The following is a 454,060-nucleotide window of genomic DNA, read 5'->3' on the forward strand; positions in this document are numbered from 1 at the left end:
CGGCCACCGGCACCTGGGGGCCGGGCAATGTGTTCACTGCGGAGCTGAGCGATGCCACAGGAAGTTTCGCCGCACCCGTGGCCATCGGGAGCATCGCTTCCACGACCCCGATGCCGATCACGGACACGATCCCGGTGGGCACGGCGGCGGGCACGGGCTACCGCATCCGGGTCACGGCCAGCACCCCGGCCACCATCGGGTCAGCGAACGCCCAGGACATCACGATCTCCATCGGCAACAACGCCGGAGCCGGAGGCAACATCTTCATCTGCAAGAACACGGGGCTTTACACCTTGCTGAACGAGCTCACGGGCCCCCCCGACAACTGCGGCACCTGGACGGGACCGAACGGCAACCCCTTCAGCGGCATCTTCAATTCGGCGAGCGACCCGGGCGGCTGCTACACCTACACGGTGGCCTGTAGCGTGGGCTGCCCGTCGGACGACACGGACCTCTGCATCACGCTCATCGACGGGGCGAACGCCGGCCAGGACGCCACGGCCGCAGTTTGCAATGCCGATGGGGCGCAGAGCCTGTTCCCCTTCGTGGTCGGTGGCGACCTCACAGGATTGTTCTTCGATGGGATGACACCTCTTGTGGAGACTCCGGTCGCGGCAGCGACCTACGACCTCACTTACGTGGTGTATGGCCAGGGGCCATGCCCCAACGACACGGCCGCCATGGTGCTTGTCGTGGCGGACAGTGCGTGGGCGGGGACGGGCGGAACGGCCACCTTGTGCGTGAACGACCCCGCCACCGCGCTCTTCGGCCTGCTGACGAACTCTCCGGATCCAGGGGGCAGTTGGACGGACCCGAACAACATGGTCACCAGCGGTGTCTTTGTACCCGGTGTGTCCCCGGTCGGGTTGTACACCTACACTGTGACCGCCATGGCACCTTGTCCGGCCGATGAGGCGGTGCTGGCCGTGGTGGTGGACCCATGCCTGAGCGTGGCCGACGGGGAAGGGGGCGGATCGGGCCTTCGGCTGCGTAAGGAAGGCGAGGTGCTCGTGCTATCGTGGTCGTCGCAATATGCCGACCCTGAGGTCCGGGTCGTGGACGCTTGCGGAAGGGCGGCAGCGGCGGAAGTTGTTGCGGTCCATCCGGGTGAGGCCCAACTGGGCGTGGCGTCATTGGCCATGGGCGCTTACACGGTGGTGTTGACCGACGGAACGGTGCGGAGGGCGATCCGATTCGTGCTCGCGCGATAAGTCGATCTGCGATCGTGGAGGGATCGTGGAAAACCCATGGCGATCCGCATTCTACGACCCTGGTACTTTGCCGCCGCCTTGGAGCCTTGCGCCGAGGTCGTGTTCGGGCCGCGGGCCGCAAGGCCGACCTGGTAAGAGGTGCGGACCGGACAGCATTAGCGGGCCAGCCACGCTTGTGCGGACCGAAGCAGTACCGGGGACATCGATCGCAAGAACGGTGGCGGTGGTGTGAAGCGCAGGTAAAAAGGGCGTGAACGGGGGATCAAGGTCCCTTCGACGCGTGAGCAGGGGTCGCCGAACGGGCGACCCCTGCTTCGTTCCTGCCCGCTGCGATCGGCGCGGGAACCAGGTGGACCGTGGATCATCCGACACGATCGATCGTGGATAAGTGCGCGCTCCCTGGGCCGGGAAAGGGCCTTGTGGGGCGGATACATTTGGTCAGCAACGTTCCTTGATCGGATGAAGAAGAAAGACCGGAAGATCTTCGTGCTGGACACCTCGGTGATCCTTTACGACCACTCGGCCATCGAATGCTTCCAGGAGCATGACGTCGCCGTCCCCATCCAAGTCCTTGAAGAACTTGACACCTTCAAAAAAGGCAACGACACCATCAACTACGAGGCGCGGGAGTTCATCCGGCACCTCGACGGCATCGCCCAGCGCGACCTGCTGACGGATTGGATACCGCTGAACGGCCCCAGCAAGGGCAAGCTCAAGGTGGTGGCCAAGCACGACCTCAACGGTGTGGACGCCACCAAGGTGTTCCAGGACGGCAAGAACGACCATCAGATCATCAATGCGGCGCTGACCCTTCAGCGTCAGCACAAGGACCGCAAGGTGGTGCTGGTGAGCAAGGACATCGCCCTTCGGCTGAAGGCCAAGAGCCTCAACATCGTGGCCGAGGACTACCTCACCGGCAAGGTGCAGGACATGCAGCGCAAGCTGTACACGGGTCGGACGGTGCTGGACGACTACAATGAGGGTCTGATCGATACGCTGTTTGAGCAGGGCAGCCTGCCGGTGGACGACCTGGGGATCAAGCGGCCCCGTGGCAACCAGTTCTTCATCCTCCGCCACAAGAAGAAGAGCATCCTGGCCAAGTTCGATCCACGCACGGGCCTGGTGGGCCGGGTGGAGAAACAGAACGTGTTCGGCATCGGCCCCAAGAACGCGGAGCAGGCGCTGGCCATGAGCGCACTGCTCGATCCGGAGATCAAGCTGGTGACCCTGCAGGGCGCCGCGGGAACGGGCAAGACCTTGTTGGCCCTGGCCTGCGCCCTGGAGCAGCGGCGGATGTACCGGCAGATCTACGTGACGCGCCCGGTGGTCCCGCTCAGCAACAAGGACATCGGCTATCTGCCAGGCGACATCCAGAGCAAGCTCGACCCGTACATGCAGCCCTTGTGGGACAACCTGAAGCTCATCAAGGGACAGTTCGAGAAGCACGACAGCACGCCGAAGCGCATCGATGAGATGCTGGAAAATGAGAAGATCGCGATCGCACCGCTGGCCTATATCCGCGGACGAAGCCTCAGCAACATCTTCTTCATCGTGGATGAAGCGCAGAACCTGACGCCCCTCGAGGTGAAGACCGTGATCAGCAGGGCGGGTGAGGGCACCAAGATCGTGTTCACCGGGGATGTTCACCAGATCGATTCGCCCTTCCTTGATGCTGAGAGCAACGGGTTGAGCTACCTGATCGACAAGGCGAAGGACGATCCCCTGTTCGCTCACATCACGCTGGAGAAAGGAGAACGTAGTCCACTGGCCAACCTGGCGAACGAATTGTTGTAGAGAGGGGGCGGTGCGGCCAGGCTCCGAAGTCCTGGCTCATACCGCTTCCTGGTATCCAAGCGCATGGCCGCAGCCGTTGGCGCAGTCCACGCGCGCCAGTGCTCGGGCACTGGATCACGCCAGTGCCCGCCCCCCCAAGATGTGAGCTCAGAAGAGCTCCTCTACTTCGATGAACTGGAAATCCAGTCCGAAGAACCGCTGATAGTCCTTGCCGGTCTCGGCCATCTCCTCATCGCCGGTCTCGAAGTGCCAGTTGACATGAACACGCTGACCGCGTTCGTTCACCGCATTGAGACGGTCAAAGATGTTGTACAGGTGTTTGCTGCTGCTGGTGTCCAGGTAGTCCAGCTTCATGTTCACCGTGGTCTCTTCGCGCGGGGCCCGCAGGTACTCGTCCAACCAGCGGTAGACCCTGCTGTAGAACTGCTCGGAGTTGGCAGGCAGAGAACGCCCTACGAACTCCAAGGTGCCCTGCTCCAGGTCCATGTCGATCTGGGGCGAGGTCTCGGTGCGGTCGATGTGCAGCAGTTTGGTGGCCATGATGTCCGCCACGAAACTACCCGGTCCAGGCCGGGGCCGGTCCAGCGGACCGGTTGCGATGCCAACAGGGCGGGGTGAACAACAGGGCCTTAACGGCCTCGGTACTCCGTCAGGATCTCCTGGTCGCTGGGAAGCACGATCTCGGTATCATTCACACGGCGGACCCAATACAGGTATTTCCCGGTGCCCTGGCAGGCGAAGGCCGTCATCGTTTCGTTGGCCGCCAGGGCTTTCACGGGGAATGTCCGCCAGGTACCGTTCTTCTCCTGCATGGCCACCTTCACATCCACGAGCTGTGGGCAGGTGTTCTGCAGCTCGATGATGTACGTTCCGCTGAAGTCGCGTTTGTACCCTTCCTTGTAGTACTCGCACTTGTCGCAGGGCTTCCCCCAAGCGGAGGACGACTTCACGATGCAGTCGTTGGCATCCATGTCCTGTGCCAGGGAGCCTGCTGCGAGGGCGATCGCGAATAGGGTCGATGCGAGGCGGTTCATTTGCAGCGGTTGTTGGTGAGGATGATGCGGGCCTCGGCGTTCCCCATGCGTTGGCTGGTGCGCCAATCCTTGCACGCCCCGGCGGGGTCGCCCGACCCCTTTCGGGTCCAGCCACGGTTGTTGTAGGCCTCCTCGTTCCGGGGGTCCAGATCGATCACATGGTCGAAGTCGCGCATCGCCTTCTCGTACTGCTGGAGCTTGTTGTAGGCACTTCCCCGGCTTGTATAGGCCCACAGGTGGTCCGGCTTTCGGGCGATCACCGCGCTGAAGTCGGCCACCGCGAGCTCGTAGCGCTTGGTGAGGGAGTGGCAGAAGCCGCGCTGGAGGTAGGCGTTTAGGTGCTCGGTGTCCTGGTCGAGCACCTTGGAGAAGAGGGCGATGGCCTCGTCGTATGCCCCCCGTTGATAGGCTCGTTCACCTTCCGAGAAAAGGGCACTGACGGTCGCATCATCGGACCTGCCCGCGAGGGCAAGGTCCTGCGCCTGCGCTCCCAAGGTCAAGGCGAACGCTGTGGATAGGGAGAGGGTGGATCGGTTCATGGTCGCGGTGGAACGGTCACCTTTTACGCTGAGGGCGGGCGTGGGTTTCGGCCGCCTTCTCAGCGATGGCCTGTTGCGCTTCGCTCACCAAGGCGCTGAGCAGTCCGATCGCCTGGGCGCCATCATGGTCACCAGCAGCCATGGGAAACACACTGCGACCAGTGTGGCGAACGACGTTCATCCGGAACACCTCCTTTTCGATGCAGTTCGCATGGTCGGACGCGCAGGTCATCACCACGGCCGCCTCCTCTGCGGAATACTTGAATCCGGCCGGGTCCAGGAACTCGATGTAGACCATGTCCTGACGGAAATGCCCGGTGTGGTCGAAGAGGTCGGCCACGAACCTGTTCTCCTGGTCGATCTTGAACCGGACCGATCCACCATAGAGCGCATTCAGCTCCTGCAGTATGGCGATCGGCGATCGGGCTTGGAGCAGGAAGGCGGTGCAGATCAGAAGCAAGCTGAACAGTGCGCGCATGGCCGGGAACTTGGATGGCCCCTCTTACGTACACGCGGCGACCGGGTTCCCTGTCCGGTCCATTTCCATGCACCGCGCACCGAAACTCCTCCTTCTTCTGTTCAGTGCTCTCCTGACGTCCTCGGCTTTCGCACAGCGGGCGTTCACCATCACCGGCCGCGTGAAGGTGGAAGGCGGCGGTCTGGAGAACACCAAGGTGATCGTGTACAAGAACGGCGAGAAGGACCGGGTGATCACCAGCGGGCTGGGCAAGTTCAACCTGGACCTGTCGCTCAACGCGAACTACGTCCTGAGCTTCGAGAAGGACGGCTTCGTCACCAAGAAGCTGGTGTTCGATACGAAGGTGCCGGCGGACGCCGCCGCGAACGGTTTTGCTCCCTTCGAGTTCGCGGTGTCGCTCTTCAAGCAATACGATGACATCAACATCGTGGTCTTCAACCAGCCCGTGGGCATGATCCGGTACGAAGCCTCGGTGGATGACTTCGACTATGACACGGACTACACGAAGAGCATCCAGTCCCAGCTACAGACGGTGATGGAGCAGGTGGAGGAGAAGCAGGCCGAGGAACAGCAAGCATTGAAGGAGCAGGAGAAGCAGGCCGCGGAGTCTGCGAAGGCCAAGGCCCAAGCCGATGCAGAGGCGAAGAAGGCCGCCGAGGCCGCGGCCAAGGAGGAGGCCAGGCGGAAGGCCACTGAGGAAGCGGAAACCGCCCGGCTCGCCGCTGCCGAGCGCAAGGCCGAGGCGGAGCGCAAAGCGGCCGAGGCCCGGAAGGTCGAGGAGGAGCGCAAGGCCGCAGCTTTGGTGGCCAAGGCCGAGCCACCGCCGAAACCAGCTCCCGTGGTGACGGCCAAGGAGGAGCCGCCTCCACCGCCGCCAGCTCCCCGAGTGACCCGCAATGTCCTTGCCGCCCGTGTGGTGGAAGGCGAGGACGGTCGACGGATGCAGGCCCCAATCGCAGGGGAGGAGGCATCACCCGTCCGACCCGCTCAAGCACAACAAGGTGCGGAGGATCGACCCGAGGAGCCCGCTCATGTGGCCGAGGTGGTCCGTGAGGAGCAATTGGTGGTGGAGCCCAACAAAGTGATGACCGTGATCCGCCTTGAGCGGGAGGGGGTGAGCACTGAGTTCAAGCGGATCGTGCACAAGTGGGGAGGCATCTACTACTTCAAGAACGGGGATAGCTGCAGCCGCGAAGTGTATGAGAGCGAAGCGCTCGCGACCGCGGAATGATCACCGGCGACAGGCCAGGGAGGCGGGTAACTTAGCGGGGTGTTCGCGTGGTTGAGCTTGTTGGCGGCCCTGGCCGTAGGATACGGGTCCTTGTGCATGGTGTACTACCTGGTCCAAGAGCGGCTCATCTTCGTACGGCATCCATTGTCGAAGCGGTATCGATACCGGTTCAGCCACGCGTTCGAGGAACGCTGGATCACCGGGGCGGATGGAGCTGAACTGCATGGGCTCTACTTTCCGGTGGAGAATGCCGCGGGTGTGGTGCTCTACTTCCACGGGAACACCGGCACGCTGAAGCGCTGGGGCAAGCGGGCACCTCGGTTCACCCGATCGCTGTATGCGGTATTGATGCCGGAACCCCGAGGATATGGGAAGAGCAAGGGGCGGTTAAGCGAAAAGGCGCTCATGGCTGATGCCCTTCTCTGGTACGATCAATTGCGTACCGCGTGGCCGGAAGATCGGATCGTGGTCTACGGACGGTCGCTCGGCAGCGGGTCGGCGGTGCCCGTGGCGGCACAACGCCGCCCCAGGTCACTCGTGCTCGAGTCTCCATTCGCCCGGTTGATCGACCCTGCGCGGAACTACTTCCGGTGGCTCCCCTACACACTGCTGTTGAACTACCGGTTCTACAACGACCTCGCTATCAGGCACGTGCGATGCCCGGTATGCATTTTTCACGGCGAGAGGGATGGGGTCGTGCCCATCGCCAGTGCACTGAGGTTGTACGCATCGATCCCGACCAGCGTGGAGCGACAGATGATCGTGTTCCCGACCGGGCATCATAACGATCTGGCGCGTTTCGCACGGTATCACCGGATCCTACGGAAGCTGCTCGACGACGAACGAAAAGGGAGGGACGACCTGGCCGGCCCAGGTGCAGTTCCAGAGCTCCGATGAGTGAGATGGGCGTTCCATGTGCTCGAACGCTGTTGCGAACGATCGATATATGCATGGCCATACATATGTTTCGGTGCGCTCTCTATCCGGATATTAAACTGAACATCAGTGAGTTGTTGAGGGAGCTTGACTCACGATGATGGTCTTGAGAGGTTAGACATTGAGGTTATGGATAGCTGTAACAGACTGATCTTCTGTTACATACACCGGATGATCCAAACGGCCGAAATATGTATGGCCATACATACATCCGGTCCCGGATCATCGGTAGCGGACCTCTCCGCCCGACCTATCTTCGCCGCCCATCCGAAACCACCCCATGATCATCCGCTCACTGTTGACCGCCGTCGTTGTCGTACTGCTTACGGCCTGTTCCAATGAGGTCACCGGCCAGAAGGGCCGCAACGCTCCGCTAAAGTCGAACATCGACTCGGTGAGTTACGGCATCGGCACCGACATCGGCCACAACATGAAACTGAGCGGGCTCGATTCGCTGAACGTCGATGCGATGGCCATGGGTATCCGCGATGGGCTCGACAGCGCGGAGCGGATCAACGCGGATAACGTGCGAGCGCTTGTGCAGGCGTACATGCTGGCGGCGCAGAAGAAGGTGATGGAACGTGAGCAGAAGGAGGGGGAGGAGAACTTGCGGAAGGGTGAGGCTTGGTTGGCGGAGAACGGCAAGAAGCCGGGCATCACCACCACGCCTTCCGGACTTCAGTATGAGGTCCTGCAGGCCGGCACGGGGCCCAAGCCGACCGCCGATGATGTGGTGAAGGTGAATTACCGCGGCACGCTGTTGGATGGCACCGAGTTCGACAGTTCATATAAGCATGGGCAACCGGCCATGTTCGGCGTGGGCAATGTGATCGCGGGCTGGGCGGAGGCCATTCAGCTCATGTCCGTCGGTTCCCGCTACAAGCTCTACATCCCAGCTGCTCTTGCGTACGGCAACAGCCGTGGTCCCGGAGGCGACCTTCCGCCGAACAGCGCGCTACTGTTCGAGGTGGAACTGCTGGAGATCGTGCCCCCGGCCCAGGGACGCTAAGCGCCAGGGCCTATGGGAAGTGGTCGCCAATGCGTGACCGCTTCGAAGAACTGGTTGCTTGATCCCTCACCCGCCCACAGGTGAGGGGATGTGGCCTTGCCGGTCTTGCTCGGATTCTGCGCGAAATGGTCCTTCAGGAATCGCAGGATGACAACCTCGCGCAGCTCCGTCGCGCCGGTCTTTCCGGGCAGATACACATGGTGCCCTGGCACCCAGCAGAGCACGCGGTCCCCGTTGCCGGGCAGGCGTTCCGTGATGCTGATCCACCCGTTGCTCACGGGGCCAAGTTAACCTGTGCTCCGGTGAGCTTAGGCCAGCACAGGCCGGTCGGGACCGAGGATCAGGCCGATGAGCTTCTCACCGGCCGTCCGCAGTGCGCCAAGTGCCGGGGTCTCCGGTCGTGCGGCCAGCTTTTCCACCTCCTTTTTCACCAGGAAGTTGATGAGGTCATCGTGGATGTCGAGCCCGGACGTGGTGACCCGGCCTTTGTCCGCTACCACCCAGTGCCAGAGCAGAGCGATGGCGAGGCGGACGCTGCTGCGGTCGTGCGTGCGACCGTCGAGCTCGATCCGCGACGCCCCGGTCTCCATGGCCGACAGGCCGAGCAGGCCGGTGCGCACGGCGCGTACCAGTCCGTCCACGGAGATGTCCCCCTCAGGTCGGCGTATCAGGTCGCTCACTGCGATGCTCTCTCGCCGTTGGACCGCGAACTGATGGCTGGCCCCCATGTGTTTGTTGAATTCGGTCATCGCCGCGTTCACCAGGCCCGGATGGGCCATCAGGGTCCCGTCCATGCCCAGGGCGGCCTCGTGCTCCTTGTCGTTGAGCATCTCCAGGAGGGCCGGCTTTGGACGTCCTTGCCCCGAGTGCGGGAGCCCATGTCCCGGTGTGCCTAAGGCGTGCGCGCCACGTCGATGGCAGGTGCCGATCACGGTGCGCGCCAGCGATTCCAGCAGGCCGAGATCCATGCCGAACCGTTCGCGGTCGGGGAACACGCCGCTTTCTCGGCTGGTGAACAGGGCGATGTGATCGGCCACGTATGCCGCATTGTCCAGTGCCAGGCCGCCGGCATGCGGGGCGAGTTCGAAGAGGATCTCCTCGGACTCGAGGGCTCCGATCACATTGTCCACGAACACCGTGGCCCTGATGCTGCCCCGATCGAGGCCGAGGCTCTCCTCCAGGGCGTCGAACACATCGTTCCATAGCCGAGCTTCCAAATGCCCCTGGACATCGCGCAGGTACACATGGATGCTTCGCTGGCGCTCCAGCAGTGATGCACCATGGTGATGAACGAGCATGACCAGGTCGAAGAGCCCGGCCACTGCCGGACGGCCCCCATGGCGGACCATGGACTCGGTGGCGCCCAGGGGACGAAGGGCCACGGCCAATCGAGTCGTGTTGGAAGCATGGGGACGGATACGGCCGCCTTCGGGAATGATGCGACTGAGCCGCCCCTTCGCTGCACGGCCGATGGCCCGATGGGCTCGCAGCAGGTTGGCCTTGTGTCCGGCAGCCAGGTCGAATAGATCCGCGATGTAGGTCTTCGCACCTGCGTTGAGGCCTTCGATGATGCTCTGTCGATCGGCCGGGCCGATCACCTCCACCCGGCGCTCCATCCAGTTCGTGGGCAGAGGTTCCACGGACCAGTCCGCCTGGCGGATGTGCTGCGTATCGGCCAGCCGTTCAACAGCGCCTCCGGCCAGGCGCTCCCGCCGCACAAGGCGCTCCTCCGCAAGGCGCTCGATGCGCGGCGCGAACCGTTCCTCAAGCCCCGTCAGCAGGTCCAAGAGCGAAGGGGTCAGGGCCGGGTCGGTGGTCACAACGCGCTGAGGAGGCATGGTCAGGATGACGGGACGGTACATGATATCGACGAAATGACGAAATCTGTCGACGAATCTACCGAATGGTCAGACCAACTGTCAAGCGGCACGATGGACGCTACGCGGTTGATGGGCGTCGAGCGCAACGGAGGATGGGGCTCCATCGACGGCCTGCGGTTGCAGATCGCGGACGTACTTTTGGCCGCCCTGCCCGGTGCCCACGGCACTGCAGCGGGCACCCAAGCCGACCGGCATGCGGAGAACAACCACCCTTCTTCTGGCCCCAATGCTCGCCATCCCGCTCACAGCGCAGAAAGGCGCCATCGCGTTCACGGAGTTCGACCTTGACAACGGCCTTCACGTCATCGTGCATGAGGACCACGGCACCCCGATCGTGGCGGTGAGCGTGATGTACCACGTGGGCAGCAAGGATGAGCGGGCTGACCGGCGCGGATTCGCCCACTTCTTCGAGCATCTGCTCTTCGAGGATCGGCGAACATCGGTCGCGGGGAATTCAGCAAGCACGTGGAGAAGGCCGGCGGTGTGCTGAACGCGAACACCAACGGCGATCGCACCTACTACTACGAGGTGCTGCCCAGCAATCAACTTGAGCTCGGGCTCTGGCTGGAGAGCGAACGCATGCTCCATGCCCGGGTGGATCAGAAGGGGATCGACACCCAGCGCGAGGTGGTGAAGGAGGAGCGCCGTCAGCGCTACGAGAACCAACCATATGGCAGCATCCTGATCGAGGTGCTGAAGCGGGCGTATACCGTCCACCCGTATCAGTGGCCCACGATCGGTTTCATGGAGGACCTGAACGCCGCCAGCGAGCAGGACTACGTTGATTTCTACAAGACCTACTACGTGCCCAACAATGCCGTCCTCGTGGTCGCCGGCGATGTGAAGGCTGCGGATACGCGCAAGCTGGTCGAGAAGTACTTCGCCGCCATTCCCCGTGGGAAGGACATCGTGCGTCCCACGGCCATGGAGCCTCCGCTCAAAGGTGAGGTCCGCGACGTGGTGCATGATCAGATCCAGCTTCCGGCGGTGGTACAGGCCTATAGGATCCCGGCGTACGGCACGGCCGATTTCTACGCGGTGGACATGCTGAACCGCCTGCTGAGCAACGGCAACAGCTCCCGCTTGAACGTGGAGCTCAAGGACCGCGCACAAAAGGCGCTCTATGTGGGCGCGTTCAGTTCCCCGTTCGAGCATCCCGGTCTGGCGATCGCGTTCGCCATCGCCAACATGGGGGTTCCCGCAGAGGAGCTGGAGAAGGCGATGGATGCCGAGTTCGCCAAGGTCCGGGAAGGGCTTGTGCCCCAGCTCGAGCTGGAGAAGCTCAAGGCGCAACTTGAAACGGAGTTCGTCCGGGACAACAGCCGAGTGGCCGGTGTGGCCTCGAACCTGGCCACGGCCCACACCTTCCTCGGTGGCGCGCAGATGGCCACCCGGGAACTGGAGCGTTACCTGTCCGTGACACCGGAGGACCTGCAACGGGTGGCCAAGGAGTACTTCTCGCCGGATGCGCGGGTGGTGCTGCATTACCTGCCCAAGAACCAGAAGCCGTGATCATGCGCCCCGCCTTGTCCCACCCCTACATGGCCGGCCTGCTTCTGGCCGCCTTCACCCCTTGCATTCCGATGAACGCCCAGGTCGACCGAAGCAAGCCGCCCCGACCGGCTCCGGCCCCCGCCGTGAACGTGGGGCAGCACACCACCTTCCTGCTCGAGAACAGCATGCGGGTGATCGTGGTGGAGGACCATCAGCAGCCGCTGGTGAGCGTGCAGGTGCGGTTCGACATCGAACCGGTGCTGCAGGGCGACAAGATGGGATACATCGACCTCATGGGCGAGGTCCTTGCCGCCGGCACATCGGCCATGGACAAGGAGACCCTCGACCGCACGGTGGACCAGCTCGGAGGGGACCTGAGCACGACCAGTGACGGGGTGTACGCCTCCTGCCTGAAGAAGAACTTCAGTGCGCTGTTCGATGTGGTGCATGCAGTGGTCACCACCCCCAGCTTTCCGGAGGCCGAGTTCGAGAAGGCGCGCAAGCGCATGCTGAGCGGACTGCAGAGCCGGAAGGATGACCCGGACGGCATCGCGGACGTCGTGGGGCGGGTGCTCACCTTCAGCAAAGGCTATCCCTATGGCGAGATCCCTACGGAAAAGAGCGTGGGGAAGGTGGAACGCAAGCACCTCGAAGCGTACTACAAGCGGTTCTTCCGGCCCGAGAAGGCGTATCTGGTGTTGGTGGGCGACCTGAGCGAACAAGAGGCCAGGCAGGCAGCGGAGAAACGGTTCGGTACGTGGCGTCCGGCACCGGCGGCCGTTTCCACGGATGCCAACGGTCAGGAGGTCGTCGACGGGCTTGGCGCCGTCGTGCGACCGACCAAGACGCCCAAGCCGTCGCGTGTCCGGCGTGTGGCCATCGTGGACCGTCCCGGTGCGCCCCAATCGGTGGTACGGGTGGTGTTCCCAGTGGACCTGAAACCGAACGACCCCATGGCGCTGGCCGGGCAGGTGTTGAACACCGTTCTTGGCGGAGGCGTGTTCAACGCCCGCCTGATGCAGAACCTGCGCGAGGACAAGGGGTACACCTACGGCGCGTACAGCAGCCTGGATGCCGACCGGTACTGCGGCCATTTCAGTGCCGGGGCCAGCGTGCGCACCGAGGTCACCGACAGTGCGGCGAATGAGATGGTCTTCGAACTGGAGCATATGCGGCTGAACGGGGTGAAGCCGGACGAACTGGCGCTCGCCAAGAGCTTCATGGCCGGCAGCTTCGCCCGATCCCTGGAGGACCCCCGGACCGTGGCCCGCTTCGCCCTCAACACCTACCTGTACGACCTGCCCAAGGACCACTACGCCAGCTACCTCCAGCAGCTCGATACCGTGAGCTCCGCCAGCGTGATGGCCGCCGCCGAACGCTTCCTGCACCCGGATCATGCCGCCATCCTGGTCGTGGGCGACATGGAACGGGTGGGCAACAAGCTGGTCCAGCTCAGCTTCGAACGGGGCTTGATGCAGCTCGACGAGAACGGAGACCCCTATCGGGAGGAACTCGGGCCGGTACCTCCCGGCGTCACCCCGCAGACCGTGCTGGAGGCGTACTTCAAGGCCATCGGCGGGCGCGAGGCCGTGGAAGGGGTCCGCAGCCTCAAGCGGAGCATGAGCACCACCATGATGGGCATGCCGGTCACCGTCACCGAGTGGAACGCCGAGCCCGACCGGTACGCGCTGGACATGCGCAGCGGGACCATGCTGCTGGAACAGGTGCGTTGCGATGGTACACGGGCCAAGCGCTACGGTCCCGAAGGCGCGGAGGAGATCATCGAGATGGAACTGGAGGAGATGGAGATGAACGCCCCTCCATTCCCGGAGCTCCACTACGCCAAGATGGGCCGCTTGGTCCTGCCCGGGACCGTGCAGGTCAACGGGGAGCCGGCGTACAAGCTGATGGTGATGACGGACATGGGTTCGACCTTTTCCGAGTTCTACAGCGTGGCCTCGGGCCTGAAACTGCGCCGGGAGGAGATGAAGGCCACCCCGGAGGGCACCATGAAGGTCTCCTCCGATCGGAAGGACTACCGGGCCGTGAAAGGAGTGCTGTTCCCGCACCTCATCGTGCAGAAAGGCCCGGTCGACATGTCCCTGTCGGTGACGGAGATCCTGGTGAACGGGGCTTCGGACGCCAAGCACTACACGGTGGAGTAGCTCATCTTCCGGAGGACCGTCCATCGCCCCCCGGACAGCGCGTCCGATGGACCGCGGTTGATTCCGGTTTGAGCCTTCCTGCGGATCGGGATCGCGAGCCCCCGGCTGATGGCAGCAGAGCCACCGGTCCGGAGTATATGGTCGAGAGGCTGTGGAGAAGTTCGCGCCGTGGGTCGTTCCGACCGCTCGTGTGCCGGGCATAACTTGATCGAAATTCCGGAACCCATGCGGTACACCAAAATGTTGACGGCCCTGCTCGCCCTGGGTATGGCCCCGCTCGTTCAGGCCCAGCCGGGCTGTAGCGAAGAGCTTACGCTCACCCTGCGCACGGACGTGGACGCCTCACAGACGTCCTGGGAGATCACCCTCGGGGGCACTTCGACGGTCCTGTGCTCGGGAGGTGGCTACACGCCGAACACGCTGTTGAACCTGACCTGCTGCGTGGATCCGGGGTGCTACTCCCTTCGGGTCTTCGACAGCTTCGGGGACGGAATGAACGCGAACGGCTATTACATCCTGTATGACGTGCACGGTGAGCGCATCATTGACAACCGGGATAACGGTGACTTCGGCTCCGTGAGCACGGTGGCCAATAACGCGCCGTTCTGCGTGCCCATCGGTCCCGACCGGTTGATCGAGGCGCTCTGCGACCGCGGCGACCTGATCTATGGCAACCTGTTGATCGCGCATCCCGAGCCTGCCGTGGTGTCCGCTTACCAACCCGGGGTGCAGCTCGCCCTTCAGAACGCCAACTATGGTTACCAGTTCTGGTTGTTCGACCCCAATGGCAGCTATTCCCGGCGGGTATACATCCACAACGGCACCTACAACGGTTGGGACTCGAACGACCCGGAGCGGGCCTCCTACCTGAATTATGCCTGGCTGCAGACCCTGCCGGTTCCGATGGACCAGTGGCTCAATGTGCGCATCCGCGCACGGATCGCCGGGACGTACCGTGAGTTCGGCCCCGCCTGTCGGATCCATCTCAACCCGGAGAAGCCACCCTGCAACACCACGCGCTTGGTGGACCGGCCGAACGACCCGAAGTTCTCCTGCGGGGTCACCCGGACCTTCGGTGGAAGCGACCGGCTGTACGCCTTCAAACGGACGAGCGCCGACCGGTATCAGTTCGAGTTCAGCAACACGGGTTCCGGGTACCTCAGGCGCATCTCCCTCCCCACGTCCGGCGTCATCCTCAACTGGCTGACGCAGCCTCTGGTGGCGGGCACCACCTACAATGTGCGCGTACGGATCAGCTACGATACCGGGCAGAGTTGGTGCAACTGGGGCCCGAGCTGTTGGATGGCCATCGGAACCACACCGGGTGACGGTGGTCTGGAGAAGGTCCTGACGCCCGAGGCTGCCTCGCTGTGGCCGAATCCGACGGACGGGTCGCCGGTGCAGGTCGCACTGGGTGACGGATGGGCGCAGGACATGCCGGTGGAGCTGCTGGTGATCGCGAACGATGGGCGGATCGTCCTCCGGCAACGCCTAGGCGCGGCGCTCGATGGTCCGTTCGCACAGCTGGGCGTGGCCGGGCTGGCACCGGGCACGTACATCGTGCGGTTGATCCAGGGTGAACGCCTCGCGCAGGAGCGGCTCGTGATCCGCTGAGCATCACAACGATCGAAGGCCTCCGGTGATCCGGGGGCCTTTGTCGTTCGTGGAATGGCCGGCGCCACAACGTTCGGTCCGAACGGCCGGGTGAGGCTCCACCTGATGCCTCATTACCCTGAGAGGGTGGCAGCGGCCGCGCTTTTCGCCACCTTCACCGGATCCATCCCGCTCCCATGCGCCACCTCTTCGCCCTTTCCATCCTGTGCACGGCCGCTCCTGCGCTGGCCCAACGCAGCTACACCTATCGCTCGGTGCCTGGGGACCTCACCGACACGCGCATCTACACCTTGGACAACGGCCTGGAGGTGTGGCTGAGCCGCAACCCGGATGCACCGCGTGTGCAGACGAACATCGCCGTGCGGGCCGGAAGCAAGAACGACCCGGCCGACGCCACCGGACTGGCCCATTACCTGGAGCACATGCTCTTCAAGGGCACCTCCCGGATCGGAACGTCCAACTGGCCCGAGGAGCAGCGGCTGCTGAAGGCGATCAGCGACCAATACGAACGGCGCCGCGACACCAGGGACGAGGCCGGGCGGGACGCCATTTATCGGACCATCGACAGCCTCAGCCAGCTGGCGGCGGCGCTTGCCGTGCCCAACGAGTACGACAAGATGGTGAAGAGCATCGGCGCGCGCGGGACCAACGCCTACACGAGCACCGAACGCACCGTCTACATCAACGATGTGCCCAGCGATGAACTGGAGAAGTGGATGATGATCGAGAGCGAGCGCATGCAGGAGTGCGTGCTCCGGCTGTTCCATACCGAACTCGAGACCGTCTATGAGGAGTTCAACCGCAACCAGGACAACGACGGCCGGCTCGCCTACCAGAAGAAGAACGAACTATTGTACCCGCATCACCCGTACGGGACACAAACGACCATCGGCAGGGGAGAGCACCTGAAGGACCCGAGCATGGAGAAGATCCACGCCTTCTTCAAGGCCTGGTACGTGCCCAACAATATGGCCGTGGTGCTTGCGGGCGACATCGACCACGACCGGACGATCGCGCTCGTGGACAAGCACTTCGGCAAATGGGTGGCACGGGAGGTGCCTCGCTTTGACCACGACCCGGAACGCCCGCTCAACGGCCCGGTGGTGGCCGAGGTCACAGGACCTGACCGGGAATGGGCCACCCTGGCCTGGCGTTTCAAGGGGACCGGCAGCGCCGATCCCCTGATGCTGGAGCTGGTGGCCGGCTTGCTGAGCAATGGACAGGCGGGCCTGTTCGACCTCAACCTGGTGCAGGCGCAGCGCGTGCTCGATGCTTCGGCCTTTGCCATGGAACAGGCCGACCACAGCGAGTTCAACATCCGGGTGGAGCCGCGCGAAGGACAGTCGCTGGAGCAGGCCCGCGATCTGGCCCTGGAGCAGCTTGGTCTTCTGGCGAGCGGCACCTTCGACGACTGGCTCATCGGCGCCGTGGTGAACGACCTGAAGCTCCAGCGCATCCGCCAGTGGAGCGACAATAACGGACGGCGTGCCGCGGCCATGACCGATGCCTTCATTCTGCGCAAGGACTGGAAGGAGGTGCTGGCCGAGCACGACCGCATGGCCGCGATCACCAAGGACCAGGTGATGGCCTTCGTGAAGGAGCGGCTCGGCGCCGACCACGTCTGCGTGCTGAAGCGCTCCGGCGAGCGGACCGGCGTGCACAAGGTGACCAAGCCGCGCATCACGCCCATCGACATCAAGCGCGAGGGAAAGAGCGAATGGCGGCGTGCATGGGAGCAGGTCCCGGGCGCTGAACTGACCCCGGAGTTCGTGGATTTCGCCACGGCCATCGAGCGCCTCGACCTGGGCAAGGGGATCGAGCTCGCCCGTGTCCACAACCCGTCCAACGAGCTGTTCAGCCTGCGCTACATCCTGGACCTGGGCACCGACCACGACAAAGCGATGGAGGTGGCCGTGAAGTTCCTGCCCTACCTCGGCACCACCCGGTATTCCGCACCCGAACTGCGGAAGGAGCTCTTCAAGCTGGGCCTTTCGCTGGATGTGTTCGTGGGCAACGACCGGTGCTACGTGACCCTCAGCGGCCTGGAGCGGAACCTGCGTCAGGGTGTGGTGATGCTCGAGCATGTGCTGGCCGAGTGTCGTCCGGATGCGGAAGCCCTCGCCGGGTTGATCGCGGACATCCGGAAGGAGCGCCAGGACCAGGCCCGGAACAAGGGGGTGCTGCTCTCCGCCGCGCTCTTCAGCCAGGCCCGGTATGGCGCCCGTTCCCCGTTCAACGATGTGCTCACCGACGCCGAACTGAACGCGTTGAAGGCGGAGGACCTGGTGGCCCGCCTCCATGGGCTCACCTCCTACAAACACCGTGTGTTCCACTACGGAAGACAGGGGATCGACCAGGTGGAGGCCCTTTTGCGCGAGCTGCACACCACCCCCGCGGAACTGCGGGCGCTGCCTCCGGAGCGCGCGTATCCTGAAGTGCCGACCACCCGCAACGAGGTGCTCTTCGCCGAGTACGACATGGTGCAGACCGAGATGCTGCTCGTGAGCAAAGCGGGCCTCTTCGACGTGGAGAAAATGCCCTACGCGGCGCTGTTCAATGAGTACTTCGGCAGCGGTCTTAGCAGCATCGTGTTCCAGGAGATCCGTGAGTCGAAGGCGCTCGCCTACGGGGCGAGCGCGAGCTACACCACCCCGGCCGAGAAGCAGGAAGCGCACTACGTGCGCGCCTTCATCGGCACCCAGGCGGACAAACTGCCCGATGCGGTGGACGCGATGCTGCGCCTGATGAACGACATGCCCATGGCCGAGGCCCAGTTCGAAGGGGCACGGACCGCCGCGCGCAAGGTGATCGCCAGCACGCGCATCACCCGGGAGAACATCTACTGGCAGTGGGACGCGACCCAGCGTCGGGGCCTCGAAACCGATGTCCGCAAGCTCGTCTATGACCGGATCCCGCAGATCACCCTGCAGGATATGAAGGTCTTCTTCGACCGGGAGATCAAAGGGCGGCCATACACGTACTGCGTCATCGGCAAGGAGAGCGCGATGGACATCGAAGCCCTGGAGCGCCTGGGCCCGGTGCGGAAGCTGGATCGGGCCGAGCTGTTCGGGTTCGAGGTGGCCCCCTGAGGCAGCACAAGGCCCGCTTCCATCGTCCTTGCCCTGAAGACCATCCCATGAAGCACATCCTCCTCGCAGCATTGTCCGTCGCGACCGTGGCCGTTCGCGCACAGACCTTCTTCTATGTCGATCAGATCTCGGTCGCCCCCGCCGCGCCCGCTCCACAGGACAACATCACCATCGCCCTTTCCGGGGGGCTGGCCAGCACGGGCGCCTACGTGGTCAGCGCTTCGGCCAACGTCACCGGCAACACCGTCACACTGAACGTGGTGGCCGCCGACCCAGGGGGCTTCACGGTGATCGTTCCGCACACCGAACAGATCCCTGTGGGCCCTTTGCCGACCGGCACCTACACCATCGTGATCAACGGCACCTTCGTCGGGGACTTCGCTCCGCAACCCGAGCACACCTTCGTCGTGTCCGGCGGAGGCCTTCTCCCCGCCTGCGACAGTCTGGACATCCTCTCCGTGCAATGGGCACCGTTCGATCCTGGTGCAGTGGAAGTGATGGTGAGCAATGGCAGCAGCGAGCTGTTCAGCTACCCGGCCTTCGTGTTGCTCGATGATCAAGGCGACACCCTGGCGGTGGAGCAACCGAACTTCTTCGGGATCGGTGGCGGTCCGCAGATCCACACGCTCGCCGTGCATCCCCTGGCGCAGATGCCCTCGACCCCCTTCACGGCCACCCTGCACCTGTGGACCTGGTTCTACGACAGCCTGGCCTGTGAGCTGCCGGTGAACGTGGACCTGTGCCCATCCGGCCCCTGCGCACCGGTGCAGGTGCATCTTGGCAACTTCGGAGGTGCCATCGTCACTGGCCTGTTCGATTGGAACCTGCTGGATGGCGGCGGGAACACCGTGTTCTCCGGCACTTTGGAACTGGGCGCGTTGGAGTTCGATACCGCCACGGTGTGCCTGCCGCCCGGGACCTATACGCTGACGATGGTACAGCCCCAACCCGTGGGCGGTCAGCTCTATTATGGGGTGAGCGCTGGTCCTCTGGGCTCGTCGACCGTGTCGGAGCCGTTCCTGTCCGGCGGCACGGTGAACGAGCTGCCGTTCACCCTCTACGAGGCGTGCATCAATGCGGGCCAGTCCGTGGGGTCACCATCCATGGGCGTTGACCTCATCGTTCAGCAGGAGGGCGGCTCGGTGGTCGTGATCGCACCGGAGCCGCTGGGTCTGGTGGAGTTGCTTGACATGCGTGGCCGCTCCTGCGCACAGGTCGCTGCGGCCGGTACCCGGTGTGTGCTGACGACCGATGGTGTCGCTGGTGGGGTGTTCCTGGTGCGGGTCGTGGGCGATGGCACGGTGAGGACCCTGCGCATTCTGGTCCCCTGACCCGCGCAATTGCGACCTTCGGCCCATGAGCGGGGAGGGGCACGAGATCACGGCCGGGATCATCAACATCGGCGACGAGCTGCTGATCGGCCAGACGCTGAACACCAACGCCTCGTGGCTGGGCGAACAGTTGTCCCTTCAGGGCATCAGGCCTGTGGAGGTGCGCACCATCGGCGATGACCGGGAGCAGATCCTGACGACGTTGAGCGGGGCCACCGCGGATGTGGTCCTGATCACCGGCGGCCTGGGACCCACCAAGGACGACATCACGAAACACACCTTATGCACCTTCTTCGGCACCCGGTTGACCCGGAGGCCGGAGGTGGAGGCACGGATCGAAACCCTGTTCGCCCGGATGGGCCGTCCACTGCTGGAGATGAACCGGACACAGGCCGACCTGCCTGAAGCCTGTGCGGTGATCCCCAATCTGAACGGTACGGCCAGTGGCATGTGGTTCGAGCGACCGCGCGAAGACCGCGATACCCCGCGCGTGTTCATCAGCCTGCCCGGCGTGCCATACGAGCTCAAGGGGATGATGGAGACCGAGGTACTGCCCCGACTGCGGACGACCTTCTCACCCCCGGTGATCGTGCACCGCACACTGCTCACCACGGGGGCCGGGGAGAGCCAGGTGGCCACGCGGATCGCGGCCTGGGAGGAAGGGCTCGATGGAACAGGGATCAAGCTGGCCTACCTCCCGAGCCCGGGTCTGGTGAAGCTGCGGCTGAGCGCCTATGCCAACCGCGATGCCCGGGTGGCCCGCGATCGGGTGGACCGCAAGGCGGAGGAACTGCGCGCCCTGATCCCCGACCTGGTGTTCGGCGAAGGGACGACCCGCCTCGAAGAGGTGGTCGGGGGGCTCCTTCGCGACGCTGGACAAACGTTAAGCCTTGCCGAGAGCTGCACCGGCGGCTATCTCAGCCACCTCATTACCAGCGTGCCGGGCAGCTCCGCTTACTACATCGGCGGCGTGGTGAGCTACGCGAACGCCGTGAAGATGGAGGAGCTGGGGATCCCGGCGGGGATGCTCGAACTGAACGGGGCGGTGAGCCGGCCGGTGGTGGAGCAGATGGCCTCCGGTGTCCGTCAGGGTCTTCGGACGGACTGGAGCATCGCGTTGAGCGGGATCGCCGGCCCGGATGGCGGCACGCCCGAAAAACCCGTGGGCACCGTATGGATCGCCGTGGCCGGCCCCGATGGCGTGCGTTCCACGATGGTCCTGTTCCCGGGCAGCCGCGATCTGGTGATCAAGCGCAGTGCGATCGCCGCCCTGAACATGCTGCGCAAACGATTACCGCGGTCCGAGCCGTGAGCCGGACCTACACCACCGGCTTCCTCACCACCATGCTGTAGCCCAGCGCGTACGGCCCCTTGGTGCGTTCGCGGTTCCGGCGCGGCCAGCCGGTGGCGATCACCATGCGCGCGAAGGCCCAGTACACCCGGTTCATGAAGCCTACGGGGAAGAACTTGTTCACGCAGTCCATCAGCACGTCGGCATGGCCTCCGTAGGCCATGATGTGACGCGTTTCCAGGCCTGCGTCCTTGGCCAGGTGCTTCAGGGAGAACTCCGAGAAGTGCATGTACTCATGCGGATACTCGCCCATCCAGTAGGCGAACGGCGCGGTGATCACCATGTGCCCGCCGGGCTTCAGGATGCGCCTCAGTTCGGCCAGGAAGACATGCGGCCGGGTGATGTGCACCAGCATGTCCGAGGCCAGGATCGAGTCGAAGTGATCGTCGGGGAAGGGCAGGCGCGGCTCGGCATTGAGGTCAATGAAGTGGTCGAGCACATCCTTGGCATGGGGGCTGCCCGCCCAGTCCACACAGACCACCTCGGTGGCTTTGGGCTTGTACAGCTCGTAATAAGGCACCGGGCCACAGCCCACGTCCAGCACACGACCGGCAATGTGCTGCTCGATCAGCGGCAGGTAGTGGGCGTGTTGAAGCTCCGCGATGTAGAGGGAGCCTCCGAAGATGCCACGTCGGTTCGTGACGAAGCGTCCCGACCGTTGATCGCGAACGATCCGGGAGGGACGCCATTTCTCAGGGTCGCGCATGCAAGTGCCACGGTCCGGAGCACCGGCGGGCGCTGCGAAGATATCCGGCCGGTCCATGCGCCCAAGCCCATCAGGCCCGACGGCTCACCAGCACGTATCCCAGGGAGTAGGTCTCCCGGGTACGCTCGCGGTCGCGCCTCAGCCAGCCGGAGAAGTCCAGGATGCGCACCAGGCCGGTGAACAGACGATGCCCGATCCCTGTCGGGAACATCTTGTTGAGCGTGTCCATCAACACATCAGCCTGCCCGCCATAGGACCGCAACACTTGCACCTGCTGGCCCCCGCGGGCACAGAGCTCCTCCAAGGCGAACCGGCTGGGGTGGAAAAAGTCGTTGGGGTACTCGCAGAGCCAGTAGATGAAGGGGGTGGTGAGCACCAGATGTCCGCCAGGCCTGAGCACGCGGCTGATCTCGCGCATGAGCGCCCAAGGGTCGCGCACGTGGGCGATGACGTCGGTGAGGAGGACGGCATCAAAGGAGGCATCCGGGAAGGGGAGGGGACGATCGATATCGGCCACCACGTCCACCACGGCCCGTACGCGCTCGTCGGCACTGCGGTCCAGGCAGGTGACCGAGGAGGCCTTGGGCCGATAGACCTCGTAGTAGGGGGCCGTGCCGCAGCCCAGGTCGAGGACATCCCCGGCGATGTAGGTCTGGATCATGGACACGTACTCCACGCACTGGAGGTCGGCGATGTAGTGGGAGCCCGCCCACACCCGGGTCCGGTCGGCCCGGAAGCGGCCTGTCCGCGGATCTTTGACGAGCCTCGAGGGGCTCCATTGGTCGGGGTGGCGCATCGCCAAGGCACTGGGAACGCGGCAGTTGAACGTTCGGACGGTCTGGGAGGTTCCGGGATCTTGAACGAGCCGGGAAGATCCCTATATTTGCGCCCCCGAATCCGCAACGCCATGTCCAAGGTCTGCCAGATCACCGGTAAGCATGTGATCACCGGTCACAAGGTGAGCCACTCCAACGTGAAGACGAAGCGCACCTTCGCCCCGAACCTTCAGGACAAGCGTTATTTCGTGCCCGAGGAGAACAAGTGGGTGACGATCCGCGTGAGCGCGGCCGGCATGCGCACCATCGACAAGCTGGGCATCACCGAGGCCCTGAAGCGCGCCCGCGCCAAGGGCTTCTACACCGCCTGATCGGTCCATAACCAACGAAGCATCCAGTCATGGCCAAGAAAGGGAACCGCGTACAGGTGATCATGGAGTGCACCGAGCACAAGACCTCGGGCCAGCCGGGCACGTCCCGCTACATCACCACGAAGAACAGGAAGAACACCACCGAGCGCATGGAGCTGAAGAAGTACAATCCCATCCTGCGCCGGATGACCGTTCATAAAGAGATCAAGTAACCAGCGCTGCGGCGCGTGAGACATGGCAAAGAAGGTCGTTGCTACCCTGAAGAAAGCGGACGCCAAGGTGTTCACCAAGGTCATCCGCATGGTGAAGAACGCCAAGTCCGGGGGCTACCAGTTCCAGGAATCGGTGATGCCCGCCGACGAGGCGGACAAGTTCCTCGCCCAGAAGAAGTGATCGTCCGCACCATCGGACGTGCAAAGGCCTGCGCCATCCGGCTCGGGCCTTTGTGCATACGGGCATGACCATGGCGTTCTTCGGACTCTTCGGCAAGGAAAAACCCCAGGCACCGGCCGAGCGAGCGGCCTTGAGCGCGGGTCTCGAGCGCTCGCGTGGCGGCCTGCTCGGGAAGCTCGGCCGCATGCTGGTGGGCCGCACCACCGTGGACGATGCCGTCCTCGACGACCTGGAGGAGGTGCTCGTGAGCAGCGATGTGGGGGTGGAGACCACCCTGACCATCATCCGCCGTGTGCAGGAGCGGGTGGCTCGCGACAAGTACATGGGCACCGACGAACTGGACCGGATCCTTCGGGAGGAGATCATCGACCTGATGAAGGACCCCCCGCCGGTGCGTTCGGATGCCAAGCCCTATGTGATCATGGTGGTGGGCGTGAACGGGGTGGGCAAGACCACCACGATCGGCAAGCTGGCCCAGCGGTTGAAGAAGAACGGGCTGAGCGTGATGCTGGGCGCTGCCGACACGTTCCGCGCGGCTGCGGTGGACCAGCTGCGCATCTGGAGCGAAAGGGTGGGCGTGCCCATGGTGTCCCAAGGCATGGGCGCCGATCCTGCGGCCGTGGCCTACGATGCAGTGGAGAGCGCCAAGGCCCGGGGCGCCGATGTGGTCATCATCGACACAGCCGGCCGCCTGCACAACAAGGTGAACCTGATGAACGAGCTCTCCAAGGTGCGCAACGTGATGCGCAAGGTGGTGCCCGAAGCGCCCCATGAGGTGTTGCTCGTGCTGGACGCGAGCACCGGGCAGAACGCCATCGAGCAGGCCCGGCAGTTCACCAAGGCCACGGATGTCACCGCACTGGCGCTCACCAAGATCGATGGTACGGCCAAAGGGGGGGTGGCCATCGGCATCAGTCACGAGTTCCAGGTGCCGATCCGCTATCTGGGGATCGGGGAAGGCATCGATGACCTTCAGGAATTCGACCGGCGGACCTTCGTTGAAGGTCTCTTCGCACGGGATTGAGGGGCGTGGATCACACCGCCCTGCGCTCGTCGGAGCTTTCGTCGCCCGACATCTCGATGTCCATTTTCACACCGAGCAGTTCGGCGAAGTAGCTGCTGGACTCCAGCATGAACTCGTCATCCTCCTCCACCACCCAGATGATGCGTACCGGGGTGCCCATGACCTGGGCCTTGCGCACGCGGCCAAGCAGGATGTAAAGGGCCTTCAGCGAGGAGGAGTTGAAGTAGGTGAGCGCGATGCGCAGGGTCACCGGACCCCGGTTCACCGACAGGAAGATGTCCAGCCACTGGAAGATGGGCTGATAGAACTCTTGGGCGTGCTCCGGGATCGACACACCGGTGATCACGCAGTGGCCGGCCGCAGGTTCGAAGTGTACCTCAGGCGTGGTGCGCGTCGCAGGGATGTGCAGCGTGTGCATGGTGCGGAGTTCAGGAGCGGAGGACGGTCGTGACCTGGCTGGTGCATCGATAGACACCATCGTGCTCGGGATGGACCTCGGCCGTGATGCGGTTGCCCACCTTGCGTGCGATCTGCAGCATGCCCAGGCCGGCGCCGCCCTTCTCGCCGAAGGCGGGGTCCTGCAGCTGCTGCTTGAAGGCCTCGGCGATCTGCTCGGAGGACATGCTCTGGATGGAGGCCACGATGGAGAGCAGGCGTTCGGCATCGGCCTTTTCCGCCAGGTTGCTGATCTCGATCACCAGCTCGGGTCCCTGGATGCGCCATTGGAAGGAGACGCTGCCGGCCGAGCAGTAGCGCTGCGCGTTGTCGAGCAGCTCCACGGCCACGCCGAAGAGCTTCTTGAGGTCGCCGCGGGAACCCAGGTTGGTGAGCGCGATGGCCATCAGCAGGTCGGTGAGCTGCACGCGCACCTCGCTGTTGAGCAGGCCTTCGTACCGGATGAGGTTGCTGTTGGGGGCGTTCATCGCAGCCGCTTGAACGCCTGCCGGCCCCGATGGGTTACGCGGCCGGCAGGGCCATCTCGACGGTGGTGCCACCCGGACCGCTGTGGATCAGGGCTTTGGCATGCAGCAGGCGCATGCACTCGGAGATGATCACATAGCCCAGACCGAGGGCCGTGCCACCGGCCCGCCCGTGCCCTTCGTCCGTACCCTCCAGCTCCTTGCGGATGCGGTCCAGTTGCTCCGGGCTCATCCCGATCCCGTTGTCGCTGACGCGCAGCACGATGCCCGACCCCTCGGCGAGGTCGATCGTGATCCGCTCGGCCCGGCCATGCACCACGGCGTTCATCAGCAGGTTGTTGAGCACGATGGCCAGCACGTCCGGGTCGGTGGTCACCTGGGTGCCTTCGGGCACCGCGTTCTGCAGGTCGATGGTACCGCTCAGCTCGGAGATGCGGTCGATCGCCGCGCCCACGAAGCTCTGGAGGTCCACCTTCACCCGGCGGTCGGGATCCTCCACGTGGCGCGAACGGACCCAGCCGAGCAGGTCGCTGGCATTGGTGAAGAGCTTGCGGGTGGCGCCCTCCAGGTCCTGCAGGGTCAGGCCCAGCTCCCCGGGGTCCTCGCGCCGCTCCTGCATCATGCGGGCATCACGGGCCACGCGTGATACGAACCGAAGCGGGTGCACCAGGTCGTGCGCGATGATGGCGATGAGCTTCTCCTGGTGGTGCAGGGCGGCCTTCAGGTCGTCGTTGGCTTCGGAAAGCGCCTGGGTCCTCGCCTTCACCAGGGTTCCCAGCCGTGCATTGGCCGCGCGCAGGCGGAGGAGGTTCCAGCGGTGCAGGGCCAGACCGACCAGGGCTCCCAGGCACACGAAGCCCAGCCCGGCCCACAAGGTGCGGTACCAGGGGAAGGGCACGGACAGGAGCACGGCGAAGGCCTCGGGCTCACCGCGCAGCGCGCCGCCCACCTTGCGCACCACCAACCGCGTTTCGCCGGGGGGCAGCAGGCCGAGGCGCACCTCATCGCGATCCGTGGAGAGCAGGGTCCACCCGTCCTGCAAGCCTTCCAACCGCAGCTCAAGCTGTACCTGGGAACCGTTCCCCCAATGGGCGATGGCGTACTGCAGCACGACTTCGCCATGGTCCGCGGGCAACCGTACACGGTCGCTCAGCGGCACGACCACACCATCCACCCGAAGAGCGGTGGCTTGCAATCGCGCCGCAGGCCAGGGGTCGGGCACGCCGGCCGGATCGAAGCGCACGAGACCGCGCATCGACGGAAAGGAGAGTTCGCCGGTCGAGATCGCGAGGTAGGAGGGCATGCAGCCCCCGTTCAGCTCCGAGCCCATCATCCCGTCCTCTTCGTCGAAGCGTCCCATGAAGGGGCGTTGCGTGCTGTCGGCCACCCAGGCCTCCAGGTCCCGCCAGGTGGTGCGCAGAAGACCGTTGTTCGTCGGGATCCAGAGCCCGCCACGCTGGTCGGGGGCGAAGGCGTGCGTGTGCAACAACGCACCGCGTTCATCCATGGGCAGGCGGCGCAGTGATCGCCCGTCATGCACGAAGGCCCCTTGGCCGTAGGTGCCGATGAGCATCCGGTCGCCCCAGCGATGCAGGGCCCGTACGCAGGACCCGGTGAGCCCCGCGACCGGCTCGGGTCGTTGCACGGCCTCGTTGCCCAGGATGAAGGCACCATCACAGGTCCCGAACCACCAACGTCCATCGGCCGCGCGGCAGAGCGTGATGGGATCGCCGATCGATGCGGCCCCCTCGAACACCACCGACCAGTGGATGCTGTCGTTCCGCACCAGGCCGAAGGCCGAACGGTTCACCGCCCAGAGCGTATCGTGGTCCAGGACCATGGTGGTGCGCGCGCCGGTGCTGTTGGCCACAAGGGATGACCGGCCGGTGGCGGGATCGTACCGCTCGATGCCACCCTGGCGTGTGAGGTACAGCGCCCCCGACCGGTCATGGGCCAGGGAGAAGGGGTCGAGGCGCTTCAGCGGCGCGTAGGCCGGCACGCACCCCGCGGAGTCGAGCAGCACACCCGCACCCTGGTGGTCCACCGTGAAGGTGTGCCCGCCCGGCAGCTCGGCCTGAACATAGAACGAGTTGCCGTCCACGAGCGTGGGGTCCGAGCAGGACCAGGTGCCGAACCACTGCCGGCGATGGAGGAAGAGGCCTTGGGTGACCGTGGAGGTGGCCAGCACGGCGGCCACCTCATCGAACAGCAGCTGGGTGATGTCCGCCCGCGGCGGCAGGGTCACGTCGATCGCGCTTCCCCGCAGCATGGGTGTTGTGCCCGATGGATCATCGCGGTAGATGCGCACATGGTCGTCGACGAGATGCAGCACGAAGGGTTTGCCCGGTTGCTCGAACCAACGCCCGCCCGGCGGCGGCACGGGATCTAGGGCTACGGGTCGCAGCGTACCGGAGGCGGGGTCGAACCGGGTGATCGGACCGTCCGGATGCACGACATGGCCACCGGAAGGCAGAGCGAACAAGGCGCTGGGCTGAACAGGAAGCTCGATGGCACCGGCCATCACGGTGTCCTTCCACCAGGTGAGCCGTCGGTCCTGGAGCATGAGCCACATGACACTATCCTGAGCGCAGGTCCTGACATCCGACCAGCCCTTCCGTGCGACGGTCCGCAGCAGGAAGAGCAGATGGCGTTCGGTCGGCATCGTGCCGGTGGGATGGTAAGGAGCCGAACCTGCGGTGCCTAGGGCCACTGGGCTTTCGTCCTCCAACCGGTGGATGGCACCGGTCGACCCGATCGTAAGCAAGCGGCCCGTGGAGGTCCGCAGCAGGTGCACCTGCTGGCGTGGCGCGGTGGCTCCGTTCAGGGGAACGGCGCGCACGAACCGGCCGTCGCAGCGCGCCAGGCCCCCTTGGGTGGTGAGCCACAGGAAGCCATGCTCGTCCCACGCCATGTCGCCCACGCTGCTTTGGGGCAGGCCGTTGCGGTTGGTGAAGTGGCGCCATTCTGCGTAGTGCTGGGCGCATGCGTTCTGCGCCGGCCCGAGGGTGAGCAGCAGGGGCAGGAGGCCGAACAGCCACCGCGCGGCCATCAGTGCACGGCCTTGCGGTGCAATTGCACCACCGTCTGCAGGTCCAGGATGTTGTTCACCCCGAGCTTCTCGTAGATCCGGATCTTGTAGGTGCCCACGGTGGAGACCCCCAGTCCGAGCTTATCGGCCACATCCTTCACCCCTGCTCCGGTGAGCAGGAGGTCGAGCACCATGAGCTCCCGGGCCGAGAGCCGTTCCAAGGGATTGGTGTCCACCTCCACGGTATTGCTCGCCCGCGCGGCGCGGAGGGCAAGGTCCGGATTCAAGTACGACCTTCCGGCCAGCACAGCGTTCACCGCGGTCACCACATCCTCCTCGGCGGCTTCTTTGCTCACGTAGCCCATCGCGCCCATCTTCATGGTCTTCGTACCGTGGATGCGCGCGGGGTTCATGGAGTACACCAGCACGGGAGGCTGCAGGGGATCACTGCACAGCTTGGGCAGGATGTCCATGCCATTGCCGTCCGGGAACTGAAGGTCCAACACCAGCAGGTCGGGCCGGGGTGTCCGCGCCAGCCGCTCCCGAAGGGCGGCCAGATCGGCCACCTCCTCCACCTTCACCTGGGGTATCCGGAGGGCCATGAGGTTCTTGAAACCGCGCCGCACGATCGTGTGATCGTCGGCGATGAGGATGAGGGGATGGGCTTTGGACATGGCTCGTGCAAGGTACGCGGCGCGGACACAGCCATCAATGCCGGCACACGCGGCGGGCTACCTTCGCGCCTTCCGCACGCCCCGACCCTGTCCGCATGAAGGCCCGCACCCGCAAGCCCACCAAGGTCAACGTCGTCACCCTGGGCTGCTCGAAGAACACCTTCGACAGCGAGGTGATGATGGCCCAGCTGCGCGCCAACGGCATCGCCGTGGAGCACGAGGCCCGGCCCGACGGGCACAACGTGGTGGTGATCAACACCTGCGGCTTCATCGAGAACGCCAAGCAGGAGAGCATCGACACCATCCTGGGCTGGGCGGCGGCCAAGGACCGCGGCGAGGTGGAGAAGGTGTACGTCACCGGATGCCTCAGCCAGCGCTACGCGCCGGAGCTGAAGGAGGGCATCCCGCAGGTGGACGCCTGGTTCGGCACGCGCGACCTGCCCCGCCTGCTGAAGACCCTGAAGGCCGACTACAAGCACGAGCTGGTGGGCGAGCGGCTGCTGACCACCCCCGCGCACTTCGCCTACTTCAAGATCAGCGAGGGCTGCGACCGCAAATGCTCGTTCTGCGCCATCCCCCTGATGCGCGGCAAGCACGTGAGCACCCCGATGGAGCAGCTCGTCGCCCAGGCGAAGGGGCTCGCGGCGCAGGGGGTGAAGGAGCTCATGCTCATCGCGCAGGATCTCACCTACTACGGGCTGGACCTGTACGGTAAGCGCAACCTGGCCGAACTGCTCGAACACCTGAGCGATGTGGAGGGCATCGACTGGATCCGCTTGCACTACGCCTTCCCCAGCGGCTTCCCCATGGAGGTGCTCGATGTGATGCGCGAACGGCCGACCATCTGCAATTACCTGGACATGCCGCTGCAGCACGGCAGCACACGCATGCTCACTCGCATGCGGCGCGGCATCACGCAGGAGAAGACCGAGGCGCTGGTGGACACCATCCGCGACACCGTGCCCGGCATCGCCATCCGCACCACTTTGATCGCGGGCTTCCCGGGAGAGACCGAGGACGACCACGCCGACAACCTGCGCTGGATCGAGCGGATGCGCTTCGACCGGCTGGGCTGCTTCACGTACAGCCACGAGGAGGACACCCACGCCCACACCATGGCCGACGATGTGCCGGCCGACGTGAAGGAGCAACGCGCCCAGGAGGTGATGGACCTGCAGGCCGGCATCAGCCTGGAGCTGAACCAGGCCAAGGTGGGCCGGACCTACCGCGTGCTGGTGGACAAGGCCGAAGGCGGCCACTACATCGCCCGCACCGAGTTCGACAGCCCCGAGGTGGACAACGAGGTGCTGATCCCCACCGCGTCCGGTCATCTGCGCATCGGCGACTTCGCCGAGGTGCGGATCACGGCGGCCCGGGAGCACCACCTGGAGGGGGTGCCGGCCTAGTCCTCGGGCTCCGATCCGCCACCGCCGGCCAGCCCACTGAAGTAGCCGGTGAGCGCCACGCGCTGGTCCATGGAAAGGCGCGCATCACCATGGGTCCACGTGTACTCGGTGAGCGGCATCTCTTCCTTCTTGATCATCTCGATGGCCTCGTCGGCCACGTGGGCGCGGTCATCGGCCGCATAGCTGCCCCAGCTGGAGGCATCGAAGTGTTCACGGCCTTCATCGATGTGGTGCTGCAGCCACCAGTTCACCGGCGTAAGGGCGGCGTACCACGGGTAGTGCGGTTGGCCGCTGTGGCAATCGTAGCACGCCGTGCGCAACAGCTGCTCCACCTCGGCAGAAGGCGAGGTCAGCGCGATCAGGTCGCGGGCAGGATCCACCGGTTCGGCGATACGTGTGGGCCGGATGAACTGGGCGCAACCGAAGAGGGCGGCCAGGACCAAGAGGGCACGCCTGAGGCGTTTCATCGCTTCTCGAGCTCAAGGACCACCGCTACGGCGTTGCGGTCCGCCGGTCCGGTGGCGCCGATGGTCTCCCCATCGGTGAAGCGGACGCCGGTGCTGAGCTCAGCGCCGAGCACATCCTGCAGCTTGGCCGCCAGGCCACGGGCCGCACTGGCCTTCAACTGCTCGTTGAGCTTGCGGTAGTCCACCGGCTGGTTATACACCACCACGGCCATCACGTCCACGGTGCCCACCGCATCAGCCTCCAGGCTGTGGTCGCTGGGGAAGAGGCGCGTGCCGGTGATGCCGCAGTAGGGCGAGTGCTTATCGGTGTATGGGAACAGGACGTAGCTGCTGCCATCGGTCTCCTCGCCGAAGAGGTAGGTGTAGCACTCGGTGTTGTTCGTCACCTCCACCTTGAAGCGGGTGCCCTTGGCGATGGGGCTCACCGTGCGGAAGACGTTGCCGCCGGTGCCGCGCAGCGCGATGTTGGACCCGGTGGCGTTGTCCACGAAGCCGAAGCGCAGGTCGAAGGAGGACGGCTTCACGTCCACGCCGTCGCCCTGTGGGTACACGGCATAAGCCTCCTTCCCGAAGTGGTATTCATGATCAAGAAGCCGCCGGATTCGCCGAACTTGTAGTCGTCGTAGCCCACCACACACATGGCGTGTCCGCCGAAGCCGGCCTGGGCGTAGTCGCGTTCGTTCGGCAGCCAGGCCTCCTGGCCCTCCATCTCCTGCATGAAGCTGCCGCCCACCATCATGCCGATCACGATGGGCGAACCCTGGGCCAGGTGCTGCTTCATAGCGAGCATGTCGGTGCGCTGCTCGTCGGCACCGAGGGTGAGGCGCTGGAAGCCCTTGATGCGGTACTGCCGCGCCTGCTGCCGCTCCTGGTCGCTGGGCTGCTTGCTGCAGCTCTGGTCGGTGTAGGCGAAGCGGCTGTAGGGAAGGACGCCGCCGTCGAGCATGTTCTCCATGGCGCGGTAGATGTAGCTGCCCTGGCAGTCGCTGTTATCGATCTTGATCTGGTTGTACAGGTAACTGGGGCTGAAGGCGTCCGCGGAGCCGGGCGTGGTGCCGGTGGCCCTGGCCTGTACGATGGTGCGCGCGGCGTAGGCACTGGCCCAGGCCACGCAGCTGCCCTGCTGGCCCTGGTTGAGGCGCGGCGGACAGAAGCGCTCCAGCGTCACCCGTTCGGGCAGCGGGTTCTTCACGTTGTCGGCCAGGGGTTCGTACACCTCGGCCTGGTCGTAGAGCTTGGGATCGAAGTTGGCGCCCGTGGCGAAGGAGGCGAGCTGGCCGATCATGTCGCCGCCGCCACCGCCCGCGCAGCCCTTCATGCCGCCCAGGAAGTAGAAGAGGCCGAAGCCCACCAGCACCACCAGCATCAGCTTGGGGTTCTTCATCAGCAGGCCGATCAGCAGGGGCAGCAGGGAGCCCATGCCGCCACCACCACCACCGCCGCGACGGGGTGGAGTGGGGGAGCTGCGCCGCGGCTGCGGGTCGTCGGGGGTCATCCGGATGGGCATGGCGAAAGGGGTTCGTTCGGTCGCGCAGCGCGCCTGTCCACGGTCATGGTGCCGGGCGCTGCACGTGCCGAAATTGGCGAAAAACCCAAGCCATGCTGCGCCTCGTACTTCTACCTCTTGTCGCCCTTTGGATGATGGCCACCCCGACACTGAAGGCCGCACCCGGTTCCGAAGGAGTCGATGTGCTGGCCGTGGTGAAGGTGGAGGGGCTGCAGGCCGATGCGGCGGCGCGCCTGGCCGCGCTGGTGGGGCGGGAGAAGGGCGTGGGCATCGAATACACCTGCTTGTGGGCGGGCGTGCTGGTGTTCCACCTGGAGGACGCGTCGCTGACGGAACGCGCCGACGTCATCACCTACCTGCGGCGGCTGTTGGGCCAGGCCGGCATCACCGGTGGCGAGTTCCTCGACGTGCACATGGCCCCGCGAGGCCCAGGCAAGTGCTGAGGCCCGGCCTCACTGCTTCACCACCCGCACCTGTGCCTGCCGGTCGGCACCGGTGATGCGCACCTCGTAGAGCCCGTCGGCGCTGCTGGCGTGTCGTTGAGGTGGTTCTTCCGCCGCTGAGCGTCGGGTTCATGGAACATTCTATGACGATGCGCAGTTTCATGCGTCCGAAAAGATCCCTTACGCCGGATCGTCAAGATCAGCCCGACATCCGATCTGCGGCTCATACGCGGGACTGTGTCTCGCCGTGCCGCATGTGTTGCGGTAACAGTGAGTCAACCAGGGGTGGAGGAACCGGTCCGAATGGCTTCTGCGGCCAATATTTGACTAGCTTCGGTTGAATAATCACCGCTTGGACATGGTACCTACCCGGATGCTGGTTGCGATCCAAGGCTTGCTATCAGCGGGCCTTTCGTATGCTCAGTTCATCCACAACCCCTACCAATCACACGTTGGAGCGCCGTTCGCGCTCACCACACACGTGCCCACAGGTTTCAACACCAGCTATGTAGGAGAGTACCAGATCCACGTCAAAGACTGGATCTGGAACGTGGCCCCATATTACGATGACCTATAAGATCGAAACGGTGTCGTTCCCCTTCACGCCAAGGGATCAGGAGCACACAGTTGGGGACCGCACGATGGTGATGCCGACGATCGAGAGCTTCCAGTTCGTCAATGGCGCTGATGCACGCTGCACCGGATATGCCTGGGAGGCCAACGTGCCATTGGCTCCGAACACCAAGGACCTGATGCGCAGCGTCACAGGTAACATCAATGCTAGTAACGCTGGACCGCAAAATATGATGTCTAGGCCTGCGTCATTGATCTCCGCGTTGTTCAAGGACTATTCGGTCGGCAATCTCTGCGGAAGTGATGCTTACCGCAATTGGCTGCCGCACACCGTTCTGAAGCATACGATCTACGTCACCAGCCCCGGATTTGGCGTCGCGGACTCGATCTCATGGGTTTACGACAACACCCGCGGGCGCATGCGGCACTATCCGTTCACCGCTTTTGGCACAGGCCAATCGCCGAACTGGGACGTGATCTTCCGACCCATTCTCCTGACCAATCCCAACGGCCATACCTACTTCGAGACGAACAACAGCAGCTGGTATCCGAACGGCACCGCCAACTACTTTCCTGCACCTGTTGTGCCAACCGGACTTGAGGATATCCTCTACCCATCCGACCCCGGCAATACGGTCTATCCGGACCCGAACTATCCGAACAGCCTCCATCCGCCTCCATTCTCATTGCTCGAAGCTCCGTTGCTCAATATCGATGGTGAAGCATACGCAGGATACACCAATGACCAGAATGATGATCAGCAGGAGTTGTTTCAAGGGTCACCAGCTTGGGACGTGGCGCATGAATACATCATCGATAAACCGATCGACCTGCGACTGATCAATGCTGCCGAGATGATCATCTACAATCCGAGCGAGGCCGCGATCGACATAGACCCGAGCTATCCAGGTCGAAAGCTCATTTTTCCATCTGGATACACGTTCAGCACGGTGCACGGGGTGCATCCTTCGCCAGCCTCCGTGCAGACCGCAGACCCGGATGGCCTCTATCCACATCCCTTGCTCGCACCCGTCGAAAGTACACTGCCTGACCTGCCGGGCTATGATCATCCTTCGATCTACTATGTACGGGATGGTAGCACTTTAGAGATCGAGCCATGTGTGACCATCATGGACGCGACCATTTATGTCGAGGACGGCGCGGCCGTGCGCTACTACCCCGGCGCGATCAATGGCAACTTCTCGTTCGAGTGGGAGAACGAGGCCATGAGCAAGGTGGAGCTCGCGGTCCCCGGCGATCTGAGGTTATGCCCGGGCGAGTGTTACATCGCCGACACGTATGAGGTGATGGACATGACCGTGACCAACGGAGGTCATTGGACCACCACCACCCTGCCCAACGACGCGAACAACGATGGTCATCTTTTGATCGGAGGTACGCTGCGGATCGCATCCGGCCAGACCGTCGACATTTCGCCCGGGGTTGTCCTGGAATTCGGCCCCAACGGCAAGGTGATCGTGGAACGCGGTGCCGTCTTGGATGCCACTGAGGCCACGTTCACCAATGCGTGCGAGCTGATGTGGCAGGGCATCGAAGTATGGGGCACCACGAACGCCTCTCAAGAGCCCACAGGAGGTAATCCGGACCAGGGCGAGTTCTACGCGTACGATTGCCTCTTCGAGAACGCCCGGACCGCCATCAAGGTCTACCGACCAGGTCATTTCGACCACAATGGGGGTCTGGTCCGTGTTCGCTACAGCACCTTCCGGAACAACCACATGGGCATCGAGATGTGGCCCACGCAGAACATGGTGGGCGGTATCGAGAAGGCCAATCGTTCGGCGATCTTCCTGAACGAATTCGAGACGACGGACTTCCTGTTGGACCCCACCTACGGCGATGGCATTCATCGACGCGCAGCCCTGGAGCATATCCGCCTATGGGGCATCAAGAACCCGTTCCTCAATGGCAACGACTTCACCACGGCCGTGCCGGGCCATACGTTCCCCCCGCACCTGCGCGGCACAGGCATCATGGCCTTCGATTCGGACGTCACAGTAGCGTCCTGTTCTTTCCATGGGCTCACCGAAGGAGTATGGGTGGCCAACTTCCCCTACTTCAAAGGGGTCCGTATCCGCAACAACACGTTCACCGATTGCGTGCATAGCGTCGTGCTTCAAGGCACCCTGTTGGCTGAGGTCACCCGCAACGAGATCCAGGTGCCCATCTCCGCCGCGTGGCCCTATGCCGATGACGATGTACGTCGGGGCTACAACAATCCGGTCGGCATCTACTTGATCGGCAGCACCAACTATCACGTGGAGGAGAACACGGTCACAGGCAGCGAGACCCAACAGCACCTGCTCCACAAGCAATACAGCTTCGGTATCGTGGCCAGTGAGAGCATGTTCACCTGGCAGGACACCCCGGACATGTTCACCGATGCCCTCTTCGAGCAGAGCAGCGCGAGTATTTTCTTGAACCGGGTGACCGGATGCACCTTCGGCATCCAAATGGAGGGCGACAACAAGGGCGCCTATGACCTGAACGACCCCACCACCCATGGCTACGGCCTGTTGGTGGAATGCAACGACATGCAGGACGGCGGCCAGAACTGGTGGTTCGATATGGCGGTGGTGGGGAACTGGACCCCGGGCATGACCTACTCAGGCGTCCTAAGGGACCAAGGCTATTGCGACGTCCTCAATCCCCAATATCAAGCTGGCAACAAATTTCCTAGCTGCGATCAAGAGCCGTTCCATTTGGTCTTCGACATTAACGCTGATGCAACTCTATTCAGGTACTCCGACATAGCGAGCAAGCTACCGGCCATGTTATGCCGCGAAGCTCAGGGAGCTTTGTTCATTGAGTGCGATGATCTCCTTGGCGCTAGGGAGTGTGAATCCACGATCGATTGTGATCCCCCCTGCGCAGATTTGGTACTGGGCAGCCTTCAATCGAAACTGCTCGTCCTTGAGGATCTCCTGAGCGAGGCCACGGACAGCTTGGGCCGGGACAGTCTCTTGCGCAAGCATGCGGCGTTGAAAGCGAAGCAGCAGCACTACCACAATGCCCAGCTGCGCTACTACTTGGAGGCCGAGAACATGGACAGCGTGCTGGCCCTGGTGCGGCGGAACGAGCAACAGACCGAACTGCACTGGAGCCTGTATTTCTACATGAGCAAGGCGATGTATGCCGAGGCCGATTCCATCATCGACCTGATGATCGCCCAAGGTGGCGGAACGCCCAGCGCACACACGGCTTTGGTTCAGCTGCAGCTGAGCTTGCTGAACGCCCAGATCGCACCGGAAAACATGACCCCGGCGCAACACGCGCTGCTGGAGGCCATGGTGGAAGAGAACCCCTACGGCAGCCCGAGCGCCCAGGCCCTGCTGTCCCTGGCCTACCGCACCCCGTACAAGCGGGTACCCTGGCTGATGAACGATACGCTGCCGGAGAAGATGGTGGAGCGACCGACCGCTACTGCATCATGTCAACTGCGCTGCTATCCGAACCCAGCCGACGATCGGGTCATCCTTGTGGGTTGCTGGGATGAAGGAACGACGGTAAGTATGCACCTATACGACGCGCACGGTAGCCGTTTGGCAGTGGCCTGGAGACAGCAGGGCCAGCGTTTGGAACTTGACCTGTCCCGGTTCCCTTCGGGTCTGTACATGGCTGTTGTACACACGGCACTAGGCACGGAACCAGTTCGATTCCTTGTACGATGAACGCGGCCCGACCACGGCTGCTGATCACGGCGCTTGTCGCAACTTGGTCCGGCGCGACGTCTGGCCAGGAGCGGTGGAACCGGACCTACGATGTAGGGGGTGTCGCGAACGCCGCAGGCTCAGTACTACAAGTGAGTGACAGCACGTTCCGAACAGTGGTCCGCTTCAATTTCTCCGCGCAAGGCAGCGGCCTGGCCTTGCACGAGATATCAACCACGGGTGAGCTCGTTTCGTTACACCAAGATAGTTTACCCCCCTTCAGCTATTCGATCGGCGCTTCGGGCTCTTTACTAGCTGTCCATGAGGTTGGTTTTCTACACGCCGGTTCGCGAAGCTCGGGTGGAGATGTGGATGGAATGGTCATGCGCTATGCTGAAAACGGGGATACGCTGTGGTCGCGTGGGTTCGGCGTGACTGGAGCGTTCGATAACGTGAACTGTCTGGCTATCCTACCTGACAGTGGATTTGCACTGTTCGGTACTGTCGACACGGATGTTGGTTATGACATGCGCCTGATCCGCACCGACGCGAACGGGGACAGCCTATGGACCCGAAGGTACGGTGGCCCGGAGGACCAGCAATGCCTGAGCGGTCAGCGCACTTTGGACGGGGGATACGTTCTCAGCGGCTTCAAGTACTTCAACAACGACCACGTGAACATGTACGTGGTCAAGACCGACAGCGCAGGCAACCAGCAATGGCACCAGTGGTACGGCAGTGCGTGGGTGGACAACCCCGGGTTCATCCTCCAATTGCCGGACAGCGGATATGTTCTGGTCGGGGCTCAGCGGTTGGCGGCGCAGGGTGCGCTCTATCCCGCTTTGTATCGCCTGGATAAGAACGGTGCGGTGCTTTGGTCGGAGGTGTACGAGCAGCTGGAGTGGGGGCCTTTCTTCACCATCCCTATCCACGTCCCGGGCGAGGGATATGCTATCGCGGGTACGGCGAAACCATTGGGGCTCTCGGTGGGAAGGCTCACAAAGGTCGATCTGAACGGCGAGCTTCTGTGGGATCGGGAGTACCGCACCAACAACCAAGTGGACCACTACTTCTACGATGTGAAGCGCACCTTGGACGGGGGCTACATCATGGCGGGCACGGCCTTCGATAGCCTGTTGGTGAGCCAGGACGCCTGGCTGGTGAAGGTGGACAGCTTCGGGTGCCTGGTGCCGGGCTGCCAGGTGTTCGATGGCCTGACGGAGCAGGTGACCGATTTGGGCGATGCCCTGGAGGTGTACCCGAATCCGGTCGTGGCGGGTGGCGCTGTGCAGGTGGAGATGCGCTTGCCGGTGGGCTTCGCCACGCGTGGGGCCTTGCGTCTGGCGTTAACGGATGCATCGGGGCGGCTGGTGCGGGAGGTACCCTTGCCGCAAGGTGTTTCACCGTTCACGGTTCAGCTTTCCGCCTTTTCCCCAGGCCTGTACCATGTGCATCTGCTCGATGGAGGGCGGTGGCTGAGCGGGACAAAGTTGGTCGTGCAGTAGGATCGATGCCGCTGGGCCGTGTGACCCCGGCCTCACTGCTTCACCACCCGGAGCTGCCCCTGCCGGTCGGCACCGGTGATGCGCACCTCGTAGAGCCCGTCGGCGGCACCGCCCAGGTCCAGGGTGAAGCGGTCGCCGCCGTGCAGTGCCCGCTGCTGGCGCTGCACGAGCGTCCCGCGCATGTCGAGCACCTCGATCAGCGCATCGCCCAGGATGCCCTGCACGGCCACGGTCACCTCGCCGTTCGTGGGGTTGGGCCAGGCCTCCAGCTCCGCGGCGGGCACCAGCTCGTCCACGCCCACGAGCGCGCCGCTGGTGAACGACCACTTGATGCTGCGGCCGAACTCGGGGTCGAAGCTCTTGAGGATGCTGCCCGTGGTGCGGCGCAGGCGGAAGTAGCCGTTGCCGGCGCCGGGATCGGCCCAGTAGCTAAGGCCGTCATTGCCGGTGTCCAGGAACTCCGCCGTGTAGCAGCCGGCGAAGAGCGTCAGCGTGTCGGAGTAGATGGTGTTGGCCGCGTGGTTGCTGCGCTCGAAGATGACGCTGCCGTACACGTCGCGAATGCTGAGGCTGTTCTCCCCGGGGAAGTTGTTGGTCTTGTAGTTCACCACGATGGTCTCCGGATACACGGCGGGCAGCTCGAAGGCGGTGCGGTAGCTGTCGTTCACGGGGTTGCCGTCGGCACCGCCGTTGGGCGCGCTCACGCTGACGGTGAACACGGACGGGGTGGCCCCCACCCAGAAGCCCGCGCCATCCACCGGCAGCACCACCTCGGTGCGCTCCATGTGCTTCAGCAGACCGTTCCACGTCCAGGTCATGGGCGTTCCGCCCTCCACGCCGTAGGTGAAGGTGACGCTGGTGAGGTCCTGGGCGCCGGCGTTGCGCAGTACCACCAGCGGGTCGTGGCACAGCGGGTTGTTGCGGCGGTGCACATCGGTGGTGCTGGGGCGCTGCACCTCCAGGATCTCCGCGTCGAGCGTGTGCGCGGGCGCGCCGAACTCCAGCAGGTCCATGTTGATCACGTAGTTGCCGCCGCCCATGCCCTGGTTGTTCGCGGGCACCGGGGTGATGCGGTAGTCCAGCGTGGCCGTGCCACCGGGGTTCAGGCCGGTGAGCCGCACCTCGTGGTCCTTCACCAGGTCGCCTGGGCACCAGCCTTCGCGGCTGCCCAGCCAGGTGCCGCCCTGCGGGTACACGGGGTTCAGCGCGCAGTCGTTCGTCTGCCAGATGTGCCAGGCGTCCTGCTCCGCGCCGTTGAGGTAGAGGTAGTGCGTGTTGTCCTTCCACTCGCAGCAGTGCGGATACTGGCCGTTGTTGCTGTTGTGGCCGTGGCCGGTGAGGCGCGTGCGCAGGCTCCATTGGCTGGCGGCGGGCGACAGCTGCACGGTCACTGGCGGCAGAGCCACGTCGTTGCTGAGGTCGGCGTAGCTGCGGCTGGTGAGGCCGCCCCAGGGGCGTTGATGCGCCACCACGGTGCGCGGCGGCGTGCCCTCGATCAGCTCGAACTCCAGGTCGATGAGCTCCTGCTGGTTCCCGGCGCTCAGCTCCACACTGTCGTGCAACAGCCACTGGTAGTCGGTGACGTCGAAGGTCCAGCGGAAGCCCTGGGGGCCCAGCGACAACCCGATGCCGTACGGCGTGATGTAGCGCCCGACCTCCCAGTCGTTCACCAGCTCGAAGGGTACGCCGTAGTAGTCCAGCGTGTCGTTGAGGTCCAGGGTGGACGGCACCAGGGCCGAGTCGAGCACCGAGCCATCGGGCGTATAGGTGTGCGTGTAGCCGCCCGCCCAGCTGAACACCGTGTCCACCGGCACCACCGTGTTGCCGCTCACCTGGAAGTACTCCTGGGTGAGCAGGTCGCGCGGCTCGGGGCGCTCCAGCAGCACCGTGTCGGTGACGGTGGTGTAGCTGCCCTGCACGAAGGTGAGGTCGGCGCGGGTGGCGATGGGCTGCGCAGTGTGGTGCAGCTCCGGCGCATCGCGGTAGGCCCGGCGCGGGGTGCCGAGCGGCCAGGCGTTGTGCGCCGGATCGGCGGCGTTCACCAGCATGTGGTCCCCGGGCAGCTCGTCGCAGTGGAAGCTGTAGAGCAGGTCGGCGGCATTGGGGTGCGTGGCGTCCACGGCCCGGTTCGCCCAGGCGCCGATGGTGGTGGCGTTCACCTCCGTGTTGAACACGTTGATCTCGTCCATGCGCCCGGGGTAGGGGAACTCGCCGTTGGCGCCACTGGCGAAGCGCAGGCGGCTGATGCCCGAGATGGGGCGCGTCTTGCCGGTGCCACTGTGCCACAGCACGCCGTTCAGGTAGATCTTCATGCTGCCGGTGGAGGCGTTCTTCACGAAGGCCCAATGGTTCCACTGGCCCTCGACGTTGGGCGTGGTGGCCGCCTTGTCGATGCGGTCGAAGCCGGTGCCGTCCTGCCCGGCGTCCCAGTACACGCGGCCATCGCTCCACGGGAGGTGCACGTTCAGCACGCGCCGCCCCTGGCCGTCCAACGCCTCGAAGGCCGTGGTGTTCACCGGGATGCTGGCGTCGCCCCACACCCGGAACATGATGGTGATGGCGGGGCCCGCGTTGGCGATGGGGGTGGGGTCCACGCCGATCAGGTCGTCCTTGAGCTCCAGGTAGCCGTCACGGCCCACGGCCTGCACGGCCATGTCCGGCAGGGCGGTGCCCACCACCTGCGGCGCGGCCAGACCCACGCTGCGCGCGGCGGCCATGTCCACCAGGATGTTCGACGTGCCGTCCCACGTGAAGGGCGGTTGCAGCACGAACACCTGCTCACCGGCGGCGGTGCCCAGGCTGGCCGGGGCCACCTCGTGCACCGTCGTCAGCGCCGCCTCGTCGAACGCGGAGCCCAGGGAGGCCGCCGGGCTGTGCTTCATGCGGATGGTGAAGCGGCCGAAGGCCCCATTGCCCTGTGCGTCCGTGGTGAAGCGCAACTGCTCGATGGGCCCGGGCTGCAGCCCGGCGGCGCTGAGCTCGGAGGCGAGGTAGAGGGCCTGCGTGCGGCTGGTGCCCTGTACGGCCTCCAGCAGCCCCGCGTCCCAAGCGCCACCGCTGCCCACCATGTGCGTGGACTCGGTGATCGTGGCCGCCACCGTGCGGCGGGGCGCCAGCAGCTGCCTGATGTCGTAGTTCGGCACGGAGGCCCGCTCCACGCTGTTGGGCGTGGCCGCGCCCACCTTGAACCACGGATGCTGCAGGGCGGAGCTGTCCAGCACGCCGGTGTGCTCGTGGATGAGGTTGTAAGTGAGGTAATCCCACTCGCCGCAGGCGTACTGGTCCTGGGTGGTCTGCGCATCGCACTTCAGGGTGTGGTGCATCAGCACCTTGCGGTAGGTGTGCGAGCCGTCGGGGAAGACCCACCAGCCGCGCCGCGTGGTGATGCTGTCATAGGTGAGGGCCTGCACGCGCACCGTGTCCTCCTGGGCGAAGGAAGGGGCGAGGGTGAGCGCCAGCAGAAGGGTGGTCAGGGCGCGAAGGGAGCGGGTCATCATGGCGGAAAAGTACCCCGTTCGGCCATGCGGCCGAGACCGGATGACCGCTCGCCGTGGGATCTTGTCCGGCACCCGGCACTGGCCCCGGCTACCTTTGCCGCCCATGCGGCGCCTCGCCCTGCCCTACGCGGCCACCGGCCAGTTCAGCCGGATGGTGCTCGACCTGCTCGAGGATGCGCCCGCGATCCAGCCCTTCCGTCAGCACGGCTTTCACACCGACGGGCTCCAGCGGTCCCTGGCGGAACGCCACTTCCCCGCCGCGCATCGGCTGGCGCTCTCCGAGACCTTGCGGCACCAGTATGGCGATCTGCCGCGGCACGAAGCCGTGCAGGCCAACCTGGACCGACTGACCCGTCACGGCACGGTCACCGTCACCACCGGCCACCAGCTCTCCCTGTTCGGAGGCCCGGCGTTCGTGCTGTTCAAGGTGTTGAACACCGTGCGGCTCGCACGCGACCTTTCCACCGAGGCTCGGCCAGTGGTACCCGTGTTCTGGATGGCCTCCGAGGACCACGACCTCGCCGAGGTGGACCATGTGGTGATGCGCGGCGAGACCGTGCGGTGGAACACGACGGCCGGCGGTCCGGTGGGGCGCATGACCCTGTCGGGCATCGGACCGGCGCTCCAGCGCGTGGAGACCCTGCTGGGGCCCGAGGCCGTGCACCTGCGCGACCTGCTTCGCGAGGCCTACGCCGAAGACCGCACCCTGGCCGAGGCCACCCGCCGGCTCATCAACGGCCTCTTCGGCCACCTCGGCGTGGTGGTGCTCGATGGTGACGACCCTGCATTGAAAGCGCTGTTCGCACCGGTGATGCGCGAGGAGCTGCTGAACGGCCTCATCGCGCGCACCGCGGCCTACGCCGAGCAGCAGTTCCCGGAGGGCTACAGCGCCCAGGCCCATGTTCGGCCCATCAACCTGTTCCACCTGGCACCGGGCTCCAGGGCGCGCATCGCACCGGACGGCGATGAACTGCACGTGGTGGAGGGCGGCCCGCGCTGGACGGTGGACGAAGCCCTGGCGGAACTGGAGCAGCGGCCGGAGGACTTCTCACCGAACGTGCTGATGCGTCCGCTCTATCAGGAGACGGTGCTGCCCAATGTGGCGTACGTGGGTGGTGGCGGCGAACTGGCGTACTGGATGCAGCTGCGGTGGGCCTTCCAGGCGGTGCAGCTGCCCATGCCGGTCACCGCGCTGCGCACCTCGGGGGTGTTCCTTGCAGAGGCCGATGCCGACCGACTGTCCGGACTTGGCCTTTCGATGGAGGACGTGTTCGCCGAACGCCACGCGGTGGAACGCCGGCTGGCCGAACGCGATGCACCCTTCGCCACGCGGCTCGATCGCGAACGGGAGGCCCTGCGCGCGCTCTTCAGCGGTGTGGCCGAACGTACCGCAGCGGCCGGACCCAGCTTCGTGCGGTCGGCGGCCAGCGCCGAGCAACGTGCCTTGCATGGGATCGGGCGGTTGGAGCAGCGGCTGCTGCGCACGGCCAAGCATCGCAACGAGGTGGTGCTCCGGCGCTACCACGCGGTGCGCGATGCGGTCTTTCCGAACGGAGTACTGCAGGAGAGACGAGAGGGTTTCCTCAGCCTGCTGGCGGATCATGGACCGCAGCTGATCGACGAATTGCTCAGCGGGTTGGACCCGCTGGAGAAGCGGTTCTCGGTGTTCGTCGTTCCGCCGCGCTCAGCGCAGGAAGCGTAGCACCTCCGCACCGCCCTCCATCCGCAGGAGGTAGGCCCCCGGGCGCAGGTCGTTCACGGGCAGACGCATCGCGGCCTCGTCACCGGTCCGGAAGCTGCGCAGCACGCGGCCGCTCGCGTCCAGGACCTCCACCAGGGAGCCGGCCGCAGCGCCGGAGCGAAGCCACAGCTCACCGTCGTTGCTGAAGACCACCGGTCGCGCGACCTGGTCCGCGAACTGCACGGCCACCGCTCCGCTCACGGTGGATGTGCCATCGTGGTCGGTCTGGCGCAGGCGGTAATAGCTGAGGCCGGGGAGGGGAGCGGGGTCGTACGCGGTGTAATCCAGCTGCTGCTGGCTGTCGCCGGCGCCGTCCACCTCCACCACCGCGCTGAAGGCCGTGTTGTCCGCGCTGCGCTCCACGGTGAAGAAGGCGTTGTTGCGTTCGGTGGCCGTGGCCCAGTCCAGACGCACGCGATCGCCATCGGGTCGGGCCGAGAAGGACAGGAGCTCCACCGGCAGGGGGTTCTGTGCGCTCACCGAGGCCAGGGTCCACGGGCTGAAGGCGGTCTGCTGCACGGCCGTGGCCACCGTGCCGGTGATCGTGTTCCCGGTGGTGGCGCCGTTGCCGCGGTCGAGCCAGATCGCGCCATCCCAGCGCGCCACCCGCAGGTCGGGCAGGGCGGTGACGCCGCAGCTCTCGGGCGTGTCCCAGCTCAGCACCACCGTCGCGTTCGGGGTGCCGGCGGAGCGGTCGATGGTCCAGTATTCACAGGAGCTGATGTGGTCCAGCGTCGGCTCCAGCGCACTGCCGAAGGTCCCCTGCGGGTCGGCGGCGAAGTACTCGATGGTGAAGGCATCGTTCGCCCCACCGGTGAGGCCCTCGAGGCGCGCGGGCCGGTGGCTGTTGCCCTTGCCCACCGGATAAGTGAGGTCGGTGAGGCCGATCTTCTGGAGCGGACCGTGCACGAAGCTGAGGTCGCTGGCGCTGGTGGCCGTGGCCGTGGGGCCGAGGGTGAGGCCGGGTGCGCTGAAGATGCGGCCCTGCACGAGGTCCAGGTTGGTGTTCACCCGCACGGGGTCGCCCAGGAGGATGTCGCCGCTCGGCTTGTTGATGCGCAGGGTGCTGAAGATCTCCGTGAAGCCGGCCGGCAGGATGCCCTGGTTGCCGTTCGCATTCATCACCACCGTGCTGCCGAACTCGTCGAAGTTGGTCTCGCCCGCGGTGTTGTTCCAGTCGCCCCCCACGTTCATCAGGCTGCCCACCACCCCGTTGCTGAGGTCGAGAAGGCCGCCGGGCATGATGTTCACATCGCTCAGCACGGTGACCGTGTTGGTGGTGGCGTGGCTCATGAAGCGCGCATCGGGTGTGGCGATGTTGACCCCGTTCACGCTCATTTCCGCGCACTGGAAGGTGCTGCCCCCCACGATGTCGATGCCCATCAACCCGGTGCCGGCAGTGCGTTGCACCACCACCGTGCCGCCGGCGTTCAAGATGCTGGCGCCGTTCACTTGCAGGAAGCGGCTCACCCCATCAGTACGCACGGTGAGGTCATCGCACACCGCTGTACCACCGCCGGTCACCACGCAGCTCTGCAAGCTGGTCTGGTCGATCAGCACATTGGTGGTGGCCACGGGCACGCGGGCATCGTCCCAGTTGCGGCAATCGAACCAGTCATTGGTCTTGGCCCCCGTCCAGACCCCCGGGAGAAAACCGCCCGGCGTGATGGGAAGCACCGGGGCCAACAGCCAGTTGGGCAGGCCGCTGTTGTAGTTGGCGCAGCTCGTGTAGGTCGACCAGTTCACCGGGTCGTCGATGCGGATCAGCCAGCCCCGCTGGGTGGCGATCGTCTGCGGGCCCGTGTACTTGCTCCAGTCGGTGCTGGCCGAAGGGCCCATGCTGTAGCAGGGCATGCTGGGTGGGAGGCCCGATTGCTGCGTACTGTTCTGGAAGCTCAGCCAGGCGCCGTTCGTGCTGTAGCCATAGAGCACCGTGCCGTTGTAGGTGGCGTTGGCAGCACCGGCAGGGTTGGTCCATGTCAGCGCTAACGAGAGCGTGCTCTGCATGAAGAAGACCTGGTCCCCGTTGACGTTCAGGTTCACGGCCGAGGTGAATCCGGCGAATGGCGTACACGACCAGAATGCGTCCGGGGCTGCCCCGGAGACGTTGCCGGCACCGAAGGTGTTGCTGAACCTCAGCGTGATGACAGTGCCTGCCGGGATGGTCGGGCCTGTTCGCGTAAGGCGTACCGCCCCCTCGTTCTCCCCCCATTGTCCGGCATTCGTGTACTCATAGCCGCAGTCGGTAAGGTCGATCGTGGTCGTGGGGGTGATGTCCAGGAAGGAGAAGAAGCTCACCTCGTCCTGACCGGTGATGCCGCTGCAGGCCCCATTGTTGGCGTTCACCCCCACGATCACCAGGTCGCCTTGGCCGAACACGGTGGTGGGGGCGTTGACGTCCACGATGGTGATGGTGGCCACCGCGTTCAGCCCGATGCTGAAGCCCGCCGGTACCGACAGGATGGTGAAGGTGATGATGTTGTTGCCATCGATGAGGCCGTCGAGGATCGGTTGCACCCGAAGGGCGGTCGCCGCGGAAGTGGTCGTTGACCCCGCAGCCGGCGTCAAGGTGATCGTGGCCCCTCCACCGGCCGGGCTGCTGGTCCAGTCATTCGGTGCGGTGCCGTAGGTCGTCCCCGGGTTCACAGCCACATCGAGCACGATCTGGCCGCCGGCCGGCCAACCGATGCCCCAGCTCAGGTTGAAGGTTTGGATCGGCGCGCTTTCCAGGCAGGTGATGGCGGTGGTGTTGAACTGCACCGCCTGGGCCATGACGCGCGGCGCCCACAGGCCCACAACGAGGCTCAGGACCCCGAGGGTCAGAAGGGCGGGACGGAGGCGTTCCATCGTGGCCGCAAAGATCGCCGCCCAGGAGCCTCCGATCGTTAGGCGATCGTGAAGTTTGGGCTGCGGTCGGTCCCGTGAAGGTAAGGTGTGTCCGCGTACGGTCCGCATCCACCGGGAAGACGAAGGGAAATCCCTGCGGGTCAACCCGTTGGGGCATCAGTTATCCACGATCCATCCACGATCGCGGGGTGGGGCGGAGGGATACCTTTGCCCCCTTGCCACGGCGCCCTCAGCGCGTGCCCCCTGCGTGCCCGACACCATCCTCATCCTCGACCACGGTAGCCAGTACACCCAGCTGATCGCCAGGCGCGTGCGCGAGCTCAATGTCTACTGCGAGATCCACCCCTTCACCAAGGCGGCCGCCTTCGCCGGGGATGCCTCCATCAAGGGCGTGATCCTCAGCGGCAGCCCCTTCAGCGTGCACGACGCCAACGCGCCCGACACGGACATCCGCGGCTTCCAGGGCCGGGTGCCCGTGCTGGCGGTATGCTACGGGGCCCAGCTGCTGGCCAAGCGGGAAGGGGCCCCCGTGGTGCGCAGCACGGTGCGGGAGTACGGCCGCGCCCACCTGGACAACATCCACATGCCCGCACCGCTCTTCGACGGCATCCATCCGGGCACCCAGGTGTGGATGAGCCACGGCGACAGCATCACCGGGGCCGCGGGCCGCATGCAGGTGATGGCCAGCACCCACGCCGTGCCTGTGGCCGCCTACCGGCTGAAGGACGAGCCCACCTTCGCGGTGCAGTTCCATCCGGAGGTGTACCACACCGCCGAGGGCTTGCAGCTGCTGCGCAACTTCGTGCACGGCGTGTGCGGATGTGCCGGCGACTGGACCCCGCACGCCTTCGTGTCCACCACGGTGGACCGCCTGCGCGCCCAGTTGGGACGGGACCAGGTGGTGATGGCCTTGAGCGGCGGGGTGGACAGCACGGTGGCGGCGGTGCTGCTGCAGCGCGCCATCGGCGACCGGCTGCACTGCATCTTCGTGGACAATGGGCTGCTGCGCAAGAACGAGTTCGCGCAGGTGCTGGAGGATTACCGCCACCTGGGCCTCAACATCACCGGGGTGGATGCGCGGGACCGGTTCTACGACGCCCTGCGGGGGCTGGAGGACCCGGAGGCGAAGCGCAAGGCCATCGGTCGCACCTTCATCGAGGTCTTCGACACCGAGGCGCACCGCATCCAGGACGTCAAGTGGCTGGGCCAGGGCACCATCTACCCCGATGTGATCGAGAGCGTGAGCGTCAACGGGCCGAGCGTGACCATCAAAAGCCACCACAACGTGGGCGGGTTGCCCGAGCGCATGAAGATGCAGGTGGTGGAACCGCTGCGGCTGACCTTCAAGGACGAGGTGCGCCGTGTGGGCCGCGAGCTGGGGCTCGATGCGCGCCTGCTGGGCCGCCATCCGTTCCCGGGCCCCGGCCTGGGCATCCGCATCCTGGGCGAGGTCACCGCCGAGAAGGTGGCGCTGCTCCAGGAGGTGGACGCCATCTGGGTGCAGGGCCTGCGCGACGAAGGCCTCTACGACCAGGTGTGGCAGGCCGGCGCCATCCTGTTGCCGGTGCGCAGCGTGGGCGTGATGGGCGACGAGCGCACCTACGAGAACGCCGTGGCCCTGCGCGCGGTGACCAGCACCGATGGGATGACCGCGGACTGGTGCGACCTTCCGCATGCCTTCCTGGCACGGATCTCGAACGCCATCATCAACCGGGTGAAGGGCGTGAACCGCGTGGTGTACGACATCAGCAGCAAGCCCCCCGCCACCATCGAATGGGAATGATGCGCCTGCTCCTGCCCCTGCTCCTGGTCCTCCTCCTGTCGCCTGCCGCGATGGGTCAGGAGGTGCGCGAAGTGGACGGCAAGCGTTATGTGGTGCACACCGTGGTGGCCGGGCAGACCCTTTACGGCATCAGCCGGCACTACGCGGTCCCGGTTCCGCGGCTCACCGAGGCCAATCCGGCGGCCGCCCAGGGCCTCAGCATCGGCCAGGTGTTGCTGATCCCGCAGGACGCGGTGGACCGCAAGGAGCTGCGGAGCGCGCCGAAGTTCCGCGCCACCGGCGAGCTGGTGCACACCGTGGCGAAGAAGGAGACCCTGTTCGGCATCGCACAACGCTATGGCGTGGAGCAGACGGCCCTGATCGAGCGGAACCCCGAGCTGGTGGGCGGGCTGAAGGCGGGCATGGAGCTGGTGATCCCGCCGGCGACGGCCAAGGAGGTGCCCACCACGGCGTCGGCCCCGGCGCGCGCCGACAACAGCCGGTCGCACCTGGTGCTGGCGGGCGAAACGCTGTTCGGCCTCGGCAAGCAATACGGCATCCCCGTGGAGGCACTGAAGGAGGCCAACGGCGGGCTGGCGGACGGCCTGAAGGTGGGCACCTACCTGCGCATTCCCGCGCCGCCCGCGCCCGAGCCGGCGGTGGACACGGTGCCCAGGTCCGCCCGCTACGACGTGGGGCTGCTGCTGCCGCTCTGCCTGGACCGCAACGACAGCGTGCACGCCGCCGACCCGGACCACAAGGGGCTGTACTCCGTCACCGACATCGCCGGTCAGTTCCTGGCCGGTGCGCGCATGGCCATCGATTCCATGGCCCGCATGGGGATGCGGATGGACGTGCACCTGTACGACGTGGGCGACGATGCCACCGTGTGGGGGCCGGTGCTGCGCAAGGGCGAGATGCGCAGCATGGACCTCTTCATCGGCCCTTTCCACCGGGGCGCGATCGACCAGCTGGCGGCGGTGGCACGCGATGCGCACATCGTGTGCCCCGTGCCCCAGAGCAACAAGGTGATCCTGGGCCATCCGCAGGTGAGCAAAGTGATCAGCGGCCGCCCGGACCTGGTACGGCACATGGGCCGGTACGCCGCCACGAAGCACGCGCGGGAGAACCTGATCCTGCTGCGGCCCGACCTGCCGGCGGAGAAGGAGCTCCAGGACCAGCTGCAGCGGGCCGTACAGGGCGCCCTGGCCGAACGCGCGGACCGGTTGCGGGACAGCGTGCTGGTGGCCCGGCCCGGCAAACGGGACCTCGGCGACCTGAGCGGCAAGCTCGATGCGGCCCGGCTCAACGTGCTGTTGGTCCCGAGCGAGGACGTGGAGTTCGTGAGCACGCTGGTGACCCGGTTGACGCCGCTGGTGGGCAAGTACCGCATCGTGGTGTTCGGCCTGCCGGCGTGGAGCACGATGGACGTGCTGGAGCCCGGTGACCTGAACAAGCTTGACCTGCATGTGGCCGCCGCCTCGCACATCGACCGGGAGGCCCCGGCGGTGCGGGACTTCGTGGAACGGTTCAGGGCCGTGAACAACACCGATGCGGGGCCTTACGCCTTCCTCGGGTTCGACGTCACGATGTACTACCTCACGGCCCTGCACGAAGAGGGGCCTGGCTTCGCCGACCGCCTCGACCGGGTGGTGACCACCCCGCTGCACATGGGCTTCCGCATGCGACGCATGGGCATCGAGAACGGCTTCGGCAACGAGAGCGCCGTGATGCTCGAGTACCGCGACATGGGCGTGCACTTGGCCCGCTAGGCAACGGGGCCGTTCAGCGCGGGCCGGGCTCGTCCTGGTCGTAGGCCGTTTCCTCGCCGAGCAGATAGCCGTAAGGCCGCAGCCCGGGCACCGAATCGCAGACGAGCTTGATCATACCGGCCAGGGGGATGGCGACCACCATGCCCACCACGCCCCACAACATGCCCGCGGCGATCAGGGCCAGCATGCTGGCGAGCGGATTGAGGCTCACGCTTCCCCCCACCACCTTGGGCGTGATGAAGTTGTTGTCCAGGAACTGGGTGATGAGGCAGACGGCGAGCGCGCCGATGGCGTAGCCGATGGAGTCCTTGGTGAGGAGCGCCACCAGGATGGGCAGCAGGCTGCCGAGCAGCACACCGATGTAGGGGATGAGGTTGAGCAGGGCGAGCAGGAAGCCCATGACCACGGCGTAGGGCAGGCCGAGCGCCAGGAAGCCGATGCTGTTGAGGGTGCCCAGGATGAGCATCACCAGCAGCACCCCGCGCAGGTAGCTGCGGCTCAGCGCGCTGATGCGGCGCACGATGGCCACCGCATCGGTCTCCCGGCCTTCGCTCCAGTGGACCAGGAACTCGCGGAACTTGTCCTTCATCATCAGCAGGAGGAAGACGAAGAAGGGGATGGGGACGATGACGCCGAGGGCGGCGCCGGCCCCGCTGAACACCTCCATCACCAGCTGCCCTCCCGTGTCGGCGAGCCCGGCCACCTGAGCATTGAACCACTGGATCTGGTCGCGCCGGTCGATGTGCACGGCGCCCTCCACCCAGCGCATGAGGGCCTGCACCTTGACGTGGAGCGTCTGCTGCAGGGCCGGCAGCTCGCCACCGAAGCGGGTGAACTGCCATCCCAGGAAGAAGAAGGCGCCCATCACCACGGCCACCAGGGCCAGCGTGGCCACCAGCGCGCCCACCCAGCGCGGGCGGCCGGCCTTCTCCATGCGCCGGGAGAGCGGGAGCAGCAGGAAGGTGAACAGGGCCGAGACGAAGAGGAGCAGGAACAGGTCACGCCCGTAGGCGAGCACCAGCACGGTGAGCACGACCGCCAGCAACGTGAGCACGTACCGCTGTAGGGCGTCGTTCGCAGGCATGCACAAAGAAAGGCAGCACGCCGGTCACTCGCCGCCCTGGCGCCGATCCCGGCGTTCACGCCAGCGTTCGCGCATCCGATCCCAGGTGCGGCGCAGCTCGACGACGACCTGCCCGGTGCGCTCCGGCGTGGCCAGCCGCTCGATGAGCACCGGCAGCACCAGCCCGGCCACCATGCCGGCGACGCGTCCCACCGGGGTCTTGCGTCTGGCGCCGAGGGCCATGCCGACCACCTGGCCCGCCGTGGCGCTGGACGGCGTGAGCAGGCCGCGCAGGGCCTTCAGCCAGGGAATGCCGCCGACGACCTGCCGCACGCCCGTGCCGACCAGATCGCGTCGGAAGCCGGGGTCCTGCAGCTTGGCCCATTCCTGGCGCAGGTCGGCCCGGCGGGCATCGCGCACCGCCGTGCGGCGCTGGAGCTCCGCCCGCACCGCGTCCATCCTGGTGAATCGTTCAGGTGCGGTCATGGGTGGCGTTCACCACGGAGAGGATGATGCGGTCGCGCAGCACGGTGCGCCACAATACATAGAAGATGAGCCCGAGCACCACGTACGTGGCCGCACTGAGGGCGAAGCCCAGGGCGGGATCGTTCAACCAACGTGCGAGCAGCAGGGCCCACGCCACGCTGAGCATGAGCACCATGCCGCTCACGGCAAGGAGCACCACCACCACGAGCAGCAGGCGGGCGAGCCCGTCGCCGGCACGCAGGGAGGCGCTCAAGGTCAGGCGCTCCCGTTCAGCGGTCGCATAGTCGCTCAACGCGTTCACCAGGCCATGCACGAAGGCGGCCGGATCGGGCGCCTTGGCCGCATCCTGCGCGTCCGGCTCAGTGGCCATGGCGGATGTGGTCGGCGGTCTGCTGGGCCTTGGAGGCGGCCTCCTCGGCGGTCGTGCTCACATCCTTGCGAAGGCGGTCGGCCAGGTCGCGGCCCTCCTCGAAGAGGAAGCGCAGGAAGTCCTCGACCTCCTCGCGCGTCATGGAGGCGGTGTCCTGGGCCTTGCCCTTCATCTCGCTCCAGGCCTGATGCGCCTCGTCCATCGTGTCACCGAAGCGGTCGCGGGCTTTTCGGCCCGCACCGGCGATGGCCTCGCGGGTCTCCTTGCCGCTGCGCGGCGCGAAGAGGACGCCCAAGGCGGCGCCGGCGGCCAGGCCGGCCATGAAGCCGAGGACCCCATGGGTTCGTTCGTCGCTCATCACCTTGCTTTTCCGAAAGGTACGGCCACCGCGGTGCCGGTGCAGTGATGGTGGTCACCCCGCGCTCAGCGGAGCCACTTGCGCTCCATCACGAAGGTGCCGAACGGCAGCACGCTGGCCAGTCCGAGGCCCACGATGCGTTCCACATCCCACTTCAGCTTGGTGAAGAGCGGCACGGCGGCCACCCAGTACCATACGAAGAGGACGCCATGCGCCCAGCCCACCACCTTCACGGCCCAGGGCCAGCCGATCATGTACTTGAGGGGCATGGCCACGAAGAGCAGCACGAGGAAGCTCCAGCCTTCGGCGATGGCGACGGTGCGGAAGCGGGCGAGAAGGGGATGCATGGGCGGCAAAGATGGCGGCCGGTGCACCCGGGTCCGTCACGGCCGGATCACTTCCGCTGCGTCACGGCGATGTATGCTGCGGCCACCAGCCGCTCCAGCACGGCCAGGTCCACATCGGCCAGCCGCTTCAGGTACAGGCAGCTCTTCGCAACGGTGTGCTTCCCGAGCCTGCCCAGCAGCGCCGTGTGCTGGTCGAAGCCCGCCATCAGGTAAAGGGTGAGGTTGGCTTTGCGCGGGCTGAAGCCCACGGCGGACCACTCGCCGCTGCGCCCGCTGTCGTAGGTATAGCTGTAGCGCCCGAAGCCTACCATCGCGGGGCCCCACATCACCGGGTCCTGTCCGGTGGCCTTGCGCATGAGCCGCAGCAGCGCTTCACAGTCGGCACGCAGGCCCACGTCGGCGATGGCGCCCACGAAGGCCTCGGCGCTGGCCGTGGTGGCCTGGGTCTTGTTGGTGGCGGTCTTCTTCGTCGGCGTTCTCTTCGGAGCGGCCACTTTCGTCGGGGCCTTGCGGGCTGCCGCTTTCTTGGTGGTCGTCTTGCGCTGTATGGTGGCCATGGGGGTATGGTCGGCCACCAATGTAGCTAGGTGCGCGAGGCGGCGAAGGCCGAACGGGCCAGTTCCATGGCCGCAGGCGGGGCCGGTATCACCACCTCATCCTCGAGATGGTCGCCGTTGCTGAACTGCACCGTGAGGCGCCCATCCACGATCTCGAGAGATCGCACCTTCGCGAAGGCGATGCGATAGGTGGGGGCGAGGTCGTGGCGGAAGCGCTGCAGCGTGAGCAGGATCCCCGCACCGGCCAAGCCAAGCCCGAGGACCACCTTGTTGGACGTGGTGGAGCCCAGGTGCATCAGCTCGAACAGGCCACGAATGCCGATGAGCACTGCGCCGAACAGGAGGTACGCTCCGCGTCCGGCCTTCCTGCGCAGGGTCCGCTCGGGAGCTGAATGGGCCTCCTGCCAGTTGCCGCTGCGGGTCAGGTACAGGCCGCGCTCGTCGATGTTCAAGTAGCCGCGCTCGAGCTCGAAGTGGCGGCGCTCCATCACTTCAGCCTATCGATGAGGCCTTGCACGTTGGCGCGCCACACCGGATACAGCTCCTCGTTCTCGCTCCACAGCTCCTTCAGCTCCGACGCACCGTTGAGCACGTGGTCCAGCCTGCGCAGCAGGACAGGGTGCAGCGCATCGAGGTCTTTGCCTACGAGCTGGTCGATCACCCGGCCATACGCATCGCCCAGGTCCTTGGAGTGGTCCGTGCCGTTGAGCACGGCATCGATGAAGGCCCCCGAGACCAGCATGCAATGGCAGCTCGCGTACTCGTAGTGCTCTTCCGGCTCCATCACCCGCATCCATTCTGCGATCTGCTCGTAGGCATTGCCCACCAGCAGGCTGTCGAACACGTCCCGTGCGGCGTCGTCGTCGAAGACCCCCACGTCCCAGGCACCCATGGCTCAGGCCTTCTGCGGCACCTTCACGGCCGCGAACATGCGCTGCTTCACGCTGTAGCTGTGACCCTTGCTGATGATGTGCACCTTCATGCCTTCGATGCTGAAAGGCTGTCCCTCCTCCACATCGGCGTAGTCGCTGTAGCTGATGTCGTGGCCGTCGAAGATCATCACCTGACCGCTGCCGATGGTCTCGAGCATGTCGGCGTCGGTGATCACCACGCCGGTGTCCTCGCCGAGGCCGATGCCGACCGCGCTGGGGTTGGCCGCGACGGCCTGGCTGAGGCGGCTGAAGCGGCCTCGTTCCACGAAATGGCTGTCCACGATCACGTCCTGGATGAGGGCCGCGCCGGTGGTCATCTTCACGCCGCCCTTGATGAGACCGCTGCTGCTGTGGCCCTGGTAGATCATGGTGCTGCTCATGCACATGGCCCCCGCACTGGTGCCGGCGATCACGAAGCCGACCTCCTCCTCATAGCGTCGTTTCATGAGCTGCAGGAAGGCCGTGCCGCCGAAGATGGTGGTGAGCCGCAGTTGGTTGCCGCCGCTCATCATCACGCCATCGGCCTTGGCCAGCCGCTTGATCATCTCGGGCCGCACCTGCGACCGTTCGCGGATGTCGAGCACATCGACGTCCGTGACGCCAAGTCTTCCGAAGGCTTCGATGTAGTTGGCGCCCACCTCGTCCGGGATGCTGCTCGCGCTGGTGATCACGGCGATGCGGGCGGAGGTGCCGCCCATTTCGTCCACCACGCGGCGGAGGATGCCTTCCTCGATGAAGTTGTGCGTGAAGACCTTGGTGTGGTGGCCGGCCTCCGGTTCCTTGCCCTTGTCCTCGTTGCCGCCGATGGCGATCAGCTTGCCTTTGGGTGTCATGCTCGTGGTTGGTCCCCCCGCCCCCCGGCCGATGCGCGGCACCGGTCCACCGCGAAAGTAGCCGACCGGCCGATCCCGGTCCACCAGGCTCCCGGATTTGATGAACAACCGGAGGCCGCCTATCTTCCCCGCGATCACACAATCAGCACCCATGCGCATTCTCCGCGTCGAGGCCATGCGAGGCCCCAACTACTGGTCGGTGAAACGCCATCACCTCATCGTGATGCGCCTCGACATCCAGGACCTCGAGGACAAGCCCACCGACAAGATCACGGGCTTCTACGAGCGCCTCACGTCGCTGCTGCCCTCCACCTTCAGCCATCGCTGCAGCGAGGAGCACGAGGGCGGCTTCTGGGAGCGCGTGAAGCGGGGCACCTGGATGGGGCACGTGATCGAGCACATCGCCCTGGAGATCCAGACCCTGGCCGGCATGGACACGGGCTTCGGCCGCACGCGCGGCACCGGCGAGCACGGGGTGTACAACGTGGTGTTCAGCTACGTGGAGGAGCCCGTGGGCCTGTTCGCCGCCCGCGCCGCCGTGCGCATCGCCGAGGCGCTGATCAGCGGTGAGCCGTACGACCTGGAGGCCGACATCCAGAAGATGCGCGAGCTGCGCGAGGTGAGCCGCATGGGCCCCAGCACCGCCAGCATCGTCCAGGAGGCGGTGAACCGCGGGATCCCCTACCTGCGGCTCAACGGCCAGAGCCTGGTGCAGTTGGGCCATGGCGTGCACCAGAAACGCATCCGCGCCACCATCACCAGCCGCACCAGCAACATCGGGGTGGAGATCGCCTGCGACAAAGAGGAGACCAAGCAGCTGCTGGAGAGCTACGAGATCCCCGTGCCCAAGGGCCGCGTGGTGCGCACCGAGGAAGGCCTGCTGGAGGCCCTGCCCGTGGTGGGCTTCCCCTGCGTCATCAAGCCCATCGGCGGCAACCACGGCCGGGGGGCCACCATCGGCATCAAGACCAAGGAGGAGGCCATCGCCGCGCTCGCCAAGGCCAAGGAGATCAGCCGCAGCGCCATCGTGGAGCGCTACATCACGGGCCTGGACCATCGGCTGCTCGTCATCGACCACCAGTTCGTGGCGGCGGCCAAGCGCACGCCCGCCTGCGTCATCGGCGACGGGCAGAGCACCATCCGCCAGCTGGTCGATGAGGTGAACAAGGACCCGCGCCGCGGCTACGGCCACGAAAAGGTGCTCACGCGCATCGACATCGACGACCACACCGAGAAGATGCTCGCCCGGCGTGGGATGACCGCGGACAGCGTGCCCCCGAAGGACGAGGTGGTGTACCTGAAGGCCACGGCCAACCTCAGCACGGGCGGCACAGCCACCGACGTCACCGAGGTGGTGCATCCCTACAACGTGTTCATGGCCGAGCGCATCAGCCGCATCATCGACCTGGACATCTGCGGCATCGACATCATGACGGACGACATCACGCAGCCGCTCACCGAGACCGGCGGCGCGGTGCTGGAGGTGAACGCGGCGCCCGGCTTCCGCATGCACCTGGAGCCCACCGAGGGCATCGGGCGCAACGTGGCCGAACCGGTGGTGGACATGCTGTTCCCGCCGGGCGCGCCCAGCCGCATCCCCATCATCAGCATCACGGGCACCAACGGCAAGACGACCACCACACGCCTCACCGCGCACCTCATGCGCAGCGTGGGCCACAAGGTGGGCATGACCTGCACGGACGGGGTGTACATCATGAACCGGTTGCTGATGACGGGCGACTGCACCGGTCCGGTGAGCGCACAGTTCGTGCTGAAGGACCCGCTGGTGGACATGGCGGTGCTGGAGACGGCGCGGGGGGGCATCCTGCGGGCGGGGCTCGGCTTCGAGCACTGCGACGTGGGCATCGTCACCAACGTGGCGGCGGACCACCTGGGCCTGAAGGACATCAACACCATCGACGACCTGGCCCAGGTGAAGAGCGTGGTGCCGCGCAGCGTACGCCGGGACGGCTACGCCATCCTGAACGCCGACGACGAGCGGGTGATGGCCATGCGCAAGGCCTGCGATTGCAAGATCGCCCTGTTCAGCCTGGACGAGAACAACCGCCTGATCCGGCAGCACTGCAAGCTGGGCGGGCTGGCGGCCATCTACGAGAACGGCTTCATCACCATCAGCAAGGGCGAGTGGAAGCTGCGCATCGAGAAGGCGGTGAACGTGCCGCTCACCTACGGCGGGCGCGCGGTCTTCAACATCCAGAACATCCTGCCGGCCGTGCTGGCCGCGTACGTGCGCGGGGTGAAGATCGAGGAGCTGCGCCAGGCCCTGGCCACCTTCGTGCCCAGCCCGGCGCAGACGCCAGGCCGCCTCAACCTGTTCCAGTTCAAGAACTTCCAGGTGGTGGTGGACTACGCGCACAACCCGCACGGCTTCGAGGCGCTGGGGCGCTTCCTCAGCAAGGTGTCCGACACGCCGAAGATCGGCGTCATCGCCGGGGTGGGCGACCGCCGCGACGAGGACACCGTGAACCTGGGCCGCCTCAGCGCGCGCATGTTCGACGAGATCATCATCCGGCAGGACCGCAACCTGCGGGGCAAGAGCGACGACGAGATCATCGCCCTGCTGGTGAAGGGCATCCACGAGGTGGACCCCGCCAAGAAGTTCACCATCCTGAAGAAGGAGGAGGAGGCCATCCGCCACGCCATCGGCACGGCGCCGAAGGGCGCCTTCGTGGTGCTGTGCAGCGACGTGGTCCCCGATGCCCTCCAGCTCGTGCTGAAGCTGAAGGAGCAGGACGATCAGGTGCCCTTCAGCAAGGAGGACATCCCCAACCGGAACAAGGAGCTGGTGGGGTGATCGATACAACTCGGGCCATTGTCGCGCTGGGTCGGCGTGGTCGCGTTCATTTTGAGCTTCATGGCATGGGTCACCTTGATGGTCGGGATGACCGAGCATCCGGATCACGCGGACAAAGACCGTCTCTGATGCGAGTGATCAGGCCTTGGCCGGTGTTCCACTGATCGCCGATCCGGTATCGCTTACTCGATCCGCTCACACAGCCCAGGCACTGCATGCCGGAACAAGCCACGCAAGCGCTCCAGCACCGCCGTTCCCCGCTCATTCCCCACACTGCGCCCATCGATCTCCGTGATCGGGGTCAACTCGCCCATCGTGCCCGTTCCGAACACCGCATCGGCGGTCATGAGCTCCATGGCGGACAGGTCACGTTCGCGACAGGGGATGCCGTGCTGCGCGCACAATTCGAGCACGAGGCCGCGCGTGATGCCGCCCAGGCAGCTGGTCGTGTACGGTGTCACGACCTCTCCGTGGATCACCGCGAACACGTTGATGTCATTCAGTTCCGCCACATGGCCGTTCTTGTCCAGCATCAGCGCGCCATCGACCCCGGCGGCATTGGCCTCCAGCTTCGCGAGGATGTTGTTGAGCAGGTTGTTGTGGTGGATCTTGGGGTCCAGGACCTCGGGGCCCAAACGCCGGATGCTGCTGGTGATCACCCGGATGCCCCTGGTGTTGTCGAAGACCACTGACTTCCATTCGGCGAGCACGATGAGCGTACAGCCCTTCTGGTTGAGGCGCGGGTCCATCCCGCTGGTGATCTTCTCGCCGCGTGTCAGCGTAAGCCGTACGTGCGCATCGTTCGTCATCCCGTTCGCCTTCAAGGTCTTGAACAGCGCGTTCCGGATGTGATCGGAAGTGGGCACGTTCGCAAAGGCCAGTGCATGGGCGGAGGCGTGCAGGCGATCGAGGTGGCGACCCAGCATCATCACGCCACCGTTGTAAACGCGCAGTCCTTCCCACACGGCATCCCCGCCCTGCACGCTGCTATCGAAGACGCTCACCTTGGCATCGGCGCGCTTGACGAGCTGCCCGTTCACATGCACGAGGATATCAGCGTTCCGTGGGTCGTACTTCTGGAGCATGTTCAGGCGGTGATGCGGAGTTGCTGGAGCCGGCGATAGTAGGGGAGCGCTTCTTCGCAGAGCGATCGAAGGTGGTCAGGAAGTGTCCGATCGCTGCTCGCCTGCTTCGCGAAGCCGGTGCTGCGGTGCACGTTGGCGTACCAGTGGCTGGCCCACACGCCGTCCTCGGGCCTCGGGCCGGCTTCCCAGCGCAACATCCGTTCATCGAAGCCGATGCCCAGTGCATCGCAGAGCGAAGCGAGCACACCCCTCGGATCGGCCAGCAGGTCATCGCTATCCAGCACCATGCACTTGCCACCCACGCGCTGCAAGCTCTCCAGCAATTCCACGGACATGCGCAAGCCGATGTCCCGCAAACCGGGGTTGGGGATCACTTCGGCGAAACTGGCGATGATCCGCTTGGGGTCGCGGATGTAGAAGACGCTGGTCATCCCTGCCAGCCGCGGCGCAGGTATGCCCTCGCAGTGGTGGGCCATGCCTTTCAGGAAGAGGTGCTGCCGATCATCGATGGCATCCAACCCATGCAGCACGCCCTCGACATCCTGCGGCTGGCTGGCCAGGACCTCTTCCCGGCCGGGATGGTCCACCCCGCTCCGTGCCAGGTAGTACGCGTAAAAGGGCTCGTCCACCACGCGCATGTCCGCCCGTTGCGCGAAGCTGTACATGAGCGCGGTGCTCAGGTTGCGTGGGCTGCTGATGAGGTGGATACGCATGGGCACAAAAGAACGAAGGCCCCGGGCGCAGTGCCTTCATGCGTGCGATCGTTCCGGGCCCCTACCTGACCGTCAAGACTCCGGATGCCGATCAACCCGTCCATTCGTGACCGTCGTGACCCAACGTGGCGAAGCGACGAACGCTAGCCTGGAAGCACCATTTGCTTATCCGGAAGAACGGGCACGGCAGACCGCCGGCCTACTTCCTCAGCGCCCGGGCGAGCACGATCAGCAGCACCGCGCCCACGGTGGCACAGATGATGCGTCCGATGAGGTTGGTGGCATCAAGGCCGAGGACACCGAACACCAGGTTGCCGACGAAGCCGCCGAGCAGGCCGAGGACGATGTTCACCAGCAGGCCATAGCCGCCGCCCTTCATCAGCTGGCCGGCGAGCCATCCGGCCACGGCGCCCACGATCAAGCTCCAAAGGAAGCCCATGCCGAAAGGTATGCCTAGCCACGAAAAAGGCCCCGTTGCCGGGGCCTCTCGGAGTTCACAGCGATGCGCCTCACTTGGCCGGTGCGGCCACGACCTGACGCTTCTCGGTGATGCGGGCGCTCTTGCCACGACGCTCGCGCAGGTAGAAGATACGGGCGCGCCGCACGTCGCCGCGCTTGTTCACGTCGATCTGGTCGATGAAGGGGGAGGCCACCGGGAAGATGCGCTCCACACCCACGTTGCCGCTCATCTTGCGCACGGTGAAGGTGGCGGTGCTGCCGGCGCCCTTGCGCTGGATGACCACGCCTTGGAACTGCTGGATGCGCTCCTTGTTGCCCTCCACGATCTTGTAATGCACGGTGATGGTGTCACCGGCCTTGAACTCGGGCATGGCCTTGAGGGGCGCCCATTCCTTTTCCAGTTGCTTCAGCTTATCCATGACGCTCAGGCACTTGTGCGGGTCCGACCCGCGTTCGGGGCCGCAATATTACGGAACTTTCGCGATGCCGGGGCGCTTCACCCTTCCCCGAAGGTGGCCGCAGCATCCGCACCGCCCTCCAGCAGCTCGGGACGCCGCTCCCGGGTGCGCTCCACGGCCTGTTGGTGGCGCCATTCCGCGATCCGGGCCTCGTGCCCGCTCAGCAGCACGTCGGGCACCTTCCAGCCGGCGAACTCCGCAGGCCGGGTGTAGACCGGCGGCGCCACCAGGCCGTCCTGGAAGCTGTCGCTCAGGGCCGAGGTCTCGTCGTTGAGCACCCCGGGCACCAGGCGGATCAGCGCATCGCTGAGCACGGCGGCCGCCAGCTCGCCACCGCTGAGCACGTAGTTGCCGATGCTCACCTCCAGATCCACCAGATGCTCGCGCACGCGTTCGTCCACGCCTTTGTAGTGGCCGCAGAGCAGGATGAGGTTGCGGTGCACGCTGAGGCGGTTGGCCAGCGGCTGGTCCAGCAGCTCCCCGTCGGGGCTCAGGTAGATCACCGCGTCGTAGGGGCGCTCGCTCTTCAGCTGGGTGATGGCCCGGTGGATGGGCTCCACCTGCAGCACCATGCCGGCACCTCCGCCGAACACATAGTCATCGATCCGGCGATGCTTGTCGGTGCTCCACTGGCGCAGGTCGTGCACCACCACCTCCACCAGGCCCTTCTGCTGGGCGCGTTGCAGGATGCTCTCGGCGAACCAGCTGTCCAGCAGGCGGGGTACGGCCGATAGGATGTCGATGCGGAGGCGGACCATGGGGCGAAGTTCCTCAGGGGATGAACACCAGGCCGACCTGGGCGGCGAGGCCGCGGGCGCGCGGGCCGGTGAGGCCGTACAGGTTGGGCAACAGCAGTTCGGCGCCGAGCCATCGGGTGATGCGGAAGCGCGCGTGCACACCGGCACGCAGGCCACCGAAGCCCCCGTACTGCGCGGAGAGGCCCACGGCCTGCGCACCGAACCGACGCCAGCCCGTGACCTGTGCGAAGGGGATGAACCCCGGCAGCGCGCGCTGGGCGATCCGCAGGTCCATCCGCCACCCCGTGGGCCACGCGACACTGTGCTCCGCCCACGCATGGAGCGGCAGCAGGCGCCACGCGGCCCCGACGGAGGGCCGCACCCCGAAGGTGTCCAGCAGCTGCTCCTCGCCGGTGATGGCCCCGGTGAGGTCGAAGACATCGTCCACGGTGATGCCGTCGTAGGTGAAGGCGGTGTCCGGGCTGGAGCACAGCGCGCGATCGTTCCAGCGCACGGCCCCGAGATCCTCGGCGCCGATGGTGATGCGGTGTGCGGCCGCGCCGTTCCGGGTGGGCAGGCTGAAGCGCTGGGCGAAGCTGATCGCCGCTCCAAGGCCGTTGAAGGCCCCAAGGTCGCTGCGCGCGGTGTCGCTGCTGTGGTAGCTGCCGTGCAGGCGCAGGTCGAGACGGGTGCCGTCCGCCGCCGTGAAGAGCGTGGCGTCCTCCAGATGCACGGCGGTCCAGGACTGGCCCTTCACCACATCGAGCCGCACCCAGCTGCCGGAGCGCGCATGGTACAGGCCGGCGCCCAGGGTCTGGTAGCGCTGCTGCTCGAAGGCCGAGCCGGACAGGTCGGCCCGTTCGCCGGCGAACCCGGCGTTGCCGAAGAAGGTGAGGGCGTACACGTCCGGGCGGAAGCGCAGGCCGGCGTGGTCCTTGTGCGTGGCCGAGATCATCACCTTCAGACCGGCCCGCCCCAGGATGCTGTCACCGAACACGGCGTGCACGCCGAGCTGCAGCACCTGTCCGAGCCGGTTGTTCGACCGCAGGGCGGCCTGGCTTCGTTCACGGACGTCGCGCTCCACGAATCCGCCCTGCGTCAGGTCCAGCACCAGTTCGTTCAGCAGGGTGTTCGCGTCGTAGTCGAAGGCACCACGCACCTCCACCCGGTCCTGTTGCGCCGTGGCGCCGGTGGGCAGCAGGTCCTGCGGGAAGGACAGCAGGGGCAGGGCCGTGGCGAGGGCCAGGGCGGTAAGCCGTTCACTCATCGCCGTTCACCACGTAGTTCGCGCCGGCCACCACCTGCAGGTCCAACCGGTAATGGGCCATCAACAGCAGGTGCTGCGCCTGATCGGCGGTGTTGAAGACGGCCCGGACCCGCAGGCGCGGCTGGGCGTAGAGCAGGTCGACCTGTTCGGGGATGAGGGAGGCGGTGCAGACCGAGCGCACCGGGTCGCGCACCAGGCCATCGGGATCCACCTCACCGCTGGCCACTTCGCCCACCACGGGAATGGAGCCCACCACATGATCGGCCGCATCGAGGATGTCCAGCAGAAGCCGCGCGCGGAAGGGGAACCCGTTGGTGGCGAAGAGGGAGAGCTCGCCGGCGGTGAGCCCGTGGGCCTCCTCGGAGCCGGGGAGGTCGGGCGTGGCGATGCTCTCCACGGTGAGGTCGGTGGCGATCAGGCGGAGCGGCATCTCCAGGTCGAGCTGAGCGCTGACGGCGCTCTCGTAATAGAGGAAGTCGTGGCCGTTGCTGATGTCGCCCAGCGGGTTCAATTCCAGGTCCACCGCATAGCGCAGGCGGTCGGGCAGGTTCTCCACGAACGGGGCGATGCTGCTGTTGCCGGTGTTGAGGGTGGTGGACCAGGCGGTGGACTGGAACGAGCCGCCAAGGTCGAGGGCGCGAGTGAGGTTGATGGGGGAGCCCACGATGGGATGCACGAGCGGCACCGAGATCCCCGTGCGCGTGTTCTCCGATACCAGTTCGTGGATGCGGATCCGCAGGTCGGCGCCCACGCCGTTGGTGATGCGGAGCCGGGCTTCCACGTGGTCGATGTCGAGCAGGCCATCGGTGATGCGGTCGAAGAGGTCCACGGCGGTGTTCTCCGGTCCCACCTGTTCGGTGCGGTTCCCGAAGTAGCCCTCGGCGAACTGCGGAACGATGTCCGTGTAGGTGGCCACGGCCTTCACACTGTCCATGTTGGTGACGTTGGCGCCGGTGCCGTTGGGATCCAGTTGGATGGTGATCTGCGAGCTGAGGGCGTTCACTTCATCCAGGTCGGGGCCGCGCAGGTCGAACCAGTGGCCGGCCAGGTCACGCGTGAGCCCGGTGAAGGAGGGGTTGAGCGGTGATCCGGCCTGGACCAAGCCCTGAACGGCGACGGGTTGACCGTTGAAGGTGGCCCCCGGCAGCGCGAAGGTGCCGGTGATGCCGCTGGCGATCATGTTGGTGAGACCCACCTGAAGCGTTCCGCTGCGGATGGCCAGGGACCGCAGCTGCACGTCCTCCAGATCGAGCGATGTGGCCTCCTCGTCGGTGGGCAGCAACGCACCGGCGGCGAAGAAGAGGGGGCCTGGTATGGGCAGCACATAGCTGTAGGTGATCCCCGTGTCGGGCACCTGCAGCAGGGTATCCAGCCGCACGCCGAAGAGCTCGGTGCGGTACAGCAGGGTCAATCCACCGTCGGCCCCGGTCACCAGGAGCGAGTCGGCGATCACATCGTTGAGCGTCAGCGACGTGTTCACCAAGGGGGCCAGCAGGTCCACGTCCCACTGCGGCGGTCCCGCGTCCTTGCGGCAACTTGAGGACCCGAGCAGCAAGGCGCCCCAAACGGCGATGGCCGAGGCAACCCTGGCCATGGCGGACTCGTTCCTCATACGGGGCGTAATTTAGCGACCGTGATGGTGCTGCGTTGACACCCCGCCACTGGTGCGCATGTTCGGCAAACGTGGATTCATCGTTCCCTGGATCGGCTCGTCCGTGGTGATGTACGGCCTGTCGTACCTGTGGCATGGGCTCGCGCTGAACGATCTGCAGGACTTGCGGATCCCGTTGCCGCTGTACATGGGTCTGAGCGGCCTGGTGTACCTCATCATCGGTTTTGTGATCACCCTGGCCGTGCATCAGGCCATCGCCCACGAGTGGGTGAGCCTCAAGCGGGCCTTCCCGCTGATGAGCGCCCTGTTGGGTGCGGCCATCGGCTTCGTGGTCTTCCTGTTGGTGTACATCCTGGGCATGAGCTTCGCGAAGGCCGGGGCCGTGCATGTGGTGATCGATGCGCTCTGGCAGATGCTGGAGCAGGGCATCGGAGGCCTCATCGTCAGCCTCGGTGTGATCTACGACATGCACCGCCGCTTCATGGAGAGCGAGCGGGCGCACTGATCAGCGGTAGCGGTCCTTCCAGATACGGCCGAGATGCTCGGCCCATTTCTGCTCCCGAGGATTGTCACCAGGCGTATAGAGGCTGGTGCCGCTGATGGCCTCCGGAAGGAACTCCTGATCGCTGGCGTGGCCCGGCTGGTCATGGCTGTACTGGTACTCCCGGCCGTACCCGAGATCCTTCATCAGCCGCGTGGGCGCATTGCGCAGGTGGAGCGGCACGGGCAGGTCGCCGGTGCGCTGCACGAGCTGCTGGGCGGCGACGATGGCCAGGTAGGAGGCGTTGCTCTTGGGCGCGCAGGCCAGGTACACGGCGCACTGGCTCAGGATGATCCGGCTCTCGGGCCAGCCCACCAATTGGGCGGCCTGCATGGCGGTGGTGGCCAGCAGCAGCGCATTGGGGTCAGCGTTGCCGATGTCCTCGCTGGCCAGGATCACCATGCGACGGGCGATGAACAACGGGTCCTCGCCACCCTCCACCATGCGGGCCAGCCAGTACACCGCCGCATGCGGGTCGCTGCCGCGCATGCTCTTGATGAAGGCGCTGACGATGTCGTAGTGCTGCTCCCCCTGCTTGTCGTACCGCGCGGCCTGGGTCTGGACCACCTCCTTCACCAGGGCGTCGGTGATCACCACCAGGCCTTCACCGGCGGCCTTCACGCACAGCTCGAAGGTGTTCAACAACCGTCGCGCATCGCCACTGCTGGCACGCATCAGGGCATCCACCTCCTGAAGGGTGATGGCCCGTGACCGCAGCTCTTCGTCCTGGTGCATCGCACGATCGAGCAGGGCCAGGAGCTGCTCGTGGGCGAGCGGCCGCAGCACGTACACCTGGCAGCGGCTGAGCAACGCGCCGATCACTTCGAAGCTGGGGTTCTCCGTGGTGGCGCCGATGAGAGTGATGGTGCCTTTCTCCACGGCACCGAGCAGGCTGTCCTGTTGGGCCTTGCTGAAGCGGTGGATCTCGTCGATGAAGAGGACCGCGCTGCGGGCGAAAAGGCCCTTGCCACCGGCCTGGTCGATCACCTCGCGCACGTCCTTCACGCCGCTGCTGATGGCGCTGAGCGTGAAGAAGGGCCGCTGCAGCCGTTCGGCGATCAGCCGGGCGAGGGTGGTCTTGCCCACCCCGGGCGGTCCCCAGAGGATCATGCTGGGCAGCATGCCGCCGCTGAGCGCCCTTCGCAGGATGCCCTCGGGCCCCACCAGGTGCTCCTGGCCGACGACCGCCTCCAGGTCGCGCGGACGCATCCGTTCGGCCAGGGGCGCGGCATCCATGCGGCGAAGGTAGGGCCGCCAACGAAGGACCCCCTCCGGTGTGGAGGGGGTCCTGTCGCAGTGGTCAGGGACGGGTCAACGCGTCAGCACCAGGCGACCGTGGACGCTGCGTCCATCGAGCATCAGGTGGTAGAGGTAGGTGGTGCCCGTGAGGCCATCGGCGGTGAGCTCCACCTGGTAGTCGGCGTTACGCTCCACGCGGCCGTCGAAGAGCCGGGCCACGGGGCGGCCCTGGAGATCGGTGAGGTCCAGCACGGCCTGCCCGTCGCGGTCGGCGGTGAAGCGCAGGGTGGTCATCACACGGAAGGGGTTCGGCGAAGCGGTGACCTCGAGGGATTTGCCGCCCTTGCCCTTCACCGTGATCACCTGCACGAGCTCGGAGGCATTTCCGCAATCGTCCACGGCGGTCCAGGTGCGCGTGATGGTGTAGCCCTTCTCGCAGTCCTTGCCGCTCATGTCCTCGGTGAACAGCACCTGCACGTCCTCATCGCAGTTGTCGCTCGCCTTGCAGGCTTCCGCATCGGGCACCTTGTCACAGGTGGTCTCCAGGTCGGCCACCGCGCAAAGGATGGTGGGCGGGGTGGTGTCCACCACCTCGATGGTCTGCGTGGCCGAGGCGGTGTTGCCACAGAGGTCGCTCACCGTCCAGGTGCGGATCACGGTGAACTCGTTCTTGCAATCGCCCTTGATGGTCTCCTCGGTCAGGATCACCTCCAGGTTGGCGCTGCACGCATCCTCCGCCGTCACCAAGGGGGCTTCGGGGAGCTTCTCGTCGCACTGCAGGGTGAGGTCGGCGGGCACGCCCAGCAGGACCGGCGCTTCATTGTCCACCACCGTCACGGTCTGCGTGGCGCTGCTGGTGTTGCCACAGTCGTCCGAAGCGGACCAGGTACGCACCAGCTGGAAGTTGCCCGGGCAGTTGCCCGGCACGAACACCTCGGTCATCATCACCTGCGACGCGTTCTTGCAGGCGTCCGCGGCATGCACTTCGGGGAGCTCGTCGCTCAGCTCGTCGCAGGCCACGGTGATGTCCGCCGGCACACCAAGGAGTTCGGGGCCCTGAGTGTCCACCACGGTGATGGTCTGCACGCAGGTCTCACTGTTGCCATTGGCATCGGTGGCCCACCAGGTGCGGGTGAGGACGTAGGGGCAGGAGCCGCTCCAGCTGTCCGTCCAACCCACGGTCACCTCAGGGCACTTGTCATCCTTCCGGAAGATCGGGTGGCCCACATCGTAGGGGTGCAGCGAGCTGCCGCACTCCAGCGTGACGTCCGGACCGCATTGCTCGATCAGCTTGCCACATTCATCCTTGTCGCAGTCGTCGATGACCAGGACCTCCATGCTGGCGGAGCATCCGTTCGCACCCGTCACGGTCACGGTGTAGCTGCCGGCTTCCACGGTGGTCGTGGTCGCCGACGTGCTGGTGAATCCGTTCGGACCGGTCCAGCTGAAGGTCAGGCCTGCCTGCGAGATCGCGGTCAGCGTCGCTTCACCCGTGATGCAATCGATCGTGGTGGCCTCGGCGCTCAGGTCCGGGGCGTTGTTCTCCAACAGCACCTCGGCCGTGGCCGTGCTGGTGCAGCCGTTGGCGCCCGTCACCACCAGGGTGTAGGTGCCCGCCATGCACACCGTCGGGTTCGGGTCGGCGCTGCTGTAGTTGCCCGGGCCGGTCCAGCTGAAGCTGCCGTTGCCCGTGCCCTGCAGCGTCACGCAGCTCGTGGTGCAGGTGATCGTGCCACCGGCGGCTTGGGCGCCCGGCACGTCCACATCCTCCAGCACGGTGGTGCTGGCGCTGTTGCTGCAGCCGTTGGCGGCGGTCACCGTCAGGGTGTACACACCCGCAGTGCTCACCACCGGGGCAGCGTCCGCGCTCACGAAGCCGTTGGGGCCCGTCCACTGGAAGCTCACGATGCCCGGGGCGAAGAACCCGTTCAGGGTCACCGTGGGGTTGCTGCAGGAGAGCACGCCGCTCAGGGCGTCCACCTCAGGCACATCGTTATCCAACAGCACCTCGGCCGTGGCCGTGCTGGTGCAGCCGTTGGCGCCCGTCACCACCAGGGTGTAGGTGCCCGCCATGCACACCGTCGGGTTCGGGTCGGCGCTGCTGTAGTTGCCCGGGCCGGTCCAGCTGAAGCTGCCGTTGCCCGTGCCCTGCAGCGTCACGCAGCTCGTGGTGCAGGTGATCGTGCCACCGGCGGCTTGCGCGCCAGGAGCAGCGTTGTCCAGGAGCACTTCGGCGCTGGCCGTGCTCGTGCAACCGTTGCTGCCCGTCACCGTCAGCACATACGTGCCAGCGACCGACACGGTCGGGTTCTGGTCGATGCTGGCGAAGTTGTTCGGGCCGGTCCAGCTGTAGCTGCCGTTGCCGCTGCCCATCAGCATCACGCTCGTGGTGGTGCAGGTCAGCGTTCCACCCGTGGCCTGTGCGCCAGGAGCAGCGTTGTCCAGGAGCACTTCGGCGCTGGCCGTGCTGGTGCACCCGTTGGCGCCCGTCACCACCAAGGTGTAGGTGCCGGCGGTGCACACCGTCGGGTCCTGGTCGGCGCTGCTGTAGTTGCCCGGGCCGGTCCAGCTGTAGCTGCCGTTGCCCGTGCCCTGCAGCGTCACGCAGCTCGTGGTGCAGGTGATCGTGCCACCGGCGGCTTGGGCGCCCGGCACGTCCACATCCTCCAGCACGGTGGTGCTGGCGCTGTTGCTGCAGCCGTTGGCGGCGGTCACCGTCAGGGTGTACACACCCGCAGTGCTCACCACCGGGGCAGCGTCCGCGCTCACGAAGCCGTTGGGGCCCGTCCACTGGAAGCTCACGATGCCCGGGGCGAAGAACCCGTTCAGGGTCACCGTGGGGTTGCTGCGGGAGGCACGCCGCTCAGGGCGTCCACCTCAGGCACATCGTTATCCAACAGCACCTCGGCCGTGGCCGTGCTGGTGCAGCCGTTGGCGCCCGTCACCACCAGGTGTAGGTGCCCGCCATGCACACCGTCGGGTTCGGGTCGGCGCTGCTGTGGTGCCCGGGCCGGTCCAGCTGAAGCTGCCGTTGCCCGTGCCCTGCAGCGTCACGCAGCTCGTGGTGCAGGTGATCGTGCCACCGGCGGCGGCGCGCCAGGGCAGCGTTGTCCAGGGGCACTTCGGCGCTGGCCGTGCTCGTGCAACCGTTGCTGCCCGTCACCGTCAGCACACATACGTGCCAGCGACCGACACGGTCGGGTTCTGGTCGATGCTGGCGAAGTTGTTCGGGCCGGTCCAGCTGTAGCTGCCGTTGCCGCTGCCCATCAGCATCACGCTCGTGGTGGTGCAGGTCAGCGTTCCACCGGCGGCTTGCGCGCCAGGCACGTCCACATCCTCCAGCACGGTGGTGCTGGCGCTGTTGCTGCAGCCGTTGGCGGCGGTCACCGTCAGGGTGTACACACCCGCAGTGCTCACCACCGGGGCAGCGTCCGCGCTCACGAAGCCGTTGGGGCCCGTCCACTGGAAGCTCACGATGCCCGGGGCGAAGAACCCGTTCAGGGTCACCGTGGGGTTGCTGCAGGAGAGCACGCCGCTCAGGGCGTCCACCTCAGGCACATCGTTATCCAACAGCACCTCGGCCGTGGCCGTGCTGGTGCAGCCGTTGGCGCCCGTCACCACCAGGGTGTAGGTGCCCGCCATGCACACCGTCGGGTTCGGGTCGGCGCTGCTGTAGTTGCCCGGGCCGGTCAGCTGAAGCTGCCGTTGCCCGTGCCCTGCAGCGTCACGCAGCTCGTGGTGCAGGTGATCGTGCCACCGGCGGCTTGCGCGCCAGGAGCAGCGTTGTCCAGGAGCACTTCGGCGCTGGCCGTGCTCGTGCAACCGTTGCTGCCCGTCACCGTCAGCACATACGTGCCAGCGACCGACACGGTCGGGTTCTGGTCGATGCTGGCGAAGTTGTTCGGGCCGGTCCAGCTGTAGCTGCCGTTGCCGCTGCCCATCAGCATCACGCTCGTGGTGGTGCAGGTCAGCGTTCCACCGGCGGCTTGCGCGCCCGGCACGTCCACATCCTCCAGCACGGTGGTGCTGGCGCTGTTGCTGCAGCCGTTGGCGGCGGTCACCGTCAGGGTGTACACACCCGCAGTGCTCACCACCGGGGCAGCGTCCGCGCTCACGAAGCCGTTGGGGCCCGTCCACTGGAAGCTCACGATGCCCGGGGCGAAGAACCCGTTCAGGGTCACCGTGGGGTTGCTGCAGGAGAGCACGCCGCTCAGGGCGTCCACCTCAGGCACATCGTTATCCAACAGCACCTCGGCCGTGGCCGTGCTGGTGCAGCCGTTGGCGCCCGTCACCCACCAGGTGTAGGTGCCCGCCATGCACACCGTCGGGTTCGGGTCGGCGCTGCTGTAGTTGCCCGGGCCGGTCCAGCTGTAGCTGCCGTTGCCCGTGCCCTGCAGCGTCACGCAGCTCGTGGTGCAGGTGATGGTACCACCGGCCGCTTGGGCGCCCGGCACGTCGGTATTCCCGATCACGATCGCCTCGGCGGTCCCAACGCAGGCCAACGGACCATTCTCCGTCTGGATGCTTGTTCCGGTGACCGTCAGCACATAGCTGCCCGGGGCGGAAACGACCGGATTCTGATCGCCGCTGGTGAACCCGTTCGGGCCGGTCCAGGTGAAGCTCACGTTCGGGGTGAGGCTGGCTCCCTGGAGCTGGACGGTCGGTTGCAGACAGCTGATCTCGCCTCCAACGGCACCGGCGCTGGCCGTGGTGCCATCGATGATCACATCGGCGTTCACGCTGGTCACGCAGCCATTGGCCCCGGTGACGGTCAACGTGTAGGTACCGGCCACGTCCACCACCGGAGCGGCATCCGCGCTGGTGAACCCACCAGGACCGCTCCACGACAGGGTTCCGGTGCCACTGCCTTGCAGCTGGGCGGAGAGGATGTTGCAGTTGATGGTACCGCCCTGAGCCGAAGCTTGGGGGGCGGCGTTGTCGGCGATCACCTCCACCGTGGCCGTGCTGGTGCACCCGTTGGCGCCCGTCACCACCAGGGTGTAGGTGCCCGCGGTGCATACCGTCGGATCCTGATCGGTGCTGCTGAAGTTGCCCGGGCCGGTCCAGCTGTAGCTGCCGTTACCGGTGCCCTGCAGGGTCACACATGGCGTGGTGCAGCTGATCGTGCCTCCGGCCGCTTGCGCGCCGGGTACAGTGGTGTTCACGGACACCTCGACCTGATCGGTGCCGGTGCAGCCCGTTTGCGGATCGGTCACCAGGAGGACATAGACGCCGGCCTGGTTGACGATCGGTGTGGCGGAAGCCGCGCCGGAAACGATGCCCGGGCCGGTCCATGAGAAGTTCAGCCCGCTCGGTACGCTGCCGCCGTTCAGTTGCACCGTGGGACCCGTGGTGCAGGTGATCTCGACATCACTTCCCGCAAGGGCTGTGGGAGGCATGGTGCCGGAGATGTTCACCGGAAGGGTGACGGAGCACTGGTTGAGGTCGGTGACGGTGACAGTGTAGGGACCAGCTGGCACGTTGGTGAGGTTCGGCCCCACGGCGCCGGTGCTCCACACATAGCCATAGCCCGGGGTTCCGCCGGTGCCGCTGGCCGACGCACCGCCCGTGCCCGTGTTGCAGGCATCCAGGGTGGTGTTGATGGTGGCGGAGAGCGGGCTGGGCTGACCCACTGAGAAGTTGGCGGTGGCGCTGCATCCGTTGGCATCGGTCACCGTCACACTGATCGGTCCGGCGCTCAGGCCCGTGGCGGTGGCCCCCGTCTGGCCATTGCTCCATGCGAACGTGAAGGGCGCCTGTCCGTCGGCGGTGGCCGTGACGCTGCCATCGCTGCCGCCGTGGCAGGACACATCGCCCACCGTGCCGCTCGCGGTCATGATGCGCACCTTCACCACCTGATCGGCCGCCCCGGCGAGGATGCAGGCATCGCCGCCGATGATGCGCCGGATGTAGGTGTCCGCGGTGACGGCACCGATCAGGGCACCCGGAAGGTCCTGCCCGGTGGCACCTGCGATGTCCGTCCACGTCAGGCTGTCGGCGCTGATCTGCCACTGATAGGTGGCGGCGCTGCCGAACGCAGGATAGGGAGAGGACACGTTGTTGCGCACGATGGTGGGCAGCACATAGCTCGGTTCGGAACCGGTGATGTCGCCGGGCGTGCTGCCCGGACAGATGGCCACGCCCTGGTAGGTGATGCTGTTGCCCAGCAGGTCGGGCGGGTTGGCCCACACCACGAGCCCCGGTTCATACCGTGACGTGGAGCTGACCTTGGTGGTGTTGAGCGCGCCCTGGGTGAGGGGGATGGTGTTGCTGCGCGCGGTGACGATGGTGTAGATGCGGCAGTTGCTGAACTTGATGCCGCGCTCGCCGACCGGGTCATAGTCATCGGCCGATCCGCCGTAGTAGGTGCTGAAGAGCAGGGCGCTCAGGTCATGCTCCAGCTTGCTGAAGGTCTTGTCGTTGCTTCCTTGGTTGGTGGTCTGCAGCGGCACGTTCGGGGACGAGCTGACCGGGAAGTTGGTGCTGTTCGAATAGCCGAACACGTAGACATCGTTGTTCTGGTCCACGTTCAGGCCCATCATGTTCACCTCGTTGCCGCTTCCGCCGAGGTAGGTGGCGCCCATGAAGGTCTGGTCGATGCCCATGCGGCACGCGTAGAAGTCGTTGCTGCCGTTGTGCGAGCTGTCGAACACACCCGAGCCGCTGATGTTGGCGCCGGCGAGCCCGGTGGTGACACCACCGAAATACAACTCGGTCCGCGCCGTGTTGAATTCCATGCACAGCACGGAAGCAGCAGCGCTGGAGGCGGAACTGAAGTAGCTGCTCCAGGTGACCCCGCCCGCCGAGGTCAGCCGTTGCAGAAAGCCGGCCGAGTTCCCACCGCGGGTGGACTGGCGGGGGCTGACGGTCGGGAAGTTGGTGCTTGCCGTGCTACCACCGACGAAGATGTCGCCTGTGGCATCATTGTGCAGCATGATGGTAGCGACATCACTACCGGTGCCGCCGCTGTTGCGCATCCAGACCAGCGTGGAGAGGTCGGCGTTCACCCGGAAGACCAAGGCATCATTGCTGCCCGCGTTGGTGTTGGTGGCACCGCTGCCGGGGTTCTGGGTGAGCAGGTTGGTGCTGGTGGTGGACCCGCATACGAGCACGTCACCGCTGGCGGTAGTGCGCAGGTCGTAGGACAGTTCTCCGCCGTTGCCACCGATCACACAGGCCTTGATGCCGGTGCCGGCGGGGTTGATCTTCAGCACGAAGATGTCGTCGCCCGATTGGGCCTGCTGATCAATGCTGCTGCCACTGAACCCGGTTCCGCCGAGCAGGGGGAAGTTGGTGCTGCCGGTCAGGCCGGTGATGTAAAGGTTCCCGTCCAGCCCCTGCTCGATCGCGTACGGGTTGTCGTCGTCAGCACCGCCGATGTAGGTCTGCCAGACCCGGGTGCCGGAACCACCCACGGTGGAGGGCTCGAGGTATTTACCGACGATGATCTCCAGGTTGCCGTTGGCCGTTTCGTCGAAGGCGCCCAAGGTGATGTTGTCGGTGGTGCCCACCACTCGGGCCAGCACGTAGATGGCCCCGTCGTTCGGGTCCACCCAGATGCCATGGCCATGGTTGTCGCCGGAACTGTTCGTGTTCACCCAGGTGGCCCAGCGCAGCGCGATGGGGTCGATCACCAACGGCCGGGTACGGTCGTAGGCCCCCAAGGTGAAGCGGACCACGTTGCCTTGCACGGCGTATGCGGCATCCACGCGCTGCTCGCCACGCTCGCCGCCTTGGTAGACGACCGGCGCGGGGAAGAGCATCTCACCCAGGCTTGTGGGCACCACCAGTTCACCCTTGTCGGTGACACGGAGGCGCTCGATGCCCTTCAGCTCGAGCTGGATGTCGGCGGGGTCGCTTCCGGGTTTGCAGATGATATCGTACTCCAGTGCACCGTCCTCGGCCGCGTAATAGCGGACATCGGTGCGGGGATAGACGTCCTTGTACCACACCTCCTCGAAGCTGCTGACGCCGGTGGCATGGCGGGCGGCATCGCCCACGAAGTAGTTGGCGGCGTCACCGTGGGGCTTCAGGCCCTCGATGCGCATGGTGGGCAGCGCCCCGCGGAAGTGGAGCATCCAGCCATGTCCGCGTTCGCGCCACAACAGCGGGCGGTTCGGCAGACCCAGGCGGGCCTCCTCCTCGATGCGATGCCCTTCGGCCTCGCGGGCGCTGACGGCCTCCGGGTCGTAGGCCTTCACCAGCATGCCTTCGGGCGTGGCCAGGGCCTGGCCCAGCGGGAAGTCGGCCCGGAACCGGACGTGGGGGTTGAACTGCCCGCGGTTCTCCGTGAAGTGGATGCGTTGCTCGTAGGCATGGAGCAGGGCGTCCAGGCCGTCCGCATGTCCGTCATGCGGTCGGTCGGGCGGCGTGTGCGCCACAGCGCCTGTGGTCGCGAACACCAAGGCCGTCAGTAGGGCCTTGGCGCGTCGCAGCGCGGTCTTGGGGGGTGAATGGTGCTGCATGGGTTCTTGGGTCGGTTGTCGGTTATTCGGATGCGGACGCCCCGGAGGAGGTCATCAGGGGACGAACAGCAGCAACAGGCCGACCAGCAGAAGGCACCAGAGCTCTCTGTCGGCCAACCAGGCCGGCAGGGCGATCCTTCGGTGCAACACGAGCGCGCTCACGCGCTCAAGGGTCTTCGCGGTCCTCATCGGTGATCCTGTTGGTGTCCAAGTAGCCCACAGGGTCGATCGAAGCCGGACGAACGGGCACAAAGCAACGGCGAACCGATGGCCGGTGTCAAGTTTCGTCGAAACGAATAGGCTATTCGTCGATGCATTAGGCGATTTCATGGGGCATTTTCTGCGAGCCGAACGGAGCGGCCGGAGGTCACCTGTTGAAAACTTTCTGCCGGTTTTTTTGGCGATCGACGTGGCGAGTTGCTTAATTGTCCGGCGTTCGTCTGACAGAAAAGACGTCAAGGCATCGGACGATCATCAACGCGACAACAAATCCCAAACACATGGCAGCGGTGGAGATCAACAAGGAGAAGCTGAAGGCCCTTCAGCTCACCATGGACAAGATGGAGAAGACCTTCGGCAAGGGGGCCATCATGAAGCTGGGGGATGATGCGGTGGAGCAGGTGGAGGTGATCCCGTCCGGGTCCCTGGGCCTTGACCTTGCGCTGGGCGTGGGCGGCTACCCGAAAGGCCGCATCGTGGAGATCTACGGTCCTGAAAGCTCAGGGAAGACGACCCTGGCCATCCACGCGATCGCGGAGGTGCAGAAGAAGGGGGGTATTGCGGCCTTCGTGGACGCCGAACACGCCTTCGATCGCTTCTACGCCGAAGCGCTGGGCGTCGACACGGAGAACCTGCTGATCAGCCAGCCGGATAACGGGGAACAGGCCTTGGAGATCGCCGACAACCTGATCCGCTCCGGCGCGATCGACCTGCTGGTGGTGGACAGTGTGGCGGCCCTGACCCCGCGCGCGGAGATCGAAGGGGAGATGGGGGATGCCTCACCGGGCATGCAGGCGCGCCTGATGAGCAAGGCCCTGCGCAAGCTCACCGGCACGATCAGCAAGACGGGCTGCTGCTGCATCTTCATCAACCAGCTGCGCGAGAAGATCGGGGTGATGTTCGGCAATCCGGAGACCACCACCGGTGGCAACGCGCTGAAGTTCTACGCCAGCATCCGCATCGACATCCGCCGCACCAACCAGATCAAGGACGGGGAGACCGCGGTGGGCAACCGTACCAAGGTGAAGATCGTGAAGAACAAGGTGGCGCCGCCCTTCCGCAAGACCGAGTTCGACATCCTCTTCGGCAAAGGCATCAGCAAGTCCGGCGAGATCATCGACATGGGGGTCGAGCAGGGCATCATCAAGAAGAGCGGAAGCTGGTTCGCGTACGAGGACAACAAACTGGGTCAAGGCCGGGACGCCGTGCGGCAGCTGCTGGAGGACAATCCGGAGCTGTGCGAGGAGCTGGAGAAAAAGATCAAGGACGGTCTAAGGGAAGCCGCTCCTCAAAACGCCTGAGGCGCCCTTCGGCCCGACCCTACCTTAGAGGCCCCTTCCCTTGGAAGGGGCTTCTTCGTTCCCATGACCCACGGCGCCCGCCCCATCGGATCGTTGATCCTCCTGCTCTTCCTGGCCTGCAGGCCTTCCGCGCCGACCAGCGACGGAGCGCCCCCCGCCACGTCCCCTGGCGGACTGGCCGAACAGCTGGCCGCGTTGGAACAGCGGATCGTGGCCGACCCCTCGAACGCCGCGCTCTATGCCGAGCGGGCCCGCCTGTACACCACTGTGGACAGCCTGCGGCAGGCGTTCAAGGACTGGGAACGCGCCATCGCCGCGGACAGCACGAACGCCGGATATCGCATCGAGCGTGGAGATCTGTACTACCGACAAACGATGGTCGACCGGGCGCGGGCCGAGTTCGAGCGGGCGATCGCGCTGGCCCCGGACCGTCCCGATCCGCGCCTCAAACTGGCCGAGATCGAGCTCGTGCTCCGCCACTACCGGGAGGCCATGGAACTGGTGAACGCCGCGCTCCGGATGGATCCCAACCTGGCGAAGGGCTACTACCTCAAGGGCTGGATCTACAAGGAGGTGGGCGACACGGCGCTGGCCGTCTCCAGCCTGCGCACCGCGGTGGAGCAGGACCCGGGCCACTACAGCGCCTTCATCCAGCTCGGGTTGTTGCATGCCGGCCTCCACGACGAGCTTGCGGTGGACTATTACCGGTCCGCCCTGGCCATCCGACCCAACAGCGTGGAGGCCCTGTACAACTTGGGCATGTACCTCCAAGAGCATGGCGAGGACAGCCTGGCGATGGTCACTTACGCCCGGATCACCGAGGTGGACAGCCTGAACGCCCTGGCGCCCTACAACACCGGCTTCATCCATCTGGAGCACCGGCAGGACCCCCGCACGGCGATCGGCTGGTTCACCAAGGCCACTGGCCTGAACACCAATTACTACCAGGCGTGGTACAACAGGGGTGTGGCCTACGAACGTCTGGAACGGCTGGACAGCGCAGCAGCCGATTACCAAGTGGCCCTATTGATCCGGCCGGACTATGATGCTGCGGCAGAAGCCCTTCAGCGGGTGTACGCGAACGGCGCCTACGTGAAGGCCTTTGACCGGGACCGCTGACCGGGCGCTCAGGGCACGAATTCGTAGCAACCCAGATCGGGCGGGAACCCACGCGGCTGACCATCCAGGTCCGTGAGCGCCTCGATCGTGCTGAACGTGCCCCGATCGATGCAGGGCGAGGCCGCGGTGAGGTGTTGATCGCCGCTGCCCACGAACGCCGGATTCAGATTGCGGATGATGGAGGTCTGGTCGGGGAAGTGGAACGCATCGTTCGTCGGCTGATCGGTGCGGAGCAGGAAGTTGGTGAAGGTGTACTGCGTGGTGGCCCCGGCTTCCAATTCGATCAGGAATTCGTTGCTGTTGGCCCCATGGATGATCCCGTTCTGGAACGTGCTGTTGGTGATGTCGCGCACCTGCACCGACCCGTCGATCCCCTGGTAGGTGTTCGTGAGCAGGAAGGCCGGATCGTTCCGCACGTCGTAGGACCAGAAGTTGGAGACGGTGGTGTGGTTGAAGAAGTACTCGCCCCCCCCGGTGAGGGCCATGCAGAACTGCCCGGCATCAGCCACCAGCAGGTTGTTGCTGGTGATGCGGTAGTTGCGGCTCAGGATGCCGGCGGCCGAACAGTTGCGGATGCTGACGTTGTTGAGCACGAGCTTGGCCGCGCTGGTCGGGGCCAGGGGATCCAGCGGGAAGGTCTCGCATTGGATGCCGATGAGGGCGTTCCGGACCTGCACATGCTCGAGCACATGGTCCTGATTGGCCTCACCCTCGTTGATCCAGATGCGGTCCCACTGCCCGGGCAGGTCCTGATAAGCGGGCTCCAGGCGGTCGCCTTGGAAGACGATGGGCTGATCGACGAGGCCCTGGGCGGTGATGCGGCCGTACTTGTACACCCACAGACCGCCCCCGCCGTGGACGTGGATCCGCGTTCCGGGTTGGATGACCAGGGCATTGCAGCTGTCCACCACCGCATAGCCGAGGATCAGGATCGGTTTTTCGGGGGTCCACACCACGGTCTCTCCGCAGATCTGGACCCCGTTCTGGTCGAAACCGCCTGCGATGTAGGAGAAGGGAGGGAAGCCCTGCACGAATTGATCCGGCCGGTACACCACCGCGTCCTGCCCCCAGACCTGCAACAGCACCGACCCCTCCACGCCGTTGGCGTTGAAGCGGATGAAGTCCTCCACCAGGAAGGGGGTGTTGACCCCTCCGGCAGCGGGCAGGACCTCCACGAACACGAAGATGCTGTCCTTGCCCAGGATCTCCACGTCCTCGAAGCTGTCGCCGCTGAGCCCGTCCACGTTGATCCGAAAGGGGGAGGGGGGCCCGCCGACCAGGACGATATCGACCTTCACGGCGTTGGCATCGGGGTTGCGCACCGTGAAGCGCTTGGTCACCGAGGTGGTGAGCGTGGTGAACACGGTGTCGAACAGGATCGTGTCGCGGCTGAAGTCGAGGGTGACCCCGTCCTCGGTGAACCGGAGGTCCTTGCGGCACCCCGCCAGGATGAACAGTCCGGCGAACAGGGCAAGGATCGGGCGGTGCGACATGGGGTGCAAAGATGGCTCGGCCTGCATTACGGAAAGGGGCCTGCGATCATTGCCCGGACGGCCATTTGGTCAACTGGTCGATCCGGCTTACTTTTGCGCCCCCGTCGCACGAAGTGGCGGGCCGAGAACCGCAGAACCATGAAGGACGGCATCCACCCCGAGAACTACCGCGTCGTGGTGTTCAAGGACATGTCCAACGATTACATGTTCCTGAGCCGCAGTTGCGCGGCCACCAAGGAGAGCATCAAGTGGGAGGACGGCAACGATTATCCCCTCGTGAAGCTGGACATCAGCCACACTTCCCATCCTTTCTACACCGGCAAGATGATGCTGATCGACACGGCCGGTCGTGTGGACAAGTTCAACAAGCGTTACGCGCGCCACAACAAGGACGCGAAGTAATCGGCGAGCACGTCTTCGGAAGCCCTCGGTCGCCGACCGGGGGCTTTCCTTTTCCGGGGTCGCCGATCAGCCTTTCACCTTGTAGCGCTCGTTCCGTGTCCGGCCTTCGCGGATCTCCTGGTAGGCCTCGGCCACCCGTCGTTTGCGGGTCTCGTCCTTCCGGGCATCCGTGATCCACTCCACGAACTCCCGCTGCTGCGCCGCCGTGAAGCCTTCCCACATGGCCCAGGCCTCCTCGTCCTTGCGCAGCACCACGTCCAGCTCCTCCGGAAGGATCACGGCCTTCCGGGCCGGCTTGGCATCCGGGAGTTTCGCTCCGCTGATGTTGACCTTCACGGCCTGCTTCACCAGGTCCACGAACGCCTTCTCATCGATGGCGCCACCCTCCTCGATGCGGTATTTGCGCATGCCTTTGGCCTCGTCCTTCTCCGGCTTGTCGAAGAGCTTGTGCGGGTCCTTGATCAGCGACCCTTTGTGGAACCACACGCAGACGGCGTGCTTGAGCGCGATGGTACCGAGCATGATGCCATCATGGTCGTAATGGGGCATGTTCCACCGCCAGGTCTCCTCGATGGTCTCGTCCACCGAGTGGATGAGCTGTCGCAGACGCACGAGGGTGCGGCGTGGCCATTCGGGCTGTTCAGCGATGTAGAGGTTGATCTGTTCCTGAGGGAGCATGGCAGTAGGTTCAGCGGTCGGTCGGGTCAACGTTTCATCTCCTGCTCGAACTGCACGGACAACGGGAAGGTCTTCTCGCCTTGAAGCTTGAAACCGGCCAGCATGACGGTCTCGTTCGGCGCCACCGTCCAGCGCCGTTCGGGCAGCACGGTGGCCACATCGGCCCCTCCGTTCACGACGGAGCGGGCTTTCGAGGTCCCGTCCGCCTTGAACTCGAGCAGCAGCGCCTCACCTCCACCGTCCAAGGGTGGCACGGGTTCGCCGGACCTGCGGATCTCCTCGTTGGCCATGTCATCGTTGAGGAGCACATGCAGCAGGTCGTTCTGGACAAAGGCCACGGGCGATCCCCGGCCCGGTTTCTCCAGGTTGATCTGCCGGTCCAGGACGCTGTACCACAGCTGTTCACCCGCAGCATCCACGCGCATCACGTGCAGGTCGCTCGTGACATAGCTCTGGCGGGTGACCGGCTGATTCGCGAAGTTCTTGCTCTGGATGGTTCGCAAAGCGCTTTCGTTCGCCAGTAGGACGGCTCCGCCATCGCTGAACACTTGTAGATCCTCCGCCACCACGTCCACCTGCAACTCCTTTTTTTCCTTCACCATGGCAGGCTGCAAGGTGTGAAGCTTGAAGGGTCCCCACGCGAGCGCTTTCCGGTCGAAGGTGGTGAAGAACAGGCCCTTCGACTGGTCGCGCCGCAGGGTGGGTTCGCCGTACGTGCCTGCCACCATCAGCGCGCCATCCTTGCGCAGGGCCATGCGCACGTCCTGGGCATAAGGTGCTCCCGGCAGATCGACGATCACCCTGCTGTTGCCCTGTGCTGTCCATCCGCACTACGGCCCACGAATAGCCCACCTGGTCCTTGACCTTCGGTGCGGGATCGGTCACCCACTTCACCAGCCGCCAGAGCACTCCGTCCCCGTCCAAGACGGACCCGGCCACCACGACGTCCTTCACCGCGGGGTCGATCTCCATGGCCCGGGCCCAATAGAGGCTCATGTCCTTGTGGAACACGGCGGCGAACCAGGGTGCTCCCGGGCGTTGGGTGCTGCGCGGGTCCACGTTGAGCACGAACCGGGTGGTGTCCACGCTGGGGAGGAAGGTCAGACCCACAGCGGAGCCTGGAGCGAACCACGACTGGTCCTTTCCAAAGCGGTCGAAGGTGAGGAGGGCATGTTCTTGGGTTCCCTTCACCCCTTGCAGGCTTCTGGGGTTCATTTCCTGGCGGAGCACTTGGATCCCCGAACGCTCAAGATCGATCTTGGAACCGAACAGCCAGAGCTTCCGTTGATGGCGGCCGATGGTCTCCACGGCCACTGGCGTCTCCCCGAACACCATCTTCGGAGCGGCGCTCTTGATGGGGGAGAGGGTGGCGCGGTCATAGGTCACCAGGTTCCAGGCCATGCCGGCCTGAGGGCGGCCTCCGATCACCGCTGCGTCGGCCGGGACCTGCATGGCGATCAAGGCGCCTTCATCCCCTTTCACCACGGTGTGCAGGGTGGTGCCGTCCTCCAGTCGGCGTCCGAGATCGGCCTTCACCTTCACGCGCACCTTCGGCGCCTGTTGGGCCATGGCCATCAGGTTGCCGCTCAAGGCGAGGAGGGCAAGTGTTCGTAGCATGGGTTCCGTGAATACTGATGTGAAGGTAGCTCAGTAGCGTTCGAGAATGACGGCATAACCCTGGCCGACACCGATGCACATGGTGCACAGGGCGTACCGCTTACCGGTGTCCTTCAACCCTATGGCAGCCGTCTGCAGTAGTCGGGCACCGCTCATTCCCAAGGGATGCCCCAGAGCGATGGCGCCGCCGTTTGGATTCAGGCGTGGGTCGTCATCCGCAAGGCCCAAGGCACGGGTGCAGCTCAGGGCTTGCGCAGCGAACGCTTCGTTGATCTCGATGAGGTCCATCTCCTCAAGCCGCAGTCCGGCGCGCTTCAAGGCCAGCCGGGTGGCGCTCACCGGTCCGATGCCCATGATCCGCGGCTCCACGCCGGTCACGGCGGCCGTCACGATCCGCGCCATCGGGGTCAATCCATGCCGTTCCAAGGCGGCATCCCCCGCTACGAGCACGGCGGCGGCACCGTCGTTCAGTCCACTGCTGTTCCCTGCCGTGACCGACCCGTTCCGCCGGAACGCGGGCTTCAGACCGGCCAACGCTTCGAGCGTGGTACCTGGCTTGATGAACTCGTCCTGCTCCACGAGAACGGGGTCGCCTTTCCGCTGCGGCACGGGCACGGGCACGATCTCACGGGCCAAGCGCCCCCTGCTCATCGCTGCCGCGGCTTTCCGTTGGCTCCAGAGCGCGAAGCGGTCCTGGTCCTCCCTGCTGATGGGCGATGCCTCGATGAGGTTCTCCGCGGTCTCACCCATCGCATCCACGCCATATTTCTCCTTCATGGCAGGGTTCACGAAGCGCCAGCCAAAGCTGGTGTCGTGGAGCTGGGCATCCCTTCCATACGGAGTGCTGGTCTTGCTCATCACCCAAGGACCGCGGGTCATGTGCTCCACACCGCCGGCAATGAGAAGATCACCTTGGCCGGCTTGGATCGCGCGACCGGCTTGGACAACGGCGCTCATACCACTGGCGCACAACCGGTTGACGGTTTCACCTGGCACACATACAGGGAGCCCGGCCAACAGGAGCGCCATGCGGGCCACGTTGCGGTTGTCCTCACCGGCCTGGTTGGCACAACCCAGAATGACGTCATCAATGGCTGCGGGATCAAGTCCGGGATGCCTCTTGACCAGCTCACGAAGGACGTGGGCAGCAAGATCGTCCGCACGGACCGAGGCGAGGGACCCTGCGAAAGCCCCGATGGGCGTTCGGACCGCATCAATGACGTACGCGTTGGAGGCCATGGAGGGTGAACAAGGGTGCGAAGATGCGACAGGGGTTGGGATGGGTGTCTGGCAGAAGGTGTCGCTCGGGTGGTACATCCCCGGACGTATGTATGGCCATACATATGTACGGACCGGTCGTGTTCAGTCCTATCCGGCCGCAACTCGCTGTCCCATAATGGTTTAAACAGGTTCTTGTCGTTCTCACTCCATGCGAAGCACGGATCGAAGAGAGTCGCTCTCCACGTCGGTGATGAACGGTAGAAGTCAGTCCTGCCGTGGGTTACCCGACACCTGGGACTTGCCGACCATAGCCAATGAACATATGTATGGCCATACATACATCCGACCCGGTCTGGCCCAGGCCGCTACATTGGACCCATGGACCCCCAGACCCTTGCCGAGCGCGTCGTTGCGAAGATGTACGACCATGACCCGTTCAGCCGCTGGCTGGGGGTCGAACGAATGGTCGTGGCACCGGGGCATTGCGTCCTTCGTATGACCGTTAGGCAGGAGATGCTGAACGGCTTCGCCATCGCTCATGGCGGCGTTGCATACAGCTTGGCGGACAGTGCTCTGGCGTTCGCTGCGAATTCGCACGGCGTTCAAGCCGTCAGCATCGAGACCAACATCACCCATACGCGACCGGTCCATACAGGCGACACCCTCACGGCAACTGCCACGGAGAGGAACCGGTCCGCACGCTTCGCCACATATGAGGTGTGCGTGACTGACCAGCGCGACCGCATCGTGGCCCTGTTCAAGGGGACGGTGTTCCGCACTGGAGACAACTGGACGGTCTGACGATCACCGTGTCCGCGATCCAATGGGGATGGACACGCCGGTCACGTCCAGCACACTGGTCGGTGTGCAGGCGAAGATGCGCTGTAGGGGTGTGGGCCTGACCCTGAAAAGACCTTGGCGGAGACCGAACGCAGGGAGCAACGTGCTCCTGGGTCCAACGACGAAACAGGGGAGCGTGATCCGTTGCTGACCGGTACCGGTCAACACCACCCCAGGATGCACATGTCCTCCGATACGATAGCCATCACCGGCGCTATTCGTTCCCACGGGATCGTGGCACAATGTGATCCCGTCCTCGACCACCTCCTCTTGTTCGACACGCAGCCCGGCATCCTGATACCGTCGCTCACTGAGCCGATCATGGTTTCCAGGCACCACATGCAGTTCCTCCGACCGCGACCGGCACCAGGCCACGAATCCATCCCAGCTGCGATTCAGATCGCTGTGGAACAGGTCGCCTAGGATGAGCAATCGGTCAGGACTGAAATGGTCCATCACCCGGGTCAACCGATCCAAGGTGGCTTGATCATCTCCTTCCGGGAGCGGGACCCCGGCCTTCCGGAAGTGCGCCGCCTTCCCAAGATGCAGGTCGGCCACCAGCAGCCATTTGCGTTCGTGCCAGTACAGCCCACCGAACGGGTGCATGGTGAACCGTCCCCCGGCGCTATGGAGCTGAACATCATAGGGCAGCATCAGGACCAAAGTACTTCACGCCACGAGCCGTTGATGCCTCACGGACTTACTTTCACCACAACCCGATGTTCATCACCTCCCTCGGATTCATCCTCTGCGCAGCCGCCATCTGGTTCAGCGGTGCCCACCTCGCACGCTTGGGCGACCGCCTCGCGGAGCTCACCGGCATGGGCCGCGCGTGGCTGGGTCTGGTGCTCATGGCCACCGTCACCTCCCTGCCCGAGCTCTTCGTGGGCATCGGCTCCGCGGGCATCCACGGCAACGCCGACCTCGCCGTGGGCGACGTGCTCGGCAGCTGCGTGTTCAACCTGCTCATCCTCTCGGTGCTCGATGCATTTCACCGCGGACCGGGGCTGCTTCATTCGGTCGAGCCTAAGCAGGTGTTGAGCGCAGCCTTGGGCATCGTGCTGCTGGCGCTCGTGGGCTTCGGCATCTTCCTGCCGGATCAGTACACCATCATGGGCTGGGTGGGTGCGCTCAGCATCATGTTCGTGGGGGTCTACCTCGTGGCCATGCGCATGGTGTATCATCATCTGGGCCATGATCCGATCGTGGCTGGCGCGGATGCGCCCGACCGCTCCGGCCTGAATCGCGTGGTGTTTTGGTATGCGGTGCACGCCACCGTGGTCATCACTGCTGCCCTCTTCCTGCCGGGCTTCGCCGAGACCATCACCGAGGAGACCGGTCTGAAGGCCTCCTTCGTCGGCACTCTGCTGCTGGCCACTTCCACCTCGCTCCCCGAGGTCGCCGTAAGCGTCTCGGCCCTGCGCATCGGGGCGATGGACATGGCCGTTTCGAACCTGCTTGGCAGCAACCTCTTCAACATCGTCATCCTCGCCATCGACGACCTGGTGTATCGCGGCGGCTTCCTGCTGAAGGACGCCTCCGAGGCACACCTGATCTCGGTGCTCAGCACCATCATCATGAGCGCCATCGTGATCGTGGGGCTCACCTTCCGCACCGCACCCAAGCGCTTCCTATTGGCGTGGGACACCTTCCTGATCATGGTGGTGTATGTCGTCAACCTCATCCTGCTTTATCGGCTCTCATGACCCATGAAATGGTACCTGCTGGAGATCGGTGAACTGCGTCAGGCACTGGGCGTCGATGAACAGGGATTGAGCGAGGCCCAAGCCGAGGAGCGCCGGATCGAGCATGGCCTGAATGAACTGGAGGGCAAGCGTAAGCGCACTGTCCTTGGCCTTTTCCTCGCCCAGTTCAAGGACCTGATGATCATCGTGCTGCTTGCGGCTGCGGTGGTGGCCGGCTCAGTGGGCGACATCACGGACACCATCATCATCCTGGCCATCGTGCTGGTGAACGCCGTGATCGGCGTGGTGCAGGAGTTCCGCGCGGAGAAAACCTTGGAGGCCCTGCAACGCATGGCGGCCCCGCAGGCCACCGTGCGACGCGGTGGCGTGATGCGCAATGTGCCCGCACACGAACTGGTGCCGGGTGACGTGGTGCTGCTCGAGGCCGGCATGGTGGTGCCCGCCGACCTGCGCTTTACCGCGTGCCATGGGCTGCGCATGCAGGAGGCCGCGCTCACCGGCGAATCGCTCGACACCGCCAAGCGGCCCGGCGAGCTTCACCTGGCCGACCTGTCCTTGGGCGATCGCAGCAACATGGGCTTCAAGGGCACCGTGGTGGCCAAGGGCCGCGGCGAGGGCATCGTGGTGGCCACCGGCATGCGTACCGAGATGGGCCGCATCGCCAAGCTGCTGGACCAAGGCACCGCGGCCACACCGTTGCAGAAGCGCATGGCGGCCTTCGGAAAAGTGGTGGCCGTGGCCGTGCTTGCCATCTGCGCGGTGCTCTTCACCGTGGGCTGGCTGCGCGGCGGCGATCCGATGACCTTGCTGCTTACCTCCATCTCTCTCGCCGTGGCCGCGATCCCGGAAGCCCTGCCCGCGCTGATGTCGGTCTCGCTCGCACTCTCTGCCGCACGCATGGTGAAGCAGCAGGCCCTCGTGCGCCGCCTGGCCGCCGTGGAAACGCTGGGCTCCGTCACCGTGATCTGCACCGACAAGACCGGCACGCTAACCCGCAACCGCATGCGTGTGGAGGAACTCGTGGTGCTTGATGAAGCGCAGCGCCAGCGACTGCTCCAGGCGATGGCTCTCAGTAACGACGTGCTCCACGGGCCCGAGGGGCCGGTGGGCGAGGGCACCGAGCTCGCGCTGTTCGAACATGCCGAGGCAGCTGGCGTGCGGAAGGCTGATGCCCAGAGTGAATTGCCCCGCGTGGCCGAAGTACCCTTCGATGCCGTGCGCAAGTGCATGAGCACCATCCATCGCATGCCCGATGGCCGCCACCTGCTCTTCATCAAGGGCGCATTGGAATCCCTGCGGGAGCACGTGCCTGCGCCTGATCCCCGCTGGAGATCAGAGGCCGATCGCCTCGCGGAAGAGGGCTTGCGCGTGATGGCGCTCGGCTACCGAGAATTGCCTGCGGGTGAGCTGCCGGATGATCTTCATGAGCTTGAGCGCCGCATCGTGCTCATCGGCCTGTCCGGCATCCAGGACCCGCCGCGCGACGAGGTGCCGCAAGCCATCGCCGATTGCCACGGCGCTGGCATCCGCACGGTGATGATCACCGGCGATCACCCGGTCACCGCGCGCACCGTCGCACGACGCATCGGCCTCTTGAGCCCTGCGGAAGCTGACGACCCACGCAGCGTGATCACCGGCGCCGAGCTCGCCAAGCTCGATGCGCGGGGGCTGCGCCAACGGGTGGATCACCTGCGCGTCATCGCCCGGGTATCACCCGAGCAGAAGCTCGACATCGTGGCGGCGCTACAGGAGCACGGGCACTTTGTGGCCATGACGGGTGATGGCGTGAACGATGCCCCCGCACTGAAGCGCGCCGACATTGGTGTGGCCATGGGCATCACCGGCACCGATGTGAGCCGCGAGGCCGCCGACATGGTGCTTCTGGACGACAACTTCGCGACGCTGGCCCACGCCGTACGCGAGGGGCGGCGGGTCTTCGACAACATCCGGAAGTTCATCAAGTACATCCTCACGGCCAATGCCGGCGAGATCTGGGCCATCGCGCTGGCCCCGCTCATTGGACTGCCGATCCCGTTGCTGCCCGTGCACATTCTCTGGATCAACCTGGTCACGGACGGACTGCCCGGGCTCTTCCTCTCCCTTGAGCCGGCCGAACGCGACCTCATGCAGCGGAAACCACGCCATCCCAAGGAGAGCCTCTTCGCGCATGGGCTCGGTGTCCATATCCTGTGGGTCGGCCTGCTCATGGGCGGGGTCACGTTGGCCGCCCAGGCCTGGGCCATCCGCACCGGTCACGCGCACTGGCAGACCATAGCTTTCAACGTGCTTTGCCTGAGCCAGATGGGCCATGTGTGGGCCATCCGCACCGAATGCTCGTTCTTCCGCACCCAATTCTTCTCGAACCCAGCGCTGCTAGGGGCCGTGGCGCTCACCTTCGGCCTTCAGGCGCTGGTCACCTTCGTCCCGGTGTTCCAGGGCATCTTCCACACGCAGGCGCTCACACTGGAGGAGCTCGTGGTGGTAACGGCGCTCTCGTCCGTGGTCTTCATCGGGGTGGAGGTGGAGAAGCTGATCTCCCCAAGGCTCGCTTAACGCATCACCACGTGTCGGCTGGTCACGGGGGCACCATCGCGCTCCACGCGCAGCACGTACGCGCCTGCGGGGTGGTCGAAGGCCAGATCAACGCGGCCGGATGAGGCGCGTACCGAGGCCACCACCCGGCCCAGGGCATCGAGCAGGGTCAGGTCCTCGCCACCTTGGAGGCCGGCGATCTGCAGCACGCCCGCATCCACGGGTACCGGCCACACGGTGACACCATCATGAGGCGCTTCCTGCACAGCCGTCGGGATGCCGAAGATGTCCTCGAAAGCCTGCGCATATTCATCGGCCGCGGCACAGCTGCCCACGGCGTCCCAGTTGATGCTCCAGGTCATCAGCCCGCGCAGGGTGGGGTATGTGGCCATCCGCTGATAGTTGCCGGGCTGCGGGCCCGTGCTGCGCAGGTAGTCCACGGCCTGCTCCAACACGGCGGGGGATACGTAGCCGCCTCCCGCCGCGAGCGGACAGGCGGGCAGGCCGATGGCCACCTTCTCCGGCGGCAGCGGGGCGAAGAAGCCGCCGTTGGTCTGGAAGCCCTGTAGCAGCGCCTCGGTCTGGCTCACGATGAAGTCGGTCGTGCCCTGGGTGTAGATTCCGCCGTCGATGCCGTACATGCTGCCGCTGTTGTACAGCTGCACCTGCAGAATGTCCAAGCGGTTCCGCAACGCATCGATGATAGGCAGGTAGGCGCCCCAGATGCCGCCGTACGCGCTCATGCCGCCCTGCACATAAGCCGTCTCCGGAGCCATGGTGAGCATCATGGGCACGCCGTGCGTGGCCTCGTACTGGTCGGCGATGCTGTTCACCGCGTCGATCAGGCGGATGACGCGGGCATCGGTGGGGTTGGCGATGGTGCCGCCGCTGATGGCCACCGATGCGCCTTCCAGGTCGATGTCGATGCCGTTGAAGCCGTAGGTGTCGAGGATGCCCAGCAAACTGCTCACGAACTGGTCGCGCTCGGGATCGCTGTCCAGGTGTACGGTGGCGTTGGCCCCGCCGATGCTGATCAGCACCTTCTTCCCTTGCGCCTGCAGCGCAGCCACATCGGCGATGAAGGTGGCGGGAGCGGTCTCGGCCGGAGAGAAGACCATGTCGTACGTGCTGCCCACTGCGGGCACGGCGAAGCTCACCTCGATCACGGTGTAGCGCGGATCCACCTGGCTCAGCTCCAGGTAGGGCGCGTTGGCATCGTTCCAGTTGTGCCAGTAGCCCACCAGGTCGGGACCTTGGGCGTGGAGGTTCACAAAGAGGCAGAAGGCGGACAGGAAGGTGAACGGACGCATGCACATGGTGATCGGGGCGGCTCGAAGATGAGGGATCATGGATGAACGGAGGGGTGGCTTCGCTGTTCTTTGGGCAGCTGATCGTCCTCCGATGCAGGATCACGCCTTCTCCAACCTCTCCGTCATCTTGCGGATCCGGTCCTCCAACTGCTCGCTGGTGAGCTTCTCTCGCAGCCGATCCACCAAAATGGGGAAGGCGAAGGGTGTGAAGCGGCCCGGGTCTTTCAGCACGATGCGTTGGCGACCGATGCGCTCCAGCGCTTCACGCATGCGCGGCAGTTCCATCTGCACATCGAAGGCCTCGTCGTAGGCCTGGCGCAGCAGCAGGTGCTCGGGCTCGTGCTCGCGGAACACATCGAAGAAGAGGCCGCTGTGGGCGCGCATGTGCCGCTCCTTCAGCTGGCGACCGGGCATGCCCTTGAACACCAGCCCGGCGATGCTGGCGATGTCGCGGAACTTGCGCTTGGCCATCTCGGTGGCGTTGAGGCTGCGCTGCAGGTCGCTCAGCAGGTCCTGCGGACTGAAGAGGTCGTTGTCCAGCGCCTCTTCGATGGGGATGGGCTGGTCGCTCAGCAGCTCGAAGCCGTAGTCGTTCATGGCGATGCTGAAGGTGATCGGCCTCAGCAGGCTCATGCGGAAGGCGAGGAGCGAGCCCATGGCCTCGTGCACCAGCCGCCCTTCGAAGGGGTAGATCACCGCATGGTGCCCCTCGCGGCTCTCGAAGCGCTCGATGAGCAGCTCGTCCCCGGTAGGCACGATGCTCGTTTCGCGCTGGCGCGCCAAGATGGGCTGCACGGCGGCCATCTCCGCGTTCCCTTCCCCCGCGGTGAGCTGGGTGCGCAGCACCTTGGCCATGTAGCTGCTCAAGGGCATGCGTCCGCCCTGCCAGCTGGGGATCTTGCCCTTCTTCTCGCGGCTCTTGCGCACCTGCGCCACCAGCCCGTGCACGCGCACGAACTCCAGGCTGCGCCCTGCGAACCAGAACACATCGCCCGGCTTCAGCTGGTTGATGAACCATTCCTCCACCGTGCCGATGCGCCCGCCGCCGATGAGCTTCACGGCATAGCTCTCGCTGCCCACGATGGTGCCGATGCTCAGCTTGTGCCGCAGCGCCACGCGCCGGTCGTGCACGCGGACCATGCCATCTTCATCCACCACGGCCTTGCGGAACTCATCGTAGGCCGTGAGGCTCTTGCCACCCGTGGTGATGAACGTGAGCAGCCGGTCCCACTCCTCAAGCGCGATATCCTGGAAGCACCAGGTGGAGCGCACCTCCTCGTACAGCGCGGCGGGGGAGAAGCCGTCGCTCACGGCCAGCGTCACCAGGTATTGCGCCAGCACGTCGAAGCAGCGGAAGAGCGGCTGCCGGGCCTCGATGCTGCCCTCGTCGGCGGCCTGGCGCAGCGCTGCGGCCTCGACCAGTTCCAGCGTGTGGGTGGGGAGGAACCAGATGCGGCTCACGGCATCGGGGCGGTGACCGCTGCGACCGGCGCGTTGCACGAAGCGCGCTACGCCCTTCGGCCCGCCCACCTGCACCACGGTCTCCACCGGACGGAAATCCACGCCCAGGTCGAGGCTGCTGGTGCACACCACAGCCTTCAATCGGCCTTCGTCCAGCGCTTTTTCGACCCATTCGCGCACATCGCGGTCGAGGCTGCCGTGGTGCAGGGCGATGGTGCCCGCCAGCTCCGGTGCGATGTCCAGCAGGTGGTGGTACCAGATCTCGCTTTGCGCGCGGGTGTTGGTGAAGATCAGTGTGCTGGTGCTCTGCTCAAGGATGGGCAGCAGCCGGTGCGCCAGCTTCAGGCCCAGATGCCCGGCCCAGGGGTACCGCTCCACCTCCTCGGGGATGATGCTGCGGACCTCGATGGGCTTCTTGATGGTCGATCGCACCAATACCGGCGTAGGTCGACCCGGCCCGCCTTCGCCACGGCTTCGGCGGGCGATGGGGTCGACACTACGGGTGCGATCCATGATGTCGGCGCCATGCAGGACCGTCATCGCCTCCTCGAGGTTCCCGATCGTCGCGCTGATGCCCCAGATGCCCAGCTGAGGGCGCAGGGCTTTCAATCTGCTCAGGGCCAGCTCCACTTGCACGCCGCGCTTGCTGCCCAGCAGCTCATGCCACTCGTCGGCGATGAACCAATCGAGGTGCTTGAAGAGGTCCGCGTAGCCCTTGGTGGCCAGCAGCACGTGCAGGCTTTCGGGCGTGGTGACGAGCAGCTGGGGCAGGGCCTTCTTCTGCGCCGCGCGTTCCTTGGTACTGGTGTCTCCGGTGCGCGCGCCCACCTTCCAATCCAGCTCCACACCATCGCACATCCGCTGGGCGCTCTCCGCGATCTCGCCGGCCAGGGCGCGCAGCGGGGTGATCCAAAGGGCGCGCAGGCCCCGGGCATTCGAACCGTTCAATAGCGCGTGGTTGGCCACACCACCCCACACGGCATAGGTCTTTCCGGTCCCGGTGGGCGCGTTCAGCAGGCCGCTGCGGCCCTCGGCCATGTGCGCCCACACTGCGCGCTGGAAGTGCTGTGCGGTCCACCCTTGGGTGCTGAACCACTCGGTAAGCCGCGTTGAAGGCGTGCTCATCGGATCATGCCCTTCAGATCTTCCAGGGTGTTCGCGTCCTGCGGCTTCTTGTCCTTCCGCCAGCGTGCGATGCGCGGGAACCTTACGGCCACGCCGCTCTTGTGGCGCGTACTAGGGCTGATGCCCTCGAAGGCGATCTCGAACACCAGTTCGGCCTTCACCTGCCGCACGGGACCGAAGCGCTCCAGCGTGTTCTTCTTCACGAAGGCGTCCACCTCCAGCATCTCGGCGTCGGTGAGGCCGCTGTACGCCTTGGCGAAGGTGACGAGTTGCCCACTGTGCCAAAGGCCGAAGGTGTGGTCGGTGTACAGGTCGGCACGGCGGCCGTGGCCCTGCATACTGAAGGTGAGCACGGCATCGATGCTCAGCGGGTCGACCTTCCACTTCCACCAGTCGCCACGACGACGGCCCACCTCGTAGCTGCTGCTGAGCCGCTTCAGCATCAATCCCTCGATGCTGGTCGCGCGGGCATGCTCGCGGTGCGCGACGATGTCCTCCCAGGAGGTGAAGGGGAGGGTGGGCGAGAGCGTGAGCATCGGGTGCTGTGCGGCGGCCACGATGCCGTCAAGCAGTTGGCGCCGTTCGCTCAAGGGCCGCTGACGGATATCGGCGCCGGCATGCTCCATCAGGTCGTAGGCCATGAAGATCACCGGTATATCGGCCAGCAGCTTCTTGCCCACGCTCTTCCGTCCGATGCGCTTCTGCAGCTCGGCGAAGGGCAGCGCCGTGCCATCCTTCCAGGCCAGCAGTTCGCCATCGAGCACGGTGCCATCGGGCAAGGCCTTCCGCAAGGCTTCCAGTTCCGGGTACTTGTCGGTAACGAGCTCCTCGCCCCGGCTCCACACGTAAAGCTGGCCGCCGCGCACGATCAGCTGCCCACGGATGCCGTCCCACTTGTGCTCGGCCTGCCAATTGCGCGGATCACCCAGCGGCAGCAGGTCCTGCAGCCCGGCACCGGCGGCCGTGCCTTCGGGTCCATCGATGCCGTAGGCGAGGTAGAAGGGGTAGGGGCGGCTGTGGTCGTCGCCATCGTTGGCCCCATGCACCAAGCCGTGGAAGGTGATGTGGTGCGGGCTCCAGTCGCCCATGAGCCGGTGCGCCAGGGTGTCCTCGTTCACGCCGGTGGCCTTGCTCAAGCCCTTCACCATCACCTTCTGGCTCACCCCGATCCGGAACCCGCCGGTGATGATCTTGTTGAACACGAAGAGCTCCATGCCTTCCAGTCCTGCCCATGCGGCCTTCACCCGCGCGGCCTTCTCCGCTTCCGGCAGGTCCTTCAGCTCTTCGACATAGCGTACCCAATCCGCCAGCGAACGCTCCACCCGTTGCTCCAGCTTCGCGATGTGCGTCACGGTCTCGGCGAAGTCGCCCACCACGTGGTAACTGGCCTCGAACAGCCAGTCGGGGATGCCGCTCACCTCCGCGGCCCACTGGCGCAGTTGCGTGCTCGTCACCGGCCGCTTGGGCCGCCGCCCGCTGAGCAGCGCGATCACCCACAGCTTGTCCACGTCCTCCGCCGCACGGAAATATGCGGCCAGCGCCTCCACCTTGGAGGTGGTGGACGTGGTCGCGTCCAACGCATCGAACAGCGCTGCCTCCCGGTTCATGGTGTGGTTGTTCCGGGTCGACCCGGCGGGTCGACGCTACGCGCGCCATCTGGGAGATCAGCACCCTGTTCTGAGCCGGCCTCACCTGCGAACTCCGTGGATTCTGCGGTCGCGTCCATTCCCACGCTGCAGAGGTATTGGCTGAACAGCTCCGTGTATCCGTGGGTCGCGATCACACGCTCGGCACCGCTCTCCTTCACCGCCAGCAGCAGCGCATCCCAGTCGGCGTGGTCGCTGAGCACGAAGCCCCGGTCGATGTTGCTGCGGCGCCGCCAGCCGCGCAACTGCATCCATCCACTGGCCATGGCGGTGCTGTAGGGCTTCATCCGGTTCGTCCAGGGCGTGTCGAGGGCTGAACCGGGCGTGATGACCAGTGCGTTGCGGAAGCGCTCCTTCGGCGTGTCCTTGGTGATGTGCTCCCAGGCGGGCAGCTCTAAGCCGCATTGCTGCAAGACGATGTTCATGTTGGCCACCGCGCCATGCACCAGGATGGGACCGATGCTCCGGTCCACGCTCGTCATCACGCGCTGGGCCTTGCCCAGGCTGTAGGCGCTGATCACGGAGCACACGCCGTTGGCCGCATTGACACGCCACCAGGCGTTGATCTCGGCGAACACGTCCACCGGCTCCTTCCATCGATAGATCGGCAGTCCGAAGGTGCATTCTGTGATGAAGGTGTGGCAGCGCACGGGGTCGAAGGCATCGCTGATGCCGTCCGGATGGCGCTTGTGGTCGCCAGTGGTCACCCACACCTCGCCCTTATACTCCACCCGCACCTGCATGCTGCCGGGGATGTGGCCGGCCGGGTGCAGGGAGAACTTCACTCCATTGATGGTACCCGTCTGGCCGGGTCGCAGCGTGTCGATGCGCAGGTCATCGCCAAGGCGGGCGTGCATCAGGGCCTTGGTGATGGGAGAGGCGAGGTAGTGCCGGCTGCCCCGCCGGGCATGGTCGCTGTGGGCGTGGGTGATGATGGCCCGGTCCACCGGCCGCCACGGGTCGATGAACACATCGGCCTGCTCACACCGGATCCCGGAAGGTGAGAAGGACAACAACGGCGTCGAAGCCATGGTCACAAGGTATCGGGCTGAACTGCGGGTTCAGCGACCTGAACGCCGACGATCACGTACTTTTCGGATCATGCCCGCCGCGAACGAACGTGTTTGCTTGGAATGTGGGGAGCGCATCGTTGGGCGCTTGGACAAGCGCTTTTGCTCTGATGCCTGCCGGAATCAGTATCACTACCAAGCCAACAACGCCCCCATCAATTATGTGCGCAACGTGGTGAATGCCTTGAAGCGGAACAGGAGGGTATTGAGCGAACTGAACACGGGACCCGAAGGAAAGACGCGCGTTCACCGCGACAAGCTCATCGAGCGCGGCTTCAACTTCATGTACCACACCAACGTGCATCGCACGAAGGCAGGCAACACCTACGTGTTCTGCTTCGAGCAGGGCTACCTCGACCTTGGGGAGAACTGGTTCATGCTCGTCCGTCGGGACGAGTACCTGGCGCGCTCGGGCGATCTGGGCTCCTAGCTCGCCGCCCAGATCATCAGCACGATGCTGACCAGGATCATCAAGGCCAGTACGACAGGCCCGCCGATCTCGTTCTGCTCCGCCTCTTCAGGGAAATGCCCTTCGTGATGATGGTCGCTCATGGTGTGGCTGATGCGGCAAATATAGGATCGGCTGGATGTCGTGCGATGATACCAGGTGCGCGGACCGATCCCGCATCGACCGGGCACTCTGCTGACCACCCCGATATGCGCGGTCAGCGTTCTGCGGTTCCTCGACCGGGTGGGTCGACCAACCAGCACACACGGTCAAGGGCAGAGCACAATACCTCGAACGCACGGCACCGTGCAACGGTCATGTCCGGGACATGCTACAACGAACGCCCGGCTACGCCGCACCTACGGCCACTCGCAGCGCCCTAGGCCCTTGACCTCAGTTGAGGCTGAACGTAGGCTGGCGCAGGACCATCCGGGCGATGACGGCGCTTTCGTTGCGGCGCATGCGGGAGACCAACGCCAGGACCTGTTCATCCAGCTCACGGTCGGTGAGCTTGGTGAGGTCCTTATAGACCGGCAGGCTGCTGCGGCTCTTGAGGATCAACGCTATTTTGTAAGCGCGCGACATGGTTCCTCTCGCTAGACGCAGGCCTGGTCACAAGGGATGCCTCTCGGAAGCCGGAAAATCGCGTTGTTCGACGAACGGTGGCGGACACCCAGCCACCGGCACGGTTAGAACCCGCTGCGCGCGAGGAGGTTGTCCGTGTAGTGGAGCTGGCATGGAAGCCCCGGCCACCGCCCGACCTCGTCCGTATGGGGTCCGCTTTCCACCACCCGGACCGCTCAGGAACGATCGACACCGGCTGGGGTCGATCACCCGTTCCGGGCGGGCCAGGAGAACAGCAAGCCTGCGCTCGATACCGCTTCGCGAGGTCAGCCCCCCAGCCGGACCTGGTCCTGCGTAGTGTGGCGCGGCCGGGAACGAAAAAGCCCCGGTGACTTCGTCACCAGGGCTTGGTCTGGTCGGGGTGAGTGGATTCGAACCACCGGCCTCTACGTCCCGAACGTAGCGCTCTAACCGGGCTGAGCTACACCCCGTAGCTCCATGTTCCGGGAGGGGTCCCGGTCGATGAGGGCGGCAAATATAGGTGGTGGCCGATCAGGCGTCGAACTTGTATCCGATGCCTTTGATCGTGCGGATGCGATCCTCGCCGATCTTCTCACGCAGCTTGCGGATGTGCACATCGATCGTGCGGTCCCCGACGAACAGCTCCGTACCCCAGATGTGCGCGTAGATCTCCTCCCGCTTGAACACCTTGCCGGGCTTGCTCATCAGCAGCACCAGCAGCTCGAACTCCTTCTTGGGCAGCTGCAGCTCTTCGGAGCCTTTGAACACGAGCACCTTTTCCAGATCGACCCGGATGCCGTTGGCTTCGAGCATCTGCCCCTCGTTGCGGTCGCCCGGGCTGCGCTTCAGCAGCGCCTTCACCTTGCTGACGAACACCTTCGGTCGCACCGGCTTGGTGATGTAGTCGTCCGCCCCGGCCTCGAACCCTGCGATCTGGCTGTAGTCCTCGCCGCGGGCGGTGAGGAACGTGATCAGCGCGTGCTTCATGTCCGGCATCTGGCGCAATTGATTGCACACCTCGACGCCGTCCATACCGGGCATCATGATGTCCAGCACCACCAGGTCCGGCCGCTCGGCCTTGGCGATCCGCAGCGCGTCCTTGCCGTTCTGAGCGGTGGCCACCCGATAGCCTTCGCGTTCCAGATTGTACCGGAGCAGCTCCAGGATGTCCGGTTCATCGTCCACCAGTAGCACCTTGGGTGCAAGGGTTCCCGCCATGTTCACGTTCGTCGGCTGCAAAGCAAGGAGGGCTATAGGGGTGTGACGTTAAGGGCCTGTCAAAATTAGGTTAAGGTCCACCAGACGGCAGGAGGTCACCATGGACATGGTCGATCTATCTTCGCCGCCCAAGCGCGTTGCCGTCGGCAGGAGCGCATGGCAAGAGCGCGGGAGTAGCTCAGTTGGTAGAGCATCAGCTTCCCAAGCTGAGGGTCGCGGGTTCGAATCCCGTTTCCCGCTCGAGAAGAGGTCCGGCCCAGCGCCGGACCTTTTCGTTGCGGCCAACGCGCCGCGGCCGATATTTGGCGCCCCATGACCCGCGGCCGTCCACGCTCGAACCCCACCCTGCGTGTGGCCGAGCTCTTCGCAGGGGTGGGCGGGTTCCGACTGGGACTGGAGCGGGCCGGTGGCTACCAGATCGTGTACAGCAACCAATGGGAGCCCGGACGCAGGAAGCAGCACGCTTCGTCCGTTTATGTGGAGCGGTTCGGCGCGGACCATCACGACAATCGGGACATCGCGTCGGTGCCGGTGGAGGACGTCCCCGACCATGACGTGCTCGTGGGCGGCTTCCCCTGCCAGGACTACTCGGTGGCCAGCACCCTTCGCAACGCCCGCGGCCTGGTGGGACGCAAAGGGGTCCTGTGGTGGCAGATCCACCGCCTGCTGCGCGATCATCGGCATCCGCCGGCCCATCTCGTCCTGGAGAACGTGGACCGGCTGCTGAGCTCACCGGCCGGACAACGCGGACGTGACCTGGCCGTGATGCTGAGCTCCCTCTGGGGGCTGGGATATGCGGTGGAGTGGCGGGTGATCAACGCGGCGGACTATGGCATGCCCCAGCGACGGAGGCGGATGTTCCTGGTGGGTCATCGCATCGAGCGGATGAGCGGAATGACAGCCGAGTTGCTGCAGGACCATGGGGTACTGGCCGGTGCGTTCCCGTTCGCGCTGAAGCGTCAAGGCACGGCCATCCGGTTGGAGGCCGATCTCCGGAAGCTGTCCGACCGGTTCAACCGTGACGGGCGCAGATCGCCTTTCGGAAATGCCGGTGTGATGGTGAACGGCCTGGTGCTGACCCGGGATGTAAGCCCTGTGCACACTGGGCCGGCCACTACGTTGGGGGACATCCTTCAACCGGAAAAGGACGTGCCGGCCGCCTTTCGGACCCCACGCGGTGAACTGAAACGCTGGCGATACCTCAAAGGGGCCAAACGCGAGGCCCGGAAAGTGTCGCGCAACGGGTTCGCCTATCACTATAGCGAAGGCGCCATGGCGTTCCCCGACCCCTTGGACAAGCCCGGCCGCACCGTGGTCACCGGCGAAGGCGGCAAAGCGCCCTCGAGGTTCAAGCACGTCGTGTCCGTGGACGGCAGACGCTTCCGCCGATTGACCCCGATCGAGCTGGAGCGGTTGAACATGTTCCCGGACGACCATACGGCCGGGACACCGGACACCTGGCGGGCCTTCTTCATGGGCAACGCCCTGGTGGTGGGCATCGTCGAACGCATCGGCCGGGCCTTAACGGTATTTCACATCAGCGGCGAACGATGAGCCACCGGACCACGTTGTTCAGGGCGATGCGAGCCCCGATCACCTTGGCATTCACCCTGGTCTGCATCTGTGCCTGCCAGGGAGGATCACGATCCACTGACCAACACACCATGACGACCGACCTGGATCCCTCATCGAACGCCACGAACACGGATACCGCCGTCCTCGGCGCCGGCTGTTTCTGGTGCGTGGAAGCCGTATTCACCGAGCTGGATGGCGTGCTCGAAGTGACCAGTGGCTACACCGGAGGGCACGTGAAGAACCCGGGCTACAAGGAAGTTTGCGCCGGCACCACTGGCCACGCCGAAGTCGCCCGGATCGTGTTCGACCCAGGGCGGATCACGTTCGACGAACTGCTGGAGGTGTTCTGGCAGACGCACGATCCGACGACCCTGAATCGACAGGGCGCCGACATCGGCGCTCAGTACCGGTCCGCTGTGTTCGCCACCTCCGTCGCACAGCGAGAGCTGGCTGAGGCCTACAAGGCCAAGCTGAACGCCAGTGGTGCGTTCCCAGCCCCCATCGTCACGGAGATCACGGAGCTCACGACCTTTTACCCGGCCGAGGACCACCATCAGAATTACTACGCCCAGAACGGCGAGCAGGGTTATTGCCAGCTGGTGATCCGACCCAAGCTGGAGAAGTTCCGCAAGGTGTTCGCCGAGAAGCTCAAACCCTGAGGGGCTACCTTGCGGCCATGCGCCGTTCGTTCCCTCTGGCCCTTCTGAGTTGGATCTTGCTTTCCGGGGTGGCCCAGGCCCAGAACCTGGTCCCGAACGGTGGTTTTGAGTCCGTGAAAGGCAAGGTGTCGGCCGTGGACCAGATCGGCCGGGCGGTGGGTTGGGGCGCGGTCACCCTGGGTTTCGCGGACCTCTTCACCCGCGACGCGGGCCATCCGGACGTGGCGGTGCCAGGGAACCTGTACGGCAGCATCGAGCCGGTGGAGGGGGACCGCTACGCTGGCCTTTTCGCCTGGAAGGACGACGGTCGGTTCAACGCGTATGACGAAGGGCGGCAGGACCCCTTCGCACCCGGGTGGAACGTGTATGCCGAGTACATCCAGATCGAGCTGACGCGCCCTTTGACCGCAGGGGAACAGGTGCGCGTGCGGTTCATGGCGGCACTGGCCCCCATGAGCGACCGTGCGGTGAGCGGACTTGGGGCATACTGCTCACCAGTGGCGCTGCATGGTGACCATCGCCGCTTCCTGCAGGAGAAAGCCCAAGTGGCCTCCACCGCGGTCCTGGACCAGCGTGGCTCATGGGTGGAGGTGAGCGGTACGTTCGAGGCGGACGGTGGTGAGCGCCATCTGGTGATCGGCACTTTCCCTTATGTGGGCTTCGAGGCGGTCCGTCAGGTGGAAGGGCCGGACAACAAGTACGCCTACTACTTCATCGACGCCGTCAGCGTGGAACCGGTCATCAACTGACCATTGTTGGTCCCCATTTGAACCGTCCGGTTACATTTGCGGCGCTGGAATGCCTCACTAGGGGCTTTGCCAAGCGCACCAATCCGAACACCATGAAGTTGCACTACTCCATGTTCCTGGCCCCGGCCCTGCTGTCGTTGCAGGCGGTGGCCCAGACCGGCCCGAACCTGGTGAAGAACCCGGGCTTCGAAGAAACGACCGGGACGGTGAAGACCTGGGACCAGCTCCATCTGGCCGCTGGTTGGACGAACGCCAACGCCGGTTCCGCCGACCTCTTCAACAAGGACGCCTGCTATGTGGGCGTTCCCGACAACGACCTGGGAAGCACCGGGGCGTTCGAGGGCGAACGCTATGCCGGATTCGTGGCCTACAAGGATGACCAGCGCCGCAATTGGAAGCGTGTGATGGACCACAATGAAGGTCCCTTCCGCCCGGCCTTTCAGAGCTATAGCGAATACCTGCAGCAGGAACTGACCAGCCCGCTGACGGCCGGCCAGGAGTACGACGTGGTGCTGCGCGTGAAACTGGCGAGCAACAGCGACCGGGCGGTGAGCCATGTCGGTGCTTACTTCTCACCGGTGCAGCTGGCCTACAACCACCGGCACTTCATCACCGAGAAGGCGCAGGTGTCCAGCGCCGACATGGTGTCGGACAAGCAGAACTGGACGGAAGTGAAGGGCAGCTTCGTGGCCGATGGCACCGAGAAGTTCATCGTCATCGGTGCGTTCCCCGCCGCGGGCATGGACAAGACCAAGGCCGTTGAGGGCGGTGACAGCCAGCGCGCCTATTACTACATCGATGGCGTGAGCCTGACGGTTCATCCTGAGCCGGACACCGATGGCGACGGCGTGATCGACAAGGAGGACAAGTGTCCGCAGGAGCCAGGCCTGCCCACCCTGGGTGGTTGCCCGGACCGCGATGGGGACGGGATCACCGACAAACTGGATGCCTGCCCGGACGCTGCCGGACCCGCCGACAAGCAGGGTTGCCCGGACCGCGATGGTGATGGCATCACGGACAACGTCGACCGTTGCCCCGATGTGGCCGGTGTGGCCAGCATGAAGGGCTGCCCTGAACTGAAGGAGGAGACCAAGAAGCTCTTCGAGAAAGCCCTGACCGGCGTGAAGTTCGAGAGCGGCAAGAGCGTGATCAAGAAGGAAAGCTTCGCCATCCTTGACCAAGTGGTGAAGGTCATGTCCGAGAACCCCAGCTACAACCTGGAGATCCACGGGCACACCGATGACCAGGGCGACGACGCCAAGAACATGAAGCTGAGCGACGACCGGGCCGCCGCCGTGAAGAAGTACCTCACGGACAAAGGTGTCTCTGGTGAGCGCACCCGCAGCTTCGGCCACGGTGAGACCCAGCCCATCGAGGACAACAAGACCGCCGCCGGCCGTGCCAAGAACCGCCGGGTGGAATTCAAGGTGGTGTTCTGGGAGTGATCCTTGGAGCGACGATCGTGAAGAAGGGAGAGGCGACGCCTCTCCCTTCTTCGTTCGTAGTGATCGGTGTCACCGAAGGGCGGGTCTGGCGGTCCCATCTTTGTCCCGCATGAAAAAGGGTCAGAAGCTCTACAGCATCCTCCGGTCCAAGTGCCCGCATTGCCACGAAGGCGCCTTCTTCGAGAACGACAACCCGTTCGCGTTCAGCAAGCTGGGGGAAGTGCGGAAGAGCTGTCCGGCCTGCGGCCGCAGCTACCACCGGGAGGTGGGGTTCTACTACGGGGCCATGTACGTGAGCTACGCTCTGGCAGTGGCCACATTCGTTACCGTCTATGTGGCCGTCATCGTGCTGTTCCCATCGGCGAGCGCCGGCGTGCTCGTGGCCGCCGTGCTGGGCTCCCTCGTGGTGTTGGGGCCCGTGCTCTACGCGTTGAGCAAGATCATCTGGGCCAACCTGTTCTACAGCTACCAGGGGCCGGCCGCAGCTTCGCCCGGGGCCAAGGCAAGTGACCGCTGATCACGGAAGCGGCTCCGCCTCGTTCGGGTCGGCCACGAAATCCATGGCGATCACGACCCACTGGTATGGCAGTTTCTTACCATAGGCACCGATGTCGGTGCAGCCCAACAGCTCCATCTCGTCCATCACCGCCTGGTCCGGGATCCGGTCCTGGATCGGCGGTCCCACCGGGGTCTCGGCGGGCACGAAGTCCACAAGGATCAGCGGTGCCGGGGTCTTCAGCGCCGACCGTACCTGCCGGAGGTAATTGATCCGATCCGGGATGGTCACGTAGGACTTGGCACAGAAGGCCATGTCCGCCTCACCGGGTGTCAATCCGGTCCCTTGCTGCACCAAACGCACTTCCAGCACATCAGGGCTTATCCCTTGGGCCTTGGCGCGTTGCTTGATCTGCTCCACCAGACCGGCATCCTGCTCCATGGCGATCACCCGGGCCCCCGCCTTCACCAGCTCGAACGCGTAGTAGCCATCGCCTGCGAACAGGTTGGCCACCCTGGTGCCCGCCACGTTCGGGATCAGGGTCCAAAGGACCTCGGGCTGCCGCCACGCCGCTTCCTGGGCCCACTGCCCGTTGTCGGCGGTCGATGTGGACGACCGGGAGGCGCTGACGTTCGTGCTTGTGTCAGTCGGCCGGGCGGTCGGTTCGCAGGCGGCCAGAACGAGGAGCAGAGCGGCGGATCCGGCCGCGGTGAGGTGGTTCATGAGCGGTGAGAAGACGCGCAAAAGTAGGGGCAGGCACCGGGCCGGGATCATTTTCCATGGAACGGATGCCCCCGGTTACTTTTGCGGCATGCCTGCGCTGGAGGAGGAGTTGAAGAGCCGGTTCGAGAGTGAGCAGCACAAGGCCCTGCTCAATGTCCTGTTCACGGCGAACTGGTTCAAGGGTGGCCATGCTCCGATCCTTGCCGCGCATGACCTGAGCCTGCAGCAGTACAACATCCTGCGCATCCTGCGCGGGGCGAAGGGCCGGATGAACATGCATCAGGTGAAGTGCAGGATGCTGGACCGGGCGCCGAACGCCACCCGGCTCACGGACAAGCTGATCACCAAGGGTCTGGTGGAGCGGGTCCGATGCGAGGAGGACCGTCGCGTGGTGTACGTGAGCATCACCACCAAGGGCCTGGACTTACTGGAGGAGGTGGACCTTGCCTTGCGTCCCGCGCTGGCCGAGAAGCACGCCCGGCTGTCCAAGGAGGACGCCCACACCCTGAACCGGATCCTCGACGACCTGCGCGGATGAACCCTTCGCGCACCAGCGCGTTCCTTGGTGCCTGAGCCCGTTCCCCATGGACCAGCCCCGTTCCTCCCTTGGCGTGCTTCCGGCCATCAGTGCGCGCTACAGTCCGCGCGCCTTCCTGGATCGACCGGTGACCGGTGACGAGCTCAGCCTGGTGCTGGAGGCCGCGCGATGGGCGCCCAGCAGCATGAACGAGCAACCGTGGCGCTTCCTGGTGACCCGCCGGGGCGAGGAAGGGCACGACCTTCTACTGGACGGCCTGAACCCGAGCAACCGGCTCTGGGCGGACAAGGCGCCGGTGCTGATGCTGGCCATGGCGCACCGCATCCTTCACCGCATCAGTGCCGAGAACCATCACGCGCGGCACGATCTGGGCGTGGCCGTGGGACAGCTGGGCGTGCAGGCGACCTCCATGGGGCTGGGCATGCACCAGCTTGGTGGATTCGACCCGGCAAAGACCCGGCAGGCCTTCGCGATCCCCGATGAACTGGACCTCGTGACCGTGATCGTGCTGGGCTGGCCGGGCCATCCGGACGACCTGCCCGAGCACCTCCAGCAGCGCGAGCGGGCACGCTCGCCACGACGAGATCTCACTGAGCTCGTGCACTACGGCCGGTTCGTTCGCTGAGCTACTTCCTGGCGGGTGGCTGCGGGATGGACCGCGACCACTTCTCCGCACCCTGGGTGTCGAAGGCCTGGATGGTGAGGATGCGCTGTCCCTTCGGGCCGGACACGTTCAGCGTGCAGAAGCCCCGTTCCTGCAACAGGGTGCCTTCCACCTGCAGGGCATTGGACGACGTGGGACCGTAGGTGCCTGACGTGAGCGGAGAGGCGGTCAGGTCCAGGATCCATCGTCCGTCGGGCAGGTCCATCCGGCTCAGTTCAGTGAAATGGCGATCACCGGTGAGGAACACCACGCCCGTGATCCCCTCGCGGTCAATGCGGTCCAGCAGCTCCCGCCGCTCCCGGGGGAAGGTGGCGTAGTTCTCGAAGTCGGGGGCGGTGCTCAGCACCTGCCCGCCCACGGCCACGAACTTGAAGGTGGCATCGCTGTATTTCAGCGCCCGGACCAGCCAGTCCAGCTGCCCGCGACCGAGCAGGGTGGCGCTGTCCGTGCGCAGGTCGGGCGGCACCCGGTAGGTGCGGTCGTCCATCAGGAAGAAGTCGGCGTCGGCATGGCTGAAGGCGGTGGTGATGCCATCCGGAGCGCCGGGCACGCCGCTTCCCGGATTCGGCCAGAACAGGTCGAAGGCCGAGCGCGCCATGCCCGCGTTCACGAAGCTGCCGTCCGCATCGTTCGGACCGAAGTCGTGGTCGTCCCAAGTGGCATAATGATGCGTGGCGCGCAGGAGCCGCTGCAGGGCCGGTTCGCTGCGGCTGTGCGTGTAGCGATGCAGAAAGCCGGACCACGTGCCCCAGTCCGGCTCACGCAGGTATATGTTGTCGCCGAGCCAGAGCATGAGGTCGGGGCGCTGTGCGGCGATGGCATTGAACACCGGATAGCCATCCCCGTATGGCTTGCCCGGCCGATCGTACGCTGGTTCGTTGATGTAGGCGCAGCTGCCCACGGCCAGGGTGAACGGCGGCGGATCGGTGCGCCATTTCCACAGCGGCTGCGTGCGGAACCGGAGGTCGGCGCCTTCATCCACCACGCGCCCGGCCACCAGCACCCGATAGCCATAGGTGGTGCCCGGCGTCACCTGGTCCATGCGGAACTCCAACGCATGGGCCCGATCGGGGTCACTGACCAGCTCGCGCGAGAGCAGTACGCTGTCCGGCCGGTCGATCGGCCAGTAGGCCAGTTGGGCGCGGCAGGCCTGCCGACATTGCAACCAGATGGTGGCTTCCAGATGATCGCTGTGGCCGGGCATGGGCCCGTTGATCAGCGGCTGGGCCGCCGAGGTGAGGGCTAGTACGGGAAGGGCGCAGCAGGGAAGGAGGCGCATGGGGCAAAGATGGGAACGGACCCTGCTCAAGGCTGACCGAAGTCGGTACGCCGGAGGTGATGAGCGTTTAGCTTTGACCGGAACCACAACCGCAACGGATGGACTTCAACCTGATCGAGGCGTGGCTTGACCTGAAGCGCCAGCTCCCCGAACTGCCCATCGAGGGCGTGGGGGCCAAATACATCTATCCCCTGTTCATCCTGCTGATGATCGGCGAGTACGTGCAGGCCCGGCACCTCTTCGACCTCAAGGAGAGCTGGGCAGGGGTGGTGATGGGCCTGGTGGCGACGCTGATCAAGGTGATCGCCAACGTGTTCGAGATCAGCATCATGCTCTTCCTGTTCTACTGGGCCGAGCCCTTCCGCGAGCAGTACCTGGGGTACGGCACGTTGGGTACGGCGTGGTACGTGTGGATCATCTGCCTGCTCTTCGACGACCACAACTTCTACTGGCACCACCGGATCGCGCACAACGTGCGCTTCCTCTGGGCCGCCCACCTGCCGCACCACTCGGGCAAGATGTTCAACCTGACGGTGAGCATCCGGAACGGCTGGTTCATCGAGTTCTTCAAGCCCATATACTGGATGTGGATGCCCTTGGTGGGCTTCGAGCCGATCATGATCGCCACCTGCCTCATCATCAATTCCTTCTACCAGTTCTTCCTGCACACCCAGCTGGTGCCCTCGCTCGGCTGGTACGAGAAGATCTTCAACACCCCCTGGATCCACGTGGTGCACCACAGCAGCAACACCGAGTACCTGGACCGCAACCATGGCGGCATCCTCGTGATCTGGGACAAGCTCTATGGAACCTGGCAGGAGCCCATCAAAGGAGTGGTCCCCAAGTACGGCATCAGCCACAACCCGGACTCCTACAGCCCGATCACCCACAACCTGTTCGAGTTCCAGGAGATCTGGAAGGACGTGAAACGGGCGCCGACGCTGAAGGCCAAGCTCATGTACATCTTCGGTCCGCCGGGATGGAGCCACGATGGCAGCAGCAAGACCAGCCGCCAATTGCAGGCTGAGCTCAAGGCGCAAGCCTCCCGACCGGCAGCCGCCTGACCGCGCACCTGCGAACGAAAAAGCCGGGCCTGTGCCCGGCTTTTCCATGTCCATGCGGTCCGCTCAGCGCTTGAACCAGCGCAGGATGCCGCCTTTTTCTCCTCCTGCTGGGGCCGGGAGCCGTTCTCGCGGCGCTCCTCCTCGGCGAAGAGCTCGCGGGTGAGCTTGTCGTAGTCGGGCTTCATGGGCTGCTCGCGGCGTTCACCAGGGCGCTGGTCGCGTTGGCGGGGCTGCTGCGGGCGGTCGCTGCGTTGGCCCTGCTGCTGGGGCCGGGGACCGCGCTGGCCCTGCTGCTGCGGACGTCCCTCGTTGCGGCGCTGGCCTTCCTGGCGCGGACGGTCGTCGCGACGCGGCTGGCGGTCGTTGCGTTGCTGCTGGGGCTTGCGGTCGCCCTGCTGCGGACGACCCTCACGGCGTTGCTGGCCCTGCGGACGGTCGCTGCGCTGGCCCTCGCGGGGCTGACGCTGGCCACGACCGGGACCGCGCGGTTGGCGCGGCTCGCGCACCTCGGGTTCGGCCTTCTTCGGTCCACCCACCATCAGGTAGGGGTGCTCGGCGACGACCGGGATGTCCCGCCGGATCAGCCGGATGATGTCGCGCAGGAAGGCCTTCTCCTCGTGGTCGCAGAAGCTGAGCGCCTTGCCCGAAGCCCCGGCCCGGCCAGTGCGACCGATGCGGTGCACGTAGGTCTCAGGAATGTTCGGGATGTCGAAGTTGATGACGTGCGTGAGCCCGTCGATGTCGATGCCGCGTGCAGCGATGTCGGTGGCCACAAGTGCGCGGAGCTTGCCTTCCTTGAAGTTCTTCAGCGCGTTCTGGCGGGCGGTCTGGCTCTTGTTCCCGTGGATGGCTTCCGCGGCGAAACCGGCCTGGGTGAGCACCTTGGCCACCTTGTTGGCCCCGTGCTTGGTGCGCGTGAAGATCAGCGCCTCGCGGATGGCCGGACCTTCCAGCAGGTGCAGGAGCAGCTTGTTCTTGTCCGTGCGGTCCACGAAGTACATGCTCTGGTCGATGGTATCCGCCGTGCTGCTCACCGGGGCCACCTCCACCTTCACCGGCTCGGTGAGGATGCTGTGGGCCAGCTTGGCGATCTCGGGCGGCATGGTGGCGCTGAAGAAGAGGGTCTGGCGCTTCTGCGGCAGCTTGGCGATCACCTTCTTCACGTCGTGGATGAAGCCCATGTCCAGCATGCGGTCGGCCTCGTCCAGGACGAAGATGTCGAGGTCGTTGAGGTGCACGTAGCCCTGCCCCATGAGGTCGAGCAGGCGGCCGGGGGTGGCGATCACGGTGTCAACCCCGCGTTGCAGCGCGTCGGTCTGGGGTTTCTGGCCCACACCGCCGAAGATCACCGTGTGGCGTTGCTTCAGGTGGCGGCCGTAGGCGGCGAAGCTCTCGCCGATCTGGATGGCCAGTTCACGCGTGGGGGTGAGGATGAGCACCTTGATGGGACGCTTGCCGCTCTGCGTACCGATGCCGCGCTCGTGAAGTTCCTGCAGGATGGGGATGGCGAAGGCGGCCGTCTTGCCGGTGCCGGTCTGCGCGCAGCCCAGCAGGTCGCGTCCCTTCACCAGGTGAGGGATGGCCTGCGCCTGGATGGGGGTGGGGTGGGTGTAGCCTTCCTCCTGAAGGGACTTGAGGATGGGCTCGATGAGCCCGAGGTCGTTGAACGTGGTCCGTTCCATGATGTGGGTCGCCTGGTCCCGGGCGATGCGGGTGTAGGTTCGGCATGCACAGGCCATTGTCCCTGTGCACACCTTGTTCAGGTGTTGTGATCGCCCCTTCGATCCGGTCCGGCGTGCAATGATCCGCTGGGAGATGGCGCCTGGACAATTCGGACGTCGGACGGGGCCGACACGGAGAGCTGGGCGCTCGGGGCATGTTCACCTTGCGGTGAACGCGGCCAAAGATACGCGAAAAGGCCAGGCATGGTTCGCGGCGTGACGGCAATGCGCCTGAACGCCCGACCACCGCATGGATGATCGGGCGTTCGCCAGGAGGTCCGGATCAGCCCTTCAGCGCCTTGTTGGCGTCGAGCATGTCCTTGATGCCGCCCACGCTGCTGAGCACGCCAGTGGCCTCGTAGGGCATGTAGATCACCTTGTTGTTCTGGCCGCTGGTCATCTCCTTCAGCGTTTCCAGGTACTTCATGGCGATGAGGTAGTTGGTGGGGTCGGCATTGCTGCCTTTAATGGACTCCGTCACCAGGCGGATGGCCTCCGCTTCACCCTGCGCACGACGGATGCGCGCCTGGGCATCACCTTCGGCCTCCAGGATCTGGCTCTGTTTCTGGCCTTCGGCCGTGGTGATCTGGCTCTGCTGGATGCCCTCGGCCTGCAGCACGGCGGCGCGCTTGCTGCCTTCCGCATCGATGATCTGGGCACGGCGGTCGCGCTCGGCACGCATCTGCTTCTCCATGGCCTCGCGGATGTCGCGCGGCGGGTTGATGTCCTGCAGTTCCACACGGTTCACCTTCACGCCCCACTTGTTGCTGGCCTCATCGAGGATGGTGCGCAACTTCATGTTGATGGTGTCGCGGCTGGTGAGGCACTCGTCCAGGTCGAGCTCACCGATCACGTTACGCAGCGTGGTCTGCGTGAGCTTCTCGATGGCCAGCGGCAGGTTCTCGATCTCGTACATGGCCTTCACGGGGTCCATCACCTGAAAGTAGAGCAGCGCGTTGATCTCGGTCATCACGTTGTCCTTGGTGATCACGTTCTGCCGCGGGAAGTCGTACACGGTCTCGCGCAGGTCGATGCGTTCCTTCTTGACGAACTGGACGAACTTGTTGCCATCGGGCAGGTCGCGGGTGAACCGGAACACGATCTCGCGCGGCTTGTCGACGATGGGGATGATGACGTTGATGCCGGCCGTGAGCGTCTTGTGGTACTTGCCGAGGCGCTCCACGACCATGGACTCGCTCTGCTGCACGATGCGCAGGCCCTTGGCCACGATGAACACCACGAAGAGGGCGAGCAGGATGAGGATGATGGTTCCGGCTGACATGATGAGGAGGTTGGTGATTGGAGGGGATCGGAAGCCGTCGGCGGCTCAGGGTTCGGCGGGGTTGACCACGAGGGTGTTGCTCTCCACGCGTACGATGTCGACGAGGTCACCGACATGCAGCGCGCGGTCGCTGGTGCACTCCGCCCGCCAGTCGTCGCCGTCGATGGCCACACGGCCCAGCCGGAGCGCCGGTTCGAAATCCTGTGTGACACGGGCACGCCGTCCGATGAGGGCGTCCACGTTGGTCCGCACGGTCTCGCCGGTCCACAGTTTCTTCATCAGCAGGGGGCGGATGGTGAAGAAGGCGATGAGGGCCACGGCGGAGAAGGTGACCAGCTGCAGCGAGGGCCCGGCACCGAGCGCGGCGGCCATGCTGCCACCGGCACAGCCGATCCCGAGGCAGAGCAGGAAGAACCCGGGTACGAAGATCTCTGCGATCAACAGGACGAGCCCGAGACCCGCCCACCAATGCCATTGAAAGAAGATGTCCATGGTCGTCGCGGTGTTGCGGTCCGAAGATAGGCGGGTGCGAAAAGTGCGCGAGCCCCTTGTCGGATGAGCGGGTGAAGAGGAGGAGGAACGGCGGGGCGGCCGTTCCACGCCCCCTATCTTGGCCGGCCATGCTCCACCGGCTGCTGGCCTCGCTGCGCACACGACAGGGGCGCGACCACGTGCTGACCTATCTGGGCGAGGGTCTGGTGTTGCTCGGCACCTTGGTGGTGTACCGGCTGGCCGCCGATGCTGGTCGCGAGGAGCTCGACCTCTACGTGGTGGTGAGGCGCACGGTGTCCTTCGCCTTCCCCTTCGTGCTGCTGGGTTCGGCCGTGGGCATCACGCGCTTCGTGGCCATGCGGGGCGATGAGGAGGAGCAGCGGCGTTACCTCACCGCCTCCCTCGGCTGGGTGATCCCGTTGGCGCTGCTGACCCTCCTGGCCGGGCTGATCTGGCGGGCCCCCTTGTCGTGGATCGTGTTCGGCTCGGGCGCGCAGGCGCATCTGGTGCCCCCTCTCGCGCTGATGGTATCGAGCGTGAGCGTCTACGGTCTGGGCTATTCGTACCTGCGGGGCCGGGGGCGACTGTTCGCGGCGAACATGGCCCAGGTGCTCGCACTGGCGGGCTCCCCGTGGATCGCGTTCCTGCTGTTCGATGACCTGGAGGCGGTCTGCTGGGCCACAGGCGTGGGTTGGGCCCTGATCGCCCTGGCCTGTATCGCGCCGCAGTTCCGGGCCGGGCTGCCGCGAGGGCTCGGCCGCGAGCGCGGCGACCTGCTCCGTTACGGCATGCCCCGGGTTCCGGGCGACATGGCCTTCGGCGCCCTGCTCACCGTGCCCGTCTACGCCGTGGCACGCACCCACGGGCTGGCCGCCAGCGGGGAGGTCGGCTTCGGGGCCACCCTGCTCAACATCACCGCCGCCCTCTTCGCCCCGATGTCCCTGGTGCTGCTGCCCGCCTCCGCCTCTCAGCTGGCCGCGGGCGACCATGCCGGCCTCAGCCGGCGGATCGGCCGCCTGTCGCGCCTCACGCTGCTGGCTTCGGTGGCCATGATGGTCGCCTTCGAAGTGGCCGCCGGCCCCATCCTGGAACTGTACCTCGGCCCCACGGCCCGGCATTATGTGGATATGAGCCGTATCGCCTTCCTCGGGGCCCTGCCGTTCGGCGTGTTCATCGGACTTCGCAGCCTGCTCGACGCGTACTACCACACCCCGCGCAACGGGATCAACCTCACCACGGCTTTTCTGCTGCTGGTGCTGGGCAGCGTGTTCCACTTCGTGGTGCCCACTCCCGCAAGCTTGATGGCGTGGATGATGGCGGGAGCGCTGGGTTACCTCGGGTGGGCCACCTGGCGTGACGTGGCCCATGTGCGTGCCGAACTGGACCGGCATGCGGCCACCACGGACAACACGCTGCGTGTGCTGGTGGTGCGCGGAGCGTCCAGCGGTCGCCATGGGCTGGAGGGCGCCGGCATCCATGTGCAGGAGCACACCGTGAAGGGCCGGTCATGGTCGCTGCGGCTCCGCGACCGTTGGCGGCTGAAACGCGAGCTCCGCGCCTTCAGGCCCGATGTCGTCCTGGTGCCTGACGCCGACGGACCCGGGCTCTTCACCGTGCTGAGCAGCGCGGTGCCCGTGGTGCTCACCTTCGGTTCCGCCCCCGAGAACGGGCTCGACCACCTGACCCAACAGGCCGCGGCCTTCTTCGGCGCGGGCATCGTGTGCACGGACGAAGCGGCCCGGGAACGCCTGTGGTGGCGCAGGGAGGAGGCGCAGGTGCTGGCGGGCGATGGGAGTCAGCGTGCTCGGTACCTGCTCACCGTGCTGCGCGGTGCGACCATCACCGGCCCGACGGGTTGAGGCGGTCCATCGGGCCCGATCCGCATCTTTGGGCCCGAACCGCGCACAGCATGCTCAAAGGCAAGACCGTCGCCGTCGTCGTTCCCTGCTACAACGAAGAGAGCCAGATCGGCTTTGTCGTCGACACGATGCCCGACTTCGTGGACCGCATCGTGGTGGTGAACGACTGCAGCCCGGACCGCACGGCCGAAGTGGTGAAGGAACTCATCGCCCGCGACCGTGCGAAAGGCGAGGGGAAGCGCATCCCGCCCTACAAGGTGGAGCGCACCCGCTGGAACGAGGCCGAGCTGGTGCTGCAGGAGGAGAGCGAGCGCGAGATGGCGCACTACGTGCCCAGCGAGGTGGTGAACGACCACCCGGAGACGGACCGCATCATCCTGATCAACAACCTGAAGAACGGCGGGGTGGGGGCCGGCATCGCCCGCGGCTATAAATGGTGCCAGGACCACGCCATCGCCTGCACGGCCGTGATGGCCGGTGACGGTCAGATGGACCCCCACGAGCTGGAGAGCATCTGCCTGCCGGTGATCGACGAAGGCATCGACTACGTGAAGGGCAACCGGCTGATCCACCGCAGCGCCTGGCTGGTGATCCCCCGCGTTCGCTTCTTCGGCAACAGTATCCTCAGCATCCTCACCAAGCTGGCCAGCGGCTACTGGCGCGTGAGCGACACGCAGACCGGCTACACGGCCATCGGACTGCGCGCCATGCAGGCCATCAAGCTGCACAGGATCTACCGCAGCTACGGCATGCCCAACGACATGCTGGTGAAGCTCAACATCGCCCAGTGCACCCTGCGCGAAGTGGAGATCAAGCCGGTGTACCGCGTGGGCGAGCAGAGCAAGATGAAGGTGATGAAGGTGATCCCCCGGGTGAGCCGCCTGCTGATCAAGAGCTTCTTCATCCGCCTGTGGCGCAAGTACCTGTTCAAGGACTTCCACCCGCTCTTCGTCTTCTACAACTACGCCTTCGCGGCGGGGCTGGTGGCGCTGCCCTACCTGTGGAAGATCGGCAAGGCCTTCATCACGGGTGCCACGGTGAACACCGAGCCCCTGATCGCCTTCCTGTTCCTGGCCACGAGCAGCTTCCAGGCGCTGATCTTCGCCATGTGGATGGACATGCAGGACAACGAACGCCTGTACCGCTAGGCCCTGAGGCCGCAGGTATCTTTGCGGCCCATGTGCGGCATCTTCGGGATCATCGCCGGGCCTGAGGCGGGGTTGGACCGCGCGTTCACCGAAGGGGTGATGCGCGAGCTGTTCGTGCTGAGCGAGTCGCGGGGGAAGGAGAGCAGCGGCATCGCCGTGCGCGACGCGGTCGGGCGCACCATCCATGTGACCAAGGACGATGTGCCCGCCACCGACCTCATCCGTTCGGCGGCCTACCGCAGCTTCCTGGAGCAGGCCCTGGCCCCGTCGTTCACCAACGGTCAACAGGAGCTGGCGTTGATCGCCCACAGCCGCCTGGTGACCAACGGCAGCCAGGAGCACAACTTCAACAACCAGCCCGTCATCAAGGACGGCATCGTCATGATCCACAACGGGATCGTGACCAACGTGGATGCCCTGTGGACGAAGTACGCCGGCAGGATCGAACGCGCGTACCAGGTGGACACCGAGGTGCTCGCCGCGCTCTTCCGCATGTTCCTCAAAGAAGGGAAGGGTCCCATGGAGGCCGTGCGCGCCGTGTTCGCCGAGATGGAGGGTGCGGCCAGCGTGGCCATCCTGTTCGAGGATGCAGCACAGGTACTGCTGGCCTCCAACACCGGTTCATTCTATACCCTCACCGACCCCAAGGGAAGCCTGGTCTTCGCCTCGGAGGCCTACATCCTGCGCACCTTCCGCGACGGGGAGTCCATGAAGGCCCGGTACGACGGGCTCGAGGCCACCTGGCTGGCCCCCTTCACCGGCAAGCTCATCGACCTGGGCAGCTTCACCATCACCGACTTCGGGCTGAAGGAGAACACGTCGGGGCCTGTCCTCAACAATTCGGAGCCCTACCGTATCAACGACCATTCGCAGGGCGGCTCGGCCTCGGCCCCGGCGATCGCCACCAGTGACGAGGGCCGGTTGCGCAGGCTGATCGAGTTCCCCGAGGAGGTGATGCGCACTATCCGGCGCTGCAGCAAGTGCCTGCTGCCCGACACCTTCCCCTACATCAGCTACGATGCGAAAGGGGTGTGCAACTACTGCCACAGCTACAATCCGAAGGGCCTGAAGGTGGACAAGCGCCCGCAGTTCGAGGAGGTGCTGAGGAAGTACCGCCGCACGGACGGCAAGCAGGACTGCATCGTGGCCTTCAGCGGCGGGCGAGACAGCAGCTACGGCCTGCACCTGCTGGTGAAGGAGCTCGGCATGACCCCGCTCACCTTCACCTACGACTGGGGGCTGGTGACCGACCTGGCGCGGCGCAACATCGCCCGCATGACCGGCAAGCTCGGGGTGGAGAACATCCTGGTGAGCGCGGACATCCGGATGAAGCGCCGCAACGTGCGGTTGAACATGGAGGCCTGGCTGAGGCAGCCGCGCCTGGGCATGATCCCGCTGTTCATGGCCGGTGACAAGCACTTCTTCGTGCACGTGAACAACATCCGGCGGCAGACGGGCATCCACTGCGACATCTGGATGGAGAACAAGTTGGAGAACACCGACTTCAAGGCGGGCTTCGCAGGCATCCGTCCCAACTTCGACAAGGAGCGGATCGACAAGCAGACCACGCTGGCCAAGCTGCAGATGCCGCTCTACTACATGCGGAACTTCGTGGCCAACCCCGGCTACCTCAACGCCAGCCTGCCGGATACCTACAGCGCGTTCAAGGCCTACTATACCGAACCGCGCGAGGTGTACCTGCTGCTCTTCGACTTCATCCCGTGGAACGAGGAAACGCTGGACCGCACGCTGAAGGACGAGTACGACTGGGAGATCTCGCCCGACACCACCAGCACCTGGCGGATCGGTGACGGCACGGCGGCCTTCTACAACTACGTGTACGGCCTGGTGGCGGGCTTCACCGAGTTCGACACCTTCCGCAGCAACCAGATCCGCGAAGGCATGATCACGCGGGAGGAGGGCCTGGCCCATGTGCTTCGCGAGAACCGCCCGCGCTTCGAGAGCATGCAGTGGTACTTCGAGACCATCGGCGTGGACATGGAGCGGGCGCTGAAGGCCATCAACGCCATCCCGCGCCTGTACCGCAAGCCCGTGGTGGCATGATGGAGGCCCTGGAGCTCGCGCTGCTCGTGCTCGTCACCAACCTCGCGAGCGGGGGCGCCGTGGCCGCCTTCCTCCTGGGCCGCAACGAACGACTGCTTTTCCCCGAGTGGCCCTTGGTGCTGGTCGGGCTCGGGCTGGGGCCCTTCCTCACCACACTGGTGCTCTACTACACGCTGGCGCTGTGGAACGGTGTCCCGGTGCTCGTTGCCTGGCTGATGCCCCTGCTCTTCTTCGCGCTGGTGGCCTGGATGGCCGGGGCGGGGAGGGGACGCCTCCTCACCCTCCTCGCCAACATCCCTGCGAGCCTGAAGGACCGGTCCCTCTGGCCTTTCCTGGCGGGCACGCTGTTCCTGCAGCTGGTCACCGTGGTGATCCTGTGGAACAAGCCCCTGGTGGACCACGATGTGCTGGAATACGGCGTGCAGGGGCGGATCTTCCTGCGCGATCGCGCGATCACCTACCAGCGCTTCCGGTTCGACGCGGTCAGCGGCTTCCACTATGTGGGTCTGCACGGCTTCTCCTTCCCGCTGCTCTTCACCTGGGAGGGGCTCTGGGGCGCGCTCCTCGGGGTCCGCAGCGATGCGTGGGTGCGAAGCATCACCATGTGGTACGCCTGGCTGTTGATCGCGTTCTGTTGGTCGTTGCTTCGCCGCATCGACCGCTGGGCCGCCGTGTTCGGAGGCATCGCGCTCACCGCGCCCATCGGCTTCCTCTTCCTCATGGCCATCTACCACTTGGACAGCCTGCGCATCATGCTCTTCACCTGCGCGATGGCCGCCTTCGTGGCCGTGCTGCGAGCGCCCTCGAAGGAGCGTGTGCTGCTGTTCGGCGCCTTGGCCGGGGCGCAGGCCTTCGTGCATTCGGTGGGCGCCATCCTCGCCGGGGTGCTGGTGGCCGTGCTGCTGTTCGCGCTGCCGATCCGGTGGGACAAGCGCGTCGGCTGGCTGGCGCAGGGCCTGGGCATGATGCTGCTTTTCGGGGCCGTCCACTACCTGGTCGACATCGTGTCGGGCACCGGGTGGATCTTCCAGGACATCATCTGGTACTAGCGATGAAGCAGCGCCACATCGACCTCCTGGCCTGGGTCCTGCTCGCAGCCTTCGTGGCCTTCAGCGTGGTGTACCACCGCGTGCTGATGCCCGTGAGCCCTCTCGACATGGACCCCGAGGAGTTCGACCGTGGCATCGGAAGCCCCCTTCTGCTCGGGTTGAACGGCCATCTCGGTGTCTTCCTCAACTTGCGTTACATGGGGCCGGCCGTGACGCTCGCCTTACCCGCTTGTGTCGTCGCCCTATGGCGATGGAGACGCCTGGAACGCTGGCAGCTCGGGTCGCTCGCCTTCGTGCTCCTTGCCGTCTCGGTGATCGGTGCGTTCGGCGGCTTCAACTACCGCTACGCCTTCAGCCTGCAGCCCGTGCTCACCGTGGCCGTTGTGGGCATCGCCTGGGCCGTGCTGTCACCCGGTGCCCGCAGGCCCTTCCTCGCGGGCTTGACCGTGGCCACCGTGCTCAACACCGCCCTTGCCCTGGAGCATCGGCAGCGGGTGCATGACGCCACGCCGGGCCACACTTCGCCGGATACCATGGAAGGCAGCCTGGAAGAGCGCCTCGACACCGGTCCCCGGGACCTGGAGGCCTGGCTGCTCGCCCAAGGGGTGCGGCCCACGGATACGGTGCTGGTGAACAACCTGCCTATCTGGTACTACGTCACCGCCCGCCCGGGCATCTACTACTGGTGCGGCAGCGACCAGCTCCTCCAGGCCCATGGCAAGCCCTTCCTGTTCCGCGACCGAAGTGATGCGCAGGTCTTCCACTACCTCTTGGACAGCCTTCACTGCCGCTATGTGTTCAGCACAGAGGAGTACGACCGATTCGCACCGCGTTACCGGGCGTTCCTGGAAGCGTGGTCGGACCGGGTGGTGGATGAGCGTGGGCACGTGCTCCATCGCCTGAGGGATACCTTGCGCCGCTGACCATGCGGCCTGTGCGGGGCAAGTTCTCCACCGACCTGATCTGGAACGCCGGCGCCTTCGGGCTCAGCGCGCTCATCGGCGTGCTGCTCAATGTGCTGATCCTGCGCACCCACGGTGCTTCCGCACTGGGCATCTACAACCAGGCCTACGCCCTGTACATCCTGCTGAGCCAGCTCGCCGTGGGCGGCGTGCACCTCGCCGTGCAGGCCTTCGTACCGCGCGACCTCCTGGCTGAACGCCGTCCGGACGTGCAGCTCACCGTGGCGCTCGCCCTGAGCACCGTGACGGCGGTGGCGGTGATGGCGCTTGCGTGGCTCATGCGCGATCTGCCCGGGCGCTGGTCGGACAGCAACGGGGTGGGGGATGCCTTTCCGCTGGTGATCCCGGGCCTGCTCTTCTTCTCCTGGAACAAGGTGCTCCTGAGCTACCACAACGGCGCCCGGCGCATGCGGTTGTTCGCCGTGTTCCAGCTGCTGCGCTTCGTGCTGATGCTGGTGGCCCTGGCTGTGCTCGTGGCCATGAAGCGTCCCGCGCACGAACTGGCCGCGCTGCTCACCCTGGCGGAGGCCGGACTGCTGATGGTGCTGCTTCCTGCAACGCTTCCGCACTGGCGCCCACAGCGCGTGACCGGGGCCCGGCAAGTGGCGCGCGAGCAGTTCCGCTTCGGCAACCGGGCGCTGGCCGGCAACTTCCTGCTGGACGTCAACACGCGGGTGGATGTGTTCCTGCTCGGCTTCTTCCTGGACGACCGTGCGGTGGGCCTGTACAGCATGGGCGCCACCGTGGCCGAAGGCGTGATGTACCTGCCCGTGCTCTTCCGCAACAACATCAACCCGGTGATCACGCGCGCCTGGCACCAGGGCGGTGCGGTGCTCCTGGGGAAGGTGGTGCGCCGCAACCGCCGCAGCTTCTTCAGGCTGCTGGCACCCCTCATCGCGCTCACCATCCCTTTGTTCCCGGCCGGCATGTGGGTGCTGGGCATGCGCGAGGAACCGCGCACCGTGTGGGCCGTGTACGCCATTCTGGTGGCCGGCGTGGCCTTGACGGCAGGCCATCAGCCCTTTCTCATGCTCTTCAGCCAGGTGGGGCGGCCCGGCACCCAGACGTTCTTCATCGCCGGCATCTTCGCGGCCAACGTGGTGCTGAACCTCGCGTTGATCCCGGTGATAGGGCTGTTGGGCTCGGCCCTGGCCACCGCACTGAGCAACGGCGCGCTGGTGTTGCTGCTGAACCACCTGGCCCGGACCCGGCTGCAGCTCCGCCCATGAACCTGCCGCCACTGCCGCCGGTACCGCGCGTCAGCGTGGTGATCCCCTGCCTGAACGAAGCGGGCCACATCGGTCGCTGCCTCGATTCCCTGGAGCGCGCGGACCGAACGGGCATGGCCTTGAGCGTGCTGGTGTGCGATGGCGGTAGCGCCGATGGCACCCGGAAGGAGATCGCCGGGCACGCCATGCGCTCCGCGGTGGTGCATCTGGTGGAGAACCCGGACCGCACCACCCCGCACGCGATGAACCGCGGCCTGTCCGCCAGACCCTTCGACGTGGCCATCCTTCTGGGCGCGCACGCCACGGTGGAACCGGACTGGCTGCAGCGCAACCTGGCCACGCTGCGCAGCGATCCGGGTGCGGGCTGCGCGGGGGGCATCATCACGAACACGTACACCGACGCCACTTCGCGCGCCATCGGAGCCGCCATGGGCCATCCGTTCGGCGTGGGCAACGCCCACTTCCGCACCGGCACCAAGGCGGGCCCGGTGGACACCGTGGCCTTCGGGGCCTACCGGCGCGAGGTCTTCGAGCAGGTCGGCACCTTCCACGAAGCGCTGGTGCGCAACCAGGACGACGAGTTCAACCACCGTGTCACCCAGGCCGGCTTCCGCATCCTGCTCGACCCCGCCATCCGCTCACATTACGCGGTACGCGCCTCCTTCGGCAAGCTCTACCGGCAATACCACCAGTATGGCTACTGGAAGGTCTTCGTGAACCGCCTGCACAGCACGGTGACCACCGGAAGGCAGTTGGTCCCTGCCGCATGGGTGGCCGGTCTGGTGCTCGGACCCGCGCTTGGCCTGGTGTGGACATGGGCGGCCTGGGCCACGATCGCCGGCGTGCTGTGCTACCTCGCCGCCGCGGCATGGAGCGCCTGGCGTGCCGCGGAGCGCGTGGTGGATGTGCCGCGCGTCCTGTACGCCTTCGCGATCCTTCACCTCGCCTATGGCCTGGGCTATTGGAAGGGCATCGTGCACTTCGTGCTGCTGGGACGCCGGCCCGGCCAACGCGCCGGACGGCTCACGCGGTAGACCGATCACCTTTGCGCGATGCGGACCATCACCGGCCATGGCGACCCTGCGGTACAGCATGCGTTCGCGCTGCTGCTGCTGCTGCTGCCGCTGGCTCCTTCGTTGGTGCCGCTGGCCGTGGTGCTGCTCGCCGTGGCGGTGATCCGCCTGCGGTGGAGATCTCCCTACGCTCCCTGGCGCCTGGAGCGGGGTGACGGTTCGCTGCCGCTGATGGCCACCTACTACATGCTGCACGTTATCGGCATGGCCTGGACCACCAACATGGCGTTCGGGGCATTCGACCTGGAGGTGAAGGCCGCCTTCCTGCTCTTCCCCGTGCTGGCCGTGGTCGTGCCCACGCGTTCGGCGGTGGACGCCCGTCCGCTGCTGACGGTCTTCGTGCTCGCGAACGCCGTGGCGGCCTTGCTGTGCCTGCTCCTCGCAGGCTGGGCCATCGCGGCCGAGCGCCTGCACCCGCAGGCCGGGGCCTCGGCGGTGGGCCTGGGCCACCTCTTCGAATCACGGTTCGCGCACTTCCTGCACCCGAGCTACATGGCGCTCTATTCGGTGTTCGCCCTGGCCACTTGGATGTTCACTGGCGCTGGGAGGCAGGCCGGCCGCTGGGGGCATGTCGTGGTGGTGCTGCCACTGACCGCGGCGGTGGTGCTCAGCAACTCGAAGATGGGCTGGATCACGCTGGTGGTGGTGCTCCTGCACGGCGCCTGGCACTTCCGTCGCGACCGGACGATGCGACGTGCGCTGGTGGGCGGGATGCTGGCCGGGGCCCTGGGCTTCGCCGCCCTGTTCGCCACGGCCCGTCCTGTCCGCCTGAAGGTGCTGCAGGCCTTCGAAGCCACCCAGGGCTTCGACCCCGCATCGGACCGCAGTTCGGACCTGCGCCGCATGACCTGGTCGGTGGGCCTGGACCTGCTGCGCGCGCATCCCATGACCGGTGTGGGAACGGGGGACATCAAGGACGAACTGCATGCCGAGAGCGCCCGCCGGGGATACGTGCATGTGGTCGACAAGCGGCTCAACGCCCATTCGCAGTTCGTGCAGAGCGGCATCGCATTGGGCTGGCCGGGGCTTGGGTCATGTGCCGCGATGCTGCTGGTGCCCCTGCTGGCGGCCGTCCGCGGACGTCGGCCGGTGGCGGCGGCCTTCGTTTACCTTGTGCTGCTGAACGCGACCGTCGAAAGCCTGCTGGAAGTGCAGGCCGGCGTGGTGTTCCTGGCCGCCTTCGCCTTCCTCTTCCACCTCACGCATGCCCCCGATCCCGTTCAGTCCGCCGCGCATCGATGACCGCACCGTGACCGCCGTGGAGGAGGCCCTCCGCAGCGGATGGATCACGACCGGCCCGCGCACCAAGGAGTTCGAGCGCAGGCTGGCCGTGTACTGCGGCGTGGAGCGCGTCATCGCGCTCAATAGCTGGACCAACGCGTGCGAACTGGTGCTGCGGTGGTACGGCATCGGCCCGGGGGACGAGGTGATCGTGCCCGCCTACACCTACTGCGCCACGGCCAACATCGTGATGCACGTGGGGGCCAAGCCGGTGCTGGTGGATGTGCTGGACGACTTCACGATCGATCCCGACGCCGTGCGCCGGGCCCTGACGCCACGCACCAAGTGCATCATCCCGGTGGACATCGGCGGCCTTCCCGCCCGCGTGCCGGAGCTGATGCGCCTGGCCGAGGAGTGCTCCCCCCTGTTCACCCCGGCGGTGAATCTGCGCGTGGCGGGCTCCAACCCGCAGATGCGCCTCGGTCGTGTGCTGGTGCTCGCCGATGCCGCGCACTCGTTCGGGGCCCGCATCGATGGCCGACCGGTCGGCGCCCAGGCCGACATCACCGGCTTCAGCTTCCATGCGGTGAAGAACCTCAGCACGGCCGAGGGCGGGGCGCTCGCGTTCAACCTGCCCGCGCCCTTCGACGCCATGGAGCTGTACCGCCACTTCAACACCATGAGCCTCCACGGCCAGAGCAAGGACGCACTGGCCAAGACACAGCCCGGCGCGTGGCGCTACGACGTGGCCTTCCCCGGCTGGAAGTGCAACATGACCGACCTGCAGGCGGCGATCGGGCTCGTGGAGCTGGAGCGGTACGACGGCGACACGCAGCCCCGCCGCGCGGCCATCTGCGACCGCTACGACAGCGCCTTCGCCGAGGATGACCGATTCATCACGCCGACGTTCCGGGACGAACGGCGGACCAGCAGCCACCACCTGTACATGCTCCGTGTGCGCCGGGCCACGGAGGCACAGCGCGATGCCATCATCACGGCCATCGCCCGGCGCGATGTGAGCGTGAACGTCCACTTCATCCCGCTTCCCTTGCTCAGCCTCTACAAGGGCCTGGGCTACCGGATGAGCGACCACCCGCGCAGCTTCGAGCTCTACAGCCGGGAGATCAGCCTGCCCGTCTACTACGACCTCACCGACGGCCAGGTGGACACCGTGGTAGCCGCAGTGAAGGACGCGGTGGCGGAAGTGCTCGGTTGATCCATGGCACTCAAGCGCACTTTTGATATCCTCTTCGCGAGCACGGCGTTGGTGCTCCTGCTGCCCCTGCTGGTGCTCTTCGCCCTGGCGGTGACCATCACCTCACCGGGCGGGGCCTTCTTCCGGCAGGTGCGCGTGGGGCGCCATGGCAGGCCGTTCCGCCTGTTGAAGTTCCGCAGCATGCGACCGGGCAGCGAGGCCCTGGGCCAGCTCACCATCGGCGGGCGCGACCCGCGGATCACCGGGGTGGGGCGGTTCCTGCGGAGCACGAAGCTGGATGAACTGCCCCAGCTCTGGAATGTGCTGAAAGGCGACATGAGCGTGGTGGGGCCGCGACCGGAAGTGCCGCGCTATGTGGCGTTGTACACGGCCGAGCAGCAGGTGGTCCTCAGCGTCCGACCCGGCATCACCGGCATGGCCAGCCTGGACTACGTGGATGAGAACGAACTGCTGGCGCGGTCCACCGATCCGGAACGGACCTACGTGGAAGAGGTGATGCCGGTGAAGCTCGCCATGGACCTGCGGTACGTGCGCGAACGGTCCTTCGCACTGGACCTTCGGATCATCGCCGCCACCCTGCGGTTGATCTTCAGGGATCGAGCCGCCTAGGCTCATCCGGCATCGGGCCGAGCAGGCGCCGCAGTCGGTCGAGCTCCTCCGCGCGCTCCGCATCCCCCTGCTTCACGTAGCTGTGGTGCAGGTTGTTCAGTTGACGCCGAACGATGTCCCGGTTGGTGCAGGGCTGATAGAAGCCTTCCTGCGGAGCGATCTGCAGCTTCATCAGGAACTCGTCGATCTCGTTGCGCCCCAGGATGTCGCCCTGGCTGAACGGGTTCACATAGAAGAGGATGTTCTGTTGAAGGCCGCTGCCACCGCCCACACTGTCCTCCTCCAGGTAGGCCAGCACGAAATGATTCGGCAGGTTCACCCCGCGCAGCGGCAGGTCCAGGTCCTCGGCCACCACCTGATAGATGATCGACAGGGAGAGGGGGGTTGCCCTTGCGGCTGTCGAGCACATCGTTGAGGTAGCTGTTCTGTGGAGCGTGGTAGTTGCGCTTGTTGCCCTTGAACCCGTGCACCTGGAAGAAGATGTGGTTGAACACGCGCACCTTCTCGAAGGCGGTGAGGTGGTCGTTCAGCTCCAGCCAGATGTCCTGACGGATGGCGGCCAGCCGGGCCTTGATGCGCTGCTCGTCCAGGTCGGCGTAGCGGTAGCGGCACACGATGAGGGCACCTTCGAGCAGGTCCTCGCAGCCGCGATCGCACCAGTCCTTCAACCGCGCCTCCACATGGTCCAGATGCAGGGTATGCAGCAGGTCCTCCACGCGCGTGCGGAACAGATCGCCCTGGTCGTCGATCTCCCAGGCCCGCTCCAGCACGGGCCGCACACGATCGCCCAGCGACACGATGCGCGACCTGACCTGTGCGTAGATGTCCTCGTCGGGATCGTCGATCAAGGTGATCAACGCCTGGATCTCGTTCTCGCTCATGCCCCCGATGGCCCTTGCCCGGCCTCGACGAAAGTACCCGGGGCCTTCAGGGGGCGCTGTGCCGGGCCGGCGTACTTTCAACCACTACGCTGTTGATCGCTCCAGCACTTCGCCCACCATGGCGCGCACGGCGGCGTGGTGGTCGCGGCTGAACTCGCGGCGGAAGCGATTGGCCACCACGGTGCACACCGTGCAGGTGCGGTGCCCGAGCAGGGCGCCCAGGCCGTAGAGCGCACTGGTCTCCATCTCGTAGTTGGCGATGCGAAGGCCTTGATGGCGGAAGGCGGTGAAGCGCTCGTTGAGCTGCTCCACCGCGGTGCCCAGCCGGACCTGCCGCCCTTGCGGACCGTAGAAGCCGCCCGCCGTGGCGGTGATGCCCGCGTGATTGCCTTCGGCCATCAGGCGCACCAGCCCGGCATCGCCAGTGGCCAGGTAGGGGCGGGGCAGGGTGGGGGGCCAGGGCACATGGGACAGGAAGGCGTTGAGGAGGCCTTCCTCCTCGGCTTCGTGCTCATGGGCATAGTAATGCAGCACGTTGTCGAGCCCGAGGCCGTGCGTGCTCACGATGCGTGCGTCGACGGGGATGTCGGGCTGCAACGATCCGCACGTGCCGAGCCGCACGATGCGCAGGCTGCGGTGCGTCGCGAGCGGAGTGCGCCGCTCCAGGTCCACGTTCACCAGGGCGTCCAGCTCGTTGAGCACGATGTCGATGTTGTCCGTGCCGATGCCGGTGGCCAGCGCGGTGATGCGCGTGCCATGGTAGACGCCCGTGTGGGAGACGAACTCACGGTTCTGGGCACGGTGCTCGATGCGCTCGAACAGGGCGCTGATGGTGGCGATGCGCCCGGGATCACCGGCCACGAGCACAAGGTCGCCCACATGCTCGGGACGAAGGCCAAGGTGGTACACCGAACCATCGGGACCGAGCACCAGCTCGCTGTCAGCCAGCGGATGCCCCGGAGGGATGAGGCGGGAGGCGCGCATGGGCGGGGATCAGTTGCCGAACACGCGCTTGAGCAGCTCGGTGGTGCGCGCCAGCGGGTTCTCACGGATCTTCCGCTCCTCGTCGGCCAGCAGGGTGAACAGCCCGCCGATGGCCTTGGTGGTGACGTAGGCGTTCAGGTCGGGGTCCACGGCCTTGCCGCCGGTGAATATCGCTGCACCGTTATAGGCGTTGGCCAGCGGGGTCCAGTAGTTCGTGAGCGCCACCTGGGCGGTGGCCTTCTCCACGATGGGACGGAAGCGGCCCGTGAGCGCCTCGGTGGTGCGCTGCCGCAGCAGGGTGGTCGCGGCGTCCGCACCGCCTTTGAGGATCGCGAAACCGTCCTCCACGCTCAGGCCCGTGATGGCGTCCACGAACACCGGAACGGCCTCCTTCACGGCGGTCTCGGCGGCTTTGTTCATGGTGCGCTCGAAGTCCTCCACCGGCTTGGTCATGCCCAGGCCGAGCAGGGTGGTGCGCACCTTCTCGGCCTCGGCGGGGAAGGGAATGCGGATGCGCGGCTCGTTCCAAAAACCACCGTCGGCGCCGGCGAGGTCCACGCTGCGCTGGCTGCCGACCTCAAGCGCCTGCTTCAGCCCCCGCACCACCTCCTCATTGCTGAGGCCCGTGCCGCTTCCCCCGCCGCCGAGGATCTGGCCCGCCGTGCCCAGGATGCCCTGAAGGTCCTGCGCACGGTTCGTCATCGGCGTGGCAAGAAGGGCCATGAAGCCCAGAGCATGCAGGTAAGTTCTCATGGTCGTGCGTCCTGGTCCAGGACGATGCGGATGCGTTCGGGGATGGGGATCGTGGTGTGGGTGAGGTAGTTGAAGCACACCATCACACTGCTGCCCTCGGCACACAAGGTCCGTGCCGTGCCTTCCAGCACATGCACAGCGTAGGCCAGCTCGAAACTCATGTTGCCCACCCGGGTGCACCAGCAATCCACCTCCACCTGGTCGCGCAGCTGCACGGGCCGCCGGTAGTCCACCTCATTGCGGCCCAGGATGAGGCCTTCCGTGGTCCAGTCGTGCTCCGGGCCGAAGAGCGGGGCCAGGTAGCTCATGCGCGCCAGCTCGAAGTAGTTGAGGTAGGTCGCGTTGTGCACATGCCTGGCCATGTCCACGTCGGCGAACCGCACCTGCACGGGGGTGGTGACCACACGAACGGCCATGATCAGGACATGGGGTTCAGGATCACCGAGAACACCACGATGCTGTTGGGGTCGCGGTCGTAGTAGAGCTTGTCCAGCGCATCCAGGACGTTCTTGGCCCTGAAATAGGAGGTCTGGAGCTGGTTCTCCCCGCGCATCGTCCACTGGATGGTGTAGGAGCTTTCGCGCTCCTTGTAGATGCGGACATAGTCCAGCATGGTCCGCAGGGCATCGAGGCGGTCGCTGCCATCGGTGCTGTGGAAGAGGAAGCTCTGGTTGTGGCGCGGATTGATGGTGATGAGGTAGAGCTTGGTGCGCCCTCCGGGCGCGGGCTCGAAGTTGAAGACCAGCCCATCAGGCCCCACGCCGATGTGTTCGGCGATCTCCTTCTGCACCTTGGCGATGTCCAGGTTCTTGTCGCGGGTCATGGTCGGGACTGGGATGAGGGCCTCAAAGGTACCCCGCCTACTGTGGCCGCGCCTCATCGAGCGCCTCGAAGACCGAGTTGCGGCTCAGGTACTCGGGGACGAGCGCCTTCATCCGTGCCACGAGCTCCTCCGGGGCGACGGTGCGCGCCGCTGCGGCGATCGACCGGATCCCGTCCAAGGTCCCGGGCGGTGGAGCGCCGTGATCGCGGCCGATGAGGATGCGCGGGTGGTGCGTGGGCTGTGTGTCCTCCTTCGCCGCCAGTAGCTCCTCGTACAGCTTCTCGCCCGGGCGCAGGCCGGTGTGCACGATGGCGATATCGCGTCCGGGCTCCTTGCCGCTCAGGCGGATCATGCGCTCCGCCAGGTCCTGGATGCGCACGGGCGCCCCCATGTCGAAGACGTACACCTCGCCGCCCTGCCCCATGGTTCCGGCCTCCAGCACCAGACGGCAGGCCTCGGGGATCGTCATGAAGTAGCGCGTCACCTCCGGATGCGTCACCGTCACCGGTCCCCCGGCGGCGATCTGGCGGCGGAACAGCGGGATCACCGAACCGCTCGAGCCGAGCACATTGCCGAAGCGCGTGGTGATGAACCGCGTGGCTGTGACCTGGGCATGCAGCGCGCGGAGGTAGAGCTCGGCCACCCGCTTGGTGGCGCCCATCACGCTGGTGGGGTTCACGGCCTTGTCCGTGCTCACCAGCACCAGGTCGCGCACCCCGTGCCGCACGCAGGCATCGGCCACGTTCAGCGTTCCGCCCACGTTGGTGCGCACCGCTTCGGCCGGCTGCAGCTCCATGAGCGGAACGTGCTTGTAGGCCGCCGCATGGAAGACCACCGCCGGCCGGTGATGCGCGATCAGCCTGTCCATGGCCTCGCGTTCGCGCACATCGCCCACCACGGCGGAGATCTCCACCTCCGGTGCGGAGCGTTCGAGCTCCACGGACAGGTCGTGCAGGGAGCTCTCGGCCTGGTCCAGCAGCACGAGGCGCTGCACCCCGAGGGTCGCGAGCTGTCGGCACAATTCGCTGCCGATGCTGCCTGCGGCCCCGGTGACCAGGACGCGCTCGCCCGCGAAGCGGGAACGCACCACGGAGTCATCCAGCCGGATGATGGGGCGGCCGAGCAGGTCCTCGATGTGCACCTCGCGGATCTGGCCCGCGCTGAGCTGCCCATTGATCCAGGCGTTCACCGGGGGAATGCTGCGCACCTGCACCCGGGCGGCCATGCAGGCGTCCACCACCTTGCGACGATGCTCCGGATCGGGGTTCATGATGGCGATGATCACCTGCTGCACCTCGCCGTCGGCCAGCAGGGTGGGCAGCCGGTCCGTATGCCACACCTCCACACCCTCCAGCCGTCGCCCGGCCTTGCGCGGGTCGTCGTCCACGAAGGCGGTCACCGCATAGCGCACCGATCCTTCACGCTCCAGGGTGCGCTTGGTGATCAGGCCCGCCTCGCCCGCCCCGTGGATCACCACGTTCACCCGCTCCTTACCGCTGCCGCGCGCCTTCAGGTAGAGCAGCTTCACCGCGATGCGGGAGGCGATCATGGCGATCAGGGTGCCCATCGTCTCGATGATGAGCACCGAGAAGGGGAGGAGGTAGCGGCCGTCCACCACCGCTTCGCGGACCAGGTTGAGCACGGCCAGCACCAGCGAGCCGGCCACGACGGTGAAGAAGATGCGGCGTGCGTCCTCGGTGCCCGTGTGGCGCACCATGCCGCGCTGGATGCCGGCCAGCAGGAACGAGCCCAGCCGCACGGCCACGTAGATCGGCATCACCGGTCCCAGCAGCTGCCATTCCAGGGTGGGCACCCGGAAGTTGAAGCGCAACTGGTAGGCGGCCACCAGGGCCGTGAGGCAGAGGCCGAGGTCCAACAGGAGGACCGCCCAGCGGGGAAAGGCCTTCGCGCGTTCCATGCGGCGTGCCGGGCCAAGGTACGGGACGACCGAGCGTCGCGGCCGTGGGTTTTCTTTGCGGTCTCCGATGCCCCGCATCCTGTTCATCGGCGCGCACCGCCGCGACCGCTCCCCGAGCCAGCGCTACCGGTTCGACCAGTTCATCCCGTACTGGGAGAAGCACGGCTTCACCGTGCACTACGCGTCCTTGATCGACGAGGCGGACGACGCGGTCTTCTACACGCCCGGCAACCTGGCGGCGAAGGCGCGCATCTTCCTGAAGAGCTACCGCCTGCGCCAACAGCATGTGGCCATGGCGCCGCGGTTCGACCTGGTCCTCATCCAGCGCGAGGCCTTCATGACCGGCAGCACGCGGTTCGAAAGGGCCCTGGCCCGCAGCGGCCCCCCGGTGATCTATGACTTCGACGACGCCATCTGGCACATGGACGTCAGTGACGGCAACAGGCGGCTCCGCTGGTTGAAGGATCCCGGCAAAACGGCCACGTTGATCCAGCATGCCCACCACGTGATCGCGGGCAACGCCTACCTGGCCGACTACGCCCGGCAGCACAACCCGCAAGTGGAGGTGATCCCCACGGTGATCGACACGGAACGCTATCGGCCACGGGTCCACGGGCCCTCGACGGGACCCGTCGTGATCGGCTGGACCGGCAGCCGGACCAGCATGGCCCACCTGCGTAAGGTGACGCCCATGCTGGAGGAGCTTGGGCGGCGATGGGGCGACCGCATCCGCCTGCGGGTGGTGAGCGACCGACCCTTCACCGTGCCGGACCTGCACGTGGAGAACGTGCCCTGGCGCAGCAGCAGCGAACCGGAGGACCTGGCGCCGATGGACATCGGCATCATGCCGTTGCGCGACGACCCCTGGAGCCGGGGCAAGTGCGGGCTCAAGGGCCTTCAGTACATGGCCATGGGCATTCCCCCGGTGATGTCGCCCGTGGGCGTCAACACCGGCATCGTGCGCGACGGGGAGAACGGCTTCCTGGCCGCCGACCAGGGGGAATGGCTGGAGAAGCTGGGCCTGCTGATCCAGGATCCCGACCTTCGTGCCCGGCTGGGCCGCGCCGCGCGCCGTACCGTGGAGGAAGGCTTCTCCACCGTGGCCTGGCGCGACCACTACATCGACCTGTTCAACCACCTCATCCGAACCCATGGAGACCCACACCGAACTGAAGACCACCGCGCTGCGGCACGTGCATGAGGCCCTCGGCGCCAAGATGGTGCCCTTCGCCGGCTTCCTGATGCCCGTGCAGTACAGCGGTGTCACGGACGAGCACCTCGCCGTGCGCAACGGAGTGGGCCTGTTCGACGTGAGCCACATGGGCGAGTTCCTCGTCCGCGGTCCTGGCGCGCTCGACCTCATCCAGCGCGTCACCAGCAACGACGCCTCCAAGCTCACCGCGGGCAAGGTGCAGTACAGCTGCCTGCCCAACGACACCGGTGGCATCGTGGACGACCTGCTGGTGTATCGCATGCAGCATGCGGACGACCACCACTATGTGCTGGTGGTGAACGCCGGGAACATCGCCAAGGACTGGAACTGGATCAACGCGCACAACACGTTCGACGCGAAGCTGGAGGACATCAGCGACCACATGGGCCTGCTGGCCGTGCAGGGCCCCAAGGCCACCGCCACCCTGCAGGGCCTCTTCAGCGTGGACCTGTCGGCCATGGCCTACTACACCGCGCAGTACGCGGAGATGAAGGGCGTGGGCCTGGTGCTCATCAGCGCCACGGGCTACACCGGCGCCGGCGGCTTCGAGGTGTACGCGCCCAACCCGCTGGTGGAGAAGGCCTGGAACGCCATCATGGCGGCGGGCGCGGAGCACGGGATCAAGCCCTGCGGCCTGGCCGCGCGTGACACGCTCCGTTTGGAGATGGGCTTCTGCCTCTACGGGAACGACATCGACGACACGACTTCGCCAATTGAAGCCGGACTGGGATGGATCACTAAATTCACGAAGGACTTCACCAATTCTGCGGCCTTGAAAGCGCAGAAGGACAACGGTACCGCGCGCCGTCTGGTGGGCTTCGAGCTCATCGACCGGGGCGTTCCGCGCCACGGACACACGGTGGTGGACGCCACGGGCGCCGTCATCGGCACGGTGACCAGCGGCACGCACAGCCCCTCGCTGCAGAAGCCCATCGGCCTGGCGTACGTGCCCACAGCCTTGGCGGCACCGGGGTCCGAGCTGTTCATCGACGTGCGCGGCAAGGCGCTCCGCGCCCGGGTGGTGGCGCTGCCCTTCTACAAGGCCCCGGCATGAGCACACGCGTCATCAACCCCGATTACCGCTACCAGGTGGAGGTCTGCTTCCTGCCCGACCAATATCCGCTGTACGCACAGGACATGGACATCGTGGTGGTGATCGATGTGCTGCGTGCCACCAGCGCCATGGTCACGGCGTTCGAGCACGGGGTGGAGCGCATCATCCCGGTGAGCACGGTGGAGGAGGCCCGGCAATACCTGGGGCGCGAGGGCCACATCGTGGCGGCCGAGCGCAACGGCGAGGTGGTGGAGGGCTTCCAGTACGGCAACTCGCCGCTGGCCTTCCGGGGGCCCGAGGTGGCCGGCAAGACGCTCGTGATGACCACCACCAACGGCACGCGCACCATCGAGCTGGCCCAAAGCGCCAAGCGCATGGTGATCGGCGCCTTTCTGAACCTCACCGCGCTCAGCGACTGGCTGGTGAAGCAGGATGGCAACGTGCTGCTGCTGTGCGCCGGCTGGAAAGGCAAGTTCAACCTGGAGGACAGCACCTTCGCCGGCGCCGTGATGGACCGGCTGCTGGAGAGCGGCAAGTTCGGCCTGGAGGAGGACAGCAGCATCGCCGCCCAGTACCTGTTCCACGCGGCGCGGGAGAACTTCATGAGCATCCTGAAGGCCGCGCCCCGCCGCCGCCGGATCGAGCAGTTGCAGATGCTGCCCGACGTGAAGTTCTGCCTCACCGCCGACACCAGCACGGTGATCCCCATGCTGCAGGACGGCGTGCTGGTGCCCATGAAGTACGAACCCGTGGCCTGATGCGCAGCGGACGCTCCGCCTTTCCCCTCGTGCTGATGGCGGTGCTGCTCGCCTGGCCCGTGCTGCTCGCCGAGGAGGCCGGTAGCTGGGGCTTCTACGGCCACAAGCGGATCAACCGGATGGCCTGCTTCACCTTGCCGCCGGCCATGTTCCCCTTCTTCAAGCGCCACATCGACTTCATCAGCGACCACGCGGTGGACCCCGACCGGCGCCGCTATGCCGACCCCGAGGAGGCTCCGCGGCACTACATCGACATCGACCACTACGCCCACGGAGGCCAGGACCCCTTCGCGGTGATGCCCGAGCGCTGGAACGACGCGGTGGCCAAGTTCACCGAGGATACGCTGAAGGCGTACGGCATCGTGCCATGGCACGTCAACGTGATGTATGGCCGTCTGGTGAGCGCCTTCCAGCGCGGTGACGTGGATCGCATCCTGCGCTACGCCGCCGACCTGGGCCATTACGTCGGCGACGCGCATGTGCCCCTGCACACCACCGAGAACTACAACGGCCAGCTCACCGGCCAGCACGGCATCCATGCCTTCTGGGAGAGCCGCATCCCCGAGCTGAGCGCCGAAGGCTACGACCACCTGGTGGGCCGTGCGCGCTACCTGGACTCACCCCTGGGCCGCGCCTGGGACGCTGTGCGCGACAGCCATGCCGCCGTGGACAGCGTGCTGGCCATCGAACGCAGCGTGGACGAGGCCTGGTCGGACGACCGGCAGTACGTGATGGAGGAGCGCGGTCGCACGGGCATGCGCACGTACAGCCGGGATTACACGGCCGCCTACGAAGCTGCCATGGACGGCATGGTGGAACGGCGGATGAACGCCAGCATCATCGTGCTCGGAAGCTTCTGGTATTCCGCGTGGGTGGACGCCGGCCAGCCCGACCTGGACCGCCTGGAGCAGAAGGAGGTCAGCGACAGCCTCAAGCGCGTGATCGCGGCCGAGGAGGAGCAGTTCCGCATCGCCCGGCAGGCCTTCGGCCGGGACCATCCGGAGTAGGCCGCTCAGTAACGGGGCGCCTGGAAGAGCGCCGACACCCGTTCGTCGTTCAGCGACACCAGGGTGAACACGCCGAGCAGCAGCCCCAGGGGGATGTTCAACAGGTCGACGGCCGCCACCACCATGCAGGCGGTGCGGTTGGTGCGCCTGGCCAGCCAGCTCCCGCACAGCAGGTTCAGGATGCCCACGATCTCCACCAGCGCGAAGAGCACCCAGCCCAGGGCAGTAAGGAAGGTGCCGACCCAGGCGGGGATGTCGCTGTTGGCCTGCTCGGCCAGCCAGTCGCTGCCCATGAAGGTGCCGATGAACACGAGCGCCAGCAGGGCCAGTCCGGAGAAGCACACGATGGCACCGTAGGCATAGTGCAGGGCGGAAAGCGTACGGAGCCGAACACTGGGGTCCATGAACATGGTGGTTTGTGGATGTGAAGATGCTCGTCAGGAGCGCGCCTGAACCTGCTCTTCGGATGAACGGAAGGCGGCCCGCATGAGCGGAAGCGCGGCAGGACGGATCAGCGCACGACGACGAAGCGTTCCGTCGCCATCAAGCGACCATCCACGACCAACGAAACGGTGTGGGCACCGGCCGCGCCGGCGTGGTGGTAGTGTACATCCGTGCGTCCTGGGGACAGGCGCAGGGGCACCCGTCCGATCGCCCGGCCGTCCGCCGCGCGGATCAGCAGGTAGGCCTCCGTCCGTGTGGAAAGGCTTGTCGGTGCGTGCACCGTGAACAGGGCCTCCTGCGAGAAGGGGTCCGGGACAGGCGGGCTCAACCAGGCCCATGCCGCCTGGGCTGCCGGTTCCGGAACCCCGATGCCCCAGCAGGAGATCCCGTAGGGCAGGTCGTCCACGGGCTGTGAAGGCGTGTCCGCATCGTTGCCCTTCACCTGTTCACGCGTGAACGGGCTCATGACCCCGTTGCTGTCGACCACGGCCACACTGATGGCGTAGGCCAGCCCCCCGGTGAGACCGGGGACCAGGTAGCTGGTGTCGGCCGTTCGGTACACCGCGTCGAAATCGGGGCCGGTGTTGGTTCGTCGCACGCCGATGCGGTAGGCCATGTGGCCCGGTGCGGGCGTGAAGCTCACGCGCAGTCCGGCGGGCTCGTCGTGCACCACGAACTCCGGCTCCGCCGGACCGAGCGCCATCAGGGCCGCGGCCATGCCGTTGATCAGCGTGTTGCGTTGCAGGTAGTTGAAGTCCACGAAGAAGCTGTCCACCTGCAGGTCGCCATCAGTGTCCACGCCGAGCACATCATCGCTTGTGTGTTGATGGTCGGTGTACCATGCGCTGTCCACCTCGGCGCTGCCGTGTTCGTTGGCGCTGGTGAAGCGGACGTTGCGGAAGCCCTGCGCACGGAACGGGATGTGATCGCCTCCGCGGCCGTCACGGTCCTCGCGGTCCATCACCTCCACGGCCATGGGCACGGCCATCTGGTCCTGCAGCTTCTCCTCGTACATCAGGCGCACCGTGCGGGCGAAGGTGCGGTGCGGGGTGGCGATGCTGCCGGCTGCGAAGAGGCGCACGCGCAGGCTGTCCACCGAGCCGGGCGACGCACACGACGGGGCGCTGGACGTCTGCCCGCACAGCACCCCGCCCACGATGTCGTTGTTCAGTACCGCCTTGATGGCGATGCCTTCCTGCGCGCACCATTGCGCCATGGCCTCGGCGCCCACCAGGCCCTGTTCCTCGCCGGTGGTGAGCATGAACACGAGGGTGTGCCGGAAGCTGTAGCGGCTCATCACGCGCGCCAGTTCCAGCACCAGTGCCGATCCGCTGCCGTTGTCCTCCATGCCGGGCGCGGGGCGGTCCACGTCACAATCGCCCGCGCAGCGGCTGTCCAGGTGGGCCTCGATCAACACCAGTTGATGGTCGGTGGTGTCGCTGCCGGGCAGCACGGCGAGCACGTTGCGCCAACCGAAGGCATCACCGCACGACCCGTTGGGCCAGTCGAACTGTAGATAGGCAGGCAGCAGGCGGCCTTCGCTCGCCTGCCCGGAGCGGGCGAAGTGCGCAAAGGCCCAGCGGCGCGCGGCACCGATGCCCTGCGTATCGCTCACCGTATCGCTGTACGAGTGGCGGGTGTGGAAGCCTTCCAAGGCCTCCAGCGAGGCGCGCAACGAGTCGGCCTCGAGGGCATGCCGCATCTCGCACAGCATGGTGCCGTGCTCCGTGATGGGGGAGGAGGCCGCGTAGAGCGCGGGATCGTACTGACCGCGCAGCACCTGCTCCACTTCGGCATCGGTCACCACGATGGTGGTCACCGGTTGCGCCGTGGCGGGCAGTGCGGCAAGCAGGAGCAGGGTGGGCAGGGTACGCACGGGCGGGATGTGCCGAAAAGGTACATCCCGCCCGTCGATACGTGCGGATCAGCGCCCGCGCGAACGGCTGCCACCACCGCCTGAGGGCGCGCGGCCACCGCCACTGCCGCCACCACCCGAACGCGAGGGGGCTGGAGCGGACGGCCGTGCCGATCCACCGGGGCGCGCCGGGCTGTAGTTCCGTTGCGGTGCGCTGGGTCGGGTCGTGGGGGCCGTACGCTGCGGTGGCGCCACGTCCCGCCGCGGGATCGAGGGTTGCGTGCGGTACTGCTGATAGGTGCGATCCCGCTCCACCGCACGCTGTCGGTCCTGCTGGATCCGGTACGGGTCCTGGGCATCGGGCCGTGCCTGGGGCCTCACCTCGGGTGCGGGTCGGGTGCCCGGGGCCGGCTGCGGGGCCGGGCGGGCCTCCGGCTGCGTCACGGCGGGACGCGTGCGGTCCGTATCGCCAGTGGACGGCGCCGGCCGCGCGGCGGGCACCTTCTCCCACGCTTGCCCGGTGTAGCGCTCGGCCGTGCCATTGGTGCGTCGGTACACGTTGCCGGCCGCATCGGTGAAGTGGTCCGCGGCGGGTTGCTTGCTCAGGTTCTGCGCCGGGGTCGCACGGGTCACCTGGCTCGCCGTCACGCCTGGCCGTTGGCGCGAAGCGTACAGGCTGTTCGCCGGTGCGGCGGTGCCGGGCGTGCTGCGGGAGGCGCTCAGCGTGCCGCGATGACCATAGTAGCTGTTCACGGTGCCGTGGCAGCAGGGCGGCACATACTGGCAGGGGCCCCACCAGCCCCATCCACCGTAGCCCCAGCCCCCCCAGCCCCAGCCGCCCCAGCCCCAGTTCCAGCCGCCCCAGCCCCAACCCCAACCGGGGCCGTACCAGTTGTAGCCCCAGCCACCGCCGAAGCCCCAACCGCCCCAAGGGTCGTAGAACATGCCGAAGCCCCAGGTGAAGGGACGCGGTCGCCAGAACCGCGGCCACGGGTCATAGTAGAACCCGGTGCCGTACACCACCACGCCGCCCTGCACGTAAGCCCCCATGTAACCCGGCGTGTAGCCCATGTACACCCAGTCCGACGTGTGGTCGTAGATGTACACGTAGCGCAGGTTGTAGGCCTCGCTGCTGGGCGGGATGTCGTTCACCGCGGCGGGTACTTCGGTGCTCACCAACCATGGGCCGTCGGGCGAACCGCTCTCGAACCAGATGCCATTGTCGCACGCATGATAGCGGCCGTTGATGCGCAGCACGCTGGTGCTGGCGTTGCGGGCGAGCTCAACGGAAGTGCCCGGCACCAGCTCGAACTCCGGTGCTCCTGCGTAGGTCACCGTGAGGCTCGCGTTGCGGCGGTCCACTTTGGCGGTCTGCGGGATGCGGGCGTCGCGCACGGCTTCGCGGGCCGCGGGCGTACCAGCGATGTGAGTCAGCACCGCGTCCTTCTTGCTGCCTTCGGGGATGGCCTGGAAATCGCGTGGCAGGTCGGCCGAGGGCACGAAGGTCCAGGTCCCGCTGCGTAGGTCGCTCGTGCGATACCAGCGGCCGCTCAGCAGCGCATAGTGCTGCTGCGTGGCGATCTCCAGGAACAGGTTGCGATCGGTGTTCATCACGGCCAGCAGTCCGGTGTTCTCCACCGGTTCGTACTGCGGCGGGCCATCGAGGTCCAGCAGTTCGGCCGGGGTGGTACGCATCACGATCACCGGCACCTGGCCTTCCGCCCCGGCGGTGGAGGTGAGGGCCGCGCTGTCGCCCGCCTTCGCCGCCAGTTCGCGCAGCACCTGGGGCACATCGCGCTGCACGCTCCAGGGGCCTTCCAACGCGGTGCTCCGGTACCAGAGGCCCGAACCGTACAGGTAGTGCTGTCCGTTATGGCGCAGCACCAGGAAGGGGGTGTTGGACACGCGCTCCACCCGCGCCGCCTTGGCCGAGCGGTACACCGGATCCTCCGTATCGGGCACGTCGTCCAGCGGCTCATAGCGCGGCGCACCGTCGATGAAGAGCAGGGCGCTCGGCGACTCGGTGTAGATGATCTCCGGAGCGTCGTTGTTCAGTCCATCCTCGCGGGAGCGTTCATCTTCCAGCGCGGACACCAGCAGGTCCATGCTCAGCTGAGGCGTACGTTCGGGGATCTCGGCGCTCAACGTGGTGCGCAGGCGCAACAGTTCGCCCTCGTCGGTGATGCCCGGAAAGCGCGCGTCGGTGACGCTGAAGGCCACCAGGCGACCCATCCGGTTGCCACGGTCCATCTCCAGCATACCATCGCCCCACACCGCGCCGAACACGGCCGCTTTGTCCGCGGGACGCTTCACGGCCACGGCCATGCGCGCGGCGAAATGGTTTCCGGAAAGACGCTCGGGCTGGGGTGCGAACACCTGGTACTCGGTGCCTTCCGCAGTGAAGCGGAGCGGCCATTCATCCTGCGCGATCAGCGGGGCGGCGGCCACTAGGCCGACGATCCCCAGGGAGCGGAACATGTTCATCGCTGCTGGACCATTGGACGGGTCCCGCCAAGGAATGTCAAATACCCTGCCGGAACCGTACGGCGTGTCATGGGAATGAAAAACCCCGCGTCCCATGCGGGACGCGGGGCTCGTTCATGATCGGAGGTCGTCAGTCGTTCTTGTCGTCGTCGCCGAAGTTCAGACCAACGGTCAACCCGTAGGTGAGGTAGCGCGAGCCGATGTCCTTCACCCGGATGTTGTCGCTGAACACGCGGCTCAATCCGAAGCTCACGCTGGGCTCCAGCGTGAACAGGCCCATGTCGAAGCCCAGGCCGGCATCCACGTTGAAGGAGCCGTTGTTGAAGTCGCCCTTGTTCCAACCGATGTGGTCGTCGCGATCGTCCACGCTCAGCAGCACATCGTATGTGGGGCCGGCGAAGAAGCGCAGGTCGAACTGGTAGCTATCGACGATGCGGTAGCCGCCGAGCAGCTTCAGGCGCAGGTTGGTGCGGATGATGTCGCCTTCGGCCAACACCGAGTCGTTGAGCGTGGTCTTTACCGCCGTCACGTTGCGACCGAAGAACACACCCGGTTGGAAGTAGGCGCGGTTGCCGATGCGGAGGTCGGTGCCCACCTGCCAGCCCACCGTGCCACGGAACTCCACGTTGGGGTCGTCGTCGGTGAGGTGCTGATAGGTGAGGCCCAACTGCGGGTTCACTTGGAACTGGGCGGAGGCCGCACCGGCCAGGGGCACAAGAGCGGCGATGAGCAGGAGCTTTTTCATGGCGTTGGCTGTTGCCGAACCCACATTTTCAAGCCGCGTGCCAAAGCAAGCTCAGCCTTGGCTGTCAGCAGGTTCCACGGCGATAGCCACCTCGTTGCGGCGGCCAAGCAGCTGCCACGGCGGGTTGTAGCCCATCACCACGGGGCGCCCGACCGCACGCCACGGCGAACCCGTCAACGCACGCTGCAGGCGCTCCACCTCGCGAGCGATCCGAAGGTCGGTGGCCCGTCCGCCGAAGCGCACGCAGGCCATGCGCGCGGACGGACGCTCCAGCACCAGCACCGTGGGATCATCGGGCACCGGCAGGTCATGGTCCGTGCGGCCACCGGGCATGCCGAAGAACACCGTGTAGCCCCGGTCATCCTGCTCCAGCGTCACCGGGGCCGTCATGGCGATGCGTTCCTCATGGTCGTTGCCACCGAAGATATAGCGGGCCAGGCGGCGGAAACCCATCGGAGCGGCCTCGGCGTAGCGAGCGTTGTGCGTGTGATGACCCACGGCCCAATGCGGTGGATACGCGCGCACCTCAAGGTCCCTCAAGCGCTCCACCACGCGATACGGGACCTGCTCCACGCGCCGCACGGCCCAAAGGCTCATCAGCTGCGCCACCAGGAAGAGCACGATCGTCGCGGCCGTGATGAACAGCGTCCACTTCATGGCAGGGGAACACCACAACGGTGCGCAACGTTCGCCCGGCCGAACTTCGCGGCATGGCCAGGGCGGAGGAACGGACCGTGGTGGTGATCGGCGGCGGCGCGGCCGGCCACATGGCTGCCATCGCCGCGGCCGCGCACGGCGCTCCGGTCCTGCTTCTGGAAGGCAGCGACAAGCTGCTGGCCAAGGTGCGCATCAGCGGAGGCGGTCGCTGCAACGTGACGCACGCCTGCGTGGAACCGGCTCGGCTGGCGCGGCATTACCCGCGCGGCGGGTCCTTCCTGCGCAAGGTCTTCGGCGTGTTCGGCCAGCCGCACACGGTGGCCTGGTTCGCCGCTCATGGCGTGCGGCTGCATACCGAGGCCGACGGGCGGATGTTCCCCGCCACCAATGATTCGCGCACGGTGATCGACGCGCTCACGCACGCGACGCAGCGCGCCGGTGTCGTCACCCGCCTGCAGCACCCTGTGCGCGGTCTGGACCCGGTGGAAGGCGGTTGGCGGCTCACCGGGACCTTCGGCAGCATGGACGCGGCCGCCGTGGTGGTGGCCACTGGTGGAGGCCCCAAGCTGGAGGGCTTTCACTGGTTGCAGCGCCTGGGGCATCGCGTGGTCCCACCCGTGCCGTCGCTGTTCACCTTCAACATCCCCGACGCGGGCCTGCGTGGCTTGATGGGCGTGGCCGCCGATCCGGTGCGGGTGCGCCTCGCCGGAATGGGCTTGGAGGCCGTCGGGCCCGTGCTCATCACCCACTGGGGCCTCAGCGGTCCGGCGGTGCTGCGCCTCAGCGCCTTCGGGGCACGGGCGCTCCACGAGCGGGGCTACCGGTACACGGTGCTGGTGGACTGGACCGGTGGAGCGGGGGAGGCCGCCGTGGTGCAGGCGCTGGAACGGGCCATCGCCGACCACCCGCGCAAACGCGTGACCAACACCCCGCTCTTCGGCCTGGCCGCGCGCCTGTGGACCCACCTCACCCAGGTCGCTGAGCTCCCGGAGGACAAGCCCTGGGACGAGCTGGGCCGCCGCGGGCGCGACAAGCTCGTGGCCGTGCTCACCAACCACACCTTCCACGCACAGGGGAAGACCACCTTCAAGGAGGAGTTCGTCACCGCCGGCGGCATCGACCTGGCGGAGGTGGACCCACGCACCATGGAAAGCCGCGTGGCGCCAGGGCTCCACTTCGCCGGCGAGGTGCTCGACATCGACGGCATCACCGGCGGGTTCAACTTCCAAGCCGCGTGGAGCACCGGCCACGTCGCGGGCCTCCATGCCGCCCAGCGCGCCCGCTGAACCGTTCCATCCTGCGACACGTTCTCCCCATGATGAGCATCCGTCCGTCCGACGTCCTCCTGTGCACCTTCCTCTTGGTCCTCGCCGCACCGGGGACCGGCCAGTCCACCTACCGCATGGACGCCGCGCAATTGCTGCAGCAGGGCGACATCGAGCTGCGGCTGGGCAACAGCGAGCGGGCGCTACAGCATTACACCAATGCCATCCAGACCGACCCGGGTTACGGCGATGCGTACATGAAGCGGGCGAGCCTGTACCAGCGGCTGGGCATGTACACCGGGGCCCTGCAGGACATGGACAGGGCGCTGGAGCTGAACCCGTACTCGGAGCACATCCTGGACCGGCGGGCGCGGCTGAAGGTGCTGATGACGGACTACAAGGGAGCGGAGGAGGACCGTGACCGGGCGGTGTCCTTGGCGCCGTACGACTCCCTGATGATGGAGCACCGGGCCGATGAACAGCTACTGATGCAGGAACCGCACAGGGCCATCCGCAGCCTGTCCGTGATGCTGGGCCGCACCCCGAACGACCCCTGGCTGCACCTGAAGAAGGCCCTGGCCCACCTGCAGGCCGAACAGCCGGTGGAAGCGCTGGATGAAGCGGCCGTGGCCCTCACGCTGGACAGCACGCTGGCCATCGCGCACGACCTGCGGGGGCTGGCCTATGAACGGCTTGGTCGTCCAGAGGAAGCGTTCATCGCCTTCGACCGCGCCGTGGGCCTGGACCCGGGCTTCGCCATGGCGTGGTTCAACCGCGGCCGTGCCCATCGCGCCGCCGGCCGCGCCGCTGCAGCCGAAGCCGACCTGGACACGGCGCTGGCGCTGGTCACCGACCTGCCCCAACTCTGGTTCGAGCGGGCCCTCGCCCGCAAGGAACTGGGCGACATGGAAGGCGCCTTGCAGGACCAGAGCCGCGTGATCGGTCTGTCCCCTGGCACCATGGAAGCCCTGTTCAACCGCAGCTTCGCCCGCAAGCAGCTCGGCGACCACGTCGGCGCCCTGTACGATGCCGAGCAGGCCATCGCCCTGCGGCCGGAAGACGCCGACGCGTGGGACCTCAAGGGCAGCATCCACTTGTTGCTGGGGGAGCACAACGAGGCCATCGCCCACTACGATCGCGCCATCCAACTGGACCCGAACGCCGCGCAGCCGCACTACAACAAAGGCATCGCCCTGGTGATGGCCTACCAGATCTACGAGGGCTGTCGGGAGCTGCAGCGCAGCCAGGAGCTCGGCGCGGCGAAGGCGACCGAGGCCATCCGCTATTTCTGTGCGTTCTGATCGTCCTCGTATCTTGAGCGCCCCACCCAGAAACGATGCGCACCTTGATCATCCTTACGGGCCTGGCCCTGCCCGCTATGCTGATGGCCCAGACCGAATGCGGCAACGGGCGCTACTCCGACCCGACGCTGTTCGACAGCCTGACCGTGACATTAGCCGTGCCGTTCGGCTCCAACACGGGCGTGAACGGTAGCCCGCAGACGCTCTACATGGATGTGTACGAACCGTCGGGCGACACGCTTTCCGAGCGGCCCGTGGTGCTGGTGGCCTTCGGCGGCAGCTTCGTGGCCGGCTCCCGCGCCGATGTGGCGGACATCTGCGAGGCCTTCGCGCATCGCGGCTATGTGGCCGTGGCGCCGGACTACCGCGTCGGTTTCTTCTGGCCCAACGCCACCACCACCCAGCAGGCGGTGATGCGTGGCGCCCATGACATGCGGGCCTGCGTACGTTTCCTGCGCAAGACGGTGGCCCAGGACGGCAACCCCTACGGCATCGACGTGGACCGCATCATCGTGGGCGGCGTCTCCGCAGGGGCCATCGCCGCCATTCACGCCACCTACCTGGACCAACCGAACGAGCTTCCTGCCGTGCTGGTGCCGGATTCCGCCGCGCTCGGGGGCATGGAGGGCAGCTCCGGCACGCCGAACTATTCCAGTGATGTGCGGGCCTGCTTCAGCTACAGCGGCGCCATCGGCGACACCAGCTGGATCGTGGCCGGAGACCAGCCCCTGGTGAGCGTCCACGAGGCGGGCGACCAGATCGTACCCTGCTACACGCAACAGGTCAGTGTATTCGGCATCCCCACCGGCCTCATCGCCAGCGGCAGCGCACACATCCACCAGCACGCGGAGGCCATCGGGCTCGAACATTGTTTCCTGCTGTATCCGGGGAATGGCCATGTGGGTTACTTCAACACCGACCCCCAGGGCTCCGAGGACATCGTGGTGGACTTCCTGGCGAACGTGGTGTGCGGCCAACCGGCGGGCTGCGGGCTGCTGGCCGTGGACGTTCCTGAGTCCCCGGCGAATGGTCCGCTCCCCGTGTTCCCGAACCCCAGCACCGGGCGCTTCACCGTCACCCTCGCCCAGACCACCATCCTGGACCTCTTTGATGCCACGGGCCGCCTGGTCTTCAGCACCACCGAACCCGCTGGCGACCGGGTGCTGGACCTGGCTCTTCAGCCGGGTACTTATCTGCTGCGCGACCGTCAGCAGCCGGGCAGCGTCACCCGTTTGGTGGTGCAGGACCGCTGAGGCAAGTCGGAAGCCGCCTGCGAGAAGGAACAAGGATCAAGTAGGAAGAAGGACGAGCAAGGAAGCCGATAACAGGAAGCAAGTAGCGGGCAGCTTGAGGCTTGTGGCACGAGGCTGGTGGCTGGAGGCTGGAGGCTGGAGGCTTGAAGCTGGCAGCTTGGGGCTTGTGGCTTGTGGCTTGTGGCTTGTGGCTTTCGGGTTTTCCCGGTCTGTTCACTTCGCCGCGCTCGCTCCATCCACCACCGCGGCCCGGCTGGTCCATCCATGGGCTTCGAGCAGGGCCTCCGGTTCGGTGATGCCATAGCAACGCTCGGCCAGGGCTCGTCCCGCCGCGTCGTAGCGCGACCACACGCCGTGCTTGCGACCATCCACGTAGTTGCCGCTGCTCTCGAGGCGCCCGTTGGGGTGATGGAAGGCGAAGGCGCCGTGCGCCACCTGTAGGTCGGCATCGCGGTAAGTGCCGGTCATGCGCAGGCTGCCGGTGGGGCCGGTGATGCGCACGGCATACCCGTCGTCCGCCGGGCTCACCACCCGCAGGTGATCGCCGGTGGGCGAGGGGCGCAGGTCGGCGTCGACGCGCTCGTAGCGCACCAGATCCATGGTAAGAACGGCGGCGCCACTGGCTTGCATGCGGCTCAACTGCTCACGGTCGGCGGGCACGGTGCTCAGCTGGGCGTGGGCGAAGGAGGAGAGCAGGAAGGCGAGGGGGAGGATCGTGCGGTTCATGGGGGTCGGTGTTGATGGGGCAAAACTGGCCCGCCCGTCCAGCGTGCGCATCCGGCCCCGAGCAGGTGGCGGCACCGATCGAGCAGGTGGCGGAAGCGCACACTGCTCCGAACGGATGTGTACGCGCGGTTCAGCCATCACAGCCCCTATCTTGTCCCCATGCTCGACCAACTTCTTTCCACCCTGCAGGGCCAGGTGGCCCCGCAGCTCGTGCAACAGCTCGGCCTCAACGAAGGCCAGGCCAAGGGTTCCATCGCCGCGGCCGGGGACAGCGTCAAGCAGGTGCTTGGGGGTGGCGACGGTTTTGGGCTGGACGACGTGCTGAACCTCTTCAGCAGCGCCCAGAATACCGCAGGCGCCGACGGCATCCTGGACAACATCGGCAAGACGTTCAACCAGAAGCTCACCGGTGAGGTCGGCCTTAACGGCCAGCAGGCCGGCGGGGTCATGTCCTTGGTGCTGCCGATGTTGACGCAGTTGCTGAGCGACAAGGTGGGCGGCAACGCCGGCAACCTACAGGGGCTGCTGGGCGACCTGGGCAAGGGCGGTGGCTTGGCCGACATGGCCAAGGGGCTGCTGGGCGGCCTGTTGAAGTAAAGGCTGCGGCTGCCCCGTTACTTTCGTCGCCATGCGAACGACCGAAGAGTTCACTCAGGCGGTGCAAGCGGGCTACGCCGTGCAGGGAGGTTCCATCGTGCTGGGCGCGCCGTTGTACCAGGGCACCTGCACAGCGGCCGCTCCCGTGCGTGTGCCCCTGCGCACCATGAACCGCCATGGGCTGATCGCCGGCGCCACCGGCACGGGCAAGACCAAGAGCCTGCAGACGCTGGCCGAGCAGCTCAGCCTGCATGGGGTGCCCAGCCTGTTGATGGACATCAAGGGCGACCTGAGCGGCATCGCCGCGCCGGGCACGGCCAACGACAAGATCCACGCGCGCCACCAGCAGCTCGGGTTCCCTTACGAGCCCGCGACCCTGCCGGTGGAGCTGCTGAGCCTCAGTGGCGAGAAGGGCGCCCGGTTACGTGCCACCATCAGTGAGTTCGGTCCGGTGCTGCTGGGCCGCATCCTGGAGCTGAACGACACCCAGCAGAGCGTGCTGGCCCTGGTGTTCAAGTACTGCGACGACAACGGGCTGCCGCTGCTCGACCTGAAGGACCTGCGTCGCGTGCTGCAGTTCACCACCCAGGAAGGCAAGGCCGAGGTGCAAAAGCAGTACGGCGCGGTGAGCCCCGCTACGGTGAACACCATCCTGCGCAAGCTGATCGAGGTGGAGCAACAGGGCGCGGACCGCTTCTTCGGCGAGCGCAGCTTCGATGTCAACGACCTGCTGGCGCAGCGGAACGGCAAGGGCGTGGTGCACATCGTGCGCCTCACCGACATCCAGGACAAGCCGCGCCTCTTCAGCACCTTCATGCTGTGCCTGCTGGCCGAGATCCACGCGACCTTCCCCGAGGTGGGCGATGGGGAGAAGCCCCGGCTCTGCCTGTTCATCGACGAAGCCCACCTGATCTTCAACACGGCCACCAAGCCCCTGCTGGAGCAGATCGAGACCATCATCAAGCTGATCCGGAGCAAGGGGGTGGGGGTGTACTTCTGCACGCAGGACCCAACGGACGTGCCCGAGGCGGTGCTGGGGCAGCTGGGCCTGAAGGTGCAGCACGCGCTGCGGGCCTTCACCGCCAAGGACCGCACGGCCATCCGGCGCACGGCGGAGAACTACCCCCTCACCGACTTCTACGACACGGAGACCCTGCTGACCACGCTGGGCATCGGCGAGGCACTGGTGACGGCGCTGAGCGAGAAGGGCACACCGACCCCGTTGGCCCACACGCTGATGCGAGCGCCATCGACCCGCATGGACGTCCTGAGCCCGCTGGAGCTGGACGGCCTCGTGGCCCGCAGTGCGCTGGCGGCCAAGTACAACGAGGTGATCGACCGCGACAGCGCCTTCGAACTGCTGGAGAAGCGCCTGAACGGGGAGGAGGGCGAGGCGAAGCCCGAGCGGGCCGAGAAGCGGTCGAACACCACCGAGCCCAAGCCGGCCAAGCCCGAGCGGTCGCTGGTGGACGACCTGAGCCGCAATACCATGGTGCGGCAGGTGGGCAACACGCTGGTGCGCGAGCTCACCCGTGGGCTCCTGGGCGTGCTGGGCGTGCGCCCCCGCCGCCGCTGACCCCCGCAAAACGAAAGGCCACCGCCGAAGCAGTGGCCCTTCCCGCACGGGTGAGGGGGATCAGCTCCGGCGGTTCATGAAGATGGACACGTAATAGAGCAGTGTGGCCAGCGAGCCGATGGCGGCCACCACATAGGTGCGGGCGGCCCACTTCAGGGCGTCGGCGCTCATGGCGTACTCACCCGCGGTGACGATGCCGTTGCGCTTGATCCAGGCCAGGGCCCGGTTGCTGGCGTCGTACTCCACCGGCAGGGTGATGAAGGCGAACAGCGTGGTCATGGCGAACAGGATGATGCCGAAGAGCAGCAGCTGTGGGAAGCTGTTGATCAGCAGGATGCCGCCGAGGAGGACCCACTGCATGAAGCTGCTGGTCACCTGTACCACGGGCACCAGCTTGCTGCGCATGGTGAGCCAGCGATAGGCGGTGGCGTGTTGCACGGCATGGCCGCACTCGTGGGCGGCCACGGCGGCAGCGGCGGCGTTGCGGGCATGGTACACGGCCTCGCTCAGGTTCACCGTGCGGTTGGCGGGGTTGTAGTGGTCGGTGAGCTGGCCGGGCACGCTCACCACCTTCACATTGCCGATGCCGTGGTCGTGCAGCATCCGCTGCGCGATCTCCGCCCCGCTCATGCCGTTGGCCAGCGGGGTGGCGCTGTACTTCTGGAATCGGCTCTTCAGCTGGTGGCTCACCAGCAGGCTCACGAGCATCACCACGATGCCGATGATATAGGCTCCCATCATGGGTCGTTCAGGGTTTGGGGGGCTCTCCGCAATTCAGGGTCCGTTCGGTGAACACGGCCTGCGGCGGGTCGGTTCGGCAGGTGCTTCGGCAAAGATGGCAGGTCACTCGCCCTCCGCTTCGGCCGCTTTGATCTGCTGGTCCAGGATCTCGTCCATCACCTTCAGCTCCTGCTCGCTCACCTTGGCGTTGGTGCGGGCCTGCTTCTTCATGAAGCGGAACATGGCCGCCTTGCGGATCTCGTAGGCCACGTACACCGTGTAGGCCTGGGTCTCGGGGTTGTGGTAGGTCTCCTCGCCGATCTTGCGCAGGTCGGCCAGTTCGGTGCTCATCACCTCGCGCACCAGCGTTTGGAACTTATCGGCCACATCGGCGGCACCGGCGTTCTCCGTCTGGCCCAGGTACTGGTCCGTCACCGCCCGGATGTTGGTGCCCACCTGGGCGGCCAGCTGGTTCTTGGCCTCCAGGTCGGCCTTGCTGCGCGCGATGTTCTGCTTGGCGCTGACGCCCTGGCCCGTGCCGCGGAAGAAGCGGTTGTTGCTTTCATAGGCACTGCCACTGAAGGGTTGCTTCACCTGGGTGCCCGCAGGCGACCCGCTCTTGCTGCAGGCGGTGAAGAGGACGAGGGCGGCGAGCGTCAGCAACGGGAGGCGGAGCGTGTGGAGCATGGGATGGGGATGTGGCCCCCACAAAGAAAAGAGCGTGCCAACGGTCCGACACACGTCGGTCCCCATTCGCGGGCAAGCCGCATCTTTGGATACATAAACCCATCCGGCCATGCGCGCCCTGAAGACCATCCTCATCATCCTGCTGGCCCTGGCGGGCCTGTTCATCATCCTGGGCCTCATGGGCCCGAAGACCTTCCGCGTGGAGCGGAGCGCCGTGATCCATGCCCCGACCGAGGTGGTGTTCAACCGCGTGGGCAAGCTGGCCGAGATGAAGACCTGGGGACCCTGGCAGGAGATGGACAAGGACCAGGTGCAGAGCATTGAAGGCACCGATGGCACCGTGGGCGCCGTGTGGAAATGGGAAGGCGACACGGTGGGCAAGGGCATGCAGGAGATCGTGGCCATCGAGGCCAACAAGAGCGTGCGCACCAAGCTCACCTTCCTGGAGCCGATGGAGGCCGTGAACGAGGGCACTTACGACCTGGAGGCGATGGGCGACAGCACCCGCATCACCTGGGGCCTGCAGGGCGAGAACGGCTTCGTGGGCCGCGTGATGGGCGTGTTCATGGACATGGACAAGATGATCGGGCCCGACTTCGAAAAGGGCCTGAGCAACCTGAAGGGCCTGGCAGAGACGGACGCGAAGGCCATCGCCGAACAGAAGGCCCGGATGGTGGACGGCTTCGAGGTGAACGTGGCGGAGCGGCCGACCATGTGGTACCTCGGCGAACGCAAACGCGTGAAGTGGAGCAACATGGAGGCGTTCTTCAGCAGCACCTTCGGCAAGGCCATGGGGCTGATGCAGGCGGCGGGTGTGGAGCCGGCCGGCGCGCCGAGCGGGCTGTTCTACGAGTGGAACGAGGCCAAGCAGGAGGCGGACATGCTGGCGGGGATCCCCGTATCCTCTAGCACCAAGGACAAGCTGAAGGGCATGACCCTGGTGGAGGTGCCGGCCGGCAAGGCCTACACCATCGACCACTACGGGCCCTACGCCAACACGGAGAAGGCCCACATGGCCATCGACAAGAAGATCAAGGCCGATGGCGCCACCATGGGCGATGTGGTCCTGGAGGAGTACATCACCGACCCGGGCACGGAACCCGACACGGCCAAATGGCTCACCCGTGTGGTGTATACGATCAAGTAGGCCGGCCACACGGTCTGCACAAGCCCCGGGGCCCGGCTCCGGGGCTTGTTCGTTCCAGGCTGTTCGGAACTCGGGCGCATACGGCCGTGTCCGACCACGGCTACGGACGACCTTGGCGGTGTGCATCTCGATATCCGGCCGTACCGCTTGCGCTTCAAGCGCCCGTTCGGCACAGCGCACGGCCTCCGCGACGGCACCGATAGCGTGCTGATCCGGGTTCGGGATGGCGGTCTGTGCGGATACGGGGAGGCCACCACGCCGCCCTACGTCAACGAGGACCAAGCCGGCATCGTAGCATTGTATCGATCAGTTGATCCAGAGGAAGTTGACACAACCGACCTCAAGTCACTTTCAAGGTCCCTGGACCAGCTGGTGAATGGCCGTGAATCGCCAGCCGCACGTGCCGGATTACATATGGCCTTCATGGATCTGATCCTGAGACGAAAAGACGCGCATGCCTCAACATGGAGTTTGATCCTGCATCCAACCCCGGGCCTGCCCATATTCACATTGGGCATCAGCGCATTGAACGAACTTGACAGGAAGTTGAAGGAAGCCAATCAAGCGCCGGTTCTGAAGATCAAACTGAACGGAAGTCCGGAGGACCTGGACGTGCTGCACGCGGTCGCCAGCCGAAGCGCACGGTCGTTGTTGCTGGATGCCAACCAAGGGTTGACCACCATGGAGCAGGCTATGGCGGTGATCGAGGCGGCCGGAGGTGTGGCTCGGGTGTTCGGACTGGAACAGCCGTTCCACAAGGACGATCTGGACACGCATGCGGCCCTCAGCCGCCGGACGACCGTGCCCGTGATCGCCGACGAATCCGTGCAAGGCCCAGAGGATCTGGCAGAGCGCGGCTGGGCGTTCACTGGCGTGAATGTGAAGCTGATGAAGTGCGGCGGCCTGGACCGGGCGCTCGACATGATCACCTGGGCAAGGGCTCACGGCAAAGGTGTGATGCTGGGCAGCATGAGCGAGAGCAGCCTGGGCTGCGCGGCCATGGCGGCGCTCGGGGGACTGGCGGACCTGTGCGACCTGGATGGGCCGTGGTTGATCGCCAACGATCCGTTCCGCGGCTTCACCTTGGTGGATGGGAGCTACCGGAGCCTGGGGCGAACTGGCTTCGGGGTTGAACCGATCGATGGTCTGTTCGGCGGCCCATTTGGCACATAATTTATATTATGTTAAGTTATAGTTTCTTAAGGGTCAAGCACATAGCCCTACTGGACCGATCCCATCCACACCCGACCGCCTGGACTACCTTCGCCGGCCATGTGGCGAACCCCGCTGCGCACCATTACCCGCCAGCTCACACGCCTCCCCGTTCGGGGTCGCCATCGCTTGGCCGATCTGGTCGGTGAATGGACGAACACCGGCGAGCCGATCGAGATCGTCCGCAACGGCGTGCGGCTGTCGCTGGACCTCGGCATCCGCCAGCACCGCATGATGTTCTTCGGCCTGTACGAGGTCAACATCATGAACTTCCTCTCCCGCACCCTGCGTCCGGGCATGGTGGTGTTCGATCCCGGGGCCAACATGGGCTACTTCGCGGCGCACTGCCTGGGCCTGGTGGGCCCCCAGGGCCATGTCCACTCCTTCGAGCCGTCGCGCACGGCGAACACCCGCATTCGGGAGCTGAACGACCTCGGCACCTTCCGCACCTGGTCGCTTTGGGACCTGGCGCTCACCGACCACACCGGCACGCACACGTTCTATGACACTCCGCGGGTGATGGTGCGGGGCTTCGCCTGCCTGGAAGGCACGTTCGACCCGAAGGACAAGATCCCCTATCCGGTGCATGTGACCACGGTGGACGCTTTCTGCGCCGAGCAGGGCATCGACCAAATCGACTTTCTGAAGCTGGACATCGAGGGCTCGGAACTGCCGGCGTTGCGCGGTTGCCAGCACATGCTGGCCGAAGGGCGCGTTGCCCGGATCATGGTGGAGACCACCCTGCTGGACCGCTCGCAGGCAGAGGTGCAGGCCATGGACGACCTGCTGCGCGGGGCGGGATTCCGATCCTACAGGGCGCTCACCGACGGACGCACCGTGCCGGTGGACGTGATGGCGCACCGGGAACTGCGGGAGGACATCCTCTGGCTGCGCGAAGGCTGACCCCCCGAAGCGCAGAGAGCCCCGGCCATGACCGGAGCTCTCACCCTTAACGCGCCAACGGCCTTATTGTCCGAGCTTCGCCTTCATGGCGGCATACTTGGCCTGGTCGTCGGTCTTGGCATACAGCTTCATCAGCTGTTGGATCGTTTGCACGTCGTCCGGACGGAGTTCGTGCGCCTTTTCGAAGTACGGCACAGCCTTCACGAAGACCGCGTCGCAGGCGGTCTTGGCCTTCTCGTAGGCGGTGTTGTCCTTGATGCCGTTGGCCTTGCTGTAGCAGGTGGCCGCGCGGTTGTTGTACAGCACGCCGATGTTGAAGTAGGCGTCGAAGAACTTGGGGTCCCGCTCCAGGCTCTTCTTGTAGTTCTCCTCGGCCATGTCGGTCCACTTGGCCACATCGGCCTCGGCCGGCGCTGGTCCCTCCTTCGGGTTGGCCTTGGCGTCGTAGAGGCTGCCGAGGATGCTGTACAGCACGGCGTTCTCCGGATCGGCAGCGATGGCCTCGACCACGCTCTTCTCCGCCTCCTCGGTGCGACCGGACTCCAGCTGGTAGCTCATCTCGTCCAGGATGAGGTCCTTGTTGCCCGCATGCTTGGTGCGGCCCTCGCGCACGGTGGCGATGGCCCCCTCCACATCACCGGCCTTCTTCTGCAGGTTGGCCTTGTAGCGGTAGATCTCCGGCTTGTCGTAGCCCAGGCTCAGGCATTCGCCGTAGCGCTGGATGGCCATGGCCGCGTCGCCCTTCGTCTCGTAGGCCAGCGCACTGTTGAAGATGGCGTTGGTGTCCACCGCACCGAAGGCCTTGGCGATGCGCTCGCTGTTGCCGTAGAGGGCGATGGCCTTGTCGTACTCCTTGGCGCTGAAGGCATCGTTGCCCTTGTTGAGCGAGGCCGCCTGCAGGGCGAGCAGGTTCTGCTGGATCTCGTTCTTGTAGCTCCCCTTGGTGTCCAGCTCCTGGGCCTTGATGTAGCTGTCGATGGCCCGCTGCATGGCGTCGGGGAACTGGGCTTTCAGCGTTTCGTCCTGTCCCAGGGCCATCAGCCGGTAGATGTCGCCCCGGTAACGCCAGGTCTTGTCCTTGCCCATGGTGGCCTCGTTGGTGATGGCGGGCTCGATGAACTCGGCCGCCTTCGCCAGGTCGCCGTCCTGGAGGTAGTTGTAGGCGTTCACCACGTTGCTGTTCTGGGCGTGGAGGCCCAGGGTGCCGGCGGCGAACAGGAGGATGAGGGTGCGCTTCATGAGAGGGCTGTCGTGTCTTCGGTTCAAACTTCGGGGGCCGGGGTATCAACTTCGGTGCCATTCGCGGCGCCTTCCTCGCCTTCACCAGGTTGCTCTTCGTCCTCGTGCAGGTCGCTGTCCACCTTGGCCACGGCGGCGATGCGGTCGTTGGAGCGCAGCTCGATCAGGCGCACGCCCTGGGTGGCCCGGCCCAGCTCGCGGAGCTCGTTCACCCGCGTGCGGATGGTGATGCCGCTGCGGTTGATGATCATCAGGTGATCCTCCTCGGTCACATCCTTGATGGCCACCACCTTTCCGGTCTTCTCGGTCACCTGCAGGGTCTTCACCCCCTTGCCGCCGCGGTTGGTCATGCGGTACTCGTACTCCCCGTCCTTGTCCTTGAGCGGGGTGCGTTTGCCGTAACCGTTCTCGCTCACCACAAGCACTTGGCGCGTGCCGGTCTCGGCCTTGTCGATGGTGATCATGCCCACCACCTCGTCGCCATCCTCCAACAGCATGCCCCGCACCCCGCTGGCTCCGCGGCCCATGGGGCGCACGCGGTTCTCCTCGAAGTGGTTGGCCTTGCCCTCGCGGCTGGCCATGATGATGTGGCAGTTGCCGTTGGTGAGGCGCGCCTCCAGCAGCTCGTCGCCCTCGCGGATGCCCACGGCGATGATGCCATTGGCGCGCGGACGGCTGTAGGCCTCCAGGGTGGTCTTTTTGATGATGCCGTTCTTGGTGCACAGCACCACGAAGTGGTTGTTCAGGTAGTCCTCGCTCTTGAGGTCCTTGACGTTGATGTAGGCCAGCACCTTGTCGTCCGCCTCGATCTGGATGAGGTTCTGGATCGCGCGGCCCTTGCTCTGCCGAGTGCCTTCGGGGATGTCGAACACGCGCATCCAGTAGCACCGGCCCTTCTGGGTGAAGATGAGCAGGTAGTTGTGGTTGGTGGCCACGAAGAGGTGCTCCAGGAAGTCCTCCTCACGCGTGGTGCTTCCGCGGCTGCCCACCCCGCCCCGGGTCTGGGTGCGGAACTCGGCCAGCGGTGTGCGCTTGATATAGCCCAGGTGGCTGATGGTGACCACCACGGCGTCGTCGGCGATGAGGTCCTCCATGTTGAGGTCCGCCCCGCTGGCCACGATCTCCGTGCGGCGCTTGTCGCCGTACTTCTCCCTCACCTCGCGCAGCTCGTCCTTGATGATGCCCATCCGCATGCCCTCATCGGCCAGCACGGCCTTCAGGTGGGCGATGAGGGTCATGAGCTCAGCGTGCTCCTCGCGGATCTTGTCGCGCTCCAGGCCGGTGAGGCGCTGCAGGCGCATATCGAGGATGGCGCGGGCCTGGATCTCGGAGAGGCCGAACTCCTTCATGAGTCCGTCGCGGGCTTCGTCAGGGGTCTGGCTGGCCCGGATCAGGGCGATCACGGCGTCCAGGCGGTCCAGCGCGATGAGGAGCCCCTCCAGGATGTGGGCACGCTCCTCGGCCTTGCGCAGGTCGTACTTCGTGCGCCGCACCACCACGTCGTGGCGGTGGTCCACGAAGCGGGCGATCATGTCCTTGAGGTTCAGGAGCATGGGCCGCCCGCCCACCAGCGCGATGTTGTTCACGCTGAAGCTGCTCTGCAGCGCGCTGTACTTGTAGAGCTGGTTGAGCACCACGGTGCCCATGGCCTCACGCTTCACCTCGTAGGCCAGGCGGATGCCGGTGCGGTCGCTGTAGTCGTTGACGTCGCTGAGGCCCTCGATCTTCTTGTCGTTCACCAGGTCGGCCACGCCCTTGTATAGCTGCACGGCCTTGTTGGTCTGGTAGGGGATCTCGGTGCAGATGATGGTCTCCCGCCCGGTGCGCTGGTCCTCCTCGATGTGGCACTTGCCGCGCAGCACGATGCGGCCGCGGCCGGTGGTGTATGCCTCCCGGATGCCGTCAGTGCCGTAGATCACCCCGCCCGTGGGGAAATCCGGGCCCTTGATGTACTGCATCAGGCCGTCGATGTCGATGTCGCGGTCGTCGATGTAGGCGATCGTGGCGTCGCACACCTCGGTGAGGTTGTGGGGCGGCATGTTGGTGGCCATGCCCACAGCGATGCCGGCGGCACCGTTGACGAGCAGCTGGGGGATCCGGGTCGGCATCACGCTCGGCTCCTCCAACGTGTCGTCGAAGTTGGGCCGCATGTCCACGGTCTCCTTGTCCAGGTCGGCCAGCACCTCCTCGGCGATCCTCTTCAGGCGAGCCTCGGTGTAGCGCATGGCCGCCGGGCTGTCCCCGTCGATGCTGCCGAAGTTGCCCTGGCCGTCGACCAGCGGGTAGCGCAGGCTCCAGTCCTGCGCCATGCGCACCATGGCGTCGTACACGCTACCGTCGCCATGGGGGTGGTACTTCCCGAGCACCTCACCGACGATACGGGCGCTCTTTTTGTAGGGGCGATTGCTCAGCACCCCGAGCTCCTGCATGCCGAACAGCACACGGCGGTGCACGGGTTTGAGGCCATCGCGTACATCAGGCAGGGCGCGGCTCACGATCACCGACATCGAGTAGTCGATGTAGGCCGTGCGCATCTCGTTCTCGATGTTGATCGGGACGATCTTCTCTCCGTCGGTCATGGGCTGTCAATTCGTCATTGGCACGGTCCGTGATGAAAGGGGTGCCGAAAAGGGAGCCCGAAAGTACTTCGTTGGAGGGTTCGGGGCCCCCGTATTTTTCCACAGACCGCACAGTTCCTTGTGGATAAAAGCACGATGGCCGGACCGGGGGGCACAAAGCCCGTTGGATAGCTTGCCCCCGGTGCCCATCACCGTACCTTCATCCCACGGACGCACCACCGCCGAACCACCGCATGGACGCCAAATTCTCACCCCGGGTCCGGGACGTCATCACCTTCAGTCGTGAGGAAGCCCTCCGGCTCGGGCACAATTACATCGGCATCGAGCACATCCTGCTCGGCCTCATCCGCGAGGGCGAGGGCAATGCTGTGAAGATCCTCCACCACCTGGACGTGGACCTGGAGGAGCTGCGCCGCTCGGTGGAGGGCAGCATGGAGCCCGCCAGCGCGATGCGCCCGCCGGACAAGGACAAGATCACGCTGATCAAGCAGGCCGAGAAGATGCTGAAGATCACCTTTCTGGAGGCCAAGCTGTTCAAGAGCCCGCACATCGACACTGAGCACCTGCTGCTCAGCATCCTGAAGGACGAGGACAACCTGGCCACCCGCACCCTGCACAAGTTCAACGTGGACTACGAGAGCGTGAAGAACGAAGTGGACGCCATCCTGGCCGGCGGCGGCCCTTCCCCGGCCTCCGGCTCATCCAAAGGGCCCAAGGCCCAGGGCCCGCAGAGCGCTGACGATGATGACGAGGAGAGCGGCAGCGGCTATTCCGGTGGTCAGCGCAAACCCGCCGACAGCAAGAGCAAAACGCCGGTGCTGGACAACTTCGGCCGCGACCTCACCAAGCTGGCCGAGGACGGCAAGCTGGACCCCATCGTGGGCCGTGAGAAGGAGATCGAGCGCGTGAGCCAGGTGCTGAGCCGGCGCAAGAAGAACAACCCCGTGCTGATCGGCGAGCCCGGCGTGGGCAAGAGCGCCATCGCCGAGGGCCTCGCCCTGCGCATCATCCAGCGCAAGGTGAGCCGCGTGCTCTTTGGCAAGCGCATCGTGGCGCTGGACATCGCCAGCCTTGTGGCCGGCACCAAGTACCGCGGCCAATTCGAGGAGCGCATGAAGGCCGTGATGAACGAGCTGGAGAACAGCCCGGACGTCATCCTTTTCATCGACGAGATCCACACCATCGTGGGCGCCGGCGGCGCCAGCGGCAGCCTCGACGCCAGCAACATGTTCAAGCCCGCCCTGGCGCGCGGTGAGATCCAGTGCATCGGCGCCACCACGCTGGACGAATACAGGCAGTACATCGAGAAGGACGGAGCCCTCGAGCGCCGTTTCCAGAAAGTGCTGGTGGAGCCCACGACCGTGGATGAGACCATCCAGATCCTCAACAACATCAAGGAGAAGTACGAGGACCACCACAACGTGAACTACACGCCCGAGGCGATCGAGGCCTGCGTGAAGCTCACCAACCGGTACATCACCGACCGTCACCTGCCGGACAAGGCCATCGACGCGCTGGACGAGGCGGGCAGTCGCGTGCACATCAGCAACATCGTGGTGCCCAAGAACATCCTGGAAGTGGAGGGCAAGATCGAGGAGGTGAAGGAGGAGAAGAACAAGGTGGTGCGCAGCCAGCGCTACGAGGAGGCCGCCAAGTTGCGCGACCGCGAGCGGCAGCTGCAGGAGGAGCTGGAGCGCGCCAAGAAGCAGTGGGAGGAGGAGAGCCGCACCCACCGCACCACCGTGAACGAGGAGAACGTGGCCGAGGTGGTGGCCATGATGAGCGGCATCCCTGTGACGCGTATCGCCGAGAAGGAGAGCGGCAAGCTGCGGCGGATGAAGGAGGAGATGATGGGCAAGGTGATCGGCCAGGACGAGGCGGTGGGCAAGGTGGTGAAGGCCATCCAGCGCAATCGCGCCGGCCTGAAGGACCCCAACCGCCCCATCGGTTCGTTCATCTTCCTGGGCCCCACCGGCGTGGGCAAGACCCAGCTGGCCAAGGAACTGGCGCGGTACCTGTTCGACACCGAAGATGCGCTGGTGCGCGTCGACATGAGCGAGTACATGGAGAAGTTCTCCGTGAGCCGCCTGATCGGAGCACCTCCGGGCTACGTGGGCTACGAGGAGGGCGGACAGCTCACTGAGAAAGTGCGCCGTCGGCCTTACGCCATCATCCTGCTCGACGAGATCGAGAAGGCCCACCCCGATGTGTTCAACCTGCTGCTGCAAGCGCTCGATGACGGCAAGATGACCGATAGCCTCGGCCGTCACATCGATTTCAAGAACACGATCATCATCATGACGTCGAACATCGGAGCGCGCGACCTGGCCGACTACGGCAAGGGCGTGGGCTTCGGCACCACCGCGCGCAGCGAGGCCCAGGAGGAGACCAATCGCGGCATCATCGAGAAGGCGCTCAAGAAGGCCTTCGCCCCGGAGTTCCTCAACCGCATCGACGACATCATCATGTTCAACTCGCTCAAGCGGGAGGACATCCACAAGATCATCGACATCGAGCTGGGGCACCTCTACAAGCGCATCAGCGAGCTGGGCTACGAGCTGAAGCTCACCGATGAGGCCAAGGACTTCCTGGTGGAAAAGGGCTACGACGAGAAGTTCGGCGCACGCCCATTGAAGCGGGCCATCCAGAAATTCATCGAGGACCCGATGGCCGAGGAGATCATCAACCAGGCCATCGAGGAGGGCGACAAGATCGTCGTGGGCCTCAACAAGGAGAAGTCCGACGTGGCCATCAAGGTCACCAAGGGCAAGAAGAAAGTGGGCAAAGGGGAAGGCAGCAGCGACACCAAGGACCTGCCCCCGCCCCGGGCGAATAAGGGTTTTCTCCCATCATGCAGACCGGCCCGCCCCAAGCGGGCCGGTCCGCTTCGGCCCCTACCACTCGCCTCGGTCGGCGCTCTTGCGGAAGCGGGTGCTGAAGCCCAGGCCCACCGTGAGGAAGCCATAGGGCGGCCCTTCGGCCTGCACCGTGCGGCCCGGGAAGCTCTCCAGCCCGAACTTGTCCGGGCTCAGCGTCTGCTCGTCCTGCTCGTAGCCCACCTGCACGCCGAAGGCCAGGTTGTCCGTGGCATGCAGGTAGAAGGTGAACTGGCCGCCCCAGTGCAAACCCGAGGCCTTCACGGTGCGCCGCTCCCCCACCCCGCTGCTGGTGTAGTGGTAGTCGGACAGGCCAGCCTTGGCGGCGAACTCCACGAAGGTGCGGCCGCCGGTGTACTTCTCCCATTGCAGCTTGCCGAACCAGGTGGCACGGACGATCTCGCCGCTGATGCTCTGCGGGGCGAAGGAGCGCTCCTCCAGCCCGAACCAGGTGGCCCGGCCGCCCACGCCCACGCACAGCCCCTTCCAGAACGGATATTGGGCACAGAGGTCGAAACCGCCCACGCTCTCGGTGAGGTCGTTGAACAAGGGCAGGCCCACCGGGACCGGCAACACCAGCGTGCCCTTCAGAGTGAACGACGGCTCGGGCAGGGGTTGGCGCTTTTGCGCGGCGGCGTTCAGCGCGCCTGCGGCAGCGGCGACCAGCAAGAGCGTATGCACCCGGCGTGTCATCCCTGGGCGAGCCGGAAGCGGCGGATGGTTCGTTGGGTATCCGAGGCCATCTGCAGATGGTAGACCCCGTCGGCACGGGCATCCAGCGGTAGCTCCACGGCGTGGTCGCCCGCTTGCAAGGGCTGGTCGGGCCAGCGGTGCAGCTCGTGGTGCGACTGGTCGAGCAGGGCCCACGACATCGACCGGGCCTGGGGCATGCGCACCTGCACCAGCAGGCGGGCCGGGTGATAGGCCACCTGCAGCCCGATGAGCTCGGCATGGCCCGCCACGGGAAGGTCATGCCGCACCACCCGGTCGCGGAAGCGCCGCAAGAGCACCAGCAACAGGAGGATGCTCAGGGTGATGGTGAGGGCGATGCGCAGGTTCTCCATGGCACGGAACGGTCACAGCACGATGAGACCAGGGATGACCGAGGCGCGGTCGTAGCGCTCCACCACTTCGTTCGCGCTCATCATCACCTCGGTGACGGTGAGGCTGAGGTACTTGCCCCCGGTGGAGTACTTGCGCAGAAGCTCCGCCTCGGGCGGGAACAGGGCGGTGACAGCGGCCAAGCGGTCGGCGTCGGGCTCGAAGATGAACTTGTACATGTACACCGAGGGCCACTCGTGCACTTGGTCCAGCCGTTGCCGGAGCCGCTCCTTCACTTCTTCGCTCAGCATGCGCGTACCTTGCAAAGGTAGCCCCGGCCCGGCGATCGAACCGATCGGCACGTGACGTGTACAGGGCTGCGGAACCCATGCGTGCCCTTCCTCTCCTCGTGCTGCTCACCCTGGCCGGTCGGGCCATCGGCCAGGCCGCGCCGGCGCTGCCGGCCCCGGCCAACAACCTGCAGGGACCGTGGAACGAGCGCGACCTCTTGCGCAACAGCAACGCGTGGAACAACGCGGTGAACGAGCGGCCCGCCGATGCTTCGGCGCGCTACCAGTGGTACCAGAACGAACGGCAGGCCGCGCTGGTGAGGGGCAACGGACGGATCACCGCCACCGACGACGCCCGGCTGGAAGAGGCCGCCGACGAGTTGGAGCGCCTCGCACCGGCCAGTGTCGATGCCCATCTCGCCGCCTATTACCAGCACTTCCCGGAGGCCTCGGCCTTCGCCTCGCTGGACGCTGCGCTCGCGCTGGACCGCGCTGCCCCCGACCTGGTGGTGCCCCGGATGACACGGGCCCTACATCAAGGCGATGCCGCAGCCCTGCGGACAGCGGCCGTGGAGCTGCGCGACCGAGGGCTGGTGGCTACGGGCCTGGTGCTGATGGCCGAGGACCTCTTGGCCTCCGTGGACCGCGGCGGCGTACTGCTGCTGGGCGGTGAACTCGACGCCTACCCCGTGATCGCGGCGCAGCAGCACGACGGTCGACGCACGGACGTGCTGGTGGTGGACGCCCGCCTGCTGGCCGTTGCCGACTACCGGGCCCGCGTGTGGCGCGAGGCCGGTGCCACGGGCACAGCACCGGGCACCGTGCAAGCCGTGGTGAACGCCCTTCCGCAGGCCACCGCCCGCCCGGTGCATCTGGCCCTGAGCCTGCCGGCCGAACTGCTGTCCCCCTGGCACGACCGGTCGGCGCTCACCGGCCTCACCCTGCGCGCCGGCGGCAGCGGCGAACCCATCGCCGAGCTGGCCGCCCGGTGGCAACGCATGCACCGCACCGCCGAGGCCGGACCGCTGTCGTGGAACTACCTCGTGGCCGGCAGCGTCCTGCTGCGCCATTACCGCGCCGTGAACGACGAGGCGGGCATGGCCCGCACCGAGCAGGAGCTGCACCGCCTGGCGGAGCGCATCGGGGCCACGAACGAACTCTACCGGCTGGGCGTGCTGCCGCATTGACCATGGGCTCCCTCTTCGGCACCGATCGGCGGAGCGCCAGCGACGAGCGCCTCATGGAGCTCGTGGTGCGCGGCGATGAGCGCGCTTTCGCCGAGCTGTACGACCGCTACCACGGCCGCGTGCTGAACTACTTCCACCGCATGCTGTGGAGCGACCGCGAACGGGCGCAGGACATGCTGCAGGACCTGTTCGCCAAGCTGGCACAGCGGCCGGACCAGTACGACCCGGGCCGGCCGTTCCGCACCTGGTTGTTCAGCGTGGCCAACAACATGTGCAAGAACGAGTACCGCCGCGAGGAGGTGCGCCGCGCGGCGGTGCCCGAGCTGCGGCACAACGGCCGCGCAGTGCAGGAGCCGCACGCCGGCGAGGCCGTGGACCGGGCCCACTTCCGGCGGCGGCTGAACGAGGAGCTCGACCGGTTGGACCCCGACCAGAAGGCCACCTTCGTGATGCGGTACGAGGAGGACCTGGCCATCAAGGAGATCGCGCTGGCTTTCGGCATCTCCGAAGGCACCGTGAAGAGCCGCCTGTTCTACACCCTGAAGAAACTGGCCGACCGCCTCAAGGAGTTCGGCCCGATGCCCCTTCCCCACCATGGACGCGCGTGAGCGATACGACCCCGAGGACCTGGAGGCGCTGTTGAGCGAACGCGCCTTCGACGAGCTGCTGGCCGAGGAGCGGGCCTTCGTGCTGCGGCATGTGGCCGACCGCGCCGAGTACGAAACGCTGCGCGCCACCCTGGCCCAGGTGCGGGCGGAAGGGCGCCCCGGCCCGCCTGTTGCCGCCGATCCGGAGGTGCGAGACCGGGTGCTGGCGGCCTTCCGCGACGCCCGCCGTCCCGCCTGGCGGATCTGGCTCAACAGCGTGGGCACCTGGCTGGCGCCCCCCAGCCCCGCGCAGTACTGGCGTCCGGTGCTGGCCTTCGGCACCCTGGCGCTGCTGATCGCCGTGGGCGTGGCCCTGTGGATGCCGCCGCCGGGGCTGGAACAGGAAGGTCTCGCCGAGTTGAAGCCGGTGGCCCTCCCCACCAAGCCGGAACAGCCCGCGCGCTCCGAGCAGCCCGCCGTGGAGCCCCTGGAGGAACAGAAGACCACCACTACAGGCGTGATGACCGTTGAGCCGACACTGACCGACCACAGTGGTGCGGGCCTCACCAGCGAAGCGTTGGCAGAGGTGCCGACGACCGCGGAGGATGCTGTGACCGGGGTGGCGAACGCCGACTTGGAGTCCCCCGCGGAGGACCTGGCCTTCTCCCGGCAGGCCGCCACCGCTCCGGCCACCACGGCTACGCTGGGTGATGTGAAGCAGGAAATGGACCAAGAGCCCGGCTATTCGCGCGAGGTCACCGCCGCGGAGGTCGCATCGAAGGCCAAGGCTCGTCGCAAAGCCTCGGAGCCCGGCGGTGAAGCCTCTGCTTCCCTGGGCGGGACGAACGCCGACCTGCGGAGCCTGATGCGCGCCGCGTGGTGAGGGCTATTCGATCGTGAAGCGCTGGGTGAGGTCGAGATCGCGCGCCTTCACGCTCAGGACCATGTCCCCCTTCGGGAAGAGGCCCTTGTCCAGCACGCGGACGAGCTCATTGCGCAGGGCGCGGCCCTCTTCGCGGTAGAGCAGCAGGCCGTTGGCGTCGGCGATCTGCAGCACCACGCGTCCGATGCGGCGTTCGGCCGCCAGATGGAGGCGGATAAGGCCGGAAGCGCGGCTGCATTCCACACGTGCCGAGCCGGTGTGCTCGCCACCGCCCGCGCGGGCGCTGAGGCCGGAACCCAACAGCAGCAAGGCCAGAAGAAGGGTGCGCATGCGGCAAAAGTAGGCGCCGCTCCGGCCGGATCCAAATCCCCGAACTCAGGGCTCCCAGCGCCGCACGTAGCCCGACTCGAGCAGGCGATGGCCGGACGCGTCGCTTACCGCGTAGGTGAAGCCGTTGTAGATGCTGAAGGCCCCGAAGGCGCCATCCGCGCGCAGGGCGAGGAAGCCCACCTGATGGCCGTCGATGTTGCCCGAGCGGCGCACGATGCGGTCCACGGCCTGGCGGCAGGCCTCGGTGGGGTCCATCCCCTGGCGCATGAGCTCCACCACGGTGTGGCTGCCGGCGACCCGGATGACAAGCTCGCCCGTGCCGGTGGCGCAGGCGGCACCCACCTCACCATCCACGAAGAGGCCGGCACCGATGATGGGGCTGTCGCCCACCCGGCCGTGGATCTTGTAGGCCATGCCGCTGGTGGTGCAGCTGCCGGCCAGGCGTCCCTGCACATCCACGGCGAGCTGACCGATGGTGTCGTGGTTCTCGATGTTCGCCACGGGCTTGTACTCGCTCTTCACCGCCCACTCCTTCCACTCGGCCTGCACCCCGGGCAGGGTGATGCGGCGATCGGTGAAGCCGTTCTCACGGGCCCAGCGTTCGGCGCCTTCGCCCACCAGCATCACATGCGGGGTGCGTTCCATGACGGCCCTTGCGATGCGCACGGGGTTGGCGAAGTGCTCCACGAAGGCGACGCTGCCGGCCCGGCCGTCGTGGTCCTGCACACAGGCATCGAGGGTCACATGGCCGTCGCGGTCGGGCCGCCCGCCCTGGCCCACACTGCGGTTGGTGAGGTCGTTCTCCACCACGGCCACGCCTTCCACCACGGCGTCGAGCACCGAGCCGCCCGCGCCCAACACCTGCCAGGCCTTGCTGTTGGCGTCGAGGCCATGGTCCCAGGTGCTGATGACGACCGGCGAGCCGGGGGCCGGAGGCGTTGAACGGGCTGCGGCCGGGCGGGCCCAAGGCACCGCCGCAGCCACTGCGGCCGTGGAGGTGATCCGCAGGAAGCGGCGGCGGTCGTTGTCCATCGGTGACAAAGAAAAGAGAAAGGCCCTGCCGAAGCAGGGCCTTTCCCCAAGAAGGTCGTAGGCTTAGTGGGCCACCACGATGCGCTCGCTGAAACGCTTGCCATCGAGTTCCACCGTCACGGTGTAGGCACCGTTGTTCAGGTCGCTCGCGTCGAACTGGTAGATGCGACGGTTCACTTCGGCCAGGCGGTCGCTGTTCACCAGCTTGCCAGCGAGGTCGGTGATCGTCACAAGAGCGGTAGTTTCGACGATATCGAGCGCACGGTGCGACTCAGCCGCAGTGCGAAGAATCATGTGAAGTCAATCCGAGCGTTCCATAGGTTCCCATGGAACCAAACTCCGGTACCCGCGCAGGCCCCAGGAACGGTTGCTGGCGACCACACGTTCCCACCACACGTCCAAGTACTGAGCGTGGTTCCACCCAAGGAAACGTAAACATTAACGATTACTCGTCCAGCTGGCGCAGTGTAGTTAAGGGTACCATTTGCCGCAAGATTGAGCGTTACTGTTGTCGCCTTCGAAGCACAGCTGGTAGCATGAAGGACCTGGACGGAATATGAACAGGTGGTTGCGTTCGTCAAGGACAAGGCACTCTGACCACTGACTGCCAGAGACAGCAATGTGGTACTTAGGAAAACAGCGATGAACTTCATGGTTTGGTGGTTTGGATAATCAAATGTACGCTGCCAACGAACAGCGTCCAAGAACTCACTGATGGTCGAGCTATGGCACTTGCCCTCGGATGACCGTCCGGAATAGCAAGATTAAATGAATTGCGCAGGTCCTCAGCACCCAGAGGAAGCACCACCTCCTTGACAACGCCAGCAGGTAGTCAAATGCACCCTTCAAGTGGCTTCAGCGCGCTGACGGTCATCTTCCAATGGGCTGAGCGCCCTACTTAGGAATGCCCCAGGCTTGTGAGGTGGTGGAATACGGGGTCGCCTAATAAAAACTCTGTTAAGTTTGGAGCGCACAAACAGCATGACCATGAAGCACCTGTACACCATCATCAACAACCTCCCGAAGCTGGCCATCGCCGCCCTGCTTGCCGCTCCCACGATGAGCAACGCCCAGTGCCTCACCTGGGTGAACCCGACCGACTCCAGCGGATGGAGCGACTTCGTATCCACCTTCCAAGGTGCGCCTTGCGCCACCAGCGGCGTGTGTCCTGTGAACGAGATCACGGCATTCCAGGTGTGGGCTGACGAAGCCTATGCGATGACGAACGTTCAGGCTGGGGGTTCATACACCTTCAGCGCATGCAACGGAGTGGGCGGCAGCGCCTGGCCGCTTTCCTTCACGATCATCAACCCCTCCGGAACGCCTGACGCGTTCGGTCTGGACGCTGGTTCATCCTGCGCCTTGACCTGGACCGCGACCGAGACGGGCACTTACCTGATCGTCGTATCCGAACAAGGTGCTTGCGGTACGTCCTCGAACCAGGCCACGGACAACGGGTTCCCCTCGATCACCTGCACCGCCAGCGCGGCCACGGATTGCGCCACCATCGGCATCGACGAGATCGCCGCGCAGGGACCTGTCCTGATCAGCCCGAACCCGACCACGGGTCTGTTCACCGTTACGGTGAGCGCTGAAGCGCGTCGCATCGAGGTCCTCGACCTGAACGGCCGTCTACTACAGGGTGTGACGACCACCCGCACCCTCGGTGGAACCTACCACATGGACCTCTCCGGTCTGGCCGCTGGCACCTACATGGTGCGCACCGACCTGGGTACCACGGTGAACACGCAGCGCATCACGCTGGTGGACTAATCCTGCTCGTTCTCGCGAAGGCCCGCTGTGCGTTGCACAGCGGGCCTTCTGCATTACCAGCCCTACCTTTCCCGCCACCCTTCCCCCATGCGCTCCCCGACCCGCCCCATGGTGGTGCTCACCACCCTGTTCTTCATGTGGGGCTTCATGACGGTGATGAACGACGTGCTGGTGCCGCACCTCAAGGCGGTGTTCACGCTCAGCTACGCGCAGAGCCTGCTGGTGCAGTTCAGCTTCTTCGGCGCTTACTTCCTGGGCTCCCTGGGCTACTACGCGGTGTCACGCAGCAGCGGCGACCCCATCGCGCGGCTGGGCTACAAACGTGCCGTGGTGGCCGGACTGGTGGTGAGCGCGGCCGGCAGCTTGCTGTTCGTGCCGGCCACCTACCTGCATCTGTACGGGATGTATCTGCTGGCCCTGTTCGTGCTGGGCCTGGGCTTCACCCTGCTGCAGATCGCGGCCAACCCCTTCGTGGCCATCATCGGCCCGCCGGAAGGGGCCAGCAGCCGGCTGAACCTGGCGCAGGCCTTCAACTCGCTCGGCACCACCCTGGCCCCGCTGATCGGCGGTGCGCTCATCTTCGACCTCTTCCGGGGCGACGCGGCGGTGCGCTGGCCCTACGCTGCGTTCGCCGGGTTGCTGCTGCTGCAGGCGCTGTGGGTGGCCCTCACCCCCCTGCCCGAGCCGCCCTCGGACGGCGGCTCAGGAACGGCCGCGACGGCCTGGCGACACCGGCCGCTGCGCTGGGGCATGCTGGCCATCTTCTGCTACGTGGGGGCCGAGGTGGCTGTCGGCAGCCTGATCATCAACCTGCTGAAATCGGACAGCGTGCTGGGCCTCACCGAGGCCGATGGCAAGAACTACCTGGGCCTGTACTGGGGCGGCGCCATGGTGGGCCGCTTCCTCGGGGCGGTGGCCCTGCAGGACCGGATGAGCGTGCGGCGACGTCAACTGCTGCTGCCCGCGCTGGCGGTGCTGCTCTTCGGGCTGCTGTGGGGCATCAACCGGCTCTCCGGCGCGCTGGCGCTGGACCACCTGTGGCCGATGCTGGTGCTGATCCTGGCCAACATGGTCGTGTTCATGCTGGCGGGGCGGCGGCCGGGCCAGGTGCTGGGCTTCTTCGCTGCGGCGGCCGCAGCGCTCTGCCTGGCCGTGATGGCCACCGGAGGGGCGTGGACTTTGTGGGCCGTGGTGGCCATCGGGTTGTTCAACTCCATCCAATGGAGCAACATCTTCACCCTCGCGATCGACGGACTGGGCCCGGCCACCGGCCAGGGCAGCAGCCTGCTGGTGATGATGATCGTCGGCGGTGCCCTCGTGCCGCCCCTCCAGGGGCTGATGATCGACCTGTTCCAGGGCGGGGATGACGCGGACGTCGGCTTCCACCTCAGCTTCGTGCTGCCTGCGCTGTGCTACGGCTTCCTCATCTGGTACGGCTTCCGGGGATCGCAGCGGGCATGATCGCGGGCATCGACATCGGCGGAACGAGCAGCAAGCTGGGCCTGGTGGACGGCGACCGCATCGTGGCGCGCACGCGCATCCCCACACTGGGCCACGCGGACCCGCACACCTTCGCTGATGCGCTGGCCGTGGCGGTGCGCACCCTGGCCGGAGAGGTCGCGCTCACCGGCGTGGGCATCGGCGCCCCCAACGGCAACCAGCACAGCGGCACCATCGTGCAGGCCCCCAACCTGCCGTGGCGGGAGGATGTGCCCCTGGCGGCGATGCTGCGCGAACGGCTGGGCGTGCCCTGCACCCTGGGCAACGACGCCAACGCGGCGGCACTGGGCGAATGGCGCTATGGGGCCGGGCGCGGCATCGACGACCTGCTGGTGGTGACCCTCGGCACCGGCCTGGGCAGCGGGCTCATCGTGGACGGTCGGCTGCTGCTGGGCCCCTTCGGCAATGCCGGCGAGCTGGGCCACACGATCGTGGTCATCGACGGCCGCGCATGCAGCTGTGGCCGAAAGGGCTGCCTGGAGGCCTACGTGAGCATCCGCGGCATCCGCGAGACCTTCCGCGAGCTCGGCGGCGACGCGAAGGTGCTCGGGACCGAAGGCGTGCTGCCTATCGCCGAGGCCGCGCGCGCCGGGCTGTCCGAGGCGCTGCAGACCTTCCGCAGCACCGCGCGCTGGCTGTCGGTGGGCCTCAGCAACGCGGTGGCCATCACCACCCCGCGGCGAATCGTGCTCTTCGGAGGCATCGCCCGCAACGGCGACCTTCTTCTCGGCCCGCTGCGCGAACGGTTCGCGCACGACCTGCTCTCCATTTACCACGGCCAGGTGGACCTGGTGCTCAGCGAACTGCCCGAGGATGATGCGGGGATCCTGGGGGCAGCGGCGTTGGGAGAGCTCCGGACCACCTCACGCAGAGGGGCAGAGGGCGCGGAGGACGACCGCCAGTAGCGAAGGGCTCAAGAAAGGCCATGGAGATCAACGCGATCACCGAGATCATCATCAACGAAGCCATCCGGCTGCATCGGGAGATCGGGCCTGGGTTGTTGGGATCCGTCTATGAAGCGGTTCTGTCCAAGAGGTTGCGGGATCGAGGACTGAAGGTGGAATGCCAGGTGCCGACCAGCGTGGTGATCGACGGAGAACACTTCGACATCGGTTTCAGGATGGACATGCTCGTACAGGACCAGGTGATCGTGGAGCTCAAGTCCGTACAGGAGGTGCCTGCGGTCGACTACAAGCGGGTCCAGACCTACCTGCGTCTGAAAGACCTTCGCATCGCACTGCTCATCAACTTCGGGAAGGAAACGCTTGTGGAAGGACTGTCGCGCATTGCGAACAAGTTCAACGAAGACTGACAACATGAGGTCACGTCAACCGTACCGATCGCAGGTAGCCATGCTGCCCTCTGCGCCCTCTGCCCCTCTGCGTGAGACGGGACGGATCTGCGCATCCCTCCTCATGCTCACCCTCCCCCTGCTCTCCTCCGCCCAGCTCAACCCGGCGCGCGACCTGGTGAACCCCTTCGTGGGCACCGGGGGCCACGGGCACACCTTCCCCGGCGCCTGCGTGCCGCACGGCCTGGTGCAGCTCAGCCCGGACACGCGGCCCGATGGCATCAACGACTGGGACGGCTGCGGAGGCTACCACCACAGCGACAGCCTCATCTACGGATTCAGCCACACGCACCTCAGTGGCACGGGCGTGGCCGACCTGTGCGATGTGCTCATCATGCCGATGAGCGGCCGTTGGTCCGTGGACCCTAAGGAATACCGGTCTTTGTTCAGCCATGCGAACGAGGCGGCCCATGCGGGCTATTACCGCGTGCACCTCGACGACGAGGGCGTGGACGCTGAGCTGACGGCCAGCGCTCGGGTGGGGGTGCATCGGTATGCCTTCCCGAAAGGAGAGGACGCCTTCATCGTCCTCGATCTTGAGCATCGCGACAAGCTGCTCGGCAGCCAGATCCGGATGGACGGACAGGACGTGGTGGGGGAACGCCGAAGTTCGTCCTGGGCGCGCGATCAGCGGCTCTATTTCTGCGTGCGCGTCGGAAGCCCCGACGGGCCGGTCGACCTGACCTTGGACCAGCTTCAGGACAGCACCAAGGCCGTGCTTCGGATCCCCGGTGAGCACAAAGGTCCGCTCATCGTCAAGGTCGGCATCTCTTCTGTGAGCATCGAAGGCGCGCGAAAGAACCTCGAGGCCGAGGTGCCGCACTGGGACTTCGACCGGGTGCGGGCGGAGGCCGAGGCCGCCTGGAACGCCGAGCTCAACAAGGTGCAGGTGAAGGGCGGCACGCCGGAACAGCAGCGCATCTTCCACACGGCCATGTACCACAGCCTCATCGCCCCCTGCGTGTTCAACGACGTGGACGGGCAATACCGCGGCATGGACGGCGCGGTGCACCAGGCGGACCACGACGTGTACACCATCTTCAGCCTGTGGGACACCTTTCGCGCGACGCACCCGCTGTTCACGCTGCTGGAACCGGACCGGGTGAACGACTACATCCGCACCTTCCTGCTGCACTACCAGCAGGGCGGCCGCCTGCCGGTGTGGGAGCTGTGGGGCAACGAAACGGACTGCATGATCGGGTACCACAGCGCCAGTGTGATCGCCGACGCGCACAGTAAGGGCATCCGGGACTACGACGCCCGCCTGGCCCTGGAAGCGCTGGTGGCCGGGGCCATGCGCGACGAGCCGGGGCTCAACGCCTACCGCACGCGCGGCTTCATCAGCAGCGAGGACCAGGCGGAGAGCGTGAGCCGCACGCTGGAGTACGCGTACGATGACTGGTGCATCGCCCAGCTCGCGGAGGCCTTGGGCGCGGACAGCTTGGCCGCGGTGTTCACCGAGCGCTCCTATGCCTGGCAGAACCTGCTGGACCCGGACACGCGCTTCTTCCGTGCCCGGCGCAACGGCGGCCTGATCGAGCCCTTCGACCCGTACGAGGTGAACTACCACTTCACCGAGGCGAACGCGTGGCAGTACGGGCTCTTCGTGCCGCACCATCTCGACGACCTGTTGCGCGACGCGGGAGGAAGCAGCGCCCTGCGCTCGCGGCTCGATGAGCTGTTCGATGCCGATGTCCGCACCAGCGGGCGCGAGCAGGCGGACATCACGGGCCTCATCGGGCAGTACGCCCACGGCAACGAACCCAGCCACCACATGGCCTACCTCTACGCCCGCACGGACGCCCCGGCCTGGATGGACGGGCTGGTGGACCGGATCCGCACGGAGTTCTACCGCGACGCCCCGGACGGGCTGATCGGCAACGAGGACTGCGGCCAGATGAGCAGCTGGTACGTGCTGAGCGCCCTGGGCCTCTACCCCATCTGCCCGGGCTCGCCGCAGTACACCCTGGGCGTCCCCCTCTTCGACGAGGCCACCATCCGGCTCACCAATGGGCGCAGCCTGCGCATCACCGGCGAGCGCACGCCTGCCGACGCACGCTACGTGGAGGAGATCTCATGGAACGGACACGAGCCGGAGGTCTTCCGCCAGCTGAGCCACGACCGCCTGATGGACGGGGGGACGCTGGCCTTCCGGCTGGGCCCACGTCCGGGCGGGTCCCCCTCCTTCCCCGATCCGGGAGAGCCGGAGCTATCCCCCGAACGGCCGCTGCCCGCGCCGTGGGTGAACGCACCGTCCCGCACCTTCACCGACACGCTGGCCGTTCGCTTCGTACGCCCCATCCCCTATGGCCAGGTGCAGTACCGGGTGAAGGAGGGCGGTGTGAAGCAGTGGCGCGCGGCGCCGGAGGCCCTCACCCTGCGGCAGTCCGGCACCGTGCAGGCGCGCCTGGCGCTGGGCGATCGCACGGGACCGGTGGTGGAGGCCCGGTTCGAGCGGCTGGAGGTGCGCCACACCGTGAGCCTGCAGAGCACCTGCTCCAACCAATACGCGGCCGGAGGCGACCAGGCCTTGGTGGACGGTCTGCGCGGCGGGGTGGAGTTCCGGTCCGGCGAATGGCAGGGCTTCCAGGGCCAGGACGTGCTGGCCACCATCGACCTGGGGGGCGAGCGCCGCCTGGATGCGGTGAGCGTGGGCATGCTGCAGGACCAGCGCTCGTGGATCTGGTACCCCGAATATGTGGATGTCGCCTGGAGCATCAACGGCCGGCAGTGGAGCAGCACGGTGTTGACGCACACGGTGGCCCGCGACGCGGATGGCGCGCAGCGCATGGAGCTCCGCACCGGTGCCATCGGCAAGCGTGCGCGCTACGTGAAGGTGATGGCGAAGAACGCGGGCCCTTGTCCGGACTGGCATCCCAGCAAGGGCGGTTCGAGCTGGGTCTTCCTGGACGAGGTCGGCATCGAGGCGGGGCCAGCACGCTGAGGTCACCGCACGGAACGAGGAAGCCCGGCTTGCGGCCGGGCTTCCGAAAGGAGCGTGATCGATCAGCGCGCCACCTGCACGGCCTTCGTGCGCACGAACTCGTCCGCGTGTACTTGCAGCAGGTAGTTGCCGTTCTGCAGACCGGAGAGGTCGACCAGCACCGAGCGGTCGTTCACCGCGCGCACCGGCAGGTCCAGCACCTGGCGGCCGGTGAGGTCGAACAGCCGCACCACGGCGTTGGTCAACTGGTCGAGGCCGAGCTGGATGGTCACCGCACCCGTGGTGGGGTTCGGGTAGAGCACGAAACCGGTCGCATTCGTCTCATCAATGCCCACCAGGCCACAACCCACATCCCACACCAAGGGCGTCGTGGCCTGCCCATCGTCGCAGGACCCCGTGTTGTTGGACTGCACCCGCAGCGTGAGCAGGTTGTCCGGGTTCTGGGAGCTGATGGAGAGGCCCGAGAGGTTCCCACCCAGGTTGCCGTTGAAGAGCACGCCGGAGAGGTCGTAGGCCCCGTTGTAGATCACCACCTTGTCGTCCACCAGCAACTGGCCCTGCAGGAAGGTCATCGTGATCGGCAGGTTGGGGTCACTGGACTGATAGACGAACCAGGCGTCATCGCTGTTCTCGTAACAGTACGAGGTGTTCACGTTGAGGCAGGCCGGGATCACACAGCTGTCCTCGTAGGCCACCACGGGACCACTGAAGATGCGGCACAGGCTGTTGTCGCCGTTGAAGACCGACAGGTTGACGATCGTGTCCATGCCGATGGGGCCGAAGTTCTGGAGGCCGGTGCCGATGCCGAAGAGCGTGTCACCCGGAAGCACGAGGTCCACGGTGGCGGCATCGCCCGTGGAGGTGATGTTCACTTCGATGCTGTACTCGCGGTGGATACAATCGGGCACCACGGTGAAGGTCGCGGCGGGCACGTCGCAGTCCAGGCAGCCCACGGTCCAGTTCCACTCCCAGGCGGGGTTGGTGGAGCACTGCACGGAACCGTCGGAGGTGATGGTCATGAAGATGTTGGGGCCCGTGGACACGATCGGGGGCAGCGTGCTCAGGTCGAAGGTGGGACCGTTGTGCTGCCAGAGGATCGGGCTTCCGTTGTTCGGTCCGTCGTAAATGGTGAGCACATCATAGAAAGAGGACTCGATGGTGCCGGTGGAGAACAGGAGCGCCAGCGGATCGTTGGTGGAACTCTGGTACCACCACGTTTTGGTGTCGTTGGCCACGTAGCAGTAACTGTCGTTGTACTCGACTCCGCCACAGTTGAGAATGACCGGACAGTTCCCGGTGCTCTGCACGTTGAAGTAGCTCACGCTGCAGGCCGCCTCGAACTCATGGCCCACCACGATGTCCACCACGGCGCCGACCGTGAAGGGCCCGAGGGTGATGACACCGACGCCCTGCCCTGGGATCTGCGCCTGGGGCGTGCCGTTGATGCTGTGGTCGATGTTGACGAAAGAGCCGTCACCTGTGCTGGCCACGTTCACATCGATCGTGAAGCTGTTGGTGTTGCAATCGTCCAGCACGCTGTAGCTGGCCACCACCGGGGTGCAGTTCAGGAAGAGCTGCACGGTGGTGACCACACAGTTGCTCTGCAGATTGCAGAGGTCGTCCAAGTTCCAGTGGGGATAGAGGTCGCCGCCGGTCACGGCCGTGACGGTCACCGGGCTGTAGCCTTGACCAATGACGTTTCCGCCGGGGAAGTCCTCACGGACGGTGATGTAGCCTCCGGAGCTGAGGGTGAACTGGTAGGTCGCACCCGCGATGATGCCGGTGATCAGGGAGTACTCGGACTCGTAGCTGCACGTGCTGATGGTGGTCAGCGCGCCGAAGGGGTCGGGCGTGGCCTGGCCGAATTGGTTCGCGTTCTGACAGTTCCCCTGGGCGAAGGCCGAAGCTGCGGGCGTCAGGGCGAAGGAAAGGGCAAGAACCTGGGTGAAGGGTCGAAATGCGCTCATGCGATGGGTCGTGTTGACCGGTTGGATGGTTGCCGAAGGTAGGCGTTGTCCATTGGACCGGCCAACCGCGAGGCAGGACGTTCGCACAGGGTCTGTTGAAAACCTGTATCTGCGGCTAGGGTGGCCAGACCTCCCATGTGGGCGGCGCCCCTCCCCCCACCTCGATCCAGCGGTCCGCACCGGGCAACAGGTAGAAGTCGTTGTCGCTCAAGGTGGCCCCGGGTGCGCGCAGATGCACGTTCGGGACGGGGACGTCGGTGCTCAAGCGATAGCGGCCAGCCCGGGTCAGGTCCGGCGTAAGAGCGATGCGCGAGCGCTGCCAGTCCATCATCCCCCATGGCGCCATCGTCAACGTCCGGTCGGCCAGCAGGTCGCCCCGATGGTCCAACACGCGCACATGGACCAGCGTCCGCTCCGAGGGTGACCCGGACGATACGTCGGTCACCGGTATCCGGACCAGCTCATTCAAGCCAGTGGCCGGAGAGAACCATAGGCTGTCGTATCGCAAACAGCGTCCATCGGTAGTGAACACCTGTGTGATGGCCAGCAACAGGTCAGGATCGGCCTCCTCATTCCACATGGTGGCCACCACGGTCCCCTCCGCATGCCGGAGATCGAGCACGAGCGGGCGGTAACTGCGGGCCACCTCGTACATGGCGGCCTTCCAGGTGCCGGTGTGGTCCACGGTGCTCCAACTGGGCCCGGCCCACACGTCGTTGAGCTGCCAGAACAGGGTGCCCATACAATGCGGCTGCGCAGTGAGGTGCGCCCAGATGGCCTGTCGGTAGGCTTCGGCCTGGGCCAGCTGGCTGAAGCGGGTCAGCTCGCCGAGCGTTCGCGGCCGCAGGCCGAACTCGCGTTCGATGGCCTCCAGGATCGGCCGGTCGGTCTTGTAGCTCCGCTGTCGGGCGCCCAACACCGGATCGCCGAGGTGCAGATGCTCCGGATCGAGCTGGGTGGCGAGCGTGACACTGTCGGGGTAGCTCTGGAAGCCGTACTCGCTCACGAAGCGGCCCACGTTGCGGCCGAAGGAGGCGAAGCTGCTGTCCCCGTGCCACACGCCCCAATAGTGCAGGTCGCCGTTCCGCAGCCCTTCGGCGTTGCCCCAGTTGCTCAGCGGCGAGGTGGGCGTGTATGGGACGCCATGGAGGTACTGGACCAGGTCTTTCGCCCCTCGAAGCTCTACACCATCGAACAGGGTCCTCATGCCGGCCCGTGCGCGGATGGAGTCCTCACCATGGATGCGGTAGCGGTCCTGCCAGCCCCAGTTGTTCCAGGCCACCTCCAGTTCGTTGTTGCCGCACCACAGCGCCAGCCCCGGCCACCGGCCCAAGCGCTCGGCCTGTTCGGCGACCTCGGCGCGCACGTTGTCCAGGAAGTCGCCTTCGGCCGGCGGGATGTTCGCGAACATCAGGTCCTGCCACACCAGGATGCCGGCCGTGTCACAGGCCGCGTAGAACGCGTCCGGGGGGTAGACCCCCCCCGCCCACACGCGCACCATGTTCATGCCCGCCCGCTGCATGTCGCGCACCCGGGCCACCCACAGGCTGTCCGCGCCGGGGAACATGGACGGCGGCACCAGGTTGCAGCCTTTGACGAAGAGCGGGCGTCCGTTGCGCAGGAAGCGGAACGCCCGCCCGGCGCTGTCCGGCCGTTGGTCCAGGGACACTTGCGGCGTTGACCGCGGGACCGGTGCACCGGGCAGCTCCAAGGCCACCTCCTGCCAGATGCCGAGGGTGACGAGGCGCGGGACGAAGTCCCATCCGAACTGGTAGGCGGCCTTGCGGACGTAGGGGCTCGTCCCGCTCGGGTCGCTGTCGTGCGGGAGTTGGATGCCGTAAGCGGCGCGAAGCTGTGCTCCTTCACGCACCGGACTTCGGAGCACCACACGGAGGTCGTTCGGGCCTGCGCGCAGGATCCCGTGCACCGGCCACCGCCAGGTCCGGAACATGTTGTCGGCACCGCCGATGCGCACGCCATTGAGCCGGACATCGGCGAACGTATCGAGGCCTTTGAAGACCAGGAGCGCGTCGGGGTGGGAGGCCCACGCAGTGTCCACGTCGAACTGCACGGCGTACTCCCAATCCCGGATCTCGACCCAGCGCACGCTGTCGCTGTTCGTATTGCGGAGCGGATCGGGAATGCGGCCTTCGCGGAGGAGGTCCTCTTGAACGGTCCCCGGCACACGCGCGGGCCACCACCGCTCGGTGCCCAGCTCGCGGAACCGCCAGCCTTCAGGCAGCGGCTTCCGGGCAGGCTGGGCCAAGGCCGTCAAGGCCCAGAGGCCGGCGACAGGAAGGAAGGCGCGCCTCATCGCAGGCGGGCTTTCGTCAGCGCGTTGAGCACCCCCTCGATCTTGGCCTCGTCGGGAACGCTCTCGAAGCTGAGCCCGCGATGGGCGGAGCTCATGCTCACCTCATGGGGTTCGGGCGGCAGCTTCCGCTGGGCGGCGAAGTGCACCTCGGTGACCCCGGTGCGCTCCACCAGCTCCACCACGTTCTGCGGGGTGATGCCACCGGCGGCGGCCACGCGCAATCGGCCCTGTGCACCCTCCACCATGGCCTTGATGGTGAGGGCGCCGTCGATCGCCAGGGTGCGGCCACCACTGGTGAGCACGCGCTGCACCCCTTCGGACAGGCAGGTGGTGAAGGCCGCGCCGGGATCGGGGCTGCGGTCGATGGCCCGATGGAAGGTGATCTCCGCCTCCGGAGCGGCCATGCGCACGGCCCGGATGAAGGGGATGTCCGGTCCGCCCGCCTCGTCGAGCGCACCGATCACCAGGCCCGGTGTGCTCATGCCGATGAGCAGGGCATCGCGCAGCATGGCCTGGCGTTCGTTCATGGTGTAGGAGAACCCACCGGGCGTGGCGCGGATGAGCACCCGCATCGGGATCCGAGCTCCTCCTTCACGGCGTTCACCAGGCCGTAGCTCGGGGTCACCCCGCCGCAATCCGGCCAGGTGCACAATTCCACGCTGTCCACCCCGGCGCGCGCGGCGGCTTGGGCCTCGGCGAGGCTGGACACACAGACCTCCACGAGGACCTTCACGGGCCAAACGTAGCACGCACCGATCGCAACCGACATCCCCGCCCTGGCGTACAAGGGCCGATGCGTACCGCGCTGGTCGTTCTTCTGCTGCTCATCGGGTCCTGGTCCCCGGTGTCCGCCTCCCGCCTGGAGCACGGTCGCACCGAACGCGTGACCGGCATGGCCGGGGCCCGCGATCGGGCCCGTGTGCTGCTGGAACTCGCGCGCACGCTGGATGCGGACCGTCCGGTGGAAGCCTTGGCGCAACGCCGCACCGCACTGCATTTCGCCGAACAATCCAAGGACCTGGAGCTCATGCACCGGGTGCTGGTGGAGCTGCGTCGGAACGAATTGGATGCCGGAGGCCTGGATGGTGTCCTGAAGGCTTCGCTGAGGGCGCTGGAAGTGTCCCAACAATTGGAACGCCCGGCCGTGGTGGCCACCGACCTGGCCTGGTTGAGCCGCACGTACGCCGAGCTCGGTCAGCCGGTCCGGGCGATGGAGGAAAGCCAACGGGCCCTGTTGGTGGTGCGAAGCCTGGGCGACAGCCTGCGGTTGGCCATGGCCCATCTGGACGTCATGGAGCGCATGATCGCGGCCGGTCGCTTCCGCGAGGCGCAAGAGCAGGGTCACCTGGCCGATGCCGTCTTCGCGCACAAGGTGGACGTGGAAGGACAGGCCCGTCGTTGGGTCCTGAGCGCCACCGCCCTGCTCGATCAGGGGAAAGCGGCGGACGCGCTACCATGCCTGGGCAAGGCCGCCACCCTGCTGGGCAGGTCCGCATCGCCTGCGTTGTGGACCGCTTTGCGGAAGGAACAGGCCAGGGCCGCCCTCGGGATGGGGGACATGCGCGATGCGGACCGCCACCTTGACTCCTTGGAGGTGCTGCTCACCCGCACCGGCGACCGGTCCGAACGATTGCACTACCTCGACCTCCGGCAGCAGCTAGCGCGCGCGCTGGGCGCGGAGCGCGAGGCCCTCACCTACCTCGACCTTCAGATGAAGCTGAAGGACTCGCTGCTGAACGCGCAGATGGCACGTCAGCTGGCGGGCCTTCAGGCGCTCTACCAGGTCTCCAGCAAGGACCGCGACAACGCGATGCTGCGTGAACGGAGCGCGATGAACGAAGCGATCGCCGGGTCGGCGCAACGGCGCAACCGGCTGCTGCTGATCCTGCTGGGCGTGGTCTCGGCCATGGTGGTTCTGTTCGGCACCACCCTGTTCCATGTGCGCCGTGTGATCGGTCGCGTGCGCCACAAGAACCGGTTGATCCGTGAACAGGGCGAGCAGCTGCAGACCCAGAACCTGGAGCTGCAGCGGCAGAATGCCCGTCTGGCGCGATCGCTGATGGCCGAGAACGAGAAGGACCTGATGCTGCGCGAGATCCACCACCGCGTGAAGAACGACCTGCAGGTGGTGAGCACGCTGGTCCGCCTGCGCGCCCTGCACGAACCATCCAGCGGCTCGCGCGAGGCGTTGGAGGACCTTGAGCGTCGGGTGCAGGCCATGGCCTTGGTGCATGACCGGCTCTACCGCTCGACCGACCTGCGCCACATCGGCCTGGGGATCACCTCCAGGAGCTGGCGTCCGGCGTGGTGCGCAGCTTCGCCGCCGAGCCGCGCGTGGCGGCCACGGTCTCCTGCACCATGGCCGAGGTGCCCACCACGATGCTGATCCCCCTGGGGTTGCTGGTGAACGAGCTCGTGATGAACTCCCTGAAGCACGGATTTCCCGAGGGTCGACATGGTTCGATCCGGATCCAACTGGACCAGTGGAACGTCAGCGGTCTTCGGCTCCGGTACGAGGACGATGGTGTGGGTCTGGCCACGTCCAATGGGCTGTCGGCCGGTAGTTTCGGCCACGACCTGATCCACGCGCTGAGCGAGCAGCTGGAAGGGGAATTGCGTATGAGCACAGGCGAAGGCCACCGCGTGGAGCTCTTGGCCACCCTGGGCGAGGCGCCGCTGCGCGCGGTCGGCTGAAGGGCTCGGCGCACCGGACCTATCTTCGCGCCGCTTCGCGCACCGACCGACCGGTGCACAGGCCTATCACCTGAAAATGGGGTTCGATGAACTGGGGCTCAACCCCGACCTGCTCGAGGGCATCTCCGCCATGGGCATCCGTACGCCCACGCCCATCCAGCAGCAGGCCATCCCGGCCGCGCTCGATGGCCGTGACCTGATCGCCTGCGCACAGACCGGCACCGGCAAGACCGCGGCCTTCCTGCTGCCCATCATGGACGTCGTACACCGCTACCGGCCGAAGGAGGAGGGCAGCATCCGGGCCCTGGTGGTGGTGCCCACGCGCGAGCTCGCCCTACAGATCGACCAGCAGTTGCAGGCCATCGCGTACTTCACGCCCATCACGTCGATCCCTGTGTACGGTGGCAGCGATGCCGCCTCGTTCGACCAGCAGAAGGCCGCCCTGACGGGAGGCACCGAGGTGATCATCGCCACCCCCGGCAAGCTATTGAGCCACCTCAACCTGGGCTATGTGCCGGTGAAGGGACTGGAGTTCCTGGTGCTCGACGAGGCCGATCGGATGATGGACATGGGCTTCATCGACGACATCATGCGGATCATCAGCTTTCTGCCGGAGGACCGGCAGACGCTGCTGTTCAGCGCCACGATGCCGCCTGCGATCCGGGAGCTCACCAAGCGCATCCTGAAGGACCCCGTGGAGATCACCATCGCGCTGAGCAAGCCGGCCGAGGGGGTGGACCAGCAGGCGTTCGTGGTGCACGAGATGCAGAAGGCGCCCGTGCTGGAGCACCTGCTTCGCACCACCGAGGCCAGCTGCATCGTGCTGTTCGCAGGCCGCAAGAGCGAGGTGCGCAACCTGGCCCGCCACCTCAAGCGCAAGGGTTTCGATGCGGAAGCGATGCACAGCGACCTGGAGCAGAGCGAGCGTGAAGAAGTGCTGCTACGCTTCCGGAACCGTCGGCTGCGGATCCTGGTGGCCACCAACGTGGTGAGCCGCGGGATCGACATCGACGACATCGACATGGTGATCAACTACGACGTGCCGCAGGACCCCGAGGACTACGTGCACCGCGTAGGTCGAACGGCACGTGCGGCCCGCAAGGGACAGGCCGTCACCTTCATCAACGACAAGGAGATGCGCGAGTTCGGCCGCATCGAGAAGCTGATCGGCTATGCCGTGCGCAAGGTGCCCCTGCCCGCGGAGTTCGGCCCCGGACCGGAGTACCGGCCCGATGCGCCCAAGCGCCGGGATGGTGGAGGTGGCCGGAGCGGCCCGCGCAGCGGCGCCGCAGGCCGCAGCGGTGGTGGCCGGAGCAGCGGTGGTCGCGGTCGGCGCTAGATCAGCGCGCCTTGAACATGCCGGCGTTGGCGGCCAGCACCTGCGTGGCGTCGAAGGCCTTCGCCTTGTCCCCCACCCGCTCGATGCGGATGCTCTCGATCCGGTCGCCCTGGGCGATGGCGTTCACCACCTCCTGACCGGCGGTGACGTAGCCGAACACGGCGTGCCGCCCGTCCAGCCAGGGGGTCTCCTTGTGGGTGATGAAGAACTGGCTTCCGTTGGTGGCCGGGCCCGCGTTGGCCATGCTGAGGGTGCCCGCACGGTCGTGCTTCAGCCCCGGGTTGATCTCGTCCTGGAACGCATAGCCCGGCCCGCCGGAACCGGTACCCGTGGGATCGCCGCCCTGGATCATGAAGTCGGCGATGACGCGGTGGAACGTGAGCCCATCGTAGTACGGCTGGCCCTGCCCGCGTGCGGAGTTCTTCACAGAGCCTTCCGCCAGGCCGACGAAGTTGGCCACCGTCACCGGGGCCTTCTCGTGCTCCAGCCGGATGGTGATGGCGCCCTTGTTGGTGGTGATCTTGGCGAAGACGCCCTCGGTGGGGTTCGTGCTCATGGGTGCTTGTTCGGTGGTGGTGAGTGGGTCGGTCGCAGGCGCGGAGGCCTCGCCAGCGCCCTGGCCGGAAGGCGCACAGGAGGCCAGCAGCAGGGACCAGAGGGCGGAGAGGGGTATCGCGGATCGCATGGTCGGGTCGAAGTGGGCGCGAAAATACGCGGCGGCTCACTCCATGAGACGTTCCTCGATGGCATCCAGCTTCTCCACGGAGAACGCGCCTTCGGTGCGATGCACCACCCGGCCCTCGCGGTCCAGCACGAAGAAGTACGGGATGTCCTTGCTGTGCAGGCCGAGCGCCTGCTCGAAGGGCTCGATCTCGCCTTGGTAGAAGAGCACATGGTCGGCCACCTCCGGATCGGCGCTCTTGCGGAAGCGCTTCATGCTGGGCTCGTAGGCCGCCTTGTTGCCCCCGATGAACATGGGGATGAACCACACGTCCGCTTCGTACGTCCCGGCGAAGAGCCCGTGCTTGGCCACCAGCCTTAGGAAGGCCGGTTCAGCCCACTCCTCCAGCATCGGCGAGGCCTTCTGGCTGTAGGCCAGCCCGACCACCGTGAAGCCTTTGGCCGCCGGGTCGGGCAGCTGCACACGACCCCCATCGGCCTTCTCCCCTTCCAATGGCGGAAAGGTGGCGGTCTGGGCGAGCGAGGTGGTGGCGACGAAGGCGGAGAGCAGGGCGGGAAGGATGAGGGGATATCGCATGGTCCGGTCGCGTTGCATGAATGGTGCCATCAGTGGACGCCCTGCTCCGGGTTGCGGCCGCGCACCGGGCGGAAATGGGCCTTCATGGCCTCCACATCCACGTCCACATCGCCGGTGGGCCAGAAGGGCGGAGAGAACGAGACGCACTTACGTTCGTAGTCCATGGCCGCCAGGATGATCGGCACTTTGGCTTTGACGGCGATGTGATAGAAGCCCGTCCTCCAGGTGTCCACGCGCTTGCGGGTCCCTTCCGGGGTGATCGCGATCTTGAAGCCGGGCACGGTGCGGAAGAGGTCGGCCACTTGGTCCACGAGCTGGTTCTTCTGGCTACGGTCCACCGGATAGCCGCCCAACCAGCGGAACACGGCACCGAACGGCGGGCGGAACAGTTCGCGCTTGGCGAGGTAGCGCACATCGCCCATGCGCGCGATGCTCCGGGTGAAGAGCCCGATGAGGAAGTCCCAGTTGCTCGTATGCGGCGCCACCACCACGATGTAGCGGTCGAGGTCCTTGGGGCGGTGGTCCTCGACCGTCCAGCCCATCAGGCGGAACATCAACAGGGAGAACAGCCTGAACATGGGCTCATGTCCGTTGCAGCAGCCAGGCCACCGCCGCATCCTCCGAGGTATGCACGCTGTGGGGAACGGATGATGGATGTAGTGGTAGTACATGCGCGCCACCTTTTCGTTGAGGGTGGTGGTGGCCTCGGTGGCCTCGGCCACGGTGCGGTCCGCCACCTGTGGTGTGGTATCGATGGTGGTCACCTCCAGCTCGAAGTCCACCTCGGCGGCCAGCACGACCAGCACCCGGAGCGGCGCCCTTGCGCAGAGTCGGCGGCGGGCCTCGACCACCTCCTGCACCCCGGCGGCATCGGTGAGCAGGTCGGGTTTGAAGCGGATCTCGAGGATGCCGTCCGGTCGTACGCTCAGCACGGCCAGCCGCAGGTCGATCGCTTCTACGGGCTTCATGGCGCGGGCAAGGTATCAAAGGCGGGGATCGCAGGAACCCGACCGCCCCGCATGCCGTATGAGCGCCCCATGGAGCAGATGGGATTCGCCGTGGTGGATGTGGAGACGACCTTGGGCGATCCATTGCGGGGCCGGATCATGGAACTGGCCCTGGTGCTTCCCGACGCCGACGGACACGTGGCCTGGAGCGCCCTGGTGGACCCGGGGGTGCCGGTGCCGGCGTTCGCCCGGATGTTGACGGGCATCGCACCGGACGACCTGCGCCATGCGCCGCGCTTCCATCGGATCGTCCCGCGGTTGCTGCTGCTCACGGACACCCGGGTGATCGTGGCGCACAACGCCCGGTACGACATGGCGGCCCTGGCGGCGGAGTGCGGTCGGGCGGGCGTGTCGTTCGACCGATCGACCCTGTGCACCGAACGGCTCAGCCGCCAACTGGTGCCGCAGCTCAGCCATCACAACCTGGGCAGCCTGTGCCGCCACTTCGGGATCCCCTTCACGGGCCGTCATCGCGCGTTGAACGACGCACGCGCCACCACGGCGCTGTTGGCCCGTTTCATCGATGGGTTCGGCGTGGAACGGGTGGCGCGGGCCATCCATCATCCGGCCCGGGAGGCGCGCGCCTGACCGGTCACGGGAGCACGGACGCGGCGTACAACGCCCACAGCACCAGAGATAGCGCTGCGCCAGCGGCCGCCAGGCGGATGGTGGTCCGGGCATGCCGCTCACCCTTCGGTCCGAAGCGATGCGGCAGGGCGACGGCGCGCGCTCTTGCGCGGAGGGCCAGCACCAGCGCGCACGCGGCCATCAGCAGGGCGGGCACCACCAGTTGCGCCAGCAAGGACAGCGGCAGGCTCAGCACGGCGAGCACCCGGGCGGTGCGTGACCAGGGCAGGGGTTCCAGTTCGCTCATGCGGCCGCGCGGTCAAGCAGGGACTGATGGATGCGAAGCACCTGGGGGATGACGAGCTGATGGTCGTCGTTGTGGATCACGTGCTGCGCCGCGATGCGCATGTCCTCCTCGGCATCCTGCGCCGCCATGCGGGCACGCACAGCCACCTCACCCACCCCATCGCGCTGCATGGTGCGCTGCAGCCGAAGGTCCTCGGGCGCGGTCACCAGCACCAGGCCGTCCAGCGCACGGGCACCACCGCTGCCCACCAGGATGGCGGATTCCATCAGCACATAGGAGGCGTCCTGCGCGTCGGCCCACTGCGCGAACGCGGCCCGGACCGCAGGATGAACAATGCCGTTCAACCGGGCGCGCGCCGCGGGATCGGAGAAGACCCTCCGCGCCAGTGCTTCGCGGTCCAGGATGCCCCCCGGGTAGGCCTCAGCGCCGAACGCTTCTGTCACTGCCTGACGCACGAGGGGATCGTCCGCCAGAAGGCGCTTCCCTGCGGCGTCCGCCTCGAAGACCGGCACACCGAGCACGCCGAAGACACGGCACACCGTGGACTTGCCACTGCCGATGCCACCGGTGATGCCGATCCTCAACATGCGTTCAGACGATCATTCGATCATCTCCACATTCCCGCATTCCCACATTCCGACATGTGCTCATGTGACCATTTGCCCATGTGCCCGTGTGCTCGCGTGACCACGTTCCTGATGCGCGATCAGCGCGTGCACTTGTCGATCAGCTGGCCTTCACGGCCTCTTCGTTCAGCTGCTGGGAGCTGTCCATCGCCAGCGCGCTCTTCTCGAAGCGGATCTTCACGTTGGTGTCCACCTCCACCAGCACGGTCTTCTCGCTCACCTCCACCACTTTGCCATGCACCCCGCCGATGGTGACCACCTTCATGCCCTTCTGGATCGACTCGCGGAACTTGCGGGCATCCTTGGCCTTCTTCTGCTGCGGGCGGATCATGAAGAAGTAGAAGACGACCATGAGCAGGCCCATCATGATCCAGAAGCTGTACGGGCTTTGCTGGCCGGCGGCCTGCAGGGGGAAGGAGAGCGGGAACATCATGCGTGTGATCGGGTTCAGGGGTTGGAGAGCGGAGTGAGCACTTCGCCCTTGATGGTGAGGATGGTGGTGGGTGGTCGTGTGTTGGCCACCACGGATACGGTCTTCTCCTGAGCGCCTTCGCGTCCTTCGCTATCGAAGGAGACCGTGATGGCACCGGTGCCGCCCGGGGCGATGGGCTGTCGGGGCCAGTCCTTCCCCACCGTGCAGCCGCAGCTGCCGCGCACATCGGCGATCACCAGGTCGCCTTCGCCCGTATTGCGGAACCGGAAGCTGCGTTCCACGACCGAACCCTGGGAGATGCGGCCCATGTGGATGACGGTGCTGTCGAAGGACATCACCGGCCGTTCACCGGCCGCGTCGGCGTAGCCCGAGGCCCGGCCGTCGAGGGCCGTGGGGTCCACCTCGCCCGGAGGGCGCTCGCTGTGGTCGGTGATGCGGCATGCGCCCAGGAGCATGGTGAACACCGCCGCGGACAGGACCAGGCGCGCCGGGTGCCTGCAGGCGCGAAGGGATACGGTCCGGTGACGGTGGTCGATCATGGTCCTGCTCAGCTCTCCAGCAGTCCTCGGCCCACCTTACGGATGCCGCCCTGTTCCTTGAGCTCGAGGAACAGCTTGTCGAGGATGCCGTTGATGAAGTTCTTGCTCTTGGGCGTGCTGTACGCCTTGGCCACCTCGATGTACTCGTTGAGCGTCACCTTCACCGGGATGTCCTCGAAAGTGCGCGCTTCGGTGAGGGCCATGCGCATGAGGATCATGTCGCTCAGGGCGATCCGATCGGCCTCCCAATTGGCGGCCTTCTCGGCGATCAGCCGCCCGTGCTCATCCCCTTGCTCGATGCTTGTGCGGAACAGGGTGCTCACGAAGTGCTGCTCGGCGGCGGGGGCGGCCAACACGTCGACCACCGAGGCGTCGAAGGCGGCCGGTGCACGAAGACCCTCCAGGACGCGCTTCACCAGCGCGCAGGCCAGGTCCAGGTCCTCCAGCCAATAGATGCTACGGGCCTCGAAATGCTCGTGCAGGTCCTCGAAGTTGGCCACGTTCTCGACGAACAGGTGGAGCAGATACTGCTGCTCGGCGCGCAGGTCGTCCGCCGGGGTGGACAGGAACGCCTTGAACCGCTCGTCCTGGTCCATCACCTTCAGGATGCGCTGGAACAGGTCGCCCTGGCCCATCCAGCCCACCTTGCGCTTGTTGGCCTCGGCCTCCAGGACAGGCGATCCCGTGATGGCGTTCAGCAGGGCCCCGTCCACGAAGCGGCGGTTGGGGTTGAGGTCCTCGGCGGTCGGCAGGTGCTTGAGCCGTCTGTCCTCGATCCGCAGTTCCGCGGCCCGGCGCAGCTCCCCGAAGGTGAGCAGCAGGGTGACGAACAGATCGAAGGTGCGTTCGATGCTCAGGAACAGCTCCTTCTCGATGCGGGCCGCGCTCGACGAGTCGCTTTGCCAGTACGCATAGAGCGACTGGTAGACCTTGATGCGCAGGTAGCGCCGGTTGAGCATGTGGTCCTGGGGGCTGTTTTCGGACGGGCGAACGATCAGGAACGCAGGCCGGCCTGGCGGATGCTGTGGACGCGCTGCTCGGCGGCCTGGTTGGCGGCGAGGTAGGTGGGGATGCCCTCGTCGGCGCTGCGCTTGAAGATGGCCAGGGCCGTGTTGTAGATGCCTTCGGTCTGCATCAGGGCGGCCTTGCGGTCGTAACCCTTGCGCTCCCAGGCGCAGTTGATGATGCCACCGGCGTTGATCAGGAAGTCCGGTGCGTACAGGATGCCGCGCCTCATCACCTCCGGACCGTGCACGCCCTCGTTGGCGAGCTGGTTGTTGGCGGCCCCGGCAATGACGCTGCACTTCAGCCTGGGCAGGGTGTCGTCGTTCACCGTGGCACCCAGGGCACAGGGCGAGTAGATGTCCATGTCCAGGTCGTAGATGTCCGCGGGCTTCACCAGGGTGATGGCCGGCAGTTCGGCCTTGATGGCCGCCAGCTTCTCGTCGTGGATGTCGGTGAGGAACACCTGGGCCCCGGCCTTCGCCAGGTGGGCCGCGAGGTGGCGGCCCACGTTGCCCGCACCCTGGATGCCCACCTTGCGGCCGCTGAGGTTCTCGCTGCCGTAGGCGGTCTTGGCGGCGGCCTTCATGCCGCAGAACACCCCGTAGGCGGTCACCGGACTGGGGTCGCCGCTGCCGCCGATCTCCTCGGGCAGGCCGGCCACGTGCGGGGTCTCCTTGCGGATGTTCACCATCTCGGCGGTGCTCATGCCCACGTCCTCGGCGGTGATGTAGCGGCCGTTGAGGCTGTGCACGAAGCGGCCGAAGCGGCGGAACATGGCCTCGGTCTTGTCCTTGCGGGCATCGCCGATGATGACGGCCTTGCCGCCGCCCAGGTCGAGCCCGGCCAGGGCGCTTTTGTACGTCATGCCCCGGCTGAGGCGCAGCACATCGCTGATCGCTTCGGCCTCGCTGGTGTAGGGCCACATGCGCGTGCCGCCCAGCGCGGGCCCCAGGGTGGTGTCGTGGATGGCGATGATGGCCCGCAGTCCGGTGGGGCGATCGAAGCAGAAGAGCACTTCCTCGTGATCGTGCTGCTCCATGCGGCCGATGATGGCGGCGGCCTCGGTGGCCTTGGCGGTGGTGGTGGCCATGGATGTGCGTGCTGGCGGGTGAGGGACCACCGGTGGCTTGCGGGGCGGCTACCTTTGGCGGGCCGGTCCTCCGGGGCGGCGCAAAACTAGCACGTTCGCCGGTCCCCGATGCGCCCGCTCCTCGCGCTGAACCCGTACTTCCGCCGCTACCGCGGCCGTTTGCTGCTCGGCTTCCTCTTCATCGTGCTCAGCAACCTCTTCGCGGTATACAGTCCGCAGGTGGTGCGGGAAGCAGTGGACCTCATCGCCGCAGGCATCGAGCAGGCCGAGCGCCCCGCGCCCGATCGCGTCCTGGCGGTGCCCGCCACGCTGCAGCTGTGGGTGGGCTGGACCGGCGTCGACCTGCAAGGCCTGCTGGACGACCTGGCCGACCGCGACGCCATCGCCGCCACGGTCACCCGATGTGCCCTCCTCCTGGCCGCGCTCTACCTGGTGTTCGCCCTGCTCAAAGGCCTCTTCATGTTCTTCATGCGGCAGACCATCATCGTGATGAGCCGCCTGATCGAGTACGACATGAAGAACGTGATCTTCGACCACTACCAGTCGTTGGACCGGGCGTTCTACAAGCGCAACAGCACGGGCGACCTCATGAACCGCATCAGCGAGGACGTGGGCAAGGTGCGCATGTACCTCGGCCCGGCGGTGATGTACACGGTGAACCTGGTGGTGCTCTTCGTGCTGTGCATCGGCTTCATGCTCTCGGTGAACCCCACGATGACGCTATGGACCCTGCTGCCCCTTCCGCTGATGAGCCTGGTGATCTACCGGGTGAGCGACCTCATCAACCGCCGGAGCCTCGATGTGCAACGGCAGCAGAGCGTGCTGAGCACCCTGGCGCAGGAGTCCTTCAGCGGCATCCGTGTGCTGAAGGCGTACGCCCGGGAAGGCCATGCGGCGGACCGGTTCAGGGCGAGCAGCGCGTGCTACCGCACCCTGAGCCTGGCCCAGGCACGGGTGGACGCCCTCTTCATGCCGGCCATCGGCCTGCTCATCGGCATCAGTTCGATCCTCACGGTCTTCATCGGCGGGCGCATGCTCATTGCCGGCGACCCCACGGTGACCGTGGGGCACATCGCGGAGTTCATCATCTATGTGAACATGCTCACCTGGCCCTTCGCCTCGGTGGGTTGGGTGGTGTCCCTCGTGCAGCAGGCCTCGGCCAGCATGGAACGGATCAACGAATTCCTGGACGAGCGCCCCGCCGTGCGGCCGGGCCATCGAGTGACTACCGCGCTGAAGGGCGAACTGCGGTTCGACCGCGTGAGCTTCACCTACCCCGACACGGGCATCGAGGCGTTGCGCGAGGTGAGCTTCCATGTGCCCGCCGGAGGCACGCTGGCCATCGTGGGCCACACCGGATCGGGCAAGAGCACCGTGGCCGACCTGCTGGTGCGCCACTACGACCCCACGGCCGGCACCGTGCTCATCGACGGCATCCCGCTGCAGGAGTACGACCTGGCCGCTCTGCGCCGCCACATCTGGCATGTGCCCCAGGACGTCTTCCTGTTCAGCGAACGCATCGCGGACAACATCGCCTTCGGGACCGATAGCGCGGAAGAGGCCCTGATCACCACGGCGGCGCAACAGGCGCAGGTGCACGACAACATCACGGGGTTCCCCAAAGGCTACGACACGATGCTGGGCGAACGCGGCGTCACCCTCAGCGGCGGCCAGAAGCAGCGCGTGAGCATCGCCAGGGCGTTGGCCACCCGCCCGCGCATCCTGATCCTCGACGACCCATTGAGCGCGGTGGACACCGCCACGGAGGCGGCCTTCCTGCGCGACCTGCGGGCACAGCGCGACATCGGGCGCACCACGGTGCTGATCAGCCACCGCATCAGCGCCGTGCAGGACGCGGACCACATCCTGGTGCTCGACCACGGCCGCGTGATCGAGGAGGGCGACCATGCGGGCCTGCTCGCCAAGGGTGGCACCTACGCGCGCCTGCACCAGGAGCAGCTCCTGGAGGAGGCCCGGGAGGCCTGAGCCCCCCTTGCCCGGTCCGGACGTCCTTCTATCTTTGGTAGACCGAAACCGGACCCAGTGATGGCGGACGAGCGTGAGGATGTGTATTCCAAGGCCGTAAGGGCCGGTAAGCGCACGTATTTCTTCGATGTGAAGAGCACCCGCGGGCGCGACCTCTTCCTCACCATCACCGAGAGCAAGAAGCACAGCAACCCGGACGGCACGGCCAGCTACGAGAAGCACAAGATCTTCCTCTACAAGGAGGACTTCGACAAGTTCCTGGACGGCCTGCACGACGCCTTCGACGAGATCGATCGGCTGCGGGCCACGGGTCAGTACCAGGCCGAACAGCCACCGCGCGATCCGGATGCACCGCCTCCCGCAACAGGTGGCGGCGATCGGTACACCGACGTGGACTTCGACGACCTGGAACGGAAGGACGGCTGAACGGCCTGCGGCACCGCGCCGACAGCGGGTTGTTCAAAAATCGCCTTGTTATCAACAGCGACGGGGAGCCTCCCCTGCCCTTCTTTGCGCCGTCCATAACCGTTGACCCAACGCTTTCCCGAAGGGCCTTGAGCGGAGCGGACCGACACCAATGTCCAAGATCATCGCCATCGTGAACCAGAAAGGCGGCGTGGGCAAGACCACCACCGCCATCAACCTGGCCGCCTGCTTCGGGGTGCTGGAGCGCCGCACCCTGCTGGTGGACGCCGACCCGCAGGCCAATGCCACCAGCGGCGTGGGCTTCGACCCGCGCAACGTGAAGGCCAGCATCTACGAGTGCATCATCAACGGCACCCCGGCCAGCGAAGTGGTGCTGGGCACGGACAACCCCAACCTCGACCTGCTGCCCGGCCACATCGACCTGGTGGGCGCCGAGATCGAGATGATCGACATGAGCGAGCGCGAGCGCCAGATGAAGAAGGTGCTCGAGCCCTTGCGCGACCTGTACGACCTGATCATCATTGACTGTAGCCCCAGCCTGGGCCTGGTGACGGTGAACGCGCTGACGGCGGCCGACAGCGTGATCGTACCGGTGCAGTGCGAGTACTTCGCCCTGGAAGGCCTCGGCAAGCTGCTCAACACGATCAAGATCGTGCAGCAGCGCCTGAACCCCGAACTGGTGATCGAGGGCATGCTGCTGACCATGTACGACAGCCGCCTGCGCCTGGCCAACCAGGTGGTGGAGGAAGTGAAGACCCACTTCCAGCAGCTGGTGTTCGACACGGTGGTGCACCGCAATGTGGCGCTGGGCGAGGCCCCCAGCCATGGGCAGACCATCATCATGCACGACGCCAGCAGCAAGGGGGCGGTGAACTACCTGAACCTGGCACGCGAGATCCTGCAGAAGAACGACATGACACGCATCCCGGGCTCGGAGCGCGTGATCGCCATCCCCGAGGAGCAATGACCAAGAAACGCGGCCTGGGGCGCGGCCTGAGCGCCCTTCTGGAGGACAGCGGCGCGGACCTCACCGAACGTCCCGCGGGCGGCGACATCGGGGTGGCGGCCGGCGCGCCGGTGCGCAGCACGGGCCATGTGGCCACCCTGCCGGTGGCGCAGATCGAGCCCAACCCCTTCCAGCCCCGCACGCACTTCAGCCCCGAGGCGCTCACGGAGCTCAGCCTCAGCATCCGCCAGCTGGGCGTCATCCAGCCGGTGACGGTGCGCAAGGTGGGCTACGACAAGTACCAGCTCATCAGCGGCGAACGCCGCTTCCGCGCCAGCCAGGCCGCGGGCCTCACCGAGATCCCCGCCTACATCCGCATCGCCAACGACGAGGCCATGCTGGAGATGGCGCTGGTGGAGAACATCCAGCGCGAGGACCTGGACGCCATCGAGGTGGCCATCAGCTTCGAGCGGCTCATCGACGAGGTGAAGCTCACCCAGGAGCAGCTCAGCGAGAAGGTGGGCAAGGACCGCACGACGGTGACGAACTACCTGCGCCTGCTGAAGCTGCCGCCCGAGGTGCAGCTGGGCATCCGCCAGCGGCAGATCGGCATGGGCCACGCCCGCGCCCTACTGGCCGTGAGCGACCCCGCCCAGCAGGTGGACCTGTACCGCCGTATCGTGGAGAGCCAGTTGAGCGTGCGCGAGGTGGAGGACCTGGCCCGCACGGCCAAACGAGGCCCGGTGCCCACCGGCGCCTCGAAGCTGAGCGGCGCCCTGCACAAGCAGACCGCCAAGCAGCTGAGCCAGCGCTTCGGCACCAAGGTTGCCGTGAAGCAGAACGCCCAGGGCAAGGGCCGCATCGAGATCGTCTTCCGCAACGGCGACGAACTGGCGGCCCTGCTGGCCAAGCTGGGCAGTTGAGCCCCGCCATGCGCCGCTGCGTCCTGCTGCTCCTCCTGCTCCCCCTCGCCGCGGCGCTGCACGCCCAACGCGACCCCGCAGCGGCCGACAGCGTGCCCCCCTGGCGCCTGCGCCACAAGCCCGGCCGCGCCGCCCTCTACAGCGCCGTACTGCCCGGGGCCGGCCAGGTGTACAACCGCAAGTATTGGAAGCTGCCCATCGTGGCCGCCGGCCTTGGCGTCTCCGCCTACTTCATCGCCAACAACACCCGCGAGTACAACCGCTACAAGGACGCCTACATCGCGCTGGTGGACAACGACCCCGCCACGGTGGACGAGTTCAATGGCGAGTTCTCCGCAGCGGCAGTGCGCGACGTGGCCGACACCTACCGCCGGTGGATGGACCTGAGCTACGTGGGCCTCACCCTGGTGTACGTGCTCAACATCGTGGACGCCACGGTGGACGCGCACTTCGTGCGGTTCGACGTGGGCGACGACCTGAGCCTGCAGCTGCGCCCGGGCCTGGACCTCGCCGCACAGCGGGCCGTGGGGCTGACGCTGAGCGTGGGGTGGTGAGCACTTTTCAGTGTGAACCGATCACGAGGGGACAGCGGGCCAACACCATCCCTCGCTCATCCACGCAGGCCAGGTCGTAGAGGCCGGGCGGCAGTGCGACCAGCTCCAAGTGGGGCATGCCGCTGCGGCCCCAGGCCACCACACGGCCCAGGGCATCGGTGAGCCGCAGGCGGCTGCCGGCGTGCAGGCCGGCGTAAGCGATCTGCACACGGTCCGTGGCCGGGTTGGGCCAGGCGGTCATGAACGATCCCGTGGAACCCTCCTCGCTCAGGCCGGTCTCCTGCGCATACTTCAGCACGAGGATCTCGTCAGCGACGGTGGTATCGCGCATGTGGCCATGGACCAGGATATCACCGGCAGCGTCAAGGATCACATCATGAGCGCCACTGTTGCCCACGTTCGGGGTGGTGTACAGGTCCGACCAGAGCGGCTGGCCCGATGGGTCCAACCGTTGGGTGAAGATCGCTGAACGGCCACCCTGCAAGGGATCGGCGCGGGTCCCCACCAGCACACACGAGCCGCCGGCTTGGGCCGCGATCCCACTGCCGAGAACGTCCAGCGGTCCGTCGTCCACCACATGGGACCAAAGAAGCGTTCCGCTGGCGGAGATGCCGAACGCACCCAGGTCCTTCGACCCATCCGCTGCGGTACCGGTCCCGATGCAGAACACCGTTCCATCGGAAGCGATGGAAAGATCCCTGGGACTGTCGGCATCACCGATGCTGAGCTGTTGGTTCCAGAGTTGGTTGCCAAGTGTATCGTAACAATGCACCACGAGATCAGTACCTCCTCCCCCCGGCACAGGACGCATGCCAAGCAGGACCATTCGATCATTCCCTGAGCGTTCGAGGACCAGTCCATGCGCCGATTCCGACGGATAACTGCGCACCTCCCATCGTGGTGTACCGTCCAGATCCAGTGACTGAAGGAGCATGCTTCCAACCAGGGTATCCACACTCAGCCCGGAGAAATACGGTCTGCCGACCACATCCACCGCTGCACCTGCCAGGAATTCATTGTATGGCGGCAGGCCGCTTTCGTACCGGTGCTCCCACAGGAGAACACCTGTATCGGTCAAGCCACGCGTGATCAGGTCGCGCCCAGTAGTGTCCGTGTAGTTCGTTGTCGCTACATAGACTTGACCTGCTCCTTCCCGGATGTACATGGGCATGTCCTGGGCACCCGTGTGCACGATCTCCGTGGTCCAAAGGATCAGTCCCGAAGGAGCGTATTTGCGCACGCGGATCGTCCCCGGTCCGAATGCACAGGCCAGTATATGATCATCGGCGTCTAATACCATATCAGCATGCCCGATCGGCATGTGATCATGGAGTGTATCCGACCACAGTACCTGTCCGAACACATCTACTGAGCCGGTGGTGAAGATCCGGTTTCATGCGGCATATCGAACATCGGGGTGACCGAAGTAGCTTTTGATGTGCTTGGGCTTCTTGGACACGCTTCGGTAATGGGCCAAGATGTTCTCAACGAGTTGCTCCTCGGTGCGCGGCGGCGGAGCGCTGGTCACGTTCTTCTTCAGGTCGGCATTGGCCACCTCCACGGGGTTGAGTTCGGGTGAGTAGCCCGGCATGAAGAACAGTTCGATGCGCTCCTTGTGCTTTTCCAGCCATGGGCGCAGGACTTTGGCATGATGCACCGGCAGGTTGTCCAGGATGAGGAACACCTTGCGCTTTGCCCCTTTGATCAAACGTGCGAGGAAATCCTGGAAGATCTCCGCATCAAGGGCGCCCTTGAAGACCATCCACCGCATCTGGCCGCGATTGGTGATGGTGGAGATGATCGAACGGCCGAAGCGCTTGTTCAGCACACGCACCACCGGCGTCTTGCCACGCTTGGCGAAGCTCCGTCCACGCACATCATCATTGCGCAGGCCGGTCTCATCCCCCCAATGGATGTCCGCGCCCTCCAATTCGGCCCTGCGCTCGATCGCCGGATAGACCTCTTCACGCCACTTGCGCACCAGTTTGGGTCGCTGTTCTGCTGCGCGGCGCATCGGCTTCTGTGCGCTGAAGCCCCAACGGCTCAAGTAGTCGGTCATCGTGCGTTCGGGCAGCACTACGCCGAAGCGTTCTTTGATCAACAGCGCGATGGCCTTGCGTGACCACAGCGCATAGGGCAACTTCAATTGATCGGGCATCTTGTCAGCGATCAGCCGAAGTGTCTGCTTCTGCTGCTCTTGCGTCAGGATCATGCCGCTGCCTTGCGGCCGCCCGCTGCGGCATACCTCAACGGCTCTCCATCCCCGCGCTGATAGCGTTGCCAAGCATCATTGGCCGCCGTCAGCCCAAGGCTGCACAGCGCGGAAGACTCTTTCAGCCCGCAACCTTGCAAGCGGCAGCGCACCGCCTGCCGCAATCGTTCGTTCAGCGCCTCATCGCTGAGGCTTCGCGCATCTGTTCGCTTCATGTCAAGCTCGATCCACAGATCGTGCCGATCGACCGCTTCTTTGTCACCGTCTCAGTAATTTGGTGATCAGCGCGCTCCACTCCTCCGGAAAAGCGACCGGGATAAGGACATCCAAGATCACCGTAGCACCCTGATCATCACACTGGAGCGAGGCCGCCCGTGACCCGCTGAACGGAGCAACCGCGGAATCGTAGACCCATAACGGCTCGACCACTTGTGCATGCGATCGGTCAGGCGCGACCCACCCGATCGAGCTGATCAGGAGGATCAGCTTCTTCATGCCAGCCAAGTTGCTGCCTTAACGGATGGGGATCACGTTCATTGCCATTGTGAAAGTACCAACCTCCATTCAGCTCCCGACCTTCGCCCCATGAACATCGCACTCTACGGCACGGGGCGCATGGGCCGCGCCATCGAGGAGGCCGCGCTGCGCCGCGGGCACCGGATCGCGTTGAAGGTGGGCTCGGCCAACGCGGGCGCGCCGCCCACCGGCTGCGACGTGGCCATCGAGTTCAGCCGGCCGGCCCACGCGGTGGACAACATCCGCCTGTGCGTGCAGGCCGGAGTGCCGGTGGTGGTGGGCACCACGGGCTGGTACGACCACCTTCCCGAGGTGCGCGAGCTGGTGGCCGCCGGCGATGGGGCCGTGCTGTGGGCGAGCAACTTCAGCATCGGCGTCAACCTGTTCTTCCGCGTGAACCGGCTGCTGGCCGCGTTGATGGATGGGCGGAGCGACTACCGCGTCCGGCTCGACGAGGTGCACCACGTGCACAAGCTCGACGCCCCCAGCGGCACGGCCCTCACCCTGGCCCGCGACATCGACCTGCACCACGCCGGATACACGGGCTGGTCCCACGCCCCAGCTCCTGCCCCTGCCTCGTCTGCCGAAGCCTTTGGCGAAGGCATGGCCCCTGCCTCGTCTGCCGAAGCCTTTGGCGAAGGCATGGCCCCTGCCCCGGTCCCCATCCACAGCGAACGCACCGGCGAGGTGCCCGGCAAGCACAGCGTGCAGTGGTCCAGCGCGGACGACCGCATCGTCATCACGCACGAAGCCTTCGGGCGTAGCGGCTTCGCCACGGGCGCGGTGCATGCGGCCGAATGGCTGGCGGACCCGGTGCAGCGGCGGCGCGGCCTCTTCACCATGGACGATGTGCTGGGCCGGCCCTGAGCGTCCGCCCGTCCCCTTCCTCCCCCCGCTCATCCACCCGTGCATGGCCGCAGGCCGTTCGTTGTGCACCTTCGCAGCCTGATGATCCCTTACCTCGTCCTCTTCGCCTACTTCGCCGTCCTCTTCGGCTGCCTGTGGAAGTACTTCCAAAAGGCCGGCCGCAAGGCCTGGGAAGGCTTGGTCCCCGGCTACAACATCCTCATCTGGCTGAAGCTGAGCGGCAAGCCGTGGTGGTGGATCTTCCTCTTCCTGGTACCGGGCGTGAACCTGCTGATGTTCATGATCCTGAACGTGAACCTGAGCATCACCCTGGGCGAGCGCGGCTTCAAGGACCACGTGGTGATGACCCTGCTGCCCTGGGTGAAGATCCCGCAGCTGGCCTTCTCGCCGAAGCACGCCTACGTGGGCCCGATCCCGGTGGCGCAGCGCAAGCGCGGGCTGCTGGGCCAGTGGGGCGATGCTATCCTGTTCGCGGTGATCGTGGCCACGGTGTTCCGCACCTTCACCTTCGAGGCCTTCACCATCCCCACGCCCAGCATGGAGAAGAGCCTGCTGGTGGGCGACTACCTGTTCGTGAGCAAGCTGAGCTACGGGCCGCGCATGCCGATGACCCCGCTCACCTTCCCCTTCACGCACCACACCATGCCGCTTTCGGCCAGCACGCCCAGCTTCGTCACCTGGTTCAGCCAGCCCTACCGGCGGCTACCCGGCTTCGGCAAGCCCGAGCGGGGGGATGCGGTGGTGTTCAACTTCCCGGAGGGCGACACGGTGGTGGCGAACTTCCAGAACCAGAGCTACTACCAGCTGGTGCGCGACCACGGCCGCGAGAAGATCCACGACCCCGGGTACCGCATGCTGAACATGGTGGACGGCCAGGTGCGGCAGATGCCCACGGGCGGCATCCTGGTGCGGCCGCTGGACAAGAAGGAGAACTACATCAAGCGCTGCGTGGCCGTGGCGGGCGACACCGTGGCGGTGCGCGGCGGCCTGGTCCACATCAACGGCGTGAAGCAGCACGTGCCGGAGATGGCGCAGTACGCCTACGAGTTCGTACTGAAGGACCGCTTCAACGAGCGGATGCTGAAGGAGCAGTACGACATCAGCCCGGACGACCTGTCGCCCGGCGAGAACGGCGGGGTGAGCATCCCGCTCACCGAAGCCAACGCGGCAAAGCTGGGCGGCTTCAGCAACGTGGCCAGCATGACCCGGCAGGACCACCCGAAGGGCTACAGCTCGCCCTACCACAAGCTGCCCTACTTCCCCAACCATCCCGCCTTCGACTGGACGGAGGACAACTTCGGACCGCTGTGGATCCCGAAGGCCGGTGCCACCGTGGCCCTCAGCCTGGCGAACCTGCCGCTGTACGAGCGCGCGATCCGGGTTTACGAGCACAACGACCTGCGCATCGAGGGCGACCGCATCCTGATCAACGGCGCACCGGCCACCAGCTACACCTTCAAGCAGGACTACTACTGGCTGATGGGCGACAACCGCCATCGGTCGCAGGACGCGCGCTTCTGGGGCTTCGTGCCGCACGACCACGTGGTGGGCAAGGCGGTGCTGGTGTGGTTCACCAAGGACCCGTACACGGGCATCCGGTGGAAGCGCCTCTTCACCGTGGTGCGCAACGGCCTGAAGTGATCGGCGATCGATCGCCGAGCTTTGGGCGATGCGCAGGGTGTGGCAACGGTGGCTGGACCTGGGCCCGTGGACCCGGGCCTTCGTGCAGGCCTTGCTGCTGCTGGCCCTGGTGCACGCCCTCGTGCTGCGTTGGGTGATCGTGCAGAGCACGAGCATGTTCGCCACGCTGCTGCCGGGCGATGTGCTGGCCGTGCAGCGCTGGCCCGTGTGGACGGGCGTGGACCGCGGGGATGTGCTGGTGTTCCGCGACCCCACGCAGGACGACCGGCCTGTGCGGAAGCGGCAACTGCTGGTGAAGCGCGTGGTGGGCCTTCCCGGCGACACGGTGGAACTGCGTGCCGGCCTGGTGCTGGTGAACGGCCGACCGTTGCCGCCCTGGCCCGGGGAGACGCGTCGTTACCTCGTGCGCGTGGACCCGGGCACCTCGCTGGACAGCATCGCCGCGGCCATCGGCCTGCCCCGCGCCTTCATCGGCGGCGGCGAACGACACCTGGAACTCCCCCTCAACCCGACTTTGGCGGCCCGCTTGGAACGGGTGCACGGCGTACGCGACACCGGCCCGATGGGCCTGAGCCAACGACCGGCGCGCCACCTCTTTCCGTTCAGCCCCTTCCACCCGTGGAGCAGTGATGCCTACGGGCCGTTGCGCGTGCCGGCGGCCGGCGACAGTGTGCCCTTGGAGCCCGCGCAGCTGCCGCTCTACGATCGCATCCTCACCCGGCATGAGGGGCATGTGCTGGAGGTGGGCCGCGACGGCCTGCTGATGGACGGGGCCCCTTCGAAGACGGCGGTGATCGCCCGCGACCACTACTTCGTGCTGGGCGACAGCCGGCACAACAGCGCCGACTCGCGCCATTGGGGCTTTGTTCCTGCGGATCACCTCGTGGGCCGCACGGAGCGGGTGCTGCTGTCGTGGGACGCTGAGCGCCGGCAGTGGCGCGGGGACCGGTGGTGGCGGAGCCTGGGCCGGTAGGGCCGCGCCTGCCGAGCGAGGTACCTTCGCGCCATGCGTTCCCTCGCCTTCCTGCTGTTGGTGATGGTGGGCTGCACCGGCCCCGACGACCTGTGCATACGCCACTACGAGCCCTTCCCCGACCTGATCGGTGGCCGGGCACGCACCGACGCCAACGCCGCGCTGCTCGACGCCATGGCGCGCTACAACGCCGGCGACCACGGAGCTGCCATCCCCGTGCTGGAGGCCGAGCTGCGGAACACGCCCAACGAGGAGCAGATCCGCATGCTGTTGGCCAGTGCGCTCCTGGGCGCGGATCGGCCCTACGACGCAGAGCTCCAGCTCGACTTCATCGAGACCTCGGCGCGCAACGACTACGATGAGGCGGCGGCGTGGTACACGGTGCTGTGCTGGCTGTGCAGCGGTCAGCACGACCGCGCGCTGGAAGGCGCACGCGCCATCGCGGCGCGGCCGCGACACACCTACAAGCGGCAGGCGGACGCGCTGGTGAAGGACCTGATGCGATGACGCTGGACGAGGTGCATGAGCGCCTGGCCACGGCCCTTCGGGGGCCGCTGCCGGGGCACGCCGCCTTTCTGTCGCGGAGCGGCTACTCCCGCGCGGACCTGGACAGCGCTCAACGCGCGGACACCGCACCCCGGGAGAGCGCCGTGCTGGCCTTGCTCTATCCTGCCATGGGCGAGCCTCACCTGCTGCTCATGCGCCGGCCCGAGTATGCCGGGGTGCACAGCGGGCAGGTGAGCTTTCCGGGTGGCCGGCGTGAGCCGCGGGATACCGACCTCCAGGCCACCGCGCTGCGGGAGTTCCACGAGGAGATCGGGGCCACGCCCAAGGACCTGCGCGTGTTGGGGGCCTTGTCGCAGGTGTACATCCCGCCCAGCCGATCGCTGGTGACACCCTTCGTGGGCCTTGCATGGGAGCTGGGCCCCACCCGCCCCGACCCGCGGGAGGTGCAGGCCCTGCTGGAGGTGCCGCTGGCCGAGCTGCTGCGGCCCGATGTCATCCGGCAGCGCCGGCAGCACATCCAGGTGCTGGGCCGCGAGGCGGAGATCCCCTACTTCGACCTGGGCGGCCAGGTGGTGTGGGGGGCCACGGCCATGATGCTGGCCGAACTACGCGAGCTGCTCCACGGCTGAGGTCACGCCGAGCTCCTGCAGGAATCGCTCGTTGGGGCGGCTCCCGTCCTTGTCCGCGCTGTGCTCGGGCTTGATGCGGCGTACGAAGTACATGTCGATGGCGCCCTTGTTCTTGGCCTCGATCTGCCCGCGGTGCACGCACTCGAAGCGGTCCTTGATCAGCGCGTACGTGGAGCCGCTGACGTTGACCTCGCCGGGCTCGCCGCTGCTCTCCATGCGGCTGGCGGTGTTCACCGTGTCGCCCCAGATGTCGTAGGCGAACTTGCGCTTGCCCACCACACCGGCCACGACCGGGCCGGTGTGCACCCCGAGCCGCAGGATCCAGGGCACCTTGCCTTTCGCCTCGCGCTGACGGCGCCACTCGTTCATCAGGTCGCGGACCTCCAGGGCGGCCAGCACGCACTTCACCGCGTGGTGCGGATCGGCCACGGGCACGCCGGAGGCGCACATGTAGCTGTCGCCGATGGTCTTGATCTTCTCGATGCCGTAGCGGCCCACGATCTCGTCGAAGTGGATGAAGCACTCGTCCAGTTCGGTGACGAGCTCCTCCGGGCTCATCTTCTCGGCGGCCTTGGTGAAGCCCTTCATGTCGGTGAAGAGCACGGTGACGGCGTCGTGGCGGCGGGCCGTGGCCTTGCCCTTGTCCTTGAGCTCCTCGCTGATCTCCTTGGGCAGGATGTTGAGCAGGAGGTCCTCGATGCGGCCCTTCTGGTGCTCGATCTCGCGGCTCTGGGCACGCACCTCCTCGGTGCGTTCCTCCACGCGGCGCTCCAGGATCTGGTTGCGCAGACGCAGCTGGCGTTCGCGCACCTTCACCCAGCTGAAGAGCACCAGGGCGATGAAGGCGGTGAGCGCGGTGTAGAACCACCAGGAGCGGTACCACGGGGGCAGCACGGTGAAGCTGAGGCTGGCGGGAGCGCTCCAGAGGCCCGCCCGGTTGATGCTCTTCACCCGGAAGGTGTAGGTGCCGGGGGGCAGGGCCGGGAAGAAGGCCTCGGTGCCGGCGGTCAACGGCTGCCAGTCGCGATCCAGCCCTTCCAGGAGGGTGCTGTAGCGCACGGCACCGGGATCGCTGAGGCTCACGGTGCCATACTGAATGCGGATGGACCGCTCGCTGTGGCCGAGGCTGAGGTCCTGCTCCAAGGGGCGGTCCTCCAGGTTCACGCTCAGCCCGCGCAGGGCCACGATGGGCGGGGTCGGTGCACCATCGCCCTGGTCGGGCACCACCCTGGTGGCGCCGCGGGCCGTGCCGAACCACAGGTCACCGTCGCGGGTGAGGCAGACCGCACCGGGTTTGGCCTCCACACCGATGAAGCCGGAGCGCTCCGTGTAGGAGAGGAAGCCCTCCTGATCCGGGCGCCAGCTGTTGAGCCCGCCCACCGTTCCGATCCACAGGTGGCCCTTGGCATCGCGGAGCAGCGAGCGCACCGTATTGTCCAACAGACCATCCGCCTGGGTCCACGTCCGTTCTTCGCGACCGTCGGTGAGCACCACCAGGCCCTGGCTTCGGGTGCCCACCCAGACGCGCCCCTGGCCATCCTGCACGAAGGTGGTCGGTGAGAAGGTCCTGCCCGGATCGATGCGCTGCGCACGTCCGTTGTCGATGCGGGTGATGCCCTTGTCCTTGCTGCCCACCCAGATGGTGCCGCGGTCGTCGCGGTGGAGCGCGGTGACGGGGGTGGTGGGCACGCCGTCCTCCTCGGTGTACACCATGGGCGGGGCCCCGGTGGCATAGCGGCGCAGACCGGTGATGGTGCCGACGTACAGCTCGCCCGGCTGCCCCACGGCCAGCGCCGTCACCTTGCCGCGCGGGATCAGCACGTCGAGGTCGGGGTGCGGCACCGGCTGGAAGGCCACGGGGTCAAGCTCCACCAGCCCATTGGTCTCCGAGCCGACCCACACGTTGCCACTGGCATCCTCGGCCAGCGCCCGCACGCGGGAGGTGCGCACGGTCTGCAGGTTCTTGATCATGCCCGTGCCCTGCACGCGCGGGTCCAGGATGCTCACGCCACCGTCCGTGCCGAACCAGATGCGGCCGCTGCGGTCCTCCAGCACGGCCCATACCTGCTGGTCCAGCAGCCCGTCCTGCTCCAGCAGGTTCAGGAAGCGCTCGCCCTTGAAGATGTTGAGGCCGTAGTCGTTGGTGGCGAGCAGCATGTTGCCTTCCCGGTCGCGGGCAATGCGGCGGATCAGCAGGCTTTCGAGGCCGTTGCCCGGATGGTAGTGGCGGCGCACGCCGTTGAGGCCGATCACGGCAGCACCACCACCCCAGGTGCCCACCCACACCTGACCGCTCGCGTCCTCTCCGAAGCACATCACGAAGTCGCTGGGCAGGCCGTTCGCCGTGCTGTAGTTCACCACCTGGCCGGTGCGCGGATCGAGGACGAAAGCGCCGCTGCTCTGGGTGCCGAGCCAGCGACGGCCGTCGGAATCCTCGTACAGCGCGCTGACGCCGAGCACGTCCTCCAACCCGTTCCATTCCAGGGAGGCGAAGCGCTTGGCCGCAGGGTCCCACCGCTTCAGCGTCCCGCCGTCCTCCAGGAAGGCGAGGGTGCCGTCGCGGAAGTGCACCGCATCCACCACGTGCTCGAGCAAGCCCTGGTCGCTGCCGAAGCGGTCCACCGTGGGCACGCCCTCCTCGCTGATGGCGCTGATGCGCAGGGCGCCCTGGCCCATGGTGGTGACCCACACGGCACCGTCGCCGTCCTGCACCAGGGCGGTAACGTCGGACGTAAGGGCCTCGCCGGACAGGACCAGCGTGGCGAAGCTGCGGCCGGAACGCACCGTGAGGCCGCCACCGGTGTGGCCCGCCCAGAAGCGGCCGCTGCGGTCGATCAGCAGGCAGCGCGCACCCTTGGGGGCCGGGCCATCCTCCGTGCCGTAGGCCCGGATGCCCACGCGGTCGCGGCCGTCGAAGCTCACCAGCCCGTCCTCGGTGCCCAGCCACACCAGGCCCGTGCTGTCCTGCACCACGCTGTACACGTTGCTGGAGGGCAGCCCGTTCTGCACATCCAGGCGCTCGAAATAGAAGCGCTGCGCCGCCAGGGGCGCAGTGAGCACGAGCGGAAGAACGATCAGGATGCGGCGCATCGGCTATCGGGTGAGGTCGTAGAAACTGGCCTCCGAGCCGGCGGCATCGCTCACCACCAGGGTGTTGGTCACCGACTCGCTGTAGTTCTGGATGAGGTTCTTCAGCGGCCCGTAGTTGTAGAAGGTGTAGATGTCGTCCTTCTTGGCGTCCACGGGGATCCAGTAGCTCTTGCCGCCCACGGTGCGGCCGTGCCCGGCGTACCACACCAGCACGGTGTTCACCTTGTTGCTGCGCACCAGGTCGCGCAGTTCGGTGCTGAAGAAGCGCTCGAGCTGCTGCTTGGAGAGGTTCTTCTTGGTGATGGTCCTCTGCACGTTGTACTTGGCGAAGGCCTTCTGCATCTTGGCCGCATCGCCGCCCTGGCCTTGCAGCGCGGGGAAGCTGCGGTACTCGCTGTTCTCGATGTACACCACCCAGGTGGTGCCGGAGGACACCGCAGTGCCCCCTGCGGGCTTGTCGGCCGGGCGCTCGACGGGCTTGTCCGCAGGTCGGTCGGCCACCACGGCGGGCTCCACGGGGCGCGGGGCGGGAGCCGCCTTGCGCTGGATCTGCACCACCACATCGCTGGCGTTGCCGAAGCGGTCCTCGGCCCGCACGGTGAACCGGTCCTTGCCGGCGATCACCAGCTTGATGCTGAACTCCGTGCGGTTGGTGTCGGGCACGTAGCTGGCCACGATGCCATCCACCGTCACGCTGCGGATGATGCTCGCATCGCTGGCCACGCCCTCGATGAAGAGGTCCTCGCGGTCGGCCGCCACCGTGATGATGCGATCGGCCCCGAGGTCCGGAGAGGTCACCGCCAACTCCGGCGCCACATCTTCGGTGCGTTCCACCTTCAGGGTCACCGTGGCGATATTGCCGTACACGTCCTCGGCCTCCACGGTGAGCCGCTCGTCGGCGGGGCCCAACGGGATGCTGGTGAAGAACTCCGGATCCTTTTCATCCCGGGCGAAGTCGGCCTCGGTGCCGTTCACGCGGATGGCCTTCAGCAGGTTGCGGTCGCGCACGTGGCCGGTCACCTTCACCTGCCGGAGGGCATTGCTCACCTGCACCACCTCGCCGGTGCGGCTGGGCTCCACGAGGGTGATCACCGGCGGGTCCTCCTCGCGGTTCAACTCGAAGAGCGCATCGGCCACGCGCTTGCGACGCTCCTGGATGTCCGCTGCTGTGACCCCCTCCGCGTTGATGCCCTCGGGCAGGGCCTTGGCGGCCAGGTCCAGGTCGCGTTGCGCGCCCTCGAGGTCCACGTTGGCCTCCTTGCACTCGGCGCGCAGCAGCAGGGCGTTCACGTCCTTGGGCTGCTCCTGCAGCACGCGGTTCAGGTCGTTCACGGCGTTCTGCTGCTGGCCATAGCCGTTGTAGTAGCGGGCGCGCTGGCGGTACACCTCGGCGTCCGTGCGGCCGTTGGCGATCACCTTGCTGATGTCGTCGATGGCCTTGGCGTACTCCTTCTGCAGGGCGAAGGCCTTGCTGCGGGTGAAGAGGGCCGCGGTGCTACGCGGGTTCAGCTCCAGGGCGGTGGTGGTGCGCTCCACGGCCTTGTCCAGGGTGCGCAGCTGCATGGTGGGACCGGTGTACTGCTCGTACAACTTCAGCTGCACCTCGGCCAGCGCCACGTAGGCGTCCTCGTACAGGTAGTTCCACTCGATCACGCGCTCCAGATCGGTCTCCGCGGTGCGGTAGTCGCGCTGGGCCATGCGCACCAGGCCGTGCAGGTAGTAGGTGTCGGTGGTGCCCTTCTGCGCCAGGGCGGCATCGCTGGCCGCAGCGGCGCCGTCCAGGTCGTTCAGCGCCAGGGACACGCGCACCTTGGTCTGCAGGGCCTCCATGCTCTTGGGGTCGGTCGCCAGCGCCTTGTTGCACAGGTCCAGGGCTTCCTGCGGGCGACCGAGGTCGAGGTAGGCGCGGGCGGCCCGGGCGGCATGGCCGGCATCGCCGGGCTCCAGTTCGTGCACTTTGCGCAGGTCTGCGGCGGCGTCGGTGGTGCGGTCCAACAGGGTGTACACCTCGGCGCGGGCCTGGTAGGCCCTCACCATGCCGGGCTCCACCTGGATGGCCAGGCCGTATTTCTCCACCGCTTCGCTGAGCTGCTGGGCCTGGCGCAGGGCTTCGGCCTCCTTGAAGAAGGCCTTGCCGCTTTGGGCCTGGGCGGTGACGAACAGGCCCAGGGCCAGCAGCAGGAACAGGGAGGAACGCGTGCTTCCGAGCATGGCCGCCGAAGTTAGGCCCGACCCGGCATGCCGCGCCACCCTCCGGTCAGATGCGGAAGCGCAGGATGCCCATGGCCAGGGACACCGTGGGCGTGTCCTGGCTGAAGAAGGACAGCACGTCGCGGCTGGCGAAGCCCCCCTCCCACTGGCCGGACGGCAGGCGGAAGAGCAGGCCCATCGGCAGGCGGGTATCGTAGTTGCCGCCGGTGACCACCCCGGCCTGCAGGGTGAGGAACTTCACCGGGCTGTACTCACCGCCCAGGCTGAACTGGGGTTTGGCGAGGTTGCCGGGCACATCGTTCAGCGGCAGCACCACATCGAGGCCCACCTCGGCCTTGTCCGGCACCACATAGCTGGCGCCCATCCGCAGCATGCTCGGCGTGGCCACGCGCTTTTCGGCCAGGCCCTCCCAGTTGAGGATGCCGAGCTCGGAGGTGATCACCTCGGCCTGGTCGAAGAAGTTGTAGCTGGTGAAGCCCGGGCTGTCCAGCGTGTAAAGCGTGTCGTCCTTGGCGCTGTAGGCGTTGCCGTCCCACGTCATGGAGCCCAACCCTGTGGCGGCCACCCCCACCTTCAGGCGGTCCTTGTACACCGCACTGAGGCCCACATCGCCACTGAAGCCGCGGCCTACGCTGCGCAGGCCGCTGCCGCCCACGGTGCTGGGGTTGCTGCTGGCCGCCGTGCCGTAGTCCACGTCGAACACCGGGCTCAGGGCGCTGAAGGCCTGCCAGCGGCCGTCCTTCTCGCCGATGTCGATGTGCGCGAAGCCCTGCAGGTAGCGGAAGCCGATGCCGCCGTGCCACTCCACCGTGCCGGTGGTGAACAGGCGGCGCCCCCACGAGAACGCGTACTCGCGCGTCCAGCTCAGGGTCATGCGGGTGTCGTCCATCAGCTGGCTGATGCGCCGGCCCTCGCCGGGCTCCACGAAGCCGCGGCGCACCAGGGCCAGGGTGTCGGCGCCGAGATCCGGTCGGTTGGCGATCACCGTGCCGTCGGCCAGCTCCAGGTGCGTGAAGTAGGGCGCGCGCCGGCCCAGGAAGAGCAGGTCGCTGGTGGTGCCGTTGTAGTAGCTGTCCCACTGGAACCGGTCGCCGATGCTGATGGCGAAGCCGCCGGCGTCGTCGTTCAGGAAGCTGAAGCCGAGCAGCCGCACGTCCGCGTTGAGCGCGAGGTCGGCCTCGCCGAAGTTGTCCGCGGCCGCGGCCTGCTCGTTGCCCGTGAAGGTGCGGTCGAAGTCGCGCAGCATGTCGCGGCGCAGCACCTTGCGCGACACGCCGGTGGTGTGGATGGAGTACGCGCCCTCCAGCAGCCCGAACACGAAGCGCGGGTCCTCGTACTTCAGGTCCCAGCCCAGGTTGGCCGGGTTGATGCCGATGCTTTGGTAGTCGGAGGCCAGCGTGGTGGCGATGCCGGCGCCGGTGACGGTGAAGGACGGCCCTTCGGTCTGGGCCGAAGCGGCCAGGGCCAGCGGCAGGCCGGCCCACGCGGGAAGGAGGCGAACGGGGAAGCGCATGGGGTTGAAGGGATGGGACCCGCGCAGCGCACGCGCGCTACGCGCCGGTGAACTTGGCCATCACCTCGGGGGTGACGCCGGTGGTGCTGAACCCGCCGTCGTGGTAGAGGTTCTGCATGGTGACGTAGCGGGTGAGGTCGCTGAACAGGGCCAGGCAGAAGCGGGCGCAGTCCTCGGCGGGGGCGTTGCCCAGCGGGCTCATGGCCTGGGCGAAGCCGAAGAAGCCGTCGAAGCCCTTGATGCCGCTGCCGGCGGTGGTCATGGTGGGGCTCTGGCTCACGGTGTTCACGCGGATGCGTTTCTCGCGGCCCAGCCGGTAGCCCCAGCTGCGGGTGATGCTCTCCAGCAACGCCTTGGCGTCGGCCATGTCGCCGTAGTCGGGGAACACGCGCTGGGCGGCGATGTAGGTGAGGGCCACCACGCTGCCGCCGTGGGCGAGGGCGCCGGCCTTCTCGGCGGCCTGCAGCATGCGGTGCAGGCTCATGGCGCTCACGTCCAGTGTCTGCTTGTACCAGTCGTAGTTGAGGTCGTTGTAGGGCCGCGCCTTGCGCACGTTGGGGCTCATGCCGATGCTGTGGAGCACGAAGTCGGCCGGTCCGCCCAGCTGCTGGGTGCTCTCGGTGAAGAGCTTCTCCAGGTCGGCGTCGTTGGTGGCGTCGGCGGGGATCACCGGGGCGCCGGTGGCGTCGGCCAGCTTCTTGATCTCGCCCATGCGCATGGCCACCGGCGCGTTGGTCAGCACGAAGCGCGCGCCTTCGGCGTGGGCCAGCTCGGCCACCTTCCACGCGATGCTCTGGTCGTTGAGGGCACCGGTGATGATGCCGCGCTTGCCGTTCAGGAGTCCGTTGGCCATGGATGCAGGTTGAGGGGCGAAAATAGCCGTTCGGGCGGGACCGGCCGGGCGGGGGTGATGCCGGTGTCTCGCGCGCTTTCTCACGGAGCCCCCCCTACCACCTCCCCCCTTTCTGCGCCATGCTGGTCCGGACCGGTATATGCGGGCCGGAACTTGGGTGGGAACATCGGTCGCCCGAAGGACCAGGGCCCCTATCGTTGTACCTTCAACCGTCCTTCAGTACATCCGATCACCTCAACCCAATGGCCATGGAACGGACACTACCGCTGAAAGCCGCTCTGGTGGCGGCTTTCCTTACCCCCCCCCCTGTAGTTGACCGGATCTTCGTGCATGGTCTGCACGCACAGGACCTTGATCCCTTATGGATGATGGGCGGACAGGTGGTCGACTTCCGCACGGTGACCCAGAATGGTCCGGTGCTCCGGAACCTCCCGCAATGCGATGACCCGCTCATCGATGATCAGTACGAATACCAGGGCCAGGTGGCTCAGTTCTCCCAGAACGTGCAGGTGGACGAGGCCGGAGACGTGCTGTTCTTCGCCGTGGATGGGCGCATTTATGATCGCAAGGGTCGGCTTCTGGCGGATGAGGCCGATGCGGACTGCCAGGTGTGTCTGGAGAAGGGCTCGAGCGAGATCCTGTTCTTCCCTGTGCCTGGGAGCTGCCTTCGGTTCTACGTGGTCACCACCCGCCAGTTCAACCAGAACCAGGAGATGTTCATCGACTTCGGGGTGTTGGATCTGACCCTCCCATCCGATCTGGTGTACTACACGACGAACAACATCAGCGTCATGGGCCGCTTCATGGGTCCCAGCGATAACGCGTATCTCGATGACTTTGACTTTTCCACTCCGACTGTAGGAACGACGGTGGACGGTCTGCTCAACACGATTGGCACACCCCAGTTGTTCTACATGCATCGGATAGAACTACCGCTCGACGATGAGAATTACTCCGACGCGATCCACATGGATGTGGTGCGCTTGCAGAACAGCGACCTTCAGGTGATGGTCATCAACTCGGAGGACCACCTGACCAAACTTCTGTGGACCCCGACCGGTCCTCGATACCTTGGCACCGAGGATGTGATCGCGGCCGGCCTGCTCGACAGGACCCGATCGGCCAAGGGCGAGCTGGAGGTGCAGCAGGACGGCAGCGAACTGGTCGTGGCGTACAGCCATGCCCTGCGGTTCGTGGACCCTATGCCTGATGTGAACATCGTCGGTGTAGGGGTTTGGCGATTCGACCTCAGCGGATTGCAGAACACTCCGCCCACCCTGCCCCAGGTGGCGGACCCCACGTGGCCCAGACTGTACCAGATCGATAACTATACGGTGGACTATACACCAGCGCCCACCGACCCTTACGGCACACCGATCGACATACCGCGCTGCAGTGGCCTCGAATTCTCCCCCAATGGTCGATACATCTATTTCCAGAAATCCTCGACCAGCAACACATCCCCATCCCATTTGGGCTACATCGACCTGGACGCGGGGATCGGATCCGCGGTACAGTGGCTGATCCTCAACGGGCAACCAGGCAGCCTGCCCACGGTTGACGGTGAGATCGAACTCAATATCGCCCCGGATGGCAACGGGTGGGCGGTCTATGCGGTGCTGGCCGACGGTCTTGGCGGTTACCGCCTCGCCTGCCTGAGGGACCCCGACCAGCCCAACGCAGCGAACTGGGATGACCCCGTGATCGCGATCGCGCAGCCCGCCACCCGGCCCTTTCTGGACGGGGTTGAATACCGACTATTGAACAGCAGGGTACGCGGCGACAGGCATCTCGATGAGTTGCGGAGCCCAGGCTGCTGCGCACAATTGCTCGTTGCCAAGGACGACTCGCGCACGATCCAAGCAGGTGCGTCGAACTGGTCACCGGGTAGCAATCCGTTCTGCGATACCTACGCGCCCATCCTCTTCAACCAGGAACTCCGGCTGGCCCCCGGCGCCCACATCACGGCCCAGGACCTCACCTTCGCCTTCAGCGCCGACGCCGCCCTGGTGATCGAACCCGGCGCCAGCCTCACCTGCACCAACTGCACCTTCACCAGCGCGTGCCCCGGGGAGCAGTGGAAGGGCATCGAGGTGCACGGCACCATCACCCAGCACCAGTACGGGGGTTCGCACCCCACCTTCCAGGGCGAACTGGTGCTGCACGGCTGCCAGGTGTACCACGCCCAGGACGGCATCCTCACCGCCGAGCGCATCGGCGGCGGCATCAACGGCTTCCGCAGCGGCGGGGTGGTGGTGTGCGCCAACACCAGCTTCCGCAACTGCCGCACGGCGTTGCGCTACCTGCCCTACCAGGGCACGCAGCCCGGCACCGGCCTGGCCGTGCGCAACCGCGGCCGCTTCACCGGCTGCTCCTTCAGCATCGATGCCAACTACCCCGTGGCCCTCGACTTCCGCCACCACGCCAGCCTGTGGCAGGTGGACGGGCTGCTCTTCAGCGGCTGCACCTTCACCAATGCGCGCAGCACCGAGACCAACAGCCACGAACGCGGCTACGGCATCTACAGCCTCGATGCCCACTACGAGGTGCGCGAGAAATGCAACGTGCTGGTGCAGGCTGGCCAGGAATGCCCCGCCGGCAGCTACAGCCCCAGCACCTTCGCCGGCCTCGACCACGGCATCCACGCCCTCACCAGCCTCACCAGCCGTGCCTTCGTGGTGGACCGCGCCGCCTTCACCGCCAACGTGTGCGGGGTGTACGCCAGCGGGGTGGTGGGCTACCGCGTGACACGCAGCGACTTCGAGCTGGGCAACAGCGTGGTGACGGACCTGACGAACTTCCCCGCTGAATTCTACTGGTTCGATTACCACCGCGGCATATTTTCTACAGAGAGCTACGGCATGACCGTCGAGGACAACACCGTGACTCAGGCGGGCCCCTACGTACAGACCGAAGGGATCGTGATCGGCTATACCCGCGACCACAACGACAAGGTGCGGCGCAACACCGCCAGCGGCCTGGAGGTGGGCTTCATCGGAGAGGGCCTCTGTGCGGATGCCGCCAACTACCTCACCAACACCATCGGGCTGCAATACCTGTGCAACACCAACGATGGCAATGCCTTCAACTTCTGGGACAGGCAGGTGACCAGTGATCTATTCCACAGCCAAGAACACACCATGCGCACGAACCAGGGTGAAATGGACGCACCGGCGGCTAACGTCTTCGATCAGACCTGCACCGATCCAGAAGGCGACTACAAACGCACGAGTCCGAACGGGGTGCTTCGGTACATCCACGGGACCAACGCCCAGGCCGAACCACTCTGCTACACGACCGACCCCGCCTCACCCGTCGCCCTGCAGCAGGCCACCACCGAGCCTGCCGTGCCCTGCCCAGCACGCAATTACCGCCCGCGGGGCGTGCGCTCGCTCACCGAGGCCGAGGAGGCCAAGACCGCCCTGCTTACCGAACTCATCGCCTACGGCAACACGCGGTATCTCTATGACCAGCTCCTCGACGGCGGCAGCACGGATGATGTGGTGGACGAGATCATGGCCACCTGGCCGTCCGACGCGTGGGAGCTGCGCGATTACCTGCTGGCCAAAAGCCCTTTCCTGAGCGTGACGGCCCTGCAGGAGATGGTCCTGCGGAATGTGATGCCCGCAGCCATGGTGGCCGAAGTGCTCATTGCCAACCCGGAGGCTACGCACCAGAGCGGGTTCATCGAATGGATGCAGGTGGAGAGCGGCTACCCTCTGCCTGAATTCCTTCTGGCCAGTGTGGTGGCGAGCTGGGACGAGACCACCTACCGGTATAGCCTGGAAAGCCAGATGGGCGTTCATCATGCCGCGCTCACCGGACACGCGCATGTCCTGCTGGACCACTGGCGCAACGACACGCTCTACGAGCATGTGGACAGCCTGCGCTGGACCTGGCAACAGGTGCGCACCCCGGCAGCGCGCTATGCCGAGGCCTTGACCTACATCCAAGAGGGGAACACGACCGCTGCGGAGGATGCAGTGGAGGAACTGACGGATGGGCACGTGCAGCACGAGGCGGCCCTGGCGGAGCGCCAGCGCATGCTGGACCTCATCACCTTTTGCGCCGGGGTGTTCGGTGACGACCGCAGCATGGCCCAGCTGACCACCACCGAACAGGACCAGCTGGAGGCCCTTGTCGATGGGGCCTACGACCGACCGGCCACCTGGGCGCAGAACCTGCTCTGCTTCGGCTACGACCGCTGCCGATCGCCATTGACCGGGGGCGATGGGACCCGCACACCCAGTTTCTTAGGCCAACACGTCGCCGATAAAACCGTGCCACCACATCTTTCGGTCACCCCAAATCCGGCCAGCGCGTGGGTGGCTTTCACTGTGCGCTTGAACAAACCGCCGGCCAACGCGCAATTGTTGGTGCGTGACGTGATGGGGCGCCTAGTATGGCAAAGCCAAGTCGGGGCATCGGAGCAACAAGTACTGTGGGACTGCCGCAACGTGGAAGCTGGCAGTTATGCCATAGAGTTGTTGAACGGTGGGGCCTTGGTGGCCACCGCTAAACTCATCGCACAGCGATGAACCGCGTCGTTCTCGTGTGGGCCGCGCTTTGCGCGGCCCACACGAGCGATGCCCAAGCGCCCTTTGCCTTGGATACATCGTTCCGCTCTACGATCGTCAAGAAGAATGTGAACTCCATCCTGGTCATGGAGGATGGCAAAGTCATTGTCTCCGGTAAGATCTACTTCCCTGGCGATCCACCGTGGGACGAAAAAGCAGGTGCTCGTCTGTATCCGGATGGGTCACGCGACATGAGCTTCAATACGTACGCACAAATGGGCGGAAAACTCACCCGGTGGAGTGATAGGATCTACGTTCAGAACGGGAATGGCGTTCGGCGTTTGTGGTTGGATGGGGTCCGGGACACTACGTTCATAACGATCAGCCAAGGACCCTATTTCAACCTTGGTCAAGGTGGCGACTACTACGTGTACCCGGATGGTCGTGTGCTCATGTCCGGCCTCCATGGCTTGGAGGATACCATCCGTGGCTACACCGGCCTGCACAGCCTCATCTGGTTCAGCAACACCGGCTACCTCGACACCACGCAGCACCACCGTAAGTGCAACAACGCCATCTACACCCTGGCCGTGGAGCCCGGTGGCCAGCTGCTTGTAAGCGGCATCTACAGCACCTACGAGGGCCAACCAGCGCCCTGCATCCTGCGCCTGCACCCCGATGGCGAGCGCGATACCACGTTCAATGTGCCTTTCGTGTGGGGCATGGCCACAGCGATCACACCGCTACCCGGGGGACGTATGCTGGCCTCGGGATATTTTCTTCCGAATGTGGGGAACGACACCTTGCAGTTCGTCAGGCTTCTACCGGATGGTTCACTCGACTCGACCTTCAACAATGTCCTCAATGCACCAAGGGATCTCTTTGGTGCATACGGCGGTCTTTGGCACACAGTATTGCCCGATGATCGTCTGGTTCTGCACGGTAATTTCTCGTCTGTTGACGGGGAGCCGCGAAGTGGAATTGCTCTGCTCGATAGCAATGGACACCTGTCCAACGACGCCTTCACCGGAGATGGCTGCGGGATATACGACGACGGTTTCTATCCTCTCCACGCTACCGCTGGAATGGTCCCCGACCAAAATGGCAACTGGTACATCTACGGCGCCTACATCGGCTGCGACGACGGCACCACCAACGACCCGCAGCAGCGCTTCGTGAGCCGCTTGTACGGGCTGGATGTGGGGGTGTGGGAGCGCGAGGAGCCGTTGCAGGTGGAGCTGTTCCCCAACCCGGCCCACACGAGCACCACGGTGCGGTGGGCCCGGCCGGGCAGCTACCAGCTGCGCCTGCTCGATGTCACCGGCCGCGAGGTTTACCGCTCCGCCCACCAAGGCACCGAGGCCGTCCTGGACCTCGCCGGCCTGCCCGCCGGACCATACGTGATCCAGATCACCGATCAAACCCACCGCCGATGGAGCCGTACGCTGATCGTGGAGCCGTAAGTGGCACCTTGAACATGACCGGTCACCCACTGGGCCGCTGACCGGTTGAAGGCCCCCCTCACCTCCCCTTCAGCAGCTCCCTGGCGTTCTCCAGGGCGGCCTTGGTGGTCTTGCGGCCACTGAGCATGCGGGCCAGCACCTCCACACGTTCGTCGGCGAGCACCGGGCGGATGTGGGTGGTGACGGTCTCGGCCTCGTGGTCCTTGTGCACCAGCAGGTGCACGTCGGCCTTGCTGGCGATCTGCGGCAGGTGGGTGATGGCGATCACCTGGCGGCGGCGGGCCATGGCGGCCATGAGTTCACCGACGCGGTCGGCCACTTCGCCGCTCACGCCGGTGTCGATCTCGTCGAAGACCAGGCAGCCCAGGCCGAGCCCTTCGGCGCTGCGCTCCAAGAGGGCGAGCATCACGCGGCCCAGTTCACCGCCGCTGGCCACCTTCTCCAAGGGCTCGGGCGCGCGGTCCTTGTTGGCGCTGAAGCGGGCGTGCACCGCGTCCATGCCGTCGGGGCCGGGTTCCGTGGGGTGGTGCTCGAAGGCGAAGCGGGCGTGGGGCATGCCCAGCTTCTTCAGGGCGGCCACCACCTCCACGGCCAGCTGGGGCATGGCCTCGCGGCGGGCGGCGCTGAGGCGTTGGGCGGTCTCGTGCACGTGCTGGCGCATGCCCGCCGCCTGGTGTTCCAGGGCGCCGATGCGCTCCCCGAGGGTGCCGATGCGGCCATGGCGTGCGCGCAGGTCCTCGCGCAGGGCGATCAATTCGGCGCTGCCCTTCACGCGGTGCTTCACCTGCAGCCGCAGCAGCAGGTCCAGCCGTTCGCGCAGGCGGGCGGCGTGGGCGGGGTCCAGGCGCACGGTGGTGGCCAGCCGATCCGCATCGCCGGCGATGTCGCCCAGTTCGATGGCCGCAGCGTGCATGCGGTCCGCCAGGGCGGCCAGCCCCGCATCGTGCCGGGCGGCTTTGGCCAGGTGCTGGCGCAGAGCGGACAGGCCGGGCACCACGCCCCCCTCGCCGGTGAGCGCCTGCTCGGTGCGCTGCAGGGCGGTGAGCAGCTCGCCGGCATGCTCGGCACGGTCCAGTTCGGCCTCCAGGGCCTCCTGTTCGCCGTCGGTCAGCTGCGCCTGGTCCAGTTCGTCCAGCTGGAAGGCCAGGTAGTCCAGTTCGGTGCGGGCGCGTTCCTCCTCGGCGCGGGCGCGGGCCAGCTCCTCCTCCACGGCGCGCCAGGCGCGGTGATCGGCGCGGTAGGCGGTGACGGCCTTCGCATGCCCTGCGACCTGATCCACCAGGCCGAGCTGGAAGCGCGGATCGTTGAGCAGCAGCGTGTGGTGCTGGCTGTGCACGTGGATGAGGCGTTCGCCCAGGTCGCGCAGCTGCTCCAGCCGCACGGGCGTGTCGTTCACGAAGGCCCGGCTGCGACCGCCCGGTTCCAGCTGACGGCGGATGATCAGCGGGTGTTCCACGGGTACGCCGGCCTGCAGGCACCAACCGTTGATCCACGGCGCGGCACCGTCCAGCTCCAGTTCGATCACGCAGCGGTGGCGGGGATCACGCGCCAGGCCGGCATCCGCCCGTTCGCCCATGGCCAGTCCCAGCGCACCGATCAGGATGCTCTTGCCACTGCCCGTCTCCCCGGTGATGATGGTGAGGCCAGGCGCCAGCTCCAGTTCCAGCTGGTCGATCAGCAGGTAGTTGGTGATGCGGAGCCGGTGCAGCATGTCGAGGAGGTCGTCGATCCCTTGTCGGCCAAGATAGTCCCGCGCACCGGTCGGCCCGTGGGCCCCTGTTCACGACCTGTCCCGCCCCGCGGGATGCTCACATGAGCACATGAGCCCCCTCCCTAACTCCCCTTCATCATGTTCTGGTACCGGCTGATGTTGCCGGGGTCCACGATCTGCAGCGTGGTGAAGAGCTTGGTCTTCTCCTGGGCGGGCACGGGCTTGAACAGTTCCACCAGCTCGTTGCCCTTGGCGTTGAAGAACACCTGCAGGTTGTAGCTGGCGGGCTTGGCCTGGTGCACGGTGCGCAGGCTCTCGATGGAGGAGGCCACGGCCTTGCGCGCGGCATCCATCTCGGTGCTCATGCGGTCGAAGCCCTCGCGGTGGTAATCGTAGAGGCATTGGCGGAAGGGCCGGAACACGGCCTGCTGCTGGTTGTCCAGGAGCCAATAGCGGTTCTTGGTGCCCTCGAAGGCCTTCCAGCCCGGCTCCGAAACGTTCTGCGCGTTGTTCACGACCACCTGTGCCACGTTGTAATACTCGCTGCCGCCCATCGGACTGAAGGTGTCCGCGTCCACCCCCAGGATGAAGTAGGCATAGAAGCCCATGATGCTCGCCAGGTTGTTGGTGAAGCGGTCGGGGCTGAAGTCGATCTGGGTGTTCTCCAGGAAGTTGAAGGCCACGTCGTTGTCCAGCAGGTCGATCACCGGGCTGTTGTAGTCGGTGCCGTACACGGGCCGGGCGTAGATGATCTGCAGCGTGCCCTTGAACCGGTCCAGGCCCTCCTGCTCGTTGATGGTGAGGAGCATGTTGACCTCGATGCGCTCCTGCTGGGTGAAGTTGCGGTTGGTCCAGCGCCGCGTGTTCATCAGTTCGCGGATGGCGGTCTCCATGCTCTGCCAGATGCGCTTGGGCGTGCTCTGGATCTGGGGCGCGATGACGCTCACCGAGCAGTTGAACTCCTGCGCGGGGGAGGTCAGGGGCAGAAGCAGAAGCAGGAGCAGGACCAGGGGCAGGGCTAGGGGCAGGGCTAGGGGCAGGCGGCTGGCGGCCGGCGGTCGGAAGCCAGCGGCGGGTTTCGGGATGGCGGAAGGAACAAGGACCACGATCGAAGAGCCGAAGAAGCGCCGGGCGACGCGGAGCAGAAGGGGTGCGATCGTTCGCATGATCAGAGGAGGGCTTCAAGGCGGTCCAACAGGGCCCGGGCCACGTCGGACTTGCTCATCAACGGCAGGGGCTGTGGATCGGTATCCGGGGCGATGAAGGTAACGCGGTTGGTGGGGTGGCCGAAGCCGGCGCCGGCATCCTCCAGGGTGTTCATCACCACCAGGTCGAGGCCTTTGCGCTGCAGTTTGCCCCGGGCGTGTGCGACGCCGTCGTTGGTCTCCAGGGCGAAGCCCACGATGAGCTGGCCGGGCCGGCGGTGGGCCCCGATCCACGCCAGGATATCCTCGGTGGGTTCCAGGGCCAGCGTGTCCAGCGGCTCGCCCTTCTTCACCTTGCGGGTGGCGGGGGCGGCCGGCCGGAAGTCGGCCACGGCGGCGCTCATCACCACCACATCGGCCTGTGGGGCGATGGCCTTGCAGGCCTCGGCCATCTCGGCGGCGGTGCCCACGTCGGTGCGGACGATGCCGGCCGCGGCGGCGGTGAGCTGCACCGGACCGGTCACCAACTGCACGCGGGCGCCACGGCGGGCGGCCTCCTCGGCGATGGCGAAGCCCATGCGGCCGCTGCTCCGGTTGCCGATGTAGCGCACGGGATCGATGGGCTCCTGGGTGGGCCCGGCGGTGACGAGCACGGTGCGTCCGGCCCAGGGCGAAGCACCGATCAAGGCCTCCTGTAGGGCGTGGACAAGCTCGTCCGGCTCGGTCATCCGCCCCTCGCCCACCAGCCCGCTGGCCAGTTCACCATGTGACGGCCCGATGGCGCGCACGCCGCGTTCCTTCAGCAGGGTCAGGTTGTGGCCCGTGGCGGGGTCGCGCCACATCTCCAGGTCCATGGCGGGCGCCACGAACACCGGGCAGGTGGCGCTGAGGAAGCAGGCCAGCAGCAGGTTGTCGCACTGCCCGTGGGCCATCTTGGCCAGGGTGTTGGCGCTGGCGGGGGCCACCAGCAGGGCGTCGGCCCAGCGGGCCAGGTGCACGTGATCGTTCCAGCGACCGCTGCCGTCGCGCACGAACAGGTCGGTGAGCACCGGGCGGCCGCTGAGGGTGCTGAGCGTGAGCGGGGTCACGAAGTCGTGCGCCGCGGGGGTCATCACCACCTGCACCTCGGCACCGGCCTTCACCAGGGCGCGGACGAGGAGGGCGGACTTGTAGGCGGCGATGCCACCGGTGACGCCCAGCAGGATGCGGCGAGGCAGCGCGGCGGACATGGGGGCCAGCGGGGCCGGACGGCTTAGGCGTTGGCGGAAGCCGGCGCCACCTCGCCCTGCTCGGGATGGCGGAAGTGGAGGCGGCCTTCGACCAGTTCCTGCACGGCGATGGCCGAGGGCTTCGGCATCTTCTCGTAGTGCTTGCTCACCTCGATCTGCTCGCGGTTCTCATACACCTCCTCGAGGTTCTCCCCGTTGCTGGCGAACTCCTCCAGCTTGGCGCCCAATTCCTCCTTGATGCCGACGGCCACCTGATTGGCACGCTTGCCGAGGATCACCACGGTCTGGTACACGTTGCCGATCTCCTGGTCGAGCTGGTCCACGTCGCGGGTGACGGTGGTCTTGGCGGCGTTCTGGTGCTTGGGGGTCATGGGGTCGGTGCGGATTGCGGGGATGCGTTCAGCTTCGTCCGGCAGGCGTCGGCCATCCGTTTCACGTCGGGGGTGCGCTCGGCCTCCGGAAAAGCGTCCGCGAAGGTATCACAACTCTTGATCGCCGCGCGCAAACGCTCCTCCCGCTTGCTTTCGATGCTGTTGTCGGCCAGCAGCACCGCGCTTTCGGCGGCCAGATACATGGCCTCCTCCCTGAAACGGCTGTTCGGCCAGGTGCGCAGGAACTGTTCGGCGGCCACCCCGGCGGCCTGGTAGTTGCGCAGCTTGTGGTACTGCTTCAACCCCTCGAAGTCCTTGACCTCGAGCTTGTCCCTCAGCACGTCGATCAGGGTGTTGCAACTGTCCTTCAGGGCCGAGGTCGGATAGCGGATCAGGAAGAGCTGCAACGCATCGATCGCCGAGCGGGTATCGGACTGGTCCAGCTCGTAGCTGGGCGAGTTCTTGTAGTGGCAAAAGGCCGTCAGGAAGGCGCACTCCTCCGCATACTGGCTGGTGGGGAACGTGCGGGTGAAGTTGCCCAGGTAGTAGCCGGACATGGTGTAGTCCTTCAACCCGAAGTAGCTCTTGGCGTGCAGGTAATTGACCCGCTCGCTCATGGACGAGCCCCGGGTGAGCGACACCAGTTCCTCCAGCAGCGGCAGCGCCTTCTCGAACTGGCCCTTGTCGTGGAACTCCTGCGCGGTGCGCAGCTTCAGGTCCAGGTCGGTGCTCTTGAGGGCGCGGTTGAACTTGCCGCAACCCGCCAGGAGCGCCACAGCGACCGCGAAGGCGGCGATCAGTGACGCGATGGAGGACCGGGCGTGGGACAAACCGAGCGGAAAAGGCGGCAAAGATAGTCGGTGACGGTCGGGCGGCCCGGGAGCACTTCCGCCCAGGCCCGCCGGGTCATTCCCGGCCATGCAGGGGCAGTGATACTTTTGCCGCTCGCAAGCCGCCCCACCCATGAACGACATCTTCGATAAGATCCGCAAGGACCTCGGACCCATCGGTCGCCACGCCAAGGACAGCCACGGCTACTTCAGTTTCCCGAAGCTGGAGGGCGAGCTGGGGGCGCACATGACCTTCCGCGGCAAGCCCGTGCTGGTGTGGAGCCTGAACAACTACCTGGGCCTGGCCAACCACCCGGAGGTCCGCCATGTGGACGCCGAAGCGGCGGCGCAATGGGGCATGGCCTACCCGATGGGCGCCCGTATGATGAGCGGCCAGACCAAGTACCATGAGCAGCTGGAGGATGAGCTGAGCGACTTCATGGGCAAGGAGGACACCTTCCTGCTCAACTACGGATACCAGGGCTGCATGAGCGCCATCGAGGCGCTGCTGAGCCGCCATGATGTGCTGGTGTACGACAGCGAATGCCACGCCTGCATGATCGACGGCGCGCGCCTGCACATGGGCAAGCGCTTCGTGTACCAGCACAACGACATGGCCAGCTTGGACAACATGCTGGAGAAGGCGGCCAAGGTGACCAAGGAGACCGGCGGCGGCATCCTGGTGATGACCGAGGGCGTGTTCGGCATGGCCGGCGACCAGGGCAAGCTGAAGGAGATCGTGGAGCGCAAGGCGAAGTACAACTTCCGCCTCTTCGTGGACGATGCCCATGGCTTCGGCATGATGGGCCGCGATGGCCGCGGCACGGCCGATGCCCAGGGCGTGCAGGAGGGCGTGGACATCTACTTCGGCACCTTCGCCAAGGCCATGGCCACCATCGGCGCCTTCGTGAGCGGGCCCGAGGACGTGATCATGTACCTGCGCTACAACATGCGCAGCCAGACCTTCGCCAAGAGCCTGCCCATGCCGATCGTGATCGGAGCGCTGAAGCGCCTGGAGATGATCCGCACACGGCCGGAGTTCAGCGAGAAGCTCTGGACCATCACCAGGGCGCTCCAGAGCGGCCTGCGCGAGGCCGGGCTCGATATCGGTGTCACCAACAGCTGCGTCACCCCGGTGCTGATGAAAGGCAGCATCCCCGAGGCCACCAACGTGGTGCTCGACCTGCGTGAGAACCACGGCATCTTCTGCAGCATCGTGGTGTATCCCGTGGTGCCGAAGGACGTGATCCTGCTGCGCCTGATCCCGACGGCCGTGCACAGCATGCAGGACGTGGAGCGCACCATCGCCAGTTTCCGGGAGGTGAAGAAGAAGCTGGAATTGGGCGCGTACCGCGGCGAGAAGGTGGCCGACATGAAGGTCTGAGGGCATGACCGATCGGCCCGAGGAACGGCGTGGCACCTGCGCCAACTGCGGACACCAGGCGACCGACGCGTTCTGTTCCTCCTGCGGGCAGCGCACGGGAGCGCGAAGGATCGACGGGCACTACCTGGTGCACGAGCTTCAGCACGGGGTGCTCCATGTCGACCGGGGCATCCTGTACACCCTGCGCGAGCTGTTCACCCGGCCCGGGCACAGCATCCGGGAGTTCCTGGACGGGAAGCGGGTCCGCCACTTCAAGCCGCTGGCCTTCGTGGTCATCACCGCCGGGGTGTACAGCTTCCTCTCCACGCTCATCACCCCGAACCTCCTGGCCGACCTTCCCGGCGGGGACCGGATGCCGCCGCAGGCGCTGGCGCTGTTGGACTGGTTCAATGCGCACTACGCGCTGCTGGAACTGACCACCCTGCCGTTGATCGCGGGCGCCTCGTGGTTCTTCTTCCGCAAGGCCGGCCGCACCTACCCCGAGCACCTGGTGATCAACTGCTTCCTCGCCGGGCAGCGGTACGTGGTGAGCCTGATCCAATTCCCCGTGATCGCCGTCCTCGGCGTGAAAGGCGCGCTGCTCATGGCGCCGTTCATCATGCTGGCCTACGCCGGGCTGTACGTCTGGGGCACCATGCAGCTCTTCCAGGGCAAGGCCGGGCGCTTCATCCTGCTGCGTGCGGTCCTGGCCGCGGGCGTCGGCTACCTGCTGGTGGTGGTGGTGGGCATGGCCATCGCCGTCCTGTGGGTGACCCGCGCGGGTGGGGGCATGCCCTGAGCGGGCTACCTTGGACACATGGAACGGACCAACGGCGCCTTGTGGACCTGGCCCGTGCAGGCCGTGGCGCTGCTGCTGCTGCTGGTGTGGGGCGCGCCGGTGTTCATCCCCCTCCTCTATGCCCTTCTGCTGGCCCTGGTGCTGCACCCCATGGTGGCCGGCCTGGAACGGCGCCGCTGGCCGCGGAGCCTGGCCATCGGCACCTCCCTGCTGCTGGTGCTCGTGCTGGTGGGCGCGCTGCTGGGGCTGCTCGCCTGGCAGGTGGGGTTGTTCCTCGACCGGCTTCCGGCCTCGGAAGGCAGCCTTTGGGAGCGGATGGACCACTGGGTGCACGACCTGATGGAACGGCATCGCGAAGCCTGGTGGTACTCCCTGACCACCGCGCTGCCAGGGCGGGTCCCTGCCGTGCTCGGCAGCCTCCTCAACGGGCTGTTCGGCATGGCGTTCAACGCCTTCATCATCCCGGTGTACACGGCCCTGCTGCTCTACAACCGCCGCCATTTCGTGGCCACGCTGGCCGACACCGTGCCCACCGACCTGGCACCGCGCATCCCGTCCATCCTGGCCAAGGCCGTCACCACCTACGCCCGCTTCATCAGCGGTATGGTGCGGGTGTACCTCATCGTCGGCGCGCTCAACAGCCTCGGCTTCCTGCTGCTCGGGGTGCCCTACGCCATCCTCTTCGGCCTGCTCACGGCCATCATGACCATGATCCCTTACGTCGGCATCCTGTTCAGTTCGCTGCTCCCCATCGCGCTGGCCTACACCTCCAGCGGATCGCTGTGGATGCCGGTGGGCGTGATCGCCGTGCTCGGCATGGTGCAGTACCTGGAGGCCAACCTCATCTTCCCCAAGGTGGTGGGCGAACGCCTGGGCCTGAGCACCCTGGCCAGCCTGGTGGTCATCTTCGCCGGAGGCGCGCTCTGGGGCGTGGCCGGCATGATCCTGCTGCTGCCCTTGGTGTCGCTCGGCGTGCTGGTGGCCGAGGATGTGCCCGCTTTGCTTCCGCTGAAGCGCTGGTTCGGCGGCACCGGTGCCTGACCCGTGGGGCGCTACGGCCCGCTACTGGAACTTGATGCGATCGATGCTGAACCGCCCGCTGCCGGTGAAGAGCAGCGCGGTGAAGGACAGCAGGTAGAAGAGCGCGAGCTCGCGCTCCTTCAACGGCTCGCCCGCATCGATCATGAACACCACCACCCCCATGGCGATCAGCAGGGGGATGAGGGCCGCACGCGTCCACAGGCCCAGCACCACGAGGGCCGAGCATAGCACCTCGGCGAAGATGATCAGCACCAGCGAGATCACCGAGCCGATGCCGAAGGGGTCCGCGAAGCTGTCCATGCGCTCGCTGAAGTGCATCAGCTCGGGCCACCCGTGCAGCCAGAACATGCCGCCGCCAGCGGTCACGCGGAGCAGCAGCACGCCGAAGTCCTCACCCAGGGGTTCACTGTTCAGCAGCATGGCGTTGAATGTGGTGCGAACTTATCCGGGGCCCGGGCAGGGGGATCGGACGTGGGCCGGTATCTATCCACCACCGGACGTGAACGGCCTGAACCCCGGGCCCGCGGATCCCGTTCAAGGGGGCCATGCGTTGCACCCTGCTTACCATCTCCTTCGCGGTCCCCATGGCCCTCGCCGCCCAAGATGCTGCCGACCCCTTCGTGGACGGGCTCGCCGCCTTACGGCACCAGGAGCACCGCGCCGCCGTGGACATCTTCACCGGGGTGATCGCCCAACGCCCGGAGCATGCCCGCGCGTGGTACTACCGCGGCCTGAGCCGCGAGGCCTTGGGCGACCGCACCGGAGCCCTGCACGACCTGGACCGCGCGCTGATGCTCGAGCCGGGCGACCTGAACATCCGGTTGCGACGTGCTGAGGCCTATGTGAAGGCCGAACGCTTCGAGGAGGCCGAAGGCGACCTGCGCGCGATCCGGGAGGCCGCACCGGAGCATGCCATCGGCCTTCATGCGAGGTACACGTGGGGGCAGGTGCTGGTGGCCCGTGGCGACCGCGAGGGGGCCCTGGCCCAATATGACGAGCTTGTCCGCCTGGCGCCCACCGACGCCAAGGCCTGGTGCAACAGAGGGCTGGTGCGCAACACTCTGGGCGAGCACGATGCGGCCGTGGCCGACCTGGCCCATGCCCTCTCCCTCGACCCCACGCTGGTGAAGGCCTTCGGAGGCCGGGCGCAGGCGCTGATCGCCCTGGGGCGCACCGAGGAAGCCTGCGCGGACATCATCAAGGCGCGTGAACTGGGCGACGCCTCGCTGGACGAGATGCTCATCATCCATTGCCTCTGAGCGCATCGTCAGCGCGTCCGGACCGTTATCTTCGCGCCCCTTTCGCGACCACCGCTCGTAGGGTGGCCGAAGCGCTGCCATGAGCATCAACGTCACCCTTCCGGACGGTTCGGTCCGGAGCTACGACCACGGCGTGAGCGCCATGGACGTGGCGAAGAGCATCAGTGAAGGACTGGCCCGCAACGTGCTGGCCGCCAAAGTGAACGGCGAGGTGCGCGATGCCCTGCGCCCGCTGCCCGGCGACTGCACCCTGCATCTGCTCACTTGGAACGACGCGGAGGGCAAGGCCACGATGTGGCACAGCAGCGCGCACCTGATGGCCGAGGCCATCGAGGCGCTTTACCCGGGCACCAAGTTCGGCATCGGGCCGCCCATCGAGCACGGCTTCTACTACGACATCGACCTCGGTGAGCGCGTCATCGGCGAAGGCGACTTCGCGGCCATCGAGGCCAAGATGAAGGAGCTGGCGGCCAAGAAGAGCGTGTACCAGCGCAAGGAGGTGGGCAAGGCCGACGCCATCGCCTACTTCCGGGAGAAGGGTGATGAGTATAAGCTGGAGCTGCTGGAGGGCCTGAACGATGGCGAGATCACCTTCTACACGCAGGGTGGTTTCACCGACCTGTGCCGCGGCCCGCACATCCCGGACACCTCCTTCATCAAGGCCGCCAAGGTGACGAGCGTGGCCGGTGCCTACTGGCGCGGCGACGAAAAGCGCAAGCAGCTCACGCGGGTGTATGCCATCACCTTCCCCAAGCAGAAGGAGCTCGATGAGCACCTGGCCCTGCTGGAAGAAGCCAAGAAGCGCGACCACCGCAAGCTGGGCAAGGAACTGGATCTGTTCACCTTCAGTGAGAAGGTGGGCCCCGGGCTGCCCTTGTGGCTGCCCAAGGGTGCGGCCCTGCGCGAGCGGCTGGTGAACTTCATGAAAGCCGCCCAGGAGAAGAGCGGCTACGAGCAGGTGGCCACCCCGCACATCGCCCACAAGGACCTGTACGTCACCAGCGGGCACTACGAGAAGTACGGCAAGGACAGCTTCAAGCCGATCCAGACCCCGCACGAGGGCGAGGAGTTCTTCCTGAAGCCGATGAACTGCCCGCACCACTGCGAGATCTACAAGAGCCGTCCGCGCAGTTACAAGGACCTGCCGATCCGCTACGCCGAGTTCGGCACGGTGTACCGCTACGAGCAGAGCGGCGAGCTGCATGGCCTCACGCGGGTGCGCGGCTTCACCCAGGACGACGCCCACCTTTTCTGCCGGCCGGACCAGGTGAAGGAGGAGTTCATGAAGGTCATCGACCTGGTGCTTTCGGTGTTCAAGGCCCTGGACCTCACCAGCTACGAGGCGCAGATCAGCCTGCGCGACAGGGAGGACCGCAGCAAGTACATCGGTTCGGACGAGAACTGGACGAAGGCCGAGCAGGCCATCATCGACGCGGCGGCCGAGAAGGGATTGAAGACCGTAGTGGAGTACGGCGAGGCCGCCTTCTACGGCCCCAAGCTGGACTTCATGGTGAAGGACGCCCTGGGCCGCAAGTGGCAGCTAGGCACCATCCAGGTGGACTACAACCTGCCGGAACGCTTCGAGCTGGAGTACGTGGGCGCCGACAACCAGCGGCACCGGCCGGTGATGATCCACCGGGCACCCTTCGGCAGCCTGGAGCGCTTCGTGGCGGTGGTGATCGAGCACACCGCCGGGCGCTTCCCGCTGTGGCTCACCCCCGAGCAGGCCATCGTGCTGCCCATCAGCGACAAGTACCTCGACCTGGCGCGGCAAGTCGCTGGGGATCTGAAAGATTCCGATATTCGCGCCGCCGTTGACGAGCGTAGCGAGAAGATCGGCCGCAAGATCCGCGATGCGGAGCTGGCCAAACTGCCGTTCATGCTCATCCTCGGTGAAAAGGAAGCCGCCGAAGGCACCGTATCCGTAAGGGAACAAGGCCGGGGCGACCTGGGCGCCATGGGCGTCCGGTCCTTCGCCGACCTGGTGAACGAACGGGTGCGGGAGCAGCTCGGCGGCTTGTGAACGCAACAGGAACCAACACCCCCTTCGTGGCAGGACCACCCTTCAATCGTCCCAGCGGACCGCGCCCTCCGGGTGGCGGGCCTCGTCGTCCCTTCCGTGGCCGCGTGGTCAAGGAGGATCCCCACCGCATCAACTCCCGCATCTACGGTGTGAGCGAGGTGCGCGTGGTGGGCGAGAACGTGGAACAGGGCGTATACCCGTTCAGCGTGGCGCTCAAGATGGCGGAGGACATGGGTTTGGACCTCGTGGAGATCAGCGCAGCGGCGGTTCCGCCCGTGTGCCGGATCACCGACTACAAGAAGTTCCTGTACGACCTCAAGAAGAAGCAGAAGGAGATCAAGGCCAAACAGGCCACGGTCGAAATGAAGGAGATCCGCTTCGGGCCCAACACCGACGAGCACGATCTCAACTTCAAGACCAACCACGCCCGCAAGTTCCTGCTGGAAGGCCACAAGGTGAAGGCCTTCGTGTTCTTCCGAGGCCGCACCATCGTGTTCAAGGAGCGGGGCGAGATCCTACTGCTGAAGTTCGCCCAGGTACTGGAGGACGTGGGCCTGGTGGAGAGCATGCCCAAGCTGGAGGGCAAGCGCATGATCATGTTCCTGATCCCGAAGAAGAAGAAATAAGGCGAGGTCGACATCGCCATCATTCACCCATCCAACCACACCCGATCACCCGACCGTCGATCATCAACGCAGAGAGGCCATGCCCAAGATGAAGACCAAGTCCGGCGCCAAGAAGCGGTTCAAGCTCACCGGCACCGGCAAGGTGAAACGCAAGCACGCGTTCCACAACCACATCCTTACGAAGAAGCACAAGAAACGCAAGCGCAACCTCGCCAAGATGGCCCTGGTGCACAAGCGTGACGAGAAGAACATCCTCGAACTGCTCAAGTAAGGGACCCTCCCGCACCGGGTCGAACAGGTAGCGTTAACCAGGACGTGGAGCCCCCAAGCGTACGCCGACAGCGCGTTCCGCCCACGCCCGAAAACCCAAGGCAACATGCCCCGCAGTAAGAACAAGGTCGCCAGCCGCGCCAAGCGCAAGAAGATCCTCAAGCTGGCCAAAGGCAGCTTCGGCCGCCGCAAGAACGTCTATACCGTCGCCAAGAACAGCGTGGAGAAGGGCCTCACCCACGCCTACTCCGGCCGACGCATCAAGAAGCGCGACTTCCGCGCCCTCTGGATCCAACGCATCAACGCGGCGTGCCGCCTCAACGGCACCAGCTACAGTGTCTTCATGGCCGGTCTGAAGAAGGCCAACATCGACCTGGACCGCAAGGCCCTGGCCGAGATCGCCTACAGCGACGCCGACGCCTTCAAGGCCATCGTGCAGAAGGTGAAGTGATCCGACGGCCGCCCACAAAGGGCACCGCAGGCAAGGGGGACCTCGGTCCCCCTTCGTCGTTGGGGGGTGGCTTGCAGGTCCGGCGGAAGCGTGTAGCTTTTCGCCAGCAACACTCCACCATGCGCATCCACCCACACCTCCTGATCCTCGCTGGCGCCCTGCTGCTCACCGCGTGCCGCCGCGAACCAGGCACCACCCCTGACGACCTGCAGCAAGACCTCGTTCTTGTCGAACGCGCGCAGCCGCTGCCTGTTCCGCAAGGCCCCCCGCTCGACCAGGAGGCCTTGGACCGGGCCGTCATCGGCATCCTGGAAGCGCGCAACGACTTCCGGTGGGACATGGTGGACCTGCACACGTTGTGGAGCGCCACTCAGTACAACGACCACAGCGTGAGCATCGGCTACCAGCCGGCGAACGCCACAGGCGTGGATGAGCAGCTCCACCGCATCGACATCGGCTCGGCCGAATGGCGCGCCGTGCACGATGCCTTGCTGGAACGGATCCTGGGCCTGTTGAACGAAGGCCGCCGCGACCCGCTCGACCTGCGCGACATCCTGGTGGAGGATGATCCCGTGCTTCCCATCCTCACCCTGCGGCTCACCGACGCCCGCGTGCTGACCATGCTGGCCAACCTGCGCAACGTGCGCTATGTGGAGCCGTTGGACTACTGGCCTGCGGTGGCCGACCGGAGCACCAGCGGCTGCAGCCCCAGCACCGCCGCGCTCAATGCCGCCGACGTCAGCACCATCAGCCCCAACGCTCGGTTGCCGTGGAACTTCAACAACCACGGCATCCCCACCGCGTGGAACGCCGCACAGGGCCTGGGCATCACTGTGGGTGTGATCGACGCCGGTCTCAGCTCGGCACAGGGATACGTCGGCGCCGCCTTCAACGATGGCGAGAGCAACGTGGGCCGCACGTTCACCGCATCGGCCACCCTGGGCACCACGGCCTACACCAGCTGCTCCCACGGCACGGCCATGGCCGGGCAGGCGGTGGGCCCGCGCAACAGCGGCGGAGCGACCACCGGCGTGGCCTACAAGAGCAACCTGCGCTTCGTGCGCGCCAGTGAGGACGTGGTGCTGGACAAGAGCAGCGAGCGCACGGCGGTGAAGAACGCCCTGCTGGCCCTGGGCGCCGACCCGGCCGTACGGGTGATCAGCATGAGCATCGGCACGCCGTTCAGCTACAGCGTGCTGAGCGATGGGGTCAACTATGCGCACGGCCAGGGCAAGCTCGTGTTCGCCGCAGGCGGCACGAGTTTCAGCTGGACCAGCTGGTGGGGCGTGATCTACCCGGCGGCCTACAGCAACTGCGTGGCGGTGACCGGGGTGAAGGAGAACGGAAGCAAATGCGGCAGCTGCCACGACGGATCGCAGATCGACCTCACCATCTGCATGGAGCGCAGCAGCAACAGCAGCCGCAACTCGCTCTCGCTGGCGCCCAACGGCGCCACCCCCACCTACATCGGTGGCAGCAGCAGCGCCGCGGCCACGGCCGCCGGCATCGCGGCGTTGGTGTGGAGCGCCAGGCCCACGGCCACGCGCGACCAGGTGCTCACCTGCCTGAAGAGCACGGCCCAGTTCGCCACCGGGCCCAGCAGCAGCAAGGGCTATGGCAACATCAACGCCGCTGCCGCAGTGAACTGCGCGCTGGCGCTCTGAGGAGCACGAGGCGCAACGGCCCCGCCCCGGACCGGGAGGCGGGGCCGTTGCGTATCCTTGCCGGCCCACGCCCCATGCGCAACGCCCTCATCCGGCTCCACATCCACGCCAAGGGGCTTCTGCTGCTCCTGCGGCCGCACGTGTGGTTGGGCTGGTCCACGCATCCCTTCCGGTTCGCGGCCAATACCCTGGCGCTCTCGGCCTGGATCGCTCGACAGCGCAAGGCCCCCGACGTGCTCAATGACTTCCACACCTTCAAGCGGGTGCATGCGAAGCGGGAACAGCTCCACGAGCATGTCATCCGGCGGTCCGGGCTGCAGGACGGGGCCATCGACTACCTGGAGTTCGGCGTGTTCGACGGGCGTTCGTTCCTCTGGTGGCTCGGCCAAGCCCGGCATGCCGACAGCCGCTTCCACGGCTTCGACACCTTCGAGGGCCTGCCCGAGCAGTGGGGTGCGTTCGCCAAGGGCGACATGGCCGCCGGCGTGCCCCAGCTCGTCGACCCGCGGGGGCGTTTCCACAAGGGCCTTTTTCAGGACACCCTGCTGCCCTTCCTGCGCACGGCCCCGTTCACCGAAGGCCGCCGCAAGGTCATCCACCTGGATGCCGACCTCTACTCCTCCACCCTCTTCGTGCTCACCGCGCTGGGTCCGCATCTGCGCGCCGGCGACGTGCTGCTGTTCGATGAGTTCAACGTGCCGAACCACGAGTTCGCCGCGCTGCAGGCGTTCCAGGCCTCGTGGTACGTCCGCACGGAATTGCTGGGCGCGGTGAACAACTACTATCAGGTGGCCCTGCTCGTGGTGTGAACGGCGGCCGCTATCTTCGACCGACAAGCATCCACCATGGAATTCATCGACATGGACCGGCTGCGGGCCCGCACCGACGAGATCCGCACCGCGTTCCGCTCGCAACGTCCCTACCACTGGACCATGTTCGAGGGCTTCTTCAAGCCCGACAAGGCCGAGGAGGTGTACAACAGCTACCCTGCCATCGGCGAGGGCACCTGGGACGGCACCACGTACATCGACCAGAAGAACAAGTTCAGCAAGACGGTGTTCGAGCCGGGCAGTGTGATGGACCGGGCCTTCAAGGAGCTCAACAGCCCGGAACTGCTGGCCTGGTTGGAGGAGATCAGTGGCATTGAAGGGCTGGAAGGCGACGACAAGCTCTTCGGAGGCGGTCTGCACCAGAGCATCACCGGCGCCTTCCTCAACGTGCATGTGGACTACAACTTCCATCCGGACACCAAGCACCACCGGCGGCTGAACGTGCTGGTGTACATGAACAAGGACTGGAAGGACGAGTACGAGGGGCATCTGGAACTGTGGGACCTCACCGGCAGCGACAAGCGGTTGCTTGGCAAGGTGGCGCCGCTGTTCAACCGGTGCGCCATGTTCGAGACCAACGAGATCAGCTTCCACGGGCATCCCCGTCCACTGCGGACCCCGCCCGGCGTGAACCGCAAAAGCCTCGCCACCTACTATTACACGGCCACCCGGCCCGAAGGTGAGATCGCCGAAGAGCACAACACGGTGTATGTGAACACCGAAGGCGTGGGCGGGCAGGTGAAGCGCTTCAGCAGTGGGATCAAAGCCTTCCTGGAACGGATCAACAAGGCGTGAGGCTGCCCGGACCGCCTTTGTCAACACCGTCCTTACGCGCATGAGCCTCAAGCTGAAGGCCGACTACTGGCTTCGTTCCGCCCTGAACGTGCGCCAGGAGCGGCGCTGCCCCTGTTGCGGTGGCACCGACCTGCGGGTGGTGGACCACAAGTACATCGTCACCTGGCTGCTGGAGTGCCGGCAATGCCACCTGCGGCACCGCCACCCCAAGGACGATCCGGCCTGGCTGGAGCGCTTCTACCAGAAGGAGTACACGGTGGACACCCACATGATCACCAAGCTGCCCGATGCGGCGGCCATGGAAAAGCTGAAGGCGGAAGGCTTCCCGGAGCTGCGCGACATCTCCCCGTACATCAAGGCGCTTCGCCCGCAGGCCGGGCGCGTGCTGGACTACGGCTGTAGCTGGGGCTATCACGTGTTCAAGATGCACCGGGCCGGGCTGGATGCCGAGGGCTTCGAACTGAGCCGGCCACGTGCCGCCTTCGGGCAGCGTACCCTGGGCGTTACCATCCACAGCGACCCCGCCGCGGTGCAGGGCCGCTACGACGTCATCAGCAGTTCGCATGTGATCGAGCACCTGGCCTCTATCCCCGACCTGGTGACCTTCAGCCGGGCGCACCTTGTGCCGGGGGGGCTGTTCATGGCCTTCTGCCCCAACGGCAGCGACGCCTACCGACGCCGTGAGCCGGGCCTGTTCCACGTCAACTGGGGATCGCTGCACCCCAACTACCTCGACATCCCTTTTGCGCGCCACCTGTTCCGCGAGGTGCCCCACCTGATCCTCACCGGCGACTGGACCTACGATACGGCGGAACTGGCGGCGTGGGACCAACGCTCACAACGCGTCGGGGGCCGCGAGGACGGCAAGGAGCTGCTGATCATCGCGGTGTTGTGAAACGGGACGCGCACGCCCCCTGCATCCTTCGGGAAGCGTTCACCGCACCTCCGCCCCCGGCCCGATCGCGTCCTTCGGCTGCACGAACACCAGCTTGCCGGCGGCGTCCTCGGCCATCAGCACCATGCCCTGGCTCTCCACCCCGCGCATCTTGCGCGGCTCCAGGTTGGCCACCAGCACCACCTGCTGACCGGGCAGCTGCTCCGGCGCATAGTGCATGGCGATGCCACTGACCACGGTGCGCGGCTGCGCCTCCCCGATGTCGATGGCCAGCTTCAGCAGCTTGTCGGCCTTCGGCACGCGCTCCGCCGCCACGATGGTGCCCACGCGCAGGTCGAGCTTGGCGAAGTCGTCGAAGGTGATGTTCGGCTTCGCATCTGCAACAGGCGTCCCGCCTGTTGCAGATGCTTTCACAACAGGAGGGACGCCTGTTGCACGCTCAGTTGCGTGGAGCCGCTCGATCTCCGGCTGGATCTCCGTGTCGGTGATCGGCTTGAAGAGGTGCTCCGGCTTGCCCAGCTCCTGGCCGGCACCGATCAGGTCACTGCGGAAGGCCTCGCTCCACGGCAGCGCAGCGATGCCGAGCATGCGGCGCAGCTTCGCGGCGGTGTGCGGCAGGAAGGGCTCCAGCACGATGCTGAGCACCGCGGCCACGTTGAGGCTGTTGGCCAGGATGGTGCGCGTGCGCTCCGGATCGGTCCTCTCCAGCTTCCACGGCTCGTTGTCGCTGAGGTACTTGTTGCCCGCGCGGGCCACGTTCATGGCGCTGCCCAGCGCATCGCGCAGGCGGAAGTGGTCGATGTGCTTCGCCACCTCCTCTGCACTGCCGTGCACCGCGCTCCAGAGCGCCACATCCATGTCGAGCTTCTCCCCGGCCGCGGGCGCCTGGCCGTCGTAGTACTTGTGGCACAGTACGAACACGCGCTGCACGAAGTTGCCGATGATGGCCACGAGCTCGTTGTTGTTCTTGTCCTGGAAATCCTTCCACGTGAACTCGCTGTCCTTCTGTTCGGGGATGATGGTGGCCAGGCAATAGCGCAGCTCGTCCTGCCGTCCCGGCCAGCGCTCCAGGTACTCGTGCAGCCACACCGCCCAGTTTCGGCTGGTGCTGATCTTCCTTCCCTCGAGGTTGAGGAACTCATTGGCCGGCACGTTCTGCGGAAGCACATAGCCGCCGTGGAGCTTCAGCAGGATCGGGAAGATGATGGCGTGGAAGACGATGTTGTCCTTGCCGATGAAGTGGATGAGGCGGGTATCGTCCGCTTTCCACCACTTCTCCCAATCGATATTGTGTTCCCTGGCCCAGCGCTTGGTGGCGCTGATGTAGCCGATGGGCGCGTCGAGCCACACGTAGAGCACCTTGCCTTCGGCGCCGGGCAGCGGCACGGGCACGCCCCAGTCCAGGTCGCGCGTCATGGCGCGGGGACGCAGGCCATCCTTCAGCCAACTGTTGCACTGGCCCAGCACGCTGGCCTTCCACTCCCTGGGGTCGTGGTGGGGCGAGCCATCCAGCACGCCCGTGTTGATCCAAGTGTCGACCCATTGCTGGGCCTCGTCCATCTTCAGGTACCAGTGCTGCGTGGGCTTCAGCACGGGCTTGGCGCCGCTGAGGGTGCTGCGCGGGTCGATCAGGTCCCTGGGGCTGAGCGCGCTGCCGCACTTCTCGCACTGGTCGCCGTAGGCATCGGGGTTTCCGCAGGTGGGGCACGTGCCCATGATGTAGCGGTCGGCCAGGAACTGCTTCGCCTCCTCGTCAAAGTACTGCTGCTCCTCCTGCACACTGAAGGCGCCATTCTCCAGCAGCTTCAGGAAGAAACCCTGCGAGGTCTCGCGGTGCAGCTCGCTGCTGGTGCGGTCGTAGATGTCGAAGTGGATGCCGAAGTCCTGGAAGGCCTGGCCCATCAGCGCGTGGTAGGTGTCCACGATGGCGCGCGGCGTGGTGCCCTCCTTCATCGCACGGATGGTGATGGCCGCGCCGTGCTCGTCGCTGCCGCAGATGAAGAGCACTTCCTTGCCGCGCTGGCGCAGGCTGCGTACGAAGATGTCGGCGGGCAGGTAGGCCCCGGCGATGTGGCCGATGTGCAGCGGCCCGTTGGCGTAGGGCAGGGCGGCGGTGATGGTGTGGCGTTGGATCTCCTTCACGGTCCAGGACTTGGCCCGCGAAGGTACCGAAGGGCGGCGGGAGGGACAGGGAACGCACAAGGCCCGAGCTTGCTCCTATCTTCGACACAGAAGCGCGACCATGGCCCAGCCTCCGACCCATGTGCAGAGGTGCGTATATCCAGCCCGCAGCGGGGGGATATGCGAAACAGGTTCGTATATCCACAGTTATCGGTTATTCAATACAACAATGAACGATAGATGAAGTTTGAACTCAAACGCTTGCAAAGAGGGTCATCGGAACAAGAGATAATCGATGAAATTATTCGCGTATCGGGACTGATACAGGACCCTTACATTACAGGGAAGAAGTTTGATGAGTTCTCGAAAATTTCAGCAAGCCACTTAAAAAAACGATTCGGTGGGTGGGAAGCTGTCTTAACCAAATGTGGTTTAGGCCATAGATATTCAGGCAAGACTGTATCTGATAAGATGACAAGGCAGATTGCCAAAAATCTTTCAAATGAAGAACTGATTCAAGAGTTGCGAAGAGTAGCAGAAGTATTGGAGAAGAGTGAGTTATCCCAAACTGATTTTAATAGTAACTCAGCTTTCAGTTCTTCGGCCATTACCAGACGATTTGGTAGTTGGTCTCTTGGACTTGCCGCCGCTGGATTGAATACAGTGAAGATGGCGAAGAGATACTCGGAAATAGAGTATTATGAGAACTTATTAGAAGTGTGGACTCATTATGGCAGACAACCGAAATATGATGAAATGGATTCCCCGCCTTCTCGAATCTCATCTGGAGCATACGAGCGGAAATGGGGTAAATGGTCGAATGCACTCTTATCATTCATCGCTTATGCAAATGGTGATGTGGTCATAAGTGAGGAGCCGATTGAGCCAAAAATAATAATACGAGATATCAGTGTTAATAAGAAAAAGGATACAAGGGGTATTAGCTTGGGTATGCGGTATGCTGTTCTATCTAGAGATCGGTTTAGATGTATAAAGTGCGGTTTGAGCCCAGCAACGAGTTTGGATTGCAAGCTGCATGTGGATCATATTACTCCTTTCTCGAAAGAAGGTAAAACTACAATTGAAAACTTGCAAACGACTTGCGAGTCTTGCAATTTAGGTAAAGGGAATAGGTATAACGAGTAACTGAACAAACGATAACAGCACCTAAACGCCAGCAGGCACTCAGCGCTCCGATCGAATGGGAATCGTTAAACTTGAAGGTCGCTGTATCGAAGGCAGGTCCCGGATAACCTGCCGGCGTTTAGCTGCGGCCCGTTAGCTGCCCGACCCATCCACGCACGCCCGTGATCCTTGGGCACCTGCGCGTTCCTGCTGACCTTCGCGCCATGCCCCTGCTCCTCCCGCCGGCCCTGCGCCCCGGCGACACCATCGCCATCGTGCCCACGGCCCGCGCCATCACGGTAGAAGAGCTGCGCGATGGCATCGCGCTGGCCGAAAGCTGGGGTCTGAAGGTGAAGCTGGGCGCGGGCATCGGCCGCAAGCACTTCCAGCAGGCGGGCACCGCCGAGGAACGCGCCGCTGACCTGCAGGCCGCGCTCGATGACCCAACAGTCCGCGCCATCTGGTGCGCCCGCGGCGGCTACGGCACCGTACATCTGCTCGACCACCTGGACCTTTCCAAGCTCCGCCGCGACCCCAAGTGGATCGTGGGCTTCAGCGACATCACCGTGCTGCACAACGCCCTGCACAACATCGGCATCGCCAGCCTCCACGCGCAGATGCCCTTCCACATCGGGGCGAAGACGGAGGCCACGCGGGATACGCTGCGGGCCGCGCTGTTCGGGGAGGAGTGGCGAGTAACGAGCAGCGAGTGGCGAGTAACGAGTAGCGAGTGGCGAGTAGGCTCGACAACACTCGCTACTCGCCACTCGCCACTCGCCACTCCACGAATTGGACAATGTGAAGGGGTATTGATCGGCGGCAACCTCTCCATGCTCTACGCCCTGCGCGGCACGCCCTACGACATCGACCCGCGCGGCAAGATCCTGTTCATGGAGGACCTCGACGAGCTGCTCTACCACGTGGACCGCATGGTGCAGAACCTGCGGCTGGCGGGCTGGTTCAAGGAACTGGCCGGGCTCATCGTGGGTGGCATGAGCGACATGCGCGACAAGAACCCGGAGGACCCGTTCGGCAAGACCGCCGAGCGGATCATCGCCGATGCGCTGGGGGATGCGGACTTCCCCGTTTGCTACGGCTTCCCTGCCGGCCACATCGATGACAACCGGGCGCTAGTACTGAGCGCTACGGTGAAGCTCAGCGTTACTGCAGACGGTGCGTCGATCTCTTACGTCGACCGAGGAACCGCTTGATCAGGATCGGGCCGCCCACAAACAAGTAGGTCGACCCGGTGGGTCGACGCTACATGTTCGGGTCCACGATGTGGGAGCGTTGCCCACTAATTCCGCTCGAACTTGTTGAAGCCCGGCGGGATCTCGAACAGACCGGGCTTCTGCACGCCCTTGGTCACCTTGGTCACCTCCAGGCGGCTCACCTCCGCGCCGTCCATCTTGTTCTCCACGGCCATCATGGGGAAGAGCCCTTTGTTGCCCGGCACGTCCAGGAAGAAGAGCGCCGACTCCTCCTTGCGGTTCAGGGTCTCCAACATCGATACGAAGAAGTTGAACTCGTCGGCGGCCACCCAGTAGGTGATCACCCGGTCCTCCTTGGGGCCTTTCACCACCCACTTCTCGCACTTGTAGCCGGCCAGGTCCTTCAGCTCACCGGACTTCTCCACGCTGGTCTCCACATCCTTGGGCAACCGCATGTTCGGCACGTCCATGTACAGTTTGCGGTCCAGGCTGAGGGCCACCACGGTCTTATCGCGGTTGTCCACCAGCATGATGCCCTGCACCTCACCGCGGGCGTTGATCTCCTCGATGCGGACGTGATCGCCCTTGACGAAGTACTTGTAGGAGGTGACCACGGGTCCTGTGGTCTTGGTGAACTCGACCACCCCTTCAAAGGCCTGGGCCGCAGCGAAGAGCGGAGCGGCGGCCAGGGCCATGAGGGCAAGGGGACGTACGTAGGTTTTCATGGGGATCGGTTGTCCAAGTGAGGCTCCAAGTGGAGCGAAGATCTCCGAATTTCAACCCCTTCAACGAGCGGGGTCGGGGTAGGTTACGCACAGCGGACGGTTACTGATGGCGATGCATCTGCGCACCGGGGCCGAGGGGGAGCAAGCCGCGTGCCATTGGCTTGAGCAGCGGGGCTATCGCATCGAGGCGCGCAACTGGAGGCATGGCCGGCTAGAGGTCGACATCGTAGCACGCCACGGCCGGACCCTGGTGATCGTGGAGGTGAAGACACGCCGCAGCGACCGGTACGACGGACCGGCCGATGCGGTAGGGCCGGCGAAGCAACGCAACCTGTACCGTGCGGCGGAAGCCTATCTTGACGCCCTCGGCGAGGACATCGCGGTGCGCTTCGACATCATCACGGTGTGGATGGATGGCGCCGCCCCCCGCATCGAACACCTGGAGGACGCCTTCTACCCCACCCCCGATGAAGAGACCGACGAAGGGCCCGCGCCGTGGCCGACCCGATGATGCGCGCCCCGGGCGCCGCGACGATCGCAGCGACAAGGGGTCCGGACCGCGCCGAAGCGCCCGTTCCGACGAGCGCCCCCCCCGCAGCGGCACAGGGCGTGGCGCCTCCGCGGACCGCCGGGGTGGAAGCGATCGCCCCCGCGGGGATCGTGAGGACCGGGAACAGCGGCCGGGGCGCAGGGACGAACGCTCAGCAGGCCCCCGGCGGGGCCCGGTTTCCGACCGTGGAGGGCGTGACCAACGCACGGAACGACCCACCAGAGGGACTTCCCGACCGCGCTCCGGGGGCGATCGGCCCGCTTGGCGCGAGGACGACCGGGGTCCGCGGCGCAGCGACGACGGTGAACGGCCGCAGGGCGACCGTTCGGATCGCCGTTCCCCGCGCTCCGGCGGTCCACGTCCGCAACGCACCTCGGGTGCAGGCCGCAGCTATCGGGGCGGCGAAGGCCGAGGTGAACGACCTGGCCGCTATGACCGTGAGGACCGCACATCACGCCCGTCACGGGAGGCAGCGCCGCGCAGCGATCGGGACCGCGACGACCGCCGTTCCGCGCCGCGTGGGGAAAGGTCCCCCGCCAGTCGTGGCCGGGGTCGGGGCTGGAGCGACCGCCCGGTGGACCGCCGTCCGCCGGTGAGCCGTGTATCCGCGAACGACCCTGAAGCCCGCAAGCCGTTCCGCAAGGGCGAACGCAGCAACCGCTTCGCCCTGCCCAACCCGGCCAACGAGGGTCTGGTGCGGCTGAACCGCTACCTGGCGCAGGCCGGGGTCGGCAGCCGCCGCGAAGCGGATGATCTCATCGCCTCCGGCGCCGTCACCGTGAACGGGAAGGTGGTGACCGAGCTGGGCACCAAGGTGCGCCCCGAGGACAAGGTTCACTTCGGGGGGCAGCGGCTCAGCATGGAGCAGAAGCGCTACGTGCTGCTGAACAAGCCGAAGGACTTCATCACCACCACGGACGACCCGCAGGAACGGCGCACGGTGATGAACCTGGTGGCCTCGGCCTGTTCCGAGCGCCTGTACCCTGTGGGACGGCTGGACCGCAACACCACGGGGGTGCTGCTGCTCACCAACGACGGCGACCTGGCCAAGCGGTTGACGCACCCCAGCCACGGGGCGGAGAAGATCTATCACGCCACCCTGGACAAGGCGATGACCAAGGCGGACCTGGAGCAGCTAGTGAAGGGCGTGCATCTGGACGATGGTCCGGCGCACGCTGTGGAGGCCAGTTTCGTGGAGGACAGCGGCAAGCGCGAGGTCGGCCTCAAGCTGCACATGGGCCGCAACCGGGTGGTGCGCCGCATGTTCGAGGCGCTCGGCTACGAGGTGGTGAAGCTGGACCGCGTGATGTTCGCCGGCCTCACCAAGAAGGAACTGTCCCGAGGACACTGGCGCCACCTTTCCGAAAAGGAGGTGACCCTGCTGGCCCGCCAGCACGCCACGGTGAAGCCACGCCCCGGCGGGCAGGGGCCGCGCGCGCCACGGACCACGAGCGCTCCGCGCCCCCGACGTCCCCGGAAGGTGTGAACCTGGCCTACGGCATCAGCCGCCAGACCCTTCGCCCGCGCGGCGAACGCACTTCGAGCAACAGCGGTCCACCGCCGGGAAGGGGCAGGTGCACTTCGCTCGTGGACCATGCCTGGTCGACCACCGTCCGACCTGCCGCATCCAGCAGCCGCACCTGCGACACCTCGGCTCCCGATCGCTTCAAATGAAGCGATTCAATCCTTTGAATTACAGTAACATAAAACTCATCAAGCTCAGGCTCAATAGACGCGACAGGCCCCCACAGGCTGGAGACCCAGGCCGGGTTGTCGATGAACGGGTTGCGGTTGCCCTGTAGGGCGTAGATCGCATTGTTCCGGTCCACCTCCTTGGTGCTCACGGGATCGGCGGAATGCCAGGCGAGCAGCAGGCTTTCGGACCACGAGCTGAGGTCGCCGCCCTGGATCATCGGTGAGCTCCATCCGCCCACTTGGCCCACATAGCGCGTCATCATGTAGAAGTACATGCGGGCCACATCGCCCTTGAAGGCATCGATGGGCTCGCAGACCGTGCCGCTGTAGCCCGGCCAGTTGCTCTCGCCCACCCGGGTGCCGTTCTGGCCCGTCCAATCGGTCGCGCCCACTTCCCCGTACGGCAGGTTGCCCCGTTGCTGGTTCACCCAGCCGTCCGTGGGCATGATGTGGTGAAGGTCGGTGTCCATGGGCGCGCTGCCGCCGAACCAGCTCTGCGGCATGGTGTGCTCGCGGTTGTAGCAATCACCCTCGCTGTTGTACGTGCCGCACTGGTCGGTGCCGAAGGTGTACAGATAGGGCGGAGTGCCGCCCGGGACATCGCTGTAGATGTCCCACACGAAGCCGTCCGGGCGGTCGTCCGTGGTCTCGAACGCGCTCCAGAGGTCGGCGTTGGACAGCACGGTGTGCCCATCGATGATGCCGGCCAGGGCGCTGCGGAGCGCGGGTCCTGAAAGGCCCTGGGCGGGGTCGTAGTAGCCGGGAGGAGGCTGGGCGATGGCGAGGGCGCAGGGCCCCACCAGGGTAAGAAGGGCGGCGGCGCGGCTCATGCGGCAAAGGTACCGGTGCGGTGATCGAAAGATCTCCGAAATTCGCGCCCCCCGGGGCTGTAGCTCAGCTGGCCAGAGCGCGTCGTTCGCAATGACGAGGTCGAGGGTTCGACTCCCTTCAGCTCCACCGGTGAACAGGCCCGCCTCCGCGCGGGCCTGTTCCGTTGCAGCTCACAACGAAAGCAGGAAGGCGACCGTGTCCACGCCATCGGCGTAGTCGGCGGGGCCGGGCCGCTGCGCCGCTCCGAAGGGCACGGCGTCGTGACCCACGACACACTGCACCTGATCGGCCAGCTCGGCCAGTCGGGTTCGCAACACGTGCCGGTCCGTGTACCGTTCCAGGTGCAGCACCGCCACCGGGCTGGCCAATGCGGTGGTCTCGCGAAGCAGCAGGAAGCCGTTCTCCAGGAAGGGCTCCCGGTCCAGCAGCCACAGGGCCCGGTGGTAGTCCAGGTTGTTGGCGTACTTGGCGTGGTGGGCGATGTCCTTCCAGCGGAAAAAGGCCTGAAAGATCCGGTCCGTCACGAAGTCGACCGGCACGAAGACCTTGCTGACGTTGCGGCAGCCCAGGCCGAAGTAGCGGAACACGTCCTCACCCAGCGCATCGAGCTCCGCCTCGCTCTCGGTACCATCGAGCACCGCGACGCTCACCCGTCCCTTGCGCACGATGCGCGGCAGGTGGCCGAAGTAGTGGTGGAAGTAGCGGGCGGTGTTGGTGCTGCCGGTGGCGACCACCGCGTCCACCGGTCCGAGGCGCTCCTCCGCGAAGGTCACCGAGGCGGCGAGTTCCGGGCACAGGGTGATCAGCGCGTCGGTGGTGGCGCGGGTGAGCCCGGCGTCCTGGCCGCTCACCTTCACCCGGGCGCGGTGGCCGGCGAGGGTGACGCATAGCAGGTCGTGCAGGCCCACGAAGGGCACGTTGCCCGCCAGGATCAGGCCCACGGTGCGCGGAGCCCGGGCCTGCACCAGCGCCGGATAACCGGCCAGCCAGCGGTCCAGCCCGGACCGGTCGAGCAGGTGGGCGATGCCCCCGGCGGCGTACCGCACCTCCTCCGGCGTGAACCAGCCGTTCTGGTGATGGGCATGTGCAAAAGCGGACCGCAGGACCTCGAGCTCGGCCTCGTTCAAGCCACAGGCGTGGCCCGGCCACGGGGCGTCCTCGCCGAGCAACGCGAAGATGCGGCCCAGTTGGGCCCATGCGGCCACCGTCCGTTCCAAGGCCGCCCTGCGCCCTTGCTCCTCTCCTGCTTCCGCCCTGTGCACCGGCTATATTTGCGCCCCCAAAAGTAGCCCACCGCCATGGCCATCATGATCACCGACGAATGCATCAACTGTGGTGCATGCGAACCGGAGTGCCCCAACAACGCCATCTACGAGGGCGGGGCCGAGTGGCGGCTGAGCGACGGCACCAGCCTGCACGGCGCACAGACGACGCCCATGGGCAACAGCTACGATGCAGATTCGGCCAACACGCCCAAGGCCATGGACGTGTATTACATCGTCACCGACAAGTGCACCGAGTGCCAGGGGTTCCACGATGAGCCCCAGTGTGCCGCCGTGTGTCCAGTGGATTGCTGCGTGGACGACCCCGACCACCGGGAGAGCAAGGAGCAGCTGCTGGCCAAGAAGGCCTTCCTGCACCTGTGAGCCACGTACGCCGGTGCCCCCGCCGGCCGTTCTGCGGAAGATGAGGACGTCGCTTCGGACCCTGCTCGGCGCCTTGGGCGCGGCGATCGCCTGTTCCACGGTGGGCCAGGACGGGTTGGGGCACGACGGCTGGCCCGGCGATCTCACGGCCGAACTGAGGGCCTTGGCCGATGCCCGGACGGCGACCGCCCAGGACAGCATCAGCGAGCGGGTGAAGGCCGCATTGCGTCCGGTCCTGGACGCACCGGACGCGTTCGACCGCACCTTCGCCGGCATCCCCATCACCACGGTCGACGCGGCCGACGGGCGGTTCAGGCTCTTCACCTGGAACCTGGCCCGCCCGGACGGGACCCATCGCTACGAGGGTCTGCTGCTGGTGAACGACGGCCGGCGCCGGGCCCTGTACGAACTGCGCGACATGACCGAGCGCATCCCCGCACCGGAGTCCACCGAGCTGGGGCCGGAGAACTGGTACGGGGCGTTGTACTACGACGTGGTGCCGGTGAAGCAGGGCGGCCGCACCTGGTACACCCTGCTGGGCTGGAAGGGCCACAGCCGGGTGGAGACCCGGAAAGTGATCGAGGTGCTGAGCTTCCGCGGAGGCAAGCCCCGCTTCGGGGCCCCGCTGTTCGCCGGGGATGAACTCCCTGGCAAGGGCGACCGGCGGATCAAGCCACAGCGGCGCGTGTTCGGGTACGCGGCCCAGGCCACTATGAGCCTGAAGCGCGACCCGCGGGCCGAGCGCATCGTGTTCGACCACCTGAGCCCCATGCGGCCCGACCTGGCGAACGACCCCGCCTTCCGGGGTCCCGACCTGAGCTACGACGCCTACCTGTGGGATAAGGGGCTGTGGCGGTTCGAGCGCGATGTGGACGCGCGCGACCTGGACATGGCGCGGCCGTGGAACGCGCCGCCCAAGGAAGGCCGCTCGAAGTTCTGAGCACCGCCGGGCCGCGCGGCTACCTTTGCCGCCGATCCAACGACCGATCCCATGCTGACCGCCACATCCAAGAAGGTCCACAACTACAGTGCGGGCCCCTGCATCCTGCCGCAGGAGGTCTTTGAACAGGCGGCCCAGGCCGTGCTCGACTTCGAGGGTAGCGGCCTCAGCATCCTGGAGATCAGCCACCGAAGCAAGCCGTTCGAGGCCGTGATGGCCAAGGCCCAGGCCCTGGTGAAGGAGCTCCTCGGCGCACCGGACCACTACCAGGTGGTGTTCCTGGGCGGGGGTGCCAGCCTCGGCTTCCACATGGTGCCGCTGAACTACCTGAAGGCAGGCGGCAAGGCAGCCTACGTGAACACCGGCGAGTGGGCCACGCGCGCCATCAAGGAGAGCAAGCTCATCGGCGACACCGTGGTGGTGGCCAGCAGCGAGGACCGGAACTTCAACTACATCCCCAAGGGCTTCGAGATCCCATCGGACGCCGAATACTTCCACTTCACCAGCAACAACACCATCTTCGGCACGCAGTTCAAGCAGTTCCCGAAGAGCCCGGTGCCGGTGGTGTGCGACATGAGCAGCGACATCTTCAGCCGACCGGTGAAGGTGTCCGACTTCGCGCTGATCTACGGCGGTGCCCAGAAGAACATGGGGCCTGCCGGTGCCACGGTGTACCTGTTCGACCCCGAACGCTTGGGGCACACGGGCCGCAAGCTGAGCCCCATGCTCGATCTGAAGAACCACGGCGCGAAGGAGAGCATGTACAACACCCCGCCGGTGTATGCCGTGTACGTGAGCATGCTCACCATGGAGTGGATGAAGAAGGTGGGCGGGGTGGCCGGGATCGAGAGGCGCAACAACGCCAAGGCCGGCCTGCTGTACGGGGCCATCGACCGCCTGGCCCCGGTGTTCAAGGGCACCACGGCCGTGGAGGACCGCAGCGTGATGAACGCCACCTTCGTGCTGGGCGACCCGTCGCTGGAGCCGGCGTTCGACGCCCTGTGGAAGGAAGCGGGGATCAGTGGTCTGCGCGGGCATCGCAGCGTAGGCGGCTACCGCGCCAGCATGTACAATGCGCTCCCCATCGAGAGCGTGCAGGTGCTGGTGGACGTGATGGACCATTTCGCGAAGAAGAACGGATAAGGACCATGCGCATCCACGCCAACGACGGCATTGACACCGCCGCCAAGGATCGCCTTCAAGAAGAAGGCTTCACCGTCACCACCGACCACGTCCCGCAGGACCGTCTGCAGGCCTACCTCAACGCGGAGAAGGTGGACGTGCTGCTGGTGCGTAGCGCCACCAAGGTGAGGCAGGACCTCATCGACGCCTGTCCGAGGCTGAAGCTCATCGGGCGTGGCGGCGTGGGGCTGGACAACATCGACGTCGCCCACGCCAAGGCCAAGGGCATCCCGGTGATCAACACCCCGGCCTCCTCGTCCATCTCGGTGGCCGAGCTGGTGATGGCGCACCTCTTCGGGCTGATGCGCAACCTGCATGAGGGCAACCGGCGCATGCCGGTGGACGGCCGCACCCGGTTCAAGGAACTGAAGAAGGCCTGTGAGAAGGGCAACGAAGTGCGAGGCCGCACCCTGGGCATCATCGGCTTCGGCCGCATCGGGCAATGGACGGCCCGTTACGCCCTGGGCTGCGGCATGCGGGTGATCTACGTGGACAACCGCACCACCGTGGAGGCCATCGAGATGGAGATCGGCGGGCTGCCGGTGCGCGTACCGGTGAAGATGGTGACGATGGACGAGCTGCTCGCCCAGGCCGATGCCATCAGCCTGCACGTGCCGGCGCAGAAGGACGGACAGCCCGTGCTGGGCGAGGCCGAGCTGGCTCGCGTGAAACCGGGCGTGGTGATCGTGAACACCGCCCGCGGCGGCAGCGTGGACGAGGATGCCCTGCTGGCCGCCTTGCGTGACGGCCGCGTGCGATCCGCTGCGCTGGACGTGTTCACCAACGAACCCGAGCCGCGCGAGGACCTGCTCCACGAGCCGCGCCTGAGCCTGAGCCCGCATATCGGCGCCGCCACGGCCGAGGCTCAGGGCCGTGTGGGCGCCGAGCTGGCCGAGCTGATCCTGCACTGGCGCGACAGCGTGCAGGTCGCCTGAGGCCATGCTGCACCTGCGTCCGTTCAGGGCCTGGCGGCCCATCCCCGAAAAGGCGCACCGCCTGGGCAGCCGCAGCTACGTGGCGTACACCCCCGAGCAGCTTGCGGCCAAGCTGGACGGGAACCCGTACACCTTCCTGCACGTCATCCATCCCGACCAGGGCCGCGATGCGCACCTGTCCCGCGCGGAGCGTCACCGCCGGGTGCAGCTCAAGTTCAAGGCCTTCTGCGACCTGGGCTACCTGTGCCGCGACGCCGAGCCGTGCCTCTACGTGTATGAGCAGACCAACCGGGGCGTGGCCTCCCTGGGGATCATCGCCGGGGTGAGCGTGGCCGACTACCGGCAGGGCTTGATCAAGGTGCACGAACAGACCCTCACCGCCCGCGAAGCGCTCTTCACCGACTACCTCGACGCCACCGGCATCAACGCCGAGCCGGTGCTGCTGGCCGCACCGGACGATGGCGGCCTGGAGTACCTGCTGACGCCCATCACCCGCACGGCGCCGGACAGCGACTTCGTGACAGGCGATGGCGTGCGCCACCGCACCTGGGCCGTGGCCGACCCCACCTGGCGCCACGCCGTGCAGGAGCTCTTTGCCACGCTTCCGGCCCTCTATATCGCCGACGGTCACCACCGGTTGGCCAGCAGCGCGCGGCTGGCCGAGGGCAGCGGCGCCACCGATGTGGACCCGAAGGCCTGGTGCCTGGCCTACGTGCTCCCGCACACGCACCTGCACCTGTTCAACTTCGACCGGGCGGTGACCACGCTGAACGGGTTGAGCCCCGAGGCCTTCCTGGAGGCGTTACAGCACGTGGGTCGCGTGGAGCCCGTGGACAGCCCCGGCACCGTGCACGGCGTGGTGTGCGTGCGCACCCGGCTGGGCTGGCATGCACTGCACCTGCCGGCACCGCCGCCAGGGGCTCCGTCGGCCGACCAGCTGGACCCGGCCCGGTTGAGCGAACTGGTGCTGGGTCCCATTCTTGGCATTCACGACCTGCGCACTGACCCGCACATCCACTTCGTGCCCGGCACCCATGGCATCGACGAACTGGAGCAGCTGGTGGACAGCGGCACCATGGAGGCTGCCTTCCACCTTCAACCCGTGAGCTTCGAGGAATTGAAGTCCGTGGCCGACAGCGGAGGCACCATGCCGCCCAAGAGCACGTACATCGAGCCCAAGCTGCGCAGCGGCCTCACCGTGTACTCGCTGGAGGACGTCTGACCTCTGCCCATGGCCTCCACCCTCGCCGAGCGCTATCAAGCCGTGAAGGCCGGGCTGCGTCCGGGTGTTACGCTCGTGGCAGTGAGCAAGACCCGCACGGTGGACGAGATCCGTGCGTTGTACGAGCTGGGCCAACGCGATTTCGGGGAGAACTACCCGCAGGAGCTGCGCGAGAAAGCACCCCAGCTGCCGGACGACATCCGCTGGCACTTCATCGGCCACCTGCAGCGCAGCAACGTGAAACACGTGGTGCCGGTGGTGCACCTGATCCACGGGGTGGACGGCCTGAGGCTGGCCGAGGAGATCGACAAACGCGCCGCCGCCGCGGGCCGTCCGGTGGACATCCTGCTGCAGGTACACATCGCCCGGGAGGAGACGAAGCACGGGCTTGCGGCGGAAGAACTGTGGGATGCGGTGCGGAGCTGGCCGTGGAGCGCGTGGCCGCACCTGCGCCTGCGCGGGCTGATGGGCATGGCCAGCAATACGGACGACCGCGACCAGGTGCGGCGCGAGTTCGAGGGCCTGAAGCAGCTCTTCGACACCGTGGCTGCCGCGAACACGCGTCCGCCGGGCCCCTTCGACACGCTGAGCATGGGCATGAGCGGCGATGCCGACCTGGCCCAGGCGGCGGGCAGCACCCTGGTGCGCATCGGCACGGCCCTCTTCGGCCCGCGATAGGTTCTTCACAGGCAGGCAACCCCCGGTGGGGATCCCGTCTAATCCATGTAACTTGGTGCACCCTATCCGTCCGGCATGACACGGAACCCTACCCTGCTCGTCCTTTTTGTTGCCGTGTCCCTCCATGCCAGCGCACAACGCAGCGTGGAGGTGGGCGTATCGCAGGGCGTTACCCACTATTTCGGCGACCTGGGCAACGAGGAGGGCGCGGTGCAATGGGGCAGCACGCGTCCGGGCATGGCCATCACCGTCCGCGACTTCCTGAACAACAAGAAGCGCTACGTCACCCGGGCCATCACCACGGAGGCCCGCTTCAGTTGGAACCGCGTGGGCTACAACGAGGCCGATCCCGTGGGCGGCATGAGCGGCATCGACCTGCGCAACTACCGTCGCGGGCTCAACTTCCGCACGGACCTCTACGGCCTCAGCACCCACCTGGTGCTGAACGCCTACCGCGAGCCGTACAAGCCGCTCTTCAAGCAGCGCTTCTTCGCCTTCTTCTACCTCGGAGTGGGCGTGTACTACGGCCGTCCGAAGGCGGACCTGTTCAACGGCGCCCAGGATATGGCCAACCGGTATCACTTCTGGGAGGACGGCACCATCCGCAACGCCCCGCGCGACACGCCCGAGGACCAGGCGCAGATCATCCAGCAGGATGGCACGTACGAGACCGACCTGTACAGCTGGGTGACCGAGGGCAGCAGCGCGGCCGGCGAGGGCACCACGTTGGAGCGCACGAGCCCTTGGCACATCGGCGTGCCCATGGGCATGGGCATGCGCTACATGATCACCCGCAAGATCTCCCTGGGCCTGGAGTTCTCCTACATCAGCTTCTTTACCGACAAACTGGATGATGTGAGCGACCGCTATGCCACCTGGAACGAGATCGACCAGACCTATCCGGGTGACGCCTCCAAGCAGGAGCTGGCGCGCTACATCAGCGACCCAACGGGCTGGGGCACGATCGGCACCATCGACCCCAAGACCAGCCCGCGCGGCAATCCCCAGCTGCCGGACGGCATCAGCTACTTCAGCCTGGAGGTGAGCTACAAGTTCAAGCGCAAGCCGGGCCGCCGCAGTTTCGTGAGCCTCTGAACCACCTGACCGTACGGACGTGGAGCCCCCGGTGCCGGGGGCTGCGCCGTTCAGGGCCGCACCTGCCGCAGGTCATTTGGGCGCACGCCCCGCGATGCCGACCTTCGCAGCGCTCCGGCGGACCGCACCAGCGGCCGGCCGGGACCGATGGTCAAGCTTGGACCGATCACCGACCCCACGTACACGGCTCCGGCGTCCTGGAACGCCTTGGACCGTTTCTTCCTGCGCTACATCCGGGATGAACGGGACCTCCCCTTCATTCACCTCTCGCTGCGGATCACCTTCTCGCTGATCCCGCTGGGCATCTTGCTCTACCTGCCCTTCGTCACCGGCTGGTGGTGGGTGCTTGCGGCGGTGGCCTACCAGTACGTCAACAACGTCACCTACAAGGGCCCCTTCGGGCTGATGCTGCACTGTACGAGCCACCGCCCGCTCTTCAAGAAGGAATACGAGTTCCTGAACCACTACATCCCCTGGGTGCTGGCGCCCTTCTTCGGCCACTCGCCGGAGACCTACTTCGCGCACCATGTGGGCATGCACCACGCGGAGAACAACCTGGAGGACGACGACAGCACTACGATGCCGTACCGGCGCGACTCGGTGCGCGGGTTCGCCCACTACTTCGGGCGCTTCCTCTTCGCGGGCATCTACCACCTGGCGGCTTACTTCTTCATGAAGAAGCGCAAGCGACTGATGTACCGCGCGGTCCGGGGCGAGCTGCTCTTCATCGCCTTCTGCACGGCCCTCTGCTTCATCAATTGGCCCGCCACCGTGGTGGTGTTCATCATCCCCTTCGTGCTGTTCCGCATGGTGGCCATGATGGGCAACTGGGCACAGCATGCCTTCCTGTGTGCGGAGGACCCGGCCAACAGCTACTGGAACAGCATCACCTGCATCAACACGAAGTACAACCACAAGTGCTGGAACGACGGCTACCACATCAGCCACCACATCAAGCCCAGCATGCATTGGACGGAGCACCCCACGTACTTCCAGAAGACGCTGGCGCAGTACGCCGAGCGGGACGCGATCGTGTTCGACGGCATCCACTTCCTGCATGTGTTCTTCTGGCTGATGGCCAAGCGCTACGACCTGCTGGCGAAGCACTATGTGGACCTGAACGGCCGGTACCGCAGCGATGCGGAGGTGGCCGAGATGCTGCGGAGCCGCACCCGGCCCATCCCCTTCGCGAGCCAGCTGGCCGCCGCCTAGCGCCATGGCGAAGCCTGCGATGGAGCCGGTGTTCGCCGCGCTGCTGAGCGCCGACGACGCCAAGGTGCTCGGTGCCTTGGTGGCCGTGGAGGCCCGCGGCGATGCACGCGCCATCCGCCCCCTGCTGCATGCGCTCGCCGGTGCACGGGACCAGGGCGTCCGCCAGCGCATCACCAACCTGTTGAACCAGGTGAAGGTGCCCGACGCGGCGCGCGAGCTGATCGCGGCCCTTGACGAGCCCTCTTTGGCCGGGGTGCGCACGGCCGTGCTGTCGGCCCTGTGGAACGCCGGGCTCGATGTACGCGACCATCTGGAGGTGCTTGTGGGCGTGGCGATCGGCGGCACGGCCGAGGAGTGCTTCGAGTGCCTCACCGTGGTGGAGAACCAGGAGCTGTGGCCCGAGCGCGCGGCGCGCACCTCCTCCACGCGCCTGCGCAACGCCGCCGCGGCCGAGCCCGACCCCTACAAGGCCACCCTGCTGAACGACCTGCGCGCCGTGCTGGACGAGCGCCTGGGGCGCGATGACGCCTGAGCGGCTCTTCCTCTCGCCGCCGGCCGCCAGCCACCGGCCGCCCACCTTCGCCCCCTCAGCGTCCTCTGCGCCTCTGCGTGAAGGGCATTCCACTCCCGCCGCAGGCCACCTGCTTCTCGCCACCAGCCACCGGCCGCCCACCTTCGGCCCCTCAGCGTCCTCTGCGCCTCTGCGTGAAGGGCATTTCTCTCCCGCCGCAGGCCACCTGCTTCCCGCCGCCAGCCACCGGCCGCATCGCCCCTGGTCCTGATCCCGCCCTTGCGCCTGCACCTGCCCCTGCACCTGCTCCCGCTCCTACCGCTCTCCTGCCCGCCACTTGCTCCCTGACGCCCGCCACCTGCTCGGCCGGGCTCACGCTCCCCCCTGTGCTGGGCCTTGCTTTGGGTCACCAACGAACCCCGCCCCCCCGCCATGAACCGCACCGCCACCCTCCGCAGCCTCCTGGTCCTCGTGAGCTTCCTCACCCTGGCCCAGGGCACCTTCGCCGCCGCCCCCCGCAAGGCCGCCAAGGGCAAGCCGGTGCGCACCGAGCGCCGCATGGTGGCCCCCTTCGTGGACCCCACGATGGACCTGGCCGCCTGGACCGAGCAGCAGCGCGCCGCCCAAGCCGCTGAGCGCGTCGCCCGTTGAGCCGGCCTCCAGCTTTCCGCTTCCCGCCACCAGCCACCAGCCGCCAGCCGCCCACCCTCGCCCCCTCAGCGTCCTCTGCGCCTCTGCGTGAAGGGCACTCTCCCGCCACCAGCCACCAGCCGCCAGCCGCCCGCCTGCCCCCCCCAGCGTCCTCTGCGCCTCTGCGTGAAGGGCATTCCACTCCCGCCATCGGGCGCTCGCCTCCGGCCGCTAGCCTCAGGCCACCGGCCGCATCGCCCCTGGTCCTGCTCCTGCTCTTGCCCCTGGGTTCCTTCTTCATTCCTCTTCCTTGATCCTTGATCTTTCCTCTTTCCCGCCGCGCGCCCTCTTGCACGTCTCCCCTCCGCTGCCCACCTTTCGGATCCACACCGACCCACCCATGCGCACCCTTTCCCTCGCCCTTCCCCTGCTGGTGACCACCCTGACCTACGGCCAGCGCTACATCGCCCAGGTGAAACCCGCCGGCCAGGAGCTTTGGGGCTACCTGAGCAGCACCGGCGAGTTGGTGGTGCCGCCCACCTACAAGGGCTGCTTCCGCTTCACCGAGAGCGGGTATGCGGCGGTGCAGGACCCCGCCACCAAGAACGGCGCCTTCATCAACACCAAGGGCGAACGACTGGCCACCGAGGTGCCGGCCTTTCAGCTCGTCAGCAGCTTCGGCGGCGGCGACGTGCAGGGCTTCAGCTGCGGGCTGGCCCCGGTGAAGGTGGGCGAGCTGTGGGGCTTCATGAACACGCAGGGCAAGCTGGCGGTGCAGCCCGTGTACGACAAGGTGGACGCCTTCGAGAGCTGCCTCAGCACGGTGATGAAGGGCAAGAAGCTCTTCATCCTGACGGCCGAGGGCAAGGAGACCCCGGTGGCGGACGCCGGCATCCTGGACGTGAAGAGCTTCACGGACGGGCTGGCGCCCTTCAAGACGAAGGAGAAGCTGCACGGCTTCATGAACGGTGAGCAGCAGGTGGTGATCCCGGCGGTGTACCTGTCGGTGGGCTACTTCAGCGGCGGCCTGGCCTGGGCCAAGGACAAGAGCGAGAAGGTCGGCTACATCGACAAGCAGGGGAAGTGGGTGATCGAGCCCAGGTTCGATGCGGCCAAGGAGATGGACCCCACCAGCGGTCTGGCGCGGGTGAAGAGCGGCGAAGCCTGGTACTACGTGGACCGCACGGGCAAGGAGGTGCGCCCCGGCGGCGGCGCCACCGGCCTGGGCGACTTCAGCGAGGGGCTGGCCGAGGCCAAGCAGGGCGAGCTCACCGGCTTCCTGGGCCCCGACGGCAACTGGGCCATCCAGCCCAAGTTCCAAGGCGCCCGCGCCTTCAAGAACGGCTTCGCCGCTGCCAGGCAGGGCGAGCACTGGGGCTACATCGATCCCAAAGGCAACTGGGTGATCGAACCCCAATACGACACCGTGAAGGACATGGAGAAGGTGCCGTGAGGGTGGAGCGCAGCCCTCAATCAGCGGAGGACCTTGGCCATTCGCTGTCCGAGTCCATCACTGCGTAGGATGTACAGGCCTTTCGCAGTATGGGTGAAATCAATAATGACGCTCAGCTGATCTGTGCCGACAGCATGGCGCATCACACATCGACCCGTTGCATCATGCACGGTCAACGTGCGGCATGCTTCGCCCCAGCCACTAACACTGAAGATACCATCCGAATGATCCTGCACCCGTAGAGATGCAAAGAAGGCCGGAGTGTCTTGCTCGTGTACGCCCAACGGCGTGCTACATGTATCCGCGAACGCCCCGCCGATCCATTTAGCCACCCCGTTCACCGGTATCCCATCTACGATGTTTCCCGGGGCCACAGCCACATAGAGCGTGTCCTGAAGGAATGCCAGGCTTGTCGCGGTCGCGCTCAATGGGAAGCTTGTGCCCAGGCCACACCACTGGGCCCCATTCCAGATGGCGATGCGTTCGGCGGGTACTTCACCGGCACAACCAATGCCACCTGCTACGAACAACTTGTCCTCATGCACCACCATATCATATACCGGTGCGCTGAACGAGTAACCACAATAGACGTCCTGCAAATGGCCACCTACCGCATGCCATTGATCGCCATCCCACCGCATGATACCATGTCCGGCATTGCCATCCGACAAGCGCACCGATCCGGCCGCGTACAACTCCCCGTTGTATACTGCCAAGGCCTTTAGCCCGGAAAACCCACCAAGAACGCCAGGGCCTAAGCCTATCCACTCCGTACCGGTATACCTCATGATCGCCCTCGTTCCGTCGCTCAGGTTGAGCGTTCCACAAGCTACTGGTTCGTTATCAAATAAAATGATATCCATTATCTGCGTGTTCGAGTTGAGCCCCGGAACTACGCTTAACTCGACCCATTGACCTTCAGATCGCTTTGCTACGCCATTGCAGGTGTGCGCGTCTACCTCATCAAACGCACCAACAGCGTACAGTTCGTTCCCAATTACCTTCAGCTTGTTGATCGTTCCATTCGAAAACGAGCCATACGGTGACCACTGACCATTAGCATAACAAGCAGCACGCTGAACCGCCACACCATCAACACTCGTGAACACACCACCTACAATAAGCGTATCCCTCCAGAGTACTGCAGTCTTTACCACCTGGTCGAAGATACCCAACGTATCCCATTGCCCCGCGGAGTACCGCAACAGTGTCGGTTGTCCTAACGCGAGTTGGAGATAGCCGCACACGTACAGTGAACCTGTGCCTGTATCCACAGGAAGGCTGAAGATCCAGTTCGTAGGCACCTGCAGTTGCGGCATGCCTGCGTCCACCCAGTTGTTCTGCGCCTGCAACACCCCAGGGCATGCGATGGCGATCGCACCTATCCAGGTCTGCATGATCTTCAATGCTTAGCGCAACACGATTCGCGCCAAACGCGACGATGCCCCTTCAGTTCGGAGCAAATAAATGCCAGGTGACAAGTGCGCCAGGTTCAGGGTCGCAGAGCGCTGATGAGCACTGATCGCCATCCGGTGAACGATCTTTCCGGACGGGTCGAACACGGTCAAAGACCGGCTCGAGGGGTCCCAGCCCAACACCGTGAAGCGCCTGTGATCGGTTTCGAGGACCATCAGCTGATCGCTCGTCTCGAACGAGCCATGGTCCGCAACCCCGGTGAAAAGGTCGGTGCAGAGGGCCACGAGGAACCCATCCCTTGTGCTGGGATAAAAATAGAGGTCATCGAACCAGGCCGGTGCGCCAGGGTTGTACAGCGGAAAAAATGAGAACTGATCCGTGTGTTTGGAGGTGTGCCCTCCTGCGTAGATGAGGGCGTTCCGCCAGGTGAGGGTGCAAATGTTCTCGCCAAAGATACCCGATCCACCTCCCAAATAGCTCGAATGGACCAGCACATGAGACGGGGTGAAGACCATCAGCATAGCATCTAGCCCCTCTTGCACGGGACCCTGATAGTCAGAGACCAGTGCATCCTGAAAATAGACCCCGTTGAGCTCGGCTAGTGGAAGGGTCGCGTCTTCGGTGTAACCTGCCACATAGATGTTGCCGAAGGCATCGGTGGTGACACATTCCAGCACATTCTCACCGGTGCCGCTGATGTACGTGCCCCAGACAAGTTGTCGGCTACTAACAGCAAAGCGGAGGATGAATCCGGCCTGACCGGAATTGCTAGGGTCGTACCAACCTGATCCAGGTGCGATCGGCATGTCTGTGCTCGTAGTGCCGCCCACCAGCAGGATATCACCGTTGGGAGCGATGGTCAGGCTGTTCGTGCCCGGCAGATCCTCACCTCCGCCACCGAAGGGTGTGGCCCATGTGCACACCGCGTTCTGGTTGAAGGCCAGGAGGAACGCATCCGTTCCACCGGCATTCGTGCTCTGGTCGTATGCAAAGGCGCCCCCGTCCACGGTGGTGACTTCGCCTTCCGACCAACCGGCTACCACGAATCCGGTCCCACTGGCACGCACATCCGTGGCGGCATCGTCCTCGTCGCTGCCATACGGCGTACACCAAAGCAGCTCGTCATCGCTCCCGAATAAGGCGATGAACCCATCCCTAGTGCCACCGGTATAGCTCCAACTTGTGGCACCGCTCATGGGCTGGATGGGCAAACCGGTTCCGTCGGTCTCACCCACGATCAGTAACCGATCCAGTCCGTCGAGCGCGATGCCGTAGGCTGCTTCCCTTCCGTCACCGAAGTAGGTAGACCAGAGGCAATTGCCGGAACCATCGAACTTACCGACAATGGCCTTGCGTTGCCCCCCCGAAGCGAGCTGATCATTGTACGCCCCGCTCTGGGGCCAGTTGAACAGGCTATTGTCTACCGAATAGCCCGTCACATAGACTTCCTGCGCGCTTTCCGCAACCACGCCCCAGCCCACGGTATGGTCCCCGGCCCCGCCCCAGTAGACTGTCCATAGTAGTTCGTGGTCCGGGCTGAACTTGGTGAGAAAGACCGCCTCCCCGGAGGAAACTAGCTGGATCCCGACGGTCTGGGGAAACGTGACGAATGCACTAAGCGAGTAGCCCACCACGTAGTAGTTACCATCGCTATCAGTGGTGCTGGCATAGATCCGCTCGCCATCGTCCCCGCCGAAATAGGTGCCCCAGCACAGGGCATCCGGAGCGTTAACGTCTACCATAGGCTCAGGTCCGATCTGTAGCAGTACAGGCAGGTGCGGGTCGTAGTTATCGAACTGAAAAGACACCGTGCCCTGGCCTCCGCTGGTCTGGTACTCCGCATTCCAGTTTAGTGGAACTACGCCCCCCAAGGAGTCCACCTGGTAGGCTTGGGCTTGGCGGAATTCCAGCCACCGACCGTTGCGATACAGCCGTAGGGTGCCATTCACGTCTACGTTCAGACTATCCTGACCTTGGAAACCGAGAACTAGATTTCCTGGAATGAAGCCGGGTTGGCAAATAAAGGTCATCCGTGCGCCCGAACTACCACTGTAGAATTTCAGGTCGATATCTTCGAAAATGTCTTTGTACAGCAAGATGTCATATCCATGTACTTCGATTAGCCCGTTGGGAGCTGTGTGATCAAGAAAGAAGTTCTTGTGATGTGCTTTAAGGTCATAGCTTTGAGGCATACGGAACCTTGCTCCTTTACCAGAAGCGAACATATGGATGTTGTAAAGGTATCCAGGGTTCCAGATATATCATCGACCATTGCCATAGAAAATGCGACACGCGAACTATCCAATAGCCAAGAGCGTGGTTGCGCGCCTTCGGAGTAAAACTTCACGCGACTGATCGGTCCGCCGTTTGGATCTGTGACCTGCCCTTTATTTTCCCAATAACCTATGGACGGTTTCGGCTCCTCATAGTAAAGATCAGGTAGGTGCTGTGCGATCAGTGAAATTCCACCTAGCAAATGGAGGAGGACGACGATGCGTTTCATGGGTCTAGTCAGATTCCTTAACTGAACCACCTCTTGAAATCCAAGGTGAAGCTAGATCTCCTACAACGAAAATACAAAGGATGCCGCACAAGGGTACCCTTACCTATCGCCCTACCCCAGGTATTCCTCCACTGCCCGCTGCACCCGGGCATTGATGTCCTCCGTGGGTGCGGGCCGGAAGGCCTGGCCGGTGATGCGCTCGTAGAGCTCCACGTAGCGGTCGGTGACGCTGTGCACGAAGGCATCGTCCATGGTGGGCACCTGCTGGCCTTCCTTGCCCATGAAGCCGCCGGCGATGAGCCATTCGCGCACGAACTCCTTGCTGAGCTGCTTCTGGCGTTCGCCGAGGGCCTGCCGCTCGGCATAGCCGTCGGCGTAGAAGTAGCGGCTGCTGTCGGGCGTGTGCACCTCGTCGATGAGCAGGATGCGGCCATCGGGCGTGCGGCCGAACTCGTACTTGGTGTCCACCAGCAGCAGGCCGCGTTCGGCGGCGATGCGGCCGCCCTCGGCGAAGAGCGCCAGGGCGTATCGCTGCATGCTGTCCCACTCCTGCGGCGTGCACAGGCCGCGGGCCAGGATCTCGTCCGTCGTGATGTCCTCGTCGTGCCCCACGTCGGCCTTGGTGCTGGGCGTGATGATCGGTGCGGGGAAGCGGTCGTTCTCCCGCAGGCCTTCGGGCAGGGCGGCCCCGCAGAGCATGCGCGCGCCGCTCTGGTAGGTGCGCCAGGCGTGGCCGGCGAGGTAACCGCGCACCACCATCTCCACCTTCACGGTGGTGCAGGCGGTGCCGATGACGACATTGGGATCGGGTGAGGCCTGGGCCCAGTTGGGCGCCACGGAACGTGTGGCCTCCAGCATGTGCCAGCTGAGCTGGCTGAGCACCTGGCCCTTGTGCGGGATGCCGCGGGGCAGCACCACGTCGAAGGCGCTGATGCGGTCGCTGGCCACCAGCAGGACGCGACCGTCGGCGAGGGTGTACACGTCGCGCACCTTGCCGCGGTACACCTGGGTGATGAGCGGGTGGCGGAGCTCGGAACGCATCAGGGTCCCGGCGAGGACGGTGTTCATGGCGTGCGAGCGGATTGGTCGCGCTGCTCCTGATCCTTGAAGGCGACGAGCACCTTGGTGACGAGCTCGTGGCGGATGACATCCTTCTCATCGAGCTCGATGATGGCGATGCCTTCCACGCTGCGCAACATGCCGATGCCCTTGTCCAGGCCGCTGGGGCTGTGCTTGGGCAGGTCCACCTGGGTGAGGTCGCCGGTGATGACGAACTTGGCGTTGCGGCCCATGCGAGTGAGGAACATCTTGAGCTGGGGCAGGGTGGCGTTCTGGGCCTCGTCGAGGATCACGAAGGCGTGGTCGAGGGTGCGGCCGCGCATGAAGGCCAGGGGGGCGATCTGGATGACGCCGGTCTCCAGATGCTCGGCCAGGCGGCCGGCGGGGATCATGTCCTTGAGCGCATCGTAGAGCGGCTGCAGGTAGGGATCGAGCTTCTCGCGCAGGTCGCCGGGCAGGAAGCCGAGGTTCTCCCCCGCCTCCACGGCGGGCCGGGTGAGGATGATGCGGCGCACCTGCTTCTCCTTGAGGGCGCGCACGGCCAGGGCCACGGCGGTGTACGTCTTGCCGGTGCCGGCGGGCCCCACGGCGAACACCATGTCGTGGGTGCGCACGGCCTCCACCAGCCGCTGCTGGTTGCGGGTGCGGGCCTTGACGCGGAGACCGGCGTTGCCGTGCACCAGCACATCGGCGTCCTCCGCGCTGGGTTCGGTGTCCGGGGCGCCGCCCATGATGTCGTCGAGCACCTTGCGCGGCAGTTCGTTGTAGCGGCCCACATGCTCCACGAGCTGATCGAAGCGCTCGGCGAAGACGCTGATGTCCTCGTCGTTGCCGATCACCTTCAAGGTGTCGCCACGCGCTACGAGGTTGAGCTTCGGGAAGAAGCCGCGGATGATGCGCAGATGCTGGTCGTTGGCGCCGAAGACCGCGATCGGGTCCACCGCCGTCACTTGAATGGAAAGCTCGCCCACGTGCGGTGCTTGGAGGGTGCGGAGCAGGGGATCCGCGCGCCCTTACATTTGACCGGCCGAAGGTAGCCGATCACGAACGACCGGCGACGCACGCGGCCCCGCACGATGGCGATCATCACCCTCACCACGGACATGGGCGTGAAGGACCACTACGTGGCCGTGGTGAAGGGCAGCATCCTGGGTCAGGCACCCGGCGCGGTCATCGTGGACATCAGTCACCAGATCACGCCGTTCGACAACGCGCAGGCGGCCTTCGTGCTCCGCAACGCATACCCCGCCTTCCCGGCGGGCACGGTACACCTGATCGGCATCGACCCCGAGGCCGGTCCGCAGACGCCCCACGTGGTGGCGGCGCACGACGGGCACTGGTTCGTAGGGGCGGACAACGGCATCTTCAGCCTGTTGTTCGATGGCCGTCCGCAGGAGGTACACACCTTGCGGATGGTGACGGACGCAGCGGACGCCACCTTCCCGCTGCGGGGCGTGCTGGCGCGGGCGGCGTGCCACCTGGCACTGGGCGGGACCATCGACGCCATCGCTGACCCGCGCGCCGGGGTGCGACAGCAGCTCGGCTTCGTTCCGGCCTTGGACCAGGAGAGCATCCGCGGCGTGGTGATCCATGTGGACGCTTACGGGAACGTGGTCACCAACATCCACCACGACCACTTCGCGGCGATGGTGCAGGACCGGCCCTTCCGCATCACCTTCGGTCGTTCGCAGTACGACATCACGGCGCTGCACCGCACTTACGGCGAAGTGCCGCAGGGCGAGCGGGTAGCCTTCTTCGGGGCCAGCGGGTTGCTGGAGATCGCGGTGAACAAAGGCGTGGAGGGCGGCGGCGGCGGCGCAGCGCGGCTGTTCGGGCTGCACGTGCAGGACCCGGTGCGTGTGGAGCTGAAGGACGTGGTGCGGCAACTGGCGGCCTCATGATCGTGCGGTTGGTGCGCATGAGCTTCCGCCCTGGGGAGGCCGAGGGATTCCTGGAACTGTTCGAAGGCTGGCGGCATCGCATCATCACCATGCCGGGCTGTCTGCACCTGGAGCTGCTGCGCGACGCCGACGATCCCCGCATCTTCTTCACCTACAGCCTGTGGCGGTCCGCCGAAGACCTGGAACACTATCGCCGCTCCCCCGTTTTCGCCGAGGTGTGGCCGGTGGTGAAGGCCCTGTTCGACGCCCCCGCGCAGGCCTGGAGCTGCGCCCGCCTGCATCACATGGACGCCAAGCCCGAGCCTGCATGAACCGCATCATCGCCCTATCCCTCCTCTTCATCCCCATCATCGCTTCCGCCCAGAGCGACGCGCTGCTGCGTTCGGCTGAGACCGCCTACGCAAGCGGCGAGCTGGACAGTGCGCTGGCGCGGGTGGAACGGGCGATCGCGGCGGACCGGACCTCGGCGCGGGCCTACAAACTGCGCGGCGACATCCGCCAGCGGCTGAAGCAACTGGAGCTGGCGCTGATCGATTACAAGGAGAGCGAGACCCTGGACCCCAACAACGCCCGGCTTTTCGTAAGCCGGTCGGCCGCGCGCATCACCGAGGGCAACATCAAGGGGGCGCTGCGCGACCTGGACCACGCCATCGAGCTGGATCCGGCCGATGCCGATGCGTGGTACAACCGGGCCTGCGCCCACTACCTGGTGCAGGACAACGCCCAGGCGTTGAAGGACACCGAGAAGGCGCTGAAGCTGCGCGACGACCATGCTGAGGCGCTGTTCCTGGGCGGCGTGGTGAAGGGCGAGCTGTTCAAGGAGGACGCGGGTCTGGACGACATCCGGCGGGCGCTGGCGCTGAAGCCGGAGATCCCCGGCGGGCGGATGAGCGCGGCCATCCTGCTGTACGAGATGGAGCGCTTCGAAGAGGCCATCGCGGGCTTCACGGAAGTGCTGGCGAAGGACACCGCCTCGGCCGACCTGCGCGACGCGCACTACTACCGGGGCGACAGCCACTACAACCTGAAGCGCAAGGAGGAGGCCTGCCGCGACTGGCGGGCCAGCGCCAAGCTCGGCGACAAGGACGCGGTGTTCATCGTGAAGAACTACTGCGACACGGACCAGGAGAAGATCCCCAAGAAGCCGCAGCGCAAGCGCCGCAAGACGGTGGTCTCCTTCTGATCCGCCGTTCCCCCGGTGGTGTGCGCCGGGTCCAGGTGCCACGGCCCGATGGGCGGCGCGCCCACGCTATCTTCGGCCGCCTTTTCCAGCGGACAGCTACAGCATGCGGGCGTTGATCATCAAGGAGGTGCGGGGCTTCGCGGGCTCGCTCATCGGCCACATCACCGTGGTGGTCTTCCTGTTGATCACCGGGCTCTTCCTGTGGGTGTTCCCGGACAACCTGCTGGACCTGGGCTACGCGGACATGGCGCCTTTGTTCCAGCTGGCGCCGTGGGTCTTCCTCTTCCTGGTGCCGGCGGTGACGATGCGCAGCTTCAGCGAGGAACGCCGCACGGGCACCATCGAGCTGTTGCTGACCAAGCCCCTGAGCGAGGGCGCCATCGTCGCGGCCAAGTACATCGCCGCGGTGGTGCTGGTGATGGCGGCGCTGCTACCCACGCTGGTGTACGTGTGGAGCGTGATGGAGCTGGCGGTGCCGGCGGGCAACATCGACCGGGGGGGCACCTGGGGCTCGTACCTGGGGCTGCTGATGCTGGGCGGCTGTTTCGCCGCGGTGGGCGTGTTCGCCTCGGCGCTCACCGACAGCCAGATCGTGGCCTTCCTGATCACGGTCTTCCTGTGCTTCTGCCTGTTCATGGGCTTCGACCTGGTGGCCAGCTTCGACGCCTTCGGCGCGTTGGAGGGCCCCATCAAGGCGATGGGCATCCAGGAGCACTACCGCAGCATCAGCCGCGGGGTGGTGGACCTGCGCGACGTGCTCTACTTCGGTGGGGTGGCCGCCATCTTCCTGCTGGCCACGCGCACGGTGCTCCAAAGCCGCAGTTGGTGACATGGCACGCCCCGGCCGCTCCCCCCGCCTGCGCGACCTCACCGAACTGGTGGCCGGCGTGGGCATCGTGCTGCTGCTGCTCTTCATCGTCGGCTTCGTGCGGCTGCGGGCCGACCTCACGAGTGAGGAGCGCTACACTCTGAAGGACACCACCCGCGAACTGATCGCCGGGCTGGACGACCGGGTGTACGTGAAGGTGTATCTGGCGGGCGATCTGCCGGCCGATCTGCGGCGGCTGAGCGAGGCCACCCGCGAACTGCTCGACGAGATGCGCGTGCACGGTCCGGACAAGCTGGACCATAGCTTCATCGACCCCAGCGCCGACCCGGACGCGAAGGTGCGGCAGGAGGTGTACGCCACGCTGGAGAAACAGGGCCTGCAGTACAGCAGCATCCGCATCCGGGAGAAGGACGGCCACAGCGAGAAGATCGTGTTCCCCGGCGCCCTGGTGACCTACAAAGGCCGCACCGTGGCCGTGCAGCTGCTGAAGACCCAGCTGCGCACCCCCGACGCCGACATGGTGAACCGGTCGATCAACAACCTGGAGTTCGAGCTGGGCAGCGCCATCCGTCAGCTCACGCGCAAGGAACGTCCGCGCATCGCCTTCCTGGAGGGCCACGGCGAACTGGAGCCCATCCAGGTGCGCGATGTGGCCACGCTGCTGGGCGAGCACTACGACGTGAGCCGGCTGCGGATCGACGGGCAGCTGGGCAGCCTCAGCGATCGCCTGGAGGGCGCGCGCTACCGCACCAACCGCTGGGACCTGCTCATCGTGGCCAAGCCCGACAGCGCGTTCCCCGAGAAGGACCTGTACATCCTGGACCAGTACGTGATGAACGGCGGCAAGGTGCTGTGGCTGCTGGACGCGATGAACGCCAACCTCGATAGCCTCCGCAGCAATCAGTACAGCATGGCCACGGCCATGGAGCTGGGCGTGGACCAGCTGCTGTTCGCCTATGGGGTGCGCATCAACAACGACCTGCTGCTGGACCGGAGCTGCGCACCGATCGAGATCTTCACCACGCCCTACGGCAACCAGCGGAAGCTGGAGCGCTTCCCGTGGTACTTCGAGCCGGTGCTGATCCCACAGGAAGGCCACCCCATCGTGAACAACATCGACCCGGTGCACACGCGCTTCGTGAGCAGCATGGACACCATCGGCACGGACAGCATCCGCAAGACCATCCTGCTGACGACGAGCCCTTACAACCGGGTGCTCCGCAACCCGGTGCGTGTGGCGCTGAACATCGTGGAGCTGCAGCTGGGGCTGGACAAGAAGGGCACGCCGGCGCCGGTGGCGGTGCTGCTCGAAGGCCCGTTCACCTCGGCCTTCGCCGGCCGGCTCACCGAGCGTTTTCTGACAGAGGGCGACCCGCAGTACCGGGCGAAGGGGAGGCCCACGAGCCAGCTGGTGATCAGCGACGGCGACGTCATCGAGAACCGGGTGGACCCGGCCAAGGGCATGTACTACATGCTGGGCTACGACCGCTACGCCAACGCCAAGATCTATGGCAACCGCGAGCTGCTGGTGAACGCGGTGAACTACCTGCTGGATGACCAGAGCCTGATCAGCCTGCGGTCGCGCGCGATCACCCTGCGTCAGCTGGACCCGGTGCGCAGCGTGGGCGAGCGTACGTTCTGGCAGGTGGTGAACCTGGTGGTGCCCAGCCTGGTGGTGATCCTCGCGGGGCTGTTGTTCCACCTGCTGCGCAAACGGCGCTACACCAAACCCGCATGAAACGAACCCTTGTCATCGTCCTGATCGCGCTGATGCTGGGTTCGGTGGCCTGGTGGCTTGCTATGCGCGACAATGGCACCACGCTCAGCGGCCCCCTCACCGACTTCGCCGTGGCCGACACCGCCGCGGTGGACCGGATCTTCATCAGCGAGCCCGACGGCCGCACAGTGGACCTGCGGCGCCGCGCCGGGGGCGGCTGGACGGTGAACGGGCGGCTGGAGGCCAACCCGATCCAGGTGAACCTGTTGCTGAAGACCTTCTTGCGGGTGGAGGTGCGGGCCCCAGTGCCCAAGAGCGCCGAGGCCAACGTGGTGCGGGTGATGGCGGGCACGGCCAAGCGCGTGGAGATCTACACCGGCGACGACCGTCCCGATCGCATCTGGTTCGTGGGGCACTCCACCAAGGACCACTTTGGCACCTACATGCTTCTGGAGAAGCCCGGCACCGGCCGTTCCGCGGTCCCCTTCGTCATGGGCATGAGCGGCTTCACCGGCTACCTGACGCCGCGCTTCCATGTGGACCTGGACGTCTGGCGCAGCAGCATCCTCCTCCAGGAGCGCGACCTGGCGGCGCTGCGCGAGGTGCGGGTGGAGTTCCCCGCCACGCCGGGCGCAGGCTTCCTGGTGGCCCTGGACGAGCGCGGCACCCCCACCCTGCTCGACGAGGCCGGCGCGGTGCTGCCGATGGACACCGCGGCGGTGCGCGACATGCTGCTGCCCCTGGGTGGACTGAACTTCGAGTACGTGGAACGACAGCTGACCTCGGCGGAGCGTGACTCGGTGATGCGCAGCACGCCCCTCCACCGCCTTACGCTGGTGCGGCGGAACGGCGATGAACGCACGATCCCGTTCTGGGCGAAGGGGGCCTACGTGGGGCAACGCGACGCCATGGGCAACCTGCTGAAGGAGAACGATGTGGACCGGGTTTACGCCACGGTGGACGACACGGTGCTCGTGGCGGTGCAGCGTCTGGGTGCCGACAGGCTCCTGGTTCCGCGGGAGGCCTTGTTCCGGCAGGCGCCGTGATGTGGAAAAACCCCCGTCAGTGTTGATAAAACGGGGGGTCCGGGGGAGGGTACCCGGCTATCTTTGCGCACCACCGGCGCCCCTTGCGTCGATGCCATCCCGATCAACATGTCCGAAGACACTGCGACCGTGGAGACCACGGCCAAAGCGCAACCCACATCCCGTTCCGGAATGAAGTTCATCGTCTCCAGCAACGCCCTGCTCAAGCAGCTCCAAATGCTGCAAGGGGTCCTGGCCAGCAGCAACACCCTGCCCATCCTCGACAACTTCTTGTTCGAGGTGGATGGCAAGCAGCTCACCCTGACGGCCTCCGACCTGGAGACCACCATGACGGCCACCATGGCGGTGGAAGCCAAGGACAAGGGCAGCGTGGCGATCCCCGCCCGACTGCTGCTGGACACGCTGAAGGCCTTCCCCGAGCAGCCGCTCACCTTCAGCATCGATGGCAAGCACCATGGGGTGGAGATCAGCAGCGACCAGGGCAAGTACAAGATGACCGGTTACAGCGGCGCGGAGTTCCCCAAGAGCCCCACCCTGGAGGACCCCTCGAGGTTCCAGCTGCCAGCCGGAACCCTGGCCATGGCCATCAACAAGACGCTCTTCGCCACGGGGAACGACGACCTGCGCCCGGTGATGAGCGGCATCTTCTTCGAGCTGGCCGAAGAGGCGGTGCGGTTCGTGGCCACCGACGCGCACAAGCTGGTGCGGTACATGCGAACGGACGTTCGGGCGGACAAGCCGGCCAGCTTCATCGTGCCCAAGAAACCGCTGAACCTGCTGAAGAACGTGCTGGCGGCCACCAACGCGGAAGTGGCGGTGAGCTACAATGAGAACAACGCTTCGTTCACCTTCGACAACCTGGTGCTGGTGTGCCGCCTGATCGACGGCAAGTACCCGAACTACGAGGCGGTGATCCCCAAAAAGAACCCGAACAAGCTCACGATCGATCGCGCGTCGTTCCTGAGCTCGATCCGTCGGGTGAGCATCTTCAGCAACAAGACCACGCACCAGGTGCGCCTGAGCATCGCCGGCAGCCAGCTCGCGGTGAGCGCCGAGGACCTGGACTTCGCCAACGAGGCCAACGAGAAGCTCACCTGCAGCTACGAGGGCGAGGACATGACGATCGGCTTCAACAGCCGCTTCCTCATGGACATGCTGAACAACCTCACCAGCGAGCATGTGGTGCTGGAGATGAGCGCGCCCAACCGGGCGGGCATCATTCTGCCGAGCGAGCCGGGCGAAGTGGGCGAGGATGTCCTGATGCTGGTGATGCCGGTGATGCTGAACAGCTGATCGCATGCGGACCTTGGTTTCGCTGGCCGTGGCCCTGACGCTGATGGCCGGTACCTGCAACGAGGGCAAGGACGGTGGCGGAACTCCGGGCAACGCCCTGGCCAAGCTCGTCGGCTCCAAGTGGATGCTTCAAACCCTGAACGGCACGCCCATCGACCAGAGCCTCGGTGAGCGCGCGCCCTACCTGCAGATGGCCGAGGGCGACCAGGTATCCGGCAAGGGTGGCTGCAATCAGCTCTTCGGTTCGTTCACCGTGCAGGGATCATCGCTGAAGTTCGGCGAACTTGGCGCCACCAAGATGTATTGCCAGGACACCATGGAGCTGGAGGGCAAATTCACCAGCGCGCTGCGTGCCACCGACGGCTACAGCCTGGACGGCGATGTGCTGCGCCTGATGCAGGGCGATCGCGAGCTGGCCGTCCTGCGCGCTCAGTAGGGGCCCTCGACCGGCCAGGTGCTGTCGGTCCTTCGGTCGTCCAGTTCGGTGCGCCGGCCCAGTTCGCGTTTCCACCGCAGTTCCTCGTCATCCACCTCGTCGCCGGGGTCGGCCTCGTACACGATGCGGATGCGCGGCCCTGCCGGGGCAGCATCGTGCCCGGCGGCGGCATCCCCATCCTCATGATCATCGAGCGCCTCCGACGTGCGGTCGGGCAGGAAGGCCGGGGGCACCTTCCGGTACACGATGGCCATGGCCAGCCCGGCCAACCCGCCCCAGAGGTGGCTTTCCCAGCTCATGCGCGGTGCGATGGGGAAGACGCCCCAGATGAGCCCGCCGTACAGGAACACCACCAGCATGGCGATGGCCATGAGGGCCCGCTGGCGGCGCAGCACGCCGCTGGCAAAGAGGAAGGCCGCGAGGCCGTACACCACGCCGCTGGCCCCGATATGCCGGTCCGCCCGAGCACTGATCCACACCCACAGGCCGGTAAGCAGCCAGATGCCCAGGGTGACGCGACCGGCGGCACGTGGATAGAAGTAGACCAGGCACCAGCCCAACACGAAGAGCGGCACCGAGTTGTTGAAGAGATGCTACAGGTCGCCGTGGATGAAGGGCGCGAGCAGGATGCCCGGGAGACCCTCCGCATGGCGGGGCAACAGTCCGTAACGGGCCAGGTCCAGGTCGTAGGCCCCCGCGACCAGATGCACCATCCACAGCAGGAGCACGGCCAGGGCGGGCAGGATGGCGGCCGTAAGGATGCGGCGGCGCTGTGGATCGGCGGCGTTGTGGTCCGGTGCTTGCATGGGGCGAAGGTCGCCGCCGGGCAACGAACCGGCCGGACCCCTTACTTTGAAGCCGCATGAGCAAGATCCGTGACAAGGTTCGCACACCTGCCATCCTGGCTGTTGCGCTGCTGCCCCTACTCGCCGCCTTCACCACCGGACCGCGCGCGGCGCAGAAGGGCTTGAAGCCCCCGAGCGAGCTGGCGCTGTTGATGCGCGAGATGACGGCCTTCACCGACAGCACGCGGCATCGGCTGGAGCGCGGGGACGATCTGCTCCCCTACCCGACCGGCTTCTCGGCCTTGCACACGGCCACGCCCACGGACGGCAAACTGGACATCGACCGGGCCGCCTTCGATGCGTTCGCGGACCACTACCTCGCCCAGGTGAAGTCGCTGTACAATGCGCCGGCGGGAGACCGGATGAGCACCTTCAATGCCACCGTGCAGGCCTGCGCCAACTGCCACACGGTGGCCTGCCCCGGGCCGCTGGTGCGGATCAAGAAGCTCTACGTTCCGCTGGCCCCGGACCTGTCCAAGTGAACCTTCGGGTGGCACGGACGTCCAAGACACATGCGCCACGCGATCCTCTCCGCCACCCTCGCCGGGCTCGCCACCGGGTCGCTCACCGGTCAGTCCCTCTACTTCCCGCCCATCGGTCAATCTGCGTGGGACACCCTGGATCCATCAAGTCTGGGCTGGTGCCCGGACCGCGTCGACAGTTTGATCGACTTCGTGGGTGCGCGGAACACGAAGGCCTTCCTGATCCTGAAGGACGGGAAGATCGTCATTGAGCACTACTACGGCACGTTCACGCAGGACAGCCTGTGGTACTGGGCCAGTGCGGGGAAGACGCTCACCGCCATGCTCACCGGCATCGCACAGGAGGAAGGGCTGCTGGACATCGACCTGCCGAGCAGCACCTACCTGGGGACCGGGTGGACGAGCTGCGCCCCACAGCAGGAGGCGCAGATCACCGTTCGGGACCAGCTGACGATGACCACCGGTCTGGATGATGGTGTGCCTGATGATGACTGCACCGACCCGGCCTGCCTGCAGTACCTGGCCGACGCCGGCACCCGCTGGGCCTACCACAACGCACCGTATACCCTGCTGGACGATGTGATCGCCAACGCAGCGGGCACCACCTTCAGCTCCTATTTCAACACGCGGATCCGCAACAAGGTCGGGATGGACGGGTTCTGGTTCCCGGGCGGGTCGCCGTACAACAACGTGTACTTCAGCAAGGCCCGGAGCATGGCGAGGTACGGCCTGCTGGCGTTGAACCGCGGGATCTGGTCCACCGATACGGTGTTGCACGAGACGGCCTACTTCACGGCGATGACCACGCCCTCGCAGGGGCTGAACGAGAGCTACGGCTACCTCTGGTGGCTGAACGGTCAGCCCACCTACATGCTCCCCGGTCTGCAGTTCGCATTCCCGGGGCCGGCCATGCCTGACGCGCCGGTTGACATGGTCTGCGGACTTGGCAAGAACGACCAGCTGCTGAACGTGGTACCGAGCCGCAACATGGTGGTGGTGCGCATGGGCAACGAAGCGTATGGCGCCCTCTCGGTGGCCACCATCTTCAACAACGAGATCTGGCAGCTGATCGAGCAACTGCCGTGCGCCACCCCGGTGGATACGCGTGAGCCGGACGACGGATGGGGGCTTCACCCCAATCCGGCCACGGACATGGTGCGGGTGATGCTGCCCCCCGGAGCGGTGAGGACGGACGTTGAGCTGCGCGATGACCTGGGACGCATGGTCCCTGTGCGTTGGACGGGGGAAGGACTCGACCTCTCCGGTCTGGCCGCCGGCGTGTACGCGGTGCGGATCCGTGGCGAAGGCCCGATGGTGCGCCGCCTCATCAAGCACTAGCGCAGCGCCCCCACCTGAACGAGTTTGCCTCCCGGGGTGCGGTGCCCACCGGGAAGAAAGGCCCCGATGCGGACGCGGTTGGTGTGCAGGAACTGCGTGATGTCGAACCAGGGGCGGTCGCCGATCGCACGCAGCACCAGTTCGGCCGTGGCTTCGGCGTCGTTGCCGGCGCGGTGGTGCCGCAGGGGGATCCCATGGTGGGCGCACATGGCCGATAGCCCGTAGGAACGATGGCCCGGCCAGACCTTGCGGGCCATACTGACACTGCAGAAGTACTCGAACGGCGTGAAAGCGATGTCCGCTGCGCACAAGGTGCTGCGCAGCACGTTCATGTCGAACGCCGCATTGTGGGCCACCACCATGCGGTCGCGCAGGAGCTCGGCCACCTCGGGCCAGATGGCGGTCCAGGTGGGCGCATCGGCGACATGCTCGGGGCGGATGCCGTGCACGGCGATGTGGTGCGGGCTGAAGTAGGGCCACTGGGGCGGCTTGATGAGCCAGTTGCGCACCTCCCGCACCACGCCATCCCGCACCACGGCGATGCCCAGTTCACAGGGGCTGTCGGGCTGTGTGGTGGCGGTCTCGAAGTCGAGAGCGAGGAAGTCCATGGTGGTCCCGAAAGGTAGCGCACGCAGGCTTTCGCTGCATGGGCCACGGAGTTGATCACCGCGGGTCAGCATATGGAAATTCGCCACGCTATGGCGAATTTCCCACCACTTCATGGCGCATATCCGGCCACAACACGTTAGCTTGGCACCATGGAAACGCCCAGGAACCTGAGGCATGCCGTGGACATCGCGCTGAAGGACACCCCTGTGGTGCTGCTCCACGGTGCACGGCAGACCGGCAAGACCACCCTGGTGAAGACCATGGCCCGGGAGCGGGGCGCACGGTACGTCACACTGGACGACCACCCCACCCTGGAAGCGGCACTGGCCGATCCGCCCGCCTTCATCCAGGGGCTGGGCAGGCTGGCGGTGATCGACGAGGTGCAGAACGCGCCGAACATCTTCCGGGCCATCAAAGCCTCGGTGGACCGTGACCGGAAGCCGGGGCGATTCCTGCTCACCGGAAGCGCCAACGTGCTGGTGCTGCCAAGGCTGGGCGACTCACTGGCCGGGCGGATGGAGATCATCCCCCTCTTCCCCTTTGCACAGGACGAGTTGCAGGGCCGGAAGAGCGGCTTCATCGACAAGGTGTTCGGCGCACGGCCCAAGCTGCCCGACCCCACCGCGTTGGAGCGAAAGCAGATCGCGTCGCGGGTGATCGCAGGCGGTTATCCGGAGGTGATGACGCGCAAGGACCCGGCCCGGCGCGATGCCTGGTACGGCGCGTACATCACCAGCATCCTGCAACGGGACGTGAGGGACATCAGCAACATCACGGGGCTCACCGACCTGCCCAGGCTGCTGCAGGCCCTGGCCGTGCGGAGCAGCGGCCTGTTGAACATGGCCGATCTCTCACGGACGCTGGACATCCCGCACAGCACCATGCGGCGGTACATGGCCCTGCTGGAGGCCACCTTCCTGAGCACGCCCGTGGAAGCCTGGCACGCGCACCGGGGCAAGCGGCTGGTGAAGGCCCCCAAGCTGCACCTGGCCGACAGCGGCTTCGCCGCCCACTTGGCGGGCATCGACAGACCGGCCGACATCCTGAACAGCCCGGCCTTCGGTCCGCTGCTGGAGACCTTCGTGCTGAACGAGCTGCGGAAGCTCAACGGCTGGAGCAAGGTACGGGTGAAGGCCTACCACTTCCGGACCGAGGCGGGGCGTGAGGTGGACATCGTGCTGGAGGACAACAAGGGCCGCATCGTGGGCATCGAGGTGAAGGCCGCCATGGCCGTGGGCAGCAACGATGTGGCCGGTCTGAAGCACCTGCGGGAAGTGGCCGGGGACAAGTGGCTACGGGGGCTGCTGCTGCACCCCGGGCTGGGCATCACGCCCTTTGCGAAGGACATCCACGCGGTGCCGTTGAGCGCCCTGTGGGAATGGTAGCTGGCTGGAAATCCGCCACGTCGTGGCGGATTTCCAGCCAGCTGGGCCTGTTCACAACTTCACGACCTCCGCATCCGCCAGCGCCTGGTAGAGCTTTCTGGCCGTGGCCTCGCTGATGTTCACGAGGGGCAGGCGCACGGTGTCGCCGCAGATCCCGAGGACCTTCAACGCGTGCTTGATGCCGCCGGGGTTGCCCTCGGCGAAGAGCAGATCGATGACCTCGATGAGGCGCAGGTGCTCGCGACGGGCGGTCTCCAGATCGCCCTTCAGCGCCGCCTCCACCAGGGTGCTGAACTCCTTTGGCAGGGCGTTGCCCACCACGCTGATCACACCCGCGCCGCCCAGCGCGATGATGGGCAGGGTGAGCGCATCATCACCACTGATGAGCATGAAGTCCTTCGGCTTGTGCTTCAGGATGCGGCCCATCTGGTCCAGGTTGGCGCTGGCCTCTTTGATGGCGATGATGTTCTTGAAGTCCTTTGCCAGCCGCAGCGTGGTCTCGGCGGTCATGTTGCTGCCGGTGCGGCCGGGCACGTTGTAGAGGATGATGGGCCGCAGGGCCACCTGGGCGATGGCCTTGTAGTGCTGGTAAATGCCTTCCTGCGTGGGCTTGTTGTAGTAGGGGCTCACGCTCAGGATGGCATCGACGCCGTCCATGTCGAACGCTTCCAGCGCCTCGATGACCTCGGCCGTGTTGTTGCCGCCGACACCGAGCACCACCGGCACGCGGTTGCGCACGAAGCCGATGGTCTGCGCCAGCAGTTCCTTCTTCTCGGCCTTGGTGAGGGTGACGCTCTCTCCGGTGGTGCCCATGCTCACCACATAGTCCACGCCACCGGTGATCTGGTGCTCGATGAGCCGTTCCAGGCCGGCGTAATCAATGTTGCCCTTGGGCAGGAACGGGGTCACAAGGGCCACCCCGAGGCCACGGAATCGGTCGTCCATGCATGTGCGGCGCCGCCGCTAGTTGAGGGAGGGTTGATGGGAGCGGTTGATCATCAGCAGATAGCGGTCCACCTGCGCGATGAACTGCGGCAGGCTGTTGGCGCCGGCCATGTCGATCATCATGTCGAGGAAGTGGCGGTTGGCCTCGCCATAACGGCCCACCTTGAAGCGGGCGCGGCTCTTGGCCACGATGTACTGCAGGGGCAGGATGTCCTCGAGGGTGAGGTCGATGAGGACCTCGAACTCCTCGGTGATGAAGTTGTTCACCGTGTTGCCGGACGGGATGCGGTACCAGTTGAGCTCCTTCTGGCAGAAGGCGTCGAAGTGGAGTTTGGGGGCCATGTAGTACGGCAGGTCCTTGCCATCCACGAAGCCCAGCGCGCTGATGCGATGGATGCCGAGCTCCTCCTTGATCTTCTTGACGTAGTTGCGCACCTGCTGGTGGGTCTGCTCGTCGCGGGCGTGGTAGACGATGCCCACCTTGGCGGCATCGGCCAGGTTGCGGGCCACGGGCCGGCGCTCCTGAGCGGTCCCCTGGATGAGCCGGCGCCTGCCGAGCCATTCCTTGATGCGGTCGAACAGCTTCATTCCCCGATCATGCGGATGAACTCCTCCTCGTCGATCACCGGCACACCCAGTTCATCGGCCTTGGCGCGTTTGGCAGGCCCCATGTCGGCACCGGCGACCACAAAGGTCGTCTTCTTGCTGATGGAACCGCTCACCTTTCCACCGTGGCGCTCGATGGCCTCCTTGATGCCGTCGCGACTGAAGGAACGGAAGACACCGGACACCACGATGCTCTTGCCGGCCAGCTTGCCGCCGACCGGGCCGGCCGTGGCGGCGCTCTTGAATTGAAGTCCGGCCTGGCGCAGCCGTTCGATCACGGCGCGGTTGCCCTCGGCGGCGAAGAAGTCCACGATGCTCTCGGCGATCACCTCCCCCACCTCATCGATGGCCGTGAGCTCCTCCTTGGTCATGCCCATCAGGCGGTCGATGTCACCCACCGCGCGCGCGATCTTCTTGGCCACCGTCTCGCCCACGTGGCGGATGCCGAGCGCGTACAACACCTGCTCGAAGGGCACCGCCTTGCTGGCCGCCACACCGTCCACCACCTGGCGGGCGCTCTTCTCGCCCCAGCCTTTGCCCAGAGCGAGCACCTGCTCCATGGTGAGGTCGTAGAGGTCGGCCACGTTGCGGATGAGCCCCGCACGGAACAGCTCCTCCACGGTCTCGCCGCCCAGGCCGTCGATGTCCATGGCCTTGCGCGCCACGAAGTGCTCGATGCGGCGGGTGATCTGCGGCGGGCACTGGTGCTCATTGGGGCAGTAGTGCTGCGCCTCGCCTTCCAGGCGGACCAACGGCGTACCGCACTCCGGGCAGTTGTGCGGGAAGGTGACGCGCTCCGCATGCGGAGGGCGATGCTCCTTCTCCACGCCGACCACCTGGGGGATGATCTCGCCGGCCTTCTCCACCCGCACCTGATCGCCCAGGTGCAGGTCGAGGCGTTCGAGCTGGTCGGCGTTGAAGAGGGAGGCTCGCTTCACGGTGGTGCCGGCGAGCAGGACGGGCTCCAGTTCGGCCACCGGGGTCACCGCGCCGGTGCGGCCCACCTGGAAGCTGACGTCGTTGAGGCGGGTGCCGGCCTGTTCCGCCTGGAACTTGTAGGCGATGGCCCATCGGGGGCTCTTCGCCGTCAGGCCCAGTTCCTCCTGCACATCGAGGTCGTCCACCTTCACCACGATGCCATCGATGATGAACTCGATGCCATGCCGCGCGCCGTCCCAGTGATCGATGAAGGCCATGATGCCGTCCACATCGTCCGCCTGGCCGATGAAGCGGCGTTCGGGGCTCGGGGTCTTGAATCCCCATTCGCGGGCCTTCACCATGTTATCGAAGTGGCTGCGCGTCGGAAGTTCCGGGCCTTGCAGGGTGTAGATGAAGTTGTCCAGTCCACGTTCGGCGACCAGCTTGGGGTCCTGGTTCTTCAGCGTGCCCGCGGCGGTGTTCCGGGGGTTGGCGTACAGCTCCTCGCCGGCCCGTTCGCGTTCGGCGTTCAGCCGGGCGAAGCGGTCCTTGGTGAAGATGATCTCCCCGCGGGCCTCGAACTCCGCCGGCCATTCGTTGCCCTGGAGTTTCAGCGGGATGGCGCGCACGGTCCGGATGTTGGCCGTGATCTCCTCCCCCTTCTCGCCATCGCCGCGTGTGACCCCGCGGACCAGTTCACCATTCCGGTACGTCAGGCTGATGGCCACCCCGTCGTACTTCAGTTCCATGGTGTAGCGGGTGCGGCCCACGCTCTTCTCCACCCGGGCCACGAACTCAGCGACCTCCTCCCGGCTGTACGAGTTGCTGAGCGACAGCATGGGGAAGCGGTGCGCCACCACGGGGAAGTTCTTCGTGATATCGCCACCGACCCGTTGGGTGGGGCTGTTGGGATCGGACAGCTCGGGGTGGGAGGCCTCCAACCGTTCCAGCTCCTTGAGCAACCGGTCGAACTCCTGATCGCTGATGGTGGGCGCGGCCAGCACGTAGTAGCGGTGGTTGTGGCGCTCCAGCTCTTCGCGAAGCTCCTTGATGCGCTGGATGTCCCCGGTGTGGTGCATACGATGGTCGGTGCGCTAACGTACGGCACGCACGAAACGCGGGGCACCGCTGAGGTCGTGAAGGAGGGTGGCTTCCTGGTAGCCCATGGTGCGCAGCACCGCGGGCACATCGCCGATGGTGCGATGGTGACCCTCGAACCAGAGCGTGCCGCCGTGGACAAGGGCTTCCATGGCCCGCTGCCCGATGGCCTTGTGGAACCGGATGGGATCCTCGTCATCCACGAAGAGCGCAAGCGCCGGTTCGTGGTCGCGCACATGCGGATCGAGCGAAGGGGCCTCGATGCGCGGGATGTAGGGCGGATTGCTCACCACCAGGTCGGTGCCAGCGGGCAGCATGCAGCGATCGTCCAGCACATCGGTCCGCCCCCAGCGCACCTGGAGCCCATTGAGGATCGCATTGCGCCGGGCCACCTCCAAGGCGGCATCGCTCACGTCAAGGCCATGCACCTCGGCCAGGGGGAAGTGCCGTTTGAGCGCCAGCGCGATGCATCCACTACCAGTGCCCACATCCACGATGCGCGCAGGCGCTTGTCCGGAGCGCTTGATGAGGTCGACGAGCTCCTCCGTCTCCGGCCTCGGGATGAGCACGGCCGGCCCGACCTCGATCGTCAGCCCATGGAAGGAAGTGGAGCCCAGGATGTACTGGAGCGGTTCACCGGACCGCAGGCGCTTCAACGGCAGGTAGACCCGGAGCAGCTCGCTCTCGCTGAGCGTGGCATCGCGCTCCGCGATCAACCGTGTCCTGTCCCACGCCAGAAGGTGGTGGAACACGGCCTCGGCGATCGCGCGCACCTCCCCCGGCGAAAGGCGCCCGCCCAGGTCGCGCTGGTAGAGGTCCAGAACGGCCCCGACCGTGTTCGTGGACAGGCGCATAGTGCAAAGATCGCCCGCTCCGGTCGCATCTTCGTGCGCCGAAGGCGACCATGGACGGTGGACGCCGAGGCTCATGCGGGCAGATGCACGACGACCCCTTCATGGAGCGATGCCTGCAGCTGGCGCGCCTTGGCGCTGCTTCCGCGACACCCAACCCCATGGTGGGTGCCGTGCTGGCACGTCACGGGACCATCATCGCCGAAGGTTGGCACCATGCGGCGGGGCGGCCGCACGCCGAGGTGGAATGCCTGACCGCCTTCGGTGACGGCCCAGTACCAACGGACGCGGTCCTGTACGTGAACCTGGAGCCGTGTGCGCACCTAGGACGCACTCCGCCCTGTGCCGACCTGTTGATCGCCCGTGGAGTGCGCCACGTGGTCGTCGCTCATCCGGACCCCTTCCCACAGGTCGCCGGTCGCGGGATCGCGCGGCTCCGCGCGGCCGGCGTGCGTGTGGACGTGGGCGTCCGCGAAGCCGAAGCGCGCTGGATGAACCGTCGTTTCCTCACCAGCGTGGAGCTGGGCCGCCCGTACATCGTGCTCAAGTGGGCGCGGACATCGGACGGCTTCCTGGACCGGCATCCGCGCGCAGGCCGCGGCGTCCATCGGATCAGTTCGGCCGCCTCCGAGGTGCTCGTGCATCGGTGGAGGAGCGAGGAGCAAGCCATCCTGGTGGGCGGCCGCACCGTGGAGAACGACGACCCCGCCTTGACGGTGCGTCACGTGGAAGGCCGCCAGCCGCTGCGCGTGGTGCTCGATCGCTCGGACCGCACCCCCGCCGCCTCGAAGGTGTACGACGGGTCGGTGCCGACCCTGTTGTTCACGGCACGTCCGCGGAGCGATGTGCACATCGAGCAGGTCATCACGCCCCTTGACGCCGATCCGTTGAACACCCTCCTTGCCGAACTCCACCGCAGGAACATCCGCTCCGTGCTGGTGGAAGGCGGGGCGACGCTCCTGGGGCACTTCCTGTGGCGGGGCCTGTGGGACGAGGCGCGCGTGATCACCGGTGCAGTGGCGTTCGGCGCCGGCACTGCGGCGCCCGACCTGCCCAAGGCTCCTGCGCGGTCCATCAGGGTCGGGACCGACCGGATCGACCTGGTGGTGCACGGACACAACCCCGAGGACGCATGGTGCTGGTGACCCTGGCCGCGGTCTTCGTGGCCCTGCTGTTCCTCATCTTCAAGTCGTTCGAGCAACGGCGGGTCGCATTGCTGCCCGCGATCGTGATCAACTACTTCGTCGCGCTGCTGTGCGGGCTGGCGATCTCCAGGCCGTGGGCAGCGGGCGACCTGGGCCCCTTGTGGACACCGTCGATGATCATGAGCGTGCTGTTCATCACGGTGTTCTACCTGACCGGGTCCTCCGCGCAGCGCGCGGGCATCGCCGCGACCACCGTGGCCAGCAAGATGAGCCTCGTGCTCACGGTGGCCTTCAGCGTGGTGGCCTTTGATGAGGAACAGCACCTGCTGGGCTGGATCGGCATCGCCCTGGCCATCGTAGGCGTGGTGCTCAGTTCCTGGAGCAACGATGGCAGGGGGATGCACCGCGCATCGGTGCTGCCCGTGCTGTTGTTCGTGGGCAATGCGGCCATCGATATCGGACTGGCATGGACGCAACGGATGCGCACCACGCCGCTCACCGAGGCCGTGCTGCCCACGCTGGTGTTCGGGATGGCCGGTGTGCTCGGCCTGATCGGCGTGTTCGCGCGCGCCGAGCAGAGGGCTTTTCAGGAACCACGCACCTGGGTCGGAGGGCTGCTGCTCGGCACCGTCAACTATGGCAGCCTTTACTTCGTGGTGAAGGCGCTTGCCAAGAGCGGATGGCCCAGCAGCAGCGTGTTCCCACTGATGAACATCGGCGTGATCGTGTTCGGCACCCTGGGCAGCATGATGTTGTTCCGAGAGCGGCCCGGCCCGCTCCAACTGGCTGGCATGGCCACGGCGATGCTCGCAATGGTCCTGATCCTCGTCGCATGAGATCCGAGCGGTATCGCACACTGGCCGGTGCGGGTGAGGCGACCTATCGCGAAAAAGCCAGTCGCTTCATGGCCTATGCCTTCCCCATCGCCGACGAGGAGGCATTCCAAAGCGAGGCCGCACGGCTGGCCCGGCGTCACCACGATGCGCGTCACCACTGCTACGCGTGGGTGCTCGGTGTGGACGGTGCGCGCAAGCGGGCGAACGATGCCGGCGAACCTCAGGGCACCGCAGGACGGCCGATCCTGCGGCGGATCGAAGCGGCGGAACTGACCTACACGGCCGTGGTGGTGGTGCGCTACTTCGGTGGAACGCTCCTGGGCAAGGGCGGGCTTGTACGCGCTTACGGAGAGGCGGCACAACTGGCCCTTCAGGCGGCGCCGGGGATGGAGCGTACGGTGAGGGCACCACTGACGATCACCTGCGACCATGCCCTGGCGGGCCCGTTGCGCGCGGCCGTGCTGGACGCGGAAGGCGAAGTGGTGCGCGCCACGTACGAGGATCGCTGCCGCCTGGACGTGCTGCTGCGTCCATCGCTCATTCCGGCGTTCCGCGAACTATGGAGGGTGCGCGGAGCGCGGTTCCTGGATCAGACGGACGCGAAGTGAGGGGCGAGCGCCGCAAGGAGGTCCTCCGGTGCGCGACGGGGACGGCCGGTGAGCTTGTCGACGAACACGAGCGTGGTGGAGGCCTCGGTGAGGAGCTCCCCGCGTTCATCGCGCACCTCGTAGTCGAAGTTGATCCGTGCGGCGGGCCGTTCGCGGATGCGCGTGACCACCGTGAGCAGGTCGTCGTAGTGTGCCGGTGCATGGTAGCGCACATGCAGGTCGCGGACCGGCAGCAGCACTCCTTCATCCTCGATGCGGCGATATGGGAAGCCCAGGCTGCGCAGGGCTTCCACGCGGCCGACCTCCAGGTACTCGGCATAGTCCCCGTAGTACAGATAGCCCATTCGGTCCCGTTTCGCCGTACCGGACGCGCAATTGGCAGCGGTGCTCGAACATGCGGTCAAGGTAGGGTGCTTGCAACGGGCCGTCCGGCCCCCGTACCTTTCGGGTGATGCGCACGACGATGGCAAGGCCGGACGACACCTTTCCGTGCAGCGGTACGCCGGGGCCCATCACCAAGGGGCGACAGGTGTTCGGGCCGCGGCGACCGCGCATGTTCCGCTCCTCTCGCTCAGGCCGCGCCGGACAAGGGGAGCACGTGGCCGAAAGGCACCCCGGAAGTGAGGCGATTATTTTCCTTTCCGTCAAGCACGCTTCACCTTTTTTTTTCACTCGTTTCGGTCCATATTTGTCGCCCGCTTCGCTGGAACCCTTCAGCATCAACGGTTGCAGCGGATCGGCGCATCGGACCATACGCATCCTCAACCCTGACGACCGCCCATGAAGAAAGACCACGAGAGGATCTGGGAGAGGTGCCTGGAGGTGATCAAGGACAACGTGAGCCCGCAGAGCTTCAAGACCTGGTTCGAACCGATCCGGGCGCTGAAGCTGCAGGACCACGTCCTCACGATCCAAGTGCCCTCGCAGTTCTTCTACGAATGGCTGGAGGAGCACTACATCGGGCTGCTGAAGAAGATCATCCGCAAGGAGCTGGGCGCCGAAGGGCGGCTGGAGTACTCCATCATCATGGAGAACAGCTTCCCGAGCGCGAACCCTTACACGGTGAGGGTCCCCACGAGCAATGCGCGTGAGGTGAAGAACCCCGCCGTCAGCCTTCCGATCGATGTGGCGAACAGCCCCATCAAGAACCCGTTCATCATCCCCGGCCTGAAGAAGATCAAGGTCGAGAGCCACTTGAACCCCAACTACTCCTTCGAGAACTTCATCGAGGGGGACTGCAACCGATTGGCACGCAGTGCAGGATACGCCGTGGCCCAGAAGCCCGGCGGCACGGCCTTCAATCCGTTGCTCGTCTACGGCGGGGTGGGCCTCGGCAAGACGCACCTGGCCCACGCCATCGGTATCGAGATCAAGCGGCACCATCCTGACAAGACCATCCTGTACGTGCCTGCCGAGAAGTTCACGCAGCAGTTCATCGAGGCCGTCAAGAACAACACGGTGAACGACTTCAGCCAGTTCTATCAGATGATGGACGTGCTGATCATCGACGACGTGCAGTTCCTGGCGGGCAAGGAGAAGACGCAGGACGTGTTCTTCCACATCTTCAACCATCTGCACCAATCCGGCAAGCAGTTGGTGATCACCAGCGACAAGGCACCGGTGGAGATGCAGGGCATGGAGCAGCGGCTGCTGTCCCGCTTCAAATGGGGCCTCAGCGCCGATCTGCAGACGCCGGGCCTCGAGACGCGCATCGCCATCCTGCAGAAGAAGATGTACGCCGAAGGCCTCGATCTGCCCAAGGAGGTGGTCGAATACCTGGCGTACAGCATCACCACCAACATCCGCGAACTGGAAGGGGCCATGATCAGCCTCATCGCCCAGAGCTCGCTGAACAAGAAGGCGGTGACGCTTGACCTGGCCAAGCAGATGATCGACAAGTTCGTGAAGAACACGGCCCGTGAGGTGTCGATCGACTACATCCAGAAAGTGGTGTGCGACTACTTCGACCTGCCGATCGAGCTGCTCAAGAGCAAGACGCGGAAACGCGAGGTGGTGCAGGCACGCCAGATCGCGATGTACTTCGCCAAGAAGATGACCAAGAGTTCGCTGGCCAGCATCGGGGCCCACTGCGGAGGCAAAGACCACGCGACGGTCCTGCATGCCTGCCGCACGGTGAACAACCTGCAGGAGACCGACAAGCAGTTCCGCAGCTACCTGGAGGACCTGGAGAAGAAGTTGAGCATCCACTGAGGACCGTTGATACCAAGAAAGCCCCTGCCCCGGCGGGGGCTTTTTCTTGGCCCACCTTCGTGCCGCGTGGCCCATCCGGTCACTTCACCAGCCACCATGAGGATACTCACCGTCTGTCTCGGCAACATATGCCGAAGCCCCATGGCCGAAGGGGTGCTGCGTCACCGCGCGGCGGCCACCGGGCTCCACGTCGCCACCGACTCGGCCGGCACCAGCCACTTCCACACGGGTGAAGCACCCGACCGGCGCGCCCAGACCGCGATGCGGAGACAGGGCATCGACATCAGCGACCTACGCGCCAGACAGGTCGTCGCGCAGGACTTCGAGCGGTTCGACCTGCTGTTGGCCATGGATGCCAGCAACCTGCGCGATCTGCATGCGCTTGCTCCGTCGGAGGTGTTGCGCGGCAAGGCGTCGTTGATCATGGACCTCGCGCCCGGCCACGCCCTTCGTGAAGTGCCCGATCCCTACTACGGTGGAGATGAAGGCTTCGACGAGGTGTACCACATGCTTGATGAAGCGGTCACCGGACTGATCGCCCGCATCCGCCATGGGCGCTGAAGCCATCCTGCACCTGATCCCGGTGTGGCTGGGCGAGGCCGGAGGTCCGGAGCAACTGGCCCCGATGAGCCTCGACACGGTGGCACGGGTGCGCCTGTTCTTCGTAGAGCACGAACGCAGCGCCCGCCGCGCATTGCGTCGCATGGACCCTGTGTTCGCATTGGGCCAGGTGACCATGCATGTGCTGGACAAGGACACCGATGAGGCCACCGTGCGTCGTTATGCGGAACTGGTTCACCAAGCCGGAGAGGCCACCTTGCTCAGCGAATCCGGCATGCCGTGCGTGGCCGACCCGGGCGCCCGGCTCGTGGCATGGGCCCACCGGATGAACATCGAGGTGCGCCCACATCCGGGGCCCTCCTCCCTCCTGCTCGCCCTTGCCGGCTCCGGCTTGGACGGCCAGCATTTCACGTTCCACGGATACCTGCCCCGCGAAGCCGAGGAGCGGAGGCGGGCACTGCGCACCATCGCACAGGATGCGCAACGCACGGGACGGACGCAGCTCTTCATCGAGACGCCGTACCGCAACGACGCGCTGCTGGCCGACCTGCTGCGCACCGTGGATGGGGCCCTCCGGCTCTGCATCGCGGCCGAACTGATGCAGCCCACGGGGTTCATCCGCACACGCACGGTGAGCGAGTGGCGATCGGACGCACCGGTCCTGAAGGACAGGCGGACGGTCTTCGTACTGGGCCGCTGATCAAGGCATCATGCAGGGCAGAGCTTCGCCGCTGCCGGGCACATGCCGACGCCCCGGCTTTCGCCGCCCCTTGCAGAACGGACCGCGTTGAATGGTGATCCGCACGCGCAGATAGACGTCCACGGCATCCACGTCGGGTCTGAACAGGAAGGGCAGCACATGATCCGAGCCGACCACGATATCGCTGAAGCGCAGCATGAGACCCACCGAGGGCCGGCGCCAGCCATACTCATGGAACACGACCGGAACGGCGGCCTCGAACCAACGGGACTCATACCGCGGGGTCAGCGCCAGGGTGTTGGGGCGACGCAGGCGGTCACCGCTCCTCGCGCTCAGCTGCTGCACCCAGGCGACACCGACGTAGGTGCGGTCCGCCAGGCGCTGATCGTACAGGAGCGCGGCGGCCGTGGGGTTGCCGATCCGGAATCGTCCGTTGGAGGTGTGATCGCCCGCAGCGGCGAACAGGCTGTCCACGCCTTCGGGTCCCACGACCTGGACGTTCCCGTGGTCGGGGAAGCTGAGCGAGCCGGACCCCACCGAACCGGCGATCGCGTTGTTGAAGCGCATGCCACCGAGGTCGACGATCGATGCCGAGATCCGGTATCGATATGGGATCGCCATGCATCCGTTGGAAGCGCGATGCGGAAGATATCCGTCCGCCTCCTCCATGGTGCGTTCATAGCTGATGCCAAGGTCAGCCCCCCAACCGGAGCCGGCCACACCTGAGGGCATGGCCACCCCATAGGAGCCGCTCACCTCGTGCACCTCCGCACGCATGCTGTCCACTACGGTGTAGTCGAGCACATCGAGGCGGAACGCCGCACCCGCATGCGGCACCTGCCACCTCACCGAAGCTCCGGCCCTCCAGATGTCGAAGCCCGAGGCACGGATGATGTGCGCGTAGTTGAGCGACAGCTCGGACCATGCCGCAGCGATGGCCCGGACATGCTCGTCGCGATAGCGCTGGCCATGCTGAGGCCGATGATCGAACCCATGGACGATGAAGCGGCCCAGATGAGGGCTCACACCGGTGATGCTCGTCACGCTGCGCGTGCGCAGCGCGATACCGAAGCCGTGACGTCCTGAAGCAAGGCTGAAGGCCGGGCCCGGCAGGGCCGCCACCACGGCGCCTTGTTTGCTGTCGCCGCGCAGCGACTCCCGCAGGATGATCTCCGTTGGAGCTTGTCCACGCACACCATTGCGCACTTCGCGAAGCAGGCTGTGGTCGTCCCCGTTCAGCGCCACCAGGTCGTTCCAGGCGAAGAGGTCCGCGCCGACGAGGCGGATGGACGCGTAGGGCCATTGCCCGGCGCTTCGAGTGGGATCGAGCGCGAGGGCATCGGGGCCCGACCAGTTGCCGTGCACGAGGCCGAACTGTTCCTGGGCCCGTCCCGAGATGGTGACGAACACCAAAAGACCTGTGATGGCGCGGAGCGATCGGTGCATGGAACAAAAGGACCACCCGAACGAAGTCGGGACCAGCGGGGTCGAGCGGATGGCGGCGTTCGTTGAGCCGCCGGCCTTCATACGGGGACGGAGGGGTCAGGTTCCCGGATCGGCAACGCGTTCGACCGCCACCAGATGAACGCTGTAGAGCACGGGCTCATGGGGCCGCACCACCTGTGGCACGCCCTTCCCTCCGAAGGCCATGCCGGAGGGAAGCAGGAATCGACCGTGCTGCCCGGGCCGGAGCAGGCTCACGGCCACTTCGATGCCGGGAAGCACCTGATCCGGATCGCCGAACCGGAACCTGAACGGCTGTCCGTGGCGCTCGCTCTCATCGAACGGCTCACCTCCGTCAAGCCGTGAGCCGACATAGCTGATGGACACAAGGTCTCCGGCACGGACCCGTGTGGAGTCCCCATGAACAGGTCCAAGGATGTAGTGCAGATCGCTCGTCCCCCAACGCGTCCACACCTCCGGTGATGCGGAGAGGAACGCGCTCAGTTCGCGACGCTCGGCGCCTTCGGGGTCCAGGGCACGCCTGGCCTCGGCCCGTGACCGCTGCTGCGCGGGCGTCAGGGCCTCCATCAACGCCAGTTCGACCTGCACCATGAGCGTATCCGGCGGTTCGATGCGTCCGTCGGGCGAGAGCACCTTCCAAGGGAGGCCATCGGCTTGAACGATGATGCTGGCGCTGTCACCGGCATGGATGCGGTCGAACGCCGGTGCCCAGGCTCCGATGCGCAGATCGCGCACCGCATACCAACGGTCGGTGCTGAACAAGGACCCGGCCGCGCCCCCCACGGATGACGCACGAAGGCGCAGCAGCACTGAGTCATCCGCCGCCAGGGCCGTATCGGCGCCACCAAGGCCGAGCAGGCGGAAATGCACGCCCGGAGACACCTCCTTGAAGCCCGGGTAGGCCCCGCGTTCGCAAGCCACCAACATCCCGGACAACGCCACGATGTAGAGCACGCTCCTCATCGCCCGCGGGGTTCGGTGAGCGAGACCAGTCCGATGTGATAGACGATGGAGCTCCGCGGGGGCACCTTGTCCATGTCGCCGATCAGCCCGTGAGCCCGATAGCTGGGGATGAGGATCACGGCACTATCGCCCGGTGACAGGTGCTGAACGGCCTCGTGCAGTCCGCTCTCCACGTGGTCCAGCTCCACCTGAAAGGACTCCGGATGACCCGGCTCGGAGGCGCTGCAGAGCGTGCCGTTGAGGAGCTCCATGCGGTAGTTCATCGCCACCCATTGCCCCGGCCGGGCCGTGTCGCCGGGTTGGTCGCGCAGCAGCACATGGTGCACCCCGGTGCCGGAGACGTGGGTGCGCAGACCGCGGCGGGCGGCGTAATTGGACAGGTCCCTGGCCTCGATCCGGTTGGCCTCTTGGTTCTGCTCCACGAACGCGGGTGTGCGCGGCGAAGGGGATGTCCCTGTTCGCGCTGGAGGAGCGTCGCCCCCCGCACAGGCGGTGAACAGCAACAGGCAGGCCGGGAGCAGCCGGTTCATGCCGGATGGGCCTGGATGTGGGCGGGCAGAAGGTCCATGAAGCGCTGAACACAGGCATCGATGGGGCCCTCGCAGTGACCGCCGGCCGCGTTCACATGACCGCCACCGTTGAAATTGTCGGCCAGCAGCCGGTCCACAGGAAGGGTGCCCTTGGAGCGCAGGCTGATCTTGATGCGGTCCGGACGCTCGAGGAAGAAGGCCGAGAGCCGGATGCCGCGCATGCTGAGCCCGAGGTTGACGAAGCCCTCCGTATCGCCCGGGCGGAAACCGAACCGCTTGAGGTCCTCGGCCCGGAGAACGAGCACCACGCAACCCAGGTCCTGCAGCACGGTCATGCGTTCGGCGAGCATGAAGCCCATCAACCGCATGCGTTCTTCGGTGTGGTCGTCCATCACGGCGCCGTGTATGCGGTCGGGCACGGCTCCCCGCTCCATCAGCAGGGCTGCCACACGCAACGTATGCGGGGTGGTGCTCGAGAATCGGAACGCGCCGCTGTCGGTCATGATGCCGGTGTACAGGCAGGTGGCCGCCTCGGCTCCGATGAGGTGCGCCTGGTCCAAGGCGTCCACAATGTCCACCACCATCTGGCTGGTGGCGCAGGAGGCCGTATCGCTGAACGCCGCCACCGCGTCGATCTCCGGACGCTGATGGTGGTCGATCAGCACCCGCTGCCGTGCCGTGCGCACGGCCTCCTCCAGCGCGCCTACGCGGTCGGGCCGGTTGAAGTCGAGGCAGAACACGACGTCGGCCTCGGCGATGGCGGCACGGCATAGGTCAGCGGCGGCGTCCGAAGCGATGCACCCATCCGCGCCGGGCATCCAGCGGAGGAAAGGCGGCGGCGCATTGGGCAGCACCACCTGGGCGGAGTGGCCCATGGCCCGCAGAATGTGGGCCAGGCCGAGGGACGAGCCCATGGCATCGCCGTCGGGATTGTAGTGGGTGACGATGGCACAGCGGCGGGGTCCGCCGAGCAAAGCCTGAAGCCGAAGCAGCTCCGGATGTTCGCGGTGCACGAAGGGCATGGGCCAAAGGTAGGCCCGGCCTAGCGGCTCAGAAACCCAGGTTGGGCGTGGGCATGTGTTCGATGAGGATGCCCACGCAGCCGATGTCGAGACCTTTGGCGCGCCCCTTCTGCTCAGCGGCACCGGGGGCCATCACCTCGACCACAAGCCGCTTGGTGGTGGCCGCGGAGAACTCCACTTCCTGGGCCAGCTCATGATCGGTGTTATCCCACAGCACCTTGCGCTCATCCTCGAACACGGTCTTGCGCACCATGCGCTTCACGTCCTTGAACTGGCCGGTGGGCTGCCCGTTGCCATCGCGCAGCTCCTCCTTCTCCACCACCTCCACGTCCTGTTCGCGCGGCACGCGCACCTTCTCGACCAGGCGCGCCACCACATGGTCGCCGATGATCTTCTCATCGTAACAGAACGAGATCCGATAGTCCTGACCGCCGTAGACGATGATATTGAGCTCGGTAGGACGTCCCACCTGGACGCTTGCGCTCTTGCTCTGGCCGTTCAGCGAGAACCGGACATCGGTGGAGCGCTCGCAGTTGAACTTGTGATAGTCGCCGCAGTTGTACTGGGCGTTCACGATGGTCGCGGCCATCAGGGCCGAGGCCGTCAGAAGGTTCTTCAAGGGCGGCATGACCATCAGGCGTTGGGTTGTGCAGGGACCTGTCCTTCGGGGCTGACGAGCTCGGCGCGGAGCGCTTCCACGGCGGCCTGCAGTTCACCATAGCGCTCGGCGGAGAGCTGCACGTTGAGGTCGTCGCCCAGCACCATGCGGCCGGAACTGGACTTGCCGGCATGGGTGGTGCGTTGCACCTGCATCCGGTCATAGATATCACGCAGAGCGATCATCCGTTCCCGGATGGGCGCCACATGGGGGTCGGCGCTGTAGGCGTCCATCATCTCAATGAGGTGCTCCAGGCTGAACTTCTGTTCACCGACGCGCTTCACGAGAGGATCGGCCGGGTCAAAGGACTCCACCTGCTTCATGACCAGATGCAGGCTCTCCACCCATCCGCCGGCAAGGACCAGGGCGAGGGTGGGCCCCATCTCCTCCTCCTGCAGTTTCTCGTAAGCCTTGTAATAGGCTTCGTTGCTGATGATCTCCAGGCTGTCGCCCTTGCTGAGGTTCCGTTCCAGGCGCACGAAGTCCGCCTCGCTGAAGGCTGCGCTGAGGCCGAGCTGCTCGCCCAGCTTCTTCACAGTGAGGTAGTAGCGCACCACCTCGACGTTCAGGTCGAAATAGCTCGCATAGATCAGGTCGGTGCAGTACACACCGAAGTTGAACGCCCGGCCACCGAGCGTCGCATAACGGTCCGCGCTGGTGGTGGGGTTCATCATGCGCTTCTGCCCCTCACCGGCCATCTGCCTCACGATGGCGAACAGCTCGTTTGGGGTGGGCATCTGGTAGAGCGACGCAGGAGCGGGCGCCGTGGCGGAGCTGTCGCCGATGATGAGCTTGTCTGAAGCGGGCGGCCGCTCTTCACCGGACCCACCGCAAGCGCACAGCGCCGCGACGAGCAGGGAAACGGGGATGGTTCGTGGGGACATGGATCGAGGAGATGAGGCGCCGGCAGGGCCCGGAGCGACGGCCGTGATACGTCGCACGAAGGAAGGATGTTCCCGATGGCGCGGGGTTGGGACGGACCGCCTATTTTTGCGCCGCTTTTTCAACAACACCCCACATGGCAGGCAACCGCACGTTCACGATGATCAAGCCAGAGGCCGTTGCGGCCGGGCATACTGGCAAGATCATCGACATGATCATCTCCAACGGCTTCCGCATCGTTGCGCTGAAGTACACGCGCCTTTCCGCCGCCGAGGCGGGCACCTTCTACGAGGTGCACAAGGAGCGACCGTTCTACGGCGAACTGGTGGACTACATGGCCAGCGGCCCCATCATGGCGGCGATCCTGGAGAAGGACAACGCGGTGGAGGCCTACCGCAAGCTCATCGGTGCCACGGACCCGGCGCAGGCCGAAGAGGGCACCATCCGCAAGCGGTTCGCCGAGAGCAAGGCGAAGAACGCGGTGCACGGCAGCGACAGCGACGCGAACGCGCTGATCGAAGGGCACTACTTCTTCAGCAGCCGCGAGCAGTACTGAGCACCGCTCAGCCGATGGTGACCGAGCGGACCACCACGCGTCCGCTGCGTTCATTGAGCAGTTCGGCGAGCCGGTCCTTCATGTAGCCCAGCTCCTGGCGGAGAGGGGCGTTGTCCACGCGCACATGCAGGTGGCCGCGACGCAGGGTCACCGCCGTGGTGTGCCGGGCAATGGGCCCGCCGGCGACCTCGTCCCACCAGCTGGCGATGTCGAGCTCATCGAGCTTCTCACGAAGGCCGTAGGCATTGATCATGTCTCCGAGGGCGTCACCGAGCTTCCGCTCGTTCGACGGCCTCCATCCGGATGGTCTGCGCATGGTCGAGGTGGAAGAACCGCACGTCGTGCGGGAGGCCGTCGAGTGCCTGGTGCAGGCGCCCGGCATCGGTGTCGGTGATGAGGACCTGCCCGAAGCGCCCACCGCCAAGCAGGCGCAGCAGATGGCGCATGCGCTGGGGGTCGATCTTGTCGAAGATGTCGTCCAGCATAAGCACCGGTTTGCGGCCCGTGCGCGCGGTGGTGAGGTCGAACTGGGCCAGCTTCAGGGCGATCAGAAAGGTCTTCTGCTGGCCTTGGGAGCCGAAACGTTTCAGCGGCTGACCATCAAGGAGGAAGTGCAGATCGTCCTTGTGCACGCCGGTGGTGGTGTACTGCGCGCTGCGGTCGCGGTCCCAATGGGTGCGCAGCAGCGCATCCATGGGCTCGTCGTCCAAGGGCGATCGGTATTCGAGCCCGACGGTCTCCGGCCCCGAGCTGATGCCCTGGTAATGCTCCAACGCCAGCGGGGCGAGCTCGGCCAGGAAGGCGCGGCGACCTCGATGCACGGTGCCCGCATGCACGGACAACTGCTCGTCCCAGGGTTCCAAGGTGGCGGGCGAGCCCCCCCCCTGCTCGGCGAAGCGCTTCAGCAGCACGTTGCGGTGCTTGAGGGCGCGGTTGTACCGCATCAGGGCGTCGAGGTAGGCGCGATCGAACTGGGCGATGAGCCCGTCCACGAAGCGGCGGCGCACCTCGCTGCCCTCGAGGATGAGCTGGCCGTCGTAGGGGGTGATCATCACCGCCGGCCACCGCCCGATGTGGTCGCTGAGCCGCTCGTACTCCTTGCGGTCGCGCTTGAACACCTTCTTGTGCTCCCGGCGCACGCTGCAGGCCAGCTCCACGTCGCCATCGGGTTCGTCAAGTACGCCCTTCAGCAGGAACTGCTCCTCGCCATGGCGCACGGCGTGCACGTCGGTGGCGTCGAAATAGCTCTTGCACAGGGCCAGGTAGTGCACCGCATCGAGCAGGTTGGTCTTTCCCGTGCCGTTGGGACCCACGAAGCAGTTGATCTCCGGGCCGAGCTGCAGCTCCGCCTCGGCGTGGTTGCGGAACTGGAAGACGGCCAACCGTCGGAAACGGACCTTCATGAAGAGGCCCAAAGGTAGCTCCGGGCCGGCTGGACGGCACCGGCCGGGGTGTGATGCCCCACTTCCGTCGGGAACCTTATCTTCGCGCCGCTTTTGTCCGACCCATCAGGTCCACCAAGACCACGAAACCGGAGCAGGAACAGGCCGACATCGACCTGGGCCAGGCTTACTCCCGTGCGGAGCTTTTCCTGGAGAAGAACAAGCAGGCCGTCACCTACGGGGTGTTGGGGCTGCTGGTGGTGGTGGGCGGCCTGCTCGGCTATCGGAAGCTTTATGCCGAGCCGCGTGCCAAGGAAGCCAACGACCTGATCTGGAAGGCGCAGTACTACTTCGAGATCGATTCGCTGGACAAGGCCATCAACGGCGACGGCAACTACTTCGGGTTCCAGTACATCGCCGATGAGTATGGCAACACGCCGGCCGGCGACCTGGCCCGGTTCTACCTGGGCACCTGCTACCTGCAGAAGGGTGAGTACGAGACCGCCGTGTCCTACTACGAAGATGCCGATGTGGAGGATGTGGTGCTGAAGGCGATGGCCGCGGGCGGCATCGGCGATGCCTACGTGGAGCTGGGCCGGGAACAGGATGCGATGAAGCAGTTCGAGAAGGCCGCGTCCATCACCACGAACGACTTCACCACGCCGATGTACCTGATGAAGGCCGGTATCCTGTACCAACAGGCCGGTGACTGGAAGAAGGCCGCCAAGGCCTTCCGCCGGGTGGCGAACGACTTCCCCGCCAATCCGGACGCGAACACGGCCAAGAAGTACGCGGCCCGCGCCGAGGCCATGGCCGGCTGAGCATGGCCACCGCGCAGCATCACTTGAGCACCTACGACCCTGCCGGCGTCCCCACGGGCGCCGGTCGTCGTTTCGTGCTGGTGGTGAGCGAGTGGAACCGGGAGATCACCGAGGCCCTGCGGCAGGGTGCACGGCAGACCCTGCTCGTCCATGGAACCGATCCCGCGGAGGTGATCGAGCACTGGGTGCCCGGCAGCTACGAGCTAGCGCTGGCCTCGCAGCTGGCGATCGAGGCGCATACCCCCGATGCGGTGATCGCCATCGGCAGCATCGTGCGCGGCGAGACCCCGCATTTCGAGTATGTGTGCCAGGCCACCGCGCAGGGCATCATGGACGTGAACCTGCGCACCGGTGTGCCGGTGATCTTCTGCGTGCTGACGGACGACGACCTGCAGCAGGCACGCGACCGCAGCGGCGGTCGCCACGGCAACAAGGGCGTGGACGGAGCGGTGGCCGCCTTGAAGATGGCGGCACTTCGAAGCTCTCTTCAGGTCGGTTGATCCGCCATATGCCGGTCTACCGGACCACCAGGGGGCGCATCGCCCGTCCGGACGTGCCTGTCAGCACCACCGCGTAACGACCGACAGCCACCCCGGAAAGGTCGAGGCGCTCGGCGCGACCGTCAGTGAGGGTGCGGCGTTCGTCACGGATGCTGCGTCCGGATGGATCGACCACCTGCAACCGCATCTCCCCGGACCACGCGCCAGAAGGCTGCAACCAGACCTCGTCCTGGGTCGGATTGGGGAACACGGTGAAGGTCCACGATGCGTGTTCATCGACCCCGGCGAAGAGCTGGGCGGAGAGGTTGATGTTGTCGATGTACAGGTTGTTGCCCCAGTGGCCGCGGTCCTGGAAGGCCACGATCAGCTCGGGCTGTCCGTCGTACGCCGCGAGGCTGATGCTGTCCCTGCGCCATTGTGTGGCGCTGGGCACGAAGGGATCCTGCAGGGAGGGCGCCGTGGCCAGAGCATCCCCGCCTTCCAGGTACAGCAGGTCCCAGGTGAGGCCGCAATCGGTGCTGGCGAGCACACCGAGGGTGTCGCTGTACTGACCGCCGTACCGCGAATAGGCCACATCGAAGGCCACGTAGGTCCCCTGCGCCCCGGTGAGGTCGAGCTTGCCGGTCCACACCTCCTCGCTTGCGCCGCCCAGGTCCACGTCGTAGTTGTTGAACCACATGCTCCGGGCGCTGCCGCCGAAACCGCCGGCCTGGTCGGTGATGGCCCAGGCGGAGGTGGTCCCGGCCTCGGAACGGAAGGTCCAGTCCGGACGGAAGGCCCCGGATTCGAAGCCTTCGACGACCGGGGCGGTGGTGCCGCCGACACTGCCCACCACGGCCGTGCGGGTCCGGGTATCGCTCACGCCGTTCTCGGTCACGGTGAGGGTGACGTCGTAGGTCCCGGGCGCGGCGTACACGACCACGGGGTACTTGTCCGTGCTGGTGGCGGGGATGGCGCCTGGGAAGCTCCAGGCGTACGTGGCGCCCGGACCGGCCACGCTGTGGTCCACGAAGGGCACGCTGTCACCCGGGCAATAGAAGGTGCCGAAGGCGGCGGCGAAGTCGGCGATCAGAGCACTGGGCTCGAAGAGCGGGCGCTCCCACACGGCCAGGTTCCAGGTGGCCAGGCGCACCACGCCGCCCTTGTAGAAGGGCACGATGCGCAGGGGTTCGGTGCTTACCGGTAGCCCGTCGCCCCACGGGGCCCAATCGGGCATGGCGGTGTTGCGGTAGTACACGCTGCCGTTCAGCAGGGCCAGGTACACACCGCCATCGGTACCGAACTGTGCGGCCATGCCCCAGATGCGGCGGCCGTCCAGCGTGGACGTGGTGAGGTTCGTCCAGGTGGCACCACCGTCGGTGCTGCGGTACACCTTGTTGCCGTTGGACCCGTTGGTGTAGCCGATCCACAGCGTTTGGGCGTCTTCGCCGCTGAGCGTGAAGTAGAGCTCGCGTTGGTTCTGGGGCAGGGTGAGCTGGGCCCAGGAGGCCCCGCCATCGGCGCTTCGCCAAAGACGACTGGTGTTGCCGAGTTCCTGGTGGACGACGAAGACCTGCGGGTCGGCATAGCCCTGCTCGATCCAGAGCACCTGGTTGCCGGTGCTGGGACCGAACGCATGCACTTCCGCCCAGCTGCCGCCCGCGTTGTCACTCCGGTAGAGCTTGTTCTCGCGGCCCATCCAGGCCACATTGAAGTAGCGGTGGTCGAAGAGGATGCGGGAGCTGTTGTTGACGAAGTAGCTCTCGTTGGGCCACAAGGACACCCCGAAGGACTGGGGCGTGCCTGTGAGCGCGGTGGGCAGCACCCGTCCGCCGATGTCGCTGTGGTACACCTTGCGCTCGTTGCTGTAGTTGGCGTAGCCCGTGGCCGACTCGGCCCCGCCGATCGCCAGGAACTCCCCGTCGGGATAGCCTTCGTAGTGGCCCATGTTGCCGTTGTGGTAGCGGCCGCCCACGAGCACATCGTCGTTCCAGCCCTGATCGAAGCCCCAGAGGTTCCCGGCACGGATGCCGCGGCATCGGCTCTGGTGGGTCTCCATCAGGTCCGTGCTGTGGTGGATGCCACCATCGTTGCTCAGCCAGACCTCCTCGCTCGCCGGACCGGTGCGGTAGATGCGGATCTCCTGCATGTCCACATGCACGTCGGGCACATAGCCCACATAGCCCGCCTTGGCGAAGTAGGTGGCGCCACCGTCATCGCTCTGCCAGAGGCTCAGCCCGCCGATCAGCACCCGGTCCGCGTCCAGATGGCTGGCCACCAGCGTGGTGTTGTAGTGGATCTGGGTGTAGTCACCGTCGTCGCCCACGAAGTTCATCAGGTTCGGATGCTGCGCGGTGTAGGGCGCGCCCACCAGCCCGTGCGGATGGGTCCACGACGTGCCGCCGTCATCGCTGCGCCACAGGCCCACGAACCCGTTGGTGACGATGGATGCGCCCGGCTCCTGGTAGCCCACGAGCAGCGCGTAGATGCGCTGGGGATCGTCCTCGGACACGGTGAGCTTACCCCCCTCGATGGCATAGAGCCCCTCCTCCCCCGGCGGCGGGGTGAACCAGCCCTGGTCGTACAGGGTCCAGGTGGCTCCGTGATCGGTGCTGCGGTGGAAGCGCACGAGGTTGAGGGCCGGCTCGAAATGCAGGGTGTACCAGGTGGACGGGTCGAACGGCTTGTGCAGGATGGTCATGCACTCGTTCGGCAGCACTTCGTTCCAGGTGTCGCCGCCGTCGGTGCTGTGATAGAGGCCCAGGTTGCAGGCGGCGAGCACGGTCTGCGGGTCGCTCGGGTCGAAGGCGATCTCCCAGGCACTGATGTTCAGGGCGGTGAAGGCGGGCTGGCCGATCACGGCCCAGGTGCCGCCGCCGTCCACGCTGCGCCACAGCTCATCCGCCGCGCTCATCAGCACGAGGTCCGGGTCGGTGGGATGGATGCGCACGGCGCTCACCGCACCCACGAGCAGGTCGGGGCTCACATGGGTCCAGGTCTGACCCTGGTCCACGGTCTTGTACAGGCCGCCGGATTCGGTGCCGCAGAACAGGATGTCCGGATCGGAGAGGCTGCGATCGTGGCAGTACACGTTGGCCTGCTCGCTGAGCGGCACCAGGCTGCCATCGGCCTTGTAGTGCACCTCCGGGCCCACGAAGGACCATCCGGCGCCTTTGGCACCACCGCGCTCGGCCTGGATCCGTGCAGTGCGCTCGGCGCGTTCAACGGGTGACACATGCTCCACCCTTCCATCGGCGGCCAACTGCGCTTGTCCGGCGCTCACCCAACGTTTGAAGTACTGGGTGTGCACCGTCTTCTCGAAGGGATGCACGGCGTACCAGTCCTCATAGGCGGCCACCACGGCACGCATGTCAGCGCCAGGAGCGTACATCAGGCGGGCCCAAGCCGGCAGGTCCGGGTCATGGGTGCGCAGGGGTTTCAGATGACTTTGAGCGGCCAGCGGGCCGGTCAGCAGGGCGAAAACCAGCGGCAGGCCGCTGCGGAGGAAGGAGCGCATGGCCGAAGGTCGGTGCAGCGCACGATCCCGACAAGGGATCAGCAGGCCTTCAGCGTGTTCAGCAGCAGGCTGGTGATGGTCATGGGGCCCACTCCACCGGGCACCGGGGCGATCCACGAGCAGCGCGGCGCCACCGCTTCGAAGTCCACATCACCCACAAGGCGGAAGCCGTTCTTCCGGGTGGCGTCGGGGATGCGGTGGATGCCGACGTCCACCACGATGGCGCCCTCCTTCACCATGTCCGCCGTGACGAACTCGGGCTTGCCGATGGCGACGATGAGGATGTCGGCCTGACGGGTGATGGAGGCAAGGTCCTTGGTGCGGCTGTGGGCCAGGGTGACGGTGCAGTTGCCCGGATAAGCGTTGCGGCTCATGAGGATGCTCATGGGTGTGCCCACGATGTGGCTGCGGCCGATGACCACGCAATGGCGTCCTGCCGTCTCGATGTGGTAGTGGCGCAGGAGTTCCACGATCCCGCTCGGGGTGGCCGGCAGGAAGCCCGGCTGGCTCAGCACCATGCGGCCGAGGTTCTCCGGGTGGAAGCCGTCGACATCCTTGTCCGGGTCGATGGCCAGGGTCACCTTATCCGCGTCGATGTGGGCGGGAAGGGGCAGCTGCACGATGAAGCCATCGAGCTCCTTGTCTTTGTTGAGCTGCTTCACACGGTGGAGCAGGTCCTCCTCGGTGATGATCTCGGGCAGCGCGATGAGCGTGCTGCGGAATCCCACCTCCTCGCAGGCCTTCACCTTGCTCTCCACATAGGTGCGGCTGGCGCCATCCTGGCCCACCAGCACGGCGGCCAAGTGGGGTGGTCGACCTCGCCCCGCCTTGACGGCCGCGGCTTCTTCAGCGATGCGAGCGCGCAGGGCCTCGCTGCACCTGCGGCCGTCGAGCAACTGATAGGCCACCACCTCCGACATGCCACAAGGGTACGAGATCCGGGCTGTTCGCCGGAACGCGCGGGCCGGTCGGGGTGGCGCTATCGAAGCAGGCGCAGCGGCCGGGTCGGACCGTCACCGGCCTGGTGCACCCGCAGCACATAGGCCCCGGGGGCCAGGGCGGTGGCATCGAAGCGCCATCGGTCCGCACCGTTCGGCGTCGCCGGCAACCGCAGCACGCGGCCGCTGCCGTCCACCAGGTCCAGCGCCAGCACGGGCGCGCTGCCCGGAGGCAGCATCAGGTCCACCGGGCCGTCCGTCGGGTTCGGCACCAGCACGATATCCTGCTGACCGCGCAGGTCCACGGGCACCACCGCGCTCAGCGTGCTGCTGCCGTCCAGATCGGTCTGCCGCAGGCGGTAGTACAGCTGGGTCGGTGGCGCCGGGGAGTCGAGGGCCTCGTAGCTGAGCGTGGTCTGCGCGTCGCCCGCCCCGGCCACCTGGGCCACAGCGGTCCAGTCCTCCGATTCGGTGCTGCGTTCCACCGTGAAGCCGGCGTTGTTCTGTTCCGAAGCGGTGGCCCAGGTCAGGCGCACGCTCGCGGGGCCGGCGGGATCCGCGGTGAAGTGCACCAGCTCCACGGGCAGCGGGGTGCTGGAGAGGTTGGTGGTGCCCAGGGTGAACCGCCTGCCGTTCTGCAGGGCGCTCACGTTGCTGAACCGGTAGATACCGCCCCCCACGCTCGATGCACCGGTGATGGGGGTCTCGTCATTGAAGAGCCCGTCGCCGTCGGTATCGACGAGCAGCACCAGGTCGGCCGCGGTCACCGTGCCGAGCGCGCTGAGGTCGAAGCTCATGTCCACGCTGCCTACGTTCACCGCGCTGCCACTGGCGTCCACTTCGCTCACGCGCCACACGCGCTGCCAGCGGCCTTGCACACCCGTGGGCAGGTCGCCCACACCCCAGGTGCCGAGGGCACCGCCATCATGGCCCCACAGCATGAACTCGTTGTCCTGAAGTCCTGAATGGGCCGCCTTGTCGATGAGCACGATGCCACTGCCGCGTGCGGCCGTGTGCAGATCACCGCTGTTGGTGCGGCCGATGCCGGCCACATCATGGTCAAAGTTGCCGGCACCCGGGTTGTCCTGTGTGTAGAGGTCGCCCGTGCCTAGCGTGAGCCCATACTTGGCGGCCAGGTAGTTGGCCACCACGAGCCGTTGGGTGGCGTTCAGCGCGGTGTTGAAGACGATCACCTCGGCGATGTCGCCGTTCCATCCTTCGCTACCGGCCTGCATGCCCACGCACATGTCGGTCCATGAACGCAGGGTCCCGTCGGTGGCCACCGAGCCGGCCGCGTTGTTGTTGATGTACTGCTGGATCAGGCTGGCGCCGTAGTTGTTGTTGATGATGTAGAAGGTCCCGGCCGAGGTGTTCGTGGTCTGGGAGATCTCCAACAGGGTGCCGTCGGAACGGATACCACGCCCCCAAGGCCGGGTGTTGGAGGAACTCACCCACATGCCCAGGTTCTTCAACGCGGCAGAGCCTGCGAGCGCGTTGCCGGTCGCTGCGCCTTGCAGCAGGCCGGGATTGGGGGAAGGCAACGAGGTGAACCGGGTCACCACCCAGGCGGAGGCCTGGTTGCCAGCGGAGAGGCCGGTGGAGACGAGCCGATCGTTGTTGGCGGCGGTGTAGCGCACCACCGGAAGCCCGTTCAGGACAGCGGTGGCCAGGTTGGGCCGATTGGCCAGAACGGTCTCACCCGCATGCCGGCCATTGCCCGAACGGTCGTTCCACTGCCTGACGTTGTCCCCGTTGCTGGCGAGGGTGGTCCCGGCGTTGTTGTACACGCCGCGGTCGGCGCTCAACCAGAGCGGATTGGTGGCGCTTCCGCCCACGCCGCCCGGGCCGGTCTGGGCAGCGAGCAACGGCGCGGCGAGGAGAAGCGGCAGGGTCAGGGCGCGCATGGAAGGATGCGTTGGAACGATGGTGGGGTATGGTCAGCGCAGCAGGCGCAGCTGTCGGGTCGGTCCGTCACCGGCCTGGTGCACCCGCAGCACATAGGCCCCGGGGGCCAGTGCGGTGGCATCGAAGCGCCATCGGTCCGCACCGTTCGGCGTCACCGGCAACCGCAGCACGCGGCCGCTGCCGTCCACCAGGTCCAGCGCCAGCACGGGCGCGCTGCCCGGAGGCAGCATCAGGTCCACCGGACCGTCCGTCGGGTTCGGCACCAGCACGATATCCTGCTGACCGCGCAGGTCCACGGGCACCACCGCGCTCAGCGTGCTGCTGCCGTCCAGATCGGTCTGCCGCAGGCGGTAGTACAGCTGGGTCGGTGGCGCCGGGGAGTCGAGGGCCTCGTAGCTGAGCGTGGTCTGCGCATCGCCCGCTCCGGCCACCTGGGCCACCGCGGTCCAGTCCTCCGATTCGGTGCTGCGTTCCACCGTGAAGCCGGCGTTGTTCTGTTCCGAAGCGGTGGCCCAGGTCAGGCGCACGCTCGCTGGACCGGCGGGATCCGCGGTGAAGTGCACCAGTTCCACTGGCAAAGGCGTGTTGATGATGTTGGTGGTGCCCAGGGTGAACCGACGGTTGTTCTGCAGGGCGCTCACCCCGGCGAAGCGGTACATCCCGCCCCCATCACTGATGGCACCATTGATGGGTGTTTCATCGGCGAACAACCCATCGTTGTCGGTGTCCACCAGCAGCCTCAGGTGCGAAGCGGTCACGGCCCCCAGGCCGGTCAGGTCGAAGCTCAGGTCCACATCGCCCACGTTCACACCGCTGCCACTGGCGTCCACCTCGCTCACGCGCCAGACGCGCTGCCAACGGCCTTGCACACCCGTGGGCAGGTCGCCCACCCCCCAAGTGCCCAAAGCGCCGCCGTCGTGCCCCCACAGCAGGAACTCGTTATCCTGAAGGCCGCTGTGCGCTGCTTTGCTCATCAGCACCACGCCACTGCCCCGGCCCGCCGTGTGGAGGTCCGTGCTGTTGGTGCGACCGATCCCGGCGACGTCGTGGTCGTAGTTGCCCGCCCCGGCATCGTCCTCGTTGTAGATGTCGCCGGTGGTCAGGGTGCGAGCGTACTTGGCCGCCAGGTAGTTGTTCACGATCAACCGCTGGGTGGCGTTCAACCGGGCGTTGAAGGCGATCACTTCGGCGATGTCGCCGTTCACCTCCCGGCCGGTGGTGCTGCGCTCGCTGCCGATGAAGAGCGGGTGGTTGTTCGTTTGCGGGGTCTTGCTCTCGTTGTCCGTGATGATGCTGCCGGCGTTCTTGTACACATCCCGTCCGACGGAGGTGTTGTAGCTGTACTCGAACACATCGAAGCTGGTGGTGGTCACCTGCCCTCCGGCCGAGCTGGGGAAGGTGCGCGTGGCGTCGGTGTAGTAGGTCGGGGTGTGGATGTTGCCGTTCACGTAGCTCAGCATCTCATAGTTCTCCTGGGAGTCGTTCCCCTTCACCATCCAGGCGTTGTAGTCCTTCAGCAGATCGGCGGTCACCACGATGAAGAAGTGCCACGCCGTGAGGTCGATGCTGCTGTGGTCGCTCACCCACAGCTGGTCATCGCTGCCGTCGAAGTCCAGGGAGGGGTAGCCGTTCACCGAACCGGTGACGTAGGTGGGCGTGGCGGTGGGAATGGTGCCGGGCAGAACGGCGTGGTTGGTGTTGCCGCTCTGGTCGTTCCACTGGCTCACCGCGCCGCTGCTGTGGGTGACGCCGGCATCGGCCCGCAGCCACAGCACGTTGTTGGCGCTGGAACCCACCCCGCCGGGGCCGGTCTGCGCGCCCACGGAAAGAGTGACGAGGAGAAGGGGAATGCTGAGCACACGCATGGCGGGTCGTTGGCGCGCTTCGTACGTTCGTTCGACACACGGGGTTACCGCATGGACGAACGCTCTGGGCACCTCGACGAGCGCTCAACACCGCTACCAATGCAACACCTGCACGCCCGTCACCCTTGTGAACGAGGGGATCCGACCAGGTCCGGAACACGGACGTCCAACGCCTTTGGGCCAGCGGGCGACCCTCCCGTTCAGGCCGGTCGGACCGCTTGCACCGGAGAACGGGTGATGTGGGCCAGATGATGGGCGCAGTGCCAGGCATAGAGCTCCAGTGCCTCCGCCAGGCTGATCTCGCGCTGCTGCTCGGGATGGATGAAGCTCCGGTCCCACTCCGCATCGAACATGGCCCGCATCACCACGGCCCAACGGGCATGTGAACCGCGGATGATGGCCAGCGAGGGCTCAAGGGGCATGGTGCGGGCATCCTCCTGTTCGGCCCAGAGCGCCTCGAGGTACGGCTTGATGGTCGGGCGTTCCTCGGTCAAGGCCAGCTTGAACCGGTGCAGGCTCTGGCCGTGGCTGTCGGCGATGTGGTGCACGAGCTGGCGGACGGTCCATCCGCCAGGACGGTAGGGCGTGTCCAGGTCCGCATCGGACCGGCCATCCAGCGCGGCCTCCAGGTCAGCCGGGAACCGCTCGATGCGGGCGATCAGTTCTTTTCGGCGTTCTGACGTGGAGGCCTTGGTGCCGCGTACGGACCGACCGATGGGGTACTTGAGCGGTTCGAGCGGATCGGTGGGACCTGACATGGGGCAAAGGTGCGCTACTTCCGCACCACCACATGCTTCAGCAGGAAGTCCTCCGGGGACAGGACCTCGATCCCGGCAAAGGCCCAGTCCCGGCGGTCGTTGGTCACGATGCACGAGCATCCGGCATCCAGGGCCGAGAAGTACTGGAAGCCATCCTCGATATCCGTGATGCGTGCATCAGCTAAGGCGCGCTCCACAGACGTGGGTCCCATGGTGGTGACCTCCAGTTTATCCGCCAGCAGCGCGATCTTCTTCCGCGCCAGCTTCTTCCCATTCTTCTTCTCGGCGAAGTAGGCCCCGATGGCCAGGCATAGCGGCGATGTGTACACGGCGAAGCGCCTGTCGTCGGCCAGGCTCAGCACGCGGGCACAGGCGCCGAAGCGCGGGTACTCGTTGCAGAGCACGGTGACGAGCACGTTGGCGTCGAGGAAGATGCGCTTGGGGGGCATCGCTCAAGGAAAAATGCGGCGCACACGGAGGCACGGAGACACGGAGCGCGCTCCTCTCCTTGGGAGAGGGGTTGGGGCGAGGGCGCATTCCCTCCGTGTCTCCGTGCCTCCGTATGAGACCAACACCATGCTCAGCGTGACCGGCGACGGCTCGCCAGGTAATCCTTCTTCACATCCCTATCCGCCGCGTTCTTGCGCACGTAGGTCGCTTCGCCCTCGGCCACCTGGCTCACCCAATCGCTTACGGGTAGTTCATCCAGGCTGCGGTAGCGCTTGTCGGTCACCTTGCTCAGCATGAACTCGATGAGCCGCGAGAGGCTGATGTTGTTCGCCTCGGCGAAGGCCTTGGCCCGATCGGCCACGCCCGCATCGAAGCTGAGGGTGAGTTTGGTGTCCATGACCATGCTGTTTACACGGCAAACATAGCACATTTGTACGTACAAACAAGGGTGCCGTTCAACCGCGCATCCTCTTCGGATCCTGCCGAGCATCGAAGATGTCCGTGATCCGGATCCACTCCCCATCGATCCGGTAGATGATCTTGAAGTTGCCGACCACAAGCCTGCGGTACTCGAACCGCATCCCTTCCATCAACGGCTCGATCTGCCCGGCACGCGGGTACTTGATCAAGCGCTCTGCTTCCTTGAAGATCTTCGACACAAGCTCCTCGCGTTTCTGCAAGCTCATGCCTTCGCAGGTCACATCCAGCGACTCTTCCAGGTTCTGGATGGCCTCGATCGCGTAGTCCAGCTTCACGCCCGCTTGCGGATGTGGGCTTTCACGCGAGCGACAGCCTGCTCATGCGTGAGCGTGCGACCGGCCGCGATGTCCTCCTCGCCACGAAGTGTGCGCTCGGTCATCAATGCGCGCAAGCTGTCCTTCTTGGTGGACTTTTCCATCAATCTGCTCACCAGTTGCAGCAGGCTCTCGTCCCCTTCCTTCTGGATCAGTTCGATCAAGCGGCTCTTCAATTGCACGGCGGTCATGGGCGGGCTGTTGTGAAGCAAAGCTACAGTGGAGAGCGGCCTACCTTCTCATCCAAGATCCGCGATCATCGCCTATCATCGTCTTGTCCCCCATCATCCGTGATCTTCCGCGTCTCCTCGAAGGGCGATCAGCTTGTTCACTTCCTCACATCGGTTCAGTTATCATTCTCATTCCCAACGCGGCAGCCCAGGCATGACTAGGCTGTGATCGTTCTCCTGCGGAGATGGATCAAGCCTCCATAGGCGCACTACAAACGCTCGCAGATAACCTGCGCCACCAACGCATTCGTAACCCAGGACCTTGGCTCTGCCTGGACGGTCGATCTCCAACCAACAGGCACCCCCATCCTTGCAATCCCCGCATCCGATCGATTCATTGGGATCTCCAAGATCCATCGTATCCAATTCTGCTAAAAGCGCGCTCATGATCTGAGGCTCGATTCGCGCCCATATGGTCTGCTGGGGCTTTTCTGCGTTCTCCAAGGGCCCAGCCTTTCGCACACCCACAATTCCCCATTCGTGCAGGGTGAATTCATGCCAACAGTATCCGGAACATTCGCCGAACGAACTACCGAACACGATCCCGATAGGCGCAGGTATGGGCATGGTATCACGAATCGACCAAGCGGGCCCAACTCCGCCCTCGATCCGTTTATCCAGCGGGTCAGCTTGTTCCTGTGAGCACGCGGCCAAGCACACCACAATTGCTCCGACCATGAACCGCGCTGCGCTCATTGTCTGATCTTCTGATTCCCTACCTCCTCATCCCCTGCATTTGCTGCATCTGCTGCATCATCGCCTTCATCTTCGTCTTGTCGCCCATCATCTTCATCATCTTCCGCATGTCCTCGAACTGCTTCATCAGCTTGTTCACCTCCTCGATGCCACGACCGCTGCCCTTGGCCAAGCGCGCGCGACGACTGCCGTTGATCACCGACGGGTTCTTGCGCTCCTCCGGCGTCATGCTCTTGATGATCGCCTCGATGCCTTTGAAGGCATCGTCAGGAATGTCGACGTTCTTCAGCGCCTTGCCCACGCCGGGGATCATGCCCATGAGGTCCTTCATGTTCCCCATCTTCTTGATCTGCCCGATCTGCTCCAGGAAGTCGTCGAAGCCGAACTGATCCTTCGCGATCTTCTTGCTGAGCTCGCGGGCCTGCTTCTCGTCGAATTGCTCCTGCGCCTTCTCCACCAGCGAGACCACGTCGCCCATGCCCAGGATGCGGCCGGCCATGCGGTCGGGGTGGAACTCGTCCAGCGCCTCCATCTTCTCGCCGGTGCCGATGAACTTGATCGGCTTGTCGACCACGCTGCGGATGCTGAGGGCCGCACCGCCGCGGGCATCGCCATCGAGCTTGGTGAGCACCACACCGTCGATGTTGAGGCGGTCGTTGAAGGCCTTCGCGGTGTTCACGGCGTCCTGGCCGGTCATCGCGTCCACCACGAACAGCGTCTCCTGCGGCTGGATGGCCTTCTTCACCCGGGTGATCTCGTCCATCATGGCCTCGTCCACCGCCAGCCGACCGGCGGTGTCCACGATCACGGCGGTGAAGCCGTGCTGCTTGGCGTAGGCGATGGCGTTCTGCGCGATGGCCACCGGGTCGTTGTTGGCCCGTTCGCTGTACACGGCGATGTCGAGCTGCTTGCCCAGGGTCTCCAGCTGGTCGATGGCCGCAGGGCGGTACACGTCGCAGGCCACCAACAGCGGGCGCTTGCCCTTCTTGCGGATGTGGTTGGCCAGCTTGCCGCTGAAGGTGGTCTTGCCGGAGCCTTGCAGGCCGCTCATGAGCACCACCGTGGGGTTGCCGCCCATGTTCATGCCGGCGCTCTGCCCGCCCATCAGCTCGGCCAGCTCGTCGTGCGTGATCTTGGTGAGCAACTGGCCGGGACTCACCGCGGTAAGCACGTTCTGGCCCAATGCCTTGGCCTTCACGCGGTCGGTGAAGTCCTTGGCGGTCTTGTAGTTCACGTCGGCGTCGAGCAGCGCCCGGCGGATCTCCTTCACGGTCTCCGCCACGTTGATCTCGCTGATCTGGCCCTGGCCCTTAAGGACCTTGAACGCTCTTTCGAGCTTGTCACTGAGGTTCTCGAACATCCCGCTTTCGCTTGAGGGGCACGAAGTTAGGCAGGCGCGGGGGTTGGGCGACCCTGGGTGGATGAGCAGGAACCGGGCTGGAATGGCTCATCGTAGAGCAAGCGCGTTCGATCGGCGGGGAAGAGCGGGGTGGTACACGATGAAGCGCACTTCCTTTATGGCCATGATCCGTCCCGCCTCATGCCTGTTGGTCAGCGGGGTGTGCACCGCGGCCATCCCCCAGGTCACTCCTCCGCACGCCCTTATCTCCGGCCTCGACAGCGCCCTCTTCGCCGCCTTCAACGCCCACGATGCCGCCTCGCTGGGCACTTGGTTCACATCCGACCTGGAGTTCTACCACGACAAGACCGGCCTGGCAGGCTACGACAGCACCATGGCGGGCTTCGTGCGCCTGTTCACCCAGCCCGCCACCGCCGACATGCGCCGCGAGCTCGTGCCAGGCACCCTGGACGTATACCCGCTCGGCGACTTCGGCCTGCTGGAGATCTGCCAACACCGCTTCTGCCACACGGAGAACGGCAAGGAGGAGTGCGGGACCTTCAAGAACATCATGATCTGGCGTCAGGAAGGCACAAGCTACAAGGTGAGCCGCGTGATCAGCTACGATCACTGACGGGGAAGCAGCGATCGACCGGTGTTACCTTTCTTCACAACGAACGACTGTTATGCAGATCCACCGTCATGAGCCCGCTCCACTCCCTCACCCTGGTCGCGGTCACCCTTCTCCGGTCCTTGGCCGCGCCTGAGCCTCCGCGCCCGGCACCTGTCATCCAGACCGGGACCTATGGTGTGTGCGGTTGCACCGATGGCACGTCCGGACCTTCAAGCATCACCCTGACGATCGATCAGGATGGCCACTTCCACTTCGTCGACCGATCCGACCCAGCGCTTCCGGTGGACCAGCGTGGTCAATGGCGGCAGGATGGTCGTAAGCTCGTGCTGATCGCTGACGACGCTGAACGAAGGTCATGGACCCTGGACAGGGAGCATCCCTGCCTGCGTACCCGGAACGGACTGCGATCCACGCGGCTTTGCGCCCTAGGCTCCTGTCGCTGAACGTGTCGGGCAGACCGACGATCGGCCCGGTCGAACCCGTTGTGCAGGATCGCCGTTCACGAACGGTCACTGGCGCGACCTCGGGGCCCATCTGATGAACCTCATCCTCGGTCGCCTCCACCTGTCTCAGAAGTTCTGCAGGCCCCACACGTTCATCCCGTGCACCAACGTGGCCGGTAGCAGGCTCTTCGTGCGGTGCGTGATGTAGCCCCACATGAGCCCCAGGGGAATGATGCGCACCGCCCCCATCAGGGCTTCGTACAGGTCGCCGCCCTTCGCGTACCAGTTGGGCGAATGGAGGAAGGCCCAGACCAGTGTAGCGAAGAGCCAAGCCAGGGGCGGGTTCCGTAAATAGGCACCGACGCGTGTCTGCAGCGCCATGCGCACGAATTCCTCGGAAAGGCCGGCGGTGATGAATCCAGTGACCAGGGCACCGAGCACGCCTTCGGAGGCCAGCAGCGTGCCCACCGTGAAGTCGTCCGGATCGGCCAGATAAGCCGCCCCTGCGGTGATCAGCAGCACCGGGAGGAACACCCAGCACATCGAGTTGAACCGCAGCCCCAGCTCCCTGGGCTTGTACTTCCACAGCAGCAGCACCAGCGGCAGGGCGATCGGAAAGATGATGGCCATGGCAGGGAGGGAGGCGATCTTCCATGCCACCGGAAGCTTGTTGATGGGGAACAACACGAAGAGCACCACGGCCAGCACCAATGCAAGCAGTTCGATGCCGACCACGAACGCCGCCTCACGCCCGGGTCTGCGCACGGGAAACTCCATGACCGTGGGGAACCAGCCGGCGAAGAGGTCCACCACGAACACACAGGCGAGCATGGCACCCAAATAGACCATGGCCTTGGGCACTTCATTGTGACGCACTGCGAGGTGCAGCACACCTGCCACGCACAAGAGGATGGCAAGTGCCGTCCAAGGATGCCTGCGTACGGCACTCCACTGCATTCGGAAAATGGAGGTCGCGATCGTCATGTTCGAAAGATGGCCCGGAGCGACGGTATTTGAAAGGGTTCAGGGAGCAGCCCAGAACCGCGCGGTATCGTTGGTGCGGTGGGTGATGACCGTATGGCCCTGCTCCACGGTCCGGGTGAGCACATCGGGCTTCTGCGTGTGGTGGTGCAAGGGCAAGAGCTCCACGTAGGCCACCCGCTTGCCCGCGCCGCGCGTCTCGGTGTCGTAACAGCTGTGTGCGGGGCACTCGAACCGGTACAGGTTCTTGGCCATGTAGCTGTGCAGGTAGTCCTCGCGGACGGTGCTCTGGCGGTGGTTCCAATTGGCATCGGGGTTCAGGATCAGGGGGCGCCCATCGATCAGCCGTTCGCGCACCTCCCACGGACCCAGCATCACGCCGTGCTCATCCATCACGTACGCATCGTGGGTGGGGTCGAGCCACACCCACTTCCGCAGGTCGTTGCTCCACACCATGTTGATCACGTGGCATTCGGTGTCGGTGCTGTCGTGGGGCAGGCAGGTGAGGAAGCGCGACTTGAAGCCGAGCGCCAGGTAGCACTCGTTGAGCACGGTGGACAGCCCGCGGCAGTTGAGCCCGCGGTGATCGCGCTTGCACTCGGCCACCATGCTCAGCGCGTTCTTCACCACGGGATTTTCGTGCTGGCCGTCGTGCGGCACCAGGTCGTGAAGCCAGTGCATCACCTCCAGCATGCGCGACAGCTCGTTGCCCTGCCCGGCGATGCTGTCGAGCTTGAACGCTTCGCGCAGGGCCATCAGCTCCGGGGCGTCCATAGGCTGGAACGTGAACGCAGGCGTGGTGCGCGTGTCGGCGGGATCGAACCGCGCCGCCTTCCTCAGGATCTCGAGGTAGCTGGGGCTGTACTGCACGCGGGTCCACGCCCTCTGCCTGCCCACCTGGATGATGAAGTCCTGGGCTTTGGCGCTATCGACGACCAGGGTGATGCTGTCGCGGTCGGTGCGGAAGGTGATGCGCGCACCATGCTGCTCCGTGTAGTACGGATCGGGCTTCGCGTCGGGCATGATGGTCCAGAAGCCCTTGTGCTCCACCCCGTTCTCGATCACATCCACGGTCATGCTGTCCGCCTTGATCACGGGCAGCCCCTTGGGCTGGGCGAAGCCGGCAAGCGCGGTGGTGAAGGCGAAGGACAGGATCGCTGCGCGGGAGGTCGGGTGAAGGCTCATGCGGTAAAGATGCCCAACTCCGCGATCCGTGGCGCTGAGGGTTGGCAGCCGGTTACCTTCGGCCATGGCCAAGTTCCTTCCGGCGCTGGATGAACGGCTCACCACCTTCATCCAACAGCAGCGCATCTTCTTCACCGGTACCGCGCCGGGCAACGGACGGATGAACGTTTCGCCCAAGGGCCTCGACACCTTCCGCATCCTCTCCCCCACCCGCGTGGGATACCTGGACCTTACCGGCAGCGGCAACGAAACGGCCGCGCACCTGCTCGAGAACGGGCGCATCACCTTCCTGTTCTGCGCGTTCGACGGACCACCCATGATCGTGCGCCTTTACGGCGTGGGGCGTTCCGTGCAGCCGCAACATGAGGAATGGCACGCGCTCCGACCCTCCTTCGGTCCTGAACTGCATGGCGAGCGCCAGCTGATCATCACGGAGCTCGAAAGCGTGCAGACCTCGTGCGGGTTCGGCATTCCGCGCTACGGCTTCCAAGAGGACCGGTCGCAGCTCACGGACTGGGCGGCGCACAAGGGACCGGAAGGCCTGGCCGCATACCGGCGCGAGAAGAACAGCACGAGCATCGATGGTGCGCCGACGGGTTGGGGCGGGTAGGCGGGCCACGGCGATCCGCTGACGATGGACCATGGCTCCGTTCCTCAAGCACCGGCTGTTCCACCGCTTCATCGCGAGCTCGATGAGCGTTTCCGTGTTCTGCCTCTCCGTCCGGTCCGCGGGCCAGGTGAAGCTGGACACCCTGACCTGGACGGACACCCTGCGGCATCGACAGGTGCCGGTGGCGATCTACCGGAATGACCTGCCCACGGAGGGTACGCCGGTGATCCTCTTCAGCCACGGCTACAACGAGAACCGCCCCGGTGCCTACCTGCACTACAGCCATCTGGCCGAAGCGCTCGCCAGTGCCGGTTGGTCCGTGGTGAGCGTGCAACACGAACTGCCCACCGATGAGCCGCTGCCCTTGGCAGGATCGGCCCAGGTGGTGCGCCGCCCGAGCTGGGAGCGCGGAGTGATCAACCTGCTCTTCGTATCGGACCGTTTGCGCGTGGAACGTCCCATGCTCGACCTCACCCGGGTGACCGTGATGGGCCACAGCCAAGGCGGCGACATCAGCATGCTCTTCGCGCACCTCCATCCCGATCGGATGGAACGGGTGATCTCGCTCGACAACCGTCGCATGCCGCTGCCTCGCACCCGCATGCTTCGGGTGGGCACCATCCGCAGCAGCGATGGATCTGCCGATGAGGGTGTACTGCCCACTCCGGAGGAAGCCGAGGACCTCCACATACGCGTGATCTCATCCAGCATCCCCCACAACAACATGGGCGAAGAAGGGACACCCGAACAACGCAGGGAGCTCGTGGAGCTCGTGTGGAGGCTGATCGAGAACAAGCCATGACCGCAAGGCCGGTCATGGGGTTCGGTGCGACCGTCGGTCAGTTCTTCACGAACCTCCACGTCCGTTCCGCTCCATCCATCCATGTCCGGAGCAGATAGAGACCTGGGCTCAGGGCACCTAGATCGAGACCCTCCGACCACATCGGTGTGGAGTCCAGCCACACACACCGACCGGCGGCGTCCATGACCTCCGCTGGTGCGGAGCTGGTCGGCCGGGGCATGATGCGCAATCGGTCCCCGACCGGTACCGGGAACACCTGATACCCGGGACCGGGCGCGTGGGCCGAGGCATCCGTCGGCAGCACGCAGAGCGTGTCCGAGTAGACCGGAACGCCGCACTCATGGCAGAATACCCAATAGCATCCCGGAGCGGCATCCGGCAGGGTCGTCTGTCCGAAATACTGGTTCAACGGGCCACCGGACGAGTACCACGACAGGTTCAGGCAACCCGTGTCCAAGACCAGATCGTTGCCGACTTGCGTGATCACGGGCGGAACGGTGGGCAGGGTGACCAGGTTGAAGGTATCCGTGCGCATCAGGCATCCGTTCGGGTCATTGTAGCCCGCCCAGAAAGGCATTGGAAAGAAGTTGGTGCTGAGGTGGTCGTAGTAGTAGGTCAGGGGATGCCCCATGATCATGCCGCCACCGATGTACCATTGGGCGTTCACAGGGGGGACGAGCTCCAAATGAACGAGCTGGTTGCAGTACACGGTATCGTTCGTATTGGCGATGAGCGCTGAAGGTGGCCGCACCCCGGCCTCGATCCACGCACAATTGGTCCAGGCCAGCCCATTGCTGTCCACGGCCGTGAGCCGGATGGCGAAGCTTGAATCCGCCACCATGCTCAACGTGGAGGTGGTCGCACCGGTCGACCACAAGTGGCTCGTGAGCAGCGGATCGCCGACGAGGTCGAGCACCGCGCCGTAGCAGACCGCAGGTGCCCCGGTATGAATGTCCGGGAAGAACCCTTCGAAGCCCGACAGGACCGGGTACCAGGGCGTTGGTGGCACACGCGGTCCGAGTTCGATCCGCAGCGTGTCCGCTCCTCCGGGTCCGCTGGCCAGCAGGGTCACCACGTGCAGACCCGCCGTGTCGAAGTCTACGACGAGCTCGGCGCCCACGATGTACCAACCCGCGCCGTCCACGTCCCATTGCAGCACATCGGCCCCGACGGATGTGCTGGTGAAGGTGACCCGGCCGGTGCATTCGGAGCTGTCGATCGCGCAGCTCGCCACCGGGGCGGCACCGGACGGACCGGCACCGCACCCATAGCCCTCCAGGAGCGCCGCCCGCACCGCGATAAGCACATCCCGCATGCGGTCCACCTGCCCCTGGGAGAACGAGAGCGGACAGGTGGTGTAGTCCATATAGTTGGGCAGCTCGGGCACGTCCCCGGTGAACGGGCTCAGTCCGGTGGTGTCCTGCGTCTCCGTGGTGCATCCGGGATCCCCGCAGCTGAACCAGTTGCTCCAGTCCGGCGGTGTGTCGCAGATGCGGTCACCGTTCAGTTGGCAGTTCAGGTTCAAGCACAGGCCTTGGAACGTATGGAAGAGCCCGAGATAGTGCCCCAGCTCATGCACCAGCAGCGCGTTGTTCAGCAGGTGCCGCGCTTCCATCACGATGCCATCGACCGCGGTGCCCATGTCCGAGGGGAAGCTGGAATAGCCGTCGATACCGGGGTCCGTCACACTGTCCACGAGCCACAGGTTCAAGTAGCGCAAGGGGTCCCATCGCACCGTGGCTTTCACATCCAGCTGATCGAAGCTGGAATGCACGGTGCGTGGGCTCTCCTGGCGGGTGATGCCGGTCGTTGGAAGGCCGAAGGGATCCACCGTCGCCAGGCAGAGCTGGATGTCGCTCACGTGACCCGTGGCATCGTCGTACGGCGTCGCGTTCTGCAGCCGGGCGTTCGCCTGCTCCAGTGCGAGCTGGACCACGCTGTCCGCCACGTTCTCCGGCCCGTTCCGGTGGATCACGTGAACGACCACCGGTAGCGTGAGCAGGTCGTTGCGGTCCCTGCCGGGAGCCCGATCGATCAAGCGACGGTAGAGGGCGTCCTCGGCGGCCTGGCGCTCGGGCGTCAGGGCGTGCTCACGCAGTACATCGGCGCCGCAGAATGGCACCTGGGCCCGCACGGTCGGACACATCAGCGCGATGGTGATCAACAAGAGGGATCGCGGCCGCATGGTCAGGGGATCTGTCCCAAGGACGTTGCCGACCGGACCAGCGGTGCCCGGGACGGTGGTCCTGGGACGAACCGCGAGGAGGTCGATCCCGCTATCGCACCCGGCCGCCCGCGAGCTTCCTCGACACCAACGGCGGTCGCTTGTCCCGCAGGAACACCCACGTCGTCGGCGTGCTGTCCGCGGCGGAGAAGCGATACCCGTCGCCGTCATAGGCCTTGATCCGTTCGGCGTCCAGGATCCGGTGCTGCAGGATATACCGCGCCAAGGCGCCGCGTTGGAACTTCACGTACACCTGCAGGGACTTGTACCCGCCCGGTGCCTTGTCCTTGAACTCGGGGGTGATCACCCGCGCCCCGAGCGTGCGGAGCCGGGCGGCCCTGCTGTATTCAGCGGAGGCCAGGTTCACCATCGTGGTCGACCCGGACCGCTTCAGGTCGGCCTTGAGCGTATCCGCGATGCGGTCGCCCCAGTAGGCATACAGGTCCTTGGCCTTGCCCATGCCGAACGGCGTGCCCATCATCAGGCGGTAGTCCTGCATGAGGTCCAACGGCCGCAGCACCCCATAGAGGCCGCTGAGGATGCGCAGGTGATGCTGGGCGAAGTCGAGGTCCGCGGAAGCGAGCGTACGTGCATCAAGGCCGCGATACACCTCGCCGTTGAAGGTGAACACGGCCGGCCGCGCGTTCGAGGACGTGAAGGGTGTGGACCATCGCTCGTACCGCTGGCGGTTCAGTTCACCGAGCGCCGGGCTCAGGTCCATGAGGTCGGCGAGCTTCTTCGCGCTGAACGTGCGCAACTTGTTCACCAGGGGCACGGCGTGCTCCAGCAGGGCGGGTTGGCTGGCACCTTTGGCGACAGGTGTCTCCTTGGCGAGGTCCTTGGCGGGCGAAAGCAGCACGAGCATGCCGACCAAAGTAAGGCCCACAGCGGTGGTCGGCGAGGCCTTCGGCACCGTCAACAGGCCGGTTCGGCAGGCCGGTGTAACCTTTCGGCCGATGCGACGACTATCTGTTCGGAACACCCCGGTGCCATGAGCGACACGAAGCAGACCGCCTTCATGCAGGCCTACAAGGACTGCCACGGTCCCTTCCTGCGCTACTGCTCGGCCATCGCCTATGGCCGGATGGATGTGCAGGACCTGGTGCAGGACGTGTTGCTGTCCGCCTATCAGCAGTTCGACCGGATCGAACGGAAGGACCAGCTGCTGCACTACCTGGTGCGTGCGGCGCGTAACCGGGCGGCAAGCGCCTGGCGGCTCGGGCGACGTTCCGCGGACCTGTGCGAACGGCAGACCGCACGCTTGCAGGAACGGGGCGCCACGCCCGAGCAGCTGCTCGACGTGCAACTGCTGTACAAGGCCCTGGACCGCCTGCCCGAGCAACAGCGCGAGGCCTTGGTCCTGTTCGAGGTCTCCGGCCTGAGCATGGCGGAGATCGCGGTGATCCAGAACTGCGCCGAGGGCGCAGTGAAGACGCGGGTGAGCCGGGCCCGGGCCGCGCTGCGCGGTCGGTTGGAAGGACGTTCGAAACTGCCCGTGGCCGCCACCCTTCACCTGTTCATCCTTCTGCTGCCATGAACGCCCACACCGACGACGGCATCGACCTGCGCCCGCTGCGCGAGCTGCCCGAGGAGATGAGCCTCGACCAGGTGGAGCGCTTCATCATCGCCCTGCCCCCCATCCCACCGCCCGGCTCCTGGTCCGGTGGTTCATTCTTCAACCTCAACTCCATCCTCATGAGCACTGCTGGCCTCCTCCTCATCGGACTGAGCATCCACCTGTTCACCAGCGGCAGCACGGCCTCCATTACGCCATCGGCTTCCGCGGAGCTCGCGGCACCGGCCACGGTGTTCGAGGCCCCCGCGACCGTACTGCCGCCGCAGGCCAAGCCCCAGCAACAGCCCAGCCCGGCCCCGACCACGGCCGCACCGCCTGCTTCGCCTACGGCAGCGGCCACATCGGCCCCTGCCCCTGCCTCGCCTGCCGCAGCCTCCGGCGAAGGCATGGCTCCTGCCTCGCCTGCCGCAGCCTCCGGCGAAGGCATGGCTCCTGCCCTTGCCCCTGCTCCCCTGGACCCGGTGGTCGTGGTGGCCGAACCCTCCAAAGAGGGGGATGGCCGCCGCTACGACCTGAGCGGGTTCACCGCGGTGCAGGTCCGCGGCAGCATGGATGTCGTGGTGGAGCGAGGACCCTTCGAAGTGATGGCCGATGGCGAGGAGGACACCCTGGACCGCATCGAGGTATCCATGGAAGGATCGGTACTGCGGATCGCCAACAGCCACACACCCACCAAGAACCGCAACTGCAATTCGCCAGGTGCGCATATACGGGTGCGGATGCCAGAGGTGTCGGCCCTGGAGGTGTACGGTTCGGGAGGGATCACCGCCGAAGCGATGACCGCCAACGGACCCCTGCGCTTGCTGCTTCTGGGTTCCGGCAGCCTGGTGATGGGCTCGGCCCTGGCGGTCGCTTCGCTGACGGTGGACCTGGCCGGCTCGGGCGATGTGCTGTGCGGGAAGATGGACGTGGGCGGAACCACCGAGGTGAAGCTGAGCGGCAGCGGCGATGTGGTGCTGGAAGGTCGGACGACGAAGCTCTCGATCGACCTGGCCGGTTCCGGCGACGTGGACGCCTCCGGCCTCGAGAGCTCTGGCACCACCGCCACGCTCGTGGGTTCGGGCGACATCATGCTGGGCCGCACCGGCCCCTTGGAGCAGCGGATCACCGGCTCCGGAAGGATCGAAGTGCACGGGAGCCTTGGCGGCCATGCGCCACAAGGGGAAGGTTCACGGTCCTACTAGACCGCTGGCCACGCGTCCACCGCCGGGCTCCCCACTTCGCCGTCCGTCCGCGCAGCACCTTCTGCGTCCCCATTCGCGCACGCCCAGCCCGTACTACACCCGGCCGCTCGCCATGGAGACGCGATCGGAACGGGCTCAGTCCACTACATCATAAGCCACCGTTTCGGTGTGCAGGCGGATGTACGTGAACGGCCCATCATCCAGCACGAACAACGCTTCACTATCGGCCGGGAAACCAAGGCCACCCGCCTCGAACCGCCCGCTGACCGGCGTGCTGAACCTCCGCCGCTCCGAGCGTCCATCCGGGCCCAGGTAGTAGCGGTCGTCGCTGATGAAGTCCACCAACCGGTCCTGGTCATCGAACAGCAAGGTGGCCGAGATGCGGATGCCGTGGTGTGCGACCGTGGCGGTCGCACTTCGGTCGTCCACAGGATGCCAGGTAATGGTGGGATCGGCCAGGCGGGCGGGGGCGAACAGGCACAGTTCGTTGAACCACGTGACCAGCTCGGCGGTGTCCATCTCCGGCCCGTCGGCCTCGATCACCGGCAGCAGGCCGACCACCTTGATGCGCATGATGGCGTGCCCATCGCGAAGGCGGTGAAACCCTTTGGTGGGCAACGCCTTCATCGTGGCGTTCATCCAGAAGAGCCGGGCCGGCGGTTCGAACGTATTGAACTGATCCGAACGGAAGGGCATCCACGGCCCGTCCTTGCTGCGGATGTCGCCGGTGAACTCCATGTACAGGCTGCGCGGCACCGGGCGGCCGACATGTCCGCCCTTCCTGAGGAACCGTTGGACCGGCGCGGGCAGCGGTGCAAGGTCCTCCTCCTGCAGGATGGGAGCGGGCGTCACCATGGCCGCCTGGAGCACCTCGTGCGCCTCCTGATGATACTCCTGCCGGAAACGATGGACCACCGCGCCCAGCGCGATGACCACAAGCAGGAGCACATTGGCGACCGTGCCGAAGCGCGCATCCTTCCAGTGGAGCACGATGAGCACCTGCGAGAGCAGCACGCCGGCCAGCGCGGGGATCCACCACCGATCACTTCGCCCCAGAATGGTCCATGTCGCGATCAGGAAAAGCACCGCGGCGAGCGCCCAGAGCAACCCGGCCGGCCGCCCGATGGGTTGTCGAAGGGCTCGGACCTCGGCCCAACCAAAAGCCTTCACGAGCCCCAGCAGGTGGATGAGGCCGTGGACCCACAGCAGCGAAAGGAGAAGGATGCGCAGCATGAAGCGAAAACTACATGGCGGAGCCGATCTGATCCCTGCCCGGCATCAGGGTGGTTCGTCGATGGAAAACCGCGACCGGTCGAATCGATGTATCCATGCACACAGGTCCCCGTAGGACCGGATGAGCAGAAGAGCGGCCACGATGGAAGCAGATCGACGCGGGAACATGCGGGTTCTGAAGGCACGGGCCGCTCTGGTGGCGTCCCTGGTGACCGCGTCCACGCCTGCGCTCGCCACGCACATCAGCGGCGGCGAGATCTTCTACGAGTGCCTCGGCAACAACCAGTACGAGGTGACCCTGATCATCTATCGGGATTGCTTCGGGGTACAGCTCAACAACGACGTCGACCTCGAATTCGACAGCCCCTGCGGCGACTTCACTCTGACGTTACAGACCCCGAACCCCGTTGAGCTGTCCCAGCTCTGCGACCTCGAGCTGCCGAACAGCACCTGCAACGGCGGCACGCTGCCGGGCATCGAGCAGTACACCTACACCACGGTGGTGACGCTGCCGCCATGCGACCACTGGACGATGAGCTGGATCGGCCGCAACCGCAATGCGGCGGTGGCCAACCTCGTGGACCCCGACGATGAGGCGATGTACATCGCCACCACCTTGGACAACACGGTGGACGCCTGCGACAACAGTCCGGTGCTCACCAACATCGCCAGCCCGTATGTCTGCCTCAACTACCCGGTGACCTACAGCTACGGCGGTTACGATCCGGACGGAGACTCGCTCAGCTACGCGCTCGTGGATGCGTTGGACGAGTTCGGCCAGCCCATCGCCTACATCGCCCCGTACACCGGGAACCAGCCCATCAGCGGGCTCACGATCGACCCGGTGACGGGCCTGTTGAGCTTCACGCCGATGCTCGCCGGCAATTGGGTGGTGGTGGTGGAGGTGAGCGAATGGGACTCCTTGGGCAACCTCATCGGCACGGTGATGCGCGACATGCAGTTCATCGCCTACCCCTGCATGAACGTTCCGCCGGACCCGGCCACTGGCAGCATCGGCGGATTCACCGGCACCGCCGTGCAAACGGGTCCGAACAGTGTGGAGGTGTGCGAATCCGGGTCGTTCTGCATGACGTTCGCCATCACCGACATCAACGCCGCGAACGTGCTGGAGGCCACCACCAACCTGCAGCAGAACCTGCCGGGGGCCACCTTCACCTACACGGGCACGAACCCCATCACCTGCACGGTGTGCTGGAACGGACAGCCCGGCACGTCCGGCTTCTTCCCCTTCATCGTGCAGGTGAACGATGGCGCTTGTCCGATCCCGGCCGTGCAGACCTATGTGTATGCGATCACGGTGCTTCCTGGTATGGCCATCACGGTGGACGCTGTGGACGAGAGCTGTGCGGGTGCGCAGGACGGACAGGTGGCCGTGAGCATCACGGCCGGTACAGGCCCCTTCCAATATATCTGGGCCAGCCTGCCCGACACCACGCCGACGATCCAGGTGGGCGCTGGTACCTACGCGGTCACGGTCACTGACGCCAACGGATGCGTCTCGCAACCGTCAACGGCCGTCGTGAACGCCCAAGCGCAGCCGAACCAGGCCAACGCGGGGCCCGACCTGCTGGGCTGCCTTGACGAACTGCCCATCACCCTGACCGGCACGGTGACCAACGCCACCGGCGGCATCTGGAGCGGAGGTCAGGGCGCTTTCGGCGGAACGGGCCTGAACGTGACCTACCAGCCCACTGCGGCGGAACTGAGCGCGGGCGGTGTGGACCTGCTGCTCACCACCACGGGCAATCCATTGTGCGCGGCCGACGTGGACACGGTGCATGTGGTGCTGAGCGACGACCTGCTCAATGCCGGAGCATCGGGCACGGACGCCTTGTGCCACGCGACCGCCACGGGATCGGCATCCTTCCAGCCGGTGTTGCCCGGGATGAGCTTCGTGTGGAACGCGCCCGGCGCACCCACCACGCCGCAGGCCAGCGGCCTCCCCGCCGGCACCTATGCCATCACCGTGACGGACGCAGCGGGCTGCGACACCACGCTGAGCGTCACCATCGGCCAGCCGGCCGCCCTGGCCTTGGGCGCCTTGAGCGTGGTGGATGAACCGTGCGCCGGGCAGGGTGGCGGAAGCATCAGCGCCACCGTGAACGGAGGTACGGCGCCATACACCTATGCCTGGAGCCAGGGCGCCACCACCCCGACGGTGAACGTGGGCGCCGGCACCTACACCGTGATGATCACCGATGCCAACGGCTGCGCGCCGGTGAGCGGCACGGCCACGGTGAACGCCACCACCCAACCCAACCTCGCCGATGCAGGTCCCGATGTGGTGGGCTGCCTGAACGAACTGCCGGTGACCCTGACCGGCACGGTGACGAACGCCACGGGCGGCACGTGGAGCGGCGGCACGGGCACCTGGCTGGGCAACGGCCTGACGGCCACCTACATGCCCAGCGCGGCCGAGGTGCAGCAGGGAGGCACGGCGCTCTTCCTCACCACCACCGGTAACCCCGGTTGTCCGAGCGATGTGGACACGGCGGTGGTGATCATCAGCAAGAGCTTCCTCAACGCAGGCATCAACGGCACGCCCACCAGCTGCCACGATGGCGCCAACGGCACCGCCCTCTTCACGCCGAACGACACGAGCTTCAATTACCTCTGGAACGACCCCGCGGCGCAGGCCACCAACCCGGCAACGGGTCTTTCCGCCGGTCCGTACGTCGTGGTGGTGACGGATGCACTGGGCTGCGACACGACGATGAGCATCACCATCGCTGAACCGGCCCCGCTTCAGGCCTCCCTGACCCAGAGCGGCGATCCGCTGTGCGCGGGCGGTGCGAACGGATGGGCCACGGTGAGCGCCTCGGGCGGCACGCCGGGTTACACCTACCAGTGGGACGCGGCGTCCGGGAACCAGGTGGGCCCCACGGCCAGCGGTCTCGGAGCAGGCACGTTCGGGGTCACCGCCACCGATGCCAACGGCTGCACCGTGCAGTTGAGCGCACAGTTGAGCGCACCGCCACCGATCCAATTGAGCGCCCAAGCGCCGGACACGGTGTGCGTCAACGTTCCAGTGCCGCTCACCGCTCAGACCCTCGGTGGAACGGGCAATCTGCTCGTCAGCTGGAGCGGCATCGGCACGGGCACCCAGCTCACGCATGCCTTCAGCAACTCTCAGAACGTGGTGGTGACGGTGGTGGACGCCAATGGGTGCAGCGGTCCGACCGTGACGCTGTCCGTGACGGTGCTTGACCTGAGCGACGCGCAGTTGGTCACCACCGGTCCCGGCACAGTGTGCCCGGGCGACACGGTGCAGGTGACGGCACAGGTGATGGGGTATCCGTCCTCGGTGCAGCTGTTCTGGCCGCAGCTGGGCGTGTCGGGTCCCGGTCCGCACACGGTGGTGGTGAACGCCGACATGGTGCTCACGACCACGGCCATGGACCAGTGCGGAAACACGCTGCAGGCGGTGCTGCCGATCCAGGTGGACGAGCCACCGGTGTTCACCCTCCCGCCGGTGTTCGCCGAGGGGTGCGCTCCGCTCACGGTGCAGTTCCCCGACACGCTGGTGAGCGGCAACCTCACCTACCTATGGACCTTCGGGGACGGCACCTCGTCGGCCGCTCCCGCTCCGGTGCACACGTTCCAGGCGGGCTCCTTCGCGGTGAGCCTGACCGTGACCACGGCACTGGGGTGCAGCAGCACGGCGCCGGCCCCAGGCCTGGTGATCGCGCATGCACCGCCCACGGCCGCCTTCACTGCGAGCACCACGAGCACCGACATCGACAACGCGCTGATCCACTTCACCGACGGGAGCACGGGTGCGATCAACAGCTACGCCTGGGACTTTGACGACGGCGTCACGAGCGACCAGCAGGACGTGTCGCACCAATTCCTGGACGTGGGGCTGTTCACCGTGGCATTGGTGGTGATGGACGTGCAGGGCTGCAGCGATACGGCCTGGGTGACGGTGGAGGTGACACCGGACCATGACGTGGTGATCCCCACGGGCTTCACCCCGAACCCCGGTGGCGGCAGTGGCGGCGGCTACGACCCGAACGACCTCAGCAACGACGTGTTCTACCCCTTCGCCCGTTTCGTGGAGGACTTCCGCATGCGGATCTACAACCGCTGGGGTGAACTGATCTTCGAAAGCCTCGACATCCAGCGCGGCTGGGACGGATACTACCGCGGCCAGCTAAGCCCGCAGGATGTGTACGTGTACCAGGTATGGCTGCGCTTCGTGGACGGCAAGGAGCGTCAGCTCGTGGGCGACATCACCCTGTTCCGATAACCGAAGCGCATGAAGCGAAGCCTACCCCTTCTTCTCGCGCTCGCACCGACCGCTTTGCTGGCGCAGGACCCGCAGCTGTCCCAGTTCTTCGCGGCGCCCATGTACCTGAACCCGGCGTTGACGGGCAACACGTACCAGGACCGCATCGCCATGAACTACCGCAACCAGTGGCCCAGTGCGGTGGTGAACGCCTTCCAGACCTATGCGGCCAGCTACGAGCACCGGTCGCAGAAGCTCAACAGCGGCTTCGGGGTGATGGCCATGCGGGATGTGGCCGGTGCGAACGGACTGGCGTTCACGCAGGTGGCCGCGGCCTACAGCTATGAGGCGCGCATCGACCGCAAGAGCGCGTTCCGCGGAGGGGTGCGGGCCGCCTGGACCAACCGTAGCTACGACCCCAACAGCTTCCTCTTCGCCGACCAGGTGATCCGCGACAACGCGGCCACCAGCATCGAGAACGGCTTCGTGCAGCAGGTGAGCTACATGGACCTGAGCGCCGGTGGCCTCTATTACAACGAGCGCTTCTGGGCGGGCTTCAGCGTGAACCACCTGAACCGTCCGCAGCAGTCGCTCTTCCTCAACGGCGACGCACGGCTGCCGATGCGCACGAGCGTGCACACGGGCTACCGGTTCCCGCTGGACGGCCAGCGGATGGCCCACAGCAACACGGTGGGCACCTTCGCCACGCACTACAAGGCCCAGGGCAAGTGGGACCAGTTCGACGTGGGCTTCTACGTGGACCACGACAAGCTGCTGGCGGGCCTCTGGTACCGGGGCATCCCCGGACTGCAGGCCTATGCACCCGGCTATCCCAACAGCGATGCCGTGGTGCTGATGGCCGGCTACGAGACCCCGTTGCAACTTCGCATCGTGTACAGCTACGACATCACCATCAGCTGGCTCGATCTGTCCAGCGGCGGCGCCCACGAGGTGAGCCTCACGTACGAGTGGCCGCGCAAGGCCAAGGCCCGCAAGCACAAGATCGTGCCCTGCCCGAAGTTCTGAGCATCACTACAGCCGTGCGGCCAGGGTCACATAGAAGGCCCGGCCCATGCCCGGCAGCAGCCCTGGGCCGGGATACCCGCCTGCGCGCCGGGTGGCGTAGTCGACATCCATGAGGTTGTTGACCCCTGCTGATAGGGTGATCTGCGCCGTGGTCGTCCAGGAGGCGCTCGCGTCCATCACCATGTACCCGGGGATCCGACCGGCCGTGGCCGCCGCATTGGGCGCGTCGGTATTGGTGGCGTTGGTGTACACGGCATCCACCACACTGGCCTTGGTCGCGAGGGAGAACGCGCGGTGGCGGAAGGTGAGCCCCGGCCTCAGGATGTGGCGAGGTGCGTATTCGACCTGGTTGCCGCGCACATCGAGCGCCGCATCCGTATCCATGGCCGGGTCATCCCAGCGCACGTAGCGCGCGTCCACATAGCCGTAGGCCAGCGCCAATGCGAGGCTCGTGCGGGCCGGATGGTCGCCACCGTTGAACAGGCCCACCAGATCCACCTCGGCATAGGCCTCCACGCCCTGGCTGCGCGATGCGCCCAGGTTGGTGCGCACGTTCACGCCATCGCGCACCACCGTGCCCACCCGGTCGTTGATGTGCAATAGGAACGCGCCGACGTCGAAGCTGACCACTTCACGGATGGTGCCCCGGAAGCCCAGGTCCGCGTTGATCCCGCGCGTGTCCTTCAGGTCGGGATCGATGACGTCCGTGGTGGCCGCAGGCGTCAGGTCGCCGTAGAGCACCGGACGATAGCCCTGGCTGAAGTTGGCGTAGGCCTGAGTGGTAATGGAGGTACGCACCTGCATCCCCAAACCGAGCAGCAGCACCTGCCGCGACCGTTCGCCGCTGTCCACCGCGCCCGTGGCGCTGATGCGCCCGTCGACGCGGGATGTGATGTGCTCCACCCGCACACCCGGCACAACGGCCACGCGTTCGGACAAGGGCAGCAGCGCTTCGGCGTGGGCGGCCGCATTGCCGGTGGCGAGGGTGAGCGCGCGGCCGAAATCGCCGGACACGGTGAGGTCGGCATCCGTTCCGGTCGTGCCTGTTCCCACCTGGCGCCGCTGGTTCTCCGCGCTGTGGAGGCGCAGCCCGGCTGACAACTGGGCTTGGTGCCGCAGGAACGTGAATCCCCGTCGCAACCGGACCTCGAGGCCGGCGTTGGCGTACCGGTCGCGGTCCACCTGTCTGGAGGCGTAGGTCCCGGTCGCACGGTCCACGGTGTCGGGGCTATTGATGCCGCGCGTGAAGCCCACGCTGTTGCGCTCGGCCAGGATCCCGAAGAGCTTCACCTCCATCACCGTGCGCGCATCCGGCCTCCATTCCGCGGTGAGCGCCGCCACGTTCCACGGCAACAGCAGCCAGTTGCGCGCACGGTCGGACCACCGTGGATCGGTGCGCAGCTGTGCATCGGTGATGCCGCCGGGTTGCTGTTGCGCCACATCGGCGCGGGTGTACGCGAGCCCGATCCGCAGGCGTGGCGAAACCGCGAAGCGCACCGAGGTGTGGGCCGTGGTGGTGCGGTAACGGCTGTGGGCACGCCAGCCTTCGGCTTGGCGATGGTGCAGAAAGGTGTAGTGCTGCCAGCGGCCCTGCGTGCCACCGAGGGCGGCATAGGTGTCCGTGAGCCCATAGGAGCCCAGGGTCTGGCGCAGCTCTCCAGCAAGGGGACGGTCCGGCGCACCATGCTTGAGGACGAAGTTGACCAGACCGCCGAACTGAGGGCCGAACGCGAGCGAGGCTGCGCCGCGCACCACCTCGATCCGCTCCACCGCCTCCATCGGGGGCGTGTAGTAGGCCTCGGGATACCCGAAGGCGTCCGCGCTGATGTCATGCCCGTCCTGCCGCATGTTGAACTCCCAGCTGCGGTTGGGGCTGAGGCCGCGCGCTGCGATGCCGAGCTGAACGCCGCTGCCGTCGTTCTCCCACACCGTGATGCCCGGCACTTTGGCAAAGACCTGCCGGCCATGGTTCAACGCCAGGTCGGCATCGAGCGCTCCCGGTGTGATCACCTCGGTGCGTTTGCCGGCGAGGATGAGCGTGCCCATGGTATCGGCGGACGGTCGGATCCCCGTGCGGTGCAGGCTCAGCACATCGAGCGGGCGGAGCGTCAGGGTGCGCACGGTGTCAGGCCGCTGGGCATGCACACCAAGAGAGACCAGGACCGCGACCAACGACCCGCACCGGGCGTATGACAGGACTTCTTCGAACATGGCCGCAAAGCAGCCCCTCCCCGTGGCACGTCACAATACCACGATCGAGGTAGACGGTGGTCGCGACCGTGCACGGGCCGACAGGTCCGCGCTCCGGACCACTTCCGCTCCGGCACTTCGATGCCCAGGCTGCATCCGCCTTCGCCTGGCACGCACTACGCCGCGCTTCGGCGGACCATGCATCACTACATCCGTTCCGGCACCTCGATGCCCAGGCACCACATCGCTTTCCTGGTGGCGGTGGCCACGGCGGCGCTCAGGGCCAGGCGGAACGCGCGCTTGGTCGCCTCCTCCTCCTTCATCACCGGCACGCTCTGGTAGAAGGCATTGTAGGCCTTCACCAGTTCGTAGGTGTGGTTGGCCAGGGCGGAGGGGTCCAGCTTGGTGGCCGCCTCCTCCAGCACGGCAGGCAGGTGGTGCAGCAGCTTGATGACGGTGCGTTCCTCGGGGAGGAGTGCCGATGTGGTCATCCCGCTGTGGCGGAAAGGTCGTGCTCATGTGCCCATGAGCCCATGCCTTCCGCCTTCCGCAGCAGGCTCTTGATCCGCGCGTAGGTGTACTGGATGAAGGGTCCGGTGTGGCCCTGCAGGTCGATGCTGGCCGCGGGATCGAAGAGCATGCGCTTCCTCGGGTCCACCTTCAGCAGGAAGTACTTGAGCGCGGCCAGGCCGATCATCTCGTACAGGGCCGCCTTGTCCGCTTCGGTGAAGTCGTCCAGCTTGCTGAGCTCCTCGCCCATGCGGCGCGCCTCGGTCACCACTTCGTCGATGAGGTCATCGGCGTCCACCACGGTGCCCTCGCGGCTCTTCATCTTGCCGCTGGGCAGGTCCACCATGCCGTAGCTGAGGTGGAAGAGCTCATCGGCCCACGCGAAACCGAGCTTCTTCAGGATGATGAACAGGACCTTGAAGTGGTAGTCCTGCTCATTGCCCACGGTGTAAATGAGCTTGCTGAGACCGGGGTATTCCTCGAAGCGCTTGATGGCGGTACCGATGTCCTGCGTCATGTACACGCTGGTGCCATCGCGGCGCAGCAGCACCTTCTCATCGAGGCCCTCGGGGGTGTTGTCCACCCACACGGCGCCGTCCTTCTCGTAGAACACGCCCTTCTTCAGCCCTTCGAGCACATCGGCCTTGCCCAGCACATAGGTCTCGCTCTCGAAGTAGTTGCGGTCGAAGCTGACGCCGGCCCGGGCATAGGTGGCGTTGAAGCCTTCGTACACCCAGCTGTTCATCCGCTCCCAGAGCGCGCGCACATCCGGGTCGTTGGCCTCCCACTTGCGCAACATCTCCTGCGCTTCGAGCAGGATGGGTGCGCTCTTCTCCGCTTCCTCCTTCGTCGTTCCGTTCGCCACCAAGACCTCGATCTCCGCCTTGTAGGCCTTGTCGAACTCCACGTAGTACTTGCCCACCAGCTTGTCGCCCTTCAGGCCGCTGTCCTGCGGGGTCTCACCCCGGCCGAACTTGTGCCAGGCCAGCATGCTCTTGCAGATGTGGATGCCGCGGTCGTTGATCACCTGCACCTTCACCACCTCGTTGCCGGCGGCTTCCAGGATGCGGCTCACGCTCCAGCCCAGGAAGATGTTGCGCAGGTGCCCCAGGTGCAGGGGCTTGTTGGTGTTGGGGCTCGCGTACTCCACCATCACCTTCCTGCCGTTGGCAGGGAGCGCAAGGATGTCCCGCTTCCCGGCGTCGCGCACGAAACCCTGCCAATAGCCGTCGGAGACCACCAGGTTGAGGAAGCCTTTGATGACGTTGAAGCGGACCACGACGGGTTCCTCGCGGAGCAGGGAACCGCCTAGCTCGTTGGCCAGGGGCTCCGGGCCCATTCCGGTGAGCTTGGTGAACGGGAAGACGTTGATGGTGACATCGCCGTCGAACTCGGGCCGGGTGGCCTGGAAGCCGATCTGGTGGAGGGCGACCTCTTTGTCGTACAGCTGCTTGAACGCGCGCACCACGGCCGGTCCGAGCCGCGCCAGCAGGGGGTCCTTCATCATGGTCGCAAAGGAAGGAAGATCCCGGCCAGGGACGGGTATCCCGCTCAATCCACCTTGCGCAGGGGCGCCTCGTCCGTCGGACGCAGCCGATGTCCGCGCAGCACGTCCACTTCCTCCAATGCACGGTCGAGCTCCGCGCGGAGGCGCGAGCGTTCCTCGGCCGAGCGGCGCCACAGCACCACGGCCCCCAGCAGCGACAACAGCATGGCGCCAAGCAGGGTGAGCAGGCCGGTGCGCCAACGCACCAGACCGATGGCGGCGGCCTGGGCCTGATCGCGCTCGGCCTTGAGCTCTCCGGCCCGTTCGTTGGCCCGCGCCAATTCATGCGCCGCCGTGGAGCGGGCGATGCGGTCCGGGGCCTCGCTTTTGAAGAGCGAGTCGTTGAGCTCCACCAGCTCCATGGCCTTCTTGAGGGCCTCGTCGTACTGGCGCTGCTCCCGGTGGAAGGTCACCCAGGTGTGGAGCAGCCGTGGCCGCTCGCGAGCTGCGCCCAACCGGGCCACGCGAGCATCGGCCGAGGCGAGGAAGGCGCGGGCCTTGTCGAAGTGCCCCACATGCAGGTGCGCCCTGGCCAGATCGCCCTCCACCCACAGCCGTTCCACCTCGGTGCCCTTGCGGGCGATGTAGTGATGCGCCTTGTGCAGGAACGGGATCGCACTGCTCCATCGCTTGGAGGTCATGTGATAGGCGGCGAGCATGTTCTGTGCGAAGGCCGCGCCCGAGCTGTCGCCCGTGGCCTCGTACAACCGGATGGCCTCGCTGATGTGCAGGATGGCCTCACCCCGCTTCTCTAGGATATTGCTGGCATTGGCCATGTCGCTCAGCCCGCGGGTGATGGCGGCGGTGTCACCGCTGACGCGCATGTGCTCCAGGGCGATGCGGGCGTGCTCGTAGCCGCGCTCATCCTGGCCGCTGCCAAAGAGCGCCACGGAGATCCAGCCATGGTCGTCGCCGATGGTACGGTGGTTGCCCATGCGCTCGGCCACGCTCAACGCCTCCACGGAGCGCTCGAGCAGGTCGGCATGCTGGCCGCGCATATAGTGCACGTACCGGATGTTGTTCAGCACGTCGTGGAGCAGTTCATCGTCCTGCGCCTTGCGCGCAGCGGGGAGGGCCCGCAGGGCGAGCTGCATGGCGCGTTCGGGGTCGGCCTCCAGCAACGCATATGCACTATCCGCCAGCGCACGCGGGGTGGGTGTTTGCGCGCTGACCATCGTGCTGCCGAACAGAATGACGGGCAGGGCCCGCACGGCAATGGATCGAGGCATGGAGGATCGGGGAAGGGTGCGCATGACCGCCAAGGTCGCGAATGGAGTGATGGGCCGGGAGCGCCCCGGGCCTGCGGTATGAACCATGGATCGTGGATCAGCGGCGCTCCAGAAAGTTCTCTGCGAGCATGCAGCGCACGCTGCCCCCGCCCACGGCCTCGATGGTCGGCAAAGCCACGGGCACCAACTGGCCGTGCGCCTCCAACAGGCGGCGCTTCACCGGATCCAGGGCGCCGAAGGCTGTCGTGGACAGCAGGATGGCCGGCCCCTGCCGTGAACGCAGTTGCAACAGGTTGCCCACGAAGTGGTGCATCTGCTGCAGGGTGATCGGCACCGGCACTTTGCCCGCGCGCTCCAGTTCCGCCTGCACATCCTCGCGGTCCACCGGATAGGGCATCGCGTCGAGACAGACCACCGCGAAGCCTTCGCCGATGCTCATCACCACGTTGGTGTGGTAGACCGGCTGTCCTGTGAGGGTGCCGTCCATGGTGGCCAGAAAGGGCACCTGGTGACCGTCCATCACGCCGCACCATACGTTGAGGCCGCGCTCGCTGGTGCGCGGGGAGAGCGCGGCGTAAGCCACGTTGCGAACACGGTCGAGAACGAGGCTTCCTGTGCCTTCCAGGAAACGGTCCGCCTGCTCCAAGGCACTGAGGTCGACCAACCGCTTCACGAGGAACCCCTCGCGCTCCAAGGTCTCGTCCAAGGAACGATCGCGCTCTCGGCGACGGCTCGGCGTGCACATGGGGTACAGCACCACGGTCCCGTCCGCGTGGGTGCTGAACCAGTTGTTGGGGAACAAGGCATTGGGCGCCATGGGGTCCACGGGGTCGAGCACCGTGGTGCCGATGCCGCAGCGGTCCAGCGCGTCCAGCAGCCCATCGAACTCCTCCTCGGTCAGCCGCCGGATGTCAGGGTCGTTGACCAGCTTCTGGAAAGCGTTGCTCACCGCCGTCTCCGGGTCGGGGCCGAAGCCGCTGGGGCGGACGAGGATGACGGCGGAGGCAGCTTGAGGGATCATGTGGCTCGGTGGTCAAATGTCCATCCCACTATGCGGGACAGGTCGTGCTCATGTGCTCATGTGAACATTTGACCATGGGCACATCCCACGGGGGTAGGACGGTCAAAGCCAAAGGCGCTCTGCCACATTCCCACATCGGATCATTCGCACATTCGCATCCATCCCGCGCAGCACTACCGCCCGCGAAGGATGGGGAACAGGGGCTCTAGGATGCTGAGCGTGGCCTCGGCCATGGCGTTGCCGGTATCGAGGGCCGGGTTGATCTCCACCACGTCCAGCGTGGCCGTCTTGGGATCGGCGCAAAGACCGCTCAGGAGAGCGCTGGCCTCATCAAGCATCAGTCCGCCGGGCACGGGAGTGCCGGTGCCCACGCTGATGGAGGGGTCGAGGCTGTCCACATCAAAACTGACATGGATGCGCTCGCAGGCGGTAAGGTGGGCCAGGGTCTCATGCACGATGGCTGAAGAGCCTTTGCTACGCAGGTCGTCCACAGTGATCACCTTGATGCGGTGCTCGGCGATGATGGACTGCTCTTCAGGCTCGTAGTCGCGCAAGGCGATGAAGACCAGGTCGCTTGGGGCCAGCTTGGGGCCGTTGACGCCGATCTTCCGAAGGCGGTCCCACACGTCCATGGTGAAGACCCGGGGACGGTTGCGGCCCTTCTTCTCCAGGTGCATCAGCAGGGCCAGGGGCATGCCATGCACGTTGCCGCTCGGCGTGGTCCAGGGGCTGTGCAGGTCCGCATGGGCGTCGATCCACACCACCCCGAGGCGCTCGTTGGGGAAGGCCATTTTGGTTCCGCTCACCGAGCCGATGGCGATCGAATGATCACCTCCGACGACAATGGGAAAGGTGTTGTTCCTCAGGTACCTGTACACCTCGTAGGCCAGGTCGCTCTCGAAGCGGATCAGGCCGTCGATGTGGTGGGCGTTCGGGGAATTGTCGTCCTCGTAGAGCACGTCGTTCTCGTCGCGCAGGATGCTCTCCTCGGCGTGGCCGAAGAGCTCACTGCCCAGCTTCCAGGCGGCTACGCGCAGGGCGGCCATGCCCATGCTGGCGCCGCGCTTGCCCGCGCCGATCTCCGAGGCCGCCTCGATCAATCGCAGTTCCATGGTGAAGGGGGACGGGGCCAAAGGTAGGGCGGGTCGTTCCAGGGGGTGGGCAACCTTGGCCGGGCGGTCGCCGTACGAAGGCCACCTGTCATTGCTTCAGTGCGACCCATGGACCTGTTTGGACGACCGTATTCCGTGATGCTGCTAGCCGTTGCCCTTCTGGGCAACGGCTGCAGCCGGAACCTGCTCGAGGAGCGCGTGGCCGAGGGGGTCATCGAGTATGCCCTGACCTTTCCGGACTACGACCCCAACGGCCTGATGGCCGGCATGTTGCCGGAGAAGACGACGGTGACCTTCACCCAGGACAAGCAACTGGCCGAGCTGAGCGCCGGCATGGGCGTGTTCCGCACGGCGATCGTGACCGACAACAGCCAGAAGCGGATGGACTACCATCTGAGCCTGCTGAGCAAGAAGCTGGTGAGCCGCCTTCAGCCGCGCGACATGCTCACCTTCAACAAGGAGAAGCCCGCCCTCACCATCCTCTACACCAACGAGGTGGACACCATCGCCGGATATCCGTGCAAGAAGGCGGTGGCCGTGTTCGGGGGCATCGACAAGCCCGAGATCGAGCTGTACTACACGGACCGCATCCGCATCGACGACCCCAACTGGTACGGCCCGTTCCAGGAAGTGCCCGGCGTGCTGCTGCGGTACGAGATGGTGCAGTATGGCATGCGCATGCGCCTGGACGCCGTGGCCGTGACCCCCGGCAAGGTGGACGCCGCGCGCTTCGCCCAGAAGGACGGCTACCAGGAGGTGCCGCCGGCCGTGCTGGACCACGAACTGCAGGAGGTGCTGGGCACCTTCAGCCTCTGAGGCCCAGCGGCTTCAGGTTTTCCTTCGGAACTGTTGATAATAGCCGGGCGCCACGGCCCGTTGCTGGGAACACCCCCCGGTACTTTTGAACGTCCCGCGCGCCAGCCTGCGCGGGCGCCATGCCTGTGGCCAACGAACGCAAGAACAGGGTGAAGTCCACCGACGACGACACGCCGGAGGAGACCCCGAAACGTGCCGCCAAACGCAACAAGCCGCGCGACGCCGGCACGGGATGGTGGTCGCGCACCAAGGCCTTTGCGACCGACCGTCGCACGCACAAAGTCCTCGGCCTCTTCCTGGTGCTGCTGAGCGGCTACCTGGTGGTGGCCTTCGTGAGCTACCTGTTCACCTGGCGCGCGGACCAGGACCTCACCAACCGGTCGTGGGGCGCGCTGCTGAGCCGCGAGGTGGAGGCGGACAACTGGCTGGGCAAGCTGGGCGCGCTGGTGAGCCATCAGTTCATCCGCAGCTGGTTCGGCGTGGCGGCCTTCGCCTTCGTGCTGTGGAGCTTCCTGGGCGGTATCCGCATCCTTGTGGGCAACTGGCTGCTGCCCTTCCGCCGCACCCTCACCTGGAGCCTGGTGACCCTGCTGTGGCTGCCGGCCGCCATGGCCTTCGTGTTCCGCAGCGGCGAACTGGCCTTCCTGGGCGGCGCGTTGGGCTACACCGTGAACGGCCACCTCACCGGCCTCCTGGGCAACTTCGGCGCGGCAGCGCTGCTGCTGTTCAGCCTGGGGGCCGTGCTCACCGCGCTCTTCGACCCTAACTTCACCTGGCTCGTCAGCTTGCTGCAGCGCCGCCCCCCCGAGCCGGAGGCCGCTCCCACCATGGAGGAACCCGCCGTGGTCAAGGCCAACCGCGTGCGCATGGAGGACGCGGTGGAAGCACCAGCACCGGTGGAAGCACCCGGCGAGGAGTCCGTGGTCATGGAGGATGTCCTGCCCGAAGAAGAGGCCGTGGAGGTGGACGAGCCGACCCCGGAGCTCGAGGTGGAGGGTCCGGTCGCAATGGAAATGGAGGTGGAGGGCCTGGTGCCCGAGATCGCGCCGGCGCTGGACCTTGTGCCGGTCGCCGTGGAGGAGACGCCCGTGGACCCCATTCTGCCCGCCGTGCCCATCGCGGTGGACGGCATGAGCGTGGTGGCCGCGGCCGAGGAGAAGGTGCTCACCGAGGACCAGATCGAGGCCAAACTGCAGGAGTTCGGCGAGTACGATCCCACCCTGGACCTGAGCAGCTATGAGCTGCCACCGCTGGACCTGCTGGTGGACCACGGCACCGGGGAGGTGACGGTGACCAAGGAGGAGCTGGAGGCCAACAAGGACCGCATCGTGGAGACCCTCGGTCACTACAACATCGGCATCGACAAGATCAAGGCGACGATCGGCCCCACGGTGACGCTGTACGAGATCATCCCGCAGGCCGGGGTGCGCATCAGCAAGATCAAGAACCTGGAGGACGACATCGCGCTGAGCCTGGCGGCGCTGGGCATCCGCATCATCGCGCCGATCCCGGGCAAAGGCACCATCGGCATCGAGGTGCCCAACAGCAGGCCGCAGGTGGTGGGCATGCGCGCGGTGGTGGCCAGCGAGAAGTTCCAGAACACCAGCATGGACCTGCCGATCGTGCTGGGCAAGACCATCAGCAACGAGACCTTCGTGACGGACCTGAGCAAGATGCCGCACCTGCTGATGGCCGGTGCCACGGGCCAGGGCAAGTCGGTGGGCCTCAACGCCATCCTCGTCAGCCTGCTCTACAAGAAGCACCCCAGCCAGATCAAGTTCGTGCTGGTGGACCCGAAGAAGGTGGAGCTCACGCTCTTCAACAAGATCGAGCGCCACTTCCTGGCCAAGCTGCCGGGCGAGGGCGAGGCCATCATCACCGACACCAAGAAGGTGGTGGCCACGCTGAACAGCCTGTGCATCGAGATGGACGAGCGCTACGAACTGCTCAAGGATGCGCAGGTCCGCAACATCAAGGAGTACAACAGCAAGTTCATCCAGCGCCGGCTGAACCCGGAGAACGGACACCGCTACCTCCCCTACATCGTGCTGGTGGTGGACGAGTTCGCCGACCTGATCATGACGGCGGGTCGCGAAGTGGAAACGCCCATCGCCCGCCTGGCCCAGCTGGCGCGCGCCATCGGCATCCACCTGATCATCGCCACGCAGCGTCCCAGCGTCAACATCATCACCGGCACCATCAAGGCCAACTTCCCGGCGCGCATCGCCTTCCGCGTGACCAGCAAGGTGGACAGCCGCACGATCCTGGACAGCGGCGGCGCCGAGCAGCTCATCGGCCGCGGCGACATGCTGCTGAGCACAGGCAACGACCTCATCCGCATCCAGTGCGCCTTCGTGGATACGCCGGAGGTGGACAAGATCTGCGACTTCATCGGCGCGCAGCGCGGTTATCCCGACGCGCTCATCCTGCCCGAGGTGCCCACCGAGGACGGTGGCGAGCTCGATGTGGACGACGGCGAGCGCGACAGCATGTTCGAGGACGCGGCGCGCCTGGTGGTGCAGACGCAGCAGGGCAGCACGAGCCTCATCCAGCGCAAGCTGAAGCTGGGCTACAACCGCGCGGGCCGCATCGTGGACCAGCTGGAGGCCGCCGGTGTGCTGGGGCCCTTCGAGGGCAGCAAGGCCCGCCGTGTGATGATCCCCAACGAGGCCGCACTGGCCGCGCACCTCAACACGGGTGTGGCTGCGGGGCCGGGGGTGGGGGGATTCTGAAGAACGGGCCGCAGAGGCGCCAAGGCGCAGTGAATGCCTGATCACCGGGGTTCATTTGCGGCGGTCGGTGTGATGCTGGCACCCAAACAGGCTCCCCTACCCCACCAACCGCCACACCAACCCCACCAGCACCACGCCCATGATCACCGAGTAGATGGTCTTGTTATGGCGCGCGAGCCACTCGGGCAGGTAGATGTCGAAGTTGGCGCGTTGGGAATCGGAGTAGCGGCGGGCCACCACGGTGAGCGGGCAGCTCATGCGGAACACGACCAGCGTGGCGATCTCGAGCCCGACGAGGCCCAGCCCCCACCAGAACCAACGGTTGATGCGGTCGGCGATGACGGCGTAGAGCAGGTAGTGAATGACCGCGCTGAGCACCACCCAGATCAGGGTGTGCAGGACCTTGATGGCCACGAGGGCGCTGCGTGCGACCATGCCCGAAGGTGGAGCGATCCGGGGACCGCCCGGCTGATCGGGATCATCCGGAACGCCAACGGCCCCCACGCTTGAGGGCCGCTGACGGGTGGTGGCGGTCGGCTCAGAACACCACGGCCTTGCTGCGGCGGGCGGGCGTCATGCGGCGGGTGTGCTCCACGGCCACGCAGCCCCCTTCGGCATCGAAGGCCAGCCGCCCCACGGGCCCGGCGTAGGCCAGGCCGCCCATGCGCTTCTCGAGCTCGAGCACCACGCCCATGCGCAGCTGGCGCGGTCCCTTGCCGTCGTGGCTGCGCTCCGCATGGTGGGTGTCCACCACCACCTCCTTGCTGAGGTGGCCGGGATGCTCGAAACGCACCAGCACCTCGGTGTCCGCTGGCAGCAGCACATCGAAGCGGCCGGTGCGCGACACGGTGGCGGTGTGCACCGAACCGCCCACCTGCACCTCCACGGTGGCCTGGTCGAAACTGAGCGCCTCCACGTGCAGCCAACCGATGAGCTCGACCGTGGTGGACGCGAGCGGCGCCGGCGGCGGATCGGCCTGTGCGGCGGTGAAGGGGATGAAACTTGCGGCGAGCGCAGGCAGGAGGTGGTTGAGGCGGTGCATGGGTGCGGGTGTTGAGGGGCGATACGGGCGGCCCGCCGCGCGGTGACGTTGCTTCGACCAACGGCGGCCGGCAATCGACGGGGAGGACGAACGCCCGTGCGGAGCATGTGTGACCCACACCCTGCGGAACGCCGGCATGAACGCGCGAACGGCGCCTTGAAGGCGCCGTTCACAAGCGAAGGATGGACCCGGTCACTGCCCGGAGGCCTTCTTCAGGCCGTCCTCGATCATGCCGAAGAACTGGTCCATCTTGGGCAGGATGACGATGCGGATGCGGCGGTTGCGCGAGCGGCCGTCCGGCGTATCGTTGCCCACCAGCGGCAGGTACTCGCTGCGGCCGGCGGCCGTGATGCGCGCGGGATCCACTTTGTAGTCGTTCTGCAGCACGCGTGTGATGGTGACGGCGCGCGAGACGCTGAGGTCCCAGTTGTCCTTGAAGCACTCGCGGCCGATGGGCACGTTGTCCGTGTGGCCCTCCACCAGCACCTCCTGGTCGGGCTTGCCGTTGAGCACCGTGGCCACCTTGCCGAGCACCTCGCGGGCGCGGGCGGACAGCTCCGTGCTGCCGGTGCGGAACATCATTTTGTCGCTGAGCTCGATGAAGACGACGCTCTTCTCCACGTTGACCACCACGTCGGTGTCATTGAGGTTGCCCAGGGAGCTCTTGAGGCTGACGACGAGCGCCAGGGTGACGCTGTCCTTCTTGGTGAGGGCGTCCTGCAGGGTGCGGATGCGCAGGTCCTGTTCGCGGATCTGCTCGAGCGACTTCTCCAGGTTGGCGGCCTCCTTCTGGCTCAGCGTGGCCATCTGCCCCACGTTGTTCAACAGGGCCGCGTTGGTGTTGTTCAGCTGGGCCACCTGGTCCTTCAGGTGGTCGTTCTTGTTCTGCAGCTCCGCCACCCGCGCCTCCATCACGGCGTTCTCGCTGCGGCACCCATCAAGGCCCCGGTTGCATTCATCCAGCTTGTTCTTGAGGGTCTCGTTGGAGAGGGTGAGGGCGGTGTACTTCTTTTCGGACACGCAGCTGGTGGAACCCAGCAGGAGCGCGCCCAGTGCGGCGATGAAGAGAGGTGCTCGCGTCATGGTGAAGGGATGGATGGGCCAAAGCTAGCGGGCCGTGGATGAAGGATCCGTGAAAAGGCCTCTCCCCTTCCACAGCCCCTTGTTCACGGTCGGGCGCCCGGGCGTCCGCACGGGAGAGCGGCGATGCCCTTCTTTGCGGCCATGGCCCTGAGCCGATTCTGGACGTGGATGCTGCTGCTGAGCATCGCTTACATCATGGTGATGCTCTTCAGCGGCCGGCAATACGGGCTGGGCGCCTTGGTGAACGGCCGGCAGGGCGAGCCGATGCTGGTGAACGAACTGGACACCACCGCGCTGGTCGGCACGCCGCTGCTGGCGGAGCTTCGATCAGCAGGCACCTCCGGGGTTCAGCGCAGCGACACGCTGTACACGCTGAACGGCGCCGGCGTGGTGAAGGTGAGCGTGGGCACGGTGCCTGCGGACGGCCTCTTCCCCACCTGCCGCAACACGCTCACCGACCTATGGCTGCCGCTGATCGGCTACCTCACCTTCTTCTGCGGCCTGCTTAACCTGCTGGTGGACGCACGCGCGATGGAGAAGGTGGCGCGGGTGCTGTCCCCGGTGTTCCATCGCATCTTCCCCGACCTGCGGAAGGACCATCCGGCCTACGGGTTCATGACGTTGAACTTCGCCGCCAACTTCCTGGGGCTGGACAGCGCGGCCACGCCGTTCGGCCTGAAGGCCATGGAGAGCATGCAGGCGGACAACCCGGACAAGGACCAGGCGACCAACGGGCAGATCATGTTCCTGTGCCTGCACGCCGCAGGCCTCACGCTGCTGCCCACGAGCATCATCGGTTACCGGGCGGCCATGGGCGCGGCGAACCCGGCGGACATCATGATCCCGTTGATCATCACCTCGTTCGTGGGGACGCTGTCGGCCCTGTTCCTGGTGGCGTTCAAGCAGCGCATCAACCTGTTCAACGGGCCGGTGATGGCCTTCGTGCTGGGGATCAGCGTGCTCATCGGGGTCCTGATGGCCTACATCACCGGCCTGACGGGCGTGCACAAGTTCCACTTCACGGACAACCTCAGCAACGGCATGCTGCTGGCCATCATCGGCCTCATCGTAGGCTTCGCCCTGCTCAAGGAGAAGGTGTTCACCGGGAAGGGCACGAACATGTTCGACTCGTTCGTGCATGGGGCCAAGGACGGCTTCACCACCGGTCTGCGGGTGCTGCCGTACATGATCGCCATGCTGGCGGCGCTGAGCATCTTCCGCAACAGCGGGCTGATGGGCATCGTGATGGACGGTCTGTCGGCCGTGATGGCCGCCGTGGGCGTGGACAAGGCGGTGATCGACGCCGTGCCGGTGGCCCTGATGCGGCCCTTCAGCGCGGGCGGATCGCGCGGCTTCCTGCTGGACGCCATGAAGACCTACGGGCCGGACAGCCTCACCGGGCAGCTCGTGTGCCTGTTCCAAGGTGCCGCCGAGACCACCTTCTACGTGGTGGCCCTGTACTTCGGAAGCGTGGGCGTGAAGGACAGCCGCTACACGCTGTGGGTGATGCTGCTGGCCGACCTGGTGTGCGTGGTGACGGCGGTGTTCGTGTGCCGGATCTACTTCGGGTGAGCGGACGTGGCGGTGAAGCGCTTTCTTTGCGCCCCTTCACACACCCATGGCCAAGCCTTACGCAGAGGACAAGATCGAGCGTCGTCGTTCCAAGATCCACGGCAACGGCGTGTTCGCCATCGCCCCCATCCGCAAGGGTGAGCTGATCGTGCAGTACAAGGGCAAGATGGTGACGCATGCCGAGGCCGACCGGCAGCACGGCGGCGATGTCACGAGCGGCCACACCTTCCTGTTCACGCTGAACGAGAAGTACATCCTGGACGCGAACGTGCGCGGCAACATCGCGCGTTGGCTGAACCATAGCTGTGCGCCCAACTGCGAGGCGCTGGTGCATGAGGACGAAGGCGGCGACCCGAAGAAGGACAAGGTGATCATCGAGGCACGGCGGGCGATCAAGCCCGGCGAGGAGCTCACCTACGATTATGGCATCGTGCTGGACGAGCGCCACACCAACGCCATGAAGCGCATCTGGGCCTGCCGCTGCGGATCGCCCAAATGCACGGGCACCATGCTGAAGCCGAAGCGCTGACCGCGCCGGACCGGTCGTGGCACGACCCTTGCCAAGGGGGCGGCGTAGCTTTGCACGCCATGAACGCACTTCTCTCCCTTCTCACCGTCGGCCTGCTGGCCGCCCCGTTGGCCCACGCCCAGGACGACCCCCGAAGCAAGGCGGTGATGGACCGCCTGGTGGCCAAGAACAAGAGCTACACCAGCTTCGAGGCCGACTTCAGCAGCCGCCTGGTGAACAAGGCCGGCAAGCTGGACGTGAAACAGGAGGGTACCGTGAAGGTGAAGGGGAAGAAGTTCCACCTGGTGCTGGACAAGAACACGGTGATCAGCGACGGTGCCACCCTGTGGACGTACAACAAGGAGGCGAACGAGGTGTCGCTGAACGCCGCGGCGGAGATGGACCAGGAGCTCGACCCCAGCAAGCTGTTCACGATGTACGAGACGGGCTTCAAGAGCCAGTTCGTGAGCGAGGCCCCGGACGCGGCAGGCGTGGTGGTGCAGACGTTGAAGCTCTTCCCCTCCGACCCGACGAAACGGCCGTACCACACCGTGGTGCTGGTGGTGGACAAGGCGAAGGTGGAGCCCCGCAGCGTGCAGGTGCTGTACAAGGACGGCAACGAGGTCACCTACACGTTGAAGCGCTTCGTGCCGAACGTGGACCTGGCCGACGGGCTCTTCGTGTTCGACAAGGCGAAGCACCCCGGCGTGGAGGTGAACGACCTGCGCTGACGCTTCAGGCACCGCGGCAGAGACCGGCCTTCGGTCCGGATCGGACGCAGAGCTCGCCCCCGCGAACACCGGCCCGGCCGTTCGCCAAGCGCACGATCCGTCCGGAGCCACCGCGATGCACGCCGGAACGCGCACCTTTGCGGGATGGAGGAAGGCAGGCATCTGGCCATCGGCGCCCGGCTCGACGGGGCGCCCTACACCACCCGGTTGACGATGCGGGGGCATGCGCTTGTGGCCGACGAACCCGTGGAGGACGGCGGGCGCGACGAAGGCCCCCGCCCGCATGAGCTGCTATGCGCATCGCTCGCGAGCTGCACCCTGATCACCGTGCGGATGTACGCGGACCGCAAGGGATGGCCCCTGCAAAGCCTGAGCGTGGAGGTGCGCATGGACCGCACATCGGCGAACGGTGCCGTGGCCACGCGGCTGGACATGGCCGTGCGGCTGGATGGCGAGCTGGATGCCGACCAACGGGCCCGGTTGATGCAGATCGCCGCGCGCTGCCCGGTGCACCGCACCCTGCTCAACCCCATCCACATCAGCATCCGGGAAGGCGCATGAGCGACAAGGAGCACACTTACACCAACGGCGAGGTCACCATCGTGTGGAAACCCGCGCTATGCACCCATTCGCGGCGGTGCTGGACCGGCCTGCCCGACGTCTTCAAGCCCGGCGAACGCCCCTGGATCCGTCCAGGGGGCGCGGACACCGCCCGGATCGTGGCGCAGGTGCGGAACTGCCCCAGCGGAGCATTGACCCTGCGGGAGCCCACGACGGAAGTCGCCCCGGACGAGCCTTCGATCCGCATCGAGCTGAGCCCGGACGGGCCTCTGCTGGTGCAGGGGCCAGTGACCGTGACGCTGCCGGACGGACGCACCGAGCACCGCACAGGGCGCTGCGCCCTGTGCCGTTGCGGCCACTCCACCAACAAACCGTGGTGCGACGGCTCGCACCGCACACACGGCTTCCGGAGCTGAGCGCATGGAGGTCCGCCACTATCTGGAACGGCTCGGTTCTCGCGGGATCGATCGCCCCGACCTCGACAGCCTGAAGCGCCTTCATCGGGCCCATCTGCTGGCGGTGCCCTTCGAGAACCTGCACATCCGCGCTCGTATCCCGATCGAGCTGGACGTGGAGCGCCTGTTCGACAAGGTGGTGCGCCAACGGCGGGGCGGGTTCTGCTACGAGCTGAACGGGTTGTTCGCGGAGCTCTTGGAGCGGCTGGGCTACCGCCTGGCTCGGGTGCAGGGGCAGGTGTACGAGCAACGCCGCCAGCGCTATGGGGCGCCCTTCGACCACATGGCCTTGCTGGTGGAGGTGGGCGATGAGCGGTACCTGGTGGACGTGGGCTTCGGCGACCTCTTCATGGACCCTCTGCCGCTGCGGGTGGACGAACCCGTGCAGGATGGCGGGCGCACCTACCGGTTCAGCCACGACGGGTCCGGGCAGCTGGTGCTCAAGCGCGCGAACGGCCGCGGCGATGTGCCGGTGTACCGCTTCAGCACGGACGACCACCCCTTCGCGGACTTCGCGCCGATGTGCCGCCACCACCAGACCTCGCCGCACAGCCACTTCACCCAGCGCACGGTGGTGAGCCTGGCCCTGCCCGATGGTCGGGTGACCCTCACGGAACGACGCACCATCCTCACCCGCAACGGGGTGCGCGAGGAAAGGAGCCACGACGAGGTCGGCTTCCGCGAGGCGCTTTGGGCCCACTTCGGCATGACCCCGCCGGAGGCCTTCCATTGAGCGGGCCGGGGACGGCTACTTTTGCCCGCCTCATCCCCGACCATGGAGATCATCCAGGAGTTCTGGTATTTCATCACGCACCTCAACGAGACGCTTCCGGTCTTCATCAACGACCACGGCGCCTGGATCTACGCGCTGCTGTTCGCCATCATCTTCGTGGAGACCGGTCTGGTGGTGATGCCCTTCCTGCCGGGCGATTCGCTCCTCTTCGTGGCGGGGACCCTGGCCGCTGGCGGCATGCTGGACCTGGGGCTGCTGCTGGCGCTGCTCTTTGTGGCGGCGGTGCTGGGCGACAACATCAACTACGCGGTGGGCCGATGGTTCGGCGAGCATGTGGTGGGCTGGAAGCTCTTCGGCCGGGCGCTGGTGCGGCGCAAGGACCTCGACAAGACCCACGCCTACTTCGAGAAGTACGGGGTGAAGACGATCATCATCGCGCGCTTCGTGCCGATCGTGCGCACGATCACCCCATTCGTGGCCGGTGTGGGCGCAATGGACTACCGCCGCAAGTTCCTGCCCTACGATGTGCTCGGTGGGGTCCTGTGGATCGGGCTGCTGACCTTGATGGGCTACCTGTTCGGCAACCTGCCCTTCGTGCAGAAGCATTACGAGACCGTGATCCTGGCCATCATCGGCCTCAGCGTGCTGCCCATGGTGGTGGAATTGATCCGGCAGCGGCTCAATAAGCCGGCGGCCTGAGCGTTGAGGAACCCGTGGCACGCTATGGGTTGATCGGCCGGTCCCTCGGTCATTCGCGGTCTCCGGAACTCTTCGCCGACCTGTTCGCGCGTGAAGGGGTGTCCGGTGCGCGCTATGAACTCTTCGAACTGGAAGCGGTGGACCGACTTCCGGCGCTCATCGGGGCTCACCCCGACCTGCGCGGGCTGAACGTCACCATCCCCTACAAGCAGGCGGTGATCCCGTTCCTTCACGCCCTGAGCACCGAGGCGGCCGCCGTCGGCGCCGTCAACAGCATCCGCATCGCGGGCGACCGGTGGACCGGTCACAACACGGACATCGAAGGGTTCCGCGCGCTGCTCACACCTCACCTGCGGACCTTGACGGAACAATCCGGTCAGATGCGCCCACGCGCGCTGGTGCTCGGCAGCGGCGGCAGCAGCCGGGCCGTGGCGTACGTGCTGCGCGAACACGGACTGCGCTTCCGCGTGGTGAGCCGCAGCCGCGATCGAGGCGACCTCACCTGGGATCAAGTGGACCGGACAGTGATCGGGGTGTGCCGACTGATCATCAACACCACCCCGCTGGGCATGTGGCCGACCGTGGAAGAGGAACCGCCCCTGCCCTACGCGTCGCTCACCGAACGGCATCACCTCATCGACCTGGTGTACAATCCGGAAGAGACCGTGTTCATGCGGAGAGGACGCGAAGCCGGCGCGGTGGTGGAGAACGGGCGGGTGATGTTGGAAAGGCAGGCGAAGGCGGCGTGGCGGTTCTGGGGGGAGGGTTGAGCACCTCCAACGTATGTATGGCCATACATATGTTTGAAAATACTGGTCTATAAGTCGCTCACTTTCAGCGGACTGCTGAACCAGTACATCGCCCTGGCTAGCCAATTGATTGGTTACATGGCTGATATTCATGAGATTGAACATATGTATGGCCATGCATACGTCATACCCCCTGAAGCCGCCTCCCCTGACAGCCATCATCCCACCCCGTACTCCCATCCCAACTTTCGCCCCGATGTTCTCCAAGGCCTGTGAATACGGCATCCGCGCGGCAGTGTGCATCGCAGGATGTGGCCAGCAGGGCCTACACCTGAGCCTGAAGGCCATTGCCGAGCGGACCGACAGCCCGGAAGCCTTCACGGCAAAGGTCCTTCAGATACTCGTGCATGCCGGGCTGGTCTGGTCGGTCAAGGGTCCTGGTGGAGGATTCAGCATTCCTGGATCCGAAGCACGGCGCATCCGACTGAGCCAGATCGTGGCCTGCATTGACGGCGATGCCATCTACCGGGGTTGCGCCCTGGGCCTGGCACAATGCAACGCACGTGAACCGGGCCCATTGCACGAGAGCTTTCTCCAGGTGCGTGAGGATCAAAGGCACATGCTGGAGACCACCACCCTGCACGACCTGGTGAGCGGCCTCCGCGAGGGACGGACCGTGCTCAAGCGCTGACGCGCGAACGGGTCGACGCGTTCTGCTCGACAAGCAGCTGCCGGATCAGCGGGATCACCACCAGGGCCAGCCCAACGGCGACCACAGCGCCGGACGCGACGGACACGACAAGGACCGGCATCACCGGGCGCATGACCTCAGCGTGTTCCGACAGGCCAAGGCCCACAGCACGCCAGCCCTTCAGCACGCCGGCCAGGATAAGCGCCGACCACATGATGTGGAGCGCTACTCCCGCGATCCGAAGCCCCGCGCGCGGCCATCGGCCCACATGCGCAGCGTCGAAGCCCGACCAATGAGCGATGCAGGCCAGCAGGATGAACGTGTTGATCCCGATGGTGGCGCCCATGGCGTGCGCGACGGTGACGTGGGTCCCGTGGGTGAACCGGTTGAGCGCGGGCACCGACATCAACAACGCGAGCAATAGGTTCAGCAGCACCCAGTGTTCCGCCCAGCGCAAGCAGCGTTGCCCGAAGCCCTCCTTGGGTGTCGTGCTGGGCTTCGTGCGCATCCCGCGCAGGATGTCGAACATGATGAGCCACTCGGCCATGCTGATGGCATAGGCCGCATGCCGAAGCCACCCTGCCGTGGGTGCGTTGTACAGATGATGCCCCCAGTTGAACATCAGGTTGGCGAGGCCGAGGAACCAGAACGTGTGCGCCTTGCCGCTGCGCGCCAGGGTCTCGTTGCCCGATACGCGAACGGCCAGGTACAGCGATGCACCGTAGATGAGCTGGTTCCACGCCCCCACCATGCTGCCGTTGCTCTTCCACTGCACGGTGAGGTCGCGCAGATAGCTGGAACGGATGGCGGGCAGCAGCCAGAGGTTCTGTTCCACGAACGTGAACAGGAAGAAGATCAGGCCGGTGGTCCACATCCACAGGTACATGGGTGCGCCTCGACCGCGGCCGCGGAGCGCACGGGCGTGGTCGATCAGCAGCAGCACCCACGCCAGACCGATCGGCAGGGCGAGCCAGGGTGGGAACTCCCAGTACTCACGTCCGCCGAACTTCCCGACCAGGTAGGAGATCAGTGCGATGGCCAACGAACCGGCCCACAGGAACAGGAACCCGTTAAGAAGCCGTCGATGCGGCTCCACCCCGACCGCGTCGGTGCGTGAGGCGAGCATCACGGCCACGGCCCCCGTCAGGATCCAGAAGAGCGCAGTGGTGGTGTGCAGCGGTCGCAGCCGGGTGAAGTCGAGCCACGGCGACGCCACCGGAAGCATGAATGCGATGCCAGCGAGGACGCCGAGCAGCAGCGCGGCCAGAAGCAGCGCGAGGGCCAGGACGGCGAGCGTGCGGACCGGTCCGATCATGGCCCGGTGGGTATGATGTAGGTGCCGGACCAATGGACGTGCTCCGGGGGAACACGGGAGCTGCCGTGCCGGTCCACCCAGGCCAGGAATGCGATCAAGGCGTCGATGTCGGTGTCATCCAGTGGATGAGCGGGCATGCGGCCCGTGCCGTAGCGGATGAAGGCGCGCAACCGATCGGGGTCGCGGTCCTGGGCCACGTTCGTGAGGTCGGGCCCCATGTATCCGCCCAGGCCGAACAACTGATGGCAGGCCTGGCAGTTGTGCACCTGCCAGAGCGAGCGGCCCCGCATCGCCGCGTCATCGGGAGCGCTGCTGCGCCCATCGAACAGTCCGGCGTAGATGGCCACCGTGTTCGCCACGAACGCGAGCACCAGCAGCGCGAGCGTGCCGGAACGCCACTTCAGAACGGAGCCATCGGCCGTCTCCTTCATTCCACTGCGAAGACACAACGACCCTCACCCTGAGCGAATGATGCGCGTCATGATATTCGGACTTGTTTATCCCTTATTTCGGCCCCCACTGAACTCCCGCCCATGTTGCGTCCGTCGATCCTGTTGCCCACCTGTGTGCTCTCGATCGTCTCCGTGGCTCAGGTCATGAACCCCATGGCCGTTCCACCGGCCTTGGACCTGGACACCTTCGATCTGGATGTGGACGAGCACGTGGTGAACTTCTACCCTGGGGTGAATACGAACACCTATGGGGCGAGCGCGCCCTACCTGGGCCCGACGTTGATCCTTCACCGAGGAGATACGGCACGTGTCCGCGTACACAACCACCTCGGCCAGGTGACCAGCATGCACTGGCATGGCATGCGCGTCCCGGGATGGGCCGATGGTGGCCCGCCACGTGAGGTGCTGCCGGGGGAGACTTGGTTCGTGGAGTTCCCGGTCAACAATCCGGCCGCCACCTTCTGGTACCACCCGCATCCGGACGGGCTCACCGCCGAGCAGGCCAACTTCGGTGTGGCCGGGGCCATCGTGGTGCGCGACAGCGTTGAAGCAGCGCTCGACCTGCCCCGCAGCTACGGTGTGGACGACCTGCCCGTGGTGATCCAGGACAGGCGGTTCGCCCCCAACGGCAACTTCGTGTTCGCCGCCTACGGCGATTCCGTGCTGGTGAACGGCACCTCGCACGCGTATGTGGAGTGTCCGGCGCAGGTGGTGCGGCTGCGTCTGCTCAATGGCAGCAACGCGCGTGTCTACCAGCTGGGTTTTGAGGACGGCCGCACCTTCCACGTGATCGCAGGCGATGGCGGCTTGCTGGCCGCGCCCGTGCCCACCGATCGGCTGCCCCTCAGCAACGGCGAACGTGCCGAAGTGCTGGTGGACCTCACGGGCATGGCGGGCGACAGCCTCCTGCTCATGAGCTTCGGCAGTGAGCTGCCCCTGACCGTCCCCGGGTCCGACCATCCGCTGTGGGAAAGCAGCGCCCTCAACGGCATCGACTTCGCGGTCCTGCGCATCCGCGTAACGGCACCGACGGCGGACCCCGTGACGGTCATTCCCGCATCCTTGGTGACCGTGACGCCTCCGGATGAGGCCGACGCGGTGCGGACCCGGACGAAGATCCTGGCCGGCATGGGCATGGTGGGCATGGGTATGTTCACCATCAACGGGCTCATGTTCGATCCGGCCGTGGTGAACGACACGATGCTCCTCGGTACCGCCGAGGTGTGGGAGATCGAGAACATCAGCAACATGGCACATCCCATGCACCTGCACGGCGGGTCCTTCTACGTCCTGGACCGTGACGGGGCACCGCCCCACCCGTGGGAATCGGGGCCGAAGGACGTGGTGCTGGTGGACGCCGGCGCCAGCGCGCGCATCATCATGCGGTTCGACGACCTGAGCGACGGTTGGCCGTTCATGTACCACTGCCACAACCTGATGCACGAGGACAACATGATGATGCTGCAGTACATCGTGGTGGATCCGAACACGGGTTCGGTGCCCGTGCGGCCGGAAGCTGCTTCGATCCACCCGGTACCATCCGACGGCCGCTTCACCTACAGGTGCCCCTTCCCACCCGAGGAACTCCGCATCACTGATACCATTGGTCGAGAGGTCCATCGGCAGGGCTCGCTTCCCCAACGCGGTGAGCTGACGCCCCCCCTGTCACCTGGCACATACATCGCCACGTTCAGCACCGGCGCTCGCCGGGCAATCGCTCATCTCGTCATCCAATGAACAGCTCTATGAGCACCATGCCCCTCCAGGAGCGCACCGTCGGCTCCATCGTGGCCGATGACTACCGCACCGCCGCCGTCTTCAACGCCCACGGGATCGACTTCTGCTGCAAGGGCGGACGCTCCATCGTAGAGGTCTGCCGCACCAAGGGCCTCGACCCTGACGCCTTGGAGCGCGAGATCCGCCAGGCCACGGAGCGCGAAAGCGGCGCGAGCGACGATGTTCAGCACTGGCCCTTGGCACGCCTCATCGAGCATATCGAACGCGTTCATCATCGCTTCGTGGAAAGCCGAAGCACCATCCTGCTGCAGTTCCTGGACAAGCTCTGCAGGGTGCACGGCGAGCGCCACCCCGAGCTGTTCGCCATCCGCGACGAATTCCAGGGATGCGCGCACGCCATGGCCGCCCACATGAAGAAGGAGGAACTGGTGCTCTTCCCCTTCATCAACCAACTGGAGCAAGCCCGGCAACACGGCATGCCGGCCCCCGCCCCGCATTTCGGCACGGTGGACAACCCCATCGCCATGATGGAGCACGAGCACGATGCCGAAGGTGAGCGCTTCCGCCGCATCGCCGAGCTGAGCGATGGCTACAGTAACCCGCCCGACGGCTGCACCACCTACGGCACCACGTACGCCATGCTGCGCGAGTTCGAGGAGGACCTGCACCGCCACATCCACCTGGAGAACAACATCCTCTTCCCGCGGGCCAAGGCCTTGGAACGGGAGTTGCGCTCCGAAAAGGTATGAAGGGTGCACCTTCCGGCCCGTTCCGCGAAGCAGCGTTGGCCGGTCGAGAGGAGATCTCCACAAAGCACCGCCACCTGATCGCACCTTCCCGCTTCCTGGTCCTTTGGCTGATGGCCCTGTTGGGCTGGTGCTGTTCCGCTGGTCCTGGGACGGCATCGGAGGACAACGCCCATGGCCACCCGATCATCGATCATCGTTGGCCGGTGAATGCGGAGACGCAGGCTGGTATCCGGCGGATGCAGGCCGTGATCGCCGCCTATCCGGCCAACGGCCTCACCGGCGCCGAGCTGAAGGACACCCTGGGGGCCCAGCTCGATGGGATCTTCACCAACTGCACGATGGAGGGCGAGGCGCATGTGGCCTTGCATGACCATTTGGTGCCGCTGATGAGCCTGATGAGCGACCTGCCGGACGATCCCAGCGCTGAACAGGTCGAGGCGATCGGGGCACACCTCCGCACGTTCGACGAGGAGTTCAGGTGATCCCCCTGTGACCGACCGGACCGTTCGTTCAAGCCTCCATGGTCTCGTGATCCGGGCAGTCGGTGCGCAGGTCGGCCACGGCCAGATCCTGCCGGAGCAAGGTGCAGTGATGGCTCAGGTGCCGGTCGCCACGATAATGCGCGCAGGTCCAGCACATGCGCTGCACCTGCACATCCCCGCTGTCCAGCAGCGACCGGAGCAGCCGCATCAGGGCCAGCAACAAGGCCTCCCGTTCGTGCAAGGGTAAGGTAGTGAGCGCCCCGGTGAAGGGCCCACTTGTGGGGAGCCACCTCTTGCCGGCCGGAGTTAGTCGAAGCGCATGGCTGCGCCCGTCGCGCTTGTCCGGTTTCCTGATCAACAGACCGCGGTCCACCAGGAGCGCCGCGCTATCACTCACCGTGGGGCGCGTCACCTGCAGCTCTTCGGAGAGACGCGCAACGCCCACGGCTTCATCGCTGTGCTCGGCCACGAAACCCAGGATGCGGATCTGCAACGGGCTGAGCCTGGCGCCCGTGGCCTGTTGCCAACGCAGGGCGCGAGCCACCTCCCCGATGCGTTCAAGCAACCGGGCAAGGTGCTCGTCCAGCCCCCCAGTGGCGCCGTCCTTCAGAGCCATGGCCGTAAGGTATCGGATCGATGGGACCCGGCACGAGCGGCCGGGTCCCACGAGCCTCCACCAGATCCTCTCAGCCCTTCACATCGGCCATGCTCGCACCGTGATTGATGTGCAGCACATCGCTTCCGATGACCAGCGCGGGAACGCTCTTTACGCCTGCGGCCTCAGCCTCGGCGATACGACCGCGATCCTGGCCAAGGTGGACGTGCTCCACTTCGAACCGGTTGCGGTCCACCAGTTCGGTGATCCGATCCTCCGCGTTGATGCAAACCGGGCATCCGGCGTGGTAGAAGACTGCCTTTTTCATGGTGTAGGGGTTTGTTGTTGATGTGAGCGGGCGGGATGTCCTTCCCGGGGCAAATATAATTAGGTTTCCTTACTTTTATGGGCCCGCCATGTTCTATCCTTCGATCAGGGTTCCGGTTCCTTGGCGAACTGGCCGGCGCGTGTCCGGGTGCGACAACCCCATGGTCACCCTCCTTGCCAGTCGATCAGCTGGAAAGCCCTGCCATGAGGCTCATGGTCGAACATCAGCCGAGGAGCCCGGATCGCCGTCCCGCTGGACCCGGGCCAAGCCGGAGGCACGATCCGGGGTTGACGGACCGGTCAGTTGTTCAGCGCACCCTGTTCGATCCAGGCGCGGATGGTCTCGATCTCCTCAGCGCTCAGGAATGTGCCATCGGGCGGCATGCCCAGACCATAGACCTCGGTGAACGAGATCTTGTTCCATAGCACACTGGCCTCCGGATCCCCGGGCACCACACGCACGGCGGGTGCATGGTTCGTGCTCGTTACGCCCACCAGACTGGCATGGGCCTCGGTCGTTGAAAGGTCCAGCCCGGCCATGGGCGGATGACAGGTCCAGCAGTGCGCATTGAAGATCGGCTGCACCTCGGAGGAGAAGTACACCGTATCCACCGGTTCACCGGGATCGACCGGTTCCGGAACGTACAGCGGACCTTGATCCTTTCTGCACGCCGCGCCGAACAGGACGAGCAACAGGACCACGGTCAACCTAGCGCTCCGATCGGGCATGGCGTTGTTTGGGTTTGACGAACAGCACGCGGGAGATATTGAAGCCCAGATGCATGTACCCTTCGTCATAGCGTGACGATGCAGTTGCGTACGACCGTTGATCGATGATCTCCTGTCCGGTGCACAGGATCACCTGGAACACATGTCCCTGAGTGGCCAACTCGTAAGCAAGGGCCCAGGGAACCAACTCCTGTCCGGGCGGTCGACCATATGCGGACGGGGCCACCTCAAAGAGCACCGATCCCTTCGGGGTGAGCTTCGCACGAACGGCGATGGGGATCACGACCTGCTGGTTCGGATGCCCGACCGGGACCAGATTCCGATGAATGAAGACCGTTGCGACCTGGGCCGACAACCGGGATGTGAATTTCCTGGCGACGATGGCCTGCGCCGTGTAGCTCAACCTATGCTCATAGCGCTGCACATAGGGGGTGGTGCCATCCGCGAGGAAATAGCGGTCTCCGGTGGTGGGGAGTTCGTCGTCCATCCAGGCCGCGTTCGCCAATAGGGTGAGCGACAACGGCATCTCGTTCCCCACGGTCTGACGCAGCACGCGCACCTTGGCCCCCAGGTCCCAGACCTTCCCGTTCTTCGAACGCCCCACCTCCAGGTGCGCGATCTTGATCGGTGCATACTGAAAGGCGAACCGGATGTTCGCTGGAAGATCCAGGCCGAGGAACTGCTTCCATGCCGAACCGTCGGGACCGAACGCACCGAACCGATGCTGGATCATGAACCCGAACGATCTTTTCCGGGGGATCACCTCCACGCTGGAGGAATTCACCACCTGCGTTCCTGCGAACGTGCCGGTGACGAACTCCCTGTTGGAGCCGTCCTGCGCGCGGAGCGTGGCGCAGAGGCATGCACCACCGGACAGGAGAAGGAGTGTGTGGTACTGCATGGTCACGGATGGTCGAGTGTCCGGATATAGTGAGCCAGAGCCCAGCGTTCCTCACGGCTCAGTACATGTTCATACGAGGCCATCTCACCCCGTCCCTTGGTGATCTTCCAATAGAGCGCCCCATTGGTCTGGGCCTGGACCCGATCGGATCCAAGGTCCGCCGGAACGGCCTGAAGTGCGACCGCATTGGGACCATCCCCTCGTCCCTCCATGCCATGGCAGGTCCAGCAGAGGGATCCGAAGACCTTTCCGCCCAGAAGAACGGCCTTGGGGTTCGTGGCCATGGGGTCCGCAAGCCGATCGGCTTCCGGTGGTGCGGTCCAAGGCTCCCCTTGCTGAGGGAGCGACGCGGTACAGTACAGGAGGATCAGCGCGATCGTGCGGGTCATTGGTGGTCGTTTGGTCCGATCCCATCCTGTTCGAGCCAGGCGAGAGCTTCACGGATGCGTTCATCACCGGGATCGATATCGCTGGCGGCACCGAGCTGTCGATAAGCCTCCACACGCTGACCAACGCGGACATAGGCCGAGGCCAGCGCGACCCGGGCCCGATTGTCATTGGGCCGCAGTTCCACCAACCTGGTGAGATGGCCGATGGCGGCCGCGTTGTCACCGATGGAGAGTCGGAGTGCCGCCAGATTGTTGCGGAGCATTTCCTCGGGACCACCAAGGCTCAGGGCGGTCTCGAAATGCCCGATGGCCTCCGTGGTGCTCCCCATCCGATGGGCCAGCTCACCGGAGGCCACCAGCAGCGACACGTCGCCGGGCGCTCGATGCAGACCCTCCCGAACGGCCTTCGAGGCGCCGGAGAGGTCACCCTTCGCCTTACAGGCCTCGGCCAGAGACAAGGCCGACCGGATAAGCAACGCACGGCTGTTCGTGCCGGACCGATCGTCACCAAGCAACAGGTTCTGCTGCCAGAGCTCCATCGCCTCATCCGCCGCCCCCATGCCGTTCAGCAATTCCCCGAGCCTGTATCGCGCCTCCACATGGCCGGGATCATCCGTGATGATCCCCCGCAGGTCCGCGATGGCCTGATGATCCTGATGCTGCATCACCCGCAGCGAAGCGAGCGACAACCGATGATCGATCGGGGCGATGAGCCCAAGGTCAAGGGCGCGTTCGAAATGCGCGATCGCCGATGCCAGTCGATCAGGACGGGCGTCCATGGCGAGTGTGCGCATGATGCGTCCGCCCATCCATCCGTGGTACTGAACCCAGCCGGTATGGGCCAAGAGCGCGATCAGTGCGATCGCTGCACCCACCACGATCCGACCGGCCGGCCGGATCCTTCCGTCCAATTTCAGCACATGACCTTGGAGCGTGTACACATCGCGACCCAGCGTGCGGACAAGCGCCAGAAGGATAAAAGCGGTGCATCCCGCCAGGGCCACGGCCAATAGGAAGGGGATCAGGTCGTACGCACCCCGCCAGACGACGAAGGCCGGCAGGAAGACCGCAACAAGAAGGATGTCCTCGCCAATGCTGTTTCGAAACCGTCCTGTGGAAGTGCCCAAAAAGTTGCCCTTACGGAACAGCGGAGGTGTACGGAATCCGAACTGCACGGCATTCTCGGGACAAGCGGCCACACAGTCAAGGTCCTTGAGGCATCGCGGATCGGTGACCATGCCGTGCAGTGCGAGCTCCCGGTGAACAAGGATGTCCGATGAGCACGCTTTGGTGCACAGTCCACATTGGGAACAGTCCTTGGCGAGAACGATCCTACCGGGTGCGACCTGATCGGCCAAGCCGAACAGGGCACCGTACGGGCAGGCGTGATAGCAGAAACCGCGGCTACCGAGCAGGTAGACCATGAGGAAGCCACAAACGAAGAACGTGAGGATGGCGACACCCGGGGGCGGCAGATTGCGCCAAAGATCATCCGTGGTGAAGGAGGACCAACGCGAACCCGAAGCCTCCACGACATGCAGACCTTCACCCTCCAGACCTTGCCAGACCTGCAGGACCTGCGGCCAGATGAACAGGTAGAACATGGCGGCGACGGGCACCCAGACCAACGTGCGTGACCGCAGTGGGCGCGGTTCGATGCCCACCTTCGCCAGCAACCATCTGGACGCATCCTGAAGGGCCAGGATGTGGCAACCCCACGAACAGAAGAAACGGCCAAAGAGCGCCGTGGCGAGCATGACAAGGGCCATGAGGATGAATCCGGCCGTGACGATCCCCTGATGCACCGTGTAGAGCACCTCGTTGAACTCGAGCGGGGCCAGCGTTCTGCCCTTGAGCTTCCAGTGGACGAAATGCAGGATGAAAAGCACATGCACTCCGATCAGGCTGGCAGCCCGCCATGAAGTGTATCTCCCTGCCCGCCCCCCCCGCTCCGGCATGTTGCTGAGGATCAGTTCAGAACAATGCGCTGTCGGAAGTACCGCCCCTCGACCCGAAGCCCGAGGGTGTACATACCGACCGGCTGTGCGCCCAGGTCCCACGTCCGTAGCATCTGACCTGCAGCCGCCTCAATACGCTCGGCCATCACCACACGGCCCAATGGATCGATCAGCTCAAGATCGAGCATGGCGGATGCCAGCAGGTGAACGGAGATGGTCACCGGCCCCCGAGCGGGGTTCGGATAAACCTGGAATCCGCGCAGCGAAAGCGCTTCGTTGACCCCTGTGCATGTCTGCACCTCCACGGTGACCAACGCAGGAGCACTGCGACACACTCCACCCCCATGCTCAACCTCCCAATCGAAAAAGTAAGGATAGACACCCGAGCCTGCACTGGAACCCGTGATCGATGCCACCTGGCCGATGAGGTAGGGATAGGAGGCTCCCGCCGTGTTCCGCCAGAGGTCGGTGGTGCCGCTCACAACCAATGAGTAGTTGTTGCCGGCCGGCACTTCGAAGTCGAGGTCGATCCTGGACACACCCGCTGGGACGAAGGCCGACCGGGTGGCCTGAAGCACCCCGATGTTGTCGACCAGTTCCACCGTCCGTGTTCCGGCGGATGCGGCGTACACTTTGACCGACCGCAGCACGAATGTGGCCATTGCGTTGAACCTCAAAGCGGAGCCACCGGCATGGAAGGAACCCGCACCGGTATCATCCGGTTTACCTCCGGTGATGATCGCCCCGGAGTAGACGGTGGCCGAAGTGACCGAATAGTCCGTGGTGGTATAGAGCACCGGGGTGGTGAAGGTGTTGCCCGTACCCACCAGGTTATTGCCACTGTCGTACCACTCCAGCGCGTCGCCGGTGGCGGACAGTTCCACGCTTTCCCCTTCACAGATGAGGGCACCGGCGACGATCGGGGGGACGGGTTCGGGCAGAGCCACCACCGAGAACGGCGCCGAGGTCGCCGAGCCGCAGTGACCATTCACCGTCACGGTGTACGTCCCTGGTCCAGCGATGATGCTGCTGGTGGTCGCACCTGTGGACCACTGATACGATGTCCCGGCATTGGCATGCAGGACAACGCTTCCGCCCTGGCAGACGAATGCCTGTTCTTCACAGGTGATCCTGGCAAATGGCGCGGTCGCCGGCTGCTGGCTCAGCGAATAAGGCACGGCTGTCCAGTTGTTCGTCTCATCGGCCTCGTTCACCACGTTCAGGGGGTCGGCTTCGAGCACGATCCAATAGTCCCCGTTGCAGGTGCCGGTCGGGATGTCGATCCACATGCCGTCGAGATACTCGCTGTACACGTCCGTGTAACCCGAGGAGATCCCCTGCCGGACCATGCTGCACCCGTAGGGCCCACCCAGGCCGAGGTTGGGGAAATCGGGCCCGTACAAGGTGGTCCCTGCATTGTACACCCTGTTATCGTCCTTGCAATGATGTTGGGCAGCACTGGCATTGCAGCTATGGTAGTCCATCAGACAGAACCCGAGCTTGTAGCCTTCGGCCACGATCGGCCACTGCCGCGGATCGCTGACCCCGCTTTCCTGCACGCGCAGGCTGAAGATACCCCACTGATCATAGTGAGTATGACCATGGGTGGGATGATAGGTCATCCCTTGGGGCATCACCCGCTCCACCGATGTCATGACGGAGCCGTTCTTGTGGAAAAGCCGTTGCGTGGTGAGTTGCTTGGCCGTCCCTCCATTCGGGCAGGCGAACTGCTGCGAAGCGCTCGGATCGTACACGGTGAACGTGTCAACGCCGCAAACGAACCGGCGATAGCCGTTCATGTCAACACCGCGGACCTCGAGAGGACCGTACCCGATGTTGGGCGTTGAGCTCGTGATGTTGATCCGACCCGGTTGCTCATTGGGACCGTTGAGGTAGTTCAGGGCCGCATACCACGATGTGGTCATATCCGGAAGCAGATCGCAGTTCGAACCCTGCCCAGGTGGGCATTGGCACGAGGTGGCGTTCGTGGTGGTGCACTGTGACCAAAGCGATGTGTTCGTGCCGAGGATCAAGCTGAACAAGATGGCGGAGAGTTGTCGCATGGTGTCCGTATGGTGCGTGAAAGTTTCTCGATCATGGACGAGCTTTCTATGATTCTCATCATGTTTCACCGAACGTCCATATCCACCGCAGAGTACCCTCATCCCTTCGTTCGGGACTTCAGGAGGCCGATCATTATTCTCCATGTAAAACTTAACATGCGTTCGGTCATCTTCCTGGGTGATCACATCGGCGCGTCAGTGGACCGGGCCCTGCGGAACGGATCAAGGCCTGAAGGCTCGATAACTTGCACCCTGATGAAGCCCACTGACCGAAGGACCACCACACTGGACCAACTGATCGAGCAATACTGCACCGTGGAATGGAAGCAGTTGATGCGCGACCGCAACGTCCCCCATTTCTTCCGCAAGGGGCAGCATGTGTTCGAACAAGGCCAAGTGGCGGAGCATATCTACATGGTCGACCGGGGTGGCGTGAAGGTCACCGCCACCTACAAGAAGGAACGCGAACAAATCGTCAGGATCGCTGGGCCGGGTGAAGTGGTCGGACACAGGGCCTTGGGCAGCCACCTGGTCTATACCGCCCGGGGGACCGCCTTGATGGATACCAGGCTGAACAGCATACCGATCAGCCTCTTCAGCAGTGTGCTGAGAGCCAACAACCTGTTCTGCTACCAGTTCCTCCTGTTCTTCGCCGAGGAGATGCAGCGGCTCGACCGGCGCCAGCGTGACATGATGACGATGGATGTGACCCAGCGCGTGGCCAAGGTGCTCAAGATGGACATGGACAGCTTCGGATTCGACAGCAAGGACAGCAATAAGCTGGCGTTCACCCTGTCGCGGCAGGACATCGCCAACGCCGCCGGCACCACGTATGAGAGCGTGATCCGCACGCTCGCCGCCCTGCAGCGCCGCCGTATCATAGGTTTGGAAGGGAAGGAGATCCGCATCCTCAACAAAGCCACGCTCCTCAAGGTGCTCGTGCAATGACGCTGTTCCCTATGAGATACGCGGGAAGATCGCGGACCAAGGTGTCGCTCCGTTGATGCGCACCCGCTTGCTTCGGCTGGCGTGTCCGCTGAGCAGTTCCACTTGCCTCCTGGGCACGCCGAAGGCCTCGGCGAGGAAGGCGATCAGCGCCTCGTTCGCCTTACCGTCCACGGGCAGCGTGGCGAGACGGATCTTGAGCGCATCGCCGTGCGTACCGGCCACCTCGGTACGTGTCGCGCCGGGCTGCTCGTGCGGCATCATGATCAACGCCTTTCCTTCGGTCCTCAGCCAGGTACCCATCGATGTGGGCAGATCGTTCACCCCCCTATCGCCACCATCGTTCGGTTGCCGGTGTGCCAGGCTGGATCGCTCAATCGGTCCAGGGTGTCCATGCCGCCGCGGCTGCGCTTCTTGTGCAGCACGCTGTCCACGATGAGCGGACGGATGTCGGCGCCAGCGCGGTGGGCGGTGAGCAGGTCGGTCTCGCCGCCGGAGAACAGGCAGTTCTTCAGCTTGCCATCGGCGGTGAGACGCAGGCGGTTGCAGGTGTCGCAGAAGGGATTGCTCACCGTGGCGATGATGCCGAAGCTGCCCTTCGCGCCCTTGATGCGGTACAGGCGCGCGGTGTCGTGGGCTGCGCCGGGCAGGCTCTCCACGGCGTCGGCACCGAAGCGGTCATGCACGCGGCCAAGGATCTCAGCGAGCGGCACAGCGAGACGAATATCCCAGCGATTGCCATCGAAGGGCATGAACTCGATGAAGCGCACGTGCATGCCCTCCGTGGCGCTCCACTGCACGAAGTCGGCGATCTCGTCGTCGTTGGTACCGCGCAGGAGCACCACGTTCACTTTCAGGTCGAAGCCTTCGCGGTGCAGCAGCGCGATGTTGTCCCGCACGCGATGGAAATGGTCGCGGCGGGTGATGGCGGCCACGCGATCGGTCCGCAGGCTGTCGAGGCTCACGTTCACCTTGCGCAGTGCGGCGGCGCGGAAGGTGGGCAGGAAGCGGTCCACGAGGATGCCGTTGGTGGTGATGGCGAGTTCCACCGGGAGCTGCGCCAGTCCGAGGATGATCTCATCGGCGTCGCGGCGGATCAGTGGTTCGCCACCGGTGAGGCGGATCTTGCGTACGCCCAGGTCCGTGAATTCGCGCGCGATCCCCAGCAGTTCCTCCTGTCGCATGAAGTGGGCACGGGGCCGCAGCGGGATGCCCTCCTCGGGCATGCAGTAGGTGCAGCGCATGTTGCAGCGCTCGGTGAGGGAGATGCGCAGGTAATCGTGCCTTCGCCCAAAGGTGTCGGTGAGCGGTGCGAAAGGGCCTTGCATGGCGACGTTGGTCAGGCGTTGATGCGGTCGAGCTCCTCGCGCTCCAGGAGCTTGTGGGCCAAGGGGAAGAGGATGCTGTCCTCGCGGTGGATATGCAGGCGCAGGGCTTCGGTGAGCTCCCGCGCGGCATCGAAGGCAGCGTCGTAGGTGAATACGGCCGAGCGCTGATCGGGCAGGCGCGCGGCGAGGCCCAGCAGGTTGAACGCGAGCGCGCCGAGCTGGATGAACTTCACATGGTCGTCCTCCATGAGGTCCACGGCGGTGGTGGGTTCAGGTCCGGTGCTGCGTTCGCCGCTCTGGACGAGGCGCTGGTGCAGCAGGGGGAAGAGCTGGCGCTCCTCGCGGCGGTTGTGGTCCAGCACCTTGTCGTCGAAGTAGGTGAAGAACTCGCGGAAATCGTTGTTGATGCTCTCGTCCAGCCGGTAGCGGGCATCCTTGAAACGCGCCATGGCCTGCTCGAATCGGTCGATCATCTCCTCGGCCTTGCGATGCTCGGTCATGTACCGCTGGATCAGTGGGTGCAGCTCATCGTAGGCCACCGCGTCGATCACCGTGCCGCCGTACGCGTCGGGCGGGTCCATGGGCGAGTGCTCCGATGCGTTGAGTTCCTTCTCCACCTCGCGCTGCAGGGGGTCGGCATGCTTGAGCTTCTTGAGGTCCAGCTCGCTGGCGCTCTTGCCGTCGATGCGCTTGCCGGTGGCGGGGTCGATGATCTTCATGTCGTTATGTTCGTGCGGTCATTACGCTGGGTCAAAGAAAAGCCCTGGCCGGGCGATCGAGGCGCAAGATGCGGGGGAGGCGGGGGATGGAACATGATGGAGGTCATCGGGGGAGGGCAGGCCGTAGCGGCGACGCCCGCATCGGCCGTGGAGGTTGAGGGGCATGAAGATCGTTACCCGAAGCCGCCGTACCGGCGATGCATGCGTAGCCCGAGGTGGTTCAGGGTATGCGCGGATCATCACGCCGTAGGTTCGCGCCGCTGGATCCGCGACCATGAAGAAAGATGAAGCCCTTCAATTGAAGATCACCCTGAAGTGGTCGAAGCCTCCGATCTGGCGGCGCATCGTCGTGCCCGTCGGCATCGACTTCATGCAGCTGCACCTGGCGATCCAATCGGCCATGGGCTGGGAGAACGCGCACCTGTACGAGTTCAAGGCCGAGGGCTACCGCATCGGCCAGGTGGACGAGGACTTCGCGGACTTCGGCTTCGGCGATGACAAGGTGCTGGAGGCTGCGGAGGTCCCGGTGGGCAAGGTGCTCACCGCACCGAAGGACCGGTGCGTGTACGAATACGACTTTGGCGATGGCTGGCTGCACAATGTGTTGCTGGAGAAGGGGCTTCCTGCCGGCACTGCACCAGGCTGCACGGCGGGCGCCTTGGCCTGTCCGCCCGAGGACTGCGGCGGCATGGCCGGTTACGCGATGATGCTGCAAGCGCTCTCCGACCCGAAGCACCCGGAGCACGACCACTATCGCGCATGGGCTGGCCGCTTTGATGCCACGCGCTTCGAGCTCGCAGCGGCCGATCAGCGTGTGAAGACCCTCTTCAGTCCCGCGCGCAAGAAGCCTCGGTGATCGCGAAGGCCCCTTGGCCACCGGCGATGTCCGCAGCTCATCCCGCACACGCGCAGGACCAGCCGATCGTCACCGCTCAGAACTTCAGCCCCGTGAATCGGTTCTTCATGTTCGGCCGGTACAGGATCGCGAGGTAGGCCCAATTCTGCACGGAGGCGGGTGCCGCCACACCTTGCAGCCTCTCCATGGTCTCAGTGGGCAGCATGTGCGAATAGCCGAATTGCAGCGACACCACCTCGTTGAGCAGATGGCCCACGGTGAAGTCCAGCTCGGTGCCCAGGCGGCGGTCCATCTTCTCGCCGTTGCGCAGCACCTCGGCTGCGGCCTGGAAATCGTGCACGTTGAGGGAGATGAAGGTGCGCTTGCCGGGATCGTAGCGCAGGCGCAGGTGCGCATCCATCAGGCCCACGCTGCTGCCCCAGCGGCCACCCACGTAGAAGTAGTCCATGTAGCCGTTCCACGCGTGGTTGGTGCCATAGAAGGGGTTGTAGGAACGGTTCACGTTGTCGGTGGCGTTCTGCGCGGTGCCCGAGAGCAGTTCGGCGCCCAGGGTGAAGCGCAGGGCCGAACCGCGGGCGGAATCCAACGGCAACGCATAGCTCGCCGAGGCGCCGGCATCGTAGGCCTCCAGGTCGCGGTTGGTGCGGTCCTTGCCCGCCTGGGCATAGAAGAAGCCGCCCACGGTGAAGCGCCCACGCTCATAGCGCAGGGTGGGCAGGCCGAAGGTCTGGCTGTGTCGTGTGATGTAGCTTACCACGGCTCCTGTGCTGTCAATGGTCTGCTGCTCCAAGCCGTTGTTCCAGAGCATGGCACTGATGGTGAAACCGCCCCAGCGCTGCTCGGCGCGCAGGAATTGCGCGTCCTTGTACTGGTTCTGAACAGCGTAGGCTTGCTGTGCCAGGCTCTCAGCGCCCACGTTGTAGCCACCGCCCACATGCACCTTGGTGGCGCCTTTCTCGTAACGAAGCAGCGCGAAGTCGTGCGCGCGCGCCTGCAGTGCCCAGTCCAGGTTGCCGAGGAAGCGCGCCTCATCGTAGGTGAGCTCCTGCCGCCCGAGTTTCAGGTTCCAGTGGGCGTTGAACAGGATCTCCGCCCAGGCCTCGTGCACGGAAAGGAACGCGTCGGTGGCCTTCGTCTGCTCGGTGTTGCCCCAGGTGCGCACGTCCTGCACGCTCACGTGCAAGCGCACCTTCTCGTGGGTGTAGAGCGCATGGATGCGCGCGCGGTGGCCGATGAAGACGGCGGGGCTCTGCGTGGTATCGATCAGTTTGCCGTATCCATTGCGGAAGTCACTGCGCTGCAGGATCTGCCCGCCCACAGTGAACTGGCCGAAGAGCGGAGCGGCCGATGCAAGCAGCAGGACCGCGAGGAGCAGTGCGATCGGAAGGCGTGCGGTACAGGTTCTCATGTGGGTATGTTGTTCAGGATTCCTCTTGGTAGGCGCGGTCGATGGCGTGCAGCGCGCGCATCATCACGGGCAGGCCCATGGTAGGCAGCAGCAACAGGGCCACCTGCTCCATGGCAGCGCGCTCCACGCCTGCCTCGCGCGCCTTGCGGATGTGCGCGACGAAGGCCGTGCCCTTGCTGGCGCCACCGGAGATGGCCAGTTTCACCAGAGCGCGCTCGCGGTCAGTGAGCGGCCCTTCGGCATGCACCGCATCGCCAAGTGCCTCGTAGCGCTCGGCCACCTTCGGGAAGCGCTGGCGGAATGCTTGATAGCCCGCAGGGGGTATGGTCTTGCTGCTCATGTTCGGTGATGGAGTTCAGGGGTTGGGATCGCTCTGCTGCTCAGATTCCTTCGGACGCTTCCGGTGTCTCCTCCACTCACGCCATTCTTCATTCTGACCGATCTCATCTTTCCTACCGTTCTCACCACTCCGGCCATTCTCATCAACTGGGCCTGATACAGCCCTTGCGGTGGTAGAAATTCCAGTTCACCCACGTGGCGATCAGCAGGAAGGCGAGCAGGCCCCAGAAGAAGCCGTTGGCATTGCCGCTGGCGCCGATCACCGCGCCGATGATCACCGAGAAGATGAAGGGACCGTAGGCGGCCACGGCGGCGGTCCAGCCGATGACGCCAGCGGCCTGCCGCGGGTTGTGGGCGAAGATGATCGGGTACTGCCGGAAGGTGGCCGCGTTGCCGATGCCAGCGAAGAAGAACATGCCGAGCATCACGCCCACGAACATGGGGAACTGGTCGAGCGAAGTGGGGGCCAGCAGGCCGAGGAAGAGCATCAGCAGGCTTCCAGCCACCAGCCCGATGCCCGTGATGGTGGTGAGCACGCCGCCACCGGTGCGATCGGCCACGAAGCCGAAGAGCACGCGGCTGGCCGAGCCGATCAAGGGGCCATAGAAAGCGTACTTCAGCGGATCGGGCGCGCCAGGGAAGTTGCCGTAGAGCGCCTTCATCATCATGGGGAAGGCGGCCGAGAGACCGGCGAAAGTGCCGAAGGTCATCACGTAGGTGATGGTGCAGTACCAGGTGTGCTTCTCCTTGAAGATGTCCAGCTGCTCGCGGAAGCTGGCTTTGATGGGCACGCTGCGCAGCCCCCACCAGCACACCACGGTCATGATCAGCAGCAACGGCACGTACCAGAAGGCGGCGCTCTGCAGGAAGATCTCCTTGCCATCGGGCGCGGCGGGCGAGCGGAAGATCTGCGGCGCGCCGTAGATGGCCACGCCGAGCATGGCGGGGGTCATGAACTGCGCGAGGCTCACGCCGAAATTGCCGATGCCCGCCTGGATGCCCAAGGCCGATCCTTTCAGGCGCTTCGGGAAGAACAGGTTGGTGCTGGGCATGTAGCTGCTGAAATCGCCGCCGCCGAAGCCTGCCGTGAGCGCCAGCACCATGAAGACCCAATAAGGCGTTGTGGGATCCATGACGGCCAGGCCGATGCCGATGCAGGGCAGCAGCTTGATGAAGGTGGAGACGACGATGGTGTGGCGCGTTCCGTAAATAGGGATCAGGAAGGTATGCACGATGCGCAAGGTTCCGCCCGCCAGCCCAGGCATGGCCGCCAGCCAGAAGAGCTGGTTGGTGGTGAAGGTGAAGCCGATGCCCGGCAACTTGGTCACGATGGCGCTCATCATGAACCAGGTGGCGAAGGAGAGGATCAGCGCGATGGTGGTGATCGTGAGTGTGCGCCACGCCACGCGGCTTCCGCCCTGCGTCCATTGCGCGCTGTCTTCAGGATCCCAGGTCTTCAGCCAGGTTGACATGTGGGGAGGTGGTTTGGTGGGTGTGAACGATGCGTGCGATCAGTGATGGAAGCCCAGGTCCTTGCGCGGCTCCTTCAGCATGCCCAGGCAGAAGAGGAAGCTCACGAAGGCGCCCGTGGCCACGATGTAAAAGAAGGTCTTGGCGTCAACCAAGGAGTAGACCACCAGGTAGATCACGGCCCCCACGTTGCCATAAGCGCCTGCCATGCCCGCGATCTGGCCCGTCATGTGCGGGTTGATGTTCGGGATGATGGCGAAGGTGGCCCCTTCAGCGCCCTGCACGAAGAAAGAGCAAAGAACGGTGATGCCCACCGACACCCACAACCACCAGATGCCGCTGTACATGGGCACCAATTGCTGCTCACCGTCCACCACCTCGCCGTAGGCGCCGATCTGCGCCATGCCCAGGAAGCCCAGGCCGATGCCCAACATGTACACCATCATGGTGAGCTTGCGGCTGGGCATCAGGTCGGAGATCAGACCGCCCAACGGACGGGCGATCAGATTCACGAAGGCGAAGGACCCCGCCACCAGCCCTGCCAATTGCGGGGTCATGATCAACTCCCCGGCATCGTTCGCCAGGCCCGCGAACACCGTTTGGAAGAACATCGGCAGCATGGACACCACCGCCAGCTCCGCACCAAAGTTGGCGAAGTAGGTGCTGTTCAACGCCGCCACGCTGCTCCACGGGTAACGCCCGTTGGCGGGCACCCCGGCACGCAAATAGGGCAGGTTCACCTGCAGCACCTTGACCACATGAATCACCATCACAACGGCCAGCGCGCCCCAGATCCCCCACAGCACCTGCTCGCTGAAGAGCACGCCCTTCACGCCATCGTCATCGGTGAACACCACGGTCTGCAGCTTCCATGCGAGCACGCCGATCGCCACCACCAAGGGTATGGACCAGCGGATGTACTGGACAAGGTCGGTGTAGGAACTCACCTTCATGGGCTCGGTCTTCTTGGCCATCTTCACCGTGGCACCGTCCGGGTTGTCCTTCACAATGAACCAATAGACGAAGCCGTACGCGCCACAGAAGAGCCCGCTGATGGCCAGCGACCAGCGCCAGCTCTTCTCCAGGTCCATGCCCATCCACTCATTGAACATGGTGATGGCGAAGAAGGCCAGTGTGCCTGCGGCCGCCGCCGATCCGAAGTTGCTCCAGCCAGCATAGAAGCCTTCCGCACGGCCCACCATCTTCGGCGGGAACCAGTTGGCCACCAGCTTGATGCCGATGACGAAGCCGGCGCCGATGGAGCCCAGTACCAGACGCGCGATGAGCAGTTGGACGAAGCTGTTGCCGAAGGCGAAGGCCAGGGCAGGGATCATCATCACCACCATCAGCCCGCTGAACACGCGCCGCGGGCCTTAGCGGTCGATCATGGCCCCGATCGCGATGCGCGCGGGAATGGTGAGCGCCACATTGCAGATGGCCAGCACCTTGACGTGCTCCTTGGTCAGCCAATCCACCGTCTCCAGCATGGTGGTGGCCAGCGGTGGCATGTTGAACCACACGAAGAAGGTGAGGAAGAAGGCGATCCACGTGTAGTGCAGCACCCTGATCCGTTCCTTGCTGAAGTCGAGCAGCTCCGGCTTTCCCATCGGCAGGTGCAATGGCGTTAGCGCCAACGCGGGTGCAATGATCCGCGCCGCAATGTTCCCGGTCCATGATCTCTGACAGGAGGGGATGTGATATGCATCATGCGATCGCCCTATTGCTGCTCATGTCCGCTGTGAAGCACACGTTTGCCATCGCAACCACACCCCATGGAACCGCTCGCTGCGCGCCCTCGAGCATGGATCGTGTCATCCTCACAGGCGCGGCAAGACAGCGATCACCCGTTCGCGGCAAGGCCCAAAGCGGCACAGCATCCTCGGGCCCCATGCGAACACCCGTGTCCATGTGTCCATCAATGCCGCTCGAAGCGGTCCTTCAGTTCCGGGGCGTGGGCCCGTTGCATGCGGTTCACCACCTGGTTCATCCACCACAGGCTCACGACGGAGATCAGCAGCATGAGCATCCACGAGCTGGTCCAAAGGCCGGTGCTGTCCAGCAGGTAACCGAAGAGGATCGGGCAGAAGAAACCGCCCAGCCCGCCGATCACGCCCACCATGCCGCCCACCACGCCCACCTCGTTCGGGAAGTACTCGGGTATGTGCTTGTAGACCGCCGCCTTGCCGATGCCCCAGACACAGCCGATGAGGATCACCAGCACGGTGAAGACCCAGATGTTCGCTTGGAAGTAGATGCGCGTGACACCCTTGGCCAGCAATTGCCGCTTCGCGACAGCTTCACCCTGCTCCACCACCGGCTGCTGCCAACCGTCCTTGGTGGGCATGATCAACTGCCGCGCGTCGGCCAGGTCGAAATCATAGTCGCGTCCTACCAATGGATAGTCGCGACCATTGACGCGCACCAGGCTCTCGCTCACGCGCTCCACCACGCCATCCTGGGTCGCCATCACGCCACGGCCCGGCGAGATCACCTCCATCTTCGGCACCACGAGCAGGAGGCTGATCACCAACGAAGACCCCAGCACCCAGTACATCACGCGCCGTGCGCCCCAACGGTCGCTCATCCACCCGCCCAGTGCGCGGATCGCGCCCGAGGGAAAGCTGAAGAACGCGGTGAGCAGACCGGCCAGCACGAGTGAGGCACCATACACGTTCACATAATAGGGCACCAGCCATTGCGCGAAGGCCACGAAGCAGCCGAACACCAGAAAGTAGTAGAGCCCAAAGCGCCAAACGCGCACGCTGCCCAGCGGCTTCAGGAGCGACCGCATGGTGCGCGGCTCGGTGGTGGGCAGCCGGTTGACGGTGAACAGGGCGAAGACCACCGCCATGGCGGTGAGCACAGCGGCATATAGACGCGGCAACTGGCGCCAGCCCTCCAGGTCGGCACCATCCTGCGTGAAGTGGATCAGCAGCGTAGGCGCGAACAGGGTGGTGAGCGCCGCACCCGCATTGCCCGCCCCGAAGATGCCCAGCGCAAGGCCTTGCTGCCGCTTGGGGTACCACACCGACGTATTGGCGATGCCGACTGCGAAGCCCGCGCCCGCCAGGCCGAAGCCGAAGCTCATCACGACGAACCCCACGAACGAATCCATGAAAGAGAGCAGGAACATCGGCAGCGCCGCCGCTAGGAGCAGCAGCGTGAACACCCACTTGCCCCCATATCGGTCCGTGAGGATCCCCATGGGCAGGCGGAAGACCGACCCTGTGAGCACCGGGATCCCCAACAACCAGCCCACCTGCACCGTGCTCCAGTCGAACACCCCGTGGTCCACGAGATAGGTGACCAGCACTCCGTTGATCATCCACGCCGCGAAACACAGCACGAATGCCAGTGTGTTGAGGAGCAACATGCGGTGAGACCTGCCGGTCGCGCGCTCTTCCATGCTTCCGTTCGCTCAAGTCGATAGCTGGACCTTCGCGGTCAGACCATCGTGCGAATGAACGCGCATCGCTCCTGATGGATCATGACACACGTCATGGACTTCATGGAGGCGAACACCGGTCAAGGGCAAGATCACGCTGCTTCCTCCGCCAATGATCCAGCATGCCCACCAAGTCCTTCAGCAGCGCGGAAAGGTGACGCGCATCAGTCGAGCGCTCAGCCACGCATCGCACCTTGCACACCGCATCCACCCTGCGTATCCCATGGCCACGATGACCTCACCCTCCAGCACCCTCACCCGCGAACAGGTCGCCGCCAGCGAGCTCTTCACCGCCACGCTCGCCTTCTGGTTCAATGGGGACAAGCACCTGCGGCCGCCCTTCCCGCCCGAGTGGCACAACACCTTGCATGAGCGCACGCTCGATCGCTTCCATGCCTGGCTCACGGCCTTGAAGGACGATGCGCGCCACGCCGTGAACGACACCATCGTGAGCGAGAAGCTCGAGGAACTGCTCTTCCAAGCGGCCAGCGAAATGGCCACCACCGAGGAGGAGCGCCTCACCATCCTCTACCCCTTCCTGCCCCGGCCCGGCGATCCCATCGTGAAGGACGGCGGGCCCGACGCGCAGCCGGACAGCATCGTGGTATCGCGCATGCTGCAGCGCGAGGACAAGGACGCCTTCCTGCAGGTGACCGCCCGTCGGAGCGCTACTGGAGAGGAGTGGAGCACGCGCTTCGAGTTGCCGTAGCGCCGTTACCCGGGAAGGCAGCGCACCTTGTCCGGGATGATCAAGCCGGCGATCGCTCGCTCCGCCGCGCGCGCATCACCATGATCACGGCCATGGCAGCGAACATCAGCACGATCGCGAAGCCGTTCGCCACCCCGAAGAGGCGGCGCAGGTCCAGGCGCTCCATCCAGGCGAAGAGGATGCGCGCCAGGAGGGTGAGTTGAAAGAGCGCCCAGAACAACCACAGCAGCTGATGGTAGGGCCGGTGCGGGCTGCGCAGCACCGAGGGCAGGATGATCGGCGCGTGCGCCCAGATCATGGAGAATGCGAAGCCCAGGAAGAAGGTGTGCAGGTAGAGGTCGTAGAACAACAGGTGCGCTTCGCCCAGCAGCAGCAGCCCCCCGTGCAGCAGCAACCAGCCATAGCTCACCAGCAGGCCCGCCGCCACGTAGCGGTGGAAGCCCGCCTTCCGCACGCCCACGCGTGCCATGTCGTAGCGCATCAGCCACAGCGCCGTGGCCACGGTGGCCACGCCGAGCACCTTCGGTCCCGCGCCGTGGAAGGGCAGCAGCACGCCGGCAAGGAAGGCCGCGAGCACCACCCATAACACGAGCTTCGCCCAGCGCGGCACAGGTAGATAGCGCGTCAGTTCCAGCCGTTCGCCCACGATGGTGAGCAGGATGAAGGCGATCCACCACGGCGTGGCGGCCGGCACCAGCGCGCCGTGCCACAACACCGCGTTGCCCAGCAGCCCGCATAGCGCACCGGCCACGAAGAGGTACCAATGCGACTCGCGGTGGTGGCGCATCTGCCCGGCATACGCCCCGGTCAGGCCCAGGTTGGCCACCATCATGGCGATCAGCGCCGGGCGCAACTGGCCGGCCAGTGACAGCAGGGTACCCATGGCCGAAAGCAGCGGGAACAGTCGCCACCACCGAGAGGGCAGCACCACAGTGCGCTCCAAGATGATGAGCGTGCCCAGGAAGCCACCCGTCATCAGCAGCCCGTGGTGCGCTGCCGGCGTGGTCAAAGGCAGGCCCCAGCCCAGGCGCACCATGCCGCCGAACACGCCCGCCAGCATGGCCAGGCCCACCAGCGGGAGCGGCAGGATGCGCAGGTTCATGCTGAAAAGGAACGCGGAGCGATCAGGGTTGTTCACCTCCACCAGCCACCAGGCGATCATTGCGGTAGGTGAGCGTGCGTTGCCTCGTGTTGCCCGGGCCGTACTCGATGTAGTCGCCGTTGAGACGGTCGGCTGCGTACTGGGCCAAGGTGAGCGTGTCACCATTCACCTCGAAGGTGACCCATGGACCCACGCGCTTCCCATGCTCGAAACGGCCTTCCATCTGCTTGCGGCCGTTCTCGTGGTACCAGGTCCACAAGCCGTGGTTCAGGTTGTCCACCTGGCCGCCGGCGCGCTTCAGCTGGCCGTTGGCGTAATGCTCCTGCACCGGATCGCGCGAGAGGAAATGCCACGCCGCCCAGATCATGATCAGGATGCCCACGATGATCTTGTGCCGGCTGTCGTAACTGAACATCGCTCTTGCTTCAATCGTGGCGCGCGCCGCCCATGATGTTGAAGGCGTGCAGCAGGGAAGGGAACACGGCATCCATGGATTCCACGGCACCGCGCGTGCTGCCTGGCAACGCCAGCACCAAGGTACGGCCCACCACACCGGCCACGCCACGCGAGAGCATGGAGTATGGTGTGCGCTGCTGCCCGTGCGCGCGGATGGCCTCGGCCACACCGGGGATCTCTCGGTCCAGCAGCGGCCCCAGCGCCTCGGGCGTCACATCGCGCACCGAGAGGCCCGTGCCGCCGGTGTACACCAGCAGGTCCATTTTCGCTTCGACCGCACGGTGCAGCTCGGCCTGTATGCGGTCCACTTCATCGGGGATCACCAACGGCTCGCCCACCGCCACACCGACCTCCTGCAACCGCGCGGCGATGGCGCGGCCCGCCTTGTCCTCCTTCTGTCCCGCAGCGATGGTATCCGAGCACACCACCACGGTGGCGCGCAGTTCCTTGCGGAAGCGGTCCTTGAAGGAGCTCTTGCCGCCCTTCTTCTCCAGCAGCTTGATCCCCAGGATCTCGATGCCCTTGTCGATGGGCTTGAGCATGTCATAGATGGTGAGCGCCACTACTGAAGCGCCATGCATGGCCTCCACCTCCACACCGGTACGGTAGATCGCGCGCACGTGCATCTCGATCACGATGTCGAGGCCCTCGGTGCGGTAGGCCACGCGCGCCTCCTCGATGGGGATCGGGTGGCAGTCGGGCAGCAGGTCGGGCGTGCGCTTCACGCCAAGCAGGCCTGCGGCGCGCGCCATCTCGAACACATTGCCCTTGGGCACGGTGCCCGCCAGCACGGCATCCATGGTGGTCTGCGCGCTCACCCGCACGATGGCTTGCGCCGTGGCCTCGCGCAGGGTGGTGGGTTTGTGGGTGATGTCGATCATGACTTGTCGCTCCGGGCCTGACCCGGAGTCGCGAAGATCATTTGTTGGATTTCCATGAATGCCCCTCATCATCGAAGATCTCCTTTCCGAACACGGGCAGATGCGCCTTGATCTCCTCCACCACGTGGCGGCAAGCATCGAACGCGGCCTGACGGTGCGGCGCGCTCACGAAGACGAACAGGCAGATCCGTCCGGCCTCCACGCGGCCCAGGCTGTGATGCACGTGCATGCAGGTGAGGCCCCAGCGCGCGAAGGCCTCCTCACGGATGCGGTGCATCGCGGCATCTGCCATGGGCACGTAAGCGCTGTACTCGATGGCGGCCACGCGTCGGCCATCCAGTTCGTCGGCGCGCACCTGGCCCAGGAAGATGTCGTGCGCGCCGATGCCGGTCTTCACCTGATGGTGCGCGATGGAGGTGGCGATGCGTTCGGGCGTGATGGGCCCTTGCAAGAAGATGCTCTTCACCTTGGGCTGCTCAGCGGTGGTGCTCATGCGGGATCGGATCGTTGCGTGGAGATGATGGGCTCGTGTTCGAGCAGTGGCCAGGCCCGCACGCCGCCGATCAGCGAGCGCACCGTGGCGAAGCCCTGGCGTTGCAGCCATTGCGCGGCCATGCGGCTGCGCACGCCGGAGGCGCAGGTAACCAAGGTGGGGAGCGCGGGATCGAGCTCCTGCGCGCGATGCTCCAGTTGGTCCAGCGGAATGCGGTGCCCTTCCAGTGCGGCGATGCGCGGGGTCTCGTCCGGTTGCCGCACATCCAGCAACTGCCAGCGCTCACCGCTTGCGAGCCGCTGCTGCATTTCCTGCGGCTCCATGCCGAGGCCATCGTTTGCGCAAGCAGCGGCGTGCGTGATCTCCGCATCGATGTCGCGCAGCAATGCCTTGGCCTCCTGCTGTGCATCGCGGCGAAGAACCATCCTTCGATGCTGCTGCGCGAGCAGGTCCACCAGCAGGATGCCATCGTGTACCAGCCCGCCGGTGCCCAGCAGCAGCTTCAGCACCTCGGTGGCTTGCAGGGCGCCCACCACACCGGGCAGCACGCCCAGCACACCGGCATCGGCGCAATCGGGCACTTGGCCAGGTCCGGGTTCCTGTGGGAAGGCACAGCGGTAGGTGGGCCCGCCCGCGTGGTTGAACACGGCCACCTGCCCGGCGAAGCGGTGCAAGCTGCCATGCACGAAGGGCTTGTTCAGTTGCACGCAGGCATCGTTGATCAGGTAACGCGTGAAGAGGTCGTCGGTGCAGTCAACCACCACGTCATGGCGCGCGATCAAGGCGCGGGCATTGCGCGGACGCAGGTGTTCGGCCACTGCCTCTATCGCGCATTCGTACCCCGATCCGCGCAGGCGATGGGCGGCGGCGGCGGACTTGCCCTTGCCTACGTCGGTCGTGCTGTACAGCAGTTGACGGTGCAGGTTGGTCATGTCGACCACATCGCCATCAACGATGCACAGGTGGCCCACACCGGCCGCCGCCAGATAATGCAGCACTGGACAGCCCAAGCCGCCCGCACCCACCACCAGCACGCGCGCTGCCGCGAGTCGGGCCTGCCCTTCGGCACCCACGTGGGGCAGAACGATCTGGCGTGCGTAGCGGTCCATGCGCGATGCGGTTCATCCGCCGGCGAAGGGCGGTAACAAGGCCACCTCGGCACCGGGCGCGATGGGCGTGCTATCGTCGGCAAGTTGCTGGTCCACCGCGAATCGGAAGCTGAGTCCCTGCAGCGAAGGATGGCGCCGCAACAATTCGGCGCGCAGCGCGGTCACGGTCGCGGGCACGGCGTCCAGCGCTTCCTGCGCCGTGCCTGTGCGTTCCGCAAGCATCCCGAAGTACAGTATCCGTGTCATTGGTGAAATGTAGTGCCGACCCATTGGTTCGAATTCGGATGTTCTTGGGCTGGCCGACCATCCGATCAGGTGAGGAACAGTTTACCGCCGGCCACCATGAGCACGGCCGCGAGCAAGTAGGAAAGGGGGCGGTCAGCTGCGCGGAAGCTGCCGTACCAGGCCCCTGCGAGCCCACCCACGACCGCCAATGCCACCAGAGGCCACATGCCAGCGGTGATGGCCTGGCCCGAAAGCAGGCTGCCGGTGATGCCCGCCAAAGAGTTCGCCCAAATGAAGAGCGCCGACACGGCCGCCGTGCCGCGCAGGTCGCTCCAGCCCATGAGCAGGATGAGCGGGCTGAGCAGGATGCCTCCGCCAATGCCAATCATGCCTGAGAAGAAACCGATACCGCCGCCGGCGGACAAGGCGGCCCACAGCGGAACATCGCGATGCGGCTCGCCTTTTTCCTTGGGCCATTGCACGATGCGCCACACGGCCACCAACAGCAGTACGGCGAGCACGCGGCGGTAGATCGTCTCATCCACCGCGATGAGCCCGCCGAGCAATGCGGCAGGCACCGATGCGACGGCGAAAGGGAGGAAGAGCTTCCAACTGAAGTGCCCCCCGCGCCGGTACTGCACGAAGGCGATGCCCGCCACGAAGAGGTTCAGCAGCAGCGCGGTGGTCTTCATCTCCGCCGGTGCCACGCTGAACAGGGCCATCAAGGCCAGATACCCGCTGGCCCCGCCATGGCCCACGGATGCATAGAAGAAGGCCACCACCGGCACCAGGGCCAGGAACAGCGGGTCAATGGAGGACAGTAGGCCCATGGCTCAAAGATCGATCTCATGCAGCAGGCCATCCACGTACGCCTTGCAGCGCTCGTCCAAGTCGCGAAAGCCCTGCACGGCGCGGCGGCCTTGGGCCGTGAGCGACGTGCCGCCACCTCCGCGCCCGCCCGTGCTGCGCTCCACCAAAGGGCGCGGCGCCAACGCGTTCATGGCCTCCACCATCTCCCAGGCTTTCTTGTAACTGATGCGAAGCTGACGTGCCGCCTCACTGATGCTGCCCGTCTCTCCGATGCGCTCCAGCAGTTCAACGCGCCCGCTTCCGAGGTAGGACCGCCCTTTCCGGGTGATCCAGATGCGGCTGCGCACCTCCACTTGCTTGTGGATCGACATGGCGTTATGACATCAGGGGTACAACGCTGCAATTGTACAGCGGTTGGATCTGGCCATCCCTGATGACCATCATCCTCCCATTAGCCGGGTATCGAGGATCGCCCAGCGCGTGCCCGGGGCCCGTCAACGGCAGCGCACCCCACGCCTGCCGGTCCTTCCAGCGCGCTCGGTGGACCAGCAGGGCCTTGAGCGGCGCACCAAGGAAGTGGAATGCAACGTGACGATGCGCGGATCTGCACAGCGAGCAGGCGCTTGGCCCGGCGCCCTCAACGAAGCGGTCGATCCGTATGCACGGGCTCCAGCCCGCGGCGATCGCGGCGTTCCGATGCACTTGAGCCGGCATGCCGCACTAGATGATGCAAGTCATATTTCAACTCGGCGGCAGCCCGGAACATTGCAACGCACGAAGCCGAGTATCGGCGGGGCGGCAACTTAGAACGAACCACGCGAACAAGCCATGCGATCCTTCACACATCTCCTGCGAACGGCCATCGTCCTGATGGTCTTCGCGGCCTTGCAGGTCAATGCCCAGGATGGCGAGACCCTCTTCAAGCAGAACTGCTCGGCCTGCCATAAGCTAGGCAAGCGGTTGGTGGGGCCGGACCTCACCGGCGTCACCGAGAAGCGCAGCAAGGAGTGGCTGCACGAGTTCATCAAGAGCTCGCAGACCATGATCAAGCGCGGCGACCCGGATGCCGTGGCGGTCTTCAAGGAGAACAATGAGCTGATCATGACCGACATCGCATTGGCCGCGGGGGATATCGACCTGATCCTGGAATACATCGCCACCCAAGGCAAGCCGGTCGCCGTAGCCGATTCCGGCGCTGCCGTTCCGGCCGAAGCGGATGCACCCATCGTGTACACCGATGCCGACCGCTTGGGCGGGCGTGACCTCTTCAGCGGCCGAACGGCCTTCAGCGCAGGGGGCGCGGCCTGCATCAGCTGCCACAACGTGACGCACACCTCGCTCATGGTCGGCGGCGCTCTTGCCAAGGACCTTACTGGTGCTTTCGGCCGCATGGGCCACGCGGGCGTAGCGGGCATCCTCAACGCACCGCCCTTCCCGGCCATGGCCAGCACTTATGGCAACGCGCCCCTCACCGAGGCGGAGATCCATCAACTGGCGGCCTTCATGGAGCAGGCCCATCTGGAAAGCGGTAAGGCACCGGTGCAGTTGGCGGCGTTGCCGTACGCCGTGTTCGGCGGGGGCGGCCTGCTGGTGATCCTGGCCTTGATCGGCCTGCATTGGCGCAACCGCCTCAAAGGCTCAGTGAAGCAAGACATCCTGGACAGGCAAATCCGGTCCATCTGACAACCCATCCATTAACGACACGCTCATGAGCTGGATCGAGGACATCATTTCGCCGAAGACGCGGCAGTGGGAGGAGTTCTACCGCAACCGCTGGCAATACGATAAAGTGGTGCGCAGCACCCACGGCGTGAACTGCACCGGTGGCTGCTCTTGGAACATCCATGTGAAGGATGGCATCGTAGTGTGGGAAATGCAGGCCTTGGACTACCCGCTGCTGGAAGAGGGCCTGCCGCCCTACGAGCCCCGCGGCTGCCAGCGAGGCATCAGCTACAGCTGGTACCTCTACAGCCCCATCCGCGTGAAGTACCCGCTGATGCGCGGCGCCCTGCTCGACCTGTTCAAGGCCGAGAAGGAGAAGACCAAGGGCGACCCGGTGCAGGCCTGGGCCAACCTGCAGAACGACCCCGAGAAACGCAAGCGCTACCAGCGCGCGCGGGGCAAGGGCGGTTTCCGCCGCGTGCATTGGGACGAGGTGCTCGAGCTGATCGCCTCGGCCAACATCCACACCATCAAGAAGTACGGGCCAGACCGCATCATCGGCTTCTCGCCGATCCCGGCCATGAGCATGCTGAGCTATGCCGCTGGCGCCCGCTACCTGCAATTGATGGGCGGCGTGAACCTGAGCTTCTACGATTGGTACTGCGACCTGCCCTGCGCCTACCCCGAGATCTGGGGCGAGCAGACCGACGTGTGCGAGAGCGCCGATTGGTACAACTCGAAGTTCTGCGTGAGCATGGGCGCCAATCTGGGCATGACCCGCACGCCGGACATCCACTTCTTCAGCGAGTCTCGCCACAACGGCACCAAGACCGTGGTGATGTCGCCCGACTTCAGCATGGTGGCCAAGCACGCCGACCAGTGGATCCCCTGCCACGCCGGCAGCGACGGCGCCTTCTGGATGGCCGTCACCCATGTGATCCTCAAGGAATGGCACGTGGACAAGCGCACGCCCTATTTCCACGAGTACGTGAAGCGCTACACCGACAGCACCCTGCTGGTGGAGCTCGAGCAGACTGGCAAGGGCTTCAAGCCCGGCCGCATGCTGCGCGCCGATCAGCTCGCCAAGTACAAGGGCATCGCCAACGGCGATTGGAAGTTCCTCTGCGCCGACGAGGCCACCGGTGAACTGAAGAGCCCCAAGGGCACCATGGGCTACCGCTGGGACAAGAAGCAGGGCAACTGGAACCTCAAGTACGAGGACGGTGAGGACAACACCACCTACGATCCCGCGCTCTCCTTCCTGACGAAGCATGATGAAGTGCTGCAGGTGGAGTTCACCGAGTTCGGACTCGATAAGAAGGCCATGCGCGGGGTGCCCGTGCGCTATGTGGGCACCCACGACGGCCGCCGCGTGCCGGTGGTGACCATTTACGACCTGATCATGGGACAGTACGGCGTGGGCCGCGGCCTGCCCGGCGAGTACCCCGCCAGCTACGACGACAAGCAGCAGGCCTACACCCCAGCCTGGCAGGAGATCTTCACCGGCGTTGGGCGCAAGACGGTGATCAAGTTCGCCCGCGAATGGGCCGGCACCGCCGAGGCCACCGATGGCAAGTGCATGGTGATCGTGGGCGCCGCCATCAACCACTGGTTCCACGGCAACCTCATGTACCGCGCCAGCATCATGGCGCAGATGCTCACCGGCTGCAACGGCAAGAACGGCGGCGGCATGAACCACTACGTGGGCCAGGAGAAGCTGGCACCGGTGGATAGCTGGGGCACCATCATGGCCGCCAAGGACTGGCAGGCCGCCAACCGCCTGCAGCAGGCACCCATCTGGCACTACATCAACAGCGACCAATGGCGCTACGACAACAACCAAGCGGACTACAACAGCCTGCCCGATGATTGCGACCCCAGGGCCCGCAGGCACACCGCCGATTGGGTGGTGATGAGCGTTCGCAACGGCTGGATGCCCTTCTACCCGCAGTTCAACAAGAGCAATCTGGACATCGTGAAGGAGGCCCGCGCAGCCGGTGCTTCCAGCGAGGACGAGGTGAAGAGCTACGTGGTGGAGCAGCTCAAGAGCAAGCAGCTCCTGCACAGCGTGGTTGACCCCGACGATCCGGTGAACTTCCCGCGCAACTGGTTCATCTGGCGCGGCAATGCCCTGATGAGCTCCGCCAAGGGCCACGAGTACATGCTCAACCACTACTTGGGCACCCACCACAATGACATCGCCGACGAGGTGGCCGGCCCCATGGTGGAGGACATCGTGTACCGCGAGAGCGCGCCCTCGGGCAAGATGGACCTGGTGGTGGACATCAACTTCCGCATGGACACCTCGGCGCTCTACTCCGACATCGTGCTGCCAACAGCATCGTGGTACGAGAAGGCCGACCTGAACAGCACCGACCTGCACAGCTTCATCCACCCGCTGAGCGAGGCCGTGGCGCCCGTATGGGAGGCCAAGACCGACTGGCAGATCTTCCAGGCCATCGCCAAGAAGGTGAGCGCGCTGGCCAAGCACTACCTGCCCACCCCGGTGACCGATCTGGTGAACGTGCCTCTGCAGCACGATAGTGCTGATGAAGTGACGCAGCCCACCATGAAGGACTGGGCCAAGGGCGAGTGCGAGCCCATACCCGGCAAGACCATGCACAAGATGGTGCTGGTGGAGCGCGACTACACCAAGGTGTACGACAAGTACGTGAGCCTGGGCGAGCGGCTGTTGACCAGCACCCTCGGAGCCCACGGCAACAGCTTCATGGCCGACGACGTGTACAAGGAGATGCTGGAGGACAAGCGCCACCTCTACAAGTACAATGGCAAGCACCTGCCCAGCGTGCGCGAGGACGTGGAGGCCTGCAACGCAGTGCTCAGCCTGAGCACACTCACCAACGGCAAGCTGAACCTGCGCGCCTACAAGAACATGGAGGTGAAGAGCGGCTTGGCACTGGCCGACCTGGGCGAGGGCAGCGCCGACGTGCGCATCGACTACAAGGATCTGCAGGCGCAGCCCCGCCGCTACAACACGTCGCCCTTGTGGAGCGGCTTGATGAACAACGGCCGCGCCTACTGCGCCTACACCTACAATGTGGACAAACTGATCCCCTGGCGCACCCTCACCGGCCGCCAGCACTTCTACCTGGACCACGACGGCTACATCATGTTCGGCGAGCACCTGCCCACCTACAAGCCTTCTCCAACGCCACAGGTGTACGGAGACCTGCGCAAGACGGTGAACGATGGAAAGGCCAAGATGCTGAACGTGCTGACCCCCCACGGGAAGTGGCACATTCACAGCACGTATGGAGACACCCTGCGCATGCTCACCCTCTCGCGCGGCATGGAGCCCTGCTGGATCAGTGAGGAGGACGCCAAGGCCATCGGGATCAAGGACAACGACTGGGTGGAGGTGTACAACGACCACGGCGTGTACTGCACCCGTGCGTGCGTCAGCGCGCGCATACCCCGTGGTGTGTGCATCGTGTACCACAGCCCGGAGCGCACCTACACCGTGCCCAAATCGCAGATCCGCGGCGGGCGCCGTGCCGGGGGCCACAACAGCTTCACCCGCGTGCATCTCAAACCCAATCTGTTGGTGGGCGGCTACGGACAGTTCAGCTACCACTTCAACTACTGGGGCCCCGTGGGCGTGAACCGCGACACCCATGTCCTGGTGCGCAAAATGGACAAGGTCGAATTCTGATAACCCGCAAACACTACGACGATGAACGTCAGATCACAGGTATCCATGGTGTTCCACCTCGATAAGTGCATCGGGTGCCACACCTGTTCCGTCGCCTGCAAGAACATCTGGACCGACCGCAGAGGCGCAGAATACATGTGGTGGAACAACGTGGAGACCAAACCCGGCACGGGTTATCCCACCAAATGGGAGAACCAGGACATTTATCAAGGCGGCTGGGTGAAGGATGGCAACAGCGTTTCGCTGCGTGGCGCCGGCAAGCTCAAGGGCCTCAAGAACATCTTCCACAACCCGGCCATGCCGGTGCTGGAGGACTACTACGAGCCTTGGACCTACAAGTACAGCGACCTCTTCACCGCGCCCGAAGGCGACGACCAGCCCACCGCGCGCGCCGTTTCGCTGGTGACCGGTGAGCCCATGGACGTGCAGGCCGGCCCGAACTGGGACGATGACATGGGCGGATCGCCCGACTACGCCCGGCAGGACGTGAACTTCAAGGACCTGAGCCCCGCCGAGCAGGAGAGCCTGTTCCAGTTGGAGCGCATGACCTTCCACTACCTGCCGCGCATCTGCAACCACTGCCTCAACCCGGCCTGCGTGGGCAGCTGCCCTTCGGGCGCCCTTTACAAGCGCGGCGAGGACGGCGTGGTGCTGATCAACCAGGAGCGTTGCCGCGCCTGGCGCATGTGCGTGACCGCCTGCCCCTACAAGAAGAGCTACTACAACTGGAACACCGGCAAGAGCGAGAAGTGCATCCTGTGCTATCCCCGCCTGGAAAGCGGACAGGCGCCTGCCTGCATGCACAGCTGCGTGGGCCGCATCCGCTACCTCGGCGTGATGCTCTACGATGCCGACCGCATTCACGAGGTCGCCAGCGCCGACGAGAAGAACCTGTTGGACCTGCAACTGGGCATGTACCTGGACCCCTTCGATGAGAACGTGATGGCCGCCGCGCGCGCCAACGGCGTGGCCGAGAGCACCCTCCGCGCCGCGCAGCTCAGCCCGGTGTACAAGTTCGTGAAGGAGTGGGGCATCGCGCTGCCGCTGCACCCGGAGTTCCGCACCATCCCTAACCTGTTCTACGTGCCGCCCATGCTGCCCGCCATGGCCAGCGTGGACGCCGACGGCGTGTACGACAGCACCACCAAGAGCCTCTGGGGCGGTGTGGAGACCGCACGTCTTCCGATGAAATACCTCGCCAGCCTCTTCACCGCAGGCGATGAGGAGAAAGTGCGCAACGTGCTGCGCAAGCTGCTCGCCGTGAAGATCCACCGCCGCGATGCCACCGTGGGCGACCTGCCCAAGGAGGAAGTGGAAGAAGCGCTGAGCAACGGCCGCACGAGCGGCTCAGAGGCCGATGCCATCTTCCGCCTCACCAGCCTGGCCACCTTCAACGAGCGCTTCGTGATCCCGCCCGCGCACCGCGAGGAGAGCATCGAGATGATGGAGGCCACCGCCGATGCCAAGGGCGAGACCGGCTTCGGCTTCAAAATGCGCCCGGCACGCGGCATCTGAGCCATGGACGACCTGGCCAAATACAAGCTCTTCGCCCCGCTGGTGGCCTACCCCGGTGCGGACCTGCACAAGGCCGTGGACGCCTGTTGCGTCATGCTGCGCCATTATTGCCCGGCAGCTGAGAACACCTTGGAGCCTTTCGCCCAATGGGTGGCAGCCACACCGCTGCACGACCAAGAGGAGGTGTACACCCGCACCTTTCACATACAGGCCATCTGCTACTTGGACCTTGGCTTCGTGATCTTCGGCGAAGACTATAAGCGCGGCGAGTTCCTGGTGAACATGAAGCGCGAGCAGGCGCAGGCCGGCAACGAATGCGGCGACGAACTGCCCGACAACCTGGTGAACGTGCTGAACCTGCTGCCCCTGCTGAAGGACCGGCAGCTGGTGAACGACCTATGCGGCCGTGTGATGATCCCCGCCCTGCGCAAGATGCTCGTGGAGTTCGAGAGCTCGCGCATGGCGCTGCGCGAGCGAATGCTGGAGCGCAAGCACAACGCCATCATCCTGCAGGGACGGCCTGACCAGAACGTGTACGCCAACGTGCTGCAGGCCCTGCTGCAGCTCTTGCTCGTCGAATTCGAGGAGAAGACGGTGCAGGGACCCTCCATGTCCCAGGCCTTCCTCTCCGGCGCCGCCTCCTGCGGCACCTGCGCCACCCATACACAACCCCAGCAAAAATCCGCCTGAGCCATGCTTTTGCTTCAAATGGACCCTTCAAAGGACCTCGTGACCTTGGTCGTGCTCTTCCTCGTGGCCCTCTTCCTGATCTTCGGGCTGCCCATCATCCTGCGCGCGAGGCGCATGGCCGCTGAACTGGGACCCATGGTGGGCGAACAGCCCACCAACTATCCGCAAGTCTTCTTCATCATGCTCGGCGTGGCCATCGCCGTCACCTACGGCCTGAAGACGGGCTGGGAAGGGAACATTCCCGTGCTCAACACGTTCAGCTTCCTGGTCCTGCCCTACCTGGCACTGATCATCTTCCTCATCGGCTCCATTTACCGCTACACCAACCGAGGCTTCCAGGTGTCGTCGCTCTCCAGCAATTTCCTGGAGCGCAAGAAGCTCTTCTGGGGCAGCCAGCCCTTCCACTACGGCTTGCTCTTCCTCTTCTTCGGGCACCTCATCGCCTTCCTTTTCCCGGCTTCGGTGATCGCCTGGAACGGATCACCAGTACGGCTCATGATCCTGGAGATGTCCGCTTTCGCCTTCGGGCTGTCCGCCCTGCTGGGCCTGGTGCTGCTAATGCGTCGCCGCTTCAGCAGCCGCCGCGTGCTGATGGTGACCAATAAGATGGACATGCTGGTGTACGTCGTGCTGGTGACGCAGATCATCACCGGTCTGGCCGTGGCCTACTTCGACCGCTGGGGCTCCTCTTGGTTCGCTTCCGCCCTCACGCCGTACCTACGCTCGCTCTTCGCCCTTAATCCCGACATCGCGGCGGTGAGCGCCATGCCTTGGACCGTGAAGATCCACATCTTCTCGGCCTATTTCATCATCGCCATCATCCCCTTCACGCGCTTCATGCACTTCCTGGTGGCACCCATCGACTACATCTGGCGCGGCTACCAGCTGGTGATCTGGAACTGGAACCGACGCCACATCCGCAACGCGCAGGCCTGGCACATGGGCCACCGCGCGCGCAACCACTGAGCACCGCGCCGCCGGATCAGCGGCCAGCCCGTCAGAGGCCGCCTTCGTGTGCGAAGGCGGCCTCTGGCTTCCTCCGCACCTGCGCGGCTTCGCCCCCGGCATGCGACGCACATCGCCGAAATGGAGCACTGGATAAGGGACCTTTGCAGCGACGACAACACGGCCATCGCATGAACACCACCACGAGCTACTTCATGTCCCGCCATGTGGCCGATACCGACATGGCCGCTCTGAAGGATCGCATCACCGGCGCGCTGGCCAAGGAGGGCTTCGGCGTGCTCACCGAGATCGACGTCCGGGCCACCATGAAGAAGAAGCTGGAAAAGGACGTGGAACCTCACCTGATCCTGGGCGCCTGCAACCCACATTTCGCCTTTGAGGTGCTCGGCATCGATCCGCATATCAGCACCATGCTGCCCTGCAACGTCACGCTGCGCCAGTTGCCCGATGGGAGCCACGAGGTGGCCGCGATCGACCCCGTAGCCGCCATGGGCGCGATGGGCAACCCCGCTATCGCACAGGTGGCCGCACGCGTGCGCGAGGCCCTGCAGCGCGTGATCGACAGCATGTGATGGTCTGAAGTGCCTGGCGAGGATCATGGAAGAGCCGATATCGAACCGCATGCGTGAAGCGATCCTCCAGCGGCTCCATGAGCGGCCTCGGTGTTTTCCGCTCCGCGCTCCTCTCGACCCCTCAGCGCAAGCTGTCCTTACCCCCCCCTGCCATATCACGCCAACCGAGATCGCCACAAGCACATGAGCACGCACAGCTACAACGTTTCCGTGACTTGGGAACAGGGACGCCAAGGCCGCCTCACCTCGCCGGAGATCCCCGGCTCGCTCGAAGTGGTCACCCCGCCGCAATTCCCTGGTGGCGTGCCGGAGAAATGATCGCCTGAGCACCTCTATACCGCCTCCGCCGTCTCCTGCTTCATGACCACCTTCCTGGCCATCGCCGAGTACTCCAAGTTCAACTTCTTGGGATTGCGCGCTGATGCGGAAGGCATCCTGGACAAGGAGGAGGGCAAGTTCCGTATGACCGCCATCGTGCTCAAGCCCGTGCCGCGCATTGGCGATGAACAGGAACGCGAGAAGGGCCTGCGGATCCTGGAGAAAGCCAAAGCCGCCTGCTTGATCTCGAATTCCACGCACACCAGCGTGACCATGGAGCCCGTCGTACAGGTCGTGGGGGAACAGGGAGGGAGGATGTGAGGCTGGACCTCGATGCAGGTCGCGAGGCCAGCACGGCATCGGAGCGATTCCGCAATCCGATCACCGTGCGCGCAGGAGGGCGCCGATCGGTGCGCGCGGCGCGGTGCACGGGCATGCGGAGGATGCTGGCAACGAACCGCTGCCTCCGGCATGCGGGACTTCTAGAGCGGCTCGAAATGCGCCGTGAAATGCCGGAGGAACTTCGGTTCCTTGATGATGCGATAGCCGCGAACCTTTTCCCGCGTGCGCATGATCTCCTCGAAGGTCTCGGCCACGTACTCCATGTGGCTTTGGGTGTATACGCGGCGCGGGATGGCGAGGCGCACGAGCTCCATGGGTGAGGGTTTCAGCGAGCCATCGGGCAGGTAGGTGCCGAACATGACGGAGCCGATCTCCACGCTGCGGATGCCGCCCAGCTTGTACAGCTCGCACACGAGGGCCTGGCCGGGGTACTGCGGCGGCGGGATGTGCGGATAGAGGGCCTTGGCATCGATGTACACCGCGTGGCCGCCGATGGGGCGCATGAGAGGTACGCCCAGCGCATGCAGCTTCTCGCCCACGAATGTGGTGCTGCGAATGCGGTAGTCGAGGTAGTGTGGATCGAACACTTCTTCAAGACCGGTGGCGATGGCCTCCATGTCGCGGCCGCTGAGCCCGCCGTAGGTGGTGAAGCCCTCGGTGATGATCAGCAGGTTGGTGCAGGCCTCCGCCAGCGCGCCGTCGCGCAGGGCGAGGAAGCCGCCCATGTTCACCAGTGCGTCCTTCTTCGCGCTCATCACCGCGCCATCGGCCAGGGAGAACATGCGCTGCGCGATGTGGTGGTAGGCGAGGCCTTCCATGCCTTCCTCGCGATGCTTCACGAACCAGCTGTTCTCGGCGATCCGGCAGCAGTCGAGCAGGAAGAGCGCGCCGTGCTTGCGACAGGCCGCTGCGACCTCCACCGCATTGCGCATGCTCACCGGCTGGCCGCCCCCACTGTTGTTCGTCACGGTGAGGATCACCGCGCCGATGTGGTCCTTGTGCTGATCCAACAACGCTTCCAGCGCGGCCACGTCCATGTTGCCCTTGAAGGGATGTTCCCGCGCGGGGTCCCTGCCCTCGGCGATGGGGATGTCTATCGCGGTGGCACCGGTGAACTCGATGTTGGCGCGCGTGGTATCGAAGTGCGTGTTGCTGATGAAGACCTTGCCCGGCCCGCCGAGGTGGCCATAGATGATGCGCTCCGCGGCGCGGCCCTGGTGCGTGGGCAGCACGTGGTCCATGCCGGTGAGTTCCTGCACGGCCTGCTGCATGCGCTCCCACGAGCGGGAGCCCGCGTACGCCTCGTCGCCCTCCATCACGCCGGCCCATTGGTGCGCGCTCATGGCGCTGGTGCCGCTGTCGGTCATCAGGTCGATGATCACGTCGCGCGAGCGCAGCAGGAAGGGGTTGTAGTGCGCTGCCCTCAGCTGCTCCACGCGCTCCGCTTCCGTACTGATGCCGATGGGCTCGACGCTCTTGATGCGGAAGGGCTCGATGATGGTGCGGTGTTTCATGCGGGCAACGGCTCGAACCGCGCTTGGAAGAAGCGCAAGTACTTCGGCTCGTAGGTCATCTTCAAGCCGGTGATGTTGCTGCGGCGTTCGTACACGCGTTGCACGCTTTCGGCCACAACGTCCATATGGGCCTGGGTGTACACGCGGCGGGGGATGGTGAGCCGCACCAGTTCCAGTTCGGGGTAGCAGTGATCGCCGGTGGTCTTGTCGCGGCCAGCGCTGACGATGCCGCGCTCCATGGCGCGCACACCGCTGTCGACATAAAGCTCGGCGGCGAGGGCCTGCGCAGGGAAGGCGGTCTGCGGTAAGTGTGGCAGGAAGGCCTTCGCATCGAGGAAGATGCCATGCGTGCCTACGGGCCGTACAATGGGGATGCCCATGTCGATGAGCTTCTGTCCGAGGTAGAACACCTGTCCCACCCGCGCACGGATGTGGTCGTCCTGCACGCTCTCTTCGATGCCGATGGCCATGGCCTCCATGTCGCGACCGGCAAGGCCACCATAGGTGTGCAGGCCCTCATAGATCACCACCAGGTTGCGCGCCTCCTCGAACACGTCCCACTCGTTCGTGGCCATGAAGCCGCCGATGTTCACCAGCGCGTCCTTCTTCGCGCTCATGGTGGCGCCGTCGGTGAGCGAGCAGATCTCCAGCACGAGCTCCGCCACGCTGCGGCCGCCCTGCCCCTCCTCCAGCTGCTGGATCATGTAGGCGTTCTCGGCCACGCGCGTCATGTCGTGGATGATGCGGATGCCGTGCCTGCTCGTCAGTTCGCGCAGTGCCTTCAAGTTGGCGAGCGAGATGGGCTGCCCGCCGGCCATGTTCACCGTGGTGGCGATGGAGACATAGGGGATCTTTGTCGCGCCGTGTTCGTCGATGACGCGCTGCAGCTTGGCGAGGTCCACGTTGCCCTTGAAGGGGAAGTCGCTCTTCGGGTCGTGGGCCTCGTCCACGATGATGTCCACGAAGCTGCCGCCCGCCAGTTCCTGGTGGAGCTTGGTGGTGGTGAAGTACATGTTGCCGGGCACGATGTCGCCGGGCTTGATGAGGATCTGTGAGAGGATGTTCTCCGCACCGCGCCCCTGGTGGGTGGGGATGAGGTACTTGTAGCCGTAGTACTTGCGCACGGACTCCTCCAGGTGGTAGTAGTTGCGGCTGCCGGCGTACGCTTCATCACCCAGCATGAGCCCGGCCCACTGGCGGTCGCTCATGGCGCTTGTGCCGCTGTCCGTGAGCAGGTCGATGTAGACCAGCTCGGAGGGTAGCAGGAAGGTGTTATGACCCGCTTCTTCGATCGCCTTCACGCGCTGTTCACGCGTGGTCATGAAAAGCGGTTCGACCATCTTGATCTTGAAGGGCTCCGCCCAGGATGTCTTGCGCATCGTGTATCGTTCGTGTTCGGTCATTCTCACACCACAGGTCGGGCCTCGGGAAGGAGCAGCGTTCGTAACTCCTCGGCCTGATGCTCCAACGCGGTCCTGAACCGTTCGGCATCCGCTGCCGCGTCAGCGAAGGCGGTCTGCACCAGACCGCCATAGTGCCGGATGCCTTCCAGCAGGTTGTCCCGGAAGGTGCTGAGGCGGCGGCGCTGCTTCGCGTTCATCTCGTTGGCGCAGCGTTCCAGCTCACGCTTGTAGTGGTCCACGTACAAGCCCAGTTCCTTGATGAACATGTGGGGGCGCTCCACACCGGCCAGCAGGTCGGTGCGCCCGTAGATGTGGTCGACCATGGTGCGCAAGGACACCACCTTGCTGAAGTACGCCGTGTTGGGCCCCGGGCAGATGGCCACGGCCTCCAGCTTGTGGGCCGGGGAAAGTCCGGCCTTCAACAGCGCACCGGCGCCCAGGCCTTCGCACAGGCAATCCCTGTCGGTGACGGCCGCCTCTTCGCGGGCCAGCGCGATGGGATCGGTGATGGTGGCGCGCAGTTGCTGCAGCTTGAGGTGCTGGTACTGGCGCGAGGCCGTGCAGATCGGTCGCTCGGTGAACTCGGTGTTGCTGCTGAGGAAATCCTTGTAGCAAGGCCCACCCGGTCTCCCTTTGGCAAGACGGGACTTCCGCTGCTGCTCGGAGCTGCTCGGTCGGAAGTTGTGGAAAGGCACGCCCAGCGGCGAAGCGTTGCTGAGGAAGAAGTCCTCGGGACGCGCGTGGGTGAGCTGCTGCAGGGTGGCATCGTCCACGTTGGTGACCTCGGGGACCAGCAGGAAGGGACTGCCCCACCCGGTGCCGTCCACCCCGTAGTGCTCGAGAAGGAAGCGGTCCTCCGCGGCGGTGCCGATGCCACCTTGGGCGGTGACGCGTTGCGGAGGCTGTTCACGGAACCCCTGCTTTCCCAGACCTGCCAGCATCTCGTTGCAGGTGGTGAACAGTTCCTGGGCCAGTGCACTGCGGTGATCGGCGAAGTCCTGCAGGATCGGTCCCATCAACAAGCCATCCGTCGCAAAGGCATGCCCGCCGCAGTTGAGGCCCGATTCGATCCGGAACTCGGATACCCACACGCCTTTCTTTGCGAGCAGCCTCCCCTGCACCTGGGCTGAGCGCAGGTCGCTCACCTTGAGGATGACCTGCTTGCGCAACCGGCCTTCCGCATCGGGCAGGAAGTCGGCGAACTGCGCGACGTAGTTGTACAACCTGGGGTTGTAACCCGCGCTGAGCACGATCCCGGAGCGGAGCGTGCTGTTGGCGAAACCGCGGAAGGCGGCCATGGCATCGCAGAACTCGTCGGGCAGGGGCAGTCCATCCGGCCCGTAATTCGTGGGATCGATCTTGGCCATGATGTTCACATCGATCGCACCCGGCGTGATGCGTGCGCGCAACGCCTCCTCCGCGGCTTCTCGTTCAGCCCCGGGCGCCATGGCCATCACCTCACGGTAGCGCTCCTGCACGGGGGAACCCGGCGGCAGCAACTCGAAAAACAAGGCGCTCTCCGATCCGGATGCAAGTGGCGTGCGCCGCACACGCTCCGTGTTCCGGTCCACCAGCCGCTGCAACAGGTCGAGGTAAGCGGTGATCCGGCGCGCGCGATGGTCTTGCGAGGGCTTTTTGATCTCTTCGAACGGCTCGCCGCTCAGCCGACAATGATGCTCACGCATGCGCTCCACCAGTTCGTCCTCGATGATGGAAACGACCGACGAGATGCCGAGATGCGCCACCTTCAGCGGCGTATCGATCGTATAGCCCAACCCCATTACCGGGATGTGGAATGAATGCGGGCTGCAGGATGGTTGTGACACAAGGGCGAAGGTCCGGCCGAGTTCCACTGCGAAGACTGACGAGCATCATGCGCGGTCATTGGACGCTGGACTCACTTTGGCTCCATGAAGGAGCGCTTGATCTCCGGTAATGCGCTGATCGCTACGGTGCTCTTGTTCGGCTGTGGAGACGGGAAGGTGCTGGAGCATCAGCATGATGGAACGGCGCATGACAGCTCGACCGCTGCGGTCGACAGCCTGCGCTGGCAGGCCAACCCCGAGACCACGGAGGGCATCCGCAGCATGCAGGCACTGGTGGAAGGACTGTCCAGGAACGGGTTGAGCGGGATACAGTTGCGCGATTCCCTCGACGCCCGCCTGGCCATGATCTTCGAGCGTTGCACGATGGATGGTGAGGCCCATGAGGCATTGCATGCCTACCTGCTGCCGCTGATGGGCATGATCAAGCGACTGCCCGATACGCCGAGCGAGGCGCATGTGGACAGTTTGCGGACGCACCTGCACCACTACGGGGAGGTGTTCTACTGAACGGCGATCCGCATGACGCGGAGGACCGTTCGCAGCGTTGTTCCGGTCGATCGCCCCTCGATCGGTCCAAGCCTGATGCCTGTCATGCGATAGCCGCGGTGCCACCGGGCAATTTCGGCGAGCGTGCAATGAACCCTCGGCGTTGATCGACCAACGCCGGTCGGCAGTTCTCCGCTCGCCTCGCGATGACCGACCGTCCGGTGCTCCGCTGGCTGATGCAGCCGCGCAATTGGTGGATCCCCCTGCTGGCGATCTTCCTCGTGAGCGCCGCCGGGGTCACTTGGATCGCCCGTCAGGCTTACACGGATGCGCCTCCTATCGCGGACATGATCGGGCCCGACGGTAGTGTGGTCGTCACGGGTGAACGTATCCGCGATGGCCAGGAGGTCTTCCTGAAGTATGCGCTCATGGAGTACGGCAGCATGTTCGGCGACGGCGCGGGCCGAGGGCCGGACTTCACTGCCGAGGCGCTGCACCTTACCGCAGGCTTCATGCGCGAGCACTATGCGGCCGTTCGTGAAGCCGCGCAGCACGTACCGCCGGACGAATTCGAGCAGCAGGCGATCGCCGAACGCGTGAAGCGCGAACTGAAGGCTTCGGCCTACGATGCGGAGCGAGGCGTTCTTCCACTGAACGCCGCGCAGGTGAACGCCATGGAACAGCTACGCATGCACACGCTCGCGCGCTTCACCACCGATGCGAGGACAGGTTCCTTCCCGCCGCCGGGCTTCATTTCCGATCCCACCGAACTGCGCGCCCTGAGCGACTTCTTCTTCTGGGGCGGCTGGGTGTGCGCCGCCCAACGCCCCGGCGAGACCTTCAGCTATACCCACAACTGGCCGTACGACACCGAAGCGGGCAACATCCCCACCGGGCCCGTGATGTGGTGGAGCGTGATCGGCGTGCTCGGCTTCATCCTCGGCCTCGGCACCGTGCTGTATGTCTACGGGCAGTTCGACAGCCTGTCCGAGGAACAGCTTGCCGCCGGTTCGGGTGAGCAGATGAGCGTTTCGTTCGTCAACGCGTTCCAGCCGGGTCCGCTGCAACGCGCCACCTTCAAGTTCTTCTTCGCTGCGGCGCTCGTCTTCGTGGTGCAGGTGCTCAGCGGCGCCATCACCATCACCGCTTTCACCGACTACCTGCGCGTCGCCGGGATCGACGTCTCCGGTCTGCTGCCACTGGTGGTCTCGCGCAGCTGGCACCTTTCGCTGGCGCTGTTCTGGATCAGCGCGTGCTGGATCGGCGTCTCCATCTTCCTCATCCCCATGATCGCCGGCCGCGAGATACCGCGACTGGTCCGCCTTACCAACGTGCTGTTCTGGATGGTCATCGTGCTGGTGGCCGGCACCCTGGTAGGCACCTACGCCGGCCCGATGGGGCTCTTCGGCAGCAACTGGTCGTTGCTGGGCCACCAGGGCTGGGAATTCGTGGAGTTCGGGCGCCTGTTCCAAGGGCTGCTGCTCGTGGTCCTCGTCACCTGGGCGGTGATCCTCTACCTCGGCTGCAAACCCGCCTTCCGGAAGGGCAAACCGTGGGCGCTGCCCAACTGGCTCGTGTACTCCACGGTGTGCATCAGCCTGCTGTTGCTGTCGGGCTTCGTGGCCACGCCGCGCACCAACTTCGTCATTGCCGACCTGTGGCGCTGGGCGGTGATCCACATGTGGGTGGAGGCCTTTTTCGAGGTGTTCACCACCATCGTGGTCGGCTACCTCATGGTGCGCATGGGGCTGGTGGGGGAGGCCTCGGTGGTGCGCGTGGTCTACCTCGCCACGCTGCTCTTCCTCGGCTCCGGTCTGCTGGGCATCTCGCACAACTTCTACTGGAACGCGAAGCCCGTGGGCACCATGGCGCTGGGCAGCGTGTTCTCCACCCTGCAGGTGGTGCCGCTCATCCTGCTCACGCTCGAGGCATGGCGCTTCAACCGCATGCGGCGGCTGAAGGCGGAAGGCCACGGCGCCGTCTGGGCCTTCGGTCAGTCGGAGGTCTTTCTCTTCCTCGTGGCGGTGAACTTCTGGAACTTCCTCGGCGCGGGCGTCTTCGGCCTCATCATCAACCTGCCCATCGTGAACTATTTCGAGCACGGCACCTACCTCACGGTGAACCACGGCCATGCCGCGCTGTTCGGGGTCTACGGCAACCTTTCCTTGGCGGGCCTGTTGTTCTGCTGCAAGCTGTTGGTGGAGCCGGAGGCGTGGGACGGTCGTCCGGTACGCCGGGCATTCCGATCGCTGAACGCGGGGCTGATGCTCATGGTGCTGCTCGACCTGCTGCCCGCAGGCCTTGTCCAACTGAACGCCGTGCTCGATCGGGGCCTGTGGTTCGCCCGGTCCGAGGAGTTCATCGCAGGACCCGTGTTCGAGGGCTTGACCTGGCTGCGAGGGATCGGTGCCGTGCTCTTCATCATCGGAGGCGTGTTTCCCATTGCCTGGATGGTGCTCCGCTTCGCGATGAGGGTGAAGCCGGCAACGACCGGACCGCTCCCACGGCGGTCGCCCCGGTCCCCGGCCGCCCACCTTAGTTGACCGATGCCCCGGGGAGATGCACCATCGGCCGGTCATCGGGCTCCGATTCCTCCACATAGTGGCTGCCCACGCTGACCGGCTCGTCCAGGGCCGCACCGATCATCGCGCGTGCGACCTCAAGGAGGTCGCGAAGGTCAAGGAGCTCCGGGGACCAGCGCCGACGGATCCAGATGGGCCGGACCTGTCGGTCGATGCAGTTGATCACGCGGAGGGCGCTCTCCAGCCCTTGGCGGCTCCGAACAATGCCCACATGCATGCTCATCGCATGGGTGAGGGCCGCCATCGCCCGCCCGACGATCTCCACGGGCCGCTTCACGAGCCGGTCTCTGGCGACGGTGCATGACGAGGACGGAGCATGCTCCACGGGCGTCGCCCATGTGGCCTCCGCCGCGCGCTCCGGAATGACCAAGGCCTCCAACAACGAGTTCGAAGCGAGGCGATCCGCTCCGTGCAGGCCGCTGCAGGCGCATTCGCCCAAGGCATACAGACCATGGATGGAGGTCCTTCCGCGACTGTCGGTCCGGAGACCGCCACAGAGATAGTGGGCTGCCGGCATCACCGGCAACAGGTCGCGACCGGGCAGCAGACCCGCGTCACGGCAATCCGCGGCGATGCCCGGGAACTCACTGGAGAACCGTTCGACCCCAATGGGGCTGACGTCCAGATGGACGTATCGTGCACCGGTGTGCATCATCTCCCGGTGGATCGCGCGTGCCACGACATTCCGAGGGGCCAGATCGCCCATGGGATGGATGCCGGCCATCAGTGGGCGGCCGTCGACGGTCAACAGGCGTGCGCCTGCGCCACGGACCGCTTCACTGATCAGGCTGACCGTGCCCCGTTCGCCGGTGAACAGGGCCGTGGGGTGGAACTGGACGAAGGCCATGTCACGCGTCAGGGCTCCGGCCCGGATCCCCATGGCGACGCCATCGCCCGTGGCCCCGGGCGGATTCGTGGTGTGCTCGAACGATCGCCCCGCACCGCCGGTGGCCAGGACCACCGCATGGGCGAAATGCTCAATGACATCACCGGTACGGAGGTCCACGGTGCGGACGCCGATGCAGCGACGGTGCGCGCCATCACCCTCCGTAAGCAGGTCGAGCACACGTTGATCCATCACCAGTTCGATCACTGGCGTATCACGGACGCGTTGCTGCAGGACGCGAACGATCTCCTCACCCGTGCGGTCTCGATGGTGCACGACGCGCGCAGCGCTATGACCACCCTCACGCGCCAGTTGGAGCGCTCCTCCGCGATCCTTGTCGAAGTGGGCACCAAGCCCGATCAACCCGCGGATCATGGTGGGACCCTGCTTCACCACGAGCCGCACCACATCGGCATCGTTGCGGCCTTCGCCCACGGTGAGCGTGTCGCGCACATGGTCCTCGAACGAATCCTCGGCACGCATCACCGCCGCGACGCCACCCTGGGCATGGAAGGAACTGCTCACCTGCACGGCCGCCTTGGACAGGATCCGGATCCGCACCTCTCGCCGCCTGGCCTTGTCCGCCATCTGCGTGGCATAGGTCATTCCGGCGATACCGCCACCCACCACGATCACGTCGAGCGTCGAGCTCATCCCAGTTCAAGCATTCGGCGAAGCGCGCGATGGGCCCGCCGACGGACCTCCTCATCGAGCACGATCGCCGGTTCCTCGTACAGCAAGGCATCACGTACCTTCTCCAACGTGTTCATCTTCATGTAAGGGCACTCACTGCAGGCGCATTCGTTGTCGGCGAAGGCGGGGGCGGGGATCAGTGTCTTGCCCGGCACCTCGGCCCTCATGTTGTACAGGATGCCGGCTTCGGTCGCCACGATGAACTCCGTGCCCGGATCGCGCTTCACGAATCCGAGCAGGGAACTGGTGCTGCCCACATGGTCGGCCTCCAGAAGGATGTGCGCCGGACATTCGGGATGGGCGATCAGCTTGGCGCGGGGATGCTTGCCCATCAGCAACTTCAGCTTGTCGATGCTGATGTTGACATGCACCTCGCAACTGCCGTCCCACAGGCGCATCTCCCTGCCGGTGATGCGCTGCACGTAGGCTCCCAGATGCTGGTCCGGTGCGAAGATGATCGGCTGGTCGGTCGGAATGCTGTTCACCACGCGCACCGCGTTGCTGCTGGTACAGATGATGTCGCTCATCGCCTTCACCTCCGCGCTGCAATTGATGTAGCTCACCACCACATGGTCGGGATGCGCATCGATGAAGTCCCGGAACTTCCCGGCCGGTGCGGAATCGGCCAGGGAGCAGCCCGCCGCCCGGTCGGGCAGCAACACCTTCCGCCCGGGGTTGAGGATCTTGGCCGTCTCGGCCATGAAGTGTACTCCACAGAACAGGATCACCGGTGCGTCGGTCCGTTCCGCAGCCTGTGCGAGCGCAAGACTGTCACCGACATGATCCGCCAGCGCTTGTATGTCGCCGGTCTGATAATAGTGCGCGAGGATCACGGCACGTTTCGCACGCTTCAACTCCAGGATCTCCGCCGCCAGCGGATGGAACGCTCCTTCGCGACCACTGGCGTTCGGGCCCACGGGCCGGGCCATGGTGTCCACGCTGTCCATTAACGGACAAACTTGTCCCTATCCCTGGGTCCGGAACATGACGATCGACAGCCGAACTCCACCCCTATCCGCACTTGCTCTGCCCGCAGCTCTTGCACTTCAAGCAGCCCTCCTCGTAATAGAGGCCGTCCGCATCGCCGCATTCGGGGCACTTGCGGCCCGAGGCCTTGGTGCCGTCCGGGATGTAACGGGTTAGCGCGCGCACCACGCCGTTCTTCCACGTGTTCAAGGTGGCGTCGTACAGGTTCAGGTTCGTCACCACATCCACCACGTTCGGCAAGGGCATGCCTTGGCGCAGCATCCCACTGATCAGGATGGCGTAGTTCCAGAACTCGGGGTTGAAGGTGCGGCTGAGTCCCTGTACCGTCACGCGGTAGTCGTCCGCGTCGGCATACTCCAGGTCGTAGATGTTCTTGCCGCGCTTGGCGTCCTTGCGTTTCACCACCCAGCCCTTGCTCACCCACTTGGGCAGTTCGAAGCCGCCGTTGGCCTTGCCGGTGAAGATCTCGTAGGGCTTGCCGTCCAACAGGCCCACCACGGCCAGCCAGGGTTCCGTCTCGTTGTTGAACCGGAGGACATCGGCCTCCAATCGTTCGGGGCGGGTGGTATGGTGGGGCTGGTCGACCCCATGGGTCGGTGCTGCTTCGCCTTTGTCCGCAGCCACCAGCACGCCGCTCCGACTGCCATCCCGGTACACCGTGATGCCTTTCAGGCCGTGGTGCCAGGCTTCCAGGTAGATGCCCCCCACCTCCTCCACGGTCGCAGTGCTTGGCAGGTTGATGGTGCTGCTGATGCTGTGTGTGGTGTACTTCTGGACCACGGCCTGCATGCGGATGCGCTTGTGCCGGTCGATGTCGTTGGCGGTGGCGCCATGGTACGGGCTTCCGTCGGGGTCGCTCCTGCCGGTCACCTTCATCCAGTCCAGCACGCGCGGGTGATGCACCGTGAACTCCTCCCACTGGTCGCCCAGGTCGTCGGTGAAGGTGACGGTGGCGTGGGGGTCGCCGGGCACCACCTTGCGTCGGCGCGTGTAGCCGAGCATGTACACCGGCTCGATGCCGCTGCTGGTGCGCGTGAGCAGGCTGAGCGTGCCGGTGGGTGCCACGGTGCTGAGACTGATGTTGCGGCGGCCGTGGCGCATCATGCGGTCGTGCACCTCGGGCAGCTCCTTTTCCAGCATGGCGGTGAACTCGCTCGTGCGCTCCACGGCGGGCGCGAAGCCCTCGAAGGCCCCGCGCTCGATGGCCATGTCGATGCTGCTGTCGAACTCCGCGCGGCACTTGGTGCGGAGGATATCCTCGGCGGCCTCGATGGCGGCCTCGCTGTCGTACTTCAGGTTGAGCGCGGCGAGGGCATCGGCCAGTCCGGTGAAGCCCAGGCCGGTGCGGCGGCCCTTCTTCCCGGTGTCGCGCAGCAGCTCCCAGGTCTCGCGCTCTGTGCGCTTCAGCTCGTCGGGTTCGGGGTCGGCGTCGACCTTGGCCAGGATGCGGTCCACGGCCTCGAGCTCGAGGTCCACCAGGTCGTCCATCAGGCGCTGGGCCTCGTAGGTCACCGACGCGAAGCGCTCGTGGTCGAACCAGGCGCGATGGGTGAAGGGTTCGTTGACGAAGCCGTACAGGTTGATGGCGATGAGCCGGCAGCTGTCCCCGCCCTGCATGGCGATCTCGCTGCACGGGTTGGTGCTCTCGTTGCGGAAGCCGGGGTACACGCTGCTCGTGCTGTACAGGTGCTGGCGGTCCCAGAAGATCACGCCCGGCTCGGCGGTGGCGTGCGCGCAGGTGATGAGCGTGTTCCACAGTTCGCGGGCCTTCACCACCTTGGTCACCACGGGCTTCTTCGCGTCGATGGGCCAGCGCAGGGTGAAATCGGCATCGGCCTCCACGGCCTGGAGGAACTCGTCGCTGACACGCACGCTCACGTTGGCGCCTGTGACCTTGGTGAGGTCCTGCTTGATGGTGATGAAGCGCTCGATGTCCGGATGTGCGATGTCCATGGTGAGCATCAGGGCGCCCCGCCTCCCCTTCTGGGCCACTTCGCGCGTCGTGTTGCTGAAGCGTTCCATGAAACTGACGGCGCCGGTGCTGGTGCGTGCGGCGTTGCTTACGGGCGCTCCGGAGGGGCGCAGGGTGCTGAGGTCGAAGCCCACACCACAGCGACGTTTGAAGAGCTGGGCCAGCTGCTGGTCGTTGTGGAAGATGCCACCATAGCTGTCCGGCGGCGAGGGGATCACCACGCAGTTGCTCAGCGAGGCCAGGCGGTAGGGATCGCCTAGTGAGGCCATCACGCTGCCCTGCGGTACCACGTCGCGGAAGCCGTCGAAGAGGGAGAAGATGCGTTGTTCGTCCAGGCGTTCGCGCGCCTGTCCGTAGGTGGAGAGCGACGCACGCTTCTCCGCTGGCACAGGCGCATACCGCGACTCGATCCGCGCGAACTCACGGGCCATGCGCCGATGCATGTCGGCCGGCGAGGCCTCCACCAGGTTGCCGGCCGCATCGCGGAGGGCATACTTGTTCACCCAGGTGGTGGCCGCCAGCTCATCACCTTGGAAGGCCGCGCGGGCGTTCGCCAGGGCCTCCTCGGGGGTGACAGGGGATGATGGAACGGCGACGGGCACGGTGCGGGATGCGCGGAGGGCGAGGGTATCGTTCATGGCATGTGATGAGGGCGCCAAAACTGCCGGGCCCGGCCGCCCGTCCAACTGATGCCCATCAGGACGGAGGGATCGATCATCAACACGGTTGTGAACGATCCAAGATACGACCTCCACACGCCGCATGGAACGGCATGAGCGCCCTTGCGGGGCGCCCATGCCGACTTTCACCAACACCCCTGTGGTGGGTGATGCGGATGCTCGTTCAACCCGGCAGCAGCACCTTGTCGATCACGTGGATGATGCCGTTGCTGGTGGGCACACTGGCCACCACGGTGGCATCGTTGATCATGAGCTTGCCGTCCTTGCGGGAGATCGTGGCGTTCTTGAGGTTCACCATGTTCAACACCTTGCCGTCGGTGAGCTGTTCGGGCTTGAGGACGCCCACCCACACATGGTACTCCAGGATGTTCTGCAGGTCAGCCTTCTTCTCGGGCTTCAGCAGGCCCTCGACGGTCCCTGCGGGCAGCGCGGCGAACGCATCGTTCACCGGCGCGAACACGGTGAACGGTCCGGCGTTGCTCAATACGTCCACGTATTCGGCCGCCTTCACCGCGGCCACCAGGGTCGTATGGTCCTTGGAGCCGACGGCCACGGCCACGATGTTCTTCTGCGATTGTTCATCCACCACGGTGGACTGACCACCAGCCGGAGGTGCGGTCGCATCAGCGGGCGGCGCTGCACCGGGATCGGGTGCGCCGCAAGCGGCCAGCAGCACGGTGGTGACGAGCGCCAGCGCGTTCTTGGAGGGGATGGGGAGGCTCATGGTCGGTGTTTAGTGTCGGACAAACTTGCTCTGTAATTCACGGACATCAACTGACCCTTGTCCGGTCGGAAGGATGATCCTTGTCAGGGTGCGGTCAGCAGCGTCTCCGCGCGGCCCAGGGTCGCCCCGGAGATGAGCAGGGCGATGGCCATCGCGGTGACGAGGCCCACATGCCAGGCGAGCTGGGGCCGCCGTTCGGGAGTGAGCCGGGGCAGGATGCGCAAGCGGGCGTGGGCGCCTGTGATCGCCGTGCCGACCAGGAGCAGCAGCTTGAGCGCCACGATGCGTTGCACGGGATCGCCGAACGCGAACCGGAAGGACGCCCGGGACCAAGCGATGCGCCAACCAGAGCCCCGTGAGGAGCTGAACGACAAGGGCCGGAATGCCAATTCGTTCGTAGGGTCGTTCGAACCGGAGCAGCACCTCGGGATCCGGCTCGCGCATGGCCCGCGGCTGCGCGGTCGTCAGTAACACGAGATGACCGCCCACCCGGACCGATGCGCCCAGGAGGTGGAGGACCAGCACACTGAAGGTGATCATCGTCAAAGATCCTTGCGCCGGAAGACACGGAAGGCCGCCAGCGTTGGCCATGCGATCCAGGCAAGCATGAGCGCGAGCGCCACGGCGATCCCGGGACCGGAACCCAGCATCTGCTGGTATACCGCACCGCTATAGCCCATCATGGCGGCCAGGTCCACCCGGATCATGATGGCGATGCGGGCGAGGTCGATCGGGTTGAGGGCCGCAATGGGCAGCACCAGTGGTTCGATCGGTCGGTCGCTGAAGGCGAAGAGCAAGGCCATCAGCAGGGCATCATACACGAGGACGAACCCGGCCCAGGTGATCAGGGCGACACCCACCCCCCGGGCCTTGTCGCGGTGCACCAAGGCGATCAGCGTACCCAGGGCCGTGTGCACCCAGGCGAGCAGCACCACGGCGACCAGCAGCACCATGGACGTGGTTCCCGGTGCGTGGACGGTGAGCGGAAGACCGAGGCCGAAGAGCAGGGCCACCAGGAGCGCCAGTGCCATGGCCGCCATGCGCCCACCGAGGATGGCCCGGCGCCCGATGGGCTGTACGGCGAGCAGTTGCGTGAACTCGTGCGTGTCGTAGGTGTAGACCACTGTAAGGATGAGCGAGACCAGCGGCACCAGCGCCAGCATCACCTGCACGAGGCTGAGGAGCGCCTTCACCGGGTCGGCCTCCACGAGGAAGAGGCCTTCGGCCACCGCGAGCACCAGTGCGGTGAATGCGACGACGGAACGGTTCCGCGCCAGGTCCACCAGGGTGTAGTAGAGCACCTTGCCCATGATCACACGGGATCGGCCAACAGCTTGGGCAGGGCCAGCGCCAGCCGGTCGGCCCCTGTGCGCTGCAGCACGTCGTTCAACGGAAGCAGGAATCGCAGGGTGCCCTCCTGCAGGTAGGCGATGCGATCGGCCAGAGCCTCCACCTCTTCCATGAGGTGCGAGGTGATGAGGACCGTGCCGCCGTCCGAGCGCAGCGCCGCCGCGTGGTCCAGCACGGTGCGTGCGCTCACCGGATCGAGCCCGGCGGTGGGCTCGTCCATCACCAGGATGCGCGGCCGCGATCGGAAGGCCAGCACGGCGCTCACCTTCTGCATGGTGCCGCCGGAAAGAGCACCCAGGCGCTTGTTCAGCTGGGGAGCGAGGCCCAGCTCCTCCACCAGCCCGTCATCCGCGGATGCCGGGGTGAGTCCGCGCACATCGCGCATCATGTCGAGCAGCTGGCCGATGGTGAGCGATGGCGGGAACTGCGAGATCTGAGGCATGTAGCCGATGGATCGCCGATAACCGGGGTCCGGTCCGATGACCTGACCCTCCACCCGGATGCTCCCGGTGGTGGGACGCACCAGACCGAGCAGGCATTTGATGAGCGTGGTCTTGCCCGAACCGTTGGGGCCGATGACCATCACCACCTCGCCCTGGCGGAACGTGGCGTCCACATCCCGCAGTGCCCATAGCGACCGGTAGCGCTTGCCCACGCCGCTGAAGATGATGCTATCCATGGGGCGGGCGCATCAGGGGCCGGTCATCCTTCAGGTCCGCGGGGGAGAGCGTCGGCAGCACGCGCTCGGCGCGGTCCAGCAGCACCACGAACAGGCTGCGCGAGAACACGATCGCGTACGGCACCCGCTCCACCAGCAGGGCGAAGAAACCGACCGGGCGATGGGGCACATCGCCATGTCCGTCGCGATCCAGGTCATAGCCGATGTGCCGGTCCCAGTAGTTGGCTTCGAGGATGTTCAGTTTCAGGTCGCCGTTGGTGCTCACATCGAACGTGTTGCCCTGGAAGCTGTTGCCGGAGAAGGTGCAGGCCGTGGCGTTGGCGAACAGCCGAAGCGCCCATCCGTTGGTGCGGAAGGTGTTGCCCTCCGCCTTGATGCGGTTGCACCCGTCCACCATCAGGCCCGTGGTGTTGTCCGTGAACGTATTGTCCGTGATCTCGCCGTCGTTGATCTCCTTCAACAGGAGCCCGTAGGCGCTACCTCCCCGGTTGTGCAGGAAGCGGTTCCTGCGCATGCCGATGTGGTGGCTGAACATCACCGCCACGCCCGCGCCGTTGTCCACGAACACGTTCCGCTCGTAGCTGTCACGATGGCTGAACATGAAGTGCAGCCCGTACCGCACGTTGCCATGCGTGAGATTGTCCTCGATGCGCGAATCGGTGACGAACTCGAAGTAGATGCCGTCGCGGTGGTCGCGCACGATGTTCCGGCGGATGATGGCCTCGGTGCATTTCCATAGATGGATGCCATTGCCCATCTGGTCATCACGCTTGGCATGGCCCTCGATCGTGTTGCCTTCGACCACGGCGCCTCGGACGGCGCTGAGGTAGATGGCGAAGAAGCAGCCGATGAGCCGGTTGGCGCGGATCACCGGCCTTGCGCCGCCGTTCACCTTGATGCCGGCATTGTCGTTCAAGTTGCTGATGCGTGTGCCCCGGATGATGAACCCCTGGACCGTGACATCGGGCGCGGTGATCATCAGGACCTCCCCCACCTCCCCGCCGTCGATCTCCGCTCCGGGCAACCCGAACAGACGGACCGACCGGTCGATGACGACCGGTCCTTCCCGCACCGTACCGTCCACCACGATGGTGTCCCCGTCCGCGGCGCGGGCGATGACGGCGGCCAGGCTGCCGTTCGCGGCACGGAACAGGTGTACACGCGCCGAGGCCGACCACGTCAGCATCGCAAAGAGCGGAAAAAGGACAGTGCGCGGGATCATGGGCCTCATTCGGCCAGGCGATGGCGGGCGGTGGACCAATCCCAAGGCTCGCCGCCGGAGGATGCGATGGCCGAATCACGTTCGGCCGCCGAGGCGAAGGCGGCCACGTCGCCGCGCATGGGGCTGCGATAGGCCTCGCCGTGCGCATAGTGGGCCGCAGTGGCCTCGATCAACCGGCCCGGGCGCACGAAATCGCTCACATACCAGGCCCGTACCTGTTCTTCGACGATCGCGCCTGCGGCCACATGCGGCACCATGCACTCCGGTCCGTCGAAGCTATACTGGCGCCCGCCCTTGGTGATCAACGCGGCCGCGAAGCGCGCGTCCACCACGTTCATGCGGCAGTGGGCGCACTCCACCCGCCCCAGATCGATCGTGGGGCTCTCCGGAGCGCAGGCGGCAAGAAGGAGCAGAGCGAGTGACGCCGCCGTTCGCATGGGTTCAAAAGCTGCGGGCCGCGCGATGGGCCCGCCGCCACTCCACGGCAAAGATGATCGCGGCCAAGGCGCTGCTCATGAACAGCACCCATCCGCCGATGTCGGGCGTGCTCCAGGCATCGAAGTTGAGCAGTTGCTTGTGGCCGATGAGCGGGGGCTGGTAGGCCATGCCCTCCACCTTGATCGCCGCGCGGGGATCCAGGTCATGGGCGTACTTGTACCCCCATGCATACATGTCCCATACCGCCCAGATGATGAAGGAGGCGATGGCGAAGAGCCAGCTGAGCAGCACCCCGCGGCGGCCCGCCACCGCGGTGACCAGCCCCCAGGCGATCAGGAGGTAGAAGGCGTAGCGCATGATGCCGAACTCGGGGAACATCTCGTTCTTGATATGCGCCATGCCGATGTAGTGGTTCAGCCCGTTGATCTTGTCGATGTCGCCGGCGAACCGGTCATGGTAGATCTGCAGGAACAGGCCTTCAGGGTACTGGGGCGCCATCAGGTCGATGCGCCAGATGGGCATCACCAAGTTGAGGCCGAGGGCGAGGGCGGCCAGGGCCAGCAGCACGCGGGACAGGGGATGCAAGCGCATGGGTCGGGGCGGTAATGACGGCGCCACCCTCCCGGAGGCCGCGTTGATCGGCGGTGGAAGGGTGGCGCTCGTCATCGTGTTCCGTATCAGACCCCGGCGTCCACCGAGATCGTCTCGCCCTTCAAGGGCACAGTGCTGTTGGCCGGCGACACGCGCACGTAGCCCTGCATCTCCTGGTGGAGCGCCGAGCAGAAGTCCGTGCAGTACATCGGCCACACGCCCACGCGCGTTGGCACCCACTTGAGCGTCTGGGTCTCTCCGGGCATGATGAGCAGCTCGGCGTTGGCGGCGCCCTTGACGGCGAAGCCGTGCGGCACGTCCCAGTCCTGCTCCAGGTTCGTGACGTGGAAATAGACCACGTCACCGAGCCTCACGCCTTCAATGTTGTCCGGCGCGAAGTGCGAACGGATGCTGGTCATCCACACGTGGACCTCGTTGCCTTTGCGCTCGACGCGGGTCTCCTTCTCACCCTTGGCCACGTAAGGATGCTTGTTGTCCTCGATCCTGAAGAACTTCACCTCGCGCGGCTTCACCAGATCAGCGGGACAGGCCTGAGCGTAGTGCGGCTCACCCGTGGTGGGGAAGTCGAGCAGCAGCTCCATCTTGTCGCCCTCGATGCTGTAGAGCTGGGCGCTCTGCGTAAGCTCGGGGCCCGTGGGCAGGTACCGGTCCTTGGTGATCTTGTTGTAGGCGATCACGTACTTGCCCCAGGGCTTGGCGCTGTTGCCTCCGGGCACACAAAGGTGACCGATGCTGTAGTAGGTGGGCACGCGGTCCACCACCTCGAGCTTCTCCACGTTCCACTTCACGATCTCGCTGCTGACGAAGAAGCTGGTGTAGGCATTGCCGTTGGCATCGAACTCGGTGTGCAGGGGCCCGAGGCCGGGCTTCTTCACCTCCCCGTGCAGCACGCTCTCGTACTTCAGCACCGGAATGCCGGCGAAGTCGCCTTCCACATCGTTCTTGGCGATGGCCTCCTGGATCTTCTTGAAGGAGAAGACCGGGATGAGGGCGGCCAGCTTGCCGCTGCCGACGATGTACTCGCCCGACGGGTTCACGTCGCAGCCGTGCGGGCTCTTGGGGCAGGGCATGAAGTACACCAGACCGGGATGCTCCTTGGGATCGAGCTGCAGCACATCCTCATACACGGTGCTCTCGGTGCTGTGGGTGTGGTCGTTCCACCAGTTGCTGTGGTGCTTGCCGGGCGCGCGCTTGCCCTTGCCGTCCCGGGCCAGTTGCTCGGCCATCTTCCAGTTCACGGCCATGATGAAGTCCTTGTCGCGCTGGCTGGCGTTCACCTCCAGCAGGCTGTACGCTTGTTCGGTGTTGTAGCAGCTGAAGAAGAACCAGCCGTCGCTGGCGCCTTTTCCGGTGCGGGCCAGATCGAAGTTGACACCGGGGGTGAGGATCTGGAAGGCGATGCTCATCCGCCCCACGCTGTCCGGCTTGATGAAGGACACCGTGCCCTTGAAGTTCTCCTTGTACGAGCTGATGGGCACGTCGCGCTGGGCATCGTCGCCCATGGGCACGCTGAAGCGTGTACCGGCGATCACGTACTCGGTGTTCGGCGTGCTGAACGGCGAACTGTGGTTGCCGGCGCTGTTGGGGATCTCGATGATGCTGTGCGTACGGAAAGTACCCAGGTCGATGAGGGCGATGCGCGGGGTGTTGTTGCCATTGATGAAGCACCAGCGCCCGTCCGGAACGGCACCCGTCTGGCTCAGTTCGGGGTGGTGGCTGTCGTCCCAGGGGATGAAGCCGGCGCTGGTCGTCAGCATGCCCTTGGTCTCCTCACTGTAGCCATACCCCGTCTCCGGGTCCTGGCTGAACACGGGGACCTCGCGGAGCAAGCGTCCGCTCGGCAGCCCATAGATGGCCAACTGGCCGCTGAATCCGCCACTGACGAAGTTGTAGAACTCATCGTGGGTGCCGGGCTTCACATACACCTTGGAGGCCGCATCACCGGTGACGACCGTCTGCGTGGTGGTGGGTCGGCAGCCGGGCAGGGAATTGACCAGGACAAAGGCGAGCCCGGCGAGGGTCATCGTTCCTGTGGTGAACAACAAGGGGCGTTTCATGGGAACTGGTTGTGGTGGGTGGTCGATCAAAGGGTGCGCATGAACTCGAGGATCTGTCGGGCCTCTTCCATGCTCAGGTTCTGGTTGGGCATGCGCACCAGGCACTGTTCCAGTTGCCTCAGTGCTTCAGGGTCCTCGGCCAGCATGGCATCGGTGTTCACGATCATGTTCATGATCCACTCGGGCTTGCGCCGGGTGGCGATGCCCTTCCAGCCAGGCCCCACCACGCGGTTCTCGCCCATGCTGTGGCAGGCCTGGCATTTGACATCGTAGGTCGTCTTGCCTTTTTCCGCCATGCCGTTGTCGATGTCGCCCAAGGTGATGTCCGCTGCGGTCAAGAGCTTTGCCTTCCCCGAACTGCTAGCGGCCTCCGAGGACGAGGTCTCCTTCTCCAAGGTGGGTGCACCAGGAGGACCCGAACTGGCGGCATCGCCACCTCCGCAGGCGGCCATCATGCAAATCGCCACCATCGCGGCGGCGAAAGAGGTCAGAGGATTGTTCATGGGTTCATCCGTTGTTTCGTGGCGGCAAAGCTCGCATTCACCGCGACGCCGCCAAAGCTCATCGGACAATATTGTCCACTACATGACGATGGTCAACGGAATGGCTGATCTTCGCCGCTCCTTTCGCCGCACCCCTCATGGATAGCGTATATCGCTGGTATCGCATCGCCCTGGCCGACCTGCTCGTCGCGGCGTTGATCGGCTGTGTGCTCCGGGCCATCTATCTCGTGGAGATCCCCTTCGTGCGGTTCAAGCCGCTGCTGCATGCCCACTCGCACGTGGCGCTGCTGGGCTGGGTCTTCCTGGGCCTCATGGTCTTCCTGTTGGACGATGCACCCGAAGCACGGACATGGCGGAGACGGCGCGTGCTCCTGTGGTCCGCGCAGGCCGCGGTGGTCGGCATGCTTTTCAGCTTCCCCGTCCAGGGCTATGGCCCGGTCTCGATCACGGCCTCGGCGCTGCACATGCTCACGAGCTACCTCCTGGTCCGCGAGGCCTGGAACGCCACGCGCAACTGGTCCGCTCAAGGAAGCCGCATGCTGGCACGCCTGGCGCTGGGCGGCTTCGTGCTGTCCACCCTCGGGGTCTGGGCCATCGGCCCCTTGCTCGCGGCCAGGCTGTTCGGCACCGAGGTCTATTACTGGAGCATCCAGTTCTTCCTGCACTTCCAGTTCAACGGCTGGGCGTGGTTCGCCGCGCTGGCGCTGTGGTCGCGCTGGGCCGAGCAGCAGGGATCGCCCACCCCGCTCGACCCGTTCACCGTGCGCCTATGGGTGGTGTCCACCGTGCTGAGCTTCGCGCTCGCCATCGCCTGGAGCGAGCGGCACTGGAGCATCATCGGCGTCAACTCGGTGGCCGTGCTGCTGCAATTGTGGGCCGGATGGCGCACGGGCCATGCCGTCCGTCGCTCCCAGGCCCTCCTGATGGACCGGGCCCCGCTGTGGGCGTGGCGCTGCGTCACCTATGCGCTGATCGTGATGGGCATCAAGGTGGTGATGCAGGCCGCTGTGGCCTTCCCACCGGTGGCCATCATGGCCTTCACCATCCGCAACTACGTCATCGGCTTCATCCACCTCAACATGCTCGGGGCCATCACCCTGATGCTCTTCGCCATGGCGCTGTTGCGCGGCTGGTTCACGTCCACGGCCCTGCCGGTGCGGATCGGGCTCTCGGTGTTCACCTCAGGCCTCCTGCTCACCGAGGCCCTGCTCTTTCTGCAGGGCACCCTGTTCTGGGCGGGGCTCGGTATGCTGCCGGGATACCATGCGACGCTGCTGGGCTTCAGCCTGCTGTTGCCTGCCGGTATCGCGGTGCTGTGGGTGCACTGCAGCGTGCGCACACGGGTCTGACCGCGCACCGGCCTACTTTTGCCGGCCTTCGCGCCATGGCCCACGCCCATCCCTACACCGTGGACCCAGCCCGCCTGGACGGTGTGGTGGAAGAGCCCTTGTTCGCGGCGGTGGCCGCGGAGGCCGCGGCGCAGGGCATCCCGGCCTTCGCCATCGGGGGCTACGTGCGCGACCGGCTCATCGGCCGGCCCTGCAAGGACATCGACTTCGTGGTGGAGGGTGACGGCATCGCGTTCGCGGAGGCCGTGGCGCGACGCACCGGGGCCGGCGAGGTGCACGTGTTCCGCAACTTCGGCACGGCCATGTTCATGCAGGGCGACCTCCAGGTGGAGTTCGTCGGCGCCCGGCGCGAGAGCTACAGCCGCAACAGCCGCAAGCCCGACGTGGAACCGGGCACCATCAAGGACGACCAGGAGCGGCGCGACTTCACCATCAATGCCCTGGCGATCTCCTTGAACGCCGGCAGCCTGGGTGCGCTCGTGGACCCCTTCGGCGGACTGCTGCACCTGGACCAGGGGCTGATCCGCACCCCGCTGGACCCTGACATCACCTTCAGCGACGACCCCCTGCGCATGCTCCGGGCGGTGCGCTTCGCCAACCAGCTCGGCTTCGTCATCGACCCGGACACCTTCGCGGCCATCGGGCGCAACGCCCAGCGGCTGGAGATCATCAGCGCGGAGCGCATCCACACCGAGCTCAACAAGATCCTCGGCTGCCGCAGGCCCAGCGTCGGCTTCAACCTGATGCGCGACAGCGGGCTGCTCCAGCAGTTCTTCCCGGAGTTCGTGGCCCTGAGCGGCGCCGAGGAGAAGTACGGCATCGGGCACAAGGACAATTTCCACCACACCCTGCAGGTGCTGGACAACGTGTGCGCCGAGAGCGATGACCTGTGGCTGCGCTGGGGCGCGGTGATGCACGACATCGCCAAACCCCTCACCAAGCGCTTCGTGCCCGGCCAGGGCTGGACCTTCCACGGCCACGAGGACAAGGGTGCGCGCATGGTGCCACGCATCTTCCGCCGCCTGAAGCTGCCGCTGGACGACAAGATGAAGCTCGTGCAGAAGCTCGTCGCCCTGCACCTGCGCCCGATCGCCCTCACCAAGGAGGAGGTGACCGACAGTGCCGTGCGCCGTCTGCTGTTCGACTCCGGCGACGACATCGACGCGTTGATGATCCTGTGCCGTGCCGACATCACCAGCAAGAACGAGCGCAAGAAGGAACGCTACCTGCGCAACTACGCGCTCCTGATGGCCAAGCTGGCCGCTGTGGAGGAGAAGGACCGCGTGCGCAACTTCCAACCGCCGGTCACCGGCGAGGACATCATGCAGGCGTTCGGCATCCCGCCGTGCAAGCTGATCGGCGACATCAAGACGGTGATCAAGGACGCGATCCTCGATGGGGTGATCGCCAACGACCGGGGCCAGGCCTGGCAGCTGATGTTGGCCGAAGGTCGTCGCCTCGGGCTCAGCCCGACCCCTTCCGCGACGCCTGGGACCTAGGGCAGCTGTTCCGTCCGCACCGCCGTGGGCACCGCACCGCCGATGGAGATCAGCAGGCGGTCGCGGTCGTTGCCGGAGCCGGCATATCGCACCCGTCCGTCCAAGGTGGCGTCCTCCGGCCAATAACCGGTGACGGTCGCGGTGGGCACCACCCCACCGACGCGCAGCAGCATCGCGTCGCGGTCGTTCTGTGCGCCGGCATAGCGGAGCTCCGCATCCCGGAGGGCATTGCCGCTCCACAGCAGGGCCCGCCCATCGCGCAGGCGCCGGGCGTCCGTGCCGAACGTGGACAGCGCCGGGTCGGACAGGTCCACGGCCACGGGCTCGCGGGTGAGGGCGATGCCCGAGGCTGTGCACGCGCCCAGGTGGTTGCGGTGGCGGACCGCGATCCGGTAACTGCCCGGCGCGGTGGCGAACTCCGGCGTCCCGCCATCCGGCGCCACGATGTCGCCATCCCGCTGCACCAGGCAGTTGGCCGTGGCCAGCACGGTGCTGCCCGTCGCTGCATCCCGCAGCTCCATGAAGACCCAGTCCACTGCGGCGTCCGGTCCGGTGGTGGTCAACAACGCCGGGTCGAGGGCCTGCCCTGCCCCGGCCCCCACATGCACGAAGCCTGCGGCCGAGTTCGGTTCCACCGCTGGGATCAGGCCCTGCGCCCGGAGCGCATCCTCCATCAGGTCGGTCACCTCATCGTAAGGCCCGTCGAGCAACGCGCGCAGCTGGGCCCGCACCAGGATAGGCGGGCAGTCGCTGAACACGCTCTGCGCCGTGATGCGCGGTGAAGCCACCAGTGAGTCCGCGAAGGCATCCCCCGCCGTGAGGTCGTCCCTCAGGTAGCGCTTGAGCCAGAGGAGCGCCAGGTCCTGGGCGGCGTCCTGCTGCTGCGCGCGTGTGAGGCTGCCCGGCCCGCCGCAGGTGGTCTCGCCGAAGCTGCAGTTGAAGTTGCTGTTGGCGAAGTAGCAGTGGCCGCCGCCGGTGATGCTCACGTAGGCCTTGCAGGCCGAGGCACTGGAGGTGTACATCGGCAGCTGGTTGGACGCGGGCGGCGTCACGCAGTCCTCGCTGCCGGCGAAGACCAGGGTGGGCACGGTGAGGTTGGCCGCCGCGGCGATGGCGGACGGGTTGGTCTCCGCCGGGGCGAAGTTGACCACGGTGGTCACCAGCGGCGACCCGGCCGCGCCCAGGAAGGAGGCGCCGCCGCCCATGCTGTGCCCCAGCAGCGCCGAAGTGGGGAACACCCGGCCGAAGAAGGCAGAGCCTGCATCGGCGTCGAGCTGCTGCATCGCCCCGATGACGAAGGCCAGGTCGAGCCCGAAGTTGCCATGGCCGGGCAGAAAGCCGCCCTCGGTGGTGGGCAGCACGAGGATGAAGCCTTCGGGGACGAACGCATCGCGGTAGTTGGCATAGGCACCCACGGTCATCACGAAACCGTGACCGAAGGCGAGGACCGGGAAGCGGCCAGCGGCCACAGGGGTGTTGGCCCCCGCCGTGCTGGCCGGATAGAACACCTCACAGGGGATCTGCCGCCCGCCTCGCGTGGGGTCGGTGAACGTGAGGTTGCGGGAGCCGATGGCGAAGGGCTGGGCGGCCAGAAGCGACGGCACCGTCAACGCGAGCGCGAGAAAAGGACGAAGCATCTGGACCAAGTGTGGAGTACGATGGGGACCCACGTTGGAACACCTCGGGCCGGCGGACGGTTCGCGCAATGCGGTAGCTTCGTCCCTTCATTCCCGCGCCATGCGCATCTACCGTTTCCGCGTGCTGCTCGACGATGCCAGCGAGGCCTTTCGCGACATCGAGATCGGCAGCGAGCAGGACTTTCGGAAGCTCCACGAGGCCATCAAGCAGGCCTTCGGCTTCACCGGAAGCGAGATGGCCTGTTTCTACGTGAGCGACGAGGAGTGGAACAAGGGAGCCGAGATCCCGCTGGCCGACCTGGGCTTCGGCGAAGAGGGAACACCCCCCCCGGCCCTGATGGACCAGGTGTACATCAGCGACCACATCCGCAGCACCCGCCAGCGCTTCCTCTACGTCTATGACTTCCTGCACATGTGGGTCTTCATGGTGGAGCTGATCGGCGCCCACACCCCGGAGAAGGAGGTGCAGTACCCCCGCATGGTGTTGAGCTTCGGCACGCCACCCGCGGAGAACAGCCGCATGGACGCGGCGCTGCTGCCCCCCGAGGAGGACGACAGCTACACGGAGGACACCGCCGAGGTGTACGACCCGGACGAGGACATGGGCTACGAGGACGATGACGACCTGGGCCCGGGGGGCGAGGACGATGGGCTGAGCGGGCATGAGCCGCTGCCCGACGAATACCACTGATGGTCCGCGGAACGCTCGTCGTGGTGGGTGGTCCCACGGCCTCGGGCAAGACGGCGTTGGCCGCTGCGCTTGCCGCACGCCAGGGCACCGAGGTGATCAGCGCGGACGCCCGGCAGTTCTACGGGGCGATGCGGATCGGAACGGCCCGGCCCACCGAGGAGGAGCTCCTCGGCGTGCGGCATCACTTCCTGGGGCACCTGGACCTGGAGGAGACCTGGAGCGCTGGCCGCTTCGCCCGTGCCGCGGAGCCCGTGCTGCAACGCCTGCTGACCGAACAGGGCCTCGCGGTCCTTGTGGGCGGCAGCGGGCTCTATCTCGATGCCGTGATCAAGGGCTTCGACCCGCTGCCCGAGGCCGACGAGGACCTGCGGAGCCGCCTGCGCGAACGGATGCAGCGCGAAGGCCTGCGGGCCTTGGTGGACGACCTGGCCCGGCTCGATCCCGCGACCGCCGAACGGATCGATGTCCGGAACCCGCAACGTGTCCTGCGCGCCCTGGAGGTCTGCCTGGTGACCGACAGACCGTTCAGCGAACAGCGCCACGCTCCGCAGCACCGTACTGACCTCGACCTCGTGCGTGTGGCGTTGCAGCCCGAGCGCGCCGTGCTCTACGCACGCATCGATGCCCGCGTGGACGCCATGATGGCCGACGGTCTGCTCGACGAGGCTCGGTCCCTGCTCCCCCACCGCCACCTCAATGCGCTGAACACCGTCGGCTACAAGGAGCTGTTCCAGCACCTCGACGGAACGCTCACCCTGGCCCGTGCGGTCGACCTCATCAAGCAGCACACGCGCAACTACGCCAAACGCCAGCTCACCTGGCTGCGGCGCGATCCAGGATGGACACGGGTGGAGGCCACGAACACCCTGGACGGCGTGGAGCAGGTGCTCCAGCTCCTCCCCTGATCGTGGTATGGGTCGCCCGCCGCAGCGGGACTAGTTTTGGCGCCCATGTCCGCATCGATGACGACGCACCGCACCGCCCTGCTGAACAGCTGGGCGTTCCTCCTCCTCCTCGTGTTCGTCGCTTGCACCGGGGGCGGATCCACCGGGAAGGAGGCCGAGCGTGCAGTGAACGTGTACAGCCACCGGCACTACGACACGGACAAGGCGCTGTTCGACGCGTTCACCGAGGCCACCGGCATCACGGTGAACCTGGTGCTGGCGGACGACAATGAGGTGCTGGCGCGGCTGGAGCGCGAAGGCGAGCGGAGCCCCTGCGACCTGTTGATCACGAGCGATGCGGGACGGTTGGGACAGGCCCGCATGCGCGGCCTGCTGCGTCCGGTGCGGAGCGCGCTGCTGGACAGCGTGGTCCCTGCCCCGCTCCGGGACCCCGAAGGGCATTGGTACGGACTGACGATGCGGGCCCGTGTGCTGGCCTACAACAAGACGAAGGTGCGCCCTGAGGAGCTCTCCACATATCAGGCCCTGACGGCTCCACAGTGGAAGGGCCGACTGTTGGCGCGCTCGGCCGAGAACCTGTACAACCAGAGTCTGATGGCGGCCTTCGTGGCGCACTACGGAAGCGACAGCGCAAAGGCCTGGGCCCGTGGGGTGGCGGCCAACTTCGCCCGCGATCCGAAGGGCAGCGACACGGACCAGCTGCTGGCCGTGGCCGAGGGCATCGGTGACGTGGCCCTCGCCAACAGCTACTACATCGGAAAGTTGATGAGCGGCACCGAGCCGGAACGCGCCAAGGCCCGCGAAGTACTGGCCGTGGCCCTGCCGAGCATGGGCGGTTCGGGCACCCATGTGAACGTGAGCGGCGCTGCGGTAGTGAAGCACGCACGGCATGAGGCAGAGGCCATCGCCCTGTTGGAATACCTGCTGGGGGCCGAGGCGCAGCGCGCATTCGCCGAGGGCAACAAAGAGTATCCCGTCCGCCGCGGCGTGGCGGTCGACCCCGTGCTGGCGTCCTTCGGTGCGTTGAACCCTGATACGCTGGACCTGGCGCAGCTCGGCCTGAACAACGCCACCGCCGTGAAGGGGCTGCAGGCGGCCGGTTGGCGCTGAGCCATGGCCACGCGGCATCGTTCCAGCACCCTCGGCCCCGGCACCGCCGTGGTGCTGGCCCTGCCAGTGCTGGCTCCGCTCCTGGTCGTGCTCACCGCGCCCTGGCATGCCGGAGCGAAGGAATGGGACCACGTGTGGCGGACGGTCCTGCCTGCGCACACGACCGAGACCCTGCTGCTGCTGGTCGGTACGGTCGGCCTCGCCACGGCGCTCGGGACCGGATGCGCCTGGCTGGTGGCGGCCTTCGACTTCCCGGGGCGACGGCTGTTCCGCTGGGCCCTGGTGTTACCGCTGGCGATGCCCACGTACATCAGCGCGATCACTTACGCGGCCCTGTTGGGCCCCACCGGAAGCATCAGCCTCCGCGTGCATGCCTCCACCGGATGGCGCCCGGACATCGTCGACCTCCCCGGGCTGTGCGCGGTGCTCGGCCTGGTGCTGTACCCGTACGTCTACCTGCCGGCACGGGCGGTGTTCTCCGGCGGGCTGCGCGATGCCCTGGACGCCGCGCGGTTGCTGGGCGCGCACGGCATGCGCCGGTTCCGCGCGGTGGCGGTGCCCCTGGCACGACCGGCCATCGTCGGTGGCGCGCTGCTCGTGGCCATGGAGACACTGAACGACTATGGTGCGGTGAAGTATTATGGCATCCGGACGCTCACCACCGCCATCTTCCAGAGCTGGGGCGGGCTGTACGACCTGGGCAGCGCACTGCGGATCGGCGGCCTGCTGCTCGGGCTGGTGGCCCTGCTCCTGATGCTGGAGCGCCGCAGCCGCCGCCACCGGAGGCAGGCCACGGACGGGCCCGCGCTCCGACCCACGCCGCTGCGTGGCACCCGCGGATGGGCGGCCGCGACGGCCTGCGGCGTGGTGCTCGGGCTGGGCTTCGTGCTGCCGGCGGCCAAGTTGCTGGTCGATGCCTGGTCCGTGCTTCCCCACTGGCAGGCCACCACGGACCTGCTGGCCCTGGCGCGCACCGTGGGCGTCGCCGGCGGCGCGGCGGCGGCCACCCTGCTGCTCGCCCTCTTGCTGCTCTTCGCCTGGCGCCACGGTCGCGGCCCCTGGGTGCGCGCGCTGGTGCAGGCCTCCGGTCTGGGTTACGCCATCCCCGGCGCGGTGATCGCGGTGGGCGTGATGACCGCCGCCGGTGCGCTCGACCGTGCGTTGGGCCTGCCCTTCACCTTGATCGGCAGCATCGGGGTGCTGGCCTACGCGTTCAGCGTGCGCTTCCTGGCCGTGGCCCTTCAGCCCGTGCAGGGCGGCCTGGCCCGTCAGTCCATCGCACAGGACGAGGCCGCGCGGCTGCTGGGCGCCTCGCCCCTGCGGACCTTCCTGCGGATCAACCTGCCCCCTCTTCGCCCCGTGCTGTTGGCGGCGCTGGTGCTGGTGGCCATCGACGTCATCAAGGAGCTGCCGCTGACGCTGATCCTGCGCCCGTTCGACTTCGACACGCTGAGCACCCGGGTGTTCGAGCAGGCCCGCATCGAGGCGCTGGAGGCCGCCGCGCCCCCGGCGCTGCTCATCGTGCTGTGCGGCCTGGTGCCCGTGCTGGTGGTGGACCGGCTGGCGGAACGACGGGCGTGAGCCCGCTCAACGCGTGCACGCCCGCAGCACCATCACCAGCAGGCAGCCCAGGAAGAGCAGGATGCTGATGCGGTTGATGCCGTGCATGAAGCGCAGGTTCAGGTTGCCCTCGCTGCGCCCGAACAGGGTGGCCGGGTTGAGGTAGTACGCGATGCGCTTCCAGAACATGGCGTGAAGGTAGCTGCACAAGCAACGAGCGGCGCTGCCTTCAGGTTCGCTCCTCTTCCGGTCCGGATACCAGGCCGCGCAAAGTGGCGAGGTGGTGATCGTCGTGCTCGGCGATCCACAGCAGCATGTCCATGGGCCGCATCGGTCGGTCCTTGCAGGGATGCGAGGCCACATGCAATAGGGAAGCCTGTGGCAGCCGTTCCACGCGCCGCAGGAAGGCCATGCGCTTGAGCTGGAGCTCCTCCAGCACATCGCCCAGGTCGCGCTGACGATGACCGGCCAGTGTCCGCTCCTGGTCGGACAGGTCGATGACGCACAGGCGGGGCCGCAACCGTTCGAAATCGGTGACCCGCTCCTCGAAGCGGTCCTGCAGGGCGATCAGGTGCCCGAGGTGTTCCATCCCGCTCCATGTGCCGCTCAGGCGCAGGCTCAGCGCTTCGGGACTGCGGTGCTGGAGAAGGGCACGCAGGCGGTGCGGGGTGCCCCGGGCACGCTCCATCAACACGGGAAGTTCGTCCAGACCGCGGCCGAACGGCAGCTCGCGCTGGTTCCAGGGAACGGGTCGCATCATGGCAAGGTGGTGACGGAGCATGCAACGTCGCAGGTGGCCCGAGGAGGGTGCGCCGCACGCGTCGGGCCTACCTTTGTGACACTCCCCTGACGCGTGCCCTTCCAGCTCGTTTCCGAGTTCATCCCCACGGGCGATCAGCCCGAGGCCATCCGCCAGCTCGTCGCCGGCGCGCGGGAGGGCGTACCGTTCCAGACCCTGCTCGGCGTCACCGGATCGGGCAAGACCTTCACCGTGGCCAACGTGATCGCGGAGCTGGACCGGCCGGCGCTGATCCTGAGCCACAACAAGACCCTCGCGGCGCAGCTCTACGGCGAGTTCAAGCACTTCTTCCCGAACGACCGGGTGGAGTACTTCGTGAGCTACTACGACTACTACCAGCCCGAGGCCTATCTGCCCACGACCAACACATACATCGAGAAGGACCTCAGCATCAACCAGGAGATCGAAAAGCTGCGGCTGAGCGCCACCAGTGCGCTGTTGAGCGGGCGGCGGAACGTGATCGTCGTGGCGAGCGTCAGCTGCATCTACGGCATCGGCAACCCGGCGGAGTTCCACCGCAGCGTGGTGGAGGTGCGCACGGGGCAGAAGGTGAGCCGCAACAAGCTGCTGCTGCAACTGGTGGAAGCGCTGTACAGCCGGAAGGACGCCGAGCCCGCGCGCGGGCAGTTCCGGGTGCGCGGCGACGTGGTCGAGGTGTACCTCGCCTATGCGGACGAGGGGCTTCGGATCCACTTCTGGGGGGACGAGATCGAACGGCTGGAGCGCTTCGACGTGCAGGGCGGCCGCACCATCGAGGCCGTGGACCGCACCACCGTCTACCCGGCGAACATCTTCGTCACGAGCAGGGACACGATGAACGCGGCGCTGCAGGCCATCCAGGAGGACTGCGGGCGGCAGGTGGAGTTCTTCAAGAGCATCGGCAAGCACCTCGAGGCCAAGCGGCTGGAAGAACGCACGCTGTACGACCTGGAGATGATGCGCGAGCTGGGCTACTGCTCGGGCATCGAGAACTACAGCCGCTACTTCGACCACCGCCAGCCCGGGCAGCGGCCCTTCTGCCTGCTGGACTACTTCCCGAAGGACTTCCTGATGGTGATCGACGAGAGCCACGCCACCGTGGGCCAAGTGCATGCCATGTACGGTGGCGACCGCAGCCGGAAGAAGAACCTGGTGGAGTATGGCTTCCGCCTGCCCAGCGCAATGGACAACAGGCCGCTCACCTTCGAGGAGTTCGAGGGCATGCTGGGGCAGATCATCTTCGTCAGCGCCACCCCGGCCGACTACGAGCTGCAGCTGAGCGAAGGCGTGGTGGTGGAGCAGGTGGTGCGCCCCACCGGCCTGCTGGACCCGCCGATCGAAGTGCGTCCCAGCAAGGACCAGATCGACGACCTGCTGCATGAGGTGCGGCTGCGCGAACAACGCGGCGAGCGCGTGCTGGTGACCACCCTGACCAAGCGCATGGCCGAGGAGCTGAGCACCTTCCTGGGCCGCAACGGGGTGAAGTGCAAGTACATCCACAGCGAAGTGGAAACGCTGGAGCGCATCGAGATCCTGCGGCAGTTGCGCCTGGGTCTCTTCGACGTGCTGGTGGGCGTGAACCTGCTGCGCGAGGGCCTCGACCTCCCGGAGGTGAGCCTGGTGGCCGTGATCGATGCCGACAAGGAAGGCTTCCTGCGCAGTGACCGCAGCCTGACCCAGACGGCAGGCCGCGCGGCGCGGAACGTGAACGGCCGGGTGATCTTCTATGCCGACACGGTGACCGAGAGCATGCGGCGCACCATCGACGAGACCGAGCGGCGCCGCGCCAAGCAGATGGCCTACAACACCGAGCACGGCATCACCCCGCAGCAGATCAAGCGCGACCGGCAGGACGTGCTGCGCCAGACCGGCGTGCTGGAGGCGAGCGAACGTGTGCCGGCCAGCGCCTACGTGGAGCCCGAGGCCCTGAGCCTCGCCGCCGACCCCGTGGTGGCGTACATGACCGCCGATCAACTGGCGGAGAACTGCCGGCTCCTGGAGCAGGAGATGCGCAAGGCCGCCAAGCAGCAGGACTTCATCCACGCGGCCCAGCTCCGCGACGAGCTCTTCGCCTTGCGCAAGCTGCTGGAGGAGCGGCAGCAGGCCTCCAACGAAGCCTGAGATCGCGCGTCGGCCCGTGCCGGGGAGCGTGCTACTTTGCGCCTCCTGTTGCGCATCCACCATGAAACACCTGCTACCCGGAACCTTCGCCTCGCTCGCCGTTCTGTCCTCCTTACCCCTCCTCGCCCAGCTTGAATATGGCGGGCGCCCCTACGGCCTCGACCGCTCGATGCACGGCCTTCCAGAGCCTCCTGTGGCCGTGATGCCCGTGGTGGACCCCACCCCGCTCCTGGCCGAGGATGAGGCCCGCGCCGCGCAGGGCATCAAAGGTCCCTGGCGCTTCGGCATCAACCACAGCACCGACCTGGGGCTCGACAACAGCGGGGTGTGGAGCGTCCTGCCCAACGGCGACCGGGTCTGGCAGCTCGGCATCGAGTGCCCCGCCGCCTTCAGCATCAACTTCGAGTTCAACACGTACGTGGTGCCCGAGGGGGCGCGCGTGTTCGTGCACACCCCGAACGGCGGGCACCTCGGCGCCTTCACCGCGGCCAGCAACGGCGGCTTCACCGAGATGGGTGTGGCGCCGATGACCGGCGACCGCATCACCATCGAGTACATCGAGCCGGCCGCCGTGGCCGGTCAAGGCGACCTTCGCATCCGGCAGGTGACGCATGCCTACCGCGACATCATGGGCACCACCAAAGGGCTCAACGACAGCGGCGCCTGCAACAACAACGTGATCTGCCCGGAGGGCGATCCCTGGCGCGACCAGATCCGCTCGGTGGCCATGATCGTGACCGGCGGCGGCGGTGTGTGCACGGGCCAGTTGATGAACAACTGCGCCCAGGACGAGACGCCCTATTTCCTCACGGCGAACCACTGCCTGGACGGATTCAACCCGTCCACGGCCCTCTTCCGCTTCCGCTGGGAGAGCCCCACCTGCACACCGACCCAGAACGCCCCGACGAACAAGGTCATCAGCGGCAGCCAGCTGCTGGTGTACAATGCCGGTTCGGACATGGCCCTCCTGGAGCTGAACGGTTCGCCGCAGGAGAGCTGGGAGGTGTTCTACTCGGGTTGGAACAAGGGGACGACGGCCGCCACGAGCGTCACCGCCATCCATCACCCTGCAGGCGATATCAAGAAGATCTCCTTCGAGGAGCAGCCGGTCACGAGCGCACCCTACGGAGGGGCGCAGTGCTGGAAGGTGGCCGCGTGGGACGACGGCACCACGGAAGGCGGATCCTCCGGCAGCGGCCTGTGGGACCAGAACGGCCTGCTCGTGGGCCAGCTGTACGGCGGTCAGGCGAGCTGCAGCTTCAACGTCAACGACTACTACGGCAAGTTCAACGTGAGCTTCCCCTACCTCGAGCAATGGCTCGGCACCTGCGGCACCACCCTGCCCGGACTGGATCCCGCCACGGTGAGCGTGCCCGAGCTGGACGAGGCCGCCGGCATCGCCCTGGCCCCCAACCCCACCGCCGGCACCGTGCTGGTGACCCTCCCCACCCTCGGCGAAGGCACCGCTGTGCTGCGCGTGACCGACGCCCTCGGACGGGTGGTCGTTGAGCGCACCGTGGCCCGCGGCACGGAGCGCCTCACGCTGGACCTCGGCGGCCACGCCGACGGCCTCTACCTGGTGGACCTGCGGCAGAACGACCGCCGCGTGGTGCAGCGCCTGCTGCTGGAGCGCTGAGCGTGACCGGATATCGATCGCGGAAGGCGGCCCTGTGGCCGCCTTCCGCTTTTCGGCCCGCTCGTACCTTGCGGCAACGCCGGGAGCACCCGGCTCGTCCTTCCACCGAACCCACCGCCATGCACCGGACCACGACCCTGCTCGGCCTATTGGCCGCTCCCCTGCTCACCCTGGCCCAGCCTGCCTTCGGTGGCCGCCCCTTCGGGTTGTCCGCACCGAAATACGGCCTGCCCGCCCCGCAGCAGATGACCATGCCCCAGGTGGACGTGGCGGCCCGGCTGGCCGAGGATGACCTTCATGTCCAGCAGGGACGGCCCGGTCCGGCGCGGTTCGGGGTGGTGCACACCACCGCGTTCGATCTTCAGCAGCACGGCAGCTGGCACGTGCGGCCCGATGGCCTGCGCATCTGGCAACTCGCCCTGCACTGCCCCGGCGCCCAGGCGGTGGGGCTCACCTTCACCGACTTCCGCCTCCCCGAGGGAGTGCGCGTCTTCATGTACGACCCGATCGGTCCCTACCGCGGGGCCTTCACGGCGGCGAGCGCACCCGGGATGACGAGCATGGGCACCGTGCCGCTCGCGGGCAGCACGGTGGTGGTGGAAGTGCAGGAACCCGCCGCCGTGGCGGGCCTCACCCGGCTCACGATCGGTGAGGTGATCCACGCCTACCGCGATCCCTTCGGCGGGGCCAAGGGCTTCGGCGACAGCGGCTCGTGCAACATCAACGTCATCTGCCCCGACGGTGATCCGTGGCGCGACCAGATCCGCAGCGTGGCCCTGATCCTGGCCGGCGGCGGCACCTGCACCGGCCAGCTGCTGAACAACTGCGCCGAGGACGGCACGCCCTACTTCCTCACCGCCAACCACTGCGTCAGCGGCAGCACGGCCAATTGGGTCTTCGTGTTCAACTGGGACAGCCCCACCTGCACCCCCACCAGCAACGCCCCGGACAACGAGACGGTGGCCGGCAGCACGCTGCTGGTGAACGACCCCGGCACCGATGTGGCCCTGCTGGAGCTGAGCGCAGCGCCGCCGGACACCTTCAACGTGTTCTACTCCGGCTGGGACAACAGCGGCGCCTTCCCGGACAGCCTGGTGGGCATCCATCACCCGAAGGGCGACATCAAGAAGATCAGCCGCGATCAGGACCCGCCCCTGCAAGGCACGTTCGGCAGCCCACCGGCGCAATGCTGGCACATCCAGACCTGGGACCACGGCACCACGGAGCCGGGCTCGAGCGGCAGCGGCGTGTGGGACCAGAACAAGCGCCTGGTGGGACAGCTCTTCGGCGGCCAGGCCGACTGCAGCAACAGCGTGAACGACTACTACGGTCGTTTCGACCTGAGCTGGCCGCTGCTGGAGCCGCACCTGGGCACCTGCGGCAGCACCCTGGACGGCTGGGACCCCAACGGCACCACGCCCGTGACCAACGATGCGGCGGTGACGGCCATCTTCGACCTGCCCGAACAGCTCTGTGGCATCGACAGCGTCACCCCTTACGTGACCTTGAAGAACAACGGCACGGCGGTGCTCACGAGCGCCACCCTGCTGGTGGCGGTGGATGCCGGGGCACCCGTCCCGCAGCCCTGGAGCGGCAGCCTTCAGCCCGGACAGACGATGAACGTGCCCATCGGCACCCAGTACATCGGCAACGGCACGCACACGCTGACGGTGGCCAGCAGCCAGCCCAACGGCCTGCCCGATGGCAACCCCGCCAACGACGCCAGCAGCCTGGAGTTCCTGGTCGCTTTCCCGGCGCAGAACGTGTCGATCATCCTCACCCTCGATGCCTGGGGGAGCGAGACCACGTGGGAACTGGCCACCGACCAGGGCACCGTGATCGACGACGGTGGCCCCTACCCGAACGGCGCTCCCGGCACGGACGTGGAGCTCGCCCATTGCCTGGGTGACGGGTGCTACGTGTTCACGATCGAGGACGTGGCTGGCGATGGCATCTGCTGCGACTACGGCAACGGTGGTCTGGTCATCCTCGATGCGGACAGCGTGCTGTTGGCGGAGAGCGACGGCGAGTTCACGGACCTGGAGGAGGTCACCTTCTGCATCACGGGCACCGGCATCGCCTCGCGCGATGAGGCGGCCGCCTTCACCCTCTGGCCCAACCCGGCGAACGACCGCCTCACCGTGGAGTGCGCGTGGGCCGAGCGAATCACCGTGTACGACCTGACGGGACGCCCGATGCGGGTCCATGGTGTGCGCGCTGGAGCGCTGCGCCACGCGGTGGACATCGCCACGCTGGCCGCCGGCGGCTACGTGGTGGAATGCGTGGGCGGAGGCCTCCGGCGCGCCCTGCCGCTGCTGGTGCAGCGCTGAGCCTCAGTAGCGCCAGGCGTAGTACACGAGCTTCAGGTACTCGTTGGCGCACATGATGAGGCCGTCCTCGTAGCGCCACCACTCCTCTTCGCGGAACAGCACCGCCGGTGCGCCGTGCAGGAGCACGGTGATGCCGCGGGCCTGCGGATGGCGGGCGAACACCCGATGGATCCTCCGCAGATGGAAGCGCGAGGAGAGGATCATGATGGTATCGTGCCCGGCGCGATGCGCGTGGACCAGGACCGCATCGGCCTCTTCGGCGGTGCTGGTGCCGTAGTGCAGGGCGGAGCCACGGTCCGGAGGAAGGCCGGCCCGTTGCGCGGCGAGCAGGGACACATCCGCCTCGGGCATCAGCATGCCGACGGACTCCAAGGAGGTGGGGATGTTGGAGCCGGTGAACCAAGCGTGGTCGCACCATCCGTCCTGCATCACCCGGGCGGCTTCGCGCCCCCGGTCCAGCGAAGCGCCGCCCAGCACGTAGAGGGCATCGGCGTGGCGGAGCGCATCCTCGCGGATCAGGAAGGCGCCGAGGCCGCGCAGCAACGGCACCCGGAAGGCCCAGAGACCGCCTGCGGTGCACACCACGACGAGCAGCACGGAAAGCACGCGGCCGGAAAGCGGGCGAACGGACATGTGCCGGTGGTCAATAGGCCCCGCTGCGCCGCCGCAGGGCCCACTCCAGGGTGAGCAGGGCCAGGAACAGCAGGAAGGGCCAGCGCAGGGCGATGAGGTCGGTGGTGCTGGCGTACGCATGGCTGCGTGGCGCGAGCCGCTGATCGGCCAGCAGCACGTCACGCAGGTCGTCCAGCCCGCCCGGACGCACCATGCGCCCCCCGGTGCCGGCCGCGAGGTCGGCGAGCAGGCCATGGTCCGCCACGGTGCGCACCGATTCCACCTGCACGGGCCGCACCACGAACTCGCCGGTGGCCGTGAACGGGGTGCCGTCATGGGTGGTGCGGGCCGAGTACGTGTAGCGGCCCGGCGCCGCGCCGTTGATCACCAGCCGGTGGCCACGACCGCTGCGGCTGAACGTGTAGGGACGTTCAAGGCCCTGCTCGTCCTTCAGCACAAGGCCCACCTCGGCGTCGTCGACCAGCTCGAAGGCCGCATCGTACAGCTCGGCCTGCAGCTCGACGGGTTCCTGGTCGTCGAACACGTCGGCATGCTGCACGCGGAAACGGTCGGCCGATGAGCGGTTGGCCATCAGCTGCACCAGCTTGCGGAAGAAGCTATCGAACCGCTCGGTGCCGCCGTTCTGCTGCTGATCGGCCAGCCGCCAGCGCCAGAGGCCTTCACCCGTGATCACGGCGGCGCGTGGCCCGGTCTGCGGGCGCTGCACGAGCAGCAGCGGCTGATCGGTGCTCACCAGGCCGATGCGCTGGCGGAAGCAGACGACCGCACCCGGCCCGGCCTGGTACTGCGCAAAAGGCACCTGCAACGGTGGAAAGCGCTCGAAGGCCTGGGCCGTGGCCGGATCCACCTGGAACAGGGCGAACGACGGCTCGAACAGCGGCCGGGCATCGGTGAGGGCGGTGCGTTGGGCACCCTCCATCCGAAGGCCGACACCGAGGCTGTTCACCGCTTCCGCATCGACCTCGGTGCCGAGGATGAACAGCAGGGGCACGTTGCGTTCCCGGCACCGCGCGATCAGCGCACCGCCGTCCTGCCGCACGTTGGGGATCCGGTGCAGCACCACCAGGTCGAAGGTGGCCACGTCCGCCGGCGCCTTGTCCATCATGGCCGTGGTCACCGTGTAGGCCTCGGAGCCCGAGAGGGCGCGGGCGAGGGCGCCCAGATCGGGATGCGGGCCATCGGCCAGCAGCAGGATGCGTTGGCGGTCGTCGAGCACCTGCACCACCACCTCGGCGCTGTTGTTGCGATCGGAGTGCTCGCCCTCGACGGGGCGCAGCACCACGCGGAAGCGCTGCATGCCGCTGGCGGTGGCCTTCACCAGCAGGGGCACCTGCTGGAGGTACGGGTCGCCGGTCACCACCACCTCACGCTCCACGAGCACCTGTCCACCTTGCTCCACCACCAGCCGCGTTCGGCGGCCCTGCAAGTGATGGGCCTCGATGCGGACCAGCACGGGGAACTCGTTGCCCAGATAGGCCAACCGGTTGGCCTCGACGGCGCGCACGAGGAGGTCGGGACGCACGGTGGTGTCGCCCAAGGCGATGGTGTGCACGGGCACGCCCAGCCGGGCGGCCTCGTGGCGCGGGTCGCGGCCGCGGTTGATGATGCCGTCCCCGTCCAGGATCACCGCGCCCAGGTCGGGACCGGCGAAGCGGTCGTGCACCTCGCGCAGCAGCGCGGCCATGTCCGTACGGTTGGCGCTCTGCCCGCGGTCGATGCCTTCCTCCACCTCACGGCCGTAGGTGAAGGTGCGGACGTCGAAGCGCTCACCGAGGGCGGAGGTCAGCGCATCGAGTTCCGCGGCGAACGTGGTGCGCAGGGCGGCCGTGTCCCCGGCGAGCAGCAGGGACGAACTGCCGTCGTGCGCCAGCACCACCACGGGCTTGCGCACCTCGCGCACCCAGGCCCGCACCAGGGGCCCCAGCAGCAGGAAGGCGAGCAGCGCCACCACGGTCGCGCGGGCCGCCGCCAGGGTCCACAGCAGGGTGCGGCCCCAGCCATGGGTGCGGGCCGTGCCCCGATACAACACCCAGGCGTAGGCGATGCCCAACAGGATGCAGAGCGGGATGAGCCAGGGGCTCTGGGTGAGGGTCAGGTCCACGGGGTGCAAAGGTCAGGGTTCCGCGTCGGCGTTCGATGCGTGGCAACACCCCGCACGTCCCTGCGCGGCGTCCTTCGGGCGGGTCCTGGCGGTGCCGATGGCGCAGCGGCTCAGGTGAGCATGCCTCCGCACACGTGCAGCGTCTGTCCGGTGACGTAAGTACTGAGGTCGCTGGCGAAATAGACGCAGGCGTTGGCCACATCGGTGGGCGTGCCGCCGCGCTTCAGGGGGATGCCCTCACGCCACTGCTCCACCACCTTGGGATCGAGGGCACCGGTCATCTCCGTTTCGATGAAGCCCGGGGCGATGGCGTTGCTGCGGATGTTGCGGCTGCCCAGCTCCAAGGCCACGCTCTTGGTGAAGCCGATGATACCGGCCTTGCTGGCGGCGTAGTTGGCCTGTCCGGCGTTGCCCTTCACCCCCACCACGCTGCTCATGTTGATGATGCTGCCACTGCGCTGCTTGAGCATGGTCCGCATCACCGCCTTGGTCATGTTGAACACGCTCTTCAGGTTGGTGTCCATCACGGCGTCCCAGTCGCCCTCGCTCATGCGCATCAGCAGCTGGTCCTTGGTGATGCCCGCGTTGTTCACCAGCACGTCCAGGCGGCCCCAGGCGGTGGTCACCTGGTCCACCGCGGCCTGGGCGGCATCGAACAGGGCGGCATCGCTTTGGATGGCGAGCACCTTGCGTGCGGACCGTGTGGCGAGCTCCGCGGCCAGCGCGTTCGCCTTCTCCGGGCTGCTGACGTAGGTGAAGGCCACATCGGCCCCTTCCTCCAGGAAACGTTCCACGATGCCACGGCCGATGCCGCGCGATCCGCCGGTGATGAGGGCCACCTTGCCATCCAACAGTCCCATGTGTGCTTGGGCCGGATCCCGGTGGAACCGGCGGTGGCTAAGGTAGCGGCGCAGGCGATCGGGCGGACATCGCAGGCGGAGCGGCCGGTTCCAGGGCCCGACCGGGCGGAGGTCCGGTCTGCCGCGGCTCTCCCGAAAAACCGGGATACCCATGGTCGTTCCGTGGAAGGGCCGTAATTTTCACAGCACAAAGCCAGAACCGATGCGTAGACCCCTACATCTGACCACGGCCGGCGGCATGATCGCCCTGTCCGCCTTGCTGTCCATGAGCCCACTGCTGCACGCGCAGGAAGTGGGCCGATCCCTTCCTGCCGCCACCGCCCAGGTGAGCGGGACCACCAACGCCGGCGAGCGCTCCCCGGTGCGGTCAGTCGCCTTGAAGGGTGAGGCACGGATCGATGTGAACACCACGCGTTGGGCCAATCGCGTGAGCCGGATGAGCCCGGCCAACCCGCAGCTGCCCGAGGTGGAGGCCATCAAGCAGGCCAAGTGGCCCGGCAAGGTGGCCAGCTTCCGTGGCGAGATGGGCGAACCTGTCCTACCCAAGGCTGTCACGCCCGCGATCGGGGTCAACATGGAGGCCAACTGGAGCCAGGTGAGCACCCCGCCTGACAACACCATGGCCATCTCCAACGGCGGGCAGATCGTGACCTGCAACAACGACGGCATCGAGCTGTACAATGCCAACGGCCAGTTCCTGGCGTCCACGTTCTGGCCCGACTTCTTCAACGACCCCCAGCTGAACGCGAACATCTACGACCCGAAGGTGATCTACGACCCGCAGGCGGACCGGTTCTTCCTGACGGTGCTGCACGGCACCACCTCCAGCAACAGCCTCCTGCTGCTCTGCTTCAGCAAGACGAACAACCCGCAGGACGGCTGGTGGATCTACTACCTGCCGGGCAGCCCGTTGGGCAACGGCACCTGGTTCGACTACCCCAGCATCGGCGTGTCGAACAACGAAGTGTACGTGTCGGGCAACCTGTTCACGGACGGCGCCAATCAGTTCCAGCAGGCGATCCTGTTCCAGATCACCAAGAGCGGCGGATACAATGGCGCCGCCAACCTGGACTGGATCTACTGGTACAACCTGAGCAACCAACCGTACGCCGCCTTCACGTTGGTTCCGGTGAGCGGGGGCCAAGGCAACTACGGACCGGGCATCCTGCTGTTGAGCGGCAACAGCCCTGGCGCGAGCAGCCTCCGCCTGTGGGACCTCACCGATAACCTCACCGGCAATCCCGCGCTGAACGTGTACGACGTGACTACCCAGCAATATGCCCCGGCAGCTCCGGCACAGATGCCCGGCAGCCCCGATCCGTTGAGCAATGGTGACTGCCGCATGTTGAGCAGCTTCTTCATGAACGGGCTGGTGCACTACACCTTCTGCACGGACATCGGCGGTGGTTGGAACGGTCTCCGTTACGGGCGCATCGACATCAACAACCTCACCGACCAGCGCACGAACCTTGGGCAGCAGGGAACGGCGGACCTATGCTACCCCGCGCTCGCCTCCTACTCCACCAGCAACAACGACCCCAGCGTGATGATCGCGTTCACGCGCAGTTCCGCGCAGGTCTTCCCCGAGGTGCGCGTCGTGAACGTGGATGCCAACCTGCAGTGGTCCAACAGCACCCTGGTGAAGTCCGGGGAGACCTATGTGGACTTCCTGCAGCAGGGCAATGAGCGTTGGGGCGATTACACCGGCATGGCCCGGCGCCACAGCGCCAACCCACCGCGTGTCTGGCTGGCGGCCTGCTATGGAGCGAACATCCAGGGCGGCCTGCAGAACACGTGGAAGACCTGGGTGGCCGAAGTGGGCGACGTTGGATCGTCGGTCATCCCGGAGGAGGCCGTGACGATGCAGGTCTCCGTGGCTCCCAACCCCACGGTGGACCTGTTCCGGCTCACCTTCCACATCGACGCGTTCGCGATCTACACTATCGAGGTGCTCGACCTGAACGGCCGCGTGGTGAAGACGCTGTACCAGGACGGGCTCACCGCAGGCGACCACCAGCTGTCGTTCAACCGCAACGCGTTGAGCGCCGGCCAATACATCATCGCCATCCGGAGTGGATCACAACCCATCGCGCATGAGCCCCTCGTCATCCATTAGTGTGGTGCTCGCCGCGCTGTTCATGGCGTGCTGCGGGCAGAAGGGCGCCACCGAAGGCAGTGCCGCGCCGGCGTCGGGCGGCCCACAGAAGGTGGTGGTGAAGGACGGGGAGCGCACGGAGGCCCCGCGCCCCGGCAGCAACGATCCCGCCGCGCTCGACAGCATCAAGCAGGAGAAGGCCCGGGAGAAGAACAAGCCCTGAGCCCGAACATCCCACAACGCAAAGGCCCCGCTCATCGAGCGGGGCCTTTGCATTGTGGGATGGGAACGACCCTGAAGGGGTCGCAGGTATGTCGATGGTGCTCCGCGTTCCGCATCCGACCCTGAAGGGGTCGCAGGCATCTCGGAGATGTTCCGCGCACTGCATCCGACCCTGAAGGGGTCACAGGCATCTTGGTCAGCATCCCTGCGCGTTCGACCCGCCGGACGGCGGGGTCGCAGGCCTTCAGCCTTTCAGCACCTCCTTCACCTTGGCGCCGATGGTGGTGTGGCTGATCTCTTCATCCCGACGGGCACTAATTTGGACGCATGTCGCATCTGCTGACCACAACGCTTCTCCTCGTCCTGACCAGCGCACATGCCCAGGTGAGTGAATCAAGGCGTTTCCTCGATGATGTCCTAAAGAAGGGGGAGATCCTCCCCAGAGAACTGAACGACAGCCTTATCGGCAAGGACTTCGGTCCGCTATGGACCGGTACGCCTAACTGGGCTATCTATGGTTTCATCGGCGACGACTACCAGCGACTGCGTGTGAAGTTCATCTCCGTGATCAGGGAACCATCCTACCCGGCCGTGTACCGCGTCTATGGTAAGGACATGGTGAAGAACAACATCTGTGAATTCCAAGGTGAGATCACGATCACCAACATTCGCCAATACGATGACATTTCCTATGGTCTGGATGAGGCTTGGCGGGATAGTGCCATTCAGGGACGGTTCCTGGTCTGCGGGCGCTACGAGCTTTTGGAGGATCCATCCCAGAAGCAAGCAGGCCTGTTCATAGGCGGGTTCGCATCATTCTTTTACATAGACCGCACTGGAGCCGTGCGGTACGACGATATCGACGATGTGGCGGACGGATATACGAATAACCAATTCGTTGGTGAGTGGTCCTCCTACGATGGAAAGTTCCGCAAGCGATGCAATTGGGGGGACGATCGCATCCCGAACTCGGGAGACCTCGACATGGGCGCAGGAGATTTCTCTCCAGCAGAGGAGTTCAGTTCAAAAGGCTGGGAAAATATCAGCCTGAGCTACCAGATCGGACCCGCTGGAGACCGAGCTCGAGCTGCCGAGCGCGAGATATGGTGGAAGTAGTTGGTCAGTTTCCCGTGCACCCGACCCTGAAGGGGTCGCAGGCATCTTGGAGATGTCCCGCACACTGCATCCGACCCTGATGGGGTCGCAGGCAGCTTGATCAGTTTCCCGTGCACCCGACCCTGAAGGGGTCGCAGGCAGCTTGGAGATGTCCCGCACACAGCATTCGACCCTGAAAGGGTCACAGGCATCTTGGTCAGCATCCCTGCGCGTTCGACCCGCCGGACGGCGGGGTCGCAGGCCTTCAGCCTTTCAGCACCTCCTTCACCTTGGCGCCGATGGTGGCGGGGCTGTCCACCACGTGGATGCCGCATTCGCGCATGACGGCCTTCTTCGCGGCCGCGCTCTCATCGGCACCGCTCACGATGGCGCCGGCGTGGCCCATGGTGCGACCCTTGGGGGCGGTCTCCCCGGCGATGAAGCCGATGACGGGCTTCTTGCAATGGGCCTTGATCCACCGCGCGGCCTGGATCTCCAGGTCGCCGCCGATCTCGCCGATCATCACGATGGCCTTGGTCTCGGGGTCGTTGGCGAAGAGCTGCACGGCCTCCAGGGTGGTGGTGCCGATGATGGGATCGCCGCCGATGCCGATGGCCGTGGTGATGCCCATGCCGGCCTTCACCACCTGGTCCGCCGCCTCGTAGGTGAGCGTGCCGCTCTTGCTCACGATGCCCACGGGACCCTTCTTGAACACGAAGCCCGGCATGATGCCCACCTTGCATTCATCGGCGGTGATGACACCCGGACAGTTGGGGCCGATGAGCGTGCAGCCCTTGCCGCGGATGTACTCGCGGGCGGCGACCATGTCCTTCACCGGGATGCCCTCGGTGATGCACACGATCACCCGGATGCCGGCCTCGGCCGCCTCCATGATGGCGTCGGCCGCGAAGGCGGGCGGGACGAAGATGATGCTGACGTCGGCCCCGGTGGCCTTCACCGCGTCGCTCACCGTCTCGAACACAGGACGGTCCAGGTGCTGCTGTCCCCCCTTGCCCGGGGTGACGCCGCCGACGACGTTGGTGCCGTACTCGATCATCTCCCGGGCGTGGAAGGTGCCTTCGCTGCCGGTGACGCCCTGGACGATGACCTTGCTCTTCGAATGGACGAGGACGCTCATGGGAGGATGCGGGGCCGGGTTGATCCGGCGGCCGCGAAAGTAAGCCTCACCCCCGATCGGGACGGAGGCCGATGCGCTGGTCCATCCGGTGGAGGAACCCGCGGATGTAGAAAAATGTGGCGAGCATGATGGCCGAACCGCCCAGGAAGGGCAGCAGGTGCCACAGCTCGTAGGCGCGGCCCGCCATGAAGGGACCGGCGATGCGACCCAGGCTGCCGAAGCTCTGGTTCATGCCCAGCACCTGGCCCTGCTCCTTCTGGTCGGCCTGCCGCGTGAGCATGGCGGCCAGCGACGGCCACAGCATGCCGTTGCCCAGCGCGAGGCAGGCGATGGGCCCGAAGGCGGCCGGGATGAACCAGGCCCGGGGCACCAGGCCGGTGAGCGCCAGCCCGACCGCCACGAGGATGGTGCCCATGATCACCAGACGACGCTCGCCGAAGCGCTTGTTGAGCCAGCCCAGCAGCCCGCCCTGCACGATGGCGCTGGCCAGGCCCACCGCCGCGAACATGTAGCTGATCTGCGCCTCGGTGAGGCCATAGTCGTCCTTCCACAGCAGCGGCACGGCGGTCTGCATCATGCTGAAGGCGGCGATGTAGATGAAGCCGATGAGGTAGATGTCGCGGAACCGGATGTCGCGCAGCGCCCGCACCGTGGCGGTGATAGGCGCGAAGCGGATGGGCGCGTGCGGATCGCGTTGGTGCAGCGACTCGGGCAGCAGCAGCCAGATGCCGAGCAGGTTCACCAGGCAGAGGCATGCGGCCACGTAGCCTACCCAGGCGGTGCCGAAGTAGTGGTACACCACCCCGCCGAGCGGCGGGCCCGCGATGAAGCCCAGACCGAAGGCGGCGCCCACTAGGCCCAGCGACTTGGCACGGTGCTCCGGTGGCGTGATGTCGGTGATGTAGGCCTGCGCTGCGGCGATGTTGGCCGAGCCCACCCCCGTGAGCATGCGGCTGATGAACAAGAGCACGATGCCATGGGCGAAGGAGAACAGCAGATAGCTGACCCCGCTGATGGCGACGGCGATGGCGATCACCGGCCGACGGCCGTAGCGGTCGCTCACCGCACCCCAGAACGGGCCGAAGAGGTACATGAGCACTGAGAACACCACCGCCGTATCGCCCACCAGCGCGTCGCTGGCGCCCAGGTCACGCGCCACGAAGGGCACCACCGGGATGAAGATCCCGAAGCCCATCAGGTCGATGAAGATGGTCAGGAACAGGATGACCAGCCGACGGTCCATGGGGCGCGAAGGTCGGTCGGAACATGGACTTCCTGTTCCGCCACCGGCGCATACCACGCGCCCGGTCCGCCCGTTCCACCCACGCCACGCCCATGAGGACCGCCCTTCGCACCTCCGCTTCCCTGGCCGTGTTCACGGTCCTCCTCCTCAGCCTCCTGATCGATCCGTGGATGCCCCTGCATGCCAGCTGGCCCTTCACCCTCTCCCTCGGCCTGCTCACGGCGGCCGTCGCGGCCTGGGTGTCGGCCGCCAGCGCATGGCTGTCCCGCAGGACCATCGTGCTCATGGCTTTCCTGCTGGTGCTGTCGATGCGCTACTAGGACTTCAACAGCCGCAAGCCCTTCCTCCGGAGCTTCCACGGACTGACCCGGGGAGACACGAAGGAGGAGGTGATCCGGCGGATGGCGCGCTTCCGGTTGTCCGGCCACGGCAGGGGCTTCGTGTTCGCCCGGCTCCGGCAGCGGTACCCGATGCTGCATGAACGGGTGGAGTACCTGTGCTTCACCCACACCCGCGAAGGCTGGGGCGACTCGGACTGGGGTCTGGTCCACTTCGTGGACGGCCGGCTCATCGACACGCAGTTCAGCCACGACGAAGGCGGTCAGGGGGCGCACCTCCATCCGTTCAGGCCTGCGGTCTCGGACGGGACGGCGGTCACCCCTGCGGCGCCTCCACCACCTGCTGTGCGCTGCTGCGGATGTACGGGCGGATGATGAGCCGGATGGTGTTCTTCCAGCTCAGGTACTTCCACGCCCAGGCCATCAGCACCTGTAGGCGGTTGCGGTAGCCTACCAGCGCCATCAGGTGCACGAACATCCAGGCCAGCCAGGCGATGAGACCGCCCATGTGGAAGCGGCCTACGTCCACCACGGCCTTGTAGCGTCCGATGGTGGCCATGCTGCCCTTGTCCTTGTACATGAAGGCCTCCATGGGCCCGCCTTTCGCTTTGCGGATGAGGTTGTCGGCCAGCAGCCGGGCCTGTTGGATGGCCGCCGTGGCCACCTGCGGATGGCCCCGCTCCCACGTGCCTTCGGCCATCAAGGCCACATCGCCCAGCGCGAACACATCGGGTACGCCCTGCAATCGGCTGAAGCGGTCCACGTGGTAGCGGTTGGCCTGCGGCACCTCGGCGGCCTCGAGACCGGGCAGCGTCACACCCTTCACCCCGGCCGCCCAGATCAGCGTGTTGCTGTCCATGCTCGTCCCGTCCTTGAAGGAGACCACCTCCCCGTCATACCCGGTGACACGCGCCCCGAACTTCACGTTCACGCCCATGTCCTCCAGGTACTTCAAGGCGTTGGCACTGGCCTTCTCGCTGAAGTTCTTCAGCACCCGCTCGTTGCTGTCCACCAGCCAGATCTGCATGCGGTCGCTGTCCAGCTCGCGGTATTCGCGCTTGAGCACGGTGCGGCGGATCTCGGCCAGGGCACCGGCCAGTTCCACGCCGGTGGGACCGCCGCCCACGATGGTGAAGTTGAGGCAGCGGCGTTGTCCGGCCTCGTCCTGCGCGTACAACGCGGCCTCGAAGTCCTGCAGGAAATCGCTGCGGATGTCGAGGGCCTGGCCGATGCTCTTGAGCTGCATGGCCTCGCGCTCGAGCTGGTCGTTGCCGAAGAAGTTGGTGGTGCTGCCCGTGGCCAGCACAAGGATGTCGTAGGCGAACTCGCCATGATCGGTGACCACGCGCTTCTCCTGCGGCTTCACGGCCAGCACGCGGGTCATGCGGAAGGCGACGTTGGGCATGGGCGCCACGGTGCGGCGGAAGGGATGCGCGATGCTGTCGGCACTGAGGCTGGCGGTGGCCACCTGATACAGGAGCGGCTGGAAGCAGTGGTGGTTGTGCTTGTCCAGCAGCAGCACCTTGTACGGAGCGCCCTCGAGCCGCTTGATCAGCTCCAGGCCGGCGAAGCCACCGCCCACCACCACCACCTGCGGGTGCGGCAGGGCCTCGTATGCGCGGCGGGCCTGTGACATGGCGGAGCGGCGGCGAAGTTCCGGAAATTCGCGGCCGATGACCGACCAGGACACCATCTGCGCGCCGGCCACAGCCGGGGGTGCCGCCGCCGTGGCGGTGGTCCGCCTCAGCGGTCCCCGGGCCGTGGCCATCCTTGACCGGCTCACCGCAGGAGCTGCGCGCACCTGGCCCGAGCGACGGGCGGTGCTGGCGCCGCTGGCCGATGCCGAAGGCCCCATCGACGAGGCGTTGGTCACCGTGTTCCGCGCGCCGGCGAGCTACACCGGCGAGGAGGTGGTGGAGCTCGGCCTGCACGGCTCGCCCTACATCGTGCAGCGCGTGCTGGAGGCGGCGGTGCAGGCGGGCGCGCGGCTGGCCCGGCCGGGCGAGTTCACGTTGCGCGCCTTCCTCAACCGCAAGCTGGACCTCAGCCAGGCCGAGGCCGTCGCCGACCTCATCGCCGGCCAGGGGGCCGCCGCCCACCGGCTCGCCCTGCAGCAGCTCCGCGGCGGTTACAGCGCCCACATCGACGCGCTGCGCCAGCAGCTCATCGACTTCTGCGCCCTGATCGAGCTGGAGCTCGACTTCGGGGAGGAGGACGTCACCTTCGCCCGCCGCGATGAACTGGACGCCCTGCTGGTGGACCTGACCGGCCTCTGCACCCGGCTCATCGACAGCTTCCGCTACGGCAACGCGGTGAAGGAGGGCGTGCCCGTGGCCATCGTGGGCGCGCCCAATAGCGGCAAGAGCACGCTGCTCAACGCGCTGCTACAGGAGGACCGCGCCATCGTGAGCGACATCCCTGGCACCACGCGCGACACGGTGGAGGAGACGATCACCCTGAACGGCATCCTGTTCCGCTTCATCGACACGGCGGGCCTGCGCGAGACCGGCGACACGGTGGAGCGCATGGGCATCGAACGCAGCTACCGCAAGGCGCGCGAGGCCGGCATCGTGGTGCTGCTGGGCGATGCTGCCGCCATGAACGAGGACGCCTTCCTCACCCAGGCGGCCCTGTTGCGCGAGCGCATCGGCGAGGGACCGCACCTGCTTCCGGTGCTGAACAAGTGCGACCTCACCGACCAGGACGCCGACCTCGGCGGCCGGGTGATGCGCATCAGCGCACGCACGGGCCGGGGCCTGGATGGGCTGCGGGAGGCGTTCCACCGGCATGTACGCAGCCTGCACGAAGGCGACGGTGGCGTGGTGGTGACGAACGCGCGGCACGTGGAGGCCCTGAGCCACGCCCGTCAGGCCCTGGAGGACGCGCGCGCCGGTCTGCACCAGGGGGTCAGCGGCGACCTGCTGGCCATCGACCTGCGCCGCGCGCAGCACCATCTGGGCGAGATCACCGGCCGCATCACGCCGGACGATGTGCTGGGCAGCATCTTCGGCCGCTTCTGCATCGGCAAGTGATCACGGGCACGGCATCCCCTCCGTCAGCACCTGGTGGATGAGGACGTACTCGTCCGACCCGTCGCCCTCCATGGCCGGCCCGAGGTCGAGCGAGCACTCCACCTCGATGGTCCAGGGCTCGCCGCCCTGCGTCACGCTGCGTCGGTAGCGCCGCTCGAGGTCCGCGCCGTTCATCGACCCCACGAGCTCCCCCTCCTCGGCACCGAGGTCCTCACCACCGGCGCAGGGCCACGAGCGACCGGCGCCGCAGGGCGCGAAGCGCATCGCGTCGGCCAGGAAGGTGAAGGTGCCGGTGAGGCGCATGCGCGGGATCTCGCCCTCCAGCTCGTCGGACAGCTTCTCCAGGGTGTAGGGATGCTGCGAGGCGAACGGCGCCCCCATCTCGTCGACCATGCGCAGCCCGGCTTCCGTGCGCTGGTGGAAGTCGGGCTTGTCGCCGGCTTGTCCGATGGTGAGCAAGGGCTGCGCACCGGGCGCATCGGGTGCCACCACGTGCCAGCGGCCGATCAGGCCCAGGGCCGCCTCGCCGCGGTCCAGGTAGCGCCGCCGCAGGATGAAGGTGCTGTCGCTGCGCACCCACAGCTGCGTCACGATGCCGTGGCAGCCGGCGCAGGGCAACGTATCCTCATAGTAGCCCGGCCAATCGATCGGCGTCGCCGGAAGGGCCCTGGTGGGTCCGACCGCCGGAAGGCTGTCGTGGGCGACGGAACCGTCGTTCACGGAGCCGCCGCCGCAGGAGGCGATGACGAGCGCAGGGAGCAGCAGCAGGGAGGCGCGCATGCAGGGGGGGGCGTCGGCCGAAGGTAGCGCGACCTTTGCGCGCATGGTCCCGGTGTGTACCGCCTTCTACTTCGGCAGCGTGGAGCACTATCGGCTGCTGGCGCGGCATCCGAAGGTGATCATCGATGTCGGCGAGCACTACGAGCGCCAGAGCTACCGCACCCGCACCCGCATCGGAGGCCCCAACGGCGTGCAAGACCTGAACGTGCCCATCGCCCGCGACCACGGACGCAAGCTGCCGATGCGCAGCGTGGGCCTGAGCTACAGTGAGACCTGGCCGCAACAGCACCTGCACGCCATCCGGAGCGCCTACGGCAACACGCCCTGGTTCATCCACTACATCGATGCGATCGAAGCGGTGGTGATGAAGCGTTACGAACGCCTGGTGGACCTGGACCTGGCGACGATGCGGCTGGGGATGAAATGGCTCGGGCTGACGACGGAGGTGGAGGTGAGGGAGACCTACTTGGACGTGAGTGGCGAGTGGCGAGTGGCGAGTGATGAGCGTGGCCCCGCGGAACCACACTCGCCACTCGTCACTCACCACTCGGTCAACGACACTCGACACTTGGACCTCCGGACCACCTTCCACCCCAAGAAACCGCTGCCTCCACCGGTCGAAGCGGTCCCAGCCTACCCCCAGGTCTTCGCGGACCGCCACGGCTTCCAGCCCCGGATGAGCGTGATCGACCTGGTATGCAACTGCGGACCCGAGGCCGCCCGCATCCTGCGTTCTTGATCCCCATCAAGCGCACGGGTGGCAACCTCGGCCCAGTTTCGCCGCATGGTCACGGACATCACCCTTCCCGCCTGGGTCGACCGCAGCGCTCTTCCGTTCCGCACGCACACCTACCACCACCCCGACGGGCGGATGCACTACGTGGACGAGGGCTGCGGCCCGGTGATGCTCTTCGTGCACGGCACGCCCGACTGGAGCTTCGGCTTCAGGCATCTGATCACGGCCTTCGCCCCCACCCACCGCTGCATCGCACCGGACCACCTGGGGTTCGGGCTCAGCGACAAGCCCCACGGAGCCGACTACACGGTGGCCGCGCAGGCCCGTCGCCTGCAGCGGTTCATCGACCACCTGGGTCTGCAGGACATCACGCTGGTGGTCACCGACTTCGGTGGCGGCATCGGCCTGCCCCATGCGTTGGAGCATCCGTCGAACGTGAAGCGCATCGTGCTCTACAACACCTGGCTCTGGGACCTGATGCCCGACAAGCGTTTCAGCGGTCCTACCGCCATCATGAAGTCCGGGCTCGGGCGATTCCTCTACCTGCGGATGGGGTTCAGCGTGAACGTGATGATGCCCAACGGATATGGCGACCAGAAGAAGCTGGACAAGGCCACCCACGCGCACTACCGGCACGCCCTGCCCGATGCCGCCGCGCGCGCGGCCACCTTCGCCTGTGTGCAGGAGATCAAGAACGCCGGTCCCTTCTGGCAGGCGCAATGGGCTCGGGTGGAACTCCTGCGCACCATTCCCACCTTGCTCTGCTGGGGCCTTCAGGACCGCTTCTTCCCGCCCGACCTGATGGAGCGGTGGATGCGGGCGCTCCCTCACGCCACCGTGCGCACCATGCCTCAGGCCGGGCACTTCCTGCACGAGGAGGCGCCGCACGCCCTGGTGGACGCGATCCGGGCGGTCATTTCTCCGCGCGTCCGGTGAAGCGGTACAGGGTGGCTGAACCGTCCGCCTTCGACACGTTCATTTCCCCGTTGAAGACACCCTTCACCACGTCGCCCTTCCACGCGCGCGAGTTGCCCATGTCATCGCTCTTCACCGCCTTGATGGTGAACTGACCGGGACCGCTCTCATAGCAGCCCACCTCACCTTGGGTGAGCCCCTCGGTCGCACAGGCCGAGCAGTCGAACTGATCCCCCGAGAAGGTGACCACATCGCTGCCTTGGTGCTGACCGCTCAGCTCATAGTCGAGGTGGAAGACCACCCCACCCTTCAGGATGGAGCAGTCGGCCTGTCCCCAGCGGGCCGTGTCGAGCGGTGGAAGGTCGTCGGCGCCACCACCGGGTCCACCGCAGGAATGGAGGGTCAACAGTCCAAGGCCCAAGGCCAGGGGGAGGATCGTGCGCTTCATGGTCAGGTTCGTGGTCCGCGAAAGTAGAAGCACCCGGCCAACCCGCATCCACCAGCACCGACCGGCCCGGGTCCGGCGAGCCTGTTCATTCCGCAGACGCGGGGGGACGCAGATGCCCCACTATTTTATCCGCAGATGACACAGATGTCACAGATACCCCCTCCCCGCACTCATCTGTGTCCATCCGTGTTCATCTGTGGACGCATTCCAAGGCGAGCCTGCGCGCCGCATTCATCTGTGTCCATCCGTGTTCATCTGTGGTTCTTCAGCCCCGATCCCGCATTCATCTGCGACATCCGTGTCATCTGTGGACGCATTCCGGCGAGCCTGCGAGCCGCATTCATCTGCGCCATCCCGCAGGGCGGGGGACAGGTCCCGCGCCATCTGTGGACGCATTCCGGCGAGCCGCGAGCCGCATTCATCTGTGTCCATCCGTGTTCATCTGTGGTTCTTCAGCCCCGATCCCGCATTCATCTGCGACATCCGTGTCATCTGTGGACGCATTCCGGCGAGCCTGCGAGCCGCATTCATCTGCGCCATCCCGCAGGGGCGGGACAGGTCCCGCGCCATCTGTGGACGCATTCCGGCGAGCCGCGAGCCGCATTCATCTGTGTCCATCCGTGTTCATCTGTGGACGCATTCCAAGGCGAGCCTGCGCCGCATTCATCTGTGTCCATCCGTGTTCATCTGTGGTTCTTCAGCCCCGATCCCGCATTCATCTGCGACATCCGTGTCATCTGTGGACGCATTCCGGCGAGCCTGCGAGCCGCATTCATCTGCGCCATCCCGCAGGGGCGGGACAGGTCCCGCGCCATCTGTGGACGCATTCCGGCGAGCCGCGAGCCGCATTCATCTGTGTCCATCCGTGTTCATCTGTGGACGCATTCCAAGGCGAGCCTGCGCGCCGCATTCATCTGTGTCCATCCGTGTTCATCTGTGGTTCTTCAGCCCCGATCCCGCATTCATCTGCGACATCCGTGTCATCTGTGGACGTATCCCGGCGAGCCTGCGGGCCCTCCCCCATCATCCCCGGATCACTCCAGAACCCCACCGCGGACTACTTTCGCAAGACCCTCCCCGGACCATCCCGGGCAGGGGACCCGTGACGCATGGCTGAGAAGATCGACCTGGAGGCATCCAAGAACGAGGACAAGAACAAGCTCGCCGTCGGCGACCTCAATGCCCGTCTGAAGCAGATCCACCTCGGCGGCGGCGAGAAACGCATCGCCGACCACAAGGCCAAGGGAAAGATGACCGCCCGCGAGCGCATCGAAGCCCTGCTGGATCCCAAGAGCCCCCGCATCGAGATCGGTGCCTTCGCAGCCGATGGCATGTACAAGGAACACGGCGGTGCGCCCTGTGCCGGTGTGGTGGTGGTGATCGGCACCGTGAGCAAGCGCCAGTGCATTGTGGTGGCCAACGACGCCACCGTGAAGGCCGGCGCATGGTTCCCCATGACGGGCAAGAAGAACCTGCGCGCGCAGGAGATCGCCATCGAGAACCGCCTGCCCATCATCTACCTGGTGGACAGCGCGGGCGTGTACCTGCCCATGCAGGACGAGATCTTCCCCGACAACGAGCACTTCGCCCGGATTTTTCGCAACAACGCGGTGATGAGCTCCATGGGCGTCACGCAGATCGCCGCCATCATGGGCAGCTGCGTGGCGGGCGGCGCCTACCTGCCCATCATGAGCGATGAGGCGCTGATCGTGGAGAAGACCGGCAGCATCTTCCTCGCCGGCAGCTACCTGGTGAAGGCCGCCATCGGCGAGGACATCGACAACGAGACGCTCGGCGGCGCCACCACCCACAGCGAGATCAGCGGCGTCACCGACTACAAGTGCAAGGACGATGCGGATTGCCTGAAGAAGATCCGCGCCATCGTGGACAAGCTCGGCAAGCCCAAGGACGCCGGCTTCAGCCGCGAGAAGGCCGCCGCGCCGAAGGCCGACCCGAAAGAGATCTACGGCCTGATCCCCACCGAGCGCGCCAAGCCCTACGACATGCGCGAAGTGATCGCGCGGCTGGTGGACGACAGCGAGTACACCGAATACAAGGAGGGCTACGGCCAGAGCATCATCACCGCCTACGCCCGCATCGATGGCTGGGCCGTGGGCATCGTGGCCAACCAGCGCAAAGTGGTGAAGAGCAAAAAGGGCGAGATGCAGTTCGGCGGCGTCATCTACAGCGACAGCGCCGACAAGGCCACACGCTTCATCGCCAACTGCAACCAGAAGAACATTCCGCTGGTCTTTCTGCAGGACGTCACCGGCTTCATGGTCGGCAGCCGCAGCGAGCACGGCGGCATCATCAAGGACGGCGCGAAACTGGTGAACGCTGTGGCCAACAGCGTGGTGCCCAAGTTCACCATCATCATCGGCAACAGCTACGGCGCCGGCAACTACGCCATGTGCGGCAAGGCCTACGACCCACGCCTTATCGTGGGCTGGCCCAGCGCCCAGGTGGCCGTGATGGGCGGCGAGCAGGCCAGCAAGGTGATGCTCCAGATCGAAGTGGCCGCGCTGAAAGGCAAGGGCGAGACCATCACCCCCGAGAAGGAAGCCGAACTGCTCAATCGGATCCGCAGCAAGTACGAGGAGACCATCAGCCCGTACTACGCGGCAGGCAGCTTGTGGCTGGATGCGGTGATCGATCCGCTGGATACGCGGACGTGGATCTCGATGGGTATTGAGGCTGCTAGCCAGGCACCGGCGACGAGGGAGTTCAATATGGGGGTCTTGCAGACGTAGAGTGTTTGGGCGTGCCCCCTCGCAAAGCCTCGGGGTCCGGCCATCCGCTATACTCCTCGCTCGTTCCTCGCTGCGGGGTGCCGCTGCTGTCCGTCACGCGAAATGCAGATCCGTCACGTTTCCAATATCACATCCTGAATCGTCTCTGCGCAGCGTTCCCATTCGACCACCTTTGAACCATGAACGCGACATCGCACTTGGACCGTTGGGGTACTGCCGGTCTCTTCCTTACCGCAATTCTTTCGCCATGCTGTTTCCCATTGTTCGCGGTCGCGGCTTCTGCATTCGGCCTTGGCACCTTTGAATTGTTCGGCGGTTGGACGATGTGGATCTTCCAAACCATGGTGCTCGTCTCCATCGCAGGACTCGTTCTCTCCTATCGCAAACACTGGTGCATCTATCCGCTCTTGGTCGCCATACCAAGTGGTCTGCTGATCTTCTACGGTTACCACTTCGCTATGGACCCGACATACTTCTTCTATGCGGGAATGCTCGGCCTGCTTGGTGCCACGGGTTGGAACTATTACAGGAACAAACTGCATGGGTCGTGCGAAACGTGCGGGACCTACAACGGCAAGACCGTTGATCTGGCTACCAGGTTGACATGTCCGAACTGCGGGCACAGGAAACATGAACTGATGCCAACCGACGCTTGCGTTTACTTCTACGAATGCGAGAAATGCAAGACCGTCCTGAAACCGAAACAGGGTGACTGCTGTGTCTATTGCAGTTATGGAACGGTGAAATGTCCACCGATCCAGTCTGGTGAGAAATGCTGCTGACCACATGCGTCGCCCGATCCGCGTCAGATCCGAGGTCCTCCGCCATCGTCCTGATCTGCCGTGCCATGCCGTGATTCCTGCATCCGCTATAAGTGGGTGGTGCATCAACGGCACCACGATCGTAGAGGTGCAAATCGATCGTCATGGACCCTTTCGCAGAAGCCTGAAGCGATGGGATCAGGACCGCTGGTTCCTGGATCTACCGAAAACCATCCTTGTCCAAACCGGGCTCAAGGAAGGCAGCTTGATCACACTGATACTTCGATCGGCCGACACTAGCGAACCAGCAGAGCTACGTTCCCGCCTTCGGTCTGATGCCGTTGCCAGAGTATGCTGGAACAGGTTGTCGCAAGCGCGCAAACGCACCATCGTAGAGCATATCAGAGCTGGCAGATCATCCAGCACACGTGAGCGGCGCGTGGCGAGCATATTCCGATCAATGGGTCATTGAAGCCCTTCGTATTCCGAACAGACACCGGCCGTCGCAAACCCGCGTTGGCCGATGATCATCGGCCCGCCCCGTCACCGAACCGGTCGCGTAGCCAATTCATCGGGTTGTCGCGGTTGGGGCCGATCATGTGTTTCATCCCGCCAACGGGGATCGGCCCGCATCGTTACCTTTTGTTGAATCTGTCGCCTGTCCATTTCCGTGGATTGTCGCGGATATACCGGGCAATGCGTTCGTGTTCCCCGTCATCGCGGATCACGCGGTCCCAATAATTGCGTTGCCATACGGGCGTGCCGTGTGGAAACAATCCATCGCGGTACGCCATGCGCGTAACCGCAGTCACGCCTTCACATGGTCCTTCAAGAACTCACCTGGAGTCACGATCCTCGTCCGTCCGTACTTCTTCAGCACCAGCAGATCCTCGTCACCGGTGACCAACAGATCCGCCTTCGCGGCCTTGGCCAGCGCGAGCAAGAAATCATCCTTTGCATCGCGACAAATGGGGATCACCCTGGGTTCGCGCTTCAAGACCAGCGCCACGCGGCCCAAGCGTTCGATGTTCTCCTCGGCACGAGGAAGCGTGAAGTACTTCCGCATCTTCGATCGGCGCGTCACTTCGGCGAGTTCAGCCAATGCCCGTGTAGAGAAGCAGAGTTGGAAGCGTTCCGCAACGAGCAAGACATCCAGTTCGCGTAGCCGCTTGCCGATCAGCCAACTGATCAGAACGTTGGTATCAACGACGAGCCTTTGGCGAGCGCGCTGCATGCATCTCGGTCCTTACCTCTTCCACCATGCGGGTGATCTCGCTGTCCTTCAGCGTCACCTTGCCCCAGACCTTGTGCAGCCAGGTGATGTCGTCCTTCACCTCCTGCTGCCGGATAGCCTTCATGAAGGCACGCTTGTCAGCAGCGGACAGCTTGCTGACACGTGCCAAGATCTTATCCACGGCCTGGCTTTGGTTCCCTTTGGTGTCGAAGGTCATGCTACGATCGTTGGTTGCTCAAATATAAGGCGGCGATCAAGCCTCATCTTTTCTTCCCACTTAGACATACCGCAGGTCCGGTTCGATATACTCCATGTAATGCGGCTTCACGGCCTTGCGCATCACCAGATCCACCTTGCGAGCGACAATGCGCTCAAGATCCTGTTCAAGATCGAAGAACTGCATCCCGATCGGTCGCTCCACTTCGATCATGATGTCAACATCACTATCCGGCCGGAAGTCATCGCGCGTGGCCGACCCGAACACGGCCATGCTCTTCAGCCCGTACTTGGCAAAGAGGCGCGCACGTTCCCCGCGCAGCAAGGATAAGATGTCGGCGAGGGTGCCCATGGTTCCACAAATATCGGAATCACCGGCTGGATCACTCCCCTTCCCATTTGATGGCCCGACCCCTTCGTTACTTTCATCCACTCCAATGTTGCGCCTCGCCCATTTCCTTTCCGTCCTCGCCTGCACCCTTTCGCTGCGCAGCGTACATGCGCAACAGCTCGTAACACCTTACACCGATCGGGTGGACCGCTTCGTGGCGCACATCGCTGACAGCCTGAGCATCGTGGGGCTTTCGGTGGGCATTGTGCAGCACGGCGAAGTGGTGCTGGCCAATGGCTACGGTTCCATCTCACAAGCGAACACCCATCCTGTGGATGCGCACACGGCATTCCTCAGCTGCTCCATCACCAAGCTGTTCACCGCCACCGCCGTGATGCAGTTGGTGGAGCAGGGCCGCCTGCGGATCAGTGATCGCGTGGTGGATGTGCTGCCGGAATTCAAGTTGCACGACAAGCGCTACGGCGCGATCACGGTGGAGCACCTGCTCACGCATTCATCGGGACTGCCGTGGGACCATAAGCTGCCCAACTGCCCGCAGGACAGCACGGCGCTGGAGGTACTGGTGCGCAGCATGGCGAATGGCGTGAAGCTGAAGTTCGGCCCCGGGAGCCGCTTCGATGGCGGGACCTACAGCAACGCCGGGTACAACCTGCTGGGCCGGATCGTGGAACAGGTGAGCGGCCTTTCCTACGAGCGCTACGTGCATGCACATGTCCTGCGCAAGGTGCCGATGCCCGATGCCGCGTTCGATACCGCGTCCTACCGTGCAGGAGCTTGGGCGCGAGGCATGGAAGTGGACGGTGATACGCGCGCCATCCAGCGTTTCAATCTGTACGGCGTGGAAGACCCGAAGCAGCCGATCATCAATGGGCAACCTCTGTCGTTACGCGAACGGCGCCCGCACATCGCGTACGAGCAAAGCCCTTGTGGCGGGCTATGGACCAGCGCCGCGGACCTGAGCAATTGGCTGGCGCACGTGCAACGCATCGCGCAGGACAGCTTGGAAGGCCCCAGCGCGCCCGTGCTGCAACGCAACACCCTGCTGGAGATGTGGCGCACGCAGCGCAGCATCATGGGCAAGCGCACGGCCATCGGCCTAGGCTGGTGGAACTACGACGACCCCGAACTGGGCCGCTATGTTTTCCATGTGGGACGCGAGCCGGGCTACAGCAGCATTATGCTCTTGTGGCCGGAGCGCGAGTTGGGCGTGGTGGTGGTGTGCAACGGCATGTACGCCGATGATGCGGTTTGGAACGTGCTGGGGCCGGGCATCGGCAGGATCGTGATGGGGCTGTGAGGCAGGCCAATGGCGGGGTCGGTGGTTGGGCAGGTGGTCGGTTTCCCGAATATCGGGATCATCGGTTGAACCGGTCCCCTTTCCAATTGGCGGGATTATCGCGGATATACCGCGCTATGCGTTCGTGTTCGGCATCACCACGAATTCCCCGACATCCACATGCGGCATGTGTTCCGGTATCGCATCCCAGCACCGTTGCGCCAATCCACCGATCGGTGATGGATGCGTCACACCATCCGTGATCCGACCGAACAGGTGCGACCCGTCCTGTGTGCAGGACCTGTCCCGCCCTGCGGGATGGTCAGGTAATACGCGCCCACGCTGGCGTGATCGTATCCCTGCCATCGGATGGTGGCACGTTCCGGCAATTCGCGGGGCATGAACGAATATCGGGATCATCGATCGTACGGGTCCCCTTTCCTATTCGCGGAGTTGCCCTCCATACCTTCACACCATGCTCACCCCTCCCCGTCTGCGCATCTTGATCATCGCGTTGATCGTGGTGATCATGGTCTGTTGCATGGCTTCGGCGATCCTCGGCCTGCGTACGGGCCATCCTGCGCGGGCGGCATCCACCTTCTTCGCAGGTCTGGCGTTCTCTATCCTCTTCTGGTCGCGCTTGCCGAAAAAGGCCGGTTGAACCGGTCCCCTTTCCAATTCATCGGGTTGTCGCGGATGTATTGCGCAATGCGGTCATGTGATGCCGCGTCGCGGATGATGGTTTCGTATTACCCGTGTTGCCAGATCGGGGTGCCCGGGGCCGCTTGGGCTCCACCTGTGATGACCCCATCCGTGGGTTGTGGTGGCAGCGGCAACGGGATGAGTTCCGCTCAGGCAAGCCAGCGCATCCGAACACGGATCTCCAACGGCTCGCTCGAGATCATCATGCCCGATGGCTTGTGTGCCCGGGAGTTCCGGATCAGGGACGCGACGGGCAAGCTGGTCAGCAACTCCGCACGGCTCACATCGACCGGCGCAGTGATCGATCTGAACGGCTTGACCTCCGGGCTATATGCGGTGGAGGTCGTTTCAGGAAGCACACACCGTGTCGAGCGCTTCATCTATTCCGCTTCTCGATGAGGCTGTGGGCGGATGCGGTGATCAACACGCTGGATGCGCGGGGAGCCGGTCCCAGCCCATGACGAGCTGCCCAACGGGTGCGGATGTCCTCGGACCTGTGTACCTCACCGGTTCTCTGGTGGCACAATCGATCCTCCGTGGAGCATCCCTTGGGTAGGTTCACCGTCTATCCTTCACCCACCCCCTTCCAATGACCGCTCACCTACCGCTCATCGGCTCACACTTGGTCAGTTCCGCGCTGCTGGCCACATACCTATGTGCGTGCGCACCGATCCACGGGCAGGACATGTTCTACGCCCACTACGCCACGACCGGTCCACAAACGGGGGGGCATATCACACCGAGCCCGGACAATGGCTTCTACGGCGTCACCTCCAACAGCATGCTCGATCGGATCTACTGCTACAAGATCGACGCACAAGCTGACCTGGTCTGGTTCAAGGAGATCAGTATCCCTGTGCTTTCGGTCCCCACGGCCATCGCCACGCTGAGCGATTCCTCATTCGCCTTCCTGGTCGCGCAGTTCGGTGCCGACCCCTCGGTGGTCTTCAAGGTCTCTGCCACGGGCGATCTCCAATGGTCGATCACGCTCTACAACCCGGACGGGTGGAATTTCCATGACCTGGCCCCGACCACCGATGGGGGCATGCTCCTCACCGGAAGCGGTTGTGCGGATGCGGACATGATCCTCCACCTCAGCCCGCAGGGCCACATCCTCTCTCAACATGGTCATGCCTCGTGGAACTCGGCCTACTCGCGACCGAACGCGCGGAAGATCATCCATGATGGGAACGACCAATACTCCTATCTGGGCCATGCGTATCAGCCAGGCAGCGGGTATCGGCCGCTGATCTACTGCCGGTCGGACAGCGCAGGGAACGTGTACAGCTACCTGGAGATCCACTTCCCCTACGGAATCTCCTCCAGCGTGCCTTGGGGAGAGACCCTGGTCCGCTCCGCCAGCGGAGGGCACTACCTCACCACCATGGTGGATGACACCGCGATGAACCATGTGGTGCTCTGCTACCTGAACGCTCAGGACCAGCTGGAATGGTTCAAGGAGATCGCGACCCCCGATCTGCGCATGACCGCCGATGCCTTGGTCCCCACGGCGGATGGTGGATGCGTATTGATGGGCGGCACCGTGGTGAACATCACCCCATACCTGTACCACACGTACGCCATCAAGTTCAACGAACAAGGGGACCTGCTGTGGTCGAAGAAGTTCGGGGACGTGAATGTGCCCTTCTGGGACCGCCTGGGCATACAGAACGTGGTGCCCGCGGGGCCTGATGCCTTCATGACGGTGCCGGTCCGTTGGTCCCAATTCGACTTCTGCAGGGTGGATACCGCGTTCAACGGCTATTGCTACGAGCAGTCCTTCCTTCCCCTGGTCACCGGTGTGGACCCCACGGTGATCCCCTACCCGATCACGCCGACCACCATCCTTTTCATCGAGGACACGATCATGACCGCGGTGGTGCCGAACAGCTACCCGCGGAGCAACCTTTGCGCAGCGTACACCGGGATCGAGGAGGCCGAAGCGGACCTGCCCCTGACCCTGGCGCCGAACCCGGCCTCGGACCACGTCCAGCTGTCCATACCGCTCGATCGGCCACAACCTGTGGAGGTCAGTGTGACGACTTCACTCGGCGCGGTGTGCTTCACCCGCCAGGTAGCGCCATCACCGGGTAGCCCGATGGTCATCCCCACACGGGATCTGCCCGCAGGTGCCTACATCGTGGCCGTGCGCGCGCCGGACCTGCACCGAAGGGCCAGGTTGATCGTGCAGCATTGACCGTGCGACCGTCGAAGGCACTTCTCGGTGTTCCTTGTCACGCTCGCCTGTGGCGAGCCAGGCTCCTGCGACGCGGGAGTATAATGTGGGGGTGTGGCAGACGTGATGAAGTGGCTCAGGCGCATCGTTGTAGCATTGCCATTGGCAGCACTCGCTCTGCTCTTCCTTGCCGTCATTGCTGGCGCGGTCGTCTTCCTGTTCATGTTTGACTAAGGTTTGGACGTGCCCCCTCGCAAAGCCTCGGGGTCCGGCCATCCGCTGTACTCCTCGCTCGTTCCTCGCTGCGGGGTGCCGCTCCTGTCCGTCACGCGTGGTACGGATCATCGGTTCATGACTTACATTCGATGCGCGATGGATCGGATGATCGTTTGGTTGTTCGCGATCGTGGTGCCTTGCACCCAGACCGCAGCACAGACATACATCCCATTCTTCGGAGACACCACGCGGTCGTGGACGTCGACCATTTCCGGTTCCGCCGAGGGTGATTGTCTCGATACGTGGGTGACCACACACTGGATCGATGGGGACACCGCGTTCGACGGCACGACCTACACCAGGGTCCGATCACGTGAACGCCATTACGTGTCACCCCTGATGGACTGGTGCCAATCAGTCACCGAGTATCCGGGCCCGGATACTCATGTCAGGGAGGTGGGCCATGCGGTTTTCGCACGTTCGGACTGGTCAACGGAATCACTGATCTATGATCTGGACGCCGTGGTGGGCGATACCATACCCTATCCGATCAATGCCTACGAAAATGGTTCCGGCTGGCATGCGATCGTGGTGCAGGTGGATTCGATCCTTGTCAATGGCACCTACCGCACCCGACAGACCGTGAGCGATGGTCCGAATGAAGGGGACACGGTCCGGGTGATCGAAGGTATCGGTGCAACAACTGCGCCGTTCGGATTCTTATCGCAACAGCTGGGACTATCCCATTTTGGCAGGCTCGACTGCGTCAGGGAGTCTGGCCAGGTGATCTTCGGAGATACATGGTGCGAACTGATCACAGGTATTGCACCAACTGTTGTCCGCCCACTATCGGCTCCTTATCCGAACCCTTCAACGAACCATTTGACCTTCGACGAAAGGTTTACGACTTACCAGATCATGGACGTCTACGGTCGAACCGTGATACAGGGGATTGGCCGCCATGCGGACGTATTGCGATTACCATCAGGTACGTACCTGGTCCGTGGTTGGGATAGACAAGGGACCATTGTCGGATCGTGGCCGATCGTGGTTCAACCCTGACCTGTGCAACATCACCGGTTGAACCGGTCCCCTTTCCTATTGGCGGGGTTGTCGCGCGTTCAGGCGGGGGATTACCGCTCATCATCACCAGTTCATACGGTCGTTCAACCAATTCGCCGGGTTGTCGGCGACATACTGCGCAATGCGGTCATGCGATGCCGGATCACGGATGATGGTTTCGTAATACCCGCGTTGCCAGATCGGCGTTCCCTGCCTATCGGCAGGCAGGCGCGCTGGCATCAACGCATCGCGCACGGCCTGCCGTGAAACGGCGGCCTTGAACGTTTGCATGATGTGGCCCAACGAATTACTGAGCCGGTGGTGAAGATCCGGTTTCATGCGGCATATCGAACATCGGGGTGACCGAAGTAGCTTTTGATGTGCTTGGGCTTCTTGGACACGCTTCGGTAATGGGCCAAGATGTTCTCAACGAGTTGCTCCTCGGTGCGCGGCGGCGGAGCGCTGGTCACGTTCTTCTTCAGGTCGGCATTGGCCACCTCCACGGGGTTGAGTTCGGGTGAGTAGCCCGGCATGAAGAACAGTTCGATGCGCTCCTTGTGCTTTTCCAGCCATGGGCGCAGGACTTTGGCATGATGCACCGGCAGGTTGTCCAGGATGAGGAACACCTTGCGCTTTGCCCCTTTGATCAAACGTGCGAGGAAATCCTGGAAGATCTCCGCATCAAGGGCGCCCTTGAAGACCATCCACCGCATCTGGCCGCGATTGGTGATGGTGGAGATGATCGAACGGCCGAAGCGCTTGTTCAGCACACGCACCACCGGCGTCTTGCCACGCTTGGCGAAGCTCCGTCCACGCACATCATCATTGCGCAGGCCGGTCTCATCCCCCAATGGATGTCCGCGCCCTCCAATTCGGCCCTGCGCTCGATCGCCGGATAGACCTCTTCACGCCACTTGCGCACCAGTTCGGGCCGCTGTTCTGCTGCGCGGCGCATCGGCTTCTGTGCGCTGAAGCCCCAACGGCTCAAGTAGTCGGTCATCGTGCGTTCGGGCAGCACTACGCCGAAGCGTTCTTTGATCAACAGCGCGATGGCCTTGCGTGACCACAGCGCATAGGGCAACTTCAATTGATCGGGCATCTTGTCAGCGATCAGCCGAAGTGTCTGCTTCTGCTGCTCTTGCGTCAGGATCATGCCGCTGCCTTGCGGCCGCCCGCTGCGGCATACCTCAACGGCTCTCCATCCCCCGCGCTGATAGCGTTGCCAAGCATCATTGGCCGCCGTCAGCCCAAGGCTGCACAGCGCGGAAGACTCTTTCAGCCCGCAACCTTGCAAGCGGCAGCGCACCGCCTGCCGCAATCGTTCGTTCAGCGCCTCATCGCTGAGGCTTCGCGCATCTGTTCGCTTCATGTCAAGCTCGATCCACAGATCGTGCCGATCGACCGCTTCTTTGTCACCGTCTCAGTATTGACCATGATGGCGATCGGTGGTGAACTGTTCGCTCAGGATGGATGCGTTCGTCGCGTTCAGCTCGCGCAGTTCGATGTACTCGTCGGTGGTGCCTGAGAAATGCATGATCCAAAGGTCATGGTTTGAGGTGGGTTCTTCGACGCTGTAGGACCCGTCCATGGAATGCACCGTGCATCAAGGCAGGTGAGCATCAGTGAAGCGACATACGCGTTGGTGCAGGAGGCGCCAGCCCCCACATTCACCCCAGGTGGAAAAATACAGGCGAAGGGCAAAGGCGAAATGGTGATGTTCTTTGTCACTCGCGCCTGACATGCCCCGCGTTCATTCCGGGGCGACCAATACTCTCGAACCATGATGAAACAGTTGTCCTCAAGGCTGTTCCCGCTTCTGCTCCTATGCCTGCCCTTGGCGGGCATGGCGCAGATGGATGTCGATTCCCTGCTTGGATCGGCTCTGAAGGCAGAGCCCGACACCAACAAGGTGAAAACGCTGTTGCGCATCGGGGCAGAGCTCACCAACCAGGGCCGGTTCGAGGAAGCACGGGAGCACTTGGCGGATGCCTTGGACCTGTCACGGTCCCTGGAGCATGGCAATGGTGAATGCAAAGCACTGATCAGTATCGGCATCACCCACTTCTACCAAGGCAACAACCGCGAAGCGTTGGATGCATGGGAACTGGCGATGCCCATAGCGATGGAGCGCAAGGACGAGGTACAACAGAACATCCTGCGCACGAACATGGCCAACGTCCACCTCAGTACAGGCAACTACAACGAGGCTCAGCGGGCCTATTTCGAGGTGCTGAAGTGGGCCGAGGCCACACAGCGGAAATCGAACGCCGTGGATTGCCTGATGAATCTTGGTGTGCTCTACACCATGCAGGGCAAACTGGACGAGGCCATTCGCTATCAGCGCAGGGTACTCGATGAATACGGTGATGTGCTGACCCCGTTCCAGCAGGTCAATTGCCTGAGCAATCTGGGCCAGTTGCATCTCGACGCCCGGCACGTGGACGATGCTGAAAAGGCCTATGCGGAACTGCTTCCGCTGGCCGAGCAGAACGAACAGGCCAAGGGGGTCGCGCGGGCCTATGGTGGGCTGGGGAACGTTGCGATGGCCAGGAAGGATCGACCCGGTGCGAAAGAGCACCTTCAACGGGCCGCTGACCTGTATGCTGCGGCCGGGGCCCGTACGGATCAGGCCATCCTCTTGGAGAACCTTGCCAGCTTGTACCGCGAGGCGGTGGAAAATGAGGACGCGGCCTTCCTGGACCGGTACTTCCAAGGCAGCGCTTCCCTGGCCTTGTCCACCGCTCACGCCGCGATCGACACCGCGATCGGGATATTCAACGATGCGGGCGATCTCGGTCAATTGCGGAGCGCCTACCGCAGCATCGCCGAAGTGGAACGCGCACAAGGCGACTACAAGCAGGCCCTCTCGCATTTCCAACTCTACCAGGCCCTCAGTGACACCTTGTTGAACGCGGAGCGCGATAGGAAGCTCACCGAGACGGCCATGCAGTATGAATTCGACAAAAAGGAGGCCGCCACCCGGGCCGAGCAGGAGCAGAAAGACCTGCGCCAGCGGTTGGAAAGGAATGGCATCGCCGTTGGGCTCGCTGGAGCACTGCTCTTCCTAGGCGTGGTATGGCGCCAGCGCAACCGCATCAGCAAGGAAAAGAAGCGCAGTGAGGAACTCCTGCTGAACATCCTGCCGGAGGAAGTTGCCGAAGAACTCAAGGCGAAAGGCACGGCAGAGGCCGTGCACATCGATCAGGTCACCGTGCTCTTCACCGACTTCAAGGGCTTCACCGCGATGAGCGAAGTGGTGACGCCACAGGAATTGGTACGCGACCTCAACGAATGCTTCAGCGCGTTCGATCGCATCACGGAGAAGTACGGCATCGAGAAGATCAAGACCATCGGCGATGCCTACATGGCTGCCGGTGGATTGCCCACGCCGAACACCACGCACGCCACCGATGTGATCCAGGCCGCGTTGGAGATGCGCGACCTCATCGCGGAGGGCAAGGCGCGGAAGATCGCGGCAGGCCTCCCCTACTTCGAGGTCCGCATCGGCATCCACACCGGCCCCGTGGTCGCAGGCATCGTGGGCGTGAAGAAATTCCAGTACGACATCTGGGGCGATACGGTGAACACGGCGAGCCGCATGGAGAGCAGCGGGGAAGTGGGGCAGGTGAACATCAGCGAGGCGACGTATTCGCTGGTGAAGGACGTGAAGAAGGTGAATGGCGAATGGTTGATAGCGAATGAAGGCTACACCCATTCACCAACTCCTATTCACCATTCACCCGCATTCGTATTCACCCCGCGCGGCAAGGTGCCGGCGAAGGGCAAGGGGGAGATGGAGATGTACTTCGTTCGTCGACGCTCCGAAGGAGCGTAGGAGCACGTTGTGGCGCTGGCTCAGGGCTGACATGCCCTGGTCCAAATGAACCGAACGGACGACACGTTGTACCGCCTCGTGATGCGCCTGGTCCTCCCCTTCCTCCTGCTCTTCCTCGCACCCATCCTGCCTGCCACGGCCCAATGGTCTGCGGAATTGAACGCGGATGATCCGGTATCCCCCTTCCAACGCCTGGCAGGGCAGATGCAACAGAGCCCGGCCGATAGCGCGGACTTCGCGCGGTTCGGCGCGGCCATGGCGGGGACCACCCCGGACATCGGCCCGCTACCGGACCTTGGGGAATACCACCTGGTGTGGGAGGTGACCTGCGAGGGCGGCACCTGGCTGACGCGCGGCAACGGCACCGACCTGCCGACCTTCCTGAAGGACCCGCCCGAGAAGCGTTTCGGCGAGATCGTGTGCTGTCCGCACTTCTTTGGAGGGCGCTACGCGGTGGTGCACTGGGAGCCGCCCACGGGGCTGGTCCGCTTCCGGTACTGGTTCTTCGAGCGGGTGGAATGAGATACTGTGCACAACTATAGTTGCGCGCTTTCATCGGGCCGCCTCGTGCATCGCCTACCTTGCTCCCCTATCCGGCACCGCTTCCGGAACTCCGAAGACCTGTAGGTGGTCTTCAACAGAAGGCGAAACACGGGCGTAAGTCCTTCGCTGCTCATCTACGATCTCAGAGCGAGTCATTCAGGCGGCAGGCGATCGCGGGAACAAGGCATCCCCGACCCCCGGAAGTGATCCACGTTCGCGCCGCTGCCCCGGGCCCGGGAGCACCGGCCGTCCTCACCCCGCCCCACGAGCAGGGACCCTGGATCACCATGGCGGGAAGGGGACGCCAAGCGGACCGCACCGGTCGGCCGGCCGTTCAACGCACAACGACCATGGAACACGTGAAGACCGACACCCCGACCACACCCTTCAAGATCGCGATCGGCACTTGGGGCGACAAGAAGTTCAAGCTCAAGAACAAGTTCAGCCAGCTGAACGATGCCGACCTCCTGTTCGAGGAGGGCAAGGAGAGCGAGCTCACAGCGCGGCTCCAGACCAAGCTCAACAAGAGCGAAGCGGACGTTCAACAGCTGATCGCCGGGCTCTGAGCCCCCTGCGGCCACCCAGCCGATGACGGGAAGGGGCCTTGGCGGCATGGCGCCGTGGAGGCCCCGACCCGGCACGGCGACCACGGACCGCGAGACCCTACCCTCCATGAAGAAGACCGACCCGTCCGACCCGCTCGGCGCCGCCTCGCGCCGACACCTCAACGCGAACGCCACCGAGTGTGCACACCGCAACATCATCATCCGCGTGGACGCGCTGAACGCCGACCGTACCGTGGCGTTCTGCTCGGTGGAACAGCGCGAGCACGGGTTGCTGCGAAGGACCTACTCCCGATCCGAGCTGGTCTGGCGGGCGGAGCAGGCACTTGCGCCGATGATCGGCTCGGGGATCTTGCCGATGATCAACGTGCACATGGCCTCCGATCCCGGGGTGGCAGACACCCGGCGGGATCGACATTCGCCGTTCGCCTGGCTGCGGTGGGTCCGCGGATGGCTGGGCTATCCGGGGATCCAAGGTCGCCGGCGCGAAGACCCGGGCGCGGAGGACCCCTTCGGCCTGCACCGCGCTCTGCAACTGACCCGCTGATCCGTCCCTCATGCATCGCATCCTCCTCGTCTATTCCATCCTGTTGACCGCCAGCGTCGGCGGTCTGCTCCTCTATCGCTGGTGGCTCAACACGCAGGCCGCTGACGAACGCCCACCGCGCCCGCGGTAAGCAGGAGCTCGATCGGCATTATTCCATCCCGCCAGCACCGATCGCTGCGCGACCACCGTACCTTGTTCCCGTGCCCGGTGTCACTTGCCGGGTGTTCTGATGACGCTGTGGGCCAACACCAAGGGCCCGGCCCGTGCACGGCGACCAGCGGTCCTCCGATCGGCGATCCCGAAGTGGCGCAGCCCCATCGTGGTGGCAGCGCGAACCGTTCCACGGGAGGAGCACGATACCGCCCGCCAGGGCAGAACCACATGGACCATCATCGCCCCATCGCCATCGTCATCCCCTTGGAGACCTGGCCCGCCGAACGTTCCATCCTCATGGAGCGCTACGCCTTTCTGCATTCGCACGACCTCGACCTGGTGCCCGGCCGCGAGGATGAGCTGATCCAACGCCTGCAACGTCTGCTGTACATGGCGCGCCAGGCCGTGGTGGACCTGATCCACAACCGCTGACCATGGCCCGCGAGAAGATCCTGTTCCGGCCGGCGCAAGCCGATGCGGACTGCATCCGTGTGCGCCTGGACAGCCGCACCATCGTGTTGATCCGCAGCATGAAGAAGTTCGCCTATTGGAAGGAGCGCTACCCGGATGCGGTCGTGCTCGAGCCCGTAGTGCCCGAACAGAAATAACGCCAGCTTTGCGCCCACGTCCAGGGATCGCCTCGGATCATAGCGGCGGACCTTGGACGTACCATTTCCGCATCGTCCCCGAACCCGACCAGCTCAGCCTGATGCCCGCGCCAACACCCCCACCCCGCTACATCGGACCAGACCACGAGCGTGATTTCGGAGGCACGGTGCGCGCTCGCGTGCACGGCTTCTTCAAGGAGACGGGGCGGGGAACGAAAGCCGATGCGCGGCTGATCCCGAAGGTGGTGCTGCTGATGGCGCTGTTCCTCGGGCCGCTGGTGCTGATGCTGCTCGTCCCGATGTCAGCCTGGTCGGCGCTGCTGCTGGTGCTGGTGATGGGCGTGGGCATGGCCGGCGTGGGCATGAGCGTGATGCACGATGGCCTGCACGGCGCCAGTTCCACCCGGCGTTGGGTGAACGAGCTGCTGGGCGGCACCATGTACGTGCTGGGCAGCGATGCCTTCACCTGGAAGGTGCAGCACAACGGGGCGCACCACACGCACACCAACGTGGACGGCGTGGACCAGGACATCGACCCACCGGACCTGCTGCGCTTCAGTGAGCACGCTCCCCTGCGGCGCGTCCACCGGTTCCAGTACATCTACGCCTTCCTGTTCTACGGGCTGCTCACCCTGGTCAAACTGGGCAACGACTTCGTCTCCCTCCGGCGCGTGGCGCGCAGTGGCGATGCGCGGTACGCCGGTCGCAGCTATCCGGTGGACCTGGTGGTGATGGTGCTGGTGAAGCTCGTGCATGCGGGCGTGTTCATCGGCCTCCCGCTCTGGTTGACGGGCTTCACCTGGTGGCAGGTGCTCACGGGCTTCGTGCTGATGCACGTCACGTGCAGCGTGATCCTGGGCACGGTGTTCCAGCTGGCGCACGTGGTGGAGGGCGCGGAGCAACCCAAACCGGGGGACGACGGCGTGATCCCCACCGATTGGGCCGTGCACGAGCTGCTCACCACGGCCAACTTCGCCCCTTCGTGCCGGTGGCTCACGTGGTACACCGGCGGGCTCAACCATCAGGTGGAGCACCACCTGTTCCCCAGCGTGTCGCACCTGCACTATCCGGCGATCGCGCCGATCGTGCAGCGCACGGCCGCCGAATTCGGCATCCCCTACAACGTGAAACCCGATCTGGGGTCCGCGCTGGGCTCGCATGTGCGCCGGCTCCGGCAGCTGGGCGGCGTGGGTTGAACGGCCTCCCGCAGGCGGTCAGGGGAACGGGATGCCCCGTCCGCGCCTACCTTTCTCGACCCCACTGGACCCGGATGACCGACGCTCCTGTTCCACCGCTGAAGGATGGCGACCGCTGCCGAGTGATCGGCGGCACGCACAAGGGCAAGCACGGCATCGCGCGCGACCTGCACATCAGCACCAGCGGCCACCTCACCCTCACCGTGGTGCAGGCGGACGGTGTGCGCTTCAAGACCCTGGGGCGGAACGTGGTGCGCGTGGTGTGAAGGGCCACTTCAACGACAAAGCCCCGGCTCATCGCCGGGGCTTCGCTGTTAGTGCGCGAGGTGGGACCTCAGGCGCGGGTCACGTTGACCGCGTTGGGGCCTTTGGGGCTCTGCTCCACATCGAAGGTGACCTTGTCGCCTTCGCGGATGGGCTCGCGGGTCCCGGTCTTATGCACGAAGAGGTCCTTGCCACCCTCATCCGGGGTGATGAAACCGAACCCTTTCTCCGTGTTGAAGAACTTCACTGTACCACTTGACATGTACTTACTGGTAATGTGCCCACCCTTCGGCGAGCGTGTTGATCCCCGGCAAAACCACCGGGGCATTGATGCGGCAAAGGTCGGCAATTCCACGTCCCACCCGACGATCGGAGGGAAATAAAGGTCGGCAGGCTCGGAAGGAACGCCCCTGCGGCCGGTCAATGCACCACGAATCGCGTGTGGAGCAGCGTCCCATCCCCCCGCAGCAGCAGCGTGTACACGCCCGGGACCCATCCGGCGACCGCCAACGCTCCGCGATCGCGCAGAGGTCCCGTATGCACCAATGCACCAAGGGCATCGGTGCACTCCACGGTCCAGTCGCCACGCGGAGCCTGCACGTGCACCTGCTCCGTGGCAGGCACCGGGAACACATGGAGGCCGCGCTCACCTTCAGGTTCGGCGATGCCGATGGTGCCCGGTGTCACGCAAACGGGGATCAACGCACCGGAAGTCGACCGTTGGCTCCACAGCATCGTGCGCGGCTGGCCGCAGATGGGATCGGTGAAGGATGGCGTGGTGGCGAAAGCAAGTGCCACGAAACAGTAGGTGCTGTCCTCGTGGAACGGCTGCCCGGTGAACGCGCTCACCACGAAGTCGAGCTGTGGAAAGAGGTCCGTGTTGTGCAGCGTGACCGGCCCCACAAAGCAGCTGTCCGTTCCCAGGATGAACAGGGCGGTCGCCGCCTCAACGGTATCCACCTTGTCCATCAGTGCGAGCACGTGCGCACGCTGCAGATCGGACACGACCAAGGCGAGGCTGTCGTCCGCATCAGCGGGGCTGCGCAGCTCCATGATCAGGTAACCCTGGAAGCGCCATGCCGGATCGGGGGTGGGATCCACCGGAACGAAGGCCTCCACATAGCTGCCGTTGATGTTGTTGGAACCGCGCGGGTCGGTGAGCGTGAACGAGAGGGCCGTACCGGAACGCCCGACGATCGGATCGGGAGCGTCGGGTCCCTGGATCGATTGGGCCGGGCAGGCTGCTGAGGCCAGGAGGACGGCGATGATGAGGGTGGTACGCATGGGGATCGGCTCAGGTAGGTCGAACCTGGAACGGTCCAAGGGGCCACGCCTCACCCTTCCTCGTTCGGGACCCGCCCTTCCTGTGATGGACCATGACCTGGTTGTGCGATCGCGGCCCTTGAAGTGCCAACACAGCACTGGACCGAACGCTATGATGCACTAACGTCTCTGTCCTCTTCCCCGCGTTCCCGGATCGGCCCCGTGCTGGAGGCTATCGTGCGTGGGAAAGAGTGCAGGCGAAGGGCAAGGGCGAGATGGAGATGTACTTCGTGTCCAGTGGCTGAGAGCGGAGACATTCGTGCATTGCCAGTACATTCACGGGCACCCTCTTCACCATGCATCCGAAGCGACCACTGTCGTCCAACCTATTGCGCGCGATGCTATCTGTGATGGGCAGCGCATTGTTGCTTCAGCAATGCACCTCCGCACAGGCCCAGATGAACACCGACTCATTGTTCAGCGTATGGGAGGACGCCACACGACCCGACACCATTCGACTCACCGCATTGAACGCGTTCATTCAATCGCGCTTCCTCAATACCGACCCTGACAGCACCCTGCATTACAGCGGTATGTTGTACGACACGGCGACGAAGAAGGGGATGAAGAGGCAGGTGGCCTCAGCGCTCATCCTGCAAGGCCGGGGCTACGTGGGGAGAAGCGAATTGCCGAAGGCGGTGGAGTGCTTCCGCTCCGCCTTTGAGATGTACGATAGTATTGGCGATCGCAAGGGCGCCTCCATTGCGTTGAACAACCTCGCACTTACCGAATCGGACCTCGGTGATGCCCCCCGTGCCATCGAGCATATGACACGCAGCCTGGGTCTTTCCGAAGAGATCAACGACAGTTCCATGATGGCCCGCACCCTTGGCAATATCGGGGTCATCTATGCCGGGCAGCAGGACACGGCGAACGCCATGGACTATTATCAACGGCGCTTGATCATAGCGAAAGCACTGGGCCAGAAGGACATCCTGGCGGAGGTGTTGATGAACATGGCTATCATACAGAGCGAAGGGAAACGGTACGAGGGGGCATTGGCTCTCTATGAACGCAGCATTGCGGTATCCCGCGAGATCGCCTATCCGCGTAACGAGGTGCTCTGCTTGTTCGGTTTATCCTACTTGCGCTTCCATCAAGGCGATCTACCGGGAGCCCTGGCCCATGACCTCGACGCATTGGAACTGGCCCAGAAGATCGGTGACCGTAGTTTGGAAGGGGATGGCTTCTCGGCCGTCGCCAGCGACTATCAGGCGATGGGGGACATGGAACAAGCTCTTGCTTACGGCCAGCGCGCCATGGCACTGGCACGGGAAGGGTGGAACGCCTACAACATCCGGAACGCTGCGCAGGTCCTTTACGAGGTGCAGAAGGCACGGGGCAAGGTCGAGGAAGCACTCGCCATGCACGAGTTATACATCACCATGCGAGACAGCATCGTGAACGATGAGAACGCGCAGGCGATCATGAGCCAGCGTTTCAAATACGACTACGAGAAGAAGGAGGCTCTGCTGCAAGCCGAGCAGGAGAAGAAGGACGCCGTGGCCGCTGAAGCCCTGCGCCGCAAGAACGTTCAGCGCAACGCCTTCATCGGTGGCTTTGGGCTCATGATCCTGCTGGCTGGTGTCTTCTTCACCCAGCGTAACCGGATCAGCAAGGAGAAGGCGCGAAGTGAAGAGCTGCTGCTGAACATCCTGCCGGAGGAAGTCGCGGAAGAGCTCAAGGCCAAGGGTTCCGCCGAGGCCGTGCACATCGATCAGGTCACCGTGCTCTTCACGGACTTCAAGGGCTTCACCGCGATGAGCGAAACGCTGAGCCCTCAGGAGCTCGTTCGCGACCTGAACGAATGCTTCAGCGCCTTCGACCGCATCACCGAGAAGTACGGCATCGAGAAGATCAAGACCATCGGCGATGCTTACATGGCGGCCGGCGGATTGCCCACGCCGAATACCACGCACGCCACCGATGCGATCAAAGCGGCCTTCGAAATGCGGGACTTCATCGCCGAAGGCAAGGCAAGAAAGGTCGCGGGCGGCCTTCCCTACTTCGAGATCCGCATCGGTGTGCACACGGGTCCGGTCGTAGCCGGCATTGTAGGCGTGAAGAAATTCCAGTACGACATCTGGGGCGATACGGTGAACACGGCAAGCCGCATGGAGAGCAGCGGCGAGGTGGGACAGGTGAACATCAGCGAGGCGACGTATGCTCTGGTTAAGGACGCGACCGGTCTAAGCTTCACTCCTCGCGGAAAAGTCCAGGCGAAGGGTAAGGGCGAGATGGAGATGTACTTTGTCCGCCAAGGCACCGAAGAGGTGTAGGTGAACTGCGCACGGGCCACCGGTCGGACCATCGTCCATGCGATATCTCTGTATGCGCTTAGTGGAGCAATAAGTCCAACACCGAAGCGTGGCCAGGCCTGTGAACGACGGATCGCCCCGAGCGCTGTTCGATCAACGCACCCGCATCTTCTCCAGCCCCTTCAGATCCACGTCCGCCAGGCGTTTGAAGTAGAGGCAGCCCTTGCCGGTGCTGCACTTTCCCAGTCTCTTCAGCTGCGCTTCCGCTTCATCCAGACCGCTGAACATGTACACCGTCATGCTGGCTTTGCGCGGGCTGAATCCGGTGAGCATCCACGCCCCTTCCCGACCGGTCTCGTACGTGTAGGCGTACTTCCTGAAGCCCACGATGCTCGGCCCCCACATCTTCGGGTCCTCACCTGTGACCTTCTTCATCAGGGTGACGATCGCTCGGCAATCGGCCGCCACTTCCTCGGTTCGCTTGTCGATGAAGGCGTCCACGCTGCCGGTGGTCGCGGTGGTCTTCAGGGCTGCTTTGGCCATGGTCAAGCTTGGTCCTGCGAAGATGGATCACCGAAGCTTCGTTATTTCGGTCCATGTCCGTATCGAAGAAGCCCGGTGCGCGGAGAACAACCACCAAGAAGCCAGCGGCCAAGGTCAAGCTCCTTTCCGGCGGCAACCCCCAGATCCCCAAAGGCGAGGGCGACGCACCCGTGCAGGCGTACATCGACGCGATGCCGGGGTGGAAGCGCGCGGTGGGTGAGCACCTGGATGCGTTGATCGAGCGGCACGTGCCGAAACTGCGGAAGGCGGTGAAGTGGAACTCGCCCTTCTACGGGGTCGAAGGCCGGGGCTGGTTCCTCTCCACGCACTGCTTCACCCAGTTCGTGCGTCTCACCTGGTTCCAGGGTCGGTCGCTGAAGCCAATCCCTCCCGGCCCCAGCAAGGACAAGAACGCGCGCTACCTGGACATCCGTGAGCACGACGAGATCGATGAGGACCAACTGGTCGCTTGGATCAAGCAGGCCTCCGCGCTGCCCGGATGGGTGAGCCACGCGCAGGACGCGGCGACCAGCGCCCCCAACCCCAAGGTGGAGTGGTTCTTCGCGAAGGACGGCAAATGGAAGGCCTGTTTCGCCGCGCTGCGTGAGCTGGCCTTGCAGGGCGGCCTCACCGAGGAACTGAAATGGGGCCACCCGTGCTACACGCTTAAGGGCAAGAACGTCTTCCTGATGCACGGATTCAACGACTACTGTGCGCTGCTCTTCCACAAGGGTGCGTTGTTGAAGGACGACCACGGGATCCTGGTCCAACAGACGGCCCACGTGCAGAGCGCACGGCAGATCCGGTTCACCGGCCTGAAGGAGATCAAGGACCTGGTACCGGTGATCCGCTGCTACATGGAACAGGCCATCGCCGTAGAACAAGCTGGGGGGAAGGTGCCGCTGAGGACGACCGCCGAGTTCGACATGCCTGCGGAGTTCGCCAGGGCCCTGAAGCAGATGCCCGCGCTGAAGAAGGCGTTCAACGCGCTTACGCCGGGACGGCAACGCGGCTACCTGCTCTTCTTCGGCGGTGCCAAGCAGAGCGCCACGCGCGAGGCCCGCATCGCCAAGCATGTGGATCGCATCCTGGCCGACAAAGGGCTCAATGATTGACATGTTGTCCGGCGGCTTGCGCTTCTCCCATGTGGTCGAACTGCTCGACTTCCTTCCGCACGACGAGCGCATGCTGACCGAACAGCTGCGCGAGCTGGTGATCGGCGAGGCCCCGGAACTGACTGAGCGCATCAGCTTCAACGTGCCGTTCTACAAAGGGCATCGCGATGTCTGCTTCCTGTGGCCGGCCTCGGTGCTGTGGGGGAAAAGGAAGACCTACGAAGGTGTCCGGTTCGGGCTGACCTACGGCGCGCTGGTGCCCGGCTGCGAACCCTACCTGCAACGGGGTGCGCGCAAGCAGGTGCTTTGGCGGGACCTCAGCAGGATGACCACGACGGATGACCGCAGCATCCGGCAGTTGCTTCGCGCGGCGCTGGTCGTGGACCGTGAGCGCGCCGGAGGCCTGCGTTGAGGCCCCCGAGCGGTGCGGACCGGATGGCCGGCCCACGGGGTCGACGGTGACGGCCGCCCCCCCTGATCGTTCACATCGGGCACCGGTCCCCGATGATGAGGAAACACCCCGACGCATGAACCGCTCCACCACCCTGCTGATCGGCTGCACGACCCTCTTCTTCGCCTGTAGTGAAGGCCCTGGCACGGACCAGGACGCGGACGGGTCGGGCTCATCCATGAGCGCACTGGAAGCGCGCGTGGCCGCGCTCACCGGGAACCCGATGGCGGCCGAGCAGCCCGACGGGTACGACGTGGAGGACCCCGCCGGCGCCCCGAGCGGAAGCACCTCCGGTGCGACGCGCACCTACACGCTGAACGGCACGGCCTTCAACATGCCGCTCGCCCAGCTCGAGCTGCCGGCGCACTGGCAGGTGCGGGGCATGGAGACCGGGAACTGGACCGTGACCGGTCCGGTGAAGGTGCAGCAGGGATCGCCGATGAACTTCAGCTATGCTGGTGGGCAGCTGGGCCGCTTCAACCAGGCCAACAACGTGCCGATGCGCGCGCCGATCACGCCCGATCAGGTGGTGATGCAGGACCTGGTGCCATACTTCCGCCAGCAGGGGTATGAACTCATCGGCCACCGCTCCCTGCCGGAGGTTGCGCGGGTGAACCAACGCTTCATGGACAACCTGTACTCCGTGGGGCAGGCGCAGCGCATCTGCCAGGCCGACCTGAGCGAGTGGCGCCGCGGCGACGACCGCCTGGCGGTGGTGATGAGCTGGTTCAGCATCGCCGGCAACGAGCTGGTGAACTGGGGCTACAACACCACGGCGCTGCAAGCCCCGTCCGGCCGGTACGAAGCGGAGCGCGATGGCCTGCTGAACGGCTTCGCCAGTGTGCGCTACAACCCGGCCTACTTCGCGGCCTACGCGCAAAGCGAACAGCAGAAGGAGCAGCAGAGCTGGTCCGCGCACAACGCCCGGATGCGCAGCAGGCAGGCCGCCTTCGATGCGCAGCAGGCCGCACACCGCGACCGGGTGAACTCCGTGAACGACGCCATCATGGGCACCTGGAACAACACCAGCGCCACCATGGACCGCATGCACGAGGCCACCATCGACGGGATCCGGGGCGAGCAGAACGCGTGGAACCCCAACACCGGTGCGATGGGCAAGGTGGAGTCCGGCTACCAGAACTACTGGGTGAACAGCGACGGGCAGTACTTCGGGACCAACGACGTCAACTACGACCCCAACGCGAACGGGCAGTGGGTGGGCCAGTGGCAGCAGATGTCCACCGAGCCCTGAGCGGGACGCGGACCGCCTGAGGGGCCGCTGCGAAGGTTCTGGGAATGACCGTGGGCTCCCGACCTTCGCCGCATGCCCGACGCACGATCGACCGTCATCGCGAAGTCCACCCTCGGCTTCCTGGCGGACCTGGACGCGCACAACGAGAAGAGCTGGTTCGAGGCGAACAAAGGGCGCTACGCCGCAGCGCACGCCAACATGGTGGCCTTCGCCGACGTGCTGCTGGACCGCATGCGGGCGCACGACAAGCTGAGCACACCCAGCGGCGCGAAGAGCCTGATGCGCATCCACACGGACCAGCGCTTCCACAAGGGTCGCCCGCCGTACGCCCCGCGCTTCGGCGGCCGGTTGGTGCGCGTGAAGCCGGGGTTGCGCGGCGGCTATTTCTTCCGCATCCAGCCGGGCGGCCGCTCGCACGTCACCTGCGGCTTCATGGGTCCTGAACCCGATGACCTGCGGCTGATCCGGCAGGACATCGCCTACGACCACGACACCTGGAGAAGGATCTTGCGGGGTCGGAACCTGCGCACCCAGCTGGGCGAACTCTTCGGGGAGGAACTGGCCACCGTACCGCGCGGCTTTGCCAAGGACCATCCGTTGGCCGACCTGTTGCGGAAGAAGCAGTTCCTCCTGCGTCGCCCCTTCAGCGATACCGAGGTCCTCGCACCGGGCTTTCTGGACGAGGTGGTGAAGACCTACCGGGCGGTACGGCCCTGGTTCGACCACATGACCGAGGTGCTCACCACCGACGCCAACGGCGCGTGAATCCGAACGACCCGCCGATGGACCCCCGCGCCGAAGCCCTGATCCGCGAGCTGGACCTACGCCCCCATCCCGAGGGAGGCCACTACCGCGAACTCCATCGCTCCCCGCTCCTCGTGGACCCACAGGATGGTCGCAGTGCGCGTGCTGCGCTCACCACCATCTACTTCCTGTTGCCGGCATCGGAGGTCAGCCGCTGGCACCGCGTCACCAGCGATGAGGTGTGGCACCACCTGGAAGGCGCATCGCTGGAACTGCTGGAGAGCGACCCGGAGCTCCATCACGTGGAGCGGTGCGGGCTCGGTCCCTTGAGGGACGGGGTTGAGCCCGGAAGTGGTGGTGCCACCGGGACATTGGCAGGCGGCCCGCAGCACCGGAGCCTTCACGCTGGTGGCCTGCGTGGTGGGCCCGGGCTTCGACTTCGCGGACTTCGTGATGCTGCGCGATCGGCAGGAGGTCGCCCGGCAGCTTCGGCAGCGTCAACCTGGTCACCTCGACCTGCTCTGAACCGGCCGTTCAGGCCTTGCGCACGTAGATGCTCTTGAGGCCCATGGCCCCGAAGCCCTCGATCTTGCAATCGATGTCGTGCCCGGCGTTGGCGCCACCGTCCACCAACCGGATGCCCTTCACCTTGGTGCCCGCCTTCACCGGCTTGGGCATGCCTTTCACGGGCAGGTCCTTGATCACCACCACATCATCGCCATCCTGAAGCACGGTGCCGTTCGCATCCTTGATCACCGGACCGGCGTTGGCCGCGGCCACCTCCTCGGGGTTCCACTCATGGCCGCACTCGCCGCACATCCACGAGGAGCCGGTAGGGTACGTGATGGCGGAGCGGCACTCGGGACAGGGATGGTTCTCGGACATGATGGCGCGAAGGTACCCGGTCGGTGGGTGGCGTGCCGCACGCCTTGAACGCGCGCTTCAGCGCTTGCCGAGGAGCTCGCGCAGCAGGTAGCCCAGCACCGCCAGCAGGAACACGATGTTCACGATCCGGGCGAACGGAGGCGCGCCTTCGGGCCATAGCTGGCCCAGGAGCACGACCGCGTTGAGCAACACCAGGATGATGAGGAAGGTCTTCGCATGGTCCGAAGATGGTCGATCTCGCCGAGTCCAATGGCCCGTGCGGCGATCGAGCGGTATGGGTCCTGCACAACAGCGCCGGCAGCGACCGCGTTGAGCGGACATGAGGTCCCTTCTCGCCCTCCTCAGCCTGGTGCTGCTGCTTTCCGCCTGTGCCGGCGCCGGTCGGGTCCGCAAGTGCGATGGTCACCGAGGGACCCGGGTGCCGATGGGGACGCTCTGACGCGCATCGCGAGGCCAACGCTTCAGCCCTCCGAGGGCCGGTCCTCTTCCGGAACGGACCCTTCCCCAGCCTCGGTCGCGCCGCAACGCGTGCATCGAGGACCTTTCCCCTCCCTCATCCCATGCCCATGAAGCAGTTCTTCGCGATCCTCGGCGTTGGTCTGGCCTCAGCAGGGCTCGGCCAGGAGGACGGCATCTATGTGTGCGACGCCGGCAACTTCCAGGCCCCGCCCTGGCGGATCCTGCGGTACGGGCTGGATGGTCAGTCACCGGTGGACTTCATCACGGACAGTTTGAACTGGCCGCAGGACATCCTGTTCCTGGAGGACAGCAACGCGGTGCTGATCAGCAACCTTGGCAGCGGCTCGATCGATCGGTACGACGCCACCACCGGAGCATACCACTCCGTGTTCGCCGCCGGCATCGCCGGGCCCACCCGCATGCGCATCGGGCCGGACGGATCGCTGTACGTGCTGCAATGGAGCGGCAACGGACGCGTGCGACGGTATGCGCTCGACGGCGACTACCTGGGCGAGTTCACCACGGTGGGCGTGCCGCAGAGCATTGGGCTCGAATGGGATGCCGATGGCCACCTGTACGTGTCATCCTACTCGCAGGACCTGGTGCGGCATTTCGATGAACAGGGCAACGACCTCGGTGTCTTCATCAACTCGGGCTTGGTGGGCCCCACGAACATCTGGGCGGACAGCGACAGCACCTTTCTGGTGGCCGACTACGATGGCGGTGCGGTGAAGCGGTTCGCCGCGGACGGCAGCTCCCTCGGCGTGTTCATCGGCGGGCTGGGCCAGACGGAGGGGTACGCGGTCCTCCCGGATGGGTCGCTGCTCCTCGGGAACGGGGCCGATCACTCGGTGAAGCGCTTCGCTCCGGATGGGAGCTACCTGGAGGACCTCATCGCCAGCGGTTCAGGCGGGCTGCTCAATCCCAATGCGATCGTGGTGCGCGGGACACCATTCGTGGGCCAGCTGGAGAACCCGGCTGCGGCGCCATTGCTGCTGGTCACCCCCACCTCCGGAACGCGGTTCACGGTGATCCTGGATCGGGCCGGAGAGCTGGAAGGGATACGGGTGCTGACCGTGGAAGGATCCGTGATCACATCCTTGAAGGGTTTTGACTGGGATGCCGGCTCGATAGCGAGAGGCCCCTATATGATCGAAGCGCGGTGGAGGGACGGAAGCACGGCCACCCGACGGGTGGTGGTCGCCGGCCGATGAGAACACCGTCCGGGCCTTGCAGTTCCGGCATGTGGAACGAATGGTCACCGCGGCCGATCGACGGCCGGATACCTTCACCCCATGGACCGTTCCAACCTCTTCGCCCAGCTCGAACGGCACGCGGCGGTGTTCCGCGGGCTGCTCACCGACCTCGGCACGGACGAGGCCACCTGGAAACCCGCTCCCGGATCGTGGTGCGCCCTGGAAGTGGCCTGTCATCTGCTGGACGAGGAGCGGGAGGACTTCCGCGCGCGGCTGCGCAGCACGCTGGAAACGCCGGAAGCCCCGTGGCCGAAGATCGATCCACCGGCGTGGGTGATCGAGCGCCGCTACCTGGAACAGGACCTTGCCGCCGTTCTGGACGCCTTCCTCGCCGAGCGCGCCGCCTCGCTCACCTGGCTGCGGGCCCAGGACCGGGCGCATTGGGACAACGCCTACATCCATCCGAAAGTGGGCCCGGTGAGCTGCGCGCTGCTGCTCACGAACTGGGTGGCGCACGACCTGCACCACATCCGGCAGCTGATCAACCTCGGCTACGCCCGGCTGAAAGCGAACGCGACCGTGCCCCTGGATTACGCGGGAACGTGGTAGGTTCGGGTCACCGAACGCCCGACCCATGTCACCCCTCCTGCGGAACATCCTGGCCGTCGTGGCCGGTATCGGCACCTGCCTGCTGCTCAACGGGCTCATGCTGGACCTGCTCATGCGCCTGATCCCGCCACCGGCCGGGTTCGATCCGAACACACCGTCCACCTACACCCTGCTGGAGGCGCGGCATTTCATCGCCCCCTTCCTCGCCCATGCCGTGCCTTCGCTGATCGGCGGCTTTCTGGCCGCCCGGCTGGCCGCCACACGCCCGATGACCTTCGCGCTGGTGGTGGGTGGAATGCACCTCCTTGGAGGCATCGCGGCCGCCTTCATGATCCCTGCTCCCATGTGGTTCATCGCGCTGGACCTGACCGTGGCCTACCTCCCGATGGCGTGGGTGGGCGGGCGACTGGCCGGAGTTCGGCGCTGAAGCGACCCTCCTTCGGATCCCGGGAGCCTTCGGCGATCGTCGGAGCGGACCTCCTGTGTCGCATCTTCGCGCCACAACGGCCACACGGTCGTTCCTCCCTCAGCGATGAAACGATCGATCCACCTCGACGAGAAGCTGGAAGGTTCCAGCCCCTTCACGGCCGCCGTGGAGGCCAACGGCTTTGTCTTCATCAGCGGCCAGATCGCCTCGGTGAAAGGCACCCGCACCGTCATCACTGACAACATCACCAAGGAGGCCGAACAGGTGATGGCGAACATCGGCGAGATCCTGGCGGCCGCCGGGCTCACCTACGACGACCTGGTGAAGTGCACCATCTACCTCACGAACCTACAGTACTACACGGCGGTGAGCACGGTGTACCAGGCCTGTTTCAAGGGCGATCTGCCGGCGCGCGAGACCGTGGGCGTGAAGGAGCTGCCGCGCGGCGCCAACGTGGAGATCAGCGGCATCGCCGTGAAGCGTTGACGGGCCTCGTCCGTACAGTACCCGCGCCAGCTGACCCCGGGCCCGTCCCGCTTCCATCCGAATGGACCCCGGAGAACAGGCCGCCCGGATCTTCGACCGGTAGGCGGCACGGTATGCCGCCAAGTACGCGGACGTCGGCCGGTACAGCCCATCGCTGGACGCGTACTTGGACCTTCTGCCCGCCGGGGCTGACGTGCTTGAACTCGCCTGCGGGCCAGGCAACGTCACTAGGCATCTGCTGGGTCGCCGGCCCGACCTGAAGTAGTCGTTCTTCACCACCATCAGCCGGTCGCCCGCGAACAGCTCCCCCTGGCCACCTTCGAGCGGATGGACCAACGGGCGATGCGGACCCTGGGGCGCCGGTTCCACGGCATCGTGTGCGCCTCGGTCTGCCCTACTTGAACGCCGGTGAGGCCACGGCCCTGATCGCCGACGCCGCCGCGGTGCTCCGGCCCGGAGGCGCCCTTTACCTCAGCACCATGGAGGAAGTGTCTGCCCGCCGCGCGTGGGAAGGCCCTACGGACCATGAGCGCATCCTTATGCACGACCACGCCGGATCCGATCTGGTGAGCGGCCTGCAGGTGCGCCACACCTGACGGAGCAGCTACGTGGACGCCAACGGGAGGTCCGTCACCGATCCGATGCAGGTGGCGCAGCACGCCGTGTGAGCGATCCCATCTTTGCGCCCCATGGAGTTCGGCATCTACACCTTCGTCGACCACACGCCCGATCCCGTCACCGGCGAGCGCATCACCGCACAACAGCGCCACGTCCAGCTGTTGGAGGAGGCCGAGCTGGCCGACCGCCTGGGGCTGGACGTGTTCGCCATCGGCGAGCACCACCGCGAGGACTTCATCGCCAGCGCGCCCGCCGTGCTGCTCGGGGCCATCGCCGCCCGCACCACGCGCATCCGGTTGAGCAGCGCCGTCACGGTGCTCAGCAGCGAGGATCCCGTGCGCGTGTTCCAGCAGTACGCCACGCTCGACCTGCTCAGTGGCGGGCGTGCAGAGATCATGGCCGGCCGCGGGTCCTTCACCGAGTCGTTCCCGCTGTTCGGGTACGACCTGAAGGACTACGACACGCTCTTCAGCGAGAAGCTGGCCATGCTGCTGGAGATCCGGAAGGGCGAGCACCTCACCTGGAAGGGGCGGCACACGCCCACGATCGAAGGCCGCGGCGTATACCCACGCGCCGTACAGGAGCCGCTGCCCGTGTGGGTGGCCGTGGGCGGCACGCCGGAGAGCGCCGTCCGTGCGGCCGCGTTGGGGCTGCCCATGACGCTCGCCATCATCGGGGGCGACCCGGCGCGGTTCAAGCCCTTCACCGACCTGTACCGGAAGGCCTGGCAGCAGGCGGGCCATCCGAAGGAACGCTTCCAGCTGGGCATCGGGTCGCACGGCTTCATCGCCGACAGCTTCGAGGAGGCGGCCGAGCTCACCTGGCCGCGCTACGCCATGCAGATGGGCCGCATTGGCAAGGAGCGTGGCTGGGGTCCTGTGGGCCGGCCGCAGTTCGACTTCGAGGTGTCGCCCCAGGGGGCCATGCTGCTCGGCGATCCGGAGACCGTGGCGCGCAAGATCATCCGTGAGCAGGAGCTGTTCGGCTTCACCCGCTTCTGCCTACAGTTCAGCGTGGGCAGCATGCCGCACGACAAGCTGCTCCGCTGCATTGAGCTCTACGCCACCGAGGTGGTGCCCCGCGTGAAGGCGGCCGTGGGGGCGTGATCGCCTTCAGCGCCGCAGGAAGGCCTGCCGACGCACCGTGCCCCCTTGCCGCACCTCGGCCACGTACAGGCCGGCGGCCAGTCCGTCCAGGGGGATCAACGCCCGGTCCGTGGTGGTCGCACGCCGCAACACCCGGCCCTGCGCATCGCGCACCAGCACCTCCGCAGGCCCACCCACCACCACGGTGACCGCGTCGTCCGCCGGCACAGGGAAGAGCGCGATCCCATCCACCGGATCCTCCTCCACGGTAGTGATCAACCCGTTGCTGCGCAAGGGACGGATGTGTGTGAGGGCGTAGCCGTGCGCGTCGTCGTGGAAGTAGAGATCGTAAATGCGGCGCGAGTG

Annotated in this window: 415 protein-coding genes, 3 tRNA genes and 8 pseudogenes (2 of these 426 only partly in view); 212 read left to right on the forward strand and 214 right to left on the reverse strand. The window is 65.6% G+C overall.

What is annotated here, in order from left to right; translation table 11 throughout:
• Both IPJ87_05585 and IPJ87_05590 read left to right on the forward strand, forming a co-directional pair.
• On the forward strand, positions 1–1,211 hold the 3' portion of the coding sequence (locus IPJ87_05585) for a hypothetical protein (protein ID MBK7941331.1). It extends 766 nt beyond the left edge of the window; only the last 1,211 of its 1,977 coding nucleotides appear in the window; its start codon lies beyond the left edge, outside the window; it ends in the stop codon at positions 1,209–1,211.
• A gap of 459 nt (positions 1,212–1,670) precedes the next feature.
• Entirely contained in the window at positions 1,671–3,005 is a 1,335-nt protein-coding gene (locus IPJ87_05590) for a PhoH family protein (GenBank protein ID MBK7941332.1), read from the forward strand.
• Positions 3,006–3,152: 147 nt separating this feature from the next.
• On the opposite strand, the gene IPJ87_05595 is transcribed toward IPJ87_05590, so the two are convergent.
• From IPJ87_05595 to IPJ87_05610, 4 genes are all read right to left on the reverse strand, one after another.
• The gene (locus IPJ87_05595) at positions 3,153–3,545 is read right to left on the reverse strand and encodes a DUF1987 domain-containing protein (protein MBK7941333.1); all 393 of its coding nucleotides are present in this window, start codon (positions 3,543–3,545) and stop codon (positions 3,153–3,155) included.
• 89 nt (positions 3,546–3,634) lie between these two features.
• Positions 3,635–4,039 (reverse strand): hypothetical protein, encoded by a 405-nt coding sequence (locus tag IPJ87_05600; GenBank protein MBK7941334.1) that lies wholly within the window; start codon positions 4,037–4,039, stop codon positions 3,635–3,637.
• Positions 4,036–4,578: a tetratricopeptide repeat protein gene (locus IPJ87_05605; protein MBK7941335.1), complete on the reverse strand. Its 543-nt coding sequence runs from the start codon at positions 4,576–4,578 to the stop codon at positions 4,036–4,038. The genes IPJ87_05600 and IPJ87_05605 overlap by 4 nt, the downstream gene beginning before the upstream one ends.
• Positions 4,579–4,594: 16 nt before the next feature.
• On the reverse strand, positions 4,595–5,056 hold the full coding sequence (locus tag IPJ87_05610) for a hypothetical protein (protein ID MBK7941336.1): 462 nt from the start codon (positions 5,054–5,056) through the stop codon (positions 4,595–4,597).
• A 67-nt stretch (positions 5,057–5,123) separates the two neighbouring features.
• Between IPJ87_05610 and IPJ87_05615 the strand changes: the two genes are divergently transcribed.
• From IPJ87_05615 to IPJ87_05625, 3 genes are all read left to right on the forward strand, one after another.
• Complete coding sequence (locus IPJ87_05615) at positions 5,124–6,287, forward strand: carboxypeptidase regulatory-like domain-containing protein (protein MBK7941337.1); 1,164 nt, start codon at positions 5,124–5,126, stop codon at positions 6,285–6,287.
• Positions 6,288–6,326: 39 nt separating this feature from the next.
• Positions 6,327–7,184: an alpha/beta hydrolase gene (locus tag IPJ87_05620; protein MBK7941338.1), complete on the forward strand. Its 858-nt coding sequence runs from the start codon at positions 6,327–6,329 to the stop codon at positions 7,182–7,184.
• A gap of 322 nt (positions 7,185–7,506) precedes the next feature.
• A complete protein-coding gene (locus IPJ87_05625) occupies positions 7,507–8,232 on the forward strand; it encodes an FKBP-type peptidyl-prolyl cis-trans isomerase (protein ID MBK7941339.1) in 726 nt (241 codons plus the stop codon).
• On the opposite strand, the gene IPJ87_05630 is transcribed toward IPJ87_05625, so the two are convergent.
• Positions 8,229–8,510: a DUF551 domain-containing protein gene (locus IPJ87_05630; protein MBK7941340.1), complete on the reverse strand. Its 282-nt coding sequence runs from the start codon at positions 8,508–8,510 to the stop codon at positions 8,229–8,231. The genes IPJ87_05625 and IPJ87_05630 overlap by 4 nt on opposite strands.
• Before the next feature lie 30 nt (positions 8,511–8,540).
• Entirely contained in the window at positions 8,541–10,094 is a 1,554-nt protein-coding gene (locus tag IPJ87_05635; protein MBK7941341.1) for a hypothetical protein, read from the reverse strand.
• A 211-nt stretch (positions 10,095–10,305) separates the two neighbouring features.
• On the opposite strand from IPJ87_05635, the pseudogene IPJ87_05640 reads away from it, so the two are divergent.
• From IPJ87_05640 to IPJ87_05665, 6 genes and pseudogenes are all read left to right on the forward strand, one after another.
• A pseudogene (locus IPJ87_05640) lies at positions 10,306–11,624 on the forward strand (insulinase family protein).
• A 14-nt stretch (positions 11,625–11,638) separates the two neighbouring features.
• On the forward strand, positions 11,639–13,771 hold the full coding sequence (locus IPJ87_05645; protein MBK7941342.1) for an insulinase family protein: 2,133 nt from the start codon (positions 11,639–11,641) through the stop codon (positions 13,769–13,771).
• A gap of 225 nt (positions 13,772–13,996) precedes the next feature.
• Positions 13,997–15,385 carry a T9SS type A sorting domain-containing protein gene (locus IPJ87_05650; GenBank protein MBK7941343.1) on the forward strand — a complete coding sequence of 463 codons (1,389 nt, stop codon included), beginning with the start codon at positions 13,997–13,999 and terminating at the stop codon, positions 15,383–15,385.
• Between the two features lie 176 nt (positions 15,386–15,561).
• Positions 15,562–18,474 (forward strand): insulinase family protein, encoded by a 2,913-nt coding sequence (locus IPJ87_05655; protein MBK7941344.1) that lies wholly within the window; start codon positions 15,562–15,564, stop codon positions 18,472–18,474.
• A gap of 47 nt (positions 18,475–18,521) precedes the next feature.
• A complete protein-coding gene (locus IPJ87_05660) occupies positions 18,522–19,805 on the forward strand; it encodes a hypothetical protein (GenBank protein MBK7941345.1) in 1,284 nt (427 codons plus the stop codon).
• A gap of 25 nt (positions 19,806–19,830) precedes the next feature.
• Positions 19,831–21,117, forward strand: a complete 1,287-nt coding sequence (locus tag IPJ87_05665; GenBank protein MBK7941346.1) for a CinA family nicotinamide mononucleotide deamidase-related protein — start codon at positions 19,831–19,833, stop codon at positions 21,115–21,117.
• Positions 21,118–21,124: 7 nt separating this feature from the next.
• On the opposite strand, the gene IPJ87_05670 is transcribed toward IPJ87_05665, so the two are convergent.
• Together IPJ87_05670 and IPJ87_05675 are read right to left on the reverse strand one after the other, a co-directional pair.
• Positions 21,125–21,862 (reverse strand): class I SAM-dependent methyltransferase, encoded by a 738-nt coding sequence (locus tag IPJ87_05670; protein ID MBK7941347.1) that lies wholly within the window; start codon positions 21,860–21,862, stop codon positions 21,125–21,127.
• A 70-nt stretch (positions 21,863–21,932) separates the two neighbouring features.
• Positions 21,933–22,658, reverse strand: coding sequence for a class I SAM-dependent methyltransferase (locus IPJ87_05675; GenBank protein MBK7941348.1), 726 nt, complete (start codon positions 22,656–22,658; stop codon positions 21,933–21,935).
• 111 nt (positions 22,659–22,769) lie between these two features.
• On the opposite strand from IPJ87_05675, the gene rpmB reads away from it, so the two are divergent.
• From rpmB to ftsY, 4 genes are all read left to right on the forward strand, one after another.
• Positions 22,770–23,009, forward strand: a complete 240-nt coding sequence (gene rpmB, locus IPJ87_05680; GenBank protein MBK7941349.1) for a 50S ribosomal protein L28 — start codon at positions 22,770–22,772, stop codon at positions 23,007–23,009.
• A 29-nt stretch (positions 23,010–23,038) separates the two neighbouring features.
• A complete protein-coding gene (gene rpmG / locus IPJ87_05685) occupies positions 23,039–23,221 on the forward strand; it encodes a 50S ribosomal protein L33 (protein MBK7941350.1) in 183 nt (60 codons plus the stop codon).
• 22 nt (positions 23,222–23,243) lie between these two features.
• Complete coding sequence (locus IPJ87_05690) at positions 23,244–23,402, forward strand: DUF4295 domain-containing protein (protein MBK7941351.1); 159 nt, start codon at positions 23,244–23,246, stop codon at positions 23,400–23,402.
• 70 nt (positions 23,403–23,472) lie between these two features.
• Positions 23,473–24,426: a signal recognition particle-docking protein FtsY gene (gene ftsY / locus IPJ87_05695; GenBank protein ID MBK7941352.1), complete on the forward strand. Its 954-nt coding sequence runs from the start codon at positions 23,473–23,475 to the stop codon at positions 24,424–24,426.
• Between the two features lie 10 nt (positions 24,427–24,436).
• Here ftsY and IPJ87_05700 read toward each other — a convergent pair whose 3' ends face one another.
• From IPJ87_05700 to IPJ87_05715, 4 genes are read right to left on the reverse strand one after another with little or no spacing between them, the layout of a single operon-like run.
• On the reverse strand, positions 24,437–24,844 hold the full coding sequence (locus IPJ87_05700; protein MBK7941353.1) for a DUF1987 domain-containing protein: 408 nt from the start codon (positions 24,842–24,844) through the stop codon (positions 24,437–24,439).
• Positions 24,845–24,854: 10 nt separating this feature from the next.
• Positions 24,855–25,349, reverse strand: a complete 495-nt coding sequence (locus IPJ87_05705) for a hypothetical protein (protein ID MBK7941354.1) — start codon at positions 25,347–25,349, stop codon at positions 24,855–24,857.
• A gap of 34 nt (positions 25,350–25,383) precedes the next feature.
• The gene (locus IPJ87_05710; GenBank protein ID MBK7941355.1) at positions 25,384–28,395 is read right to left on the reverse strand and encodes a hypothetical protein; all 3,012 of its coding nucleotides are present in this window, start codon (positions 28,393–28,395) and stop codon (positions 25,384–25,386) included.
• Entirely contained in the window at positions 28,395–29,048 is a 654-nt protein-coding gene (locus tag IPJ87_05715; GenBank protein MBK7941356.1) for a response regulator transcription factor, read from the reverse strand. Before IPJ87_05715 ends, IPJ87_05710 begins: the two co-directional genes overlap by 1 nt.
• Positions 29,049–29,143: 95 nt before the next feature.
• Here IPJ87_05715 and rimO point away from each other — a divergent pair, with 95 nt between their 5' ends.
• Positions 29,144–30,454, forward strand: a complete 1,311-nt coding sequence (rimO, locus tag IPJ87_05720; protein ID MBK7941357.1) for a 30S ribosomal protein S12 methylthiotransferase RimO — start codon at positions 29,144–29,146, stop codon at positions 30,452–30,454.
• Here rimO and IPJ87_05725 read toward each other — a convergent pair.
• From IPJ87_05725 to IPJ87_05735, 3 genes are read right to left on the reverse strand one after another with little or no spacing between them, the layout of a single operon-like run.
• Positions 30,451–30,921 (reverse strand): heme-binding domain-containing protein, encoded by a 471-nt coding sequence (locus tag IPJ87_05725; protein MBK7941358.1) that lies wholly within the window; start codon positions 30,919–30,921, stop codon positions 30,451–30,453. The two genes, rimO and IPJ87_05725, sit on opposite strands and share 4 nt — an antisense overlap.
• Positions 30,918–31,472: a hypothetical protein gene (locus tag IPJ87_05730; protein MBK7941359.1), complete on the reverse strand. Its 555-nt coding sequence runs from the start codon at positions 31,470–31,472 to the stop codon at positions 30,918–30,920. Before IPJ87_05730 ends, IPJ87_05725 begins: the two co-directional genes overlap by 4 nt.
• Positions 31,442–32,428 (reverse strand): C1 family peptidase, encoded by a 987-nt coding sequence (locus tag IPJ87_05735; GenBank protein MBK7941360.1) that lies wholly within the window; start codon positions 32,426–32,428, stop codon positions 31,442–31,444. The genes IPJ87_05730 and IPJ87_05735 overlap by 31 nt, the downstream gene beginning before the upstream one ends.
• 92 nt (positions 32,429–32,520) lie before the next feature.
• On the opposite strand from IPJ87_05735, the gene IPJ87_05740 reads away from it, so the two are divergent.
• The 3 genes from IPJ87_05740 (at position 32,521) to IPJ87_05750 (ending at position 38,620) form a co-directional block, all read left to right on the forward strand.
• Complete coding sequence (locus IPJ87_05740; GenBank protein MBK7941361.1) at positions 32,521–32,871, forward strand: hypothetical protein; 351 nt, start codon at positions 32,521–32,523, stop codon at positions 32,869–32,871.
• 566 nt (positions 32,872–33,437) lie between these two features.
• Positions 33,438–37,136 (forward strand): right-handed parallel beta-helix repeat-containing protein, encoded by a 3,699-nt coding sequence (locus IPJ87_05745; GenBank protein ID MBK7941362.1) that lies wholly within the window; start codon positions 33,438–33,440, stop codon positions 37,134–37,136.
• A gap of 506 nt (positions 37,137–37,642) precedes the next feature.
• Positions 37,643–38,620: a T9SS type A sorting domain-containing protein gene (locus IPJ87_05750; GenBank protein ID MBK7941363.1), complete on the forward strand. Its 978-nt coding sequence runs from the start codon at positions 37,643–37,645 to the stop codon at positions 38,618–38,620.
• Positions 38,621–38,652: 32 nt separating this feature from the next.
• Here the strand turns inward: IPJ87_05750 and IPJ87_05755 are convergent, their stop codons facing one another.
• Positions 38,653–42,117 (reverse strand): T9SS type A sorting domain-containing protein, encoded by a 3,465-nt coding sequence (locus IPJ87_05755; protein ID MBK7941364.1) that lies wholly within the window; start codon positions 42,115–42,117, stop codon positions 38,653–38,655.
• Positions 42,118–42,220: 103 nt separating this feature from the next.
• On the opposite strand from IPJ87_05755, the gene bshC reads away from it, so the two are divergent.
• The gene (gene bshC / locus IPJ87_05760) at positions 42,221–43,819 is read left to right on the forward strand and encodes a bacillithiol biosynthesis cysteine-adding enzyme BshC (GenBank protein ID MBK7941365.1); all 1,599 of its coding nucleotides are present in this window, start codon (positions 42,221–42,223) and stop codon (positions 43,817–43,819) included.
• Here bshC and IPJ87_05765 read toward each other — a convergent pair.
• On the reverse strand, positions 43,802–46,705 hold the full coding sequence (locus IPJ87_05765; protein MBK7941366.1) for a hypothetical protein: 2,904 nt from the start codon (positions 46,703–46,705) through the stop codon (positions 43,802–43,804). The two genes, bshC and IPJ87_05765, sit on opposite strands and share 18 nt — an antisense overlap.
• Positions 46,706–46,952: 247 nt before the next feature.
• Between IPJ87_05765 and guaA the strand changes: the two genes are divergently transcribed.
• Both guaA and IPJ87_05775 read left to right on the forward strand, forming a co-directional pair.
• Positions 46,953–48,488, forward strand: a complete 1,536-nt coding sequence (guaA, locus tag IPJ87_05770; GenBank protein ID MBK7941367.1) for a glutamine-hydrolyzing GMP synthase — start codon at positions 46,953–46,955, stop codon at positions 48,486–48,488.
• On the forward strand, positions 48,485–50,239 hold the full coding sequence (locus tag IPJ87_05775; protein ID MBK7941368.1) for a LysM peptidoglycan-binding domain-containing protein: 1,755 nt from the start codon (positions 48,485–48,487) through the stop codon (positions 50,237–50,239). Before guaA ends, IPJ87_05775 begins: the two co-directional genes overlap by 4 nt.
• Before the next feature lie 13 nt (positions 50,240–50,252).
• Here the strand turns inward: IPJ87_05775 and IPJ87_05780 are convergent, their stop codons facing one another.
• From IPJ87_05780 to IPJ87_05820, 9 genes are all read right to left on the reverse strand, one after another.
• Positions 50,253–51,323, reverse strand: coding sequence for an AI-2E family transporter (locus tag IPJ87_05780; GenBank protein MBK7941369.1), 1,071 nt, complete (start codon positions 51,321–51,323; stop codon positions 50,253–50,255).
• Positions 51,324–51,347: 24 nt separating this feature from the next.
• The gene (locus IPJ87_05785) at positions 51,348–51,761 is read right to left on the reverse strand and encodes a hypothetical protein (protein ID MBK7941370.1); all 414 of its coding nucleotides are present in this window, start codon (positions 51,759–51,761) and stop codon (positions 51,348–51,350) included.
• A 13-nt stretch (positions 51,762–51,774) separates the two neighbouring features.
• Complete coding sequence (locus tag IPJ87_05790) at positions 51,775–52,158, reverse strand: hypothetical protein (protein MBK7941371.1); 384 nt, start codon at positions 52,156–52,158, stop codon at positions 51,775–51,777.
• A complete protein-coding gene (locus IPJ87_05795; GenBank protein MBK7941372.1) occupies positions 52,148–52,516 on the reverse strand; it encodes a YtxH domain-containing protein in 369 nt (122 codons plus the stop codon). The genes IPJ87_05790 and IPJ87_05795 overlap by 11 nt, the downstream gene beginning before the upstream one ends.
• 65 nt (positions 52,517–52,581) lie before the next feature.
• The gene (locus IPJ87_05800; protein ID MBK7941373.1) at positions 52,582–52,863 is read right to left on the reverse strand and encodes a DUF3817 domain-containing protein; all 282 of its coding nucleotides are present in this window, start codon (positions 52,861–52,863) and stop codon (positions 52,582–52,584) included.
• A 47-nt stretch (positions 52,864–52,910) separates the two neighbouring features.
• Positions 52,911–53,420 carry a DUF1801 domain-containing protein gene (locus IPJ87_05805; GenBank protein MBK7941374.1) on the reverse strand — a complete coding sequence of 170 codons (510 nt, stop codon included), beginning with the start codon at positions 53,418–53,420 and terminating at the stop codon, positions 52,911–52,913.
• A gap of 26 nt (positions 53,421–53,446) precedes the next feature.
• Complete coding sequence (locus IPJ87_05810) at positions 53,447–53,908, reverse strand: hypothetical protein (GenBank protein MBK7941375.1); 462 nt, start codon at positions 53,906–53,908, stop codon at positions 53,447–53,449.
• Positions 53,908–54,312, reverse strand: a complete 405-nt coding sequence (locus IPJ87_05815; protein MBK7941376.1) for a DUF4259 domain-containing protein — start codon at positions 54,310–54,312, stop codon at positions 53,908–53,910. The genes IPJ87_05810 and IPJ87_05815 overlap by 1 nt, the downstream gene beginning before the upstream one ends.
• Before the next feature lie 3 nt (positions 54,313–54,315).
• Positions 54,316–55,185 (reverse strand): cyanophycinase, encoded by an 870-nt coding sequence (locus tag IPJ87_05820; GenBank protein MBK7941377.1) that lies wholly within the window; start codon positions 55,183–55,185, stop codon positions 54,316–54,318.
• 151 nt (positions 55,186–55,336) lie between these two features.
• Between IPJ87_05820 and cphA the strand changes: the two genes are divergently transcribed.
• Complete coding sequence (cphA, locus tag IPJ87_05825; protein ID MBK7941378.1) at positions 55,337–58,000, forward strand: cyanophycin synthetase; 2,664 nt, start codon at positions 55,337–55,339, stop codon at positions 57,998–58,000.
• Positions 58,001–58,182: 182 nt separating this feature from the next.
• On the opposite strand, the gene IPJ87_05830 is transcribed toward cphA, so the two are convergent.
• The 7 genes from IPJ87_05830 to IPJ87_05860 all read right to left on the reverse strand — a co-directional run bounded on the left by IPJ87_05830 (position 58,183) and on the right by IPJ87_05860 (position 64,313).
• Positions 58,183–59,085: an aminotransferase class IV gene (locus tag IPJ87_05830; protein MBK7941379.1), complete on the reverse strand. Its 903-nt coding sequence runs from the start codon at positions 59,083–59,085 to the stop codon at positions 58,183–58,185.
• Between the two features lie 2 nt (positions 59,086–59,087).
• Positions 59,088–59,798: a hypothetical protein gene (locus IPJ87_05835; protein MBK7941380.1), complete on the reverse strand. Its 711-nt coding sequence runs from the start codon at positions 59,796–59,798 to the stop codon at positions 59,088–59,090.
• A gap of 199 nt (positions 59,799–59,997) precedes the next feature.
• Entirely contained in the window at positions 59,998–60,237 is a 240-nt protein-coding gene (locus tag IPJ87_05840) for a GlsB/YeaQ/YmgE family stress response membrane protein (protein MBK7941381.1), read from the reverse strand.
• Between the two features lie 70 nt (positions 60,238–60,307).
• Positions 60,308–60,676 (reverse strand): 50S ribosomal protein L19, encoded by a 369-nt coding sequence (gene rplS / locus IPJ87_05845; protein ID MBK7941382.1) that lies wholly within the window; start codon positions 60,674–60,676, stop codon positions 60,308–60,310.
• Positions 60,677–60,753: 77 nt separating this feature from the next.
• Positions 60,754–61,473, reverse strand: a complete 720-nt coding sequence (gene trmD, locus IPJ87_05850; protein ID MBK7941383.1) for a tRNA (guanosine(37)-N1)-methyltransferase TrmD — start codon at positions 61,471–61,473, stop codon at positions 60,754–60,756.
• A 13-nt stretch (positions 61,474–61,486) separates the two neighbouring features.
• Positions 61,487–62,719 carry a hypothetical protein gene (locus tag IPJ87_05855; protein ID MBK7941384.1) on the reverse strand — a complete coding sequence of 411 codons (1,233 nt, stop codon included), beginning with the start codon at positions 62,717–62,719 and terminating at the stop codon, positions 61,487–61,489.
• Entirely contained in the window at positions 62,712–64,313 is a 1,602-nt protein-coding gene (locus tag IPJ87_05860) for a hypothetical protein (GenBank protein ID MBK7941385.1), read from the reverse strand. The genes IPJ87_05855 and IPJ87_05860 overlap by 8 nt, the downstream gene beginning before the upstream one ends.
• A gap of 76 nt (positions 64,314–64,389) precedes the next feature.
• On the opposite strand from IPJ87_05860, the gene IPJ87_05865 reads away from it, so the two are divergent.
• Positions 64,390–64,836 (forward strand): hypothetical protein, encoded by a 447-nt coding sequence (locus IPJ87_05865; protein ID MBK7941386.1) that lies wholly within the window; start codon positions 64,390–64,392, stop codon positions 64,834–64,836.
• Here IPJ87_05865 and IPJ87_05870 read toward each other — a convergent pair whose 3' ends face one another.
• From IPJ87_05870 to IPJ87_05890, 5 genes are all read right to left on the reverse strand, one after another.
• Positions 64,837–66,108: a replication-associated recombination protein A gene (locus tag IPJ87_05870; GenBank protein MBK7941387.1), complete on the reverse strand. Its 1,272-nt coding sequence runs from the start codon at positions 66,106–66,108 to the stop codon at positions 64,837–64,839.
• 75 nt (positions 66,109–66,183) lie between these two features.
• Positions 66,184–68,946, reverse strand: coding sequence for a hypothetical protein (locus IPJ87_05875; protein MBK7941388.1), 2,763 nt, complete (start codon positions 68,944–68,946; stop codon positions 66,184–66,186).
• Positions 68,947–69,052: 106 nt separating this feature from the next.
• The gene (locus tag IPJ87_05880) at positions 69,053–69,283 is read right to left on the reverse strand and encodes a hypothetical protein (GenBank protein MBK7941389.1); all 231 of its coding nucleotides are present in this window, start codon (positions 69,281–69,283) and stop codon (positions 69,053–69,055) included.
• Positions 69,277–69,753: a hypothetical protein gene (locus IPJ87_05885; protein MBK7941390.1), complete on the reverse strand. Its 477-nt coding sequence runs from the start codon at positions 69,751–69,753 to the stop codon at positions 69,277–69,279. Before IPJ87_05885 ends, IPJ87_05880 begins: the two co-directional genes overlap by 7 nt.
• Positions 69,754–69,800: 47 nt before the next feature.
• Positions 69,801–74,576, reverse strand: coding sequence for an SBBP repeat-containing protein (locus tag IPJ87_05890; protein ID MBK7941391.1), 4,776 nt, complete (start codon positions 74,574–74,576; stop codon positions 69,801–69,803).
• Between the two features lie 500 nt (positions 74,577–75,076).
• Between IPJ87_05890 and recA the strand changes: the two genes are divergently transcribed.
• Both recA and IPJ87_05900 read left to right on the forward strand, forming a co-directional pair.
• Positions 75,077–76,096 (forward strand): recombinase RecA, encoded by a 1,020-nt coding sequence (gene recA / locus IPJ87_05895; GenBank protein ID MBK7941392.1) that lies wholly within the window; start codon positions 75,077–75,079, stop codon positions 76,094–76,096.
• 63 nt (positions 76,097–76,159) lie between these two features.
• The gene (locus IPJ87_05900; protein MBK7941393.1) at positions 76,160–77,215 is read left to right on the forward strand and encodes a tetratricopeptide repeat protein; all 1,056 of its coding nucleotides are present in this window, start codon (positions 76,160–76,162) and stop codon (positions 77,213–77,215) included.
• Positions 77,216–77,223: 8 nt separating this feature from the next.
• On the opposite strand, the gene IPJ87_05905 is transcribed toward IPJ87_05900, so the two are convergent.
• Positions 77,224–78,708, reverse strand: coding sequence for a hypothetical protein (locus IPJ87_05905; protein ID MBK7941394.1), 1,485 nt, complete (start codon positions 78,706–78,708; stop codon positions 77,224–77,226).
• Between the two features lie 138 nt (positions 78,709–78,846).
• Here IPJ87_05905 and IPJ87_05910 point away from each other — a divergent pair, with 138 nt between their 5' ends.
• Entirely contained in the window at positions 78,847–79,110 is a 264-nt protein-coding gene (locus IPJ87_05910) for a type B 50S ribosomal protein L31 (protein MBK7941395.1), read from the forward strand.
• A gap of 66 nt (positions 79,111–79,176) precedes the next feature.
• On the opposite strand, the gene IPJ87_05915 is transcribed toward IPJ87_05910, so the two are convergent.
• The 3 genes from IPJ87_05915 to pcaF all read right to left on the reverse strand — a co-directional run bounded on the left by IPJ87_05915 (position 79,177) and on the right by pcaF (position 82,644).
• Positions 79,177–79,788: a DUF1801 domain-containing protein gene (locus tag IPJ87_05915; protein MBK7941396.1), complete on the reverse strand. Its 612-nt coding sequence runs from the start codon at positions 79,786–79,788 to the stop codon at positions 79,177–79,179.
• 26 nt (positions 79,789–79,814) lie between these two features.
• Positions 79,815–80,588, reverse strand: a complete 774-nt coding sequence (locus IPJ87_05920) for a hypothetical protein (GenBank protein ID MBK7941397.1) — start codon at positions 80,586–80,588, stop codon at positions 79,815–79,817.
• 847 nt (positions 80,589–81,435) lie between these two features.
• Positions 81,436–82,644: a 3-oxoadipyl-CoA thiolase gene (pcaF, locus tag IPJ87_05925; protein ID MBK7941398.1), complete on the reverse strand. Its 1,209-nt coding sequence runs from the start codon at positions 82,642–82,644 to the stop codon at positions 81,436–81,438.
• Between the two features lie 360 nt (positions 82,645–83,004).
• On the opposite strand from pcaF, the gene IPJ87_05930 reads away from it, so the two are divergent.
• Positions 83,005–83,427 carry a hotdog fold thioesterase gene (locus tag IPJ87_05930; GenBank protein MBK7941399.1) on the forward strand — a complete coding sequence of 141 codons (423 nt, stop codon included), beginning with the start codon at positions 83,005–83,007 and terminating at the stop codon, positions 83,425–83,427.
• A gap of 3 nt (positions 83,428–83,430) precedes the next feature.
• Here the strand turns inward: IPJ87_05930 and pdeM are convergent, their stop codons facing one another.
• The gene (gene pdeM, locus IPJ87_05935) at positions 83,431–84,120 is read right to left on the reverse strand and encodes a ligase-associated DNA damage response endonuclease PdeM (GenBank protein MBK7941400.1); all 690 of its coding nucleotides are present in this window, start codon (positions 84,118–84,120) and stop codon (positions 83,431–83,433) included.
• A gap of 65 nt (positions 84,121–84,185) precedes the next feature.
• Here pdeM and IPJ87_05940 point away from each other — a divergent pair, with 65 nt between their 5' ends.
• Together IPJ87_05940 and IPJ87_05945 are read left to right on the forward strand one after the other, a co-directional pair.
• The gene (locus IPJ87_05940) at positions 84,186–85,172 is read left to right on the forward strand and encodes a sodium:calcium antiporter (protein MBK7941401.1); all 987 of its coding nucleotides are present in this window, start codon (positions 84,186–84,188) and stop codon (positions 85,170–85,172) included.
• A 3-nt stretch (positions 85,173–85,175) separates the two neighbouring features.
• The gene (locus tag IPJ87_05945; GenBank protein ID MBK7941402.1) at positions 85,176–87,725 is read left to right on the forward strand and encodes a cation-translocating P-type ATPase; all 2,550 of its coding nucleotides are present in this window, start codon (positions 85,176–85,178) and stop codon (positions 87,723–87,725) included.
• On the opposite strand, the gene IPJ87_05950 is transcribed toward IPJ87_05945, so the two are convergent.
• The 4 genes from IPJ87_05950 to IPJ87_05965 form a co-directional block, all read right to left on the reverse strand.
• Positions 87,722–89,014, reverse strand: coding sequence for a hypothetical protein (locus IPJ87_05950; GenBank protein MBK7941403.1), 1,293 nt, complete (start codon positions 89,012–89,014; stop codon positions 87,722–87,724). The two genes, IPJ87_05945 and IPJ87_05950, sit on opposite strands and share 4 nt — an antisense overlap.
• 99 nt (positions 89,015–89,113) lie before the next feature.
• Positions 89,114–91,600: a ligase-associated DNA damage response DEXH box helicase gene (locus IPJ87_05955; GenBank protein MBK7941404.1), complete on the reverse strand. Its 2,487-nt coding sequence runs from the start codon at positions 91,598–91,600 to the stop codon at positions 89,114–89,116.
• A complete protein-coding gene (locus IPJ87_05960; GenBank protein MBK7941405.1) occupies positions 91,597–93,207 on the reverse strand; it encodes an ATP-dependent DNA ligase in 1,611 nt (536 codons plus the stop codon). Before IPJ87_05960 ends, IPJ87_05955 begins: the two co-directional genes overlap by 4 nt.
• The gene (locus IPJ87_05965) at positions 93,204–94,277 is read right to left on the reverse strand and encodes a ligase-associated DNA damage response exonuclease (protein MBK7941406.1); all 1,074 of its coding nucleotides are present in this window, start codon (positions 94,275–94,277) and stop codon (positions 93,204–93,206) included. Before IPJ87_05965 ends, IPJ87_05960 begins: the two co-directional genes overlap by 4 nt.
• Before the next feature lie 70 nt (positions 94,278–94,347).
• Between IPJ87_05965 and IPJ87_05970 the strand changes: the two genes are divergently transcribed.
• On the forward strand, positions 94,348–94,746 hold the full coding sequence (locus IPJ87_05970; protein ID MBK7941407.1) for a hypothetical protein: 399 nt from the start codon (positions 94,348–94,350) through the stop codon (positions 94,744–94,746).
• Between the two features lie 411 nt (positions 94,747–95,157).
• On the opposite strand, the gene IPJ87_05975 is transcribed toward IPJ87_05970, so the two are convergent.
• From IPJ87_05975 to IPJ87_05985, 3 genes are all read right to left on the reverse strand, one after another.
• The gene (locus IPJ87_05975; GenBank protein MBK7941408.1) at positions 95,158–95,349 is read right to left on the reverse strand and encodes a hypothetical protein; all 192 of its coding nucleotides are present in this window, start codon (positions 95,347–95,349) and stop codon (positions 95,158–95,160) included.
• A 392-nt stretch (positions 95,350–95,741) separates the two neighbouring features.
• A tRNA-Pro gene (locus IPJ87_05980) sits at positions 95,742–95,819 on the reverse strand.
• Between the two features lie 61 nt (positions 95,820–95,880).
• Positions 95,881–96,567 (reverse strand): response regulator transcription factor, encoded by a 687-nt coding sequence (locus tag IPJ87_05985; GenBank protein ID MBK7941409.1) that lies wholly within the window; start codon positions 96,565–96,567, stop codon positions 95,881–95,883.
• 167 nt (positions 96,568–96,734) lie between these two features.
• Here IPJ87_05985 and IPJ87_05990 point away from each other — a divergent pair.
• From IPJ87_05990 to IPJ87_06015, 6 genes are all read left to right on the forward strand, one after another.
• Positions 96,735–96,807: transfer RNA gene (locus IPJ87_05990), tRNA-Gly, on the forward strand.
• A 72-nt stretch (positions 96,808–96,879) separates the two neighbouring features.
• Positions 96,880–98,121, forward strand: a complete 1,242-nt coding sequence (gene dcm / locus IPJ87_05995; protein MBK7941410.1) for a DNA (cytosine-5-)-methyltransferase — start codon at positions 96,880–96,882, stop codon at positions 98,119–98,121.
• 26 nt (positions 98,122–98,147) lie between these two features.
• A complete protein-coding gene (gene msrA / locus IPJ87_06000; protein ID MBK7941411.1) occupies positions 98,148–98,801 on the forward strand; it encodes a peptide-methionine (S)-S-oxide reductase MsrA in 654 nt (217 codons plus the stop codon).
• 17 nt (positions 98,802–98,818) lie between these two features.
• A complete protein-coding gene (locus tag IPJ87_06005; GenBank protein ID MBK7941412.1) occupies positions 98,819–99,550 on the forward strand; it encodes a hypothetical protein in 732 nt (243 codons plus the stop codon).
• Positions 99,551–99,642: 92 nt separating this feature from the next.
• The gene (locus IPJ87_06010) at positions 99,643–100,995 is read left to right on the forward strand and encodes an OmpA family protein (GenBank protein MBK7941413.1); all 1,353 of its coding nucleotides are present in this window, start codon (positions 99,643–99,645) and stop codon (positions 100,993–100,995) included.
• 109 nt (positions 100,996–101,104) lie between these two features.
• Positions 101,105–101,512, forward strand: a complete 408-nt coding sequence (locus IPJ87_06015; GenBank protein MBK7941414.1) for a DUF983 domain-containing protein — start codon at positions 101,105–101,107, stop codon at positions 101,510–101,512.
• Here IPJ87_06015 and IPJ87_06020 read toward each other — a convergent pair whose 3' ends face one another.
• Complete coding sequence (locus IPJ87_06020) at positions 101,513–102,214, reverse strand: class I SAM-dependent methyltransferase (GenBank protein MBK7941415.1); 702 nt, start codon at positions 102,212–102,214, stop codon at positions 101,513–101,515. It lies immediately after the preceding gene.
• 88 nt (positions 102,215–102,302) lie between these two features.
• Here IPJ87_06020 and IPJ87_06025 point away from each other — a divergent pair, with 88 nt between their 5' ends.
• Together IPJ87_06025 and IPJ87_06030 are read left to right on the forward strand one after the other, a co-directional pair.
• Positions 102,303–102,752 carry a MarR family transcriptional regulator gene (locus IPJ87_06025; protein MBK7941416.1) on the forward strand — a complete coding sequence of 150 codons (450 nt, stop codon included), beginning with the start codon at positions 102,303–102,305 and terminating at the stop codon, positions 102,750–102,752.
• Between the two features lie 46 nt (positions 102,753–102,798).
• Positions 102,799–103,377, forward strand: a complete 579-nt coding sequence (locus IPJ87_06030) for a nitroreductase family protein (GenBank protein MBK7941417.1) — start codon at positions 102,799–102,801, stop codon at positions 103,375–103,377.
• 1 nt (position 103,378) lies between these two features.
• Here the strand turns inward: IPJ87_06030 and IPJ87_06035 are convergent, their stop codons facing one another.
• The 4 genes from IPJ87_06035 to IPJ87_06050 form a co-directional block, all read right to left on the reverse strand.
• Positions 103,379–104,695, reverse strand: a complete 1,317-nt coding sequence (locus tag IPJ87_06035; protein MBK7941418.1) for an alkaline phosphatase family protein — start codon at positions 104,693–104,695, stop codon at positions 103,379–103,381.
• Positions 104,696–105,566: 871 nt separating this feature from the next.
• A complete protein-coding gene (locus IPJ87_06040; protein MBK7941419.1) occupies positions 105,567–107,441 on the reverse strand; it encodes a DEAD/DEAH box helicase in 1,875 nt (624 codons plus the stop codon).
• Positions 107,442–107,763: 322 nt separating this feature from the next.
• A complete protein-coding gene (locus tag IPJ87_06045; GenBank protein ID MBK7941420.1) occupies positions 107,764–108,762 on the reverse strand; it encodes an SPFH/Band 7/PHB domain protein in 999 nt (332 codons plus the stop codon).
• 45 nt (positions 108,763–108,807) lie between these two features.
• On the reverse strand, positions 108,808–109,254 hold the full coding sequence (locus IPJ87_06050) for an NfeD family protein (protein MBK7941421.1): 447 nt from the start codon (positions 109,252–109,254) through the stop codon (positions 108,808–108,810).
• Between the two features lie 128 nt (positions 109,255–109,382).
• Between IPJ87_06050 and IPJ87_06055 the strand changes: the two genes are divergently transcribed.
• Genes IPJ87_06055 through IPJ87_06100 form a run of 10 tightly spaced genes read left to right on the forward strand, consistent with a single transcriptional unit; the run spans position 109,383 to position 121,684 of the window.
• On the forward strand, positions 109,383–111,113 hold the full coding sequence (locus IPJ87_06055) for a hypothetical protein (protein ID MBK7941422.1): 1,731 nt from the start codon (positions 109,383–109,385) through the stop codon (positions 111,111–111,113).
• Positions 111,114–111,163: 50 nt separating this feature from the next.
• A complete protein-coding gene (locus tag IPJ87_06060) occupies positions 111,164–112,261 on the forward strand; it encodes a glycosyltransferase family 2 protein (protein MBK7941423.1) in 1,098 nt (365 codons plus the stop codon).
• Positions 112,262–112,291: 30 nt separating this feature from the next.
• Positions 112,292–114,325 (forward strand): hypothetical protein, encoded by a 2,034-nt coding sequence (locus IPJ87_06065; protein MBK7941424.1) that lies wholly within the window; start codon positions 112,292–112,294, stop codon positions 114,323–114,325.
• Positions 114,322–115,374 (forward strand): hypothetical protein, encoded by a 1,053-nt coding sequence (locus IPJ87_06070; protein ID MBK7941425.1) that lies wholly within the window; start codon positions 114,322–114,324, stop codon positions 115,372–115,374. Before IPJ87_06065 ends, IPJ87_06070 begins: the two co-directional genes overlap by 4 nt.
• A 2-nt stretch (positions 115,375–115,376) precedes the next feature.
• Entirely contained in the window at positions 115,377–116,297 is a 921-nt protein-coding gene (locus tag IPJ87_06075; GenBank protein MBK7941426.1) for a hypothetical protein, read from the forward strand.
• Between the two features lie 2 nt (positions 116,298–116,299).
• Positions 116,300–117,565 (forward strand): oligosaccharide flippase family protein, encoded by a 1,266-nt coding sequence (locus IPJ87_06080; GenBank protein MBK7941427.1) that lies wholly within the window; start codon positions 116,300–116,302, stop codon positions 117,563–117,565.
• Positions 117,562–118,599 (forward strand): glycosyltransferase family 2 protein, encoded by a 1,038-nt coding sequence (locus tag IPJ87_06085; GenBank protein MBK7941428.1) that lies wholly within the window; start codon positions 117,562–117,564, stop codon positions 118,597–118,599. The genes IPJ87_06080 and IPJ87_06085 overlap by 4 nt, the downstream gene beginning before the upstream one ends.
• A gap of 18 nt (positions 118,600–118,617) precedes the next feature.
• Positions 118,618–119,880, forward strand: coding sequence for an O-antigen ligase family protein (locus IPJ87_06090; protein MBK7941429.1), 1,263 nt, complete (start codon positions 118,618–118,620; stop codon positions 119,878–119,880).
• Positions 119,843–121,075: a DegT/DnrJ/EryC1/StrS family aminotransferase gene (locus IPJ87_06095; protein ID MBK7941430.1), complete on the forward strand. Its 1,233-nt coding sequence runs from the start codon at positions 119,843–119,845 to the stop codon at positions 121,073–121,075. The genes IPJ87_06090 and IPJ87_06095 overlap by 38 nt, the downstream gene beginning before the upstream one ends.
• Positions 121,076–121,078: 3 nt before the next feature.
• Entirely contained in the window at positions 121,079–121,684 is a 606-nt protein-coding gene (locus tag IPJ87_06100; GenBank protein ID MBK7941431.1) for a sugar transferase, read from the forward strand.
• Here the strand turns inward: IPJ87_06100 and IPJ87_06105 are convergent.
• The 7 genes and pseudogenes from IPJ87_06105 to IPJ87_06135 all read right to left on the reverse strand — a co-directional run bounded on the left by IPJ87_06105 (position 121,665) and on the right by IPJ87_06135 (position 127,043).
• Complete coding sequence (locus IPJ87_06105; protein ID MBK7941432.1) at positions 121,665–122,036, reverse strand: hypothetical protein; 372 nt, start codon at positions 122,034–122,036, stop codon at positions 121,665–121,667. The genes IPJ87_06100 and IPJ87_06105 overlap by 20 nt on opposite strands.
• A 28-nt stretch (positions 122,037–122,064) precedes the next feature.
• Positions 122,065–122,565: pseudogene (locus IPJ87_06110) on the reverse strand (hypothetical protein).
• Positions 122,566–122,649: 84 nt separating this feature from the next.
• Positions 122,650–123,549: a nucleoside phosphorylase gene (locus tag IPJ87_06115; protein MBK7941433.1), complete on the reverse strand. Its 900-nt coding sequence runs from the start codon at positions 123,547–123,549 to the stop codon at positions 122,650–122,652.
• A gap of 9 nt (positions 123,550–123,558) precedes the next feature.
• Positions 123,559–124,302: a DUF4197 domain-containing protein gene (locus IPJ87_06120; protein ID MBK7941434.1), complete on the reverse strand. Its 744-nt coding sequence runs from the start codon at positions 124,300–124,302 to the stop codon at positions 123,559–123,561.
• Entirely contained in the window at positions 124,299–124,718 is a 420-nt protein-coding gene (locus IPJ87_06125; protein ID MBK7941435.1) for an acyl-CoA thioesterase, read from the reverse strand. Before IPJ87_06125 ends, IPJ87_06120 begins: the two co-directional genes overlap by 4 nt.
• Before the next feature lie 2 nt (positions 124,719–124,720).
• Entirely contained in the window at positions 124,721–125,125 is a 405-nt protein-coding gene (locus IPJ87_06130; protein MBK7941436.1) for a hypothetical protein, read from the reverse strand.
• A 37-nt stretch (positions 125,126–125,162) separates the two neighbouring features.
• Positions 125,163–127,043: a polysaccharide biosynthesis protein gene (locus IPJ87_06135; GenBank protein MBK7941437.1), complete on the reverse strand. Its 1,881-nt coding sequence runs from the start codon at positions 127,041–127,043 to the stop codon at positions 125,163–125,165.
• A gap of 67 nt (positions 127,044–127,110) precedes the next feature.
• Here IPJ87_06135 and IPJ87_06140 point away from each other — a divergent pair, with 67 nt between their 5' ends.
• The 4 genes from IPJ87_06140 to IPJ87_06155 are packed head-to-tail and all read left to right on the forward strand — an operon-like array spanning position 127,111 to position 131,075.
• Positions 127,111–128,244: a glycosyltransferase family 4 protein gene (locus IPJ87_06140; protein MBK7941438.1), complete on the forward strand. Its 1,134-nt coding sequence runs from the start codon at positions 127,111–127,113 to the stop codon at positions 128,242–128,244.
• The gene (gcvT, locus tag IPJ87_06145) at positions 128,213–129,310 is read left to right on the forward strand and encodes a glycine cleavage system aminomethyltransferase GcvT (GenBank protein MBK7941439.1); all 1,098 of its coding nucleotides are present in this window, start codon (positions 128,213–128,215) and stop codon (positions 129,308–129,310) included. The genes IPJ87_06140 and gcvT overlap by 32 nt, the downstream gene beginning before the upstream one ends.
• Positions 129,307–130,068: a 2-phosphosulfolactate phosphatase gene (locus IPJ87_06150; protein ID MBK7941440.1), complete on the forward strand. Its 762-nt coding sequence runs from the start codon at positions 129,307–129,309 to the stop codon at positions 130,066–130,068. The genes gcvT and IPJ87_06150 overlap by 4 nt, the downstream gene beginning before the upstream one ends.
• Positions 130,068–131,075, forward strand: a complete 1,008-nt coding sequence (locus tag IPJ87_06155; protein ID MBK7941441.1) for a S1/P1 Nuclease — start codon at positions 130,068–130,070, stop codon at positions 131,073–131,075. Before IPJ87_06150 ends, IPJ87_06155 begins: the two co-directional genes overlap by 1 nt.
• 5 nt (positions 131,076–131,080) lie before the next feature.
• Here the strand turns inward: IPJ87_06155 and IPJ87_06160 are convergent, their stop codons facing one another.
• The 5 genes from IPJ87_06160 to IPJ87_06180 form a co-directional block, all read right to left on the reverse strand.
• Positions 131,081–131,479: a hypothetical protein gene (locus IPJ87_06160; protein MBK7941442.1), complete on the reverse strand. Its 399-nt coding sequence runs from the start codon at positions 131,477–131,479 to the stop codon at positions 131,081–131,083.
• A 107-nt stretch (positions 131,480–131,586) separates the two neighbouring features.
• Positions 131,587–133,395, reverse strand: a complete 1,809-nt coding sequence (locus tag IPJ87_06165) for a M20/M25/M40 family metallo-hydrolase (GenBank protein ID MBK7941443.1) — start codon at positions 133,393–133,395, stop codon at positions 131,587–131,589.
• A 48-nt stretch (positions 133,396–133,443) separates the two neighbouring features.
• Entirely contained in the window at positions 133,444–135,852 is a 2,409-nt protein-coding gene (locus IPJ87_06170; protein ID MBK7941444.1) for a hypothetical protein, read from the reverse strand.
• 136 nt (positions 135,853–135,988) lie between these two features.
• The gene (locus IPJ87_06175; protein MBK7941445.1) at positions 135,989–136,603 is read right to left on the reverse strand and encodes an autotransporter outer membrane beta-barrel domain-containing protein; all 615 of its coding nucleotides are present in this window, start codon (positions 136,601–136,603) and stop codon (positions 135,989–135,991) included.
• A gap of 51 nt (positions 136,604–136,654) precedes the next feature.
• Complete coding sequence (locus IPJ87_06180) at positions 136,655–137,260, reverse strand: heme-binding protein (GenBank protein MBK7941446.1); 606 nt, start codon at positions 137,258–137,260, stop codon at positions 136,655–136,657.
• Between the two features lie 53 nt (positions 137,261–137,313).
• Here IPJ87_06180 and IPJ87_06185 point away from each other — a divergent pair, with 53 nt between their 5' ends.
• Genes IPJ87_06185 through IPJ87_06195 form a run of 3 tightly spaced genes read left to right on the forward strand, consistent with a single transcriptional unit; the run spans position 137,314 to position 141,079 of the window.
• Positions 137,314–138,546 (forward strand): NAD(P)/FAD-dependent oxidoreductase, encoded by a 1,233-nt coding sequence (locus IPJ87_06185; protein ID MBK7941447.1) that lies wholly within the window; start codon positions 137,314–137,316, stop codon positions 138,544–138,546.
• Between the two features lie 29 nt (positions 138,547–138,575).
• Positions 138,576–139,826 (forward strand): tetratricopeptide repeat protein, encoded by a 1,251-nt coding sequence (locus IPJ87_06190; protein MBK7941448.1) that lies wholly within the window; start codon positions 138,576–138,578, stop codon positions 139,824–139,826.
• 35 nt (positions 139,827–139,861) lie between these two features.
• The gene (locus tag IPJ87_06195; GenBank protein ID MBK7941449.1) at positions 139,862–141,079 is read left to right on the forward strand and encodes a carboxylesterase family protein; all 1,218 of its coding nucleotides are present in this window, start codon (positions 139,862–139,864) and stop codon (positions 141,077–141,079) included.
• Positions 141,080–141,292: 213 nt separating this feature from the next.
• Here IPJ87_06195 and IPJ87_06200 read toward each other — a convergent pair whose 3' ends face one another.
• Positions 141,293–141,805 carry a hypothetical protein gene (locus tag IPJ87_06200; protein MBK7941450.1) on the reverse strand — a complete coding sequence of 171 codons (513 nt, stop codon included), beginning with the start codon at positions 141,803–141,805 and terminating at the stop codon, positions 141,293–141,295.
• Between the two features lie 159 nt (positions 141,806–141,964).
• Between IPJ87_06200 and IPJ87_06205 the strand changes: the two genes are divergently transcribed.
• On the forward strand, positions 141,965–142,402 hold the full coding sequence (locus IPJ87_06205; GenBank protein MBK7941451.1) for a hypothetical protein: 438 nt from the start codon (positions 141,965–141,967) through the stop codon (positions 142,400–142,402).
• A 31-nt stretch (positions 142,403–142,433) separates the two neighbouring features.
• The gene (locus IPJ87_06210) at positions 142,434–143,978 is read left to right on the forward strand and encodes a DUF853 family protein (protein ID MBK7941452.1); all 1,545 of its coding nucleotides are present in this window, start codon (positions 142,434–142,436) and stop codon (positions 143,976–143,978) included.
• Positions 143,979–144,038: 60 nt separating this feature from the next.
• On the opposite strand, the gene IPJ87_06215 is transcribed toward IPJ87_06210, so the two are convergent.
• Positions 144,039–144,716, reverse strand: a complete 678-nt coding sequence (locus IPJ87_06215) for a zinc metallopeptidase (protein MBK7941453.1) — start codon at positions 144,714–144,716, stop codon at positions 144,039–144,041.
• Positions 144,717–144,821: 105 nt separating this feature from the next.
• A complete protein-coding gene (locus IPJ87_06220; GenBank protein MBK7941454.1) occupies positions 144,822–145,385 on the reverse strand; it encodes a hypothetical protein in 564 nt (187 codons plus the stop codon).
• 109 nt (positions 145,386–145,494) lie between these two features.
• Between IPJ87_06220 and IPJ87_06225 the strand changes: the two genes are divergently transcribed.
• The 3 genes from IPJ87_06225 to IPJ87_06235 all read left to right on the forward strand — a co-directional run bounded on the left by IPJ87_06225 (position 145,495) and on the right by IPJ87_06235 (position 148,647).
• Entirely contained in the window at positions 145,495–146,532 is a 1,038-nt protein-coding gene (locus tag IPJ87_06225; protein ID MBK7941455.1) for an SRPBCC family protein, read from the forward strand.
• Positions 146,533–146,652: 120 nt separating this feature from the next.
• Positions 146,653–147,705 carry a hypothetical protein gene (locus IPJ87_06230; GenBank protein ID MBK7941456.1) on the forward strand — a complete coding sequence of 351 codons (1,053 nt, stop codon included), beginning with the start codon at positions 146,653–146,655 and terminating at the stop codon, positions 147,703–147,705.
• Positions 147,706–147,804: 99 nt separating this feature from the next.
• Positions 147,805–148,647 carry an FkbM family methyltransferase gene (locus tag IPJ87_06235; GenBank protein ID MBK7941457.1) on the forward strand — a complete coding sequence of 281 codons (843 nt, stop codon included), beginning with the start codon at positions 147,805–147,807 and terminating at the stop codon, positions 148,645–148,647.
• A gap of 63 nt (positions 148,648–148,710) precedes the next feature.
• On the opposite strand, the gene IPJ87_06240 is transcribed toward IPJ87_06235, so the two are convergent.
• Both IPJ87_06240 and gyrA read right to left on the reverse strand, forming a co-directional pair.
• A complete protein-coding gene (locus tag IPJ87_06240; GenBank protein MBK7941458.1) occupies positions 148,711–149,886 on the reverse strand; it encodes a tetratricopeptide repeat protein in 1,176 nt (391 codons plus the stop codon).
• Between the two features lie 23 nt (positions 149,887–149,909).
• Positions 149,910–152,465: a DNA gyrase subunit A gene (gene gyrA, locus IPJ87_06245; GenBank protein MBK7941459.1), complete on the reverse strand. Its 2,556-nt coding sequence runs from the start codon at positions 152,463–152,465 to the stop codon at positions 149,910–149,912.
• 233 nt (positions 152,466–152,698) lie between these two features.
• Between gyrA and IPJ87_06250 the strand changes: the two genes are divergently transcribed.
• Positions 152,699–156,097 carry an ATP-dependent Clp protease ATP-binding subunit gene (locus IPJ87_06250; GenBank protein MBK7941460.1) on the forward strand — a complete coding sequence of 1,133 codons (3,399 nt, stop codon included), beginning with the start codon at positions 152,699–152,701 and terminating at the stop codon, positions 156,095–156,097.
• On the opposite strand, the gene IPJ87_06255 is transcribed toward IPJ87_06250, so the two are convergent.
• Together IPJ87_06255 and IPJ87_06260 are read right to left on the reverse strand one after the other, a co-directional pair.
• Positions 156,031–156,405, reverse strand: coding sequence for a hypothetical protein (locus IPJ87_06255; GenBank protein ID MBK7941461.1), 375 nt, complete (start codon positions 156,403–156,405; stop codon positions 156,031–156,033). The genes IPJ87_06250 and IPJ87_06255 overlap by 67 nt on opposite strands.
• A gap of 12 nt (positions 156,406–156,417) precedes the next feature.
• Positions 156,418–156,693, reverse strand: coding sequence for a DUF493 family protein (locus tag IPJ87_06260; GenBank protein ID MBK7941462.1), 276 nt, complete (start codon positions 156,691–156,693; stop codon positions 156,418–156,420).
• 77 nt (positions 156,694–156,770) lie between these two features.
• On the opposite strand from IPJ87_06260, the gene IPJ87_06265 reads away from it, so the two are divergent.
• Genes IPJ87_06265 through IPJ87_06275 form a run of 3 tightly spaced genes read left to right on the forward strand, consistent with a single transcriptional unit; the run spans position 156,771 to position 159,329 of the window.
• Positions 156,771–157,859: a hypothetical protein gene (locus IPJ87_06265; GenBank protein MBK7941463.1), complete on the forward strand. Its 1,089-nt coding sequence runs from the start codon at positions 156,771–156,773 to the stop codon at positions 157,857–157,859.
• 2 nt (positions 157,860–157,861) lie between these two features.
• Entirely contained in the window at positions 157,862–158,467 is a 606-nt protein-coding gene (locus tag IPJ87_06270; protein ID MBK7941464.1) for an RNA polymerase sigma factor, read from the forward strand.
• Positions 158,454–159,329, forward strand: coding sequence for a hypothetical protein (locus IPJ87_06275; GenBank protein MBK7941465.1), 876 nt, complete (start codon positions 158,454–158,456; stop codon positions 159,327–159,329). Before IPJ87_06270 ends, IPJ87_06275 begins: the two co-directional genes overlap by 14 nt.
• A gap of 3 nt (positions 159,330–159,332) precedes the next feature.
• Here the strand turns inward: IPJ87_06275 and IPJ87_06280 are convergent, their stop codons facing one another.
• The 3 genes from IPJ87_06280 to IPJ87_06290 all read right to left on the reverse strand — a co-directional run bounded on the left by IPJ87_06280 (position 159,333) and on the right by IPJ87_06290 (position 160,922).
• Positions 159,333–159,659 (reverse strand): hypothetical protein, encoded by a 327-nt coding sequence (locus tag IPJ87_06280; GenBank protein ID MBK7941466.1) that lies wholly within the window; start codon positions 159,657–159,659, stop codon positions 159,333–159,335.
• Between the two features lie 45 nt (positions 159,660–159,704).
• Positions 159,705–160,691, reverse strand: coding sequence for a N(4)-(beta-N-acetylglucosaminyl)-L-asparaginase (locus tag IPJ87_06285; GenBank protein MBK7941467.1), 987 nt, complete (start codon positions 160,689–160,691; stop codon positions 159,705–159,707).
• A gap of 63 nt (positions 160,692–160,754) precedes the next feature.
• The gene (locus IPJ87_06290; protein MBK7941468.1) at positions 160,755–160,922 is read right to left on the reverse strand and encodes a T9SS type A sorting domain-containing protein; all 168 of its coding nucleotides are present in this window, start codon (positions 160,920–160,922) and stop codon (positions 160,755–160,757) included.
• A gap of 756 nt (positions 160,923–161,678) precedes the next feature.
• Here IPJ87_06290 and IPJ87_06295 point away from each other — a divergent pair.
• The 5 genes from IPJ87_06295 to IPJ87_06315 all read left to right on the forward strand — a co-directional run bounded on the left by IPJ87_06295 (position 161,679) and on the right by IPJ87_06315 (position 168,259).
• A complete protein-coding gene (locus IPJ87_06295; protein ID MBK7941469.1) occupies positions 161,679–162,464 on the forward strand; it encodes a T9SS type A sorting domain-containing protein in 786 nt (261 codons plus the stop codon).
• 87 nt (positions 162,465–162,551) lie between these two features.
• On the forward strand, positions 162,552–163,925 hold the full coding sequence (locus IPJ87_06300; GenBank protein ID MBK7941470.1) for a sugar MFS transporter: 1,374 nt from the start codon (positions 162,552–162,554) through the stop codon (positions 163,923–163,925).
• Positions 163,922–164,869 (forward strand): ROK family protein, encoded by a 948-nt coding sequence (locus tag IPJ87_06305; GenBank protein MBK7941471.1) that lies wholly within the window; start codon positions 163,922–163,924, stop codon positions 164,867–164,869. The genes IPJ87_06300 and IPJ87_06305 overlap by 4 nt, the downstream gene beginning before the upstream one ends.
• Positions 164,870–164,889: 20 nt before the next feature.
• Positions 164,890–165,276 carry a GxxExxY protein gene (locus IPJ87_06310; protein MBK7941472.1) on the forward strand — a complete coding sequence of 129 codons (387 nt, stop codon included), beginning with the start codon at positions 164,890–164,892 and terminating at the stop codon, positions 165,274–165,276.
• Between the two features lie 103 nt (positions 165,277–165,379).
• Entirely contained in the window at positions 165,380–168,259 is a 2,880-nt protein-coding gene (locus IPJ87_06315; protein MBK7941473.1) for a GH92 family glycosyl hydrolase, read from the forward strand.
• Positions 168,260–168,321: 62 nt separating this feature from the next.
• Here IPJ87_06315 and IPJ87_06320 read toward each other — a convergent pair whose 3' ends face one another.
• The 4 genes from IPJ87_06320 to IPJ87_06335 form a co-directional block, all read right to left on the reverse strand.
• Positions 168,322–170,226 (reverse strand): T9SS type A sorting domain-containing protein, encoded by a 1,905-nt coding sequence (locus IPJ87_06320; protein MBK7941474.1) that lies wholly within the window; start codon positions 170,224–170,226, stop codon positions 168,322–168,324.
• Positions 170,227–170,341: 115 nt separating this feature from the next.
• The gene (locus IPJ87_06325) at positions 170,342–172,540 is read right to left on the reverse strand and encodes a hypothetical protein (GenBank protein ID MBK7941475.1); all 2,199 of its coding nucleotides are present in this window, start codon (positions 172,538–172,540) and stop codon (positions 170,342–170,344) included.
• A complete protein-coding gene (locus IPJ87_06330; GenBank protein MBK7941476.1) occupies positions 172,537–173,112 on the reverse strand; it encodes a hypothetical protein in 576 nt (191 codons plus the stop codon). Before IPJ87_06330 ends, IPJ87_06325 begins: the two co-directional genes overlap by 4 nt.
• The gene (locus IPJ87_06335; protein ID MBK7941477.1) at positions 173,064–173,273 is read right to left on the reverse strand and encodes a hypothetical protein; all 210 of its coding nucleotides are present in this window, start codon (positions 173,271–173,273) and stop codon (positions 173,064–173,066) included. The genes IPJ87_06330 and IPJ87_06335 overlap by 49 nt, the downstream gene beginning before the upstream one ends.
• A gap of 60 nt (positions 173,274–173,333) precedes the next feature.
• Here IPJ87_06335 and IPJ87_06340 point away from each other — a divergent pair, with 60 nt between their 5' ends.
• The 3 genes from IPJ87_06340 (at position 173,334) to IPJ87_06350 (ending at position 176,573) form a co-directional block, all read left to right on the forward strand.
• The gene (locus IPJ87_06340) at positions 173,334–174,926 is read left to right on the forward strand and encodes a hypothetical protein (protein ID MBK7941478.1); all 1,593 of its coding nucleotides are present in this window, start codon (positions 173,334–173,336) and stop codon (positions 174,924–174,926) included.
• Complete coding sequence (locus IPJ87_06345) at positions 174,899–175,234, forward strand: sensor histidine kinase (GenBank protein ID MBK7941479.1); 336 nt, start codon at positions 174,899–174,901, stop codon at positions 175,232–175,234. The genes IPJ87_06340 and IPJ87_06345 overlap by 28 nt, the downstream gene beginning before the upstream one ends.
• A gap of 76 nt (positions 175,235–175,310) precedes the next feature.
• Positions 175,311–176,573: a DEAD/DEAH box helicase gene (locus IPJ87_06350; GenBank protein ID MBK7941480.1), complete on the forward strand. Its 1,263-nt coding sequence runs from the start codon at positions 175,311–175,313 to the stop codon at positions 176,571–176,573.
• 1 nt (position 176,574) lies between these two features.
• Here IPJ87_06350 and IPJ87_06355 read toward each other — a convergent pair whose 3' ends face one another.
• The 3 genes from IPJ87_06355 to IPJ87_06365 are packed head-to-tail and all read right to left on the reverse strand — an operon-like array spanning position 176,575 to position 178,409.
• Entirely contained in the window at positions 176,575–177,258 is a 684-nt protein-coding gene (locus tag IPJ87_06355; GenBank protein MBK7941481.1) for a peptidylprolyl isomerase, read from the reverse strand.
• Positions 177,259–177,294: 36 nt separating this feature from the next.
• Positions 177,295–177,831: a hypothetical protein gene (locus IPJ87_06360; GenBank protein ID MBK7941482.1), complete on the reverse strand. Its 537-nt coding sequence runs from the start codon at positions 177,829–177,831 to the stop codon at positions 177,295–177,297.
• 29 nt (positions 177,832–177,860) lie between these two features.
• The gene (locus tag IPJ87_06365; protein ID MBK7941483.1) at positions 177,861–178,409 is read right to left on the reverse strand and encodes a 1-acyl-sn-glycerol-3-phosphate acyltransferase; all 549 of its coding nucleotides are present in this window, start codon (positions 178,407–178,409) and stop codon (positions 177,861–177,863) included.
• A gap of 441 nt (positions 178,410–178,850) precedes the next feature.
• Here IPJ87_06365 and IPJ87_06370 point away from each other — a divergent pair, with 441 nt between their 5' ends.
• Positions 178,851–179,426 (forward strand): 3'-5' exonuclease, encoded by a 576-nt coding sequence (locus tag IPJ87_06370; GenBank protein MBK7941484.1) that lies wholly within the window; start codon positions 178,851–178,853, stop codon positions 179,424–179,426.
• Positions 179,427–179,430: 4 nt separating this feature from the next.
• On the opposite strand, the gene IPJ87_06375 is transcribed toward IPJ87_06370, so the two are convergent.
• The 6 genes from IPJ87_06375 to IPJ87_06400 form a co-directional block, all read right to left on the reverse strand.
• Positions 179,431–179,712, reverse strand: a complete 282-nt coding sequence (locus tag IPJ87_06375) for a hypothetical protein (GenBank protein MBK7941485.1) — start codon at positions 179,710–179,712, stop codon at positions 179,431–179,433.
• A complete protein-coding gene (locus tag IPJ87_06380) occupies positions 179,709–180,299 on the reverse strand; it encodes a dephospho-CoA kinase (protein ID MBK7941486.1) in 591 nt (196 codons plus the stop codon). Before IPJ87_06380 ends, IPJ87_06375 begins: the two co-directional genes overlap by 4 nt.
• 139 nt (positions 180,300–180,438) lie before the next feature.
• Positions 180,439–180,768, reverse strand: a complete 330-nt coding sequence (gene yajC / locus IPJ87_06385; protein MBK7941487.1) for a preprotein translocase subunit YajC — start codon at positions 180,766–180,768, stop codon at positions 180,439–180,441.
• 17 nt (positions 180,769–180,785) lie between these two features.
• Complete coding sequence (locus tag IPJ87_06390; GenBank protein ID MBK7941488.1) at positions 180,786–181,310, reverse strand: DUF1573 domain-containing protein; 525 nt, start codon at positions 181,308–181,310, stop codon at positions 180,786–180,788.
• An 8-nt stretch (positions 181,311–181,318) separates the two neighbouring features.
• Positions 181,319–182,269, reverse strand: a complete 951-nt coding sequence (locus IPJ87_06395) for a transcription antitermination protein NusB (protein ID MBK7941489.1) — start codon at positions 182,267–182,269, stop codon at positions 181,319–181,321.
• Positions 182,270–182,304: 35 nt separating this feature from the next.
• A complete protein-coding gene (locus IPJ87_06400) occupies positions 182,305–183,354 on the reverse strand; it encodes a Glu/Leu/Phe/Val dehydrogenase (protein MBK7941490.1) in 1,050 nt (349 codons plus the stop codon).
• A 159-nt stretch (positions 183,355–183,513) separates the two neighbouring features.
• Here IPJ87_06400 and IPJ87_06405 point away from each other — a divergent pair, with 159 nt between their 5' ends.
• From IPJ87_06405 to IPJ87_06425, 5 genes are all read left to right on the forward strand, one after another.
• Complete coding sequence (locus IPJ87_06405) at positions 183,514–185,391, forward strand: ABC transporter ATP-binding protein (protein MBK7941491.1); 1,878 nt, start codon at positions 183,514–183,516, stop codon at positions 185,389–185,391.
• Positions 185,392–185,451: 60 nt separating this feature from the next.
• On the forward strand, positions 185,452–185,817 hold the full coding sequence (locus IPJ87_06410) for a DUF3276 family protein (protein ID MBK7941492.1): 366 nt from the start codon (positions 185,452–185,454) through the stop codon (positions 185,815–185,817).
• Positions 185,818–185,968: 151 nt separating this feature from the next.
• Positions 185,969–186,784 carry a ParA family protein gene (locus IPJ87_06415; protein MBK7941493.1) on the forward strand — a complete coding sequence of 272 codons (816 nt, stop codon included), beginning with the start codon at positions 185,969–185,971 and terminating at the stop codon, positions 186,782–186,784.
• Complete coding sequence (locus IPJ87_06420) at positions 186,781–187,686, forward strand: ParB/RepB/Spo0J family partition protein (GenBank protein MBK7941494.1); 906 nt, start codon at positions 186,781–186,783, stop codon at positions 187,684–187,686. The genes IPJ87_06415 and IPJ87_06420 overlap by 4 nt, the downstream gene beginning before the upstream one ends.
• Before the next feature lie 8 nt (positions 187,687–187,694).
• Positions 187,695–188,240 carry a hypothetical protein gene (locus IPJ87_06425; GenBank protein MBK7941495.1) on the forward strand — a complete coding sequence of 182 codons (546 nt, stop codon included), beginning with the start codon at positions 187,695–187,697 and terminating at the stop codon, positions 188,238–188,240.
• 7 nt (positions 188,241–188,247) lie between these two features.
• Here IPJ87_06425 and IPJ87_06430 read toward each other — a convergent pair whose 3' ends face one another.
• The 4 genes from IPJ87_06430 to IPJ87_06445 form a co-directional block, all read right to left on the reverse strand.
• Positions 188,248–189,051: a T9SS type A sorting domain-containing protein gene (locus tag IPJ87_06430; protein MBK7941496.1), complete on the reverse strand. Its 804-nt coding sequence runs from the start codon at positions 189,049–189,051 to the stop codon at positions 188,248–188,250.
• Between the two features lie 582 nt (positions 189,052–189,633).
• Positions 189,634–190,452: an IS630 family transposase gene (locus IPJ87_06435; protein MBK7941497.1), complete on the reverse strand. Its 819-nt coding sequence runs from the start codon at positions 190,450–190,452 to the stop codon at positions 189,634–189,636.
• Complete coding sequence (locus tag IPJ87_06440; protein MBK7941498.1) at positions 190,449–190,667, reverse strand: hypothetical protein; 219 nt, start codon at positions 190,665–190,667, stop codon at positions 190,449–190,451. The genes IPJ87_06435 and IPJ87_06440 overlap by 4 nt, the downstream gene beginning before the upstream one ends.
• A 43-nt stretch (positions 190,668–190,710) precedes the next feature.
• Positions 190,711–190,947, reverse strand: a complete 237-nt coding sequence (locus tag IPJ87_06445) for a hypothetical protein (GenBank protein ID MBK7941499.1) — start codon at positions 190,945–190,947, stop codon at positions 190,711–190,713.
• Positions 190,948–191,037: 90 nt separating this feature from the next.
• Here IPJ87_06445 and dapB point away from each other — a divergent pair, with 90 nt between their 5' ends.
• The 5 genes from dapB to IPJ87_06470 all read left to right on the forward strand — a co-directional run bounded on the left by dapB (position 191,038) and on the right by IPJ87_06470 (position 195,585).
• Positions 191,038–191,835 (forward strand): 4-hydroxy-tetrahydrodipicolinate reductase, encoded by a 798-nt coding sequence (gene dapB, locus IPJ87_06450; GenBank protein ID MBK7941500.1) that lies wholly within the window; start codon positions 191,038–191,040, stop codon positions 191,833–191,835.
• Between the two features lie 81 nt (positions 191,836–191,916).
• Positions 191,917–193,476: a signal peptidase I gene (locus tag IPJ87_06455; GenBank protein MBK7941501.1), complete on the forward strand. Its 1,560-nt coding sequence runs from the start codon at positions 191,917–191,919 to the stop codon at positions 193,474–193,476.
• A 28-nt stretch (positions 193,477–193,504) separates the two neighbouring features.
• Positions 193,505–194,449, forward strand: a complete 945-nt coding sequence (gene lepB, locus IPJ87_06460) for a signal peptidase I (GenBank protein ID MBK7941502.1) — start codon at positions 193,505–193,507, stop codon at positions 194,447–194,449.
• Between the two features lie 33 nt (positions 194,450–194,482).
• Positions 194,483–194,956, forward strand: coding sequence for a hypothetical protein (locus tag IPJ87_06465; GenBank protein MBK7941503.1), 474 nt, complete (start codon positions 194,483–194,485; stop codon positions 194,954–194,956).
• A complete protein-coding gene (locus IPJ87_06470) occupies positions 194,953–195,585 on the forward strand; it encodes a CoA pyrophosphatase (protein ID MBK7941504.1) in 633 nt (210 codons plus the stop codon). The genes IPJ87_06465 and IPJ87_06470 overlap by 4 nt, the downstream gene beginning before the upstream one ends.
• Here IPJ87_06470 and IPJ87_06475 read toward each other — a convergent pair.
• Genes IPJ87_06475 through IPJ87_06490 form a run of 4 tightly spaced genes read right to left on the reverse strand, consistent with a single transcriptional unit; the run spans position 195,562 to position 203,252 of the window.
• Positions 195,562–198,675, reverse strand: coding sequence for a hypothetical protein (locus IPJ87_06475; protein MBK7941505.1), 3,114 nt, complete (start codon positions 198,673–198,675; stop codon positions 195,562–195,564). The two genes, IPJ87_06470 and IPJ87_06475, sit on opposite strands and share 24 nt — an antisense overlap.
• A gap of 3 nt (positions 198,676–198,678) precedes the next feature.
• Complete coding sequence (locus tag IPJ87_06480; protein ID MBK7941506.1) at positions 198,679–200,886, reverse strand: tetratricopeptide repeat protein; 2,208 nt, start codon at positions 200,884–200,886, stop codon at positions 198,679–198,681.
• A 46-nt stretch (positions 200,887–200,932) separates the two neighbouring features.
• Positions 200,933–202,399: a hypothetical protein gene (locus IPJ87_06485; GenBank protein MBK7941507.1), complete on the reverse strand. Its 1,467-nt coding sequence runs from the start codon at positions 202,397–202,399 to the stop codon at positions 200,933–200,935.
• Positions 202,400–202,436: 37 nt separating this feature from the next.
• The gene (locus IPJ87_06490) at positions 202,437–203,252 is read right to left on the reverse strand and encodes an enoyl-ACP reductase (protein MBK7941508.1); all 816 of its coding nucleotides are present in this window, start codon (positions 203,250–203,252) and stop codon (positions 202,437–202,439) included.
• Between the two features lie 248 nt (positions 203,253–203,500).
• Between IPJ87_06490 and IPJ87_06495 the strand changes: the two genes are divergently transcribed.
• Complete coding sequence (locus IPJ87_06495; GenBank protein ID MBK7941509.1) at positions 203,501–207,790, forward strand: hypothetical protein; 4,290 nt, start codon at positions 203,501–203,503, stop codon at positions 207,788–207,790.
• Entirely contained in the window at positions 207,787–209,232 is a 1,446-nt protein-coding gene (locus IPJ87_06500) for a T9SS type A sorting domain-containing protein (GenBank protein ID MBK7941510.1), read from the forward strand. Before IPJ87_06495 ends, IPJ87_06500 begins: the two co-directional genes overlap by 4 nt.
• Positions 209,233–209,290: 58 nt before the next feature.
• Here IPJ87_06500 and recN read toward each other — a convergent pair whose 3' ends face one another.
• From recN to bamD, 5 genes are all read right to left on the reverse strand, one after another.
• Positions 209,291–210,943: a DNA repair protein RecN gene (recN, locus tag IPJ87_06505; protein MBK7941511.1), complete on the reverse strand. Its 1,653-nt coding sequence runs from the start codon at positions 210,941–210,943 to the stop codon at positions 209,291–209,293.
• Positions 210,944–211,065: 122 nt separating this feature from the next.
• Entirely contained in the window at positions 211,066–212,109 is a 1,044-nt protein-coding gene (locus IPJ87_06510) for a DUF4835 family protein (protein ID MBK7941512.1), read from the reverse strand.
• 2 nt (positions 212,110–212,111) lie between these two features.
• Positions 212,112–213,317 (reverse strand): bifunctional phosphopantothenoylcysteine decarboxylase/phosphopantothenate--cysteine ligase CoaBC, encoded by a 1,206-nt coding sequence (gene coaBC, locus IPJ87_06515; GenBank protein ID MBK7941513.1) that lies wholly within the window; start codon positions 213,315–213,317, stop codon positions 212,112–212,114.
• A 23-nt stretch (positions 213,318–213,340) separates the two neighbouring features.
• Positions 213,341–213,688, reverse strand: coding sequence for a DNA-directed RNA polymerase subunit omega (locus IPJ87_06520; GenBank protein MBK7941514.1), 348 nt, complete (start codon positions 213,686–213,688; stop codon positions 213,341–213,343).
• The gene (gene bamD / locus IPJ87_06525) at positions 213,685–214,518 is read right to left on the reverse strand and encodes an outer membrane protein assembly factor BamD (GenBank protein ID MBK7941515.1); all 834 of its coding nucleotides are present in this window, start codon (positions 214,516–214,518) and stop codon (positions 213,685–213,687) included. Before bamD ends, IPJ87_06520 begins: the two co-directional genes overlap by 4 nt.
• 133 nt (positions 214,519–214,651) lie before the next feature.
• Here bamD and IPJ87_06530 point away from each other — a divergent pair, with 133 nt between their 5' ends.
• The 3 genes from IPJ87_06530 to IPJ87_06540 are packed head-to-tail and all read left to right on the forward strand — an operon-like array spanning position 214,652 to position 217,721.
• Positions 214,652–215,902 (forward strand): aminotransferase class I/II-fold pyridoxal phosphate-dependent enzyme, encoded by a 1,251-nt coding sequence (locus tag IPJ87_06530; protein MBK7941516.1) that lies wholly within the window; start codon positions 214,652–214,654, stop codon positions 215,900–215,902.
• Positions 215,903–215,906: 4 nt separating this feature from the next.
• A complete protein-coding gene (locus IPJ87_06535; protein ID MBK7941517.1) occupies positions 215,907–216,680 on the forward strand; it encodes a DUF3667 domain-containing protein in 774 nt (257 codons plus the stop codon).
• Between the two features lie 18 nt (positions 216,681–216,698).
• On the forward strand, positions 216,699–217,721 hold the full coding sequence (locus tag IPJ87_06540) for an AI-2E family transporter (protein ID MBK7941518.1): 1,023 nt from the start codon (positions 216,699–216,701) through the stop codon (positions 217,719–217,721).
• Between the two features lie 21 nt (positions 217,722–217,742).
• Here the strand turns inward: IPJ87_06540 and IPJ87_06545 are convergent, their stop codons facing one another.
• Positions 217,743–218,141 carry a DoxX family protein gene (locus IPJ87_06545; protein MBK7941519.1) on the reverse strand — a complete coding sequence of 133 codons (399 nt, stop codon included), beginning with the start codon at positions 218,139–218,141 and terminating at the stop codon, positions 217,743–217,745.
• Positions 218,142–218,266: 125 nt separating this feature from the next.
• Here IPJ87_06545 and IPJ87_06550 point away from each other — a divergent pair, with 125 nt between their 5' ends.
• From IPJ87_06550 to IPJ87_06590, 9 genes are all read left to right on the forward strand, one after another.
• A complete protein-coding gene (locus IPJ87_06550) occupies positions 218,267–218,980 on the forward strand; it encodes a tetratricopeptide repeat protein (GenBank protein ID MBK7941520.1) in 714 nt (237 codons plus the stop codon).
• Between the two features lie 79 nt (positions 218,981–219,059).
• Positions 219,060–221,003 (forward strand): threonine--tRNA ligase, encoded by a 1,944-nt coding sequence (thrS, locus tag IPJ87_06555; protein ID MBK7941521.1) that lies wholly within the window; start codon positions 219,060–219,062, stop codon positions 221,001–221,003.
• Positions 221,004–221,107: 104 nt separating this feature from the next.
• A complete protein-coding gene (locus IPJ87_06560) occupies positions 221,108–221,629 on the forward strand; it encodes a translation initiation factor IF-3 (protein MBK7941522.1) in 522 nt (173 codons plus the stop codon).
• Between the two features lie 79 nt (positions 221,630–221,708).
• Positions 221,709–221,900, forward strand: coding sequence for a 50S ribosomal protein L35 (gene rpmI / locus IPJ87_06565; GenBank protein ID MBK7941523.1), 192 nt, complete (start codon positions 221,709–221,711; stop codon positions 221,898–221,900).
• Between the two features lie 105 nt (positions 221,901–222,005).
• On the forward strand, positions 222,006–222,350 hold the full coding sequence (gene rplT, locus IPJ87_06570) for a 50S ribosomal protein L20 (GenBank protein MBK7941524.1): 345 nt from the start codon (positions 222,006–222,008) through the stop codon (positions 222,348–222,350).
• A gap of 119 nt (positions 222,351–222,469) precedes the next feature.
• A complete protein-coding gene (locus IPJ87_06575) occupies positions 222,470–224,014 on the forward strand; it encodes a S8 family serine peptidase (protein MBK7941525.1) in 1,545 nt (514 codons plus the stop codon).
• Positions 224,015–224,088: 74 nt separating this feature from the next.
• Positions 224,089–224,823, forward strand: coding sequence for a class I SAM-dependent methyltransferase (locus IPJ87_06580; GenBank protein ID MBK7941526.1), 735 nt, complete (start codon positions 224,089–224,091; stop codon positions 224,821–224,823).
• Positions 224,824–224,859: 36 nt separating this feature from the next.
• Entirely contained in the window at positions 224,860–225,639 is a 780-nt protein-coding gene (locus IPJ87_06585; GenBank protein MBK7941527.1) for a 2OG-Fe(II) oxygenase, read from the forward strand.
• A 40-nt stretch (positions 225,640–225,679) separates the two neighbouring features.
• Positions 225,680–226,534, forward strand: a complete 855-nt coding sequence (locus tag IPJ87_06590; GenBank protein MBK7941528.1) for a class I SAM-dependent methyltransferase — start codon at positions 225,680–225,682, stop codon at positions 226,532–226,534.
• A 39-nt stretch (positions 226,535–226,573) separates the two neighbouring features.
• On the opposite strand, the gene metG is transcribed toward IPJ87_06590, so the two are convergent.
• Positions 226,574–228,676 carry a methionine--tRNA ligase gene (metG, locus tag IPJ87_06595; protein MBK7941529.1) on the reverse strand — a complete coding sequence of 701 codons (2,103 nt, stop codon included), beginning with the start codon at positions 228,674–228,676 and terminating at the stop codon, positions 226,574–226,576.
• A gap of 219 nt (positions 228,677–228,895) precedes the next feature.
• Between metG and IPJ87_06600 the strand changes: the two genes are divergently transcribed.
• Both IPJ87_06600 and IPJ87_06605 read left to right on the forward strand, forming a co-directional pair.
• A complete protein-coding gene (locus IPJ87_06600) occupies positions 228,896–229,801 on the forward strand; it encodes an HNH endonuclease (protein ID MBK7941530.1) in 906 nt (301 codons plus the stop codon).
• Positions 229,802–230,010: 209 nt separating this feature from the next.
• Positions 230,011–230,991, forward strand: a complete 981-nt coding sequence (locus IPJ87_06605) for an LD-carboxypeptidase (GenBank protein MBK7941531.1) — start codon at positions 230,011–230,013, stop codon at positions 230,989–230,991.
• A gap of 86 nt (positions 230,992–231,077) precedes the next feature.
• Here IPJ87_06605 and IPJ87_06610 read toward each other — a convergent pair whose 3' ends face one another.
• Complete coding sequence (locus IPJ87_06610) at positions 231,078–231,716, reverse strand: DUF4412 domain-containing protein (GenBank protein MBK7941532.1); 639 nt, start codon at positions 231,714–231,716, stop codon at positions 231,078–231,080.
• A 106-nt stretch (positions 231,717–231,822) separates the two neighbouring features.
• Here IPJ87_06610 and IPJ87_06615 point away from each other — a divergent pair, with 106 nt between their 5' ends.
• Together IPJ87_06615 and IPJ87_06620 are read left to right on the forward strand one after the other, a co-directional pair.
• A complete protein-coding gene (locus IPJ87_06615) occupies positions 231,823–232,227 on the forward strand; it encodes a YraN family protein (protein MBK7941533.1) in 405 nt (134 codons plus the stop codon).
• Entirely contained in the window at positions 232,184–233,752 is a 1,569-nt protein-coding gene (locus tag IPJ87_06620; GenBank protein MBK7941534.1) for an RNA-binding S4 domain-containing protein, read from the forward strand. The genes IPJ87_06615 and IPJ87_06620 overlap by 44 nt, the downstream gene beginning before the upstream one ends.
• A gap of 7 nt (positions 233,753–233,759) precedes the next feature.
• Here the strand turns inward: IPJ87_06620 and IPJ87_06625 are convergent, their stop codons facing one another.
• Complete coding sequence (locus IPJ87_06625; GenBank protein MBK7941535.1) at positions 233,760–234,791, reverse strand: endonuclease; 1,032 nt, start codon at positions 234,789–234,791, stop codon at positions 233,760–233,762.
• A gap of 53 nt (positions 234,792–234,844) precedes the next feature.
• Between IPJ87_06625 and IPJ87_06630 the strand changes: the two genes are divergently transcribed.
• Positions 234,845–234,918, forward strand: a tRNA-Ala gene (locus IPJ87_06630).
• Between the two features lie 44 nt (positions 234,919–234,962).
• Here the strand turns inward: IPJ87_06630 and IPJ87_06635 are convergent.
• A complete protein-coding gene (locus IPJ87_06635) occupies positions 234,963–236,054 on the reverse strand; it encodes an acyl-CoA reductase (GenBank protein MBK7941536.1) in 1,092 nt (363 codons plus the stop codon).
• 36 nt (positions 236,055–236,090) lie between these two features.
• Here IPJ87_06635 and IPJ87_06640 point away from each other — a divergent pair, with 36 nt between their 5' ends.
• From IPJ87_06640 to IPJ87_06690, 11 genes are all read left to right on the forward strand, one after another.
• The gene (locus IPJ87_06640; GenBank protein MBK7941537.1) at positions 236,091–236,438 is read left to right on the forward strand and encodes a 4Fe-4S dicluster domain-containing protein; all 348 of its coding nucleotides are present in this window, start codon (positions 236,091–236,093) and stop codon (positions 236,436–236,438) included.
• A 40-nt stretch (positions 236,439–236,478) separates the two neighbouring features.
• Positions 236,479–237,378 carry a hypothetical protein gene (locus IPJ87_06645; protein MBK7941538.1) on the forward strand — a complete coding sequence of 300 codons (900 nt, stop codon included), beginning with the start codon at positions 236,479–236,481 and terminating at the stop codon, positions 237,376–237,378.
• A 51-nt stretch (positions 237,379–237,429) separates the two neighbouring features.
• Positions 237,430–238,521: a 3-phosphoserine/phosphohydroxythreonine transaminase gene (serC, locus tag IPJ87_06650; protein MBK7941539.1), complete on the forward strand. Its 1,092-nt coding sequence runs from the start codon at positions 237,430–237,432 to the stop codon at positions 238,519–238,521.
• A 5-nt stretch (positions 238,522–238,526) separates the two neighbouring features.
• Complete coding sequence (locus IPJ87_06655; protein MBK7941540.1) at positions 238,527–239,495, forward strand: D-2-hydroxyacid dehydrogenase; 969 nt, start codon at positions 238,527–238,529, stop codon at positions 239,493–239,495.
• 4 nt (positions 239,496–239,499) lie between these two features.
• Positions 239,500–240,717: a DUF1015 domain-containing protein gene (locus IPJ87_06660; GenBank protein MBK7941541.1), complete on the forward strand. Its 1,218-nt coding sequence runs from the start codon at positions 239,500–239,502 to the stop codon at positions 240,715–240,717.
• Between the two features lie 9 nt (positions 240,718–240,726).
• A complete protein-coding gene (locus IPJ87_06665) occupies positions 240,727–241,395 on the forward strand; it encodes a YggS family pyridoxal phosphate-dependent enzyme (GenBank protein MBK7941542.1) in 669 nt (222 codons plus the stop codon).
• A gap of 75 nt (positions 241,396–241,470) precedes the next feature.
• On the forward strand, positions 241,471–242,490 hold the full coding sequence (locus IPJ87_06670) for a hypothetical protein (protein MBK7941543.1): 1,020 nt from the start codon (positions 241,471–241,473) through the stop codon (positions 242,488–242,490).
• 147 nt (positions 242,491–242,637) lie between these two features.
• Positions 242,638–243,702 (forward strand): fatty acid desaturase, encoded by a 1,065-nt coding sequence (locus tag IPJ87_06675; GenBank protein ID MBK7941544.1) that lies wholly within the window; start codon positions 242,638–242,640, stop codon positions 243,700–243,702.
• Positions 243,703–243,706: 4 nt separating this feature from the next.
• Positions 243,707–244,234, forward strand: coding sequence for a HEAT repeat domain-containing protein (locus IPJ87_06680; protein ID MBK7941545.1), 528 nt, complete (start codon positions 243,707–243,709; stop codon positions 244,232–244,234).
• A 411-nt stretch (positions 244,235–244,645) separates the two neighbouring features.
• Positions 244,646–244,864: a hypothetical protein gene (locus tag IPJ87_06685; GenBank protein MBK7941546.1), complete on the forward strand. Its 219-nt coding sequence runs from the start codon at positions 244,646–244,648 to the stop codon at positions 244,862–244,864.
• A 379-nt stretch (positions 244,865–245,243) separates the two neighbouring features.
• Positions 245,244–246,296: a WG repeat-containing protein gene (locus IPJ87_06690; protein ID MBK7941547.1), complete on the forward strand. Its 1,053-nt coding sequence runs from the start codon at positions 245,244–245,246 to the stop codon at positions 246,294–246,296.
• A gap of 20 nt (positions 246,297–246,316) precedes the next feature.
• Here the strand turns inward: IPJ87_06690 and IPJ87_06695 are convergent, their stop codons facing one another.
• From IPJ87_06695 to IPJ87_06715, 5 genes are all read right to left on the reverse strand, one after another.
• Entirely contained in the window at positions 246,317–247,693 is a 1,377-nt protein-coding gene (locus IPJ87_06695; GenBank protein ID MBK7941548.1) for a hypothetical protein, read from the reverse strand.
• 12 nt (positions 247,694–247,705) lie between these two features.
• Positions 247,706–249,808, reverse strand: coding sequence for a T9SS type A sorting domain-containing protein (locus IPJ87_06700; GenBank protein ID MBK7941549.1), 2,103 nt, complete (start codon positions 249,806–249,808; stop codon positions 247,706–247,708).
• 23 nt (positions 249,809–249,831) lie between these two features.
• Entirely contained in the window at positions 249,832–250,215 is a 384-nt protein-coding gene (locus IPJ87_06705) for a hypothetical protein (GenBank protein MBK7941550.1), read from the reverse strand.
• Positions 250,216–250,326: 111 nt separating this feature from the next.
• Positions 250,327–251,256, reverse strand: a complete 930-nt coding sequence (locus IPJ87_06710) for a phosphoribosylaminoimidazolesuccinocarboxamide synthase (protein MBK7941551.1) — start codon at positions 251,254–251,256, stop codon at positions 250,327–250,329.
• Positions 251,257–251,279: 23 nt separating this feature from the next.
• Entirely contained in the window at positions 251,280–252,245 is a 966-nt protein-coding gene (locus IPJ87_06715) for a PhoH family protein (GenBank protein ID MBK7941552.1), read from the reverse strand.
• A gap of 105 nt (positions 252,246–252,350) precedes the next feature.
• On the opposite strand from IPJ87_06715, the gene IPJ87_06720 reads away from it, so the two are divergent.
• The 8 genes from IPJ87_06720 (at position 252,351) to IPJ87_06755 (ending at position 259,679) form a co-directional block, all read left to right on the forward strand.
• Complete coding sequence (locus IPJ87_06720) at positions 252,351–253,175, forward strand: SAM-dependent chlorinase/fluorinase (protein MBK7941553.1); 825 nt, start codon at positions 252,351–252,353, stop codon at positions 253,173–253,175.
• On the forward strand, positions 253,172–253,486 hold the full coding sequence (locus IPJ87_06725) for an antibiotic biosynthesis monooxygenase (GenBank protein ID MBK7941554.1): 315 nt from the start codon (positions 253,172–253,174) through the stop codon (positions 253,484–253,486). Before IPJ87_06720 ends, IPJ87_06725 begins: the two co-directional genes overlap by 4 nt.
• Positions 253,483–254,358: a tetratricopeptide repeat protein gene (locus IPJ87_06730; protein MBK7941555.1), complete on the forward strand. Its 876-nt coding sequence runs from the start codon at positions 253,483–253,485 to the stop codon at positions 254,356–254,358. Before IPJ87_06725 ends, IPJ87_06730 begins: the two co-directional genes overlap by 4 nt.
• A 103-nt stretch (positions 254,359–254,461) precedes the next feature.
• The gene (gene gldF, locus IPJ87_06735) at positions 254,462–255,187 is read left to right on the forward strand and encodes a gliding motility-associated ABC transporter permease subunit GldF (GenBank protein MBK7941556.1); all 726 of its coding nucleotides are present in this window, start codon (positions 254,462–254,464) and stop codon (positions 255,185–255,187) included.
• A 1-nt stretch (position 255,188) separates the two neighbouring features.
• On the forward strand, positions 255,189–256,925 hold the full coding sequence (gene gldG / locus IPJ87_06740) for a gliding motility-associated ABC transporter substrate-binding protein GldG (GenBank protein MBK7941557.1): 1,737 nt from the start codon (positions 255,189–255,191) through the stop codon (positions 256,923–256,925).
• Positions 256,922–257,950 carry a hypothetical protein gene (locus tag IPJ87_06745; GenBank protein ID MBK7941558.1) on the forward strand — a complete coding sequence of 343 codons (1,029 nt, stop codon included), beginning with the start codon at positions 256,922–256,924 and terminating at the stop codon, positions 257,948–257,950. Before gldG ends, IPJ87_06745 begins: the two co-directional genes overlap by 4 nt.
• A 171-nt stretch (positions 257,951–258,121) precedes the next feature.
• On the forward strand, positions 258,122–259,243 hold the full coding sequence (gene dnaN / locus IPJ87_06750) for a DNA polymerase III subunit beta (GenBank protein ID MBK7941559.1): 1,122 nt from the start codon (positions 258,122–258,124) through the stop codon (positions 259,241–259,243).
• A gap of 4 nt (positions 259,244–259,247) precedes the next feature.
• Positions 259,248–259,679, forward strand: coding sequence for an META domain-containing protein (locus IPJ87_06755; GenBank protein ID MBK7941560.1), 432 nt, complete (start codon positions 259,248–259,250; stop codon positions 259,677–259,679).
• Here IPJ87_06755 and IPJ87_06760 read toward each other — a convergent pair.
• Positions 259,673–260,254: a rhomboid family intramembrane serine protease gene (locus IPJ87_06760; protein MBK7941561.1), complete on the reverse strand. Its 582-nt coding sequence runs from the start codon at positions 260,252–260,254 to the stop codon at positions 259,673–259,675. The two genes, IPJ87_06755 and IPJ87_06760, sit on opposite strands and share 7 nt — an antisense overlap.
• A gap of 18 nt (positions 260,255–260,272) precedes the next feature.
• Positions 260,273–260,485, reverse strand: a complete 213-nt coding sequence (locus IPJ87_06765; protein ID MBK7941562.1) for a hypothetical protein — start codon at positions 260,483–260,485, stop codon at positions 260,273–260,275.
• Between the two features lie 56 nt (positions 260,486–260,541).
• Here IPJ87_06765 and IPJ87_06770 point away from each other — a divergent pair, with 56 nt between their 5' ends.
• Together IPJ87_06770 and IPJ87_06775 are read left to right on the forward strand one after the other, a co-directional pair.
• A complete protein-coding gene (locus IPJ87_06770) occupies positions 260,542–261,006 on the forward strand; it encodes a hypothetical protein (GenBank protein MBK7941563.1) in 465 nt (154 codons plus the stop codon).
• A gap of 30 nt (positions 261,007–261,036) precedes the next feature.
• Positions 261,037–262,344, forward strand: a complete 1,308-nt coding sequence (locus IPJ87_06775; GenBank protein MBK7941564.1) for a serine hydrolase — start codon at positions 261,037–261,039, stop codon at positions 262,342–262,344.
• Here IPJ87_06775 and IPJ87_06780 read toward each other — a convergent pair.
• A complete protein-coding gene (locus IPJ87_06780) occupies positions 262,341–262,952 on the reverse strand; it encodes a 3'-5' exonuclease (protein ID MBK7941565.1) in 612 nt (203 codons plus the stop codon). The genes IPJ87_06775 and IPJ87_06780 overlap by 4 nt on opposite strands.
• Before the next feature lie 150 nt (positions 262,953–263,102).
• Here IPJ87_06780 and IPJ87_06785 point away from each other — a divergent pair, with 150 nt between their 5' ends.
• On the forward strand, positions 263,103–264,338 hold the full coding sequence (locus IPJ87_06785) for an ATP-binding protein (protein ID MBK7941566.1): 1,236 nt from the start codon (positions 263,103–263,105) through the stop codon (positions 264,336–264,338).
• 51 nt (positions 264,339–264,389) lie between these two features.
• Here IPJ87_06785 and IPJ87_06790 read toward each other — a convergent pair whose 3' ends face one another.
• Genes IPJ87_06790 through prmC form a run of 4 tightly spaced genes read right to left on the reverse strand, consistent with a single transcriptional unit; the run spans position 264,390 to position 268,759 of the window.
• Entirely contained in the window at positions 264,390–265,283 is an 894-nt protein-coding gene (locus tag IPJ87_06790; GenBank protein MBK7941567.1) for a 4-hydroxy-tetrahydrodipicolinate synthase, read from the reverse strand.
• Positions 265,284–265,301: 18 nt separating this feature from the next.
• Positions 265,302–265,871 (reverse strand): hypothetical protein, encoded by a 570-nt coding sequence (locus IPJ87_06795; GenBank protein MBK7941568.1) that lies wholly within the window; start codon positions 265,869–265,871, stop codon positions 265,302–265,304.
• A complete protein-coding gene (gene ligA, locus IPJ87_06800) occupies positions 265,868–267,886 on the reverse strand; it encodes an NAD-dependent DNA ligase LigA (protein MBK7941569.1) in 2,019 nt (672 codons plus the stop codon). Before ligA ends, IPJ87_06795 begins: the two co-directional genes overlap by 4 nt.
• Before the next feature lie 15 nt (positions 267,887–267,901).
• Positions 267,902–268,759 carry a peptide chain release factor N(5)-glutamine methyltransferase gene (prmC, locus tag IPJ87_06805; GenBank protein ID MBK7941570.1) on the reverse strand — a complete coding sequence of 286 codons (858 nt, stop codon included), beginning with the start codon at positions 268,757–268,759 and terminating at the stop codon, positions 267,902–267,904.
• An 83-nt stretch (positions 268,760–268,842) separates the two neighbouring features.
• Between prmC and ribD the strand changes: the two genes are divergently transcribed.
• Genes ribD through IPJ87_06820 form a run of 3 tightly spaced genes read left to right on the forward strand, consistent with a single transcriptional unit; the run spans position 268,843 to position 271,345 of the window.
• Complete coding sequence (ribD, locus tag IPJ87_06810; GenBank protein ID MBK7941571.1) at positions 268,843–269,901, forward strand: bifunctional diaminohydroxyphosphoribosylaminopyrimidine deaminase/5-amino-6-(5-phosphoribosylamino)uracil reductase RibD; 1,059 nt, start codon at positions 268,843–268,845, stop codon at positions 269,899–269,901.
• Positions 269,889–270,737 (forward strand): DMT family transporter, encoded by an 849-nt coding sequence (locus IPJ87_06815; GenBank protein ID MBK7941572.1) that lies wholly within the window; start codon positions 269,889–269,891, stop codon positions 270,735–270,737. Before ribD ends, IPJ87_06815 begins: the two co-directional genes overlap by 13 nt.
• On the forward strand, positions 270,734–271,345 hold the full coding sequence (locus tag IPJ87_06820) for a YigZ family protein (GenBank protein MBK7941573.1): 612 nt from the start codon (positions 270,734–270,736) through the stop codon (positions 271,343–271,345). Before IPJ87_06815 ends, IPJ87_06820 begins: the two co-directional genes overlap by 4 nt.
• Here the strand turns inward: IPJ87_06820 and IPJ87_06825 are convergent.
• Positions 271,327–271,741: pseudogene (locus IPJ87_06825) on the reverse strand (acyl-CoA thioesterase). The gene IPJ87_06820 and the pseudogene IPJ87_06825 sit on opposite strands and share 19 nt — an antisense overlap.
• A 55-nt stretch (positions 271,742–271,796) precedes the next feature.
• Between IPJ87_06825 and IPJ87_06830 the strand changes: the two are divergent.
• The 4 genes from IPJ87_06830 (at position 271,797) to IPJ87_06845 (ending at position 274,817) form a co-directional block, all read left to right on the forward strand.
• Positions 271,797–272,129, forward strand: a complete 333-nt coding sequence (locus IPJ87_06830) for a hypothetical protein (GenBank protein MBK7941574.1) — start codon at positions 271,797–271,799, stop codon at positions 272,127–272,129.
• The gene (dnaA, locus tag IPJ87_06835; GenBank protein MBK7941575.1) at positions 272,126–273,556 is read left to right on the forward strand and encodes a chromosomal replication initiator protein DnaA; all 1,431 of its coding nucleotides are present in this window, start codon (positions 272,126–272,128) and stop codon (positions 273,554–273,556) included. Before IPJ87_06830 ends, dnaA begins: the two co-directional genes overlap by 4 nt.
• Before the next feature lie 96 nt (positions 273,557–273,652).
• Positions 273,653–274,117 (forward strand): low molecular weight phosphotyrosine protein phosphatase, encoded by a 465-nt coding sequence (locus tag IPJ87_06840; protein MBK7941576.1) that lies wholly within the window; start codon positions 273,653–273,655, stop codon positions 274,115–274,117.
• A complete protein-coding gene (locus tag IPJ87_06845; GenBank protein MBK7941577.1) occupies positions 274,107–274,817 on the forward strand; it encodes an SAM-dependent methyltransferase in 711 nt (236 codons plus the stop codon). Before IPJ87_06840 ends, IPJ87_06845 begins: the two co-directional genes overlap by 11 nt.
• On the opposite strand, the gene IPJ87_06850 is transcribed toward IPJ87_06845, so the two are convergent.
• From IPJ87_06850 to IPJ87_06875, 6 genes are all read right to left on the reverse strand, one after another.
• Positions 274,818–276,263 carry a hypothetical protein gene (locus IPJ87_06850; GenBank protein ID MBK7941578.1) on the reverse strand — a complete coding sequence of 482 codons (1,446 nt, stop codon included), beginning with the start codon at positions 276,261–276,263 and terminating at the stop codon, positions 274,818–274,820.
• A 96-nt stretch (positions 276,264–276,359) separates the two neighbouring features.
• Positions 276,360–277,244 (reverse strand): FKBP-type peptidyl-prolyl cis-trans isomerase, encoded by an 885-nt coding sequence (locus IPJ87_06855; GenBank protein MBK7941579.1) that lies wholly within the window; start codon positions 277,242–277,244, stop codon positions 276,360–276,362.
• Positions 277,241–277,774 (reverse strand): FKBP-type peptidyl-prolyl cis-trans isomerase, encoded by a 534-nt coding sequence (locus IPJ87_06860; GenBank protein ID MBK7941580.1) that lies wholly within the window; start codon positions 277,772–277,774, stop codon positions 277,241–277,243. Before IPJ87_06860 ends, IPJ87_06855 begins: the two co-directional genes overlap by 4 nt.
• Positions 277,771–278,796 carry a bifunctional oligoribonuclease/PAP phosphatase NrnA gene (locus tag IPJ87_06865; GenBank protein MBK7941581.1) on the reverse strand — a complete coding sequence of 342 codons (1,026 nt, stop codon included), beginning with the start codon at positions 278,794–278,796 and terminating at the stop codon, positions 277,771–277,773. The genes IPJ87_06860 and IPJ87_06865 overlap by 4 nt, the downstream gene beginning before the upstream one ends.
• A 28-nt stretch (positions 278,797–278,824) precedes the next feature.
• Positions 278,825–279,415, reverse strand: coding sequence for a hypothetical protein (locus tag IPJ87_06870; GenBank protein ID MBK7941582.1), 591 nt, complete (start codon positions 279,413–279,415; stop codon positions 278,825–278,827).
• A gap of 14 nt (positions 279,416–279,429) precedes the next feature.
• The gene (locus IPJ87_06875; GenBank protein MBK7941583.1) at positions 279,430–280,338 is read right to left on the reverse strand and encodes a hypothetical protein; all 909 of its coding nucleotides are present in this window, start codon (positions 280,336–280,338) and stop codon (positions 279,430–279,432) included.
• 134 nt (positions 280,339–280,472) lie between these two features.
• Here IPJ87_06875 and IPJ87_06880 point away from each other — a divergent pair, with 134 nt between their 5' ends.
• Positions 280,473–280,892, forward strand: coding sequence for a nucleoside-diphosphate kinase (locus IPJ87_06880; protein MBK7941584.1), 420 nt, complete (start codon positions 280,473–280,475; stop codon positions 280,890–280,892).
• A 7-nt stretch (positions 280,893–280,899) separates the two neighbouring features.
• Here IPJ87_06880 and IPJ87_06885 read toward each other — a convergent pair whose 3' ends face one another.
• Both IPJ87_06885 and IPJ87_06890 read right to left on the reverse strand, forming a co-directional pair.
• On the reverse strand, positions 280,900–281,145 hold the full coding sequence (locus tag IPJ87_06885) for a DUF721 domain-containing protein (GenBank protein MBK7941585.1): 246 nt from the start codon (positions 281,143–281,145) through the stop codon (positions 280,900–280,902).
• Positions 281,146–281,158: 13 nt separating this feature from the next.
• Entirely contained in the window at positions 281,159–282,295 is a 1,137-nt protein-coding gene (locus IPJ87_06890; protein MBK7941586.1) for a DNA replication/repair protein RecF, read from the reverse strand.
• Positions 282,296–282,348: 53 nt separating this feature from the next.
• Here IPJ87_06890 and IPJ87_06895 point away from each other — a divergent pair, with 53 nt between their 5' ends.
• Together IPJ87_06895 and IPJ87_06900 are read left to right on the forward strand one after the other, a co-directional pair.
• On the forward strand, positions 282,349–283,095 hold the full coding sequence (locus IPJ87_06895; GenBank protein ID MBK7941587.1) for a tetratricopeptide repeat protein: 747 nt from the start codon (positions 282,349–282,351) through the stop codon (positions 283,093–283,095).
• 2 nt (positions 283,096–283,097) lie between these two features.
• Positions 283,098–283,595, forward strand: a complete 498-nt coding sequence (locus tag IPJ87_06900) for a 6,7-dimethyl-8-ribityllumazine synthase (protein ID MBK7941588.1) — start codon at positions 283,098–283,100, stop codon at positions 283,593–283,595.
• A 16-nt stretch (positions 283,596–283,611) separates the two neighbouring features.
• Here IPJ87_06900 and IPJ87_06905 read toward each other — a convergent pair whose 3' ends face one another.
• The 10 genes from IPJ87_06905 to ffh all read right to left on the reverse strand — a co-directional run bounded on the left by IPJ87_06905 (position 283,612) and on the right by ffh (position 296,087).
• Positions 283,612–287,091: a PKD domain-containing protein gene (locus tag IPJ87_06905; GenBank protein MBK7941589.1), complete on the reverse strand. Its 3,480-nt coding sequence runs from the start codon at positions 287,089–287,091 to the stop codon at positions 283,612–283,614.
• 38 nt (positions 287,092–287,129) lie between these two features.
• Positions 287,130–288,011 (reverse strand): bifunctional methylenetetrahydrofolate dehydrogenase/methenyltetrahydrofolate cyclohydrolase FolD, encoded by an 882-nt coding sequence (gene folD / locus IPJ87_06910; protein MBK7941590.1) that lies wholly within the window; start codon positions 288,009–288,011, stop codon positions 287,130–287,132.
• A 59-nt stretch (positions 288,012–288,070) separates the two neighbouring features.
• Complete coding sequence (locus IPJ87_06915; protein MBK7941591.1) at positions 288,071–289,933, reverse strand: hypothetical protein; 1,863 nt, start codon at positions 289,931–289,933, stop codon at positions 288,071–288,073.
• Between the two features lie 33 nt (positions 289,934–289,966).
• Positions 289,967–291,799: a hypothetical protein gene (locus IPJ87_06920; protein MBK7941592.1), complete on the reverse strand. Its 1,833-nt coding sequence runs from the start codon at positions 291,797–291,799 to the stop codon at positions 289,967–289,969.
• A gap of 200 nt (positions 291,800–291,999) precedes the next feature.
• A complete protein-coding gene (locus tag IPJ87_06925; GenBank protein MBK7941593.1) occupies positions 292,000–292,557 on the reverse strand; it encodes a putative metal-dependent hydrolase in 558 nt (185 codons plus the stop codon).
• Positions 292,558–292,571: 14 nt separating this feature from the next.
• Positions 292,572–293,006: a PIN domain-containing protein gene (locus IPJ87_06930; GenBank protein ID MBK7941594.1), complete on the reverse strand. Its 435-nt coding sequence runs from the start codon at positions 293,004–293,006 to the stop codon at positions 292,572–292,574.
• A gap of 131 nt (positions 293,007–293,137) precedes the next feature.
• Positions 293,138–293,404 carry a hypothetical protein gene (locus IPJ87_06935; protein MBK7941595.1) on the reverse strand — a complete coding sequence of 89 codons (267 nt, stop codon included), beginning with the start codon at positions 293,402–293,404 and terminating at the stop codon, positions 293,138–293,140.
• Positions 293,405–293,462: 58 nt separating this feature from the next.
• A complete protein-coding gene (locus IPJ87_06940) occupies positions 293,463–293,762 on the reverse strand; it encodes a type II toxin-antitoxin system RelE/ParE family toxin (protein MBK7941596.1) in 300 nt (99 codons plus the stop codon).
• Positions 293,759–293,992 carry a hypothetical protein gene (locus IPJ87_06945; protein MBK7941597.1) on the reverse strand — a complete coding sequence of 78 codons (234 nt, stop codon included), beginning with the start codon at positions 293,990–293,992 and terminating at the stop codon, positions 293,759–293,761. Before IPJ87_06945 ends, IPJ87_06940 begins: the two co-directional genes overlap by 4 nt.
• A 754-nt stretch (positions 293,993–294,746) precedes the next feature.
• Positions 294,747–296,087: a signal recognition particle protein gene (gene ffh / locus IPJ87_06950; protein ID MBK7941598.1), complete on the reverse strand. Its 1,341-nt coding sequence runs from the start codon at positions 296,085–296,087 to the stop codon at positions 294,747–294,749.
• A gap of 163 nt (positions 296,088–296,250) precedes the next feature.
• Between ffh and IPJ87_06955 the strand changes: the two genes are divergently transcribed.
• Positions 296,251–296,700, forward strand: a complete 450-nt coding sequence (locus tag IPJ87_06955; protein MBK7941599.1) for a nuclear transport factor 2 family protein — start codon at positions 296,251–296,253, stop codon at positions 296,698–296,700.
• Positions 296,701–297,269: 569 nt separating this feature from the next.
• Here IPJ87_06955 and IPJ87_06960 read toward each other — a convergent pair.
• Positions 297,270–298,043 (reverse strand): CPBP family intramembrane metalloprotease, encoded by a 774-nt coding sequence (locus IPJ87_06960; GenBank protein ID MBK7941600.1) that lies wholly within the window; start codon positions 298,041–298,043, stop codon positions 297,270–297,272.
• Between the two features lie 123 nt (positions 298,044–298,166).
• On the reverse strand, positions 298,167–299,309 hold the full coding sequence (locus IPJ87_06965; GenBank protein ID MBK7941601.1) for a transglutaminase domain-containing protein: 1,143 nt from the start codon (positions 299,307–299,309) through the stop codon (positions 298,167–298,169).
• 64 nt (positions 299,310–299,373) lie between these two features.
• On the opposite strand from IPJ87_06965, the gene IPJ87_06970 reads away from it, so the two are divergent.
• Together IPJ87_06970 and IPJ87_06975 are read left to right on the forward strand one after the other, a co-directional pair.
• Positions 299,374–299,919, forward strand: a complete 546-nt coding sequence (locus IPJ87_06970; GenBank protein MBK7941602.1) for a pyridoxamine 5'-phosphate oxidase family protein — start codon at positions 299,374–299,376, stop codon at positions 299,917–299,919.
• A 31-nt stretch (positions 299,920–299,950) separates the two neighbouring features.
• Complete coding sequence (locus IPJ87_06975; GenBank protein MBK7941603.1) at positions 299,951–300,721, forward strand: alpha/beta fold hydrolase; 771 nt, start codon at positions 299,951–299,953, stop codon at positions 300,719–300,721.
• Between the two features lie 37 nt (positions 300,722–300,758).
• Here IPJ87_06975 and IPJ87_06980 read toward each other — a convergent pair whose 3' ends face one another.
• Entirely contained in the window at positions 300,759–302,906 is a 2,148-nt protein-coding gene (locus IPJ87_06980) for a hypothetical protein (GenBank protein ID MBK7941604.1), read from the reverse strand.
• 91 nt (positions 302,907–302,997) lie between these two features.
• On the reverse strand, positions 302,998–303,810 hold the full coding sequence (yaaA, locus tag IPJ87_06985; protein ID MBK7941605.1) for a peroxide stress protein YaaA: 813 nt from the start codon (positions 303,808–303,810) through the stop codon (positions 302,998–303,000).
• Between the two features lie 126 nt (positions 303,811–303,936).
• Here yaaA and IPJ87_06990 point away from each other — a divergent pair, with 126 nt between their 5' ends.
• Together IPJ87_06990 and IPJ87_06995 are read left to right on the forward strand one after the other, a co-directional pair.
• A complete protein-coding gene (locus IPJ87_06990) occupies positions 303,937–304,482 on the forward strand; it encodes a sigma-70 family RNA polymerase sigma factor (GenBank protein MBK7941606.1) in 546 nt (181 codons plus the stop codon).
• Positions 304,479–305,705 (forward strand): DUF2807 domain-containing protein, encoded by a 1,227-nt coding sequence (locus IPJ87_06995; GenBank protein ID MBK7941607.1) that lies wholly within the window; start codon positions 304,479–304,481, stop codon positions 305,703–305,705. The genes IPJ87_06990 and IPJ87_06995 overlap by 4 nt, the downstream gene beginning before the upstream one ends.
• 135 nt (positions 305,706–305,840) lie before the next feature.
• On the opposite strand, the gene IPJ87_07000 is transcribed toward IPJ87_06995, so the two are convergent.
• Entirely contained in the window at positions 305,841–306,938 is a 1,098-nt protein-coding gene (locus IPJ87_07000; protein ID MBK7941608.1) for a hypothetical protein, read from the reverse strand.
• A gap of 166 nt (positions 306,939–307,104) precedes the next feature.
• On the opposite strand from IPJ87_07000, the gene IPJ87_07005 reads away from it, so the two are divergent.
• Both IPJ87_07005 and IPJ87_07010 read left to right on the forward strand, forming a co-directional pair.
• Positions 307,105–311,208 carry a PKD domain-containing protein gene (locus tag IPJ87_07005; GenBank protein MBK7941609.1) on the forward strand — a complete coding sequence of 1,368 codons (4,104 nt, stop codon included), beginning with the start codon at positions 307,105–307,107 and terminating at the stop codon, positions 311,206–311,208.
• A gap of 9 nt (positions 311,209–311,217) precedes the next feature.
• Positions 311,218–312,213, forward strand: coding sequence for a type IX secretion system membrane protein PorP/SprF (locus tag IPJ87_07010; GenBank protein ID MBK7941610.1), 996 nt, complete (start codon positions 311,218–311,220; stop codon positions 312,211–312,213).
• A gap of 6 nt (positions 312,214–312,219) precedes the next feature.
• On the opposite strand, the gene IPJ87_07015 is transcribed toward IPJ87_07010, so the two are convergent.
• The 5 genes and pseudogenes from IPJ87_07015 to IPJ87_07035 form a co-directional block, all read right to left on the reverse strand.
• On the reverse strand, positions 312,220–314,424 hold the full coding sequence (locus IPJ87_07015; GenBank protein MBK7941611.1) for a TonB-dependent receptor: 2,205 nt from the start codon (positions 314,422–314,424) through the stop codon (positions 312,220–312,222).
• A 185-nt stretch (positions 314,425–314,609) separates the two neighbouring features.
• Positions 314,610–316,417: pseudogene (locus IPJ87_07020) on the reverse strand (arginine--tRNA ligase).
• Between the two features lie 47 nt (positions 316,418–316,464).
• Positions 316,465–317,688 carry a hypothetical protein gene (locus IPJ87_07025; GenBank protein ID MBK7941612.1) on the reverse strand — a complete coding sequence of 408 codons (1,224 nt, stop codon included), beginning with the start codon at positions 317,686–317,688 and terminating at the stop codon, positions 316,465–316,467.
• Positions 317,689–317,785: 97 nt separating this feature from the next.
• Positions 317,786–318,709 carry an amidinotransferase gene (locus IPJ87_07030; GenBank protein ID MBK7941613.1) on the reverse strand — a complete coding sequence of 308 codons (924 nt, stop codon included), beginning with the start codon at positions 318,707–318,709 and terminating at the stop codon, positions 317,786–317,788.
• A 173-nt stretch (positions 318,710–318,882) separates the two neighbouring features.
• Complete coding sequence (locus IPJ87_07035; GenBank protein ID MBK7941614.1) at positions 318,883–319,821, reverse strand: arginase; 939 nt, start codon at positions 319,819–319,821, stop codon at positions 318,883–318,885.
• Between the two features lie 138 nt (positions 319,822–319,959).
• Here IPJ87_07035 and IPJ87_07040 point away from each other — a divergent pair, with 138 nt between their 5' ends.
• Positions 319,960–320,637 carry a hypothetical protein gene (locus IPJ87_07040; protein MBK7941615.1) on the forward strand — a complete coding sequence of 226 codons (678 nt, stop codon included), beginning with the start codon at positions 319,960–319,962 and terminating at the stop codon, positions 320,635–320,637.
• 119 nt (positions 320,638–320,756) lie between these two features.
• Positions 320,757–323,369 (forward strand): DNA translocase FtsK, encoded by a 2,613-nt coding sequence (locus tag IPJ87_07045; GenBank protein MBK7941616.1) that lies wholly within the window; start codon positions 320,757–320,759, stop codon positions 323,367–323,369.
• A 96-nt stretch (positions 323,370–323,465) separates the two neighbouring features.
• Here IPJ87_07045 and IPJ87_07050 read toward each other — a convergent pair whose 3' ends face one another.
• The 3 genes from IPJ87_07050 to IPJ87_07060 all read right to left on the reverse strand — a co-directional run bounded on the left by IPJ87_07050 (position 323,466) and on the right by IPJ87_07060 (position 325,494).
• Entirely contained in the window at positions 323,466–323,804 is a 339-nt protein-coding gene (locus tag IPJ87_07050; protein MBK7941617.1) for a hypothetical protein, read from the reverse strand.
• 103 nt (positions 323,805–323,907) lie between these two features.
• Complete coding sequence (locus IPJ87_07055) at positions 323,908–324,411, reverse strand: hypothetical protein (protein ID MBK7941618.1); 504 nt, start codon at positions 324,409–324,411, stop codon at positions 323,908–323,910.
• Between the two features lie 192 nt (positions 324,412–324,603).
• Positions 324,604–325,494: a flagellar motor protein MotB gene (locus IPJ87_07060; protein ID MBK7941619.1), complete on the reverse strand. Its 891-nt coding sequence runs from the start codon at positions 325,492–325,494 to the stop codon at positions 324,604–324,606.
• A gap of 141 nt (positions 325,495–325,635) precedes the next feature.
• On the opposite strand from IPJ87_07060, the gene IPJ87_07065 reads away from it, so the two are divergent.
• The 9 genes from IPJ87_07065 to IPJ87_07105 all read left to right on the forward strand — a co-directional run bounded on the left by IPJ87_07065 (position 325,636) and on the right by IPJ87_07105 (position 332,193).
• Positions 325,636–327,066: a spore maturation protein gene (locus IPJ87_07065; protein ID MBK7941620.1), complete on the forward strand. Its 1,431-nt coding sequence runs from the start codon at positions 325,636–325,638 to the stop codon at positions 327,064–327,066.
• A gap of 46 nt (positions 327,067–327,112) precedes the next feature.
• Positions 327,113–327,595: an SET domain-containing protein-lysine N-methyltransferase gene (locus IPJ87_07070; GenBank protein ID MBK7941621.1), complete on the forward strand. Its 483-nt coding sequence runs from the start codon at positions 327,113–327,115 to the stop codon at positions 327,593–327,595.
• Between the two features lie 59 nt (positions 327,596–327,654).
• A complete protein-coding gene (locus IPJ87_07075) occupies positions 327,655–328,305 on the forward strand; it encodes an outer membrane lipoprotein carrier protein LolA (GenBank protein MBK7941622.1) in 651 nt (216 codons plus the stop codon).
• Positions 328,306–328,449: 144 nt separating this feature from the next.
• Positions 328,450–328,866, forward strand: coding sequence for an OsmC family protein (locus tag IPJ87_07080; protein ID MBK7941623.1), 417 nt, complete (start codon positions 328,450–328,452; stop codon positions 328,864–328,866).
• Positions 328,863–329,282 carry a (4Fe-4S)-binding protein gene (locus IPJ87_07085; GenBank protein ID MBK7941624.1) on the forward strand — a complete coding sequence of 140 codons (420 nt, stop codon included), beginning with the start codon at positions 328,863–328,865 and terminating at the stop codon, positions 329,280–329,282. The genes IPJ87_07080 and IPJ87_07085 overlap by 4 nt, the downstream gene beginning before the upstream one ends.
• A gap of 4 nt (positions 329,283–329,286) precedes the next feature.
• On the forward strand, positions 329,287–330,054 hold the full coding sequence (locus tag IPJ87_07090) for an arylamine N-acetyltransferase (GenBank protein ID MBK7941625.1): 768 nt from the start codon (positions 329,287–329,289) through the stop codon (positions 330,052–330,054).
• A 42-nt stretch (positions 330,055–330,096) separates the two neighbouring features.
• Positions 330,097–330,753 carry a VTT domain-containing protein gene (locus tag IPJ87_07095; GenBank protein ID MBK7941626.1) on the forward strand — a complete coding sequence of 219 codons (657 nt, stop codon included), beginning with the start codon at positions 330,097–330,099 and terminating at the stop codon, positions 330,751–330,753.
• 14 nt (positions 330,754–330,767) lie between these two features.
• On the forward strand, positions 330,768–331,523 hold the full coding sequence (locus IPJ87_07100) for a shikimate dehydrogenase (protein ID MBK7941627.1): 756 nt from the start codon (positions 330,768–330,770) through the stop codon (positions 331,521–331,523).
• Positions 331,524–331,758: 235 nt separating this feature from the next.
• Positions 331,759–332,193: an Rrf2 family transcriptional regulator gene (locus IPJ87_07105; protein ID MBK7941628.1), complete on the forward strand. Its 435-nt coding sequence runs from the start codon at positions 331,759–331,761 to the stop codon at positions 332,191–332,193.
• Here the strand turns inward: IPJ87_07105 and IPJ87_07110 are convergent.
• Positions 332,183–333,508: a cbb3-type cytochrome c oxidase subunit I gene (locus tag IPJ87_07110; GenBank protein ID MBK7941629.1), complete on the reverse strand. Its 1,326-nt coding sequence runs from the start codon at positions 333,506–333,508 to the stop codon at positions 332,183–332,185. The two genes, IPJ87_07105 and IPJ87_07110, sit on opposite strands and share 11 nt — an antisense overlap.
• Positions 333,505–333,939, reverse strand: coding sequence for a cytochrome c (locus IPJ87_07115; protein MBK7941630.1), 435 nt, complete (start codon positions 333,937–333,939; stop codon positions 333,505–333,507). The genes IPJ87_07110 and IPJ87_07115 overlap by 4 nt, the downstream gene beginning before the upstream one ends.
• A 102-nt stretch (positions 333,940–334,041) precedes the next feature.
• On the opposite strand from IPJ87_07115, the gene IPJ87_07120 reads away from it, so the two are divergent.
• The 3 genes from IPJ87_07120 (at position 334,042) to IPJ87_07130 (ending at position 336,928) form a co-directional block, all read left to right on the forward strand.
• Complete coding sequence (locus tag IPJ87_07120) at positions 334,042–335,697, forward strand: multicopper oxidase domain-containing protein (GenBank protein MBK7941631.1); 1,656 nt, start codon at positions 334,042–334,044, stop codon at positions 335,695–335,697.
• A 17-nt stretch (positions 335,698–335,714) separates the two neighbouring features.
• Positions 335,715–336,446, forward strand: a complete 732-nt coding sequence (gene ric, locus IPJ87_07125) for an iron-sulfur cluster repair di-iron protein (GenBank protein MBK7941632.1) — start codon at positions 335,715–335,717, stop codon at positions 336,444–336,446.
• A 110-nt stretch (positions 336,447–336,556) separates the two neighbouring features.
• A complete protein-coding gene (locus tag IPJ87_07130) occupies positions 336,557–336,928 on the forward strand; it encodes a hypothetical protein (GenBank protein ID MBK7941633.1) in 372 nt (123 codons plus the stop codon).
• A gap of 28 nt (positions 336,929–336,956) precedes the next feature.
• Here IPJ87_07130 and IPJ87_07135 read toward each other — a convergent pair whose 3' ends face one another.
• The 7 genes from IPJ87_07135 to IPJ87_07165 form a co-directional block, all read right to left on the reverse strand.
• Positions 336,957–337,544, reverse strand: a complete 588-nt coding sequence (locus tag IPJ87_07135; protein ID MBK7941634.1) for a MarR family transcriptional regulator — start codon at positions 337,542–337,544, stop codon at positions 336,957–336,959.
• 70 nt (positions 337,545–337,614) lie between these two features.
• On the reverse strand, positions 337,615–337,851 hold the full coding sequence (locus IPJ87_07140) for a thioredoxin family protein (protein ID MBK7941635.1): 237 nt from the start codon (positions 337,849–337,851) through the stop codon (positions 337,615–337,617).
• Positions 337,852–338,150: 299 nt separating this feature from the next.
• Complete coding sequence (locus tag IPJ87_07145) at positions 338,151–338,579, reverse strand: hypothetical protein (protein MBK7941636.1); 429 nt, start codon at positions 338,577–338,579, stop codon at positions 338,151–338,153.
• Positions 338,560–339,480, reverse strand: a complete 921-nt coding sequence (locus IPJ87_07150; protein ID MBK7941637.1) for a hypothetical protein — start codon at positions 339,478–339,480, stop codon at positions 338,560–338,562. Before IPJ87_07150 ends, IPJ87_07145 begins: the two co-directional genes overlap by 20 nt.
• A 2-nt stretch (positions 339,481–339,482) precedes the next feature.
• Positions 339,483–339,869: a cytochrome c gene (locus IPJ87_07155; GenBank protein MBK7941638.1), complete on the reverse strand. Its 387-nt coding sequence runs from the start codon at positions 339,867–339,869 to the stop codon at positions 339,483–339,485.
• Positions 339,866–341,827 (reverse strand): tetratricopeptide repeat protein, encoded by a 1,962-nt coding sequence (locus IPJ87_07160; protein ID MBK7941639.1) that lies wholly within the window; start codon positions 341,825–341,827, stop codon positions 339,866–339,868. The genes IPJ87_07155 and IPJ87_07160 overlap by 4 nt, the downstream gene beginning before the upstream one ends.
• Positions 341,828–341,838: 11 nt before the next feature.
• Positions 341,839–343,752, reverse strand: a complete 1,914-nt coding sequence (locus IPJ87_07165; GenBank protein MBK7941640.1) for a T9SS type A sorting domain-containing protein — start codon at positions 343,750–343,752, stop codon at positions 341,839–341,841.
• Positions 343,753–344,145: 393 nt separating this feature from the next.
• Here IPJ87_07165 and IPJ87_07170 point away from each other — a divergent pair, with 393 nt between their 5' ends.
• Positions 344,146–344,838 (forward strand): Crp/Fnr family transcriptional regulator, encoded by a 693-nt coding sequence (locus tag IPJ87_07170; protein ID MBK7941641.1) that lies wholly within the window; start codon positions 344,146–344,148, stop codon positions 344,836–344,838.
• Positions 344,839–344,847: 9 nt separating this feature from the next.
• Here the strand turns inward: IPJ87_07170 and IPJ87_07175 are convergent, their stop codons facing one another.
• From IPJ87_07175 to IPJ87_07185, 3 genes are read right to left on the reverse strand one after another with little or no spacing between them, the layout of a single operon-like run.
• Positions 344,848–345,138, reverse strand: a complete 291-nt coding sequence (locus IPJ87_07175; protein ID MBK7941642.1) for a DUF167 domain-containing protein — start codon at positions 345,136–345,138, stop codon at positions 344,848–344,850.
• Between the two features lie 17 nt (positions 345,139–345,155).
• Positions 345,156–346,163 (reverse strand): GTP 3',8-cyclase MoaA, encoded by a 1,008-nt coding sequence (moaA, locus tag IPJ87_07180; GenBank protein ID MBK7941643.1) that lies wholly within the window; start codon positions 346,161–346,163, stop codon positions 345,156–345,158.
• A gap of 11 nt (positions 346,164–346,174) precedes the next feature.
• Positions 346,175–346,882 carry a hemerythrin domain-containing protein gene (locus IPJ87_07185; protein MBK7941644.1) on the reverse strand — a complete coding sequence of 236 codons (708 nt, stop codon included), beginning with the start codon at positions 346,880–346,882 and terminating at the stop codon, positions 346,175–346,177.
• A 274-nt stretch (positions 346,883–347,156) separates the two neighbouring features.
• On the opposite strand from IPJ87_07185, the gene IPJ87_07190 reads away from it, so the two are divergent.
• Complete coding sequence (locus IPJ87_07190; GenBank protein MBK7941645.1) at positions 347,157–347,738, forward strand: plasmid pRiA4b ORF-3 family protein; 582 nt, start codon at positions 347,157–347,159, stop codon at positions 347,736–347,738.
• Positions 347,739–347,814: 76 nt separating this feature from the next.
• Here IPJ87_07190 and IPJ87_07195 read toward each other — a convergent pair whose 3' ends face one another.
• The 6 genes from IPJ87_07195 to IPJ87_07220 form a co-directional block, all read right to left on the reverse strand.
• Positions 347,815–349,146: an alginate export family protein gene (locus tag IPJ87_07195; GenBank protein MBK7941646.1), complete on the reverse strand. Its 1,332-nt coding sequence runs from the start codon at positions 349,144–349,146 to the stop codon at positions 347,815–347,817.
• Between the two features lie 13 nt (positions 349,147–349,159).
• Positions 349,160–349,486 (reverse strand): carboxymuconolactone decarboxylase family protein, encoded by a 327-nt coding sequence (locus tag IPJ87_07200; GenBank protein ID MBK7941647.1) that lies wholly within the window; start codon positions 349,484–349,486, stop codon positions 349,160–349,162.
• A 142-nt stretch (positions 349,487–349,628) separates the two neighbouring features.
• Positions 349,629–350,957: an MFS transporter gene (locus IPJ87_07205; protein MBK7941648.1), complete on the reverse strand. Its 1,329-nt coding sequence runs from the start codon at positions 350,955–350,957 to the stop codon at positions 349,629–349,631.
• A 39-nt stretch (positions 350,958–350,996) separates the two neighbouring features.
• On the reverse strand, positions 350,997–352,316 hold the full coding sequence (locus IPJ87_07210) for an MFS transporter (protein MBK7941649.1): 1,320 nt from the start codon (positions 352,314–352,316) through the stop codon (positions 350,997–350,999).
• 12 nt (positions 352,317–352,328) lie between these two features.
• Positions 352,329–352,562: a hypothetical protein gene (locus tag IPJ87_07215; protein MBK7941650.1), complete on the reverse strand. Its 234-nt coding sequence runs from the start codon at positions 352,560–352,562 to the stop codon at positions 352,329–352,331.
• Between the two features lie 308 nt (positions 352,563–352,870).
• On the reverse strand, positions 352,871–354,361 hold the full coding sequence (locus IPJ87_07220) for a NarK/NasA family nitrate transporter (GenBank protein MBK7941651.1): 1,491 nt from the start codon (positions 354,359–354,361) through the stop codon (positions 352,871–352,873).
• A 262-nt stretch (positions 354,362–354,623) separates the two neighbouring features.
• Between IPJ87_07220 and IPJ87_07225 the strand changes: the two genes are divergently transcribed.
• Positions 354,624–355,109: a hypothetical protein gene (locus tag IPJ87_07225; GenBank protein MBK7941652.1), complete on the forward strand. Its 486-nt coding sequence runs from the start codon at positions 354,624–354,626 to the stop codon at positions 355,107–355,109.
• 40 nt (positions 355,110–355,149) lie between these two features.
• On the opposite strand, the gene IPJ87_07230 is transcribed toward IPJ87_07225, so the two are convergent.
• The 8 genes from IPJ87_07230 to IPJ87_07265 form a co-directional block, all read right to left on the reverse strand.
• Complete coding sequence (locus IPJ87_07230; GenBank protein MBK7941653.1) at positions 355,150–356,211, reverse strand: hypothetical protein; 1,062 nt, start codon at positions 356,209–356,211, stop codon at positions 355,150–355,152.
• 22 nt (positions 356,212–356,233) lie between these two features.
• On the reverse strand, positions 356,234–356,626 hold the full coding sequence (locus tag IPJ87_07235) for a hypothetical protein (GenBank protein ID MBK7941654.1): 393 nt from the start codon (positions 356,624–356,626) through the stop codon (positions 356,234–356,236).
• Positions 356,627–356,636: 10 nt separating this feature from the next.
• On the reverse strand, positions 356,637–357,548 hold the full coding sequence (locus IPJ87_07240; protein ID MBK7941655.1) for a bifunctional molybdenum cofactor biosynthesis protein MoaC/MoaB: 912 nt from the start codon (positions 357,546–357,548) through the stop codon (positions 356,637–356,639).
• Between the two features lie 37 nt (positions 357,549–357,585).
• Positions 357,586–358,041 carry a molybdenum cofactor biosynthesis protein MoaE gene (locus tag IPJ87_07245; protein MBK7941656.1) on the reverse strand — a complete coding sequence of 152 codons (456 nt, stop codon included), beginning with the start codon at positions 358,039–358,041 and terminating at the stop codon, positions 357,586–357,588.
• A complete protein-coding gene (locus IPJ87_07250) occupies positions 358,038–359,150 on the reverse strand; it encodes a HesA/MoeB/ThiF family protein (protein ID MBK7941657.1) in 1,113 nt (370 codons plus the stop codon). The genes IPJ87_07245 and IPJ87_07250 overlap by 4 nt, the downstream gene beginning before the upstream one ends.
• A gap of 12 nt (positions 359,151–359,162) precedes the next feature.
• Entirely contained in the window at positions 359,163–359,396 is a 234-nt protein-coding gene (locus IPJ87_07255) for a MoaD/ThiS family protein (protein MBK7941658.1), read from the reverse strand.
• A gap of 65 nt (positions 359,397–359,461) precedes the next feature.
• Positions 359,462–360,205, reverse strand: coding sequence for a sulfite exporter TauE/SafE family protein (locus tag IPJ87_07260; protein ID MBK7941659.1), 744 nt, complete (start codon positions 360,203–360,205; stop codon positions 359,462–359,464).
• A 3-nt stretch (positions 360,206–360,208) separates the two neighbouring features.
• Complete coding sequence (locus IPJ87_07265) at positions 360,209–360,556, reverse strand: LysR family transcriptional regulator (protein ID MBK7941660.1); 348 nt, start codon at positions 360,554–360,556, stop codon at positions 360,209–360,211.
• Positions 360,557–361,013: 457 nt separating this feature from the next.
• Between IPJ87_07265 and IPJ87_07270 the strand changes: the two genes are divergently transcribed.
• From IPJ87_07270 to IPJ87_07300, 7 genes and pseudogenes are all read left to right on the forward strand, one after another.
• Positions 361,014–361,868, forward strand: a complete 855-nt coding sequence (locus IPJ87_07270; protein ID MBK7941661.1) for a cytochrome c — start codon at positions 361,014–361,016, stop codon at positions 361,866–361,868.
• A gap of 25 nt (positions 361,869–361,893) precedes the next feature.
• Positions 361,894–365,520 carry a nitrate reductase subunit alpha gene (locus tag IPJ87_07275; GenBank protein ID MBK7941662.1) on the forward strand — a complete coding sequence of 1,209 codons (3,627 nt, stop codon included), beginning with the start codon at positions 361,894–361,896 and terminating at the stop codon, positions 365,518–365,520.
• A 21-nt stretch (positions 365,521–365,541) separates the two neighbouring features.
• Complete coding sequence (gene narH / locus IPJ87_07280) at positions 365,542–367,035, forward strand: nitrate reductase subunit beta (protein MBK7941663.1); 1,494 nt, start codon at positions 365,542–365,544, stop codon at positions 367,033–367,035.
• Positions 367,036–367,038: 3 nt separating this feature from the next.
• Positions 367,039–367,725: a hypothetical protein gene (locus tag IPJ87_07285; GenBank protein MBK7941664.1), complete on the forward strand. Its 687-nt coding sequence runs from the start codon at positions 367,039–367,041 to the stop codon at positions 367,723–367,725.
• Positions 367,726–367,743: 18 nt separating this feature from the next.
• Positions 367,744–368,691 carry a respiratory nitrate reductase subunit gamma gene (gene narI / locus IPJ87_07290; protein MBK7941665.1) on the forward strand — a complete coding sequence of 316 codons (948 nt, stop codon included), beginning with the start codon at positions 367,744–367,746 and terminating at the stop codon, positions 368,689–368,691.
• Between the two features lie 170 nt (positions 368,692–368,861).
• A complete protein-coding gene (locus IPJ87_07295; GenBank protein MBK7941666.1) occupies positions 368,862–369,263 on the forward strand; it encodes a DUF302 domain-containing protein in 402 nt (133 codons plus the stop codon).
• Between the two features lie 183 nt (positions 369,264–369,446).
• Positions 369,447–369,902: pseudogene (locus tag IPJ87_07300) on the forward strand (OsmC family protein).
• A 161-nt stretch (positions 369,903–370,063) separates the two neighbouring features.
• Here the strand turns inward: IPJ87_07300 and IPJ87_07305 are convergent.
• From IPJ87_07305 to IPJ87_07315, 3 genes are read right to left on the reverse strand one after another with little or no spacing between them, the layout of a single operon-like run.
• Positions 370,064–371,437 (reverse strand): tryptophanase, encoded by a 1,374-nt coding sequence (locus IPJ87_07305; GenBank protein MBK7941667.1) that lies wholly within the window; start codon positions 371,435–371,437, stop codon positions 370,064–370,066.
• Positions 371,434–372,840: a tyrosine phenol-lyase gene (locus IPJ87_07310; GenBank protein MBK7941668.1), complete on the reverse strand. Its 1,407-nt coding sequence runs from the start codon at positions 372,838–372,840 to the stop codon at positions 371,434–371,436. The genes IPJ87_07305 and IPJ87_07310 overlap by 4 nt, the downstream gene beginning before the upstream one ends.
• Positions 372,841–372,842: 2 nt before the next feature.
• Positions 372,843–374,615: a hypothetical protein gene (locus IPJ87_07315; protein ID MBK7941669.1), complete on the reverse strand. Its 1,773-nt coding sequence runs from the start codon at positions 374,613–374,615 to the stop codon at positions 372,843–372,845.
• Positions 374,616–374,750: 135 nt separating this feature from the next.
• On the opposite strand from IPJ87_07315, the gene IPJ87_07320 reads away from it, so the two are divergent.
• Entirely contained in the window at positions 374,751–375,173 is a 423-nt protein-coding gene (locus IPJ87_07320; protein MBK7941670.1) for a hypothetical protein, read from the forward strand.
• A 185-nt stretch (positions 375,174–375,358) separates the two neighbouring features.
• Positions 375,359–377,695 carry a cbb3-type cytochrome c oxidase subunit I gene (locus IPJ87_07325; protein ID MBK7941671.1) on the forward strand — a complete coding sequence of 779 codons (2,337 nt, stop codon included), beginning with the start codon at positions 375,359–375,361 and terminating at the stop codon, positions 377,693–377,695.
• Here the strand turns inward: IPJ87_07325 and nadB are convergent.
• The 12 genes and pseudogenes from nadB to IPJ87_07385 form a co-directional block, all read right to left on the reverse strand.
• Positions 377,688–379,274, reverse strand: coding sequence for an L-aspartate oxidase (gene nadB / locus IPJ87_07330; protein MBK7941672.1), 1,587 nt, complete (start codon positions 379,272–379,274; stop codon positions 377,688–377,690). The genes IPJ87_07325 and nadB overlap by 8 nt on opposite strands.
• On the reverse strand, positions 379,271–380,242 hold the full coding sequence (gene nadA / locus IPJ87_07335) for a quinolinate synthase NadA (protein ID MBK7941673.1): 972 nt from the start codon (positions 380,240–380,242) through the stop codon (positions 379,271–379,273). Before nadA ends, nadB begins: the two co-directional genes overlap by 4 nt.
• 82 nt (positions 380,243–380,324) lie before the next feature.
• Positions 380,325–382,910: an adenosylcobalamin-dependent ribonucleoside-diphosphate reductase gene (locus tag IPJ87_07340; GenBank protein ID MBK7941674.1), complete on the reverse strand. Its 2,586-nt coding sequence runs from the start codon at positions 382,908–382,910 to the stop codon at positions 380,325–380,327.
• 205 nt (positions 382,911–383,115) lie between these two features.
• Positions 383,116–383,676, reverse strand: a complete 561-nt coding sequence (locus tag IPJ87_07345; GenBank protein MBK7941675.1) for a fasciclin domain-containing protein — start codon at positions 383,674–383,676, stop codon at positions 383,116–383,118.
• A gap of 83 nt (positions 383,677–383,759) precedes the next feature.
• Positions 383,760–384,216 (reverse strand): annotated as a pseudogene (locus IPJ87_07350) (CopD family protein).
• 2 nt (positions 384,217–384,218) lie between these two features.
• Positions 384,219–384,986 (reverse strand): ABC transporter permease subunit, encoded by a 768-nt coding sequence (locus IPJ87_07355; protein ID MBK7941676.1) that lies wholly within the window; start codon positions 384,984–384,986, stop codon positions 384,219–384,221.
• A 2-nt stretch (positions 384,987–384,988) separates the two neighbouring features.
• On the reverse strand, positions 384,989–385,705 hold the full coding sequence (locus tag IPJ87_07360; protein MBK7941677.1) for an ABC transporter ATP-binding protein: 717 nt from the start codon (positions 385,703–385,705) through the stop codon (positions 384,989–384,991).
• Positions 385,698–386,891, reverse strand: coding sequence for a nitrous oxide reductase family maturation protein NosD (gene nosD / locus IPJ87_07365; GenBank protein ID MBK7941678.1), 1,194 nt, complete (start codon positions 386,889–386,891; stop codon positions 385,698–385,700). The genes IPJ87_07360 and nosD overlap by 8 nt, the downstream gene beginning before the upstream one ends.
• A gap of 41 nt (positions 386,892–386,932) precedes the next feature.
• Positions 386,933–387,364, reverse strand: coding sequence for a nitrous oxide reductase accessory protein NosL (locus IPJ87_07370; GenBank protein ID MBK7941679.1), 432 nt, complete (start codon positions 387,362–387,364; stop codon positions 386,933–386,935).
• A 4-nt stretch (positions 387,365–387,368) separates the two neighbouring features.
• Entirely contained in the window at positions 387,369–387,956 is a 588-nt protein-coding gene (locus tag IPJ87_07375) for a hypothetical protein (protein ID MBK7941680.1), read from the reverse strand.
• 86 nt (positions 387,957–388,042) lie between these two features.
• The gene (gene nosZ, locus IPJ87_07380) at positions 388,043–390,034 is read right to left on the reverse strand and encodes a Sec-dependent nitrous-oxide reductase (GenBank protein ID MBK7941681.1); all 1,992 of its coding nucleotides are present in this window, start codon (positions 390,032–390,034) and stop codon (positions 388,043–388,045) included.
• A 26-nt stretch (positions 390,035–390,060) separates the two neighbouring features.
• Positions 390,061–390,504 carry a cytochrome c gene (locus IPJ87_07385; GenBank protein MBK7941682.1) on the reverse strand — a complete coding sequence of 148 codons (444 nt, stop codon included), beginning with the start codon at positions 390,502–390,504 and terminating at the stop codon, positions 390,061–390,063.
• Between the two features lie 170 nt (positions 390,505–390,674).
• Between IPJ87_07385 and IPJ87_07390 the strand changes: the two genes are divergently transcribed.
• Positions 390,675–391,886: a hypothetical protein gene (locus IPJ87_07390; GenBank protein ID MBK7941683.1), complete on the forward strand. Its 1,212-nt coding sequence runs from the start codon at positions 390,675–390,677 to the stop codon at positions 391,884–391,886.
• Positions 391,887–391,921: 35 nt separating this feature from the next.
• Positions 391,922–393,385 carry an HD domain-containing protein gene (locus tag IPJ87_07395; GenBank protein MBK7941684.1) on the forward strand — a complete coding sequence of 488 codons (1,464 nt, stop codon included), beginning with the start codon at positions 391,922–391,924 and terminating at the stop codon, positions 393,383–393,385.
• Here the strand turns inward: IPJ87_07395 and IPJ87_07400 are convergent.
• Complete coding sequence (locus IPJ87_07400; protein ID MBK7941685.1) at positions 393,382–395,022, reverse strand: dienelactone hydrolase family protein; 1,641 nt, start codon at positions 395,020–395,022, stop codon at positions 393,382–393,384. The two genes, IPJ87_07395 and IPJ87_07400, sit on opposite strands and share 4 nt — an antisense overlap.
• 100 nt (positions 395,023–395,122) lie before the next feature.
• On the opposite strand from IPJ87_07400, the gene IPJ87_07405 reads away from it, so the two are divergent.
• Genes IPJ87_07405 through IPJ87_07420 form a run of 4 tightly spaced genes read left to right on the forward strand, consistent with a single transcriptional unit; the run spans position 395,123 to position 399,309 of the window.
• Positions 395,123–395,713 (forward strand): hypothetical protein, encoded by a 591-nt coding sequence (locus tag IPJ87_07405; GenBank protein ID MBK7941686.1) that lies wholly within the window; start codon positions 395,123–395,125, stop codon positions 395,711–395,713.
• Entirely contained in the window at positions 395,713–396,618 is a 906-nt protein-coding gene (gene miaA / locus IPJ87_07410) for a tRNA (adenosine(37)-N6)-dimethylallyltransferase MiaA (GenBank protein ID MBK7941687.1), read from the forward strand. The genes IPJ87_07405 and miaA overlap by 1 nt, the downstream gene beginning before the upstream one ends.
• Positions 396,619–396,675: 57 nt before the next feature.
• Complete coding sequence (locus tag IPJ87_07415; protein MBK7941688.1) at positions 396,676–397,728, forward strand: Fe(3+) ABC transporter substrate-binding protein; 1,053 nt, start codon at positions 396,676–396,678, stop codon at positions 397,726–397,728.
• A 3-nt stretch (positions 397,729–397,731) separates the two neighbouring features.
• Entirely contained in the window at positions 397,732–399,309 is a 1,578-nt protein-coding gene (locus IPJ87_07420; protein MBK7941689.1) for an iron ABC transporter permease, read from the forward strand.
• A 6-nt stretch (positions 399,310–399,315) separates the two neighbouring features.
• Here IPJ87_07420 and IPJ87_07425 read toward each other — a convergent pair whose 3' ends face one another.
• Both IPJ87_07425 and IPJ87_07430 read right to left on the reverse strand, forming a co-directional pair.
• Entirely contained in the window at positions 399,316–399,477 is a 162-nt protein-coding gene (locus IPJ87_07425; GenBank protein ID MBK7941690.1) for a hypothetical protein, read from the reverse strand.
• A gap of 40 nt (positions 399,478–399,517) precedes the next feature.
• Positions 399,518–400,048 carry a DinB family protein gene (locus IPJ87_07430; protein MBK7941691.1) on the reverse strand — a complete coding sequence of 177 codons (531 nt, stop codon included), beginning with the start codon at positions 400,046–400,048 and terminating at the stop codon, positions 399,518–399,520.
• A 93-nt stretch (positions 400,049–400,141) separates the two neighbouring features.
• On the opposite strand from IPJ87_07430, the gene uvrB reads away from it, so the two are divergent.
• The 3 genes from uvrB to IPJ87_07445 all read left to right on the forward strand — a co-directional run bounded on the left by uvrB (position 400,142) and on the right by IPJ87_07445 (position 406,153).
• On the forward strand, positions 400,142–402,187 hold the full coding sequence (gene uvrB / locus IPJ87_07435) for an excinuclease ABC subunit UvrB (protein ID MBK7941692.1): 2,046 nt from the start codon (positions 400,142–400,144) through the stop codon (positions 402,185–402,187).
• Positions 402,188–402,248: 61 nt separating this feature from the next.
• Positions 402,249–403,823 carry a trypsin-like peptidase domain-containing protein gene (locus tag IPJ87_07440; protein ID MBK7941693.1) on the forward strand — a complete coding sequence of 525 codons (1,575 nt, stop codon included), beginning with the start codon at positions 402,249–402,251 and terminating at the stop codon, positions 403,821–403,823.
• A gap of 119 nt (positions 403,824–403,942) precedes the next feature.
• Positions 403,943–406,153 (forward strand): trypsin-like peptidase domain-containing protein, encoded by a 2,211-nt coding sequence (locus IPJ87_07445; protein MBK7941694.1) that lies wholly within the window; start codon positions 403,943–403,945, stop codon positions 406,151–406,153.
• A gap of 3 nt (positions 406,154–406,156) precedes the next feature.
• Here IPJ87_07445 and IPJ87_07450 read toward each other — a convergent pair whose 3' ends face one another.
• The 3 genes from IPJ87_07450 to fabG form a co-directional block, all read right to left on the reverse strand.
• Positions 406,157–406,786, reverse strand: coding sequence for a YdcF family protein (locus tag IPJ87_07450; protein ID MBK7941695.1), 630 nt, complete (start codon positions 406,784–406,786; stop codon positions 406,157–406,159).
• 10 nt (positions 406,787–406,796) lie between these two features.
• Positions 406,797–408,887 (reverse strand): hypothetical protein, encoded by a 2,091-nt coding sequence (locus IPJ87_07455; GenBank protein ID MBK7941696.1) that lies wholly within the window; start codon positions 408,885–408,887, stop codon positions 406,797–406,799.
• Positions 408,888–408,997: 110 nt separating this feature from the next.
• The gene (gene fabG, locus IPJ87_07460) at positions 408,998–409,747 is read right to left on the reverse strand and encodes a 3-oxoacyl-[acyl-carrier-protein] reductase (protein ID MBK7941697.1); all 750 of its coding nucleotides are present in this window, start codon (positions 409,745–409,747) and stop codon (positions 408,998–409,000) included.
• Between the two features lie 202 nt (positions 409,748–409,949).
• Here fabG and IPJ87_07465 point away from each other — a divergent pair, with 202 nt between their 5' ends.
• The 3 genes from IPJ87_07465 (at position 409,950) to IPJ87_07475 (ending at position 413,180) form a co-directional block, all read left to right on the forward strand.
• A complete protein-coding gene (locus IPJ87_07465; protein ID MBK7941698.1) occupies positions 409,950–411,863 on the forward strand; it encodes a T9SS type A sorting domain-containing protein in 1,914 nt (637 codons plus the stop codon).
• A complete protein-coding gene (locus IPJ87_07470; GenBank protein MBK7941699.1) occupies positions 411,841–412,065 on the forward strand; it encodes a hypothetical protein in 225 nt (74 codons plus the stop codon). Before IPJ87_07465 ends, IPJ87_07470 begins: the two co-directional genes overlap by 23 nt.
• Before the next feature lie 326 nt (positions 412,066–412,391).
• On the forward strand, positions 412,392–413,180 hold the full coding sequence (locus IPJ87_07475) for a hypothetical protein (protein MBK7941700.1): 789 nt from the start codon (positions 412,392–412,394) through the stop codon (positions 413,178–413,180).
• Between the two features lie 244 nt (positions 413,181–413,424).
• Here the strand turns inward: IPJ87_07475 and sucD are convergent, their stop codons facing one another.
• Both sucD and IPJ87_07485 read right to left on the reverse strand, forming a co-directional pair.
• Positions 413,425–414,297: a succinate--CoA ligase subunit alpha gene (gene sucD / locus IPJ87_07480; GenBank protein MBK7941701.1), complete on the reverse strand. Its 873-nt coding sequence runs from the start codon at positions 414,295–414,297 to the stop codon at positions 413,425–413,427.
• 46 nt (positions 414,298–414,343) lie between these two features.
• On the reverse strand, positions 414,344–415,540 hold the full coding sequence (locus IPJ87_07485) for an MFS transporter (GenBank protein ID MBK7941702.1): 1,197 nt from the start codon (positions 415,538–415,540) through the stop codon (positions 414,344–414,346).
• 92 nt (positions 415,541–415,632) lie between these two features.
• Here IPJ87_07485 and IPJ87_07490 point away from each other — a divergent pair, with 92 nt between their 5' ends.
• On the forward strand, positions 415,633–415,860 hold the full coding sequence (locus tag IPJ87_07490) for a hypothetical protein (protein MBK7941703.1): 228 nt from the start codon (positions 415,633–415,635) through the stop codon (positions 415,858–415,860).
• A 334-nt stretch (positions 415,861–416,194) separates the two neighbouring features.
• Here the strand turns inward: IPJ87_07490 and IPJ87_07495 are convergent, their stop codons facing one another.
• Entirely contained in the window at positions 416,195–417,514 is a 1,320-nt protein-coding gene (locus IPJ87_07495) for an NAD(P)/FAD-dependent oxidoreductase (protein MBK7941704.1), read from the reverse strand.
• Positions 417,515–417,551: 37 nt separating this feature from the next.
• Here IPJ87_07495 and mnmE point away from each other — a divergent pair, with 37 nt between their 5' ends.
• Positions 417,552–418,910, forward strand: coding sequence for a tRNA uridine-5-carboxymethylaminomethyl(34) synthesis GTPase MnmE (mnmE, locus tag IPJ87_07500; protein ID MBK7941705.1), 1,359 nt, complete (start codon positions 417,552–417,554; stop codon positions 418,908–418,910).
• Here mnmE and IPJ87_07505 read toward each other — a convergent pair whose 3' ends face one another.
• Positions 418,911–419,690: a copper resistance protein NlpE N-terminal domain-containing protein gene (locus tag IPJ87_07505; protein MBK7941706.1), complete on the reverse strand. Its 780-nt coding sequence runs from the start codon at positions 419,688–419,690 to the stop codon at positions 418,911–418,913.
• 43 nt (positions 419,691–419,733) lie between these two features.
• Here IPJ87_07505 and IPJ87_07510 point away from each other — a divergent pair, with 43 nt between their 5' ends.
• Together IPJ87_07510 and IPJ87_07515 are read left to right on the forward strand one after the other, a co-directional pair.
• Positions 419,734–420,429, forward strand: a complete 696-nt coding sequence (locus tag IPJ87_07510) for a WbqC family protein (GenBank protein ID MBK7941707.1) — start codon at positions 419,734–419,736, stop codon at positions 420,427–420,429.
• A gap of 45 nt (positions 420,430–420,474) precedes the next feature.
• The gene (locus IPJ87_07515; GenBank protein MBK7941708.1) at positions 420,475–421,362 is read left to right on the forward strand and encodes an alpha/beta fold hydrolase; all 888 of its coding nucleotides are present in this window, start codon (positions 420,475–420,477) and stop codon (positions 421,360–421,362) included.
• Here IPJ87_07515 and IPJ87_07520 read toward each other — a convergent pair.
• On the reverse strand, positions 421,340–421,789 hold the full coding sequence (locus tag IPJ87_07520; protein ID MBK7941709.1) for a hypothetical protein: 450 nt from the start codon (positions 421,787–421,789) through the stop codon (positions 421,340–421,342). The genes IPJ87_07515 and IPJ87_07520 overlap by 23 nt on opposite strands.
• Positions 421,790–422,910: 1,121 nt before the next feature.
• Here IPJ87_07520 and IPJ87_07525 point away from each other — a divergent pair.
• The 3 genes from IPJ87_07525 to IPJ87_07535 all read left to right on the forward strand — a co-directional run bounded on the left by IPJ87_07525 (position 422,911) and on the right by IPJ87_07535 (position 425,772).
• Positions 422,911–424,539, forward strand: coding sequence for an acyl-CoA carboxylase subunit beta (locus tag IPJ87_07525; protein ID MBK7941710.1), 1,629 nt, complete (start codon positions 422,911–422,913; stop codon positions 424,537–424,539).
• Positions 424,540–424,718: 179 nt separating this feature from the next.
• Positions 424,719–425,321 carry a MerC domain-containing protein gene (locus IPJ87_07530; protein MBK7941711.1) on the forward strand — a complete coding sequence of 201 codons (603 nt, stop codon included), beginning with the start codon at positions 424,719–424,721 and terminating at the stop codon, positions 425,319–425,321.
• 4 nt (positions 425,322–425,325) lie between these two features.
• Positions 425,326–425,772 (forward strand): YdeI/OmpD-associated family protein, encoded by a 447-nt coding sequence (locus tag IPJ87_07535; GenBank protein ID MBK7941712.1) that lies wholly within the window; start codon positions 425,326–425,328, stop codon positions 425,770–425,772.
• 336 nt (positions 425,773–426,108) lie between these two features.
• Here the strand turns inward: IPJ87_07535 and IPJ87_07540 are convergent, their stop codons facing one another.
• Genes IPJ87_07540 through IPJ87_07550 form a run of 3 tightly spaced genes read right to left on the reverse strand, consistent with a single transcriptional unit; the run spans position 426,109 to position 427,102 of the window.
• Positions 426,109–426,534: a putative toxin-antitoxin system toxin component, PIN family gene (locus tag IPJ87_07540; GenBank protein ID MBK7941713.1), complete on the reverse strand. Its 426-nt coding sequence runs from the start codon at positions 426,532–426,534 to the stop codon at positions 426,109–426,111.
• Complete coding sequence (locus IPJ87_07545; protein MBK7941714.1) at positions 426,503–426,751, reverse strand: hypothetical protein; 249 nt, start codon at positions 426,749–426,751, stop codon at positions 426,503–426,505. Before IPJ87_07545 ends, IPJ87_07540 begins: the two co-directional genes overlap by 32 nt.
• 60 nt (positions 426,752–426,811) lie before the next feature.
• Positions 426,812–427,102, reverse strand: a complete 291-nt coding sequence (locus IPJ87_07550) for a nucleotidyltransferase domain-containing protein (protein MBK7941715.1) — start codon at positions 427,100–427,102, stop codon at positions 426,812–426,814.
• A gap of 85 nt (positions 427,103–427,187) precedes the next feature.
• Between IPJ87_07550 and IPJ87_07555 the strand changes: the two genes are divergently transcribed.
• The 5 genes from IPJ87_07555 to IPJ87_07575 all read left to right on the forward strand — a co-directional run bounded on the left by IPJ87_07555 (position 427,188) and on the right by IPJ87_07575 (position 432,534).
• Positions 427,188–428,399, forward strand: coding sequence for a beta-lactamase family protein (locus IPJ87_07555; protein ID MBK7941716.1), 1,212 nt, complete (start codon positions 427,188–427,190; stop codon positions 428,397–428,399).
• 454 nt (positions 428,400–428,853) lie between these two features.
• A complete protein-coding gene (locus IPJ87_07560; GenBank protein MBK7941717.1) occupies positions 428,854–429,039 on the forward strand; it encodes a hypothetical protein in 186 nt (61 codons plus the stop codon).
• A 140-nt stretch (positions 429,040–429,179) separates the two neighbouring features.
• A complete protein-coding gene (locus IPJ87_07565) occupies positions 429,180–429,479 on the forward strand; it encodes a T9SS type A sorting domain-containing protein (GenBank protein ID MBK7941718.1) in 300 nt (99 codons plus the stop codon).
• A gap of 190 nt (positions 429,480–429,669) precedes the next feature.
• A complete protein-coding gene (locus IPJ87_07570; GenBank protein MBK7941719.1) occupies positions 429,670–431,277 on the forward strand; it encodes a hypothetical protein in 1,608 nt (535 codons plus the stop codon).
• Between the two features lie 351 nt (positions 431,278–431,628).
• Positions 431,629–432,534, forward strand: a complete 906-nt coding sequence (locus IPJ87_07575; GenBank protein MBK7941720.1) for a T9SS type A sorting domain-containing protein — start codon at positions 431,629–431,631, stop codon at positions 432,532–432,534.
• 84 nt (positions 432,535–432,618) lie between these two features.
• Here IPJ87_07575 and IPJ87_07580 read toward each other — a convergent pair whose 3' ends face one another.
• Together IPJ87_07580 and IPJ87_07585 are read right to left on the reverse strand one after the other, a co-directional pair.
• Positions 432,619–432,873, reverse strand: coding sequence for a hypothetical protein (locus IPJ87_07580; GenBank protein ID MBK7941721.1), 255 nt, complete (start codon positions 432,871–432,873; stop codon positions 432,619–432,621).
• A pseudogene (locus tag IPJ87_07585) lies at positions 432,870–433,903 on the reverse strand (IS630 family transposase). The gene IPJ87_07580 and the pseudogene IPJ87_07585 overlap by 4 nt, the downstream one beginning before the upstream one ends.
• Before the next feature lie 411 nt (positions 433,904–434,314).
• Between IPJ87_07585 and IPJ87_07590 the strand changes: the two are divergent.
• From IPJ87_07590 to IPJ87_07625, 8 genes are all read left to right on the forward strand, one after another.
• On the forward strand, positions 434,315–436,369 hold the full coding sequence (locus IPJ87_07590; protein ID MBK7941722.1) for a tetratricopeptide repeat protein: 2,055 nt from the start codon (positions 434,315–434,317) through the stop codon (positions 436,367–436,369).
• A 45-nt stretch (positions 436,370–436,414) separates the two neighbouring features.
• Positions 436,415–436,891 carry a hypothetical protein gene (locus IPJ87_07595; GenBank protein MBK7941723.1) on the forward strand — a complete coding sequence of 159 codons (477 nt, stop codon included), beginning with the start codon at positions 436,415–436,417 and terminating at the stop codon, positions 436,889–436,891.
• Between the two features lie 413 nt (positions 436,892–437,304).
• Positions 437,305–437,478, forward strand: a complete 174-nt coding sequence (locus IPJ87_07600; GenBank protein ID MBK7941724.1) for a general stress protein CsbD — start codon at positions 437,305–437,307, stop codon at positions 437,476–437,478.
• 106 nt (positions 437,479–437,584) lie between these two features.
• Positions 437,585–438,022, forward strand: coding sequence for a hypothetical protein (locus IPJ87_07605; protein ID MBK7941725.1), 438 nt, complete (start codon positions 437,585–437,587; stop codon positions 438,020–438,022).
• Positions 438,023–438,403: 381 nt separating this feature from the next.
• Positions 438,404–438,607, forward strand: a complete 204-nt coding sequence (locus IPJ87_07610) for a hypothetical protein (GenBank protein MBK7941726.1) — start codon at positions 438,404–438,406, stop codon at positions 438,605–438,607.
• A gap of 2 nt (positions 438,608–438,609) precedes the next feature.
• A complete protein-coding gene (locus tag IPJ87_07615) occupies positions 438,610–438,783 on the forward strand; it encodes a hypothetical protein (GenBank protein ID MBK7941727.1) in 174 nt (57 codons plus the stop codon).
• A 101-nt stretch (positions 438,784–438,884) separates the two neighbouring features.
• Positions 438,885–439,979, forward strand: a complete 1,095-nt coding sequence (locus tag IPJ87_07620) for an acyl-CoA desaturase (protein ID MBK7941728.1) — start codon at positions 438,885–438,887, stop codon at positions 439,977–439,979.
• Between the two features lie 74 nt (positions 439,980–440,053).
• A complete protein-coding gene (locus IPJ87_07625) occupies positions 440,054–440,245 on the forward strand; it encodes an RNA-binding protein (GenBank protein ID MBK7941729.1) in 192 nt (63 codons plus the stop codon).
• 68 nt (positions 440,246–440,313) lie between these two features.
• Here IPJ87_07625 and IPJ87_07630 read toward each other — a convergent pair whose 3' ends face one another.
• On the reverse strand, positions 440,314–440,505 hold the full coding sequence (locus tag IPJ87_07630) for a cold-shock protein (protein ID MBK7941730.1): 192 nt from the start codon (positions 440,503–440,505) through the stop codon (positions 440,314–440,316).
• A 158-nt stretch (positions 440,506–440,663) separates the two neighbouring features.
• Positions 440,664–441,527: a hypothetical protein gene (locus IPJ87_07635; protein ID MBK7941731.1), complete on the reverse strand. Its 864-nt coding sequence runs from the start codon at positions 441,525–441,527 to the stop codon at positions 440,664–440,666.
• Positions 441,528–441,862: 335 nt separating this feature from the next.
• Between IPJ87_07635 and IPJ87_07640 the strand changes: the two genes are divergently transcribed.
• A complete protein-coding gene (locus tag IPJ87_07640) occupies positions 441,863–443,845 on the forward strand; it encodes a tetratricopeptide repeat protein (GenBank protein ID MBK7941732.1) in 1,983 nt (660 codons plus the stop codon).
• Between the two features lie 132 nt (positions 443,846–443,977).
• On the opposite strand, the gene IPJ87_07645 is transcribed toward IPJ87_07640, so the two are convergent.
• Complete coding sequence (locus tag IPJ87_07645) at positions 443,978–444,367, reverse strand: DUF1801 domain-containing protein (GenBank protein MBK7941733.1); 390 nt, start codon at positions 444,365–444,367, stop codon at positions 443,978–443,980.
• Between the two features lie 53 nt (positions 444,368–444,420).
• Here IPJ87_07645 and IPJ87_07650 point away from each other — a divergent pair, with 53 nt between their 5' ends.
• The 5 genes and pseudogenes from IPJ87_07650 to IPJ87_07670 all read left to right on the forward strand — a co-directional run bounded on the left by IPJ87_07650 (position 444,421) and on the right by IPJ87_07670 (position 448,454).
• On the forward strand, positions 444,421–445,482 hold the full coding sequence (locus IPJ87_07650) for a DUF1801 domain-containing protein (GenBank protein ID MBK7941734.1): 1,062 nt from the start codon (positions 444,421–444,423) through the stop codon (positions 445,480–445,482).
• Positions 445,442–445,894: a DUF1801 domain-containing protein gene (locus tag IPJ87_07655; GenBank protein ID MBK7941735.1), complete on the forward strand. Its 453-nt coding sequence runs from the start codon at positions 445,442–445,444 to the stop codon at positions 445,892–445,894. The genes IPJ87_07650 and IPJ87_07655 overlap by 41 nt, the downstream gene beginning before the upstream one ends.
• A gap of 115 nt (positions 445,895–446,009) precedes the next feature.
• Positions 446,010–447,185: a hypothetical protein gene (locus IPJ87_07660; protein ID MBK7941736.1), complete on the forward strand. Its 1,176-nt coding sequence runs from the start codon at positions 446,010–446,012 to the stop codon at positions 447,183–447,185.
• A gap of 72 nt (positions 447,186–447,257) precedes the next feature.
• Positions 447,258–447,950 carry a DUF2461 domain-containing protein gene (locus tag IPJ87_07665; GenBank protein MBK7941737.1) on the forward strand — a complete coding sequence of 231 codons (693 nt, stop codon included), beginning with the start codon at positions 447,258–447,260 and terminating at the stop codon, positions 447,948–447,950.
• Between the two features lie 17 nt (positions 447,951–447,967).
• Positions 447,968–448,454, forward strand: a pseudogene (locus IPJ87_07670) (cupin domain-containing protein).
• A 9-nt stretch (positions 448,455–448,463) separates the two neighbouring features.
• Here IPJ87_07670 and IPJ87_07675 read toward each other — a convergent pair.
• Positions 448,464–448,814, reverse strand: a complete 351-nt coding sequence (locus IPJ87_07675) for an alkylphosphonate utilization protein (GenBank protein ID MBK7941738.1) — start codon at positions 448,812–448,814, stop codon at positions 448,464–448,466.
• A 566-nt stretch (positions 448,815–449,380) separates the two neighbouring features.
• On the opposite strand from IPJ87_07675, the gene IPJ87_07680 reads away from it, so the two are divergent.
• The 6 genes from IPJ87_07680 (at position 449,381) to IPJ87_07705 (ending at position 453,715) form a co-directional block, all read left to right on the forward strand.
• Positions 449,381–450,487 carry a hypothetical protein gene (locus IPJ87_07680; protein ID MBK7941739.1) on the forward strand — a complete coding sequence of 369 codons (1,107 nt, stop codon included), beginning with the start codon at positions 449,381–449,383 and terminating at the stop codon, positions 450,485–450,487.
• Positions 450,488–450,568: 81 nt separating this feature from the next.
• Positions 450,569–451,078, forward strand: coding sequence for a DinB family protein (locus tag IPJ87_07685; protein ID MBK7941740.1), 510 nt, complete (start codon positions 450,569–450,571; stop codon positions 451,076–451,078).
• A 25-nt stretch (positions 451,079–451,103) separates the two neighbouring features.
• The gene (locus tag IPJ87_07690) at positions 451,104–451,505 is read left to right on the forward strand and encodes a hypothetical protein (protein ID MBK7941741.1); all 402 of its coding nucleotides are present in this window, start codon (positions 451,104–451,106) and stop codon (positions 451,503–451,505) included.
• 105 nt (positions 451,506–451,610) lie between these two features.
• Positions 451,611–451,991, forward strand: coding sequence for a hypothetical protein (locus IPJ87_07695; GenBank protein ID MBK7941742.1), 381 nt, complete (start codon positions 451,611–451,613; stop codon positions 451,989–451,991).
• A 377-nt stretch (positions 451,992–452,368) separates the two neighbouring features.
• On the forward strand, positions 452,369–452,587 hold the full coding sequence (locus IPJ87_07700) for a hypothetical protein (protein MBK7941743.1): 219 nt from the start codon (positions 452,369–452,371) through the stop codon (positions 452,585–452,587).
• A gap of 93 nt (positions 452,588–452,680) precedes the next feature.
• Positions 452,681–453,715, forward strand: coding sequence for an LLM class flavin-dependent oxidoreductase (locus tag IPJ87_07705; GenBank protein MBK7941744.1), 1,035 nt, complete (start codon positions 452,681–452,683; stop codon positions 453,713–453,715).
• A 6-nt stretch (positions 453,716–453,721) separates the two neighbouring features.
• Here IPJ87_07705 and IPJ87_07710 read toward each other — a convergent pair whose 3' ends face one another.
• Positions 453,722–454,060: the 3' end of a T9SS type A sorting domain-containing protein gene (locus IPJ87_07710; GenBank protein ID MBK7941745.1), read on the reverse strand. The gene runs 966 nt beyond the window's last position; only the last 339 of its 1,305 coding nucleotides appear in the window; its start codon lies beyond the right edge, outside the window; the stop codon is at positions 453,722–453,724.

It is taken from the genome of Flavobacteriales bacterium (assembly GCA_016713875.1).
In the GTDB taxonomy this organism is placed as follows: Bacteria; Bacteroidota; Bacteroidia; order Flavobacteriales_F; family PHOS-HE28; genus PHOS-HE28.

Excerpts from the sequence above, each read along its gene's own strand:
- ric (MBK7941632.1), top strand. The coding sequence starts at position 335,715 with ATGCCCCTCCAGGAGCGCACCGTCGGCTCCATCGTGGCCGATGACTAC.
- IPJ87_05690 (MBK7941351.1), top strand. The coding sequence starts at position 23,244 with ATGGCAAAGAAGGTCGTTGCTACCCTGAAGAAAGCGGACGCCAAGGTG.
- ligA (MBK7941569.1), bottom strand. The coding sequence starts at position 267,886 with ATGCACCACACCGGGGACATCCAGCGCATCAAGGAGCTTCGCGAAGAG.
- IPJ87_06575 (MBK7941525.1), top strand. The coding sequence starts at position 222,470 with ATGCGCATCCACCCACACCTCCTGATCCTCGCTGGCGCCCTGCTGCTC.
- IPJ87_06430 (MBK7941496.1), bottom strand. The coding sequence starts at position 189,051 with ATGCGTCCTGTGCCGGGGGGAGGAGGTACTGATCTCGTGGTGCATTGT.
- dnaN (MBK7941559.1), top strand. The coding sequence starts at position 258,122 with ATGAAGTTCATCGTCTCCAGCAACGCCCTGCTCAAGCAGCTCCAAATG.
- IPJ87_07165 (MBK7941640.1), bottom strand. The coding sequence starts at position 343,752 with ATGACCACATCGTGGTATGCGGCCCTGAACTACCTCAACGGTCCCAAT.
- IPJ87_05805 (MBK7941374.1), bottom strand. The coding sequence starts at position 53,420 with ATGGCCACCATACAGCGCAAGACGACCACCAAGAAAGCGGCAGCCCGC.
- IPJ87_06645 (MBK7941538.1), top strand. The coding sequence starts at position 236,479 with ATGAGGACGTCGCTTCGGACCCTGCTCGGCGCCTTGGGCGCGGCGATC.
- IPJ87_06990 (MBK7941606.1), top strand. The coding sequence starts at position 303,937 with ATGAGCGACACGAAGCAGACCGCCTTCATGCAGGCCTACAAGGACTGC.
- IPJ87_05830 (MBK7941379.1), bottom strand. The coding sequence starts at position 59,085 with ATGCTCCAGAAGTACGACCCACGGAACGCTGATATCCTCGTGCATGTG.
- IPJ87_06405 (MBK7941491.1), top strand. The coding sequence starts at position 183,514 with ATGCGCCCGCTCCTCGCGCTGAACCCGTACTTCCGCCGCTACCGCGGC.
- IPJ87_07370 (MBK7941679.1), bottom strand. The coding sequence starts at position 387,364 with ATGCGAACGGCGGCGTCACTCGCTCTGCTCCTTCTTGCCGCCTGCGCT.
- IPJ87_07065 (MBK7941620.1), top strand. The coding sequence starts at position 325,636 with ATGGCCCTGAGCCGATTCTGGACGTGGATGCTGCTGCTGAGCATCGCT.
- IPJ87_06745 (MBK7941558.1), top strand. The coding sequence starts at position 256,922 with ATGAAACGAACCCTTGTCATCGTCCTGATCGCGCTGATGCTGGGTTCG.
- IPJ87_05740 (MBK7941361.1), top strand. The coding sequence starts at position 32,521 with ATGCTGCGCCTCGTACTTCTACCTCTTGTCGCCCTTTGGATGATGGCC.
- IPJ87_06390 (MBK7941488.1), bottom strand. The coding sequence starts at position 181,310 with ATGATCGACCACCGTCACCGGACCGTATCCCTTCGCGCCTGCAGGCAC.
- IPJ87_07560 (MBK7941717.1), top strand. The coding sequence starts at position 428,854 with ATGCTCACCCCTCCCCGTCTGCGCATCTTGATCATCGCGTTGATCGTG.
- IPJ87_05655 (MBK7941344.1), top strand. The coding sequence starts at position 15,562 with ATGCGCCACCTCTTCGCCCTTTCCATCCTGTGCACGGCCGCTCCTGCG.
- IPJ87_06510 (MBK7941512.1), bottom strand. The coding sequence starts at position 212,109 with ATGCGAACGATCGCACCCCTTCTGCTCCGCGTCGCCCGGCGCTTCTTC.
- IPJ87_06480 (MBK7941506.1), bottom strand. The coding sequence starts at position 200,886 with ATGCTCGGAAGCACGCGTTCCTCCCTGTTCCTGCTGCTGGCCCTGGGC.
- IPJ87_07310 (MBK7941668.1), bottom strand. The coding sequence starts at position 372,840 with ATGACCGAACACGAACGATACACGATGCGCAAGACATCCTGGGCGGAG.
- gldG (MBK7941557.1), top strand. The coding sequence starts at position 255,189 with ATGGCACGCCCCGGCCGCTCCCCCCGCCTGCGCGACCTCACCGAACTG.
- IPJ87_06725 (MBK7941554.1), top strand. The coding sequence starts at position 253,172 with ATGATCGTGCGGTTGGTGCGCATGAGCTTCCGCCCTGGGGAGGCCGAG.
- rplS (MBK7941382.1), bottom strand. The coding sequence starts at position 60,676 with ATGGATAAGCTGAAGCAACTGGAAAAGGAATGGGCGCCCCTCAAGGCC.
- IPJ87_06535 (MBK7941517.1), top strand. The coding sequence starts at position 215,907 with ATGACCGATCGGCCCGAGGAACGGCGTGGCACCTGCGCCAACTGCGGA.
- IPJ87_06675 (MBK7941544.1), top strand. The coding sequence starts at position 242,638 with ATGGTCAAGCTTGGACCGATCACCGACCCCACGTACACGGCTCCGGCG.
- IPJ87_07405 (MBK7941686.1), top strand. The coding sequence starts at position 395,123 with ATGCGCATCTACCGTTTCCGCGTGCTGCTCGACGATGCCAGCGAGGCC.
- IPJ87_07320 (MBK7941670.1), top strand. The coding sequence starts at position 374,751 with ATGAAGGAGCGCTTGATCTCCGGTAATGCGCTGATCGCTACGGTGCTC.
- IPJ87_07580 (MBK7941721.1), bottom strand. The coding sequence starts at position 432,873 with ATGAAACCGGATCTTCACCACCGGCTCAGTAATTCGTTGGGCCACATC.
- IPJ87_06120 (MBK7941434.1), bottom strand. The coding sequence starts at position 124,302 with ATGAGAACTTACCTGCATGCTCTGGGCTTCATGGCCCTTCTTGCCACG.
- IPJ87_06375 (MBK7941485.1), bottom strand. The coding sequence starts at position 179,712 with ATGAGCGAACTGGAACCCCTGCCCTGGTCACGCACCGCCCGGGTGCTC.
- IPJ87_07255 (MBK7941658.1), bottom strand. The coding sequence starts at position 359,396 with ATGACACGGATACTGTACTTCGGGATGCTTGCGGAACGCACAGGCACG.
- yaaA (MBK7941605.1), bottom strand. The coding sequence starts at position 303,810 with ATGCTCGTGCTGCTTTCGCCCGCCAAGGACCTCGCCAAGGAGACACCT.
- IPJ87_07025 (MBK7941612.1), bottom strand. The coding sequence starts at position 317,688 with ATGCCTCGATCCATTGCCGTGCGGGCCCTGCCCGTCATTCTGTTCGGC.
- IPJ87_06315 (MBK7941473.1), top strand. The coding sequence starts at position 165,380 with ATGCTCACCCTCCCCCTGCTCTCCTCCGCCCAGCTCAACCCGGCGCGC.
- IPJ87_06005 (MBK7941412.1), top strand. The coding sequence starts at position 98,819 with ATGCGCCGTTCGTTCCCTCTGGCCCTTCTGAGTTGGATCTTGCTTTCC.
- IPJ87_06705 (MBK7941550.1), bottom strand. The coding sequence starts at position 250,215 with ATGAAACGCATCGTCGTCCTCCTCCATTTGCTAGGTGGAATTTCACTG.
- IPJ87_07090 (MBK7941625.1), top strand. The coding sequence starts at position 329,287 with ATGGAGGTCCGCCACTATCTGGAACGGCTCGGTTCTCGCGGGATCGAT.
- IPJ87_07225 (MBK7941652.1), top strand. The coding sequence starts at position 354,624 with ATGGCCACGATGACCTCACCCTCCAGCACCCTCACCCGCGAACAGGTC.
- IPJ87_06300 (MBK7941470.1), top strand. The coding sequence starts at position 162,552 with ATGCGCTCCCCGACCCGCCCCATGGTGGTGCTCACCACCCTGTTCTTC.
- IPJ87_06980 (MBK7941604.1), bottom strand. The coding sequence starts at position 302,906 with ATGCGGCCGCGATCCCTCTTGTTGATCACCATCGCGCTGATGTGTCCG.
- IPJ87_06360 (MBK7941482.1), bottom strand. The coding sequence starts at position 177,831 with ATGCGATATCCCCTCATCCTTCCCGCCCTGCTCTCCGCCTTCGTCGCC.
- IPJ87_05735 (MBK7941360.1), bottom strand. The coding sequence starts at position 32,428 with ATGCCCATCCGGATGACCCCCGACGACCCGCAGCCGCGGCGCAGCTCC.
- IPJ87_06820 (MBK7941573.1), top strand. The coding sequence starts at position 270,734 with ATGAGATCCGAGCGGTATCGCACACTGGCCGGTGCGGGTGAGGCGACC.
- IPJ87_07450 (MBK7941695.1), bottom strand. The coding sequence starts at position 406,786 with ATGTCCGTTCGCCCGCTTTCCGGCCGCGTGCTTTCCGTGCTGCTCGTC.
- IPJ87_06615 (MBK7941533.1), top strand. The coding sequence starts at position 231,823 with ATGGCGATGCATCTGCGCACCGGGGCCGAGGGGGAGCAAGCCGCGTGC.
- IPJ87_05800 (MBK7941373.1), bottom strand. The coding sequence starts at position 52,863 with ATGCATCCCCTTCTCGCCCGCTTCCGCACCGTCGCCATCGCCGAAGGC.
- IPJ87_06160 (MBK7941442.1), bottom strand. The coding sequence starts at position 131,479 with ATGGACCCCAGTGTTCGGCTCCGTACGCTTTCCGCCCTGCACTATGCC.
- IPJ87_06490 (MBK7941508.1), bottom strand. The coding sequence starts at position 203,252 with ATGGCCAACGGACTCCTGAACGGCAAGCGCGGCATCATCACCGGTGCC.
- IPJ87_06520 (MBK7941514.1), bottom strand. The coding sequence starts at position 213,688 with ATGACCCCCAAGCACCAGAACGCCGCCAAGACCACCGTCACCCGCGAC.
- IPJ87_06770 (MBK7941563.1), top strand. The coding sequence starts at position 260,542 with ATGAGCAAGATCCGTGACAAGGTTCGCACACCTGCCATCCTGGCTGTT.
- gyrA (MBK7941459.1), bottom strand. The coding sequence starts at position 152,465 with ATGACCGACGGAGAGAAGATCGTCCCGATCAACATCGAGAACGAGATG.
- IPJ87_05725 (MBK7941358.1), bottom strand. The coding sequence starts at position 30,921 with ATGAAACGCCTCAGGCGTGCCCTCTTGGTCCTGGCCGCCCTCTTCGGT.
- IPJ87_06545 (MBK7941519.1), bottom strand. The coding sequence starts at position 218,141 with ATGCTGCTGAACAGTGAACCCCTGGGTGAGGACTTCGGCGTGCTGCTG.
- IPJ87_06380 (MBK7941486.1), bottom strand. The coding sequence starts at position 180,299 with ATGTTGAGGATCGGCATCACCGGTGGCATCGGCAGTGGCAAGTCCACG.
- trmD (MBK7941383.1), bottom strand. The coding sequence starts at position 61,473 with ATGGTCCGCCTCCGCATCGACATCCTATCGGCCGTACCCCGCCTGCTG.
- pdeM (MBK7941400.1), bottom strand. The coding sequence starts at position 84,120 with ATGCTGCCCTATGATGTTCAGCTCCATAGCGCCGGGGGACGGTTCACC.
- IPJ87_07385 (MBK7941682.1), bottom strand. The coding sequence starts at position 390,504 with ATGGTGGCGATTTGCATGATGGCCGCCTGCGGAGGTGGCGATGCCGCC.
- IPJ87_07260 (MBK7941659.1), bottom strand. The coding sequence starts at position 360,205 with ATGGGCCTACTGTCCTCCATTGACCCGCTGTTCCTGGCCCTGGTGCCG.
- IPJ87_06420 (MBK7941494.1), top strand. The coding sequence starts at position 186,781 with ATGACCAAGAAACGCGGCCTGGGGCGCGGCCTGAGCGCCCTTCTGGAG.
- IPJ87_07015 (MBK7941611.1), bottom strand. The coding sequence starts at position 314,424 with ATGTTCGAAGAAGTCCTGTCATACGCCCGGTGCGGGTCGTTGGTCGCG.
- IPJ87_05900 (MBK7941393.1), top strand. The coding sequence starts at position 76,160 with ATGACCCACGGCGCCCGCCCCATCGGATCGTTGATCCTCCTGCTCTTC.
- IPJ87_05780 (MBK7941369.1), bottom strand. The coding sequence starts at position 51,323 with ATGCCTGCGAACGACGCCCTACAGCGGTACGTGCTCACGTTGCTGGCG.
- IPJ87_06155 (MBK7941441.1), top strand. The coding sequence starts at position 130,068 with ATGCGCAGCGGACGCTCCGCCTTTCCCCTCGTGCTGATGGCGGTGCTG.
- IPJ87_07140 (MBK7941635.1), bottom strand. The coding sequence starts at position 337,851 with ATGAAAAAGGCAGTCTTCTACCACGCCGGATGCCCGGTTTGCATCAAC.
- dnaA (MBK7941575.1), top strand. The coding sequence starts at position 272,126 with ATGAAGAAAGACCACGAGAGGATCTGGGAGAGGTGCCTGGAGGTGATC.
- IPJ87_07610 (MBK7941726.1), top strand. The coding sequence starts at position 438,404 with ATGGACCATCATCGCCCCATCGCCATCGTCATCCCCTTGGAGACCTGG.
- IPJ87_05975 (MBK7941408.1), bottom strand. The coding sequence starts at position 95,349 with ATGTCGCGCGCTTACAAAATAGCGTTGATCCTCAAGAGCCGCAGCAGC.
- IPJ87_05955 (MBK7941404.1), bottom strand. The coding sequence starts at position 91,600 with ATGAGCACGCCTTCAACGCGGCTTACCGAGTGGTTCAGCACCCAAGGG.
- IPJ87_06185 (MBK7941447.1), top strand. The coding sequence starts at position 137,314 with ATGGCCAGGGCGGAGGAACGGACCGTGGTGGTGATCGGCGGCGGCGCG.
- IPJ87_06140 (MBK7941438.1), top strand. The coding sequence starts at position 127,111 with ATGCCCCGCATCCTGTTCATCGGCGCGCACCGCCGCGACCGCTCCCCG.
- IPJ87_06710 (MBK7941551.1), bottom strand. The coding sequence starts at position 251,256 with ATGCGTTCCGAGCTCCGCCACCCGCTCATCACCCAGGTGTACCGCGGC.
- IPJ87_07200 (MBK7941647.1), bottom strand. The coding sequence starts at position 349,486 with ATGAGCAGCAAGACCATACCCCCTGCGGGCTATCAAGCATTCCGCCAG.
- IPJ87_06320 (MBK7941474.1), bottom strand. The coding sequence starts at position 170,226 with ATGAGCGCATTTCGACCCTTCACCCAGGTTCTTGCCCTTTCCTTCGCC.
- IPJ87_06455 (MBK7941501.1), top strand. The coding sequence starts at position 191,917 with ATGATCCCTTACCTCGTCCTCTTCGCCTACTTCGCCGTCCTCTTCGGC.
- IPJ87_06890 (MBK7941586.1), bottom strand. The coding sequence starts at position 282,295 with ATGAAGGTCCGTTTCCGACGGTTGGCCGTCTTCCAGTTCCGCAACCAC.
- narI (MBK7941665.1), top strand. The coding sequence starts at position 367,744 with ATGGACCCTTCAAAGGACCTCGTGACCTTGGTCGTGCTCTTCCTCGTG.
- IPJ87_06845 (MBK7941577.1), top strand. The coding sequence starts at position 274,107 with ATGGGCGCTGAAGCCATCCTGCACCTGATCCCGGTGTGGCTGGGCGAG.
- IPJ87_05985 (MBK7941409.1), bottom strand. The coding sequence starts at position 96,567 with ATGGCGGGAACCCTTGCACCCAAGGTGCTACTGGTGGACGATGAACCG.
- IPJ87_07145 (MBK7941636.1), bottom strand. The coding sequence starts at position 338,579 with ATGCCCGATCGGAGCGCTAGGTTGACCGTGGTCCTGTTGCTCGTCCTG.
- IPJ87_06310 (MBK7941472.1), top strand. The coding sequence starts at position 164,890 with ATGGAGATCAACGCGATCACCGAGATCATCATCAACGAAGCCATCCGG.
- IPJ87_07705 (MBK7941744.1), top strand. The coding sequence starts at position 452,681 with ATGGAGTTCGGCATCTACACCTTCGTCGACCACACGCCCGATCCCGTC.
- IPJ87_07615 (MBK7941727.1), top strand. The coding sequence starts at position 438,610 with ATGGCCCGCGAGAAGATCCTGTTCCGGCCGGCGCAAGCCGATGCGGAC.
- IPJ87_07135 (MBK7941634.1), bottom strand. The coding sequence starts at position 337,544 with ATGGCTCTGAAGGACGGCGCCACTGGGGGGCTGGACGAGCACCTTGCC.
- ffh (MBK7941598.1), bottom strand. The coding sequence starts at position 296,087 with ATGTTCGAGAACCTCAGTGACAAGCTCGAAAGAGCGTTCAAGGTCCTT.
- IPJ87_07270 (MBK7941661.1), top strand. The coding sequence starts at position 361,014 with ATGCGATCCTTCACACATCTCCTGCGAACGGCCATCGTCCTGATGGTC.
- IPJ87_06280 (MBK7941466.1), bottom strand. The coding sequence starts at position 159,659 with ATGCGCACCCTTCTTCTGGCCTTGCTGCTGTTGGGTTCCGGCCTCAGC.
- IPJ87_06220 (MBK7941454.1), bottom strand. The coding sequence starts at position 145,385 with ATGCTCCACACGCTCCGCCTCCCGTTGCTGACGCTCGCCGCCCTCGTC.
- IPJ87_06205 (MBK7941451.1), top strand. The coding sequence starts at position 141,965 with ATGCTCGACCAACTTCTTTCCACCCTGCAGGGCCAGGTGGCCCCGCAG.
- IPJ87_06260 (MBK7941462.1), bottom strand. The coding sequence starts at position 156,693 with ATGCTGAGCGAAGAAGTGAAGGAGCGGCTCCGGCAACGGCTGGACCAA.
- IPJ87_06070 (MBK7941425.1), top strand. The coding sequence starts at position 114,322 with ATGATGGAGGCCCTGGAGCTCGCGCTGCTCGTGCTCGTCACCAACCTC.
- IPJ87_06330 (MBK7941476.1), bottom strand. The coding sequence starts at position 173,112 with ATGCGGGTGCTCATCCGCGCCACGCCCGGTGGGTTCTCCTACACCATG.
- IPJ87_06095 (MBK7941430.1), top strand. The coding sequence starts at position 119,843 with ATGCCCCCGATCCCGTTCAGTCCGCCGCGCATCGATGACCGCACCGTG.
- IPJ87_07645 (MBK7941733.1), bottom strand. The coding sequence starts at position 444,367 with ATGGCCAAAGCAGCCCTGAAGACCACCGCGACCACCGGCAGCGTGGAC.
- IPJ87_06670 (MBK7941543.1), top strand. The coding sequence starts at position 241,471 with ATGACACGGAACCCTACCCTGCTCGTCCTTTTTGTTGCCGTGTCCCTC.
- IPJ87_06930 (MBK7941594.1), bottom strand. The coding sequence starts at position 293,006 with ATGCCCCCCAAGCGCATCTTCCTCGACGCCAACGTGCTCGTCACCGTG.
- IPJ87_05960 (MBK7941405.1), bottom strand. The coding sequence starts at position 93,207 with ATGAACCGGGAGGCAGCGCTGTTCGATGCGTTGGACGCGACCACGTCC.
- IPJ87_07150 (MBK7941637.1), bottom strand. The coding sequence starts at position 339,480 with ATGCAGTACCACACACTCCTTCTCCTGTCCGGTGGTGCATGCCTCTGC.
- IPJ87_06935 (MBK7941595.1), bottom strand. The coding sequence starts at position 293,404 with ATGGACACCAAACTCACCCTCAGCTTCGATGCGGGCGTGGCCGATCGG.
- rpmG (MBK7941350.1), top strand. The coding sequence starts at position 23,039 with ATGGCCAAGAAAGGGAACCGCGTACAGGTGATCATGGAGTGCACCGAG.
- IPJ87_06235 (MBK7941457.1), top strand. The coding sequence starts at position 147,805 with ATGTGGCGAACCCCGCTGCGCACCATTACCCGCCAGCTCACACGCCTC.
- IPJ87_07550 (MBK7941715.1), bottom strand. The coding sequence starts at position 427,102 with ATGGGCACCCTCGCCGACATCTTATCCTTGCTGCGCGGGGAACGTGCG.
- IPJ87_06620 (MBK7941534.1), top strand. The coding sequence starts at position 232,184 with ATGAAGAGACCGACGAAGGGCCCGCGCCGTGGCCGACCCGATGATGCG.
- IPJ87_07170 (MBK7941641.1), top strand. The coding sequence starts at position 344,146 with ATGAAGCCCACTGACCGAAGGACCACCACACTGGACCAACTGATCGAG.
- IPJ87_07655 (MBK7941735.1), top strand. The coding sequence starts at position 445,442 with ATGTGGATCGCATCCTGGCCGACAAAGGGCTCAATGATTGACATGTTG.
- IPJ87_07190 (MBK7941645.1), top strand. The coding sequence starts at position 347,157 with ATGAAGAAAGATGAAGCCCTTCAATTGAAGATCACCCTGAAGTGGTCG.
- IPJ87_07155 (MBK7941638.1), bottom strand. The coding sequence starts at position 339,869 with ATGACCCGCACGATCGCGCTGATCCTCCTGTACTGTACCGCGTCGCTC.
- IPJ87_06180 (MBK7941446.1), bottom strand. The coding sequence starts at position 137,260 with ATGAAGTGGACGCTGTTCATCACGGCCGCGACGATCGTGCTCTTCCTG.
- narH (MBK7941663.1), top strand. The coding sequence starts at position 365,542 with ATGAACGTCAGATCACAGGTATCCATGGTGTTCCACCTCGATAAGTGC.
- IPJ87_06445 (MBK7941499.1), bottom strand. The coding sequence starts at position 190,947 with ATGAAGAAGCTGATCCTCCTGATCAGCTCGATCGGGTGGGTCGCGCCT.
- IPJ87_07420 (MBK7941689.1), top strand. The coding sequence starts at position 397,732 with ATGGCCACGCGGCATCGTTCCAGCACCCTCGGCCCCGGCACCGCCGTG.
- IPJ87_06660 (MBK7941541.1), top strand. The coding sequence starts at position 239,500 with ATGCTGCACCTGCGTCCGTTCAGGGCCTGGCGGCCCATCCCCGAAAAG.
- IPJ87_06995 (MBK7941607.1), top strand. The coding sequence starts at position 304,479 with ATGAACGCCCACACCGACGACGGCATCGACCTGCGCCCGCTGCGCGAG.
- IPJ87_06900 (MBK7941588.1), top strand. The coding sequence starts at position 283,098 with ATGGCCACCGCGCAGCATCACTTGAGCACCTACGACCCTGCCGGCGTC.
- IPJ87_07185 (MBK7941644.1), bottom strand. The coding sequence starts at position 346,882 with ATGAAGATCATCGACCCCGCCACCGGCAAGCGCATCGACGGCAAGAGC.
- IPJ87_07080 (MBK7941623.1), top strand. The coding sequence starts at position 328,450 with ATGGAGGAAGGCAGGCATCTGGCCATCGGCGCCCGGCTCGACGGGGCG.
- IPJ87_07000 (MBK7941608.1), bottom strand. The coding sequence starts at position 306,938 with ATGCTGCGCATCCTTCTCCTTTCGCTGCTGTGGGTCCACGGCCTCATC.
- IPJ87_06190 (MBK7941448.1), top strand. The coding sequence starts at position 138,576 with ATGATGAGCATCCGTCCGTCCGACGTCCTCCTGTGCACCTTCCTCTTG.
- IPJ87_07540 (MBK7941713.1), bottom strand. The coding sequence starts at position 426,534 with ATGCAGCGCGCTCGCCAAAGGCTCGTCGTTGATACCAACGTTCTGATC.
- IPJ87_06080 (MBK7941427.1), top strand. The coding sequence starts at position 116,300 with ATGCGGCCTGTGCGGGGCAAGTTCTCCACCGACCTGATCTGGAACGCC.
- IPJ87_06435 (MBK7941497.1), bottom strand. The coding sequence starts at position 190,452 with ATGATCCTGACGCAAGAGCAGCAGAAGCAGACACTTCGGCTGATCGCT.
- IPJ87_05905 (MBK7941394.1), bottom strand. The coding sequence starts at position 78,708 with ATGTCGCACCGCCCGATCCTTGCCCTGTTCGCCGGACTGTTCATCCTG.
- IPJ87_05665 (MBK7941346.1), top strand. The coding sequence starts at position 19,831 with ATGAGCGGGGAGGGGCACGAGATCACGGCCGGGATCATCAACATCGGC.
- IPJ87_06655 (MBK7941540.1), top strand. The coding sequence starts at position 238,527 with ATGCGCATCCACGCCAACGACGGCATTGACACCGCCGCCAAGGATCGC.
- IPJ87_06865 (MBK7941581.1), bottom strand. The coding sequence starts at position 278,796 with ATGCCCTTCGTGCACCGCGAACATCCGGAGCTGCTTCGGCTTCAGGCT.
- IPJ87_05600 (MBK7941334.1), bottom strand. The coding sequence starts at position 4,039 with ATGAACCGCCTCGCATCGACCCTATTCGCGATCGCCCTCGCAGCAGGC.
- IPJ87_06040 (MBK7941419.1), bottom strand. The coding sequence starts at position 107,441 with ATGGAACGGACCACGTTCAACGACCTCGGGCTCATCGAGCCCATCCTC.
- IPJ87_06085 (MBK7941428.1), top strand. The coding sequence starts at position 117,562 with ATGAACCTGCCGCCACTGCCGCCGGTACCGCGCGTCAGCGTGGTGATC.
- IPJ87_07535 (MBK7941712.1), top strand. The coding sequence starts at position 425,326 with ATGCGTCGCCCGATCCGCGTCAGATCCGAGGTCCTCCGCCATCGTCCT.
- IPJ87_06075 (MBK7941426.1), top strand. The coding sequence starts at position 115,377 with ATGAAGCAGCGCCACATCGACCTCCTGGCCTGGGTCCTGCTCGCAGCC.
- IPJ87_06640 (MBK7941537.1), top strand. The coding sequence starts at position 236,091 with ATGGCCATCATGATCACCGACGAATGCATCAACTGTGGTGCATGCGAA.
- IPJ87_05610 (MBK7941336.1), bottom strand. The coding sequence starts at position 5,056 with ATGCGCGCACTGTTCAGCTTGCTTCTGATCTGCACCGCCTTCCTGCTC.
- IPJ87_07575 (MBK7941720.1), top strand. The coding sequence starts at position 431,629 with ATGGATCGGATGATCGTTTGGTTGTTCGCGATCGTGGTGCCTTGCACC.
- IPJ87_07470 (MBK7941699.1), top strand. The coding sequence starts at position 411,841 with ATGAGCCCCTCGTCATCCATTAGTGTGGTGCTCGCCGCGCTGTTCATG.
- rpmB (MBK7941349.1), top strand. The coding sequence starts at position 22,770 with ATGTCCAAGGTCTGCCAGATCACCGGTAAGCATGTGATCACCGGTCAC.
- IPJ87_07205 (MBK7941648.1), bottom strand. The coding sequence starts at position 350,957 with ATGTCAACCTGGCTGAAGACCTGGGATCCTGAAGACAGCGCGCAATGG.
- IPJ87_06665 (MBK7941542.1), top strand. The coding sequence starts at position 240,727 with ATGGCCTCCACCCTCGCCGAGCGCTATCAAGCCGTGAAGGCCGGGCTG.
- IPJ87_06170 (MBK7941444.1), bottom strand. The coding sequence starts at position 135,852 with ATGTTCCGCTCCCTGGGGATCGTCGGCCTAGTGGCCGCCGCCCCGCTG.
- IPJ87_05590 (MBK7941332.1), top strand. The coding sequence starts at position 1,671 with ATGAAGAAGAAAGACCGGAAGATCTTCGTGCTGGACACCTCGGTGATC.
- IPJ87_05940 (MBK7941401.1), top strand. The coding sequence starts at position 84,186 with ATGTTCATCACCTCCCTCGGATTCATCCTCTGCGCAGCCGCCATCTGG.
- IPJ87_06045 (MBK7941420.1), bottom strand. The coding sequence starts at position 108,762 with ATGTCAGCCGGAACCATCATCCTCATCCTGCTCGCCCTCTTCGTGGTG.
- IPJ87_07605 (MBK7941725.1), top strand. The coding sequence starts at position 437,585 with ATGAAGAAGACCGACCCGTCCGACCCGCTCGGCGCCGCCTCGCGCCGA.
- IPJ87_06485 (MBK7941507.1), bottom strand. The coding sequence starts at position 202,399 with ATGCGCTTCCCCGTTCGCCTCCTTCCCGCGTGGGCCGGCCTGCCGCTG.
- IPJ87_07010 (MBK7941610.1), top strand. The coding sequence starts at position 311,218 with ATGAAGCGAAGCCTACCCCTTCTTCTCGCGCTCGCACCGACCGCTTTG.
- IPJ87_05660 (MBK7941345.1), top strand. The coding sequence starts at position 18,522 with ATGAAGCACATCCTCCTCGCAGCATTGTCCGTCGCGACCGTGGCCGTT.
- IPJ87_07695 (MBK7941742.1), top strand. The coding sequence starts at position 451,611 with ATGAAACGATCGATCCACCTCGACGAGAAGCTGGAAGGTTCCAGCCCC.
- msrA (MBK7941411.1), top strand. The coding sequence starts at position 98,148 with ATGCGAGCCCCGATCACCTTGGCATTCACCCTGGTCTGCATCTGTGCC.
- IPJ87_06345 (MBK7941479.1), top strand. The coding sequence starts at position 174,899 with ATGGCCGAGGTGCCCACCACGATGCTGATCCCCCTGGGGTTGCTGGTG.
- IPJ87_07555 (MBK7941716.1), top strand. The coding sequence starts at position 427,188 with ATGTTGCGCCTCGCCCATTTCCTTTCCGTCCTCGCCTGCACCCTTTCG.
- IPJ87_05815 (MBK7941376.1), bottom strand. The coding sequence starts at position 54,312 with ATGGGTGCCTGGGACGTGGGGGTCTTCGACGACGACGCCGCACGGGAC.
- cphA (MBK7941378.1), top strand. The coding sequence starts at position 55,337 with ATGCGCATTCTCCGCGTCGAGGCCATGCGAGGCCCCAACTACTGGTCG.
- IPJ87_06340 (MBK7941478.1), top strand. The coding sequence starts at position 173,334 with ATGCGTACCGCGCTGGTCGTTCTTCTGCTGCTCATCGGGTCCTGGTCC.
- IPJ87_06580 (MBK7941526.1), top strand. The coding sequence starts at position 224,089 with ATGCGCAACGCCCTCATCCGGCTCCACATCCACGCCAAGGGGCTTCTG.
- IPJ87_05865 (MBK7941386.1), top strand. The coding sequence starts at position 64,390 with ATGTTCGGCAAACGTGGATTCATCGTTCCCTGGATCGGCTCGTCCGTG.
- IPJ87_07625 (MBK7941729.1), top strand. The coding sequence starts at position 440,054 with ATGACCGACGCTCCTGTTCCACCGCTGAAGGATGGCGACCGCTGCCGA.
- IPJ87_07055 (MBK7941618.1), bottom strand. The coding sequence starts at position 324,411 with ATGCACCGCCTCAACCACCTCCTGCCTGCGCTCGCCGCAAGTTTCATC.
- IPJ87_06415 (MBK7941493.1), top strand. The coding sequence starts at position 185,969 with ATGTCCAAGATCATCGCCATCGTGAACCAGAAAGGCGGCGTGGGCAAG.
- IPJ87_06265 (MBK7941463.1), top strand. The coding sequence starts at position 156,771 with ATGCGTGCCCTTCCTCTCCTCGTGCTGCTCACCCTGGCCGGTCGGGCC.
- IPJ87_06370 (MBK7941484.1), top strand. The coding sequence starts at position 178,851 with ATGCCGTATGAGCGCCCCATGGAGCAGATGGGATTCGCCGTGGTGGAT.
- IPJ87_06970 (MBK7941602.1), top strand. The coding sequence starts at position 299,374 with ATGGCCAAGTTCCTTCCGGCGCTGGATGAACGGCTCACCACCTTCATC.
- fabG (MBK7941697.1), bottom strand. The coding sequence starts at position 409,747 with ATGGGACTGTTGGATGGCAAGGTGGCCCTCATCACCGGCGGATCGCGC.
- IPJ87_05745 (MBK7941362.1), top strand. The coding sequence starts at position 33,438 with ATGACCTATAAGATCGAAACGGTGTCGTTCCCCTTCACGCCAAGGGAT.
- IPJ87_06790 (MBK7941567.1), bottom strand. The coding sequence starts at position 265,283 with ATGGACGACCGATTCCGTGGCCTCGGGGTGGCCCTTGTGACCCCGTTC.
- IPJ87_06755 (MBK7941560.1), top strand. The coding sequence starts at position 259,248 with ATGCGGACCTTGGTTTCGCTGGCCGTGGCCCTGACGCTGATGGCCGGT.
- IPJ87_06540 (MBK7941518.1), top strand. The coding sequence starts at position 216,699 with ATGGAACGGACCAACGGCGCCTTGTGGACCTGGCCCGTGCAGGCCGTG.
- IPJ87_06880 (MBK7941584.1), top strand. The coding sequence starts at position 280,473 with ATGGCAGGCAACCGCACGTTCACGATGATCAAGCCAGAGGCCGTTGCG.
- IPJ87_06765 (MBK7941562.1), bottom strand. The coding sequence starts at position 260,485 with ATGCAAGCACCGGACCACAACGCCGCCGATCCACAGCGCCGCCGCATC.
- IPJ87_06730 (MBK7941555.1), top strand. The coding sequence starts at position 253,483 with ATGAACCGCATCATCGCCCTATCCCTCCTCTTCATCCCCATCATCGCT.
- IPJ87_06905 (MBK7941589.1), bottom strand. The coding sequence starts at position 287,091 with ATGCGCTCCTTCCTCCGCAGCGGCCTGCCGCTGGTTTTCGCCCTGCTG.
- IPJ87_06440 (MBK7941498.1), bottom strand. The coding sequence starts at position 190,667 with ATGAAGCGAACAGATGCGCGAAGCCTCAGCGATGAGGCGCTGAACGAA.
- IPJ87_05930 (MBK7941399.1), top strand. The coding sequence starts at position 83,005 with ATGGACCCCCAGACCCTTGCCGAGCGCGTCGTTGCGAAGATGTACGAC.
- IPJ87_05635 (MBK7941341.1), bottom strand. The coding sequence starts at position 10,094 with ATGTACCGTCCCGTCATCCTGACCATGCCTCCTCAGCGCGTTGTGACC.
- IPJ87_07530 (MBK7941711.1), top strand. The coding sequence starts at position 424,719 with ATGAACGCGACATCGCACTTGGACCGTTGGGGTACTGCCGGTCTCTTC.
- IPJ87_06500 (MBK7941510.1), top strand. The coding sequence starts at position 207,787 with ATGAACCGCGTCGTTCTCGTGTGGGCCGCGCTTTGCGCGGCCCACACG.
- IPJ87_07245 (MBK7941656.1), bottom strand. The coding sequence starts at position 358,041 with ATGAGCACCACCGCTGAGCAGCCCAAGGTGAAGAGCATCTTCTTGCAA.
- IPJ87_05795 (MBK7941372.1), bottom strand. The coding sequence starts at position 52,516 with ATGAGCGACGAACGAACCCATGGGGTCCTCGGCTTCATGGCCGGCCTG.
- IPJ87_06550 (MBK7941520.1), top strand. The coding sequence starts at position 218,267 with ATGCGTTGCACCCTGCTTACCATCTCCTTCGCGGTCCCCATGGCCCTC.
- IPJ87_07230 (MBK7941653.1), bottom strand. The coding sequence starts at position 356,211 with ATGAACCTGCGCATCCTGCCGCTCCCGCTGGTGGGCCTGGCCATGCTG.
- IPJ87_07045 (MBK7941616.1), top strand. The coding sequence starts at position 320,757 with ATGCCTGTGGCCAACGAACGCAAGAACAGGGTGAAGTCCACCGACGAC.
- IPJ87_06830 (MBK7941574.1), top strand. The coding sequence starts at position 271,797 with ATGCGCACGACGATGGCAAGGCCGGACGACACCTTTCCGTGCAGCGGT.
- IPJ87_06690 (MBK7941547.1), top strand. The coding sequence starts at position 245,244 with ATGCGCACCCTTTCCCTCGCCCTTCCCCTGCTGGTGACCACCCTGACC.
- IPJ87_07035 (MBK7941614.1), bottom strand. The coding sequence starts at position 319,821 with ATGGAACTGCGATTGATCGAGGCGGCCTCGGAGATCGGCGCGGGCAAG.
- IPJ87_05650 (MBK7941343.1), top strand. The coding sequence starts at position 13,997 with ATGCGGTACACCAAAATGTTGACGGCCCTGCTCGCCCTGGGTATGGCC.
- IPJ87_06470 (MBK7941504.1), top strand. The coding sequence starts at position 194,953 with ATGACGCTGGACGAGGTGCATGAGCGCCTGGCCACGGCCCTTCGGGGG.
- IPJ87_07640 (MBK7941732.1), top strand. The coding sequence starts at position 441,863 with ATGCATCCGAAGCGACCACTGTCGTCCAACCTATTGCGCGCGATGCTA.
- IPJ87_07675 (MBK7941738.1), bottom strand. The coding sequence starts at position 448,814 with ATGTCCGAGAACCATCCCTGTCCCGAGTGCCGCTCCGCCATCACGTAC.
- IPJ87_06795 (MBK7941568.1), bottom strand. The coding sequence starts at position 265,871 with ATGAAGCTGTTCGACCGCATCAAGGAATGGCTCGGCAGGCGCCGGCTC.
- bshC (MBK7941365.1), top strand. The coding sequence starts at position 42,221 with ATGCGGCGCCTCGCCCTGCCCTACGCGGCCACCGGCCAGTTCAGCCGG.
- IPJ87_07415 (MBK7941688.1), top strand. The coding sequence starts at position 396,676 with ATGACGACGCACCGCACCGCCCTGCTGAACAGCTGGGCGTTCCTCCTC.
- IPJ87_06600 (MBK7941530.1), top strand. The coding sequence starts at position 228,896 with ATGAAGTTTGAACTCAAACGCTTGCAAAGAGGGTCATCGGAACAAGAG.
- IPJ87_06465 (MBK7941503.1), top strand. The coding sequence starts at position 194,483 with ATGCGTTCCCTCGCCTTCCTGCTGTTGGTGATGGTGGGCTGCACCGGC.
- mnmE (MBK7941705.1), top strand. The coding sequence starts at position 417,552 with ATGACCGACCAGGACACCATCTGCGCGCCGGCCACAGCCGGGGGTGCC.
- IPJ87_07395 (MBK7941684.1), top strand. The coding sequence starts at position 391,922 with ATGGCCCACGCCCATCCCTACACCGTGGACCCAGCCCGCCTGGACGGT.
- IPJ87_06975 (MBK7941603.1), top strand. The coding sequence starts at position 299,951 with ATGGCTCCGTTCCTCAAGCACCGGCTGTTCCACCGCTTCATCGCGAGC.
- IPJ87_06030 (MBK7941417.1), top strand. The coding sequence starts at position 102,799 with ATGGACCAGCCCCGTTCCTCCCTTGGCGTGCTTCCGGCCATCAGTGCG.
- sucD (MBK7941701.1), bottom strand. The coding sequence starts at position 414,297 with ATGAGCGTCCTCGTCCATTCGAAGAGCAAGGTCATCGTCCAGGGCGTC.
- IPJ87_07520 (MBK7941709.1), bottom strand. The coding sequence starts at position 421,789 with ATGAAGCGCACGATCCTCCCCCTGGCCTTGGGCCTTGGACTGTTGACC.
- IPJ87_05950 (MBK7941403.1), bottom strand. The coding sequence starts at position 89,014 with ATGCGTCCGTTCACCTTCCTGTCCGCCTTCTGCCTCTTTGTGAACCTC.
- IPJ87_05595 (MBK7941333.1), bottom strand. The coding sequence starts at position 3,545 with ATGGCCACCAAACTGCTGCACATCGACCGCACCGAGACCTCGCCCCAG.
- IPJ87_07355 (MBK7941676.1), bottom strand. The coding sequence starts at position 384,986 with ATGGGCAAGGTGCTCTACTACACCCTGGTGGACCTGGCGCGGAACCGT.
- IPJ87_06015 (MBK7941414.1), top strand. The coding sequence starts at position 101,105 with ATGAAAAAGGGTCAGAAGCTCTACAGCATCCTCCGGTCCAAGTGCCCG.
- IPJ87_07095 (MBK7941626.1), top strand. The coding sequence starts at position 330,097 with ATGGAGATCATCCAGGAGTTCTGGTATTTCATCACGCACCTCAACGAG.
- nadA (MBK7941673.1), bottom strand. The coding sequence starts at position 380,242 with ATGGCCCGGCCCGTGGGCCCGAACGCCAGTGGTCGCGAAGGAGCGTTC.
- IPJ87_06020 (MBK7941415.1), bottom strand. The coding sequence starts at position 102,214 with ATGAACCACCTCACCGCGGCCGGATCCGCCGCTCTGCTCCTCGTTCTG.
- IPJ87_06305 (MBK7941471.1), top strand. The coding sequence starts at position 163,922 with ATGATCGCGGGCATCGACATCGGCGGAACGAGCAGCAAGCTGGGCCTG.
- IPJ87_06115 (MBK7941433.1), bottom strand. The coding sequence starts at position 123,549 with ATGCGCGCCTCCCGCCTCATCCCTCCGGGGCATCCGCTGGCTGACAGC.
- IPJ87_07590 (MBK7941722.1), top strand. The coding sequence starts at position 434,315 with ATGATGAAACAGTTGTCCTCAAGGCTGTTCCCGCTTCTGCTCCTATGC.
- IPJ87_07325 (MBK7941671.1), top strand. The coding sequence starts at position 375,359 with ATGACCGACCGTCCGGTGCTCCGCTGGCTGATGCAGCCGCGCAATTGG.
- IPJ87_06355 (MBK7941481.1), bottom strand. The coding sequence starts at position 177,258 with ATGCGATCCGCGATACCCCTCTCCGCCCTCTGGTCCCTGCTGCTGGCC.
- IPJ87_06530 (MBK7941516.1), top strand. The coding sequence starts at position 214,652 with ATGAACGACATCTTCGATAAGATCCGCAAGGACCTCGGACCCATCGGT.
- IPJ87_06255 (MBK7941461.1), bottom strand. The coding sequence starts at position 156,405 with ATGGAGAACCTGCGCATCGCCCTCACCATCACCCTGAGCATCCTCCTG.
- rimO (MBK7941357.1), top strand. The coding sequence starts at position 29,144 with ATGAAGGCCCGCACCCGCAAGCCCACCAAGGTCAACGTCGTCACCCTG.
- folD (MBK7941590.1), bottom strand. The coding sequence starts at position 288,011 with ATGTCGGAGGTGGTGGCCTATCAGTTGCTCGACGGCCGCAGGTGCAGC.
- IPJ87_07515 (MBK7941708.1), top strand. The coding sequence starts at position 420,475 with ATGGTCACGGACATCACCCTTCCCGCCTGGGTCGACCGCAGCGCTCTT.
- IPJ87_07430 (MBK7941691.1), bottom strand. The coding sequence starts at position 400,048 with ATGATGCGACCCGTTCCCTGGAACCAGCGCGAGCTGCCGTTCGGCCGC.
- IPJ87_06895 (MBK7941587.1), top strand. The coding sequence starts at position 282,349 with ATGCCCCACTTCCGTCGGGAACCTTATCTTCGCGCCGCTTTTGTCCGA.
- IPJ87_05700 (MBK7941353.1), bottom strand. The coding sequence starts at position 24,844 with ATGCACACGCTGCACATCCCTGCGACGCGCACCACGCCTGAGGTACAC.
- IPJ87_06250 (MBK7941460.1), top strand. The coding sequence starts at position 152,699 with ATGGACGCCAAATTCTCACCCCGGGTCCGGGACGTCATCACCTTCAGT.
- IPJ87_05915 (MBK7941396.1), bottom strand. The coding sequence starts at position 79,788 with ATGCTCCCTCAGGAACAGATCAACCTCTACATCGCTGAACAGCCCGAA.
- moaA (MBK7941643.1), bottom strand. The coding sequence starts at position 346,163 with ATGCAAGGCCCTTTCGCACCGCTCACCGACACCTTTGGGCGAAGGCAC.
- IPJ87_06400 (MBK7941490.1), bottom strand. The coding sequence starts at position 183,354 with ATGGAGCAGCACGATCACGAGGAAGTGCTCTTCTGCTTCGATCGCCCC.
- IPJ87_06295 (MBK7941469.1), top strand. The coding sequence starts at position 161,679 with ATGAAGCACCTGTACACCATCATCAACAACCTCCCGAAGCTGGCCATC.
- yajC (MBK7941487.1), bottom strand. The coding sequence starts at position 180,768 with ATGTTCCCGCTCTCCTTCCCCCTGCAGGCCGCCGGCCAGCAAAGCCCG.
- IPJ87_05615 (MBK7941337.1), top strand. The coding sequence starts at position 5,124 with ATGCACCGCGCACCGAAACTCCTCCTTCTTCTGTTCAGTGCTCTCCTG.
- serC (MBK7941539.1), top strand. The coding sequence starts at position 237,430 with ATGCTGACCGCCACATCCAAGAAGGTCCACAACTACAGTGCGGGCCCC.
- IPJ87_07085 (MBK7941624.1), top strand. The coding sequence starts at position 328,863 with ATGAGCGACAAGGAGCACACTTACACCAACGGCGAGGTCACCATCGTG.
- ribD (MBK7941571.1), top strand. The coding sequence starts at position 268,843 with ATGCACGACGACCCCTTCATGGAGCGATGCCTGCAGCTGGCGCGCCTT.
- IPJ87_07685 (MBK7941740.1), top strand. The coding sequence starts at position 450,569 with ATGGACCGTTCCAACCTCTTCGCCCAGCTCGAACGGCACGCGGCGGTG.
- IPJ87_06025 (MBK7941416.1), top strand. The coding sequence starts at position 102,303 with ATGCCTGCGCTGGAGGAGGAGTTGAAGAGCCGGTTCGAGAGTGAGCAG.
- lepB (MBK7941502.1), top strand. The coding sequence starts at position 193,505 with ATGCGCAGGGTGTGGCAACGGTGGCTGGACCTGGGCCCGTGGACCCGG.
- IPJ87_06150 (MBK7941440.1), top strand. The coding sequence starts at position 129,307 with ATGAGCACACGCGTCATCAACCCCGATTACCGCTACCAGGTGGAGGTC.
- IPJ87_07050 (MBK7941617.1), bottom strand. The coding sequence starts at position 323,804 with ATGGTCGCACGCAGCGCCCTCGTGGCCATCAAGGTCCTGCACACCCTG.
- IPJ87_07005 (MBK7941609.1), top strand. The coding sequence starts at position 307,105 with ATGCGGGTTCTGAAGGCACGGGCCGCTCTGGTGGCGTCCCTGGTGACC.
- IPJ87_06090 (MBK7941429.1), top strand. The coding sequence starts at position 118,618 with ATGCGGACCATCACCGGCCATGGCGACCCTGCGGTACAGCATGCGTTC.
- IPJ87_06215 (MBK7941453.1), bottom strand. The coding sequence starts at position 144,716 with ATGGGAGCCTATATCATCGGCATCGTGGTGATGCTCGTGAGCCTGCTG.
- IPJ87_06775 (MBK7941564.1), top strand. The coding sequence starts at position 261,037 with ATGCGCCACGCGATCCTCTCCGCCACCCTCGCCGGGCTCGCCACCGGG.
- IPJ87_07445 (MBK7941694.1), top strand. The coding sequence starts at position 403,943 with ATGCACCGGACCACGACCCTGCTCGGCCTATTGGCCGCTCCCCTGCTC.
- IPJ87_07235 (MBK7941654.1), bottom strand. The coding sequence starts at position 356,626 with ATGTTCAGTTACGACAGCCGGCACAAGATCATCGTGGGCATCCTGATC.
- IPJ87_06475 (MBK7941505.1), bottom strand. The coding sequence starts at position 198,675 with ATGCGCCGCATCCTGATCGTTCTTCCGCTCGTGCTCACTGCGCCCCTG.
- IPJ87_07240 (MBK7941655.1), bottom strand. The coding sequence starts at position 357,548 with ATGATCGACATCACCCACAAACCCACCACCCTGCGCGAGGCCACGGCG.
- IPJ87_07660 (MBK7941736.1), top strand. The coding sequence starts at position 446,010 with ATGAACCGCTCCACCACCCTGCTGATCGGCTGCACGACCCTCTTCTTC.
- IPJ87_05965 (MBK7941406.1), bottom strand. The coding sequence starts at position 94,277 with ATGGCTTCGACGCCGTTGTTGTCCTTCTCACCTTCCGGGATCCGGTGT.
- IPJ87_07505 (MBK7941706.1), bottom strand. The coding sequence starts at position 419,690 with ATGCGCGCCTCCCTGCTGCTGCTCCCTGCGCTCGTCATCGCCTCCTGC.
- IPJ87_06100 (MBK7941431.1), top strand. The coding sequence starts at position 121,079 with ATGGCACTCAAGCGCACTTTTGATATCCTCTTCGCGAGCACGGCGTTG.
- IPJ87_06860 (MBK7941580.1), bottom strand. The coding sequence starts at position 277,774 with ATGAACCGGCTGCTCCCGGCCTGCCTGTTGCTGTTCACCGCCTGTGCG.
- IPJ87_07070 (MBK7941621.1), top strand. The coding sequence starts at position 327,113 with ATGGCCAAGCCTTACGCAGAGGACAAGATCGAGCGTCGTCGTTCCAAG.
- IPJ87_07495 (MBK7941704.1), bottom strand. The coding sequence starts at position 417,514 with ATGTCACAGGCCCGCCGCGCATACGAGGCCCTGCCGCACCCGCAGGTG.
- IPJ87_06695 (MBK7941548.1), bottom strand. The coding sequence starts at position 247,693 with ATGCAGACCTGGATAGGTGCGATCGCCATCGCATGCCCTGGGGTGTTG.
- IPJ87_06855 (MBK7941579.1), bottom strand. The coding sequence starts at position 277,244 with ATGAGGAGCGTGCTCTACATCGTGGCGTTGTCCGGGATGTTGGTGGCT.
- IPJ87_05810 (MBK7941375.1), bottom strand. The coding sequence starts at position 53,908 with ATGGAGCGCCGCCACTTCGAGCTCGAGCGCGGCTACTTGAACATCGAC.
- IPJ87_06590 (MBK7941528.1), top strand. The coding sequence starts at position 225,680 with ATGAGCCTCAAGCTGAAGGCCGACTACTGGCTTCGTTCCGCCCTGAAC.
- IPJ87_07465 (MBK7941698.1), top strand. The coding sequence starts at position 409,950 with ATGCGTAGACCCCTACATCTGACCACGGCCGGCGGCATGATCGCCCTG.
- IPJ87_06225 (MBK7941455.1), top strand. The coding sequence starts at position 145,495 with ATGCGCGCCCTGAAGACCATCCTCATCATCCTGCTGGCCCTGGCGGGC.
- IPJ87_06195 (MBK7941449.1), top strand. The coding sequence starts at position 139,862 with ATGCGCACCTTGATCATCCTTACGGGCCTGGCCCTGCCCGCTATGCTG.
- IPJ87_06410 (MBK7941492.1), top strand. The coding sequence starts at position 185,452 with ATGGCGGACGAGCGTGAGGATGTGTATTCCAAGGCCGTAAGGGCCGGT.
- IPJ87_07475 (MBK7941700.1), top strand. The coding sequence starts at position 412,392 with ATGTCGCATCTGCTGACCACAACGCTTCTCCTCGTCCTGACCAGCGCA.
- IPJ87_06625 (MBK7941535.1), bottom strand. The coding sequence starts at position 234,791 with ATGAGCCGCGCCGCCGCCCTTCTTACCCTGGTGGGGCCCTGCGCCCTC.
- IPJ87_07425 (MBK7941690.1), bottom strand. The coding sequence starts at position 399,477 with ATGTTCTGGAAGCGCATCGCGTACTACCTCAACCCGGCCACCCTGTTC.
- IPJ87_07400 (MBK7941685.1), bottom strand. The coding sequence starts at position 395,022 with ATGCTTCGTCCTTTTCTCGCGCTCGCGTTGACGGTGCCGTCGCTTCTG.
- IPJ87_06850 (MBK7941578.1), bottom strand. The coding sequence starts at position 276,263 with ATGCACCGATCGCTCCGCGCCATCACAGGTCTTTTGGTGTTCGTCACC.
- rplT (MBK7941524.1), top strand. The coding sequence starts at position 222,006 with ATGCCCCGCAGTAAGAACAAGGTCGCCAGCCGCGCCAAGCGCAAGAAG.
- IPJ87_05675 (MBK7941348.1), bottom strand. The coding sequence starts at position 22,658 with ATGCGCCACCCCGACCAATGGAGCCCCTCGAGGCTCGTCAAAGATCCG.
- IPJ87_07110 (MBK7941629.1), bottom strand. The coding sequence starts at position 333,508 with ATGATCGGACCGGTCCGCACGCTCGCCGTCCTGGCCCTCGCGCTGCTT.
- recN (MBK7941511.1), bottom strand. The coding sequence starts at position 210,943 with ATGCTGCACCGGCTCCGCATCACCAACTACCTGCTGATCGACCAGCTG.
- IPJ87_05765 (MBK7941366.1), bottom strand. The coding sequence starts at position 46,705 with ATGGAACGCCTCCGTCCCGCCCTTCTGACCCTCGGGGTCCTGAGCCTC.
- IPJ87_07305 (MBK7941667.1), bottom strand. The coding sequence starts at position 371,437 with ATGAAACACCGCACCATCATCGAGCCCTTCCGCATCAAGAGCGTCGAG.
- IPJ87_06840 (MBK7941576.1), top strand. The coding sequence starts at position 273,653 with ATGAGGATACTCACCGTCTGTCTCGGCAACATATGCCGAAGCCCCATG.
- IPJ87_05870 (MBK7941387.1), bottom strand. The coding sequence starts at position 66,108 with ATGGATGCCGCGCCCCTGGCCGAACGGATGCGTCCGCGCGACCTGGAG.
- IPJ87_06270 (MBK7941464.1), top strand. The coding sequence starts at position 157,862 with ATGGGCTCCCTCTTCGGCACCGATCGGCGGAGCGCCAGCGACGAGCGC.
- IPJ87_05670 (MBK7941347.1), bottom strand. The coding sequence starts at position 21,862 with ATGCGCGACCCTGAGAAATGGCGTCCCTCCCGGATCGTTCGCGATCAA.
- IPJ87_07490 (MBK7941703.1), top strand. The coding sequence starts at position 415,633 with ATGAGGACCGCCCTTCGCACCTCCGCTTCCCTGGCCGTGTTCACGGTC.
- IPJ87_06685 (MBK7941546.1), top strand. The coding sequence starts at position 244,646 with ATGAACCGCACCGCCACCCTCCGCAGCCTCCTGGTCCTCGTGAGCTTC.
- IPJ87_06035 (MBK7941418.1), bottom strand. The coding sequence starts at position 104,695 with ATGCGCCTCCTTCCCTGCTGCGCCCTTCCCGTACTAGCCCTCACCTCG.
- IPJ87_07375 (MBK7941680.1), bottom strand. The coding sequence starts at position 387,956 with ATGCGCTTGCATCCCCTGTCCCGCGTGCTGCTGGCCCTGGCCGCCCTC.
- thrS (MBK7941521.1), top strand. The coding sequence starts at position 219,060 with ATGAGCATCAACGTCACCCTTCCGGACGGTTCGGTCCGGAGCTACGAC.
- IPJ87_06925 (MBK7941593.1), bottom strand. The coding sequence starts at position 292,557 with ATGTCAGGTCCCACCGATCCGCTCGAACCGCTCAAGTACCCCATCGGT.
- IPJ87_05835 (MBK7941380.1), bottom strand. The coding sequence starts at position 59,798 with ATGCGTATCCACCTCATCAGCAGCCCACGCAACCTGAGCACCGCGCTC.
- nadB (MBK7941672.1), bottom strand. The coding sequence starts at position 379,274 with ATGAGCTCGACGCTCGACGTGATCGTGGTGGGTGGCGGTATCGCCGGA.
- IPJ87_05945 (MBK7941402.1), top strand. The coding sequence starts at position 85,176 with ATGAAATGGTACCTGCTGGAGATCGGTGAACTGCGTCAGGCACTGGGC.
- IPJ87_06130 (MBK7941436.1), bottom strand. The coding sequence starts at position 125,125 with ATGACCCGCGACAAGAACCTGGACATCGCCAAGGTGCAGAAGGAGATC.
- IPJ87_06350 (MBK7941480.1), top strand. The coding sequence starts at position 175,311 with ATGGGGTTCGATGAACTGGGGCTCAACCCCGACCTGCTCGAGGGCATC.
- IPJ87_06920 (MBK7941592.1), bottom strand. The coding sequence starts at position 291,799 with ATGCGTGTGCTCAGCATTCCCCTTCTCCTCGTCACTCTTTCCGTGGGC.
- IPJ87_06240 (MBK7941458.1), bottom strand. The coding sequence starts at position 149,886 with ATGAAGCGCACCCTCATCCTCCTGTTCGCCGCCGGCACCCTGGGCCTC.
- IPJ87_06275 (MBK7941465.1), top strand. The coding sequence starts at position 158,454 with ATGGACGCGCGTGAGCGATACGACCCCGAGGACCTGGAGGCGCTGTTG.
- IPJ87_05910 (MBK7941395.1), top strand. The coding sequence starts at position 78,847 with ATGAAGGACGGCATCCACCCCGAGAACTACCGCGTCGTGGTGTTCAAG.
- prmC (MBK7941570.1), bottom strand. The coding sequence starts at position 268,759 with ATGCGCCTGTCCACGAACACGGTCGGGGCCGTTCTGGACCTCTACCAG.
- IPJ87_07570 (MBK7941719.1), top strand. The coding sequence starts at position 429,670 with ATGACCGCTCACCTACCGCTCATCGGCTCACACTTGGTCAGTTCCGCG.
- IPJ87_05885 (MBK7941390.1), bottom strand. The coding sequence starts at position 69,753 with ATGGCGGGCACCTACACCCTGGTGGTGACGGGCGCCAACGGCTGCACC.
- IPJ87_07075 (MBK7941622.1), top strand. The coding sequence starts at position 327,655 with ATGAACGCACTTCTCTCCCTTCTCACCGTCGGCCTGCTGGCCGCCCCG.
- IPJ87_07215 (MBK7941650.1), bottom strand. The coding sequence starts at position 352,562 with ATGGGAAAGCCGGAGCTGCTCGACTTCAGCAAGGAACGGATCAGGGTG.
- IPJ87_06875 (MBK7941583.1), bottom strand. The coding sequence starts at position 280,338 with ATGTCCCCACGAACCATCCCCGTTTCCCTGCTCGTCGCGGCGCTGTGC.
- IPJ87_06780 (MBK7941565.1), bottom strand. The coding sequence starts at position 262,952 with ATGGACTTCCTCGCTCTCGACTTCGAGACCGCCACCACACAGCCCGAC.
- IPJ87_06395 (MBK7941489.1), bottom strand. The coding sequence starts at position 182,269 with ATGCTCAACCGGCGCTACCTGCGCATCAAGGTCTACCAGTCGCTCTAT.
- IPJ87_07120 (MBK7941631.1), top strand. The coding sequence starts at position 334,042 with ATGTTGCGTCCGTCGATCCTGTTGCCCACCTGTGTGCTCTCGATCGTC.
- IPJ87_06055 (MBK7941422.1), top strand. The coding sequence starts at position 109,383 with ATGCTCCACCGGCTGCTGGCCTCGCTGCGCACACGACAGGGGCGCGAC.
- IPJ87_07195 (MBK7941646.1), bottom strand. The coding sequence starts at position 349,146 with ATGAGAACCTGTACCGCACGCCTTCCGATCGCACTGCTCCTCGCGGTC.
- IPJ87_07250 (MBK7941657.1), bottom strand. The coding sequence starts at position 359,150 with ATGGACCGCTACGCACGCCAGATCGTTCTGCCCCACGTGGGTGCCGAA.
- IPJ87_06060 (MBK7941423.1), top strand. The coding sequence starts at position 111,164 with ATGCTCAAAGGCAAGACCGTCGCCGTCGTCGTTCCCTGCTACAACGAA.
- IPJ87_07115 (MBK7941630.1), bottom strand. The coding sequence starts at position 333,939 with ATGAAGGAGACGGCCGATGGCTCCGTTCTGAAGTGGCGTTCCGGCACG.
- IPJ87_07030 (MBK7941613.1), bottom strand. The coding sequence starts at position 318,709 with ATGATCCCTCAAGCTGCCTCCGCCGTCATCCTCGTCCGCCCCAGCGGC.
- IPJ87_07565 (MBK7941718.1), top strand. The coding sequence starts at position 429,180 with ATGACCCCATCCGTGGGTTGTGGTGGCAGCGGCAACGGGATGAGTTCC.
- IPJ87_06955 (MBK7941599.1), top strand. The coding sequence starts at position 296,251 with ATGATCCGTCCCGCCTCATGCCTGTTGGTCAGCGGGGTGTGCACCGCG.
- IPJ87_06210 (MBK7941452.1), top strand. The coding sequence starts at position 142,434 with ATGCGAACGACCGAAGAGTTCACTCAGGCGGTGCAAGCGGGCTACGCC.
- rpmI (MBK7941523.1), top strand. The coding sequence starts at position 221,709 with ATGCCCAAGATGAAGACCAAGTCCGGCGCCAAGAAGCGGTTCAAGCTC.
- IPJ87_07545 (MBK7941714.1), bottom strand. The coding sequence starts at position 426,751 with ATGACCTTCGACACCAAAGGGAACCAAAGCCAGGCCGTGGATAAGATC.
- IPJ87_06200 (MBK7941450.1), bottom strand. The coding sequence starts at position 141,805 with ATGAACCGCACGATCCTCCCCCTCGCCTTCCTGCTCTCCTCCTTCGCC.
- IPJ87_07285 (MBK7941664.1), top strand. The coding sequence starts at position 367,039 with ATGGACGACCTGGCCAAATACAAGCTCTTCGCCCCGCTGGTGGCCTAC.
- IPJ87_05750 (MBK7941363.1), top strand. The coding sequence starts at position 37,643 with ATGCGCCTGATCCGCACCGACGCGAACGGGGACAGCCTATGGACCCGA.
- IPJ87_07105 (MBK7941628.1), top strand. The coding sequence starts at position 331,759 with ATGTTCTCCAAGGCCTGTGAATACGGCATCCGCGCGGCAGTGTGCATC.
- IPJ87_07510 (MBK7941707.1), top strand. The coding sequence starts at position 419,734 with ATGGTCCCGGTGTGTACCGCCTTCTACTTCGGCAGCGTGGAGCACTAT.
- IPJ87_07160 (MBK7941639.1), bottom strand. The coding sequence starts at position 341,827 with ATGCCGGAGCGGGGGGGGCGGGCAGGGAGATACACTTCATGGCGGGCT.
- IPJ87_07340 (MBK7941674.1), bottom strand. The coding sequence starts at position 382,910 with ATGAACGATACCCTCGCCCTCCGCGCATCCCGCACCGTGCCCGTCGCC.
- IPJ87_05820 (MBK7941377.1), bottom strand. The coding sequence starts at position 55,185 with ATGACACCCAAAGGCAAGCTGATCGCCATCGGCGGCAACGAGGACAAG.
- IPJ87_05855 (MBK7941384.1), bottom strand. The coding sequence starts at position 62,719 with ATGAGTGAACGGCTTACCGCCCTGGCCCTCGCCACGGCCCTGCCCCTG.
- IPJ87_05775 (MBK7941368.1), top strand. The coding sequence starts at position 48,485 with ATGATGCGCCTGCTCCTGCCCCTGCTCCTGGTCCTCCTCCTGTCGCCT.
- IPJ87_07485 (MBK7941702.1), bottom strand. The coding sequence starts at position 415,540 with ATGGACCGTCGGCTGGTCATCCTGTTCCTGACCATCTTCATCGACCTG.
- IPJ87_07680 (MBK7941739.1), top strand. The coding sequence starts at position 449,381 with ATGAAGCAGTTCTTCGCGATCCTCGGCGTTGGTCTGGCCTCAGCAGGG.
- IPJ87_06175 (MBK7941445.1), bottom strand. The coding sequence starts at position 136,603 with ATGAAAAAGCTCCTGCTCATCGCCGCTCTTGTGCCCCTGGCCGGTGCG.
- IPJ87_06915 (MBK7941591.1), bottom strand. The coding sequence starts at position 289,933 with ATGCGCGCCCTGACCCTGCCGCTTCTCCTCGCCGCGCCGTTGCTCGCT.
- IPJ87_06680 (MBK7941545.1), top strand. The coding sequence starts at position 243,707 with ATGGCGAAGCCTGCGATGGAGCCGGTGTTCGCCGCGCTGCTGAGCGCC.
- IPJ87_05605 (MBK7941335.1), bottom strand. The coding sequence starts at position 4,578 with ATGAACCGATCCACCCTCTCCCTATCCACAGCGTTCGCCTTGACCTTG.
- IPJ87_06815 (MBK7941572.1), top strand. The coding sequence starts at position 269,889 with ATGGTGCTGGTGACCCTGGCCGCGGTCTTCGTGGCCCTGCTGTTCCTC.
- IPJ87_07175 (MBK7941642.1), bottom strand. The coding sequence starts at position 345,138 with ATGGGTACCTGGCTGAGGACCGAAGGAAAGGCGTTGATCATGATGCCG.
- IPJ87_06945 (MBK7941597.1), bottom strand. The coding sequence starts at position 293,992 with ATGACCGCCGTGCAATTGAAGAGCCGCTTGATCGAACTGATCCAGAAG.
- IPJ87_06125 (MBK7941435.1), bottom strand. The coding sequence starts at position 124,718 with ATGGCCGTTCGTGTGGTCACCACCCCCGTGCAGGTGCGGTTCGCCGAC.
- IPJ87_07360 (MBK7941677.1), bottom strand. The coding sequence starts at position 385,705 with ATGGATAGCATCATCTTCAGCGGCGTGGGCAAGCGCTACCGGTCGCTA.
- IPJ87_06720 (MBK7941553.1), top strand. The coding sequence starts at position 252,351 with ATGGCGATCATCACCCTCACCACGGACATGGGCGTGAAGGACCACTAC.
- IPJ87_07630 (MBK7941730.1), bottom strand. The coding sequence starts at position 440,505 with ATGTCAAGTGGTACAGTGAAGTTCTTCAACACGGAGAAAGGGTTCGGT.
- pcaF (MBK7941398.1), bottom strand. The coding sequence starts at position 82,644 with ATGGCCTCCAACGCGTACGTCATTGATGCGGTCCGAACGCCCATCGGG.
- IPJ87_05715 (MBK7941356.1), bottom strand. The coding sequence starts at position 29,048 with ATGTCCAAAGCCCATCCCCTCATCCTCATCGCCGACGATCACACGATC.
- IPJ87_07275 (MBK7941662.1), top strand. The coding sequence starts at position 361,894 with ATGAGCTGGATCGAGGACATCATTTCGCCGAAGACGCGGCAGTGGGAG.
- gldF (MBK7941556.1), top strand. The coding sequence starts at position 254,462 with ATGCGGGCGTTGATCATCAAGGAGGTGCGGGGCTTCGCGGGCTCGCTC.
- IPJ87_06010 (MBK7941413.1), top strand. The coding sequence starts at position 99,643 with ATGAAGTTGCACTACTCCATGTTCCTGGCCCCGGCCCTGCTGTCGTTG.
- nosD (MBK7941678.1), bottom strand. The coding sequence starts at position 386,891 with ATGCTGACGTGGTCGGCCTCGGCGCGTGTACACCTGTTCCGTGCCGCG.
- ftsY (MBK7941352.1), top strand. The coding sequence starts at position 23,473 with ATGGCGTTCTTCGGACTCTTCGGCAAGGAAAAACCCCAGGCACCGGCC.
- IPJ87_06325 (MBK7941475.1), bottom strand. The coding sequence starts at position 172,540 with ATGAGGCGCGCCTTCCTTCCTGTCGCCGGCCTCTGGGCCTTGACGGCC.
- IPJ87_07635 (MBK7941731.1), bottom strand. The coding sequence starts at position 441,527 with ATGCGTACCACCCTCATCATCGCCGTCCTCCTGGCCTCAGCAGCCTGC.
- IPJ87_06285 (MBK7941467.1), bottom strand. The coding sequence starts at position 160,691 with ATGGACAACGACCGCCGCCGCTTCCTGCGGATCACCTCCACGGCCGCA.
- IPJ87_07345 (MBK7941675.1), bottom strand. The coding sequence starts at position 383,676 with ATGAGCCTCCCCATCCCCTCCAAGAACGCGCTGGCGCTCGTCACCACC.
- recA (MBK7941392.1), top strand. The coding sequence starts at position 75,077 with ATGGCAGCGGTGGAGATCAACAAGGAGAAGCTGAAGGCCCTTCAGCTC.
- IPJ87_07060 (MBK7941619.1), bottom strand. The coding sequence starts at position 325,494 with ATGACGCGAGCACCTCTCTTCATCGCCGCACTGGGCGCGCTCCTGCTG.
- IPJ87_07690 (MBK7941741.1), top strand. The coding sequence starts at position 451,104 with ATGTCACCCCTCCTGCGGAACATCCTGGCCGTCGTGGCCGGTATCGGC.
- IPJ87_06610 (MBK7941532.1), bottom strand. The coding sequence starts at position 231,716 with ATGAAAACCTACGTACGTCCCCTTGCCCTCATGGCCCTGGCCGCCGCT.
- IPJ87_06425 (MBK7941495.1), top strand. The coding sequence starts at position 187,695 with ATGCGCCGCTGCGTCCTGCTGCTCCTCCTGCTCCCCCTCGCCGCGGCG.
- IPJ87_06785 (MBK7941566.1), top strand. The coding sequence starts at position 263,103 with ATGGAAACGCCCAGGAACCTGAGGCATGCCGTGGACATCGCGCTGAAG.
- IPJ87_07390 (MBK7941683.1), top strand. The coding sequence starts at position 390,675 with ATGGATAGCGTATATCGCTGGTATCGCATCGCCCTGGCCGACCTGCTC.
- IPJ87_07040 (MBK7941615.1), top strand. The coding sequence starts at position 319,960 with ATGCTGCTAGCCGTTGCCCTTCTGGGCAACGGCTGCAGCCGGAACCTG.
- IPJ87_06585 (MBK7941527.1), top strand. The coding sequence starts at position 224,860 with ATGGAATTCATCGACATGGACCGGCTGCGGGCCCGCACCGACGAGATC.
- IPJ87_06965 (MBK7941601.1), bottom strand. The coding sequence starts at position 299,309 with ATGAGCCTTCACCCGACCTCCCGCGCAGCGATCCTGTCCTTCGCCTTC.
- IPJ87_05710 (MBK7941355.1), bottom strand. The coding sequence starts at position 28,395 with ATGGCCGCGCGGTGGCTGTTCGGCCTCCTGCCCCTGCTGCTCACCCTC.
- IPJ87_05840 (MBK7941381.1), bottom strand. The coding sequence starts at position 60,237 with ATGGGCTTCCTTTGGAGCTTGATCGTGGGCGCCGTGGCCGGATGGCTC.
- IPJ87_06495 (MBK7941509.1), top strand. The coding sequence starts at position 203,501 with ATGGAACGGACACTACCGCTGAAAGCCGCTCTGGTGGCGGCTTTCCTT.
- nosZ (MBK7941681.1), bottom strand. The coding sequence starts at position 390,034 with ATGAAACGCCCCTTGTTGTTCACCACAGGAACGATGACCCTCGCCGGG.
- IPJ87_06365 (MBK7941483.1), bottom strand. The coding sequence starts at position 178,409 with ATGTTCAGGCTGTTCTCCCTGTTGATGTTCCGCCTGATGGGCTGGACG.
- IPJ87_07220 (MBK7941651.1), bottom strand. The coding sequence starts at position 354,361 with ATGGAAGAGCGCGCGACCGGCAGGTCTCACCGCATGTTGCTCCTCAAC.
- IPJ87_05890 (MBK7941391.1), bottom strand. The coding sequence starts at position 74,576 with ATGCAGCACCATTCACCCCCCAAGACCGCGCTGCGACGCGCCAAGGCC.
- coaBC (MBK7941513.1), bottom strand. The coding sequence starts at position 213,317 with ATGTCCGCCGCGCTGCCTCGCCGCATCCTGCTGGGCGTCACCGGTGGC.
- IPJ87_07265 (MBK7941660.1), bottom strand. The coding sequence starts at position 360,556 with ATGTCGATCCACAAGCAAGTGGAGGTGCGCAGCCGCATCTGGATCACC.
- IPJ87_06885 (MBK7941585.1), bottom strand. The coding sequence starts at position 281,145 with ATGATCAATGCCTACGGCCTTCGTGAGAAGCTCGATGAGCTCGACATC.
- IPJ87_06050 (MBK7941421.1), bottom strand. The coding sequence starts at position 109,254 with ATGGACATCTTCTTTCAATGGCATTGGTGGGCGGGTCTCGGGCTCGTC.
- miaA (MBK7941687.1), top strand. The coding sequence starts at position 395,713 with ATGGTCCGCGGAACGCTCGTCGTGGTGGGTGGTCCCACGGCCTCGGGC.
- IPJ87_07295 (MBK7941666.1), top strand. The coding sequence starts at position 368,862 with ATGAACACCACCACGAGCTACTTCATGTCCCGCCATGTGGCCGATACC.
- IPJ87_07650 (MBK7941734.1), top strand. The coding sequence starts at position 444,421 with ATGTCCGTATCGAAGAAGCCCGGTGCGCGGAGAACAACCACCAAGAAG.
- IPJ87_05860 (MBK7941385.1), bottom strand. The coding sequence starts at position 64,313 with ATGGCCAGGGTTGCCTCGGCCATCGCCGTTTGGGGCGCCTTGCTGCTC.
- IPJ87_05755 (MBK7941364.1), bottom strand. The coding sequence starts at position 42,117 with ATGATGACCCGCTCCCTTCGCGCCCTGACCACCCTTCTGCTGGCGCTC.
- IPJ87_05785 (MBK7941370.1), bottom strand. The coding sequence starts at position 51,761 with ATGGACGCGGTGCGGGCGGAGCTCCAGCGCCGCACGGCGGTGCGCGAT.
- IPJ87_05705 (MBK7941354.1), bottom strand. The coding sequence starts at position 25,349 with ATGAACGCCCCCAACAGCAACCTCATCCGGTACGAAGGCCTGCTCAAC.
- IPJ87_06065 (MBK7941424.1), top strand. The coding sequence starts at position 112,292 with ATGTGCGGCATCTTCGGGATCATCGCCGGGCCTGAGGCGGGGTTGGAC.
- IPJ87_07620 (MBK7941728.1), top strand. The coding sequence starts at position 438,885 with ATGCCCGCGCCAACACCCCCACCCCGCTACATCGGACCAGACCACGAG.
- IPJ87_07665 (MBK7941737.1), top strand. The coding sequence starts at position 447,258 with ATGCCCGACGCACGATCGACCGTCATCGCGAAGTCCACCCTCGGCTTC.
- IPJ87_07440 (MBK7941693.1), top strand. The coding sequence starts at position 402,249 with ATGAAACACCTGCTACCCGGAACCTTCGCCTCGCTCGCCGTTCTGTCC.
- IPJ87_06135 (MBK7941437.1), bottom strand. The coding sequence starts at position 127,043 with ATGGAACGCGCGAAGGCCTTTCCCCGCTGGGCGGTCCTCCTGTTGGAC.
- IPJ87_05790 (MBK7941371.1), bottom strand. The coding sequence starts at position 52,158 with ATGGCCACTGAGCCGGACGCGCAGGATGCGGCCAAGGCGCCCGATCCG.
- IPJ87_05970 (MBK7941407.1), top strand. The coding sequence starts at position 94,348 with ATGCCCGCCGCGAACGAACGTGTTTGCTTGGAATGTGGGGAGCGCATC.
- IPJ87_07130 (MBK7941633.1), top strand. The coding sequence starts at position 336,557 with ATGGCCCTGTTGGGCTGGTGCTGTTCCGCTGGTCCTGGGACGGCATCG.
- dapB (MBK7941500.1), top strand. The coding sequence starts at position 191,038 with ATGAACATCGCACTCTACGGCACGGGGCGCATGGGCCGCGCCATCGAG.
- IPJ87_07595 (MBK7941723.1), top strand. The coding sequence starts at position 436,415 with ATGAACCGAACGGACGACACGTTGTACCGCCTCGTGATGCGCCTGGTC.
- dcm (MBK7941410.1), top strand. The coding sequence starts at position 96,880 with ATGACCCGCGGCCGTCCACGCTCGAACCCCACCCTGCGTGTGGCCGAG.